This window comes from Roseateles paludis (genome assembly GCF_039872745.1).
GTDB lineage: Bacteria > Pseudomonadota > Gammaproteobacteria > Burkholderiales > Burkholderiaceae_C > Pelomonas > Pelomonas paludis.
The window spans coordinates 57672-511853 of sequence record NZ_JBDPZD010000003.1; the positions used below are offsets into that span (position 1 = coordinate 57672).

General features: G+C 67.4%; 393 protein-coding genes, 4 tRNA genes, 2 other RNA genes and 2 pseudogenes (2 of these 401 running past the window's edge). 190 read left to right on the forward strand and 211 right to left on the reverse strand.

Translation table 11 applies throughout. From position 1 onward, the window contains the following. Window positions 1-18, reverse strand: partial view of a transglycosylase SLT domain-containing protein gene (locus tag ABDJ85_RS11575; RefSeq protein ID WP_347704935.1) — the 5' end (the start) only. Its footprint begins 1500 nt before the window's first position; 18 of the gene's 1518 nt are visible here — the first part of the coding sequence; it begins with the start codon at window positions 16-18; its stop codon lies off the left edge, out of view. Continuing rightward, a complete protein-coding gene (gene gloB / locus ABDJ85_RS11580; RefSeq protein ID WP_347704936.1) occupies window positions 15-836 on the reverse strand; it encodes a hydroxyacylglutathione hydrolase in 822 nt (273 codons plus the stop codon). The genes ABDJ85_RS11575 and gloB overlap by 4 nt, the downstream gene beginning before the upstream one ends. Window positions 837-915: 79 nt before the next feature. On the opposite strand from gloB, the gene ABDJ85_RS11585 reads away from it, so the two are divergent. From ABDJ85_RS11585 to ABDJ85_RS11610, 6 genes are all read left to right on the forward strand, one after another. Next, window positions 916-1638 (forward strand): class I SAM-dependent methyltransferase, encoded by a 723-nt coding sequence (locus ABDJ85_RS11585; RefSeq protein ID WP_347705375.1) that lies wholly within the window; start codon window positions 916-918, stop codon window positions 1636-1638. Then, window positions 1631-2119, forward strand: coding sequence for a ribonuclease HI (gene rnhA / locus ABDJ85_RS11590; protein WP_347704937.1), 489 nt, complete (start codon window positions 1631-1633; stop codon window positions 2117-2119). Before ABDJ85_RS11585 ends, rnhA begins: the two co-directional genes overlap by 8 nt. Beyond that, window positions 2116-4152: an amidohydrolase family protein gene (locus ABDJ85_RS11595; protein WP_347704938.1), complete on the forward strand. Its 2037-nt coding sequence runs from the start codon at window positions 2116-2118 to the stop codon at window positions 4150-4152. The genes rnhA and ABDJ85_RS11595 overlap by 4 nt, the downstream gene beginning before the upstream one ends. Then, complete coding sequence (locus tag ABDJ85_RS11600) at window positions 4149-5747, forward strand: ABC transporter substrate-binding protein (protein WP_347704939.1); 1599 nt, start codon at window positions 4149-4151, stop codon at window positions 5745-5747. Before ABDJ85_RS11595 ends, ABDJ85_RS11600 begins: the two co-directional genes overlap by 4 nt. Before the next feature lie 44 nt (window positions 5748-5791). Next, window positions 5792-6295 carry a hemerythrin domain-containing protein gene (locus ABDJ85_RS11605; protein ID WP_347704940.1) on the forward strand — a complete coding sequence of 168 codons (504 nt, stop codon included), beginning with the start codon at window positions 5792-5794 and terminating at the stop codon, window positions 6293-6295. Window positions 6296-6433: 138 nt separating this feature from the next. Beyond that, the gene (locus ABDJ85_RS11610) at window positions 6434-8428 is read left to right on the forward strand and encodes a M3 family metallopeptidase (RefSeq protein WP_347704941.1); all 1995 of its coding nucleotides are present in this window, start codon (window positions 6434-6436) and stop codon (window positions 8426-8428) included. Here the strand turns inward: ABDJ85_RS11610 and ABDJ85_RS11615 are convergent. The 4 genes from ABDJ85_RS11615 to ABDJ85_RS11630 all read right to left on the reverse strand — a co-directional run bounded on the left by ABDJ85_RS11615 (window position 8418) and on the right by ABDJ85_RS11630 (window position 13518). Continuing rightward, window positions 8418-9752: a GGDEF domain-containing protein gene (locus tag ABDJ85_RS11615; RefSeq protein ID WP_347704942.1), complete on the reverse strand. Its 1335-nt coding sequence runs from the start codon at window positions 9750-9752 to the stop codon at window positions 8418-8420. The two genes, ABDJ85_RS11610 and ABDJ85_RS11615, sit on opposite strands and share 11 nt — an antisense overlap. Before the next feature lie 162 nt (window positions 9753-9914). Beyond that, window positions 9915-12131, reverse strand: a complete 2217-nt coding sequence (locus ABDJ85_RS11620) for a TonB-dependent receptor plug domain-containing protein (RefSeq protein ID WP_347704943.1) — start codon at window positions 12129-12131, stop codon at window positions 9915-9917. 73 nt (window positions 12132-12204) lie between these two features. Next, window positions 12205-12624, reverse strand: coding sequence for a group I truncated hemoglobin (locus tag ABDJ85_RS11625; RefSeq protein WP_347704944.1), 420 nt, complete (start codon window positions 12622-12624; stop codon window positions 12205-12207). A gap of 3 nt (window positions 12625-12627) precedes the next feature. Beyond that, complete coding sequence (locus ABDJ85_RS11630; protein ID WP_347704945.1) at window positions 12628-13518, reverse strand: DUF3034 family protein; 891 nt, start codon at window positions 13516-13518, stop codon at window positions 12628-12630. Window positions 13519-13594: 76 nt separating this feature from the next. Between ABDJ85_RS11630 and apbC the strand changes: the two genes are divergently transcribed. From apbC to ABDJ85_RS11645, 3 genes are all read left to right on the forward strand, one after another. Then, window positions 13595-14677 (forward strand): iron-sulfur cluster carrier protein ApbC, encoded by a 1083-nt coding sequence (gene apbC, locus ABDJ85_RS11635; protein ID WP_347704946.1) that lies wholly within the window; start codon window positions 13595-13597, stop codon window positions 14675-14677. A 107-nt stretch (window positions 14678-14784) separates the two neighbouring features. Continuing rightward, window positions 14785-15735, forward strand: coding sequence for an ankyrin repeat domain-containing protein (locus ABDJ85_RS11640; RefSeq protein ID WP_347704947.1), 951 nt, complete (start codon window positions 14785-14787; stop codon window positions 15733-15735). Window positions 15736-15933: 198 nt separating this feature from the next. Beyond that, entirely contained in the window at window positions 15934-16425 is a 492-nt protein-coding gene (locus tag ABDJ85_RS11645) for a hypothetical protein (RefSeq protein ID WP_347704948.1), read from the forward strand. A gap of 62 nt (window positions 16426-16487) precedes the next feature. Here ABDJ85_RS11645 and ABDJ85_RS11650 read toward each other — a convergent pair whose 3' ends face one another. The 3 genes from ABDJ85_RS11650 to fdhD form a co-directional block, all read right to left on the reverse strand. Then, window positions 16488-16778, reverse strand: coding sequence for a late competence development ComFB family protein (locus ABDJ85_RS11650; RefSeq protein WP_347704949.1), 291 nt, complete (start codon window positions 16776-16778; stop codon window positions 16488-16490). Between the two features lie 75 nt (window positions 16779-16853). After that, window positions 16854-17954 carry a quinolinate synthase NadA gene (nadA, locus tag ABDJ85_RS11655; protein ID WP_347704950.1) on the reverse strand — a complete coding sequence of 367 codons (1101 nt, stop codon included), beginning with the start codon at window positions 17952-17954 and terminating at the stop codon, window positions 16854-16856. 30 nt (window positions 17955-17984) lie between these two features. Next, on the reverse strand, window positions 17985-18794 hold the full coding sequence (gene fdhD / locus ABDJ85_RS11660) for a formate dehydrogenase accessory sulfurtransferase FdhD (RefSeq protein WP_347704951.1): 810 nt from the start codon (window positions 18792-18794) through the stop codon (window positions 17985-17987). On the opposite strand from fdhD, the gene ABDJ85_RS11665 reads away from it, so the two are divergent. Beyond that, window positions 18793-19413, forward strand: coding sequence for an FMN-binding negative transcriptional regulator (locus ABDJ85_RS11665; protein WP_347704952.1), 621 nt, complete (start codon window positions 18793-18795; stop codon window positions 19411-19413). The two genes, fdhD and ABDJ85_RS11665, sit on opposite strands and share 2 nt — an antisense overlap. A gap of 67 nt (window positions 19414-19480) precedes the next feature. On the opposite strand, the gene ABDJ85_RS11670 is transcribed toward ABDJ85_RS11665, so the two are convergent. Then, window positions 19481-21154 (reverse strand): electron transfer flavoprotein-ubiquinone oxidoreductase, encoded by a 1674-nt coding sequence (locus ABDJ85_RS11670; protein ID WP_347704953.1) that lies wholly within the window; start codon window positions 21152-21154, stop codon window positions 19481-19483. Window positions 21155-21356: 202 nt separating this feature from the next. On the opposite strand from ABDJ85_RS11670, the gene ABDJ85_RS11675 reads away from it, so the two are divergent. Together ABDJ85_RS11675 and ABDJ85_RS11680 are read left to right on the forward strand one after the other, a co-directional pair. Continuing rightward, entirely contained in the window at window positions 21357-22139 is a 783-nt protein-coding gene (locus tag ABDJ85_RS11675; RefSeq protein WP_347704954.1) for an SDR family oxidoreductase, read from the forward strand. A gap of 5 nt (window positions 22140-22144) precedes the next feature. Further along, window positions 22145-22759 (forward strand): YceH family protein, encoded by a 615-nt coding sequence (locus ABDJ85_RS11680; RefSeq protein WP_347704955.1) that lies wholly within the window; start codon window positions 22145-22147, stop codon window positions 22757-22759. Here the strand turns inward: ABDJ85_RS11680 and ABDJ85_RS11685 are convergent. After that, a complete protein-coding gene (locus ABDJ85_RS11685) occupies window positions 22749-23594 on the reverse strand; it encodes an AraC family transcriptional regulator (protein WP_347704956.1) in 846 nt (281 codons plus the stop codon). The genes ABDJ85_RS11680 and ABDJ85_RS11685 overlap by 11 nt on opposite strands. Before the next feature lie 639 nt (window positions 23595-24233). On the opposite strand from ABDJ85_RS11685, the gene ABDJ85_RS11690 reads away from it, so the two are divergent. Then, window positions 24234-24764, forward strand: a complete 531-nt coding sequence (locus tag ABDJ85_RS11690) for a PEP-CTERM sorting domain-containing protein (RefSeq protein WP_347704957.1) — start codon at window positions 24234-24236, stop codon at window positions 24762-24764. A 264-nt stretch (window positions 24765-25028) separates the two neighbouring features. Here ABDJ85_RS11690 and acnB read toward each other — a convergent pair whose 3' ends face one another. The 5 genes from acnB to ABDJ85_RS11715 all read right to left on the reverse strand — a co-directional run bounded on the left by acnB (window position 25029) and on the right by ABDJ85_RS11715 (window position 30136). Then, window positions 25029-27620, reverse strand: a complete 2592-nt coding sequence (acnB, locus tag ABDJ85_RS11695; RefSeq protein ID WP_347704958.1) for a bifunctional aconitate hydratase 2/2-methylisocitrate dehydratase — start codon at window positions 27618-27620, stop codon at window positions 25029-25031. 39 nt (window positions 27621-27659) lie between these two features. Then, window positions 27660-28064: a type II toxin-antitoxin system VapC family toxin gene (locus tag ABDJ85_RS11700; RefSeq protein WP_347704959.1), complete on the reverse strand. Its 405-nt coding sequence runs from the start codon at window positions 28062-28064 to the stop codon at window positions 27660-27662. Further along, on the reverse strand, window positions 28061-28324 hold the full coding sequence (locus ABDJ85_RS11705) for an AbrB/MazE/SpoVT family DNA-binding domain-containing protein (RefSeq protein WP_347704960.1): 264 nt from the start codon (window positions 28322-28324) through the stop codon (window positions 28061-28063). The genes ABDJ85_RS11700 and ABDJ85_RS11705 overlap by 4 nt, the downstream gene beginning before the upstream one ends. A 131-nt stretch (window positions 28325-28455) precedes the next feature. Beyond that, window positions 28456-28986: a hypothetical protein gene (locus ABDJ85_RS11710; protein ID WP_347704961.1), complete on the reverse strand. Its 531-nt coding sequence runs from the start codon at window positions 28984-28986 to the stop codon at window positions 28456-28458. Window positions 28987-29128: 142 nt separating this feature from the next. Then, window positions 29129-30136 carry an HpcH/HpaI aldolase/citrate lyase family protein gene (locus tag ABDJ85_RS11715; protein ID WP_347704962.1) on the reverse strand — a complete coding sequence of 336 codons (1008 nt, stop codon included), beginning with the start codon at window positions 30134-30136 and terminating at the stop codon, window positions 29129-29131. Window positions 30137-30270: 134 nt separating this feature from the next. Between ABDJ85_RS11715 and ABDJ85_RS11720 the strand changes: the two genes are divergently transcribed. Next, complete coding sequence (locus tag ABDJ85_RS11720) at window positions 30271-31227, forward strand: hypothetical protein (RefSeq protein WP_347704963.1); 957 nt, start codon at window positions 30271-30273, stop codon at window positions 31225-31227. Between the two features lie 57 nt (window positions 31228-31284). On the opposite strand, the gene ABDJ85_RS11725 is transcribed toward ABDJ85_RS11720, so the two are convergent. Continuing rightward, window positions 31285-32271, reverse strand: a complete 987-nt coding sequence (locus ABDJ85_RS11725; RefSeq protein ID WP_347704964.1) for a malate dehydrogenase — start codon at window positions 32269-32271, stop codon at window positions 31285-31287. A 211-nt stretch (window positions 32272-32482) separates the two neighbouring features. On the opposite strand from ABDJ85_RS11725, the gene sdhC reads away from it, so the two are divergent. The 9 genes from sdhC to purL all read left to right on the forward strand — a co-directional run bounded on the left by sdhC (window position 32483) and on the right by purL (window position 43711). Continuing rightward, window positions 32483-32911, forward strand: coding sequence for a succinate dehydrogenase, cytochrome b556 subunit (gene sdhC, locus ABDJ85_RS11730; protein ID WP_347704965.1), 429 nt, complete (start codon window positions 32483-32485; stop codon window positions 32909-32911). A 20-nt stretch (window positions 32912-32931) separates the two neighbouring features. Further along, window positions 32932-33291, forward strand: a complete 360-nt coding sequence (gene sdhD, locus ABDJ85_RS11735; protein WP_347704966.1) for a succinate dehydrogenase, hydrophobic membrane anchor protein — start codon at window positions 32932-32934, stop codon at window positions 33289-33291. Beyond that, window positions 33279-35063 (forward strand): succinate dehydrogenase flavoprotein subunit, encoded by a 1785-nt coding sequence (sdhA, locus tag ABDJ85_RS11740; RefSeq protein WP_347704967.1) that lies wholly within the window; start codon window positions 33279-33281, stop codon window positions 35061-35063. The genes sdhD and sdhA overlap by 13 nt, the downstream gene beginning before the upstream one ends. Before the next feature lie 17 nt (window positions 35064-35080). Next, a complete protein-coding gene (locus ABDJ85_RS11745) occupies window positions 35081-35782 on the forward strand; it encodes a succinate dehydrogenase iron-sulfur subunit (RefSeq protein WP_347704968.1) in 702 nt (233 codons plus the stop codon). 7 nt (window positions 35783-35789) lie between these two features. After that, window positions 35790-36068 (forward strand): FAD assembly factor SdhE, encoded by a 279-nt coding sequence (locus ABDJ85_RS11750; protein ID WP_347704969.1) that lies wholly within the window; start codon window positions 35790-35792, stop codon window positions 36066-36068. 10 nt (window positions 36069-36078) lie between these two features. Next, the gene (locus ABDJ85_RS11755) at window positions 36079-37389 is read left to right on the forward strand and encodes a citrate synthase (RefSeq protein WP_347704970.1); all 1311 of its coding nucleotides are present in this window, start codon (window positions 36079-36081) and stop codon (window positions 37387-37389) included. A gap of 74 nt (window positions 37390-37463) precedes the next feature. Next, entirely contained in the window at window positions 37464-38372 is a 909-nt protein-coding gene (locus ABDJ85_RS11760) for a ribokinase (RefSeq protein WP_347704971.1), read from the forward strand. After that, window positions 38369-39691, forward strand: a complete 1323-nt coding sequence (locus ABDJ85_RS11765; protein ID WP_347704972.1) for a TRZ/ATZ family hydrolase — start codon at window positions 38369-38371, stop codon at window positions 39689-39691. Before ABDJ85_RS11760 ends, ABDJ85_RS11765 begins: the two co-directional genes overlap by 4 nt. A 51-nt stretch (window positions 39692-39742) precedes the next feature. Then, window positions 39743-43711 carry a phosphoribosylformylglycinamidine synthase gene (purL, locus tag ABDJ85_RS11770; RefSeq protein ID WP_347704973.1) on the forward strand — a complete coding sequence of 1323 codons (3969 nt, stop codon included), beginning with the start codon at window positions 39743-39745 and terminating at the stop codon, window positions 43709-43711. 19 nt (window positions 43712-43730) lie between these two features. Here the strand turns inward: purL and ABDJ85_RS11775 are convergent, their stop codons facing one another. Then, on the reverse strand, window positions 43731-45452 hold the full coding sequence (locus ABDJ85_RS11775) for a methyl-accepting chemotaxis protein (RefSeq protein ID WP_347704974.1): 1722 nt from the start codon (window positions 45450-45452) through the stop codon (window positions 43731-43733). 233 nt (window positions 45453-45685) lie between these two features. Next, entirely contained in the window at window positions 45686-46714 is a 1029-nt protein-coding gene (locus tag ABDJ85_RS11780; protein WP_430765547.1) for a S1C family serine protease, read from the reverse strand. A 226-nt stretch (window positions 46715-46940) separates the two neighbouring features. Between ABDJ85_RS11780 and ABDJ85_RS11785 the strand changes: the two genes are divergently transcribed. The 5 genes from ABDJ85_RS11785 to upp are packed head-to-tail and all read left to right on the forward strand — an operon-like array spanning window position 46941 to window position 50467. Continuing rightward, window positions 46941-47525: a hypothetical protein gene (locus ABDJ85_RS11785; protein WP_347704976.1), complete on the forward strand. Its 585-nt coding sequence runs from the start codon at window positions 46941-46943 to the stop codon at window positions 47523-47525. A 9-nt stretch (window positions 47526-47534) separates the two neighbouring features. Next, window positions 47535-48242 carry an acetyltransferase domain-containing protein gene (locus ABDJ85_RS11790; RefSeq protein WP_347704977.1) on the forward strand — a complete coding sequence of 236 codons (708 nt, stop codon included), beginning with the start codon at window positions 47535-47537 and terminating at the stop codon, window positions 48240-48242. Between the two features lie 19 nt (window positions 48243-48261). After that, window positions 48262-49065 carry a polysaccharide deacetylase family protein gene (locus ABDJ85_RS11795; RefSeq protein ID WP_347704978.1) on the forward strand — a complete coding sequence of 268 codons (804 nt, stop codon included), beginning with the start codon at window positions 48262-48264 and terminating at the stop codon, window positions 49063-49065. Window positions 49066-49083: 18 nt separating this feature from the next. Then, window positions 49084-49824: a 23S rRNA (guanosine(2251)-2'-O)-methyltransferase RlmB gene (gene rlmB / locus ABDJ85_RS11800; protein ID WP_347704979.1), complete on the forward strand. Its 741-nt coding sequence runs from the start codon at window positions 49084-49086 to the stop codon at window positions 49822-49824. A 13-nt stretch (window positions 49825-49837) separates the two neighbouring features. Continuing rightward, window positions 49838-50467: a uracil phosphoribosyltransferase gene (gene upp / locus ABDJ85_RS11805; RefSeq protein ID WP_347704980.1), complete on the forward strand. Its 630-nt coding sequence runs from the start codon at window positions 49838-49840 to the stop codon at window positions 50465-50467. Window positions 50468-50606: 139 nt separating this feature from the next. Here upp and ABDJ85_RS11810 read toward each other — a convergent pair whose 3' ends face one another. Then, window positions 50607-51788 carry an aminotransferase class III-fold pyridoxal phosphate-dependent enzyme gene (locus tag ABDJ85_RS11810; RefSeq protein ID WP_347704981.1) on the reverse strand — a complete coding sequence of 394 codons (1182 nt, stop codon included), beginning with the start codon at window positions 51786-51788 and terminating at the stop codon, window positions 50607-50609. Between the two features lie 95 nt (window positions 51789-51883). Between ABDJ85_RS11810 and ABDJ85_RS11815 the strand changes: the two genes are divergently transcribed. After that, complete coding sequence (locus ABDJ85_RS11815) at window positions 51884-52906, forward strand: GlxA family transcriptional regulator (protein WP_347704982.1); 1023 nt, start codon at window positions 51884-51886, stop codon at window positions 52904-52906. Here ABDJ85_RS11815 and ABDJ85_RS11820 read toward each other — a convergent pair. The 3 genes from ABDJ85_RS11820 to ABDJ85_RS11830 are packed head-to-tail and all read right to left on the reverse strand — an operon-like array spanning window position 52848 to window position 54942. After that, window positions 52848-53408, reverse strand: a complete 561-nt coding sequence (locus tag ABDJ85_RS11820) for a chromate transporter (RefSeq protein WP_347704983.1) — start codon at window positions 53406-53408, stop codon at window positions 52848-52850. The two genes, ABDJ85_RS11815 and ABDJ85_RS11820, sit on opposite strands and share 59 nt — an antisense overlap. Further along, entirely contained in the window at window positions 53387-53938 is a 552-nt protein-coding gene (locus tag ABDJ85_RS11825; protein ID WP_347704984.1) for a chromate transporter, read from the reverse strand. The genes ABDJ85_RS11820 and ABDJ85_RS11825 overlap by 22 nt, the downstream gene beginning before the upstream one ends. Beyond that, entirely contained in the window at window positions 53935-54942 is a 1008-nt protein-coding gene (locus ABDJ85_RS11830) for a D-2-hydroxyacid dehydrogenase family protein (RefSeq protein ID WP_347704985.1), read from the reverse strand. Before ABDJ85_RS11830 ends, ABDJ85_RS11825 begins: the two co-directional genes overlap by 4 nt. Before the next feature lie 96 nt (window positions 54943-55038). On the opposite strand from ABDJ85_RS11830, the gene ABDJ85_RS11835 reads away from it, so the two are divergent. The 12 genes and pseudogenes from ABDJ85_RS11835 (at window position 55039) to ABDJ85_RS11890 (ending at window position 72067) form a co-directional block, all read left to right on the forward strand. Beyond that, entirely contained in the window at window positions 55039-55551 is a 513-nt protein-coding gene (locus tag ABDJ85_RS11835) for a DUF1993 domain-containing protein (RefSeq protein WP_347704986.1), read from the forward strand. A 369-nt stretch (window positions 55552-55920) separates the two neighbouring features. Then, window positions 55921-57777 carry an O-linked N-acetylglucosamine transferase, SPINDLY family protein gene (locus tag ABDJ85_RS11840; RefSeq protein WP_347704987.1) on the forward strand — a complete coding sequence of 619 codons (1857 nt, stop codon included), beginning with the start codon at window positions 55921-55923 and terminating at the stop codon, window positions 57775-57777. 148 nt (window positions 57778-57925) lie between these two features. Further along, window positions 57926-60277 (forward strand): type I secretion system permease/ATPase, encoded by a 2352-nt coding sequence (locus ABDJ85_RS11845; RefSeq protein ID WP_347704988.1) that lies wholly within the window; start codon window positions 57926-57928, stop codon window positions 60275-60277. Window positions 60278-60292: 15 nt separating this feature from the next. Then, a complete protein-coding gene (locus ABDJ85_RS11850; RefSeq protein WP_347704989.1) occupies window positions 60293-61495 on the forward strand; it encodes an HlyD family type I secretion periplasmic adaptor subunit in 1203 nt (400 codons plus the stop codon). A gap of 507 nt (window positions 61496-62002) precedes the next feature. After that, window positions 62003-63313 (forward strand): response regulator c-di-GMP phosphodiesterase, NosR family, encoded by a 1311-nt coding sequence (gene nosR / locus ABDJ85_RS11855; RefSeq protein WP_347704990.1) that lies wholly within the window; start codon window positions 62003-62005, stop codon window positions 63311-63313. 1 nt (window position 63314) lies between these two features. Further along, complete coding sequence (locus tag ABDJ85_RS11860) at window positions 63315-63878, forward strand: response regulator (protein ID WP_347704991.1); 564 nt, start codon at window positions 63315-63317, stop codon at window positions 63876-63878. A gap of 29 nt (window positions 63879-63907) precedes the next feature. Continuing rightward, entirely contained in the window at window positions 63908-65986 is a 2079-nt protein-coding gene (locus ABDJ85_RS11865; RefSeq protein WP_347704992.1) for an ATP-binding protein, read from the forward strand. A gap of 41 nt (window positions 65987-66027) precedes the next feature. Beyond that, the gene (locus ABDJ85_RS11870) at window positions 66028-68358 is read left to right on the forward strand and encodes a substrate-binding domain-containing protein (protein WP_347704993.1); all 2331 of its coding nucleotides are present in this window, start codon (window positions 66028-66030) and stop codon (window positions 68356-68358) included. 253 nt (window positions 68359-68611) lie between these two features. After that, a complete protein-coding gene (locus tag ABDJ85_RS11875; RefSeq protein ID WP_347704994.1) occupies window positions 68612-69253 on the forward strand; it encodes a TetR/AcrR family transcriptional regulator in 642 nt (213 codons plus the stop codon). Continuing rightward, window positions 69250-70197 carry an HlyD family secretion protein gene (locus ABDJ85_RS11880; RefSeq protein ID WP_347704995.1) on the forward strand — a complete coding sequence of 316 codons (948 nt, stop codon included), beginning with the start codon at window positions 69250-69252 and terminating at the stop codon, window positions 70195-70197. Before ABDJ85_RS11875 ends, ABDJ85_RS11880 begins: the two co-directional genes overlap by 4 nt. Then, window positions 70194-70871: pseudogene (ccmA, locus tag ABDJ85_RS11885) on the forward strand (heme ABC exporter ATP-binding protein CcmA); the annotation flags it as partial. The gene ABDJ85_RS11880 and the pseudogene ccmA, both read left to right, overlap by 4 nt. A 65-nt stretch (window positions 70872-70936) precedes the next feature. Next, window positions 70937-72067, forward strand: a complete 1131-nt coding sequence (locus tag ABDJ85_RS11890; RefSeq protein WP_347704997.1) for an ABC transporter permease — start codon at window positions 70937-70939, stop codon at window positions 72065-72067. Here the strand turns inward: ABDJ85_RS11890 and ABDJ85_RS11895 are convergent. From ABDJ85_RS11895 to ABDJ85_RS11915, 5 genes are all read right to left on the reverse strand, one after another. After that, window positions 72064-73191: a YbdK family carboxylate-amine ligase gene (locus tag ABDJ85_RS11895; protein WP_347704998.1), complete on the reverse strand. Its 1128-nt coding sequence runs from the start codon at window positions 73189-73191 to the stop codon at window positions 72064-72066. The genes ABDJ85_RS11890 and ABDJ85_RS11895 overlap by 4 nt on opposite strands. Beyond that, window positions 73188-74426, reverse strand: a complete 1239-nt coding sequence (locus tag ABDJ85_RS11900; RefSeq protein WP_347704999.1) for a cation:proton antiporter — start codon at window positions 74424-74426, stop codon at window positions 73188-73190. Before ABDJ85_RS11900 ends, ABDJ85_RS11895 begins: the two co-directional genes overlap by 4 nt. Window positions 74427-74460: 34 nt before the next feature. Then, window positions 74461-75009: a peroxiredoxin gene (locus ABDJ85_RS11905; protein ID WP_347705000.1), complete on the reverse strand. Its 549-nt coding sequence runs from the start codon at window positions 75007-75009 to the stop codon at window positions 74461-74463. Window positions 75010-75105: 96 nt separating this feature from the next. Next, window positions 75106-76260 (reverse strand): cache domain-containing protein, encoded by a 1155-nt coding sequence (locus ABDJ85_RS11910; protein WP_347705001.1) that lies wholly within the window; start codon window positions 76258-76260, stop codon window positions 75106-75108. Between the two features lie 149 nt (window positions 76261-76409). Beyond that, window positions 76410-78527, reverse strand: coding sequence for a hypothetical protein (locus tag ABDJ85_RS11915; RefSeq protein WP_347705002.1), 2118 nt, complete (start codon window positions 78525-78527; stop codon window positions 76410-76412). Window positions 78528-78742: 215 nt separating this feature from the next. Between ABDJ85_RS11915 and ABDJ85_RS11920 the strand changes: the two genes are divergently transcribed. The 3 genes from ABDJ85_RS11920 to ABDJ85_RS11930 are packed head-to-tail and all read left to right on the forward strand — an operon-like array spanning window position 78743 to window position 84932. Further along, on the forward strand, window positions 78743-81814 hold the full coding sequence (locus tag ABDJ85_RS11920; RefSeq protein WP_347705003.1) for a TonB-dependent receptor domain-containing protein: 3072 nt from the start codon (window positions 78743-78745) through the stop codon (window positions 81812-81814). Further along, window positions 81811-83307 (forward strand): glycoside hydrolase family 28 protein, encoded by a 1497-nt coding sequence (locus ABDJ85_RS11925; RefSeq protein ID WP_347705004.1) that lies wholly within the window; start codon window positions 81811-81813, stop codon window positions 83305-83307. The genes ABDJ85_RS11920 and ABDJ85_RS11925 overlap by 4 nt, the downstream gene beginning before the upstream one ends. Then, entirely contained in the window at window positions 83307-84932 is a 1626-nt protein-coding gene (locus ABDJ85_RS11930; RefSeq protein ID WP_347705005.1) for a glycoside hydrolase family 43 protein, read from the forward strand. Before ABDJ85_RS11925 ends, ABDJ85_RS11930 begins: the two co-directional genes overlap by 1 nt. Here the strand turns inward: ABDJ85_RS11930 and ABDJ85_RS11935 are convergent. From ABDJ85_RS11935 to ABDJ85_RS11960, 6 genes are read right to left on the reverse strand one after another with little or no spacing between them, the layout of a single operon-like run. Then, a complete protein-coding gene (locus ABDJ85_RS11935; RefSeq protein ID WP_347705006.1) occupies window positions 84923-86296 on the reverse strand; it encodes an FGGY-family carbohydrate kinase in 1374 nt (457 codons plus the stop codon). The genes ABDJ85_RS11930 and ABDJ85_RS11935 overlap by 10 nt on opposite strands. Next, window positions 86289-87317 carry an ABC transporter permease gene (locus tag ABDJ85_RS11940; protein WP_347705007.1) on the reverse strand — a complete coding sequence of 343 codons (1029 nt, stop codon included), beginning with the start codon at window positions 87315-87317 and terminating at the stop codon, window positions 86289-86291. Before ABDJ85_RS11940 ends, ABDJ85_RS11935 begins: the two co-directional genes overlap by 8 nt. Beyond that, complete coding sequence (locus ABDJ85_RS11945) at window positions 87314-88306, reverse strand: ABC transporter permease (RefSeq protein WP_347705008.1); 993 nt, start codon at window positions 88304-88306, stop codon at window positions 87314-87316. Before ABDJ85_RS11945 ends, ABDJ85_RS11940 begins: the two co-directional genes overlap by 4 nt. Beyond that, complete coding sequence (locus ABDJ85_RS11950) at window positions 88303-89874, reverse strand: sugar ABC transporter ATP-binding protein (RefSeq protein WP_347705009.1); 1572 nt, start codon at window positions 89872-89874, stop codon at window positions 88303-88305. Before ABDJ85_RS11950 ends, ABDJ85_RS11945 begins: the two co-directional genes overlap by 4 nt. Further along, window positions 89846-90862: a rhamnose ABC transporter substrate-binding protein gene (rhaS, locus tag ABDJ85_RS11955; protein ID WP_430765539.1), complete on the reverse strand. Its 1017-nt coding sequence runs from the start codon at window positions 90860-90862 to the stop codon at window positions 89846-89848. The genes ABDJ85_RS11950 and rhaS overlap by 29 nt, the downstream gene beginning before the upstream one ends. Continuing rightward, window positions 90859-91725 carry a DeoR/GlpR family DNA-binding transcription regulator gene (locus ABDJ85_RS11960; RefSeq protein ID WP_347705010.1) on the reverse strand — a complete coding sequence of 289 codons (867 nt, stop codon included), beginning with the start codon at window positions 91723-91725 and terminating at the stop codon, window positions 90859-90861. The genes rhaS and ABDJ85_RS11960 overlap by 4 nt, the downstream gene beginning before the upstream one ends. 293 nt (window positions 91726-92018) lie before the next feature. On the opposite strand from ABDJ85_RS11960, the gene ABDJ85_RS11965 reads away from it, so the two are divergent. The 4 genes from ABDJ85_RS11965 (at window position 92019) to ABDJ85_RS11980 (ending at window position 96903) form a co-directional block, all read left to right on the forward strand. Continuing rightward, complete coding sequence (locus ABDJ85_RS11965; protein WP_347705011.1) at window positions 92019-94118, forward strand: bifunctional rhamnulose-1-phosphate aldolase/short-chain dehydrogenase; 2100 nt, start codon at window positions 92019-92021, stop codon at window positions 94116-94118. A gap of 20 nt (window positions 94119-94138) precedes the next feature. Next, window positions 94139-95431, forward strand: a complete 1293-nt coding sequence (gene rhaI / locus ABDJ85_RS11970) for an L-rhamnose catabolism isomerase (protein WP_347705012.1) — start codon at window positions 94139-94141, stop codon at window positions 95429-95431. 135 nt (window positions 95432-95566) lie between these two features. Continuing rightward, window positions 95567-96202, forward strand: a complete 636-nt coding sequence (locus tag ABDJ85_RS11975) for an MBL fold metallo-hydrolase (RefSeq protein ID WP_347705013.1) — start codon at window positions 95567-95569, stop codon at window positions 96200-96202. A gap of 38 nt (window positions 96203-96240) precedes the next feature. After that, complete coding sequence (locus ABDJ85_RS11980) at window positions 96241-96903, forward strand: Crp/Fnr family transcriptional regulator (protein ID WP_347705014.1); 663 nt, start codon at window positions 96241-96243, stop codon at window positions 96901-96903. A 131-nt stretch (window positions 96904-97034) separates the two neighbouring features. Here ABDJ85_RS11980 and ABDJ85_RS11985 read toward each other — a convergent pair whose 3' ends face one another. Next, complete coding sequence (locus tag ABDJ85_RS11985; RefSeq protein ID WP_347705015.1) at window positions 97035-97985, reverse strand: M48 family metallopeptidase; 951 nt, start codon at window positions 97983-97985, stop codon at window positions 97035-97037. Between the two features lie 219 nt (window positions 97986-98204). On the opposite strand from ABDJ85_RS11985, the gene ABDJ85_RS11990 reads away from it, so the two are divergent. From ABDJ85_RS11990 to ABDJ85_RS12000, 3 genes are all read left to right on the forward strand, one after another. Next, window positions 98205-98714: a flavin reductase family protein gene (locus ABDJ85_RS11990; protein ID WP_347705016.1), complete on the forward strand. Its 510-nt coding sequence runs from the start codon at window positions 98205-98207 to the stop codon at window positions 98712-98714. A 47-nt stretch (window positions 98715-98761) separates the two neighbouring features. Continuing rightward, complete coding sequence (locus ABDJ85_RS11995; protein ID WP_347705017.1) at window positions 98762-99598, forward strand: N-acetylmuramidase domain-containing protein; 837 nt, start codon at window positions 98762-98764, stop codon at window positions 99596-99598. A gap of 95 nt (window positions 99599-99693) precedes the next feature. Continuing rightward, window positions 99694-100866, forward strand: a complete 1173-nt coding sequence (locus ABDJ85_RS12000) for a hypothetical protein (RefSeq protein WP_347705018.1) — start codon at window positions 99694-99696, stop codon at window positions 100864-100866. Between the two features lie 12 nt (window positions 100867-100878). Here ABDJ85_RS12000 and ABDJ85_RS12005 read toward each other — a convergent pair whose 3' ends face one another. Both ABDJ85_RS12005 and ABDJ85_RS12010 read right to left on the reverse strand, forming a co-directional pair. Next, a complete protein-coding gene (locus ABDJ85_RS12005; RefSeq protein WP_347705019.1) occupies window positions 100879-102783 on the reverse strand; it encodes a potassium transporter Kup in 1905 nt (634 codons plus the stop codon). Between the two features lie 111 nt (window positions 102784-102894). Further along, window positions 102895-103629 (reverse strand): C40 family peptidase, encoded by a 735-nt coding sequence (locus ABDJ85_RS12010; protein WP_347705020.1) that lies wholly within the window; start codon window positions 103627-103629, stop codon window positions 102895-102897. Between the two features lie 248 nt (window positions 103630-103877). Here ABDJ85_RS12010 and ABDJ85_RS12015 point away from each other — a divergent pair, with 248 nt between their 5' ends. Beyond that, window positions 103878-105794: a propionate--CoA ligase gene (locus ABDJ85_RS12015; RefSeq protein ID WP_347705021.1), complete on the forward strand. Its 1917-nt coding sequence runs from the start codon at window positions 103878-103880 to the stop codon at window positions 105792-105794. Window positions 105795-105806: 12 nt separating this feature from the next. Here the strand turns inward: ABDJ85_RS12015 and ABDJ85_RS12020 are convergent, their stop codons facing one another. Further along, window positions 105807-108146: a diguanylate cyclase domain-containing protein gene (locus ABDJ85_RS12020; RefSeq protein ID WP_347705377.1), complete on the reverse strand. Its 2340-nt coding sequence runs from the start codon at window positions 108144-108146 to the stop codon at window positions 105807-105809. 147 nt (window positions 108147-108293) lie between these two features. On the opposite strand from ABDJ85_RS12020, the gene dinB reads away from it, so the two are divergent. The 6 genes from dinB to ABDJ85_RS12050 are packed head-to-tail and all read left to right on the forward strand — an operon-like array spanning window position 108294 to window position 113523. Beyond that, window positions 108294-109538: a DNA polymerase IV gene (dinB, locus tag ABDJ85_RS12025; protein ID WP_347705022.1), complete on the forward strand. Its 1245-nt coding sequence runs from the start codon at window positions 108294-108296 to the stop codon at window positions 109536-109538. An 8-nt stretch (window positions 109539-109546) separates the two neighbouring features. Continuing rightward, window positions 109547-110098, forward strand: a complete 552-nt coding sequence (locus tag ABDJ85_RS12030; RefSeq protein ID WP_347705023.1) for a DUF7482 domain-containing protein — start codon at window positions 109547-109549, stop codon at window positions 110096-110098. 17 nt (window positions 110099-110115) lie between these two features. Further along, entirely contained in the window at window positions 110116-110553 is a 438-nt protein-coding gene (locus tag ABDJ85_RS12035) for a hypothetical protein (RefSeq protein ID WP_347705024.1), read from the forward strand. 13 nt (window positions 110554-110566) lie between these two features. After that, window positions 110567-111466, forward strand: coding sequence for a LysR substrate-binding domain-containing protein (locus tag ABDJ85_RS12040; protein ID WP_347705025.1), 900 nt, complete (start codon window positions 110567-110569; stop codon window positions 111464-111466). Between the two features lie 48 nt (window positions 111467-111514). Next, the gene (locus ABDJ85_RS12045; protein ID WP_347705026.1) at window positions 111515-112666 is read left to right on the forward strand and encodes an alpha-hydroxy acid oxidase; all 1152 of its coding nucleotides are present in this window, start codon (window positions 111515-111517) and stop codon (window positions 112664-112666) included. Next, window positions 112663-113523, forward strand: coding sequence for a DUF2785 domain-containing protein (locus ABDJ85_RS12050; RefSeq protein ID WP_347705027.1), 861 nt, complete (start codon window positions 112663-112665; stop codon window positions 113521-113523). The genes ABDJ85_RS12045 and ABDJ85_RS12050 overlap by 4 nt, the downstream gene beginning before the upstream one ends. Before the next feature lie 177 nt (window positions 113524-113700). On the opposite strand, the gene ABDJ85_RS12055 is transcribed toward ABDJ85_RS12050, so the two are convergent. The 4 genes from ABDJ85_RS12055 to ABDJ85_RS12070 form a co-directional block, all read right to left on the reverse strand. Continuing rightward, entirely contained in the window at window positions 113701-115491 is a 1791-nt protein-coding gene (locus ABDJ85_RS12055; protein ID WP_347705028.1) for an SIR2 family protein, read from the reverse strand. 295 nt (window positions 115492-115786) lie between these two features. After that, complete coding sequence (gene rsgA, locus ABDJ85_RS12060) at window positions 115787-116689, reverse strand: ribosome small subunit-dependent GTPase A (RefSeq protein ID WP_347705029.1); 903 nt, start codon at window positions 116687-116689, stop codon at window positions 115787-115789. Next, window positions 116686-117027, reverse strand: a complete 342-nt coding sequence (locus ABDJ85_RS12065; RefSeq protein ID WP_347705030.1) for a 4a-hydroxytetrahydrobiopterin dehydratase — start codon at window positions 117025-117027, stop codon at window positions 116686-116688. Before ABDJ85_RS12065 ends, rsgA begins: the two co-directional genes overlap by 4 nt. Then, window positions 117024-118340, reverse strand: coding sequence for a M48 family metallopeptidase (locus ABDJ85_RS12070; protein WP_347705031.1), 1317 nt, complete (start codon window positions 118338-118340; stop codon window positions 117024-117026). The genes ABDJ85_RS12065 and ABDJ85_RS12070 overlap by 4 nt, the downstream gene beginning before the upstream one ends. 53 nt (window positions 118341-118393) lie before the next feature. Between ABDJ85_RS12070 and orn the strand changes: the two genes are divergently transcribed. The 3 genes from orn (at window position 118394) to ABDJ85_RS12085 (ending at window position 122684) form a co-directional block, all read left to right on the forward strand. Then, the gene (gene orn, locus ABDJ85_RS12075) at window positions 118394-118954 is read left to right on the forward strand and encodes an oligoribonuclease (protein WP_347705032.1); all 561 of its coding nucleotides are present in this window, start codon (window positions 118394-118396) and stop codon (window positions 118952-118954) included. Then, window positions 118951-120717: a chorismate-binding protein gene (locus ABDJ85_RS12080; RefSeq protein WP_347705033.1), complete on the forward strand. Its 1767-nt coding sequence runs from the start codon at window positions 118951-118953 to the stop codon at window positions 120715-120717. Before orn ends, ABDJ85_RS12080 begins: the two co-directional genes overlap by 4 nt. 272 nt (window positions 120718-120989) lie before the next feature. After that, complete coding sequence (locus tag ABDJ85_RS12085) at window positions 120990-122684, forward strand: DEAD/DEAH box helicase (RefSeq protein ID WP_347705034.1); 1695 nt, start codon at window positions 120990-120992, stop codon at window positions 122682-122684. Between the two features lie 75 nt (window positions 122685-122759). Here the strand turns inward: ABDJ85_RS12085 and ABDJ85_RS12090 are convergent, their stop codons facing one another. Continuing rightward, window positions 122760-123677: a hypothetical protein gene (locus ABDJ85_RS12090; protein WP_347705035.1), complete on the reverse strand. Its 918-nt coding sequence runs from the start codon at window positions 123675-123677 to the stop codon at window positions 122760-122762. A 66-nt stretch (window positions 123678-123743) separates the two neighbouring features. Further along, window positions 123744-124385, reverse strand: a complete 642-nt coding sequence (locus tag ABDJ85_RS12095) for an NAD(P)-dependent oxidoreductase (protein WP_347705036.1) — start codon at window positions 124383-124385, stop codon at window positions 123744-123746. A gap of 99 nt (window positions 124386-124484) precedes the next feature. On the opposite strand from ABDJ85_RS12095, the gene ABDJ85_RS12100 reads away from it, so the two are divergent. After that, complete coding sequence (locus ABDJ85_RS12100) at window positions 124485-125381, forward strand: LysR family transcriptional regulator (protein WP_347705037.1); 897 nt, start codon at window positions 124485-124487, stop codon at window positions 125379-125381. Beyond that, window positions 125378-125995: a DUF1294 domain-containing protein gene (locus ABDJ85_RS12105; protein WP_347705038.1), complete on the forward strand. Its 618-nt coding sequence runs from the start codon at window positions 125378-125380 to the stop codon at window positions 125993-125995. Before ABDJ85_RS12100 ends, ABDJ85_RS12105 begins: the two co-directional genes overlap by 4 nt. On the opposite strand, the gene ABDJ85_RS12110 is transcribed toward ABDJ85_RS12105, so the two are convergent. Then, window positions 125973-126692, reverse strand: a complete 720-nt coding sequence (locus ABDJ85_RS12110) for a fumarylacetoacetate hydrolase family protein (RefSeq protein ID WP_347705039.1) — start codon at window positions 126690-126692, stop codon at window positions 125973-125975. The genes ABDJ85_RS12105 and ABDJ85_RS12110 overlap by 23 nt on opposite strands. Continuing rightward, a complete protein-coding gene (locus ABDJ85_RS12115) occupies window positions 126685-127488 on the reverse strand; it encodes a DODA-type extradiol aromatic ring-opening family dioxygenase (RefSeq protein ID WP_347705040.1) in 804 nt (267 codons plus the stop codon). The genes ABDJ85_RS12110 and ABDJ85_RS12115 overlap by 8 nt, the downstream gene beginning before the upstream one ends. Before the next feature lie 170 nt (window positions 127489-127658). Between ABDJ85_RS12115 and ABDJ85_RS12120 the strand changes: the two genes are divergently transcribed. From ABDJ85_RS12120 to ABDJ85_RS12140, 5 genes are all read left to right on the forward strand, one after another. Then, complete coding sequence (locus tag ABDJ85_RS12120) at window positions 127659-128960, forward strand: hypothetical protein (protein WP_347705041.1); 1302 nt, start codon at window positions 127659-127661, stop codon at window positions 128958-128960. After that, a complete protein-coding gene (locus ABDJ85_RS12125; protein WP_347705042.1) occupies window positions 128957-129655 on the forward strand; it encodes a hypothetical protein in 699 nt (232 codons plus the stop codon). The genes ABDJ85_RS12120 and ABDJ85_RS12125 overlap by 4 nt, the downstream gene beginning before the upstream one ends. Continuing rightward, window positions 129655-132471 carry an ATP-binding protein gene (locus tag ABDJ85_RS12130; protein WP_347705043.1) on the forward strand — a complete coding sequence of 939 codons (2817 nt, stop codon included), beginning with the start codon at window positions 129655-129657 and terminating at the stop codon, window positions 132469-132471. The genes ABDJ85_RS12125 and ABDJ85_RS12130 overlap by 1 nt, the downstream gene beginning before the upstream one ends. Window positions 132472-132608: 137 nt before the next feature. Continuing rightward, entirely contained in the window at window positions 132609-134981 is a 2373-nt protein-coding gene (locus ABDJ85_RS12135) for a putative bifunctional diguanylate cyclase/phosphodiesterase (protein ID WP_347705044.1), read from the forward strand. 984 nt (window positions 134982-135965) lie between these two features. Next, on the forward strand, window positions 135966-137483 hold the full coding sequence (locus tag ABDJ85_RS12140) for a putative bifunctional diguanylate cyclase/phosphodiesterase (RefSeq protein WP_430765548.1): 1518 nt from the start codon (window positions 135966-135968) through the stop codon (window positions 137481-137483). Window positions 137484-137498: 15 nt separating this feature from the next. On the opposite strand, the gene ABDJ85_RS12145 is transcribed toward ABDJ85_RS12140, so the two are convergent. From ABDJ85_RS12145 to ABDJ85_RS12155, 3 genes and pseudogenes are all read right to left on the reverse strand, one after another. Beyond that, a complete protein-coding gene (locus ABDJ85_RS12145) occupies window positions 137499-137927 on the reverse strand; it encodes a PilZ domain-containing protein (RefSeq protein ID WP_347705046.1) in 429 nt (142 codons plus the stop codon). A 52-nt stretch (window positions 137928-137979) separates the two neighbouring features. Beyond that, complete coding sequence (locus ABDJ85_RS12150) at window positions 137980-138339, reverse strand: FKBP-type peptidyl-prolyl cis-trans isomerase (RefSeq protein ID WP_347705378.1); 360 nt, start codon at window positions 138337-138339, stop codon at window positions 137980-137982. A gap of 18 nt (window positions 138340-138357) precedes the next feature. Next, window positions 138358-138702 (reverse strand): annotated as a pseudogene (locus ABDJ85_RS12155) (FKBP-type peptidyl-prolyl cis-trans isomerase); the annotation flags it as partial. A 106-nt stretch (window positions 138703-138808) separates the two neighbouring features. Between ABDJ85_RS12155 and ABDJ85_RS12160 the strand changes: the two are divergent. Next, window positions 138809-139294, forward strand: coding sequence for a P-loop nucleotide/nucleoside kinase family protein (locus ABDJ85_RS12160; protein ID WP_347705047.1), 486 nt, complete (start codon window positions 138809-138811; stop codon window positions 139292-139294). Here the strand turns inward: ABDJ85_RS12160 and gluQRS are convergent. From gluQRS to ABDJ85_RS12175, 3 genes are read right to left on the reverse strand one after another with little or no spacing between them, the layout of a single operon-like run. Beyond that, the gene (gene gluQRS / locus ABDJ85_RS12165; RefSeq protein WP_347705048.1) at window positions 139264-140136 is read right to left on the reverse strand and encodes a tRNA glutamyl-Q(34) synthetase GluQRS; all 873 of its coding nucleotides are present in this window, start codon (window positions 140134-140136) and stop codon (window positions 139264-139266) included. The genes ABDJ85_RS12160 and gluQRS overlap by 31 nt on opposite strands. Beyond that, window positions 140136-141101 (reverse strand): LysR family transcriptional regulator, encoded by a 966-nt coding sequence (locus tag ABDJ85_RS12170; RefSeq protein WP_347705049.1) that lies wholly within the window; start codon window positions 141099-141101, stop codon window positions 140136-140138. Before ABDJ85_RS12170 ends, gluQRS begins: the two co-directional genes overlap by 1 nt. Before the next feature lie 34 nt (window positions 141102-141135). Next, the gene (locus tag ABDJ85_RS12175) at window positions 141136-141630 is read right to left on the reverse strand and encodes a DUF3237 domain-containing protein (RefSeq protein ID WP_347705050.1); all 495 of its coding nucleotides are present in this window, start codon (window positions 141628-141630) and stop codon (window positions 141136-141138) included. Between the two features lie 68 nt (window positions 141631-141698). Between ABDJ85_RS12175 and ABDJ85_RS12180 the strand changes: the two genes are divergently transcribed. The 4 genes from ABDJ85_RS12180 to ABDJ85_RS12195 all read left to right on the forward strand — a co-directional run bounded on the left by ABDJ85_RS12180 (window position 141699) and on the right by ABDJ85_RS12195 (window position 145011). Then, the gene (locus ABDJ85_RS12180; protein WP_347705051.1) at window positions 141699-142469 is read left to right on the forward strand and encodes a helix-turn-helix transcriptional regulator; all 771 of its coding nucleotides are present in this window, start codon (window positions 141699-141701) and stop codon (window positions 142467-142469) included. A 165-nt stretch (window positions 142470-142634) separates the two neighbouring features. Then, on the forward strand, window positions 142635-143627 hold the full coding sequence (locus tag ABDJ85_RS12185) for a Bug family tripartite tricarboxylate transporter substrate binding protein (protein WP_347705052.1): 993 nt from the start codon (window positions 142635-142637) through the stop codon (window positions 143625-143627). Between the two features lie 85 nt (window positions 143628-143712). Then, window positions 143713-144426 (forward strand): pirin family protein, encoded by a 714-nt coding sequence (locus ABDJ85_RS12190; protein ID WP_347705379.1) that lies wholly within the window; start codon window positions 143713-143715, stop codon window positions 144424-144426. A gap of 30 nt (window positions 144427-144456) precedes the next feature. Beyond that, window positions 144457-145011, forward strand: a complete 555-nt coding sequence (locus ABDJ85_RS12195; RefSeq protein ID WP_347705053.1) for a flavodoxin family protein — start codon at window positions 144457-144459, stop codon at window positions 145009-145011. A 68-nt stretch (window positions 145012-145079) separates the two neighbouring features. Here ABDJ85_RS12195 and ABDJ85_RS12200 read toward each other — a convergent pair whose 3' ends face one another. The 21 genes from ABDJ85_RS12200 to ABDJ85_RS12300 form a co-directional block, all read right to left on the reverse strand. Beyond that, entirely contained in the window at window positions 145080-145886 is an 807-nt protein-coding gene (locus ABDJ85_RS12200; protein ID WP_347705054.1) for a PEP-CTERM sorting domain-containing protein, read from the reverse strand. A 281-nt stretch (window positions 145887-146167) separates the two neighbouring features. After that, window positions 146168-147226 (reverse strand): sulfate ABC transporter substrate-binding protein, encoded by a 1059-nt coding sequence (locus ABDJ85_RS12205; RefSeq protein WP_347705055.1) that lies wholly within the window; start codon window positions 147224-147226, stop codon window positions 146168-146170. 313 nt (window positions 147227-147539) lie between these two features. Then, window positions 147540-148379, reverse strand: coding sequence for an AbiJ-NTD4 domain-containing protein (locus ABDJ85_RS12210; RefSeq protein ID WP_347705056.1), 840 nt, complete (start codon window positions 148377-148379; stop codon window positions 147540-147542). A 149-nt stretch (window positions 148380-148528) separates the two neighbouring features. Next, window positions 148529-149449, reverse strand: a complete 921-nt coding sequence (locus ABDJ85_RS12215; RefSeq protein ID WP_347705057.1) for a CysB family HTH-type transcriptional regulator — start codon at window positions 149447-149449, stop codon at window positions 148529-148531. A 101-nt stretch (window positions 149450-149550) separates the two neighbouring features. Continuing rightward, window positions 149551-150138 carry an RBBP9/YdeN family alpha/beta hydrolase gene (locus tag ABDJ85_RS12220; protein ID WP_347705058.1) on the reverse strand — a complete coding sequence of 196 codons (588 nt, stop codon included), beginning with the start codon at window positions 150136-150138 and terminating at the stop codon, window positions 149551-149553. A gap of 20 nt (window positions 150139-150158) precedes the next feature. Then, window positions 150159-150377 carry a TOBE domain-containing protein gene (locus ABDJ85_RS12225; protein WP_347705059.1) on the reverse strand — a complete coding sequence of 73 codons (219 nt, stop codon included), beginning with the start codon at window positions 150375-150377 and terminating at the stop codon, window positions 150159-150161. A 112-nt stretch (window positions 150378-150489) separates the two neighbouring features. Then, a complete protein-coding gene (locus tag ABDJ85_RS12230; RefSeq protein ID WP_347705060.1) occupies window positions 150490-151872 on the reverse strand; it encodes a TolC family protein in 1383 nt (460 codons plus the stop codon). Between the two features lie 2 nt (window positions 151873-151874). Then, a complete protein-coding gene (locus ABDJ85_RS12235; RefSeq protein ID WP_347705061.1) occupies window positions 151875-153890 on the reverse strand; it encodes an ATP-binding cassette domain-containing protein in 2016 nt (671 codons plus the stop codon). Next, a complete protein-coding gene (locus tag ABDJ85_RS12240; protein WP_347705062.1) occupies window positions 153890-155074 on the reverse strand; it encodes an efflux RND transporter periplasmic adaptor subunit in 1185 nt (394 codons plus the stop codon). Before ABDJ85_RS12240 ends, ABDJ85_RS12235 begins: the two co-directional genes overlap by 1 nt. 287 nt (window positions 155075-155361) lie before the next feature. Beyond that, window positions 155362-156423 (reverse strand): sulfate/molybdate ABC transporter ATP-binding protein, encoded by a 1062-nt coding sequence (locus tag ABDJ85_RS12245; protein ID WP_347705063.1) that lies wholly within the window; start codon window positions 156421-156423, stop codon window positions 155362-155364. Then, on the reverse strand, window positions 156420-157265 hold the full coding sequence (gene cysW / locus ABDJ85_RS12250) for a sulfate ABC transporter permease subunit CysW (protein ID WP_347705064.1): 846 nt from the start codon (window positions 157263-157265) through the stop codon (window positions 156420-156422). The genes ABDJ85_RS12245 and cysW overlap by 4 nt, the downstream gene beginning before the upstream one ends. Continuing rightward, window positions 157262-158104: a sulfate ABC transporter permease subunit CysT gene (gene cysT, locus ABDJ85_RS12255; protein ID WP_347705065.1), complete on the reverse strand. Its 843-nt coding sequence runs from the start codon at window positions 158102-158104 to the stop codon at window positions 157262-157264. The genes cysW and cysT overlap by 4 nt, the downstream gene beginning before the upstream one ends. 175 nt (window positions 158105-158279) lie before the next feature. Then, complete coding sequence (locus ABDJ85_RS12260) at window positions 158280-159296, reverse strand: sulfate ABC transporter substrate-binding protein (protein ID WP_347705066.1); 1017 nt, start codon at window positions 159294-159296, stop codon at window positions 158280-158282. 107 nt (window positions 159297-159403) lie between these two features. Next, window positions 159404-161686 carry a DUF6445 family protein gene (locus ABDJ85_RS12265; RefSeq protein WP_347705067.1) on the reverse strand — a complete coding sequence of 761 codons (2283 nt, stop codon included), beginning with the start codon at window positions 161684-161686 and terminating at the stop codon, window positions 159404-159406. A gap of 19 nt (window positions 161687-161705) precedes the next feature. Continuing rightward, window positions 161706-162701, reverse strand: coding sequence for a cupin-like domain-containing protein (locus ABDJ85_RS12270; RefSeq protein ID WP_347705068.1), 996 nt, complete (start codon window positions 162699-162701; stop codon window positions 161706-161708). Then, window positions 162694-163401, reverse strand: coding sequence for a SapC family protein (locus tag ABDJ85_RS12275; protein ID WP_347705069.1), 708 nt, complete (start codon window positions 163399-163401; stop codon window positions 162694-162696). Before ABDJ85_RS12275 ends, ABDJ85_RS12270 begins: the two co-directional genes overlap by 8 nt. A 19-nt stretch (window positions 163402-163420) precedes the next feature. Then, entirely contained in the window at window positions 163421-164968 is a 1548-nt protein-coding gene (locus tag ABDJ85_RS12280; RefSeq protein ID WP_347705070.1) for a tryptophan halogenase family protein, read from the reverse strand. Window positions 164969-165152: 184 nt separating this feature from the next. Further along, complete coding sequence (locus ABDJ85_RS12285; protein WP_347705071.1) at window positions 165153-168179, reverse strand: TonB-dependent receptor; 3027 nt, start codon at window positions 168177-168179, stop codon at window positions 165153-165155. Window positions 168180-168747: 568 nt separating this feature from the next. After that, window positions 168748-171777, reverse strand: coding sequence for a TonB-dependent receptor (locus tag ABDJ85_RS12290; protein WP_347705072.1), 3030 nt, complete (start codon window positions 171775-171777; stop codon window positions 168748-168750). 561 nt (window positions 171778-172338) lie between these two features. Further along, complete coding sequence (locus tag ABDJ85_RS12295) at window positions 172339-175362, reverse strand: TonB-dependent receptor (RefSeq protein ID WP_347705073.1); 3024 nt, start codon at window positions 175360-175362, stop codon at window positions 172339-172341. Between the two features lie 455 nt (window positions 175363-175817). Beyond that, a tRNA-Ala gene (locus ABDJ85_RS12300) sits at window positions 175818-175893 on the reverse strand. A gap of 46 nt (window positions 175894-175939) precedes the next feature. On the opposite strand from ABDJ85_RS12300, the gene ABDJ85_RS12305 reads away from it, so the two are divergent. Continuing rightward, window positions 175940-176851 carry an alpha/beta hydrolase gene (locus ABDJ85_RS12305; protein WP_347705074.1) on the forward strand — a complete coding sequence of 304 codons (912 nt, stop codon included), beginning with the start codon at window positions 175940-175942 and terminating at the stop codon, window positions 176849-176851. A gap of 18 nt (window positions 176852-176869) precedes the next feature. On the opposite strand, the gene ABDJ85_RS12310 is transcribed toward ABDJ85_RS12305, so the two are convergent. The 5 genes from ABDJ85_RS12310 to ABDJ85_RS12330 are packed head-to-tail and all read right to left on the reverse strand — an operon-like array spanning window position 176870 to window position 182185. Beyond that, complete coding sequence (locus tag ABDJ85_RS12310; RefSeq protein ID WP_347705075.1) at window positions 176870-177085, reverse strand: DUF2788 domain-containing protein; 216 nt, start codon at window positions 177083-177085, stop codon at window positions 176870-176872. 2 nt (window positions 177086-177087) lie between these two features. Next, window positions 177088-177882, reverse strand: coding sequence for a DUF2189 domain-containing protein (locus ABDJ85_RS12315; protein WP_347705076.1), 795 nt, complete (start codon window positions 177880-177882; stop codon window positions 177088-177090). Between the two features lie 46 nt (window positions 177883-177928). Next, window positions 177929-180517 carry a [protein-PII] uridylyltransferase gene (locus ABDJ85_RS12320; RefSeq protein WP_347705077.1) on the reverse strand — a complete coding sequence of 863 codons (2589 nt, stop codon included), beginning with the start codon at window positions 180515-180517 and terminating at the stop codon, window positions 177929-177931. 2 nt (window positions 180518-180519) lie between these two features. Continuing rightward, window positions 180520-181344: a type I methionyl aminopeptidase gene (map, locus tag ABDJ85_RS12325; RefSeq protein ID WP_347705078.1), complete on the reverse strand. Its 825-nt coding sequence runs from the start codon at window positions 181342-181344 to the stop codon at window positions 180520-180522. A 19-nt stretch (window positions 181345-181363) separates the two neighbouring features. Then, a complete protein-coding gene (locus ABDJ85_RS12330) occupies window positions 181364-182185 on the reverse strand; it encodes an undecaprenyl-diphosphate phosphatase (RefSeq protein WP_347705079.1) in 822 nt (273 codons plus the stop codon). A 138-nt stretch (window positions 182186-182323) separates the two neighbouring features. Between ABDJ85_RS12330 and ABDJ85_RS12335 the strand changes: the two genes are divergently transcribed. From ABDJ85_RS12335 to ABDJ85_RS12355, 5 genes are all read left to right on the forward strand, one after another. Further along, window positions 182324-182983: a TetR/AcrR family transcriptional regulator gene (locus ABDJ85_RS12335; RefSeq protein ID WP_347705080.1), complete on the forward strand. Its 660-nt coding sequence runs from the start codon at window positions 182324-182326 to the stop codon at window positions 182981-182983. A gap of 49 nt (window positions 182984-183032) precedes the next feature. After that, window positions 183033-183689: a protein-L-isoaspartate O-methyltransferase family protein gene (locus tag ABDJ85_RS12340; RefSeq protein WP_347705081.1), complete on the forward strand. Its 657-nt coding sequence runs from the start codon at window positions 183033-183035 to the stop codon at window positions 183687-183689. 121 nt (window positions 183690-183810) lie between these two features. Then, window positions 183811-185139 (forward strand): TolC family outer membrane protein, encoded by a 1329-nt coding sequence (locus ABDJ85_RS12345; protein ID WP_347705082.1) that lies wholly within the window; start codon window positions 183811-183813, stop codon window positions 185137-185139. A 72-nt stretch (window positions 185140-185211) separates the two neighbouring features. Then, window positions 185212-185991, forward strand: a complete 780-nt coding sequence (yaaA, locus tag ABDJ85_RS12350; RefSeq protein WP_347705083.1) for a peroxide stress protein YaaA — start codon at window positions 185212-185214, stop codon at window positions 185989-185991. A gap of 5 nt (window positions 185992-185996) precedes the next feature. Then, on the forward strand, window positions 185997-186863 hold the full coding sequence (locus ABDJ85_RS12355) for a 2OG-Fe(II) oxygenase (protein WP_347705084.1): 867 nt from the start codon (window positions 185997-185999) through the stop codon (window positions 186861-186863). 17 nt (window positions 186864-186880) lie between these two features. Here ABDJ85_RS12355 and ABDJ85_RS12360 read toward each other — a convergent pair whose 3' ends face one another. Both ABDJ85_RS12360 and ABDJ85_RS12365 read right to left on the reverse strand, forming a co-directional pair. Beyond that, complete coding sequence (locus tag ABDJ85_RS12360) at window positions 186881-188053, reverse strand: AAA family ATPase (protein ID WP_347705085.1); 1173 nt, start codon at window positions 188051-188053, stop codon at window positions 186881-186883. Between the two features lie 28 nt (window positions 188054-188081). Continuing rightward, complete coding sequence (locus ABDJ85_RS12365) at window positions 188082-188636, reverse strand: LuxR C-terminal-related transcriptional regulator (protein WP_347705086.1); 555 nt, start codon at window positions 188634-188636, stop codon at window positions 188082-188084. Between the two features lie 70 nt (window positions 188637-188706). Between ABDJ85_RS12365 and ABDJ85_RS12370 the strand changes: the two genes are divergently transcribed. From ABDJ85_RS12370 to ABDJ85_RS12380, 3 genes are all read left to right on the forward strand, one after another. Continuing rightward, window positions 188707-189414, forward strand: a complete 708-nt coding sequence (locus ABDJ85_RS12370) for a CoA transferase subunit A (protein ID WP_347705087.1) — start codon at window positions 188707-188709, stop codon at window positions 189412-189414. 83 nt (window positions 189415-189497) lie between these two features. Beyond that, window positions 189498-190136: a CoA transferase subunit B gene (locus tag ABDJ85_RS12375; RefSeq protein ID WP_347705088.1), complete on the forward strand. Its 639-nt coding sequence runs from the start codon at window positions 189498-189500 to the stop codon at window positions 190134-190136. After that, window positions 190136-191878, forward strand: a complete 1743-nt coding sequence (locus ABDJ85_RS12380; RefSeq protein WP_347705089.1) for a gamma-glutamyltransferase family protein — start codon at window positions 190136-190138, stop codon at window positions 191876-191878. The genes ABDJ85_RS12375 and ABDJ85_RS12380 overlap by 1 nt, the downstream gene beginning before the upstream one ends. 14 nt (window positions 191879-191892) lie before the next feature. Here the strand turns inward: ABDJ85_RS12380 and ABDJ85_RS12385 are convergent, their stop codons facing one another. Genes ABDJ85_RS12385 through ABDJ85_RS12395 form a run of 3 tightly spaced genes read right to left on the reverse strand, consistent with a single transcriptional unit; the run spans window position 191893 to window position 193903 of the window. Next, the gene (locus tag ABDJ85_RS12385; RefSeq protein WP_347705090.1) at window positions 191893-192903 is read right to left on the reverse strand and encodes a glycoside hydrolase family 5 protein; all 1011 of its coding nucleotides are present in this window, start codon (window positions 192901-192903) and stop codon (window positions 191893-191895) included. A 41-nt stretch (window positions 192904-192944) separates the two neighbouring features. Continuing rightward, window positions 192945-193436, reverse strand: a complete 492-nt coding sequence (locus ABDJ85_RS12390) for a disulfide bond formation protein B (RefSeq protein ID WP_347705091.1) — start codon at window positions 193434-193436, stop codon at window positions 192945-192947. Further along, window positions 193436-193903, reverse strand: coding sequence for a RidA family protein (locus tag ABDJ85_RS12395; protein WP_347705092.1), 468 nt, complete (start codon window positions 193901-193903; stop codon window positions 193436-193438). The genes ABDJ85_RS12390 and ABDJ85_RS12395 overlap by 1 nt, the downstream gene beginning before the upstream one ends. A 35-nt stretch (window positions 193904-193938) precedes the next feature. Between ABDJ85_RS12395 and ABDJ85_RS12400 the strand changes: the two genes are divergently transcribed. After that, window positions 193939-196410: a DNA internalization-related competence protein ComEC/Rec2 gene (locus tag ABDJ85_RS12400; protein ID WP_347705093.1), complete on the forward strand. Its 2472-nt coding sequence runs from the start codon at window positions 193939-193941 to the stop codon at window positions 196408-196410. On the opposite strand, the gene mltB is transcribed toward ABDJ85_RS12400, so the two are convergent. Genes mltB through ABDJ85_RS12420 form a run of 4 tightly spaced genes read right to left on the reverse strand, consistent with a single transcriptional unit; the run spans window position 196322 to window position 201483 of the window. Then, window positions 196322-197455 (reverse strand): lytic murein transglycosylase B, encoded by a 1134-nt coding sequence (gene mltB, locus ABDJ85_RS12405; protein ID WP_347705094.1) that lies wholly within the window; start codon window positions 197453-197455, stop codon window positions 196322-196324. The genes ABDJ85_RS12400 and mltB overlap by 89 nt on opposite strands. Window positions 197456-197475: 20 nt before the next feature. Then, window positions 197476-199506: a transglutaminase TgpA family protein gene (locus tag ABDJ85_RS12410; protein WP_347705095.1), complete on the reverse strand. Its 2031-nt coding sequence runs from the start codon at window positions 199504-199506 to the stop codon at window positions 197476-197478. After that, entirely contained in the window at window positions 199503-200510 is a 1008-nt protein-coding gene (locus tag ABDJ85_RS12415; protein WP_347705096.1) for a DUF58 domain-containing protein, read from the reverse strand. Before ABDJ85_RS12415 ends, ABDJ85_RS12410 begins: the two co-directional genes overlap by 4 nt. 10 nt (window positions 200511-200520) lie before the next feature. Next, window positions 200521-201483 (reverse strand): alpha/beta hydrolase, encoded by a 963-nt coding sequence (locus tag ABDJ85_RS12420; RefSeq protein WP_347705097.1) that lies wholly within the window; start codon window positions 201481-201483, stop codon window positions 200521-200523. Window positions 201484-201648: 165 nt separating this feature from the next. Between ABDJ85_RS12420 and mnmH the strand changes: the two genes are divergently transcribed. Further along, window positions 201649-202692 carry a tRNA 2-selenouridine(34) synthase MnmH gene (gene mnmH / locus ABDJ85_RS12425; protein WP_347705098.1) on the forward strand — a complete coding sequence of 348 codons (1044 nt, stop codon included), beginning with the start codon at window positions 201649-201651 and terminating at the stop codon, window positions 202690-202692. Here mnmH and phnE read toward each other — a convergent pair whose 3' ends face one another. The 4 genes from phnE to ABDJ85_RS12445 are packed head-to-tail and all read right to left on the reverse strand — an operon-like array spanning window position 202693 to window position 206021. Beyond that, window positions 202693-203520, reverse strand: coding sequence for a phosphonate ABC transporter, permease protein PhnE (phnE, locus tag ABDJ85_RS12430; protein WP_347705099.1), 828 nt, complete (start codon window positions 203518-203520; stop codon window positions 202693-202695). Further along, the gene (locus tag ABDJ85_RS12435) at window positions 203517-204350 is read right to left on the reverse strand and encodes a PhnE/PtxC family ABC transporter permease (RefSeq protein ID WP_347705100.1); all 834 of its coding nucleotides are present in this window, start codon (window positions 204348-204350) and stop codon (window positions 203517-203519) included. The genes phnE and ABDJ85_RS12435 overlap by 4 nt, the downstream gene beginning before the upstream one ends. Further along, a complete protein-coding gene (locus ABDJ85_RS12440; protein WP_347705101.1) occupies window positions 204347-205168 on the reverse strand; it encodes a phosphonate ABC transporter ATP-binding protein in 822 nt (273 codons plus the stop codon). The genes ABDJ85_RS12435 and ABDJ85_RS12440 overlap by 4 nt, the downstream gene beginning before the upstream one ends. Before the next feature lie 4 nt (window positions 205169-205172). Further along, entirely contained in the window at window positions 205173-206021 is an 849-nt protein-coding gene (locus ABDJ85_RS12445) for a putative selenate ABC transporter substrate-binding protein (RefSeq protein ID WP_347705102.1), read from the reverse strand. A gap of 92 nt (window positions 206022-206113) precedes the next feature. Here ABDJ85_RS12445 and selD point away from each other — a divergent pair, with 92 nt between their 5' ends. The 3 genes from selD (at window position 206114) to ABDJ85_RS12460 (ending at window position 209563) form a co-directional block, all read left to right on the forward strand. Continuing rightward, window positions 206114-207163 carry a selenide, water dikinase SelD gene (gene selD, locus ABDJ85_RS12450; protein WP_347705103.1) on the forward strand — a complete coding sequence of 350 codons (1050 nt, stop codon included), beginning with the start codon at window positions 206114-206116 and terminating at the stop codon, window positions 207161-207163. A 120-nt stretch (window positions 207164-207283) separates the two neighbouring features. Continuing rightward, complete coding sequence (locus tag ABDJ85_RS12455; RefSeq protein ID WP_347705104.1) at window positions 207284-208948, forward strand: serine hydrolase domain-containing protein; 1665 nt, start codon at window positions 207284-207286, stop codon at window positions 208946-208948. Between the two features lie 120 nt (window positions 208949-209068). Then, complete coding sequence (locus ABDJ85_RS12460; RefSeq protein WP_347705105.1) at window positions 209069-209563, forward strand: MOSC domain-containing protein; 495 nt, start codon at window positions 209069-209071, stop codon at window positions 209561-209563. A gap of 13 nt (window positions 209564-209576) precedes the next feature. Here ABDJ85_RS12460 and ABDJ85_RS12465 read toward each other — a convergent pair whose 3' ends face one another. Then, complete coding sequence (locus ABDJ85_RS12465) at window positions 209577-210218, reverse strand: Crp/Fnr family transcriptional regulator (RefSeq protein ID WP_347705106.1); 642 nt, start codon at window positions 210216-210218, stop codon at window positions 209577-209579. A gap of 86 nt (window positions 210219-210304) precedes the next feature. Here ABDJ85_RS12465 and ABDJ85_RS12470 point away from each other — a divergent pair, with 86 nt between their 5' ends. Beyond that, on the forward strand, window positions 210305-211303 hold the full coding sequence (locus ABDJ85_RS12470; RefSeq protein ID WP_347705107.1) for an alpha/beta fold hydrolase: 999 nt from the start codon (window positions 210305-210307) through the stop codon (window positions 211301-211303). A 402-nt stretch (window positions 211304-211705) separates the two neighbouring features. Next, window positions 211706-212584 (forward strand): alpha/beta hydrolase, encoded by an 879-nt coding sequence (locus ABDJ85_RS12475; RefSeq protein ID WP_347705108.1) that lies wholly within the window; start codon window positions 211706-211708, stop codon window positions 212582-212584. Window positions 212585-212624: 40 nt separating this feature from the next. Here ABDJ85_RS12475 and ABDJ85_RS12480 read toward each other — a convergent pair whose 3' ends face one another. Genes ABDJ85_RS12480 through ABDJ85_RS12495 form a run of 4 tightly spaced genes read right to left on the reverse strand, consistent with a single transcriptional unit; the run spans window position 212625 to window position 216356 of the window. Further along, window positions 212625-213371 carry an L-fucose dehydrogenase gene (locus tag ABDJ85_RS12480; RefSeq protein ID WP_347705109.1) on the reverse strand — a complete coding sequence of 249 codons (747 nt, stop codon included), beginning with the start codon at window positions 213369-213371 and terminating at the stop codon, window positions 212625-212627. Between the two features lie 5 nt (window positions 213372-213376). Further along, window positions 213377-214654, reverse strand: a complete 1278-nt coding sequence (locus ABDJ85_RS12485; RefSeq protein ID WP_347705110.1) for an L-fuconate dehydratase — start codon at window positions 214652-214654, stop codon at window positions 213377-213379. Between the two features lie 36 nt (window positions 214655-214690). Then, window positions 214691-215545, reverse strand: coding sequence for an ureidoglycolate lyase (locus ABDJ85_RS12490; RefSeq protein ID WP_347705111.1), 855 nt, complete (start codon window positions 215543-215545; stop codon window positions 214691-214693). 22 nt (window positions 215546-215567) lie between these two features. Next, window positions 215568-216356 carry an SDR family oxidoreductase gene (locus ABDJ85_RS12495; protein ID WP_347705112.1) on the reverse strand — a complete coding sequence of 263 codons (789 nt, stop codon included), beginning with the start codon at window positions 216354-216356 and terminating at the stop codon, window positions 215568-215570. Between the two features lie 153 nt (window positions 216357-216509). Between ABDJ85_RS12495 and ABDJ85_RS12500 the strand changes: the two genes are divergently transcribed. Together ABDJ85_RS12500 and ABDJ85_RS12505 are read left to right on the forward strand one after the other, a co-directional pair. Continuing rightward, on the forward strand, window positions 216510-217256 hold the full coding sequence (locus ABDJ85_RS12500; RefSeq protein WP_347705113.1) for a FadR/GntR family transcriptional regulator: 747 nt from the start codon (window positions 216510-216512) through the stop codon (window positions 217254-217256). Window positions 217257-217278: 22 nt separating this feature from the next. After that, window positions 217279-217782, forward strand: a complete 504-nt coding sequence (locus tag ABDJ85_RS12505) for a hypothetical protein (RefSeq protein WP_347705114.1) — start codon at window positions 217279-217281, stop codon at window positions 217780-217782. 120 nt (window positions 217783-217902) lie between these two features. On the opposite strand, the gene ABDJ85_RS12510 is transcribed toward ABDJ85_RS12505, so the two are convergent. Next, on the reverse strand, window positions 217903-218244 hold the full coding sequence (locus ABDJ85_RS12510) for a hypothetical protein (protein ID WP_347705115.1): 342 nt from the start codon (window positions 218242-218244) through the stop codon (window positions 217903-217905). Between the two features lie 45 nt (window positions 218245-218289). Continuing rightward, on the reverse strand, window positions 218290-219234 hold the full coding sequence (locus ABDJ85_RS12515; protein ID WP_347705116.1) for an AAA family ATPase: 945 nt from the start codon (window positions 219232-219234) through the stop codon (window positions 218290-218292). 17 nt (window positions 219235-219251) lie between these two features. Here ABDJ85_RS12515 and ABDJ85_RS12520 point away from each other — a divergent pair, with 17 nt between their 5' ends. Further along, complete coding sequence (locus ABDJ85_RS12520) at window positions 219252-220187, forward strand: histone deacetylase family protein (RefSeq protein ID WP_347705117.1); 936 nt, start codon at window positions 219252-219254, stop codon at window positions 220185-220187. Window positions 220188-220205: 18 nt separating this feature from the next. Continuing rightward, window positions 220206-221534, forward strand: a complete 1329-nt coding sequence (locus ABDJ85_RS12525; protein ID WP_347705118.1) for a mechanosensitive ion channel family protein — start codon at window positions 220206-220208, stop codon at window positions 221532-221534. Here the strand turns inward: ABDJ85_RS12525 and ABDJ85_RS12530 are convergent. Further along, window positions 221473-222057, reverse strand: coding sequence for an ECF-type sigma factor (locus ABDJ85_RS12530; RefSeq protein WP_347705119.1), 585 nt, complete (start codon window positions 222055-222057; stop codon window positions 221473-221475). The two genes, ABDJ85_RS12525 and ABDJ85_RS12530, sit on opposite strands and share 62 nt — an antisense overlap. A 112-nt stretch (window positions 222058-222169) precedes the next feature. Between ABDJ85_RS12530 and ABDJ85_RS12535 the strand changes: the two genes are divergently transcribed. Both ABDJ85_RS12535 and ABDJ85_RS12540 read left to right on the forward strand, forming a co-directional pair. Next, window positions 222170-225022: a serine/threonine-protein kinase gene (locus ABDJ85_RS12535; protein WP_347705120.1), complete on the forward strand. Its 2853-nt coding sequence runs from the start codon at window positions 222170-222172 to the stop codon at window positions 225020-225022. A 611-nt stretch (window positions 225023-225633) separates the two neighbouring features. Further along, a complete protein-coding gene (locus ABDJ85_RS12540) occupies window positions 225634-226323 on the forward strand; it encodes a hypothetical protein (protein WP_347705121.1) in 690 nt (229 codons plus the stop codon). A 69-nt stretch (window positions 226324-226392) separates the two neighbouring features. Here the strand turns inward: ABDJ85_RS12540 and ABDJ85_RS12545 are convergent, their stop codons facing one another. Continuing rightward, entirely contained in the window at window positions 226393-227919 is a 1527-nt protein-coding gene (locus ABDJ85_RS12545; RefSeq protein WP_347705122.1) for a fumarate hydratase, read from the reverse strand. 5 nt (window positions 227920-227924) lie between these two features. Then, window positions 227925-228500 carry a TIGR00645 family protein gene (locus tag ABDJ85_RS12550; RefSeq protein WP_347705123.1) on the reverse strand — a complete coding sequence of 192 codons (576 nt, stop codon included), beginning with the start codon at window positions 228498-228500 and terminating at the stop codon, window positions 227925-227927. A 133-nt stretch (window positions 228501-228633) separates the two neighbouring features. Between ABDJ85_RS12550 and acs the strand changes: the two genes are divergently transcribed. Beyond that, window positions 228634-230595, forward strand: a complete 1962-nt coding sequence (gene acs, locus ABDJ85_RS12555; protein WP_347705124.1) for an acetate--CoA ligase — start codon at window positions 228634-228636, stop codon at window positions 230593-230595. Window positions 230596-230690: 95 nt separating this feature from the next. Here acs and ABDJ85_RS12560 read toward each other — a convergent pair whose 3' ends face one another. Continuing rightward, on the reverse strand, window positions 230691-230990 hold the full coding sequence (locus ABDJ85_RS12560; RefSeq protein WP_347705125.1) for a c-type cytochrome: 300 nt from the start codon (window positions 230988-230990) through the stop codon (window positions 230691-230693). A 70-nt stretch (window positions 230991-231060) separates the two neighbouring features. Here ABDJ85_RS12560 and ABDJ85_RS12565 point away from each other — a divergent pair, with 70 nt between their 5' ends. The 5 genes from ABDJ85_RS12565 to ABDJ85_RS12585 all read left to right on the forward strand — a co-directional run bounded on the left by ABDJ85_RS12565 (window position 231061) and on the right by ABDJ85_RS12585 (window position 233103). Next, on the forward strand, window positions 231061-231312 hold the full coding sequence (locus ABDJ85_RS12565; protein WP_347705126.1) for a TIGR04438 family Trp-rich protein: 252 nt from the start codon (window positions 231061-231063) through the stop codon (window positions 231310-231312). A 53-nt stretch (window positions 231313-231365) separates the two neighbouring features. Next, window positions 231366-232172, forward strand: a complete 807-nt coding sequence (gene lgt, locus ABDJ85_RS12570; RefSeq protein ID WP_347705127.1) for a prolipoprotein diacylglyceryl transferase — start codon at window positions 231366-231368, stop codon at window positions 232170-232172. After that, window positions 232169-232897, forward strand: coding sequence for a DNA polymerase III subunit epsilon (gene dnaQ / locus ABDJ85_RS12575; protein WP_347705128.1), 729 nt, complete (start codon window positions 232169-232171; stop codon window positions 232895-232897). The genes lgt and dnaQ overlap by 4 nt, the downstream gene beginning before the upstream one ends. Before the next feature lie 31 nt (window positions 232898-232928). Continuing rightward, window positions 232929-233003, forward strand: a tRNA-Val gene (locus tag ABDJ85_RS12580). 25 nt (window positions 233004-233028) lie between these two features. Continuing rightward, window positions 233029-233103 (forward strand) — tRNA-Val (locus ABDJ85_RS12585). 60 nt (window positions 233104-233163) lie between these two features. Here the strand turns inward: ABDJ85_RS12585 and ABDJ85_RS12590 are convergent. Genes ABDJ85_RS12590 through yjgA form a run of 5 tightly spaced genes read right to left on the reverse strand, consistent with a single transcriptional unit; the run spans window position 233164 to window position 236198 of the window. Further along, window positions 233164-233742: a DUF4337 domain-containing protein gene (locus ABDJ85_RS12590; RefSeq protein ID WP_347705129.1), complete on the reverse strand. Its 579-nt coding sequence runs from the start codon at window positions 233740-233742 to the stop codon at window positions 233164-233166. Window positions 233743-233745: 3 nt separating this feature from the next. Next, a complete protein-coding gene (locus tag ABDJ85_RS12595; protein ID WP_347705130.1) occupies window positions 233746-234240 on the reverse strand; it encodes a dihydrofolate reductase in 495 nt (164 codons plus the stop codon). Continuing rightward, window positions 234237-235049 carry a thymidylate synthase gene (locus ABDJ85_RS12600; protein WP_347705131.1) on the reverse strand — a complete coding sequence of 271 codons (813 nt, stop codon included), beginning with the start codon at window positions 235047-235049 and terminating at the stop codon, window positions 234237-234239. Before ABDJ85_RS12600 ends, ABDJ85_RS12595 begins: the two co-directional genes overlap by 4 nt. Further along, window positions 235046-235621, reverse strand: a complete 576-nt coding sequence (gene mog / locus ABDJ85_RS12605) for a molybdopterin adenylyltransferase (RefSeq protein WP_347705132.1) — start codon at window positions 235619-235621, stop codon at window positions 235046-235048. The genes ABDJ85_RS12600 and mog overlap by 4 nt, the downstream gene beginning before the upstream one ends. Further along, window positions 235608-236198: a ribosome biogenesis factor YjgA gene (gene yjgA, locus ABDJ85_RS12610; RefSeq protein WP_347705133.1), complete on the reverse strand. Its 591-nt coding sequence runs from the start codon at window positions 236196-236198 to the stop codon at window positions 235608-235610. Before yjgA ends, mog begins: the two co-directional genes overlap by 14 nt. 40 nt (window positions 236199-236238) lie before the next feature. Between yjgA and pmbA the strand changes: the two genes are divergently transcribed. Both pmbA and ABDJ85_RS12620 read left to right on the forward strand, forming a co-directional pair. Next, window positions 236239-237606 (forward strand): metalloprotease PmbA, encoded by a 1368-nt coding sequence (gene pmbA / locus ABDJ85_RS12615; RefSeq protein ID WP_347705134.1) that lies wholly within the window; start codon window positions 236239-236241, stop codon window positions 237604-237606. Between the two features lie 210 nt (window positions 237607-237816). Further along, complete coding sequence (locus ABDJ85_RS12620) at window positions 237817-238899, forward strand: TRAP transporter substrate-binding protein (protein ID WP_347705135.1); 1083 nt, start codon at window positions 237817-237819, stop codon at window positions 238897-238899. A gap of 117 nt (window positions 238900-239016) precedes the next feature. Here ABDJ85_RS12620 and ABDJ85_RS12625 read toward each other — a convergent pair whose 3' ends face one another. The 6 genes from ABDJ85_RS12625 to rpsU form a co-directional block, all read right to left on the reverse strand. Further along, window positions 239017-240276 (reverse strand): putative Na+/H+ antiporter, encoded by a 1260-nt coding sequence (locus tag ABDJ85_RS12625; protein ID WP_347705136.1) that lies wholly within the window; start codon window positions 240274-240276, stop codon window positions 239017-239019. Window positions 240277-240358: 82 nt separating this feature from the next. Beyond that, a complete protein-coding gene (locus tag ABDJ85_RS12630) occupies window positions 240359-242044 on the reverse strand; it encodes a TRAP transporter large permease (protein ID WP_430765540.1) in 1686 nt (561 codons plus the stop codon). Then, window positions 242041-242643 carry a TRAP transporter small permease subunit gene (locus ABDJ85_RS12635; RefSeq protein ID WP_347705137.1) on the reverse strand — a complete coding sequence of 201 codons (603 nt, stop codon included), beginning with the start codon at window positions 242641-242643 and terminating at the stop codon, window positions 242041-242043. Before ABDJ85_RS12635 ends, ABDJ85_RS12630 begins: the two co-directional genes overlap by 4 nt. A gap of 186 nt (window positions 242644-242829) precedes the next feature. After that, on the reverse strand, window positions 242830-243171 hold the full coding sequence (locus tag ABDJ85_RS12640; protein WP_347705138.1) for a protein tyrosine phosphatase family protein: 342 nt from the start codon (window positions 243169-243171) through the stop codon (window positions 242830-242832). A 3-nt stretch (window positions 243172-243174) separates the two neighbouring features. Continuing rightward, window positions 243175-243627 carry a GatB/YqeY domain-containing protein gene (locus ABDJ85_RS12645; RefSeq protein ID WP_347705139.1) on the reverse strand — a complete coding sequence of 151 codons (453 nt, stop codon included), beginning with the start codon at window positions 243625-243627 and terminating at the stop codon, window positions 243175-243177. Between the two features lie 104 nt (window positions 243628-243731). Beyond that, entirely contained in the window at window positions 243732-243944 is a 213-nt protein-coding gene (rpsU, locus tag ABDJ85_RS12650) for a 30S ribosomal protein S21 (RefSeq protein WP_007833691.1), read from the reverse strand. Between the two features lie 337 nt (window positions 243945-244281). Here rpsU and ABDJ85_RS12655 point away from each other — a divergent pair, with 337 nt between their 5' ends. Next, window positions 244282-245283, forward strand: a complete 1002-nt coding sequence (locus ABDJ85_RS12655) for a GGDEF domain-containing protein (RefSeq protein WP_347705140.1) — start codon at window positions 244282-244284, stop codon at window positions 245281-245283. A 2-nt stretch (window positions 245284-245285) separates the two neighbouring features. On the opposite strand, the gene ABDJ85_RS12660 is transcribed toward ABDJ85_RS12655, so the two are convergent. From ABDJ85_RS12660 to ABDJ85_RS12710, 12 genes are all read right to left on the reverse strand, one after another. Beyond that, window positions 245286-246101, reverse strand: a complete 816-nt coding sequence (locus ABDJ85_RS12660; RefSeq protein ID WP_347705141.1) for a sulfite exporter TauE/SafE family protein — start codon at window positions 246099-246101, stop codon at window positions 245286-245288. Further along, window positions 246098-246553, reverse strand: coding sequence for an EVE domain-containing protein (locus ABDJ85_RS12665; RefSeq protein WP_347705142.1), 456 nt, complete (start codon window positions 246551-246553; stop codon window positions 246098-246100). The genes ABDJ85_RS12660 and ABDJ85_RS12665 overlap by 4 nt, the downstream gene beginning before the upstream one ends. Window positions 246554-246558: 5 nt before the next feature. Then, window positions 246559-246739: non-coding RNA, 6S RNA (gene ssrS, locus ABDJ85_RS20340), on the reverse strand. 27 nt (window positions 246740-246766) lie between these two features. After that, window positions 246767-247054 carry a cell division protein ZapA gene (locus ABDJ85_RS12670; RefSeq protein WP_347705143.1) on the reverse strand — a complete coding sequence of 96 codons (288 nt, stop codon included), beginning with the start codon at window positions 247052-247054 and terminating at the stop codon, window positions 246767-246769. Further along, window positions 247051-247269: a DUF904 domain-containing protein gene (locus tag ABDJ85_RS12675; protein ID WP_347705144.1), complete on the reverse strand. Its 219-nt coding sequence runs from the start codon at window positions 247267-247269 to the stop codon at window positions 247051-247053. The genes ABDJ85_RS12670 and ABDJ85_RS12675 overlap by 4 nt, the downstream gene beginning before the upstream one ends. A 15-nt stretch (window positions 247270-247284) precedes the next feature. Next, the gene (gene nth / locus ABDJ85_RS12680) at window positions 247285-247926 is read right to left on the reverse strand and encodes an endonuclease III (protein ID WP_347705145.1); all 642 of its coding nucleotides are present in this window, start codon (window positions 247924-247926) and stop codon (window positions 247285-247287) included. 21 nt (window positions 247927-247947) lie between these two features. Beyond that, window positions 247948-248598 (reverse strand): electron transport complex subunit RsxB, encoded by a 651-nt coding sequence (gene rsxB / locus ABDJ85_RS12685; protein ID WP_347705146.1) that lies wholly within the window; start codon window positions 248596-248598, stop codon window positions 247948-247950. Continuing rightward, window positions 248595-249950, reverse strand: coding sequence for a polyhydroxyalkanoate depolymerase (locus ABDJ85_RS12690; protein ID WP_347705147.1), 1356 nt, complete (start codon window positions 249948-249950; stop codon window positions 248595-248597). The genes rsxB and ABDJ85_RS12690 overlap by 4 nt, the downstream gene beginning before the upstream one ends. A gap of 158 nt (window positions 249951-250108) precedes the next feature. Next, on the reverse strand, window positions 250109-250666 hold the full coding sequence (locus ABDJ85_RS12695) for a PEP-CTERM sorting domain-containing protein (protein WP_347705148.1): 558 nt from the start codon (window positions 250664-250666) through the stop codon (window positions 250109-250111). A 22-nt stretch (window positions 250667-250688) separates the two neighbouring features. Beyond that, window positions 250689-251396 carry a hypothetical protein gene (locus ABDJ85_RS12700; protein WP_347705149.1) on the reverse strand — a complete coding sequence of 236 codons (708 nt, stop codon included), beginning with the start codon at window positions 251394-251396 and terminating at the stop codon, window positions 250689-250691. Continuing rightward, complete coding sequence (locus ABDJ85_RS12705) at window positions 251393-252076, reverse strand: hemerythrin domain-containing protein (RefSeq protein ID WP_347705150.1); 684 nt, start codon at window positions 252074-252076, stop codon at window positions 251393-251395. Before ABDJ85_RS12705 ends, ABDJ85_RS12700 begins: the two co-directional genes overlap by 4 nt. A 206-nt stretch (window positions 252077-252282) precedes the next feature. Continuing rightward, a complete protein-coding gene (locus ABDJ85_RS12710; RefSeq protein ID WP_347705151.1) occupies window positions 252283-253485 on the reverse strand; it encodes an amino acid aminotransferase in 1203 nt (400 codons plus the stop codon). Window positions 253486-253611: 126 nt separating this feature from the next. Here ABDJ85_RS12710 and uvrB point away from each other — a divergent pair, with 126 nt between their 5' ends. The 9 genes from uvrB to tsaD all read left to right on the forward strand — a co-directional run bounded on the left by uvrB (window position 253612) and on the right by tsaD (window position 262254). Then, a complete protein-coding gene (gene uvrB / locus ABDJ85_RS12715; RefSeq protein WP_347705152.1) occupies window positions 253612-255726 on the forward strand; it encodes an excinuclease ABC subunit UvrB in 2115 nt (704 codons plus the stop codon). 156 nt (window positions 255727-255882) lie between these two features. Then, window positions 255883-256416 carry a Fe-S cluster assembly transcription factor gene (locus ABDJ85_RS12720; RefSeq protein WP_347705153.1) on the forward strand — a complete coding sequence of 178 codons (534 nt, stop codon included), beginning with the start codon at window positions 255883-255885 and terminating at the stop codon, window positions 256414-256416. Between the two features lie 48 nt (window positions 256417-256464). Further along, window positions 256465-257685: an IscS subfamily cysteine desulfurase gene (locus ABDJ85_RS12725; RefSeq protein WP_347705154.1), complete on the forward strand. Its 1221-nt coding sequence runs from the start codon at window positions 256465-256467 to the stop codon at window positions 257683-257685. A 17-nt stretch (window positions 257686-257702) separates the two neighbouring features. After that, complete coding sequence (gene iscU / locus ABDJ85_RS12730; protein WP_347705155.1) at window positions 257703-258092, forward strand: Fe-S cluster assembly scaffold IscU; 390 nt, start codon at window positions 257703-257705, stop codon at window positions 258090-258092. 4 nt (window positions 258093-258096) lie between these two features. Then, window positions 258097-258420 carry an iron-sulfur cluster assembly protein IscA gene (gene iscA, locus ABDJ85_RS12735; protein ID WP_347705156.1) on the forward strand — a complete coding sequence of 108 codons (324 nt, stop codon included), beginning with the start codon at window positions 258097-258099 and terminating at the stop codon, window positions 258418-258420. A 62-nt stretch (window positions 258421-258482) separates the two neighbouring features. After that, a complete protein-coding gene (hscB, locus tag ABDJ85_RS12740; protein ID WP_347705157.1) occupies window positions 258483-259004 on the forward strand; it encodes a Fe-S protein assembly co-chaperone HscB in 522 nt (173 codons plus the stop codon). Between the two features lie 5 nt (window positions 259005-259009). After that, entirely contained in the window at window positions 259010-260860 is a 1851-nt protein-coding gene (gene hscA, locus ABDJ85_RS12745) for a Fe-S protein assembly chaperone HscA (protein ID WP_347705158.1), read from the forward strand. A gap of 3 nt (window positions 260861-260863) precedes the next feature. Further along, on the forward strand, window positions 260864-261202 hold the full coding sequence (gene fdx, locus ABDJ85_RS12750; RefSeq protein WP_347705159.1) for an ISC system 2Fe-2S type ferredoxin: 339 nt from the start codon (window positions 260864-260866) through the stop codon (window positions 261200-261202). Between the two features lie 11 nt (window positions 261203-261213). Then, entirely contained in the window at window positions 261214-262254 is a 1041-nt protein-coding gene (gene tsaD / locus ABDJ85_RS12755; RefSeq protein WP_347705381.1) for a tRNA (adenosine(37)-N6)-threonylcarbamoyltransferase complex transferase subunit TsaD, read from the forward strand. On the opposite strand, the gene ABDJ85_RS12760 is transcribed toward tsaD, so the two are convergent. Further along, on the reverse strand, window positions 262241-262681 hold the full coding sequence (locus ABDJ85_RS12760) for an Hsp20/alpha crystallin family protein (protein WP_347705160.1): 441 nt from the start codon (window positions 262679-262681) through the stop codon (window positions 262241-262243). The genes tsaD and ABDJ85_RS12760 overlap by 14 nt on opposite strands. A gap of 375 nt (window positions 262682-263056) precedes the next feature. Between ABDJ85_RS12760 and rpsO the strand changes: the two genes are divergently transcribed. From rpsO to ABDJ85_RS12880, 24 genes are all read left to right on the forward strand, one after another. Beyond that, entirely contained in the window at window positions 263057-263326 is a 270-nt protein-coding gene (gene rpsO / locus ABDJ85_RS12765) for a 30S ribosomal protein S15 (protein ID WP_347705161.1), read from the forward strand. Window positions 263327-263534: 208 nt separating this feature from the next. Then, window positions 263535-265685, forward strand: coding sequence for a polyribonucleotide nucleotidyltransferase (gene pnp / locus ABDJ85_RS12770; protein WP_347705162.1), 2151 nt, complete (start codon window positions 263535-263537; stop codon window positions 265683-265685). A gap of 22 nt (window positions 265686-265707) precedes the next feature. Then, complete coding sequence (locus tag ABDJ85_RS12775) at window positions 265708-266694, forward strand: NAD(P)H-quinone oxidoreductase (RefSeq protein WP_347705163.1); 987 nt, start codon at window positions 265708-265710, stop codon at window positions 266692-266694. 10 nt (window positions 266695-266704) lie between these two features. Next, window positions 266705-267448 carry a triose-phosphate isomerase gene (gene tpiA, locus ABDJ85_RS12780; protein WP_347705164.1) on the forward strand — a complete coding sequence of 248 codons (744 nt, stop codon included), beginning with the start codon at window positions 266705-266707 and terminating at the stop codon, window positions 267446-267448. A 25-nt stretch (window positions 267449-267473) separates the two neighbouring features. Beyond that, entirely contained in the window at window positions 267474-267854 is a 381-nt protein-coding gene (gene secG / locus ABDJ85_RS12785) for a preprotein translocase subunit SecG (protein WP_347705165.1), read from the forward strand. Window positions 267855-268004: 150 nt separating this feature from the next. Further along, window positions 268005-268089, forward strand: a tRNA-Leu gene (locus ABDJ85_RS12790). A gap of 210 nt (window positions 268090-268299) precedes the next feature. Continuing rightward, window positions 268300-268659 (forward strand): NADH-quinone oxidoreductase subunit A, encoded by a 360-nt coding sequence (locus tag ABDJ85_RS12795; protein ID WP_347705166.1) that lies wholly within the window; start codon window positions 268300-268302, stop codon window positions 268657-268659. A 107-nt stretch (window positions 268660-268766) separates the two neighbouring features. Next, window positions 268767-269243 carry a NuoB/complex I 20 kDa subunit family protein gene (locus ABDJ85_RS12800; RefSeq protein WP_046113908.1) on the forward strand — a complete coding sequence of 159 codons (477 nt, stop codon included), beginning with the start codon at window positions 268767-268769 and terminating at the stop codon, window positions 269241-269243. Window positions 269244-269260: 17 nt separating this feature from the next. Further along, window positions 269261-269854: an NADH-quinone oxidoreductase subunit C gene (locus ABDJ85_RS12805; protein WP_347705167.1), complete on the forward strand. Its 594-nt coding sequence runs from the start codon at window positions 269261-269263 to the stop codon at window positions 269852-269854. Between the two features lie 10 nt (window positions 269855-269864). Then, entirely contained in the window at window positions 269865-271118 is a 1254-nt protein-coding gene (locus tag ABDJ85_RS12810) for an NADH-quinone oxidoreductase subunit D (protein WP_347705168.1), read from the forward strand. Between the two features lie 7 nt (window positions 271119-271125). Continuing rightward, window positions 271126-271647: an NADH-quinone oxidoreductase subunit NuoE family protein gene (locus ABDJ85_RS12815; protein ID WP_347705169.1), complete on the forward strand. Its 522-nt coding sequence runs from the start codon at window positions 271126-271128 to the stop codon at window positions 271645-271647. 5 nt (window positions 271648-271652) lie between these two features. After that, complete coding sequence (gene nuoF, locus ABDJ85_RS12820) at window positions 271653-272996, forward strand: NADH-quinone oxidoreductase subunit NuoF (protein ID WP_347705170.1); 1344 nt, start codon at window positions 271653-271655, stop codon at window positions 272994-272996. Between the two features lie 21 nt (window positions 272997-273017). Next, a complete protein-coding gene (gene nuoG, locus ABDJ85_RS12825; RefSeq protein ID WP_347705171.1) occupies window positions 273018-275342 on the forward strand; it encodes an NADH-quinone oxidoreductase subunit NuoG in 2325 nt (774 codons plus the stop codon). Between the two features lie 5 nt (window positions 275343-275347). After that, window positions 275348-276445, forward strand: a complete 1098-nt coding sequence (nuoH, locus tag ABDJ85_RS12830) for an NADH-quinone oxidoreductase subunit NuoH (RefSeq protein ID WP_347705172.1) — start codon at window positions 275348-275350, stop codon at window positions 276443-276445. Window positions 276446-276531: 86 nt separating this feature from the next. After that, complete coding sequence (nuoI, locus tag ABDJ85_RS12835; protein ID WP_347705173.1) at window positions 276532-277020, forward strand: NADH-quinone oxidoreductase subunit NuoI; 489 nt, start codon at window positions 276532-276534, stop codon at window positions 277018-277020. 35 nt (window positions 277021-277055) lie between these two features. Further along, on the forward strand, window positions 277056-277694 hold the full coding sequence (locus ABDJ85_RS12840; RefSeq protein WP_347705174.1) for an NADH-quinone oxidoreductase subunit J: 639 nt from the start codon (window positions 277056-277058) through the stop codon (window positions 277692-277694). Continuing rightward, a complete protein-coding gene (gene nuoK, locus ABDJ85_RS12845) occupies window positions 277691-277999 on the forward strand; it encodes an NADH-quinone oxidoreductase subunit NuoK (RefSeq protein WP_347705175.1) in 309 nt (102 codons plus the stop codon). Before ABDJ85_RS12840 ends, nuoK begins: the two co-directional genes overlap by 4 nt. A gap of 23 nt (window positions 278000-278022) precedes the next feature. Then, window positions 278023-280089, forward strand: a complete 2067-nt coding sequence (nuoL, locus tag ABDJ85_RS12850) for an NADH-quinone oxidoreductase subunit L (RefSeq protein ID WP_347705176.1) — start codon at window positions 278023-278025, stop codon at window positions 280087-280089. A 20-nt stretch (window positions 280090-280109) separates the two neighbouring features. Continuing rightward, complete coding sequence (locus ABDJ85_RS12855; protein WP_347705177.1) at window positions 280110-281585, forward strand: NADH-quinone oxidoreductase subunit M; 1476 nt, start codon at window positions 280110-280112, stop codon at window positions 281583-281585. Between the two features lie 12 nt (window positions 281586-281597). Next, a complete protein-coding gene (gene nuoN, locus ABDJ85_RS12860) occupies window positions 281598-283079 on the forward strand; it encodes an NADH-quinone oxidoreductase subunit NuoN (protein WP_347705178.1) in 1482 nt (493 codons plus the stop codon). 7 nt (window positions 283080-283086) lie between these two features. Continuing rightward, window positions 283087-283398 (forward strand): DUF2818 family protein, encoded by a 312-nt coding sequence (locus ABDJ85_RS12865; RefSeq protein WP_347705179.1) that lies wholly within the window; start codon window positions 283087-283089, stop codon window positions 283396-283398. Then, a complete protein-coding gene (locus tag ABDJ85_RS12870; protein ID WP_347705180.1) occupies window positions 283385-283963 on the forward strand; it encodes an NUDIX domain-containing protein in 579 nt (192 codons plus the stop codon). Before ABDJ85_RS12865 ends, ABDJ85_RS12870 begins: the two co-directional genes overlap by 14 nt. A 211-nt stretch (window positions 283964-284174) precedes the next feature. Beyond that, entirely contained in the window at window positions 284175-285377 is a 1203-nt protein-coding gene (locus ABDJ85_RS12875; protein ID WP_347705181.1) for an efflux RND transporter periplasmic adaptor subunit, read from the forward strand. Between the two features lie 18 nt (window positions 285378-285395). Beyond that, a complete protein-coding gene (locus ABDJ85_RS12880; protein WP_347705182.1) occupies window positions 285396-288608 on the forward strand; it encodes an efflux RND transporter permease subunit in 3213 nt (1070 codons plus the stop codon). Here the strand turns inward: ABDJ85_RS12880 and ABDJ85_RS12885 are convergent. After that, a complete protein-coding gene (locus ABDJ85_RS12885; RefSeq protein WP_347705183.1) occupies window positions 288586-289992 on the reverse strand; it encodes an FAD-binding oxidoreductase in 1407 nt (468 codons plus the stop codon). The two genes, ABDJ85_RS12880 and ABDJ85_RS12885, sit on opposite strands and share 23 nt — an antisense overlap. 3 nt (window positions 289993-289995) lie before the next feature. After that, a complete protein-coding gene (locus ABDJ85_RS12890; RefSeq protein ID WP_347705184.1) occupies window positions 289996-290379 on the reverse strand; it encodes a DUF2069 domain-containing protein in 384 nt (127 codons plus the stop codon). Between the two features lie 19 nt (window positions 290380-290398). On the opposite strand from ABDJ85_RS12890, the gene ABDJ85_RS12895 reads away from it, so the two are divergent. Beyond that, window positions 290399-291688: a YihY family inner membrane protein gene (locus tag ABDJ85_RS12895; protein ID WP_347705185.1), complete on the forward strand. Its 1290-nt coding sequence runs from the start codon at window positions 290399-290401 to the stop codon at window positions 291686-291688. Here ABDJ85_RS12895 and ABDJ85_RS12900 read toward each other — a convergent pair. After that, window positions 291638-292606, reverse strand: a complete 969-nt coding sequence (locus ABDJ85_RS12900) for a tripartite tricarboxylate transporter substrate-binding protein (protein WP_347705186.1) — start codon at window positions 292604-292606, stop codon at window positions 291638-291640. The two genes, ABDJ85_RS12895 and ABDJ85_RS12900, sit on opposite strands and share 51 nt — an antisense overlap. A 47-nt stretch (window positions 292607-292653) precedes the next feature. Between ABDJ85_RS12900 and ABDJ85_RS12905 the strand changes: the two genes are divergently transcribed. Further along, window positions 292654-293466: a MipA/OmpV family protein gene (locus tag ABDJ85_RS12905; protein WP_347705187.1), complete on the forward strand. Its 813-nt coding sequence runs from the start codon at window positions 292654-292656 to the stop codon at window positions 293464-293466. Between the two features lies 1 nt (window position 293467). Here the strand turns inward: ABDJ85_RS12905 and ABDJ85_RS12910 are convergent, their stop codons facing one another. The 12 genes from ABDJ85_RS12910 to ABDJ85_RS12965 all read right to left on the reverse strand — a co-directional run bounded on the left by ABDJ85_RS12910 (window position 293468) and on the right by ABDJ85_RS12965 (window position 307595). Then, the gene (locus tag ABDJ85_RS12910) at window positions 293468-294316 is read right to left on the reverse strand and encodes a DUF2189 domain-containing protein (RefSeq protein ID WP_347705188.1); all 849 of its coding nucleotides are present in this window, start codon (window positions 294314-294316) and stop codon (window positions 293468-293470) included. Then, on the reverse strand, window positions 294300-294794 hold the full coding sequence (lspA, locus tag ABDJ85_RS12915; protein ID WP_347705189.1) for a signal peptidase II: 495 nt from the start codon (window positions 294792-294794) through the stop codon (window positions 294300-294302). Before lspA ends, ABDJ85_RS12910 begins: the two co-directional genes overlap by 17 nt. Further along, complete coding sequence (ileS, locus tag ABDJ85_RS12920) at window positions 294794-297634, reverse strand: isoleucine--tRNA ligase (RefSeq protein ID WP_347705190.1); 2841 nt, start codon at window positions 297632-297634, stop codon at window positions 294794-294796. The genes lspA and ileS overlap by 1 nt, the downstream gene beginning before the upstream one ends. A 73-nt stretch (window positions 297635-297707) precedes the next feature. Then, window positions 297708-298724 (reverse strand): bifunctional riboflavin kinase/FAD synthetase, encoded by a 1017-nt coding sequence (locus tag ABDJ85_RS12925; RefSeq protein WP_347705191.1) that lies wholly within the window; start codon window positions 298722-298724, stop codon window positions 297708-297710. A 24-nt stretch (window positions 298725-298748) separates the two neighbouring features. Continuing rightward, window positions 298749-299456 (reverse strand): pseudouridine synthase, encoded by a 708-nt coding sequence (locus ABDJ85_RS12930; protein ID WP_347705192.1) that lies wholly within the window; start codon window positions 299454-299456, stop codon window positions 298749-298751. Between the two features lie 2 nt (window positions 299457-299458). Beyond that, on the reverse strand, window positions 299459-300019 hold the full coding sequence (locus tag ABDJ85_RS12935; protein WP_347705193.1) for a DUF3617 domain-containing protein: 561 nt from the start codon (window positions 300017-300019) through the stop codon (window positions 299459-299461). A 26-nt stretch (window positions 300020-300045) separates the two neighbouring features. Beyond that, window positions 300046-301164 carry an acyl-CoA dehydrogenase family protein gene (locus ABDJ85_RS12940; RefSeq protein WP_347705194.1) on the reverse strand — a complete coding sequence of 373 codons (1119 nt, stop codon included), beginning with the start codon at window positions 301162-301164 and terminating at the stop codon, window positions 300046-300048. A gap of 8 nt (window positions 301165-301172) precedes the next feature. After that, window positions 301173-302372, reverse strand: a complete 1200-nt coding sequence (locus tag ABDJ85_RS12945) for an acyl-CoA dehydrogenase family protein (RefSeq protein WP_347705195.1) — start codon at window positions 302370-302372, stop codon at window positions 301173-301175. 168 nt (window positions 302373-302540) lie between these two features. Next, the gene (gene xdp1, locus ABDJ85_RS12950) at window positions 302541-303392 is read right to left on the reverse strand and encodes an exosortase-dependent surface protein XDP1 (RefSeq protein WP_347705196.1); all 852 of its coding nucleotides are present in this window, start codon (window positions 303390-303392) and stop codon (window positions 302541-302543) included. A 177-nt stretch (window positions 303393-303569) separates the two neighbouring features. Then, window positions 303570-306392: an XrtA/PEP-CTERM system TPR-repeat protein PrsT gene (gene prsT, locus ABDJ85_RS12955; RefSeq protein ID WP_347705197.1), complete on the reverse strand. Its 2823-nt coding sequence runs from the start codon at window positions 306390-306392 to the stop codon at window positions 303570-303572. A 56-nt stretch (window positions 306393-306448) separates the two neighbouring features. After that, window positions 306449-307096, reverse strand: coding sequence for a retropepsin-like aspartic protease family protein (locus tag ABDJ85_RS12960; RefSeq protein WP_347705198.1), 648 nt, complete (start codon window positions 307094-307096; stop codon window positions 306449-306451). 4 nt (window positions 307097-307100) lie between these two features. After that, a complete protein-coding gene (locus ABDJ85_RS12965) occupies window positions 307101-307595 on the reverse strand; it encodes a YajQ family cyclic di-GMP-binding protein (protein ID WP_347705199.1) in 495 nt (164 codons plus the stop codon). Window positions 307596-307639: 44 nt separating this feature from the next. Between ABDJ85_RS12965 and murB the strand changes: the two genes are divergently transcribed. Both murB and ABDJ85_RS12975 read left to right on the forward strand, forming a co-directional pair. After that, on the forward strand, window positions 307640-308710 hold the full coding sequence (murB, locus tag ABDJ85_RS12970; protein ID WP_347705200.1) for a UDP-N-acetylmuramate dehydrogenase: 1071 nt from the start codon (window positions 307640-307642) through the stop codon (window positions 308708-308710). Further along, a complete protein-coding gene (locus ABDJ85_RS12975) occupies window positions 308710-309546 on the forward strand; it encodes a DNA ligase (protein ID WP_347705201.1) in 837 nt (278 codons plus the stop codon). The genes murB and ABDJ85_RS12975 overlap by 1 nt, the downstream gene beginning before the upstream one ends. Window positions 309547-309725: 179 nt before the next feature. Here ABDJ85_RS12975 and argG read toward each other — a convergent pair whose 3' ends face one another. Genes argG through ABDJ85_RS12990 form a run of 3 tightly spaced genes read right to left on the reverse strand, consistent with a single transcriptional unit; the run spans window position 309726 to window position 311900 of the window. Then, entirely contained in the window at window positions 309726-311042 is a 1317-nt protein-coding gene (gene argG / locus ABDJ85_RS12980; protein ID WP_347705202.1) for an argininosuccinate synthase, read from the reverse strand. 19 nt (window positions 311043-311061) lie between these two features. Then, window positions 311062-311343 carry a GNAT family N-acetyltransferase gene (locus tag ABDJ85_RS12985; protein ID WP_347705203.1) on the reverse strand — a complete coding sequence of 94 codons (282 nt, stop codon included), beginning with the start codon at window positions 311341-311343 and terminating at the stop codon, window positions 311062-311064. Next, window positions 311340-311900, reverse strand: a complete 561-nt coding sequence (locus ABDJ85_RS12990; protein WP_347705204.1) for a YaeQ family protein — start codon at window positions 311898-311900, stop codon at window positions 311340-311342. The genes ABDJ85_RS12985 and ABDJ85_RS12990 overlap by 4 nt, the downstream gene beginning before the upstream one ends. A gap of 95 nt (window positions 311901-311995) precedes the next feature. Between ABDJ85_RS12990 and ABDJ85_RS12995 the strand changes: the two genes are divergently transcribed. The 4 genes from ABDJ85_RS12995 (at window position 311996) to ABDJ85_RS13010 (ending at window position 316490) form a co-directional block, all read left to right on the forward strand. Then, window positions 311996-312715, forward strand: a complete 720-nt coding sequence (locus tag ABDJ85_RS12995; RefSeq protein ID WP_347705205.1) for a hypothetical protein — start codon at window positions 311996-311998, stop codon at window positions 312713-312715. 99 nt (window positions 312716-312814) lie between these two features. Then, window positions 312815-314116, forward strand: a complete 1302-nt coding sequence (locus tag ABDJ85_RS13000; protein WP_347705206.1) for a serine hydrolase domain-containing protein — start codon at window positions 312815-312817, stop codon at window positions 314114-314116. An 11-nt stretch (window positions 314117-314127) separates the two neighbouring features. Beyond that, entirely contained in the window at window positions 314128-315402 is a 1275-nt protein-coding gene (locus tag ABDJ85_RS13005) for a serine hydrolase domain-containing protein (RefSeq protein WP_347705207.1), read from the forward strand. Between the two features lie 107 nt (window positions 315403-315509). Next, window positions 315510-316490 carry an aldo/keto reductase gene (locus ABDJ85_RS13010; RefSeq protein ID WP_347705208.1) on the forward strand — a complete coding sequence of 327 codons (981 nt, stop codon included), beginning with the start codon at window positions 315510-315512 and terminating at the stop codon, window positions 316488-316490. A gap of 26 nt (window positions 316491-316516) precedes the next feature. Here the strand turns inward: ABDJ85_RS13010 and ABDJ85_RS13015 are convergent, their stop codons facing one another. The 7 genes from ABDJ85_RS13015 to ABDJ85_RS13045 form a co-directional block, all read right to left on the reverse strand. Continuing rightward, window positions 316517-317035, reverse strand: coding sequence for a hypothetical protein (locus ABDJ85_RS13015; protein ID WP_347705209.1), 519 nt, complete (start codon window positions 317033-317035; stop codon window positions 316517-316519). 97 nt (window positions 317036-317132) lie between these two features. Then, window positions 317133-320753: a hydantoinase B/oxoprolinase family protein gene (locus ABDJ85_RS13020; RefSeq protein WP_347705210.1), complete on the reverse strand. Its 3621-nt coding sequence runs from the start codon at window positions 320751-320753 to the stop codon at window positions 317133-317135. Window positions 320754-320755: 2 nt separating this feature from the next. Continuing rightward, window positions 320756-321556, reverse strand: a complete 801-nt coding sequence (locus tag ABDJ85_RS13025) for an FRG domain-containing protein (RefSeq protein WP_347705211.1) — start codon at window positions 321554-321556, stop codon at window positions 320756-320758. An 83-nt stretch (window positions 321557-321639) separates the two neighbouring features. Next, the gene (locus tag ABDJ85_RS13030) at window positions 321640-322764 is read right to left on the reverse strand and encodes a succinylglutamate desuccinylase/aspartoacylase family protein (protein WP_347705212.1); all 1125 of its coding nucleotides are present in this window, start codon (window positions 322762-322764) and stop codon (window positions 321640-321642) included. Next, window positions 322765-324246 carry an amino acid permease gene (locus tag ABDJ85_RS13035; RefSeq protein WP_347705213.1) on the reverse strand — a complete coding sequence of 494 codons (1482 nt, stop codon included), beginning with the start codon at window positions 324244-324246 and terminating at the stop codon, window positions 322765-322767. Next, entirely contained in the window at window positions 324243-325130 is an 888-nt protein-coding gene (locus ABDJ85_RS13040; protein ID WP_347705214.1) for an alpha/beta fold hydrolase, read from the reverse strand. Before ABDJ85_RS13040 ends, ABDJ85_RS13035 begins: the two co-directional genes overlap by 4 nt. Window positions 325131-325422: 292 nt before the next feature. Continuing rightward, the gene (locus ABDJ85_RS13045) at window positions 325423-326163 is read right to left on the reverse strand and encodes a sulfurtransferase (protein WP_347705215.1); all 741 of its coding nucleotides are present in this window, start codon (window positions 326161-326163) and stop codon (window positions 325423-325425) included. 112 nt (window positions 326164-326275) lie between these two features. Between ABDJ85_RS13045 and dnaE the strand changes: the two genes are divergently transcribed. Both dnaE and ABDJ85_RS13055 read left to right on the forward strand, forming a co-directional pair. Beyond that, window positions 326276-329833 carry a DNA polymerase III subunit alpha gene (dnaE, locus tag ABDJ85_RS13050; protein ID WP_347705216.1) on the forward strand — a complete coding sequence of 1186 codons (3558 nt, stop codon included), beginning with the start codon at window positions 326276-326278 and terminating at the stop codon, window positions 329831-329833. A 10-nt stretch (window positions 329834-329843) separates the two neighbouring features. Further along, window positions 329844-331118, forward strand: a complete 1275-nt coding sequence (locus tag ABDJ85_RS13055) for a patatin-like phospholipase family protein (protein ID WP_347705217.1) — start codon at window positions 329844-329846, stop codon at window positions 331116-331118. Here ABDJ85_RS13055 and ABDJ85_RS13060 read toward each other — a convergent pair. Together ABDJ85_RS13060 and ABDJ85_RS13065 are read right to left on the reverse strand one after the other, a co-directional pair. Next, window positions 331092-331388 (reverse strand): ComEA family DNA-binding protein, encoded by a 297-nt coding sequence (locus ABDJ85_RS13060; protein ID WP_347705218.1) that lies wholly within the window; start codon window positions 331386-331388, stop codon window positions 331092-331094. The two genes, ABDJ85_RS13055 and ABDJ85_RS13060, sit on opposite strands and share 27 nt — an antisense overlap. Beyond that, the gene (locus ABDJ85_RS13065; protein WP_347705219.1) at window positions 331385-333121 is read right to left on the reverse strand and encodes an ABC transporter ATP-binding protein; all 1737 of its coding nucleotides are present in this window, start codon (window positions 333119-333121) and stop codon (window positions 331385-331387) included. Before ABDJ85_RS13065 ends, ABDJ85_RS13060 begins: the two co-directional genes overlap by 4 nt. A gap of 225 nt (window positions 333122-333346) precedes the next feature. Between ABDJ85_RS13065 and ABDJ85_RS13070 the strand changes: the two genes are divergently transcribed. Beyond that, complete coding sequence (locus ABDJ85_RS13070) at window positions 333347-334459, forward strand: glycosyltransferase (protein WP_347705220.1); 1113 nt, start codon at window positions 333347-333349, stop codon at window positions 334457-334459. On the opposite strand, the gene ABDJ85_RS13075 is transcribed toward ABDJ85_RS13070, so the two are convergent. The 13 genes from ABDJ85_RS13075 to gyrA form a co-directional block, all read right to left on the reverse strand. After that, window positions 334417-335424 carry a glycosyltransferase family 2 protein gene (locus ABDJ85_RS13075; protein WP_347705221.1) on the reverse strand — a complete coding sequence of 336 codons (1008 nt, stop codon included), beginning with the start codon at window positions 335422-335424 and terminating at the stop codon, window positions 334417-334419. The genes ABDJ85_RS13070 and ABDJ85_RS13075 overlap by 43 nt on opposite strands. A gap of 6 nt (window positions 335425-335430) precedes the next feature. After that, window positions 335431-336294, reverse strand: a complete 864-nt coding sequence (gene kdoO / locus ABDJ85_RS13080) for a Kdo hydroxylase KdoO (RefSeq protein ID WP_347705222.1) — start codon at window positions 336292-336294, stop codon at window positions 335431-335433. Next, window positions 336294-337052 (reverse strand): glycosyltransferase, encoded by a 759-nt coding sequence (locus ABDJ85_RS13085; protein ID WP_347705223.1) that lies wholly within the window; start codon window positions 337050-337052, stop codon window positions 336294-336296. The genes kdoO and ABDJ85_RS13085 overlap by 1 nt, the downstream gene beginning before the upstream one ends. Beyond that, entirely contained in the window at window positions 337052-338209 is a 1158-nt protein-coding gene (gene lapB, locus ABDJ85_RS13090) for a lipopolysaccharide assembly protein LapB (RefSeq protein WP_347705224.1), read from the reverse strand. The genes ABDJ85_RS13085 and lapB overlap by 1 nt, the downstream gene beginning before the upstream one ends. Continuing rightward, window positions 338199-338489, reverse strand: a complete 291-nt coding sequence (locus tag ABDJ85_RS13095; protein ID WP_347705225.1) for a lipopolysaccharide assembly protein LapA domain-containing protein — start codon at window positions 338487-338489, stop codon at window positions 338199-338201. Before ABDJ85_RS13095 ends, lapB begins: the two co-directional genes overlap by 11 nt. Before the next feature lie 15 nt (window positions 338490-338504). Beyond that, the gene (locus ABDJ85_RS13100) at window positions 338505-338801 is read right to left on the reverse strand and encodes an integration host factor subunit beta (RefSeq protein ID WP_347705226.1); all 297 of its coding nucleotides are present in this window, start codon (window positions 338799-338801) and stop codon (window positions 338505-338507) included. A 105-nt stretch (window positions 338802-338906) separates the two neighbouring features. After that, window positions 338907-340616: a 30S ribosomal protein S1 gene (rpsA, locus tag ABDJ85_RS13105; protein ID WP_347705227.1), complete on the reverse strand. Its 1710-nt coding sequence runs from the start codon at window positions 340614-340616 to the stop codon at window positions 338907-338909. Between the two features lie 192 nt (window positions 340617-340808). Further along, the gene (locus tag ABDJ85_RS13110; RefSeq protein ID WP_347705228.1) at window positions 340809-342824 is read right to left on the reverse strand and encodes a bifunctional 3-phosphoshikimate 1-carboxyvinyltransferase/cytidylate kinase; all 2016 of its coding nucleotides are present in this window, start codon (window positions 342822-342824) and stop codon (window positions 340809-340811) included. Beyond that, window positions 342824-343735 (reverse strand): prephenate dehydrogenase, encoded by a 912-nt coding sequence (locus ABDJ85_RS13115; protein WP_347705229.1) that lies wholly within the window; start codon window positions 343733-343735, stop codon window positions 342824-342826. The genes ABDJ85_RS13110 and ABDJ85_RS13115 overlap by 1 nt, the downstream gene beginning before the upstream one ends. Before the next feature lie 8 nt (window positions 343736-343743). Continuing rightward, the gene (gene pheA / locus ABDJ85_RS13120; protein ID WP_347705230.1) at window positions 343744-344850 is read right to left on the reverse strand and encodes a prephenate dehydratase; all 1107 of its coding nucleotides are present in this window, start codon (window positions 344848-344850) and stop codon (window positions 343744-343746) included. Further along, window positions 344843-345931: a 3-phosphoserine/phosphohydroxythreonine transaminase gene (serC, locus tag ABDJ85_RS13125; protein ID WP_347705231.1), complete on the reverse strand. Its 1089-nt coding sequence runs from the start codon at window positions 345929-345931 to the stop codon at window positions 344843-344845. Before serC ends, pheA begins: the two co-directional genes overlap by 8 nt. Before the next feature lie 4 nt (window positions 345932-345935). Beyond that, window positions 345936-346577 carry a hypothetical protein gene (locus ABDJ85_RS13130; RefSeq protein ID WP_347705232.1) on the reverse strand — a complete coding sequence of 214 codons (642 nt, stop codon included), beginning with the start codon at window positions 346575-346577 and terminating at the stop codon, window positions 345936-345938. A gap of 1 nt (window position 346578) precedes the next feature. Next, window positions 346579-349203, reverse strand: coding sequence for a DNA gyrase subunit A (gene gyrA, locus ABDJ85_RS13135; protein ID WP_347705233.1), 2625 nt, complete (start codon window positions 349201-349203; stop codon window positions 346579-346581). Window positions 349204-349471: 268 nt separating this feature from the next. Between gyrA and ompA the strand changes: the two genes are divergently transcribed. The 13 genes from ompA to ABDJ85_RS13200 all read left to right on the forward strand — a co-directional run bounded on the left by ompA (window position 349472) and on the right by ABDJ85_RS13200 (window position 361215). Continuing rightward, window positions 349472-350131 carry an outer membrane protein OmpA gene (ompA, locus tag ABDJ85_RS13140; protein ID WP_347705234.1) on the forward strand — a complete coding sequence of 220 codons (660 nt, stop codon included), beginning with the start codon at window positions 349472-349474 and terminating at the stop codon, window positions 350129-350131. Window positions 350132-350215: 84 nt separating this feature from the next. Then, window positions 350216-350923 carry a bifunctional 2-polyprenyl-6-hydroxyphenol methylase/3-demethylubiquinol 3-O-methyltransferase UbiG gene (ubiG, locus tag ABDJ85_RS13145; protein WP_347705235.1) on the forward strand — a complete coding sequence of 236 codons (708 nt, stop codon included), beginning with the start codon at window positions 350216-350218 and terminating at the stop codon, window positions 350921-350923. A 2-nt stretch (window positions 350924-350925) separates the two neighbouring features. Next, window positions 350926-351579, forward strand: coding sequence for an HAD-IA family hydrolase (locus tag ABDJ85_RS13150; RefSeq protein WP_347705236.1), 654 nt, complete (start codon window positions 350926-350928; stop codon window positions 351577-351579). Between the two features lie 12 nt (window positions 351580-351591). Beyond that, window positions 351592-351967, forward strand: a transfer-messenger RNA (tmRNA) gene (ssrA, locus tag ABDJ85_RS13155). A 200-nt stretch (window positions 351968-352167) separates the two neighbouring features. Continuing rightward, on the forward strand, window positions 352168-353472 hold the full coding sequence (locus ABDJ85_RS13160) for a tyrosine-type recombinase/integrase (protein WP_347705237.1): 1305 nt from the start codon (window positions 352168-352170) through the stop codon (window positions 353470-353472). A gap of 831 nt (window positions 353473-354303) precedes the next feature. After that, entirely contained in the window at window positions 354304-354813 is a 510-nt protein-coding gene (locus ABDJ85_RS13165) for a hypothetical protein (RefSeq protein ID WP_347705238.1), read from the forward strand. Window positions 354814-354934: 121 nt separating this feature from the next. Next, the gene (locus ABDJ85_RS13170) at window positions 354935-355171 is read left to right on the forward strand and encodes a helix-turn-helix transcriptional regulator (RefSeq protein WP_347705239.1); all 237 of its coding nucleotides are present in this window, start codon (window positions 354935-354937) and stop codon (window positions 355169-355171) included. Beyond that, the gene (locus ABDJ85_RS13175) at window positions 355168-355770 is read left to right on the forward strand and encodes a hypothetical protein (RefSeq protein WP_347705240.1); all 603 of its coding nucleotides are present in this window, start codon (window positions 355168-355170) and stop codon (window positions 355768-355770) included. Before ABDJ85_RS13170 ends, ABDJ85_RS13175 begins: the two co-directional genes overlap by 4 nt. A gap of 330 nt (window positions 355771-356100) precedes the next feature. After that, entirely contained in the window at window positions 356101-356286 is a 186-nt protein-coding gene (locus ABDJ85_RS13180; RefSeq protein ID WP_347705241.1) for a hypothetical protein, read from the forward strand. Next, window positions 356283-356984 (forward strand): JAB domain-containing protein, encoded by a 702-nt coding sequence (locus ABDJ85_RS13185; RefSeq protein ID WP_347705242.1) that lies wholly within the window; start codon window positions 356283-356285, stop codon window positions 356982-356984. Before ABDJ85_RS13180 ends, ABDJ85_RS13185 begins: the two co-directional genes overlap by 4 nt. Then, complete coding sequence (locus ABDJ85_RS13190) at window positions 356981-360001, forward strand: DUF927 domain-containing protein (RefSeq protein ID WP_347705243.1); 3021 nt, start codon at window positions 356981-356983, stop codon at window positions 359999-360001. Before ABDJ85_RS13185 ends, ABDJ85_RS13190 begins: the two co-directional genes overlap by 4 nt. 29 nt (window positions 360002-360030) lie before the next feature. After that, window positions 360031-360342 (forward strand): hypothetical protein, encoded by a 312-nt coding sequence (locus ABDJ85_RS13195; RefSeq protein ID WP_347705244.1) that lies wholly within the window; start codon window positions 360031-360033, stop codon window positions 360340-360342. A gap of 561 nt (window positions 360343-360903) precedes the next feature. Further along, window positions 360904-361215, forward strand: a complete 312-nt coding sequence (locus ABDJ85_RS13200) for a hypothetical protein (protein WP_347705245.1) — start codon at window positions 360904-360906, stop codon at window positions 361213-361215. A gap of 205 nt (window positions 361216-361420) precedes the next feature. Here the strand turns inward: ABDJ85_RS13200 and ABDJ85_RS13205 are convergent, their stop codons facing one another. The 8 genes from ABDJ85_RS13205 to queF form a co-directional block, all read right to left on the reverse strand. Beyond that, window positions 361421-363388 (reverse strand): ABC-F family ATP-binding cassette domain-containing protein, encoded by a 1968-nt coding sequence (locus ABDJ85_RS13205; RefSeq protein ID WP_347705246.1) that lies wholly within the window; start codon window positions 363386-363388, stop codon window positions 361421-361423. Beyond that, on the reverse strand, window positions 363385-364245 hold the full coding sequence (gene prmB, locus ABDJ85_RS13210; protein WP_347705247.1) for a 50S ribosomal protein L3 N(5)-glutamine methyltransferase: 861 nt from the start codon (window positions 364243-364245) through the stop codon (window positions 363385-363387). The genes ABDJ85_RS13205 and prmB overlap by 4 nt, the downstream gene beginning before the upstream one ends. Further along, a complete protein-coding gene (locus ABDJ85_RS13215) occupies window positions 364242-365387 on the reverse strand; it encodes a PilT/PilU family type 4a pilus ATPase (protein WP_430765541.1) in 1146 nt (381 codons plus the stop codon). Before ABDJ85_RS13215 ends, prmB begins: the two co-directional genes overlap by 4 nt. Window positions 365388-365407: 20 nt before the next feature. Continuing rightward, window positions 365408-366229, reverse strand: coding sequence for a 2,3,4,5-tetrahydropyridine-2,6-dicarboxylate N-succinyltransferase (gene dapD / locus ABDJ85_RS13220; protein WP_347705249.1), 822 nt, complete (start codon window positions 366227-366229; stop codon window positions 365408-365410). After that, window positions 366226-367428: a succinyldiaminopimelate transaminase gene (gene dapC, locus ABDJ85_RS13225; protein ID WP_347705250.1), complete on the reverse strand. Its 1203-nt coding sequence runs from the start codon at window positions 367426-367428 to the stop codon at window positions 366226-366228. The genes dapD and dapC overlap by 4 nt, the downstream gene beginning before the upstream one ends. Beyond that, on the reverse strand, window positions 367425-368480 hold the full coding sequence (locus ABDJ85_RS13230) for a prephenate dehydrogenase (RefSeq protein WP_347705251.1): 1056 nt from the start codon (window positions 368478-368480) through the stop codon (window positions 367425-367427). The genes dapC and ABDJ85_RS13230 overlap by 4 nt, the downstream gene beginning before the upstream one ends. Next, window positions 368477-369208, reverse strand: a complete 732-nt coding sequence (locus ABDJ85_RS13235) for a hypothetical protein (RefSeq protein ID WP_347705252.1) — start codon at window positions 369206-369208, stop codon at window positions 368477-368479. The genes ABDJ85_RS13230 and ABDJ85_RS13235 overlap by 4 nt, the downstream gene beginning before the upstream one ends. A 62-nt stretch (window positions 369209-369270) precedes the next feature. After that, window positions 369271-369759 carry a preQ(1) synthase gene (gene queF, locus ABDJ85_RS13240; RefSeq protein ID WP_430765542.1) on the reverse strand — a complete coding sequence of 163 codons (489 nt, stop codon included), beginning with the start codon at window positions 369757-369759 and terminating at the stop codon, window positions 369271-369273. Between the two features lie 108 nt (window positions 369760-369867). On the opposite strand from queF, the gene smc reads away from it, so the two are divergent. Genes smc through paeA form a run of 3 tightly spaced genes read left to right on the forward strand, consistent with a single transcriptional unit; the run spans window position 369868 to window position 375770 of the window. Then, window positions 369868-373383, forward strand: coding sequence for a chromosome segregation protein SMC (gene smc, locus ABDJ85_RS13245; RefSeq protein ID WP_347705253.1), 3516 nt, complete (start codon window positions 369868-369870; stop codon window positions 373381-373383). Further along, window positions 373383-374459 carry a cell division protein FtsZ gene (locus ABDJ85_RS13250; RefSeq protein WP_347705254.1) on the forward strand — a complete coding sequence of 359 codons (1077 nt, stop codon included), beginning with the start codon at window positions 373383-373385 and terminating at the stop codon, window positions 374457-374459. The genes smc and ABDJ85_RS13250 overlap by 1 nt, the downstream gene beginning before the upstream one ends. 27 nt (window positions 374460-374486) lie before the next feature. Then, entirely contained in the window at window positions 374487-375770 is a 1284-nt protein-coding gene (gene paeA / locus ABDJ85_RS13255; protein WP_347705255.1) for a polyamine export protein PaeA, read from the forward strand. A 10-nt stretch (window positions 375771-375780) separates the two neighbouring features. On the opposite strand, the gene ABDJ85_RS13260 is transcribed toward paeA, so the two are convergent. Continuing rightward, the gene (locus ABDJ85_RS13260; protein ID WP_347705256.1) at window positions 375781-376326 is read right to left on the reverse strand and encodes a hemerythrin domain-containing protein; all 546 of its coding nucleotides are present in this window, start codon (window positions 376324-376326) and stop codon (window positions 375781-375783) included. Between the two features lie 25 nt (window positions 376327-376351). On the opposite strand from ABDJ85_RS13260, the gene ligA reads away from it, so the two are divergent. Next, complete coding sequence (ligA, locus tag ABDJ85_RS13265; protein ID WP_347705257.1) at window positions 376352-378877, forward strand: NAD-dependent DNA ligase LigA; 2526 nt, start codon at window positions 376352-376354, stop codon at window positions 378875-378877. 36 nt (window positions 378878-378913) lie between these two features. Here ligA and ABDJ85_RS13270 read toward each other — a convergent pair whose 3' ends face one another. Further along, window positions 378914-379840 (reverse strand): LysR family transcriptional regulator, encoded by a 927-nt coding sequence (locus ABDJ85_RS13270; protein ID WP_347705258.1) that lies wholly within the window; start codon window positions 379838-379840, stop codon window positions 378914-378916. Between the two features lie 96 nt (window positions 379841-379936). On the opposite strand from ABDJ85_RS13270, the gene ABDJ85_RS13275 reads away from it, so the two are divergent. From ABDJ85_RS13275 to ABDJ85_RS13285, 3 genes are read left to right on the forward strand one after another with little or no spacing between them, the layout of a single operon-like run. Then, on the forward strand, window positions 379937-381028 hold the full coding sequence (locus ABDJ85_RS13275; protein ID WP_347705259.1) for an HlyD family secretion protein: 1092 nt from the start codon (window positions 379937-379939) through the stop codon (window positions 381026-381028). Window positions 381029-381053: 25 nt separating this feature from the next. Further along, on the forward strand, window positions 381054-382634 hold the full coding sequence (locus tag ABDJ85_RS13280; RefSeq protein ID WP_347705260.1) for a DHA2 family efflux MFS transporter permease subunit: 1581 nt from the start codon (window positions 381054-381056) through the stop codon (window positions 382632-382634). 11 nt (window positions 382635-382645) lie between these two features. Further along, on the forward strand, window positions 382646-384055 hold the full coding sequence (locus ABDJ85_RS13285; RefSeq protein WP_347705261.1) for an efflux transporter outer membrane subunit: 1410 nt from the start codon (window positions 382646-382648) through the stop codon (window positions 384053-384055). A gap of 147 nt (window positions 384056-384202) precedes the next feature. Here ABDJ85_RS13285 and ABDJ85_RS13290 read toward each other — a convergent pair whose 3' ends face one another. The 9 genes from ABDJ85_RS13290 to ABDJ85_RS13330 form a co-directional block, all read right to left on the reverse strand. After that, window positions 384203-387556 carry a GH36-type glycosyl hydrolase domain-containing protein gene (locus ABDJ85_RS13290; protein ID WP_347705262.1) on the reverse strand — a complete coding sequence of 1118 codons (3354 nt, stop codon included), beginning with the start codon at window positions 387554-387556 and terminating at the stop codon, window positions 384203-384205. Then, window positions 387553-390516 (reverse strand): discoidin domain-containing protein, encoded by a 2964-nt coding sequence (locus ABDJ85_RS13295; protein WP_347705263.1) that lies wholly within the window; start codon window positions 390514-390516, stop codon window positions 387553-387555. The genes ABDJ85_RS13290 and ABDJ85_RS13295 overlap by 4 nt, the downstream gene beginning before the upstream one ends. Then, entirely contained in the window at window positions 390513-391319 is an 807-nt protein-coding gene (locus tag ABDJ85_RS13300) for a carbohydrate ABC transporter permease (RefSeq protein WP_347705264.1), read from the reverse strand. The genes ABDJ85_RS13295 and ABDJ85_RS13300 overlap by 4 nt, the downstream gene beginning before the upstream one ends. Beyond that, window positions 391316-392215 carry a carbohydrate ABC transporter permease gene (locus ABDJ85_RS13305; protein ID WP_347705265.1) on the reverse strand — a complete coding sequence of 300 codons (900 nt, stop codon included), beginning with the start codon at window positions 392213-392215 and terminating at the stop codon, window positions 391316-391318. Before ABDJ85_RS13305 ends, ABDJ85_RS13300 begins: the two co-directional genes overlap by 4 nt. Next, window positions 392212-393477 carry an extracellular solute-binding protein gene (locus ABDJ85_RS13310; protein ID WP_347705266.1) on the reverse strand — a complete coding sequence of 422 codons (1266 nt, stop codon included), beginning with the start codon at window positions 393475-393477 and terminating at the stop codon, window positions 392212-392214. Before ABDJ85_RS13310 ends, ABDJ85_RS13305 begins: the two co-directional genes overlap by 4 nt. Continuing rightward, window positions 393474-394892, reverse strand: coding sequence for a glucoamylase family protein (locus ABDJ85_RS13315; protein ID WP_347705267.1), 1419 nt, complete (start codon window positions 394890-394892; stop codon window positions 393474-393476). The genes ABDJ85_RS13310 and ABDJ85_RS13315 overlap by 4 nt, the downstream gene beginning before the upstream one ends. Before the next feature lie 48 nt (window positions 394893-394940). Next, complete coding sequence (locus ABDJ85_RS13320; protein ID WP_347705268.1) at window positions 394941-397874, reverse strand: TonB-dependent receptor; 2934 nt, start codon at window positions 397872-397874, stop codon at window positions 394941-394943. A gap of 48 nt (window positions 397875-397922) precedes the next feature. Beyond that, window positions 397923-398921, reverse strand: a complete 999-nt coding sequence (locus ABDJ85_RS13325; protein WP_347705269.1) for a LacI family DNA-binding transcriptional regulator — start codon at window positions 398919-398921, stop codon at window positions 397923-397925. Window positions 398922-399101: 180 nt separating this feature from the next. Continuing rightward, entirely contained in the window at window positions 399102-399893 is a 792-nt protein-coding gene (locus tag ABDJ85_RS13330) for a ferritin-like domain-containing protein (RefSeq protein ID WP_347705270.1), read from the reverse strand. A 305-nt stretch (window positions 399894-400198) separates the two neighbouring features. Between ABDJ85_RS13330 and ABDJ85_RS13335 the strand changes: the two genes are divergently transcribed. The 3 genes from ABDJ85_RS13335 (at window position 400199) to ABDJ85_RS13345 (ending at window position 403478) form a co-directional block, all read left to right on the forward strand. Further along, window positions 400199-401515 (forward strand): methyl-accepting chemotaxis protein, encoded by a 1317-nt coding sequence (locus ABDJ85_RS13335; RefSeq protein ID WP_347705271.1) that lies wholly within the window; start codon window positions 400199-400201, stop codon window positions 401513-401515. 2 nt (window positions 401516-401517) lie between these two features. Then, window positions 401518-402891: a chemotaxis protein CheW gene (locus tag ABDJ85_RS13340; protein WP_347705272.1), complete on the forward strand. Its 1374-nt coding sequence runs from the start codon at window positions 401518-401520 to the stop codon at window positions 402889-402891. Between the two features lie 62 nt (window positions 402892-402953). Beyond that, window positions 402954-403478, forward strand: coding sequence for a gamma carbonic anhydrase family protein (locus ABDJ85_RS13345; RefSeq protein ID WP_347705273.1), 525 nt, complete (start codon window positions 402954-402956; stop codon window positions 403476-403478). Between the two features lie 51 nt (window positions 403479-403529). Here ABDJ85_RS13345 and ABDJ85_RS13350 read toward each other — a convergent pair whose 3' ends face one another. Next, on the reverse strand, window positions 403530-404408 hold the full coding sequence (locus ABDJ85_RS13350; RefSeq protein ID WP_347705274.1) for a hypothetical protein: 879 nt from the start codon (window positions 404406-404408) through the stop codon (window positions 403530-403532). 272 nt (window positions 404409-404680) lie between these two features. Between ABDJ85_RS13350 and hslO the strand changes: the two genes are divergently transcribed. After that, on the forward strand, window positions 404681-405637 hold the full coding sequence (hslO, locus tag ABDJ85_RS13355) for an Hsp33 family molecular chaperone HslO (RefSeq protein WP_347705275.1): 957 nt from the start codon (window positions 404681-404683) through the stop codon (window positions 405635-405637). 28 nt (window positions 405638-405665) lie between these two features. Here hslO and ABDJ85_RS13360 read toward each other — a convergent pair whose 3' ends face one another. Next, entirely contained in the window at window positions 405666-406814 is a 1149-nt protein-coding gene (locus tag ABDJ85_RS13360; protein WP_347705276.1) for a Fic family protein, read from the reverse strand. 377 nt (window positions 406815-407191) lie between these two features. Between ABDJ85_RS13360 and ABDJ85_RS13365 the strand changes: the two genes are divergently transcribed. The 3 genes from ABDJ85_RS13365 to ABDJ85_RS13370 all read left to right on the forward strand — a co-directional run bounded on the left by ABDJ85_RS13365 (window position 407192) and on the right by ABDJ85_RS13370 (window position 409280). Then, entirely contained in the window at window positions 407192-407485 is a 294-nt protein-coding gene (locus ABDJ85_RS13365) for an Hsp33 family molecular chaperone HslO (RefSeq protein ID WP_430765543.1), read from the forward strand. A gap of 561 nt (window positions 407486-408046) precedes the next feature. Next, entirely contained in the window at window positions 408047-408349 is a 303-nt protein-coding gene (locus tag ABDJ85_RS20345; protein ID WP_430765549.1) for a TauD/TfdA family dioxygenase, read from the forward strand. After that, window positions 408342-409280 (forward strand): hypothetical protein, encoded by a 939-nt coding sequence (locus ABDJ85_RS13370; RefSeq protein ID WP_347705277.1) that lies wholly within the window; start codon window positions 408342-408344, stop codon window positions 409278-409280. Before ABDJ85_RS20345 ends, ABDJ85_RS13370 begins: the two co-directional genes overlap by 8 nt. A 163-nt stretch (window positions 409281-409443) precedes the next feature. Here the strand turns inward: ABDJ85_RS13370 and ABDJ85_RS13375 are convergent, their stop codons facing one another. The 10 genes from ABDJ85_RS13375 to mutS form a co-directional block, all read right to left on the reverse strand. Then, window positions 409444-409743 (reverse strand): hypothetical protein, encoded by a 300-nt coding sequence (locus ABDJ85_RS13375; RefSeq protein ID WP_347705278.1) that lies wholly within the window; start codon window positions 409741-409743, stop codon window positions 409444-409446. Window positions 409744-409758: 15 nt separating this feature from the next. Continuing rightward, on the reverse strand, window positions 409759-411846 hold the full coding sequence (locus ABDJ85_RS13380; RefSeq protein ID WP_347705279.1) for a diguanylate cyclase domain-containing protein: 2088 nt from the start codon (window positions 411844-411846) through the stop codon (window positions 409759-409761). 61 nt (window positions 411847-411907) lie between these two features. Then, the gene (locus ABDJ85_RS13385; RefSeq protein WP_347705280.1) at window positions 411908-412435 is read right to left on the reverse strand and encodes an AAA family ATPase; all 528 of its coding nucleotides are present in this window, start codon (window positions 412433-412435) and stop codon (window positions 411908-411910) included. A 7-nt stretch (window positions 412436-412442) separates the two neighbouring features. After that, window positions 412443-413075: a nicotinamide riboside transporter PnuC gene (pnuC, locus tag ABDJ85_RS13390; protein WP_347705281.1), complete on the reverse strand. Its 633-nt coding sequence runs from the start codon at window positions 413073-413075 to the stop codon at window positions 412443-412445. Between the two features lie 3 nt (window positions 413076-413078). Next, a complete protein-coding gene (locus tag ABDJ85_RS13395; protein ID WP_347705282.1) occupies window positions 413079-413351 on the reverse strand; it encodes a septum formation initiator family protein in 273 nt (90 codons plus the stop codon). Between the two features lie 108 nt (window positions 413352-413459). Beyond that, complete coding sequence (gene eno / locus ABDJ85_RS13400; protein ID WP_347705283.1) at window positions 413460-414746, reverse strand: phosphopyruvate hydratase; 1287 nt, start codon at window positions 414744-414746, stop codon at window positions 413460-413462. 106 nt (window positions 414747-414852) lie between these two features. After that, complete coding sequence (gene kdsA / locus ABDJ85_RS13405; protein WP_347705284.1) at window positions 414853-415710, reverse strand: 3-deoxy-8-phosphooctulonate synthase; 858 nt, start codon at window positions 415708-415710, stop codon at window positions 414853-414855. Next, entirely contained in the window at window positions 415710-417344 is a 1635-nt protein-coding gene (gene pyrG / locus ABDJ85_RS13410) for a CTP synthase (protein WP_347705285.1), read from the reverse strand. Before pyrG ends, kdsA begins: the two co-directional genes overlap by 1 nt. Window positions 417345-417395: 51 nt before the next feature. Continuing rightward, the gene (locus ABDJ85_RS13415) at window positions 417396-418208 is read right to left on the reverse strand and encodes an alpha/beta hydrolase (protein ID WP_347705286.1); all 813 of its coding nucleotides are present in this window, start codon (window positions 418206-418208) and stop codon (window positions 417396-417398) included. Continuing rightward, window positions 418205-420763, reverse strand: coding sequence for a DNA mismatch repair protein MutS (gene mutS, locus ABDJ85_RS13420; RefSeq protein ID WP_347705287.1), 2559 nt, complete (start codon window positions 420761-420763; stop codon window positions 418205-418207). Before mutS ends, ABDJ85_RS13415 begins: the two co-directional genes overlap by 4 nt. A gap of 236 nt (window positions 420764-420999) precedes the next feature. Here mutS and ABDJ85_RS13425 point away from each other — a divergent pair, with 236 nt between their 5' ends. Continuing rightward, window positions 421000-423111 (forward strand): NHL domain-containing protein, encoded by a 2112-nt coding sequence (locus ABDJ85_RS13425; protein WP_347705288.1) that lies wholly within the window; start codon window positions 421000-421002, stop codon window positions 423109-423111. A gap of 262 nt (window positions 423112-423373) precedes the next feature. Here ABDJ85_RS13425 and ABDJ85_RS13430 read toward each other — a convergent pair whose 3' ends face one another. Together ABDJ85_RS13430 and ABDJ85_RS13435 are read right to left on the reverse strand one after the other, a co-directional pair. Then, window positions 423374-423793 (reverse strand): energy transducer TonB, encoded by a 420-nt coding sequence (locus ABDJ85_RS13430; RefSeq protein WP_347705289.1) that lies wholly within the window; start codon window positions 423791-423793, stop codon window positions 423374-423376. Window positions 423794-423947: 154 nt separating this feature from the next. Further along, window positions 423948-424868 (reverse strand): inositol monophosphatase family protein, encoded by a 921-nt coding sequence (locus tag ABDJ85_RS13435; protein WP_347705290.1) that lies wholly within the window; start codon window positions 424866-424868, stop codon window positions 423948-423950. 120 nt (window positions 424869-424988) lie between these two features. On the opposite strand from ABDJ85_RS13435, the gene ABDJ85_RS13440 reads away from it, so the two are divergent. Both ABDJ85_RS13440 and cysE read left to right on the forward strand, forming a co-directional pair. Continuing rightward, window positions 424989-425726: an RNA methyltransferase gene (locus ABDJ85_RS13440; protein WP_347705291.1), complete on the forward strand. Its 738-nt coding sequence runs from the start codon at window positions 424989-424991 to the stop codon at window positions 425724-425726. Between the two features lie 41 nt (window positions 425727-425767). After that, on the forward strand, window positions 425768-426544 hold the full coding sequence (cysE, locus tag ABDJ85_RS13445) for a serine O-acetyltransferase (protein ID WP_347705292.1): 777 nt from the start codon (window positions 425768-425770) through the stop codon (window positions 426542-426544). Window positions 426545-426553: 9 nt separating this feature from the next. Here the strand turns inward: cysE and ABDJ85_RS13450 are convergent, their stop codons facing one another. After that, window positions 426554-427720, reverse strand: a complete 1167-nt coding sequence (locus tag ABDJ85_RS13450) for an endo-1,4-beta-xylanase (RefSeq protein WP_347705293.1) — start codon at window positions 427718-427720, stop codon at window positions 426554-426556. A 197-nt stretch (window positions 427721-427917) separates the two neighbouring features. On the opposite strand from ABDJ85_RS13450, the gene ABDJ85_RS13455 reads away from it, so the two are divergent. Then, on the forward strand, window positions 427918-429315 hold the full coding sequence (locus ABDJ85_RS13455; protein WP_347705294.1) for a GH1 family beta-glucosidase: 1398 nt from the start codon (window positions 427918-427920) through the stop codon (window positions 429313-429315). Here ABDJ85_RS13455 and ABDJ85_RS13460 read toward each other — a convergent pair. The 6 genes from ABDJ85_RS13460 to mutL form a co-directional block, all read right to left on the reverse strand. After that, window positions 429290-431206 (reverse strand): putative bifunctional diguanylate cyclase/phosphodiesterase, encoded by a 1917-nt coding sequence (locus ABDJ85_RS13460; protein ID WP_347705295.1) that lies wholly within the window; start codon window positions 431204-431206, stop codon window positions 429290-429292. The two genes, ABDJ85_RS13455 and ABDJ85_RS13460, sit on opposite strands and share 26 nt — an antisense overlap. Before the next feature lie 6 nt (window positions 431207-431212). Beyond that, the gene (locus ABDJ85_RS13465) at window positions 431213-432358 is read right to left on the reverse strand and encodes an FIST signal transduction protein (RefSeq protein ID WP_347705296.1); all 1146 of its coding nucleotides are present in this window, start codon (window positions 432356-432358) and stop codon (window positions 431213-431215) included. A gap of 80 nt (window positions 432359-432438) precedes the next feature. Then, complete coding sequence (locus ABDJ85_RS13470) at window positions 432439-434232, reverse strand: ABC transporter transmembrane domain-containing protein (RefSeq protein ID WP_347705297.1); 1794 nt, start codon at window positions 434230-434232, stop codon at window positions 432439-432441. A 21-nt stretch (window positions 434233-434253) separates the two neighbouring features. After that, window positions 434254-435198 (reverse strand): tRNA (adenosine(37)-N6)-dimethylallyltransferase MiaA, encoded by a 945-nt coding sequence (miaA, locus tag ABDJ85_RS13475; protein ID WP_347705298.1) that lies wholly within the window; start codon window positions 435196-435198, stop codon window positions 434254-434256. A gap of 18 nt (window positions 435199-435216) precedes the next feature. Beyond that, window positions 435217-436050, reverse strand: coding sequence for a pseudouridine synthase (locus ABDJ85_RS13480; RefSeq protein ID WP_347705299.1), 834 nt, complete (start codon window positions 436048-436050; stop codon window positions 435217-435219). A gap of 383 nt (window positions 436051-436433) precedes the next feature. Next, entirely contained in the window at window positions 436434-438323 is a 1890-nt protein-coding gene (gene mutL, locus ABDJ85_RS13485; protein WP_347705300.1) for a DNA mismatch repair endonuclease MutL, read from the reverse strand. Window positions 438324-438357: 34 nt separating this feature from the next. Between mutL and ABDJ85_RS13490 the strand changes: the two genes are divergently transcribed. Next, complete coding sequence (locus ABDJ85_RS13490) at window positions 438358-439008, forward strand: VTT domain-containing protein (protein WP_347705301.1); 651 nt, start codon at window positions 438358-438360, stop codon at window positions 439006-439008. An 11-nt stretch (window positions 439009-439019) separates the two neighbouring features. Here the strand turns inward: ABDJ85_RS13490 and ABDJ85_RS13495 are convergent, their stop codons facing one another. Then, on the reverse strand, window positions 439020-440423 hold the full coding sequence (locus ABDJ85_RS13495) for an N-acetylmuramoyl-L-alanine amidase (protein ID WP_430765544.1): 1404 nt from the start codon (window positions 440421-440423) through the stop codon (window positions 439020-439022). After that, window positions 440420-440869 carry a tRNA (adenosine(37)-N6)-threonylcarbamoyltransferase complex ATPase subunit type 1 TsaE gene (gene tsaE, locus ABDJ85_RS13500; RefSeq protein WP_347705302.1) on the reverse strand — a complete coding sequence of 150 codons (450 nt, stop codon included), beginning with the start codon at window positions 440867-440869 and terminating at the stop codon, window positions 440420-440422. The genes ABDJ85_RS13495 and tsaE overlap by 4 nt, the downstream gene beginning before the upstream one ends. Window positions 440870-440911: 42 nt before the next feature. Between tsaE and queG the strand changes: the two genes are divergently transcribed. The 5 genes from queG (at window position 440912) to ABDJ85_RS13525 (ending at window position 447097) form a co-directional block, all read left to right on the forward strand. After that, window positions 440912-442081, forward strand: a complete 1170-nt coding sequence (gene queG / locus ABDJ85_RS13505; RefSeq protein WP_347705303.1) for a tRNA epoxyqueuosine(34) reductase QueG — start codon at window positions 440912-440914, stop codon at window positions 442079-442081. Then, window positions 442078-442662 carry a chalcone isomerase family protein gene (locus tag ABDJ85_RS13510; protein ID WP_347705304.1) on the forward strand — a complete coding sequence of 195 codons (585 nt, stop codon included), beginning with the start codon at window positions 442078-442080 and terminating at the stop codon, window positions 442660-442662. The genes queG and ABDJ85_RS13510 overlap by 4 nt, the downstream gene beginning before the upstream one ends. A gap of 77 nt (window positions 442663-442739) precedes the next feature. Next, complete coding sequence (locus ABDJ85_RS13515; protein ID WP_347705305.1) at window positions 442740-443714, forward strand: tripartite tricarboxylate transporter substrate binding protein BugE; 975 nt, start codon at window positions 442740-442742, stop codon at window positions 443712-443714. Beyond that, window positions 443668-444594 (forward strand): site-specific tyrosine recombinase XerD, encoded by a 927-nt coding sequence (gene xerD / locus ABDJ85_RS13520; protein WP_347705306.1) that lies wholly within the window; start codon window positions 443668-443670, stop codon window positions 444592-444594. Before ABDJ85_RS13515 ends, xerD begins: the two co-directional genes overlap by 47 nt. Window positions 444595-444730: 136 nt before the next feature. Next, window positions 444731-447097 carry a TonB-dependent receptor plug domain-containing protein gene (locus ABDJ85_RS13525; protein WP_347705307.1) on the forward strand — a complete coding sequence of 789 codons (2367 nt, stop codon included), beginning with the start codon at window positions 444731-444733 and terminating at the stop codon, window positions 447095-447097. 11 nt (window positions 447098-447108) lie between these two features. On the opposite strand, the gene ABDJ85_RS13530 is transcribed toward ABDJ85_RS13525, so the two are convergent. After that, window positions 447109-447261 (reverse strand): hypothetical protein, encoded by a 153-nt coding sequence (locus ABDJ85_RS13530; protein ID WP_347705308.1) that lies wholly within the window; start codon window positions 447259-447261, stop codon window positions 447109-447111. A gap of 54 nt (window positions 447262-447315) precedes the next feature. On the opposite strand from ABDJ85_RS13530, the gene ABDJ85_RS13535 reads away from it, so the two are divergent. From ABDJ85_RS13535 to ABDJ85_RS13555, 5 genes are all read left to right on the forward strand, one after another. After that, a complete protein-coding gene (locus ABDJ85_RS13535) occupies window positions 447316-447918 on the forward strand; it encodes a MarC family protein (RefSeq protein ID WP_347705309.1) in 603 nt (200 codons plus the stop codon). Window positions 447919-448212: 294 nt separating this feature from the next. After that, entirely contained in the window at window positions 448213-449520 is a 1308-nt protein-coding gene (gene aceA, locus ABDJ85_RS13540) for an isocitrate lyase (RefSeq protein WP_347705310.1), read from the forward strand. Between the two features lie 196 nt (window positions 449521-449716). Continuing rightward, window positions 449717-450604 carry a hypothetical protein gene (locus ABDJ85_RS13545; protein WP_347705311.1) on the forward strand — a complete coding sequence of 296 codons (888 nt, stop codon included), beginning with the start codon at window positions 449717-449719 and terminating at the stop codon, window positions 450602-450604. A gap of 527 nt (window positions 450605-451131) precedes the next feature. Beyond that, complete coding sequence (locus ABDJ85_RS13550; RefSeq protein ID WP_347705312.1) at window positions 451132-452682, forward strand: restriction endonuclease; 1551 nt, start codon at window positions 451132-451134, stop codon at window positions 452680-452682. Between the two features lie 99 nt (window positions 452683-452781). Next, window positions 452782-452928, forward strand: a complete 147-nt coding sequence (locus ABDJ85_RS13555; RefSeq protein WP_347705313.1) for a hypothetical protein — start codon at window positions 452782-452784, stop codon at window positions 452926-452928. 3 nt (window positions 452929-452931) lie between these two features. Here ABDJ85_RS13555 and ABDJ85_RS13560 read toward each other — a convergent pair whose 3' ends face one another. Then, on the reverse strand, window positions 452932-453696 hold the full coding sequence (locus ABDJ85_RS13560) for a LytR/AlgR family response regulator transcription factor (protein ID WP_347705314.1): 765 nt from the start codon (window positions 453694-453696) through the stop codon (window positions 452932-452934). Next, on the reverse strand, window positions 453693-454182 hold the 3' end of the coding sequence (locus ABDJ85_RS13565) for a sensor histidine kinase (protein WP_347705315.1). Its footprint extends 650 nt past the window's final position; only the last 490 of its 1140 coding nucleotides appear in the window; its start codon lies beyond the right edge, outside the window — the gene reads right to left on this strand; its stop codon occupies window positions 453693-453695. Before ABDJ85_RS13565 ends, ABDJ85_RS13560 begins: the two co-directional genes overlap by 4 nt.

A 454182-nucleotide genomic window follows, 5' to 3' on the forward strand; every position in this document is an offset into this window, starting at 1 on the left:
GGTGAAGCTGGGTGTCATCGGAAGTTGTTCTTCCATTCGCGCAGGCCGGCAAACACCTGCACCTCGTCGGCCGTGCCCGCCAGCGCCGCGTGCCCAAGCACCGAGGTGCGCACCTCGGCCGCTCGGCTGCGCAGGAAGGGGTTGATCTGGGCCTCACGCGCGATGCTGGAGGGCAGGGTGGGGCGGCCGGCGGCGCGCTCGTCCTGGCACCAGGCGTTGTAGGCGGCCAGGGCCTGGTTGCCGGGCTCGACGGCCAGCGCAAAGCGCAGGTTGGACAGCGTGTACTCGTGGGCGCAGCAGACGCGCGTGGCGCCGGGCAAGGCGGCCAGGCGGTCGAGCGAGGCCAGCATCTGGGCCGGTGTGCCCTCAAACAGCCGGCCGCAGCCGCCGCTGAACAGCGTGTCGCCGCAAAAGAGCAGCGGGGCTTCGTCGCCCGCGCCAGCCCAGACGTAGGCGATATGGCCGGCGGTGTGGCCGGGCACGTCGATCACCTCGAAGCGGCGGCCCAGCAGTTCGACCCCATCGCCGCCACGCACGGGCTCGACAAGGCCGGGGATGGTCTCGGTGGCAGGGGCGTAGATGGGGCAGCCCGCGTGGGCCTGCAGCTCGACGAGGCCGCCGACGTGATCGCCATGGTGGTGGGTTACTAGAATGCCCGCGAGTTCCAGCCCTCGCTGTGCAAGGACCGCAAGGACCGGGGCGGCATCGCCGGGATCGACGACCAGGGCCTGCCGGCCGTTGTCGAGCATCCAGAGGTAGTTGTCGTCGAAAGCCGGGATCGGCGTCAGGCGCCAGGCGCTGTGAGGCGCCGAGTCGTGCGAGATTGCCTGGTTCATGCGGCCAGATCCATGTGGCGACACCGTGACGAAAGAAAGGCCGAGTATAGAAACCCCCCGCGACGCCTCGGCCCCGGGCGTGGCCTGCAGCGATGCGGGCCAACAAGCCTTTGAGGCTTGGCTCAACACCCCGCCCGGCCGCTATCTGCTGGACTGGGAGCAGAGCCAGCTGGACGCCGCAGTGGCCGACCGCTTTGGCTTCCACGCCTTGCAGCTGGGCCTGCCGGTGATTGACGGCCTGCGCGCCAACCGCATGCCCCAGCGCTGGGTGGCGGGGCGGGACCTGCTCTGCCACTTCGATGCGCTGCCCTTCCCGAGCGACAGCCTGGACCTCGTCGTGCTGCCCCACGCGCTGGAGATGGCGCCGGACCCGCACCAACTGCTGCGCGAGGTGGACCGCGTGCTGCGGCCCGAGGGGCGCTTGATCATCGTCGGCCTCAACCCCACCAGCCTCTGGGGCATCCGCCAGCGGCTGGGACAACCCTATCTGCCGCGCGCCGGCGAGTTCCTCGGCTACTGGCGGCTGCGCGACTGGCTGCGCCTGCTGTCCTACGAGATCGAGGTCGGCCGCTTTGGGCTCTACCGCCCGCCGCTGCGCAGCGAGGTCTGGCTGGAGCGCTGGCGCTGGACCGAGCGCATCGGTGCCCGCTGGTGGCCGGTGCTCGGCGCTGCCTACTACCTGCAGGCCGTCAAGCGCGTGCAGGGCACGCGGCTGGTGGGGCTCAAGCGGGCGCGGCGCCTGCAACCCAAACACGCCACCGCCGTGGCGATGAACCCGCATTCCAAGGACGTGCATGACTGAATCCGCCGCACCGGCCACTCCCGCCACTGCCCCTGCTGCGATCAAACGCCCTAGCGTCATCGTCTACACCGACGGCGCCTGCAAGGGCAACCCCGGCCCTGGCGGCTGGGGCGCCTGGCTGCAAAGCAATGGCCACGAGAAAGAACTCTTTGGCGGCGAGCCCGGCACCACCAACAACCGCATGGAGCTGACCGCCGTGATCGAGGCCCTGGCCTCGCTCAAGCGCACATGCGACGTGGTGGTCTACACCGACAGCGAGTACGTCCGCAAAGGCATGACCGAGTGGATCGCCAACTGGATGCGCCGGGGCTGGAAGACGGCCGATGGCAAGCCCGTGAAGAACGCCGACCTCTGGCAGCGCCTGGATGCGCTGCGCAAGCTGCACCACGTGGACTGGCGCTGGGTCAAGGGCCACGCGGGCGATCCCGGCAATGAGCGCGCCGACGCGCTGGCCAACAAGGGCGTGGCCTCGATCTCATGAAGATCTTGCGCCACTGGTGGCTGGCGGGGTGGCTGCTGAGCGCCCTGGCTGCGCAGGCGCAGCCCACACAGCCCCCACAGCGCTACGAGGTCGTCTGCGTGCACGCGGCCTGTGGCGAGCTGGTCGCTACCCAGCAAGGCAGCCAGTGGCAGGTCAGCTACCAGTTCAAGGACAACGGCCGCGGCCCCGAGCTGAAGGAGTGGATCCAGATCGACGCCGCCGGCACCTGGCCGCGCTACCGCGCCGAGGGCGTGTCCACCTACGGCGCGTTGATCCGCGACGAGTTCGAGCGCCAGCCGGGCGGCAGCGCCCAGTGGCGCTCGCGCGTGGACGCGGGCGAGCAAGCGAGCACGCCGGCGCCATCGGTCTACCTGGCCGTGGACGGTTCGCCCTGGTGGCTGGGGCAGCTGACGCGCGCGCTGCGCGATGGCCAGCCGCGCCCTGCCTTGCCGGCCGGCGAGGTGCGGGCCGAGCGGGTCTTGCAGCACCAACTGCGCGACCAGTCGCTGGTGCTCTACGCCGTCCATGGTCTCGACCTCGCGCCCGTCCACATCTGGCTGCGGGCTGACGACGGCGCCTTCTTCGCGCAGCTCTCGCCCGGTTGGGGCGGCACCATCTGGCAGGGCTTTGCGGCCGACATCCCGGCGCTGGAGGCCCTGCAGCAGCAAGCCCGCAGCGACGAGCTCGCCGCGTTGGCACGCCGCCTCGCGCACCCGCTGCCGGGCCTGACCGTGATCCGCCAGGTGCGCTGGTTTGACGCACCCGCCGCCCAGCTGCGCGGGCCGGCTGATGTTTTTGTCTACGACGGCCGCATCGCCGCCATCCAGCCGGCCGGGTCGCTCGATGCCTTGCGCAAGCTGGGCGTCTCCCAGGTCATCGACGGCCAAGGCCGCACCCTGCTGCCCGGCCTCGTGGACATGCACAGCCATGTGGACCCCAGCCAGTTGCTGCTCAACCTCGCTGCCGGCGTGACGGCTGTGCGCGACCTGGGCAACAGCAATGCCGACCTGGCTGCGCTCAAGGCGCGCATCGACAGCGGCGAGGTGCTGGGGCCACGCATCGCGGCCAATGGCTTCATCGAGGGCAAGAGCCCGTTCTCCTCGCAGGCCGACTTCGTGCCCGACACGCTGGCCGAGGCCCTGGCCGCCATCGACTGGTATGCCGCCCATGGCTACCGCCAGCTCAAGCTCTACAACTCCATCCGCCCCGAGTGGGTGAAGCCCATGGCCGCCCACGCGCGGCAGCTGGGCCTGCGCGTGGGCGGCCATGTGCCAGCCTTCATGACGGCGGCGCAGGCTGTGCAGGCCGGCTACCGCGAGCTGCACCACATCAACCAGGTCACGCTCAACTTCCTCGTCGGCCCGCAGGACGACACGCGCACGCTCTTGCGCTTCACCCTGCCGGGCGACCGTGCCCACACCCTCAAGCTCGACGACGCACGCACCCGCGACTTCATCGCCCTGCTGCGCCGCACCGGCACCGTGGTCGACCCCACGGCCGTGGCCTTTGAGGCCATGTATTTGCAGCGCCAGGGCAGCATCAACCCCAGCTACGCGGCGATTGCGAGCCACCTGCCGGCCAGCCTGCAGCGCGGCCTGCGCGCCGCCGAGATGGAGGTCAACGATGGCAATGCCCGCCGCTACTCGGCCTCCTGGGCGGTGATGATGGACCTGGTGCGCCGCATGCACGCCGCCGGCGTGCCCCTGGTGGCCGGCACCGACGCCACGCCCGGCTTTGCCATGCAGCGCGAGCTGGAGCTGTATGCCGAGGCCGGCATCCCCATCCCCGAGGTGCTGCGCATCGCCACCTGGAACGGCGCCAAACACAGTGACCGGGCGCATGAGATTGGCGCCATCGAGCGCGGCAAGCTCGCCGACCTCATCCTCATCGACGGCAACCCCGTCGAGCGCTTGGCCGACATCCGCCGCGTGGCCCTGGTCATCCAGGGCGGCGTGGCCCTGGCGCCCGACGAGCTGTACGCTGCTCTGTCCATCCGGCCCTTTGTGCCCTCAGCCAAGATCGAACGTCCATGAAGCCCAAGTTTGTTGTCGCACGCCTGCTGGTGGCCGCTGCCTTCGTTGCTCTGCCCGCCGCGTCTTGGGCGCAAGGCCCGAGCCTGCTGCGCTTTTGCTCCACCGGCAGCCCCAAGACCTTCGACCCCGCCAACTCCGACAGCGGTGTGGACCACCGCGCCACCGACCAGATCTTCAGCCAGCTCGTCGAATACAAGCGCGGCACCGACGAGCTGACGCCCGCGCTGGCCGAGCGCTGGACCGTCAGTCCCGACGGGCTGCAATACACGTTCGATCTGCGCAGAAGCGTTGCCTTCCAGACCACCGAAGACTTCAAGCCCACGCGTGAGCTGAACGCCGACGACGTGCTCTTCACCTTCGGGCGTCTGCTCAACCGCGACAGCGCCTTTGGCAAGGCCCTGCCCATCGTCTCGCCCTATGTCGTGTCCTACGGCTGGGAGAAGCTGATCGCCAAGGTCGAGAAGCTCTCGCCCACCCAGGTGCGCTTCACGCTCGCGCAGCGCGATGCCGCCTTCTTGTCGGCACTGACGGGCTCGTTCGCGTCTATCCAGTCGGCCGAGTACGGCGCGCAGCTGCTCAAGAGCGGCAAGCCCGAGCGCATTGCCATGGCGCCCGTGGGCACAGGGCCCTTCCAGCTCAAGAGCTTCCGGGTTGACAGCCAGCTGCGCCTCGTCAAGCACCCCGGCTGGTTCCGCGCCGCCGAGCGGCCTCGGGTGGACACGCTCGTCTTTGCCGTCACGCCCGACGGCAATGTGCGCGCCCAGCGCCTCAAGCGCGACGAATGCGACATCGCCGACCCCGTGGCCCCGGCTGACCTGGCCGAGCTGCGCAAGGACCCTGCCATCAAGGTCAGCACCTCGCCCGGCATGAACATCGGCTACCTGGCCTTCAACACCAAGCACCCGGTGCTCGGCAAGGTCGAGGTGCGGCAGGCGCTGGACATGGCCATCGACAAGGCCACGCTCGTCAAGACCGTGTTCGGCGACGCCGGCGTGCTGGCCCAGACCCTGATGCCCGCCGCCAACTGGGCCAATGACCCCAGCATCAAGGGCAATGCCTACAACCCCGAGAAGGCGCGCGAGCTGCTCAAGAAGGCCGGCGCTACCGGAAAGGGGGGCCTGAGCATCAGCCTCTGGTCCATGCCCGTCATCCGCAACTACAACCCCAACAGCAAGCTCATCGCCCAGCTGATCCAGAGCGACTGGGCCAAGGTCGGCGTCACGGCCAACATCGTCACCTACGAGTGGGGCGAATACCTGCGCCGCGTGGACAAGGGCGAGCACGACACCGTGCTGCTGGGCTGGAACGGCGACACCGAGCCCGCCAACACGGCCGGCCAGCTCGGCTGCGGCTCCGCCAGCGGCACCTTCTGGTGCAACGCCGACTACGAAAAACTCCTCGCCGAAGCCCGCGCCGGCCTCACCCGCGAGGCACGCAAAGCCGCCTACGCCAAGGCCCTGCGCCTGGCCACCCAGCAACTCCCCTGGAGCCCCCTGGCCCACGGCGCCATCTCCGTGCCCCATCGCGCCAGCGTCAAGGGCTTTGTGCTGTCGCTGGACAGCTCGCTCTACTTCGACGGCGTCCTGCCACGTTGATCTTGTTCAAGGCCGGCGTCAGCCGCCCGCTCTAAGCTCCCACCATGACTACCGCAGTTGCCTCCGCCGCCGTCTCCTGGACGCCCGAACTTGAGCTCCACGAGCCGCACATCGACGCCACCCACCGCGAGTTCGTGGACTTGCTCAATGGGCTGCACGACCTCGTCAACGCCGAGGCCGCCACGCAAGGGCAGTTGCTGGAGGCGCTGGATGGGCTGATTACCCACACCGAGGCGCATTTCGGGATGGAAGAGCGCTGGATGGCGGCCGTGGGCTTTGCGCCCGAGAACTGCCACAGCCGCCAGCACGCGCTGGTGCTGGACGTGCTGCGCGAGGTGCGCAACCACGTCGAGGCGGGCAAGGACCTGGACCCGGTGCGGCGCCTGCCCACCGAGCTGGGCCAGTGGTTTGGCTTCCACGCCGAGGCGATGGACGCTGCCCTGGTCTACACCATGCAGCAGACCGGCTTTGACCCGGCGACCGGCCAATTCGCCCGCCCGCCCCAGGGCGAGGCCCAGAGCGGTTGCGGCAGCAGCGGCTGCAGCTGAAGCCAGGCTCAGGCTCCTAGGGGTGAGCCCGAGGGGCTGACCTTCGTCAGCCGGCGCCAACGCTGGTCAGAATGGGCGTCTTGCCGCCCGCGCCCCATGACGGCGCGGGCCTTGTCGATCCTGACCTTGGAGCGTCTGATGTCCCTGCCTTTGATCCCCCCGCTGTCTCGCAGACTCCTGGCCCTGGCTTGCCTGTTGGCTGCGGGCAGTTGCCACGCCGGCGCCACGCTGCCGGGCCCGGCTTACCCTGAGCTTCGCAGCGTCGAGCAGATTGAAACCTCCTGCGAGCAGGGCCTGGCCGGCGCGCGTGAGCGTGTCAAGGCGCTGGAGGACAGCCGGGTCGATGCCAGCTGGCTGGCGCGTCTCGACGACCTGAGCGCCTACATCGAAGACGCCCAGAACCCCGTGGACTTTGCACAGTACGTGCACCCGGACAAGGCCTTGCGCGATGCGGCCCAGGCTTGCTCTCTGAAGTGGTCCGAGTTCACCGCAGGCATTGCCCAGAGCGAGAAGCTCTACCGCTCGCTGCGCAAGGCGCAGCCCAAGGACGCCATCGACAAGGAGCTGGTGCGGCTGTCGCTCGCGCAGTTTGAGGACGCGGGCGTGACCCTGCCGGCCCCCAAGCGTGATCGGGCGCGCCAGATCCGCGAGCGGCTGGTGGCGCTGGAGCAGGCCTTCCAGAAGAACATCCGCGATGCAGGCACCCGGCTGCCCTTCACCGAGGCCGAGCTGCGCGGTGTGCCGCCCGGCGTCTGGGCCAAAGCCGCGCGGGACGACCAGGGCCGCGTGCTGCTGGGCCTGGACATGCCCACCTACATGCCCCTCGTGCAGCTGGCCGAGGACGCCAGCGTGCGCGAGCGCATGTGGCGTGCCCGCTGGGACCAGGGCGGTGATGCCAACCTCAAGCTGCTGGGCGAGGTGGCTGCGCTGCGGGCCGAGTACGCGGGCCTGTTCGGCTTCAAGACCTATGTGGACTTCAACCTGCGCCGCCGCATGGCGCATGACGGCAAGACGGCCAGCGCCTTCCTGGCCAGCGTGGGCGCGGCGGTGCAGGCGCGCGAGCGGGCCGAGATCGACGAGCTGCGCGCCGCCAAGGCCCAGCATCTGGGTACACCGCTGGAGGCCACAAAGCTGAACCGCTGGGATGCGGAGTTCTACAGCGAGCGGCTGCGCCAGTCCAAGTACAAGGTCGAGCAGGAGGCCTTCCGCCCCTACTTCCCGTCCGAACACGCGCTGCCCTTTGTGATGCGCATCGTCGAGAAGATGATGGCCGTGAGCTTCACCAAGGTGGACGTGCCGCTGTGGCACCTTGACGCGCAGGCCTTCGTGGTCTCGGACAAGGCAACCGGCCAGCCACTGGCCCAGCTGTATGTGGATCTGTTCCCGCGCGATGGCAAGTACAACCATGCCGCCGTCTGGCCGCTGCGTGGCAGCTCCACGCGCCTGCAGCGCACGCCCACGGCCGCCCTGGTGGCCAACCTTGACCGCAAGGGCATGACCCTGCAGGAGATGGAGACCCTGCTGCACGAGTTTGGCCACGCGGTGCACGTGACGCTGTCGCGCACCCGCCATGTGGGCCAGGCAGGCACCAGCGTGATGCTGGACTTTGTCGAGGCGCCCTCGCAGATGCTGGAGGACTGGGTGTTCGACGCCCAGGTGCTCAAGCTCATGCAGGAGGTCTGCACCAGCTGCGCGCCGGTGCCGGCCGATCTGCTGGCCAAGGCCCAGGCCGCGCGCCGCTTTGGCAAGGGCTTGTTCTTCGGGCGCCAGCAGCTGTACGCCAGCTTCGACCTGGCCCTGCACTCCGACCCCAAGCCCGACCCCATGGCCCTGTGGGCCAAGATGGAAGGGGCCACGCCGCTGGGGCATGTGGCCGGGGTGCGCTTCCCGGCCGGCTTTGCCCACGTGGCCAGCAGCTATGGCGCGGGCTATTACGCCTACCTGTGGAGCCTGGTCCAGGCCATGGACATGCGCACCGCCTTCGCGGCCGACAAGCTCAGCCCTGAGGTGGGCGCGCGCTACCGCGAACGGGTGCTGGCGCAGGGCTCGCAAAAGCCAGCCCCGCAGCTGCTGCAGGACTTCCTCGGCCGGCCCTCAAACAGCCAGGCCTTCTTCGAAGACCTCAAACGGTAGCCGGTACGGTGTTGGCGCCGGCACCGGCGCCCGCAAACACCACCCGGTTGCGGCCCTCGCCCTTGGCGCGGTAGAGGGCCGCGTCGGCGGCGGCGAACAGCGTGGACAGGGTCTGGCCGGGCTGGATCTCGGCCACCCCGAAGCTGGCCGTGGCGCGCAACTCGCCTTCGAAGACGGACTCTTCGATCAGCTTGCGGATCTTCTCGGCCAGGGCCACGGCCTGCGGCGCCTTGCAGCCGTGGCAGACCACCACGAACTCCTCGCCCCCCCAGCGGGCCAGGAAGTCCTGCGGCTCGCGGATGTGCTGGCGCACGACGTCCGAGAGGCCGCGCAGCACGGCATCGCCGGCCAAGTGGCCGTGGGTGTCGTTCAGGCGCTTGAAGTGGTCGATGTCGATGATCACCAGGCTGACGGGCTCCTGGTGCTGCTCCCATTCCTCGAAGGCCCTTTGCAGTGAGGCCTCCAGGCCATGGCGGTTGGCCAGGCCGGTGAGGGGGTCGGTCTTGCGTTGCTGGTCCAGCGCCTGGGAGTGGCGGTCCAGGATCGCGTTCATGGCTTCGAGTTCCTGCTCGCGCTGCTTGCGGCGGCTCACCTCCTGGCGCATCTGCCAGAACCAGCGCGCCATCAGCAAGCCGCCCACCACCAGCCACAGGCCCAGGATGGCCTGGTAGTAGGTCTCCTTGGAGATGCGCTGGCCAATGATCTCGATCTTGTCGATGTAAAAGTCGTGCGTGCCCAGCGGGTCCACCGTGCCGCTGTTGATGCCGATCTGCACCACGTTGTCGAACTCTGTCTGGCTGTTGGCCGGCGGCACGTGGCGCCGCTTGATCCACCACGGCGGCACCGACAGCGCGTTGAGCGGGATGTCCACCATGTGGTTGCGCAGCTGATCCACCCCGAACTCGATCTCGTTGAACTTCAGGCTCTCGCGCTCGCCCAGCTTGGAGTAGCCGGCGATGGCATTGAGCACCAGCACGCGGATGGTCTTGGACGGGCCGGTGTAGCGCAGCCCCAAGCGCAGGGTGTGGTAGCTGCGCAGGTCCAGGCCCTTCAGGGGCTCGGGGGTCAGCTTGACCTCGAAGCCGCAGAACGGGTAGGCAAAGGTGGGTCGAAGCAGGCACTGCGCGTGGCGCTGCTCGGCGCTGATCAAGCGGGCCTCGGAAGTGCCGCCCTCGGTTTCATCCCCAAATAGGACGAGTTGCTCCTGTGGCACCGGAGGCACCACCAGCACGTGGTCCAGGATCTGATCGCTCAGTGCCATCGCTAGGGCGCTGAGGACGAACAGCGCAGCCAGTAGCGCGGCAAGGAGTCCGCGAGTGGGCATGGGAGACGAAGTGGCTTGGGGCTCCCACTATGCCGCCAACTACAGGCCACGCCAACCAAAAGGGCGGGTGCAAAGTGGGCGCGACCGTGAGGGAATTCCAGCCGCCGGACGCTGTGCCCGCACCAGCGGACGCCCTGGCGCCTGCACGGCGCGCTAACTCGGTCAGAGCTTGTACTCGACCCGCAGCTGCCAGGCCGTGTAGCTGGGGCCACCGCTGCGCGAGCTGATGAGCTGGTCGCCCGTCGTGATGACGCTGCCCGACAGGTAGTCCAGCGGCGCCAGGTTATTGGCCGACAGGCGCACCGACAGGGCGGTGTCCACGTTCCACAGCGCAAAGGCGTCGAACACGCGCTTGCGGTCGGTTTCCACCTCGGTCAGCAGGCTTTGCTGGATGACGGACGAGGGCGTGAAGTTGACGCTGGCGCCCAGGGTGAGGGGGATGGAGCGCAGCCGGTAGTCGGCCCCGAGGTTGAGCGTGCCCTTGGGCTGGGCGTCGATCTGGTTGTGCGGGCCCGGAATGCCGTCCACCTTGGAGGTGAACAGGCTCAGGTTGCTGCGCAGGCTGACCGGCAGCGCGCCCTCCCACCATTCGTCGGCGCGGAACTTGGCCTCCAGCTCGATACCACTGGTGGTGGCCTTGCCGATGTTGCGCGGCCGGGCCACCCAGCGCGGCGTGGGCGACCAGCTGACCGTCTCCAGCAGGGTTTGGGTGCGCATCAGGTCAGAGATGCGGCGGGTGAAGAGGTTGACGCTGAGCAGGCCGCCCTTGGCGAGGTATTTCTCGTAGCCGATCTCCAGGCCGGTGGCCAGCTCGGGCTTGAGGTCGGGGTTGCCGGCGCGGTCAGGTGTGTTGGCCTGGTGCGGCACCTGGGTGTTGATGCTGGGGCGGCCGATCAGGTCCTGCAACTGCGGGCTGCGGTAGCTGCGGGTGATGCTGGCGCGGATCATCTCGCGGCCGCGCTCGTCCAGCTTGTAGCGGCCGTGCACCAGGGGCGTGAAGACGCCTGAGCGGTTGCTGGCCTGGTAGCTGGCGCCCGTGCTGCGGGTGCGGATGCCCTCCCAGCGGGCACCGAAGTAGAAGTCCCACTGCTTGTCCAGCGTCCACTCGTCCTGCGCATAGACGGCGACGCGCGAGGTGGCGGCGTCAAGGCTGTCGCCAAACTCGGTCAGGTCGGTGCGGGGCAGGCCGTTGACGAGGCTGACCCGGTCCTGGCTGCGGGTCTGGCCCTCGGCCTCCAGGCCAGCCACGCCGCTGTGGCCTTCGCCCACGGTGCGCGAGTACTTGGCCATGGCGTTCCAGGAGCGGTCGCGGTTGTCGTTGCGGTCCTGCTGCAGGCGCGTGGCCATGCCGGCCAGCCGCTCCTGCCGCTCGCTGCTGCCGTGGGAGTTGCCGCTGCCCAGGCTGGCGCGCGCCTCCACGCGCGATTCGGCGTCCAGCCGCAGCTGCAGCTGCGACATCAGGCGCAGCATCTGCATCCGGTTGCTGGAATGCGTGTCCACCTGGTCGTAGAAATTGGCCGGCGCGGGGTTGGGCGCTGGCGTCGTGGTCTGGCGGATGCTGCTGTCATTGCTGCCGCGATTGACGACGACAAAGGGCTGCAGCGCCAGGCTGGAGCCCGGGCCCAGCGGGATCTGCACGCGGGCGTTCATGAACAGGCCCTCGCGGTCGTCGTCGCTGCGCCCGCGGGTGGTCTGGTCCACGCTGGTGCCGCTGCTCAGGCTGCGGGTGTTGACGTCGGAGATCACGTCGTCACGCCGCTTGCCCTTCATGGTGTTCAAGGTGATGTTGTAGGCGCCGCCCTCGCCAAAGCTGTCGTTGCGGCTCCAGCCCAGGCCGGGGCTGATGAGGCCGCGCTCCAACTGCCCGCCCACGCGCAGCTCGTTGACGCGGCGGCGGTAGGCCTCGCGCAGCACCACATTGATGGTGCCGGCCACAGCGCGCGTGCCGTACTCGGCCGTGGGCGCGCGCAGCACCTCGATGCGCTCCACCTGCTCGGGTGGCAGCTCGTCGAGCGAGAAGCCCGGGCCCATGCGCTCGCCATTGACCAGGATCTGGGTGTAGCCGCCGCCCATGCCGCGCATGCGCACATCGCCCCCTCGGCCGGGGCGGCCGCCGGTGGTCACGCCGGGCAGGCGCTTGAGCATCTCGCCCACGGTCGAGTCGCCAAACTTCTCGATCTCCTCGCGGCTGATGACGATCTTGGACGCCGTGGACATGCGCCGCGCGGTGTCGTCCGTGGCGCGGCCTTGGACCTCGACACGCTGGAGCTTGTCGGCCCCACCAGCGGCTGCGGAGGCTGCGCCTTGCGGCGGCGCGGGGGCGTTTTGGGCGAGGGCGCTTGCGCTGGCAAGCAAGAGCAGGGACGAGGCAAGGCGCATGACGCAAGCATCACCCCTGGACGTTGCCGGGTTGTTGCGCGCCGTCTACTTTTCGTGATGGGCTGATGCCGAATCAACGGGTGTTGATGATGTCCCGATGCATGGGCGCAAAGCGCGCCAGCAGTCGGTTCTGCACCGCAAAGGGGATGCCGCGCGCGTCCATCGCGGCCTGCAGCACCTCGACCAGGGCGTTGAAGTCACTGGCGCGGATCTCAAAGTCCTGGTGCAGCAGCTTCATCGGCGCGCCCTTGTACTGGCAGGGGCCGCCCAGCTCCTGGCAGGCCTGCTCGGCCAGCGCCTCCGCAAAGGGCGGGCCTTTGACGTCCTTGAAGAAGTGCCCGATGCGGGCATCGGCCCTCAAGCGGGCGTGGAAGTCCAACATCAAGGCGTTAAGTCCCGGCAGGCCCCCGAAGGCCTGGAGCGGGTCGGTGTTCTGGGCCTGGACGGCTGGGGTGCCAAGCGCGAGCAGCACAGCAAGGAGGAGAGCACGCATGGGTCAATACGCCAGTTGAAGAGAAAGGTAGGCGCCGTGCTGACGGCGCGGCTGCACGGCGGGGGCGATGCGGCCGAGGTCCACCCAGGCAACCGTGAGCGACACGGTCTTGGACGGCGCCCAGGCCACGAAGACGTCCCACCAGTCGTCTTCCTTGAGGGCGCCGGTGCCCAGCACCGAGCGGTTCAGGTGGTCGGGTTTGGCGCGGTACTCGGCGCCGATGGCGACCTGCCGGCTGGCGAGCCAGGCCACCGAGACCTCGGGCATCAGCCGGTAGCCAGAGCCTTGCGCGCCGCCAAAGCCGAGCAGGCCGTTCTGGTTCGCCTTGGTCAGCCGCAGCGTGCCGTTCACCAGCACGCCCGGCGCCAGGAAGAGCTTGGTGGCGCTGGCATACAGGTCCAAGCCGTCGCGCTTGGCGCCCAGGGCGCCGGTCAAGGTGGGGTTCAGGGCTCCGGTGTCTACGCGCTTGGCTTGCACACCCAGTGCGACTTGCGGCATCAGCGTGTCAGCGTCCAGCACCGCTTCACCGGCGATGCGCAGCTTGGCGCCGACGATGGTTTGCTTCAGGTGCAGGCCGCGCAGGCCCAGCGGCGCCAGGTTGTCGGCCGCATTGAAGTCTTGCCGGGCGATTGAGACCTCCAGCCGGTCACTCCAGACCAGGGCCGCGCCGGTGACGGTGAGGCCATAGTCTGACGTGCGGGCGCGGCTGACAAAGGCCGTGGCGCCCCATTCGCCCTCGGCCGCATAGCCGCCCGTCAAGGCCCAGGGCGTGAGGCCACCACCGGCGGCGCCGTCAATGCTGCTGACGCCGCCGGTCAGCAGCAGCTTGCCGCCGCCGGCCTGGGCCATCAGCGGCCAAATCAAAGCGAGAAGGAGCAGGGTGCGAGCGTTCATACCAGCACCTTACGGCGCGTGAGGGATCTTGGACGCAGGGCCTAGACTCGTATTCCTCTCCAGACCTACTTTTTCCATGGAATCCGCTGTCCGCGCCGCCCTCCAAGCCGTCATTGACCCCAACACGGGTCAGGACTTCATCACCGGCAAGCAGCTCAAGCGCCTGGCCGTGAACGGCAGCGAGGTGCAAATCGACATCGAGCTGGGCTACCCCGCCGCCAGCCAGTTGCCGGGGCTGCGCGCCGTCGTGGTGGCGGCCGTCTCGGCCGTGCCGGGCGTGAGCAGCGTAAGTGTGGAACTTGCCAGCCGCGTCATCGCCCACGCCGTGCCGCGCGGCGTGCAGCTGCTGCCGGGCGTCAAGAACATCATCGCCGTGGCCTCGGGCAAGGGCGGCGTGGGCAAGAGCACCACCGCCGCCAATCTGGCCCTGGCCCTGTCGGCCGAGGGCGCCCGCGTGGGCGTGCTCGATGCCGACATCTACGGCCCCAGCCAGCCCCTGATGCTGGGCGCCAGCGGCGGCCCCGAGTCGCTCGACGGCAAGACCATGGAGCCCAAGATCGCGCACGGCCTGCAGCTCAACTCCATCGGCTTCATGGTCGACGACGACCAGGCCCTGATCTGGCGCGGCCCCATGGCCACCCAGGCGCTGGAGCAACTGCTGCGCCAGACCCGCTGGCAGGACCTCGACTACCTCATCATCGACATGCCCCCCGGCACCGGCGACATCGCGCTCACGCTCTCGCAGCGCGTGCCCGTTACGGGGGCCGTCATCGTCACCACCCCGCAGGACATCGCCCTCATCGACGCCAAGAAGGGCCTCAAGATGTTCGAGAAGGTCGGCATCCCCATACTCGGCGTGGTCGAGAACATGGCCGTGCACATCTGCACCAACTGCGGCCACGCCGAGCACATCTTTGGCAGCGAAGGCGCCGCCCGCATGGCGGCGCAGTACGGGCTGGAGTTGCTGGCTTCACTCCCCCTGGCCATGAACATCCGCGCCCAGGCCGACTCCGGCACGCCGACCGTGGTGGCCGAGCCCGACGGGCCCACGGCAGCGCTCTACAAAGACCTGGCCCGCAAGGTGGCCGTGAAGATTGCTGCGCAGAGCAAGGACTACTCGGCCAAGTTCCCGTCGATCACGGTGTCGAAGAGCACCTGACTCGATCCCTTGCGGCGTTGACAGGCAGGGCGGACCTGACGCAAAGGTGTGGGAGCCTGACGCCCAAGACCTGCACCGTATCCCCCGAAACAATGACGGGACCTTTCATGCCAAATCGATCAACGTGGGGTATTGCCACTCTGGTAGGGCTGCTGGCCGCTGGCGGCGCCTGGACGGTGGCGTCATCAGACTCCAGCACCGCAGCGTCAGTGCCGCAGCAACTGTTTCAAAAGAGCGATGTCGCCGCACTGGCTGACGCTGCGGCCAAAGGCAGGGTCGCCGACATCCGGAGAATCCTGGACGCGGGGGTGAATGTGAATTCCAAAGGCATGCGTGGCCTGACGCCGCTGGGCTACGCCCTGATCCGCCACAACTTGGACGGCGCGCAGGCACTGCTGAAGCATGGGGCCGACCCCAACTTCACGTACGAGGATGACGTCTACAAAGAACCGCTCCCATTCATTTTGATCGTCGCCGCCAAAGGTTCGGCCGAGGAACTGGCGCTGCTGCTGCAATATGGGGGCAACGCCAACGCGCGTGCGCCCATCAGGCGTGACGCTGCACCCGACCGGCAGTACGAGGGCGACAGTGTGCTGATCGAGTCTGCGTCGGATCTCGCCAAGGTCAAAGCCTTGGTTCAGCATGGCGCCGATGTCAACTACGTGCCGCATCCAGACTCTGCCTCCACCAGCCGTTCTGCGGCGATCGTCAAGGCGGCAGGGTTGGCACAGCTAGAAGTCGTTGACTTCCTGTTGGACCACGGTGCTATTGATCTTGATGAGACCGTAGATGCTTTGCAAGGTCGACCTTGGGCTGTAGAGCAACGTGCGCAGCTCATGGAAGTGATGCGCAAGCTGAGAGAAAAAGGCGGGCGCATCTACGCAAGCTATCGCCCGCTGCGCTCGGAGAAGCTTGAGGCCTATCCCCCCCAAGACACGCCGACGGAGTGGATCAGCCCAGGATTCTTAGACATGCGAGAGGTCTGGAAAAACCGCCTGCAGCGATGGGAGAAGCAAGGGAAACCAGCAGGATCGGGCGGGTCATCGACCCGAGCATGAATTCGATGGGCTTGTCCATCCACAAAACGGCGGGTTACGCCGCAGGCGCAACCCGCCCGCATCTAGGGGAGTCCGTTGCCGTTCAGCTCTAGCCTGATGAGAAGGTTTTGCGCGCGGTGGCGGCTGCGGGATGAGTCGGCCGTGGATGAGCTTTCGCGCTTGCTCGGGACTATCGGGTGTCGACCCGCGCCTTCGGGCGTGTGCGACGAGCACGCCTTGTTTTTTTACCGCGAGCTTTCTCCATCATTCAGATGCGTCTATGGGCTATCTCGGATGTGGCCGGGTGTAGACGGTTTAATGTGCGGCGATTTGAGCGTTGCGCTGCTCTCGAAGAGCGTCCATGACTTCACCCAACTTGACGACGCCTGGTTTACTGCGACGCGCGTCGATGCATTCAGGTTGGGCTTTGAAACCTGCCTTGCCGCGAGGCTGTCGCATCTGAAGTGGGCAGAGTCTGAGGAACCAAATGCGCAGGCATGGCCCATGTCTGTGGATGGCGTCCGAGCGCTTTTTGCCGACTATTTGCGCTTGATTGACTGCCATCTCGTGGCGCTCAAAGACGATGCCTCGCTGCTCCGATTGCTTGAGTGCTGCTTGGCCTATTCGAAGCCGCCCTGGGTGCTATCTGATCCTCCGGGCTGGCCGTTCTTGGCTGAACAGGCCCGGCGCCTCAGATTGAAACTTGAGTGAGTCATGAAGTGCGGCTGAGGGAGCCGACAACGGTATTGACGGTCCAAAGCGCGCAACCCGCCCTACTTCCGTGCCCTCAGCGCCGTCCGCGCCTGCACAAAGTTGAACGCGTAGCTGACAGCCTCGTTGATGGCGTTGTCGATCTCGTGGCGCTCGTGTTCGGTCAGGTAGAAGCTGAAGTCCACCTCGTGGCGGATGTAGCGGGGGCCGAGGCGGTTGAGGGCCACGCAGGCGACGTCGCACAGCAGGTCGTTGCTGATGGCGAGGTTGGGGTAGTCCTTGGCCGAGTCGACCACGGCGGCAAACACTTCGCGTTCGTGGTGGTTGTAGATGGAGCTGAAGTCGGCATTCATGGTGAGCGTCCCTGGCGGTGTGCGGGTCAACGAGTTTTATAGCCTGCCGCGTCGGGTCTGACCACCCAGAAAGGCTCAGGCAGCGCCAATTCCTGCCTTCATTCCCGCGGCTTTGGCTTTGTGAGCGGCCACGAAGTCGAGCATGCGGGTGATGCAGCCTTGGGCCTTGGCGCGGATGCCTTCCTCGACCTGGATCTGGGGCTGGCCTTGCTCAAGGCACTCGACGAGGTTGGCCAGGCCGTTCATGGCCATCCAGGGGCAGTGCGCGCAGCTCTTGCAGGTGGCGCTGTTGCCGGCGGTAGGCGCCTCGATGAGCAGCTTGCCGGGGGCCAGCTGGCGCATGCGGTGCAGGATGCCGTTGTCGGTGGCGACGATGTAGGCGGGGGCCTGGCCCTCGACCACGGCCTTGATGAGGGCCGAGGTGGAGCCGACGACGTCGGCCTGCTCGACCACGCTGCGCGGCGACTCGGGGTGCACCAGCACCAGGGCGCCGGGGTGCTGCTCGCGCAGCAGCTCCAGCTCCAGGCCCTTGAACTCGTCGTGGACGATGCAGGCGCCGTTCCAGCACAGCATGTCGGCGCCGGTTTGCTCCTGAATGTAGCGGCCGAGGTGGCGGTCGGGGGCCCAGAGGATCTTTTTGCCTTGGGCGTGCAGGTAGGCCACGATCTCCAGCGCGCAGGAACTGGTGACCATCCAGTCGGCGCGGGCCTTCACCGCCGCGCTGGTGTTGGCGTAGACGACAACCTGGCGGTCCGGGTGGGCGTCGCAAAAGGCGGCGAAGTCGTCGGCCTCGCAGCCGAGGTCGAGCGAGCAGGTGGCGTCGAGGTCGGGCATCAGCACGCGCTTTTCGGGGCTGAGGATCTTGGCCGTCTCGCCCATGAAGCGCACGCCGGCCACCACCAGAGTTTGGGCCGCGTGGTCGCGCCCAAAGCGGGCCATCTCGAGCGAATCGGACACGCAGCCGCCGGTGGCCAGGGCCAGGTCCTGCAGCACACCGTCCACGTAGTAGTGGGCCACGAGCACGGCGTTCTGGGCTTTGAGCAGGGCGGTGGCGCGCTCGATCAATGCATCCCGCTCGGGCCGGCTCAGCGGCGCAGGCACCTTGGCCCAGGCATGCTTGGTGGAGCAGACACCGGCGGCGTCCTGGCGGGTGTAGTCGAAGACGGCTTGTTCCATGGCTGCGATTTTCCTGCTTTGGCAAGGCGCTTAGGCGTAGCGCGTGGCGCGACCCTCGCGGACGAAGGCCCATAGCGGCAGGCCGGCGCGGCGGGCGGTTGCTATGGCGAGGCTGCTGGGCGCCGACACGCAGGCCAGCAGGCCGCCCCCGGCGCGGGCCACCTTTTGCACCAGCTCGACGCTGGCGCGGCTGGACACGACGAAAGCGAGGCCCGCACCGTGGCGGCCCTGGCGGGCGAGGGCGCCGATGACCTTGTCCAGCGCGTTGTGGCGGCCCACGTCCTCACGGGCGATCAGCAACTGGCCGGTGGCCTCGATGCATGCGGCGGCGTGCAAGCCACCGCAGCGGGCGTTGAGCACCTGGGCCTGCTGCAGCGCCTGCATGCCGAGGCTCAGCGTGGCGGCATCCAACTGCAGCGGCTGCACGCTGGGCATTTCAAGGTCAGCCAGGGCCGCGAGGCTCTCGACGCCGCAAATCCCGCAGCCCGTGCGGCCGGCCAGCGTGCGGCGGCGCTGGCGCACGCGCTGCTCGGCCTGGGCGGTGACGCGCATCTGAACGACAAGGCCCTGCTCGGCGGGTTCGATCTCCAGATCCAGCAGCTCGTCCACGCCCTGCAGCCAGCCCTCGGCGAGCGCGAGTCCAACGGCAAAGTCCTCCACGTCAGTTGGCGTGGCCAGCATCACGGCCTGCGAGACCTCGTTGATGGCCAGCGCCACCGGCAGCTCGACGGCCACTTCTTCGGTCGGCGAGTCAAAGGGCTGGACGGTCAGCAGGGCGGGGCGGTCGGGGTGCACGGGTGCCGTGAAGGGATGGGCGCCGGGATGATAGGGTCGCGCCATGTACCTGCCCCGCCACTTCGAACAAGCCGACCTCAGCCACGTCCTTGACTTGATTGCATCCCACCCGCTGGCGCTCCTGATTGGCGTGGACGCGGAAGGATCGCCGCTGGCCAACCCCATGCCCATGGTGGCGCAGCGTGACGGTGATGCGCTGGTGCTGGAGGGCCACTGGGCGCGCGCCAACCCTCAGGCCCAGGCGCTGCTGCAGCGCGACGGGGGCGAGCTGCTGGCCGCCTTCAGCGGGCCGGACTGCTATGTGAGCCCGCGCCACTACGACCACGAGCGCAACGTCCCGACCTGGAACTACCTGGCCGTGCATTGCTGGGGCCGCGTCGAGGTGCTGGACGAGCCCGCCAGCAAGGACGCGCTGCTCAAGCGCCTGATCGGGAAGATGGAGCCGAGCTACGCGCCGCAGTGGCGCGGCCTGCCGGAGGACTACCAGCAGAAGCTGCTGGGCGCCATCGTCGGTTTGCGCCTGCACGTGACGCGCTGGCAGGCCAAATTCAAGCTCAGCCAGAACCGCGCAGCCAGTGAGCGCTCTCGCATGGTCGAGGCCCTGGGCGAAGGCGATGCCGGCGCCCGCGGCGTGGCCGAGTGGATGCGCAAGCTGGGGCTCTGAGAGCCTGCGAAAAAATCCCTCACGCCCGCTCGGGCGCACCGGATTCATTCACAGGCGCTGGGCCGGCTTACATCCCGGCGTAGTTGGGCCCGCCGCCGCCTTCGGGCGTGACCCAGACGATGTTCTGCGTCGGGTCCTTGATGTCGCAGGTCTTGCAGTGCACGCAGTTCTGCGCGTTGATCTGCAGGCGGTCGGCACCGGCGTCGGTCTTCACAAACTCGTAGACGCCCGCGGGGCAGTAGCGCTGCTCAGGCCCGGCAAAGCGCGCGAGGTTGGTAGCCACGGGCACGGCGGCATCCTTGAGCGTCAGGTGCGCGGGCTGGTTCTCTTCGTGGTTGGTGTTGGAGATGAACACCGAGGAGAGCCGGTCAAAGCTCAGCTTGCCATCGGGCTTGGGGTAGTCGATGGGGGCGCATTCCGCCGCCGGGCGCAGGGCCTCGTGGTCGGCCTTCTTGTTGTGCAGCGTCCAAGGCGGGCTCTGCACACCGAGCTTGGGCAGCAGCCATTGCTCGATGCCGGTCATGACGGTGCCCACGGCCTGGCCCTTCTTGAACCAGCCCTTGAAGTTGCGGCTCTGTTGCAGCTCTTGGTTCAGCCAGCTGGCCTCGAAGGCGCTGGGGTAGCTTTCCAGCTCGTCCTGGCTGCGGCCGGCGGCCAGGGCCTGGGCCAGGCTTTCTGCGCAGAGCATGCCGCTCTTGATGGCGGCATGGCTACCCTTGATGCGCGCGGCGTTCAGGAAGCCGGCATCGCAGCCCACCAGCGCGCCGCCGGGGAAGACCAGCTTGGGCAGGGCCTGGGGCGTGCCGTTGTTGATGGCGCGGGCGCCGTAGCCGATGCGCTTGCCACCCTCGATGTGGGCGCGGACAGCCGGGTGGGCCTTCCAGCGCTGCATCTCTTCAAAGGGGCTCAGGAAGGGGTTCTGGTAGTCCAGCCCGATCACGAAGCCCAGCGTGACCTTGTTGCCCTCCAGGTGGTAGAGGAAGCCGCCGCCAAAGGTGTTGTCCGTCATCGGCCAGCCAGCGGTGTGGACGACGCGCCCGGGCTGTGCCTTGTCAGCCGGGATCTCCCACAGCTCCTTGATGCCGATGGCATAGGTCTGCACATCGCGGCCCTCGGTCAGCTTGAACTTGGCCAGCAGCTGCTTGCCCAGGTGGCCGCGCGCCCCCTCGGCAAAGACCGTGTACTTGCCCAGCAGCTCCATGCCGATCTGGAAACCATCGTGCGGCTCGCCGTCCTTGCCGACACCCATATTGCCGGTGGCCACGCCCTTGACGCGGCCCTCGTCGTCGTACAGCACCTCGGCCGCCGCAAAGCCTGGGAAGATCTCGACGCCGAGGCCTTCAGCCTGCTGGGCCAGCCACTTGGTCACGTCCGAGAGGCTGATGACGTAGCAGCCGTGGTTGTGGAAGTTGCGCGGCACGAAGGCATCGGGCGTGCGCGTGGCATCAAGCTCGGACAGGAAGAGCACGTCGTCGCCGGTCACCGGCTGCTTGAGCGGGGCTCCTTGGGCCTGCCAGTCGGGCAGCAACTCGTTGAGCGCGCGCGGGTCCATCACTGCGCCCGAGAGGATGTGGGCGCCGGGCTCTGAGCCCTTTTCCAGCACCACGATGCTCGCGTCGGGCTGCAACTGCTTGAGCCGGATGGCCGTGGCCAGACCGGCGGGGCCGGCACCGACGATGACCACGTCGTACTCCATCGCTTCGCGCGGGCCGTACTGGGCCAGGATGTCTTCGGGGGTCATGGATGGCGGCTCCGGGTGTCGATGCACTGGGCCTGGATTCTACGAATCGAACGACCGTGCTTTTTTAGGGCGGGGCTTCCAAAGCCGTGCAGCTGTGCTTTTTGATTCCGGCTGGCTGCCAGGCCTTGCGTGCTATCGTGATTCGGCCCTCGAAAGTAGTTCGGTGCATCGGCGCCCGGCCGAGGGCCAGAAGGCAAAGACCATGAGCGTTTCCATCGATCTTTCCGGCCGCGTGGCCCTCGTGACGGGCGCGTCCAGCGGTCTGGGCGCGCAGTTCGCTCGCACGCTCTCCAAGGCCGGCGCCTGTGTGGTGCTGGCGGGCCGGCGCGTTGAGCGGCTCAAGACGCTGCGCGCCGAGATCGAGGGCAATGGCGGCGATGCCCATGTGGTGGCGCTCGACGTGACCGACGTCGACAGCATCCGCGCCGCGGTGGCGCACGCCGAGACCGAGGTCGGCACGCTCGACATCCTCATCAACAACTCCGGCGTCAGCACCACGCAGAAGCTGACCGACGTGACCGAAGCCGACTACGACTTCGTGATGGACACCAACACCCGCGGTGCCTTCTTCGTGGCGCAGGAAGTGGGCAAGCGCATGCTGGCCCGCTCGCGCGGCGCGGCACCCGGCACCTTCATCGGCGGGCGCATCGTCAACATCGCCTCCATGGCCGGCCTGCGCGTGCTGAGCCAGATCGGCGTCTACGCGATGAGCAAGGCCGCCGTCGTCCACATGACCCGCGCCATGGCGCTGGAGTGGGGCCGCTACGGCATCAATGTCAACGCCATCTGCCCCGGCTACATCGACACCGAGATCAATCACCACTACTGGGATACCGAGGGCGGCAAGAAGCTCATCGACATGCTGCCCAGGAAGCGCGTGGGTGCGCCGCAAGACCTGGACACCGCGCTGCTGATGCTCTGCGCCAACGAGAGCCGCTTCATCAATGGCGCGGTTATCCAAGCTGATGACGGCTTCGGGGTCTGACTGCGATGCGTGACTTGACTCCGCTGGAAGCCCGCGTGCTCGCGGTGCTGGTCGAGAAGGAAGCGACCGTGCCCGACAGCTACCCGCTGTCCGTCAACGCCCTTGCCTCGGGCTGCAACCAGAAGACCGCGCGCGACCCGGTGATGAATGTCAGCGAGGCCGAGATCCTGGCCGCGCTGGACGAACTGCGCAGCCTGCACCTGGTCAACACTGTCAGCGGCAGCCGTGTGGTGCGCTACGAGCACAACGGCGCCCGCGCGCTGGGCGTGCCCGGTGCGGGCCTGGCCATCCTGACCCAGCTGATGCTCCGCGGCCCGCAAACCGCCGCCGAGCTGCGCGCCAACACCGAGCGCCTGCATCGCTTTGCCGACGTGTCATCGGTCGAAGGCTTCCTCGACGAACTCGCCGGCTGCGAGCGGCCGATGGTCGTCCGCCTGCCCAAGGCCCCCGGCGCCCGTGAAGCCCGCTGGGCGCACCTGCTCTGCGGCCCCGTGGCCAGCGTGGCCGAGGCACAAGCCCTGCCGGCGCGCGATGAGGAAGTCGCGCTGTTGCGCGCCGAGGTGGCTGAGCTGCGCGGATTGGTGATGCGTCTCGCGGGCGAGCTGGGCGTCAACCTGTGATGGGTAGATAAACGTCGGTCAGCATTTCGTGCTCGGCCACGTCGGGCCCGACGTTGACGTAGTGGAAGAAGGGCGGAAAGTCGCGCAACTGCTCGCCACTGGCCGGCAGCCACTCCGTGTACAGCCATTGCACCGCCGGGATGAACTCACGGGATCCCGTGTGGCGCACCTTGGCGCAGCGCCCACCCGGGATGCGCTTGGCCACCACGCCCTGCGCATTGGGCGCCACGGCCCGCTCAGACGCCACCGCAAGATCCACCCGGTAGCCGCTCTCGGCCTGAGTGCGCAGGTCGTGGTGGATGCCATAGGTCGCCGCGCTGCCCGGCGGCACCCGGTTGGCCCGCCGCCACTCGATCAGCCGGCGCGTGCTCTCGTACACCGTGGCCGTTGAGCCCAGGTGCTCAACCGCCGCCACGGCGGTCTCCGGGAAGTGAACGATCTCGACATGCATCTCAGGCAACTCCGGGCTGAAAGGAAAAGCAAATAACGCCCGCCAACGCGGCCAGTCCGGCTGCTGCCGGAACTCGCTGGGCGACTGCCCCACCACGCGGCGAAAGGCCCGCGAGAACGACTCCGCGTTCTCATACCCCGCCTCGAACGCGATCTCGGTCACCGAGCGCGGCGGCTCGAAGTGCAGGCGCATCGACGCCCGTTTGAGCCTCAGCAGCCGAAGCCGCTCGGCGGGGGAGTGGCCACAGGCGTGTTTGAAGGCCCGCTGCAGGTGGAAGGCAGACACCCCGGCCACAGCCGCCAGTGCGGTCAGCGACACGGCTTCATAGAGATGGCGATGTAGGTGTGAAAGCGCGCGTCCAACGAATTCAGGCGGGGTGGGCATGGCGCGCATTCTGCGAGGCGGGGGGGGCCAGTGCGCTTGACCGAGATTGCGGTTGGACAGGTGAATGCCGGGGCCCAATTCGGCTTCGCTGAGCTTTTTGGCCAAGAGTGCAACCCGCAAACTTGTGGTTGACCAGCGCCATCAATTTCATGGCCGGGTCATTGCCCAGAATCGGCTTGGCGGGGCCAGCCTACGGGTGCCCCGTGTTCTATTCCCTTTGTTGACTGACGGATGCCCCGATCCGGGGCATGACAGCGTGAAGTTCAAGTTAGGGGTTTGGATTGGAACCTGCTCTCAATCCGTGCGTGCCGCCAGAAGGAATCAGCTTGAACTGTCGATCGGGGTCGACCGTCAGGGTATTCGGGCTGGCGAACTGGTCGCGCTTGATGGCATCATCACACCCTGACAAAGCCGCTGATTGAAAAGAATGTACTCGATGTCAGCGTAGCGTGTGGTTCGCGCAGAATTTTGCTTCCGATCAGTGATATTTCTATATTTTGCTATGTCACGCAATTTTCAGGGCGCGGCGGTGCCACGGCGCCATGGCCACGCGAGGGAAAGCGGCTTTGTTGCGTTGAAAACTTCTTGCGGTATCAAGACGCGCCGCTTTTCTAAATATTGATTCGTCCAGGGAAAACTATGATTTCGATCCGTCATCTCGTCGCAGTCTCTTTGACTGCTTTGTTCTGTTCAGTGAGTTCGGCGTCTGTCAACTACTCGTTCAGTGGTTTTTTTGGGGCGAACTTGCCGGAAGGCTGGCAAGATGCAACGGCCACTTTCTCAATCACTCTGCCGGATGTGATCTCGTCTGACCTAACGGTCCCGGTTGAAAGCATGATTTCCTGCTCAGTGCCGTTTGGTTCATGTCGGCAGGTCAAATTTGTCGTGAGCTCGTTTAACGCGGGCTGGACTACCCCGCTGGACACCCCAGCACTCCTGCTGTCGAGCGAATCGGCGGGTGTCTTCTATTACTTTTCATCCAATGCCTTTGCAACGTTCGGCGAGAATGCCAATCTTGCCAATGTCGGCTCTCCAGCAAAGCTCACGATATCCAGCGTAGTTCCGGAGCCTGGTACTTTGGCAACTATGTTGCTTGGATTGTGTGGCCTGGTCCTCCGGGCGCCCTTGCGTGGCAAGGCCAAACGGGCAATTTCAGCGTCCCGTGCTTAATCTGTGGTGTAACTATCGTTTGTAGGTCGGGGTGAGCCCGCGAACCCCAACATTTTTTAGGCATTTTGAGATCATTGGATTCGGTGCTCATGCCACAACCGATGAGTGGTATGCCGCCCGATAATTCAAGTCTCTAGCCTTGAGTGACGCCCGCTTCAGGTGGCGTTCAGGGCGCAGCGTTGAATCCATCGCCTGCTCGTCAGCTATGTGCTGAGGGCACAAAAAAGCCCGCCGAAGCGGGCTTTGCCTTTTGGTGCAAGCCGATCAGGCCGTGACCGCCTTGGCGGTCTCGGCGTACTCCTCGATCTGGTCGAAGTTCATGTACTTGTAGATCGAGGCGCCGTCCTTGTTCACGACGCCCATGGCCTCGTGGTACTCCTGCACCGTGGGGATCTTGCCCAGCTTGGAGGCGATGGCCGACAGCTCGGCCGAAGCGAGGAACACGTTGGTGTTCTTGCCCAGGCGGTTGGGGAAGTTGCGGGTCGAGGTGGAGATGACCGTCGCGCCTTCACGCACCTGCGCCTGGTTGCCCATGCAGAGGCTGCAGCCGGGCATCTCGGTGCGGGCGCCTGCCGTGCCGAAGGCGGCGTAGTGGCCTTCCTTGATCAGCTCGCTCTGGTCCATCTTGGTGGGCGGGGCGACCCACAGCTTGACGGGGATGTCGCGCTGGCCGCCGAGCAGCTTGGCGGCGGCACGGAAGTGGCCGATGTTGGTCATGCAGGAGCCGATGAAGGCTTCATCGATCTTGGTGCCGGCCACGTCGGACAAGGTCTTGGCGTCGTCCGGGTCGTTGGGGCAGCAGAGGATGGGCTCCTTGATGTCGGCGAGGTCGATCTCGATGACGGCGGCGTACTCGGCGTCCTTGTCGGCTTCGAGCAGCTCAGGCTTGGCGAGCCAGGCTTCGACCTTCTCGATGCGGCGCTGCAGGGTCTTCGCGTCCTGGTAGCCGTCGGCGATCATGTTCTTCATCAGCACGATGTTGCTGGTGAGGTACTCCTTGATCGGCTCGGGGTTGAGCTTGATGGTGCAGCCGGCGGCGGAGCGCTCGGCCGAGGCGTCGCTCAGCTCGAAGGCCTGTTCGACCTTGAGGTCCGGCAGGCCTTCGATCTCGAGGATGCGGCCCGAGAAGACGTTCTTCTTGCCGGCCTTGGCCACGGTCAGCAGACCGGCCTTGATGGCGTAGAGCGGGATGGCATGCACGAGGTCGCGCAGGGTGACGCCGGGTTGCATCTCGCCCTTGTAGCGGACCAGCACCGATTCAGGCATGTCCAGCGGCATCACGCCGGTGGCGGCGCCGAAGGCCACTAGCCCTGAACCGGCGGGGAAGCTGATGCCGATGGGGAAGCGGGTGTGCGAGTCGCCACCGGTGCCGACGGTGTCGGGCAGCAGCAGGCGGTTGAGCCAGCTGTGGATGACGCCGTCACCCGGGCGCAGGGCCACGCCGCCACGGTTGCTGATGAAGGCGGGCAGCTCGCGGTGCGTCTTCACGTCCACGGGCTTGGGGTAGGCGGCGGTGTGGCAGAAGGACTGCATGACCAGGTCGGCGCTGAAGCCCAGGCAGGCCAGGTCCTTCAGCTCGTCGCGGGTCATGGGGCCAGTGGTGTCTTGCGAGCCGACCGTCGTCATCTTGGGCTCGCAGTAGGTGCCAGGGCGGACGCCTTGGCCCTCGGGCAGACCGACAGCGCGGCCGACCATCTTCTGGGCCAGGGTGAAGCCAGCCTTGGTCTCGGCCGGTGCCGACGGCAGGCGGAACAGCGTGGACGCGCTCAAGCCCAGGAACTCACGCGCCTTGGCGGTGAGCGAGCGGCCGATGATGAGGTTGATACGGCCGCCGGCGCGCACTTCGTCGAACAGCACGTCGCTCTTGAGCTTGAACTCGGCGACGGTCTCGCCGTTCTTCACCAGCTTGCCGTCATAGGGCAGCACGTCGATGACGTCGCCCATCTCCAGCTTGCTCACATCCACCTCGATGGGCAGGGAGCCGGAGTCTTCCTGGGTGTTGAAGAAGATGGGGGCTATCTTGCCGCCGAGTGTGACGCCGCCGAAGCGCTTGTTGGGGACGAAGGGGATGTCCTGGCCGGTGGCCCAGATCACGCTGTTGGTGGCGGACTTGCGGCTGGAGCCGGTGCCGACCACATCGCCCACATAGGCCACCAGGTGGCCCTTCTTCTTCAGGTCCTCGATGAACTGCATCGGGCCGCGCTTGCCGTCTTCCTCGGGCTTGAAGGCCGCATCGCTGCGGGTGTTCTTCAGCATCGCCAGGTAGTGCAGCGGGATGTCCGGGCGGCTCCAGGCGTCGGGGGCGGGGGAGAGGTCGTCGGTGTTGGTCTCGCCGGGCACCTTGAAGACGGTGACGGTGATCTTCTTCTCGACCTCGGGGCGGGTGGTGAACCACTCGCCGTCGGCCCAGGACTGCATCACTTCCTTGGCCTTGGCATTGCCGGCCTTGGCCTTGGCGGCCACGTCGTTGAAGTAGTCGAACATCAGCAGGGTCTTCTTCAACCCTTCAGCGGCCACGCCGGCCACTTCAGCGTCGTCCAGCAACTCGATCAGCGGGTGGACGTTGTAGCCGCCCACCATGGTGCCGAGCAGCTCGGTGGCCTTGGGCCGGGAGATGAGGCCCACGGCCAGATCGCCATGCGCCACGGCGGCCAGGAAACTGGCCTTGACCTTGGCGGCATCGTCCACGCCCGGGGGCACGCGGTAGGTGAGCAGTTCGACGAGGAAAGCCTCTTCGCCAGCTGGTGGGGCCTTGATCAGCTCGATCAGGGCTGCGACCTGCTTGGCATCGAGCGGCAGGGGCGGGATGCCGAGCGCGGCGCGTTCGGCGACATGTTGGCGGTAGGCAGCAAGCATGGTGGGCTCCGGTGGGTGTGTGTTGGGGTGGCCAGGCGGTCAGTTCGTCGGGACGATGACCTTCAAGCCCTTGAAATAGTCACGATAGAAACCGGCATCACGGGTGATCAGTGCGTCGCACTGCATCATGGCGTGGGCGCCGATGAGAAAGTCCGCGACGGTGCGGCTGCGGTGGCCGCCGCGCTGACGATAGCGGCGTTGCATTTCGCCGGCACGAAGCGCGGCCTTGGGTTCCATGGCGCTGAAGGCGATGCCGACGTCCTCCAGGTGCTGGAGCACTTCGGAGCCGCCTTTGAGCGAGGTGCACAGTTCGGCCAGCGCCACTTCGCACAGCACCACGGGCCCGGCGTGCAGGGCGTGGCGCACGGCGTCGGCAGCCGCCAGGGCTTCGTCGCCCGAGCCGCCGATGAGGTCGATCAGGACGGAGGAGTCGGCCGCAATCACGTGCCGTCACCCTCCGGGGGCAGATAGGGGTCGCCCGGCGCGTGGCCACGGATGGCACGCATGGCCTCGTCGGTGCTGGCGAAGCCGTCGAGCTTGAAGCGCCCGCGCAGCTTGGCGATGGCGTCGTCCACGTTCTTGCGCAGCACGACGCGCCCGCCCTCGATCTCGACCTTGAGCACGGTGCCCTTGGTCAGCCCGAGGGCATCACGGACGGCTTTGGGCAGGGTGATCTGGCCACGTTCAGCGACGGTGGCTTCCATGGAAACACCTCCTGGCGAGGCTTGAGTATGGAAGCTCAAGTATGCATCAGCTGTGCATACTTTGTCGTCGCGGCAGGCTGGCGGCAGGGCCTTTCAGGCCCAAAACTACCGCCGCCGAACTGACTTGCCGATTACTTTCCGATACCGAGGCCGCTGCTTGCAGCCTCCGGGTTGGCTTCACGGGCGGCGCGGATGGCGGCCATGATGCGGGCCTGTTCGGGGTGGATGCAGTCGTCCACCAGGCGCTGGCCGGCCTTCACGTCCAGCAGCATGGACTTGTTGGCGATCTGGATCATCAGCGTGCGGCCGGTCACGTCCTCCAGGCGCAGGGCGCCGGTGTGGGAGAGCACGGGCTTCATCACATAGCGCAGCTTGTTCCAGACCACGGTCACATAGCCGCGCTTGCCCTCGTAGGGGGTGAGCTGGACGGTCTGCTTGAACTCGCAGTTGTAGTCGCCCAGGTGGGCGGCCTGGAAGGCTTCGAGCTGCTCGTCACCGGCTTCGCTCAGCTCGGGCGGTTGCGCGGCGGCGGCAGCGGCCGCGACGGGCTTCTTGGCAGCCGCGCGGGCGGCGGGCTTGGCGGGCGTTTCGGCCTGGGCGGAGACGACGGCGCAGAGCAGGGCGGCGGCGAGCGAAAGGCGGGCGGTGTGGAGCGGCGTCATGGGTTCATCCTTGCGCAAGGCGAAGAGAGCGGAGAGTGCGAGGGGGCGATGGCCATGTTCGTTCAGCGTGCCCGCCAACCCCGTAAGCAAACTTATCCGTTTGTGATTGTCCTGCGGGCTTGGGGCCGGCGTCGAGGGGGCTTCACCCGAGGCTGGCGTCGGCAAACCAGCGCTCGCGCACGGCCACGGGCAGCGGCTGGCCGGTGCGGTGCGCGCGCTCGATGACCTGCCAGTAGTAGCGGTAGCTGGCGCGGTCGTGCAGGCGCTGGCGGTGCTGGATCGGGGCCCATTCGGCCGACTGGGCGGCGTGGATGATCTCGATGGCTTCGTCCACCTCGGCGGCAGCGGGCGAGAAGGCGTCGAGGATGGGCTGGATCTGGTCCGGGTGGATGCTCCACATCCGCGTGTAGCCGAATTGCTGAGCCGCCCGCCCGGCCGCAGCCTGCAGGGCGGCGCGGTCCTTGAACTCGGTCACCACGCAGTGCGAGGGCACCTTGCAGTAGGCGTGTGCGGCGGCGGCGATCTCCAGCTTGGCACGCACCACGAGCGGATGCTCGAACTGGCCGTGGACGCTCATGGCCGAGCCCGGGATGGCGCCTCGGTGGGCTGAAACGAAGTCCATCAGGCCGAAGGACAGTGACTCGACGCGGGGGTGGGCAGCGATCCGCTGCACCTCGCGCAGGGCGCCATGGGTTTCGATCAGCACCTGCAGCGGCAGGGCGCGCTGCTGCCCGTGGCGGGCCTGGCAGGCGGCGACGGCCTCGGCCGCGCGCTCCAGGTCTGCAGCGTCGCGCACCTTGGGGATCATCAGATAGGCCAGGCGCTCGCCGGCTTGGCCGACCAGGGTGTCCACGTCGGCCTCGAAGCAAGGGTGGTCGAAAGGGTGCGCGCGGGCGCCCACGCGGCCAAAGCGGTTGTCGGCGCTGTTGACGAGGCTGACCACCAGGGCCGCGTGCTCGGCTTCGCCGCCAACGGGGGCGCCGTCTTCGCAGTCGAGCGTGACGTCGAACACGGGGCCGCGCTCGGCCTGCAGGGCCAGGCTCTTGCGCATGCGGGCCTCGACCCCACAGTAGTGGTCGACGACCGGGAGCTGCGGCCCGCGATCCCCCGCGTCGAACAGGGCTTCCCGGGGGTGAGGCGTGGCGTGCATGGCGCAGAACTGTAGGGTATGGTCTGCGCTGCCGGCCGGGCGCCAATGATCTCGGGCCAGGCGGATCGCCGACGCCGGGTATCGAGTGGGTCGGCCTCGAGGGTGGTGGCATGCATAGGTCGGACGCAAGTCCCATGAGCAATCAGAGCGCCAGACGCGGCGCCAGGCGGGTTCAGCAGGCAGGCTGGTGCGGCAGGGCATGGCTGTGCCTGGTGGGGGCGGTGCTCGCGGGCCTGCCGGGCTGGGTGCGGGCCGAGGGCCCGGACGTGCTTGAAGTGCGCTGGGTCATCCATTCGCTGCCTTTCGTGCACGCGGAGCAAGGCCGGTCAGGGTCGCCCAAGGGGTTTTTGGATCGCATGCTGCACGAGCTGCTGATCCCCAACCTGCCGGGCCTGTTGCACAGCGTGGACCAGGTGCCGATTCCGCGCCGCAACCAGGCGCTTCAATCAGATGCTCGCGCCTGTTCGCCGGGCATGATCGTGTCGGACGAGCGCCGAGCTTTCACGACCTTTTCCGTGCCGGTGATCCGCATGCTGCCGTCAGGTGCTTTCGGGACACGGCGCGTGTTTGGGGGACTGGGCAAGTTCATCAGTCCTGAAGGCAACCTCGACCTGGAGCGCGTGATCACGACCGGGGCTGCCCATGTGGCCGTGGCCGATGGTCGGAGTTATGGCCAGGTGGTGGACGCGCTGCTGGTGCGCCTGCGCGGCAGGGGCAATCTGACCTTCATCAGCGGCGAGGGCACGACCGAGAAGCTGGCTCGCATGATCCGCGCGGGTCACGCGGACTTGGTGTTGGGCCTGGTTTACGAAGCTGACCTCGTCAGCCGCGAGGCGGGGCTGGAGGGTGTCGACCTGGAGTTCTGGCCGATCACCGAGCAGGAGCGTTTGCATCAGCTGGCCATAGGCTGCCACCAGGGCACCCAGGGCGCCGCCGTGATTGCACGCATCAATGCGCTGTTTGCGCACGCTGAGATGCGGCGCCAGGCCCAGGCCTTCTATGACGCGCTGTTGCGGCCGCAGGACCTCAAGCGTCTGCGCGCCCTGATGCCGCCGGAGCCAGCGTCCGGGCCTGGCCGACAGCGGCCATGAAAAAGGGCGCCCGCAGGCGCCCTTGAGTGGGGTTGGCAGGTTGACCCAGCCAGCCGATCAGAGGAGGTGCTTCACGCCGGCCTGCTCTTCCAGCAGTTCGTTCAGCGTCTTGTTGATGCACTCTTGCGAGAAGGCGTCGATGTCGAGGCCCTGGACGATCTTGTATTCACCGCCTTCGCAGGTGACCGGGTAGCCGAACATCACTTCCTTGGGGATGCCGTACTCACCGCCCGAGGGAATGCCCATGGTGACCCACTTGCCATTGGTGCCCAGGGCCCAGTCGTGCATGTGGTCGATGGCGGCGTTGGCGGCCGAGGCGGCCGACGACAGACCGCGCGCAGCAATGATGGCCGCGCCGCGCTTGCCGACGGTGGGCAGGAAGGTGTTGCGGTTCCACTCTTCGTCATTGATCATGGCCTTGACCGACTGGCCGCCGATGGTGGCGAAGCGGTAGTCCGCGTACATGGTGGGCGAGTGGTTGCCCCAGACGGCCAGCTTCTCGATGTCAGCCACGGCCTTGCCAGTCTTGGCCGCGATCTGCGAGGCAGCGCGGTTGTGGTCAAGACGCAGCATGGCGGTGAAGTTCTTGGCCGGCAGGTCGGGGGCCGACTTCATGGCGATGTAGGCGTTGGTGTTGGCAGGGTTGCCGACCACCAGGACCTTGACGTTGCGCGAGGCCACGGCGTTCAAGGCCTTGCCTTGGGCCGTGAAGATGGCGCCGTTGATCGACAGCAGCTCCGAACGCTCCATGCCCGGGCCGCGCGGGCGCGAACCCACCAGCAGCGCGTAGTCGGTGCCCTTGAAGGCGGTCATCGGGTCGCCGTGCGCCTCGATGCCGGCCAGCAGCGGGAACGCGCAGTCTTCGAGTTCCATGATGACGCCCTTGAGCGCGTTCTGAGCCTTCTCGTCGGGGATTTCCAACAACTGAAGGATCACAGGCTGGTCCTTGCCCAGCATTTCGCCAGAGGCGATGCGGAACAGCAGGGCGTAACCGATCTGACCGGCGGCGCCGGTGACGGCGACGCGAACGGGTTTCTTGCTCATGGGGGAACTCCGAAACGTGATGGGGATGAAAAGGCAAACCCGCCGAGTTTATTCGGCATGTTGCAGTGCGGAAAAGCCTGCGCGAGCCTGCACCGGGCAGATGTCTCGGAACTTACGGCGGCGCCCTATTGCGGTGCAACATTTTGGACAGGGCATCTAGGGGCTGGCCCTAGAATCATTCGGTTTCACTCAGATTCGCACAGGCTTGGACATGACGGACACCACCAAAGCGAGACCGGTCTACCGCAATATTCACGTCACCCAGATCCTGTCCTACCGCCTGCCACCGGCAGGGGTGGTGTCCATCCTCCACCGAATCAGCGGCATGTTGCTCTTTGTGCTGCTGCCCTTCGTGGTCTGGATGTTCGACGCGAGCCTGAGCTCCGAGATCTCCTACGACGGCTTCACCAACATCTTCGTCGCCGGCGTGGCCGGGACGCCCGCGTGGTTCGTGAAACTCGTTGTACTTGGCCTCACCTGGGGCTACCTGCATCACTTCTGCGCCGGTGTGCGCCACCTCTGGATGGACGCCACCCACAGCGTCAGCAAGCAGCAGGGGCACAGCTCGGCGGTGGTGACGCTGGCCATCAGCCTGGCGCTGACCGCCTTGCTGGGCGCCAAGCTCTTCGGCCTGTACTGATTCTTTCGGAGACCCAACGCATGAGCACTTTTGGCTCCAAGCGCCTCGTTGTCGGCGCGCACTACGGGCTGCGCGACTGGCTGGCACAGCGCATCACGGCCGTCCTGATGGCCCTCTTCACCGTCGCGTTGCTGGCGCAACTGCTGGGCCCGGCACCGCTGGGCTATGACCGCTGGGCGGGCATCTTTTCGCAGCAGTGGATGAAGTTTCTGACCTTCGTGACCATCCTCTCGCTGGCGTACCACGCCTGGGTCGGTGTGCGCGATATCTGGATGGATTACGTCAAGCCGGTGGGTGTCCGCCTGGCCCTGCAGGTGTTCACGATTGTTTGGTTGCTCGGCTGTGCCGGTTGGGCGATCCAGGTGCTTTGGAGGCTCTGAAGACGATGGCAAAGCTCGCAACCCGCAAGTTCGACGTGGTCATCGTCGGGGCCGGTGGCTCTGGCATGCGTGCCTCGCTGCAACTGGCCCAAGCCGGCCTCAATGTGGCCGTGCTGTCCAAGGTCTTCCCGACCCGTTCGCACACCGTCGCCGCTCAGGGCGGCATCGGCGCCTCGCTCGGCAACATGAGCGAGGACAACTGGCACTACCACTTCTTCGACACCGTCAAGGGCTCGGACTGGCTGGGCGACCAGGACGCCATCGAGTTCATGTGCCGTGAGGCGCCCAAGGTCGTCTACGAGCTTGAGCACCTCGGCATGCCCTTCGACCGCAATGCCGACGGCACCATCTACCAGCGCCCCTTCGGCGGCCACACCGCCAACTACGGCGAGAAGCCCGTGCAGCGCGCCTGCGCGGCGGCCGACCGTACCGGCCACGCGCTGCTGCACACGCTCTACCAGCAGAACGTCAAGGCCCGCACCCAGTTCTTCGTCGAATGGATGGCACTGGACCTGATCCGCGATGCCGAAGGCGACGTGGTCGGCGTGACCGCGCTGGAGATGGAGACGGGCGAGCTCTACATCCTGCAGGCCAAGACCGTGCTGATGGCCACCGGCGGTGCCGGTCGCATCTTCGCGGCCTCCACCAATGCCTTCATCAACACCGGCGACGGCCTCGGGATGGCGGCGCGCGCCGGCATCCCGCTGGAAGACATGGAGTTCTGGCAGTTCCACCCCACCGGCGTGGCCGGCGCGGGCGTGCTGCTGACCGAAGGCTGCCGCGGCGAAGGCGCGATCCTGCGCAACTGCAATGGTGAGGCCTTCATGGCCCGCTATGCCCCGACGCTCAAGGACCTGGCGCCGCGTGACTTCGTCTCGCGCTCCATGGACCAGGAGATCAAGGAAGGTCGTGGCTGCGGTCCCAACAAGGACTACGTGCTGCTCGACATGACCCACCTGGGCACCGAGACCATCCTCAAGCGCCTGCCCAGCGTCTTCGAGATCGGCCACAACTTCGCCAACGTCGACATCACCAAGGAACCGATCCCGGTGGTGCCCACCATCCACTACCAGATGGGTGGCATCCCGACCAACATCAACGGTCAGGTCGTGGTGCCCAAGGACGGCAACCCCAACACCATCATCAACGGCCTCTACGCCGTGGGTGAGTGCTCCTGCGTGTCGGTACACGGCGCCAACCGCCTGGGCACCAACTCGCTGCTCGACCTGGTGGTGTTCGGCCGTGCGGCTGGCAACCACATCATCGACACCGCGCTCAAGCAGAAGAACTTCAAGGACCTGCCCGCCGACTCGGCCGACCGCACGCTGGCCCGCTTGGCCCGCCTCGACAGTGCCCGGGACGGCGAGTACTCGCAAGGCGTGGCCAACGACATCCGCGCCTGCATGCAAAAGCACGCCGGTGTGTTCCGCACGCAAGCCTCGATGGACGAGGGCGTCGCCAAGATCAAGGCGATTGCCGAGCGTGTCGGTCGCATCGGCCTCAAGGACAACTCCAAGGTCTTCAACACGGCTCGCATCGAGGCGCTGGAAGTCGAGAACCTCATCGAGGCCGCACAGGCCACCATGATCTCGGCCGCCGCCCGCCCCGAAAGCCGTGGTGCCCACGCGCACAACGACTACCCGAGCCGTGACGACGCCAACTGGATGAAGCACACCCTCTGGTACTCCGAGGACAACCGGCTCGACTACAAGCCCGTCAAGCTCCAGCCGCTGACCGTCGAGTCCGTGCCGCCCAAAGTTCGTACCTTCTAAGTCGGGAAAGCACCCTCATGAAGCGCACCTTCCAGATCTACCGCTACGACCCCGACAAGGACGCCAAGCCCTACATGCAGACCCTCGAGGTCGAGCTGGACGGCAACGAGCGCATGCTGCTCGACGCCCTGATCAAGCTCAAGGCGGTCGACCCCACGCTGTCCTTCCGCCGCTCCTGCCGCGAAGGCGTCTGCGGTTCGGACGCCATGAATATCAACGGCAAGAACGGCCTCGCGTGCCTGACGAATATGCGCACGCTGCCGGGCACCGTGGTGCTCAAGCCGCTGCCGGGCCTGCCCGTCGTTCGCGACCTGATCGTGGACATGACGCAGTTCTTCAAGCAGTACCACTCGATCAAGCCCTACCTGGTCAACGACAACATCCCGCCCGAGAAGGAGCGCCTGCAGTCGCCCGTCGAGCGTGAAGAGCTTGATGGCCTCTACGAGTGCATCCTGTGCGCGAGCTGCTCCACGAGCTGCCCGAGCTTCTGGTGGAACCCGGACAAGTTCGTCGGCCCGGCCGGCCTGCTGCAGGCCTACCGCTTCATCGCCGACAGCCGCGACGAAGCCACCAACGAGCGCCTGGACAACCTCGAAGACCCCTACCGCCTGTTCCGCTGCCACACCATCATGAACTGCGTGGATGTCTGCCCCAAGGGCCTGAACCCCACCAAGGCCATCGGCAAGATCAAGGAACTGATGGTCCGCCGCGCGGTCTGATCGACCCATGGAAGCACGACTCGGCGAACGTGAACTCTCCAAGCTGCGCTGGCGCTGCCGGCGTGGCCTGCTTGAGAACGATTTGCTGATTGCGCGCTTTTTTGAGCATCACCCCGACGGCATCAGCCTCACGCAAGCTGAAGGCCTCACGATCCTGATGGATCTGGCCGACAACGACCTGCTGGACCTGCTGCTGCGGCGCAAGGAACCCAGCGGCGATCTCGACTGCCCTGCAGTGCAGCAGGTGCTGGGCGAGCTGCGTACCCCCGAATCACTGACTCTCTAAGGACTGCATCATGACCCCGTCCGACGTCAAAGCCACCCTGTCGTTCTCTGACGGCAGCCCCTCGATGGACCTGCCGCTCTACAAGGGCAGCATCGGTCCGGACGTGATCGACATCCGCAAGCTGTACGCGCAGACGGGCAAGTTCACCTACGACCCGGGCTTCCTGTCCACCGCGTCGTGCAACTCCACCATCACCTACATCGATGGCGACAAGGGTGAGCTGCTGTACCGCGGCTACCCCATCGAGCAGCTCGCGGTGAACTGCGACTACCTCGAAACCTGCTACCTGCTGCTCTACGGAGAGCTGCCGAACGAGGCCGAGAAGGCCAAGTTCAACGAGACCGTGATGCACCACACCATGGTCAATGAGCAGATGCAGTTCTTCCTGCGCGGCTTCCGCCGTGATGCCCACCCGATGGCGGTGATGACGGGCCTGGTGAGCGCGCTCTCGGCCTTCTATCACGACAGCACCGACGTCCATAACCCCGAGCACCGCGAGATCTCGGCCATCCGCCTGATCGCCAAGATGCCCACGCTCGTGGCCATGGCCTACAAGTACACGATCGGCCAGCCCTTCATCTACCCGCAGAACGATCTGAGCTACGCCGGCAACTTCATGCGCATGATGTTTGCCACGCCTTGCGAGCCCTACAAGCCCAACGAGGTGTTGGTCCGCGCGATGGACCGCATCTTCACCCTGCACGCCGACCACGAGCAAAACGCTTCCACGTCGACGGTGCGGCTCTGCGGTTCTTCTGGCACCAACCCGTTTGCGGCCATCGCAGCCGGCGTAGCCTGCCTGTGGGGCCCGGCTCACGGTGGCGCCAACGAGGCCTGCCTCAACATGCTCAACGACATCCAGGCCAATGGCGGCGTGGGCAAGATCGGCGAGTTCATCAAGCAGGTGAAGGACAAGAACAGCGGCGTCAAGCTGATGGGCTTTGGCCACCGCGTCTACAAGAACTACGACCCGCGCGCCAAGCTGATGCGCGAGACCTGCTACGAGGTTCTGAACGAACTCGGCCTGCAGAACGACCCGCTCTTCGAGCTGGCCATGAAGCTGGAAAAGATCGCGCTGGAAGACGAGTACTTCGTCGCCCGCAAGCTCTACCCGAACGTGGACTTCTACTCGGGCATCGTGCAGCGCGCCATCGGCATCCCGGTGCCGCTGTTCACGGCCATCTTCGCGTTGGCCCGCACCGTGGGCTGGATCGCCCAGCTCAACGAGATGATCGGCGACCCCGAGTACAAGATCGGCCGCCCGCGCCAGCTCTTCGTCGGCGCGCCGGCGCGCAACGTCAAGCCCATCGGCGAGCGTTGAGACACAACCCCCCCGACAAGAACCCCTCGTGACCCCGAGGGGTTCTTTCATTTCCAGCGCAGCACTGTTCGCCCATGCATGACTTGCTCATCCTCGGCAGCGTCAACCGCGATCTGATCGTGCATGCCCCCCGGCTGCCTGAGCCGGGCGAGACCCTGCGCGGCAAGTCCTTCGCCTCCTGCATCGGCGGCAAGGGCGCCAACCAGGCCGTGGCCGCTGCGCGGCTCGGTGCCAAGGTCGCCCTGGGTGCGCGCGTGGGCCTGCGTGAAGGCGGCGCCGCACTCGTGGCCCAGCTCGCCAGCGAGGGCGTGGCCACGCACCTGATTGCCCAGCCTGAGGACGAGACACCCGGCGTGGCCCTGATCGTGGTGGGCGCCGAGGACGGCGAGAACCAGATCGTCACCGTCGCCGGCTCCAACGGCACGCTGCCGGTGGACCAGGTCGAGGCCCTGCCGCTGGCGGGCGTGAAGTACCTGGTGGCCCAGCAGGAACTGCCCCCAGCCAGCATCGCGCGCGCCTTCGAGCGGGCGCGGGCCGCCGGTGCGCGCACGGTGCTCAATGCCGCGCCCTTCCGGCCCGAGGCCGTGAGCCTGCTGCCGCTGGTGGACCTGCTGGTGGTGAACGCGCTGGAAGCCGCTGCCCTGTTGCCCGGCGAACCAGCCACCTCCGAGGCCCTGGCCCTGGCGCTGCGCCAGCGCGGCCCCTCGTCGGTGCTGCTGTCCCTGGGCGCCGAGGGCCTGGTGTGGGCCGACGCCGCCGGCTGCCGGCGCCACGCCGCGCGCAAGGTGCGGGCCGTGGATACCGTGGGCGCAGGCGACACCCTGGTGGGCGCCCTCGTCACCGCCCTGGCCGAGGGCCAGGCCATCGAGGCCGCGCTGCGCTTTGCGCAGGCCGCCGCCGCCATCGCCGTGTCGCGCCCGGGCGTGCAAGACGCCATGCCCACCCGCGCTGAAGTCATTCAATTCCTGGAGGCTGCCCCATGACCGCCACGCTCTTGTTGCCCCGTTGGATCCTGACCATGAAGCCCGGCGAGCCGGTGCTGGAGGGCCACGCGCTGGTCATTGAAGGCGAGCGCATCGCCGCCATCGGCCCGCGCGAGGCGCTGCTGGCGCAGTACGCCAATGCCGTTCGCGTCGAGCTGCCCGAGCAGATCCTGATCCCCGGCCTCATCAACGCCCACACGCACTCGGCCATGACCCTGCTGCGCGGCGTGGCCGATGACCTGCAACTGATGGACTGGCTGCAGAACCACATCTGGCCGCTGGAGAAGGTCTGGGTCAGTGACGAGTGGGTGTTCGAGGGCTCGATGCTGGCGGCGGCCGAGAGCCTGCGCGCCGGCGTCACCTACCTCAACGACATGTACTTCTTCCCCGGTGCCATGGCCCGCGCCGCCATCGATGCCGGCATCCGCGCGGCGGTGTCGATCAATGTCATCGACTTCCCCACCAGCTACGGCTCGGGCCCCGACGACTACATTGCCAAGGGCTTGGCCGCCTACCAGCAGTTCAAGGGCGAGAAGCTGCTCGACTGGACCAGCGCCCCGCATGCGCCTTACACGGTGTCGGACGAAACCTTCGTCAAGCTGCGCAAGCTGGCTGAAGAGCACGACCTGCAGATCCACTGCCACATCCACGAGACCGCCGGCGAAGTGGCCGACAGCGTCAAGCAATACGGCCTGCGCCCGCTGGCGCGCCTGGAGAAGCTGGGCCTGATGAGCGAGCGCCTGATCGCCGTGCACATGGTCCACCTCGATGAGGCCGAGATCACGATGCTGGCCGCCAAGGGCGTGCACCTGGTGCACAACCCCAACTCCAATCTCAAGCTCGCCTCGGGCATTGCGCCGGTCAAGGCGCTGGAGGCGGCCGGCGTCAACACGGTGCTCGGCACCGATGGCGCCGCGTCCAACAACCGGCTCGACATGTTTGGCGAGGTCCGCTCCGCCGCGCTGCTGGCCAAAGGCGCCACCGGCGACCCCGAGGTCGTCACCGCCCGCACGGCGCTGGAGATGGCCACCATCCGCGCCGCCAAGGCCATGGGCCGCGAGGCCGACCTCGGCTCGCTCGAAGTGGGCAAGTTGGCCGACGTGGTCGCCGTCTCGCTGGGCAGCCTGGAGTGCCGACCGGTCTACAACCCGCTCGCCCAGCTCGTCTACGTGGCCGGCCGCGAGCACGTGCAGAACGTCTGGGTCGGTGGCCGCCGCGTGCTGAACGAGCGCCAGATCACCAGCTTCGATGTCGGTGGCCTGCTGGGCCGCTGCGAGGACATCGTCGGCCGCATGAAGGCCGGCATGTCGGCTTCCTAAAATTCACCCTTTCTCCCCCTCCGCTGCTTTTCGCGGTTGCCGCACGCTCCCATGACTTCTCCCAAGCACCTGACCGCCTTTGAAGGCGGCAATGCCCTGTCTCCCTTCCGTGCCGCCGCGCTGCTGGCGCAACTGCAGGGCGTGAACGAGCGCATCAGCGCCATCACCGCGCGTGCCGTGCACTGGGTCTGGACCGATGCGGCCCTTGACGCCGCCGGGGCAGAGCGCTTTGCCGCGCTGCTCAACTATGGCGAGCCGGCCGTGGCTGGCGAGGGCCAGCTCGTGGTGGTGACGCCCCGCATGGGCACCGTCAGCCCCTGGGCGTCCAAGGCGACGGACATTGCGCACAACTGCGGCCTGGCGCTGCGGCGCGTGGAGCGGGTGGTCGAGTACCGCATTGCCACCAAGACGGGGCTGTTGGGCGGCGCCAAGCCGCTCTCTGACGCCGAACTGCAAGCCTGCGCCGTGCTGCTGCACGACCGCATGACCGAGTCGGCCTGCTTCACCCGCGACGACGCCCGTCACTTGTTCGACGAGCGCGTGGCCGAGCCGCTGGCGCACGTGGACGTGCTGGGGCAGGGGAGAAGCGCACTGGAGAAGGCCAACGTCGAGTTCGGCCTGGCGCTCTCCGCTGACGAGATCGACTACCTCGACACCAACTTCAAAAAGCTCGGTCGCAACCCCAGCGACGTCGAGCTGATGATGTTCGCCCAGGCCAACAGCGAGCACTGCCGGCACAAGATCTTCAATGCGCAGTTCACCGTCGATGGCGAGGCGCAGGCGCTCAGCCTCTTCGGCATGATCCGCAACACCGAGAAGCTGAACCCCCAGCACAGCATCGTGGCCTACTCGGACAACGCTGCGGTGATGGAAGGCCACCGCATCGAGCGTTGGCAGCCCGCGCCGGCCGGCGGCAGCGTCTACGCCTCGCGCGAGGAGCTGGCCCATGTGCTGATGAAGGTGGAGACGCACAACCACCCCACGGCCATCTCGCCCTTCCCCGGCGCCTCGACCGGCGCAGGCGGCGAGATCCGCGACGAAGGCGCCACCGGCCGGGGCGCTAGACCTAAGGCCGGCCTCACCGGCTTCTCGGTGTCCAACCTCAACCTGCCCGGCACCAACGAGCCCTGGGAGCAAGAGAAGTTCGGCAAGCCCAGCCACATCGCCTCGGCGCTGCAGATCATGATCGACGGCCCGCTGGGCGGCGCGGCCTTCAACAACGAGTTCGGGCGGCCCGCCCTGGGTGGCTACTTCCGCGTCTATGAGCAGACGGTGGACGGCATCCGCCGCGGCTATCACAAGCCCATCATGATCGCGGGCGGCATTGGTGCCATCCGCAGTGAGCTGACGCACAAGATCGAGTTCCCGGCCGGCACCTTGCTCGTGCAACTGGGCGGCCCCGGCATGCGCATCGGCATGGGCGGCGGTGCTGCTAGTTCGATGGCCGCCGGCACCAACACGGCCGACCTCGACTTCGACTCCGTGCAGCGCGGCAACCCCGAGATCGAGCGCCGCGTGCAAGAGGTGGTCAACCACTGCTGGGGCCTCGGCACGGCCAACCCCATCCTGGCCATCCACGACGTGGGCGCGGGCGGCATCTCGAATGCCTTCCCCGAGCTGGTCAACGACGCCGGCCGTGGCGCCATCTTCGATCTGCGCAAGGTGCCGCTTGAAGAGTCGGGCCTCGCGCCCAAGGAGATCTGGTGCAACGAGAGCCAGGAGCGCTACGTGCTGGCCATCGCGCCCGAGAGCCTCGACGCCTTTGCGGCCCTGTGCGAGCGTGAGCGCTGCCCCTTCGCCGTCGTCGGCGTGACGACCGAGCAGCGCGAGCTGGTGCTGGAAGACGGCCCCGGCGGCGAGCGCGCCATCGACATGCCCATGGACGTGCTGCTGGGCAAGCCGCCCAAGATGCATCGTGACGTGAAGCGCGTGGCCCGCAACGCCGGCACGCTCGACCTCTCGGGCACTAGCCTCGAAGCAGCCGCCTTCAATGTGCTGCGCCACCCGACCGTGGCCAGCAAGCGCTTCCTCGTCACCATCGGCGACCGCACCGTGGGCGGCCTCAACCACCGCGACCAGATGGTCGGCCCCTGGCAGCTGCCGGTGGCGGACTGCGCCGTCACCCTGGCCGACTTCAAGGGCTTTGCCGGCGAGGCCATGAGCATGGGCGAGCGCACGCCGCTGGCCAGCGTCGATGCCCCCGCCTCAGGCCGCATGGCCGTGGCCGAAAGCATCACCAACTTGCTGGCCGCGCCGATTGAACTCTCTCGCGTCAAGCTCAGCGCCAACTGGATGGCCGCCTGCGGCGAGGCCGGCGAAGACGCCGCGCTTTACGACACGGTCAAGGCCGTGGGCATGGAGCTGTGCCCGGCGCTGGGGGTGTCGATTCCGGTGGGCAAGGACTCCTTGTCGATGCGCACCAAGTGGGAAGACAAACAAGTCACCGCGCCGGTGTCGCTCATCGTCACCGCCTTTGCCTCGATTGCCGACGTGCGCGGCACGCTGACGCCCGAACTCAAGCGCGAAGACTCCTGCCTGATCCTCGTCGACCTTGGCCAAGGCCAGCACCGCATGGGCGGCTCCATCCTGGCGCAGACGCTGAACCAGTTCGGCGGCGCCGTGCCGGACCTGGACGACCCGCAGCTGCTCAAGAGCCTGGTCGCCGCCATCAATGAACTTCGCGGCCAGGGCAAGCTGCTGGCCTATCACGACCGTAGCGACGGCGGCCTCTGGGCGGCGGCCTGCGAGATGGCCTTTGCCGGCCAGCAAGGCCTGAGCCTGAACGTGGACCTGCTGGTGACCGAGGGCGACGGCGTCAACGACAGCCGTGCCGACACCGGCGACGCCAAGAACTGGGCCACCCAAGTCGGCCCGCGCCGTGACGAGCTGACCCTGCGCGCCCTCTTCAGCGAAGAACTCGGCGCCCTGATCCAGGTCCGCGCCGCCGACCGCGATGCTGCGCTGCAAGTGCTGCGCGCGCATGGTCTGTCCAAGCACTCGCACGTGGTCGCCAAGCCCAACACCACGCGCCAGGTCGAGGTCTGGCGCGATGCCAAAAAGGTCTTGGGTGCTGACCTCACCGCGCTGCAGCAGGCCTGGGACGAGGTCTCCTATCGCATCAACTTGCTGCGCGACAACCCGGCCTGTGCCGAGTCCGAGCACGCGGCTGCCGGCCGCGCGGATGACCCCGGCATGCACGTGTCCCTGAGCTTTGACCCGGCCCAGAACGTGGCCGCGCCCTTCATCGCCACCGGCAAGCGGCCCAAGATGGCCATCCTGCGCGAGCAGGGCGTCAACTCTCACGTCGAGATGGCCTACGCAATGGCCCAGGCCGGCTTCGACGCGCACGACGTGCACATGAGCGACCTGCAGTCGGGCGCCGTGCAACTCGACGGCTTTGCCGGCTTCGTGGCTTGCGGCGGCTTCAGCTACGGCGACACCCTGGGTGCCGGCGAGGGCTGGGCCCGCTCCATCATGTTCAACGCCCGCCTGGCCGAGCAGTTCAAGGCCTTCTTTGCGCGGCCTGACACCCTGGCCCTGGGCGTGTGCAACGGCTGCCAGATGCTGGCGGCGCTCGCGGCCATCATCCCCGGCGCCGACGCCTGGCCGCGCTTCACGCGCAACCAGAGCGAACAGTTCGAGGCCCGCCTCTCCATGGTCGAGGTGCTGGAGTCACCCAGCCTCTTCTTCACCGGCATGGCCGGCAGCCGCATGCCGATCGCCGTCGCCCACGGTGAAGGCTTTGCCAACTTCGCGCGCCAAGGTGATGCGAGCCGCGTCGTCAAAGCCATGCGCTTTGTGGACAACGCCGGCCAGCCGACCGAGGTCTATCCGTTCAACCCGAACGGCAGCCCCGGTGGCCTCACGTCGGTGACGACGCCCGATGGCCGCTTCACGGCGCTGATGCCCCACCCCGAGCGGGTGTTCCGCAACGTGCAGATGAGCTGGACGAGTGGGGATGTGGGGAGCAGCAGCCCCTGGCTGCGCATGTTCCAGAACGCCCGCAAGGCTTTAGGCTGACGTCTGGGAAGCGCGCGGCTCAGAGCCGCGCGTTGTCGTCGGCGCTGAGCTGGAAGCGGCGAGCCTCTTCGCGCAGCTGGTCAGACAGCTGCTTCATGGTGTCGGCGCTGGACAAGCTCTGGCCCACCATCAGCGTCGTCTGCTCGCTCACGGTCTTGAGGTCGAACATGGTGTTGGTGATGGCCTGCATATGGCCCACCTGCGCCTGGGTGCTGTGCGTGATGTCCGCCAGCGTCGAGCGCAGCTGGCTGGCTGAGGCCACCAGGGCCTGGATCGCCTCGCCGCTGGTGCGCACCTGCTCTGAGCCGCGCTGGCTGGACTCCACGCTGTCGTTGATCAGCTTGCGGATGTCCTTGGCCGCATTGGCCGTGCGCCCTGCCAGCACGCGGACCTCGCCCGCCACCACGGCAAAGCCCCGGCCGCTCTCGCCCGCGCGCGCGGCCTCCACGGCAGCGTTCAAGGCCAGCAGATTGGTCTGGAAGGCAATCTGGTCGATCAGGCCAATGATCTCGGCGATGCGCCGGGCCGCCACTTCCACTTCCTGCATGGTGGCCACGGCAGCACTCAGTTGCTCGCCGCCTTGCACGGCCACGGCTTCGTTGCGCACGGATTCGTCCGCCGCGCCCTTGACGCTTTCGTCCACCGCGCGCACCACCTCGCGCATGTCCTCCAGCGACTTGCCGGCGATGGACAGGGTCTCGGCGCTGCTGGACGCACCCACCTCCAGCAGGTCATTCGAGGACTGCAGCTCTTCACTGACCTCGGCCACCTTGTCGGCTGCTGCGGTGATGTGCTCCATCGAGTCCTTGAGCACCTTCTGCATCTCACCCACGCGGCGCGCCACGTAGGCGAACTCGTCATTGCCCCAGGCATGGCTGGAGCCCACCAGATTGCCCTCCGCCACCACGCGGATGCGCTGCGCAATCATCGAGATGCCGCCCCCGGTGACGAGCGCGAAGCTGTAGAACAAGTAGGTGCCGGCCAGCAGGGAGAGCACGATCAACAGCGCCATGCGCCAGGACTCGCTGCTGATGCGCGCGGTGCGCTCGTGGAGCAAACGCTCAAGAAGACCGGTCATTTGGGCCTGTGCCTGCCACAGGGCCTCGGCCTTGTCGGCTCTATCGGCATTGCTGCCGGCCAGGCTGGCCTGCATGCTGCGCACCAGGGCCAGGGTATCGGCGTCTGTCTTGACGGCGGCTTCCAGCCGCGCCAGGCCAGCGCTCAGGCGTTTGCGGGCATCGCTGATGCGCGCCACCGTGGCCTCGCCCGACTTGCCCGCCGCCAGCTCGGTGGTCAGGTCGGTCAGCTGCGGCAGCACCAGCAGGGCAGCGTCCATCGCGTAGTAGCTGGGCGCCTCGGGGTCGAGGATGAGGCCGCTGCGGTCGGCAATCTTTTCGTAGTTCGCCAGCAGTTCCTGCCGCCGTGCGGCGTCGCCGGCCTTGGCCTGCAACTCGCTGAGCTCCTTGCTCAGCTGGCGTACATCGGCCACGCCTTGCAGCTCCGCCAGCGCCACCTCGCGCGCATCGCGCTGTGAGCTGAAATACCCCTGCGCCAGGATGATGACCGGCAACAGGAAGCTCAGGCTGATGATCCAGGCCTTGGTGCGGAAGCGCTGTGCCCGAAGTAGCACCACTCCGGGCCTGAAGAGGCCACGGCCGCTCCAGAAGTAGCGCAAGCCAGAAAGTGGCGCTGAGCCGGCCTGACCGGCACTGGCCGGGCGCTGGGCGCTCGGAAACTGCATACGGACCCTTTCTCCCCGAGGATCCGGCCACCCGCTGGCGGATCACGGCGCATAGCCTGGCCACACCAGTGCACCGACGCGCAGGCTTCGGTGTGACAACGCTTCGAGAATAGTGGTAGAGCTGCCCGTGGAGGTGTGCAGTAATGGTCGATTTCCTCAGGGCTTGCAGCGCGTCGGTTGATTCGCTACGCAAGCTGACCGTGGGCTGACGCTCGAGCGCCCCCGGCGTGGGCTCAATCCGAGCTGCCCAGCGTGGCGTTGACGCGCCTGGTCTGCCCCGCGCGCCAGACGCTCAGCACCACCTTCTCGCCGATCTGGCGCTGCTCCAGCAGGCCGAGCATGTCATCCAGGTCGGCCACCGGCTGCTCGTTCACGGCTGTGATCACGTCGCCAGCCACGATGCGCCCGTCCCGCCCGCGCGTGTAGGGCTGCAGCCCCGCCTGCGCGGCCGGGCCACCGGCCACCACGCCCACCAGCAGCACGCCCTTGGGGGCGCCCAGGCTCTGCGTCAGCTGCGCGGCGCCCGCCGTCACCCCCAGGGCGGGGCGGATGAAGCGCCCGTCGCGGATCAGGCGCGGCACGATGCGGTTGACCTCGTCCACGGGAATAGCAAAGCCAATGCCGGCGCTGGCACCGCTGGGGCTGTAGATCGAGGTGTTCACGCCAATCAGCCGGCCGGCTGAGTCGAGCAGCGGGCCGCCCGAGTTGCCGGGGTTGATGGCCGCGTCGGTCTGGATCGCGCCCTTGATGGTGCGGCGGGTCACGGACTCGATTTCGCGGTTGAGCGCCGAGACGATGCCGGTAGTCAGGGTTTGGTCCAGGCCAAAGGGGTTGCCGATGGCATAGACCTTCTGGCCCACCTGCAGCTCGCGGCTGGTGCCGATGGCGATGGGGGCGAGCTTGTCCTTGGGCACGTCGATGCGCAGCACCGCGATGTCACGGTCCGGGAAGGCGCCCACCAGCTTGGCGGGGAGCACGCTCTGGTCCGACAGCGTCACGGTGGCCGCATTGGCACCCTGGATCACGTGGAAGTTGGTGACGATGTGGCCGTTCTCGTCCCAGATGAAGCCGGTGCCCGTGCCCTGGGGCTGCTCGGTCACGCGCAGCGAGAACAAGTCGCGCTGCAGCGCCAGGTTGGTGATGTGGACGACCGAGGGCGAGGTCTTCTTGAAGACGTTGATGTTGTTGTTCTCGTCGGCGTCCAGCGCGCCGCGCGGCGTGACGGCGCGGGGCTGGGCGGGCGTCTTGCTCTGGGCATCCATGTGCCAGCACCCAGCGGCAGCCAGGGCGACGAGGCCAGCGGTCAGCAGAACGGCGGGGCGGCGGAGCAGGGCGGCAGCGGGCATGGTTCAAATCCGGGCGAAGATGCGGCTTCCATTTTGGTCGGCTGTCAGCGCGGGGCGCGGGTGCCGCGTTGCGCGGGCTGGCCATTTGGAGGACAAGATCGTGACGCCAGCCGTTTTTTCCAGCCCCTTCCTTGCACTTGCTTTGACCTTCGCGCTCCCGGCCACGGCGCTGGCCCAGGGCGTCTGGAAGTGCGAGATTGACGGGCAGACCCGCTACACCGACCGGCCCTGCCCGGACCGTGGCGCCAGCCTCAGCCCCCAGCGCCTGCAGGCCAATGTGGCCGATGCGCCCAGGCCGCCCGCCAGCGGCGCGGCGCCCGTGGTCACCGCTGCCAAACCCACCGCTACCGAGCCGCCCGCCAATGTCTGCCCCAGCAGCACCGAGCTGCGCGACATGGAAACCCGCGCCAGCTCCACCAGCCTCAGCACCGAGGCCCGGCAGTTCATGGTGGACGAGATCCGCCGCGCGCGGCAGTGCGCCAAGGGCCAGGGCCGCTACACCGAGGCCGACTGGCGCATCAGCCGCGAGGCGCAGGCCGCGCAGTCCAGCAACTCGGGCGCCTACGAGGCCCGGCTGAGAGCCGAGGGCATGCACAGCGCCGCCGACCCCGAGGAGGGCACTCGCATCGCCCGCCAGCGTGAGCAAGAGACCGCTGCCCAGACCCAGGCCGCGCGGCGCGCCTGGCGCGAGCAGCAGCGCCAGCGCAACGCTCCCGGAAGCCCTTGACGCTGGCTCATGCAGGTACCCGCCCCTTCGCCCTCCCGGGCCGACCGGCTCGATGCCTTGCGCGGCGCGGCCATCGTGTGGATGGTGGGCTTCCACTTCTGCTTTGACCTCAACCACTTCGGCTGGCTGCAGCAGGACTTCTACCGCGACCCGTTCTGGACCACGCAGCGCACGGCCATCGTCAGCCTCTTCCTGTTCTGCGCCGGCAGTGGCCAGGCGCTGGCGGTGGCTGCCGGGCAGGGCGCCGGGCGCTTTTGGCGGCGCTGGGGACGGATAGCCGGCTGCGCGCTGCTCGTGTCGGCCGGCTCGTGGTGGATGTTCCCGCGTGGCTGGATCAGCTTTGGCATCCTGCACGGCATGGCCGTGATGCTGCTGCTGCTCCGCTTGGGGCTGGCGCGCTGGCCCACTTGGGCGCTGCTGGCACTGGCGGCCTTGGCCTTGGTAGCGCCACAGCTGGGCGGGCACCCCTTCTTTGACAGCCGCTGGACCAACTGGGTCGGCCTCGTCACCCACAAGCCCGTCACCGAGGACTACGCCCCCGTGCTGCCTTGGCTCGGGGTCATGTTGCTCGGCTTCGTGTTCACCCGCAGCCAGCCCGAGCGCTGGTCAGGCAGACTCCCGCCCGGCGCCTCCGGCTTGGCGCTGCTGGGCCGCTGGCCGCTGAGCATCTACATGCTGCATCAGCCGGTCTTGCTGGGCTTGCTGGCCGTGCTTTGAGATTCCAAAAGGGGTGGTGATGCGCAAGAAGTTCTCGTTGGTGGTGGCCGCGCTGGCCGTGTCGCTGCTGGCACCGGCCTGGGCTGGCGACTGGGCCTGGCCCAAGGGCGCGCAGGCGGCCGTCAGCCTGGGCTATGACGACGGCCTGGCCTCGCAGCTCGACACCGTGATCCCCGCGCTCAACCAGCGCCATCTCAAGGCCAGCTTCTACCTGCCCATCAACGCGCCCACCGTGCCGGCCCGCTTGCCCGAATGGCGCCGCGCTGCCAAGGCCGGGCATGAGCTGGGCAACCACAGCCTCTTTCACGCCTGCTCGGCCAGCCAGCCCGCGCGCGACTGGGTGCCTGCCCATCACGATCTGGACAAGATCCTGCCCGCCCAGGTGCAAGAGCAGGTGATCGCTGCAAACGTCTGGCTGCATTCGCTGGATGGCAAGACGCAGCGCACCTTCACGCCCCCCTGCCTGGAACTGAGCGCCAGCGGGCAGGACTTTGGCGCGGCGCTGCGCAAGCAGTTCGTGGCCTATCGCGGCGCGAGCGAGGACCTGATCGACGACCCTGCCAAGGTGGACCCCTATGCCGTGCCCACCATCGCGGTGGAGGGCTACAGCGCCGAGCGCCTGATCGCCCTGGTTGACGAAGCGGCGGCCAAGCACAGCATGGTGGTGCTGCTCTTCCACGGCGTGGGCGGCGAATACCTGAACGTCACCCGCGAGGCCCATGCGGCGCTGCTGGACCATCTGGCCAAGCACCGCCAGCGCTTCTGGACCGACAGCTTCGTCAACATCATGAGCTATGTGAAGGCGCGTCAAGGCAAGAACTGAGCGTCTACCATGGCGGCCATGTCCAAGCCCGCCAACGCCGTCCTCTACGGCTTCCACGCCGTCACCGTCCGGCTCAAGACCCACCCCGAGTCGGTCTCCGAAGTCCATATCGACCCCAGCCGCCGCGACGCGCGCATGCGCAGCTTCGTGGAGCGGGTGCGTGAGGCCGGTGTCCGCCTCATCGAGACGCCCGACGAGCGCCTGACCCAACTGGCCGGCGGCCCGCGACACCAGGGCGTGGTGGCCCGTGTGCAGGCGCTGGCGCCCAAGCATTCGCTCGACGATGTGCTCGACGAGGTCGAAGGCCCGCCCCTGGTCCTGGTGCTTGATGGCGTGACCGACCCCCACAACCTCGGCGCCTGCCTGCGCGTGGCCGATGGGGCCGGCGCGCACGCCGTGGTCGCCCCGCGTGACCGGGCCGTGGGCCTCAATGCCACCGTGGCCAAGGTGGCCAGCGGCGCCGCTGAGACCGTGCCCTATCTGATGGTGACCAACCTGGCCCGCACCCTGGGCGAGCTGAAAGAGCGCGACATCTGGGTCGTGGGCACCAGCGACAGTGCCGAGCGCTCGATCTACGACATCGACCTCAACCGCCCCGTGGCCTTGGTGCTGGGCGCCGAAGGCGAAGGCATGCGCCAGCTCACGGCCAAGACCTGCGACGAGCTGGTGCGCATCCCCATGGCCGGCGCGGTCGAGAGCCTGAACGTGTCGGTCGCCGCAGGCGTGTGCCTCTACGAGGCCCTGCGCCAGCGTCGTTGAAGAGGGCACGGCCATGCCGGTGATCGAAGTCAAACACCCGCTTGTCAAACACAAGATCGGCCTGCTGCGCGAGGCCGAGATCTCGACCAAGAAGTTCCGCGAGCTGACGGGCGAAGTCGCCCAGCTGCTCACCTACGAGGCGACGGCCGATTTCCCGGTCGAGGCCACCAGCATCGACGGTTGGTGCGGTCCCACGCCCATCGAGCAGATCGCCGGCAAGAAGGTCACCGTCGTGCCCATCCTGCGCGCGGGACTCGGGATGCTGGACGGGGTGTTGGAGATCCTGCCCAATGTCAAGGTCTCGGTGGTGGGCCTGGCGCGTGACCACGAAACACTCAAGCCCGTGCATTACTTCGAGCGCTTTGTGGGCCAGTTGGAGCAGCGCACCGCGCTGATCGTGGACCCGATGCTCGCCACCGCCGGCTCGATGATCGCCACCATCGACCTGCTCAAGGCGCGCGGCTGCAAGGACATCCGCGCCCTGGTGCTGGTGGCCGCGCCCGAGGGCGTCAAGGCCCTGCACGACGCCCACCCCGAGGTGCGCTGCTGGACAGCGGCCATCGACAGCCATCTCAACGAACTCGGCTACATCATCCCGGGCCTGGGCGACGCCGGCGACAAGATCTTCGGCACAAAAGAGTAGGCCCCTCGCCCGGTCGAGCCGCGCTGTACGCGGGCTCGCCCAGTCGGTCCCCCGAGGGGACGCCAATGCGAGTGGCATTGAGCCACTCGCATTGCCACAACGGGCCGGCTTGGGGCGGCCCGGCGCTCGGCCCGGGAATTCAAACGCGCGCGTCTGAAAGTGCCCGGCGCAACAGCATGAGCCCCTCGTCGATTTCGCCGGCGCTCACGTTCAGCGCCGGCATGAAGCGCAGCAGATGCGGCCGGGGCGCATTGAGCAGCAGACCCGTCGGCGCCAGTGCCTGGGCGGCCGCGACAACGGCGGGAGCGGTGGGCGAGGGCAGTTCCAGCGCGCGCAACAGCCCAAGGCCGCGCTCGCCGACGAGGCCGTAGTCCTGCACAACCGCCTGAAGGCCCACCGAGAGTTGTGCGGCGCGCGCGTTCACCTGGGCGAGAAAGTCCTCGCGGCAGACCTCGTTCACCACGGCCAGACCCACGGCGGCCATCAGCGCATTGCCGCAGAAGGTGCCGCCCTGGTCGCCAGGCTCGAAGCAGTTGAAGCGTTCCTGGCAGAGCAGGGCGGCCAGTGGTACCCCGCCGCCCAGGCCCTTGGCCAGGGTGACGATGTCGGGCCGGATGCCGTAGTGCTCAAACGCGAAGGCGTGGCCGCAGCGGCCGACGCCGGTCTGCACCTCGTCCACGATCAGCAGCAGCCCCAGCTCCTCGGTCAGCGCCCGCAGCGCGCGCACGAAATCGGGCTCGGCCACCACCACGCCCGCTTCGCCCTGCACCAGCTCCAGCATCACGGCCACGGTCTGCGGGCCGATGGCGCGCCGGACTGAATCCAAGTCGTTCAGCCTCGCCTTGGCAAAGCCGCCGGGCATGGGTGGGTAGAGCCGGTCCCAGCCAGGCTTGCCCGAGGCGCTCATCATCGCCAGCGTGCGGCCGTGGAAGGCGTCGGCAAAGCTGATCACCTCGTGTGCGCCGCCCCGGTGGCGGCTGCCCCAGCGCCGCGCCAGTTTGACGGCGCCCTCGTTGGCCTCGGCGCCCGAGCTGGCGAGGAAGACGCGCTCCAGCCCGCACAAGCTGGCCAGTTGCTGCGCCAGTTGCAGCATGGGCCGGTTGAAGTAGGCGGGGCTGGGCGTCAGCAGCTGCTGTGATTGCCGCAGCAGGGCGTCGGTGATGACGGCCGGGCTGTGCCCCAGCGCGTTGACGGCCCAGCCTTGCATCAGGTCCAGATAGCGCTTGCCGCCCTCGTCGGTCAGCCAACTGCCGTGGCCCGAGGCAAAGACGATGTCGGGCCGCTGAGTGATGGTGATGAGGTGCTGGTCGATGGCAGGCATGACGCGCAGTGTGGGGCGCGGAAGAAGTGGCCGCCATGACGCAGTTCCCACCTTTTCTGCCACGCAGATTGGGTGGCTCTGCGATAGTTCGGGGCATGGCCTGCCACATCGCCTTTGTGCTTTTTCCCGGGTTCCAGCAGCTGGATTTGGCCGGGCCTATGGCCGTGTTCGAGCTGGCCCAGCGAGCCAGCCCAGGCAGCTACGACTGGCGCCTGGTGGCCAGCGCGCCGCCGGCGGTGCGCAGCTCAGCCGGCGTGCCCTGGCCGGTGGCGGGCTTGCCGCGCCGCCTCGATGCCATCGACCTGGTGATGGTGATCGGCGGCGATGGCGTGGACGCCGCCTGCCGCGACGCGCGCCTGGTGGCATGGCTGCAGCGTGCGGCCCAGGCTGGCGTGCGCGTGGCCAGCATTTGCAGCGGCAGCTTGCTGCTGGCGGCAGCCGGCTTGCTGGACGAGCGCACTGCCACCACGCATTGGTCTCGCAGCCGCCAATTCGCCAACGAGCACCCAGCCGTGCGCTTGCAGCCTGATCGCATCTATGTGCGCGAGCCGGCCGTGCGACGGCGTGGCCTGCCCGAGGTCTGGACCAGCGCCGGCATGACGGCCGGCATCGACCTCTGCCTGGCGCTGCTGGCGCACGACCATGGCGAGGACATGGCCCTGAAGGCGGCGCGTGAGCTGGTGGTGGAGCGGCGGCGGCCCGGAGGGCAATCGCAGTTCTCGCCCTTGCTGGAGATGCAGCGCCCCGACGGCCGCTTCAGCGCACTGCTCGACACCCTGCGCCGTGACCTGCGCCAGGACTGCCGCGTCGAGGCCCTGGCTGCCCTGGCCTGCATGAGCCCGCGCCACTTTGCGCGCTGCTTCCTGGAGGAAACCGGGGCCACCCCCGCCCAGGCCGTGGAGCGCCTGCGCGTGCAGGCCGCACAGGCCTTGCTGGAAGGCGGCAACCCCTCGGTGCTGCGCGTGGCGTTGGACTGCGGCTTTGGCAACACCGAGCGCATGCGGCGCTCCTTCATGCGCCTGCTGGGGCGGCCGCCTGCGGCTTTCAGGTCCCGCAGTCCTACACCACCCTCAGGGCCCCCAGCACGCCGCCCCCGAGCACCAGCCAAACCAGGTTGATGCGCGTGCGCAGCGTCAGCACGATGGTCAGCACCATCAGCGCCCCGCTGCTCCAGCGGTGCTCGGGCGCCCGCAGGAAAGGCGCGGCCAGCAGCCAGCCAGACGACAGGATCAGCCCCAGGGTCAGCGGCGTCATGCCCGCATTGAAAGCACGCACGCCGCGCCACTCACGGTTGGCGCGGGCCCAGCGGGTGGCAGCGAGGGTCAGCGTGGCGGAGGGCAGCAGCATGCCTGCCAAGGACGCCGCCGCGCCGGCCAACCCCGCCACCTGGTAGCCCAGCACCACCACGAAGAGCAGGTTGGGCCCTGGGGCCGCCTGGGCCAGCGCGATGGCGCTGGTGAAGTCCGCCTCAGCGAGCCAACCGCGCTGTGTGACCAGGTAGCGGTGCATCTCGGGCACCGTCGTGATGGCGCCGCCAATGGCCAGCAGCGACAGCGCCATGAAGTGCAGTAGCAGGTCAAGCCAGACGCTGTCCATGTTCAGGGCGGCAGCCGCTGCCACGCCAGAGCAATGCCGATGGGCCCGAGTACGCCAATCACTGCCACCAGCGGCAAGTGCAGCAGCACCACGGCGCCGAAGCCCAGCACTGCCAGCGCCAGCGCGAGCGGCCGGCCCAGTGGATGGGTGCGGAGCGTGGGCAGCAGCTTGAGCCCGGTGGCCAGGATGAGGCCGGCCGACACCATGCCCATGCCGCGCAGCGCATCCTGCACCCAGGTCTCGGCCGTCAAATGGGCCAGCAGGGCGGCAGCCATCAGCACCAGGGCCGACGGCAGCACCAGCATGCCAGCCAGCGCCGCCAGCGCGCCGCGCAGCCCAAAGTAGCGGTCGCCGATCATCATCGACAGGTTGACGACATTGGGCCCAGGCAGGGCTTGGGCCGTGGCCAGCAACTCGACGAACTCGTCCTTGCTCAGCCAGCCAAGGCGTTCCACCAGCTCCCGCTGGGCCACCGCGAGCACCCCGCCAAAACCCTGCAGTGCCAGGCGCGAGAACGCCACGAACAGCGCCGACACCGAGGTCGGCTGGTTCACCGGATCACCTTGAGCGCTTCCGGATTGACGATGTTGGTCGGGTGGTTGCGGATGAAGTTGAGGACGTTCTCGAACGCCGCGTCAAAAATCATCTCGTAGTTGTCTTGCTCGACGTAGCCGATGTGCGGCGTGCACACGGCGTTTTCCAGGCGCAGCAGCGGGTGGCCTTGCAGGATGGGCTCGCTGTCAAACACGTCCACCGCCGCCATGCCGGGGCGGCCACGGTTCAGGGCCTGCACCAGCGCGCCCTCGACGACCAGCTCGGCCCGCGAGGTGTTGACGAAGAGGGCTGTCGGCTTCATGCGTGCCAGGTCGTCGGGCGTGACGATGCAGCGCGTGGCATCCGCCAGGCGCAGGTGCAGGGTCAGTACGTCGCTGGTCTCGAAGAAAGCCTCGCGGCTCTCGGCAGCTTGGTAGCCGTCGGCCGCCGCCTTGAGGCGCGAGGCCTCGCTGCCCCAGACCTGCACCTTCATGCCAAAGGCGCGGCCAAAGCCCGCCACCTTCTGGCCGATGCGCCCGTAGCCCCAGATACCCAGGGTCTTGCCGCGCAGCAGCATGCCGAGCCCGAAATTCACCGGCATGGAGGCTGACTTCAGGCCCGCCTGCTGCCAGGCGCCGTGCTTGAGGTTGCCGATGTACTGCGGCAGCCGGCGCATCGAGGCCATGATCAGCGCCCAGGTCAGCTCCGCCGGGGCATTGGGGTCGCCCACACCTTCGGCCACGGCAATGCCCAGGCGTGTGCAGGCGTCGATGTCGATGTGGGGGCCGACCCGGCCGGTCTGTGAGATCAGCTTGAGTTTGGGCAGCTTCTCCAGCAGCGAGCGCGGGAAGGCGGTGCGTTCGCGGATCAGCACCAGCACCTCGGCGTCCCGCAGCCGCACGGACAGCTGGCCGATGCCCTTGACCGTGTTGGTGAACACCTTGGCATTGAGCGGCTCCAGCTTGGCCGCGCACTGCAGCTTGCGTACGGCGTCCTGGTAGTCGTCAAGGATGATGATGTTCATAGCAGACCCCATTTTGCCGTGGGGGTGGTGCGGGCTTTGCCATGCTGCCTACCATCGCTTTCCCGCAAACACCCCCAACCACCCCACAGGACCCCCATGACCCAGATCTCGATGCACGCCGCAAGCGCCCCCGTTTTTGCCCGCATGCTGAACAACATGCTCACCTGGCTGGAGCAGGCGCGCACCCATGCCGAGACCAAGAAGTTCGACCCGGCCGTCTACCTGACCCTGCGCCTGGCGCCCGACATGCTGCCCTTCCCGCGCCAGATCCAGATCGCCAGCGATGCCGCCAAGGCCTGCATGGCCCGTCTGGCCGGCCAGGAGGCGCCCCGCTTTGAGGACAACGAGGCCAGCCTGGACGAGCTGATCGAGCGCATCAAGAAGACCCGCGACTACGTGCTTTCCATCCCGGCCGAAGCCCTGGCCGGCAGCGAAGACCGGGTCATCACCGTGCCGCGCCGCTCGGGCGAGCCGCTCAAGTTCGACGGCCTGACCTACCTGCGCCACTACGCCACGCCCAACTTCTACTTCCACGCCACCACCACCTACGCGCTGCTGCGCCACGCGGGCGTGCCGCTGGGCAAGACGGACTACCTCGGCGCCGCCTGAGCTGGTACGTAACGGGAGGTATTTCGGGCCGAGCGCCGGGCCGCCCCAAGCCGGCCCGTCAGCGGCTGCTTGCGGCTCCACGCCGCGAGCAGCCGCATCCCCTCGGGGGCTGAGGCCGGACACGGGGCGTCCGATGGACGCCATGTGCCTGCCGAAGGGCTGCGGCGCAAGCCGCAGCGCGGTCTGCAAGACCGGCCAGACTCGCCCGCGTTCAGCGTGGCGGGGTTGGACGAGGGGCAGGTGCATGCTGTGCGAAATACTGGGCAATCCGTGGCCTGATCGGGGCCTCTTTAGCGGGAGGGGCGACCTAACATCAGCCAAAGCCCCAATTCCAGGCGCGGCTTCGGCCGCGCTTGTCCGCCCATGGATATGTCCACTCCCGCCCCCGCGTCCCCTGATGGCCTGGCCATTGTTGAGCAGTGGCTGAACGAAGCGCGCACAGGCGCCATGGGCCTGCCCCAGCTGATGGAGACCGCCGGCAAGCTGCAGGCGGCCAGCCAGATCGACGCGGCCATCCTGCTCTACCAGACCTGGGTGGCGGCCTCGGATTCACCGCTGCGCCAGGTGGCCTGCTTCAACTGGGGCACCTTGCTGGGCGAGAAGCACCGCCACGCCGAGGCGGTGGAGGTCTATGAGACCGCGCTCAAACTGGCTCCCAATTTCGCCCAGGCGCGGCTCAACCTCGGGCATCAGTTGGAGCACCTGGGTCGCCACGAAGAAGCCCTGGACGCCTGGCGCCAGGTCTATGAGATCGAAGAGCCCCAGGGCCTGGGCACTGACCCGCTTGATTTGCGCCTGCACGGCATCAACAACGCCGCACGCCTGCTCGAAGACCAAAAGCGCTACGACGAATCCGAGGCGCTGATGGTGCGCTCGCTGGAGATGAAGGCCGACCAGCCCGACGTCATCCAGCATTACGTCCACATCCGCCAGAAGCAGTGTGAGTGGCCGGTGTTCAAGACCGTGGGCGAGGTGACCCACAACCAGTTGCTCACCAACACCTCGCTGCTGGGCATGCTGGACGAGAGCGACGACCCGGTGATGCAGTTGCTGATTGCCCGCCGCTTCGTGGCCGACCGCGTCGTCAAGTACCACGGCAAGCCGCTGCACCGCCTGGCAGCCAAGCGCCGCGAAGGCAAGATCAAGCTTGGCTACCTGTCGGGCGATTTGCACATGCACGCCGTCGGCCTGCTGACGGCCGAGCTCTATGGCCTGCACGACCGCAGCCGCTTCGAGGTGCACGCTTTTTCCTGGAGCCGTGAGGACGGCACCGAGCTGCGCGCCCGCATCAAGGCCGGTTTCGACACCTACCACCCGGTGCACGCATTGAGCGACATGGCCGTGGCCCAGCTGATTGCCGACGAAGGCATCGACGTGCTCGTCGACCTGCAAGGCCTCACCAATGGTGCCCGCCCCAACATCCTGGCCTACCGGGGTGCCCCCATCCAGGCCGGCTACCTGGGCCTGCCCGCCACCTCGGCCCTGCCGGGCGTGGACTGGATCATTGCCGACCGCTTCGTGATGCCGCCCGAGGTGCTGCCGAACTACAGCGAGAAGCCCATCTACCTGCCGCACTGCTACCAGGTCAGCGACCGGCAGCGCACAGCCTCGCCCGCGCCCACGCGCGCTCAAGCCGGGTTGCCGGAGTCGGGCTTTGTCTTCTGCGCCTTCAACAACAACCACAAGATGAGCGAAGAGGTCTTCCGCTCATGGATGCGCATCCTGCGCGCGGTGGACGGCAGCGTGCTCTGGCTGCTGGCCGACAACGTCTTTGCCCAGCAAAACCTCATCCAGACCGCCGCCGAAGAAGGCGTGGCTACCGAGCGCCTGATCTTCGCGCCGCGCGCCCAGCCGCAGGACTACCTGGCCCGCTTCCAGCTGGCCGACCTCTTCCTCGACACCTTCCCCTACAACGCCGGCACCACCGCGAGCGACTGCCTCTGGATGGGCACCCCCATCCTGACCCGCTCGGGCCGCACCTACATCTCCCGCATGGCCGGCAGCCTGCTCAGCGCCGTGGGCCTGCCCGACCTGATCACCACCACGCTGGCCGAGTACGAGGCCCGCGCCATCCAGATCGGCAACCAGCCCGCGCGCGCCGCGTCCTACAAGCGCTACCTGGCCGAGCATGGCCGCAGCAGCGCGCTCTTCGACATCCCCGGCATCGTGCGTGACATGGAAGCCGAGTTCGAGCGCCTGGCCCTCCTTGAAAGGGCCAAGCAGTGAAGAGGCCTGAGGTTGTTCGCCGGGTTTGGGCCGAGCGCTGGGCCGCTCCCGAGCCGGCCCATCGTGGGCATGGCACGGCGGCTTGGCCGGCGTCCATGGCCGTCCCCTCGGGGGACCGATGGCGGTACTCCGCCAGCGAGGGGCGCCCGTGACTGCGTCCAAACACGACCCCTTCTTTGACCAGGCCGGTGACGCGCCCGGCTTGCGCCTGGCCGCCAACAACGCCCAGCCGCCCGAGCGCGACCTGGGCGCCGAGGCCCTGAGCGAGCTGGCCAGCCTGCCGGTGGGTGACCCGCTGCTGCAGGCCCTGTCCTGGATCACCCGCCACCACGGCCGCGCGCGCTCGGTCGAGTCCCTGCGCGCCGGGGCGCCCGTCGAGGGCCAGCTCACGCCCGACGGCGCCATCCGCATGATGCGCGAGGCGGGCTACAACGCTGGCCTGCTGCGCAAAGAGATTCGAGAGATCCACCCGCTGCTGCTGCCCGCCGTGTTGCTGCTCAAGGGCGGCGACGCCTGCGTGCTGGTGCGCGCGCTGGACGAAGGGCGCTTCGAGGTGGTCTTCCCCGGCCCCGAGGCTGCCGCCGTGCCGGCCAGCGCCGACGAGCTGGCCAGCGAATACACCGGTTTCATCCTGGCCGCCTCGCCCGTCGAGATCTCGGCCGGCTCGCGGCCTGAGGCCCGGCTGATTGACCTGCGCGGCTCGGGCCTCGACGGCCACTGGCTCTGGGGCACGCTCAAGCGCTTCCTGCCCTACTACCGCGCGTCCATGCTGGCGGCCCTGCTGTCCAACGTGCTGATGCTGGTCTCCGGCCTGGTCATGTCGGTCGTGTACGACAAGGTCATCCCGCACCAGGCCTTTGTCACGCTCTGGACCCTTGCCGTCGGCGCGGGCATCGCGCTGATGTTCGACCTCTTCTCGCGCCAGTTGCGCAGCCATTTGATCGACCTGGCCGGCCGCAAGACCGACCTCATCGTCGGCGCCAAGCTCTACCGCCAGACCCTCGGCGTGCGCATGGAGCACAAGCCGGCCTCGGCGGGCTCCTACGCGCATGCGATGGCGCAGGTCGAGATGGTGCGGGAGTTCTTCACCTCGGCCACGCTGTCCGCGCTGTCCGACATCCCCTTCCTCTTCCTCTTCATCGGGATGACCTTCGTCATCGGCGGGCCGCTGGGCTGGGTGCTGGTGATCGCGGTGCCCGTCATCCTCGGGCTGTCCTGGGTCATCCAGGGTGCGCTGCGCAAGGCGATGAGCACCAACCTCGCCGAGACTGCCGACCTGCACGGCACGCTCGTCGAGTCCCTCGAAGGTCTGGAGGACGTCAAGGCCTGCGGCGCCGAGGGGCGCTTCCTGCGCCGCTACGAGCAGTCCACCGCCGTGGTGGCCGACACCGCGCTCACCTCGCGCTCGCTCTCCAGCTGGAGCATGAACATCTCGGCCACCGCCCAGCAGGCCATCAACCTGATCATGATGGTCTGGGGCGTCTACCTGATCCACGACGGCCTCATCACCGCCGGTGCGTTGATGGGCTCCATCATGTTTGCCAGCCGCACCATCGCGCCGCTCGGCAGCCTGACCAGCCTGGCCACCCGCTACCAGGGCGCACGCGCCGCCATGGTCTCGCTCGACCGCATGATGAATGCCCCCGTCGAGCGCGAGAGCCAGCGCAACTACGTGCCCCTCACCACCATCACCGGCAAGGTGGGCCTGCACGACGTCGGCTTCAGCTACCCGCCCCAAGCGCCTGCCCCCGGCAAGGCGCCCGAGGGTGCAGCGCCCAAGGTGCTGCGCAACGTGACCCTGCGCCTGGAAGCCGGCGAGCGCGTGGCCATCCTCGGCCGCATCGGCAGCGGCAAGTCCACCATCCTGCGGCTGCTGGGTGGCCTCTACCAGCCCACCGAGGGCATGGTCGAGGTCGATGGCATCGACCTGCGCCAGGTGGACCCGGCCGAGTACCGTGCCCGCGTCGGCTTCGTGTCGCAAGAGCCCCGGCTCTTCCTCGGCACCCTGCGCGACAACGTGCTGATGAACCGCGCCCACCTTGACGCCGGCCGCCTGGTCGAAGTCGCCAAGCTCACCGGCCTCGACAAGGTTGTGGCCGCCCACCCCATGGGCTGGGACCTGCCCGTGGGCGAAATGGGCCAGTTGCTCTCCGGTGGCCAGCGCCAGCTCGTCGCCCTGGCACGCGCCTTGGTCACCAAGCCTCAGATCCTGCTGATGGACGAACCCACCAGCTCGATGGACGCGCAGTCCGAACTCGCCTTCCTGCGCCAGCTGCGTGATGCCGCCGGCAACTGCACGCTGGTCGTCGTCACCCACCGCCCGGCAGCGCTGGAGCTGGTGCAGCGCATCGTCGTGGTCGATGCCGGCCGCGTCGTGATGGACGGCCCGCGCGACCAAGTACTGGCCGCGCTCTCCGGCGTGCGCCCCGCTGCGCCCAGCGACCCGGCCGTCCACATGCACCCCGCCGCCCAGCCCGTGCAGCGCTCCGCCTCTGTCTGATCCCGCCGGTCACCCATGACCTCTCTCACCAAGCACGACGTCCCCTTCGTCAGCGCCATCCATGCCGCGCACATGGACGAGCCGCTGCCGCGCGCCACCTGGGCGCTCTACCTGCTGTGTGTGATCGTCATCGTCGCCATCACCTGGTCCAGCTTCGCCCATGTGGACGAGGTCACCCGCAGTGAAGGCCGCGTCGTCCCCGACGGCCGCGAGCAAATCATCGCCAGCCTCGACTCCGGCATCCTGCGCGAACTGCTCGTGCGTGAAGGCCAGGAAGTGCAGGCCGGCCAGGACGTCGCCCTGCTCGACCCCACCCGTGTCGAAGCCCAGCAGAACGAAGGCCAGGTGCGCCGCCTCGCCCTGCTGGCGGCCGTGGCCCGCCTCACCGCCGAGGCCAATGGCCGCACCACGCTCAACTTCCCGCCCGAGGTCGAGCCCAAGTCCCGCTACGCGCTGGCCGAGATCGAGTCCTTTGAAGCGCGCCGCCGCCTGCTCGACGAATCCGTCGCCTCGCTCAACCGCAGCGTTGCCATGCTCGGCAAGGAGCTGCAGCTGTCACAGAACATGGCCGCCAAGGGCCTGATGAGCGACGTTGAGGTCATGCGCCTCTCGCGCCAGGTCAATGAGATGCAGCAGCAAAAGACCGAGCGCATCAGCCGCTTCCGCCAGGAAGCCGCCACCGACCTCGTCCGTGTCCAGTCCGACCTCGCCCAACTCGACGAGCAGCAGGTCGTCCGCCAGGACGCGCTGGTACGCACCACGCTCAAGTCGCCCGTGCGCGGCGTCGTCAAGTCCATCAAGGTCGGCACCGTGGGCGGCGTCGTCGCCAGCGGCGCCCCCATCCTAGAAATCGCCCCCCTGGGCCCCCGCGTCCTCGTCGAGGCGCGCGTCCGCCCCAAGGACATCGGTTTTGTGCGCGTCGGCCAAACGGCTGAGGTCAAGCTCACTGGCTACGACTTCAGCGTCTACGGCGGCCTCGAAGGCAAGGTCACGTATCTGAGCCCCGACGCCATCAACGAAGGCGACAAAGCCCCCGACGGCGGCTACTACCGCGCCATCGTCACGGCCGAGCGCAACAACCTCAAATACAAGGGCGAGGCCCTCCCCGTCATCCCCGGCATGACCGCCTCCGTCGAGATCAAGACGGGCGAGCGCTCGGTGCTGAGCTACTTGCTGCGACCGATGCTGAAGTCGCAGGAGGCGTTGAGGGAGAGGTGAGGGGAGAGCGGACCGGCTACTTGACCCGCCGCAGCGCGCTGCCTGGCTTCATCCGCAGGCCCTGCGAGACCGTCTTGAGCACAACGACGGATCCGGCCAAACGACGCTCCACGATCTGGCCACGGCTTGTCTTCACCACAGCGGCCCCCGTGAGTTCAAGGCTCGCCCGATAGGCCTTGTGCCTCGCCTGCGCCGCTAGTTCAGGAATCTGGCATTCAGCCTGCCGCACGCTGGGTAACCCGCGCAGCCTAGCCTGTCCGGGCTGTGGACCTACACCACGCGTTGGGACACCACCCATTTCTGCCACAGCCTTCTTCATAGATCTTCCTTCAGACGCGCGTGTCGCGCCAGGGAAAGAGAGCTACGCACAGGACCGACTGACGACCGATTGAACTCGGTCGCACGTTGTGAGGAGAACTGGGCAGGTTTGCTGCGCGCGCACTGCCAAACACACTTCATTGTCCATGCGGGCCACGGTATGGTGATACCAAGAACGGGAGCGGTGCGATGACGCTTGACACAGTCCAACCCCCGGTCGTCCTCTTTGTCGACGACGAGCCCTCGATCCTGAGTTCGCTGCGTCGCCTGTTCAGACCGCAGGGCTATCGGGTCCTGCTGGCCGACAGCGGCAAGGCGGCGCTGGCAACTCTTGAGACCGAGCCGGTGGACTTGGTGGTTTCGGATATGCGGATGCCGGAGATGGACGGCGCTATGCTGCTGGAGCAAGTGCGAGAGCGCTGGCCGACTGTCGGGCGCTTCCTCCTCACGGGCTATGCCGACATCGGTTCGACTGTGGCCGCCATCAACCGCGGCCAGATCCACCGCTACATCGCCAAGCCCTGGGACGACCGCGATCTCCTGATCTGCGTGCAGGACGGGCTCGAGCGCCGCCGCCTCGAGCAGGAGAACCGCGCGCTGCTGCAGCTCACGCGTCGCCAGAACGACGAGTTGCTGGAACTCAACGCAAAGCTGGAGGCGCGCGTCAAAGCTCGTACTGCCGAGCTGGAGCAGGTCAACGCGATGCTGGAGAACTCGTTCGCCCAGTTGCAGGAAAACTTCCTCCTGTCGATCAACGTGTTCGCAGGCCTGATCGAACTGCGTGCCGGCGGTCTGGCGGGCTACTCGCGCCAAGTGGCCGACTTGGCGCGCCGCACCGCGCGGCGTCTGAAACTGGGTCCTGCGGCGGAAGAGGATGTCTACATCGCGGGCCTGCTACACGAGATCGGCAAGATCGGCTTCCCAGACAGCATGTTGGGCAAGCCGCTGCCAGCTATGTCCGGCGACGAGCTCGCGCTGTACCGCCGCTACCCGCTCAACGGCGAGGCGGCATTGCTGCCGCTGAGGCGGCTGCAGCGCGTGGCGCGCCTGATTCGCCAGCACCATGAACGCATTGACGGCAAGGGCTACCCCGATGGGCTGAGCGGCGGGGAGGTGCCGATCGACGCGCAGGTGATCAGCGTCGTCTGCGACTACTACGCCGCGCAGTCGGGGCGGTTGTCGCTGAAGCGCCATTCGGCCGCTGAGGCGCATTCACTCGTTCTGGGAGGCGTCGGGACGCGCTACCAAAAGGCTGTCGTAGAAGCTTTCGAGCTGGCGCTGACGGACGAACCCACCGAGAAGCCCCAAGACCGCCAACTGCAGCCTCATGAGGTGATGCCTGGCATGGTGCTGGCGCGCGACCTGCTGTCGCCCCAAGGCACCTTACTGCTCGCGGCAGGGTTCGTCTTTGACGTTCGAGTCGTCAGGCAGCTTCGGGAGTTCTCCAGCCGTGAGGGTGTGAAGCTGAATGTGTTCGTGAAACTGGCCGAAGGGGAGTGACATGAGTGAACGCATCCTCCTCGTGGACGATGAGCCGCACATCATCAGTTCGCTGCAGCGCCTGTTGCGCAATGGGCTGAAGGACGCCGCGGGCGAGCGCTACACCGTGGAATGCTTCACGGATGCGACTGAGGCCTTGGAGCGTGCCGGTCAGTACGTGTTTGCGCTGGCCATTTCCGACCATCGCATGCCCGGCATGACGGGTGTGGAGTTCTTGAGCAAATTGCGGCATGTGCAGCCCGATTGCGGTCGCATCATCCTGTCGGGCTATGCCGACCTGAATGGATTGATCGCGGCCATCAACGAGGCGGAGATTGCACGATTTATCTCCAAGCCTTGGGCGGACTTTGACTTGCTCAGTGCTGTGCGGCAAGTGCTGCGCGTCCGCGAGCTGACGCTGGAGAACCAGCGTCTTGCCGACCAGGTGCGCCAGCAGCGCGGCGTGCTCAGCGCGCAGGAAGCGGAGCTGCGGCGGCTGGAGCGCTTGGAGCCGGGCATCACCCACGTCAAATGGGGCAGCGACGGCTCTTTCATCTTGGAAGACCCAGGCGAGGTGGCGATGTGAGTCCGCTGAATGGGTCCTGCCGACTAGCGTTGGAGGCCGTCAGCGCGGCCGTGCTGGTGCACGGCGCTGAGCGCATCGTGTTCGCGAATGAGGCAATGCGTCGTCTGCTTGGCTATGACCTCGATTCGTTGTGTGCGATGCCCCTTAACGGTTGGGCAGCCGAAGAGTTCTCGGAGCAACTTCTAAGCTATTGCCAACGCTGCCTTGCCGAGGATGGGGAGCTACCTGCCATCGAGATTGAGGCTATCACCGGTAGCGGCTCGCGCCGTGCACTGGAGATCAAGACGCATCGGGTCGTGCTCGATGACGAGACCTACGCCGTGCTGACCGGCCAGGACCTCAGCGACATCCGTCACGTGCAAACCAGTCTGCTTGACATTGGGCGCGTCCTGTACCAGATCGTCGAGAACAATCCTGTCGCTTCGTTCGTCATTGACAAATCGCATCGCATCACGCACTGGAATGCGGCCTGCGTGCAGCTGACAGGTCGTGAAGCATCCGAGATGATGGGGCGCGACGATGGGTGGAAAGCCTTCTACGCCGAAGCTCGCCCTTTGCTCTGTGACCTGATTCTGGACGGCACCATCGAGCAAGAACGAGAGCGGTTGTATGGCAAGCGCTGCAACCCGTCGCCGCAAGTCGCCAACGCCTACGAGTGCGAAGCTTTCTTCCCTAACTTCGGTGAAGAAGGGCGCTGGCTTTTTTTTACAGCGGCGGCGCTGGTCGATGCTCAAGGTCAGGTCATCGGCGCCATCGAGACACTGCAGGACGTGACGAGGCGGCACTTGGCCGAGGACGAACTGCGCCGACACCGCAGTGAACTGGAGGATATGGTGGCCGAACGGACGGCCGAACTCCTCACCACTCATCACGAGCTCGAAGCCTTCCTTGAGAACGCTTCGGTAGGAATCATCGCAACAGCCAATCAGCGCATCGTGCGCGGCAACAAGAAGTTTGCCGAGATGTTTGAGCTCGGCGAGTTGTCGCCGCACGGGCTGTCGATTGGGGACTTCTTCAACAGCGTTGCGGACCAGGACGCATTGGGCCAAATTGCCTTCCCAGTGCTGGCCCAAGGGGGCTCTCTGCTGCACGAGATGGAGATGCGCACGCTGGCCGGCAACAAGCTTTGGATACAGTTGATTGCCTATGTTGCCAACTCGGCCGAGCCGACGGCCGGCACGTGGTGGATGTTTCAGGACCGCACTGAAGTGCGCCGTGTGCAACGCGCACTTGAGCGGAACTACGAGCGGATCAAACAGACCAACTCAAGATTGGAAGAGGCACAGAATCAACTGCTGCAGGCCGAGAAGATGGCCTCCATTGGCCAACTGGCAGCGGGCGTCGCCCACGAAATCAACAACCCAATCGGCTTCGTCAGCTCAAACCTGAGCTCGTTGCGTGGCTACATCGAACCGATTTTTGGCCTGCTCGCGACGCTGCGAAAGACGGCGGCCGACACACTGCCTGTAGACATCGTGACTGAGCTGGCCCGCGTCGAGGCGGATGTGGACCTCGACTTCGTTCAGGAAGACCTGCCGGCGCTGCTCGATGAGAGCGAAGACGGCCTGATACGCGTGAAGAAGATTGTGCAAGACCTCAAGGACTTCTCGCGCGTGGATCATGCCGACTGGCAGGATGCCGATCTCAACGCCGGCCTGGATTCCACACTCAACGTCGTCATGAACGAGGTCAAGTACAAGGCCGATGTCTGCAAGAACTACGGCGTGCTGCCGCCGGTGCGCTGCATCGCCGCCCAGCTCAACCAGGTGTTCATGAACCTCATCGTCAATGCCGCTCATGCCATCCCCGAGCGCGGCACGATCAGTCTGTCCAGCCATGCCGAGGAAGACTGGGTTTGCATCGAGGTCCGTGACAACGGGACAGGCATGAGCGACGAGGTCAAGCGGCGCATCTTCGAGCCGTTCTTCACGACCAAGCCGGTTGGCAAAGGTACCGGGCTTGGGCTTTCCCTGTCCTTCTCCATCGTGCAGAAGCACGGCGGTCGCATTGAGGTGGATTCTGAAGTTGGTGCCGGCACCGCATTCAAGGTCTGGGTCCCGGTTCAACCGCCGCTTCCGTCGGCGGAAACTGGGCTCATGCCGCTCTGAAGGAGACACCTTGTACGACGAAGCACCCATCCGGAGGCACGATGCCACACAAGTCTGACACGGGCGGGCTGACCATCGGCGTGTTGTCCCCGTATCTCAGCGGGTACTACTTCGGCGCGCTCTTGACTGAGCTTCACCGGAATGCCTTTGCCTCCAACGTGCAGTTGCTTTCCGTACGTGCCGGCCGCCGCCAGCCGATATCTCTGCCACTGTCCATCGACCTTGTGGACGGCTGGATCGTGGTCCTCGAGTGCGTCAGCGCTGAGCTACTCGACAGCCTGGTGGCCAGCGGAAAACCGGTGGTCAGCATTGGTCACAACTTCCAGCGCCCGGACGTGATGTCTGTCGAAAGCGACAACCGGCAGGCGATCGGCGCTGCCGTCGATTACCTGGTCGCGGATGGGCACCGTTCGATCGCTTGTGTCGGTAAGTTCGACGAGCACGATATCCAGCAGCGTCTGATCGGATTTCGGAGTGCACTCGCGCGTCACGGCTTGCCCTCCTACCCGGCGCTCGAACTCCACACAGATGGATACGGCTACGCTGCCGGCAGACATGGTGTCGGCAAGCTGCTGGCAGGAACCGAGCGCTTTACCGCAGTCCTGGCCTGCACCGACCTGATTGCCGCAGGCGTCGTTGACGCTTTGCAGGCATCCGGATTGCGAGTTCCGGAAGATGTCGCGGTGATTGGCTACGACAACATGCCCTTGACCCGAACCCTTCATCCTGCGCTGGCGAGCATCGACCAGAACATGCCGAGGCTGACGCAGACCGCGTTGGAGTCGGTGTGCGAGCAGGCACGCTTCGGCAAACGCCAAGGCGGCCTCGTGCTGGTCGAGAACGCCTTCATTCCGCGCGCCTCGTGCAGCCCCTCGCTCAGCGAGGCCTCTTCCTGTCTGGAACCACCTCAACAGCAGATATCAGCGGACGAACATGCCAATGATCTCACCATCGGCTATGAGGTGACCAAGGACCTGATCAGCGCAGACTTCGCCAAGGTGCTGGAGCGCATGTGGGTCCTGGCGCCCTATCTCGAATGGGCATGCATCGGTGCCTGGGATGACTTCGGCGAATCTGTCGATCACTTGCGGATTGACGATGTCATCGATCTGCAAACACCCGATTCACGGCAACTGCTCGACAAGAGCGTTCCGATTGCCGCATTTCCTCCGCTGGACCATTTGCCGCAGGTTCCTTGCAAGGAGCGTTTCGCCACCGTCGTGCCGATCCTGTTCAATTCCAGATGGACCGTACTGGCGGTGACGGCATGCCATCGCACCGAGGCGGAAATTGCGCGCTACGCAACTCTGATGCATTACATCGACCTGCTCAGCGTGGCACTTGAACGTTCACTGCTGGACGAGGACAACCGTCGCAGGGAAAACAACATCCGCGAGTTGGCCGACGAACTGGACCGCACCAACCGCTCACTGGAAGAACGCGTCAGATCGCGTACGCGTTCGCTGGAAGAAAAGAACGAAGAGCTGTCCGCCCTGAACGCCCGGCTCTCGCAGACTCAGGAACAGTTGGTGCAATCGGAAAAGCTTGCGTCCATCGGGCAGTTGGCCGCTGGTGTCGCACATGAGATCAACAACCCCATCGGCTTCATCCACTCAAACTTCGGCAGCCTGAAGCGCTACCTCGATCAGGTGTTCGCCGTGGTTGCGGCGTTTGAAGCTGCAGAGACTACGCTGACCGACGAACATGTCCGCGAGAAGCTGCGCGCCACTCGGGAAGAGATGGAGCTTGATTTTCTCAAGACCGATATCCCTGAGCTGATGGACGAATGCCAGGATGGCCTGGCGCGTGTTCGCAAGATCGTCCAGGACCTGAAAGACTTCTCGCATGTGGATCAATCGTCGGAATGGCAATGGGCAGATATCCATCGTGGCATAGATTCGACGCTCAACATCATCAACAGCGAGATCAAGTACAGGGCGGACATCGTCAAGGAGTACGGGGACATTCCTGAAATTGAATGCCTGCCGTCTGAACTGAACCAGGTCATCATGAATCTGGTGATTAACGCGTCGCACGCCATGGAAGCGCGGCGGGGCACCATCACACTCCGCACGGGGCGGGAAGGCGACCATGTGTGGATCGAAGTTGAAGATCAGGGTTGCGGCATTTCCAAAGAGAACCTGCAGCGAATCTTCGACCCCTTCTTCACCACCAAGCCCGTCGGCAAGGGCACTGGACTGGGGCTGTCGCTTTCCTACGGCATCGTGCAGCGGCATGGGGGCAATATCAGCGTGCGCAGCGAGATGGGCCAGGGCAGCACTTTCCGGATCGTGCTGCCGATAGTGCGCACGGAGCACACTTCATCTCTGACATCGACTACCGGCCATCGTCAACCGGTGCCGAACACGTGATCGCAGTTCTCGGTTGGATGCGGCACGTGTTGAAGCGGCCTTGTATTCCACCCGTGTTGCCGCTTGAAATCTAGGTCAGACCCTAGTTCGGGTACAGGCCAATGCCGGCCGTGGACAGAGGTGGCGACGAGTCATCGGTGGTTCGGCTTTTGGAAGTGAAGGCCTCGGTGCACGCCGCGCGCGCTAGCTGCGGCGGAACTCATTAGCCCACCGCACTTGGAGATTATTAGTCAATCGACCAATAATCCACCCCATGCCCCGCCCCAGCCAAGCCCAAGACCAAGCCCTGCTCGACGCCGGCGCGGTGCTGTACCCGAAGCTGGGCTGTGCGGCGCTCTCGGTGCGCAAGGTGGCTGAGGCGGCGGGGGTGAACCCGGCGATGGTGCATTACCACTTCGGGAGCAAAGACGCCTTCCTGACGGCCGTGCTGCAGCAGGTGTACGAGGGCATGTTCAGCCGCTTGCAGGCGGCGAGTGAGCCTGGGCCAGGCGCGGAGGGCGACGTGATGACGCGGCTGGCGCGCACGCTGTTTGCGCTGGGCAGCTTTGTGCGTGAGCACCGGCCGCTGATTGGGCGGCTGTGGGGCGACGCGATGGCGGGGCAGGGCGTGGTGGTGGACTTTGTGAAGGCCAATGTGCCGCGCCACCTGGGCCTTTTGATGACGCTGCTGGCCGAGGCCGAGCAGGCCGGGCGGCTGCGGCCCGAGCCGATGCTGACGCGCCTGTCCTTCATCGCCGGGGCGGTGCTCGCGCCGATGCTGATGCTGGGCGGCGCGCGCGAGATGGGTGTGCTGCCGGCCATGCTGGCGCCGCTGCTGGACGCGCAGGTGATGTCGGACGAGGCGCTGCAGCGCCGCATTGATTGGGCGCTGGATGCCCTGAAGGACTCTCGATGAAGCGGACTCCATTCGTGCTGCCCGTGCTCCTCTTGCTGGCCGCCTGCCAACCCGCGCCTCCCGCGCGCTGGACCGGCTATGCCGAAGGCGAGCTGCTCTACCTCTCGGCCCCCGTGGCCGGCCGCGTGCAGCGCCTGCACGTGGCGGCAGGCGACGCGGTGACGGCGGGGCAGTTGCTGTTTGAGTTTGACCCCACGCTGGAGCAAGCCGCCAGCGCCGAGGCCGAGGCCCGCAGCCGCAGCGCCGCCGCCCAGGCCGCCAACACCGACAAAGGCCGCCGCGAGGCCGAGATTGCAGTGACGCGCGCGCAGCTGGCCCAGGCCCGAAGTAGCGCGCAACTCGCTGCCAGCGACCTGGCCCGCCAGGAGCAACTGCTGGCCCAAGGCTTTGTGGCCCGCGCCCGGGTGGACGACGCGGCCACCCTGGTGCGCCAGACCCAGGCCCGCATCGCCGAGCTGGAGGCCGCCTTGGCCGTGGCCCAACTGCCCGCGCGCCCCGACGAGCGCAGCAGCGCCCGCGCTCTGGCCGACGCGGCCGAGAAGGGCCTGAGCCAGGCCCAATGGCGCGTGCAGGAGAAGCGCCAGACGGCGCCGGCCGCCGGCCGGGTGACCGACGTCTTCCTGCGCCCCGGCGAGTGGGCCAACGCCGCCCAGCCCGTGCTGGCGCTGCTGCCGCCCACGCAGCGCAAGGCGCGCTTCTATGTGCCGGAGAGCGAGCTTGGCGGCCTGCACATGGGTGACACCGTGCGCCTCGCGTGCGATGGCTGCGGCACGCCCATCGAGGCCAAGGTCAGCTTCATCGCGCCGGGGCCTGAGTACACGCCGCCGGTCATCTACTCCAACGCGCAGCGGCAGAAGCTGGTCTTCCTCGTCGAGGCCCGGCCTGTGAAGGCGGAGGACGCTGAGCGCTTGCACCCGGGGCAGCCGTTGGACGTGACGCGATGACGGGCGGAGGCTTGGTCATCGACGTGCGCGGCCTGTCCAAGCGCTATGGCGACCGTACCGTGGTCGACCAAGTGGACATGCAGGTCGGCGCCGGCCGCATCGTCGGCTTCCTCGGCCCCAACGGCAGCGGCAAGACGACCTCGCTGCGCATGCTCTGCGGCCTGCTCACGCCGGACGCAGGCGAGGGGCAGGTGCTGGGGCTGGACTTCAGGCGCCAAGCCGCCGAGGTCAAGCGCCAGGTGGGCTACATGACGCAGAAGTTCGGGCTCTACGAGGACCTCTCGATCCGCGAGAACCTGGACTTTGTCGCGCGGCTGTTCTCGATGCCGAACCGCCGTGTGGCGGTGGATGCCGCGCTGCAGCAGCTCGGCCTCGCCTCACGCGCCACCCAACTTGCCGGCGCGCTCTCGGGCGGCTGGAAGCAGCGCCTGGCGCTGGCCGCCTGCCTCTTGCATCAACCGCGCCTCTTGCTGCTGGACGAACCCACCGCCGGCGTGGACCCCAAGGCCCGCCGCGAGTTCTGGGACGAGCTGCACCGGCTGGCGCGTGACGAGGGCATCACCGTGCTCGTCTCCACCCACTACATGGACGAGGCCGAGCGCTGCGACGAGCTGGTCTACATCGCCTACGGCAAGGTGCTGGCGCGTGGGCAGGCGCAGGACATCGTGGCCGCTGCGGGCGCGAGCGATCTGGAGGACGCGTTTGTGCGTCTCGTTGGGCAAGCGCAGGACAACTTCGCATGATTCAAGCCCTCGCCAGAACTTGGGCGATTGCCCTCAAGGAAGTGCAGCAGATGCTGCGCGACCGGCTGACCTTTGCCATGGCGGTGGGCGTGCCGGTCATGCAGCTCATCCTCTTTGGCTATGCCATCAACACGGACCCCAAGGGCCTGCCCACGGCCGTGGTGGCGGCCGACAGCGGGCCGCTGACGCGCAGCCTCGTGAGCACGCTGCAAACGAGTGGCTACTTCCGCATCGTGGCCTCGGGGCTCGACGAGCGTGCGGGCGACGAGATGCTGCAGCGGGGCGAGGCGCAGTTCCTGATCGTGGTGCCGCCGGACTTTGAAACCCGCCTGGTGCGCGGCGAGCGGCCGGCTCTGTTGGTGGCGGTAGATGCGACCGACCCTTCAGCGTCGAGCAACGCGATGGCGGCGCTGGGGCAGTTGGGGCAGACGGCGCTGGCACGCGAGTTGACCGGGCCGCTGGCCAGCCTGCGTGCAAAGCCAGCGCCGTTCGAGATCCGCATCCAGCGCCGCTACAACCCCGAGGGTCTGTCCCGCTACAACATCGTGCCCGGCCTCGTCGGCACCATCTTGACCATGACCATGGTGATGCTCACGGCGCTGGCCATGACCCGCGAGCGCGAGCGCGGCACCATGGAAAACCTGCTGGCCACGCCGGTGCGGCCCTTCGAGGTGATGGTGGGCAAGATCCTGCCCTACGTGGTGCTGGGGTATGTGCAGCTGGGCGTCATCCTCGGCGCGGCGTATGTGCTCTTCAGCGTGCCCATGGTGGGCAGTGTGGCGCTGCTGCTGGCCTGCATCGGGCTCTTCATGGTGGCGAACCTGGGCGTGGGCTTCACCTTCTCCACCCTGGCGCGCAACCAGCTGCAGGCGCTGCAGCTGACCTTCTTTTTCTTCCTGCCCTCGATGCTGCTGTCGGGCTTCATGTTCCCGTTCAGGGGCATGCCGGTGTGGGCGCAGCACATTGGCGAGGTGCTGCCGCTGACGCACTTCCTGCGCATCGTGCGCGGCATCATGCTCAAGGGCGCCGAGGCGCCCGAGCTGTGGGGCGAGGTCTGGCCGCTGGCGGCCTTCCTGGCCGTGGCGGGCGGCGTGGCGCTGCTGCGCTACCGCCGCACTTTGGACTAGCGCTTGCCCTGCGCGAAGGCGTGGGTCTGCTGGCGCACCAGCTCGGGCAGCAACGGGTCGCGTGCGAACTGCTGGCGCAGCCAGGCTGCGTCGTTGTTGCCAGCCAGGGCGTCGGCGCGCAGGCTCTCAAGGGCGGGCAGGGCTTGCAGTGCCTGCGCGTGCGGTTCGAGCTTGTCCATCAGGCTCAGCAGGTGCTGGCGCAGCGGGATGTGCTTGCCACTGGCGGGGTCCACGTACAGCGCGTCCAGCCCAAAGCGGCAGGCCTGGAAGCGGTTGAAGGTGTAGACGAGGTAGTCGTCCTCGTGCAGGGTCAGCGGCTGCTCGGTGCGCAGCCAGCGCGCCAGGCACTGGATGAAGCCGGCCAGCGCAGCCGCTTTCTGCACGGTGAGCGGGGTGTCCAGCACGCGCACTTCGATGGTCCCGTACTCGGGCTTGGGCCGGATGTCCCAGTAGAAGTCCTTCATGCTCTTGACCACGCCGGTGCGGGTCATCTTCTCGAAGTAGCCGAGGAAGTCGGCCCAGGTCAGCACAAAGGGCGCGCGCCCCGACAGCGGGAAGGCGAACACCGAGTTGAGCCGCGCCGACGAGAAGCCCGTGTCTTGCCCCTGCACGAAGGGCGATGAGGCCGACAGCGCGATCAGGTGCGGGATGAAGCGCGACAGCCCGTGCAGCAGTACCAGGGCCTCGTTCGCGCTGGGGCATCCGATGTGCACGTGCTGGCCAAAGATGGTGAACTGCTTGGACAGGTAGCCATACAGGTCTGACAGATAGGCGTAGCGCGGTGCCTCGAAGATGCGCTGCTCATGCCAGTGCTGGAAGGCGTGCGTGCCGCCACCGCACAGCGCCACCTCCAGCTTGCGCGCGGCGGCCAGCAGGGCGTCGCGCGTGGTCTCCAGCTGGGCCAGGGCCTCGGCGTAGCTGGCGCACACGCCGGTCGAGATCTCGATCATGCTCTGCGTCATCTCGGGGACGACCGAGCCCGGCAGCGCGGTGCGCTTGAGCAGCTTGAGCAGGTCGGGTGCCTGGGGCGAGAGGTTGTAGTCGTGTGTGTTGACGACCTGCAGCTCCAGCTCCACGCCGAGGCTGAGCGCGGCAGAAGGGGCGAAGTCGGGCAGGGCGCTCATGAAGCGCTCCGCGCCGGGCGCGAGTGGCGGCCTTCGCCCGCCCGCGTCAGCGCCCACTGCACCAGCACCGGCCCGGCAATCTCGAGCATGGCCACCGCGCACAGCACCACCGGCATGACGCCCGTGGCCAGCTTGGGAAAGCTGGCACTGAAGTCAGACAGCAGCAGCAAGGCACTGGCCGAAAGCGGCGTCAGCGTCAGCGCCAGCGCCAGGCTGCGCCGCAGGCCCAGGCCCGACCACGGCCCCAACAAGCCGGTGCAGGCCAGCTTGGTCAGCAGGCGCACGGCCACCAGCACCAGGGCCGTCAGCCCGGCGGCCTGGAAGCTGGTGAGGCTCCAGGCCGAGCCACACAGCACGAAGAGCACCAGCACCAGGGCCGAGCCGGCGGTGCCAAAGTGCTGCGGCCAGGACCAGGCGCGCTGGCTGGTGTTGCGCAGCAGCACCCCCGCCAGCAGCGGCACCAGCAGTGACGAGGCGCCCACCTGCCGCGCCAGCGTGGCGCTGCACAGCACCAGGCCCAGCACGGCGAGCACGGCGCTTTCGTTGCGCGGGTCCAGGCGCCGGATCACGACGCCCACGGCCGCCGCCAGCCCGGCCGCCAGCGCCAGCGACCAAGCCACCTGCGCCGCCAGCGACTGCAGGGCCTGGCCCATGCTGGGCGTGTGTTCCGGGTCCAGCAGGCCCTTGAGCAGCACCATCGCGCAAACAGCGGTCATGGTGCTCAGGGCGGTCAGCGCGGTCATGCGCTGGGTGACTTGGCCGTCGGCCCCCACCTCCATGGCCACGCGTCCGGCCACGGCGGCCGAGGCGGGCAGGCAGATCACGGCGACGGCGGCGGCCTCGGCGGCGGTGTAGCCGGCCCAGTGCGTCAACACCGCATAGACGGCCAGCGCCGACAGCAGGCTCTCCAGCATTCCGGTGAGCAGCAAGGGCGGGTTGGCGGCAAACCAGCGCAGCCGCAGCTTGGCGCCGATCTCGAACAGCAGCAGCGACAGCGCCCACTCCAGCACGCCACCCAGCCAGCCCGACACGGGCACCGAGGCCCCATGCCCCAGCAAGGCCGCCAGGCCGCCGGCCACGGTGTAGCCGGTGACGCGCGGCAGCCGGGTGTGCCGGGCCACCACCTCGCCCATCAGGGCGCCCGCCACCAGCAACAGGGCAAAGCCCAGTGGCGCATTCAGGTCCAGCAACTGCAGGAGGTAGAGCTGGCTCAGGCGTTCTAGCGGAGAGGTCATCGGCTGCCCTCGCGGCTGACGGTGGCCTGGAGTCCTACTTGCGCGTGCCGCCCAGCTTCTCGGCCGCCTTGAGCATGGTGCTGATATGGCCGTCGGGGTCCATGGCGGCGTGCACAGCGGCGATCTTGCCGTCAGTGCCGATCAGGTAGGACACGCGGTCGGCCAGCGAGGGGGCCATCTTGAGGGCGCTGTCGTAATCCTTGATGACCTTGCCACCCGCGTCGGCCAGCACGGCGAATTTGTCGCGGCAGGCTTCGGTGGAGAACTTCTTGAGCGTGTCGATGCTGTCGTTGGACATGCCCACCACGGTGGTGCCCAGTGCCGCGAACTTGTCGGTCGCCTCGGCAAACTGATGGGCCTCGACGGTGCAGCCCTGGGTGAAGGCCTTGGGGTAGAAGTACAGCACCACGGGGCCCTTCTTGAGGGCGGCGGCCAGGTCGAACTTGAAGGGCTTGCCGCCCACCGCGCCGTCGGCGGTGAAGACCGGCGCCGGGGCGCCCACGGGCAGCGTCGCTTGGGCCAGGTGGGGCAGGGTGGTGCCGGCCAGGGTCAACAGCAGGGCGGCGATGGAGCGTGGGGACATGGGGGCATCCTTGAAGACGGGAGTGGCGCAGTATGGGCGGTCGCTCGCGCCAGGCTGGTGAAACAGTTGCAAGACCCTGAGGGGCGCTCGGCCTTGTCAGTCGCCGTGCAGGGTGGGGCGGGTGGAGCCGTACTCGCTGGCCTGCTGGGTATGGGCGCGGTGGGCGGCGGCCATCTCGCTCTCCAGCAGGTGGCGGTGGGCCTCGTCGAGCCGGCGCAGGGCGAGGGCGGCGCCGGCAGCCCCAAAGAGCAAGGCCACGGTGGTGGCCAGGCCAAGCGCCACGGCGGTGTTGCGGCTGCTCTGCCAGGACTCCAGCGCCGTGCTCGTGGCCGTGGCCACCAGCACGGCCAGGCGCGTGCCCGCCACCTCGCGGAAGGCGACCTGGCGCTCGGTCTGGTCCAGGCTGCTGGTGGAGATGAAGCTGCCCTCGACACCGAGTTCCATGCGCTCAAACGGCACGCCGGGCGACATGGTGGCGCCCACGTCCACCGGCCGGCCATCACGCACGCGGGCCCGCACCACGCGGTCGCGGCCGATCAGGGTCAGCGTGCCGTTGCGGCCCAGGTCCACGGTGCGGAACAGGGCCTCGAAGTACCCCGGGTCCACCGAGGCCACGATCACGCCGCGAAAGCGCCCCTCGGCGTCGGTGATGCGGCGCGAGAGCTGGATGGTCCAGCGCTTGGACACCTTGCCCAGCACCGGGCGGCTGACGAAGAGCGCGTCGGGGTTGATCAGGGCCTCGCGGGCGCCTTCGTCGCGCTTGGCATGGACGAGGAAGTGCTCGCGGTCACTGATGGAGATGCCGCGCAGGTGCGAGCCGCTGGGGTCGAGGTTGCTGGCCAGCATCTGGCCGTCGGCGTCGGCCAGCGCCAGCTGCACCAGGATGCGGGGCGACAGGCCGGTCTCGTTGGCATAGCGCACCAGCTGGGGGGGCAGGCCCGGAGTGGCCAGTACCTCGTCGCGCGCGCGCAGCGTGGCCTGGTTGACGGTCTGCACCAGCTGGGTCGTCTGCTCGGCCAGCAGCCGCGCGATGTTGAGGTTCTGCCGCGCCTCGGCGTCCAGCTCCTTGTCGCGCCGCTCGCACAGCGAGCCATACACGGTGCCCCACAGCACGCACAGCAGCAGCAGGGTCGCCGCCATGATGGCCGGCAGGTAGCCGCGCATCAGGCTGGGCGCCGGGCCCGTCTCAGGCACCAGGCCGGCGTGGGCTCGGGGGGCGCTCGGGCTCTCCTCGGTCTGCGGTTCGGGCATCGTTCCACCGTAACAGGTCAGTCTGGGGGCAGCAACCTGGCCCGGGCACGCGGATGGAGGGGCGGCCTGGGCAGTGGAGCATCATCGCCGATGCCCGCCGGGCGCCGACGGCAGCGGGCCCGGCGACGGAAACCCGTGCGCCGCCGGTATCAGGGCAAAGGGTGGAATCCTTCGGCCCGCACCTGCCAGCGGCCATCACGCGGGAACCCCGGCGCGGCACCGGGCGGTGCGCCATCCCAGCCACCGGCCATCATCGCCACGGCGGCCAACAAGGAGCTGTTGCCTGGCAGATAGACCGGCAGGTCGGTGTTGGGGTTGTGGCCGCTGGCGGTGTAGCCATTGCTCGGGCCATCGCTCTTGAGCAGCACGTCCACCGCTTGCTGCGGCTGGCCCAGGCGCGCGGCGGTCATGGCGATCATGGGGTAGTCCCAGCCCCAGATCTTGGTCTGCCAGTCCCACTGGGCCAGCACGGCATCCAGGGTGCGTTGCATGACGGCGCGGTCCACGCCGTCGCCGGGCAGCAGGCCATAGGCCATCAGGAAGGACGGGTGGTCATGGCGGCTTTCGATCCTGTCCCAGGTGTCGGGGGCCGACTCCAGCGCCACGTACTTGCCGTCCTTTTGCGGCAGTGCCGCCAGTCGGGTGCGCTTGTCTTCCCAGTCGGGGCGGCGTGGCAGGCCGAGCCGCTCGCGCCACTGCTGCGCGACCTCCAGCCCGCGTGCCCAGGCACTCAGCTCATAGGCCGGGTTCATGCTGGTGGCCGGGTCGTAGAGCTCCTGCGCGATCCAGAGCGGCGGGCCCAGCACATAGCGCTCGCCATCCCGGTGCAGCATCGAGGCCATCGCTTCGGCCGTGGCCGATACCAGCTCTTCGTAGCGCTTCAGCGTGGCCTGCGAGGGGGCATTGCGGTACAGCAGCTCGGCCAGCAGGATCACGTGCGGCTGGTTCCAGACGATCAGCGGATTGCCGCCCGGACTCTCGCGCCCCTGGGGGCCGATCATCTTGGGCCAGCGCGCGCCCTGCAGGCCGCGCGACTGCGCGATCTGACGGGCCACAGGCAGAGAGCGCTGGTACCAGCGCAAGGCGTTTTCGAGGTACTGCGGGCGACCCCACAGCGCAAAGTGCGCGGTGTGCCACCACAGCATCTCGGTGTGGTTCTTGCCGTACCAGCTGGTGGTGGTCAGCCCGCTTTCCTGCGGCGGGAAGTCGCCACCGAACTGGATCGCGGTCAGGTACTGCGACAGCACCACGCGCCGCTCCAGCTCGGCCGCGCGCGGGTCGGTGCTGCCGCTGAAGTCAACCGCTGCGCCGCTGCGCCAGAAGCCCGTCCAGTGCGCGGCACTCTGGGCCATGACGGTGGCGGTGTCTTCGCTGTCGCCAAGGGTGCCCGGCGCGTAGGACAAGGTGAAGTCCAGCACCTCGCCGCGCGCTGGCGCGACCCTGAAGGTGTGCGGCGCGGGGCGGGACAGCTTCATCGCCGTGCCGGTCTGCAAGGCCACGCGGTATTCGGCCTGGTCGCGCACATGGCGCAGCACCAGCCGGCGAGGGGCCCGGGAGACGACAGTGGTGGTGTGGGACTGAGGCTCGCTCCAGTCCAGCGGCGGGTTGTACTTGACGGCCATGTCGTAGCCGCGCGGCAGCGCCAACTGCACGGCCAGCTTGCCCTGGGCCAGCAAGGGCGAACGGATCTGCACCGCCAGCGTGTCGCGCGTCGGGCTCACGGCAGTGACCACGCTGACAAGCTGCCCATCCACCGTGAACCGGCTGGTCAGCATGCCGCGCCACAGGTCCAGCGACTGGTCGATGGCCTGGATGTTTTCGAGGCGCAGGGCGCTGCCGTCACCGCGCCGCAGACCGAGCTGGCTCAGCGGCCACGCATGGGGATTGCGGCGCAGCCAGGTGGCTGCCGGCCCCTCCATCACGGTCGGGTAGGCCACCGTCTTGCCATGCGACAGGTAGTCCCGGTTGGCGTCGGCCAACTGATGGCGGTGGGGGTTGGGGTCTTCATGCCATGACCAGCGGGCTTGCGTCTCGAGCGCGATGCCGTGCTGGCGGTAGTGCTGGGGGAAGGTCTGCAGGCCAGTGACGTCGGCAGTGAAGCAGAACTGACCATTGCCCACGCTGAGCGGTGCCAGCGGATCGACGCTGTGAAGACGTGGGCTGTTGCGCGCGACCAGCGCTTGCCGGTCGATGAGGTCAGCGCCCAGCGCGGCAGCGCATGCCGCCATCAAGGCCACTGCCAAGGTCACTGCCGGGGCCAGCCTCATCGTCGTAGTCATAGCTTTCATCAGACGCCAAATTCAGCAGCGCAGACCGCAGTGTGGTCGGTCCTTTGGCGCTCGCCAAACGGAACGGTTTCTGAGCTTCAAACAATCAACTTTTTGAGCATAAGTGTTTGCTACTCCAACGGCGATTGACGCGCTGGAATCGGCCTCCATACGATCGTTCGAGCCGACACGGCAACACACGAGGAGACCTAGAAATGAGAGCCAACATCACCGTTTGCCGCAAGGCTGTTTTGCTGCTGGTTGCCGGGATGGCGACTGCAGTCAGTGCGCAGCAAACGGCCGCGCCGGCCAATGCCAACACCGAACTGGACCGCGTCGTCGTTACTGGATCGCGGCTGGTGGATCGCGGCTTTCTCGCTCCGACGCCCGTGACGACGGTGAGCGCTGCCGAGCTGAAGCTGTCTGGCACCCAGAACCTTGAAAACCTGCTGGCCGACCTGTCGCAGTTCAGTGGCAATCAGCTCAGCAGCCCGACCGCCAACACGGTGCAAGCGGGTCAGCCTTCAGGCACCTCGACGCTCAACCTGCGCAACCTGGGTGCGACCCGCAACCTGGTGCTGGTCAATGGCCGCCGTTTCGCCATCACGGGGCCTGACTTCACGACCGACATCAACACCATCCCGACGGCGCTCGTGAAGCGCGTCGAGACGGTGACGGGCGGCTCGTCGGCCGTTTACGGTTCGGATGCCATTTCCGGGGTGGTCAACTTCATCCTGAAGGACCGCTTCGAGGGCGTCGAGATCAATGCCCAGAGCAACTGGGACCAGCCAAGCCACACGCCGACGCACAGCGTCGACCTGACCGTGGGCGGCAACTTCGACAACCGCAAGGGCAATGCCGTGCTGTCGATCGGCTATCAAGACCGCCAGGGCATGACGCGTGGCGACGTGGGTGGCTATGCCGTGCCGTCGCTGGGCGATGGCTGCGTGACCGATGCGAGCTGGTCGGCCACGCGCCCCGGCACGCCGCAGGCCGTGCCCTCGGGCCAGACCTGCCTGGCGGCGGGCGGTCGCCCGGGCCTGGTGTACAGCGGCTCCTCCACCATCCCCACGGGCCGCATCGGCAACTTGCCGCTGTACGGCTCGTCCGGGTCGAATGCCGCCCTCGACGCGGCACTGGCAGCCGCAGGCTTGCAGAGCATGACCTCGCTGGGCGCGATGTTCGACACCTCCGGCAAGACGGTCAGCCCCTACACCACGGCGAGCGCCTATGACCTGGGGCCAGGCTCCTACGTGGTCACGCCGCAGAAGCGCTGGATGGTCAACGCCTTCGCCCACTACAACTTCAGCGAGCAGACCGTCGGCTACACCGAGGCCCATTTCAGCAGCAACACCGCCTCTGTGCAGATTGCGCCGACCAGTGCCTCTGGCAACTTCCTGTTCAACGTCAACAACCCCTACCTCAGCTCGCAGATGCAGGAGGTCCTGCGCCAGCTCGACCTGAAGGAAACCGGCACAACGCGCGTCACCACCGGCACCCAGACCCTGAGCACGACCGCAGGCGATGGCCTGGCCGTGCTCAACCTGAACCGCCGCTTCAACGACCTCGGTGGCCGCCGGGCCGAGACCGATCACCAGACCTACCGCGTTGCCATGGGCGTCAAGGGTGGGCTGGGCGATGTGTCCGAGAAATACCTGACGGACCTGCGCTACGACGTCTACTACACCAACAGCCGCACCAAGGAATCGCAGCTGCAGACCGGTTCGATCTCGCTCAGCCGGTTCCAGAACTCGGTCCTGTCGCAGGGCGGCGCGGCGCCGGTGCTCAACCCCTTCGGCCAGAACCTGACGGCGGCCGGCAACAGCGCCATCGCCATCTCGTCCAATTCGACGCTGACGGCCGAACAGCAAGGCCTGGCGGCCAACCTGAACGGCACGCTGATGGAGCTGCCGGCCGGCCCGGTGGACTTTGCCGCCGGCCTGGAGCGCCGCCACAGCTATGCCCGCTACTCGCCGGATGCCTTCCTGTCGTCGGGTGATGTGTCGGGCTGGAATGCAGCGCGTGCCACCGCTGGCGAACAAACGGTCAAGGAAGTCTTTGGTGAAGTGCGGGTGCCCTTGTTGTCCAACCTGCCGCTGGTCAAGAGCCTCAACTTGAATGGCGCCTTCCGCCGTTCTGACTACGACGTGCAATCGGTCGGTTCGGTGTGGACCAATTCCTTGGGCACCGAATGGAAGCCCATGGACAGCCTGACCTTCCGCGCTCAACGTCAGAAGTCCATCCGTGCGCCCAACGTGGGCGAGCTCTACGGCGGCCAAGGCACCAATGGCCCCACCGCCACCGACCCCTGCTCGAGCCGCCAACCCGCGGGCCAGCAAACCGCCGCCGTGCGCGCGCTGTGCGTGGCAACGGGTGTGCCGGCCAACCTGGTGTTCGACCCGGCCGTGCAGCCCACCAACTTCCTCACCCAGATCGTGGGTGGCAATCCGAACCTGAAGGCCGAGAGCTCGCACACCTTCACCTTCGGTGCCGTGTATGCGCCCAAGGAGATCTCTGGGCTGCAGGTGAGCCTGGACTACTACCGCATCACCCTCGACGACGCCATCTCGACGCTGGGTGGCGGTGGCATCCAGTCGGTGCTGAACCTTTGCTACAACACCATCCAGAACGCCAACAGCGTGTACTGCAAGGCGATCAACCGCGACCCGCTCACCGGGCAGATTGCCGCGCCCACCTACGTCATGACCACCGCTGCCAACATCGGCGGCATCAAGACCTCGGGCTTTGACCTGGCCGCCCACTATGGCTTCCGGTCCGCCTGGGGCCTGATGGGCTCGGAAAGCCGCTGGAACCTGGACACCAACTGGACCTATGTGAAGGAGCTGACCTCCACGCCGATCCAGGACCTGCCCAACACCCAGAACAAGTGCGTTGGCAGCTTCGGGCAGACCTGCGGCCAGCCAGTACCGCACTGGAAGGGCACGGCGCGCCTGACCTGGAACTCGGACAAGCTGATGCTGTCGGCCCGCACGCGTTACATCGGCGGCGTGACGGTGGACAGCTATGTGCTGCCCTCGACCTCGGGCGGCACGCCCCCGGCGCTGAACACGCTGACCAATCCGAGCATCAAGGCCTACGCCTACCTCGATCTGACGGCAGGCTATGAGTTCACCAAGAGCATGAGCCTGACGGCCGGTATCCGCAATGTGCTGGACAAGACGCCGCCGGTGCTGGGCTCGTCCCAGCTGCCGGCGAACAACAGCATTCCCGCCACCTACGACCCGCTGGGCCGGAATCTGTTCCTCAGCCTGAACGTCAAGCTGTGATCCGGCACGATGCGCGCCGTCGGCGCTTTGTAGGCGCCGTTGGCGCGGGCTTGGTTGGTGGCTTGGTAGCGCCGCTGTCTGCACAGGCGGCCTGCTCCTCGGCCAACGCTTGGGCGGGCCGCCTGCGGCGCGATCTCGACGCCATGGCCGCGCGCCTGACGCGCACGCTGAAGCCCTGGAAGGTGCCAGCGCGCGTGTTCCAGCCCGAAGCCTTCGGGCTGGACCGCAGCCTGGCCACGGCGGCGATCCAGGGCGCCGTGGACGCCTGCGCCCAAGCGGGCGGCGGCACGGTGCGGCTGGCGCAGGGCGACTACGTCAGCGGCACCATCGTCCTGCGCTCGGGCGTGATGCTGGAGGTCTCGGCAGGCGCGCGCCTGATCGCGAGCACCAATCTCCAGCACTACCCCGAGCACGTCGCGCGTCGGCCCACGGTCCAGGACAGCAATATGGGCATGAACCAGTCGCTGATCTTTGCCGAAGGCTGCGAGCGCATCGGCATCAGCGGCAAGGGCCTGATCGATGGCCGTGGCACGCACGCCAACTTCCCGGGCGAGCAAACCATCGGCGCCACGCCCGGGCGGCCCTTCCTGATCCGCATCCTCGACAGCCAGCACGTGGTGGTGCGCGACATCCACATGCAGGACTCGCCCTGCTGGATGCAGAACTACCTGAACTGCGAGGATCTGCTGATCGACGGCATCCATGTCGAGAACCAGTCCAACCACAACAACGACGGCGTGGACATCGACGGCTGCCGGCGCGTCATCGTCCGCAATTGCTGGATCAATGCCGAAGACGATGCCCTGTGCTTCAAGGGCGCCAGCCAGCGCCCGACCGAGGACGTGCTGATCGAGAACTCGCAGTTCTACAGCAGCTGCAACGCCATCAAGTTCGGCACCGACTCGCAGGGCGACCTGCGCAATGTGCTCGTGCGCCACGTGAAGATCGGCGGCCCGTCTGCAGAGATGCGCTCGATCAAGCGGCGCAAGGCCGACGGCGGTGTGTCCTGGGAGACGGTGGACGGCGGCACCGTGGAGCGGATCGTCGTGCACGATGCGCACATCACGCGCGCCGAGAGCCCGCTGTTCCTGCGCCTCGGTGATCGCGGCCGCGTGCGGCCCGAGCAGGCCCGTCCCGCCCCAGGCCGCTTGCGCCACATCGTCTTTGATCGCATCCGTGGCGACGACAACGGCATGCGCGGCTCCTTCTTCACCGGGATCCCCGAGCATTGCATCGAGCATGTGCTGCTGCGCGACATCGACCTGACGATGGCGCCCGCCACCGGCCCGGCGATCGATCAGGCGCAGATCCCCGAAGCCCCTGCCAGCTACCCTGACCCCCACATGTTCTCAACGGTGATGCCGGCCTATGGCCTGTGGGTGCGCCACATCCGGCATCTGGATCTGCAGCGGGTGCGTTTTGCCAGCTCTGGCCCGGACAGCCGGCCGATGCTGCTGGCCGGCATCGATACCGAAGCCCTCTGCGGCATGTGATGCGCGCGCTGCTGCTGGCGGTGTGTTTGGTGTGGGCTGCGTTTGCGGCCAGCGCCGGCCCGCGCTACACCAACCCCATCCTCCATGCCGACTACTCCGACCCGGATGTGATCCGGGTCGGCGACAGCTACTACCTGGTGGCGTCGAGCTTTCATTTCTCGCCCGGCATTCCGGTGCTCAAGTCCACTGACCTGGTGCACTGGAAGCTGATCGGCCACGTGCTGCCCAAACTCGATTTCGCGCCGGCCTACGACATGCTGGCGCCGTATCCGCTCACCGACGGCGTGTCCAAGCCGGTGGGCGGCACGCTGCGCTACATGGGCGGCGTGTGGGCGCCGTCCATCCGCCATCACCAGGGCCGCTTCTACGTCTACTGGGCCACGCCCGACGAGGGCATCTTCATGAGCACAGCCACCGATCCGGCGGGGCCCTGGAGCCCGCCCACGACGGTGTTGGCAGGCCCCGGCTACGAGGACCCGTGCCCGTTCTGGGACGACGACGGCAAGGCCTACCTGGTGCACTCCAAGGTCGGCGCCGGCCCGGTCATCCTGCATGCGATGAGCGCCGACGGCACCCGCTTGCTGGACGACGGCCTCACCATCATCGAGGACAAGGTCAAGCTGCCGGTGCTGGAGGGCCCGAAGCTCTACAAGCGCAACGGCTACTACTACGTGCTCGCCCCGATCGGCGGCGTCGGCACCGGGCCGCAGGTGGCGTTGCGGTCCCGGCGGATCACCGGCCCCTACGAGCACCAGGTGGTGCTCAAGCCGGGCAACGGCCTGCTCGGGCCGCACCAGGGGGGGTATGTGGAGACGCCGTCCGGGCAGGGCTGGTTCATCCACTTCAACAGCACGGGGGCCTTTGGTCGCATCGCCCATCTGCAGCCGGTGGTGTGGCGGGATGACTGGCCCTGGATGGGCACGCCGGAGGGCCTGCCCGTGCTGGACCATGCCTATCCCGACACGGATGCCGTCAGCACTGACCGGCTGCAGGACTCGGACGAGTTCTCCAGCGAGCGGCTGGGCTTGCAATGGTCGTGGAATCACAACCCGGACGACAAGCGGTGGAGCCTGAGCGCGCGGCCGGGCTTCATGCGCCTGGAGGCTGGCCGGGCGCGTCAGCTGGTCGGTGCGCGCAACACGCTGACGCAGGTGCTGCAAGGGCCGCAGGCGGACATCCGCGCCCGCATCGAGTTTGGGGCCATGGGCGAACAGCAGCGAGCCGGCCTGAGCCTGTTCGGCGTGCGGGTGCCCTGGATCGGCGTGCTGCGCGAAGCCGGCGTGACCTACCTGGCCTACGCCAACGCGGGCGTGGAAGTGCGTGGCCCGCGCCTTGACGGGCAGGCCGTCATCCTGCGCGCCGAGGTCAAGCAAGACCAGACGGTGCAGTTCTCGTATTCGCTGAGCGAAACCGCGCCGTTCCAGCCGTTCCAGCCACTTGGGCCGGTCACGCCACTGGCGACCTTCTCATGGTGGAAGGGCAGCCGGCCGGCCGTGTTCACTTACATCAAGTCGGACATCGACGAGCCTCGCGCACCTCCGGGCACGATCAAGCACGTGATCACGCACAACTACGTGGACGTGGACTGGTTCCGCGTCTCGCCAGGCAACTCGACTCAGCCCTGAGGCAGTGCTGCCAGCCAGCGCTGCTGGTAGGCCGCCAGCCCCGGCGGCGTCAAGGCGGGCGCCGGCCTGGTGGTGCTGGGCAGGGTCCGGTCACGGTGGCGCAGCAGCCAGGCGCCCCAGGTGGTGCCGCTGGCGTCGTCCGAGTCGCTGACCTGCTGCTCCGGCCGCAAGGCCGCCAGCAGCGGGCCAAAAAATGGATTGGCCGTGAAGCTGCCTTCCACAGTGATCGGCCCGCCGGCGCCCAGCGCCTCCAGGCAATAGGCCGTCATCAGCGCGCAGTACAGCGTGGCCAGGGCATAGCGCTCCTGCGGAGTCCGTGGCGGCGGGCCGTCGATGCGGCCGGCGTGGCCGGCAAACGGCCCGCCGGCTTCTGCGAAGCAGGGCAGCGCCAAGGTGGCCTGCTCGACCAGACGGGCGACGTCAGCGGCGCTGCAGGGCACCGCGTCGGCGCCGGCCAGTGAGGCGAACTCACGGCCGCCCATGAAGCGCATGGAGGCCACCGGCTGGCCCAGCGCGCTGGTGTTGGCGAGCATGTCAGCTTGCTCACGCAGGCGGTGCAAGGGCGCACCGATGGCGGCGGCGATGACCCAGGTCCCCGTGGACAGCACGGTGCGCGCCGCATCGCCATCGCTGGGTTGCGAGCGCTGAGGTAGATGGCGCAGCAGCGAGGCATTGCTGTCGTGGATGCCGGACAGCACGGCGCAGTCCACCGGCAGGCCCGTGGCCTGCGCCAGGTGGGGCTTCAGCGTGCCCAGCACCGTCCAGGGCGGCGCCAGGTCGGGCAACAGGGGCTGCCAGCCCATGCGGGTCACCAGGCTGGAATAGCGTTGCTGCAGCGGTTGCCACAAGTCGGTGTGGCAGCCGAGCGAGGTGGCCTCACCGGCAGCCCGGCCGCACAGGCGCCAGGCCCAGTACTGCGGGTACATCAGGATGTTCCGGGCGCGCGCGAACTCGGCCGGGAAGGACTGCGCCAACCACACCAACTGGCGGCCGAGATTGAGGCCCGCCGGCAGGGCGGGGGACAGCGTCTCCGCGTAGGGCGGGCGCGCCGCGTAGTCGACGTTGGGGAGCGGGGCTTCGTAGTCCAGCACCGGCAGCACCAGGCCGGCTTCGTCGACCAGCGCCGCAGTGGCGCCATGCGTCACGGGGACGATGGCGCCGATGTGGGCCTGCGCCGCGAAGGCTCGGCAGCTCGCCAGGATCCAGTCCCACAAGCCTTCGGTGTCGTGGTGCGGATAGGGCGCTGCGTTGATGACGGCGTTGGCACGCCGCTGCTCGGCCAGCATCTGGCCGTCGGCGTCGACCAGGGTCAGCTTGGCATTGGTTTTGCCAATGTCGAGGACCAGCAGTGCGTCATCACGCATGGCGCGATGGACGCCGCGACGGGTTCCCAATCATGCGCGGCAGCGCAATGGTCACCAACAGCAGCACGCCCACGACGATGGTCGTGTAGATGCCCGGGACGTTGGCCATGGCCATGCCGTAGGTCAAGGTGCCCATGGTCAGCACCGCCAGCAGGACGCCCCCGATGGTGCCGGTGCCGCCAGCAATGCCGACGCCGCCCAGGATGACCATGGTGATGACCTCCAGCTCCCAGCCGGTGGCGATATTGGGGCGGGTGCTGCCCAGGCGCCCGGTCAGCAGGAAGCTGGACAGGCCGGCCATGGCGCCGGTCAGCATGAACAGGCCGAGGCGGTAGCGGTCCACCGCGACGCCCGAGAAGCGCGCGGCCTCTGGGTTGTTTCCGATGGCGTAGACGCGGCGGCCAAAAGCGGTGGTGTGCAGCAGCAGTGCAAACACTGCGGCGCAGGCCAGCAGGATCACGAACGCACGCGGCAGGATGCCGAAGAAATAGCCCTGACCCCAGTCGGCCAGCAGTTGCGGGTAGCCGGTGTAGGCCCGCTCACCGAGCACCACGCTGGCCAGGCCGCGGTACAGCGACACGGTGCCGATGGTGACCACGATGGACGGCAGCGCGAACCGCGTGACCAGCCAGCCGTTCAGCCCGCCGCAGGCCGTCCCGGTGCCCAGGGCCACCAGCGGCAGCGCCCAGTCCGGCGCGCCCAGTTGCCAGGCCAGCCCCATCGCCACCGACGACAGCGCCAGGTTGCCAGCCACAGAGATATCGATCTCGCGGCACAGGATGAGCAACGCCATCGGCAAGGCGATCAAGGCCTTCTCGCTGAAGGCGCTGGTGCCGTCGAGCAGGTTGCCGAGGTCGAGAAAGTTCGGCTGCAGCAGGGCATTGCCGGTGAAGACCGCCACCAGCAGCAGCGCCAGCAAGCTTTCCCACTGGCCCAGCACGGCCTTCAGGCTGGTGTGCTGCCGGTCTGCGATCACGTGGCGGGACGTGGGAGGTGTCTGCATGGCCGACTCTGGGTTCATGCGGCGCTCCGATGCGGTGGCGGGGCGGGCAGGTCGAGGATCTGTCGGCTGTTGCGGGCCCCACCGCGTGCGTTCAGCAGGACGGCGGCCAGGATCACCAGGCCCGTCAGCGCGCTCTGCCAGAAGGGCGAGACCTGCAGCACCGGCAGCGCATTGCCGATCACGGTCAGGAAGAGGGCGCCGAGCAGCGCACCCAGTGCCGACCCTGTGCCGCCAGCGATGCTGATGCCGCCGATGACGCAGGCAGCGATCACGGTGAACTCGAAGCCGTAGGCGATTTCGGTGTAGGCCACGGCATAGCGCGCCACCCACAGATAGCCGCACAGGCCAGCCATCAGACCGGACAGCCCATAGGCCCAGAGCAGGCGCCGAGCGGTGGGGATGCCAATGTAGGCCGCACTTTGCGGCGCATTGCCGATGGCGTACAGGTCACGGCCGAAGCGGCTGTGGCGCGCCAGGCCAGCCACGACCAGCCAGCTTGCAGCCGCCACCCAGACGAGCTGGGGCAAGCCCAGCAGGGGTGTCAGCGGGAAGGCGATGAAGTCGGCCGGCATCTGATGCGCCGAGACCCAGGCGCCACCAGACAACACGAAGACCAGGCCGCGATACACACTCATGGTGCCAAGGGTGATGACGATGGGCGGCAGCGCTAGATGCCCGATCAGCCAGCCGTTGAGCAGGCCCAGCAGCAGGCCGGTCAGCATGGCCGACAGCACCACCAGCGGCAGCGGCAGGCCGGGGACATGCGCAGCCAGCATGGCGGCCACCATGCCCGACAGCGCGAGGTTGGACGCTGCCGAGAGATCGATGCCGCGCGTGACGATCACCAGCATCTGGGTCAGGGCCAGCATGGTCAGCAAGGCGCTGTCAGTGACCAGGCCCGCCAGCGAACCGCCCGACAGAAAGACCGGCGCACGCAGGCCCACCGCCAGGATCAGGGCCACGATGGTCAGGGCCAGCAGCGGTTCGCGCCCGGTGAGCCGCTTCATGGCATGGCCTCGGCAGCTTCCAGCCCCGACGCCGCGGCCACCACGGTTTCCGGCGACGCCTGTGCGCGATCGAACACGCGGCGGATGCGGCCGTGGCGCATGACGACGATGCGGTCGGCCAGGCCCAGCACCTCGGGCAACTCGGAGGACACCAGGATCACCGACAAGCCCTGCGTCACCAGCTCGCTGACGAATCGGTGCACGGCGGCCTTGGCGCCGATGTCGATGCCCTTGGTGGGTTCGTCCAGGATGATGACCTTGGGATGCGTGGCCAGCCACTTGCCCAGCACGACCTTCTGCTGGTTGCCGCCCGACAGCTCGGACACAGCCTGGTCCAGGTGAGCCGCCTTCAACTCCAGCTGCTGGGCGTAGTGGCGCGCCAGGGCCGTCTCGGCGGCGGCGCCGCGGCCGCGCAGGAAGAAGCCGATCCGGGACAGGATGGGCAGGCTGATGTTGTGCCGGATGGGCAGCGTCAGATGGGCCCCATGCTGCTGCCGGTCCTCGGGCACATAGGCCAGGCCGGCGGCGATGGCGGCTGCAGGGCTGCCAAAGCTCAGTGCCTGGCCATCCAACTGTGCGCGGCCGCTGACTCCTTCGGTCATGCCGAACAGGGCCTGCATCACCTCGGTGCGGCCGGCGCCGACCAGGCCGTAAAAGCCAAGGATCTCGCCCCGCCGCAGCGTGAAGCTGATGTCGGCGAATTCGGTCGGGTGCGACAGGCCTTGCACCTCCAGCACCGGGGCGCCGAGGCTCACCTGCGCCTTGGGGTAGGCATCGTGCACGGCGCGCCCCACCATCAGCGCCACCAGGGCGGCCTCGTCGATGGTGTTCAAGGCGCCTTCTGCCACATGCACGCCATCGCGCAGCACGAGGTAGCGGTCGGCCACCGCATAGATTTCATCGAACTTGTGGGAGATGAAGATGACCGCCGTGCCGGCTGCCCGCAGCTGGCCGACGATGCGGTAGAGCTCGCGGATCTCATGCTGCGACAGCGCCGCAGTCGGCTCATCCATGATGAGCACGCGCGCCTGCTGCGACAGCGCGCGCGCCAGTTCCACGAACCGGCGCTGCGCCACCGACAGATGCTTGACCGGCGTCTGCACCGGCAGCGACACCTCCAGCCGCGCGAACAGCGCGGCTGCCTCAGCTTCGACGCGCGCCCAGTCGATACGGCGGGCCGGGCCGGTGGTCGGGTGGCGGCCGACGTAGATGTTCTCGGCCACCGAGAGCTCGTCGAACATCACCGTTTCCTGGTGCACGGCAGCAATGCCCGCCGCCATGGCCTGCTGCGCATTGCTGAAGCTGACCGGCCGACCGTCGAGCAACAGGGCACCGCCGTCGGGCTGGTGGATGCCCGTCAGCAGCTTGACCAGCGTGGACTTGCCGGCGCCGTTCTCGCCAATCAGCGCCAGCACTTCACCGGCATGCAGCGTCAGGCTGACGTCGTTCAGCGCATGGATGCCATTGAACCGCTTGCTGACGCCAGCGAGTTGCAGCAAGGGCGTGGGGCTGGATTCGGCAGTGACGGGCGCTGATGCCTCAGAACATCTTGGCGAACTGGTCGACATTGGCAGCGTTGTAGGTGAAGGGCGGCCCCAAGGCAGCTTCGCCCTGGGCGTCCAGCGTCACCTTGCCGAGGCGGCCGACGCTGACTTGCGAGCCTGGCTGGCCGCTGGCCTTGCCCTTGATGAAATCGTCCGCCGCGCAAATGGCCGCGTAGCCGAGGTCGATCGGGTTCCAGATGGCGAACTCGCGAACGGCGCCGCTCTTCACATGCCCGGCCATTTCCGACGGCAGGCCCAGGCCGGTGACGAACACCTTGCCGGTCAGGTGCTCGTCCACCACGGCCTTGCTGGCGGCCACGATGCCGACCGTCGTCGGGGCGATGATGGCTTTGAGCTGCGGATGGCTGCGCAGCAGGCCGATGGCTTCGCGGTAGCTCTTGTCGGACTGGTCGTCGCCGTAGACGGTGGCCACGAGCTTGAGCGGGGCGAATTCGGGCCGCTTCAGCACGTCCTGCATCACGGCGATCCAGCGGTTCTGGTTGGTGGCCTGGGCCGACGCGGACAGGATGGCGATCTCGCCGCTGCCGCCGCCACTGCCACCGATAGCCGCCGCCGCCATCTGGATCTGCTTCTCGCCGATCAGCTCGGCATTGGAGGGGTTCAGCTGCATCAGCCGGCCTTCAGGCGCCAGGCCGCTGTCGAAGGACAGGACCTTGATGCCGCGCGCCATGGCCTTCTTGGCAATCGGCACCAGCGCGTTGGGGTCATTGGCTGACACGACGATGGCATCCACCTTCTGGCTGATCAGCGAGGTGATGATGTCGATCTGGCCTTCGGCGCTGGGCGTGGTGGGGCCCGTGTAGATGATCTCGATATTGCCCAGCTCTTGCGCAGCCTGCTGGGCGCCCATGTTGGCGGCGTCGAAGAAGCCGTTGCCGAGGTTCTTCACGACCATCGCAATGCGAAGCTTTTCTGGCTTCTTGGTGCAGCCGCCCGTGGCAGCCAGCGCCCCGGCCGCCAGCAGGGCCAGCAGCAGTCTTCTGGTCTTCAATGCGCAATCTCCGTCGGCGGCATGATGGCCGGCTGCAGGTCATAGGCCGCCGTATGAAAAGGCGCTTGCACCTCGGGTGCGAACTCCTCGGGGGGCAAGGTCACCACCTTGATGCCGTAGTGCTCCAGTGTCTGCACCGCGCCGTCACTGACGCCGGTGTCGGTGATCACCTGGGAAACGCGGTCCAGCCCGCACAGGATCAGACCGGCCTTCTTGCTGAACTTGGAGCTGTCAGCGAGCACGATCAATTCTTCGGCCTGGCTGATGAGGCGCTTCTCGGCCTGGATCAGCAGCGGGTCGGCTTCCATCAGGCCCAGCAGCGACAGCCCGTACACGCTCATGAACATCTTGCTGGCGTAGTGGTGCTGGGTGATGTCATTGTCGAAGGGCGACAGGATGACGTTCTGCTCGCGGTAGACCTTGCCGCCTGGGACGATGATTTCGTTCTCGCTGAGCACCAGCAGCCGCTCCGCCATCAGGAAGGAGTTGGTGAGGATCTTGAGGTGCTTGTCGGCCAGGAACTCCGCCATCATGAAGGTGGTGGTGCCGCCATTGATGATGATGGTCTCGCCGTCTGCGCACAGCCCGGCCGCGTAGCGGGCAATGGCGCGCTTGCGCGCGGCGTGGCACTGGATGTTGTTCTCGAAGGTCTCGCTGCTGAGCGCAAAGTGGCGCCGCTTGGGCGGCAGGTTCTCGGCGCCGCCACGGGTGCGGGTCAGCAGGTTGCGGCTGGCAAGCCAGCTGATGTCGCGGCGGACCGTCGCCGGCGATGCGTTGAGCCACTCGACGAGCTGTTGCACGGTCGCCGTCTGGTGTTCGGCGAGCAGCTTCAGCAAACGCTTGCGGCGCTTGTGATTCACCATGGTTGTCTCCTAGCTGGCCAGCTTGTTCTTGTCGGCCCTTGTGGCTGCCGCAGGCCTGGGGAGGCTGGCGGAGCCGGCGAAGGGTAATCAGCGCACGCCTCGATGGTCAATCACGCATCGATCAACCGCATGATTATTTGGAGCTGGCGGTGCAGCACTTTCGATCACTTCGCTCAACCCGCTGACTATTCGGGACTCGCTCATCAAGTCGATCGTTTCGGCATTGACACTGTCCGACCCACTGAATTCAGATGCTGCGATGCCATGGGAATTGTTCAAGACACGGAGGTTGCATGAGTGACACACGGCAGAAGGAGGCCATCAAGTCCCGCTGGGATCAAGGGGTGGCTGCCGGCCTGAGCGAACCGGAGCTTTTGCTGTACCGGTCCAACCTGCTCGGCTCGGATCTGCGTATCACCAATTTCGGCGGTGGCAACACGTCCGCCAAGGTCATGATGGCCGATCCGCTCGGCGGCGAGCCGGTGGAGGTGCTGTGGGTCAAGGGCTCGGGCGGCGACCTCGGCAGCATTGCGCTGGACGGCTTTTCCACCCTGTACATGGACAAGCTGCACGCGCTCAAGCGCCTTTACCGTGGCCTGGCGCATGAAGACGAAATGGTGGGCTACCTGCCGCATTGCACCTTCAACCTGAATGCACGCGCGGCCAGCATCGACACGCCCTTGCATGCCTACATTGCCCATCGGCACGTCGATCACATGCATCCGGATTCGGTGATTGCCATCGCCGCCTGCCAGAACAGCCGCGCGCTGACCCAGCAGGTTTTCGAGGGTCAGCTGGGCTGGCTGCCGTGGCAGCGCCCGGGCTATGACCTGGGCCTGAAGCTGGAGGCGCTGTCCCGGGCCGAGCCGCAGCTCAAGGGCATCATCCTGGAGGGGCACGGCCTGTTCACCTGGGGTGACACCGCGCAGTCTTGCTACGAAACCACGCTGGCCATGATCCAGCGCGCAGAGGATTGGCTGGCGACGAGCATTCGCAAGCCGGTCTTCGGCGGCCAGAAGCACCAGCCGCTGCCGGCCGACCAACGCCGGGCTTTGGCGACGAAACTGATGCCCCTGCTGCGCGGCAAGGTCAGCCGGGATGAATACAAGCTGGGGCACTTCGATGACGGTGCCGAGGTGCTGGAATTTGTCTGCAGCGCCGATCTAGCGCCGCTGGCGGCGCTGGGCACCTCCTGCCCGGACCACTTCCTGCGCACCAAGATCCGGCCCCTGGTCCTCGATTTCGACCCGGCCGCGCCCGATGTGGACCGGCTGGCCGAGGGCCTTGACCGGGCGCTGGAGGCGTATCGCGCCGATTACGCGGCTTACTACCAGCGCTGCAAACGCGACAACAGCCCGCCCATGCGCGACCCCAATCCCGTCATCTATCTGATTCCGGGCGTTGGCATGCTGTCCTTCGCCAAGGACAAGGCCACGGCCCGCATCGCCGGCGAGTTCTACGTCAACGCCATCAACGTGATGCGCGGCGCCCATGGCGTTGACCGCTACGTCGGCCTGCCAGAGCAGGAGGCCTTCGACATCGAATACTGGTTGCTCGAAGAGGCCAAGCTGCAGCGCATGCCAAAGCCCAAGAGCCTGGCGGGGCGCATCGCCCTGGTGACCGGCGGCGCGGGCGGCATTGGCCAGGCCGTGGCGCGCCAGTTGCTGCGCGAGGGCGCCTGCGTGATGCTGACCGATATCGACAGCACGGCGCTGGATGAGGCCCGGCAAAACCTGATCAAGGTCGCCGGCAAGGACAGCCTGGGCACGGTGCAGGCCGACATCACCCAGGAAGGGCAGGTGGCGGCCGTACTGGACGCGGCAGCGCTGCGTTTTGGCGGCGTCGACCTGCTCGTCTCCAATGCCGGCATCGCTTCGGCGGCACCGCTGGACGAGACCACGCTCGACATCTGGCAGCGGAATCAGGACATCCTGGTGACGGGCTACTTCCTGGTCAGCCGAGGCGCCTTCCAGATGATGAAGCGCCAGCAGTTGGGCGGCAGCATGGTGTTCGTCGCCAGCAAGAACGGCCTGGTGGCGTCTGCCGGCGCATCGGCCTACTGCACCGCCAAGGCCGCTGAAATCCACCTGGCGCGCTGCATTGCGCTCGAGGGCGCCGAGCACGGCATCCGTGTCAACGTCGTCAATCCAGACGCCGTGATCCGCGGCTCGCGCATCTGGGACGGCAAGTGGAAGGAAGAGCGTGCGGCGTCCAACAAGATCGATGCCGATGATGTCGAAGAGTTCTATCGCAAGCGCAGCCTGCTCAAGCGCAGCGTGCTGCCCGAGGACATCGCCGAAGCGGTCTACTTCTTGGTCAGCGACAAGGCGGGCAAGAGCACGGGCAACGTGTTGAACGTCGATGCCGGCAACGCCGCGGCGTTCACGCGCTGAAGCGGCAACAGGAGACAGGCATGACAAGCGTGATGGATGCCAGCCAGGTGGCGGCCCACAACTCAAAGCTGTTGGCGCAGCTTGAAGCCGACTACGCGGCCCTGGCAGGGGTACTGGCCAGGCGCGGCCAGGACATTGAGGCCCTGACAGCCCAGGCGCGGCACTTTGCCGTTGCCGTACCGAGCTGGGGTGTTGGGACCGGGGGCACGCGGTTTGCGCGCTTTCCGGGTCGAGGCGAGCCGCGCAATGTGTTCGAGAAGCTGGACGACTGCGCGGTGATCCACCAGCTGACACGCGCCACGCCAACGGTGTCGCTGCACTTTCCCTGGGACCGTCCCGAGGATGCGGCCGAACTTCGAGAGACCGCCGCAGCGCGAGGGCTGGGCTTTGATGCCGTCAACTCCAACACCTTCCAGGATCAAGCCGGCCAGCAGCACAGCTACAAATTCGGCAGCCTGACGGCGGGCCGCCTTGAGGTGCGCGAACAAGCGGTGCAGCACAACCTGGACTGCATCGCACTGGGGCAGGCGCTGGGCTCGAAGGCGCTGACCGTCTGGGTGGGCGACGGCGCCAACTTCCCCGGCCAACACAATTTGCGCGGCGCGCTGGAACGCTACCTGGACAGCATGCGCCAGATCTACGCCGGCCTGCCGGACGACTGGAGCCTGTTCATCGAACACAAGCTGTTCGAGCCCGCGTTTTACGCCACCACCATTGCTGACTGGGGCACCAGCTTTGCCTGCGCCACGGCCCTGGGCTCCAAGGCCCGATGCCTGGTCGATCTGGGCCACCATGCGCCCAACACCAACATCGAGATGATCGTGGCCCGCCTGGCCCAGTTCGGCAAGCTTGGCGGTTTCCATTTCAACGACAGCAAATATGGCGACGATGACCTGGACTCGGGTTCGATCAACCCGTTCCAGCTCTTCCTCGTGTTCAACGAGCTGGCCGACGCCGCGCTGCGCGAGCCGGGCTTGCGTCCCGCCTACATGCTCGACCAGTCGCACAACGTCACAGATCCCATCGAAAGCCTGATGTCGAGCGCCGCCGAGGTGCAGCGTGCCTATGTGCAGGCCGCACTGGTGGATCGCACGGCCCTCGCGGCTCATCAGCAGGACAACGATGCTCACCAGGCGGCGCAAACGCTCAAGCAGGCGTTTCGCACCGATGTCAGCCCCATCTTGGCCATGGCACGCTTGCGCAGCGGCGGCGCCATCGACCCGGTGGCTTGCTACCGTGCCAGCGGCTACCGCGACCGCGTCGCCGCCCAGCGTCCGGCGCGGACGGGTGCCAGCAGCAGCGGCATCGTCTGAACGACGCGGCTCGCCGCGCGGCATCTCAGCGGCGTTGGTCCGCGACGGCTTGCGGTGACGAGGCCAACGTGTCGTGGCGACGGGATGATCTGGCCAACGACAGGTCGGCACTTTGCCTTTAGAGTCCTGCGCGCCATGTCTCTCGCCTACGAAACCCTCCCCGTCACCCCGTTCCAACAGAACTGCTCGCTGGTCTGGTGCTCCGAGACCCGCGAGGCCGCTTTGATCGACCCCGGCGGTGAGCTGCCACGATTGCTGGCTGCCGTGAAGGCGCGCGGCCTGACGCTCAAGGCCATCTGGCTCACGCACGCGCACATCGACCATGCGGGCGGCGCGGGGCAACTGTCGCGCGAGGCGGCCTTGCCCATCATTGGCCCGCACCCGGGCGACCAGTTCTGGATCGACGGGCTGGCGCAGCAGAGCCAGATGTTTGGCTTCCCGGCGGCCGAGCCCTTTGTGCCGCAGCGGTGGCTGGCCGATGGCGACGAGGTCCAGATTGGGCACGAGACGCTGACAGTGCGCCACTGCCCGGGGCACACGCCAGGGCATGTGGTGTTCTATTCAGCGTCGGCAGGCCGCGTGTTCGTGGGCGACGTGCTGTTTGCCGGCAGCATCGGCCGCACCGACTTCCCCCGCGGCAACCACGGGCAGCTGATCGAGGCGATCCAGCACAAGCTGCTGACCCTGCCGGATGAGACCGTCGTCATCCCCGGCCATGGGCCTGAAACCCGCATTGGTGACGAACGTCGCAGCAACCCCTTCCTGCAGTGAGCGCAGCGGGCGAGTCTCGTAATATCGCGCCCCATGCCGTGTGGCCCCTCGCCCTCGGCATGCACCTGATGGCCGACGCCGCTCTCGATCAAGACCTGCAGTCCCTCCCGTCCTCATTGCGCGGCCTGGCCCAGCGCGGCACGGCGCGCAGCTATCGCAAGGGCGTGTTGCTGATCGAGGAGGGTTCGCTGGGTGACAACCTGTTCGTCATCGTCGCGGGGCAACTGCGTGCCTACAGCAGCGATGCGCGTGGCCGCGAGATCACCTACGGCGTCTATGGCCCTGGCGAGTACGTGGGCGAGATGAGCCTCGATGGCGGGCCGCGCTCGGCCAGCGTGATGGCCGAGGCGCCCACGCGCTGCATCATCGTCACGCGCGTCAACCTGCTGACTCACATCAGCGAGCACCCTGAGTTCGCGTTCGAGCTGCTGACCAAGGTGATTCGCCGCGCGCGCGCCGCGACGCTGTCCACCAAGCAGTTGGCGCTGAACGACGTCTATGGCCGCCTGCGCCTGTTGATCGAGCAAAGCACGCTTGACGGCGCGCAGATGGAATTCACCCACCAAGCCATCGCCCAGCGCCTGGGCTGCTCACGCGAGATGGTGTCCAAGCTGGGCAAGGACCTGGAGCAGGGCGGCTACCTGAGCCGCGTGGCCAATGGCTGCTACCAGCGCCTGAAGCCGCTCCCCGCCAGGTGGTGAAGCCCCCGCCTCAGCGGGTACGCTGAGCGCACCCCCCGAGGGGGTGCAATCTGTTGGGGGCAGGGCCCCCGCCAGATTGCATGACGGGCCGGCTTGGGGCGGCCCGGCGCTCGGCCCGAATACTTGGTGGTTCAGCCGCGCTTGAGCGGCGGGGCGACGGGGAAGCGGCGCGTGGGCTTGTCGGCGCGGGCGTAGAGGCCGGCGACCTTGGGGATGTTGGCTTCCAGGTCGCGGATGCGGGTGTCGTTGGACGGGTGGGTGGACAACCACTGCGGCGGCGCGCCCTTGCTGGCCTCGCTCATCTTGTGCCACAGGCGCACGGCGGCGGCGGGGTCGTAGCCGGCGCGGGCGGCCAGTTCGATGCCGATCAGGTCGGCCTCGCTCTCGTCGCCACGGCTGAACTTGAGCGACAGCAGCTGCGCGCCCATGCCTGCCGCCGCGCGGCCGAGGTTGCCCAGGCCGAGCAGCGCGGAGCCCAGTTCCACCACGGCCGAGGTGGCGGTGGACTTGCCCATGCGCTCACGGGCGTGCTCACGCAGCGCATGCGCCACCTCGTGGCCCATGATGGCGGCGACCTCGTCGTCCTCCAGCTTCAGCTGCTCCAGGATGCCGTAATAGAAGGCGATCTTGCCGCCCGGCATGCAGAAGGCATTGAGCGTGGGGTCGCCCAGCAAGGTCACCTCCCAGCGCCAGCGGCGGGCGCGCTCATTCCACTCGTAGGAGAACGGGATGATGCGTGAGGCGATCTCGCGCAGCCGGATGAGCTGGGGCTGGCCTTCCGGGGCCAGGCTGCGCTTCTGGGCCGCCTCCTGCTTGAGCGCCAGGTACTGCTGGGCCCCGGCCTTCTCGATCTGGTCGGCCGACACCAGGCCGACGAACTTGCTCTTCTCGCCCACTTCCACACCCTCGCGGGCCCAGGCGGGCACGGTGGGCAGAACGAGGCCCGCACCCAGCAGGCCCGTGAAGAGGCGCCGGCCGCGCTGCGGTGCGCAGGTACCGGCCGCGCAGTCGGCGCATTGCCCAAACTGGCGCGGGGCGGGGGTGGTGAGCGTGGCGTAGTGGAAGCTGTCGTCTTGCTGCATGCGGACATTTTCCAGGAGGCTGTCGGGCTTGGGGCGTCGAAGCGAAATTTGGGCGCAGCGAGGACAGTTTTTGCGGGATTCGCAGCGCCATAGCCGTAGCTATGGGGCAAGAAGTCCGTGAAAAATGGACCGCTGCGGCCGAATTGCAGCCGACGCTCCCAAGTCCGGCAGCCTCCACGCTTGGCAGCTACGCCACACGTCGCGTGGAGAATGCGCGCCATGTCAGACGCAGCTCCCGCCATGCCCGCCCTGGACCGCCAGCACTTCCGCTCGGCGCTGGGCATGTTTGCCACCGGCGTCACCATCATCACCGCGCGTGATCCGAGTGGCCGCTTGGTGGGGCTGACGGCGAATTCCTTCAACTCGGTGTCGCTGACGCCACCGCTGGTGCTGTGGAGCCTGTCGCGCCAGGCGGGTTCGCTGCCGGTGTTTGCGGCCGGCTCGCATTACGCGATCAACATCCTGGCCGCCGAGCAGATGCCGCTGGCCCAGCGCTTTGCCACGCGCGACATCGACCGCTTTGCCGGCGTGGCCTGGCGCGAGGGTGCGGGCGGCGCGCCGGTGCTGGAGGGCGCGGCGGCGGTGTTCGAGTGCGCCAACCGCAGCCAGTACGAGGAGGGCGACCACGTCATCTTCGTCGGCGAGGTGGAGCTGTGCAGCGCGCGCGCCGGCGCCACGCCGCTGATCTTCCACGGCGGACGCTACTTCACCGAACTGCCGATCGGTTGAGTTCTTGGGGGTGACGCTGGCACAGCGTCCGGCTACAAACCGACCCCATGCAAGACATCAAACGGGGTAGCGCACCCAAGCGCGACGCGGTCATCCTGCAGGTCTTCCTGCAGGCCTGTGGCTACACGGTGGACGTGGACGGCAACTTTGGCCCGGGCACTGAAAAAGCCCTGCGCCAGTTCCAGACCGACCAGGGCCTGATCAACGACGGCGTGGCCGGCCAGAAGACCTGGACGCGCCTCTTTGTGCTGCAGCCGGCGCTGCTGGCCGACATGAGCAGCCGCTGGCTGTCGCAGGCGCAGATCGCGGACTTTGCAGCGCGGCACAGCGTGGAGGTGCCGGCGGTGCGGGCGGTCTATGTCGTCGAGGCCGACGGCGTGGGCTTCCTCGGCCGCCAGGCCAAGATCCTGTTCGAGGGCCACGTCTTCTGGCGCGAGCTGGTGGCGGCCGGCAAGGACCCGCGCGCCTACACCGCCGGCAACGGCGACATCCTCTTCCCCAGCTACACGCCCGGCAGCTACAAGGGCGGCCTGGCTGAGTACGACCGCCTGGAGCGTGCCAAGGCCATCGACGAGCGCGCGGCGCTGCGCTCGGCGTCCTGGGGGCTCTTTCAGGTGCTGGGCTACCACGCCGAGACCCTGGGCTATGCCGACGTGTTCGACTTCGTCACCCGCATACAGCAAGACGAAGGCCAGCACCTGGAGGCCTTTGGCCGCTTCATCGAGGCCAACACCTACCAGGGCAAGACCCTGCTGGAGTGGCTGCGCCGCCGCGACTGGGCCCGCTTTGCCCGCGCCTACAACGGCCCGGCCTACGCCACCAACCAGTACGACACCAAGCTCGCTGAGGCCTACGCCAAGGCGCAGGCGCAAGTGGAGGGCTGAACGGAACGTCTCTGGGCGGGTGGGGCGTGTGAGCCGGATGAGCCTTTTGGGCGCGGTTTCCCGCGAATCCCAGCATCCCCTCACCTGGAGACATCATGTTCAAGCTTTCGGGGCGGGCCTCTGCGTCCGCTTTGGCCACGGTTTCACTGGCGCTCTCACTGGCCGGCCTGGCCCTGCCCATCCATGCCGCCGACGGCGCTGCCCAGGTCAAGGGCGAGCCGCGCATCGAGTTCACCGACTCCACGCCCGCCAAGCTGGGCAGCCTCAAGCGCGTGGCCATCACCAACGTGGTGCTGGAGTTCCAGACCAAGGTCTTCGCCGAGGAGATCACCGGCCGCCTGTCCAAGATGTACCTGTCGCGCGGCAACAGCTACTCGGACAACGTGCTGGCGGGCTTTGACGCCAAGCGGCTGGAAGAAGCCGCCAACCGCGTCTACGAGAAGCTCAAAGCCGACCTGACGGCCGCCGGTTTCGAGGTGGTGCCCGAAGCGGAGCTGAAAGCCCAGCCGCTCTACGAGAAGCTGCGCACCGAGATGGCCTACCCGCAGGGCTATCACTTCGGCAACACCGACGGGCACAGCCTGGTCGTCGGGCCCACGAGCCTGCCCATCTACCTGCCGCCGGTGGGCGAGCAGGGCACCTTCAGCGTCCACAAAAAGCTCAAGGGCAGCGCCCAGGCGCCGGAGCGCAGCTGGGGCGACAACGCCCGCATGTCCAGCACGTCCAGCTATGTGGCTGGCTGGGAGGTGGACCTGGCCAAGTCGCTGAATGCGCATTTGGTGCGGGCCTGGTACCTGGTCGGCTTTGGCGGCGCCACGGCAGCTACGGACTGGGATGCCATCAACACCGCGCACTTCAGCACCACGGCCACCTCGCGCACCGGCGCCTCGGCGGCGATGTACATCCGCGAGGGCCAGACGCGCATCGCCTTCCGCACGCCCGACGGCGACCGCGCCTATGCCCGCGAGTCCAGCCGCATCAGCGCGCTGCGCGGCGGCTACCGGGCCTATGACGGCGACGTGGTCGTGCGCCTCGACGAGACCCTGCCGGGGCAGATGGACTTCCTGGCCGAAGGCGGCGTGCAAAAGACCGAAGAAGACAAGCCCAGCGGTTTCCTGGGCATGCTGTCCGGCGCGGCCAAGAGCCTCAGCGGCACCACGGCCGACAACAGCTACAAGACCCAGGTCGACCCGCAGCGCTTTGCCGATGCAGCGGTTGAGCTGGTGGGCGCCGTGCAGCCGCTGCTGCTGGCCAAGGTCAAGCGTTGAATCATGCGCTGATCACAGCTGCACCCGCGTGCCCAGCTCCACCACCGCGTTGTCGGGCAGCCGGAAGTAGTCGGCTGCGCTGCCTGCGTTGCGGCTGAGTGCGGCAAACAGCGCCTCGCGCCAGTGCGCCATGCCGCTCTTGGGCACCACGGTTTCGCGGCTCAGGAAGAAGCTGGTCTCGGCCGGCTCGATGGCGAGGCCCTGTGCGGCGCAGGCGGCCAGGTCGCGCGGCACATCGGGTTGCTCCATGAAGCCATAGCTCAGCGTCGCGCGCCAGAAGCCGGGTGCCAGCGCTTGCAGTTGCAGGCGCTCGGCAGGCTCTACCCAGGGGCCGTGGTCAAAGCGCACCGTCAGCAGCAGATTGCGCTCGTGCAGCGTCTGGTAATGCTTGATGTTGTGCAGCAGGGCCTGCGGCACCAGCTCGGGGTTGGCCACGGGGTAGACGGCGGTGCGCGGCACACGAGCCTGGCCCGCGTCGGCACACAGGCTCTCCAGGAAGGGCTCCAGCGCCAGCCCCTCGCTTTGCAGCGCCTGGCGCAGCTCGGTGCGGCCCCGGGCCCAGGTGCTCATCAACAAGAAGATGCTCAGGCCCAGCGCCAGTGGGAACCAGCCGCCGTCAAAGAACTTGACCGCGCAGCCCGCCACCAGCAGCCCGTCCAGCAGCAGGAAGAAGCCCGTGGCGCCCCAGGCCAGCCAGGCCGGCAGGCCCCAGCGGTGGCGCACCACGAAGTAGGTCAGTACCGTGGTGATGGCCATGGTGAGCGTGACGGCAATGCCATAGGCGCCCGCCAGGCTCGACGAGCTGCGGAACAGCAGCACTGCGCCGATCACGCCGGCCAGCAGCGCCCAGTTGACGGCGCCGATGTAGATCTGCCCCGCCTCGGCGGCCGAGGTGTTGCGGATGGGCAGGCGCGGCAGGAAGCCGAGCTGGATGGCCTGCTTGGTCATCGAGTAGGCGCCCGAGATCACGGCCTGTGAGGCGATGACGGCCGCTGCCGTGGCCAGCAGGATGGCGGGCAGCACCAGGCCTTGCGGGAAGAGGCGGTAGAAGGGGTTGTCGATGGCACTCGGGTCTTGCATCAGCAGCGCGCCTTGGCCCAGGTAGTTGAGCGCCAGGGCCGGCAGCACCAGGCCACACCAGGCCAGGCGGATGGGCCGGGCGCCGAAGTGGCCCATGTCGGCATACAGCGCCTCGGCGCCCGTGAGGGCCAGCACCAGGGCGCCCAGCACCGGCAGCAGGTGGCTGCCGCGCGTGCTCAGGAACTCATAGGCATGCAGCGGGTTCAGCGCGGCCAGCACGCCAGGCGTCTGGGCAATGGCGAGGGCGCCCGTCACAGCCAGCACCGCAAACCACAGCACGATGATCGGCCCGAACACCCGGCCCACCGCATGTGTGCCATGGCGCTGCACGACGAAGAGGCCCACCAGCACCACCAGCGAGAGCGGCACCACATAGGCCTCCAACTGGGGGCTCAGCACCTTGAGCCCTTCCATCGCCCCGATCACCGACACGGCCGGGGTGATGACGCTGTCGCCATAGAACAGCGTGGCGCCGAACACCCCAAGCAGCAGCAGCCCCTGCCTGAGCTGCGGACGGCCCTGCACGGCTTCGGTGGCCAGGGCGGTGAGCGCCAGGCCACCGCCTTCACCCCGGTTGTCAGCACGCAGGATGAGCAACACGTACTTGAGCGTGACCACCAGCATCAGCGCCCAGAAGAGGGCCGACACAGCCCCGACGATGCTCGCCGCATCGGGCCGCAGGCCGGTGGCCGGACCAAAGACCTCGGCCAGGGTGTAGAGCGGGCTGGTGCCGATGTCGCCATAGACGACGCCGATGGCGCCCAGCGTGAGTGCGGCCAGGCCCTGGCGCGCGGCGTCGGGCATGGCGCCCGGCTTGGGTGTGGGCAATGCAGACATCTGCGACCCCTGGAGCTGAGATGCCCGCAGGGTGCGCGTCAGCGCGTCAGGAACGCATATGGAGGTGCGACAGCTGGCGGACAGCCCAGGGGCGCTACAGCCGCCAGGGCTTCAACGCTGCAGCGTGGCGGTGTCTGCGGCGGCGGCCGCTTTGAGGTCGGCCCGGCGAGCGCCGGTGAAGCGCTTGGCCCAGTAGGCGTCGCGCATGTCCTCCACCCGCACGGCACTGCCGGTGCGCGGTGCATGGATGAAACGGCCCTCGCCCACGTAGATGCCCACATGGCTGAAGGTGCGCTTCATGGTGTTGAAGAAGACCAGGTCGCCGGGCTTGAGCTCGTCCTTCTCGACCGACTTGAGGTTCTCGGAGCGGGCTTGCTCGTCGGCGCGGCGGGGCAGCACGAGGCCGACGCTCATCTCGAAGATGTGGCGCGTGAAGCCGCTGCAGTCAAAGCCGTTTTCGATAGAGGTGCCGCCCCGGGTGTAGCGCACCCCCAGGAAGTTCATGGCCGACAGCACCAGCTCCGAGGCCGTGTCGCGCACGCTGCCCAGCAGCCGGGCGGGGGCGCTGTCCGGCGCCGGCACCAGGCCGCGCTCGGTCAGGAAGCGGGTCACCGCGTCATTGGCGGCCGAGCGGTTGGGCGTGGCCCCGTTGGCGGCGGCGGCCAGCGCCTGCTGCTGCAGGCTGGCGCCGTAGGAGCCCATCATCGTGCCGGGTGGCGGTGCCGGCTGGGTTACAGCCGCTTGCGCCACGCCTTGCGCCTGCACGGCCGGCGCAAGGCCAAGGCCGAGGGCCAGGCACAGGGTCAGCAGCGAAAGGGGGTGGGCGAGAGCGCGGGAAACAGGCATCAATCAGGGCGGACTCGGAGGTGACGGCGTTGTCACACATCGGCCGCGCAGGGTAGGGAGGGCGCCGCAGAGCGTCAAGCCAAGCGGGCGCTGCCGGGGGGTGAATTTGGGGGAAACCCCAGGTTCTTCCGGCAAAGCAGGCGTGGCCATTGGAGCACGGGTTTGCGCTAGGTCAGGCTGTGGTCAGCAGTCAAAGCCCACACTCCGCGCCAAGCTTTTCATGAAACCCACCGAAACCGGCCGTCCCCATGCAAACCTACGCCGACTTCCACCGCCGCTCCCTGGTCGAGCGTGACGCCTTCTGGGCCGAGCAGGCCCAGCGCATCGACTGGCAGACCCCGCCTCAGCAGATCTGCGACACCAGCCGCCCGCCGTTTGCGCGCTGGTTTGTGGGCGGCACCACCAACCTCTGCCACAACGCCGTGGACCGGCACGCCGCCCAGCGGCCCACCGACCGAGCGCTGATCTGGGTCTCGACTGAAACCAACCAAGAGCGCATCTACAGCTTTGCCGAGCTGCAGGCCGAGGTCGAGTGCATGGCCGCCATCCTGCGCGAGCAGGGCGTGGGCAAGGGCGACCGGGTGCTGGTCTACATGCCCATGATCCCCGAGGCCGCGTTTGCCATGCTGGCCTGTGCGCGCATCGGGGCCATCCACTCGGTGGTGTTCGGCGGCTTTGCCTCGGGCAGCCTGGCCACGCGCATCGAAGACGCCACGCCGGCCCTGATCGTCAGCGCCGACGCCGGCAGCCGGGGCGGCAAGGTCGTGCCCTACAAGCCGCTGCTGGACGAAGCCATCCAGCTCTCGTCCCACAAGCCGGCCAAGGTGCTGATGGTGAACCGGGGCCTCGCCGCCTTCGAGCCCGTGGCGGGCCGTGATCTCGACTACGCCGCAGCTCGCGCTGTCTTGCAGGGCACCCGCGTGCCCTGCGAATGGCTGGAGTCCAACAGCCCCAGCTACACGCTCTACACCAGCGGCACCACCGGCAAGCCCAAAGGCGTGCAGCGCGACACCGGCGGCTACGCCGTGGCCCTGGCCGCCAGCATGGACTACGTCTACGGCGGCAAGGCGGGCGAAACCTATTTCTCCACCAGCGACATCGGCTGGGTGGTGGGCCACAGCTACATCATCTATGGCCCGCTGATCGCCGGTATGGCGACTGTCATGTACGAGGGCCTGCCCATCCAGCCCGACGCGGGTGTGTGGTGGAGCCTGGTGGAGCGCTTCAAGGTGACGGTGATGTTCAGCGCGCCCACGGCGGTGCGCGTGCTCAAGAAGCACGACCCGGCCTACCTGAAGAAGTACGACCTCTCCAGCTTGCGCGCGCTCTTCCTGGCCGGCGAGCCACTGGATGAGCCCACGGCGCGCTGGATCTCCGAGTCACTCGGCGTGCCCATCGTCGACAACTACTGGCAGACCGAGACCGGCTGGCCGCTGCTCTCGGTGGCCAACCACATCCCCGGCGTGGCGCCCATGCCCACGCGTTTCGGCTCGCCCGGCGTGCCGATGTTTGGCTACGACGTGCGCCTGCTCGACGAGAACACCGGGCTGGAGCTGACCGGCGCTGACCAGAAAGGCGTGCTCACCATCCGCTACCCGCTGCCGCCCGGCTGCCTGCAGACGGTCTGGGGCGACGACGAGCGCTTCGTGCGCACCTACTGGACGGGCATCTCGGGCCAGCAGGTCTATTCGACCTTCGACTGGGGCGTGCGTGACGCCGATGGCTACACCTTCATCTTGGGCCGCACCGACGACGTGATCAACGTGGCCGGCCACCGCCTGGGCACGCGCGAGATCGAGGAGAGCATCTCCAGCCACCCGGCCGTGGCCGAGGTGGCCGTGGTGGGCGTGGCCGACCAGCTCAAGGGCCAGGTGGCGCTGGCCTTTGCCGTGCTGCGCGACGCCAGCCGCGCCGCCACACCCGAGTTGGCCAAGGCCCTGGAGGCCGAGGTGATGAAAGTGGTGGACGGGCAACTGGGCGCCGTCGCGCGGCCCGCGCGCGTGCTGTTTGTGAGCGTGCTGCCCAAGACGCGCTCGGGCAAGCTGCTGCGCCGCGCCTTGCAAGCCGTGGCCGAGGGCCGCGACCCGGGCGACCTGACCACCATCGACGACCCCAGCGCCCTGGCGCAGGCGAAGGCGCTGCTGGCGCCCGCCGTGCCAGCCTGAACCCGCAGCGCCTCAGCGCAAGCGGCCCGAGCCCGAGGGGCTGAAGTCCGCAATGATGGTGCTGCTGCCGCCGGTGGCGCCTTCGCCCTGCCGCTGGCTGCGGCGGCGGCGCTTCTCGGCGTACATCATGCGGTCGGCGTGGGCCAGCACTTCGTCGAGCGACTCGGTCGAGTCCGCATTGACCAGGTAGCCGCCAAAGCTGCAGGCCACCGGGTAGGGCTTGGTGCTGGCGGCGTTGTACTCGGTGAAGCGCCTGGCCAGGCGCTGCTCGATCATGGCGATGGTGTCGGCTGCGCCGCTGCGCGTCAGGGCCACGAACTCGTCCCCGCCGATGCGGGCCACGATGTCTTCCTGCCGGAAGCATTGCTGGATCAGCCGGGCGGCCTCGCAGATGGCGGTGTCGCCCTCCTCGTGGCCATAGACGTCGTTGATGTGCTTGAGGCCGTCCATGTCGGCAAAGATCAGGCTCATGGGCTGGTGGGTGAGGCGCGCGGTGCGCATCACCGTTTCGGCCAGCTCCAGGAAGCCTCGGCGGTTGAACACGCCGGTCATGGCATCACGCATGGCGATGTGGGAGAGGTCTTCGTTGGCCGCGCGGGCGCGCTCCAGGTCCAGGCGCAGCAGCTCGCGCGCGGCGTCCAGCTCGCGCACCAGCAGGCTGTGGTGCAGGCTGCCCGCAATCTCGTGGCGCAGCTCCTCGTAGGAGAAGCGGTCCTGCGTGCGGCGCTCCAGCACGATGAAGCCGAAGTGCTCGTTGTGGTGGAACATCGGGAAGGGCATCAAGGCCCGGGCCTGCGTCTGGCCGGCAAGCTCGGCGGCGGCGGGCAGCAGCGTGGCGGTCGAGTACTCGTACTCGCACCACTCCGGGTGCAGCTCACCGCCATCGAGCGCAAACACCAGGCGCGAGGTAGACGGCAGGCCCACGCTGTTGATGCTCTCGAAGGACACCGGATGCTGGTAGAGCGCCACATAGCAGGTGCGCACCTCCAGGGCCCGCAGGCCTTCAGCCAGGCCCGAGAGCAGGGACTCCAGGATGTCGGCCGTCACCCGGGTCTTGAACTTCAGGTGCAGGTTGGAGGTGTCGTCAACGGTCTTGTGCTCCAGGTCACCCACCAGGTCGGCGGTGTTGGCGATCAAGACCTGGCCGCGGTGCAGCCGGCCCACGGCCAGGCTGGCGGCGCCGGGTGCAAGCTGCTCCAGCAGACGTTCCTGGATGCCGAGCAGGAAGTTCTGCAGCAGCGAGGCCTCCAGCCCTTCACCGCGCCAGAGCTTGAAGAGCTGGTTGAGCACCGCTTGGTAGTTCTGGTCGTCGTCGGGCTTTGCCAGCGCCTCGCGCAGGCGCAGCATCTTGTCGGCCAGGCGCTCGTGCAGCCGGGGCGGCACGCTCATCGAGTCCATCAGCACCTGCACGTGGCCGCGCAGGTCGGTGACGGGCTCTTCGCGGTTGGCCGCCGCCAGGCCCAGGCAGCCGCAGGAGCGCCGCCTGACGAGGCGGGAGGACAGGCGGATGTCGCGCGGCGGTGTCTGCCCGCAGACCTGGGCATGCAGCATGCGCATCGCCTCGGCGCCTTGCTCGGCAATGTTCTGGTTGACCGAGGTCAGCGAGGGCCGGGCGTTGGAGTAGCTGCGGATGTCGTCAAAGCCGCCCACCGCCAGGTCGTCCGGCAGGTTCAGGCCGCGCTCCAGCGCCACGCCCATGCAGCCCCAGGCCATGTGGTCGTTGGCGCAGACTACCGCGTCCATCGGCACGCCCAGGTCGAGCAGGCGGCGCAGCTCGTCGCGCCCGGAGGCAATGTCGAAGTGCCCACGGCCGCGCAGCAACGGGTTGGGCGTGATGCCGGCTTCGGCGTGGGCGTCCAGGTAGGCCTGCAGGCGCTCGCAGGCGTCGCTGCTCTCGGGCGGCCCCTCGATCATGGCCACATGGCGGTAGCCATGGTCCACCAGGAAGTGCTTCACCAAGGCCTTGAAGCCGCTGTAGCCGTCCACCGTCACCGACGGCCAGCCCTCCACCTCGCAGCCCACCACCACCGTGGGGATGTGCGCAAAGCGCCGGCGCACCTCGTCAAACGGCAGGGTCACCGAGGTGTAGGACGCCAGGTTGGCGCCCAGCACGATCAAGCCGTCGATGACGGCGTCGTCCACGAAGCCGTAGTTGACGTTGAACTGCCGGGCAAAGGCCGGTGGCGTGCCCGTGCGCAGGACGGAATAGATCAGCAAGTCGACATCCAGCTCGGCAGCGGTGTGCCACAGCCCCTCCAGCATGGAGAGCAGGTAGTCGCCTTCAAACTCGGTGCCAACAACGCCGAAGCGCGGGCGAACCCGCGAGGTCGGGCTCAGGTCGAACTGGGTCATGGTCACGCCAACGCCTTTTGCGAACCGATGTCGGGTGATGTTGTCACGGCCGGTCAAAAAGGGTGACGGGTTTGCCAGGGGGTGGGGTGGGTTTCTGAGCCGTTTGCCGCATTTCCTAGGGCTTGTGCGGCTGCGGACAATGCAGGCATGACGTCCGATGACCCGGCCGAGTTCGTTCCCACCGTTGCGCCCCGGCGCTGGATCGCCCACCTTGACATGGACGCCTTCTATGCGTCCGTTGAGTTGCTGCGTTACCCGCAGCTCAAGGGTCAGCCCGTGGTGATCGGTGGCCGGCGCGCCGATGCACCGCACCAGGACGAAGCCGGCCAGTGGCACTACGCCCGGCTGCGCGACTACACGGGGCGTGGCGTCGTCACCACCAGCACCTATGAAGCGCGCGCGCTCGGTGTGTTCTCGGCCATGGGCACCATGAAGGCGGCGCTGCTGGCGCCCGATGCCGTGCTGCTACCGGCCGACTTTGAGGCCTACCGGCGCTACTCACGGCTCTTCAAGGCCGCCGTTGCCGAGGTGGCGCCGGTGATTGAAGACCGGGGCATTGACGAGATCTACATCGACCTCACCGACGTGCCCGGCGTGCACGACGCCGTGGGCCACGACCCGCTGGGCGGCGTGCGTGCCGTGGCGCGCGAGATCAAGAACTCGGTGACGCGGGCCACCGGGCTGTCCTGCTCTATCGGTGTCACGCCCAACAAGCTGCTGAGCAAGATCGCCAGCGAGCTGGACAAGCCTGACGGTTTGACCGTGCTGACCGAGGCCGACATCGCCACCCGCATCTGGCCGCTGGGCGTGCGCAAGGTCAACGGCATCGGCCCCAAGGCCGCCGCCAAACTGGGCGAGATGGGCATCGAGACCGTGGGCGAGCTGGCTGCCACGGACCCCGCCTTGCTCATCGAGCACTTTGGCAAGAGCTATGGCGCCTGGCTGCACGCGGCCGCCCATGGGCGCGACAGCCGCCCGGTCGTCACCCACAGCGAGCCCGTTTCCATCAGCCGCGAGACCACCTTCGAGCGCGACCTGCACGCCGTGCGCGACCGCGCCTTGCTCGGCAGCATCCTCGACGACCTCTGCGAGCGCCTCGCGGTCGACCTGGCCCGCAAGGGATACGCCGGCAAGACGGTGGGCATCAAGCTGCGCTTCGAGGGCTTCCACACCGTCACGCGGGACCAGACCTTCCCGGCCGCCGTGCAGACGGCCGCCGAGATCCGCCGCGCCGCGGGCCTGTGCCTCAAGCGGGTGGACTTCGACAAGCGCCTGCGCCTGCTGGGTGTGCGGGTGGGGCACCTCGTGGCGGCGACAGCGTCACGCCAGCCTGTTGCCTCGCCCGCTGCCGACGCTGCGGCCGAGCCGCAGGAGAATCTGCCGCTCTTCTAGGAGGTCTCATGAAAGCATCGCTTTGCGTTTGGGCTTGCGCGCTTGGGCTGGCCGCGGCCTTGCCGGTGTACGCACAGGTACAGGCACAAGTTCAGGCACAGGCGAGCCCGGAGCCCAGCAAGACCGAGACCGTGCTGCGCCTGCAGCGCGCCTGGGTGGACGGCCGGCAGGTGGAGTACATCAGCACCGACGTGTCCGACCCCAACATGGCCAAGGCCAACGGTGTGAACTACGTGCCGCGCCTGGCTGATGCTTTGGGCGAGGGCCGCAAATCCATCACCGAGCGGGTCTACAAGTTCCCCAAGGGCGAGCAGATCAGCGTCTTCCCCTCGGCCCCGCTGCCGGCCGGGCCGGGCAATGCCAACACCAGCTACAGCCCGCTGTGGCGCGTGGTGATGGTGAGCTGGCTCAAGCCCGAGCGCGTGCGCGAGCTCAAGTCCGAGGAAGAAATCCTGGCCTTTGAGGAGAAGGGCGACCTGGCGCTGAAGGTGACCAACGTGGTCGCCAACTGCCCCATCGTGGGCGCGGCCGATGGCACGCGACTGGTGGGCTCGCGGTGAGGGTCTGGCTTGCTGGCTTGATCGCACTGGCCGCATGCCGGCCCGCCCTGGCCTTGGACGCGGCACCAGCCTCTTTACCAGCGCCGGCCGCATCGGCAGTCTGGCCGGCCTTCACGCTCGAATGGGCGCGGGCCGCGCGCTGTGTCCTCTTCCAGGACGCCCGACTCGCCAAGCTGGCGGGCGAGCTTGGCATGCGCTGGGACAGCGGCCGCTGGGTGGCCGGACCGCATGCCTTGCTGGGTTCAACGCAGGCGATCGAATTTGGGCCCGAGGAGCGCGTCTTTGAGGTGCCGAGCCCAGACGGCTCGGGGGTTGGCAAGATCCTCGTCTTCAAGGTGACGGCGCAGGGCCAGTTCGAGCTGGAGCGCTACAGCCGGCTGCGCACACCGGACCGGATGATGTGCGCCCGCGCGTCGGTGTACCTGTCGCGGCGCGTGGCCGCGTCGGCGCCTTGATCGGGAGCGTGTTTTGAGCGCCCGCCTGCCTTCCATTGACGCCTTGCTCGCCTTCGAGGCCAGCGCGCGCAGCGGCAGCTTCGAGGCAGCGGCCGAGGCCCTGCACATCACGGCCAGCGCCGTGGCCAAGCGGATCGCGGGGCTCGAAGACCTGCTGGGCCTGGCGCTCTTCACCCGCGCCGGCAAGGGCTTGCAGCTCACCGCCGCCGGGCACGACTACCTGCCCCAGGTGCGCGAGGCGCTGGCGCGGCTGCGCGCCATCCCGCTGCACCAACGGGCCAGCCAGGGGCGCGAGCGGCTGCACGTCAGCTCCACCCCCACCTTTGCGCGCCAGGTGCTGGTGCCCGCGCTGCCCGCCTTCACCGCCGCGCACCCCGAGGTCGAGCTGGAGCTGACGCTCTCCGTCCCGCTGCTGGCCGAGGGCGATGCGGCGGCGGACGTGGACATCCGCCACGGCCCGGTGCCCGAGCTGCTCTCGCCCGCGCAAGTGCTGCTGCGCGACCGCCTCACGCCGCTGGCCGCCCCCGTGCTGCTGGCCGGCCGGGCGCTGGCCACGCCCGCTGACCTGCTGAACCTGCCCCTGCTGCGCACGCCGCTGCAGCCCTGGTCGCCCTGGACCCAAGCCGCTGGGCTCAACGCCGCCGAGCCTGACCAAGGCCCGCGCCTGGTGGACCTGGGCCTGGTGCTCGCCGCCGCGCTGGCCGGGCAGGGCGTGGCCCTGATGCGCCTGAGCCTGGCGCAGCACGAGCTGCAGGAGGGCCGCCTCGTGCAGCCCTTTGGCCTGACGGTGGAGGCCGAGCGGCATTACGGCCTGGTGGTGCACCGCCCCGGCGCGGCGGCCGAGGCCTTTCGCACCTGGCTGCACGCGCACTGCGCCACCTTGGCGGCGGAACTTTCTTCGCCCCGCCCCTGAGGGAAATTCCGGGACACAGCCGGGCAGGGCGCCGCAGAATCCCGCCCCATGCCTGTCATCACCTGCATCGAAGATCTCCGCCAACTCGCCGAGCAGCGCGTCCCGCGCATGTTCTACGACTACGCGGATTCCGGCTCCTGGACCGAGTCCACCTACCGCGCCAACGAGAGCGACTTCCAGCGCATCAAGCTGCGCCAGCGCGTGGCCGTCAACATGGAGAACCGCAGCACCGCCGTGACCATGGTCGGCCAGGCGGCCAAGATGCCCGTGGCGATGGCGCCCGTCGGCCTCCTGGGCATGCAGCACGCGGATGGCGAGATCCACGCCGCGCGCGCGGCCGAGAAGTTCGGCGTCCCCTTCACGCTCTCGACCATGAGCATCTGCTCCATCGAGGACATCGCCGAGCACACCTCGGCGCCGTTCTGGTTCCAGCTCTACATGATGCGCGACCGTGAGGCAATGGCCCGCATGATCGACCGCGCCAAGGCCGCCAAGTGCTCGGCCCTCGTCCTCACGCTGGACCTGCAGGTCATCGGCCAGCGCCACAAGGATTTGAAGAACGGCCTCTCCGCCCCGCCGCGCCCCACGCTGGGCAACCTCATCAACCTCGCCACCAAGCCGCGCTGGTGCCTCGGCATGCTGGGCACGCGGCGCCACACCTTCCGCAACCTCGTCGGCCACGTCAAGGAAGTGAGCGACATGAAGTCCCTCGCGTCCTGGACCAATGAGCAGTTCGACCCGCGCCTCTCCTGGGCCGACGTCGTCTGGGTCAAGGAGCGCTGGGGCGGCAAGCTCATCCTCAAGGGCATCATGGATGCCGAAGACGCCCGCCTCGCCGTGCAGGCCGGCGCCGACGCCATCGTCGTCAGCAACCATGGTGGCCGTCAGCTCGACGGCGCGCCCAGCAGCATCCACGCGCTACCCGCCATCGTCAGCGAAGTGGGCAGCCAAACCGAGGTCTGGATGGACGGCGGCATCCGCTCCGGCCAAGACGTGCTCAAGGCCTGGGCCCTGGGCGCACGCGGCACCCTGATCGGCCGCGCCATGGCCTACGGCCTCGGCGCAATGGGCGAAACCGGCGTCACCAAGGCCCTGCAGATCCTGCACAAGGAGCTGGACGTGACCATGGCCTTCTGCGGCCACACCCAGCTGCGCAACGTGACGCGGGACATCCTGGTCCCGGGCACCTTCCCGCAATGAAGTCGCGCGGGCTGCTCTTGCTCGCGGCATGGCTGCTGGCCCAAGCCGCCAGCGCCTGCCAACTGCAGCAAGCCCCCGCCACTGACGACACCGCCGCCTGGCAAAGCCGCGCGCTGGCCTTGCTGCCCTGCCTGGGCCACCCCGACCCCAAGTTGCGCGACGAAGGCGCCTTCGAGACCTTCGCCGCCTGGATGCGCGACAAGCGCCTGCAGCCCGCCACCCTGCAATCCATGCGCGCCCAGCTCGTGGCCGTGCTGCGCGCGCCACCAGACGCGGCGGGTGTGCACCAGCCCTTTGCCATCCTGCTGCTGGCCGAGCTGGCGCGGGCAGACCGCCTGCAGCCCTATCTGTCCCTTGAGGAGCGCGCCGAACTCGTGAGCCTCGGCGCCACCTGGTTAGAGCAAGTGCGCGACTACCGAGGCCTGAGCGACACCGAAGGCTGGCGCCACGGCGTCGCCCACGCGGCAGACCTCGCCCTCCAACTCGGCCTCAACCCCGCCCTGGACCGCGCCCAACGCCAACGCCTGCTCCAAGCCGTCAGCAGCCAGGTCCTCGCCGACGGCACCCGCGGCGGCCACCACGCCTACCGCTTCGGCGAAGGCCAACGCCTCGCCCGCGCCGCGCTCAACCTGCACCTGCAGCTTGGTACCTCGGCGGCAGAGTGGGCGGCGTGGCTCCAGGCCATTGCGGCGCCGATAGAGCCCGGTGGGGTTTGGGACGAACTGCGGCTGGCGCGCATGCACAACCTGCGGGAGTTTTTGTGGCCGTTGATGGCGGGGGTGCTGCAGGTGCCGGATGCGGTGCTGCGGGAGGCTTGGCTGAAGTCGATTCAAGAGGTGTTGCAGAAGCTGGGGTGAAGAGCGCTGCACGCATTCCTTCGCCTGAAGGCGAGCGCTAGGTCGCACAAAGGAATGCCATTCGCAGGAGCAATGACGGCTGTGCAGCGTGGCGGTCGTTGACGAACGATGTCGTCAGCCTGTATTCGCTCGACCGGCGATTGTCCGACGCGGCTGCAACTGCAACCCCTAAAACGGCTACCAACTCATGCGACCGGCGAAGCGCTTGAAGTTCTCAGCAAACAGCTGAAGGAATCGGTGACTGCCCTTGGCGAATCCCGCCTTCAACAACTCAGCGATTCGTGCTTCATCTTCAAGTTCTTGAAGCAACAGGCGAGTTCCTGCGGTACGCCATCCGGCACGGCCAACTGGCATCCAACTCAGAACTTCACGTTGAGCTGGTGATGCGAGGGCCGCTTCAAGCCGAGCTTCATCGTTGTCTTGGAATTCAGCAAGCGACGCTAAGACCTCGAAGCGCTCGAACAGCAACTCAAAAGCCGCATCCACGCCAGCAAAGCTCTTGCCCCAGTCGGTCATCACTTCAAGCAAGTGGTCACTCAAAGGGGTCTTCCGGCGCTCCATTCCTTCAAGGTTCTGCCAAAGCTGCTGGTCGGCGCCAGGCCATGAACCAAGAAACAGCGTTGAGACCACTCGTTGCGCTTCACGATGTTCTAAGGCCAGAGTGGCGGTCAGCAACTTGAGAAGCGTGCTCCAGCGCGCAGCCTTGGTGAGCCCAATGCCGTATGCGGTCAGTAGCAGGACTGCCGGATACGCGCGGAGGTTGAGCCAGACGTTCAATCCACTTCCAATTCTCCCGGCATGGTGGTGAACGTTTCGCAGCGCATCCAGAAACACCTCAAGTTCCTTGCCGTCACCCCAGCGCCCGAGCACGCCGGACATGCGCGCGAGGGGTTCGGTCAGCGACTCATACAACTGGACCCTTGCGCGAAAACCTTCTGGACTCCATTGCGCGTTGGGTGAAAAGGTGGCGGCGTCTAGCTGTTCGAGCAATCGTCCAGTCTCCTGCGCGAAGATCTCGTCAAGCTGGATGCGGTGCTCTGGCTTGCTCAAGTAGCGCTTTGTACTGCTGACGAGCAGTTCGATGCTGAGTGGGTTTTGCCGTTGACTCTGCTCGAGGATCTCAACGCGCCTGCTCAGCGCATCGAAGAACTCATCGGCACCGGTGATCGGCACAACCCTGGCGGCTCTGTGTGCCACCAAGTCCTGCGCGCCGCCTTTTATCTCGCCACGCGTCGTCCAGTACACCGGATAGCGCCGATTTGGTGCCCGTAAGAAGGCTGCTCGCAGCGCGTGATCCCATTCGCCGGACCACCCACTGATGATCAAACCGTGCTCGTCAAAGATGCGGTCTAGCAGTCGGTCGTAACTTTCGGGGTAAGCGCTTAGCTCCTGATCCGTGTTCAGGATTCGCGCATCCTTGTAGTCGCCGTGTAGTTTGAGCAAGTAGCAGCGACTGTGCGTAAGCGGCTCTGCGCCCGAAAGCGCATCGGCACTAGCAATCACGGTTGGCTCGATTCCCTGTTCGCGAAGGGCGCTCTCCATGAGCCTGTCGAAGTTGGTCGTAACGATGACCCGGACGTGACCATCACGAACCAATCGTGCGATTGCATCGTGTGCCTTGGTAGGGGTCTTTCGACCTTCCTCTCGATCCTTCTTATCCGCTTCGATGTAGCGATGCAGGATCGCCCTTCGCTCGTCAGGAGCGGTTGCGATTTCCTCCAATAACTTCGAGTAGCTGGGCTCTTGACCGAACTTCTCGCGGTACCAATGCGCCCAATCTGGCTGATCTTCAACGCCTTGGGCGATTGCTATCCGGCGGATCAGATCCAGCGTGATCTCCCAACCCGTGGGTATCTCCGCAGCGCGAGAGATCCCTGATCCGAGGAGCACGGCAAACACTCCCTTGTTCTCGAACACTGAGAATGCAAGTTGAGTGACAGGGTCGCCTTGAAGGATGGTCTTCGTCATGAGCGGCAGTGTGCATCGGCCGCCAAACTGGCCCGCGCCGCAGGAGCAGTTGGCACCTAGCCCTTCTGGATTGCGCAAAGCCCAATGGTGCCCTACTGCCTAACAAGCTTGGACACGATGCACGCGGTCACCAAAGAAGGTCGCCCGTGGTGCTTTCTTGCCAGGGCATTTACTTCAATGTGACGCGACCGTACGTATTCAGCCGGCAGCTGACACTAGCCGAGGGAGATGGCTTGACGGCACTGGACCGTCGTGGCCGCACGCGCGAATTTGCGAACCTTTGCGCCAATCGGCCCTACCAGCGCTTCGCCCCCAGCTCCGCCAGGATCTCGCCGTAGAGCCGATAGCGCGACGGCGCAATCTGCCCGGCCTCGACCGCCGCGATCACGCCGCAGCCGGGTTCGTGCTGGTGGCTGCAGTTGTGGAACTTGCAGTGGCCCATGTGCTCGCGCAGGTCGGGCATCCAGCGGGCGAGGTCGGGCGGGGCGATTTGCTGGAGGCCGAATTCCTGAAAGCCGGGGGAGTCGATGAGGCCCGTTTGCCGCTCGGAATCCAGCCAGTACCACTGGGTGTGGGTGGTGGTGTGGCGGCCGGAATTCAATGCCTCGGAGATCTCGCCGACCTGGGCTTGGGCGTCGGGCACGAGCAGGTTGATGAGGGTGCTTTTGCCGGTGCCGCTGGGGCCAAGCACAAAGCTGCGTTGGCCGTTGAGCCAGGGCAGCAAGGTGGCTCGCGAGCCAGCGGGGTCGGCCTTGAGGGCGACGTCGAAGACCGTGAGGCCCATGGCGCGGTAGGGCGCGAGGCGCTCGCGGGCGGCGGCGGTGCCGGGCAGGTCGGTCTTGTTGAGGGCGATGGCGGTGCGGATGCCGGCGCTCTCGGCGGCAATCAGCGCGCGTGCGAGCTGGCTCTCGCTGAACACTGGCTCCACGGCCACCAGCACCAGCATCTGGTCGAGGTTGGCGGCAAAGCTCTTGGTCTTCCAGACGTCCTGCCGGTAGAGCAGGTTGCGGCGCGGCTCCACGGCTTCGATTACGCCTTCGTCGCCCGAGACGGCAAAGCGCACCTGGTCGCCCACCACCAGCGCGCTCTTCTTGCCGCGTGGGTGGCAGAGCAGGCGGGTGCCGTCGTCAGCCTCGACGAGGTAGTGGCGGCCGTGGCCGCGAACGACGAGACCTGAGCGTGAGCCGGTCTGGCTCACGCTTGCGCCTCAGGTAGGGCCGAGACCTGGGCGGCGCAGATGAAGTCGTTGAGGCTGAGGCCGCTGCAGGAGTGGGTGCTGAAGCTGACCGTGCAGGCGGCGTAGCTGACGAGCAGGTCGGGGTGGTGGTCCTGCGCGTGCGCGATCTCGGCCACGGCGTTGACGAAGGCCATGACCTGGTAGAAGTTGTCGAAGCCGAAGCGCCGGGCGATGAGGCGCCGCTCGGGGTCAGGGGCCCAGGCGGGTTGGCGGGCCAGCTCGGCATCCAGCGCGCTGCCTTCAAGGCGCGGGGCGCCCGGGGTGCAGCGGGCCAGCAGCAGGTCGTGGGGCGCGGTCATGCGGGGGCTCCGGCGTTTGCTCCAGGCAGGGCGCCCAGGCGTTCACTGGCCGGGGGGTGCGAGTAGTAGAAGCGGGCGTAGACGGGGTCGGGCGTCAGGGTGCCGGCGTTGTCCTCGTGCAGCTTGAGCAGGGCGCTGCGCAGGTCTTGGCTGCGGGCGTGGGCGCAGGCAAAGGCATCGGCCTGGAACTCGTCGCGCCGCGAGAGCTGGGCAAACACGGGCGTGACGAAGAAGCCGAACACCGGCACCACCATCAAGAAGAGCAGCAGGGCCAGCGCGTCATTGGGTGCGCCGAGGTTGGGCTGCACACCCAGGCCCAGGTAGAAGCCGGGCCAGCTGGCTAACCACCCCAGCAGCGCAAAGCCGCCCAGGCTGGCCGCGAACATGAAGGCCATGCGCTTGGTGATGTGCTTGTGCTTGAAGTGGCCCAGCTCGTGCGCCAGCACGGCCTCCACCTCGCCGGGCTGGAGCTTGTTCAGGAGCGTGTCAAAGAACACCACGCGCCTGGCCGGCCCAAAGCCGCTAAAAAATGCATTGCCGTGCGCCGAGCGCTTGCTGCCGTCCATCACGAAGAGGCCCTTGGACGCAAAGCCGCAGCGCTGCATCAGGCTTTCCACGCGGGTCTTGAGCGTCTCGTCAGCCAGCGGCGTGAACTTGTTGAAGAGCGGGGCGATGACGGTGGGGTAGAGCAGCATCAGCAGCAGCTGAAAGCCCGTCCACACCCCCCAGGCCCACAGCCACCAGCGCGGCCCGGCCATGCCCATCAGCCACAAGATCAGCGCTGCAATCGGCAGGCCGAGCAGCAGGCCCAGCAGCAAGCCCTTGAAGAGGTCGGCCACATAGGTGGCGGGCGTGGTGCGGTTGAAGCCAAAGGCCTGCTCCAGCCGGAAGGTGGAGTACCACTCCCAGGGCAGGTCCAGCAAGCCGCCGATCAGGGTGAAGGCGGTCAGCAGGCCGAGCTGGTAGCCCATGGGGCGCCAGGATTCGGGCAAGTGCTGGGCGGCTTTCAGCACCCAGCCGTTGAGCTGGTCCAGCCCGCCCATCAGCGTCCAGCCCATCAGCAGCGCGGCGCTGAAGGCAAGGTTCAAGAGGCCGAAGCGCGCTTTGGCGATGGTGTAGTTGGCTGCCTTTTGGTGGGCGTCCAGCGGCACGGCGGCGGCAAAGGCCGCTGGCACGGCGCCCCGGTGCTCGGCCACGTAGCGGATCTGCCGCGACGCCAGCCAGAACTTGATGAGGAGCGAGGCGACCAGGGCGAAAGCCAGGGCCAGGGTCAGCGCACCGGGCGTGACACCAAACGAAGAGGGGGAGGGCATGGGCGCGAGTGTAAATTCGGCCCTCTTTGCAGCTTTGCCCCACAGGCCCCGCCATGTCAGACACGCTCACCCCCAGCGACAGCAACCTCATCTGGATCGACCTGGAGATGACGGGCCTCTACCCCAACACCGACCGCATCATCGAGATCGCGGTAGTGGTGACCGACGCGCAATTGGAGAAGCGCGTCGAGGGCCCGGTCTTTGCCGTCCACCAAACCGACGCCACGCTCGACGCCATGGACGCCTGGAACAAGGGCACGCACGGCAAGAGCGGCCTCATCGACCGCGTGAAGGCCTCGGCCATCACCGAGGCCGATGCCGCCGCGCAGACCATCGCCTTCCTCAAGCAATACGTGCCCAAGGGCAAGAGCCCCATGTGCGGCAACAGCATCTGCCAGGACCGCCGCTTCCTGGCCAACTACATGCCCACGCTGGAAGACTTCTTCCACTACCGCAACCTCGACGTCTCCACCCTCAAGGAGCTCGCCAAGCGCTGGAAGCCCTCGGCCCTGGACGGCTTCAAGAAGGCGCAGGCGCATACGGCGCTGGCGGACATTCATGAGTCCATCGACGAGTTGATCCACTACCGGACGAACTTCTTGAACTTGGCGTGAGCCTGATTCAAGTTGCGTTTGACTTCCCGCGCCATCCACTGGCGCGCGAGGACGGCGAGCGTGTTCAGGGACAGTGGACGACCCCGCCCACACGCTGGCTGAGGGCCGCGACCGTGGCCGAGGTGCCCGCCGTGATCGCGGCGGCCGAGGCAGCGGCGCGTGCTGGGGCTTGGGTGCTGGGTGGGCTGCGGTACGAGGCGGCAGCCGCTTTTGACCGCGCGCTGGCCACCCACGCTGCAGCGGGGCCCTTGGCTGAGTTCGCCGTGTACGAGTCGGCGCCCGAGCCCTTCACGCCCGCAGCCGCATTCACAGGCCCATGCGGCTGGCATGACCCTGCGCCGCCCGCCAGCACCGCCATCGAACGCATCCGCGACTACATCCGCGACGGGGACTGCTACCAGGTCAACCTCACCACGCGCCTGCAAGGCAGGTCTGCGGGGCTGGATGCGGCGGAGCTTTTTCAAGCGCTGCTGGCCAGCCAGCCCGGTGGCTTTGGCCTCTTCTTGCGCGATGCGGGCGTGGCCAGCGTGTCGCCCGAGCTGTTCTTTGACTGGCGGCCCATCCCGGGGGCGGACCGCTCCTGGCTGCTGGCCGCCCAGCCCATGAAGGGCACGGCCCCGCGCGGTGCGGACCGGGTCGAGGACGAGGCCGCCCAGGCCCGGCTGCGCACCAGCGAGAAGGAGCGCGCCGAGAACCTGATGATCGTGGACCTGCTGCGCAACGACCTCAGCCGCGTCGCGCAACTGGGCAGCGTGCGGGTGCCGCGCCTCTTCGAGCTGCACGCCTTGCCCACGGTCTGGCAGATGACGTCCACGGTCACGGCAGTCAGCCGTGCGGGGCTGAGCTTGGCCGAGGTGTTTGGCGCGCTCTTCCCCTGCGGCTCGGTCACCGGCGCGCCCAAGGTGCGGGCCATGCAGATCATCCGAGAGCTGGAGGCGCAGCCGCGCGGTTGGTACTGCGGGGCGCTGGGGCTGATCCAGCCCGGCGGCGTCGCCACCTTCAATGTGCCCATTCGCACCGTCGAGTTCGCGGGCTCAGCCCTGCAATGCGGCGTGGGCAGCGCCATCACGCTGGACAGCCAGCCCGAGGCCGAGCTGGCCGAGTGGCAGGCCAAGGCGCGCTTCCTGGCCCGGGCCGAGGCGCCCGTGGAGGCGCTGGAGACGCTGCGGCTGGAGGCCGGCGCCTTTCCGCGCGGCGAGGCGCACCTGGCGCGCATGCAGCGCACGGCCCGGCACTTCGGGCTGCGTTTCCCGATGGCAGATGCCCGTGCCTTGCTCGCGCGCCTGGCGGCTGATCACCCCGGCGGCCCCTGGCGCGTGCGCCTGACGCTCGACGCCGCTGGGCACTGGGGCCACCAGGTGCTGCCCCTGGCGCCCACGGCTGAGCCCGTTCGCCTGGCGGTGGCTGCAAGCCCCATCGCCACGTTGGGCCCGGCGCGCGAGTTCCTGCAGCACAAGACCACACGCCGCGCGCTTTACGCCCCGTTTGCGGCCGCCAAGCCGCCCGAGGCCTTTGACGTGATCCTCTGGAACGAGGACGGCGAGCTGACCGAGTGCAGCTTTGGCAACCTGGCGCTGGAGATCGACGGCCGCTGGCTCACGCCCCGGCTGGACGCCGGCCTGCTGCCCGGCGTGCTGCGGGCCGAGCTGCTGGCCCAGGGCCGTGTCCACGAAGCCGTGCTGACCCGTGCCGACCTGGCGCGCGCCACGGGTCTGGCCTTCTTCAACAGCCTGCGCGGCTGGCTGCCGGCTCGCCTCATTTGAGGGGAGGGGCTTCCGTAAAAACCCGAATCGGGTTACAGTCGCGGGCTTGCTCGGGGCCAGACCCCAGCACACGTCTCCTCTGACCTCGCCCGGCGCTTCTCGTGACCGTGCACCCCTCGCGGATCAGGTCGGCGGCGATGCAGCCGTCGCTTTGAATGATCCCCCGCGCCACGTTCTGTGGCTCGTGTTTGCTCCCAGCGACTTTTTGAACCACCGGACCCCTTTGTCGGGCCCGGCGCGTGCCTTGTTGCGCGCAATTTGAAAGACTGACGATGAGTTTCGAGACCCTGGGCCTGCACGAGTCCCTGCTGAAGGCTGTCCGCGAAGCGGGCTATGAGAACGCCACTGAAGTTCAGGCGCAAGCCATTCCCGCCGCCCTGGCCGGCGCTGATCTGATGGTCTCGTCGCAGACCGGTTCGGGCAAGACGGCCGCCTTCATCCTGCCCGCGCTGACCAAGATCCTGGCCTCGCGCGCCGACAACGACAAGCGCCGCCGAGCCGGGGAGGGACCCGGCGGTGACCGGGTCCGGGGCAAGGTCTACGGGCCGCGCATCCTCGTGCTCGCCCCCACCCGCGAGCTGGCCATGCAAGTGGCCAAGGCTGCCCAGACCTACGGCCGCCACATCCCCGGCCTCAAGGTCGCCACCGTGCTGGGCGGCGTGCCCTATGGCCTGCAGATCCGTCAGCTGACGGGCCCGCTGGACATCCTGATCGCCACCCCCGGCCGCCTGATCGACCACATCGAGAGCGGCAAGTGCGTGCTCGAGAACGTTGAGATGCTGGTGCTGGACGAAGCCGACCGCATGCTCGACATGGGCTTCATCGACGACATCCACTTCGTGGCCGGCCGCACCCCGCCGACGCGCCAGACCGTGATGTTCAGCGCCACCTTTGCCGGCTCCACCGGCCGCCTGGCGCAGGAGCTGCTGAAGGAGCCGCAGCGCATCGAAGTGGCCTCGCACCGCGAAGCCCACACCAGCATCACCCAGCGCCTGCACTGGGCCGACAACCCCCACCACAAGGACCGTCTGCTCGAAGCCATCCTGGCCGAGCCGACGCTTGACCAGGCCGTGGTCTTCACCTCCACCCAGCGCGATGCCGACTGGCTGGCCGAGCGCCTGGCCGAGATCGGCCATGCCGTGGCCCCGCTGCACGGTGCCATGCCCCAAGGCAAGCGCAACCGCGTGCTGCGCGCCCTGCGCGAGCGTGAACTGCGCGTGCTGGTCGCTACCGACGTGGCCGCACGTGGCATCGACGTGCCCACCATCACCCACGTCATCAACTACGGCCTGCCCATGAAGGCCGAGGACTACGTGCACCGCATCGGCCGCACCGGCCGTGCCGGGCGTGAGGGCCTCGCCATCACCCTGGGCCTGCGCGACGACATCAGCATGATCCGCCGCATCCAGCAGTTCACGACGCAGGAGATCCCGGTCCAGCACATCGCCGGCCTGGAGCCCAAGACGCAAGAGCCGCGCATCTTCATGGGCCCGCGCCCTGGCGCCGCTGATGGCCGCCCGTCTTTCGGCCGCAAGAATTTCAACCGTACCGACAGCCGCCCGGGCCAGCGCCCGGCGGGCAAGCCTTTCGGTGGTCAAGCGTTCGGCCGGGACAACGGCCCGAGCCACTTCAACCGCGAAGGTGGCCCGTCGCACTTCAACCGTGAAGGCGGCCCCGCGCACTTCAACCGCGACGCTGGCCACGGCGGCAATGGTGGCCCGCGCCGTGATGATCGTCGCCCGTTCGATCGTCAATTCGACCGTCAATTCGATCGCGCTGACCGCCCGGCTCACGCCGGCCGCGAGGACCGTGGCTTCCAGCCGCGTTTTGAAGAGCGCAGCTTTGCCCCGCGCGGTGACCGCCCCTTCACGCCCGGCGGCAAGCCCGCAGGTGCCCGCCCCGCTTTTGGTGGCGAGCGCCGTGGCCCTGGCGGCCCCGGCCCGCGCAAGGGCGGCTACGGCCGCTGAGCAACAAAACCTTCAGGCGGCTCTGACCGCCTGATTCACGGCGCTATCGGTGGCTACGGCTACTGACTAGCGCCGTTATTGTTTGCGCCGCTTTTGTTGCAGCACTTCGCAGGTCTTGGTCTGGCGGGGTGCCGGGTCGAAGCCGAACTGGTCGTTGCGGCACGCCAGCCCGTTGACGGCCTCGCGGTAGGTGTAGCGACCCTCAGCGCCGTAGCGCACCACGCCGGCGCCCTTGAAGCTGCACTGTGCCCCCTCGCTGGCACAGGCACGCCAGCCGAGTTGGTCAGCGCCTTCGCCCTGCCAGCCATTGCCTGCGCGTCCGCCTGCGTCGGTGCGCACCTCGCACTGCTTGGCCACGCCGGGGTAGGGGTCGCCAAAGCTGCCGTTGTTGCAGGCGATGCCGCCCTTGACCTGGCGCTCCAGCGAGCGGCCATTGGCCGTGTAGCGCACCGTGCCGGTGGCTGAGCAGTACTGGCCCTCGTTGGCGCAGTGCGTCCACTCGCCAGAGTCGGCCAACTCGCAGACCTTGCTGCGCTTGTAGGCCGGGTCCCCAAACTCGGCCACCTCGCAGCGCACGCGGCCGTTCACCCGTTTGGTGGCGAACTGGCCGTCGACGCCAAAGCGCACCTCGGCGCCTGCGGGTGCGTCGCACCAGTCGCCTTCCTTGGCGCATGGGCGCCAGTTGCGGCCCGTGGCGCCGGGTTGGCGCCAGCCCTGATAGGCCGGGTCCTGGCGCCAGTTCATCGAGCGCTCGCAAGACTTGGTCTGGCCAACGGCCGGGTCGGTGCCGAAGTCGCTCACCGTGCAGTTGATCTTGTCGTGCACCTGCCGGAAGACGTAGCGCCCCGGCACGCCAAAGCGCACCAGGGTGTCTTCATCGACATCGCAGACGCGATCCTCGCGTGCGCAGTGGGTCCATTCCTGGGCCAGCGCGAGGCCGGGCAGGGCGATCAGGGCAGTGGCGCAAAGCCAGCGGGCAAGCAGGGTGTTCATGTTGGGCATCTTGCCCAAACGTGGCCCCGCTGTCGCGGTTGACGGCAATGCGTCAGTAAGCGGCTGTCAGTAAGCGGCTGTGAATCGCTGGCGCTGGTGGGCAGGGCGCTCGATCTCGTCCACGATGGCCACAGCCAGGTCGGCCACGCTCAGGCGGCAATGCCCTTCGGCATCGAACACCGGTGCGTCCGTGCCCAGCCGGTAGCGGCCGGTCCGCTCGCCGCGCTCCAGATGCATCGGGGGCGACACGAAGCTCCAGTCCAGGCCCGAGGCGTCGGCCTGCAGGCGGCGCAGCAGCTCGCGGGCGGCCAGCGCGCCGGCTTTCCATTCGGCCGGGAACTGGGGCGAATCCACCAGCTGCTGCCCAGGCGCCACATAGAGGCTGCCCGCCCCGCCCACCACCAGCAGGCGCACGGCGGCCGCACGGGCGGCAGCCGTGATGGCCTCGCTGCCCTGGAGGAAGTCGTCGTAGAGCTTGGGGTTGCCCCAGCCGGCGTTGTAGGCGCTGACCACGGCGTCCACGCCCTCGAGGGCCGCCCGGAGGCCCTGGGGCGCCAACGCGTCGGCGGCCTGCACCGTCAGGCCCGGGCGGGTGGCCAAGCTGGCCGGGTTGCGCTGCAGGGCGCGCACCTGGTGGCCTCGGGTGAGCAGTTCTTCCAGGACGGCGCTGCCGACAAAACCGGTGGCGCCGATGAGTGCGATGTGCATGGTGATCTCCAGGGTGGGTGTTGCGATGGAGGGATTGTTTGGCCTTCACGATCTGCTGATAAGTCGGTCAAAATGACGATCACTGTTTAGACAAACTTCATGCTGGACCAACTCAAACGCATGGCCGTGTTCGCCGCCGTGGTGCGCCAGGGCAGCTTTGCCGGCGCCGCCCGCGAGCTGCGCACCAGCACCTCGGCCGTCAGCCAGCAGGTGCGCGCGCTCGAGCAGGACATGGGCGTGACCCTGCTGCACCGCACCACCCGCAAGCTCAGCCTGACGCCGGCGGGCGAACGCTTCCACGCCGGCTGCGCGGCCATGTGGGCGGCGGCCGAGCAGGCCCAGTTGCAGCTGGCCCAGTTGCGCGACGCTCCCGAGGGCGAGCTGCGCGTGGCCATGACCGTTGGCTTTGCCCGCGTGCTGGGGCCGGCGCTGTCGGGCCTGCTGGCGAGGCACACGGGCTTGCGCCTGCACCTGCAGGTTGAGGACGGCTTCACCGACCTCGTGGCCCACCGCATCGACCTGGCCATCCGCTTCGGGCGGCTGCCCGACAGCGCCTGGGTGGCGCAGCGCATCGGGCAGATCCGCGTGGGCGTCTACGCCGCACCGGCCTATCTGGCGCGCCACGGCGTGCCCACGCAGCCCGAGGCCCTGGAGGCTGCCGACTGGCTGCTGCTGCAAGACGGCACCGACCTGCCGCGCCGCGTCCAGACCCAGGGCCCGGGCGGCGCACGCGAGCTGCGCCTGCAGGCGCGCTACAGCAGCAACAACCAGCTCAGCCTGCAGCAGCTGTGCGAGGCGGGGCTGGGGCTGGCCATGCTGGGCGACGAAGATGTGGCCGAAGCCGTGGCCGCCGGCCGCCTGCTGGCGCTGCAAACTGACTTTGCCCTGCCCGACCTGCCCGTCTGGGCCATGACGCCGCAACGCGATGGCCAGCCCGCCAAGGTGCGGCATGCCATCGAGGCCTTGAAGAATCACCTCAGCGGAGTGGGCGCATGAGCCAACGTCAGCAAGGCATCGTCAGCCAGTGGGATGCCGACAAGGGCTATGGCTTCATCACCGTGGCCGGCAGCGGCGAGCGGCTGTTTGCGCACGCGCGTGCCTTTGGCCTGCGGCCGCACCGGCCCTATGTGGGCGAGGCCGTTAGCTTTGAAGTGGGCCTGGACGCCCAGGGCAAGCGCCGGGCGCAGAAGCTGCGTGGCACCGCGCCGCCACCAGCGCCACAAGCGTCACCCGCTGCAACAGCCGTGCGGCCGAAGCGCAACTCCAGCCGCATCCTGCTCTTGATCCCGCTGTTTGCCGCCTGGGTGCTGGCCTGCGAGCTGGTCTGGGGCCTGCCGCGCTGGCTGTGGGGCGCCTACTCGGCCATGAGCCTGGCCACCTTCATCGTCTACTGGGGCGACAAGCGCGCGGCCCAGCGCGGCAGCTGGCGCGTGGCCGAGGGCACGCTGCATGCGCTGGCCCTGTTTGGCGGCTGGCCCGGGGCCTTGCTGGGGCAGGAGCTGCTGCGGCACAAGAGCGCCAAGCGCAGCTTCCGGCGCGCCTTCTGGGCCACGGTGCTTTTGAACGTGCTGGCCTTTGCAGCCCTGTTCACGCCCTGGCTGAAAAGCTGAGCGTTCCCAGCTCCTGCATCCAAAGCTCGCCCGCGCTGGCACTGCCTAGCGGGTGCAAGCCCGCCCAGGCGCCCGTGGTGACCACGCTGCCCGCCGGCAACGTGCGACCCGTGCGCGTGGCGTGGCGCAGCCAATGCGGTACGACCCAGGCTGGGTCGGCCAATGCATGGCCGCCTTGGCGGGCGATCTCGGGCTGGCCCTCCAGGCGCAGCCGCCAGGGCAGGGCCGCCCAGTCGAGCGGCCGGTAGGGCTGCCAGTCGCCCAGCAGCAGGCCGGCGTTGGACTGGTGGTCGGCAAAGCGCAGCAACTCGGGGGCGGCCAAGCCTTCCTCCCAGCGCGAGGCGATCAGCTCGATGGAGACGCACATGGCGTCGATTGCGTCGGTCAGCGGCTCCTGCGCCGGCGCCGGGCTCACGTCGCGCCCAAGGCGCAGCGCCACTTCGACCTCGATGCCCAGCAGATGCTGGCTCGCCACCGGGTTGACCGGCGAATGCGAGAACGGCCCCTCGCGCCGGGCGCCGCCCGACTTCCAGCGCGTCAGCGGCCAGCCCAGCGCGGCGGCCACGCCCTCCTGCACGGCGTAGGCGTCGGCCTCGCTGCGCACGGCGTGCTGCCAGTCGGTGGCGCGCAGGCGGGTGCCTTCGCGATGGCAGCGCGTGAGCGCCGTGACAAGGGCGCTGATGAGCTGCTCAACCAAAGCGGAAGCTCGACGTCGTGATGGCCCCGAAGAACTCGGTCTCCAGGTAGTTGCAGTGCCCGGCCTCGCCCTCGGCCGCGCCGGCCGCCACCATCAGGGGCAGCAAATGCTCTTCGCGCGGGTGGGCGATGCGGGCGGCCGGTGCCTGGGCCCAGGCCATCAGTCGCTCGGCGCGGCCGGCCGGGTCGGGCAGGGCTTGCTGCAGCCAGGCATCAAAGGCGGCAGACGGGGCGCGGCCCGCTTCGTTCAAGAGGCGCAGGTTGTGGAAGCTGAAGCCGCTGCCAATGATCAACACGCCTTCGTCCCGCAGCGGCGCCAGCAGCCGGCCCAGGGCGAGGTGCTCGGCCGGGTCCAGGCCCCGGCGCAGCGACAGCTGCACCATGGGCACATCGGCCTGCGGGTACATCGGGTAGGCGGTGCAAAAGGCGCCGTGGTCGTAGCCGCGCTGGCCGTCCAGCGCCGCCGGCAGCCCGCCCGCCTTGATCAAGCCCGCCACGCGCGCCGCCAGCTCGGGCGCACCCGGCGCCGGGTAGACGATGCGGTAGGTGTGTGGCGGGAAGCCACCGTAGTCGTACACCATGCCAGGCGCCGCGCTGCTTTGCAGCGTGAAGGCGGCTTCCTCCCAGTGGGCCGAGATCATCAGCACGGCCTTGGGTCTGGCCGGCAGCGAGGCCGGCAGGCCGGTCAGCGAGGCCTCCAGCAGCCGGTAGCCCTGGCGCATGGGCCCATCCATCCACGGCCAGGGGCCGCCGCCGTGGGAGAGGAAGAAGGTGGGGAGGCGTTGTGGCGCGTTCATGCCGCTAGCTTAGGCGCCCGCCCGCAGACTGCGCTTGCAGGCACTTGAGCGCAGCGTTCGACGGTTTGGAACGAAGGCTGTACGCCGTCCTGGGGACAGGGTTTTCGGCAGGCCACACCGGGGCCGGCAGGGCCGGGCGGCTGGGGTGCAGCCGGGATAATCGCCGCCCGATGTCCGAGACGCCCCAGATCCCCGAGCCCGACGAAGCTGGCCGGGTTGAAGATTTCTTTCGCGACCAGAGCGTCCCGCAGGAGGCCCTGCTGTGGTGGCAGCTGGATCGCCACGAGGCCTTGCTCGCCGCCCAGCGCGCGCTCTTCCACGGGCCGGCGGCCCTGGTGCGCCTGCGGCTCTGGGTGTTCCTGGAGATCCTGGGGCTGACCGAATCGCGCCTCACGCGTGAGACGCTCAACCGGCACTTCCATGTGCTCAAGGACGAGGCCCTGGAGCTGGTGCTCAAGCGCCTGCGTGAGGCCGAGCTGCTGGCCTGGGAGCCCTCGGGCCAGACCTACACCGTCACGCCGCTGGCGCAGCAGCTGGTGGGCATGCTTGCGCCCTTCACGCAAGGCCCGGCGGCGGATGGCGACCTGGCCTCGCTGCTGGCCGGCGTGGCTGGCGCGCATCAACTCGGCACCTTGCAGCCGGCGCAGTTGCAGCACCTGCTGGCCCAACTGGCGCGCCTCTATGACGAGTTTGCCGACGCCATTGCCAGCGGCAGCGAGTTTGCGCTGCGCCGGGCGCGCGAGCGCTTTGAGAAGGCGCTGACCCTGGTGGACCGGGCCAGCGAGGCGCTGGGCGCCATCATGGTTCAGGCCGAGGAGGCCGGCGAGGCGCGGCTGGAGCGCCTAGCGCGCGAGCTGGGCCTGGCGCAGGCCCGGCTGCTGGCCATGGCCAGCCAGTTCAACCGCGCGCTGCAGCAGGCCGACCGCCAGCGAGTCACGCTCGGCTCCACCGGCATCACCACCACCGATGTGCGCCGCTGGCTGCAGCATCAGCCTGACCTGGCCGGCTTGCTCGACGGCCTGTGGGAGCGCCCGGTGCACCCGGTGCTGGTCTCGCAGCACGAGCTCTTCGACATGGCCGAGGGTGAGTTCGAGCGCGTGCGGCCCGTGGCCGCCGAGCCTGGTGCGCTGCCCGCCGGCATGGCCGCACCACCGGGCGAGCTGGGCGTGATGGAGCTGCCGCCCGAGATGGCGCAGATGCGCGCCTTGCTCGACACCTGGCGCGCGGCCGGCGAGAAGCAGCGCGAGCTCGGCCCCGCCGTGCTGGGCGGCAGCTATGCCCGCTCGGCCTACCGCGCGCAGTTGCTGCCGCTGCTGGGCGACACCCAGGCCCGCCACCTCAAGGGCGCCACCGGCGACATGGCGCGCCAGCCCTGGCGGGTGCGCTGGTCGGCCGAGCAGAGCGAAGTGAATGACCCGCACGTGGCCTGGATGAGCCATGGTCTCTTGATCCAAAGCGACAACAACGAATGAGTGCTCCCATGGACGAGGCGGCCCTGCTGGCCGCCCAACTGCTGGCCCGCCGCTGGCTGCCGCGCAACCACCCGCTGGTGCGCAAGGCCCTGATCGACCGCGAGCTGTGGGAGGCCCTGGGCCAGCGCCTGGCTGCCGTCGGCATGAAGGTGGTGGACAACGTCCACGCCGACCACATCGCCACAGCGCTGCTGCGCCCCGCCGAGCGCGCGGTGTTTGGCGAGCAAGGCCTGGCCGCCAACAACAACCTCGACCTGCCGCGCGACGGCGTGGCCTTGCTGGTGGTGCTGTGGAGCCTGATCGTGCTGCCCAAGCGGCAACGCCAGGTGGCGCGCAGTGATGCGCTGCATGCCGGCCAAGGTGAGATGTTTGCCAGCGACAAGCCGCTGCCGCCGGCGGCCAGCGTGTCGCCCCTGGTCAGCTACCGCAGCCTGCTGGCCGACTTTGGCGACCAGCTCGGCAAGAAGCTGCGCATGGACACCAATCTGCGCCTGCTGGAGCGCCACGGCTTCATCACTCGCAAGGGCGAGGACATCACCGAAGGCCCGCTGCTGGACCTGCTGATCGACTACGACCAACTGGCGGCGCGTGTGCTCGATGGCTCCCTGGCCGACGTGCTGGCCCGTGCCGGCCACCCGGTGGCCCGACCTGCCGAACCGGCTGAACCAGAAGAACAACAAGCGCTGGACGACTGATGTTCCACCTGCAAACCCTTGAACTGCTGCACTGGGACTACTGCCAGCGCGTGACCCTGCCGCTGGACGGCGCCATCATCACCATCGCCGGCCCCAATGGCTCGGGCAAGACGACCCTGCTCGACGCCCTGCGCACCCTGCTGGGCCTGGAGTGCTCGGGCGGCCGCACCTACAAGACCTACGCCCGCCACGCCAATGCCGAGACTGCCTGGCTGCGCGCCCTGGTGGACAACCGCCCGCGCACGCGCCAGAACAGCAGCCGGCCGTTCTCGTCGTCCCTGCTGTATGCCGACCAGGTCACCCTGGTCTGCCGCATCGAGCGCCATGGCGGCGACTGGGTGCGCCGCTACCTGATCCTCGACGGTGCGCATGAGATCGAGCAGATCGCGGAGCGCGGCGAGAAGGACTGGCTGGGCGTCGAGGCCTGGAAGCGCCGGCTCGAAGCCGCTGGCCTGACCCGCGCCATCGGCCGCGTGCTGGCGCTGGAGCAGGGCCAGACCGACCGCCTCTGCGAGCTGAGCCCGCGCGAGCTGCTGCGCCTGGTCTTTGAAGTGTTTGGCGACCAGGAGGTGCTGGACCGCTACGAGCAGGCCCGCAGCCACCAGGAGCAGCTCTCGCGCGAGGTGGAGCAGGCGGCGGGCGAGCTGGCCCACGCCCAAGCCCAGCTGTCCGACCTGGCCAACCGCGTCACCAACTACCGGCAGTACCAACTCAAGATCCAGGAGCGCGAGCGCCTCGCCACCGAGGTGCTGCCCGTGCTGCAGTGGGCCGAGACCCGCGAGCGCCTGGCGCGCGAGGCGCGTGAGCTGCACCGCCAGCGTCTCTTCAGCGCGGCCGATGCCGCTGCGATGTCCGAGCGCCGCGCGGCGCTGCATGGCCTCTTCACCGCACAGGAGGCCGCCCGCACGCGCCTGACGCAGCTCGATGCCGAGCGACGCGAGGCACGCAGCGCTTTTGATGCCGCGCGCGACGCCGAGCGCCCCGCCGAGCTGCTGGCCAAGCAGGAGGACGAGCTGCGCCAGTTGGCCAATGTCGAATCCGACGGCGCCGCGCTGACCGAGCGCCTGCAAGCCTTGGCCGCCGAGCGTGACCAGCTGCGTGGCGACTACACGCGGGCCAGCGACAAGGCCGCCCACGTGCAGCGCCTGCTGGGCGAGCTCTCGGGCAACAAGCTGCCCCCGCCGCCGCCCGAAGTGCCGCAGCTGCGCCGCGCGCTCGAAGAAGCCGGCATCGCCCACCACCTGGTGGCCGACGCCATCGACATCGCCGACGAAGCCTGGCGCGCCGCCGCCGAGGGCCTGCTGCGCCCCTCGCGCTGGGTCGTCGTGCTGCAGAACCGGGCCGACGAAGCCCGCGCCTTCGACATCGCCGCCAAGCTGCGCTACCGCCACTACGTGGTGGCCGACAGCGCGCGTGTCACCTCAGCCCCGGCGGGCTCGGTGCTGGCCGCGCTCAAGGTCAGCGCGCCGCTGCCCAGTTGGCTCGCGCGCCAACTCGCCAGCATCCAGTGCGTGGCGTCGACGGAAGAGGGCGCTCGCTCTGGAGGCGAGTGGATCACTGCAGACGCCTACTACCGCGACGGCCGCGGTGGCCGCAGCGTCTTCGTGGAGCCACGCGATCACCAGTTCGGCACGGCCGCGCTCGAATCCCGCCGCGTCTCGCTCGACGCCGAGGCTGCGCGTGTGGACCACGAGCTGACCCGCATCGCCAAGGCGCAAGCCGAGGTCGAGCGCCAGCTCAAGGACGTGCAGCGCGCCGCCCAGGGCCACAAGGCCGCGCAAGAGCTGGCCGAGCGCGCCGACAGCTTTGCCGAGAACCGCAGCCGCTGGCCGGCCCTCAAGCAGGCCCGCATCGAAGCCGCCACCCGCATGGCTGCGCTCGATGCCGAGCACGACCGCGCCGTGCGCGAGGTGAGCCGCAGCGAGCAGGCCTACGAGGCCGCGCAGCTGGGCCTCAAGGACGGCGAGGGTGCCGCAGCCGGCCGCCTGCGCGAGCACGAAGCGCGGCGCCAGGCCCTGCGCGACGCCTCCCGCGCCTCGCGCGAGGCCAAGGCGCGCTTCCCGGGCAATTGGGTCAGCGCCCGCGCGTTGGCCGCGCTGCGTGAGGAGTTCGAGAACGCCCGCCAGGCCGAGATCCGCGCCCACCATGTGGACCAGGAGCTGGAAGCCGGCCCCTGGGAGCAGGACGCCCAGGTCATCGACCGCCACGCCCGCATGGCCGCCCAGGTCAACGACCAGAGCGCCCAGCTCAGCGACCGCCGCGCCAGCAACGAGCTGGCCCGCGTGGCCGCCTTCAATGCCCGCGAGCGCTACATCGACGTGCTGCGCGCCACCACGCGCCGCTACAAGAAAAACGTGGCCGAGCTGGGTGAACTGGCCGGCACCACCGCCGAGGCTGTGCTGCCTCACCTGGAGAACGACGACATCGTGCTCTCGCAGGCCGGGCTGGTCGTCAAGTTCAACTTCGACGGCAAGGGCGAGGTCGGCCTCAACGACGGCGAGGCCTCGGGCGGCCAGCAGGTGCTCAAGAGCCTGATCCTGCTCGTCGGCCTGATGAAGGACGACGAGACGCCCGGCGGCTTCGTCTTCATCGACGAACCCTTTGCTCACCTGGACGTGCGCAACATCCAGCTGGTCGGCCACTTCCTGCGCAGTACCCGCGCGCAGTATTTGCTGACCACGCCGATCACGCACAACGTCGAGGTCTTCGAGCCGAGCGAGATCACGCTCGTGACCAGCAAGAAGCCGCGCGGCGAGCGCTGGGCACCGCCGATTGGCGTGCTGGTGCGCCGGCCCGAGGTCAGCGAGTACGCCTGAGCACTCCGGCCGCGCGCCGGCCGTGAACGAATGCGCGCCGGGGCTGGGCGCGCGCCAGGGCCCGCCGCGTGAAGGGGCCGGATGCCCTCCTAGGATGAAGGTTTTCCTGGTGGCTTCATCCTGGAAGGCGGCATTTGATGGCGCGGTCAGCTTGCGACGGTGATTGGCGGACAGGCTTTTGCCTGTATGCCGGCACGCCGGCCAACGAAGAGATGGATTGCGGGCGCTTGCGTGCGGCGCACCTCGATCAGGTGGTTCGCCTGAGCCCGGCGCTGATGGCGCTGAACGTGCTCTCGGCCGGCCTTGTCTGCCTGGTCCACGGCCTGCCCTGGACGCCGGTGATGACCGGCTGGTTGCTGGCCTTGGGCGGCGTGGTCTTTCTGGGCATGCGGGCCTGGTGGCTGTGGCGCCGGCGTGAGGTGGAGCGGGTGTCGGTGCGCACCTTCCACCATGGCACCAAGCATTCGGCCCTGCTGGGCGCGGTCTGGGGCGCAGCTGCTGCCATCTGGGTGCCTGAGGGCGGTGGCTTGCAGATGCTGCTGGCGGCCTTCATCACCGGCATGGTGGGGGCGGGCGGCATTGCGCTGGCGCCCATGCCGTGGTCCAGCGTGAGCTATGTCGGCACCATCACGCTCGGGGTGGTGGTGGCGATGTTCAGGATCGGCGGCTGGGTCAATGGCCTGATCGCCTTGCTCTTCATCGGCTATGCGCTGGTGGTGCTGGGCGCGGCCTTCACCAACTGCCGGCAAATGCTGGCGCTGCGCGGCTCGCGCGACGAGGTGGACCGGCAGCGCGAGGTGGTGTCCTTGCTGCTGCGCGACTTTGAAGACAACGCCAGCGATGCGTTGTGGGAGACCAACCGCGAGGGCGTGCTGATCCGCCGCTCGCCGCGGCTCGAAGCCCTGTTCCAGGCCGTGGGCCAGCCGCTGGACCAGGTGCGCTTCCCGCACTGGCTCAAAGAGCATTCGCCCGAGGCCGCAGCGCTGCTGGCGGCCTGGGCGCTGCGCCGCCCGTTTCGGGACCTGAAGCTGCAGATCGGGCGTGGCGAGGGTGCGCGCTGGTGGCAGATCAGTGCGCGGCCCGTCAGCGAGGCCGAGCCGCAGCGCTGGCGCGGCGTGATCTCCGACATCAGCGATGCCCACCGCTTTGAAGACCAACTGCGCCAGCAGGCCGAGCAGGACGCGCTGACCGGCCTGCCCAACCGCCGCAGCCTGCTGCGCGCTGCACAAACGGCCCTGCTGCAGAACCAGCACGGCTGGATGCTGTCCATCGACCTCGATCACTTCAAGCTCATCAACGACACCTCGGGGCACTCGGTGGGTGACGAGGTGCTGCGCGAGGTGGCACGCCGCCTGCGCAAGCATGTGCAGGGGCATGACCTGCCAGCCCGCCTGGGCGGTGACGAGTTTGCGCTGCTGTGCCTGAGCGCACCGGGCGATGCGCCGCCGCTGGACCGCGCGCGGGCCTTGATCGGCGACCTCAGCAGCGCCATCCACGTGGGCGCCAAGCGCCTGCATGTGGGCGCGAGCGTGGGCCTGTCGCGGCTGGACACCAGCATCCGCAGCCTGGAAGAGCTCTTGATCAATGCCGACCTCGCGCTCTACGACGCCAAGCGCGTGGGCCGGGGCCGCGCCGTGGTCTATGGCCCGGCGCTGGGCGATGCAAGCCGCCGCTTGAGCCAGATCGAGCTGGCGCTGCGTGGGGCGTTCAAGGCGGGTCAGTTCCACCTGCACTTCCAGCCCAAGGTGGATGCCAAGACCATGCGCCCCGTGGCCGTGGAGGCGCTGATGCGCTGGAACCACCCCAAGCTGGGCACGGTGGCGCCGGGTGAGTTCATCTCGGCGGCCGAGCGCTGCGGGATGATCCACGAGCTGGGCCAGCTGGCCCTGCGCGAGGCGGCGCTGGCGGCCAAGCAGTTGGATGGCCTCGTCGTGGCGGTCAATGTGTCGCCGCTGCAGCTGATGGAGTCCGACTTCACCAGCATCGTCGCCGGCATCCTCAAGGAAGTGGGTGTGGAGCCAGCCCGCATCGAGCTGGAGGTGACCGAGTCGGTGATGCTCGACGACGCCCGCGAGGCCCTGCGCCGCCTGCATGCGCTGCGCGAGCTGGGCGTGCGTGTGGCGCTCGATGACTTCGGCACCGGCTACTCGTCGCTGGCCTACCTGCGCTCCTTCCCCTTCGACACACTCAAGATCGACCGCTCCTTCGTGCAGTCGCTGGGCGAGCAGGCCAACTCGCACGCCATCATCGACACCATCGTGCAGATGGCCCGCGCCCTGGGTATGCGTACCGTGGCCGAAGGCGTCGAGGGCGACATCGAACTGGCGGCGGTGCGCGCCATGCACTGCGATGAAGTCCAGGGCTATCTGGTGTCGCGGCCGCTGTCGCTGGGCTCACTCAAGAGCTGGCTCGACGGCCAGCACGAAGGCCTGATCACCGACAGCATCGACTCCCGGCTCCACCCCTGGTGGCAGGGCACCGTGCACAGCAGCCTGCCTGGGCCGGTGTGAACTAATGCTGCCCGCTGCCCGGCTCAGGCCCGGGGGGCGCCTGTCTTTTGCTGTAACCACTTCGTAATATGGGTCTTCCAAGCGAGGGGGACTCATGCGTGGGGCCGGCCGATGACGGGCGCACCTGATAGCGGGTGGCGTTCCGTCTTCCATTTGTACTCGGATGCGGGTGCCGACATGGCACGGCTGCGCGCTGCGCATCTGACGCAGGTGCTGCGCCTGAGCCCGGCGCTGATGCTGGCCAATGTGCTGGCGGTGTCGCTGACGTTCTGGGTGCTGTGGCAGGGCGGCAACTGGCCCTTGCTGGGCTGGGCCACCTGCCTGGTGCTGGGCAGCTTGCTGGGACTGCGGGGCTGGTGGCTGGCGCGCAAGCGGCAGCGCCAGCAGGCCTCGATCCGCACCATGCACCGCGCCACCTGGCATGGGGTCTTGATGGGCCTGGGCTGGGGCGCCGCGCCCTTGCTCTTCTTCCCCGGCGCGCCGGGGCCCGTGCAAGTGATGATCGCGGGCCTGGTGACGGGCATCCTGGCCGCTGGCGGCCTGGCGCTGGCCACCTTGCCCTGGGCCAGCGTGGCCTTTGTGGCGCTGGTGTGCCTGGGCGCCCTAGGCGCCATGCTGCGCACTGGCAACGCGATGTTCTGGCCGGTCTGCGGCCTGATGGTGGCCTACTCTTTCGTGGTGGTGGCTGCCGCGCTCGCCATCTGCCGCCAGAGCCTGGAGCTGCGCCGCGCGCGCAGCGAGCAGGAGCGGCAGCGCCAGGTGGTGTCGCTGCTGCTGCGCGACTTTGAGGACAACGCCAGCGACGCGCTCTGGGAGTGCGACGCCAAGGGGCATCTGGTGCGGCGCTCGGCGCGCCTGGAGTCCTTCTTTGTGGACGTCGGGCACCGCGTCGACGACGTGCGCTTCCCGCACTGGTTCAGGCTGTACGCCAAGGACGCGAGCGCCCTGGTGGCCACCTGGGCCATGGGCCATTGGTTCCGCGACATGAAGGTGCAGATCGGCGAAGGCGAAGCCGCCCGCTGGTGGACGCTGAGCGCGCGGCCCATCCATGGCGACGGGCAGCGCACCGTGGGCTGGCGCGGCGTGATCTCAGACGTGACCGAGTCCCACCGCTTCGAGCAGCAGTTGCGCGTGCAGGCCGAGCAAGATGGACTCACCGGCCTGGCCAACCGCCGCAGCCTGCTGCAGGCGGCCCAGGCCGCGCTGGCGGCGGGCCGCAAGGGCTGGTTGATGTCCATCGACCTGGATCACTTCAAGCTGATCAACGACACCTTTGGCCACACCTTTGGCGACGAGGTGCTGCGCGAGGTGGGGCTGCGCCTGAGCGCCCAGACCGTGCCGGGCGACCTGGCCGCGCGGCTCGGGGGCGACGAGTTTGCGATGCTCTGCATCTGCCATGGCGACCAGGGCCCGCCCATGGACCGCGCGCAGGAGCTGATCGACCAGCTCAGCACCCCCGTGCATGTGCGCGGCAAGCGCCTGCACGTGGGCGCCAGCGTGGGCCTGGCGCCGCTGGACGTGACCGTGCACGACCTGGAGAGCCTGCTCGTCAACGCTGACCTGGCGCTCTACGACGCCAAGCGTGCCGGCCGAGGCCGCGCCGTGGTCTATGGCCCGGCGCTGGGCGAGGCCAGCCGGCGCATGAGTCAGATCGAGGTGGCGCTGCGCGATGGGCTGCGCAATGGCCAGTTCCATCTGCACTTCCAGCCCAAGGCCGAGGCCTTGACGCTGCGCACCATCGGCGTCGAAGCCCTGATGCGCTGGAACCACCCGAGCCTCGGGACGGTGTCACCGGGCGAGTTCATCTCGGCCGCCGAGCGCTGCGGCTTCATCAACGAGCTGGGCGAGCTGGCGCTGCGCGAGGCCGCCCGCGCGGCCCGCGAGCTGCCCAACCTGACCGTGGCCGTCAATGTCTCGCCCTTGCAGCTGATGGAGGCCGACTTCCCGGAGCGGGTGCGCCGCGTGCTGGCCGAGGCCGGCGTGCCGCCCGAGCGCCTGGAGCTGGAGGTCACCGAGTCCGTGATGCTGGACGACGCCCGCGGCGCCATCCGGCGCCTGCACGCGCTGCGCGAGGTGGGTGTGCGCGTGGCGCTCGATGACTTCGGCACCGGGTATTCGTCCCTCGCGTATCTGCGCGCCTTCCCCTTCCACACGCTCAAGATCGACCGCTCCTTCATCCACTCGCTGGGCGAGCAGTCCAATGCCCACGCCATCGTGGACACCATCGTCCACATGGCCCGCGCCCTCGGGATGCGCACCGTGGCCGAAGGGGTCGAGGACGACATCCAACTGGCGGCGGTGCGCAAGATGCGCTGCGACGAGGTGCAGGGCTACTTGATCTCGCGGCCCATGCCGCTGGACCGACTCAAGGCCTGGCTCTCAGGCCGGCCGGTGCAAGCCACGGGCGACAACGTCGATTCCCGCCTGATGCCGTGGTGGAGCCAGTCGGCGCTGGCCAGCTTCCTGGATGAGCCGATCGTGGGGTCTGAAAGCCGGCGCTGACCGCTGCGCCCGTCCTCAGTGGATGGGCACCAGCACGCAGCGCACCCACTGGCGCTCTTGCACATTGGTGGTCTGGCGCAGCAGGAATTCCTCGGCCAGCGAATTGGGCTCCACAAACTCGAAGCCACCCAGCTGCGCGGTGTCAGACAGGCCCCGTTGCCAGACCTGGCGCACCGCGCCCTTGAAGAGCGGCTCGCCCTCGTCCTCACCGATCAGCAGGCGCAGCTCGTACTGGCCAGCCGACAGCGGGGGCGCCGCACCTGTCATCACCTGCAGGCCGCCTTCGCTGATGTTCACCACCACGCCGCCCCGCTCATTGGCCAGCTCGCGCGGCTTGAACACCCAGACCGGCAAATAGTCGCCCTCTTCGGGCACGAGGAAGAATTCAACGCGTTGGAAACGGCGTTGGTCTTCGAGCAGCTGTTGGTGAGCGGCGGTGTCCATGGGCGAGTTCCAGTGCGAAGGACGATGGGAGCAGGCCGGCGTGACAGGCGGTTTACACGCCCAGCAGTTCGACCTCGAACAGCAGCGTGGCATTGGGCGGAATCACGCCGCCCGCGCCGTAGGCACCATAGCCGAGTTCGGGCGTCAGGACCAGCATGCGCCGGCCCCCCACTTTCATGCCCTGCACGCCTTCGTCCCAGCCCTGGATGACCTCGCCGCCGCCCAGGCGGAAGCGGAAGGGCTGGCCGCGGTCCTTGCTGGAGTCAAACTTCTTGCCGCGCAGGCCATCCTTGAAGAGCCAGCCCGTGTAGTGCACCTGCACGCGCTGGCCGGCCTGGGCCTCGGCGCCGTCGCCGACGACCTGGTCGTCAAACTGCAGGCCGCTGGCCGTTTGCGTGAGATTGAGGCTCACGGGCTCGGGGCCGCCGGACACGCCCAGCAGCTCGACCTCGAAGCACAGCGTGGCATTGGGCGGGATCACGCCGCCCGCGCCGCGCGCGCCATAGCCCAGGCCCGGCGGGATCACGAGCGTGCGCTTGCCGCCGATCTTCATGCCCTGGACGCCTTCGTCCCAGCCCTTGATGACCATGCCAGCCCCCAGCTCGAACTCGAAGGGCTCGCGGCGGTCAAGGCTGGAGTCGAACTTGGTGGTGCGCTTGCCATCGACAAACAGCCAGCCGGTGTAGTGGACCGAGACGTCCTGGCCGGCTTGGGCCAGCTTGCCGTCGCCGACGGTGGTGTCTTCAAACTGCAGTCCGCTGGGCGTGGTGTTCATGCGAGATCCTCGGTGTCTTGAAAGGGCCGATTGTCGCCTTCCGCTTGAGGCCCGCCGAACCGGCTGCGATGTAATGGGCGACCACCAATGCTGACCCTTCGCCCCAATGAACCCTTCTCGCCTGTATCTCCTGTGCGGCCTTCCGGGCGCGGGCAAGACGACGCGCTCCCAGGCGATTGCCGAGACCGACAGCCGAGCCATCCGCCTGTGCACCGACGAGTGGTTGGAAGCCCTCGGGATCAGCCTGGTGGACTACCCGCCGCGCTTCCGCTTCGAACCCCATCTGATCCGGCATGCGGAGCAATTGCTGAAGGCCGGCGTGTCTGTGATCGCGGAGTTCGCCACCTGGTCGCGGCCGGAGCGGGACGCCATTCGGGATGCCGCCCGGGCTGCGGGTGCGGCGGTGGAGCTGCATTTCGTCGATGCCCCGCTCGACGAGCTGGTCCGCCGGGTCCAAGCGCGTGGCGGGCCGCATGCGGAGGTCCTGGCCAGCGAGATCCTGGTGAAGCTGGGGCACCGCTTCGAGCGCCCCGCGCCCGATGAGGTGGCGACTTACGACCGCTACGTCGGCCCCGACGGCAGCTTGAACTGAGCACGCCACTGCGCCAGGGCCTGCGCCAGCAGGTCAGCTGCTAAGACTGCCTCGACGCGCAAGCCCAGCGCTGCCGCCGCCTCGCGCAGGCGCGCGGCCGGGTCGGCCAGGTCCAGCGCGGCGGCACCGTTCTGCTTGGAGAGCTTTTGCCCGTCTGCGGCCAGCACCAGCGGCGTGTGCAGATAGCGCGGCAGCGGCAGCCCCATGGCGCGCTGCAGCGCGATCTGGCGTGGCGTGTTGTCGGCCAGGTCCTCGCCGCGCACGATGTCGGTGACGCCTTGCTCGGCGTCGTCCACCACCACGGCCAGTTGGTAGGCCCAAAGGCCGTCGGCGCGCTTGAGGACGAAGTCGCCGACCTCAGAGCTGAGGTCCTGCGTCTGGGGGCCGAGGCGGCGGTCCTGCCAGTCGATGCGGCCGTCCACCCTGAAGCGCCAGGCGCGCACGGGGCGGCCGTTCGTGCCGTTCCGGCAAGTGCCGGGGTAGACCAGCTCGCCGTGCCGCTGGCGTGGGCCAGCAGCGCTGGCGATCTCGCCACGCGTGCAGGCACAGCCGTAGGCCTGGCCGGCGTCGATCAGGCGCCGCAGGGCGGCTTCGTAGTGGCTGCCGCGGTGCGACTGCCAGACAGGCGGTGCGTCGGGCCGCAGGCTCAGGGCCTCGAGCTGTTGCAGGATCAAAGCGTCCACGCCCGGCGGGCAGCGCGGCCCGTCCACGTCCTCGATGCGCACCAGCCACTGGCCGCCATGGGCGCGCGCATCGAGCCAGCTGGCCAGCGCCGCCACCAGCGAGCCGGCATGCAGCGGGCCGGTGGGCGAGGGGGCAAACCGGCCGATGTAGCTGGACATCAGAGGAGAAGGCCCTCGTGCTGCTCGATCAACGCGCGGCGCGTGACCGGGCTGGCCAGTTGCGCCAGCCACCAGGCCAGGGCCTTGCCGCTGGTCTGCGGGCTCTCGCGCCAGGCGTAGTAGACGGGGTTGGGGCGGTGGCTCAGGTCGGTCTCCTGCGTCACCAGGCGGCCGGCCTCGATGTGGCGGCGCACCATGGCAGCGGGCAGGCGGCCGCAGCCCAGGCCGCGCATGATGGCTTCCAGCTTGGCGGCCAGCGAGGGCACGGTCAGCACGTCCTGGCCCGGCACGATGCCCACGGTCAGTGCCTCGATCTGGCGGGCCGTGTCGGCCACGGCCACGATGCGGTGCGGGGCAATCTCGGCCGCCGACAGCGGCCCCGGCAGCGCGGCCAGCGGGTGGTGCGGCGCCACGCAAAAGACAAAGTCCACCTGGCCCATCGGCTCGCAGCGCACATGGGCATCGCTGAGCTGGCTGGTGACGCCGAGCGCCAGGTCGGCCTGGCCGTGCAGCAGGGCTTCCCAGGTGCCCGCCAGCACCTCGGTGCGGAAGCGGATGCGCGTGGGCGGCGCCTCGCCGTCGATGCGCTGGGCGTAGAAGGCGTCGATCAGGTCGAACATCGCGCGGCGGGCCAGCGAGTCGTCCATGGCGATGGTGAACTCGCTCTCCCAGCCGGTGGCCACACGGCGCACGCGGTTGGCCACGGCGTCCAGCTCCTGCAGCAGGCGGCGGCCTTCGAGCAGCAACTCCTGCCCGGCACGGGTCAGCACCGCCTGGCGGGAGCTGCGGTCAAACAGCAGCACGTCGAGCGCGTCTTCGAGCTGGCGGACCGAGTAGGTCAGCGCCGAGGGCACGCGCCCCATGTCGCGCGCAGCGGCCGCAAAGCTGCCGGTGCGGGCGATGGTGTCGATCATGGACAGCGCGTCAGGGGTCAGCGCGCGGCGTTTGTCTGTGGGGGCGGCCATGCGCCCAAGTCTATGGGCTGGCCACTGCCGTGTGTCAGCTCAGGCTGTAGAGCGACAGCAGCACGCTGCTGGCCTGCCGGCAGCCCACCGAGATGAGCAACTGCCGGTTCAGGTGCGCCCAGGCCGGCGCGCCGGTGGTGAGCCGCACCACGGTGCGGAAGTAGTAGTCGCTGGCAGGCACGTCCTCGCCGCGCGCCAGGCGGGCCATCACCTCGGGCGGGCCGTGGCGCAGGCCCTGGCTGCGCACCTCGATGCGGGCGCCGTCATTGGCCTCGATCACGTAATGGGCGTCGATCTCCAGCACCCCGTCGGCGCGGGCAATCTGCCAGTCCACGCCGCCTTCAACGATGCGGCCACTCAAGCCCGGGCCGCGCACCTCGCCCCCAGCCAGGGGCACGTAGCGGCGTTCGCCCAGCGGCGCGCTGCCTAGGCTGACCAGCGGGCTCACCGCGCAGCGGATGCGCGCAAAGGGCTCCAGCACCGGGGCGGGCGGGAAGGGGGCGTCAAAGAAGCTGTCCGGGCTGGTCATGGGTTGGTCCTAGTGGGCAGGCGCCATGCAAAAGGCAAGATGTGGCGACTTTTCAGGAGTTGAACGGAATGCATGCCGCCACCGCCGCCAGCCTTTGTGGCGTGATCGATGCGTTGGGCCGCACTGACTTTGCCGGCCGCGCGCTGGCTGCGCTGCAGCCGGCGATTCGTGCCGCCTCGTGGTCGGTCTATGAGCTGCAGCCGGGCTGCGCGCCGGTGATGCACCTGTCCAGCACGCATGCCGATGCCGGCCCCGACCGCACGGCCGCTTGCTTCGAGGCCTATGCCGGGGGCCTGTACCTGCGCGATAGCAGCTTCGACCGCGTGCGCCGCCAGCGCGCCGGTGGCCCCATGGTCACGACCATGCATGCCGACGCCGCGCCCAACCGTGAGCACCGCGAGGCCATCTACCGGGCGCACCAGGTGCTGGAGCGGCTGTCCGTGGCCGCGCAGGACGAATGCGGGGCTCTGCTCGCCGTCAACCTCTACCACCACGAGCCGCAAGGCCCGTTCACGGCGGCCGAGCGTGAACGCTTCCAGGCCATGGCGCCGTTGCTGTTCCAGTCGGTGCGGCGGCACCTGAGCTTGCGGCACGAACGCAGCCAGGCCCCGTCGCCACGCGCGGCCATGCTGGCGGCCGCCCCCGCGCTGACGGCGCGCGAGCTGGATGTTTGCGAGCGGCTGCTGCGGGGCTGGACCTATGACGGTGTTGCCGCCGACCTGGGGCTCACCGTGCCTACCGTCAAGACCTACCGCGCCCGCGCTTTTGCGCGCCTCGGGCTGCACTTCCGCAGCGAGCTGTTTGCGCGCTTTGGGCAGGCCCAGGCGCTTAGGCACTGAGGTCCGCACTGAGATCCGGCGAGGGCAGTTGTGCGTCATGGCGCGGCGCACTGTAGCCAGCGCCGGGGCCGCCAGGCGGGCCTGTCGTCCTCACGGATGACAGCGCCGCCGGCCCGTGCTGGCGACACTGCGCCGCCTCAACAAGCTGCCCCGAAAGGCCTGCCCATGACCACTCGCCTGCCTCGCCGCCGTGACCTGCTCTCGCTGTTGCCCGCCCTGGGCCTGGCCCCGCTGGCGGCCCAGGCGCAGACTTGGCCGGAACGTCCGGTGAAGCTGCTCGTCGGCTTCCCGCCCGGCACCGGCCCCGACGTGGTGACGCGCCTCGTCGGCGCCAAGCTGGGCGAGTTGCTCAAGCAGCAGGTCGTGATCGACAACCGTGCCGGTGCCGGCGGCCAGATCGCCGCGCAGGCCGTGGCCAAGAGCCCCGCCGATGGCTACAACCTGCTGATTGGCGAGGTGGGCTCCATCAGCATCGCCCCGCCGGCCTTCACCAAGCTGCCCTATGACCCGGCCAAGGAGCTGGTCGGCGTCAGCGAGCTGGTGCGCTCGGACTTCGTGCTCGTCGTGCCCGTCAATGCGCCCTACGCCAGCTTTGCCGACTTCTTGAAGTTCGCCAAGGCCAATGGCACGGGCGGCAAGCGCGTCAACCTGGCCACCTTTGGCGCCGGCACGCCGGGCCACTTTGGCGCCGAGATGCTGGCCGAGGCCGGTGGCTTTGCCGTCGAGCCCGTGCACTACCGGGCCACCGGCGACGCGGTGACCGCCATCGTCGCCGGCGAGGTGGCCGCGTCCTTCGTCTCCACGGCCCTCGGCGCCGCGCAGATCAAGGGCGGCAAGATGCGCGCGCTGGCCACCACGAGTGCCACGCGTTCGCCTGTGCTGCCCGACGTCCCCACCTTTGCCGAGTTGGGCCTGCCCAAGATCGACTTCTCGGCCTGGTTCGCGCTGTTTGCGCCGCATGGCACGCCGGCCGCCGTGCTGGACCAGCTGAACCGCCAAGCCGTGGCCGCCCTGCAGGACCCAGCCACCAAGACCAAGCTGCAGGAGGCGGGCTTCCGCGTGCTGGGCACCTCGCGCGCTGAAACCGAGCAGATGCTGCGCAGCGAGGCCCCGCGCTGGGCGGCCCTGGTCAAGGCCAGCGGCTTCAAGGGCGATTGAAGGCTGAGCCCATTCGAATGAATTGAACGGCGCCGTCAACGGCGCCAGCATGGTCGGGATCGGGCCCAGCCCCAAGATCTCGGCCATGCAAACCTTCATCTCCTCCTCCCAGCGCGGCCACGCCGATCACGGTTGGCTGAAGTCCTTCCACAGCTTCTCGTTCGCGGACTATCACGACCCGCAGCGCATGGGCTTCGGGCCGCTGCGCGTCATCAACGACGACCTGATCGCGCCCGGCACCGGCTTTGGCATGCACGGGCACCGCGACATGGAGATCCTGACCTACCCGCTCGCCGGCACGCTGGCGCATCGGGATCGGATGGGCAGCTCCGGCGAGCACCAGGGCCTGGTCCAGGCGGGCGACGTGCAGCGCATGAGCGCCGGCACCGGCGTGATGCACAGCGAGGTCAACCCCTCGCTGCAGGACACCTGCCACCTGCTGCAGATCTGGATCCAGCCCCACACCGCCGGCGTGGCGCCGCGCTACGAGCAGCAGCACTTCGGACCCGAGCGCAAGCGCGGCCGCCTGTGCCTGGTGGCCTCGCCCGATGGGGCCGAGGGCTCGCTGTCCATCCACGCCCACGCCCGCATGTACGCCGGGCTGTTTAATGGTGACGAGCAGGCCGAGCTGGCCTTGAGCGCCGGCCACCTGGCCTATGTGCACCTCGCGCGCGGCAGCCTCACCGTCAACGGCCAGCGTCTGGCCGCCGGTGATGCGCTGCAGCTCAGCGAGACCTCTCTCATCAGCGTCTCCGGCGGCCAGGACGCCGAAGTGCTCGTTTTCGACCTCGGTGCCTGACACCGCCCCTCATTCAACAGGAGTTCCCTCATGAGCAAGATCGTCGTTCTCTTCCACTCCGGCTACGGCCATACCGCCAAGGTCGCCGAGGCCGTGGCCACTGCGGCCGGCGCGCAGCTGCTGCCCATCAATGCCGAAGGCACCCTGAGCGATGCCGACTGGGCCACCCTCGCGGCAGCCGACGCCATCGTCTTCGGCACGCCCACCTACATGGGCGGCCCGAGCTGGCAGTTCAAGCGCTTCGCCGATGCCTCCAGCAAGCCTTGGTACGCCCAGGCCTGGAAGGACAAGATCGCCGCAGGCTTCACCAACTCCGCCACCCTCAATGGCGACAAGCAGGGCACCATGCAGTACCTGCACACCCTGAGCCAGCAGCACGGAATGATCTGGGTGGGCATGGGCATGAAGGCCCCCAACCACAAGGCTGCCACGCGCGACGACATCAACAACCTCGGCGGCTACGCCGGCCTCATCACCCAGACGCCGAGCGACGCCTCGGCCGACGAAATGGTGCCCGGCGACCTGGCCACCGCCCGCGCCTTTGGCGAGCGCGTCAAGGCTGTGACGGAGCGCTGGACGCGCTGATCTGGATAGCAAAAGCCCCGCCGCGCAGCGAGCGCGACGGGGCTTTGAAGATGCGTTGACCTGCGGGCTCAGCTCTGGCGGCGTCGGCGTGCGCCAGCCATACCCAGCAGCGCCAACCCAACGAGAGCGAGAGAAGCGGGTTCCGGCACGGGGTTGGGTTCTTTCGTTTCGAAAGGCTGGGTCGCCATGTCGAAGGCCTCATAACGCAGCGAATGCACCAAGCTCGCGGCACCGGTCGACTTGTCCACTGTGTAGATGCCGCTGCCACCGAGGGCATCGGGGCCTGTCGCGAACAGCGTGCCGTCCAGCGCGAAGCCGAGGCCGAAGATCGAGCCACTCACGCCAAAGTTGCCGATCAGCGTTTGCGCACCAGTCGCCTTGTTGATCTTGACCAAGGCCACGCCACCGCCAGTGGCGACCGCACCGTACATGTCCAACAGGGCAGTTGGATCGACCGCAATATCGCCCGCATAGCTCCAGGCGCCACCGCCAATGAGCGTTGAAGCGCCGTCTAGCGGATTGACGCTGTACAGCGACGTGCCACTGCCGGCATAGAGCAGGCCATCCCGGCCTTCGCCCAGTGCGTTGCCTGGCACGCTGCCACCAACGGCGGTTTGCGTATTCGTCACGAGGTTATAGGTTGACAGGCTAGCGCCCACACCTTGGATGTACAAGGTATTGGCCGCTGGGCCAGAGGAAATGCTGTACGCGCCAGCTCCCGTTGCGATCAGGGTTTCGGCGTAGGCGTTGGCCGAGTCGTATGAGTACAGATCGCCACTGCTGCTGTTGATGTAGATGAGCGTGGTCGGCCCCGCCGATGCAGCACCTGAGGCGACGGCCAGGCCTAGGGACAAGGCTTTGAGAAAGTTGCGCATGTTCAGTTAACTCCCGGTTGGATGGCTATCCGGCATATCTGCCGGTGCGGTGTGATAACTGATGCCTAATTAGCAATTTATGAGCCATACGGAGTCGCAGGCGCACCGACCCTTGTCAATCAACAGGTTGCGGGCAGTCGATGCCGGGGCCCGTCAGCTTCCCCAAGCCAGATGTAAACCAATTCGACACTTTGGCAGGGCGCGTTGCGCCCCGACCAACGCCAGCCCACGTGACGATGGCGGCGGCCTGAGAGCTCGGCCTGCGCGGGTATGGGCGCCGCTCAGCGCCCGATGCTGGTGCTGATCTGGTCGAAGACGCCGCCGTCGTCGAAGTGCGTCTTCTGCGCCTGGCGCCAGCCGCCGAACAGCTCGTCGATGGTGAAGAGCTTGACCGGCGCAAACTGCTTGGCATAGCGCGCCGCCACCTGCGCATCACGCGGGCGGAAGTAGTGCCGCGCCGCGATCTCCTGGCCGGCCGGGCTGTACAGGTACTGCAGATACGCCTGGGCCTGCGCGGTGCTGCCGTGCTTGGCGGCCACCTTGTCCACCACGGCCACCGGTGGCTCGGCCAGGATGGAGAGCTTGGGCGTGACGATGTCGAACTTGGTGGGCCCCAGCTCCTTGATGGCCAGCTGGGCCTCGTTCTCCCAGGCGATCAACACATCGCCAATGCCGCGTTCGACAAAGGTGGTGGTGGCGCCGCGCGCGCCCGAGTCCAGCACCTTGACGTTGGCATAGACCCGCTTCACAAAGGCCTTGGCCGACTCGGCATTGCCGCCCGGCTGCTTGAGCGCAAAGCCCCAGGCCGCCAGGTAATTCCAGCGCGCGCCGCCGCTGGTCTTGGGGTTGGGGGTGATGACGTCGATGCCGGTGCGCGCCAGGTCGGCCCAGTCGTCGATGTGCTTGGGGTTGCCCTTGCGCACGAGGAAGACGATGGTGGACGTGTAGGGGCTGGCGTTGTTGGGCAGGCGCTTTTGCCAGTCCGCCGCCAGCAAGCCCTTGTCGGCCAGCACGTCAATGTCATAGGCCAGGGCCAGCGTCACCACATCGGCCTCCAACCCGTCGATCACTGCTCGCGCCTGTTTGCCCGACCCGCCGTGCGACTGGCGCACCGTGACGGGCGTCTTGGACTGGGCGATGAAGGCCTTGTTGAAGTCCTGGTACAGCTCACGCGTTGGGTCGTAGGAGACGTTGAGCAGCGCCTGGGCCGAGGCGGCACTCGGCAGGGCCAGTGCGGCCACTGCGGCGAATGTGGCGACGACCGTTGCCGCGAACCGGGTGATGCCTGCCAAGCGTTGTGAAGCGAGGGTGAGCTGCAGGGGACGGAGGGTGCGGGACATGGCGGAATCTTTGATGCGTTGCCGATGTCTGCACTCTAGAAATTCGTCTCATGAGTGAGAACGAATGGAATCCGGCTTTGAAATGCGGGGACCGCATATGGCGCGGGCTGCGGCAGGCGCTTGGCGACCAACAGGCCTGATCAGTCAGAGAGTAGCTAGACCTCTCGGGATCAGATTCCGTGAGGATGGCGACTGTGGGTGAATGCCCGGCGTCTGGAGCAGTTTTTCGGCCGGCAATTTCCGGCAGGACCCTTCTGAGCCGTTGCGATGGTCCGGAGCAGCCACATTGCCTCCAGCGAAGCGTGAAGCGCCACTAGGCGAGGTTCGCCTTCAGGTAGTTGACGAACGATGTACAGGAAAGCAGGAAGTACCTGGCATCGGACTGATCGATATTCGGCTCCTCAAGCATGGCATGCCGAATCCCGTCATCATCGTTCGTGTAACCGTACAGCTTGGAGAAGCCGTCTTTCAGCGCAGGATGAAGATGGCCCTTCTTCTCCAAGACCTTCAGCGCTTCGCCTAGGGTGGCTTTGGGATTCTCGGAAACGATTCGAGCCATCGCCTCGACGGCGGAGATCGACTCCTTGATGGAGTTTCGGTAGTCGGGCTGCTTGCGATCGGCGAGCAAACCCAAAGCTCTTTCGAGGTGAGTGGCAACCGGCTTGAACCTCGTGTCGGTCAGTGCTTCGGCGAGCATTTGACTTTCTTGCGGATCAGTGATGTCTACAAGCGTTCCATCAATGAACTTGTAGCCAGCTAGCTCCCCCTCGAGCACCCGATTCAGAAAGTCGGCGAGACGAGGTTTCTCTTTGCTGTAGACACGTACCAAGAACTCGAGGAAGTCGTAGACCTCGTTCCACTTACAGCCAAAGTAGTACTTTCGGATCTCATCCAGGATGAGACGACCGCGATTGGTGTAGCCATAACCAGGCCTCGAATCGACTGGCTGCTTGAAATATTGCGCCCAAAGCAGGCGGCTGAAGTTCTCAATCTCCCCGTGGCCACCATGATGCCCGTAGAGGAATCCGTCGGTCGACCAGAACGCGAAGTCGAGCGCGTTCCAGAGCGCGTTGCGGAGTACGTCGTTCATCGAGCCAACTTGCGCCACTTCGGCGATTGGCTTGAGTCCTTTCCGCTGACTGAACGACTTCATGGTTCTGCGACGCCAAACTTGATTTCGGTGGACCGTGAATGATCACCATATCACCGGGCGGCGTAACCAGCGCGGATGTCATCGCTGCAAGTTCCCCCTTTGATGCCGTAGCACCAAGGCCACGTACCCGCAGGCCGAAAGGTCGATCGTCAGCCAGCCACTCGCGCTGTCTCAACGGCTTGGCGAACCAGCGGTGGCGCAAAAGTCTGGATGAAGGCGTAGACATAGTCCCGCAAATAGGCGCTGCGGCGCACGGCGATGCGGGTCATGTTGTCGGCGAACAGGTGGCGGGCGTCGAGGGCTTGCAGGCCGCGGTCGCGCTCGGGGTCGAAGGCGATGGAGGCGACGATGCCGACGCCGAGGCCCAGCTCCACATAGGTCTTGATCACGTCGGCGTCCATGGCCGAGAGGGCGATCTGGGGCTGCAGGCCGGCGGCGGCAAAGGCCTCGTCGATGTGGGAGCGGCCGGTGTAGCCGGGCTCGTAGGTGATGATGGGCTCGCGGGCCAGGGCTTCGAGCGTCAGCGGCTGCTCGGCCAGCGCGTGGCCCTTGGGCACGATGACCACGTGGGTCCAGCGGTAGCAGGGCAGGGCGATGAGGTCAGGGTACTGGGCCAGGGCCTCGGTGGCGATGCCGACGTCGGCCTCACCGCGCAGCAGCCACTGGGCGATCTGCTGCGGGGAGCCTTGGTGCAATTGCAGGCTCACGTCGGGGTGCTGGAGGCGAAAGTCGCGCACGGCCGGGGGCAGCGCGTAGCGGGCCTGGCTGTGGGTGGCGGCCACGCGCAGCAGGCCGCTGCCGGTGGTGGCGAAGTCGTCAGCGGCGTGCTTGAGGTTGTCGGCCTCCAGCAGCAGGCGCTCGATGATGGGCAGCACATGGGCGCCGGGCTCGGTCAGGCCGGTGAGGCGCTTGCCGGCACGCACGAAGAGGTCAATGCCCAGTTCCTCCTCCAACTCGCGGATCTGGCGGCTGACGCCGGGCTGCGAGGTGAAGAGCGCCTGGGCGACCTCAGTGAGGTTGAAGTTGCGGCGCTGGGCCTCGCGGACGGAGCGGAGTTGTTGGAAGTTCATGGGCGCCGGATTGTGGGCAGGCACCCTGGGCTTGTCGTCGATTCAATGGCGATATCGATATGCGCAATTTGCGGGGTAGACGCCCCGCAAATGCGTTGCAGTCAGTAGCCGAACGACCATTCCTGGAAGCTGGCGTTCTCATGCCGCTGCTCGGCCGCCGCCCGCGCGCGGTGCCACTCCACCCAGCGCTGGGCCAGTGGGAAGGGGCCGAAGCCGGACTCGGCATTGATGTGCCCGACCTTGCCCAGGTTGCGGTGGTGCGCGCCCCAGCGCCGCGCCCAGCGCAGTGCGGTGGCGGGGTCCATCCAGGGGTCGTTGGTGCTGGCGATGAGCTGGGTGGTGATGGGCAGGCGGCCTTGCGGCAGCAGCTCGGCCAGGCCAAAGCGGTCGGGGTCAGCCGGGGCCACCAGCAGGGCTTGCTGGATGGTCTCGCCGCCGTGGTCTGCCAGATAGCGGGCCAGGGCCAGAGCGCCAAAGCTGTGGGCCACGGCCAGCCACGGGCCTTCGCCAGCGGACTGGACGGTGCTGTGGATGCGCTCGGCCCAGCGCGCCAGGTCGGGCTGGCTGAAGTCGCGCTGCACCACGCGGCGGGCGTCGCGGTGCTGGCGCTGCAGCCAGCTTTGCCAGTGCGCGGGCCCACTGTCGTTGAGGCCCGGGATGATGAGCAAACGGGGCAGGTGGTAGGCCATGCGCAGCTCCAGTCAGGCGCTCAGAGGGTGGCGATGGAGACTTCAGTCGATTTGACCAGAGCCACCACCTCGCGGCCAGGCGCCAGGGCCAGGTCCTTGACCGAGCGGGTCGTGATGACCGAGGTGATCAGCTGGCCCGAGGGCAGGCGAACATCGACCTCGGAGACGACCGGCCCCTCGATGACTTCGACGACGGTGCCGCGGAATTGGTTGCGAACGTTGACGGCGGTGATGCTCATGGGGGGCTCCTTCCAAAGGCTGTCCACGAGGGGACGATGGAGGGAGTGTGGGCGTCGTCGCCCCGCGCGCCAACGAAGGCTTTGGCAGATGCTTATGCGCTTGCCCAGGGGCTCAAAGGGCGAGCGCGCGGGCCAGTTGCTCGCGCTGCACGCGCTCGCGCAGCAGCAGCTGCTGGGCGCTGATCTCGGCGTCGAGCCGGGCGACTTCGAGCTGCAGCCAGTCGGCACGGCTGAGGGTGCCGGTCTCGTAGCGCAGCGCGGCCTGTCGGGCGGCTTGGGTGGCCTCGCGCAGCCGTGCCACGTTGGCGGCTTGCTGGTCGCGCAGGCGCTGGCCTTCGACGAGCAGGGCCTCGACCTCGACCACGCTGCGCGCCACGGTGTCGCGCAACTGCAGGGCCGCGAGTTCAAGCTCGGTGCGAGCGCTGTCGCGCTGGGCGTCGAGCCGCTGCCAATCGATCAAGGGCACGACCAGGTTGCCGGCCAGCGAGACCAGGGGCTGGGACAGCCAGTCGCTGGCGCGGCTGCCATTGGTGCTGAGGTTGGCGCTGAAGGAGAGCTGCGGGTAGCGCTGGGCCTCGCTGACGCGCAGCCGGGCCAGGGCAGCGTCCACCAGGGCGCGGGCGCGTTGCAGGTCGGGGCGGCGGGCCAGTACGTCGGCGGGTGCGGGCAGGGCCAGGCTGGGCGCGGGTTCAAGCAGCGCGGTGCTCGTGACCTCGGGGCCGGGCAGGGGCTCGTCAAGCAGCAGCGCGAGTTGCTGGCGTTGCAGGCGCGTGTCGGCGTCCAGGTCGGCGAGGCGGACCTCGGCCTGCTGCAGGCTGGCGGCGGCGCGGTCCACCTCGATGGGCAGTAGCTTGCCCTCCTGCACGCGCAGGCGCACGCGCTGCAGCACGTCCTGCGCCAGCTCGCGCTGCCGGGTGGCGAGCGGGCGCTGGGCGGCCAGGGCACGCAGCGTCCAGTAGCGCTCGGCCACTTGCTGGCGCAGCTGGGCGTGGGCGGCGCGCAGGTCGGCCTGTGCGGCCTCGGTCTGCGCGGCGGCGGCATTGCGGCCTTGGGCGAGGCGGTCCCACACGTCCCACTCCCAGCCCACGCCGACCGAGGCGCTGTAGCTGCGGCTCCAGCCTTGCTGGCTGGTCACGGGCACGCCGACGCCGCCGACATCGACCACGCGCGTGCTCGACTGCGGCTCGACGGGCCGCGATGCACTGTGGCTGAGCCCGGCTTGCGGGCTGAAGCGCAGGCCGGCCACGCGCTCCTGGGTCTGCGCCTGGCGCAGCCGCAGCGCGGCGGAGGCGAGGTCGCGGTTGGCGGCGTCAGCGCGGGCCAGCAGCGCGCGCAGCTCGGGGGTCTCCAGGGCATCGAGGGCGGCGGTTGAAGTGACGGGTGCTTGCTGCCAGGCGGCAGGCGCGGTGGGTGATGGGGGCGCTTGCAGCGGCGCTTGTGCGCAGGCTGCGAGCGCCAGCGATACGGCGAGGGCGATGAGGGTTCTTCTTGTCATGGTCACTCCCGGGCCAGCGCGTCAACGGGGCTCAGCGCGGCCGCACGGCGTGCGGGGACGGTGCCGAACACCAGGCCAACGAGGCTGGACACTGCAAACGCGAGCGCCAGCGCGGCGCCGCTCACTTCGACGTGCAACTTGTCTTGGGCCGCATTGAGCGCCACCGCCCCGAGGCCGCTGAGCGCCACACCCACCAGGCCGCCCAGGCAGCACAGCAGCACGGCCTCGACGAGGAACTGCAGCCGCACATCGGCCTGCCGCGCGCCCACCGCCATGCGGATGCCGATCTCGCGGGTGCGTTCGCTGACCGAGACCAGCATGATGTTCATCACCCCCACGCCGCCGACCAGCAGCGAGATGGCCCCCACGCCGGCAAAGAGCAGCGAGAGCGCGCCGGTGACCTGCTGGAAGCTCTGGAACTCCTCCTCGCCGCTCCAGGAGCCGAAGTCCTCGATGCCGTGCAGCGCCCGCAGGCGGTAGACGACCTGCTTGCGCACCTCGGCCGGCGGCAGGCTGAAGTCCATCAGCACGTTGAAGACATCGGCGTCGGGCCGCAGGTCGAGCTTCTTGCTGTAGGCCGTGTGCGGCATGAAGACCTGGCCCAGGCCGTTGCCGAACTGGACCATGCTGCCGGTGTCCTGGGCCACGAGGCCGATCACGGTCACGGGCAGCGCCACGCCCACCGGGGGCGGTGGGCTGCCGGGGATCTGGGCAGCCGCTTGCTGCGGGTCGAGCCCGGGCGCGAGCAACACGGTGCGGCCCACGACCTTCTCGCCCTTCTTGAAGAGGTTGTCGCGGGCTTTCTCGTCGAGCACCACCACGTGGGCGGAGGTGGCGAAGTCGACCGGCGCAAAGGCCCGGCCCTCGACGACCTTGAGCTTGCGCATCTGCAGGCTGTGAGGCTCGGCGCCGAGCACGGCGACCATGCTGTCGCGGCCGGCGTGGCGGGCCGTCATCTGGGTCTCGCGCTCGGAGGTGACGGCGCGCACGCCGGGCAGGGCGCGCAGGGCCTCCAGCTCGGTGGGCCGGAAGGGCTGGGGCGGGACGCCCGGCGGCAGGTTGGGGTTGCCGCGCCAGAAGACGATGCGGCCCGACAGGAAGCCGCCGACGTCCTTTTCGATGCTGGAGCGCGCGGCGGTGGTGAGCGCCATGATGCTGACCACGGCGGCGATGCCGATGCTGATGCCGAGCATGGAGAGCGCCGTGCGCAGGCGGTTGCCCTTGAGGCTTTGCCAGGCAGACATCAAGGCCTCGCGCCACTGGGCGCGCTTGCGAGACCACCAGCCGCCCTGCCCACGCGGGGCGGACTCGTTGCTGGCGGCCTGGTGTGCGTCGGGCGTGCCGCCGTCGCGGACGATGTGGCCATCACGCAGCTCGATCACGCGGCGCGCATGGGCGGCGACGTGGGCGTCGTGCGTGACGAGGATGATGGTGTGGCCAGCCGCGTTCAGCTCCTTGAGCAGGGCCAGCAGCTCCGCGCCAGAGGCCGAGTCGAGCGCGCCAGTGGGCTCGTCGGCCAGGATGATCTGGCCGCCGTTCATCAGCGCGCGGGCGATGGAGACGCGCTGCTGCTGGCCGCCCGAGAGCTCATTCGGCCGGTGGTGCATGCGCTCTTGCAGCCCGAGGCGCGTGAGCAGGCTTTCGGCGCGCTGCTGGCGCTCGGCGTCGGCCAGGCCGGCGTAGACCGAGGGCAGGGCGGCGTTGCCGCGCGCATCCAGGTGCGGCAGCAGGTGGTAGCGCTGGAAGATGAAGCCAAAGCGTTCGCGCCGCAGCTGGGCCAGCTCGTCGGGCCCAAAGGCGCTGACGTCCTGGCCGTCGATCAGGAACTGCCCGCTGCTCGGGTTGTCGAGGCAACCGAGCACGTTCATCAAGGTGCTCTTGCCCGAGCCCGACTGCCCCATGATGGCGACGAACTCGCCCGCCTCGATGGTGAGGCTGACCCCATCAAGCGCACGCACCTCCTGGCCACCGAGCTGGTAGCGGCGTACCAGCTCGCGGACTTCGATGAGCGCAGGCATTACTTGCTCGCTGCTGAGGCGGAAGACGCTGCAGCGGAGGCCGCATCGGCCGCTGACGGCGGCGCGAGCAGCACTTTCTCGCCGGCCTTCAGGCCATCGAGCACCTGCACGCGGGCGCCGTCTTGCAGGCCGGTCTTGATCTGGCGGCGCTTCTGCTCGTTCTTGGCATCGAGCACGGTGATGTCAAAGCGGCCGTCCTCGCCACGCTCGCCCAGGGCCACCATCGGGATGGTGAGGGCCTTGCTGGCCTTGCCGGTCTCGATGCTGACTTGCACGGTCATGTCGGACAGCAGCTTGCGGGCCTTGTTGTCCACCTCGAAGAGCACGTTGTAGAAGACCGCGTTGCCGGCCCGCTCGGGCACGGGCTGGATGACGCGCACCTTGCCCTCGTAGCGCTGGGCCTCGCCTGACAGCGTGATGAAGCGGGCCACCTGGCCGACCTGGATGGATGCGATGTCAGCCTCAGGGACGCGGGCGCGGACGGTGATCTCGTCCATATTGGCCAGGGTCACCATCACCGGCGTGATCTGCACGGCGATCACGGTCTGGCCTTCCTGCACAGGCAGGTTGACGACGGTGCCGTCCATGGGCGCGGTGATGGAGGTGTAAGACAGGCGCAGCTTGCCCTTGGCCAGCTCGGCCTCCAGGCGCTGGGCGGTGGCGGCGGCACCGCGCAACTCGGCCTCCAGCTTGGCGACCTCGGCCTCGGCGCGCTCCAGGTCCACGCCGGTGGTGGCATCGCCGGCCATCAGGCGGCGCTGGCGCGCGAGTTCCTTGCGCAACGTGGCGAGGTCCACATTGCGGCTGTCGATCAGGGCGCGCTGCTGGGCCAGCGTGGCCTCGGCCTGCGCCACGTCGCTACGGGCCAGCTCGGGGTCGAGGCTGACGAGCAGGTCGCCCTGCTTGACCTGCTGGCCCAGCTGGACATGGATCTTCTTGACCTGGCCGCTGACCTGGGCGCCGACGTCCACTTTGAGGCGGGGCTGCAGCACGCCGGCGGCCTGGACGACCTGGGTGATGTCGGCCACCGTGGCCTCGCCGCTGGGTGGCGGTGGTGGCGGCGGTGGCGGGTTGAACTGGCGGTAGCCCGTCCAGCCCGCACCCGCGAGCGCGGCCACCAGGATCAGTTTGGCCCACCAGGGCTTGAGGGCGCGGCGCACCCGTTGCTTGGTCGTCGTTGTCATGCGGCTTCCTGTGTTGCCCGGCAGTATGTCTGCCTGGGGCGGTGCACAGGAGCCTGGAGAGACAGGCGACCGATTGGCGGGGATGAAGCGGGCAGGGCGCCGATGAGCGGCGCGGCGGAGCGGTCAGGCGACGTTGAATGAGTCCCCGCGGTGCGCCGCGCCCGGGTTTGGGATGAGCTGCAAGGCGCAAAGCGGAGCTGTAGCGTGGGCTACAGCGAGCATTTGCAACGCCGCAGATCGCCCAAAGCAGGGATGCGGCGCGCGCGAGGGACTTGTTCAGCGTTGCCTTAGATCCCCGAGCCTGATTCGAACAGACTGACCCGCGCGGCCGAGAGGCGAACGGCCTGGCCGGTTTGCAGGCGAAGCTCGGCCGCCTTCTCGCGGCTGATCTCGGCCTCCAGCGGCTGGCCGTTGGCGCCCAGCAGCTCGACCCGGGCATTGGCGCCAAAGCTCAACACCCGCTCCACCGTGGCGGGCAGGCCGGGGGCGTTGGGGTTGAGGTTGATCTGCAGCTCGTGCGGGCGGATGTAGGCCTCGACCTCGGTGCCTGGGGCGGCGCTGTGGTCGTGCGGCAGGCGGTGCTCACCCAGCAGCACATGGCCGGCGCCGGCCTGGCCGACGAAGCGGTTGACCGCGCCGAGGAAGCCGTAGACGAAGGGCGTGGCGGGCTGCTCGTAGACCTCGTGCGGGGCGCCGACCTGCTCGACCTTGCCGTGGTTCATCACGACCACGCGGTCGGCCACTTCGAGCGCTTCTTCCTGGTCGTGGGTGACGAAGAGGCTGGTGATGTGCAGCTCGTCGTGCAGGCGGCGCAGCCAGCGGCGCAGCTCCTTGCGCACCTTGGCGTCGAGCGCGCCAAAGGGCTCGTCCAGCAGCAGCACGCGGGGCTCCACGGCCAGGGCGCGCGCCAGGGCGATGCGCTGGCGCTGCCCGCCCGAGAGCTGGGGCGGGAAGCGGTCTGCCAACCAGTCGAGCTGCACGAGGCCGAGCAGCTCCATCACGCGCTTCTTGATCTCGGCCTCGCTGGGGCGCTGCTTGCGCGGCTTGACGCGCAGCCCGAAGGCCACGTTGTCGAACACCGTCATGTGGCGGAACAGCGCGTAGTGCTGGAACACGAAGCCCACCTGGCGCTCGCGCACATGGGTCTGCGAGGCGTCCTCGCCATCGAGCAGCACGCGGCCACTGTCGGCCGTTTCCAAGCCGGCAATGATCCGCAGCAGCGTGGTCTTGCCGCAGCCCGAGGGGCCGAGCAGGGCGACGAGTTGCCCCGAGGGGAAGTCGAGGCTGACGTCGCCGAGCGCGGTGAAGCTGCCGAAGGTCTTGCGGATGTTCTGGACTTGGATGCTCATGATGCGTGGGCCCGGTGGGCTTGCCACTCGACGTATTGCTTGATGGCCAAGGTGACCAGCGCCAGCAGGGCCAGCAGCGAGGCCACGGCGAAGGCGGCGGAGAACTGGTACTCGTTGTAGAGGATCTCGACGTGCAGGGGCAGGGTGTTGGTCTGGCCCCGGATGTGGCCCGAGACGACCGACACCGCGCCGAACTCGCCAAAGGCCCGCGCGTTGCAAAGGATGACGCCGTAGAGCAGGCCCCATTTGATGTTGGGCAGGGTGACGTGCCAGAAGGTCTGCCAGCCGCCCGCGCCGAGCACGGTGGCGGCTTCTTCTTCGTCACGGCCCTGGGCTTGCATCAGCGGGATCAGCTCGCGAGCCACAAAGGGCAGGGTGATGAAGGTGGTGGCCAGCACGATGCCGGGCACGGCGAACATGATCTTGATGTCATGCTCGGCCAGCCACGGCCCCAGCCAGCCCTGCGCACCCAGCACCAGCATGAAGGACAGGCCCACCACCACGGGCGAGACCGAGAAGGGCAGGTCGATGAGCGTGAGCAGCAAGCCCTTGCCGCGGAAGTCATGCTTGGTCACGGCCCAGGCGGTGCACACGCCGAAGACCAGGTTCACCGGCACCGAGATGGCCGCTGCGATCAGCGTGAGCTTGAGGGCCGAGAGGGTCTCGGCATCCGCCAGGGCCTCGAAGTAAGTGGCCCAGCCTTTGCGCAGCGCCTCGACAAAGACGGCGGCCAGCGGCAGCAGCAGGAAGAGCGCGAAGAAGCTGAGGCCGATGAGCAGCAGCGTGCGCCGCACCCAGGGGGACTCGCGCGTGGCGGGGTTGCGTTCGAATTTGGAGGTCATTTCCGAGCTTTCCCGTCCATACCACTGCGCCGCGCGTGCCAGGCTTGAAGCGCGTTGATGACGAGCAGGGCCACAAAGCTGAACAGCAGCATCACCACGGCAATGGCGGTGGCGCCAACGTAGTCGTACTGCTCCAGCTTGGCGATGATGAGCAGGGGCGTGATCTCGCTGACCATGGGAATGTTGCCGGCGATGAAGATGACCGAGCCGTACTCGCCCACGGCGCGCGCAAAGGCCAGCGCAAAGCCGGTGAGCAGGGCGGGCATCAGGGTGGGCAGCACCACGTGGCGCACGGCCTGGAAGCGGCTGGCCCCAAGGGCGGAGGCGGCTTCTTCGAGCTCAGTGTCCAGGTCCTCCAGCACGGGCTGAACGGTGCGCACGATGAAGGGCAGGCCGATGAAGATCAGCGCGATCAGCACGCCCAGCGGCGAGAAGGCAAGCTTGATGCCGAAGCGTTCAGCGATGGACCCCACCCAGCCATTCGGGGCGCACAGGGCCGTCAGCGCGATACCCGCCACGGCAGTGGGCAGGGCAAAGGGCAGGTCGATCAGCGCGTCAACGATCTTGCGGCCCGGGAACTCGTAGCGCACCAGGCACCAGGCGATGACGAGACCGAAGACCAGATTGATCAGCGCGGCGATCAGCGAGGCGCCAAATGACAGCTTGTAGGAGGCCAGCAGGCGCGGCGAGGTGGCTGCGCTCCAGAAGGCCTCAAAGCCATGGCTGGCGGACTTGGTGAAGACCGCGATCAGCGGGATCAGCACCAGCACCGACAGATAAAAGAGGGCGAAGCCCAGCGTCGGGCCAAGACCCGGAAGCACCCGTTTCGAGGACGCCATCTGAATGTTCCGATACCTACTCGTGGAGTTCTGTGGGCCGAGCGCCGGGCCGCCCCAAGCCGGCCCGTGTGTGGCTGCCAGCGGCTCAATGCCGCAGGCAGTCGCATCCCCTTGGGGGATCTCGGTCAGCCTCGCCCGCGTTCAGCGTGGCGAGGCTGGACGAGGGGCGCTACGTTCAGCGCTTGATGCCGGCCATGATCTGGTCGTAGAGCGCGCCGTCGGCAAAGTGCGTCTTGCTCACCTTGGGCCAGCCACCCAGGGTCTGGTCCACGCTGAAGAGCTTGATTGGCGCAAAGCGATGGGCGTGTTTCTTGAGCGCGGCAGCGTCACGCGGGCGGAAGTTGTTGCGCGCGATGATTTCCTGCGCCTCGGGGCTCCAGAGGAAGTCGAGGTAGGCCTTGGCCAGTTGCTGCGAGCCCTTCTTGGCGACGACCTTGTCCACCAGTGCAACGGGCGCGTCGGCCTCGACCGAGGTGGTGGGGTTGATGACCTCGTACTGCCCCTTGCCGAACTCGTTCTCGATCAGCTCGCACTCGGCCTCAAAGGTGACGAGCACGTCACCGATGCCGCGCTGGGTGAAGGTGGTGGTGGCGCCGCGGCCACCGCCGTCGAGCACGGGCACATTGGCCAGCACCTTGGTGACCAGCTCCTTGGCCTGGGCTTCGGTGCCACCCTGGGCGAGCACGCTGCCGTAGATGGCGAGGTAGCCGTAGCGGCCGTTCCCGGTGACCTTGGGGTTGGGCATGATGACCTGCACGCCGGCGCGGCCGAGGTCGCTCCAATCCTTGATGCCCTTGGGGTTGCCCTTGCGCACCAGCATCAGCATGGTGGAGCTGTAGGGCGCGGCGCCGTTGGGGAAGCGGCTGCGCCAGTCTGCGGGCGTGTAGCCGGCCGAAGCGAGCTGGTCGACGTCGGTGGCCTGGTTCATGGTGACCACGTCGGCTTCGAGGCCGCCGATCACGGCGCCGATCTGCTTGGTCGAGCCGCCGTGCGACTGGTTGATCGTGACGGCCTGGCCGGTCTTGGCCTTCCAGGCGGCGGCGAAGGCCGGGTTCAGCTGCTTGTAGAGCTCGCGGGCGATGTCGTAGGAGACATTCAGCAGTGCAGGCGGCTCGCTGGCCCAGGCCGGCACAGCGGAGGCGGCGGCAACCAGGAGGGCCAGGCGGCGGGTGATGCGGAGGGAGGAGCGCATGTCGGGCAGGGCAGCAAGTTTCGCGAGGTGCGAAGCTTGCCTGAGCCTGGCCCAGGACGGAAGGACGAAAACCTTATTTGCTTATGCCTGCGCCAATGCTGGCGCCATCAGGCCATCACGTTGCGATGCTTGAAGAAGGCGTTCACCGTCAGCCGGCCATTGCCGCTGTAGTAGCGCTCGGGGTCCCACTGGATGTTGCCGGAGTGCAGGATGCCGCCGTCGTAGAAGACTGCGCGGTTCCACTTGGCGGGCACGTAGCCGATGCGCTCGAAGTAGCGGTTGGTGTCGGTCATGTAGCCGGCTTCGATGCCGTACTTGGCCGCAAAGGTGGCGCCGTCGAGCGCTGAGGTGTCGAGGCGGAACTGGTGCAACTGCGTGGGCGACATCAGCGACTTGAAGAACACGGTGCCGCCGAGCGCTTCGTCCTGGAACAGGTAGTGCACCAGCGCAGCCATCGAGTGACCGTGCTCGATGCCGGTGTCGTCGCGATGGCAAACGCGTTGGCGCGGCTCGAGCTGCGAGGGGTCGGTGACGACGCGAGAGAAGCGGGCGTACATGCCGACCGGGTGCTTGACGCCGAGCCGCTCGCGGCAGTGTTCCTGGAAGAAGCCGTCGATCTGGGCGGTCAGGTCCTCGGGCAGCAGCAGCTGCGGGCCAGGGTAGGGGTGGCCGGCCTGGAAGTGGAACTGCGGGCTGACCGCTTCGGCCAGGGCCACCAACTCTTCGGGGTTCTCCAGGAAGTTGTCGATCACGAAGACTTTGGCGCCTCCATCGAGGGTCATGGTCTTGATCTTGGCCTTGGCGTTGAATCGCAGGCTCATGCCAGTCACGTTGGCGGCGGCCGCGACATTGGGCTTGGGCATCGAGACCTCCATCGGAGGCTCGGCCTTGCAGTAGGTGTTGATGAAGGCCTGATGCTTGGGCATCTTGACCATCTTGCGGGCCACGTCCTTGCGGACTTCGCTCAGGAAGTCGGCCAGCGCCTCATTGCTCATGTTGCGCGTGATCGGGTGGTGGGCCTTGGGGGTGATGCCCTGGCCCATCATGACCTGCACCCACGAGTTTTCGCCGAAGAGCTCGCCCGGGCGGTTGACCAGGCGGCCGGTCTGGCGGAACTGTTCGATGCGGTGCTGGAGGCTCTTGGGGATCTCCATCTCGCGGCAGTAGTCCCAGAAAGGGCTGTCCGTGCGGTTGGTGACCTTGTAGTGCAGGATGATGAAGTCGCGGATGTCCTCGATGATGTTGCGGGCCTGGAGGTTGTATTCGTCGATGTCGCTCTGGCAGATGCCATTGGCGGGGAAGAGTTCGACGAGGCGCAGCGCACCCTTCTGGATCAGATGGATGCTGGTGGATTCAAGGGGCTCCAGGAAGCCGCTGGACAGGCCGATGGCCACGCAGTTGGCACGCCAGACTTCCTTGCGCTGACCCGGGGTGAATTTGATGAAGCGAGGCTCACGCAGCACTTCGCCTTGGACGTTGGCGAGCAGTGCGGCCTTGGCTTCCTCGGGCGAGATGTGCTTGCTGCTGAAGACGATGCCGTTGCCGACGCGGTGTTGGAGCGGGATGCGCCATTGCCAGCCCCAGGGGTGGGCGATGGAGCGCGTGTAGGGCACGGGCTCGCCGACGGAGGCGGTCTGCACCGCGACGGCGGTGTCGCAGGGCAGCCAGTGACTCCAGTCCTCGTATTCAACGCCCAGGGTGTCGCTAAGCAGCAGGCTGCGGATGCCAGTGCAGTCGACGAAGAGGTCGCCTTCGATCAGCTGGCCTTTCTCCATGGCCAGGCCGGTGATGAAGCCGGTGGTGGGGTCGGTGTGGACCTTGGCGATCTTGCCTTCGATGCGCTGGACGCCGAGGGCCTCGGAGTATTTGCGCAGGTAACGGGCGTAGAGCGTGGCGTCGAAGTGGTAGGCGTAGTTGCAGACGCTGCGCTCTTCGTTGGTCGCAAAGCGGTTGTCCAAGCCTGCGCGCAACTCCAGGCAGTAGTCGCCGTAGTCATGGCCCAAGCCACGCTCCTTGGCCTCCAGCCAGAAGTGCTGGAAGCCGGCCGACCAGTGCGAAGTGCCGGTCTTGCCGAAGGAGTGGAAGTAGTTCTCCTTGACGTCGCGCCAGTTCTCGAAACTGATGCCCAGCTTGAAGGTCGCCTGAGTGGCACGGACGAACTCGGGCTCTTCGATCTCCAGCACGTCGTGCAGGGTCATCAGCAGCGGAATCGTGGCTTCGCCGACCCCGACCGTGCCGATCTCTTCAGATTCAATGAGCTGAATGTCCAGGTGCTGGCCCAGGCACTTTGACAAGACCGCTGCCGTGATCCAACCAGCTGTGCCTCCGCCTGCGATGACCACGCGTTTGACGGGAGTACCGGGTAGCTTGGAGGGCTGAACTGGATGCATGGCGATGAAGTGAAAGGGGCTAACGCTTGAGGCGGTTGAGTAGAACGGATCGCAGGAAACGCGCCTTGTCCTCGGTCAAGGCGCCCAGCACGCCCCGCGCGTGCTCGGGGATGTGCGCTGCGGTTTCGTCATTGGCCTCAAACACGTAGTGGTTGATCAACACACGCCAGGCTTCGCGCTGCGCGGGCGGCAGGTCGCGAATCGTCAGCAGGCACATCATGAGTGCGCTGACCGGTGAGTCCATATAGGCCGGCGTTTGTCTCCACCAAAAGTTGACCAGGGTGTTGATGCGGCCGAGGCTCTCCACACCGTGCCACCACTGGCTGGGGATGAAGATGGCATCGCCGGGCTCCATCTCCGCAATCTGGGCGTGCTTGAGGGCCTCCCGGTAGCGGGGAAAGCGCTCAAAGTCAGGGTTCGCGGCGTCGACGAGGCTGATGGGCTGGCCTGCAGGGGTGTTGTCGATCGGGCCGATGTAGAGGTTGCCGACTTGATCTGGCGGCAAGAGCGTGAAGCGGCGCTGCCCCGAGACGACACAAGCGACGTTGTCAGGCAGGTCGTAGTGAATGGCAACACGGGCCCGAGTGCTGAGCCACAGGCTGGCGATCGGATCGTGCGGCTGCAGACAGTGCAGATCGTTCTGGGCGCGCAGAGCCGGGAAGCAGCGCTGCAGGTCCGTCGAGCCCAGGTAGAGGCAAGGCGGCTGGGGGTTGTCCAGGTGGGACAGCAGTTCGTCCAGCAGGGCGCCGAAGCTGCAGTCCAGCTGATGGAAGTTGAAGCCCGAGAAGTCGGGGTTGTAGAAGAAGCGTCCGCCCGCCTCGGGGGGCGCGCGCCACAAGCTGAGCTTGGTTTCGGCGCCGAACTGGCGCAGGTAATCGCAGTACGCCTGTTCGGAGACGAGCGCAGCCTGGACCATGGGCCAGTCTTTGACCAGCCCACGCATCAGAATGGGCTGTGTGGACTGCAGGACATCGACCGGCAGCGCGTCTGCGCTGAGGCCTTTGCGTTCAAGCATGGTTGGGGTACTCGCGAGCCAGCTTCCAGCGGATCAGCTTGCTGAGGTTGGACAGTGAGGCGATGGACATATAGATGTTCTGCAGGTGTCCCGCCTCGTGCAGCAGGCCGACCGTCTCGCCACTGAGCGCTGCAAGCTTCTCTTCATTGATCATGTAGTAGCCCAGCAGCTGGCTGTGTGCGCCGTCGGGCCGCTCGACATCCAGCACAAAGGACTCCAGCAGGTCATTGGCCTGCAGGGTCTGGATGAAGTCGGGAACCTGCTGCAAGCCTTCATGCAACGCCGACAAGATCGAGTTGATCTCTTCGATGTAGTCGGTGGTGCCGCCGTGCGGGAGGAAGACGGCCTCGCCGTCCGGCCCCTGGCTGATGCGCTTGCTTTCCATCTCGACCATGATGCGCATCTCGTCGCCCTGGACACCGATGGAGAAGGGCTGCCGCTGCATCGCCAGCGGGATGTATTCGGCATCCCATCCCGAGTCGTTCAGGAAGAGGTTCTCGCCGGATTCGAGGCCGAACAGGACGACAGGGATGAAGGCACCCTTTTCATCCTGCTGGAAGATGATGGGGTAGTCGGCCTGCAGGCGCCGGAACTCTTGGAGCGTGACGGGCGCGGACATCCTGTCGTCGCCCCATTGCGCGCCCCGACGGGTGATGATGCGCAGGTCCTTGTGGGTGATGTTGTTGAGTAGTTCGATCATGGCGATTGGGGGTCGATGCTCACGCCTTGGACATGCCGTTTGCGCGAATGTGGTTGATGAGGTCGCGGTGCCGAGGCATGCCGCCCAGCATGCGTCGGGTGACGGTGGCCGCTTGCTGGAGATAGCCCTGCGCGGCTGCGAGCCGATCGGGGCGCGCGAGCAGCGGCTCGGGGTGGAAGCCCATGCCGTACAGCACGTATTGGTAGCTGGCGGCGGGGAAGACTTCTTCAATGCGGTCGAAGTCGAGTCGACTGGGCGCGCGGTGGCGCCACAGCTGCAGCAACTCCCGCAGGCGCTCGGGCTGGGTGCGCTCCAGCCGGTGATCGCGCCAGTAGTCGGAGTCGTTCCGCTGGCTGAGCACATAGTGCAGCTTCAGGAACTCGATGATGCGGGCCCAGCGGTAGCTGAAGGTGGCGTTGAAGCGCCGGGCCACGATGTCCATATCGGCCCGCGTGGCTGGCAATTCGTCGCGGATGGCGGCGGCTGACAGTTCAACCATGGCCAGTGCCGAGGCCTCAAGAGGCTCGATGAACCCGGAGGCCAGGCCCACGGCCACGCAGTTGCGGTGCCAGAACTGCTCCCGGTAGCCGGGCTCGAAGCGGATCAGGCGCGGTGTCGGGATCTCGCCGCTGACGCCGGTGGCAGCCAGGTGCGCGCGCAGACGAGCTTCAGCGGTCTCGGCGCTGGTGTGGCCGCTGGAGAAGACCATGCCGACGCCGCGTCGCGTGGGCAGGCCGATGTCCCAGGTCCAGCCTTCAGAGTGTGCCGTCGAGATGGTGGCAGAGGCCAGCGGGGCCTCCTGTGTGCCGTAGGGCACCTGCACGGCCAAGGCAGAGTCGTTGAAGAGCACGTCACGCTGGCTCAGGAAACCAACACCAAAGTGCTTGCCGATCAGGCGTGAGTGCAGTCCGGAACAGTCGATGAACAGGTCACCCGCAATGGCGCCGTGCATCTTGGTCAGCAGCGCTGCGATGTCACCGTTCTCCGCCGACTGGACCTCGATCACATCGTCGGCCACATGGCGAACACCGAGCTTGTCGATGGCATGCTGGCGCAGCAGCAGGCCGAGCTTGACGGCATCGAAGTGGTAGCCGTAGTTGGTGGCACCCGCAAACTCGGGTGACGACACCTGCTTGGGCGCCAGTGCTGCATCGCACAGATGCGGCTGTGGTCCCACGCATTCGGCGAAGGGTTGCTGGCGCTGTGTCGCCTGCCAGGCGCCTACAAGGTCAGCCTCGCCATAGCCCAGGGGGACGGTGAAGGGGTGGTAGTAGCGGTCTGCCTGACTGCCGTTGGTCCAGCCGTCGAAGCGCGAACCCTGCTTGAAGGCTGCATCGCATTGCTGCACCAGGTCGGTCTCGGTCAAGCCCAGCTTGGCCAAGGTCGCACGCATGGTGGGCCAAGTGCCTTCACCAACGCCAATGGCCGGCAGGTCGGGCGACTCGATGAGGGTGATGCGCCTGGCATCTGGGCCTGAGCCGGCCCATTCAGCGGCGAGGGTCGCAGCGGTGATCCAGCCTGCGGACCCGCCTCCCAACACCACGATGTGCTGCACCGATGAACTCACTTGCGATCAATCCGAGGTTCGGTGCGAGCGCTCATCGTGGCTGCATCGCACCTTGAAAACTTTTGGCCGCTCCAAAAGCAAAACCGGCCACGAGGGCCGATTTTGCTGGAGAGACGCGATGTAACTCGGTACCTGACGCCCCACACCTTCGCGGGCGTGGGGCCAGGTACACAGGGGCTAACGCTTAGAAGCGGTAGCGAGCGCCAACCATGAAGCGGCGTCCGGTCTGGTAGACACCCTCCACCTGTTCTTCCGTACGGGCGAACTGGCGGATATAGCCATCGTTCAAGTTGATCAGGTCGGCCTGCAAAGTCAGGTTCTTGCCGATCTTGTAGCCGATGCCCACATCCAGTTGACCGTAGGCTGCAGTGAACACCGGGTTGTTACCTGCACCGTCCGTCGAACGGGCCAGGAACTTGCCCCGCCAGTTGTAGGCGGCGCGGACTGACCAGGCACTGTCTTCATAGAAGCCCACCAGGTTGGCCGAATTGCCTACGCCGACCAGCGGCGCTTGCTCGCCCGTTTCATCAAGCTTGAATTTCAGGCCGGTCTTCACGATGGTCAAGTTACCCGACACACCAAAGCCGCTGTTGCCGAACAGATGCTGAGCGTTCAACTCCAGACCCCGGATGTTGTCACCCTTGATGTTGGTGGGGGTCGAGATGTTGAAGTTCAGGAGTGGATCGCCCGGCTGGGCTTCGATGCGGCCGGAGATCTCGCCTGACGCATTCGTGGTGCCAACGATCACGCCCGGCTGGCCCTTCAGGTTGGTGAAGATCCAGTTGCGGATGCACAGCGGCTGGGCATTCGCACCGCACGCGGCCTCGCCTTGCTTCGCGTAAGCACCGGCTCTCGGGTTGTTGATGCCCGGGAAAGTGCGCACGACGACAGTGTTGCCGATGAAGTTGGTGACCTTCTTGTAGAAGAGGCCAGCAGCCACATAGCTCGACTTGGCGTAATAGTATTCCAGCGAGGCATCAAGGTTCTTCGACAGCAGCGGCTTCAGATTCGGGTTGCCCGTGTTGCCGTTACCGCCGCCAGCGTTAGCGTTGTCGCCGACGGTGACGCCGCCAACCAGCACGCCGAAGTTCGGGCGACCAATGTTGTGGCCGTAGCTGGCGCGCAGCTTCAGGTTGGATGCCAGATCCACATCGTAGTCAATGTTGGGCAGCCAGAACTTGTACGAACCCTGAGCGGAGCCAAAGGCTGGTTCACCGGCCGTCAAGTTCACTTCGTTCTGGGCAATCCAGGCAGCTGCGACACGCGGCACCACCTGCGAGGCCGAATCGATCTTGGTCGATTCGTAACGCAGGCCGACCGAGATGTTGGAAGGCAGTTCCGTGTCGAAGGCGTGATCCCACTGACCATAGGCAGAGGTCGACTTCTCCGTGGTACGGAAGTCTTGGCCTCGCGTGTAGTCAGGGCTAGCGGCAAAGTATGCCTCGGCCTGTGCGCGGGTGTAGGGTGCACTGCCGCCAACACCGCTGGTCATCAGGACCTTGATCGCCTGCTCTCGTGCCTCGTTGAAGTCAACGTACCAGAAGGTCGGGTGGAGACGGCTGTCGTTGTGGCCATCGACTTGCGAGAACATGCCACCCAGACTGGTGCTGTTGACTTTCACGGTCGACGCAGCGTCGCCCTGTACGCCAAGCCCACCCCAGTCGGCGTTCGTGTGGTTATAGCCGCCACGACGGTCCTTCATCTTGGTGAAGCCGAGGCCGGCAATCAGCTTGTCTTCAGCGCTCAGCTTGTAGGTCGCCTTGGTCTGCCATTGGTCGACCGATTGGTCAGCCAGTTGGTTATCAAACTGCGATCCGGTGAACTGCATGCGCTCCTTCTGGAACTTGGTCGTGCCCAAGTTAAGGATCGGCAGCTTCTTATCGTAATAGGCGGTGGTGGTGCCCATTGTGAACATCGCCAGGTCGATCTGCGCCCAGGAGCCATAAGGGCTGTCCGGGTCGGTCTTGGAGGTCGAGTGGTGTACGTCGAGATCCACCTTCAGATCATTGTTGACCTTCCATTCGGTGTTGAAGCCTGTCGAACTGTTGGCCGACTTCTGTGCGTACACGCCAGAGTTGAACGCGAGGTCGTGGTCGTTATTCGGGAAGAGCGCTGTCTGGATCAGCGGCGATTGGACTGGGCCACCGTTCTGAGTGAAGGTCATCGGACCGAATGAGTAATTCATCCAGGCCGAGATTTCCGCTTCTTTGGCCCTGAAGGTGCTGTTCGCAACCGTGTGGTCGAGCGTGAACTTCAGGTCCTTGGTCGGAGCGAACTGCAACACCGCCTGACCGTTGATGCGTTCACGCGAGTAGCCCGTCGTGTCATAGCGCATCTCGACGGACGTCGAATAAAGGCCGCTGGTAGGGCGATTGGTGATCGGATCGGCACCAGTAGCAGGCTTGGGAGGGATTGCGCCCCAGTCGCTGTTGTTGTTGGCGGCAAACGTGCGCCACCCATTGGCCGTCAGGGCACGATTTGAGCCCGAATTGCGCTTGGAGTAGCTGGCGCTCAAGGCGATGCCGATGGTGCGGTCGGCAAACGTATCGCTGTAGATGCCTGAAATTTCAGGAGTTACCTTGCTATGACGCAAGCCTTCTACAACGCGGCTGTTGGAAACGTCGTAGTTGGCCTTCACGCCGATGCTGGCCACACGCTCCTTGGAGTCCAGCGGGCGAGCAGTCTTGACGTTGATGGTGGCGCCGATACCGCCGGCAGGTGTCGAAGCGCGAGCAGTCTTGTAGACCTCGAGGGCCGAGACCGCGTCTGAAGACAGGGTCGCGAAGTCAAACGCGCGGGAGCCGCTAGCACCGCCGAACGATGTCGGCATCTGCCGGCCATTGAGCAGCACCATGTTGAAGTCAGGGCCGACACCGCGGACAGTGACGCGCTGGCCTTCGCCGTTGTTGGTGCGGTCGATAGCCACACCGGCGATGCGCTGCATCGATTCGGCGAGGTTGGTGTCAGGGAACTTGCCGATGTCTTCAGAGACGATACCGTCCACCAGACCGGTGGCGGTGCGCTTCAGGTTCAGTGTGGTGTCCAAAGACTTCCGGATACCCGTGACGACCACGGTGTCCAGAGCCTGGTTGGCTTCTTGAGCTTGGGCTGACGTGACAGCGCACAGGGCAACCGTCAGGTGGCAGGCGACGGCGACAGGCTTGAAGCGGCGTTGGCTCGCGTTCAGCCGTTGAAACTTCTCAGAACTCATATGTCTCCTCTAGGTGGTAACCAGGCCAGGGGCCTGGGATGGGATCGCTGACGGGGGGCAGCCAGCGACTTGGCTGCGTGTGGCGCGCTATCGCTGAGGATCGCGCCAACCAGCGGGCACGATGGCTTGTCATGACCCAGTGGCTCGCAGCGGCGGCAAATCTAGAGGATCGATTTCGGTCGCAGCTTGGGATTTGTCCCCGCAAACGGCTTAAATGTAGTAGCGCTGTCTTAGTGAAAATACCTATTAATCATATTTTCAAAAGGGGACTGACTCGAAAATTTGTTCTTAGTTATCGCTATCCCAAGGATAGCGCTGTCAGTCTATGGTTCTCTGCGTACGGACATTTGAAAAGGCAGATGATTTTTCGGAGCCAACTGCTCCCCAAGCATCCTCGAAGGGCATTGGGACTGTCGGGTGGCTGTCGCCACAAGGGGTCGATCTTGGTGTGGAGTTCGAGCGAGGCAAAAAAAATCGACCCCGGAGGGTCGATGCTTTGAGGTTGGCTCACCCGGTGGGCAGCCCGGCGAGATGCTGGGCTGCCGCCCCGGTAGGGGCTCAACGAGGATCAGAAGCGATAGCGCGCGCCGATCAGGTAACGGCGGCCAGTCTGGATGACCGACTGCAGCTGTTCGACGGTACGGCCGTGTTGGCGGATGTAGCCGTCGTTCAGGTTGATCAAATCAGCCTGCAGCGTCAGGTTCTTGCCGATCTTGTAGCCGACAGACACGTCGACCTGACCATAGGCTTCCGTGTAGACGGGGTTGCTGCCGCCGCCATCCACAGAATTCGCCAGGAATTCGCCACGCCAGTTGTAAGCAGCGCGAACCGACCAGGTGCTGTCTTCATAGAAGCCCACCAGGTTGGCCGAGTTGCTCACGCCAGGCAGCGGTGCTTGGCTGGTCACGCTGTCGTTGCGGAACTTCAGGCCAGTGCGGACAAAGGTGTAGTTACCTTGGACGCCGAAGCCGCTGTTGCCGAACATGTGCTGCGCATTCAGCTCCAGGCCCTTGATATTGTCGCCACCTTCGTTCGAGGGTGTCGTGACCTGGAAGGTCAGCGCCGGGTCGCCGGGCAGGCCAGCGATCGTGCCCAGGATTTCGCCTGTGCCGTTCACGCCGGTCTGGTTGACGCCAGCTTGGCCCTTGAAGTTGTTGAAGATGTAGTTACGGATGCAAAGCGGCTGGGTGTTGCCGCCGCAGGCTGCCAGGCCGGCCTTGTAGTAGGCGCCGCCGATCGGGGTGGTGAGCCCGGCGAACGGCGTCATGGTGACTGAGCGCGTACCGAAGAAGTCGGTCACCTTCTTGTAGAAGGCGCCAGCTGCGACGTAGCTCGACTTGGCGTAGTAGTACTCAAGCGAAGCGTCCAGGTTCTTGGAGAGCAGTGGCTTGAGGGCCGGATTGCCCGTGGAACCAGAGCCGCCGCCTGCGTTGGCGTTGCCACCCGTGTCCACGCCGCCAACCAGCAGGTTGAAGCCAGGACGGCCGATGTTGTGGCCATAGCTGGCACGCAACTTCAGGTTCGGGGCCAGATCGGTATCCCAGTCGATGCTAGGCAGCACGTAGGAGTACTTACCGTCTGAGCTACCGAACGTCGGGCTGCCTGCTGCGAGCGCAATTTCGTTCTGCGAGCCCCAGGAACTGGAGACGCGCGGCACGACCTGCGACGAAGCCGACACCTTGGTGGACTCATAGCGAAGGCCCAGCGACACGTTCATTGGCAGCTCGGTGTCGAAGGCGTGATCCCACTGGACGTAAGCTGCCTGTGACTTTTCGTTGGTCCGCCAGTCGTTGCCGCGCGTGAAGTCTGGGTCCGTCAGGAAGTAGGCTTCGGCTTCAGCTTGGCTGTAGACCTTGCCGTTGTGGCCGGTGGTCGTCAGGACCTTGATGGACTGGTTGCGGAAGCTGTCGAAATCAGCGAACCAGAAAGTCGGGTGCAGACGCGAGTCCGAGGAGCCGGGGATCTGGCTGAAGAGGCCGCCGAGGCTCGTCGAGTTGACGGTCACGTTGGCGTACTGGCCTTGCGAGCCCACACCACCCCAGTCGTCGTGCTGGTTGTTGCGGCTGGCGCGACGGTCCTTCGTCTTGGTGAAGCCCAGGCCGGCGAGCAGCTTATTCTCAGCGTCGAACTTGTAGGTGGCTTTAGCCTGCCATTGATCAACAGTTTGCTCAGACAGGTTGTTCACGAACTGCGAACCGGTCAGTTGCAGGCGAGAAGCTTCGAACTTGGTGGTGCCCAGGTTGAAGATCGGCAGTTTCTGGTCGTAGTAAGCGACAGCCGTGCCTTGCGAGAACATGCCCAAGTCCATCAGGCCATAGGAGCCATAGGGGCTGTCAGGCGAGGTCTTGGCGGTGGAGTGGTGGACGTCCAGATCAACCTTGAGGTCGTTGCTGACCTTCCACTCGGTGTTGAAGCCGGTCGAGCCGTTCTTCGACTTTTGAGCGTAGATGATGGAGTTCAGCGACAGGTCGTGGTCGTTGTTCGGGAACAGCGCGGTCTGGACCAGAGGCGAGGCGACCGGGCCGCCGGTGGTGAAGGTCGTCGGGCCGAACGAGAAGTTGAACCAACTCGACATCTCGGCTTCTTTGGCCTTGAACGTGTTGTTCGACATCGTGTAATCGACGGTGAACTTCAGGTCCTTGCTCGGCGCGAATTGCAGAACAGCTTGGCCGTTCAGGCGCTCACGCTGCAGGCCAGTCGTCACATAGCGCATATCGACCGAGGTCGAGTACAGGCCGGTGGGACGATTCGTGATCGGGTCCGTGCCCGTAGCAGGCTTGGCCGGCACGGCACCCCAATCGGTGGAGTTGGCCGCGAAGGTGCGCCAGCCGTTCTGGGTGTAGGCCTTGTTGGAGCCGGAGTCGCGCTTCGAATAGCTTGCGCTCAGGGAGATGCCGATGGTGCGATCGGCGAAGCTGTCGCTGTAAATGCCAGAGACTTCCGGCGTCGCGCTGCTGCCCTTGAACTGGTCCGGCACGCGGCTGTTGGAGCCGTCGTAGTTCGCCTTCAAACCGATGCTGGCCACGCGCTCCTTCGAGTCGAGCGGACGAGCAGTCTTGATGTTGATGGTTGCGCCGATGCCCCCAGTGGGCGACGAAGAGCGAGCCGTCTTGTAGACCTCGAGAGCCGACACGGCATCCGAAGCCAAATTGGCAAAGTCAAAGGCACGAGTACCGTTGGCGCCACCGTTGCCTTGGCTGATCATTGCGGAGGGCATCTGGCGGCCGTTCAGCAGCACCAGGTTGAAGGCGGGGCCAACACCGCGAACGGTGACCTGCTGACCTTCGCCCGAAGCGTTGCGGTCGATCGACACGCCAGCGATGCGCTGCATCGATTCGGCGAGGTTGGTGTCAGGGAACTTGCCGATGTCTTCAGAGACGATGCCGTCGACCAAGCCAGTCGCAGTGCGCTTCAGGTTCAGCGTGGTGTCCAGAGACTTCCGGATACCCGTGACGACCACGGTGTCGAGCGACTGCGTGTTGTCCTGAGCTTGTGCCGAAGAGACGGCACACAGAGCGGCCGTCAGGTGGCAGGCAACAGCGACAGGCTTGAAGCGGCGCTGACTCGCGTTCAAACGTTGAAACTTCTCAGAACTCATATGTCTCCTCGGGGTGGAATGCAGGCCTGATGGCCTGAGTGAAAAGCGCTGCCGGGGGGCGGTCAGCGACAGATACGCAAAGGGTGCCCCAACCCGAATATCGGCATGGCAAAACCGATATGCGAGCGAGGGCCTTTGGCATACATGGAACGTGAATCTAGTGAAAGGCGTGATCTGAGACTTTCGGGTTTGTACCAATCAAAACCAGAAATTGGCAGCGCTGTCTAGCGGGAATCGATAAATTGTTAGCACTTTGAGAGTGACAAATAGATGCTCTTCCCTGGTGGATAGCGCTATCCATATGGGCAGCGTTGTCATATTGGTTTGAGTATCAAATCAATTGAGATGTGGCCCAGATCCGTTGGTTAAGCGCCACGGCATGCCAAGCCCCACTGGCTTGGTAGCCCAAGAGGCGCTACGCGATCTGGCGGGCCAAAGGACACCGGACCCAGTCAGGCGTAAAAAGCAAAATCGGCCCCGAAGGGCCGATGGCAGAGGGATCGCTAACCTCCCGCTGGCGTTCAGGGTGAGCGCCAGCTTGGAGGGCGATAGGCGGGATCGTCAGAAGCGGTAGCGCGCCCCGATCAGGAAGCGGCGACCGGTCTGGATGACCGACTGCAGCTGCTCGGGTGTGCGGCCGTGTTGACGGATGTAGCCATCGTTCAGGTTGATGAGGTCAGCCTGGATGGTCAGATCCTTGCCGATCTTGTAGCCCACCGACACGTCCACCTGGCCATAGGGCTCGGTGTAGACCGGGTTGCTACCGCCGCCGTCACCCGAGGCGGCCAGGAACTGACCGCGCCAGTTGTAGGCGGCGCGAACGGACCAGGTGCTGTCCTCGTAGAAGCCGACCAAGTTGGCCGAGTTGCTCACGCCGAGCAACGGCGCTTGAGGGCCGGTACTGGTGTTGTCGAACTTGAGGCCTGTCTTCACGTAGGTGTAGTTGCCCGACACCCCAAAGCCGCTGTTGCCGAACATGTGCTGCGCATTCAGCTCCAGGCCCTTGATGTTGTCACCGGCTTGGTTGGTGGGTGTGGTCACCTGAAACACCAAGGCCGGGTCACCGGCGAGGCCGGAGATCGTGCCCTGCTTTTCACCCGTCGCGTTCGTGCCGGTGTAGTTCACGCCCGGCTGGTTCGCAAAGTTGGTGAAGATGTAGTTCCGGATGCACAGCGGTTGGGTATTGCCATTGCAAGCTGCCAAAGCCGTCTTGTAGTAGCCGCCACCGATCGGCGTCGTCAGGCCTGGGAAGGTCATGTTGACGATCTGCGTCCCGATGAAGTTGCTGACCTTCTTGTAGAAGAGGCCGGCAGCCACATAGCTCGACTTGGTGTAGTAGTACTCCAGCGAGAAATCGAGGTTCTTGGACAGCAGTGGCTTCAGGGCGGGGTTGCCGGTGGAGCCGGAGCCGCCGCCGGCATTGGCGTTGCCATTGAGGCTCACGCCACCGAGCAAGGTGTCGAAGCCTGGGCGCCCCAAGTTCTCACCAAAGCTGGCCCGCAACTTCAGGTTCGGCGCGATGTCGGCATCAAAGTCGATGTTGGGCAGCACATAGGAGTACTTGCCCTGACCGGAGCCGAAGGTCGCCGTGCCGGCAGCCAGCGCGATTTCGTTGGACGAGCCCCAGGAGCTCGACACGCGCGGCACCACTTGTGATTGCGCATTCACCTTGGTCGACTCGTAGCGCAGCCCGACCGACACGTTCATCGGGATTTCGGTGTCAAAGGCGTGATCCCACTGCGCATAGGCGGCGGTGGACTTCTCGACCGTGCGCCAATCGTTGCCCGCCGAGAAATCGGTCGTCTGGAAGTACGCCTCGGCTTGCGCCTGGCTCATCGGCGTGAAGCCGTTGGTCGGCGTGCCCTTGGCCATTGCGACCTTGATCGCCTGCGCGCGCAGGTTGTCGAAGTCGGCGTAGTAGAAGCTGGAGTAGAGCCGCGAATCCGCATGGCCAGGGATCTGGCTGTAGAGGCCGCCAAGGCTGGTGGATTTCACCGAGACATTGGTGTAGTCGCCTTGCAAGCCGACGCCGCTCCAGTCATCGTGCTGGTGGTTGCGGTTGGCTCGGCGGTCATTCACCTTGGTGAAGCCCAGGCCGGCCAGCAGCTTGTTCTCCGAGTCAAGCTTGTAGGTGGCCTTGGCTTGCCATTGGTCCACGGCCTGGTTCGAGTAGTTGTTGGTGAACTGCGAACCCGTCAACTGCAGGCGAGACGACATGAATTGCGTGGTCGGCAGCGCCAGGATAGGCAGCTTCTGGTCGTAGTAAGCAATCGCCTGCCCCTGAGAGAACATGCCCAAGTCCATCACGGAGTAGGTGCCGTAGGGGCTGTCCGGCGCCGTGCGAGCGGTGGAGTGGTGGCCATCCAGTTCGAACTTCAGCGCATCGCTGTACTTCCATTCCAGGTTGATGCCGGTGGAGCCGTTCTTGGCCTTCTGCGCGTACTTGCCGGTGTTGACGGCCAGGTCGTGGTCGTTGTTCGGGTACTCGGCGGTCTGGACCAGCGGCGAGGCGACCGGCCCCCCTGTGGTGAAGGTCGTGGGGCCGAACGAGAAGTTGAACCAGCTCGACATCTCGGCCTCTTTGGCCTTGACCGTGTTGGTGGACGCGGTGTGGTCGAGCGTGAACTTCACGTCCTTGGACGGCGCGAACTGCAGAACGGCCTGCGAGTTCAGGCGCTCACGCTGCAGACCCGTGGTGACGTAGCGCAGGTCCACCGACGTCGAGTACAGACCCTTGGGACGATTGGTGATCAGGTTGGCCGGGCTGTTCGGCACGGCACCCCAGTCGCCGTTCTCGGCCGACTGGGTGGCGGCGTTGAAAGTCCGCCAGCCGTTCTGCGTGTAGGCCTTGTTCGACCCCGAATCGCGCTTGGAGTAGCTGGCGCTGAGGGCGATGCCGATGGTGCGGTCTGCAAACGTGTCGCTGTAGATGCCCGATATCTCGGGAGTGGCGCTGCTGCCCTTGAACTCGGCCGGCAGCCGGTTGTTGGAGGCGTCGTAGTTGGCCTTCACACCGATGCTGGCCACACGCTCTTTGCTGTCAAGCGGACGCGCCGTCTTGACGTTGATCGTCGCGCCGATACCGCCCGTGGGCGACGAAGCGCGCGAAGTCTTGAACACCTCCAGGGCCGAGACGGCGTCAGCGGCCAGGTTGGCGAAGTCGAAGGCACGCGAGCCGCTGGCACCGGCGTTCAACTGGTTGATCGGGGCGACCGGCATCTGCCGGCCATTGAGCAGTACCAGGTTGAAGTCAGGGCCGACGCCCCGCACCGTGACGCGATTGCCTTCGCCGGAGGCATTGCGGTCGATCGACACGCCGGCAATGCGCTGCATCGACTCGGCGAGGTTGGTGTCAGGGAACTTGCCGATGTCCTCGGCCACGATGCCATCGACCAGACCAGTAGCAGTCCGCTTCAGGTTCAACGTGGTGTCCAGGGACTTGCGGATGCCGGTCACGACGACGGTGTCGAGCGACTGTGTCGCGTCCTGCGCCTGGGCGGCCAGGGCGCTGCACAGCGCGACTGACGCCAAGGCGACAGGCTTGATGCGGCCGACGGCGTGCCGCGGGGTTCTTTCCAGTTTCATGCGTCTCCTCTCAAAGGGTGTTACGGGTGGAAACCCGAGTTGGTCTTGCCGCCATCGGCGGCAAGGCGAGATGCATGCGAGCAGCGCCTGAAATGCACGCTGCCCCTTTGGTTCTGGCATAGCTCCAGAGCCAAAATGCATACATCCGGAGCCAATCTAGAGGAAGGTCTTAGGGCCTTGATCGGTGTTTCCACCGGCAAAACAACGAATTGAGGGTAGCGCTATCCAAGTGGAAACCCTTGGTAATCGCTGTCGTCTCCGTGAGACATATCTCAAACGATCTTGCTGGCGCAAAAGTGATCTGGATAGCGTTATCCGTAGAAATTTGCGCAACCGTACTAAACAGCGCGTCCCGCAGCTGTTTTGATCCGCCTGGCTCGACGTCGCAGCAATTGCGGCATACCTCGGCCCAAAACAAAAGCGGGCTTGACGTCGTCAAGCCCGCTTTGGGTGTTTGGTGGAGACGAGGAGGATCGAACTCCCGACCTTCGCATTGCGAACGCGACGCTCTCCCAGCTGAGCTACGTCCCCATGGGGCGGGGAGTATAGCCACGGCCTGCGCTGCTATCGTCGCGGCATGGCAGTGAAAGCAAGCGTGGCGTGGCTCGAAGCCCAGTACAACAACCGTGTTCGGGTCACTGACAGCGCGCAGATCCTGCAGCGCTGGGCCGCTGCCTCGGCATTGGTGCGGGAGCGGTCCTCGTGCGTGCTGGATGTGGCCTACGGCCCGGGGCCGCGACAGCGCTTGGACGTGTTCATGCCCACTGCTGGTGGTGGCGATGGCCGGGAGGGCCCGGCGGCCGCCAAGGCACCGGTCCTGGTGGTCATCCCCGGTGGCTACTGGCGGGCGCTGAGCAAGGCCGACTACTCGTTCATGGCGGCGAGCTTTGTCGATGCCGGCGCCTTGGTGGTCATACCCAGCTATGACCTGTGTCCCGCCGTCAGCATCGAGCGCATTGCGCTGCAGATGACCGAGGCCTTGGCCTGGCTGTGGCGCCACGTGGCGGACTACGGGGGCGATCCGCACCGCATCACGCTGCTCGGTCATTCGGCCGGTGGCCATTTGGCCGCCATGCTGAGTTGCTGCGACTGGAAGTTGGTGGGGCGCGACCTGCCTCGGCAGTTGGTGCGGGCGGCGGTGTCGGTGTCTGGGCTGCACGAGCTGGAGCCGCTGCGAAAGCTGCCCTTCCTCCAGAACGACCTGCGGCTGTCGGCCGCGTCAGCCAGGCGTTTGAGCCCCGCCTGCTTCGATGCGCCACCCTCACCCCAGGTGCTGTGGGCCGTGTGTGGCGCGGACGAGAGCGAAGAGTACCGCCGCCAGAACCGGCTGATCCAGCGCGCCTGGGGCCGCCGTGCCGTGCCGGTGTGCGAAGAGCTGCCGGGCTGCAACCACTTCACGGTGATGCATGAGCTGGCCAACCCGCAGGTGGCGTTGCATCAGCGTTTGCTGCGGCTGATGGGCCTGCGCTGGGTGGATGCGCTGCCCTGAGCGGCGCGCACTGCCGCCCTAGACGTGTCCCGCCAGGAAGTACTTGATCACGCCTTTGGCCGCAAAGCCCACGAGGCCGAAGCCCAGCCCCAGCAGCAGGATGAAGGTGCCAAAGCGCCCGGCTTTGGACTCACGCGCCAGCTGCAAGATGATGAAGACCATGTACAGCATGAAGGCGCCGACCCCGAAGGTCAGGCCAAACTGCGCGATCTCGGCTTCGGTATAGCCCCACATGGTCAGTCGCTGCGGTGGCGAACGAGGTCGCGGTAGGCGTGCCAGCTGGCGTGTCCGAGCCAGGGGACGATCACGATCAGGCCGAGCAGCGCCGTCGCCAGCCCCAGCGTGGTCAGGCCCATCAGCAAGGCGGCCCACAAGGCCATGGGGGCTGGGTGCTCCAGCACCACGCGCCAACTGGTCAGCACCGCGCCGTAGACGCCGAGCCGGTCGGCCGGCTGGTCGAGCAAGGCTGGAATGGCCACCACGCTGGACGCGAACACCGGCGCCGCCAGCAGCGCGCCGAGGCCGAGCCAGATCTCGAAGAGCTGGGACTGATCGTTCAGCACCACAAGCCGCAGGAAGTCGCGCGGCGTCACGATGGGCTCGGGCGCAAAGCCTGTGACGAGGGCGGCCGAGCACAGCACCCAGCCGGTGCCGGCAATGGCCAGCAGAAAGCCAAAGACGATCAGCCGCCGGTCACGGGGGTGCCAGGCCAGCCAGACGGTGGAGAGGCCGACCGGCAGGTTGCGGTCGATGTCGCGGCTCAGCGCATACAGGCCGGTGGCCATCACCGGCGCCAGCAGCAAAAAGCCCGAGAAGGCGCCCGACAGCAGCCAGAAGCGGTCATGCGCCAGCACCAGCAGCAGCGCACCAAACACCGCCATGACCAAGCCCTGTGCCAGCGAGGCGACCGGGGCTTGCCAGAGGTCGTGCCAGCCACGCGCCAGCCAGCCCAAGGGGCGCCAGACGGGAACCTGGCGCACGCCAAAGGCCTGGGACTCGCGCAGCGCGCGTTCACTGAAGCGGTTGGGCATGGCTTGGAGTGTGAGGCAGGAGGGGCAGGGGCCGGCTTGAGCCAGCTCAAGCCGGCAGCGACACCGCGTCCAGCAGCTCGCTCTCGATCTGCAGTTGGGTCTTGTTTTGCTGCAGCGCCGGGCCGTCGATCAGGAAGGTGTCTTCCACCCGCTCGCCCAGGGTCGTGATCTTGGCGAGCTGCAGGTTGATGCGGTGGCGCGCCAGCACGCGGGCGATGGCGTAGAGCAGCCCGGCGCGGTCGCTGGTGCTGATGGACAGCAGCCAGGCCGTGGCTTTCTCGTCGGGCCGCAGGCCGATGCGTGTCGTGTAGGGGAAGGACTTGACGCGCCGCGACAGCCGGCCTCGCCGGGGCTCGGGCAGCGGGCCCTCGGCAGCCAGGGCGAGCGCGAGCTGGGTTTCAACCAGGGTCACCAGGTCGCGGTGCAGGCCTTCGGCATCAGGCTGGATGACCTGGAAGGTGTCGAGCGCGAAGCCCTGGCGCGTGGTGTGGACCTTGGCGTCCAGGATGTTGAAGCCGGCGGTGTCGAAGTAACCGCAGATGCGGGCGAAGAGGTCGGGCCTGTCGGGCGAATAGACCAGCACCTGCAGGCCTTCACCCACGGGCGAGGGGCGTGCGCGCACCACGGGCACGGTGGTTTGGACATGGCGCCACAGCGCCCGTGCATGCCAGGCCAGCTCGGCTGCGTCGTGCCGCGCAAAGTAGCTGACGGTCAGCGTCTGCCACAGCGGCGCTTCGGTGCCTGGCAGCATCGCGTGCAGGGCCAGGGCCTGCCGCGCCTCCTGCTTGCGGTTTTCGATCTCGGCGTCCAGGTTCAGCGGGGCGCCGCCCAGCGCGCGGGCGGTGAGGCGGAACAGGTCCTCCAGCAGCTTGCCCTTCCAGGCGTTCCAGACCTTGGGGCTGGTGCCGCGGATGTCGGCCACCGTCAGCAGGTAAAGCGCCGTCAGGTAGCGCACATTGCCCACCACGCCGGCCACGCGGGTGATCACCTCGGGGTCGGAGAGGTCTTCCTTCTGCGCCACGCGCGACAGCGTCAGGTGGTGCTGGACGAGGAAGACGCAGAGCTGGGTGTCTTCGGCGTCCAGGCCATGCTGGCGGCAGAAGCGGCGCACGTCCACGGCTCCCAGGTCGGAGTGGTCGCCCCCGCGGCCCTTGGCCACGTCATGGAAGAGAGCGGCGATGTAGAGCAGATGGGGGGCATCCCACTGCGAGGCGAGCTGAGAGCAGAACGGGTACTCGTGCGCGTGCTCGGGGATGAAGAAGCGCCGCACATTGCGCAGCACCATCAGGATGTGCTGGTCCACGGTGTAGACGTGGAAGAGGTCGTGCTGCATCTGCCCGACGATGGCGCGGAACACCCACAGGTAGCGGCCCAGCACCGAGGTCTGGTTCATCAGCCGCAGCGCATGCGTGTGCCCGCGCTGGGCCTGCAGGATGGCCATGAAGGTGGCGCGGTTGACCGGGTCGTTGCGCCAACGTGCCGTCATCAGCTTGCGGGCGTTGTACAGCGCCCGCAGCGTGCGGGCCGACAGGCCCTTGATGCCCGGTGCCTGCTGGAAGACCAGGAAGGTGCGCAGGATGGCGCTCGGGTCACGCTGGTAGAGGTCGTCGCTCGCCACTTCCAGCATGCCAGCGCGGTCCTCGAACTGCTCGTCGATGCGGTGGATCTGGGCCTGCTGGGCGCCGTTGATGCGCTCCTCCAGGTTCAGCAGCAGGATCTGATGCAACTGGGTCACCGCCTTGGCGGCCCAGTAGTAGCGGCGCATCAGCACCTCGGAGGCGCGCTGTCCGCCGGTGGGCTTGAAGCCAAAGCTGCGCGCCACGGCGTCCTGCAGGTCGAAGACCAGCCGGTCCTCGCGCCGGCCCGCCACCGCGTGCAGCCGCGCGCGGATGAGGGCCAACTGCCCCTCGTTGCGCTTGAGCTGCTGGCTCTCGAAGGGGGTGATCAGCCCGCGCTGGCTGAGTTCCTTCCAGGTCTTGCCCAGGCCCGCCGCGCGCGCCAGCCAGATCAGCAGCTGCAGGTCGCGCAGGCCGCCGGGGCTCTCCTTGCAGTTGGGCTCCAGCGCATAGGGCGTGTCGTCGAACTTGGTGTGGCGCTGCACGGCCTCCAGCGTCTTGGCGCGTAGAAAGGCCTTGGGGTCCATGGCCTCCGCCAGGTGCTTGACGAGGCGGCGGAACAGGCGGGCATCACCCGTCAGGCTGCGGGCTTCGAGCAGGGCGGTCTGGATGGTGACGTCGCCGGCTGCCTCACTCACGCACTCGGGCACGGTGCGCACCGAGGAGCCGATCTCCAGGCCCACATCCCAGCAGGTGGTGATGAAGCGCTCCACCGCGTCACGCACGGGGCCTGGCTGCATTGAATCGATGCCGTCGGGCAGCAGCACCAGCACGTCCACATCGGAGTGCGGGAACAGCTCGCCGCGTCCATAGCCACCGACGGCCGCCAAGCAGGCTCCGGCGGGCAAGCCCGACTCGGCCCAGACCAGGCGCAGCGTGTCGTCGACATGGCGCGCCAGGGTGCGCAGCAGGCGGCTGCTGGTTGTGGTGGTCGGGCGTGCCTCTAGGAAGGCGTCGATCAGGGCCTGCTTGCCCTGCTTGAACTGGCGCCGCAGCTCGACGATGGGCGTGGTCGCCACGTTCAGGCGCCGGTGGCGGCGCTGGTGCTGGTGATGAAGGCCGGCGGCGGCGGGCTGCCGGCCGAGACGGTCAGCACCTCGTAGCCGGTGTCGGTCACGAGGATGGTGTGCTCCCACTGGGCGGAGAGTGAGCGGTCCTTGGTGACGATGGTCCAGCCGTCGCCCAGCTCCTTGATCTCGCGCCGGCCGGCGTTGATCATGGGCTCGATGGTGAAGGTCATGCCCGGCACCAGCTCATCCAGTGTGCCCGGGCGGCCGTAGTGCAGCACCTGGGGTTCTTCGTGGAAGACCTGGCCGATGCCGTGGCCGCAGTACTCGCGCACGATGGAGAAGCCGGCGTTCTCGGCAAAGGTCTGGATGGCGTGGCCGATGTCGCCGAGGCGTGCACCGGGCTTGACCTTGGCGATGCCCTTCCACATGGCCTCGTAGGTGAGGTTGCACAGGCGCTTGGCAGCGATGGACGCGTCCCCCACGATGAACATGCGGCTGGTGTCGCCGTGCCAACCGTCTTTGATCACGGTGACGTCGATGTTGACGATGTCGCCGTTCTTGAGCGCCTTGTCGTTTGGGATGCCGTGGCAGACCTGGTTGTTCACCGAGGTGCAGACCGACTTGGGGTAGGGCGTGTAGCCGGGCGGGCAGTAGTTCAGCGGCGCCGGGATGGCTTTCTGCACGTTCACGATGTGGTCGTGCGCGATGCGGTCCAGCTCATTGGTGGTGATGCCCGGCTTGACGTGGGCGGTCAGCAGGTCGAGCACTTCGGACGCCAGGCGCCCGGCGATGCGCATGCCTTCAACGTCGGCAGCAGTCTTGATGGTGATGGCCATCGGGGGATTATCGGTGTCCCTAGTCCGCCCAGTGCACTACGCCCGTCCATGCCGTGACGAGCACCACCACGCCAAAGGCAATGCGGTACCAGGCAAAGGGCGTGAAGGTGTGCGTGGCCACGTAGCGCAGCAGCCAGCGCACGCAGATCCAGGCCGACAGGAAGCTGAACAGCAAGCCCACGGCAAAGACCGGCGTGTCGGCCGCCGCCAGCAGGGCGCGCTCCTTGTAGAGGCTGTAGACGCCCGCGCCGATCAGCGTCGGGATGGCCAGGAAGAAGGAAAAGTCCGTCGCCGCCTTGCGCGACAGGCCGAGGAACATGCCGCCGATGATGGTCGCCCCCGAGCGGCTGGTGCCGGGAATCATGGCCAGGCACTGGATCAGGCCGACCTTGAGCGCGTCCATTGGCGTCATGTCGTCCACGCTCTCGATGCGGGCCACGCTCTGGCGCCGCTCGGCCCACAGGATGATGAAGCCCCCCACGATGAAGGCGCTGGCCACCACCACCGGCGTGAACAGATGCGCCTTGATCGCCTTGCCGAACAGCAGGCCCAGCACCACCGCTGGCAGGAAGCCCACCGCCACATTGATGACAAAGCGCCGCGCCTGCGGCTCGCTGGGCAGGCCCTGGGCCACGGCCTTGAGGCGCTGGGCATAGACCAGGATGACGGCCAGGATGGCGCCGGTCTGGATGGCGATGTCGAACACCTTGCCCTTGGCGTCGTCCATGCCCAGCAGGCTGCCGGCCAGGATCAGGTGGCCGGTGGAGGAGATGGGCAGGAACTCGGTCAGGCCTTCAACGATCCCCATGATCGCGGCCTTGAGCAGCAGAATGACGTCCACAGCAGGCACCGGGCCCTGGCCCGGGAAAGGTGTGCAAAAGGGCGCGCAGTGTAGAGCGCGACCCCTGCTCAGCATGTCGCCTGCCTTGCTGCCCGCCGGGGTGGCGGCATACATTAGTGACCAGTCGGTCACTAAGCCATGTCTCGCCCCCCAGTCTCCCCATCACCGACGCGCCAGCGCCGCAAGGAAGAACGCCCCCAGGAGCTGCTCCAGGCCGCGCTGGAGCTGTTCGTGGACCGGGGCTTTTCAGCCACCCGCAGCGAGGAGGTCGCGCAGCGCGCCGGCGTGGCCAAGGGCACGCTCTACCGCTACTTCCCCAGCAAGGAAGAGCTCTTCAAGGCCGTGGTGCGCGAGCACCTGGTGGCCCGGCTGGCCGACTTTGCCGCTGCCGCCGCCCAGTACCAGGGCCGTGTGCAGGACCTGCTGCGCCACATGATGCAGACCTGGTGGGCCAGCGTGGGGCAGGGCACTGCCGGCGGCATCACCAAGGTGATGCTGGTGGAGGCGCGCAATTTCCCGGAGCTGGCGCAGTTTTATGTGGACGAAGTCATCCAGCCCACGCACGAGCTGATCGGCCGCCTGGTTCAGCAGGGCATAGCCCGGGGCGAGTTCCGGCCCGTGCCGATTGCTGCCACCGTGCACGTGCTCATTTCGCCGCTGCTGCAGATGATGCTGCAGGAGCATTCCTTCGGCGCCTGCGGCCAGCGGCCCTCGGGCGTGGGCGCCCCCGAGATGCTCGACGCCCAGATGTCCTTGCTGCTGTGCGGCCTGCTGGCCGAGCCGGCCTCTAAAATTTGACGATTTCCCGCATTGATGCCTGCCGTAGAGCAGCCCCTAGGAGCACCCCATGACCGTCGAAAAAGCCCGCTTCAACATGATCGAGCAGCAGATCCGCCCCTGGAACGTGCTGAACCTGGGCGTGCTCGAACTGCTCACCATCGTCCACCGTGAGGATTTCGTCCCCGCAGCGCTGCGCGCCCAGGCCTTTGTGGACACCGAGCTGCCGCTGGGCAATGGCCGCCGCATGCTGGCGCCGCGCGTTGAGGCCCGCATGCTGCAGGAGCTCAAGCTGACGCGCCAGGACCGCGTGCTCGAGATCGGCGCCGCCACCGGCCACCTCGCCGCGCTGATGGCGCATCAGGCCGAGCAAGTGTTCGCCGTCGAGCCCGACGCCGGTCTGGCCGACGCCGCCAAGGCCAATTTGCGCAAGGCCGGGGTGCAGAACGTCCGCGTGCTGCAGCAGGGCGGCGCCAGCGGCCTGGCAGCCGAAGCTCCGTTCGACGCCATCGTGCTGTCGGGGTCCGTGGCCGAGGTGCCGGCTGGCTTGCTCGCCCAGTTGCGCGTCGGCACTGGCCGTTTGATCGCCATCGTCGGCGACGACCCGGTCATGCAGGCGCAGCTCATCACCCGCGTCGGCCCTGACGACTACCGCAGCCTCACCCTGTTTGAAACCTCGGCCGCACGGCTGCCTGGCTTTGCCGAGTTGCCGTCCTTCGCTTTCTGAGAACACCCCAGGCCTGCCGCTGGTCGCCGCATACCGCAGCTCGTCGCATGCCTTCTTTCATCCACGCGCGGCGGCACTCACAATCCGGCGCAGTTCACCCAACCCCGAGGATTTCATGCCCATGTCGCTCCGTCTGACCCCCTTGGCCCTGGTCATCGGTCTTGCCACCTGGGGGTCTGCCCAGGCCCAGAGCCTGCAAGAGCTGTACGACGCGGCCCGGGCCTATGACGCGACCTACCTCAGCGCGCGTGCCAGCGCTGAAGCAGCCGGGGCCCGCATCGGCCAGGCGGAAGCCGCGCTGCGCCCCTCGCTGGGCCTCAACGCCTCGGCCACCCAGGCCCGCACCGAGACGCCGTCCAACACCAATATCAACGCCCGCACCTTGGCCACCGGCCTGCAGGGCAAGTATTCGGTCTACAACGCTGCCAACCCGCTCAATCTCGACCGCGCCCGCCGCGCCAACGTGGCCGCCCAGTCCGACCTGGAGTCGGCCGAGCAGGACCTGATGGTTCGGCTCTCGTCCGCCTACTTCGACGTGCTGGCCGCGCAGGACGCGCTGGCCACCGCCCAAGCCAGCAAGAAGTTCATCTCCGAGCAACTGGCCTCGGCCAAGCGCAATTTCGAGGTGGGCACCGCCACCATCACCGACACCCGCGAAGCCCAGGCCCGCTACGACATCGCCAGCGCCCAGGAGATCGCCGCCGACAACGACCTGCGCGTCAAGCGCACGGCGCTGGACCTGCTGGTCGGCCGCGTCGGCGTCGAGCCCAAGCCGCTGGCCACGCCGGTGGCGCTGCCCGCGCTGGCCTCCGACCGCATCGACACCTGGCTGGCCACCGCCGAGGAGCAGCACCCTGCCATCCGCAAGGCACGCGTGGGCCTTGAGGTCGCACAGCTCGATACCCAGATCGCCAAGGCTGGCGAGAAGCCGACGCTCGATGCCACCGCCGGCCTCGGCGCGCAGAACCTGCACAACAACCTCTCCGGTCTGGCCGCCGCGTCCTCGGGCGTGGGCACGACCAAGAACGCCAGCATCGGCCTCAGCTTCACCTACCCGATCTTCACCGGCGGCTACACCCAGAGCCGCATCAAGGAGACCCTGATCCTGGAAGAGCGTGCCCGCAACGACCTGGAGTTCGCGCGCCGCAGCGTGGCCCAGGCAACGCGCCAGACCTTCTCCTTCAGCCAGTCGCTGCGCGCCCAGGCCCAGGCCCTGGAGGCCGCCGAGTCGTCCAGCAAGTTGGCCCTCGAAGCCACGCAGCTGGGCTACAAGGTCGGCGTGCGCGTCAACCTCGACGTGCTCAACGCCCAGGCCCAGCTCTTCAGCACCCAGCGCGACCTGGCCAAGGCGCGCTACGACAGCATCGTCATGGGCCTCAAGCTGCGCCAGGCCTCGGGCCAACTGCGCGCCGAAGACATCTATGCCGTGAGCGGGCTGCTGGCCAAGTAAAGCGCCTCACTGTTGGACAAGCCCCGCTATCGCGGGGCTTTTTCATGTCCGCCCGACGCGAGAATCGCGCCCATGTTGCTGCTGCTGTCGCCCGCCAAATCGCTCGACTTCGAGCGCCCCGTGCCGCCCGAGCTGGCCGATGAACTCACCCGCCCGCAGTTCGTCAGCCGATCCAACGAGCTGATCGAGCTGCTGCGCGAGAAGACGGTGCCCGAGATCCAGGCGCTGATGGACCTCTCCGAGCCCCTGGCCCAGCTCAATGCCGAGCGCTATGCCGCCTGGCGGCCGCGCTTCACACCCCACAACGCGCGGCCGGCCGTGTTGGCCTTTGATGGCGATGTGTACGGCGGCCTCGATGCCGCTAGCCTTGCGCCTGACGACCTGCGCTGGGCACAAAGCCATGTGCTGATGCTCTCCGGCCTCTACGGCGTGCTGCGGCCGCTGGACCGCATGCAGGCCTACCGCCTGGAGATGGGCACGCGCTTGCCCAATGCGCGGGGCGAGAGCCTCTATGCCTACTGGGGCGACGACCTGGCCCGACACGTCACGCGCCGTGCCCGCGAGACCGAGACGCCCGTCGTCGTCAACCTCGCCTCGCAGGAGTACTTCCACGCCGTTGATCGCCCGGCGCTCAAGCTGCCCGTCATCGAATGCCAGTTCGAGGACTGGAAGGACGGGCGCTACAAGATCATCAGCTTCTTCGCCAAGCGTGCGCGTGGCCTGATGGCGCGGTTTGCGATTGAACAGCGCGTGACCGAGCCCGAGGCGCTCAAGGCCTTCGCGGCCGAAGGCTATGCTTTCGAGCCGTCGGTTTCTTCGGCAACGCAGTGGGTTTTTCGACGTCGCACTTGAGCCTCATGAGTCAACAGATCATCACCCCCGAACTCTGCGACTGGATCACCGAGCAGTCGCGCGCCGGCCACCCCTCCGAGGCCATTCTTGGGGCCATGGTGGGCAGTGGCTGGGATGCCACGGTGGCGCGCGAGGCCCTGGCGCGCATGCTGGGCGGCGCGCCGGCTGCGGTCGTGCCCGTGCCGCCGACCTCGTCGGCGTCCAACGGCTACACCCCCGGCCTGCCCGAGCCCGACCTGGTCGGCCGCCCCAGTGAGATCGACGCGGGCGACCGCAAGGTCAAGATCGCGCTCAGCCTGCGCGAGCCGCGCGTGGTGGTGTTCCAAGGGCTGATGTCCGACGCCGAATGCGACGGCATCATCGAGGCCGCCACCAAGCGCCTGGCCCGCTCCGAGACCGTTGCCACCAGCGCCGAGGGCAGCGAGGTCAACGCCGCGCGCACCAGCGACGGCATGTTCTTCGAGCGCTGCGAGAGCGAGCTGATCCGCCGCGTCGAGGCCCGCATCGCCGCACTGCTGCGCTGGCCGCTGGACCACGGCGAGGGCTTGCAGGTGCTGCGCTACCGCCCGGGCGCCGAGTACCAGCCGCACTACGACTACTTCGACCCCAACCACGCCGCCACCGCCAGCATCCTCAAGCGCGGCGGCCAGCGCGTGGGCACCTTGGTCATGTACCTCAACCATGTTGAAGCGGGTGGCGCCACCATCTTCCCGGACATCGGCCTCGACGTGATGCCCGTGAAGGGCAATGCCGTCTTCTTCAGCTACGACCGACCCCACCCCAGCACCCAGACCCTGCATGGCGGCGCGCCCGTGATCGCAGGTGAGAAGTGGATTGCCACCAAGTGGCTGCGGCAGGGCGTTTTTAACTGATCAGGGTGGCTGAACACTTAGCGCGCGGGCCACTGCCAAGGTGGTGTGTCGGCCCAGTCCAGCTCGGGCAGCTGAGTTTCACCGCAAGACTTTTCTAGTCGCCAGGTGCGGCAGTCTTCATGCGATTCGAGCGCGGCCACCAGGCGCATGGCATGGGAGACCACGATGACCTGAGTCTGGGCGCTGGCACGCAGAATCAGCCGGCCTAGCGCTGGCAGCAGGTCGGGGTGGAGGCTGTTCTCAGGCTCGTTCAAGGCCATCAGTTCAGGCGGTCGCGGGCTGAGCAACGCGGTCAGCAGCATGAGGTAGCGAAGCGTGCCGTCACTCAGTTCGGCGGCATCCAGCGCGCGCAGCAGACCGTGCTGACGCATCGCGAGCCGAAAGCCGCTGGCGTCTCTCGTCACCAACACCTGTGCGCCCGGGAATGCATCCTCCAGCGCTTCATGCAGCGCCTCGGCGTCGCCGATTTCGACGATGGTCTGCCAGGCGGCAGCCAGATCAGCGCCATCGCCCGCCAGGACAGGCGTGAAGCTGCCTGGCCGGGCCCTTCGGGCCGGGGCATCGGAGTCGGTGCGCAGGCTATCGTAGAAGCGCCAGCCCCGCAGCCGCTCGCGCAAGCGTAAGGTCTCGGGCGCCAATGCTGGGTCGGCAAACTGCGAGAGCATGCTGTCGAAGGGCGTCAAAGGCGCATCCACCACACGCCAACTGCGCCCCTCGCGCACCTTGAGCAGCGCGCCTTGACGCTCGACCAGCGCAGCGGCTGGCCGATACACCGGCCCGGCCCAGACGGCCTCTCGCTTGATGTGCGGGTCTTGGCCGAAGAGCGTGGGCGGAGGCGGACGGCCCTGGGCTGGCAGCCCCAGCTCGACTGCATAGCTGAGATCGTCCGAAGCGATGCCGAGCTTGAGCGCGATCGGCTCCTTGCGGGTCACACCTTCTATGGGTACTTCGCCGGCACGCATGGCGCGCGAAATGGTTTCGGGGCCCGCCCAGAGTGCAGAGCTGAATCCACCCTCCATTGCCAGTGACGGCAGCATGCGGTTAAGCGCAGCGTCCGACAGCAGGCGTAGAGCGCGATAAAGGCTCGACTTGCCGCTCCCATTCGTGCCGGTGATGACCGTCAGAGGCCCGAGCGACAGGCGCAGCTCGCGCAGCGAGCGGTAGTTGGCGACGCATAGCGTGGTGAGCATGGTGGCAGAGTGTCGAGGGTGGGCGGCGTCAAGCCCTGAGCAGGCGGTGCACTAGATCGGGCGTGCCCTTGGCGCTGTACTTCTTCATCAAGCGGCCGCGATAGACGTCGATCGTCCGGGGGCTCACAGCCAGGCGCTTGCCGATCTGCTTGCTGGTCAGGCCTTCGACCAGCAGGGCCGCAATCTCGCGCTCGCGCGGTGTCAGCTCCACGGTCAGCTGGCGGTGGCTGGAGAGGTCTTCAAAGCTCCAGATGCCGCGCGCGTGAGGGTCTCGCGTGTCCAGCGCCTGGCCACTGACGTGGCACCAGAACAGCTCTTGGCTGCCCAGCCGTTTCATCACCCGGTCATCGGCGTAGTGACCATCACTGCCAAGGCGTGCCGCGATCCGCTCGCCCGTGCGTTCAAACTCCGCAGGGCTGGGGTAGAGCACCGCAAAACTCTGCTTGACCAGTTGCTCGCGCTGCGCGCCGAAGATCTCCAGCACCCGGGCATTGCAGTCCACGATCTGGCGGCGCTCCGAGAGGATCAGCCCGATGGGGGCCAGCTCGAAGGCGGTGCGGTAGTCGAGGCTGTGAGCTGGCATTAGGCGATCTTACGTAATCGACTACGTAGTCCCATCCCGCTACGCTGCGGGTCTTCGCACAGGAGAGCGCATGAACAAGGTCTACCCCAGTGCCGCCGACGCCCTGAAAGGGCTGGTCGCCGACGGCCAACTGCTGGCCGTGGGGGGCTTCGGCCTCTGCGGCATCCCCGAGGCGCTGATCGCCGCGTTGCGCGATTCAGGCGTCCAAGGGCTCACGGTCATCTCCAACAACGCGGGGGTCGATGGCTTCGGCCTCGGTCAGCTGCTGGAGACGCGCCAGATCAAGAAGATGATCTCCAGCTACGTGGGCGAGAACAAGGAGTTCGAGCGCCAGTTCCTGGCCGGCGAGCTGGAGCTGGAGTTCACGCCCCAGGGCACGTTGGCCGAGAAGCTGCGTGCCGGCGGCGCGGGCATCCCGGCCTTCTTCGTGCGTACCGGCGTGGGCACCGTGATTGCCGAGGGCAAGGAGACGCGCGAGTTTGACGGCCAGACCTATGTGATGGAGCGCGCCCTGGTGCCCGACGTGTCCTTGGTCAAGGCCTGGAAGGCCGACAAGAGCGGCAACCTCGTCTTCCGCCGCACGGCGCGCAACTTCAACCCCGCTGCGGCCATGGCCGGCAAGGTCACGGTGGTGGAGGTGGAGCAGCTCGTTGAGGTCGGCGAGATCGACCCGGACGCCGTCCACCTGCCGGGCATCTATGTGCACCGCATCGTCGTGAACGCCACCCCCGAGAAGCGCATCGAGAAGCGCACGCTCTCGCCCAAGAAGGAGAGCTGACATGGTGCCCCCACGTTCATTTCATTCACTGCCCCCCAAGGGGGCGCAAGCCTCCTTTGAGGCGGCTCGGCAGGAGGCTTGATATGCCCTGGACCCAAGACCAAATGGCCGCCCGTGCGGCGCAGGAGCTGGAAGACGGCTTCTACGTGAACCTCGGCATCGGCATCCCCACCCTGGTGGCCAACCATGTGCCAGCCCACAAGGAAGTCTGGCTGCAGAGCGAGAACGGCATGCTGGGCATCGGTCCCTTCCCGACCGAGGACGAGGTCGATGCCGACCTCATCAACGCGGGCAAGCAGACGGTCACGACCCTGCCGGGCTCCAGCATCTTCGGCAGCCACGACAGCTTCGCCATGATCCGCGCCGGCAAGATCAACTTGTCCATCCTCGGTGCCATGCAGGTCAGCGAGCACGGCGACCTGGCCAACTGGATGATCCCCGGCAAGATGGTCAAGGGCATGGGCGGCGCCATGGACCTGGTGGCCGGCGTCAAGCGCGTGATCGTGCTGATGGAGCACGTGGCCAAGAAGAAGGACGGCACCGAGGACTTGAAGATCATCCCCAAGTGCACCTTGCCGCTGACCGGCGTGGGCGTGGTGGACCGCATCATCACGGACCTGGCGGTGATGGACGTGACGCCCGAGGGGCTCAAGCTCGTTGAGCTGGCCGAGGGTGTGACGCGGGAGCAAGTGCAAGCCAAGACAGGTGTGACACTCCTCTGATGCGAGGAAAGCTGCTGGCACTGGGTTTTGGGTTCATCACGGTCTGGGCTGCGGCTCAGCCGCAGAACCCCGAGCCCGCCAGCGGCTACGCCGCCAAGGCGGCCACCACGTTCAAGCGCCAGGCCGTGTCGGCCGCGCACCCGCTGGCGGCACAAGCCGGGCTTGGCATCCTGCGCGCCGGGGGCTCGGCGGTCGATGCAGCCGTGGCGGTGCAGATGGTGCTCGGCCTTGTGGAACCGCAGTCCAGCGGCATTGGCGGCGGGGCCTTTTTGCTGCACTTCGATGGCCGTGCCTTGCAGGCCTATGACGCCCGTGAGACGGCGCCGGCCGCCGCCACGCCGGAACTCTTCCTGCGCGACGGCCGCGCTATGCCCATGCGCGAAGCCGTGCAAAGCGGGCTCTCGGCCGGCGTGCCCGGCGCCGTGGCCATGCTGGCGCTGGCGCACGAGCGGCATGGCCGCCTGGCCTGGGCCCGGCTCTTCGAGCCCGCCATCGACCTGGCCGAACGCGGCTTTGCCATCACGCCGCGCCTGCACACGCTGCTGGCTGGCGACGCGGCCCTGAAGCGCGATGCCCAGGCCCGCGCGCTCTACTACGACGCGGCGGGCCAAGCCCACCCCGTGGGCCATGTGCTGCGCAACCCGGCCTATGCGGCCGTGCTGCGCGGCATTGCCAAGCAGGGGCCGGCGGCTTTCTATCGCGGCGAGGTGGCGGCCGACATCGTGCGCCGCCTGCGTGCGCACGAGCGCCCCGGCGTGATGACCGAGGCCGACCTGGCCGCCTACCGTCCGCTCGCGCGCGCCCCGCTGTGCACCGCTTGGCGCGCAGTCCGGCTGTGCGGCATGGGCCCGCCCAGCTCGGGCCACATCACGCTGCTGCAAACGCTCAGCCTGCTGGAGACCGAGCCGCCGGCGGATCAAGCCAACGAAGCCTGGCTGCACCGCTTGATCGAAGCCTCCAAGCTCGCCTTTGCCGACCGGGCGCAATACCTGGCCGACCCGGCCTTTGCCGCCGCGCCGGGCGACGACTGGCAGAGCCTGCTCGCCCCCGACTACCTGCGCGAACGGGCTGCTTTGATCGGTCCGCGCGCCATGCCGCCGGCCACCGCCGGCCAGCCCGCGCCGCAGCGCTCGGCGTTTGCGCCGCAGGCGCAGCAGTTGGAGTCAGGCACCAGCCACATCAGCATCGTCGACGCCGATGGCCACGCGGTGGCCATGACCACCAGCGTCGAGAGCGCCTTCGGCAACCGCGTGATGAGCGACGGCGGCACGGGCTTAGGCGGCGGCTTCCTGCTCAACAACCAGCTCACCGACTTCTCGCTGGCCCCGACCGGCGCCGATGGTCGCCCTGTGGCCAACCGCGTCGAGCCCGGCAAGCGCCCGCGCTCCAGCATGACGCCGACGCTCGTCTTCCAGGGCGATCGCCTGGTGCTCGTGGCCGGCTCACCGGGTGGGCCGGCAATCATCCCGTTCATGGCGCGTTTTCTCACGGCCCACCTGGCCTGGGGCATCCCGGCACAGGCGGCGGCCGAGCAGCCGCACCTCGTCAACTTCAATGGGCCGGATGTCTACCTGGAGGCTGGCCGCTTCACGCCGGCTGAGAAGGACGCGCTGCGTGCGCGTGGCCACAAGCTGGCCGAGTTTGCGCTGCCAAGCGGCATCCAGGCGCTGTCGCGCGTGCAGGGCAGCGATTGGGCCGGTGCTGCCGACCCGCGCCGTGAGGGCGTCAGCGTCGGCGATTGACGCTTGATTGACGCTTACTTCGCGCCGCTGAACTTCACCGGGCTCCAGCCCCGCACGATCTGCTGGAAGTAGAGCCCGCCTTCGGTCAGATCGGCATCGGTCCAATCACCGCCAGGCGCGGTGCCCGGCTTGAGCTGCGAGGCACTCTCGCGCTTGGAGCCCAGGGTCCACTGCAGGTGGCTGATGTGATGCTCGCGCATGAAGGCCAGCCAGCGCTCGGTCTCTTCGCGGTCGATGGCGCCATCGCCATTGGCATTGACGGCGCCCCACTCGGTCACCATCAGCGCCAGGCCTTGGTCGAGGGCGAGCTTGGCCTTGTCGCGCAGCCATTGCTTGTGTGAGCCTGCGTAGAAGTGCAGCGCGTAGACGATGTTGCTGAAGCCCTTGAGCGGGTCGCGCGCGGCCTTGTCCACGTCTTGCGACCAGGTCTGCGTGCCCACCACGATCAGGTTGTGCGGGTCGATCGCGCGGATGCGCGGGATGAGCTGCTGGGCATAGGGCTTGATCACCGTGGACCAGTCGCTGTGGTTCAGCGGTTCGTTGTAGATCTCGTAGATCAGGTTCGGGTGCTTGCCGTATTTGCGCGCCACGGTCTCGAAGAACTTGATAGCCTGCTCAGGATGCTTCTCGGCGTCGTGGGAGTGGTAGTCCACCAGCACGTAGAGGCCTTGGGCAATGGCGGCGTCCACCACCGTCTCCAGCCGCGCCATATTGGCGGCCCAGTCCGCTTGCAGGCCGCCGTTCTTGTCGGGCCCGATGGCGGCGCGAATGATTCCGGCGTTCCAGGCGCGCTGCGCAAAGGCCACCGCGCCCGGGGTGTAGTACTCGCTGCCGATCCAGCCGGTGTTGCTCCAGAACAGGCTGGGGCCGGCCAGCGAAACCGGCTGCCCGCGGCTGCCCACGATGCGGTTGCCCTGGACGGACAGTGCGCCATGGGTCTCGACGGCGGTGGCCGCCTGCGCGTGGGCGCCGAGCAAGAGACTGGTGGCCAGCAACAGGCGAGTCAGGGCACGAGACAGTGTCATGGGCAGGTGCCGCCGTGCGGCTGAAGCAAGTGGGGCAGGGCTCAGCGCTTGCCGAGCGCGACGACGCACAAGGCCCCGAAGCTGGCAAACAGCAGACCGCTCCAGACCTCGTAGGGCATCCCCAGCAGGTGGTAGGCGGCCGCATCGGCACAGTTGCCGGTGACCATGAAGACCTGGGGCCACAGCTCCTCCAGGTTCAGCACCTCCAGCAGCTTGTCGGCCAGGCCCAGCTTGCAGCTGGCCGTCTGCGAGGCCACCTCGTGCTGGAAGACCGCTGCCGTCAGGCCGGCCAGGCAGATCAGCGCGCAACCCACCAGCACCGCCTGCCGCGCCGTGCGCTTGCGCGCCATCAGCCAGCCAAGCCCGGACACAGCAGCCAGCACCAGGAAGATGCCACGCTGCAGCACGCACCAGGGGCAGGGCCGCACATCAAAGCTGTGCTGAGCGATGACGGCGATCACCACCGCCGCGATGCTCAGCACCGCCATGCCGCCCAAGGCCCGGGCGGGGAGCTTGGAGGCTTCGAGGAACATCAAGCTGCCACCTCGGCTACCAGTTCAATCTCGACGCAGGCGCCCAGCGGAATCTGCGCCACGCCAAAGGCGCTGCGCGCATGCGTGCCGGCATCCCCCAGCACCTGGGCCAGCAGCTCTGAGCAGCCATTGGTCACCAGGTGGTGTTCGGTGAAGTCGGCCGTGCTGTTGACGAGGCTGACCACCTTGACGATGCGGCTGATCTTGGAGAGGTCACCCAGCGCCGCGTGCAGCGTGCCCAGCAGGTCGATGGCAATGGCGCGCGCCGCAGCCTGGCCCTCGGCGGTGTCCATGGTCTTGCCCAGTTGGCCCACCCAGGGCTTGCCGTCGCGCTTGGCGATGTGGCCGGAGACGAAGACCAGGTTCCCGGTGCGCACGAAGGGCACATAGGACGCGGCCGGCACAGCCAGCGGCGGGAGGGTCACGCCGAGGTCGGCGAGGCGGGCGTAGATGGGGGAGGTGCTCATGTTGGCGCGCGTGAAAGCCGGGCATGCTACACCCCATGTCCCTGCCGCCTTTGCCGCGAAAACACGCTGTGCTGGGCCCAGGCGCCTTGCTGGCCACCGCGCTGGCCTGGCTGGCTGGCGTGGCGGCCGTGCATGCGCTGCCGGCCCTGCCTAAATTGGCAGGGGTGCTGGCGGCGGGATCGGTGCTGGTGCTTGGCGGCCTCGCGCTGGCTTGGGTCTCGGCCCGGTGGCGCTGGCTGGGCCTCGCGGTGGCCGTGCTGGCTTTGGCCGTTTGCAGCACGGTGTGGCGGGCGCAAGCGCGGCTGTCTCAAGACCTGGCCCCCGCCTGGGAGGGGCGTGACCTGGTGGTCACCGGCCGCATCGACTCCTTGCCCGTGGCTGTGCTGGGGCAGGGCGGCGCGCCGGGTTGGCGCTTCATGCTGGAGCGGCAGGCGGGCAGCCAGCCCGATCTGCCTGAACTTCCTCAACGTCTGATGCTGCTGAGCTATGCCGCCCCGGGCACGGAGGCTTTGAAGCTGACGGCTGGCGAGACCTGGCGCTTCACCGTGCGCCTGAAGCGGCCGCACGGCCTGGCCAACCCGGGCGGCTTTGATGCCGAGCTGTGGTTGTTTGAGCAGGGCGTGCGCGCCACGGGCACCGTGCGCTCGGGCACGCGGCTGGCACCAGCGCCCTGGTGGACGCTGGATGCCGCCCGTCAGGCCCTGCGCGAGCGCCTGCGCCGCGAGGTGCCCGAGCCGGCGCTGGCCGGGGTGCTGGCGGCCCTGAGCGTGGGCGACCAGAGCGCCATCTCGCGCGCCGACTGGGCGCTGCTGCGCGACACGGGTGTCGCGCATTTGTTCAGCGTCTCGGGCCTGCACGTCACGCTGTTTGCCTGGCTCGCCGCCGGCCTGGCCGCTCACCTGTGGCGGCGCAGCCAGCGCCTGCCGCTGCGCGTGGCCACACCCACCGCGGCTCGCTGGATCGGCGTTGCGGCGGCGCTGGGCTATGCGCTCTTCTCGGGCTGGGGCGTGCCGGCACAGCGCACGGTGTTGATGCTGGGCACGGTGGCATTGCTGCAAACCTTGAGCCTGCGCTGGCCCTGGCCGGGCGTGCTCTTGGTGGCGGCCGTGGTGGTGACGGCGGTGGACCCCTGGGCGCTGCTGCAGCCGGGCTTCTGGCTCAGCTTCATGGCCGTGGGGCTGTTGATGGCGTCGTCAGGTGAGCGGCCCGAGGGTTGGCAGGCTCACGCCTGGCAAGGGCTGCGTAGCCAGCTGATTGCCACGGTCGGCCTGGCCCCGCTCAGCCTGGTCTGCTTTGCCCAGCTCTCGCTCAGCGGCCTGCTGGCCAATCTGGTGGCCATCCCGCTGGTCAGCTTCGTGATCACGCCGCTGGCCTTGCTGGGCGCGGCGGTGCCGGTGCTGTGGGCGCTGGGCGCTTGGCTCACCCAAGCGCTGGTGGGCTGGCTGCAGTGGCTGGCGGCGTGGCCAGGGTCGGTGTGGTGGGTGCCGGCGGCGCCGCTGTGGTCACAGGGCCTGGCCTTGCTGGGGGCGGTGCTGCTGGTGCTGCCCCTGCCTTGGCGCTTGCGCGCTTGCGGCGCAGCCATGGTGCTGCCCCTGCTTTGGCCGGCTGTCAGCCTGCCGCCGCCGGGCCGCTTCGAGCTGACGGCGCCCGACGTGGGCCAGGGCAATGCCATCGTCGTGCGCACGGCCACGCACACCTTGGTCTACGACAGCGGCCCGGCCTATGCGCCAGGCAGCGATGCCGGCGAGCGCGTCTTGCTGCCGCTGCTGCGCAACCAGGGCGTGCGCCGCATTGATGCGCTCATGCTCAGCCACCGCGACACCGACCACGTGGGCGGCGCCGCGACGCTGATGCGCGGCCTGCCGGTGGCGCTGCTGCGCAGCTCGCTGGAGCCCGAGCACCCGCTGCTGCAGGCCGGTGTGCCGCACACCCCGTGCGAGGCCGGGCAGCGCTGGGTGTGGGATGGCGTTGAGTTCGAACTGCTGCACCCGCTGGCCGGCGATCCGAGCGCCAAGCCCAATGCCCGCTCCTGCGTGCTGCGCGTGCGCGATGCCAGCGGGCGCAGCGCCTTGCTGCTGGGCGACCTGCCCGCTGACGAGGAGCAGCGCCTGGTGGCGCGCGAAACGGCGCTGCGCACCGATGTGCTGCTGGTGCCCCACCACGGCAGCAAGACCTCGTCCAGCGAGGCCTTGCTAGCGGCCACACGGCCCGCTCTGGCCCTGGTGCAAGCCGGCTACCGCAGCCGCTTTGGCCACCCGGTGCCCAGTGTCTTGGCGCGCTACCAGGCAGCCGGGATTGCGGTGGTGGACTCGCCCGCCTGCGGCGCCTGGACCTGGCTCAGCAACGAGCCGCCCTCACAAGGCATTTGCACCCGCGCCGAACGCCCGCGCTACTGGCTTGATCGCCCAACGCCTGCCCTTATGGCGAAGACGCCGCTGCAGGGGCCGGAGCAGCCGATGCCGCAGGATCCACCGCCGGACTCAGTGCAGGACGAGCCGGCGTGGTGAGCCACGCGCGCCGCACGGCCCGCCCCAGGTCGATCACCGCAAACGCGTAGTAGGCCGAGTTGTTGTAGCGGGTGATGGCGAAAAAGTTTTCGCTCCCCAGGCGCACCGTGGGCGGTTTGTGCCGCCCGTTCTGCAGCGCCACCACGGCCAGCAGGCCGGCGTGGTCCAGCGCAGCTTCTGAGGGCTTGGCACCCAGGGCCACCAGCTCCGCGGCGCGCCAGGTGGGTTCGATGTCGGGCTTGAGCAGGCGCTCTCGCGTGGCGCGGTCGCGCGGCAGGCTGATGCTGTAGTCGGTCAACACGCCGCGCTGCCAGCCATGCGCCACCAGGAAGTTGGCGATGCTGCCAATCGCATCGACCGGGCTGCCTGTCAGGTCGCGCCGGCCGTCGCCGTCAAAGTCCACCGCATGCCGCCGCCACGAGCCGGGCATGAACTGCGGCCAGCCCAGCGCCCCCGCATAGCTGCCCTGCACCGCGCTTGCATCCAGCCCGCTCTCGCGCGCCAGGCGCAGCAGGTCGGCCAGCTCGGCGCGGAAGAAGGCCTGGCGCGCCACCGCACGCGGGTGCTCGGCCGGGAAGTCAAAGCCCAGCGTCACCAGTGCATCCAGCGCCTTGAAGCCCCCCGTGAGCCGACCGTAGTAGGTCTCGACCCCCAGGATGCCCACGATCACATCGGCGGGCACGCCGTACTGCGTCTCAGCGCGCGCCAGCGCCGCTTCGTTCTCTTGCCAGAACGCCACACCCGCCGCGATGCGTTTGGGCTCGATGAAGCGCGCCGAATACGCCGCCCAGTCCTTGGCCGCGCCCGGTGCCGCCGGCAGGATCAGCTGCCGCACACGCGGCAGGCGCTGGGCCTGGCTCAGCTGGTCGCGCAAAGCAGCGGCATCCCAGCCCTCTAGCTGGGCCAGCTCGTCGGCGAACTGGAGCAGGGCGGGCTCGGGGCCGAAGGGGGCGGGGGGAGGGAGACGAGGAGGGCGGTGGGGCGCTGCGTGCGCGGACAACACCAGTGCCAGCAAGCCCGCAAGGGCAGAGAAGGGTCGGACCATGCCCTTGAGCATAGGGTGGTCTAGTGCTTCGCAAGAGCCCGAAGCGCGGTACGCAGGCCAGGCCAGTCGGGCGTGATAGCTTGGCCCGAATAGCGCTGCTGCTCCAGCGTGATGAGCATGGCAGTGGCTTGTGCCGCCGCGTCTGGTCGCAATGCTTGCAGCCGCTCCGCCCACGCCGCCAGGCTCTCATGCATCGGCGCTTCCACCCCCAAACGCACCAGCTCGCGCTGCACCTTGTGTCTGAGCCGCGCCCAGACGCCATGGGGCCGCTGCTGCCAGCGCATCCAGGCCACGGTGGCGAGGGTGAGCGCCAGGATCACGCCGGCGATGGCCTGGCCGAGGGCGGTCCAGTCGGGTTGCTGGAAGCCGAGGTTCTTGAGCAGGTCGAACTGGTTCTGGCGCGAGTAGTTGAGCACCCACTGGGCCCAGCGGTTGTTGACGGTCTCCCAGCTGCTTCGCAGCGCGCGCCAGGCGGTGGGGTTGAGCTGACCCAAGACGCCGGGCTGGGGGCGCAGCGCCTCGCCCGCCGAGACGCGGCCGGGGGCGACGGCTGCCGTGGGGTCGGTGCGCAGCCAGCCCTGGCCGGGCACCCAGACCTCGGCCCAGGCGTGGGCGTTGGCATTGCGCACGACGAGGTAGCCGTCTTGCGGCTCGGGGTCCCAGCCCTGGAAGCCGGTGATGACGCGGGCGGGCACGCCCATGGCCCGCATGACCACGACAAAGCCGGACGCAAAGTGCTCGCAAAAGCCCAGGCGCCGGTCCAGCCAAAACTCGTCGATGAGGTGGGGGCTGTCCTCGCCATAGCGGCCGGGGGCGAGGGTGTAGGTGAAGTCGGCGCTTCGGATGTGCTGCAGCACGGCTTCGACGAGGGCGCGGGTGTGCTCAGCGGGAGTCAGCTCGGCAAAGCGCGACTCGGCGGCCAGGGCGCGGGCCCAGGCCACGGTGCGGGGGTTGAGGCCGCGGGGCAGTTGCAGCTCGGGGCCGTTGCGCAGCAGGTGCCGGTCGGCGCCGGCTGTCCAGGCCGGGTAGGCCTCGGCGGTGAGGCGCAGGCGCTCGGTCAGCGGCCGGGTTGCCAGCCATTGCAACTCGGGGCCGCGCTTGAAGCCGATGTCGGCCTCGCTGCGCTCGCGCCCATCGCTCATCTCCAGCAGCGGCAGCACGGGGATGCGCAGGGGCTCCAGCGTCAGCTCGTAGCGCAGCGGGCGGCCTTCGGTGTGCAGGCTGTCGGGCTGGCGGCGCCAGGCATCAAGCGCGCTGCTGGGGGCGCGCCAGGTCTTGCCGTCGAAGACGCTGAGCACGGGGCCGCGAAAGTAGCGTGCATCGGGCGGCGGCAGGCTGCCGTCCAGCACCTTGAGGCGCAGCGCGATGCTGTCGTCATTGGCCACCTCGTTCATGGCGCCGAATTCGAGCTGGTTGGACAGGCCGGTGCGGCCGATCTGCTCGGTCGGTACGCCCCACAGCGGCGCGATGCGCGGGAAGAACATGAAGAGCAGCACCATGATCGGCAAGCCCAGCAGCGTGGTGGACGCCGCACGCCGCGCGGCCACAGTCAGGTTGGCGGTCTCGGCCCCTGTGTCCGGCATCTGCGCCAACACCACGGCGGCCAGCAGGCCCCACACGGTGAGCAGCATCCACAGCGCCGTCAGCAGCGACTGCGAGTAGAAAAAATGCGCCAGCAGCAGAAAGAACCCGAGGAAGAACACCACGAAGGCGTCACGCCGCGCGCGCAGCTCCAGGGTCTTGAGCGCGAGCAGCACGGCCAGCATCGTCACGCCGGGCTCACGGCCAAAGAGGGCACCGAGGTTGAGCTTGGTCAGCAGCGCCGCGATGACGAACACCGCCAGCAAGGCCCAGCGCCCCGGCAGCGGCTGCTGCCGCCAGGCCAGCACGCCCCGCCACAGCAGCACCAGGCCTGCGAGCGTGGTGCTCCACCACGGCAAGTGGTCCACATGGGGCAGCAGCACGGCGGTGATGACGCCGAGCAGGAAGAGGGTGTCGCGCGTGTCACGCGGCAGGCGCTGGAGCCGAGCGCGCAGGGCAAGGCTGGTCATGCTTGCCACCCCGCCAGCCGTTCGAGGCAAGCGCGCTGGTGCGTGGCCCCGAGGCTGGGTTCGATGTGGCTCGCGCCCAGCCCGAGCCCATACGGCTGCTGCGCCCGCTCCGCCGCCAGCACCCAGGCTGTCAGGCGTGAGAGCTTGGCCTCCAAGTCGGCGCCGGGTGTCTGTGCCAGCTCAAAGTGCAGCTCTTGCGCCAGCGGTGCCTCGGTCTCGCGCACCCAGGGCGCCTGGCCCTGGTCCATCAGCGCGACGGACTTGCGCCACAGCACTTGGCGGGGGCTGTCGCCCGGGCGGTAGCTGCGCACGCCGGCAAAGTCGGTGCCACGCCGGCGCGGGCTGCTGGCCTCTGCCTGGCCTTCGCCCGCCTCGGGCTGGGGCGGGAAGGGCGGCGTGGGCACTTCAGCCCTTGGGTAGACCCAGACCTTGGCGGCCAGTCGCCAGTAGCTCCAGGCGCGAAAGACCCCCAGCGGAAAGCGTGTGGTGATCACCAGCCGCGGCAACGCCTGCAGCCCGCGTGTGCGCATGGGCAGGCGAAGCGTCAGCTCGGCATGGCCCTTGTCGGGCACATTGACCCAGGTGGGCGGGGCCGCGGTGTCGGCCTGGAAGCCAATGCCATAGCGCGCCGCGCCGCTGTTGTGCAGGTGGATGTGCAGGGCCACCTCGTCGCCCGCGTGCACGGCTTCGGGCGGGCGCAGGTCCATGCGCAGCCCGCGCAGGTTGGCATGCGTGGTGTGCATGGAGGCCAGCACCGCGCCCGCCAGCAAGAAGGTCAGCGCATAGCCCAGGCTGATCTGCTCATTGATGGTGGCCACTAGCAGCACCAGCAGCGTCAGGCCAAAGGCCAGCCCCGCACGGCTCGGGACGATGTAGACGTTGCGCTGCGTCAGCTCGTGCGTGTCAGCAGCCGGCTGGCGCGCCATCCACCAGGCTTGCCAGCGGGCGCGGATCAGGCCGGGGCGCGGTGCAGGGCGCGAGGGACTCGAAGTGGGGGCGGGCACGCCCCCATTCTCAGTCGATCTTCTTCTTCCGCAGCTCCCAAGCCGCGTCGGTGCACAGGCCACAGTTGGCGCCCACAAAGGCCTTGGCGGCTTGCTTGTCGCCCTTCAACTGCCAGTTCAGCCAGGCCACCACGGCGGCGGCCGCCTTGCCGCCATTGGGCTGCATATAGGTGCCGCCATGGCCCACGCCCTTGAGGTTGGCCACGGCCACCGGCACGTGGTTGATGCGCTCGAAGTCGTCCATGCCGTTGTTGTAGGCAATGTCGGTGGGGCCGCCCAGCACGTAGAGCGCAGGGACCTTGATCTGGTCGAGCAGGCTCTTGGGCTGCGACATCTCGGCGTGCTGCGGGCCGGTGCCGGGCACGAAGATGCCGCTGTTCATCACGATCAAGGTCTTCACGCGCGGGTCCGGCGCCACGCGCAGGGCCTGCAGGCCGCCGCAGCTGAAGCCCGAGACCGCAATGGCGCTGGGGTCCAGCTTGCCGAAGTAGGGGCTCTTGGGGTCGGCGTTCTGGGCCAGCGCCCAGTCAATGGCCCACATCAGGCCCTTGTGATTGGTGGGCGACGGCGGGAAGACCGGGCGGCCCTGCGCATCGCTCGGGCGCGGCGCCGGCGGCTCCAGCGGCAGCGTCACGCCGGGGCCCGTGCGGATGCGCCCCAGCGCAATCGCCACATAGCCGTGCGAGGCGATCTCCAGCAGGTGCATGCGCGAGCTGGCGCCGTCGTCCGAGCAGGCGCCATTGCCAAACACATACAGGCCCAACTGCTTGGGCTTGATCGCGTCCAGCTTGGCCGGCCGGTAGACGACGTGGTCCGGCAGCGACGCGACCTCCTCCTTAAGCGCCGGGTAGGCGCCCGAGCCCGGGGTATCCGGCACCACAGCCTCCGGCGCCGAGGCGGGTTGGGCTTGGGCCAGCCCAAAAAGGCCAGTGAGACACAGGGCGATGGAAGCAAGGCGCAGGGACGTCGGCATGGCGAATCGATAGCGAGCTAATGAAGGGGTGATTCTGGCGCTGCTTAGGCTGCGGGAAGGCCTTGCGGCCTCGATTTACACCCCGGGCAGGCATTGGGGTTTATGGGTGGCCGTGGCCGCTTGGCGCGGCATGGCAACATCCCCGCCCGGTCACCTGCCATCCCCATGAGCCACCAGCCCACCACCGTTGCCGACATTGGCGACTTCAGCGTCGTCATCGACGCGCGCTCGCCCGCCGAGTTCGCGCTTGACCACTTGCCCGGCGCCGTCAACTGCCCGGTGCTGAACGATGAAGAGCGGCGCATCGTGGGGACGACTTACGTGCAGACCTCGGCCTTCGAGGCGCGCAAGATTGGCGGCGCCATGGTCGCGCGCAATATCGCGCGGCACCTGGAGGCGCTGTTCCACGACAAGCCCAAGGATTGGCGGCCGCTGATCTATTGCTGGCGCGGCGGCATGCGCAGCGGCAGCTTTGTGAACTGGCTGCGCCTGGTGGGCTGGGATGCCCAGCAGCTCAAGGGCGGCTACAAGGCCTGGCGCGCGCACGTCATCGAGCAGATCGCGCTGAAGGGCCCGCAGCTGCAGCTGCGCGTGGTGTGCGGCCCCACGGGCAGCGCCAAGACGCGAGTGCTGCAGGCCCTGGCGGCGCAGGGCGAGCAGGTGCTGGACCTGGAGGACCTGGCTGCGCACCGGGGCTCGGTGCTGGGCGGCATGCCGGGGCGGCCGCAGCCGACGCAAAAGGGCTTCGAGACCCAGCTGATGCTGGCGATCTCGCGCTTTGACCTGACGCGCCGCGTGTGGGTGGAGGCCGAGAGCCGGCGCATTGGCAAGCTGACGGTGCCTGAGCCCGTGCTGGCGCGGCTGCGGGCCAGCCCGGTGGTGGAGATTGCCGCGAGCTTTGAGGCGCGACTGGCCTATCTGCTGCGCGACTACGCCTGGCTGGGCGATGACGCGCAAGGCCTGGCCGACAAGCTGGGCACGCTGCGCGAGCTGCTGCCGAAGGAGACCCTGGCGCAATGGCAGGCCTGGGCGCTGGCGGGCGAACTGCCGCCCTTGTTTGAAGGCCTGATGCGCGAGCACTACGACCCGCTTTACGCCCGCTCGCAAGGCCGGCACCTGGCCGAGTTGGGCGGCGCGCTGCGTGTGGCGTGCGACGACCTCAGCGACGCAGGCATTGCCGCGCTGGCCGCCCAGATCGCGGGGCTCTGATCAGCGGGCCATCAGGCGCCGCGCCAATGCGCTGAGCCCATCCACCAGCGCCACCAGCACCAGCATCGCGGCCAGCACGGTGGCGGTCTTGCCCATCTGGAAGAGGCCCAGGTGGAAGGCCAGCATCTGCCCCAGGCCGCCGGCGCCCACCACCCCGAGGATGGCGGCGGCGCGGATGTTGTTCTCCCAGCGGTAGAGCGTGTAGGAGACCAGCTGCGGCAGGACCTGGGGCAAGGTGGCGTAAAGGAAGACGCGGCCCGCCGGCACGCCCTGGCTGCGCAGCGCGGCGGCCGGGCCGGGTGGGGCGTTCTCGATGCTTTCAGCAAACAGGCGGCCCAGCACGCCCGTGGTGTGCAGGCCCAGGGCCAAGGTGCCGGCCAGCGGGCCCAGGCCTGCCGAGATCAAGAGCAGCGCGGCCCACACCAGCTCGGGCACCGAGCGCAGCGCGTTGAGCAGCAGCCGCGTGGGGGCGCGTGCCAGCGCAGGGTCGGCGGCGTGGGTGCGGCTAGCGGGCAAGGCCAACAGCAGCCCACCGATGGCGGCCAGCAGCGTGCCCAGCGCCGACATGGCCAGGGTCTCCAGGCTCGCCAGCGCCACCTTGTTGACGAAGCGGGGCGTGAGGTCCGGCGGGAAGAACTCGCCCACAAAGCGCGCCATGCTCTGCGCGGCTTCGAGCGACAAAAAGGCGGACCACTGCAGGTCCAGGCTCCAGAAGCTGGCGCTGACCAGGGCCAGCAGCGACAGGCTGATCCAAAGCGCCCGGCTGCGTGCATGGAAGAGCGGCGGTGGCAGCCGGTAGGGCAGGTTGGCGGCTTGCTTGGGTCTCATGCCAACACCTTGCGGAGCCAGGCGCTGACTTTGTCGGCCAGCGTCACGAGCAACACGAAGACCATCAGCATGGTCGCCACCTCGCCGCCGGCAAACATCTTGGTCGAGCTGTCGAGCTGTTGGCCCAGGCCCCCGGCACCCACAAAGCCCAGCACGACGGACGAGCGGATCGCGCATTCCCAGCGGTACACGGTGTAGGACGTCAGCTCGCCCGCGTTCTGCGGCAGCAGGCCGTAGGCAAAGGCCTGCAGGCGCCCGCTGCCGTTCAGCAACAGGGCGCGGGTGGCGGGGGTCTCGCCGCTTTCCAGGATGTCGGCATACACCTTGCCGAGCATGCCGCCGTAGGTGAGTGCGATGGCCAGCACGCCGGCCGTGGGCCCCAGGCCCACGACGCGCACAAACACCAGGGCCCAGACCAGCTCAGGGATGGAACGCAGCATCACCAGCAGCAGGCGCAGGCTTTGACGCAGCACAGCGGGCACCAGGGCCATGCGGCCCGAGAGCGCCGAGACCGAGAGCACGCGGGTGGACATCAAGGTGGCCGGCACGGCGATGAGCAGGCCGAGGCTGATGCCCGCCGTGGCGATGGCCACGGTGCGCCAGGTCTCGCGCGCCACCATCAACAAAAACTCCGCGCCCAGGGCGGGAGGAACAAAGGCCGCGAGGAAGCGCCCGGTGGCCTCGCGGCTCTCGGGCGTCCACATCACCCAGGGGCGGAACTCGGTCGCCACCAGCAGCGGCCACAGCAGGGCGAGGCCGGCGCAGAACCAGAACACGCGGCCGAGCCAGGCGGGGTCCCGGTGGACGTTGCGTTCAGCCACAGCGCTCATCGGCAATGCATCACCACAGGCGCCGCCGCCGGCGCGTCAGGCGAGGCTAGCGGTTGGTGCAGCTCGTCTTCATGCTGGGCATAGAGTTGCAGCAGATGCTCGCGGCTCACGTCGGCAGCGGGCAGGTCAAACGCCACGGCGCCATCGCGCAGGCCCAGGATGCGGCTGAAGTGCGCCAGCGCGGTGTCCACCTGGTGCATGCTGACCAGCATCGTGACGCCACGCTCGCGCGCCTCGGCCGTGAGCGTGCGGATCACGGTCTCAGCCCGCGTTGGGTCCAGCGCCGAAAGCGGCTCGTCCACCAGCCACAGCTTGGCCGGCGACACCAGCGCCCGCGCCAGGGCCACGCGCTGGCGCTCGCCGCCCGAGAGCCGGTCCACCCGGGCAAAGAGCTTGTCGGCCAGGCCGAAGCGGTCCAGCGCGGCGTGGGCGCCGCCAATGTCGGCCGGGTAGAACAGCGAGCGCAGGCTCTTGAGCAAACCCCAGGCTGGCAACCGCCCGGCCAGCACGGCCGTGACCACCCGCTGGCGCGGCGGTAGCGGCGGTACTTGCGGCGCCAAGAAGAGCTGGCTACGTAGCCTCTGCAGCGCTGCAGTGCGCAATTGCCACGGGTCGGTACCGTCGAGTTGCAGCGTGCCCAGCGCGGGCTTGAGCGCCGCCGCCGCCACATGCAGCAGCGTCGTCTTGCCCGCGCCCGAGGGGCCGATCACCGCCACCTGCTCGCCCGGCTGCAGCGCCAAGTTGATGCCGCGCAACGCGTCGCGGCCCTTGGGGGCGGCCGGGTGGCGGGCGTGCAGCGAGTCGAGGGTCAGGCGCATGGGCTCACAACAGACCAGCGCTGCGGGCGGCGGCCTCAATGGCCTTGTAGTTCTCGGCCTTGGTGGGCACAAAGCGCGTGGCGCGTTGCAGGTCCAGGATCTGCTTGCCCTCGGGCGTGTTCTTGTCCAGCGCCAGGAAGGCCTGGGCCAGCTTGTTGCGCAGGGCCTCGGGCATGCTGCTGCTCACGGTCCAGTTGTAGTCAAAGTAGGGCGGGGTGGTGAAGAACACGCGTACCTTGTCGGTGTCCACCTTTTTGTCGGCCACAAACTTTTCCCACACCGAGACGTTCAGCGCCCCGGCCTGCACCTTGCCTGCCGCCACGGCGGCGATGGTGGCGTCATGCGCGCCACTGAAGGCCACACGCTTGAAGTCGCGCTCAGGCTCCAGCCCAGCGGCCAGCAGGAAGCTGCGCGGCATCAGGTGCCCGCTGGTCGAGCTTTGCGACCCAAAGCTCACGTCCTTGCCCTTCAGGTCGGCCAGGGTCTTGATGGCGGGGTCTGCGGTGATGAAGACCGACTTGAAGCGCTCGTCCTCCTCGCGCTGCACCAGCGGGATCACCTTGCCGCCAGAGCGCACCGAGGCCTGCACGAAGGTGAAGCCCCCGAACCAGGCCAGTTGCACCTTCTGGTTGATCAAGGTCTCCACGGCGGCGGCGTAGTCCGTCACCGGCGTGAACTCCACCTTCATCCCCAGCTTGGCCTCCAGATACTTCACCAGCGGCTCGGCCTTGCGGGCCAGCTCGGTGGGCGACTCGTCGGGGATGACGGTGACGCGGAAGACCTGTTGGGCCTGGGCCAGGCCGGCAACGGCGAGCAGGGCGGTGGCGAGGAGGGCGCGGCGGATCGTTTGCATGGCGGCGTTGGGTGGGTGGAGCAAGGCAGGAATTAGACCTTCGAATCCGGCCCGGCCTCGATACTTCGCGTCTGCCATTCACGGAGCCTGCGTTGACCTCGATTCCCCGCCTCACCTCCCTCTCCCACGGCGGCGGCTGTGGCTGCAAGATCGCGCCGGGCGTGCTGAGCGAGATCCTCAAGAACACCGCCAAGTTCCCGGTGCCGCCGCAGCTGCTGGTGGGCATCGAGACGGCGGACGACGCGGCCGTCTATCAGCTCACCGACGACATCGCCGTCATCGCGACGACCGACTTCTTCATGCCCATCGTCGACGACCCCTTCGACTTTGGCCGCATCGCCGCCACCAATGCCATCAGCGACGTCTACGCCATGGGCGGCAAGCCCATCATGGCGCTGGCCCTGGTGGGCATGCCGGTCAATGTGTTGCCCCTCGACGTCATCGGCAAGATCCTCGAAGGCGGCGAGTCGGTCTGCCGCGCCGCGGGCATCCCCATCGCGGGCGGGCACACCATCGATTCGGTCGAGCCCATCTACGGCCTCGTCGCGCTGGGCGTGGTGCACCCCAAGCGGGTCAAGCGCAATGCTGATGCCCGCGTGGGCGACCGGCTGGTGCTGGGCAAGCCGCTCGGCGTGGGCGTGCTCTCGGCCGCGCTCAAGAAGGAACGGCTCTCGCCCGAAGGCTATGCCTGCATGATCGACACCACCACCCGGCTCAACACCCCCGGCCCCGAGCTGGCCGCACTGCCTGGCGTGCACGCGCTGACCGATGTGACGGGCTTTGGCCTGGCCGGCCACACACTGGAACTGGCCCGGGGCGCGCAGGCCACCATCGCCCTCGACTGGCCCCGCGTGCCTCTGCTGCCCGGCGTGCGCGACCTGGCCAGCCTCGGCTGCATCACCGGCGCCTCTGGCCGCAATTGGGCCAGCTACGGCGGCGAGGTGCAGTTGCCTGAAGGCTTCTCAGACATCGACCGTGCCCTGATAACCGACCCGCAGACCAGTGGCGGCTTGCTCGTGTCCTGCGACGCAGCGGCGGTGGCAGATGTGATGGCGGTGTTCCAGCGCCACGGGTTTGAGGCGGCGGCCGAGGTGGGTGAGGTGCTGGCGCCTGGTGCGCAGCGCTTGGTGCTCAGGGGCTGAGCTTCCTCCATCCGCCCGCCCGTGCACCTGATCGGGCGGATCTGCGCCCTGTCGCACCGCGCTCGCGCGGCCCCGGCGCGGTGGGCAGCATCCAGGCTCCTTCCCTGATGGAGCCCTTCCATGACACACCCCATTCGCTGGCAGCCACTGCTGGCGGTGAGCCTCGCCCTTCCCACACTCTCAGCGCTGGCTGCGCCGCTGCCCGACGCGGCTGCCGTTGGCAGGTTTGCCACCGAGCTGCTGGTGCGCCAGCACATCGACCCCAAGGGACCCGGCGTGGCGGTGCTGGTGGCGCGTGGTGACGAGCTGCTGCTGCAGACGGCGCGCGGCCAGGCCAGCATCGAGCTGGGTGTGCCGCTGGCGCCTGAGCATCGCTTCCGGATCGGCTCGGTCACCAAGCAGTTCAGCGCGGCCACGCTGCTGAAGCTGGTGGACGAAGGCCGGGCCAGCCTGAGCGACCCGCTGTCCAAATACCTGCCCGACTATCCCAACGGCAGCGCCATCACCCTGGCCATGCTGCTCAACCACACCAGCGGGGTCAAAAGCTACACCGGCATCCCCGGCTACATGGGCAACCTTGTGCGCCATGACCTCGACACCGCCGCGCTGGTCAAGGTGTTCAAGGACCAGCCGGCCGACTTTGCGCCGGGCAGCGCCTGGGCCTACAACAACTCGGGCTATGTGCTGGTGGGCGCCGTGATCGAGGCCATCACCGGCAAGCCCTGGTGGCAAACCGCCACCACGCTGAAGTCGCCCCTGTTCTACCCCGCGCCAGACCGTATCGTGGATGGCCACGCCAGCGGCTACACACGCGGCAACGGCACGGCGCTCGCGCCGGCCGCGCTGATCAGCATGACCCAGCCGCATGCCGCCGGCGCCTTGGTGGGCGACTTGCAGTCCCTGTGGCGGTGGAACCAGCTGCTGCACGAAGGCGCCTTCCTCAAGCCCGACACCTACCAGCGCATGACCACGCCCGAGGGCACCGCGCAAGGCCCGCACTACGGCTACGGCGTGTTCGTCGGCACGCTGCGGGGTGAGCGCTTGATCTCGCACGGCGGTGGCATTCCCGGCTTCAACTCCTTGCTGCAATACCTGCCGGCACAGCGCGTCACCGTGGCGCTGCTGCGCAATGCCGATGGCGGCCTGGATCTCGAACTCATGGGCCGCCAACTGGCCGCGTTTGCCGCCGGCAAGCCCTTCCCGCAGCCCACGGCGGTGAGCCTGCCGGCCGAGCAGCTCAAGGCCTTTGAGGGCGTCTACGCGCAGGGCCAGGAGTCCTGCTCGCTGCGCATGGCCGATGGCGCACTGACCCACCAACGCGCCGGTGGCGGCGCCGCCGCGCTCACGCCCGTGGGCCCGGCCAGGTTTGCCGTGACTGGCTCGGTCGAGCAGATCAGCATCGAGCGCAGCGCCAACGGCACCATCACCGGCCTGCGCGTCTATGCCGAAGGCGATGGTGAAGGCGACGTCTGGACCCGCACCGGCGACCTGCCGCAGCGTGCCGACCTGAGTCTGAGCGACGCCCAAAAGGCCGAGTTGGTGGGCGACTACGCCGGCCCGCAGTTCCAGATCAAGATCCTGCTCGGCCCCCAGGGCGAGTTGCTGGCCCAGCCCCCGGGACAGCCCGCCGTTCCCCTCAAGGCCAGCCACCCGCGCGAGCTGTACGCGACCGTGGTGGACGTCAGCCTGCGCTTCGAGCCTGCAGTTGGCCCGGCGCAGACTGCAACCCTGGTCCAGGGCCCTGCCCGCATCACCATGACGCGGGTGCCAGCGGCTGCCAAGTAAGGTGGCCGGCCCGGCCAGCCCGGGCACCCAAGCCCCAACGGGCGTGATCCACGCATGCAGCTGCGGTCACGCCCGTGCTGCTGAGACGTTTGGCGATCCATCCCCCGCCAAAATCTCAGCATGAAGACCATCCGCGACCTGCTCAAGCCGCCCCATATCACCGGCCGTGTCGAGGCCATCGTCGTGCGTGGCGATCCGCGCCAGCCGGCGCGCTGCATCACGTCCACGCTGGCCCTGGCCGGCATCGGCCTGGCTGACGACCGGCTTGGCAAGCGCGGCGAGGCCGAGCTCTCCACCCGCCAGGTCACTCTGATCCAGCACGAGCACCTGCCCGTCATCGCGCTACTTGCCGGCGTGCCCACCGTGGACGTGGCCGCCCTGCGCCGCAACCTCGTTGTCTCCGGCATCAACCTCATCGCCCTCAAGAACGCCCGCGTCCGCGTGGGCGGTGCGCTGCTCGAAATCGTCGGCCCCTGCCAGCCTTGCTCACGCATGGAAGAGGCCGTGGGCGTGGGCGGCTACGCGGCCATGCGCGGGCATGGGGGCATGACGGCGCGGGTGCTGGAGGCGGGAGCGATTGGCGTGGGGGATGAGGTGAGAGCGGAGCAGGGCTGAGCCCCGCCTCGCACTACACAGCCGCTGCGCGCTCCTGCGCGCGCAAGCGACTCAAGCTCACGGGCGTGATGCCCAGATAGCTGGCAATGTGATGCTGCGCAATGCGCGCTTCCAGCCCGGGAAACTGCGCGCGGAAGTGCTGCAGCCGCTCCATCGCCGGCAAGGCCGCCAGTGCCCATTCGCGGTCCACCCGGCGCATCAACTCGGCGCGCATGACGGCATCGCCCCAGCGTTGCACGGACGGGACGCGCAGCATGCAGTCCAGCAGCAGGCTCGCCTCGAACCCGGCCACAACAGCCGCCGTCAGCGCGTGGCAGTGCACGCGAGAACGCTCGTTCACCACGCGGGCGATGGCAGGCGTCAGCACGCCTGGCCCTACGTGAAAGGCCAATGTCACCTCGCGCCCCTGCGCGTCTCCCACCCAGGACTTCAGCACGCCGTCCAGCACGAAGAACTCGCGCGCGCCTGGCTCGCCCGCGCGCAGCAGCGCCTCGCCCGGCGCCAAGCGTTGCACGGTGATGGTCTGGAGCAGCGGCTCGATGGCGGCCTCGTCCAGCGGCGCCAGCGCGTTGGCGATCGCCAGCAGGGCCTGGCGATCAGCGTTGCTCAGCGGCTCTGAAGCCTGGGGCGGCTGCGGTTGCGTGGATCGGGTCATCGGTGGGCAACTTATCCAATGTTGTGGCGCGTCATTGCCGGCTCATTCGACCATGAGGGCCTGTCCACCAAGACCGCCTTGTCACCATGTTCAAAAATCATCGCCTACGCGTCGCAGCCGTGCTGCTAACCAGCCTGCTGTTTGTTGCCAGCCTCTTGCCGGCCCACGCCCTGCTGCGCGTGCCGCCCACGGTCGAGCATGATGCCGCCCTGCCACGCGTGGACCTCAACGGCCATGCCTTCCATGCCGAGCACTTTGGTGAGGCGGGCAAGCCCGTGCTGATCGTGCTGCACGGCGGGCCGGGGGCCGACTACCGCTACCTGCTGGGCCTGAAGGCACTGGCCAACGACTACCACGTCGTCTTCTACGACCAGCGCGGCACCGGCCTGTCGCAGCGCGTGCCGGCCGACAGCATCAGCGTGCAGACCTTCATCAGCGACCTGGATGCCTTCGTCACCGCGTTCGGCCAGGGCCGGCCTGTGCATCTGCTCGGCCACTCCTGGGGCGCCATGCTCGCCTCGGCCTACACCGGCACGCACCCTGAGAAGGTCGGCAGCCTGATCCTGGCCGAGCCCGCGTTCCTGGACGCCTCCACCGTCGAGGTGTTCACCTCGGGCGGCATGCCGCCTTTGCCGGTGATGTGGGGCTTTACCAAGGCCTGGATGAGCAAGTGGTTCGTACGCGCCGAGGGCGACCCGTATGCCCGCGACGACTGGTTTCTGCTGCAGGTGCTGCCGCTGACGCAGGGCGCCGACGAGATGTGCGATGGCCGCTTGCCCGCACTGCAGGCGTGGCGCTTCGGCAGCTCAAACTTCCAGGCGACCATGGGCCGCATGATGGACGACCCGGCCTTTGGCAGGCAGCTGGACTTTCGCAAGGGTGTCGACGCCTTCCAAGGCCCCACGTTGTTCCTCGCCGGCGGCTGCAACCGCGTGGTTGGCGAAGCGCATCAACGCAAGCTGATGGGCCACTTCGCCCATGCCAGCTTGGAGGTCATCCCGCAGGCGGGTCACTTCATGTTCAACGACCAGCTCGAGCGGAGCCTGGCGGTGGTGCGCAGCTTCTTGGCAGGTTCATCGCCCTGAGCAAGCCTGGCCGGCGCCCCCCCCCGCGGACGTGGCTGTGCTGCGCCGCAACCTCGTCATCTCGGGCATCAACCTCATCGCCTCCAAGGATTGCTTGTATTGAGGGCGCTAGAGATCAGTTGCCCGCACTAGCAATTCCATTTTCGACATGAAACTCGACTGGATTCTGTTGCCGAAGTTGTCCGCTGAAGATGAAGTCTGAATATGGTGTGCCCCTGGTAAGCCTCGCGGGATTGCCAGCATTGGCCCGGTGCCAGCGTCCTGACTCCCTGGACAACCTCTGGGCCAGTTCCTCAAACACACAAATACAGGAGAAGCAGGTTGAAAGAGACATCACATCGCTGGACGGGACTCGCCGTCGCACGGGCGGTCACATCGCGTTTGGCGTTCGCAGGTCTTGCTTTGGCGGGGGCGCTCGCTGTTCCCGCGCATGCGGCGGACGACAAGGCGACACCCATCGCCACGCCGGCGCAGCCGAATGCGATCGAGTTGGGCACCGGCCCGCTGCCGGGCGCCAAGAACCCTGAGGTGTGGCATACGCAGTACGGCAGCCGTTTCGCGCGCAACGTGACGGTGGCGACGCTCACGCCCTTCCTGCCCGACCCGGCCAAGGCCAGCGGTGCGGCGGTTGTGGTGGCGCCTGGCGGCGGCTTCATGAGCTTGTCGATGGACAACGAGGGTTGGGACGTCGCCCGCGCCTTGGCTGCCAAGGGCGTTGCGGCTTTCGTCATCAAGTACCGCTTGAACCAGACGCTGCCTGATCTGGAAGAAAACGAGAAGGCCATGCGGGAGCGGTTCTCGGGCAAGCAGCCGCCACCGCGTCCTGATCCCGCACAGTTCCTGGCGGGCTTGGCGCCGCAGATTGCCGACGCGCGCGCGGCGTTTGCCTTGATCCGCAAGCGCGCTGCCGAGTGGCATGTCGATCCGCAGCGGATCGGCATGGTGGGCTTCTCGGCGGGCGCCATGTTGACGATGGCGACCACGACGAATGGCGAGGACGCCAAGCCTGCGTTCATCGGCAACATCTACGGCCCGCTGGCGCCGATGGCTGTCCCAGCGGATGCGCCGCCGCTGTTCATTGCGTTGGCCGCTGACGACCCGTTCTTCGCAAACGCCGGCTACGGGCTCATCGACAGCTGGAAGGCCGCCAAGCGCCCGGTCGAGTTCCACCTGTACGAGCAGGGCGGGCACGGCTTCGGCATGTACCCGAAGACGACGACGAGCACGGGCTGGTTCGAGGCCTTTGTGAGTTGGCTTCGCATGCATGGCATGACGAAGTAAGGCGCAGCAAAAAGGCCCGCAAGTTGCGGGCCTTGTTCTTTCAGTCCAAGGCCCGATCCAGATGCGTGTACCCGCCATCCACAAACACCCACTGCCCGGTGGTGTGGCTGCTGCGGCTGGATAGCAAAAAGACCACGCTGCTGGCGATCTCGTCGGGCGTGGTCATGCGCTGGCCCAGCGGGATGCGGTGCTCGATCTTGGCTTGCTGGGTAGCCGGGTCGGGGAAGGTGGTGAGCCAGCTGGCGTAGAGCGGCGTCATCACCTCGGCGGGGATGACGGCGTTGACGCGGACGCCGTCGTGGCGCAGGGCGGCGGCCCACTCACGGGTGAGGGCAAGCAGGGCACCCTTGGCGGCGGTGTAGCCGCTGGTGCCGCCCTGGCCGGTGATGGAGGTCTTGGAGCCGATGTTGACGATGGCGCCGCGTGTGGCCTTGAGCTGGGGCTCGCAGAGGTGGGCCAGCAAATAGGCGTGGATGAGGTTGGCCTCCAGCGAGGCGCGGAAAGGGGCGGTTCCGGCGCTCAGGGCTACGCAGTCGTTGACGCCCGCGTTGTTGACGAGGCCGTCGATGGCACCGTGCTCGGCCACGATGCGGGCCACGGCGGCGCGGCAGGCGGGCTCGTCTTGAAGCTCCAGCTCGATGTGGGCATGGGCCTCAGGGGCGTTGGCGCCCCGGCCGATGCTGATGGCGATGGCGCCCTCTTGCCGCAGCTGTTTGCAGATGGCGGCGCCGATGCCGGAGCCGCCGCCGGTGATGAGGATGACTTTGCCGGTGAGCCCGAGGTCCATGTGGGTCAGCCTTTGTAGGTGTAGTGCGTGAGTGACTCGGGCTTCATGGTGATGGAGAAGCCGGGCGCGGTGGGTGGCATGTAGGCGGCGCCTTGGACGACGCAGGGGTCGACGAAGTGCTCGTGCAGGTGGTCAACGTACTCGATCACGCGGCCCTCGCGGGTGCCGGCGATGCAGAGGTAGTCGATCATGGAGAGGTGCTGCACGTACTCGCACAAGCCCACGCCGCCGGCGTGCGGGCAGACGGGCAGGCCGTACTTGGCGGCCATCAGCATGACGGCCAGGATCTCGTTGACGCCGCCAAGGCGGCAGCTGTCGATCTGCACCACGTCGATGGCGCCGCGCATGATGAACTGCTTGAAGAGGATGCGGTTCTGGCACATCTCGCCGGTGGCGACCTTCATCGGCAGCACGGCCTCGCGGATGGCGCGGTGGCCTTCCACGTCGTCGGGGCTGGTGGGCTCCTCGATGAACCATGGTCTAGCAAAGGCCAGGTCCTGCAGCCAGTCGATGGCGACGGGCACGTCCCAGACCTGGTTGGCGTCGATCATCAAGAAGCGATCGGGGCCTAGCACCTCGCGGGCGATGCGCAGACGGCGGATGTCGTCGGCGCGGTCGCGGCCCACCTTGAGCTTGATGTGACTGAAGCCGGCATCCACAGCCTCTTGGCATAGGCGGCGCAGCTTGTCGTCGGGGTAACCGAGCCAGCCGGCCGAGGTGGTGTAGCAGGGGTAGCCCTCGCGCTCCAAGGTGGCGAGTCGCTCGGCCTTGCCCTCGGCGGCGCGGGTGAAGAGGGCGAGTGCTTCGTCGGGCGTGATGCAGTCGGTGAGGTAGCGGAAGTCGATGCAGCGCACAAGCTCCTCGGGGCTCATGTCGGCCACCAAGCGCCACAGCGGCTTGCCCACGGCCTTGGCCCAGAGGTCCCAGACGGCGTTGACGACGGCGCCGGTGGCGAGGTGGATGGCGCCTTTGTCGGGCCCGATCCAGCGCAGCTGGCTGTCGGACGTGACGTGGCGCCAGAAGCGGCCCATGTCGGCAGCGATCCAGTCCAGCTCCAGGCCCACGACGCGGCTGGCCAGGGCCTCGATGGCGGCGCAGCAGATGTCGTTGCCGCGCCCGATGGTGAAGGTGAGGCCATGCCCCTCCAATCCATCCGTATCGGTGCCCAGGATGACGTAGGCGGCCGAGTAGTCGGGGTCGGGGTTCATGGCGTCCGAGCCGTCGAGGTGCTGGGACGTGGGGAAGCGCACGTCCAGCGTGCGCAGCGAGGTGATGCGGGTCATGGGCGCCGGGCTGGAAGTCGGGCTGAAAGTCGGGTCTTAAGCCTGGACGGTCTTTTGCCTCTGGGTGCCCAGGCCTTCGATGCCGAGCCGCATGGTCTGGCCGGCCTTCAGGTAGACCGGAGGCTTTTGGCCCAGGCCCACGCCGGGCGGGGTGCCGGTGGAGATGACGTCGCCGGGCTGCAGGCTCATGAACTGGCTCAGGTAACTGACGATCTGCGCGACGGTGAACACCATGGTGCGCGTGTTGCCGTTTTGGTAGCGGTGGCCGTCCACTTCGAGCCAGAGGCTGAGGTTCTGCGGGTCGGGCACTTCGTCGGCCGTGACGAGCCAGGGGCCGATGGGGCCGAAGGTGTCGCAGCCCTTGCCCTTGTCCCACTGGGTGCCGCGCTCCAGCTGCCATTCGCGCTCGGAGATGTCGTTGACCACGCAGTAGCCCGCCACATGCTTGAGGGCGTCGGCCTCGCTGATGTAGCGGCCGCCTTCGCCGATCACCACGCCCAGCTCGACCTCCCAATCGGTCTTGACCGAACCACGCGGGATCTCGACCTCGTCATCGGGGCCGGTGATGGCGCTGGTCCATTTGGCGAAGACGACGGGCTCTTTGGGCACGGGCAGGTTGGACTCAGCCGCGTGGTCGGCGTAGTTGAGGCCAATGCAGATGAACTTGCCCACCTGGCCCACGCAGGGGCCGAGGCGCAGGTCGCTCTGCGGGGTGCCGGCCACCACGGGCAGGCTGTCCAGGTCGAGTGCGCGCAGGCGGGCCAGGCTGGCGGGGGTGAGGGCGCTGCCGGTCAGGTCGGTGATGTGTTCAGACAGGTCGCGCACGCGGCCTGCAGCGTCGAGCAGGCCGGGGCGTTCCTGGCCCTTGGGGCCGTGGCGGAGGAGTTTCATGTTGAGGGTCCTGAAGCGGGGTTTAGATCGTTACGCCGCCGTCCACCAGCAGGGCCTGGCCGGTGATGAGGCGAGCGTCGTCAGAGAGCAGGAAGACGACCATGGGCGCAATATCGTCCACGCTGGCCAGGCGGCCCATGGGCTGGCGGGCGATGAAGTCGCGCTCGGCCTGCGCGGGGTCGGGCGCGGCGTTGATGCGCTCGCGCAGCGAGGGCGTGTCCACGGTGCCGGGGCACAAGGCATTGCAGCGCAGGCCTTGCTTGACGAAGTCAGCCGCCACGGCCTTGGTCAGCCCGATCACGGCGGCTTTGGTGGTGCCGTAGGCAAAGCGATTGGGGAAGCCCTTGATCGACCCAGCCATGGAGGCCATGTTGACGACCGAGGCGGAGTTGCCCGTACGAGCGGCCTCGGCCAGCATGCCGGGCAGCACCGCGCGCAGCAGGCGCCACATGCTCTTGACGTTGAGGTCCATGCTGAAGTCCCAGGCCGCCTCGTCGCAGTCCAGCACCGTGCCGCTGTGCACGTAGCCGGCGCAGTTGAAGAGGCCGTGCAGCGGCGGCAGCGTGGCGGCCAGGGCCGCTACAGCCGCGGTGTCGCGCACGTCCAGCACGGCGGTGCGCAGGCGCTCGGGGTGGGGCGTCTCAGCGGCCAGGGTGGCGAGGGCCTCGGCCTGGATGTCGGTCGCAATCACGCTCGCGCCGGCGGACAGGCAGGCCAGCGCACTGGCGCGGCCCATGCCCTGGGCGGCGGCGGTGATGAGGACGGTTTTGCCCGCAAGTGAAGCGGGTGGGGGTGAGGCAGAAGAGGTCACGGTCGCTGGAGGGTGACAGGTGAGGGCGGTTTGGTCAGGCCAGTTTACGCAATTTTGTAGATTGGCCTGACCATTCTGAGCGCTCGGCAGGCTCTGCCTAGAATTGGTCAGGCCAAAAGCAGCCCGTTACCTACATTTAGCCAGGCGCCAACGATGAACGACCCCACCCGAGCCGCAGAGCGGGCCACTGACAAAGCCCCCGGCTCGCGCCGGCTGTACCAGCAGATCGCCGACCGGCTGCGCGAGCTGATCCGCCAGGGGCAGTTTGGTGTGGGCAGCCGCCTGCCGCCTGAGCGGGAGCTGGCGCAGCAGCTGGGCGTGTCGCGCCCCTCGGTGCGCGAGGCCTTGATTGCGCTGGAGATTGCTGGCTGCGTGGAGGTGCGCATGGGCGCCGGCATCTACGTGCGTGAAGCGGCAGTCGCTGCTGGGGACGCCGCCGTCACCGCAGGTTTGGGTGACAGCCTGGGCGATAGCCCCATGGAGCTGATGCAAGCCCGCGCCATGCTCGAGGGCGCCTTGATGGCCCCGGCCTGCGTGCGCGCCACGCCCGAAGGCCTGCGCCCCGTGCGCGAGGCGCTGGACGAGATGCGCCAGGCCATGCAGGCCGGCCGCAGTGCGCTGGACGCCGACCGCCGCTTCCACGTCGCCGTCGCGGCCCTCGCGGGCAATGCCGTGCTGGAGCGCTTGGTGGCCGAACTCTTTGACGGCCGCTACAGCCCGATCACCCTGCAGCTCAGCGCCAAGGCCGACACACGCCAGACCTGGCAGGACGCGCTGCGAGAGCACGAACGCATCCTGCACGCGCTTGAGGCCCGCGACCCCCTTGCGGCCCAGGTGGCCATGCAGCACCACCTGCTGTCGGCGCATGAGCGCTGGGCGGGGAACGGGATGGCGCCCTGACGCTTGCGCTAGGCTCGGCGGGATGAGTCGCCCCACACTTGTCCGTCTATTGACTGGCTTCAGCCTCATGGCATCGGCGGCTATCGCTTACGTGCTGACGCAGAGCCTGGCGCCGACGGCAGCCGCTGAGGCTGCACGTCCCCGCGTGTCAATTGCGGGCCTTTCGGCTGGCACGTATCGCTATCTCCGGTATCCCGGAGAGCATGCACAAAGGCGCGCCGAGGTCCTGTTCATTCGAACGGCGGAAGGGCGGCTGTTTGCGTGGTGGATACCCATTAGCGAGGGCCTGCATCTTTTGCCCGACCGTCAATGGTGGAAGGCGGGCCCGCCGTGCCGAGACCTCCGCCCTGACTTTGAGGCGCAACTCATTCGATGCCTGGACTCAGAGCTATTTGATTGGGCGAAAGAAAACTACCGCTGGCGGCTGGACGGCAAGAGTTTGTCTAAGCAGGTGCCAGACATGGAGGCCGTTGCGGGTGTGGAGGAGTCGGACGACTTTGTCTTTGACTTGCGCCCAAGCCGCTGAGGCAGGCACCAGCAAGGCATTTGGATGGCCTCCCCCATCGCGCACGACTGCACGATGCTGTCGGGAAGCTCAAGATGCCGTTGGCGGCACAGACGGTGATGCGGGTGCCTCAGTGGTTTGTCAGTCCGCTTTCCTGACAAGTCGCGCGTGGCAGGAATGCCATACGGAGCGCTTGATCACACGGCCATCCGCTTTCCTCAAATCGAGGCCGGCCGACGTGTTGATCAAAGTGTCGATCGGGCTTGTGATGTGAAGCCGGTAGGTGTCGGCGCTGTCGATCACCTCGGCACAGACATGGCAGTCCGCTCCATAGGTTTCGTTGGCGAACTGCTGCGCCTGCTTCAAGGCAAGTGAGAAGGCCTCGCTGGACACGCCAGCCGGTACAGCGCCTTTCACGCAGGTTTGCATGGGGCGGGTTTCGGCAACAGGATGCGTGGCACAGCCGCAGGCTGCTGCGGTCATCAGACAAAGAGCGACGAGTAGGTGCGTTCGCATGGTGTCCGTGGTTCACGGCAACGGAATAGCCTCGACCATCGCCCGCACTTGCTCCACCGCGCCACGCCCAGCCCCGGGCCGAGGGTGCAGACGGTGGGCAATGACCTGGGGCAGGATGGCCTGGATGTCGTCGGGGCTGACGTAGTCGCGCTCGGCCAGCAGGGCGTGGGCACGGGCGGCGCGCAGCACGGCGAGGCCGGCGCGGGGCGAGAGGCCCTGCACAAACCACTGGCCCGAGCGGGTCGCGTCGATGAGCAGTTGCAGGTAGTCGATCAAGGGCGGCGCCGCGTGGATGGTGCGCACGGCGGCTTGTGCGGCTTGCAGGTCGGTGGGCTGCATCACGGGCTGCAGGGTGGCCAGTTGCTCGCGGCTGTCCTGGCCCAGCAGCAGCTCGCGCTCGGCGCGGGCATCGGGGTAGCCGAGCGAGATGCGCATCAGGAAGCGGTCCAGCTGCGACTCGGGCAGCGGGAAGGTGCCGAGCTGCTCGCTAGGGTTCTGCGTGGCGATGACGAAGAAGGGCTCGGGCAGGCGGTGCGACACGCCATCGACGCTGACCTGGTGCTCCTCCATCGCCTCCAGCAGCGCGCTCTGCGTCTTGGGCCCGGCGCGGTTGATCTCGTCGGCCAACAGCACCTGGGCAAACACCGGGCCGGGGTGGAAGACGAAGCCTTGCTGCTCGCGCTCGTACACCGTCGTGCCGATCAGGTCGCTGGGCAACAGGTCGGCGGTGAACTGGCTGCGCTGGAAGCGCAGGCCGAGCGTGATGGCCAGGGCCTGGGCCAGCGTCGTCTTGCCCACGCCGGGCACGTCTTCGATGAGCAGATGGCCGCCGGCCAGCAGGCAGGTGAGGGCGTCTGCGATCTGCGCCGGTTTGCCCCGAATGACCGTGCTAATCTGGTCTCGAACAGCCCGCAACAGGGCTTTTGATTGGGCGGTCGGTGTGTGTGATGCCGTCATGCCAGCGACCATAGCAAATGTCCACCGCCTTCTTCAGCCCCCCCGAGTGCCGCCGCCACGACATGGGCGCCGGCCACTTCGAATGCCCGGCGCGGCTCGACGCCATCAACGACTGGCTGATCGCCTCCGGCCTCGATGCCGGCCTGCAGCCCATGGAGGCGCAGCCCGCCAAGCTGACTGACCTGACCCTCGCGCACACCCAGGCCTATGTGGCCGAGTTGAGCGACCAGTTGCAGCGCTGCGAGGCCAGCGGCGAGTCCGTGGCCCTGGACCCCGATACCGTTGCCAACCCGTACACCTGGCGTGCTGCCTTGATGGCCGCCGGCGCGGCCGTGCAGGCCACCGACCTGGTGTTGGATGGCAAGGCCCAGAACGCCTTTTGCGCGGTGCGCCCGCCCGGCCACCACGCGACGCGCGACCAGGCCATGGGCTTTTGCTTCTTCAACAACGTGGCGATTGCCGCGCGCCATGCGCTGGATGTGCGGGGCCTCAAGCGCATCGCCATTGCGGACTTTGACGTGCACCACGGCAATGGCACCGAGGACATCATTGCGGGCGACGATCGGGTGCTGATGGTGAGCATCTTCCAGGACGAGCTCTACCCGTTTTGCGGCGGCGTGCCCAAGGGCACCAACATGGTCAATGTGCCCATCCCGGCCTACACGCGCGGTGGCGAGGTGCGCGACATCGTCGAGGCCATGTGGCTGCCGGCACTGGAGGCGTTCAAGCCCGAGATGATCTTCATCTCGGCCGGCTTTGACGCACACCGGCTCGACGACCTGGGCCAATTGGGGCTGGTGGAGGCCGACTACGAATGGATCACGCTCAAGCTGCTGGACGTGGCGCGGCGCCATGCCAAGGGGCGCGTCGTTTCCTGCCTCGAAGGGGGCTACAACCTCAGCGCCCTGGCTCGCAGCGTGGGGGTTCATGTGCGAGCCCTGAGCGAAGCGTGAATCAAGCATGACTGAAGCATGAATGCCCTGCACGGACCGATGAACTTTGCCGAGCTGGAGGCCCTGCTGGGCCGCGTCTTCAGCCCGGCCGCTGTGGGCGAATGGGCGCTGCTGCTGGCCTGCTTGGGTCTGGCGGCGCTGGTGGCCTGGTGGGCGGCGCGGCGCGGCACGCGGGGCACGGTGTTGATTGGCGATGGCGCTCTTGGTGGTGCATTTGACGGGGCGCTCTTCCCGCTGCTGGCGCTGGCCCTGGTGTTTGGCGCGCGGCTGCTGCTGCCGCATTTCGGGCTGGCCCCGGCGCTGTTCAAGCTGGCGGTGCCGGTGCTGGTGTCGCTGGCCTTGATCCGTCTGGTGGTGCGGGTGCTGGCCGCCGCCTGGCCGCAGTCCGGCGCCATCAAGCTGGCCGAGCGCCTGGGCTCCTGGATCGCCTGGGGCGCCACGGTGCTGTGGATCACCGGCCTGCTGCCGGTGGTGCTGGACGAGCTGGACGACGTGGGCTGGAAGTTCGGCAGCGTCAAGCTCACGCTGCGCAACTTTGTCGAAGGCGGCTTCTCGGCGGTGCTGGTGATGCTGGTGGCGCTGTGGATCTCGGCGGGCATCGAGGCGCGGCTGATGCGCCAGACCACGCTCGACCTCTCCATGCGCAAGATGGCCGCCAACGTGGTGCGCGCGCTGCTGCTCTTCATCGGGCTCATCCTGGCCCTGTCGGCCGTGGGCATCGACCTCACGGCCCTGGGCGTGCTGGGCGGCGCTTTAGGCGTGGGCCTGGGCTTTGGCTTGCAAAAGCTCGCGGCCAATTACGTGAGCGGCTTCGTGATCCTGGCGGAGCGCTCGCTGCGCATCGGCGACATGGTCAAGGTCGATGGCTTTGAGGGCAAGGTCACCGACATCAAGACCCGCTACACCGTGATCCGCTCGCTGACCGGGCGCGAGGCCATCGTGCCCAATGAGCTGCTCATCACCCAGCGGGTCGAGAACTCGTCGCTGGCCGACCCGCGCGTGCAGGTGACCAGCCTCGTCCAGGTGGCCTATGGCTGCGACGTGGCGGCCGTGATGCAGGCCCTGGCCAATGCCGTGTCCGAAGTGCCGCGCGTGCTGGAGCAGCCCCGGCCCGTGGTGCACCTCAACCAGTTCGCGGCCGATGGGCTGGAGCTGCTGGTGGTGTTCTGGATTGCCGACCCCGAGAACGGCGCCGGCGGCGTGAAGTCGGAGGTCAACCTGGCGATCCTGCGGACGCTGGACGGGCTGGGGGTGGCGATCCCCTACCCGCAGCGCGAGGTGCGGCTCACGGCCGGCTCGCCAGCTCCCGCTCCAGCCACGCCCGGGCCAGGGTCCAGTCCCGCTTGACGGTGGCGAGGCTGATGCCCAGCACCTCGGCCACCTCTTCGTTCTCCAGCCCACCAAAGAAGCGCAGCTCCACCACCTTGGCGGCGCGCGGGTCGATGGCCTCGAAGGCCAGCAGTGCGTCGTGCACGGCCACGATGTCACTGCTCTGGCCGCCGCCAATCTTCTCCAGGTGCTCCAGCGTCAGCGGCACCAGGTCGGCCTCGCGCTTGGCGGCACGGTAGGCCACCTCGTGTGAGACCAGGATGCGCCGCATCATGATGCTGGACACGCTCAGGAAGTGGGCGCGGCTCTCCCAGGCGGTGCGGTTCTGCTCGGCCATGCGGAACCAGGCCTCGTGCACCAGCGCCGTGGTACTGAGCGTGTGGCCGGGCGCCTCGCGCCGCAGGTGCGCGCGCGCCACGCGCTTAAGGTCGGTGTAGAGCCGCTCGAAGAGCTGGCTCGACACCTCGGGCCGCGCTGCCCCGACCTGCTGCAGCCACTGGGTGACTTCGGCAGGGTCCAGGTCGAATTCGACGTCGCTCATGGATCCAAATTCTCCCCGATGCGTAGGCTTGACCCAGGAAGCTACCGGGGCGCGCAGTGCCTTGTGACACGTAAGCTCTGAATCTGGATAAGACCTGCCCCCGCTTCCCCTTGTGACCCACCCTCAGCCCTCTGCCGCCAGTGACTGGGCCCAGGTGCGCGCGCTTTTTGAGGCTGCTTTGCCGCTGGACGCTTCTGGGCGTGAGGCGCTGCTGGCCGACCCGGCGCTGACGCCGGCCCAGGTGGCCGAGGTGCGCTCCCTGCTGCACTTTGTTGACGAGACCCGTGCCGGGGTGCTGGGCCAGGGCGCGGCCGCATTGGCCACACCACTGCCGGATGAAGCGCCCACTGAGCGCGTGGGCCAGCGCCTGGGTGCCTGGCGGGTGGTCGAGCTGCTGGGGCGGGGTGGCATGGGCGAGGTGTGGCTCGCTGAGCGGGCCGATGGCGCCTACGCCGGCCAGGCCGCCATCAAGGTGGTGCGCGCCGGCCGCAGCTCGGCCTCCGTGCTGGCGCGTTTTGCGGTGGAGCAGCAGGCGCTGGCGCGGCTCTCGCACCCGCACATCACCCACCTGCTGGACGCCGGCCGCACGGCTGACGGCCAGCCCTATTTCGTGATGGAGCGCGTCAGCGGCCAGCCCATCGACAAAGCCTGCGAAGGGCGCCCCTTGCCCGAGCGCCTCGGCCTCTTCCTGCAACTGACCGACGCCGTCGCCCACGCCCACCGGCAATTGCTGGTGCACCGCGACCTCAAGCCCTCCAATGTGCTGGTGACCGAGTCGGGCGAGGTCAAGCTGCTGGACTTTGGCATTGCCAAGGCGCTGGACGCCACCGCGCCGGTGCCCGATGCCGGCTCGCTTGAGCTTGAGTCCACCGACGACGAGAGCGCCCTGACGCGCGCCGGCGAGCGCCCCTTCAGCCCCCGCTACGCCAGCCCCGAGCAGGTGCGCGGCGAGGCTGTGGGCACCGCCACCGACGTCTACAGCCTCGGGGTGCTGCTCTACGTGATGCTGACCGGCGTCAGCCCCTACGGCCGCAGCGCCAGCACCCCCGCCGACGCCGCGCGCAGCGTGCTCGACGAAACCCCCACCCGCCCCAGCCGCCTGCCGCCAGACCTCGTCGGCCCCGACTGGGAGGCCATGCGCCAACGCCTGCGCGGCGACCTCGACAGCATCCTGCTCAAGGCCCTGGCCAAGCAGCCCGAGGCCCGCTATGCCAGCGTCGATGCGCTGGCCGCCGACCTGCGCGCCTACCTCGACAAGCGCCCCGTCAGCGCTGGGCCAGGCACTTGGGCCTACGTGACCTCCCGCTTCGTGCAGCGCAATGCCTTCGTGGTGGGGCTGGCTTCATTGGCTTTTCTGGGGCTAGTGGGTGGCTTGGCCGGCACTGCTTGGCAGGCCCATGAAGCTCGCCTTGCGCGAGACGCGGCGCAGCGACACCTGGCCGATGTGCGCAAGCTAGCCAACTCGATGGTGCTGGAAGTGAATGAAAGTCTGCGCCAGGGCGTGACGGAGGCCCAGCGGATATTGGCCAAGACGGCGGCTGAATACTTTTTGCGCCAGCAGGGCATTGCCGACCAGACAGACGCCGAGCGCATTGACCTGGCCCGTGCCCTGAACAGCTTGGCCCGTCTGGAGGGTCACGCTTCCAACCACAACGTGGGCGATTTCGCTGCAGCGCAGGAGCACTACAAGCAGGCGCTGGCCTTGTTGGAGCCGCTGGAGTCTCGGCAGTCGCAGAACAGCGATTGGCAGGGCACGATGGTGGCGTCCCTGGAGGGGCTGTCCTCGGTGTTGCGCGAACAGCGTGAGCTGCCCGAGGCGATGGCACTGATGCAGCGCACCGCCACGCATGCTCGGCGCGCTGCGGCGCTCAAACCCGAGTCGCTGCGGCTGCGTAGTTTCGTCTGCGCCGCGTTGATTCAGTCCTCGTCGTTGGCCTATTCAGTCGACGATGACCTGAGCACCAACGAACTGGACAAGGCGCTGGAGGCAGCGCAACAGACATTGAGCTGCACGCAGCAATTGGTGCTTGACTTCCCGCAGCAGCCCCGGGCCTGGAAGGTGCGGGCCATCGGGCTGCACGTACAGGCTGGCTTGGATGCGATACGCGGCCGATTCCATGAGTCCCTCAGCGGTGAGCAGGCGGCGCAGGAGGCGGCGGAACGCAGCTTTGCCTTGCCCAATGGAGAGCAAGAGCGCTTCTGGATCGAGTCGGGCCGGCACTACTACTTGGGCGACGCCCACAGGCACCTGGGGAACATGGCAGAGGCGGAGGCGTTCTACCGGCGGGGCTTGGCGCGCACAGAGACCTTCTTGCAAGGCGACCCTCGCAACCAGATGCACAGGCTTGACTACACGTCGCTGCTGCATGCAGCGCTGAGCATGGCACTCCGCACTGGCCACACGGCCGATGCGCTCATGCTGTACGAACGACTGCTGGGCGTGCTCGCCAAGGCGGGTGTGGCCGTGGAGACAGACGAGGCACGCGTTGAGCGCATCCGCGTCGAAGCGGATGTGGTGATCGTCCAAGCGCTGCTGGGGCGGCGCCGGGAGGCGGTCCAAGGGGCCGCAGCGCTGGCGGCGTTGATCGAGCGGGGGAGCGTCAGTTTCGATCTGCGGCACCGCGCCGGCGACGCTGAGCAACTGGCTCTGGTGCAAGCGGCGCGGGCTGCCGCTGCCTTGCTGGAGGGAAACCGGCCGGCTGGCATTCGGTTTGCAGAGGATGCGGTCGAGAGCCTTGCGACCATGCGGCGCCTGCGCGCCCAGGGAGATGCGGTAGCAATCATGCAAAGCGCCGACATCTTGGCCTTGCTGGGCCGGTTGCCCTGGGGCGGCGATGCCGCCGCAAGCGCGCAGCGTCAGCGTCTGCAACAAGCGGCACGAGACCTGCTGGAGACGTTAGAGCGACCGGGTGAAGTGACCATGGAGGCCAGCCCGGAAGCACGCGGGCCAGCGCACCCGCAGTGAAACCGCCACCCGCTCAGGCAGGCACTTCAGTGACAAGCGAGGATCACCGCGAATCACCGCGAATGGCATGCCGACCGATTAGTGCATGGATTTGGGGTTGGATTCCCTCGGCAATTGAAGCTTGATGCCCCCCGGCATGGGCCGCAGCCCCTATTTGCGGGTGCGATGAGCCACTAGCGCTTTGGGATCTGCGTAGACGGAATGAAGTCCTCCCATTCCTCTACTCCGGAGATCCCGACATGACCCCGCGCGCACCGATTCGTCCTGCTCCTCGGCCCCTCGCCATCCTTGCCCTTGTAAGCGCCACCAGCCTGGTGGCCTGCGGCGGGGGCGGGGACGCTGCCCCCACGCCACCGCCTCCGGCGCCCGCTCCGGCTCCAGCTCCAGCCCCTGCGCCGACGCCGGCCCCGGAACCTGCTCCCGCTCCGGCGCCAGCGCCGACGCCGGCACCAACACCGGCTCCCGCACCTGCACCTGCTCCGGATCCAACCCCAGCGCCGACACCAGCACCCGCCCCGGCGCCGGCCCCCACGCCCGCACCGGCCCCAGCCCCCGCTGCTTCCGGCAACGAATGCGCGCCGCTGGTCGCCAAGGCGGGTGACTCGATCACCATGCGCTACACCTCCACCTCGGCTGGCTCCACGCCCTACAGCGTGCGTTGGGACTTTGCGAGCGGCAGCTACAAGGGCTCGGCAGCCACGGTGGGCACGGTGACGGTCACCGGTGGCTCGGTCACCTCGGTGGGTTACACAGCCATCTACCTCGACCCGGTGACGGGCGCCGCCCTGGGCCAAGACGACGCCGCTGCCGGCGCCAGCGACACAGTCACGACCTATGAGCCGGCCGACTGGCAGCAGCGCCTGACCAATGCCGGCATCCAGGGCGGCAGCAGCGGCAAGATCGCCGTGACCGCCACGGTCAAGGGCAAGAGCGTGTCCGATGGCTTTGCGCCGCTGGGCGGGGCCACGGCCATCGTGATCAAGTACGAGTTCGTGGTGAACCGCGATGCGAACGAGACGGTGACCACGGCGGCCAAGAGCTTCAGCAATGCCTGCAAGTTCCGCGTGAACTTCCAGGTGAAGGACTTCCAGGTCCAGGGCCCCGCCGGCTCCAGCCCGCTGCTGTCGGCCCTGCTGCCCACGCTGCAGGCCAGCTTCACCTACCCGACCGATGTGAGCCTCTGGACGACCAATGGCATGCCCTGGCAAGTGCCCAAGACCATCACGGTGATGACGCTGCCGTCCGTGGGAGCCATCACCAGCACCGGCGAGCTGACCGCGCTGACGATGGCACCGCGCTGAGCCGGGTTTGATCCATCAAGCAAAGGGCCGCCCATGGGCGGCCCCTTTTTCTTGGGGTCAACGCGAGCCTTAGGCCACGGTGACCGGGATCTTGCCGATCTTGGCTTGCCACTCTGCTGGGCCGGTGTTGTGGGCGCTGGTGCCGCCAGCATCCACGGCCACGGTGACGGGCATGTCCACCACGTCGAACTCGTAGATGGCTTCCATGCCCAGGTCGGCAAAGCCGACGACCTTGGCGGCCTTGATGGCCTTGGACACGAGGTAAGCGGCGCCGCCCACGGCCATCAGATAGGCCGACTTGTGGTTCTTGATGGACTCGATGGCGACGGGGCCGCGCTCGGCCTTGCCGACCATGGCGATGAGGCCGGTCTTGGACAGCATCATCTCGGTGAACTTGTCCATGCGCGTGGCGGTGGTGGGGCCGGCGGGGCCGACGACCTCGTCACGCACCGGGTCCACGGGGCCGACGTAGTAGATGACGCGGTTGGTGAAGTCCACGGGCAGGGGCTGCCCTGCAGCCAGCATGTCCGCGATGCGCTTGTGTGCGGCATCGCGGCCGGTGAGCATCTTGCCGTTGAGCAGCAGGGTGTCACCCGGCTTCCAACTGGCGACTTCGGCGGGGGTCAGGGCGTTGAGGTCAACGCGCTTGCTCTTGTTGTAGTCGGGCGCCCAGTGCACATCGGGCCAGAGGCTGAGGCTCGGGGGCTCCAGGTAGCTGGGGCCGGAGCCGTCGAGCACGAAGTGTGCGTGCCGGGTGGCGGCGCAGTTCGGGATCATGGCAATGGGCTTGCTGGCGGCGTGGGTGGGGTAGGTCTTGATCTTGACGTCGAGCACCGTGGTGAGGCCGCCCAGGCCCTGGGCGCCGATGCCCAGCGCGTTGACCTTCTCGTAGAGCTCGATGCGCAGCTCTTCGAGCTTGTTGCTCGGGCCGCGCTCCAGCAGCTCGTACATGTCGATGTCGTCCATCAGCGCTTCTTTGGCGAGCAGGGCCGCCTTCTCGGCCGTGCCGCCCACGCCGATGCCCAGCATGCCCGGCGGGCACCAGCCGGCGCCCATGGTGGGCACGGTCTTGAGCACCCAGTCTACGATGTTGTCGCTTGGGTTGAGCATGTAGACCTTGCTCTTGTTCTCGGAGCCACCGCCCTTGGCGGCCACGGTCACGTCCACCGTGTTGCCGGGCACGACTTCCATGAACACCACGGCGGGCGTGTTGTCCTTGGTGTTCTTGCGCTCGAAGATGGGGTCGTTGAGGACCGAGGCGCGCAGCTTGTTGTCCGGGTGGTTGTAGGCGCGGCGCACGCCTTCGTCCACGGCGTCCTGGATGGAGCCGGCAAAGCCCTCCCAGCGCACGTCCATGCCGATCTTGAGGAAGACGTTGACGATGCCGGTGTCCTGGCAGATGGGGCGCTTGCCTTCGGCGCACATGCGCGAGTTGGTCAGGATCTGCGCGATGGCGTCCTTGGCGGCGGCGCTTTGCTCGCGCTCGTAGGCGCGGGCCAGGTGGGCGATGTAGTCGGTCGGGTGGTAGTACGAGATGTACTGCAGCGCGGCGGCGACGGAGTCGACGAGGTCGGCGTAGCGGATGGTGGTGGTCATGGTGTTCAGTGCTTTTCGGGGTGAACGAGCAATCGATCCGTGTAGGCGATGGCCATGGCCGACAGCAGGAAGGCCACGTGAATCACCGTTTGCCAGAGCAGGGTCTGCTCCTTGTAGTTGTCGGCGTTGATGAAGGTCTTGAGCAGGTGGATGGAGCTGATGCCGATGATGGCGGTGGCCAGCTTGACCTTGAGCACCGACGCGTTCACATGGCTGAGCCACTCGGGCTGATCGGGGTGGCCCTCAAGCTCCATGCGCGAGACGAAGGTCTCGTAGCCGCCGACGATGACCATGATCAGCAGGTTGGAAATCATGACCACGTCGATCAGGCCCAGCACGACCAGCATCAGGATGGTCTCGTTGAGGCCGGTGGGCATGTCCGTGGCCTTGTAGCCGATGCTCTTGACCAGGATTTCCAGCGCATGCTGGTTGCCGAAGGCCGCCTCGATGAGGTGGACCAGCTCGGTCCAGAACTGCCAGACGTAGACGCCTTGCGCCAGGATCAAGCCCAGGTAGAGCGGCAACTGCAGCCAGCGGCTGGCAAAGATCAGGCGGGGCAGGGGGCGAAGGGGAACGGTCATGCGGCCAGCCGGGTCGTAGAGGGGAAGCGGGCATTCTAGGGATCACCCGTAGGGCGGCATGAGTAAGCACTTCGTCAGATCCTCCGCGCACAGTGCTTGCCGAAATCCCTTTTGCCGACACGGAGACTAGATCATGACGACTGCCGCCATTTACGCCCCCAGCGCCGACTGGGTGGCCCAGGCCCACGTGAAGGGCGAGGCGGGCTACCAGGCCCTCGTGGCCGAGGCTGAGCGCGACTACGAAGGCTTCTGGGCGCGCCTGGCCCGCGAGCTGATCAGCTGGCAGACGCCCTTCACCAAGGTGCTCGACCAAAGCAATGCGCCTTTCTTCAAGTGGTTCGAAGACGGCAAGCTCAATGTCTCCTACAACTGCCTGGACCGCCACGTCGAGGCCGGCCGCGGTGGCCGCAACGCGCTGATCTTTGAAGCCGACGACGGCGCCGTCACCACCGTCACCTATGCCGACCTGCTGGCCCGCGTGAGCCAACTGGCCAATGCGCTGAAGGCCCAGGGCATCAAGAAGGGCGACCGCGTCGTCATCTACATGCCCATGTCCATCGAAGGCGTGGTGGCCATGCAGGCCTGCGCGCGCATCGGGGCAACGCACTCGGTGGTGTTTGGCGGCTTCTCGGCCCAATCGCTGCGTGACCGCATCCAGGATGCCGGCGCCGTGCTGCTGCTGACGGCCGACGAGCAGATGCGCGGCGGCAAGGCGCTGCCGCTCAAGAGCATCGTGGACGAAGCCCTGGCCGACGGTGCCTGCCCGACGCTGCGCAGCGTCATCGTCTTCCGCCGCACGGGCGGCAAGATCGGCTGGACCGAAGGCCGCGACCTGTGGCTGCATGAAGCCATGGCCAGCCAGTCCGCCACCTGCCCGCCGGAGTGGGTCGAGGCCGAGCACCCGCTGTTCCTGCTCTACACCTCGGGCTCCACCGGCAAGCCCAAGGGCGTGCAGCACAGCACCGGCGGCTATCTGCTGCACGCGGCGCTCACCACCAAGTGGACCTTCGACCTCAAGGACAGCGACGTCTTCTGGTGCACGGCCGACATCGGCTGGGTCACCGGCCACACCTACATCACCTATGGCCCGCTGGCCCTGGGCGGCACCGAGATCGTGTTCGAGGGCGTGCCCACCTACCCGGACGCCGGCCGCTTCTGGCAGACCATTGCCAAGCACAAGGTCACGATCTTCTACACGGCGCCCACGGCCATCCGCTCGCTGATCAAGGCGGCTGAAACCAATGAGGCCGTGCACCCCAAGAACTACGACCTGTCCTCGCTGCGCCTGCTCGGTTCGGTGGGCGAACCCATCAACCCCGCCGCCTGGGAGTGGTACCACCAGCACGTGGGTGGCGGCCGTTGCCCCATCGTCGATACCTTCTGGCAGACCGAGACCGGCGGCCACATGATCACGCCGCTGCCGGGCGTGACCAACCTGGTCCCGGGCTCCTGCACGCTGCCCTTCCCGGGCATCACGGCCGCCATCGTCGATGAGACGGGCAATGACGTGCCCAATGGTCAAGGCGGCATCCTGGTCGTCAAGAAGCCCTGGCCGTCGATGATCCGCACCATCTACGGCGACCCGGACCGTTTCCAGAAGAGCTACTACCCGCCCGAGCTCAAGGGCTACTACCTGGCGGGCGACGGCGCCATCCGCGACGCCGAGACGGGCTACTTCACCATCACCGGCCGAATCGACGACGTGCTCAACGTCTCCGGCCACCGCATGGGCACGATGGAGATCGAGTCCGCCCTGGTGAGCTGCACCGAGCTGGTGGCCGAAGCGGCCGTGGTGGGCCGCCCCGACGACACCACCGGCGAGGCCATCTGCGCCTTCGTGGTCTTGAAGCGCCCCCGCCCCAGCGGCGACGAGGCCAAGGCCATTGCCAAGCAGTTGCGCGACCATGTGGCCAAGGAGATCGGCCCCATCGCCAAGCCCAAGGACATCCGCTTCGGCGACAACCTGCCCAAGACCCGTTCCGGCAAGATCATGCGCCGCCTGCTGCGCTCGGTGGCCAAGGGCGATGCGGTCACGCAGGACACCTCGACGCTGGAGAACCCGGCGATCCTGGAGCAACTGGGGCAGGCTTACTGAGGTGGCGCCGGGGGGCGCTTGCGGTGCTTGAATGCGCCGCCACAAATGCAAACAGGCCCCGCGGGGCCTGTTTGTCTTTGAGGGGCGACCGGCGCTTACTTGACGGTCAACACCCACTTGACCAGGGTCTCGGCCTCAGCGGGGGTCACGTTGTTGGGCGGCATGGCCATTTCGCCCCAGGTGCCCTTGCCACCCTTGATGACCTTGTCGGTCAGCTTCTTCACCGCATCCTTGTCCTTGGCGTACTTGGCCGCCACGTCCTTGAACGCCGGGCCGACGAGCTTGGTCTGGAGGGTGTGGCATCCCATGCACGCCTTTTTCTGGGCCAGCTCCTGGTTGGCAGCAGCGGGCAGGGCGGCGAGCGCGGCGATGGACAGGACGATCAAGGACTTCATGGGAAAACGCCTTTCATGGAGGGAGGTGAACTACAGTGCGCGCAACGATACCTGACGCAATGGTGTGCGCATGGCTTTTGTGTTGGTCGGTGTGGTCTTGTTGGCATTGCGCCTGGGCGGCTGGGCGAAGTTCAGCGACAGCGATTGGGTCGCCTGGCTGATCGTGCTCGCGCCCTTCGGGCTGGCCTGGCTGTGGTGGACCTTCTCCGACGCCAGCGGGCTCACGCAGAAGAAAGCCATGGATGCCCTCGATGCCAAGAAGGAAGCCCGCCGGCAGAAGGCGATGGAGGCCCTGGGCCGGGGCGAGAAGAAGCGGCCCTGACTGCGACTGCGGCTGGCTATCATGCCGGCCGCTTTGCTCTGAGGTAGTCCAGCGTGCTGACGCATCCCGAGTTTGATCCCATCGCCCTGCGTCTCGGCCCCTTGGCCATCCACTGGTACGGGCTGACCTATCTCGTCGCCTTCGGGCTCTTCATGTTCCTGGCCTCGCGGCGCGCGCGCATGCCCCAGCATGCGGCCGTCGGCTGGACCGCCCGCGACGTGGACGATGTGCTGTTCTTTGGCGTGCTCGGCGTCGTCCTCGGCGGGCGCCTGGGCTATTGCCTCTTCTACAAGCCCGGCTACTACGCCGAGCACCTGCTGGAGGTGCTGCAGGTCTGGAAGGGCGGCATGTCCTTCCATGGCGGGCTGCTGGGCGTCCTGCTGGCGCTGGCCTGGTTTGGCTGGCGGCGCGGGCGCGGCTTCTTTGAGGTGACCGACCTGGTCGGCCCTTGCGTGCCCACCGGCATCGCGGCGGTGCGTATCGGCAACTTCATCAATGGCGAGCTCTGGGGGCGGCCGGCGCCGGCTGATCTGCCTTGGGCGATGGTCTTTCCGCAGGCGCATGACGGCGTGGCCCGGCATCCGAGCCAGATCTACCAGGCCTTGGGCGAAGGCCTGCTGCTCTTCGTCGTGTTGTGGCTCTACGCGCGCAAGCCGCGGGCCACGGGGCAGATCTCGGGTGTCTTCATGATGGGCTACGGCGCACTGCGCTTTACGGCCGAGTACTTCCGCGAGCCCGACGATTTCCTGGGCTTGCGGGCCCTGAGTCTGAGCCAAGGCCAGTGGCTGAGCCTGCCGATGATTGCGGCCGGGCTGGCCATCTTCATCTGGGCGATGCAGCGCAACCGGAGGCCCGCATGAGGCAGATCTTCTTCGACACCGAAACCACGGGCCTTGACGCCGACAAGGGCGACCGCATCGTCGAGATTGGCTGCGTCGAGATGGTTGACCGCCAGCTCACCGGGCGGCATCTGCACCTGCACATCAACCCCGAGCGCGAGGTGCCCGAGGAGGCCATCCGCATCCACGGGCTGACCAACCAGTTCCTGGCCGACAAGCCCAAGTTCGCCGCCATCGCCGAGCAGTTTCTGGAGTTTGTGGCCGATGCGGAGCTGGTGATCCACAACGCTGCGTTCGACGTGGGCTTTGTCAACGCCGAGCTGCGCCGCCTCAAGCGCGGCGTGCTCACCGACCACGTGGCCGGCGTGCGCGACACGCTGCTGATGGCGCGCGAGCAGTTCCCCGGCAAGGCCAATTCACTCGACGCCCTGTGCCGCCGCCTAGAGGTGGACAACTCCAAGCGGCACTTCCACGGCGCCTTGCTGGATGCCGAGCTGTTGGCCGAGGTCTATATCCGCCTCACGCGCGGCCAGGACGCGCTGCTGGTAGACGAACAGGTGGAAGCCACGCCCGGCGAGGCACTCAGCGCCCTAGAAGCCGTTGACCTGAGCAGCTTCGTGCTGCCGGTGCTGGCGGCCAGCGAAGCCGAGCGCGCCGCACACACCAAGATGCTGGCCGACCTGGACAAGGCCGCCGGCGGCGCCAGCCAGTGGCGCAAGCTCGAACCCAGCCCGAGCGTGGCATAATCGCGGGCTCCCCGGAGACGGATTCGCGTTCGGGCAGTTAGCTCAGCGGTAGAGCACTGCCTTCACACGGCAGGGGTCGCAGGTTCGAACCCTGCACTGCCCACCACCCGACGCGTCAAAACCCGAATACCGGGCGGTTAGCTCAGCGGTAGAGCACTGCCTTCACACGGCAGGGGTCGCAGGTTCGAACCCTGCACCGCCCACCAGAAGTAAGAAAGCCCCGACGGTCGCAAGACCCTCGGGGCTTTTTGTTGGCGCGGCCAGGTTCAGTGATGCAGCCAGGCCGCAATGCCCAGCACGATGCCAACGCCGCCCACGCCGAGCGTGGCCCATTCCATCCAGCGGCGCTTGGTCAGCAGCGCGATGGCGGCCACGGCGATCGAGATTTGCAAAGCCGTGGTGGCCTGGGCCCAGCGATGGTGCAGGTGCATCTGCTCGGCGCTTTCGTCGTCGAGGTGCTTGGACTCGGCCTCCAAGGCTTCGGCCTCGGTCTTGATGTCGTTCTTTTCCTTCTCGTAGCGCGCAATCTTGTCGCGGTACCTGGCGCGCTGGTCTTCAGTGGCCACCAGCTCCAGCGCCAGTTCGGCCAGGTTCTGCTTGCTGCTCTTGGACTGGAAGTAGTTCCACTTGTTGGCCGCCTCGGTCTTCTTGATGGCGGCGTCGTTCTTCAGCAGCCCTGCCTGGGCCTGCGTGGCGCCGCCCATGTAGGAGAAGAAGGCGCCCACTGTGGCGAGGATGGCGGTGATGACGGCGAGCTGGCCGGCAAAGCCCTTGGGCTCGTGCTGGGCGGCGTGCTCCAGCTCATGGTCATGCGGGCCGTGGACGTGAAAGCCACCGGAGGACATGGATCAGGTCTCCTTGCGAAGGTAGTCGACAAAGTCAAAGCGGACGCCAGCTGCGCTCAGGTGCGACTCACGCGCGTGCTCAACGAAATCCAGGGGCTGCCAGGCCGGGAAATGGCGGTCGGCGTCGGGGAAATCAAGCGCCACTTCGGTCAGCGCGAGCCTGTGCGCGCGGGGCAGGGCGAGGGCGTAGATCTCGCCGCCCCCCACCACGCAGACCTCGGGCTCCGAGCAGGCAGCGAGTGCGGCCTCAAAACTGTCAAAGCATTCGGCACCGTCAAAGGTGGCGCTGCTGCGGGTGACGACCAGATTGCGCCGGCCGGGCAGTGGTCGAAAACGCGGCGGCAGCGAGTCCCAGGTCTTGCGGCCCATGATGACCGGCTTGCCCAGCGTGAGCGCCTTGAAGCGCGCCATGTCCAGCGGGTCGCGCCAGAGCAGGTCGTTCTGGCGGCCGATGGCACCGTCGCGGGCAACCGCTGCGACGAGGGTGATCCTCGTCATACCGCCACCGGCGCCTTGATGCCCGGGTGGGGGTCGTAGCCTTGCAGCTCGAAGTCTTCGAACTCGTAGTCGAAGATGCTGGCCGGCCGCCGCTTGATGAGCATGGTGGGCGCGGGGCGGGGCTCGCGGGCGAGCTGGGTGCGGACTTGCTCGACGTGGTTGTCGTAGATGTGGCAATCGCCGCCGGTCCAGACAAAGTCGCCGAGCTGCAGGTCGCACTGCTGGGCCAGCATCTGGGTGAGCAGGGCGTAGCTGGCAATGTTGAAGGGCACGCCGAGAAAGATGTCGGCGCTGCGCTGGTAGAGCTGGCAGGACAGCCGCCCCTCGGCCACGTAGAACTGGAAGAAGGCGTGGCAGGGCATCAGGGCCATCTTGGACAGCTCGGCCACGTTCCAGGCGCTCACGATGATGCGGCGCGAGTCGGGGTTGGTCTTGAGCTGCTTGACCACCTCGGCGATCTGGTCGATATGGCCGCCGTCGGGCGTGGGCCAGCTGCGCCACTGCACGCCGTAGACGGGGCCGAGGTCGCCGTCCGCACGGGCCCATTCGTCCCAGATCGAGCAGCCGCGCTCTTGCAGCCACTTGACGTTGCTGTCGCCGCGCAGGAACCAGAGCAGCTCCAGGATGATGGACTTGAGGTGGACCTTCTTGGTGGTCACCAGGGGGAAGCCTTGGTTCAAGTCGAAGCGCATCTGGTGCCCGAACACGCTGCGCGTGCCGGTGCCGGTGCGGTCGCTCTTTTGCACGCCATGCTCTGACACATGGCGCATGAAGTCTTCGTACTGGTGGAAGGTGGCCGTGGTGCTCATGGGGCGGGGCGTTGGGCTGACTTGGGTCGGAAGGCCTTGCAGACCTCGTCATTCGTTTCGAGGTAAGGGCCTTGGAGCAGGTCGATGCAATAGGGCACCGCCGCAAAGATGCCGCTGGCGGCCGGGTGGCCGGCCAGGGTCTCGGCGATGGCCTTGGGCTGGCCGGGCAGGTTGATGATCAAGGCCTGCTTGCGGATCACGGCCACCTGACGCGACAGGATGGCCGTGGGCACGAAGTGCAGCGAGATCTGGCGCATCTGCTCGCCAAAGCCTGGCATCTCGCGGTCGGCGACGTCGAGCGTGGCTTCGGGCGTCACGTCGCGCAGCGCAGGGCCGGTGCCGCCGGTGGTGAGCACGAGATGGCAGCCGGCGGTGTCGACGAGTTCGATCAAGGTCTCGCTGATGCGGCCGCGCTCATCGGGGATGAGGCGGGGCACGAACTCGATGGGGTTCTTGAGCGCAGTGCTCAGCCAGGCCTGCAAGGCGGGCAGGCCCTTGTCTTCGTAGACGCCGGTGGAGGCGCGGTCGCTGATGGAGACGATGCCGATGCGGACCGGCTCAGGCGTCGCCATCGCGCACCTCGCTGGCCTTGATGAACTGGAACAGCTCACGGTAGGCGCGGCCATTGCGCTTCTCAGGGGCGCCAGAGGCATCCTTGCGGGCGGCACGCACGAGGCTGCGCAGTTGCTGCACGTCGATCTCACCGTGTTGGGCAAGGAAGGCCTGCAGCGCGTTGTCATCGGCCAGCAGGCGGGCGCGCCAGTGCTCGGCCTGGTGCAGCTTAAGGGCGTCCTGCGCATGGCCGAGCTTGAAGGCCGCCACGGCTTCGCGGATGGGCTCGGGGTCGACCTTGCGCATCAGCTTGCCCACGTATTGCAGCTGTCGGCGCCGGCCTTCGAAGTTGGTGATCTTCTTGGCGGCCTTGAGTGCGTCGCTCAAGATTTCGGGCAGGGCCAGCGGCTCCCAGCGCGACTCGGGCAAGGTCAGCATTTCTTCGCCCAGCTTCTGCAACTCAGCCATGTCGCGTTTCAGCTGGGTCTTGCTGGGACGCTCAAAGTCGTCGTCGTCGGGGGGGAGGTCTGCTTGGGAATCGACTTGCATCGTCGCGGCCCTGAACAGCTTGGCGCTGCGGCGGGCGGGCTCAATCACGGGTCTTATCATTCTCGCCCACCCCAACGCATTCACCGACATGCCCCAGCCTCAAGACGGCTTCAGCTTCGCGCCCGAAAGCTTCCAGCAGTTGATCGAAGACACCTTGGCCGAAGCGCGGCGTCTGGGCGCCTCTGATGCCGGTGCCGAAGTGTCCGAGGGCTGCGGCCTGTCGGTCTCGGTCCGCCGGGGGGAATTGGAGAACGTCGAGCGCAACCGTGACAAGTCGCTGGGCGTCAGCGTCTACCTGGGCCAGCGGCGCGGCAATGCGAGCACGTCGGACTTCTCGCCCCAGGCTTTGCGCGACACGGTGCGCGCCGCCTACGACATTGCCCGCTTCACCGCCGAAGACGAATTTGCCGGCCTGCCGAACGCCGAGGACCTGGCGCTGGACGCAGCTACGCGACCAGCGCTGGACCTCTTCCATCCGTGGGCGATCGACGCGCAAGCGGCTGCCGAGATCGCGCTGCGCTGCGAGGCGGCCGCCTTTGCCACCGACAAGCGCATCACCAACAGCGAAGGCGCGTCGGTGTCGGCGCAGCAGTCGCACTTCTGGATGGGCAACTCGCGCGGGTTCCGGGGCGGCTACGCGAGCTCGCGGCATTCGCTGTCGGTCGCGCCGATTGCCGGCCGGGGCGCCGGCATGGAGCGTGACGCCTGGTACAGCTCGATGCGCGACGCGGCCGATCTGGCCTCGCCCGAGGCTGTGGGCCGCTACGCCGCCGAGCGCGCATTGGCGCGGCTGAAGGCACGCAAGGTCAAGACGGCCGAGGTGCCGGTGCTGTTCGAGAACACCCTGGCCGTGGGCCTGCTGGGCGCCCTGGTACAGGCCACCAGTGGCGGCGCGCTGTACCGCCGCACCACCTTTTTGCTCGACAGCCTGGGCCAGCCCGTGCTGGCGCCCCATGTGGACGTGCACGAGGACCCGCATGTGACCAAGGGCAAGGGCAGCTCGCCCTTCGACGACGAAGGCGTGGTCACCCGCGCGCGCAGCGTGGTGCAAGGCGGCGTGCTGCAGGGCTATTTCCTGTCCAGCTACTCGGCGCGCAAGCTGGGCATGCGCACGACGGGGCACGCCGGGGGCTCGCACAACCTGGTCATGCGCAGCAGCGCCACGGCGCCGGGCGACGACCTGACGACCATGCTGCGTCGTCTGGGTACCGGGCTCTTCGTCACTGAGCTGATGGGCCAGGGCGTCAACTACGTGACGGGCGACTACTCGCGGGGCGCCAGCGGCTTCTGGGTCGAGAACGGCGAACTGGCCTACCCGGTGCATGAGGTGACCATCGCTGGCAACCTCAAGGACATGCTGCGTGGCATCGTCGGCATCGGGGCGGACGCCTACACGGTGGGCGCCAAGACCGTAGGCTCGGTGCTGATCGACCGGATGAAGCTGGCCGGCCACTGAGCCGGTGAAGCCCGGTGAGGCGGGCACATGCCAAACGCACCACCTGCCGCTTGCGGGCGGTGTTTTAAGGCCGTTGTCAGGCTTGGTTTCACCCCACGAAAGTTCGATGAAACTGTGTGAAATCTCGCGGGTTAGCCCGATGCGGAGCGCCTGAATCGCGTTCCTAGAATCGATTCGGTTCCCTTGCAACAACCCTTCAGGAGACAGTTTATGGAGCGTCGTTCCTTTGTTCGCAAAGCCGGTCTGGCTGGCGTCCTTGCGGCGGGCAGTGCGCCGGCCATCGTGCATGCACAGGCGCAGATCCGCTGGCGCCTGGCGTCCAGCTTCCCCAAGTCGCTGGACACCATCTGGGGTGCGGCCGAAGTCATGGCCAAGAAGGTCAGCGAGATGACCGGCGGCAAGTTCCAGATCTCGACCCATGCGGGCGGTGAGCTGATGCCCCCCTTCGGCGTGGTGGATGGTGTGCAGCAAGGCACCGTCGAGATGGCGCACACCGCGCCCTACTACTTCTTCGGCAAGGACGAGACCTTCGCCATCGGTTGCGCCATCCCCTTCGGCCTCAACAGCCGCCAGATGACGGCCTGGATGGTGGAAGGCAATGGCATGAAGTTGATGCGCGAGTTCTATCGCAACTACAACATCATCAACTTCGCGGGCGGCAACACGGGCGCCCAGATGGGCGGCTGGTATCGCAAGGAGATCAAGAGCGTTGCCGACGTCAAGGGCCTGAAGATGCGCATCGGCGGCTTTGCTGGCCGCGTGCTGGAGCGCATGGGCGGCGTGCCGCAGAACATCCCTGGTGGCGAGATCTACTCGGCGCTGGAGAAGGGCACCATCGATGCCGCTGAATGGGTGGGCCCCTACGATGACCAGAAGCTCGGCTTCAACAAGGTCGCCCCGAACTACTACTACCCCGGCTGGTGGGAAGGCGGCCCGCAGCTCGACTTCTACGTCAACACCAAGGCCTATGACTCGCTGACCCCCGAGTACAAGGCCATCCTCGAAGCCGCCACCTACACGGCGCACGTGGACATGCAGGCCAAGTACGACGCCAAGAACCCCATTGCGCTGAAGCAGCTCGTGGGCTCGGGCACCAAGCTGTTCCGCTTCCCGAAGGACGTGATGGAGGCGGCCTTCAAGGAGTCCATGGCCGTCTACGCCGAGCTGTCGGGCAAGAACCCGAACTGGAAGAAGGTCTACGAGGACTACGCCAACTTCCGCCGCGACCAGAACCTGTGGTTCCGCTTCGCGGAAGCGGGCTTTGACGACTTCATGCAGTCGCAAAAGCTCTGAGTTTGATGATTGCTGGTGCCGCGCTCCCGCGCGGTGCCAGGCTCCTCTGGTGTTCACCCCTGCTGCGCAAGCATCAGGGGTTTTTTGTGCCCGGCGCTTGGCGCAGCCGGCGAAGCCTCAGAGCAACCTGAAGGCGCAGGCTGCTACCAGGGTGGGCGGCAGCGCCGCCAACAGCAGGCCCAGCGGGTGGATGGTCTGGTCTTCAAAGTGCGGGCGCAGGATGGCGAAGCCTGCAGGGTTGGGCGCATTGGCGATCACGGTCAGGCCACCGCCCGTGACGGCACCCGCCACCAGGGCGACCTTGAACTCGGCGCTCAGGCCCGGTACCAGCGAACCCAGGTAGGTCAGCGCCGCGTTGTCGGTGATAGCGGTGAGGGCCGTGGCGCCCCAATAGACGGCGTCGGCGTTCATGGCCAGTAGCGCGGGCTGCAGCCACCACTGCTGCTGGCCACCCAGCACCACAAGGCCGGCGAGGAAGAAGGCCACCAGCAGCCCCTCGCGCAGGATGAGGCGATCCTGATGGTCCTTGTAGGCCGTGGCGAAGCCCATGAAGAAGAGGAACAAGCCCAGGAAGACTGGTGGGTGGTGCGCGAACACGACCACGCCCACCAGGAAGAGCAACTGCACGGCGACGATGGACGCAGGCACCCGCGGCCCGATGCCTGTCGGGGTAGCTACTCCCAGGCGCCGCAACTCTTTGCTGAACAGCAGGGTCAGCACGGCCGCGTTGGTCGTGACGGCGAGTGCCGCTTTCCAGCCGAAGTGGCCGAACACATAGGCCATGTCCCAGCCCCAGGTGGCGGCGACCATCAACACAGGCGGGGCGGCAAACGGCGTCAGCGTGCCGCCGATCGACACATTGACGAACAGCACGCCCACCACGCCGTAGCGCAGCCGTTGGCTGACGTTCTGCTGGAAGAGGCCGTCACGCAGCATCAAGGCTGCGAGGGTCATGGCGGCCGGTTCGGTGATGACAGAGCCGAGCAGGGGCACGAGCGTGAGGGTCAGGAAGCTCAGCGCCATCGCACGAGGCAGCGGCAAGGCGCCAGCCGCAAAGCCGACGAGATCGCGCGCGAACTGCAGCACTGGCCGCGTGCCGGCCACCACCATGATGGCGAAGACGAACAGTGGCTCGGTGTAGTTGCGGCTGTCGAGGTACTGCGTGGCCTGATGCTTGCCCTGCAGGCCGAAGATGAACAGCACCAGCACCAGAGCCCAGAAGCCGAACACGATCTCGACCTCACCCAGCAGGTGCCACAAGCCTGCGTGCTTGGGCTGGCGATGGGCGAGGCGCTCGAAGAACTTGGTGGAGAAGGTATGGATCAGCGCCACTGCAAAGAGCAGGGCGCCGATGATTTCAAGCGTTGAGGGATTCATGCTCGGCAAACAGGGAGACTTGAGCCGAGTGACGGGTCGTCGTGAGCCAAAGCGCCGACTTCAGTCGGCGCTTTGCTTGGGCTCACTTGGACGCGGCGCTGGCGGCTTCGGGCAAGCCGAAGAGCTGGTTCATGTCCACATCCTTCTTCGGCTCATCAGGTGGTTGCACTTCAAGAATGACGTTGCTGGTGTCGACCTCGGCCTTGCGGTCCAGACCGCCCGAGACCATGCCCGGGAAGCCGATGACGAGCCCGATCATGATGATCTGGATGCACACGAAAGGCACGGCACCCCAATAGATCTGGCCGGTCGTGACCTGCGCGACCTGGCGGCCGGTGACACGGTCTTTGTAGTCCTGGGTGGGCGCGACGCTGCGCAGATAGAACAGCGCGAAGCCGAAGGGCGGGTGCATGAAGGAGGTCTGCATGTTCACCGCCAGCAGCACGCCGAACCAGACCAGGTCGATGCCGAGCTTGTCAGCCACTGGCGCCAGCAGCGGCACCACGATGAAGGAAAGTTCGAAGAAGTCCAGGAAGAAGGCCAGCAGGAAGATCAGGATGTTCACCACGATCAGGAAGCCGAGCTGGCCACCTGGCAGGCTGGACAGCAGATGCTCCACCCAACGCGGCCCGTCCACCCCCTGGAAGGTGAGGCTGAAAACCGTCGATCCGACCAGGATGAAGACCACGAAGCAGGAAAGCTTCATCGTCGTGTCCATGGCCTGACGGAGCAGGGGCAAGGCCAGACGCTTGCGCGCCACGGCCATCACCAAGGCGCCCACGGCGCCCATGGCGCCACCCTCGGTCGGGGTGGCGATGCCGAGGAAGATGGTGCCCAGCACCAGGAAGATCAGCGCCAGCGGCGGGATCAGCACGAAGGTGATGCGCTCGGCCATGCGCGACAGCAGGCCCAGGCGCAGCACCCGGTTGGCCACGGCGAGCGCAAAGGCCAGGCCCACGCCCACGGACATTGAGGTGACGATGTTTTCGTCGGTCGGGGTTCCCTCGGGGCGGGAGTGGCTGAACGCCACGGCCGCCGCCGTGCACACGACGAACAGCACGAGCAAGGAGCGCTGGCCGCTGCTGCCGTCGTCCTCACGAATGGTGCGGGCCTCGGGCGGCAGGGCGGGCGCCCAGTGCGGCTTGATCAGTGTGATGAGCAACACGTAGCCCACATAGAGCCCCGTCAGCACAAAGCCGGGAATGAAGGCGCCCTTGTAGAGGTCGCCCACACTGCGGCCGAGTTGATCGGCCATGATGATGAGCACCAGCGAGGGCGGGATGATCTGGGCCAGCGTGCCCGATGCCGCGATGGTGCCGGCAGCCAAGCGGCGGTCGTAGCCGTAGCGCAGCATGATGGGCAGGGAGATCAAGCCCATCGAGATGACTGAAGCCGCCACCACGCCCGTCGTGGCCGCGAGCATGGCGCCCACGAAGATCACCGCATAGGCCAGGCCGCCTCGGATGGGGCCGAACAACTGGCCGATGGTGTCGAGCAAGTCCTCCGCCATGCCCGAGCGCTCAAGGATCAGGCCCATGAAGGTGAAGAACGGAATCGCCAGCAGCGTCTCGTTCTGCATGATCCCGAAGATGCGCAAGGGCAGGGCTTGCAAAAGCGTTGCCGGCAACATGCCGAGCTCGATGCCGACGAACGCGAAGGCCAGTCCTGCAGCCGCCAGGGAGAAGGCGACCGAGAAGCCCATCAGCAGGAAGAGGATCAGGCCGCCGAACATGATCGGCGCCATATTGGCTTGGAAGAACTCCATCATGGCTTGGCCTCCGGAGCGGCGGCCGCTTGGGCACGGATTGCCTCAGCGAGTTCTTCTTCGGCGGATTTCTCGTTGGCTTTGCGTCCCGGGTCGTTAATCACCCCGTTGAGGAAGGCGACGCGCTTGATCACTTCCGACACGCCCTGCAGTCCGAGCAGCGTCAGGCCAGCCGGCAGCAGTGCAAACACGGGCCACCGGATCAAACCGCCCGCATTGCCCGACTGCTCACCAGTCACATAGGCCCGCACCACCAAAGGCCAGACCAAGGTGATGGTGATGCCCACAAAGGGCATGAGGAAGGCCGCGAGCCCGAAGATCTCGACCTTGATCTGGGTGCGCCGCGAAAAGCGACCCAGCACCACATCGATCTTGACGTGCTCTTGCCGCAGCAGCGTGTAGCCGGCCGCGAGTAGGAAGATCGCAGCGAACAGATACCACTGGATCTCAAGCAAGGCGTTGGAGCTGGTGTTGAACACCTTTCGAACCACCGCATTGCCCGCGCTGATCAGGACCGTGGCCAGTACCAGCCAGGCTACCCAGCGACCGACCCATTCGTTGAGGCGATCGATGCCTCGAGAGAGTGGAAGTAATGAGGACACGGAATCTCCATGAAGCGAGAAGTCGCAGATCGCGGCCGCCCGAGCCCGGCCAGCCATTGCGCGCCTGGCGCCCAAACAGCAAGGCGCAGCCCCGGCGCAAGGCGCATCGGGGTATGGCGAGGATTTTGCGATCTGGGGCTGAACAGCGCCTGAAATGCGCTGTGCTTCAGGGAAAGTCCCAGGCGATCAGCGCTGCAGTGCGGCAGCGATCAGCCGAGTGCTGCGGGCCCCTGAGCGGCAGAAGGCGAGGAGGGGGCGCGGCAGGGTTTCCAACAGGCCCGCCATGGTCTCGATTTCTTCGGGCGACTGGTAGCCCCCGTTGACCGGCAGGAAGCGGTAAACCAACCCGGCAGCCTCAGCAGCCGCCTGAATGGCGGCACTGGTGGGTTGGTCGGGGCCGCCCTCGAAGTCGGGGCGGTTGTTGACCACGCTCTTGAAGCCGGCGGCTGCTGCGGCGGCCATGGCTTCGGGCAGCAGTTGGGGGGCAACGGCAAGGTCGTCGGTCAGGGCTTGGCAGGGCAGTTGCATGGCTCAGCTCGCAGGGTTGAGCGCAGCCTTGACGGCTGCGGAAACTTGGCTCATCTCGGCGACACCGCTCAATGCGGCCTTCGCCGCTGTCATGACCTTGCCCATGTCGCCCGGGCCTTTGGCGCCGAGTTCTGCGACCAGGGCCTTCACGCGCGCGGCTACTTCGTCAGCGCTCAGGCGCTCGGGCAGGTAGGCCTCCAGCACCTTGAGCTCGGCGGATTCCTTGGCCACCAGGTCATCGCGCCCCGCGGCGCCGAACTGGGTGATCGAGTCGCGCCGCTGCTTGATCAGCTTGTCCACGATGGCGATCAGGGCCGTGTCGTCGACCGTGATGCGCTCATCCACTTCCTTTTGCTTGACCGCCGCCAGCAGCAGGCGAATGGCGCCCAGCCGCTCGCTGTCCTTGGCGCGCATGGCGGCTTTCATGTCTTCGGTGATGCGATCTTTGAGGCTCATGGTGTGCAGGGAATGCTGGGCAGAAATGAAATGACCCGCAACAGCGTCCTGTGGCGGGTCATCGGCAGGTGTCGGCCCCGAGCGCAAGGCTCAGGAGGCAGGCATCAGTACAGCTTCTTGGGCAGTTGCATGCTGCGCACGCGCTTGTAGTGGCGCTTCACGGCCGCAGCCTTCTTGCGCTTGCGCTCGGCGGTGGGCTTTTCGTAGAACTCGCGGGCGCGGAGGTCAGTCAGCAGGCCCAGCTTTTCGATGGTGCGCTTGAAGCGACGCAGGGCAACGTCGAACGGCTCGTTTTCCTTGACGCGGATGGTGGTCATTGATTTCCTTCGGATGCGCTCGGTATTCGGGGATCGCGTCGTGGGCCGGTGATCCAACCGTGAACCTCGAATCGACACGCAGGGTTTGCTAGCAAAGCCGAGGATTCTATCCGGAATTCCATGCGTAAGCAAAATACTGGCGCTTGGCGAGTTTCTCAGGCTCTGCGTGCCCCGCATTCTGGCCTGGTGCACTTCGAGCAGGCTTCCTCGTTCTTGGGAATACCAATGGCCTGAGGTGATGCCGAAACTCGTTAGCATGCGCAGACCAAGGGGAGTTTGTCGCGGTCTTGAAACCGCCTGAACCTCCCAAGCGCTGCTGCACATGGATGGACCTCTGATGGAAGCGGACTCGAGCACGTCGAGCAAGGCACCAACGCTGGAAGCATGGCTGGAGGAGCATGGCGAGCTGGAGCGCGCCTGCGCGACCGGCCTGCTCTCGCTCGTGGAGCCCTTTGGCGGCTTCGTCGGCATCAAGGCGGTTGGCACGGGCCGTTATGTGTTTGCCAGCGCGGGCCTGGCCGCCTTGTTCGAATGCGCCGAAATTGTCGGCCGCACCGATGCTGAACTGCTCAAGGCCGAGGAAACCAGCGGCTTGCGCCGGGCTGAGCAGACGGCCATGGCCCAGCGCACCGTGCTGATCAACGAGCACCGCCTGGACGTGCGCGGCCGCAAGCGCGAGTTCAGTGTCACGCGCTGCGCCTTGGGCGAGGGCTATTTGCTGGCGGTCTGGCAAGACCGCACCGAGGACAAGCTCCGCGAAGGGCAACTGCAGCGCGCACTCACGCAGATCGAAGAATTGCAGGCGCAACTCGAATCGCTGCGCCGCGAGATGGAGTCGGGCTCCGGGCGGGACGAGGTGTCTGGCCTCTACCTGCGCGCGCAGTTCGACGATTCGCTGCGCCGCGAAATCGACCTGTCGCAGCGCGAGCACCGCGAGTTTGCGCTCGTCATCATCGCGCTCGACCCGCCGCCACAAGGTGCCGTGGACGAGGCCGTGGAGCAGCGCATGCTGGAAGGTCTGGGTCGCATGCTGCGGGCCAACACCCGGGCGATGGATGCCGCCTGCCGTGTGGATGCGCGCCACTTTGCATTGCTGCTGTCGGGCGTCGGGCTCGCCACCGCGCATGCCCGGATGGAGCAATTGCGGCGCCAGTGCAACGCGCAGCTCGTGGTTTTCCACGGGGTGGACGTGGGCCTGTCGGTGTCGATGGGCGTTTCCAGCTTCCCGCACACGGCCTCTGGGCATGCAGAGTTGATGCAGGCCAGCGAGTCTGCGGTGGCTGAAGCGCAGCGGCGCGGCGGCAATCAGGTGGTCCTGGCGCCCATCCCGTTTGCCTGAACTCAGGCCAGCAGCGGCTGCAGGCCCTTGAAGAGCATGTAGGCCGCCAGCGCGAAGAGCAGGTAGGCAAACGCGCGTTTGAGCTGGGCCACATTCATCGCGTGAGCGGCCTTGGCGCCCAGCGGGGCCATCAGCACGCTGGCCGCCGCGATCACGGCCAGCGCTGGCAGGTACACGTAGCCGACGGTGCCAGGCAGGGCCTGGCCCTCTGGATGGCCAAACAGATAGCCCAGGGTGTTGGCGAAGGCGATCGGGAAGCCCAGCGCGGCGCTCGTTGCCACGGCGGTGTGAACCGGCACGTTGCACCACACCAGGTAGGGCACGCTGACGAAGCCGCCGCCCGCGCCCACCAGGCCGGAGAGCATGCCGATGCCGGTGCCAGCCCCCAGCTGACCCAGCGCGCCGGGCAATGCGCGGCTGGGTGCGGGGCGCCGATTGGCCAGCATCTGCCAGCCCGAGAAGCTAACGAAGCCCGCGAATGCCAGCGCCAGCCAGGCGCCCTTGATGAGCGCGAAGAGGCCAAACCCCACCAGCAACCCGCCGATCACCAGGCCCGGCGCCATGGCCACCACCACCGGCCAGCGCACCGCGCCGCGCTTGTGGTGCGCCCGCACGGAGGAGATGGAGGTGAACATGATGGTGGCCATCGAGGTGGCGATGGCCATCTTGACGGCCAGCTCGGGTGATGTGCCGAGGCTGCCGAGGATGAAGGTTAGGAAGGGCACCATCAGCATGCCGCCGCCGATACCCAGCAGGCCGGCCAGGAAGCCGGAACTCAGCCCCAGCGCTGCCAGCTCGACGATCAGCACCGGGCTCATGCGTCGAGCCGTTTCAGCACGGCGGCCCACTCACTGGGCGACACCGGCGTGATCGAAAGGCGGTTGCCGCGCTGCAGCACCCGTAGCGAGACCAGCTCCGGCGCTTCGCGCATCTCGGCCAAGGAGAGCAGGCGCGTGGTGCGGCGCCAGCGCACGTCCACATGCAGCCAGCGCGGGGCTTCGGGCGAACTCTTCGGGTCGAAGTACTTGCTGGCGGGGTCGAACTGCGTGGCGTCCGGGTAGGCCGTGCTGGCCACTTCCGCCAGGCCGGCGACGCCGGGCTCGGGGCAGGACGAGTGATAGAAGAGCACGCCGTCCCCGACGCGCATCGCGTCGCGCATGAAGTTGCGGGCCTGGTAGTTGCGCACGCCGGTCCAGGGCAACTGGCCCGCGCGCTCCAGGTCTGCGATGGAAGCCTCGTCGGGCTCCGACTTCATCAGCCAGTAGTTCATTGGGGGGTGTCCATCACAAGCCGTGGGCCGCATTCCTGAACCCAGGGGGATTCAGGTGGGCGAGGTCAGCCGGACTTCGGGTTCATCTGACGCGAGACGATCACGCCCATCCGGCATGTTCCAAGCCCGGGCTCCAAAGAGCATCGGTTCAAGGAAATATAGGACCCACGCGAATGCGATGGACGAGAGGGATTCTACGTTTGCCGCCGGGGCTCAGAGCAGCTGGCCATCGTGACCGAGTACCTCGTCCAGACGCTTGACAAGGCCGTCGATGTCCGACGCGTTGACGGCCGGCGTGCGCGGCACTTCGGCCAATTGATAGGCCAGGTTGAGCGCGGCCAGCACGGCAATGCGCTCGCGTGCCTTGACCTTGCCGGCATCGCGGATTGCGCACATCTCGCGGTCCACCTGCGCCACGGCTTGCTGCAAGGCGGCCTCGCCGCCTTCGGGGCAGCCCAGCAGGTAGCTCTGGCCGAGGATGGTGACTTCCATCTGCTTCACGCTGCGTTCTCCTTGTTGCCGCTGGCCTCAGCTGGCAGACGGTCCAGCAGCGCATCCACACGGGCGCGTGCGGCGTTGAGGCGGGACTTGAGGCTGTCGCGTTCCTGCGTCAGCGTGGTGACTTGCTCCTGCAGGAGTGCTTCCTTGCGCAGCAGTTCCTCGTGGCGCACCAGCAGGCGCTCCACGCGTTCGGTCAGGTCGGTGAGGCTCGGCATGCGCGGCTCCAGGGATCAAGCAGCTGATTTTAGAGAGGAGCCCATGTCGCACTCGGCGATCACGGTGCAATGGCTGCATTGCGGCTTGCGCGCCTGGCAGACATAGCGGCCATGCAGGATCAGCCAGTGATGGGCGTCGACGCGGTAGGCCTCGGGCACGCGGGCCAACAGGCCCTGCTCCACGGCCAGCGGCGTGGCGCCCGGCGCCAGACCGGTGCGGTTGCTGACGCGGAAGATGTGCGTGTCCACTGCCATGGTGGGCTCGCCAAAGGCGACGTTGAGCACGACGTTGGCCGTCTTGCGGCCCACGCCAGGCAGGGCCTCCAGCGCCTCGCGCGAGCGCGGCACCTGGCCGCCGTGCCGGTCGATCAGCAGGCGGCAGGTTTCCATCAGGTGGCGGGCCTTGCTGCGGTACAGGCCGATGGTCTTGATGTAGGACTCCAGGCCGTCCTGCCCCAGTGCGAGGATCTTCTGCGGGGTGTTGGCCACCGCGAAGAGCCGGCGCGTGGCCTTGTTGACGCCCACGTCCGTCGCCTGGGCCGACAGCAGCACGGCCGTCAGCAGCTCAAAGACGCTGGCGTACTCCAGCTCGGTTTGCGGCGCCGGGTTGGCGCGCTGCAGCGTGGCAAAGAAGCGTTCGATCTGAGCGGGCGTCATGCCCGCATTCTCGGCGCAGCCTCAGGCGCCACGTTTGGCGCGCGCGCGGGCCAGGGCGGCTTCGATCACCGCGCGTTTGCGCTCCAGCTCGGCCCCTTCGGCGCCCTTGGTGTGGGCGGGCAGGTCGGCCAGCTTGGCGCGTGCCTTGGCGGCCAGGCGGGCTTCGTTCTCTTCGGCCTCGCGGTGGCGCCGATGGGCGCGGAAGCGGTAGCGCTCCTGCGCCTGCCGGGCCTGCGCAGGGCTCCAGGCGGCCCAGCCGGTGGTGGTGGTCTCGGGGCGCATCTGGATGCAGTCCACCGGACAGGCGGGGACGCAAAGCTCGCAGCCTGTGCACTGCGCATTGACGACCCAGTGCATCAGCTTGGGCGCGCCCACGATGGCGTCCACGGGGCAGGCCTTGATGCACAGCGTGCAGCCGATGCACCAGGCCTCGTCGATCACGGCCAGGCCGCGCGGTGTTTCCTGCCCGTGCTCGGGCGACAGCGGGATCACCGCCTGGCCCGTCAGGGCCGCCAGGCGGGCAATGCCCTCGGCCCCGCCGGGCGGGCATTGGTTGATGCCCGCCTCGCCACCGACCATGGCCTCGGCGTAGTTGCGGCAGTCCACATACCCGCAGCGCGTGCACTGCGTCTGCGGAAGGGCGTCGTCGATCTGGTCGGCCTGGGCCTTCACGCCTTGGCGCGGCGCGCGGGGCGCGTGGTTTTGGCGGCGGCCTTTGCAGCCCCCTTTGTCGCAGCTTTCACCGGAGCCTTGCGCGCGGGCTTGGGCGGGGCTGCCAGCGGGGCGGCGTCGTACTTGGCGATGAATTCGCGCACCGCCGGGTAGACGTTCTCGCGCCAGCGGCGGCCCGAGAAGATGCCGTAGTGGCCCGCGCCCATGGCGTCGAAGTGCTTCTGGTGGGCCTTTGGCACGCCGGTGCAGAGCTCGTGGGCGGCACGGGTCTGGCCGGCCCCCGAGATGTCGTCCAGCTCGCCCTCAACGGTCAACAGGGCGCTCGCAGTGATGTCCTGCGGGCGCACCAATGAGCCGTTCACGTCCCATGTACCGTTGACGAGGGCAAAGTCCTGGAAGACGACCTTGATCGTCTCCAGGTAGTACTCGGCCGGCATGTCCAGCACGGCGTTGTATTCGTCGTAGAACTGGCGGTGCGAATCGGCGCTGTCGCCGTCGCCGCGCACCAGGTCGAGGAAGTAGTCGTAGTGCGAGCTGAGGTGGCGATCGGGGTTCATGGCCACGAAGCCGCTGTGCTGCAGGAAGCCGGGGTAGACGCGCCGGCCCGCCCCGGGGAAGTTGGGTGGCACGCGGTAGATCACGTTGTTCTCGAACCACTCGTAGGAGCGGTTCATGGCCAGGTTGTTGACGGCGGTGGGCGATTTGCGCGCGTCGATCGGGCCACCCATCATGGTCAGCGAGCGCGGCGTGAACTCACCGGCCGAGGCCAGCAGCGAGACCGCCGCCAGCACAGGCACCGTGGGCTGGCAGACCGAGATCACGTGCACCTCGGGGCCGATGTAGCGGATGAACTCCTGCACATAGGCCACGTAGTCGTTGAGGTGGAAGGGGCCCACTTCGGCCGGCACGATGCGGGCATCGGTCCAGTCGGTGATGAAGACCTTGTGGTCCTGCAGCAAGCAACGCACCGTGTCGCGCAGCAGCGTGGAGTGGTGGCCCGAGAGCGGCGCCACCACCAGCACGGTGGGCTGCTGGCGCATCACGTCCAGCACGGCCTGGTTGTCGGTGAAGCGCTTGAAGCGCAGCAGCCGGCAGAAGGGCTTGTTGATGGGCACCTGCTCCTGCACCGCGACCTCGACGCCGGCCACCTCGGTGGTGCGGATGCCGAACTCCGGCTTTTCATAGTCCTTGGCCAGGCGATGCGCCAGGTCCAGCCCGGCGGACACGCGCTGCGCCAGCGGCGTGTGCGTGAAGGGCGAGAGCGGGTGGTTGTAAAGCTTGGAAGCCGCGCTGGCGAACTCCGAGAACGGCGCCATCAGCGCTCGCTGGGTCTCATACCACTGGTAAAGCATGGGTCTGCCCTCCGGCCGAGTAGGGGGCACCGCGAAATGGTGCGGTGCAGCATGACCCAATGGTAGCGCCGTCCTCTGACCTTTGCGCGGCACTGGCGTGACAGGCGTCGGCGCGGGTGCGCCATCCGCCACGCCAGCGGCCGGATTGAGGCCGGCGATCAGCGCGCCGGCGCCGGGCGGTTGCGGCGACGCAGCAGGCGCCCCACGACGGCGAGGCCGGCCAGCATCATGGGCAGGACCTGGGGCTCAGGCACCGCAGCCGTGATCTGGACGGGCTCCCAGCTGAGCGACAGCAATTGATCGCGTTCGTCGCTGATGCGGCCGGGGATGTCGTAACCAGGCCAGCCATAGCTGTCATAGGCAAACAGGCGCTCGCCATCGGGCCCGAAGCTGGTGGTGGCCAGGTGTTCCAGGCGCAGATCGGGCAGGTGCAGATAGAGGCTGGCACGGTCGTCCATGCCGTGGTCAAACGCTGCCACGGCGCGGTTGCCGCTCCAGTGCAGCTCGAAGGCGGACAGCTCGATATTGACCAGGTAGCCGTCGCCGTCGGCGTCCTCGCCCACCAGGCGGCCGGACAGCACGGCGCCGTCGGCAAATCCGGTTTGCAGGAAGCTGAAGCTCAAGGGCTGTGCGGCTTGCGCGCTGGACAGGCTGAGCGCCAGCCAGGCGAACAGGGCGGACAGCGTCCAGCCCGAGGAACGAAACGAAGATTTCATGATGAGGTTTCCAAAGTGGTGTTCAGGCGGTGACAGGGTGAGGCGCTGACGGCGTGCCCGCAGCGGCCGACACAGACGCCAGCCAGCGGCGCCGCGCGGTGTGCAGCGCTCGGGGAATCTCGGTGGGCTCCAGCGGGCTCAGCAGCGGCACGCTGCGCAGGCGCAGCAGGGTCTGCCAGGCGGGCAGCGGCTGCACCACCAGCAGCCGGCGCAGGGCGTGGGCGGCTTCGTCCTCGACGACCTCGGGGGCTGCTGCTGTGTCCACCGTCAGGCCGGCGCCTTCAAGAAACGGTGCCAAGGGCAGCCGCTCGCCAGGGCCGAGGTAGGCGCGGCGTCCGCTGGGCGTGGCCAAACGGGCGACCTGGGCATCCAGCGCCTGCGCCTGAGCGGCAGCAGCACGGGGCCTGGGCAGTGCGGCTTGCTCGGCCCATTCCAGCCAGCGTGCCAGCGGCTCGCCACCGGCCTGCGCGTGCAGCGCCGGCGGGTGGCCGGGCTGCACTTGCAGGGGCGTGGCCACCATGCCCTGGGCGTGGCCCATCCAGGCCGCCAGGTGGGCGGGGCGGCGGATGGCGTCGATCGCGCCAAACCACAGCCGCCAGCCCAGCGTCGGCGCTGGCGTTGTGGCCAGCAGGGCTTGGGCCTGGGGGCTGCCCGCCAGGCTCAGGCTGGCTGCTGCTCCCAGCAGACGGCGGCGCGACAGCCCGGTGGCATGGGGCTGGGCGGTGTTCATGCGGCCGCCAGGCCGGGCATTGGCGCCACCTGCAGGGCGCGGCAGAGCTTGGCCCAGTCGCGTTGGTTCAGGCGCGCCTGGGCGACGTCCAGGGCCATGTCGCGCACGGGCGGCGGCATGCTGGCCATCATGTCGGCGCGCTCTTGTGGGCTGAGCGCCGGCACCAGCCAGCGCCAGACCAGTTGCACCTCCTCCATCGGCAGGCTCTGCAAGATGCGCTGGTGCAGTTCATCAAGCTCTGCATCGGTGTAGAGCTCCCACAGGGCGGCGTTGTGGCGCGTCTCTTCCACCAGCATGTGCTCGAAGTTCTCGGCCACGAAGCGGCTCAGACGGCGGTAGACGCGCAGCGCGCCCGCTGGCTGAGGGTTGGCGGCCAGTGCCTTCCGCTCGGTTTGCAGCTCGGCGATGGCCTGCACATGCTCTTCGTGCTCGGCGCCGATGCGCGCGCTCACGCCGGGGCGGCCGGCTTCCAGGGCGGGGTGGATGAAGCTGTTCTCGTTGTGCAGGTGCTGGCCGCACAGGATGAGCAGCTCGTCGAGCTGACCGAGGGTCTGCTGCAGGTCTTCGGGGTCAGCCACATCAACGCGGCTCAGGCGCATCAGGGTGTCGACCATGAAGTGCCGCAAGGCCTTGTGGATGGCGGCGTAGAGGTCGTGACGGGCAGGGGTGGTGGGGGGCATGACGGCTCCTTGGTGGGGCTTGTTGAGGAGTCGTCAGTGTTCCGATCGCGGGCGGATCGGGCATCGGCCAGATGGCCTATCGGGGAGCCATGCCGTCATGGCTCTTGGGTGCTGCCGCCGCAGGCGCGCGTCAGCCGCGGCCTGGTGGCAGGCGAGGGCGCTCTCCCGAGCGGCCTCGCTTTACGCTTGACAGAAGCGGGGCTTGATCAGCCCTTGATGACCTCGGCCATGGCGGCCGCCACGGCGGGCAGGTTCTTCTCGTTCAGGGCGGCCACGCAGATGCGGCCCGAGTCCACGCCATAGACGCCGAAGTCATTGCGCAGGCGCTGCATCTGGGCGGCGGTGAGGCCCGAGTAGCTGAACATGCCCTTCTGGGCGGTGACGAAGCTCAGGTCGCGCGTGACGCCGGCAGCCTTGAGAGCCGCAACCAGCGCGCCGCGCATGGCCTTGATGCGCTCGCGCATGCCGGCCAGCTCGCCTTCCCACATCGCGCGCAGCTCAGGCGTTGTCAGCACTTGGGCGACGACCTGGGCGCCGTGCGTCGGCGGGTTGGAGTAGTTGGTGCGGACCATGATCTTGAGCTGCGAGAGCACGCGGGTGCATTCCTCGGCGCTTGTGCAGACCACGCTCAGCGCGCCGACGCGTTCGCCATAGAGCGAGAAGCTCTTGGAGAAGCTGGTGGACACGAAGAAGGACAGGCCGGCGGCCAGGAACTGGCGCACGGCTTCGCCGTCTTCCTGGATGCCGAAGCCGAAGCCCTGGTAGGCCATGTCGAGGAAGGGCACCAGGCCCTTGGCCTTGCAGACGGCGACGACCTCGCCCCACTGGGCGTCGGTCAGGTCATAGCCGGTCGGGTTGTGGCAGCAGGCGTGCAGCACGACCACGGTGCCGGCGGGTGCCGCATTCAATGCCGCCAGCATGCCGGCCACGTTGATGCCGCCCACGGCAGCGTCGTAGTAGGGGTAGGTTTCGACGGTGAAGCCGGCCTGCGTGAACAGGGCGCGGTGGTTCTCCCAGCTCGGGTCGGAGATCAGCACCTTGGCATTGGGGCCGAGGTGCTTGAGGAAGTCGGCGCCGATCTTGAGCGCGCCGGTGCCGCCGATGGCTTGCACGGTGGCAACGCGCTTCGCGGCCACAGCCTCGTGGTTGCCGAACACCAGGCCTTGCACGGCGGCGTCATAGGCGGCGATGCCGTCGATCGGCAGGTAGCCGCGCGGCTTGGGGGCGGCGGCCATGGCGGCCTCGGCGGCTTGCACGCACTTCAGCAGGGGCAGCTTGCCGTTCTCGTCGTAATAGACGCCGACGCCGAGGTTGACCTTGGTGGGGCGGGTGTCGGCATTGAACTGCTCGTTCAGACCCAGGATGGGGTCACGCGGAGCCAGGGTGACGGCGGAGAACAGGGCGGACATGAAAAGCTTCCTGAAAAGACGTTGTCAGCAGGGAAGGGCGTGTGAGCGCCGGGGAGAAGAGGGTCTGCGCTAACCTGTACGGTTGCGCAGCGCAGCAATTTTGCCTGTGAACCTCGGGATTCCCCCATGCAAGATGTCTCGAACGCTCAACCCGCCCCTGGAGCCGACCCGGTTGCCAGTCAGGGTGAGTTCGTCACCTTCGAAGGCTCGCCCTTCCAGCTTTGGCAGCCTTTCCCTCCGGCCGGCGACCAGCCGACGGCCATCGGCCAGCTCGTTGAGGGCCTGAACGACGGCCTGAGCTTCCAGACTCTGCTGGGCGTCACGGGCTCGGGCAAGACCTTCACCATGGCCAACGTGATCGCCCGCATGGGGCGGCCGGCCATCGTCTTTGCCCACAACAAGACCCTGGCCGCGCAGCTCTACAGCGAGATGCGCGAGTTCTTCCCCAAGAACGCGGTCGAGTACTTCGTCAGCTACTACGACTACTACCAGCCCGAGGCCTATGTGCCGCAGCGCGACTTGTTCATCGAGAAGGACAGCGCGATCAACGAGCACATCGAGCAGCTGCGGCTCTCCTGCACCAAGAGCCTGCTGGAGCGACGCGATGTGGTGATCGTGGCCTCGGTGTCAGCCATCTACGGCATCGGCAACCCCAGCGACTACCACCAGATGGTGATGACGCTGCGCGTGGGCGACAAGATGGGCCAGCGTGATGCCATCGCCCAACTGGTGCGCATGCAGTACACGCGCAACGAGATCGAGTTCTCGCGCGGGCACTTCCGCGTGCGTGGCGACACCATCGACGTCTTCCCGTCCGAGCACTCGGAGCTGGCACTGCGCATCGAGCTCTTCGACGACGAGGTCGAGACCCTGTCGCTATTTGATCCGCTCACCGGCCAGATCCGCCAGAAGATCCCGCGCTTCACCGTCTACCCCAGCAGCCACTACGTGACCCCGCGCGAGCGCGTGGTGGCGGCCATCGAGACCATCAAGGCCGAACTGCGCGAGCGCGTGGGCTTCTTCGTCAAGGAGGGCAAGCTGGTCGAGGCGCAGCGCATCGAGCAGCGTACTCGCTTCGACCTGGAGATGCTCCAGGAGGTGGGCCACTGCAAGGGCATCGAGAACTACACACGGCATCTGTCCCAGGCCCAGCCGGGCGACCCGCCGCCGACCCTGGTGGACTACCTGCCGCCCGACGCGCTGATGTTCGTGGACGAGAGCCACGTCACGCTCGGCCAGTTTGGCGCCATGTACAACGGCGACAAGTCGCGCAAGACCACGCTGGTGGAGTACGGCTTCCGGCTGCCATCGGCGCTGGACAACCGGCCGCTGAAGTTCGAGGAGTTCGAGCGCAAGATGCGCCAGGCCATCTTTGTCTCGGCCACGCCATCGGACTACGAAAAGCGCAACGCCGGCCAGGTTGTCGAGCAGGTGGTGCGGCCCACGGGCCTGGTGGACCCCATCGTCGAGGTGCGCCCCGCCACGCATCAGGTGGACGATGTGCTGCAGGAGATCCGTCTGCGCGTGGAGGCCGCCGAGCGCGTGCTCATCACCACGCTGACCAAGCGCATGGCCGAGCAGCTGACCGACTACCTGTCCGACAACGGCGTCAAGGTGCGCTACCTGCACTCCGACGTGGACACGGTGGAGCGTGTCGAGATCCTGCGCGACCTGCGGCTGGGGGCCTTTGACGTGCTGGTGGGCATCAACCTGCTGCGCGAGGGCTTGGACATCCCCGAGGTCTCGCTGGTCGCCATCCTCGATGCCGACAAGGAAGGCTTCCTGCGCAGCGAGCGCAGCCTGATCCAGACCATCGGCCGCGCCGCGCGCAACCTCAATGGCCGCGCCATCCTCTACGCCGATGTGGTGACCGACTCGATGCGCCGCGCCATCGGCGAGACCGAGCGCCGCCGTGCCAAGCAGATGGCTTTCAACGAAGCTCACGGCATCACGCCGCGCGGCGTGCAAAAGCGCATCAAGGATCTGATCGAAGGCGTCTACGCCGAGAAGGCCGACGACCAGAAACTGCTGGCCGCCGCCCAGGTCGAGGAGCTGTCCGAGAAGGACTTGGCCAAGCGCATGTCCCAGCTCGAAAAGCAGATGCTGGAGCACGCCCGCAACCTGGAGTTCGAGCAAGCAGCCCGCCTGCGCGACCAGCTTGCGCAGTTGCGCGAACAGGCCTTTGGTGCCCGCGTGCCCGACCAGGTCGTACCCATCTCTGCCGCCCGCAAGGGGCGCTGAGCCGCAAAACCCCTTGAAGGCCTGTGGGTTTGCGTATGAGGGTGAATCCGGATCAGTAGCCGACTAAAATGATCGGAAATGATTTGGTCGGAATTGGCTCAGGGTTTGCCCCGGGCTGGCAACGACCTCGGTACGCCTCAGAACGAAGGAGTTCGCATGCGTCTCACCACCAAAGGCCGTTTCGCCGTCACCGCCATGTTGGACCTCGCCCTGCGCGAGCACAACGGCCCGGTGGCCCTGGCCGCCATCAGCCAGCGCCAGCAGATCTCGCTGTCCTACCTGGAGCAGCTCTTCGGCAAGTTGCGCCGCAACGAGCTGGTCGAGAGCACGCGCGGGCCGGGCGGTGGCTACTCGCTCGGTCGCAAGGCCGAGGACATCACGGTGGCCGACATCATTGCCGCCGTTGACGAAGCCGTGGACGCCACCGGCTGCGGTGGCAAGGACAACTGCATGGGCGACGACACCGGCCGCTGCATCACGCACGAGCTGTGGACCAACCTGAACACCAAGATGTTCGAGTACCTGCAGTCCGTCAACTTGCGCAGCCTGGTGGACGACCAGCGCGCCAAGGGCATCGAGATCGAAGCCGCGCCCATCAAGCGCGCCATCTCCAGCCAGCCGGTGCTCAAGCCCATCCGCGTGACGGCCCCGAACAGCGTCTTCGCCCTGGGCGCAGCCACCACCAAGTGACTCGATAATCCGAGGTTGCCCTGAGAACAGGGGCGCCCCGTCTTCGCCATGGACATGACCCCGCATTTCCCGATCTACCTGGACTACGGCGCCACCACGCCGTGCGACCCGCGCGTGGTCGACGCCATCATCCCCTGGCTGCGCGAGCACTTCGGCAACCCGGCGTCTCGCAGCCACGCCTGGGGCTGGGAGGCCGAAGAGGCCGTCGAGAAGGCGCGCGTGCAGGTGGCCGAGTTGATCGGTGCCGACCCGCGCGAGATCGTCTGGACCTCGGGTGCCACCGAGTCCAACAACCTCGCGCTCAAGGGCGCCGCCCACTTCTACCAGTCGCGCGGCAAGCACCTGATCACCGTCAAGACCGAGCACAAGGCCGTGCTCGACACCATGCGCGAGCTGGAGCGCCAGGGCTTCGAGGTGACCTACCTTGACGTGCTGGAGAACGGCCTGCTGGACTTCGAGGTCTTCAAGGCGGCACTGCGGCCCGACACCATCCTGGCCTCGGTCATGTACGTGAACAACGAGATCGGCGTGATCCAGGACGTCGAGGCGCTGGGCAAGCTCTGCCGCGAGCGCGGCGTGATCTTCCACGTCGATGCGGCGCAGGCCACCGGCAAGGTCGCCATCAACCTGGCCGAGCTGCCCATCGACCTGATGAGCCTGGCCTCGCACAAGACCTATGGCCCCAAGGGCATCGGCGCGCTCTACGTGCGCCGCAAGCCCCGCGTGCGCCTCGAAGCCCAGATGCACGGCGGCGGCCATGAGCGCGGCATGCGCTCGGGCACTTTGCCCGTGCACCAGATCGTCGGCATGGGCGAAGCCTTCCGCATCGCCCGCGAGGAGATGGCTACCGAGGGCGAGCGCATTCGCATGCTGCACCAGCGCCTCTTGAATGGCCTTTCCGGCATCGAGCAGACCTTCATCAATGGCGACCTGGAACGCCGCGTCCCGCACAACCTGAACATCTCGTTCAACTATGTCGAGGGCGAGTCGCTGATCATGGGCGTCAAGGGTCTGGCGGTGTCGTCGGGTTCGGCCTGCACCTCGGCCAGCCTGGAGCCCAGCTATGTGCTGCGCGCCCTGGGCCGCAGCGACGAGTTGGCGCACTCCAGCCTGCGCATGACCATCGGGCGCTTCACGACCGAGGAAGAGATCGACTACGCCGTCAGCGTGCTCAAGGACCGCGTCGCCAAGCTGCGCGAGCTGTCGCCGCTGTGGGATATGTACAAGGATGGCATCGATCTATCGACCATCAAGTGGGCGGCACACTGAATTCGAGGAGTTGAGTCATGGCATACAGCGAAAAGGTCGTTGACCACTACGAGAACCCCCGCAACGTCGGCAACTTCGACAAGGCGGACGAAGACGTCGGCACCGGCATGGTCGGCGCGCCGGCCTGCGGCGATGTGATGAAGCTGCAGATCAAGGTCAACCCGCTCACCGGCAAGATCGAGGACGCCAAGTTCAAGACCTATGGCTGCGGTTCGGCCATCGCCTCCAGCTCGCTCGTGACCGAGTGGGTCAAGGGCAAGAGCCTGGATGAGGCGCTGACGATCAAGAACACCCAGATCGCCGAAGAACTGGCGCTGCCCCCGGTCAAGATCCACTGCTCCATCCTGGCGGAAGACGCGATCAAGGCAGCCGTGGACGACTACCGCGCCAAGCACAAGGCAGATTGACGGCATGCCTGTCACCATCACCGAAGCGGCTGCTCGCCACGTCAAGCGCTACATCGCCAAGCGCGGCAAGGGCGTGGGCGTGCGGCTAGGCGTCAAGACCACGGGCTGCTCGGGTCTTGCCTACAAGCTGGAGTACGCCGACGACGTGGCGCCCGAGGACGTCGTCTTCGAGGGCTACGAGGTCAAGGTGCTGATCGATCCCAAGAGCCTGCCCTACCTGGATGGCACCGAGCTGGACTTCGTCCGCGAGGGCTTGAACGAAGGCTTCAAATTCCGCAATCCGCGTGAGAAGGACCGCTGCGGCTGCGGTGAGTCTTTCCGTGTTTGACCGCCTGAACCCCTCTCGTTGAGCGCGGCACTTGCCGCGCTTTTTGCTTCCCACCCTGCGCCATGCGTCTGGACGACAACGACTTCCACCTGTTTGGCCTGCCCGAGCGCTTCGAGCAGTCCCGCGCCGACATCGACGCGCGCTGGAAGGCCTTGCAGTCCGAGGTGCACCCTGACCGCTTTGCCGCCCACGGCGCCGCCGCTCAGCGCCTGGCCATGCAATGGGCGGTGCGCGTGAACGAGGCACGCCAGCGCCTGCTGGACCCGCTGGCCCGCGCCGCCTACCTGTGCGAGCTGCGCGGCGCTGCCATCGGCGCCGAGAGCAACACGCGCATGCCGGCCAGCTTCCTGATGGAGCAGATGGAATGGCGCGAAGCCTTGGACGAGGCGAGTGATACCGCCGCCCTGGAGGCCGTGCTGGACCGCACGCTGGACCGCGAGGCCGCGATGGTGGCCGAGCTGCAGCGCCTGCTCGATGTAGCGAATGACGCCCCGGCGGCGGCCGAGCAGGTGAGGGCGCTGATGTTCATCCGCCGCTTCCGGGCCGATGCCGAGGCGCGTCTCGTGGCTCTTGAGAACGACTGATCCCCATGGCCCTGCTGCAGATTTCCGAACCCGGCGCCTCGCCCGATCCGCACCAGCGGCGCATCGCAGTCGGCATCGACCTCGGGACCACCAACTCCCTGGTCGCCGCCGTGCGCCACGGCGTGGCCGAATGCCTGCCCGATGCGGCTGGCCAGGTCATCCTGCCCTCTGCCGTGCGCTACCTGGGCGACGGCCGGCGGCAGATCGGCGCCGAGGCCTTGGCAGCGCAGGCCGACGATCCCGAGCACACGTTGGTCTCGGTCAAGCGCTTCATGGGGCGCACGCTGGCCGACGTGGCCGATGCGGGCAAGCTGCCCTACCAATTCATCGACCGCCCCGGCATGCTGGCCATCGAAACCCGCGAGGGCGTGAAGAGCCCCGTCGAGGTCTCGGCCGAGATCCTGGCGACCTTGCGCTTCCGCGCCGAGGACAGTTTTGACGACGAGCTGTTCGGCGCCGTCATCACCGTGCCGGCCTACTTCGACGACGCCCAGCGCCAGGCGACCAAGGACGCCGCCGAGCTGGCCGGGCTCAAGGTGCTGCGCCTCATCAACGAGCCCACGGCGGCCGCCATCGCTTACGGCCTGGACAACGCCGCCGAGGGCCTCTATGCCGTCTATGACCTCGGCGGCGGCACCTTCGACATCTCCCTGCTGCGCCTGGCGCGCGGCGTGTTCGAAGTGGTGGCGACCGGGGGCGACGCAGCGCTTGGCGGAGACGACTTCGACCGGCTGCTGGCCGATTGGGCCTTGGCTCAGTCGGGCCTGGTGGCTTCGACCGCGCAGGACAAACGCCGCCTCCTGGTGGCGGCCCGCCGCGCCAAGGAGGCGCTGACCGATGCCGACGAGACCTGGCTGACGGCGGCACTCGAAGCCGGCGAGCTGCGCGTGCGGGTGGACCGTGCGGGCTTCGACGCCCTGGTGGCGCCGCTGGTGGCGCGCACGCTCTCCAGCGTCAAGCGCGTGCTGCGCGATGCCAAGCTGCGGCCGGCCGATGTGCAAGGCTGCGTGATGGTGGGCGGCTCGACGCGCATGCCCTGTGTGCGCGCCGCCGTCAGCCAGCTCTTCGGCCGAGAGGTGCTCACCAATCTCAATCCCGACGAGGTCGTGGCGCTGGGCGCCGCCATCCAGGCCAACCAACTGGCCGGCAACGCCGCCAATGGCGAGATCCTGCTGCTCGACGTCATCCCGCTCTCGCTGGGGCTGGAGACCATGGGCGGCCTGGTGGAGCGCATCATCGAGCGCAATGCCACCATCCCCGTGGCCAAGGCGCAGGACTTCACCACCTTCAAGGACGGCCAGACCGCGCTGGCGCTGCACGTCGTCCAGGGCGAGCGCGAGCTGGTGTCGGAGTGCCGGTCCCTCGCGCGCTTCGAGCTGCGTGGCATCCCGCCCATGGCGGCCGGCGCGGCGCGCATCCGCGTCACCTTCCAGGTCGATGCCGACGGCCTGCTCAGCGTGTCGGCCCAGGAGATGATTTCCGGCGTGCAGGCGGCTATCGCCGTCAAGCCCAGCTATGGGCTGGCCGATGATCAGATCGCCGCCATGCTGCAAGACGGCTTTGCCAGTGCCGAGCGCGACATGGACGCCCGCAAGCTGCGCGAGGCGCGGGTCGAGGCCGAGCGCATGGTGCTGGCCACGCGCAGCGCGCTGGCCGCCGATGGCGACCTGCTGCCCGAGCCTGAGCGCGCGCAACTGGAGCAGCAGCTCTCCGCCCTGGCCGCCATGACCGATGATGCTGATCGCATCGAGGCCGCCACCAAGGCGCTCGCCGAAGCCACCGAAGGCTTTGCCGCCGAGCGCATGAACCGCAGCATTGCCCGCGCACTGGCGGGCCGCGATTTGAATTCCCTCTGAACCATGCCCGTCATCACCATCCTGCCGCACGCCGAGTACTGCCCCGAGGGCCGGCAGGTGTCGGCGCCGCCCGGCACCTCGATCTGCGAGGCGCTGCTGGAGCACGACGTGCCCATCGAGCACGCCTGCGACCAGGTCTGCGCCTGCACCACCTGCCACGTCATCGTGCGCCAGGGCGCGCGCTCGCTGTCCGAGATGGAAGAGGGCGAGGAAGACATGCTGGACCGTGCCTGGGGCCTGGAGCCTGATTCGCGCCTGTCCTGCCAGGCCATCCTGGGCGGCCAGGACGTGACCATCGAGATCCCCAAGTACTCGATCAACCACGCCAAGGAACGCAACTGACCGTGAGCGCGGTGCGCATCCTCGGCTTCGAGTCGTCTTGCGACGAAACCGGCGTTGCGCTCATCGAGGTGCAGGGCGATGCGCCGCCGCGCTTGTTGGCCCATGCGCTGCACAGCCAGATCGCCATGCACCAGGCCTATGGCGGTGTGGTGCCCGAACTGGCCTCGCGCGACCACGTGCGGCGTGTGATCCCGCTGGCGCGGGAGGTGCTGCGGGACGCCGGGCTCGGCCTGGCCGACGTCGACATGGTGGCCTACACCCAAGGGCCTGGGCTCGCCGGGGCCCTGCTGGTGGGGGCGGGTGTGGCGGTGTCGCTGGCTTCAGCGCTGGGCCGGCCCGCCTTGCCTATCCATCACCTTGAAGGCCATCTGCTGTCGCCCTTCCTGAGCGCCGACCCGCCGGAGTTCCCGTTCGTGGCCTTGCTGGTGTCGGGCGGCCACACCCAGCTGATGCGTGTGGACGCCGTGGGCGACTACGAGCTGCTGGGTGAAACCATCGACGATGCCGCCGGCGAGGCCTTCGACAAATCCGCCAAGCTGCTGGGCCTGCCTTACCCCGGCGGGCCGCATCTGGCGCGCTTGGCCGAGTTTGGCAACCCCGAGGCCTTCGACCTGCCGCGCCCGCTGTTGCACAGCGGCAAGCCGGACTTCAGCTTTGCGGGCCTCAAGACGGCGGTGCTCACGCAGGTGAAGAAGCTGGGGCCCAATGTCTGCGAGCAATCGCGCGCCGACCTGGCTGCCAGCACCCAGGCGGCCATCGTCGAATGCCTGCTCAAGAAGGCCCTGCTGGCGCTGAAGACGACCGGCTTGAAGCGCCTGGTGGTGGCCGGCGGCGTGGGGGCCAACCGGCATTTGCGCGAGACCCTGGACGCCGCCTGTGCCAAGCGCGGCATCCGCGTGCACTACCCGGAGCTGCAGCTGTGCACCGACAACGGCGCCATGATCGCCATGGCGGCCGCGCTGCGGGTGCAACGCGGCCTGGCGCCCGCAGACGCGGCCGGCAGCTTCGAGGTGCGGCCGCGCTGGGACCTGGCCGAGCTCAGTTCACCTTGAGCGTGGTGCCGCCGTTGGCGGTGCGCTTGACCAAGGTCAGGGTGAGCACACCGTGCTCCAGCGCTGCGTTGGACTCGGTCTGATTGATCTCCTGCGGCAGCGTGAAGCTGCGCGAGAAGCGGCTGACGCTGCGCTCCCGGTAGAGCACCCGCTCGCCGTCCTTCTTCTCGGTGTCGCGGCTCTGCTCGGCGTCGATGGTGACGCGACGGCCCTCGATGTTGATCTTGACGGCGTCCTTGGGCACGCCCGGCACGTCCAGCTTGACGGTGTAGGCCGCCTCGGTCTCGGTCACGTCCAGCAAGGGGCTGCGCAGCGCAGCGGCGTCGGCGTCGCGGGTGTCGTTGAAAAGGCCCAGGCCGTCGTCGAAGAAGCGATCCAGCGAGCGAGAGAGTTGGGACAGATTGCGATTCACAGGCACGAGGAACATGGTCAGTCTCCAGGGTGTTTCGCTGCTTCTAACGAGGTCGGGAGCAGCAACCGATGAGCCCGAATTGCGTGCGCTCGACGGGCTTTCAAGGCCTGAAAGCGGCGCTGATTGCGTTCTCTCAAATATCGTTGCCAGGCCGCTTGAATTCGCGGGGTGAGCGCCTATCTGCTCCCGCTTGCTCGGCTGAACGGGGCTTTGCGGTGCCTGATTCGGTATACTCAGCCAGTTTTGCATCACAGGCTTCTGTGCTGTAGAGCCAATCGCACGGCGTGGGTCGGTTTCACCCGCGTCCGCAAGTCAACCCCGGAAACCGTCTGCGACCTTTGCTTGTTTCGCAGCGGCCTTCCGACCGTCTGGAACACCAAAGGAATCCACATGTCCATCGCAGACATCAACAAGGCAGACATCGTCAAGGCCCACGCCCGTGCCGCCGCCGACACCGGCAGCCCCGAGGTCCAGGTCGCTCTGCTGACCGCTCGCATCAACGAGCTGACCCCCCACTTCAAGACCCACGCCAAGGACCACCACGGTCGCCGCGGCCTGCTCAAGATGGTCAACCAGCGCAAGAGCCTGCTGGCCTACCTGAAGAACAAGGACGCTGCCCGCTACACGGCCCTGATCCAGAAGCTGGGTCTGCGCAAGTAATCGCACGCATCTGATGAAGAGCCTGTCTGGTCGTTTTGCCCTGACAGGCTCTTTGTCTTTCGTCCGGAAGCTGAACTGACGTGGCGGGGATGTGTCATTCCAAGGGGGTTCGCCTGAATCCCGCTGGAATGGCATCACGCCAAACCCAGTCCCGCTCCCGGTAGATCCCGGCGCGATATCGCGCCTTCATCAAAACCAGGAGAGATCCATGTCCATGTTCAACAAGGTCAGCAAGACCTTCCAGTGGGGCAACCACAGCGTCACCTTGGAAACCGGCGAAGTGGCTCGCCAGTCCACCGGTGCGGTCGTCGTCAGCATTGAAGGCACTGTCGTGCTGGCCACCGTCGTCGCCAAGACCGAGGCCAAGGCTGGCCAAGACTTCTTCCCGCTGACCGTTGACTACCTCGAAAAGACCTACGCCGCCGGCAAGATCCCCGGCAGCTTCTTCAAGCGCGAGGGCCGCCCCTCCGAGCACGAGACCCTGACCAGCCGCCTGATCGACCGCCCGATCCGCCCGCTGTTCCCCGAAGGCTTCTTCAATGAAGTCCAGGTCGTCATCCACGTGCTGTCGCTGAACCCGGAAGTCCAGGCCGACATCGCCGCCATGATCGGCACCTCGGCTGCGCTGGCCATCTCCGGCATCCCGTTCAATGGCCCCATCGGCGCCGCCCGCGTGGGTTACGTCAATGGCGAGTACGTGCTCAACCCGAGCAAGTCCGAGCTGGTCAACAGCCAGATGGACCTGGTGGTGGCCGGTACGCAATCTGCCGTGCTGATGGTCGAGTCCGAAGCCGTCGGTCTGTCCGAAGAAGTCATGCTGGGCGCCGTGGTCTATGGCCACGAGCAGGGCAATGTCGCCATCGCTGCGATCAATGAGCTGGTCAAGGAAGCTGGCAAGCCGACCTGGAGCTGGACGGCCCCCGCCAAGGATGAGGCCTTCATCGCCAAGGTCACCGCGCTGGCCGAAGGCCCGCTGCGCGAGGCTTATCAGATCCGCTCCAAGCAGGCCCGCACCCAGGCTTGCCGTGCAGCTACCGCCAACGTCTTTGCGGCGCTGAGCGCTGAAGGCGTCGCCTTCGACAAGGTCGAAGTCGAAGGCCTGCTGTTCGAGATCGAGGCCCGCATCGTGCGCAGCCAGATCCTGGCTGGCGAGCCCCGCATCGACGGCCGCGACACCCGCACCGTCCGCCCCATCGAGATCCGCAACAGCGTGCTGCCGCGCACCCACGGTTCGGCGCTGTTCACGCGTGGTGAAACCCAGGCCCTGGTCATCGCCACGCTGGGTACCGACCGTGACGCCCAGCGCATCGACGCGCTGGACGGCGAGTTCGAAGACCGCTTCATGATGCACTACAACATGCCCCCCTTCGCCACCGGCGAGACGGGTCGCGTGGGCAGCCCGAAGCGCCGCGAGATCGGCCACGGCCGCCTGGCCAAGCGCTCGCTGATTGCTGTGCTGCCGAGCAAGGAAGACTTCCCCTACTCGCTGCGCGTGGTCTCCGAGATCACCGAGTCGAACGGCTCCTCGTCCATGGCTTCCGTCTGCGGCGGCTGCCTGGCGCTGATGGACGCTGGCGTGCCGCTGAAGGCACACGTGGCCGGTATCGCCATGGGCCTGATCAAGGACGGCAACCGCTTCGCGGTGCTGACCGACATCCTGGGTGACGAAGATCACCTGGGCGATATGGACTTCAAGGTGGCTGGCACGGCCACCGGCGTGACCGCCCTGCAGATGGACATCAAGATTCAGGGCATCACCAAGGAGATCATGCAGGTCGCATTGGCGCAGGCCAAGGAAGCGCGTCTGCACATCCTCGGCAAGATGGTCGAGGCCATGGGCACTGCCAATACCGAGGTGTCGCAGTTCGCGCCGCGTCTCTACACCATGAAGATCAATCCCGAGAAGATCCGTGACGTGATCGGCAAGGGCGGCGCCACCATCCGCGCGCTGACCGAAGAGACCGGCACCACCATCGACATCGGCGAAGACGGCACCATCACCATCGCCTCGACCGACGCCGAGAAGGCCGAGCACGCCAAGAAGCGCATCGCCGAGATCACCGCCGAAGTCGAAGTCGGCAAGATCTACGAAGGCCCGATCGTCAAGATCCTGGACTTCGGTGCCCTGGTCAACCTGCTGCCTGGCAAGGACGGCCTGCTGCACATCAGCCAGATCGCGCACCAGCGTGTCGAGAAGGTCACCGACTTCCTGCAGGAAGGTCAAGTCGTCAAGGTCAAGGTGCTCGAGACCGACGAAAAGGGCCGCGTCAAGCTGTCCATGAAGGCCCTGCTGGACCGCGAGCCGCGTGAAGCTGCTCCCGCGCCGGCTGAAGCTGTGGCGGCACCGGCCGCCGAGTGATCCAAGGCCTCGCCTGCCCGGCATGAAAGCCATCGCCATCACGCGCCCAGGCGCGCCCGAGGTCCTGCAGACGGTGGAGCGCGAGCGCCCCGTCGCGGGTGCGGGCGAGTGCTTGATTCGCGTGCGGGCGGCGGGTATCAATCGTCCGGACGTGCTGCAGCGCAAGGGCGTCTATCCGCCGCCGCCGGGCGCCAGTGAGTTGCCTGGTCTTGAGGTGGCGGGCGAGATCGTCGACGGCGATGCGGCGGCTTTGTCGGCTGCTGGGTTCAAGCTGGGCGATGCAGTCTGCGCGCTGGTGGCGGGCGGTGGTTACGCCGAGTACTGCGTGGCAAACCTCGGGCATTGCCTGCCGGTGCCGGCCGGGTGGTCTTTGCCCGAAGCAGCCAGCCTGCCAGAGACCTGCTTCACCGTGTGGGCGAATGTCTTTGAACGGGCCCGCCTGCAACCTGGTGAGACGCTGCTGGTGCATGGCGGTGCCAGCGGCATCGGCGTGACGGCCATCCAGCTCGCCAAGGCCCATGGCGCGAGCGTGCTGGTGACCGTGGGCAGCGATGCCAAGGCGGCCGCCTGCCGCGAGCTGGGCGCAGACCATGTCATCAACCACCGCGAGCAGGACTTTGTGGTGCAAGCCAAAGCTGCCACTGATGGCCGCGGGGTGGACGTGATCCTCGACATGGTCGCTGGCGAGTACATCGCGCGCGACATCCAAGCGTTGGCCGACGACGGCCGCATCGCCATCATCGCCGTGCAAGGCGGGACCGATGCGCGCTTCGACGCCGGCCAGTTATTGCGACGTCGACTCAGCATCACTGGGTCGACCCTCAGGCCTCGCTCGGCAGCGTTCAAGGCGGGCATCGCCCGGGCCTTGCGCCAGCAAGCGTGGCCCTGGCTGGAGAAGGGGCTGGTTCGCCCCGTCCTCCATGCCGTTTTCAAGGCTGAAGACGCTGCGCAGGCTCATGCAGTGATGGAGTCCAACCAGCACATCGGCAAGATCGTGCTTACCTGGTAACGGAGACAAGATGAGAAAGAAACTGGTCGTCGGCAATTGGAAGATGCATGGCAATCGCGCCTCGAACGCTCAACTTTTGGGTGGGCTCAAGGATGCGGGGCCCTGGACGGCCGACGTGGCTGTTTGCGCGCCTTTCCTCTACATCGCCGACACGGCGCTTGCGCTGGCTGGCACCGCCATCGGCTACGGCGCCCAGGACTGCTCGGCTCACGAGCAGGGCGCCTACACCGGCGAGGTGTCGCCCCTGATGCTGGCTGACGTCGGCTGCCGCTACGTGATCGTGGGTCACTCGGAGCGCCGCGCCTACCACGCCGAGTCGGACCAACTGGTGGCCGACAAGGCCAAGGTGGCCCTGGCCCATGGCGTGACGCCGATCGTCTGCGTGGGTGAAACCCGTGCCGAACGCGAAGCCGGCCAGACCGAAGCGGTCGTCAAGCGCCAGCTCGCCGCCGTCATCCATACCCTCGGCCATTGCTGCGGTGAGATGGTCGTTGCCTATGAACCCGTCTGGGCCATCGGCACGGGCCTGACCGCCACGCCGGCCGAGGCTCAAGCCGTCCACGCGGTGCTGCGCGCGCAACTGCGCGCCGCCACCGAGCGCGCTGACGGCATGCGCATCCTCTACGGCGGCAGCGTCAAGCCTGACAACGCCACCGAACTTTTTGGCCAGGCCGACATCGACGGCGGACTGATCGGTGGGGCGGCGCTCAAGGCGGTCGACTTCGCCGCCATCTGCCGCGCGGCCAGCGCCTGATTTCCTTTCGTTTGGAGCAACTGGAATGCAGTTCTTTTCTAACCTGGTCCTGATCGTTCAGCTGCTGTCGGCGCTGGCGATCATTGGCCTCGTGCTCGTGCAGCATGGCAAGGGCGCCGACATGGGCGCATCCTTCGGCAGTGGTGCGTCGGGCAGCCTGTTCGGTGCTACCGGCAGTGCGAACTTCCTGTCGCGCAGCACGGCGGTGGCGGCGACGCTGTTCTTCGGGTGCACGCTGGCGCTGGCCTTCCTTGCCAATGGGCGGGGCGGTGCTGCCAGCTCCGTGGATCGCTCGCTCGATCGCGCTCCTGCGGCCGTCACGGCGCCAGCCCCTGCCGCCTCCGGTGCTGCCGCCATTCCGGGTGCCTTGCAGGCCCCGGCGCAAGGCGCCTCGGCTGCCCAGTGAGCACTGCACAAAAGTGGCGGGAGGCCTCAGGTATCCCCCACTTTTCGGTATAGAATTTGAGGCTGTTCTGACTGGCATTACCAATGCTGGTGAGGGCAGTGGAAATGCTTGTTGCCGCAGTCGATTTGTGGCGCCAGGCAGCTCCGCCAAGCCGTCGTGGTGAAATTGGTAGACACGCTATCTTGAGGGGGTAGTGGCGAAAGCTGTGCGAGTTCGAGTCTCGCCGACGGCACCAGACATCGGCTAGGATGCTTGAGCACTTGCTTCGGCATCCTGTCCAAGCCCTCCGTAGTCAACGCTCCATGAGTCTTGACTGCTGGAGAGCGAAGCGGGCGCACTGCTTGCGAAGGTAGTTTTCGCTGGTGGCGCGCCTTTTTCGTGGGTGAGAGCGTGTACGGTGGCTTTCCTCGAGTCGCGCCTCTCTCAGAGCATTGAATAGCGCACGATGAATCTCGAACAATACCTGCCCGTCATCCTTTTCATCTTGGTGGGCGCGGTTGTCGGGATTGCTCCCCAGATCCTGGGCGCGCTGCTTGGGCCGAATAGGCCGGATCAAGCCAAGAACTCCCCCTACGAATGCGGCTTTGAAGCCTTCGAGGACGCGCGCATGAAGTTCGACGTGCGCTACTACCTCGTCGCCATCCTTTTCATTCTTTTCGATCTGGAAATCGCGTTCCTGTTTCCCTGGGCGGTGGCGCTCAAGGAAATCGGGGCGTCAGGTTTCTGGGCCATGATGATCTTCCTCGGCATTCTGGTCGTGGGCTTTGCCTACGAGTGGAAAAAGGGCGCCCTGGATTGGGAATGACAGTGCGTCCGCTGCAAGAGTACAGCCGCTTCAGTTGCTGTGCTTGCGGCGGCCAGGTGAGGTGAATCGCCGCTTCCCGCTGCGGTTCCCGTTAAAGGTGCATTCATATGGGAATTGAAGGCGTCCTCAAAGAGGGCTTCGTCACCACCTCGGTGGACAAGCTGATCAACTGGTCCAAGACCGGTTCGCTCTGGCCGATGACCTTTGGATTGGCCTGCTGTGCGGTGGAGATGATGCATGCCGGTGCGGCGCGCTATGACATCGACCGCTTTGGCATGCTGTTCCGGCCGAGTCCGCGGCAGTCCGATCTGATGATCGTGGCCGGCACGCTGTGCAACAAGATGGCGCCGGCTCTGCGTAAGGTCTATGACCAAATGGCTGAGCCGCGTTGGGTGCTGTCCATGGGCTCTTGCGCCAACGGCGGTGGCTACTACCACTACAGCTATTCCGTGGTGCGCGGCTGCGATCGCATCGTGCCCGTGGATGTCTACGTGCCTGGCTGCCCGCCCACGGCGGAGGCGCTGCTCTACGGCATCCTGCAATTGCAGGCCAAGATTCGTCGCGAGAACACCATCGCGCGCTGAGCAAGGTTCCAGACAGCATGAGTGCACACCTCGATACCCTGGCCCAGCTGTTGGCTGCGCGATTCGGCGACCGCGTGAGCGTGCGCTCGGCGCTCGGCGAATTGACCCTCACGGTGCCTGCGGCCGACTACCTTTCCGTTGCGACGACGCTGCGTGACGACGCCGACCTGGCGTTCGAGCAGTTGATCGACCTCTGCGGCGTGGACTATGAGGGCTACAAGGATGGTGCCTATGACGGCCCTCGCTTTGCGGCCGTCAGCCACTTGATGTCCGTCAGCAAGAACTGGCGCCTGCGACTCAAGACCTTTGCCACCGACGACGACTTCCCCTGTGTCGCTTCGGTCAATGGCGTCTGGAGTTCGGCGAACTGGTTCGAGCGCGAAGCCTTCGACATGTACGGCATCATTTTTGAAGGCCATGAGGACCTGCGCCGCATCCTGACCGACTACGGCTTCATTGGTCACCCGATGCGCAAGGACTTCCCGGTCTCGGGCCACGTCGAGATGCGCTATGACCCCGAGCAGCGCCGCGTGGTCTATCAGCCGGTCACCATCGAACCCCGCGAGATCACGCCGCGCGTGATCCGCGAAGACAACTACGGCGGGCTCTGACTCAAACGCTATGGCAGAGATCAAGAACTACACGCTGAATTTCGGCCCCCAGCACCCGGCCGCGCACGGCGTGCTGCGACTGGTGCTGGAGTTGGATGGCGAAGTCATCCAGCGCGCCGACCCCCACATCGGCCTGCTGCACCGCGGCACCGAGAAACTGGCCGAGCAAAAGACCTTCATCCAGTCGCTGCCCTACATGGACCGTCTCGACTACGTGTCGATGATGGCCAACGAGCACGCCTACTGCCTGGCCATCGAGAAGATGCTGGGCATCGAGGTGCCGCTGCGGGCGCAGTACATCAGAGTGATGTTTGCGGAGCTGACGCGCATTCTCAATCACCTGCTCTGGCTGGGCTGCCACGGTCTGGACTGCGGTGCGATGAACATCCTCATCTACTGCTTCCGCGAGCGTGAGGACATCTTCGACATGTACGAGGCGGTGTCGGGTGCGCGTATGCACGCGGCCTACTTCCGTCCGGGTGGGGTCTACCGTGACCTGCCGGACAGCATGCCCCAGTACAAAGTCAGCAAGATCAAGAACGCGAAGACCATCGCGCAGCTGAACGAGAACCGTCAGGGCTCGCTGCTGGACTTCATTGACGACTTCAGCGCCCGCTTCCCCAAGAACGTCGACGACTACGAGACCCTGCTGACCGACAACCGGATCTGGAAGCAGCGCACCGTGGGCATCGGTGTCGTGTCGCCCGAGCGGGCCATGAACCTCGGCTTCACCGGCGCGATGTTGCGCGGCTCGGGCATTGCCTGGGACCTGCGCAAGACCCAGCCCTACGACGTCTATGACCGCATGGACTTTGACATCCCGGTCGGCACCAACGGCGACACCTATGACCGCTATGTGGTCCGGGTCGAGGAAATGCGCCAGGCCAACCGCATCGTCAAGCAATGCGTGGACTGGCTGCGCGCCAACCCTGGCCCCGTCATCACTGACAACCACAAGGTAGCGCCGCCCTCGCGCGTGGACATGAAGTCCAGCATGGAAGAGCTGATCCACCACTTCAAGCTCTTCACGGAAGGCTTCCGCGTGCCCGAGGGCGAGGCCTATGCCGCCGTGGAGCACCCCAAGGGCGAGTTCGGCATCTACATCGTCAGCGACGGTGCCAACAAGCCTTATCGCCTCAAGATCCGTGCGCCTGGTTTCGCCCACCTGGCCGCGCTCGACGAAATGGGCCGCGGTCACATGATCGCGGACGCTGTCGCCATCATCGGCACGATGGACATCGTGTTCGGCGAAATCGATCGTTGACCTCACGATGACCACGACCCCCACCCCCTACGTGCTGAGCGACGCCACGCGTGCGCGCTTCGACCGCGAGGTCGCCAAGTACCCGTCCGAGCAACGCCAGTCGGCCGTCATGGCCTGCCTGGCCATCGTGCAGCAGGAGCTGGGCCATGTGCCCCGCGAGAGCGAAGACGCGATTGCGGCCTACCTCGGCATGCCCGCCATTGCGGTGTATGAGGTCACGACCTTCTACAACATGTACAACCAGCGCCCCGTTGGGCGCTACAAGCTGAACGTCTGCGCCAACCTGCCTTGCCAACTGCGCGATGGACAGAAGGCGCTGGACCACCTGTGCAGCAAGCTCGGCATCGAGCAGGGCGGCACGACGGCGGACGGGCTCTTCACCGTGCAGAAGAGCGAGTGCCTGGGCGCCTGTGCCGACTCGCCGGTGATGCTGGTCAATGACCGCCAGATGTGCAGCTTCATGAGCAACGATCGTCTCGATGCGCTGCTCGACACCCTGCGCGCCGACGCGGCGAGCCAGAAGGCCTGAACACCATGACGCTGGACCTCACCAAGTTTCAGGCGACAGGGGCGGAGACCTGCTTCCATGGACGCCACCTCTCGCCCCAGATCTACGCTGACCTGAACGGCAGCAACTGGTCGATCAAGGATTACGAAGCGCGTGGCGGCTATGCGGCCCTGCGCAAGATCCTCGGCAAGGATGGCGGCGAGGGTATGACGGCCGACCAGGTCATCGCCGAAGTCAAGACCTCGGCCCTGCGTGGCCGTGGCGGCGCCGGCTTCCCGACCGGCCTGAAGTGGAGCTTCATGCCCCGCCAGTTCCCGGGCCAGAAGTACCTGGTCTGCAACTCGGACGAGGGCGAGCCCGGCACCTGCAAGGACCGCGAGATCCTGATGCACAACCCGCACATCGTCATCGAAGGCATGGCCATTGCCGCCTTCGCGATGGGCATCAAGGTCGGCTACAACTACATCCACGGCGAGATCTTCGAGGTCTATGAGCGCTTCGAAGCCGCGCTTGAAGAAGCGCGTGCCGCTGGCTACCTTGGCGACAACATCATGGGCTCGGACTACAGCTTCCAGCTGCACGCCCACCACGGTTTCGGGGCCTACATCTGCGGTGAAGAAACCGCGCTGCTCGAGTCGCTGGAAGGCAAGAAGGGCCAGCCGCGCTTCAAGCCGCCGTTCCCGGCCAGCTTCGGTCTCTATGGCCGGCCGACCACCATCAACAACACGGAGACCTTCGCGGCGGTGCCCTGGATCATCCGCAATGGCGGCCAGGCCTACCTGGAGATCGGCAAGCCCAACAACGGCGGCACCAAGCTGTTCTCGGTGTCGGGTGATGTGGAGAACCCGGGCAACTTCGAGATCCCGCTCGGCACGCCGTTCTCGACCTTGCTGGAACTGGCGGGCGGCGTCCGCAAGGGCCGCAAGCTCAAGGCCGTGATCCCCGGTGGCTCGTCAGCCCCCGTGCTGCCGGCCGACGTGATGATGCAGTGCACGATGGACTATGACTCCATCGCCAAGGCCGGCTCCATGCTGGGCTCGGGCGCTGTCATCGTGATGGACGACTCGCGCTGCATGGCGCAGAGCCTGCTCCGACTGTCCTACTTCTACGCGCACGAATCCTGCGGCCAATGCACGCCCTGCCGCGAAGGCGTGGGCTGGATGCATCGTGTGCTGGAGCGCATCTACGCCGGGCAGGGCCGCCTAGAGGACATCGACCTCTTGAACTCCGTTGCCGACAACATCCAGGGCCGCACCATCTGTGCGCTGGGTGACGCGGCTGCGATGCCGGTGCGCGCGATGTTGAAGCACTTCAAGCACGAGTTCGTGCATCTGATCGAACACAAGAAGCCCCTGGTGGCTCCAACTTGAGAGCCACCGAGGAACGCCACCATGGTTGAAATCGAACTCGACGGCAAGAAGGTCTCGGTCCGCGAAGGCAGCATGGTCATGCATGCGGCTGAGCAGGCCGGTGCCTACATCCCTCACTTCTGCTATCACAAGAAGCTCTCCATCGCCGCCAACTGCCGGATGTGCCTGGTGGAAGTGGAGAAGGCCCCCAAGCCGCTGCCGGCCTGTGCCACGCCGGTGACGCAGGGCATGATCGTCCGCACCAAGAGCGACAAGGCCGTCAAGGCCCAGCAAGGGGTGATGGAGTTTCTGCTCATCAATCACCCGCTGGACTGCCCGATCTGTGACCAGGGCGGCGAGTGCCAGCTGCAGGATCTGGCCGTGGGCTATGGCGGCTCCAAGAGCCGCTACTCCGAAGAAAAGCGCGTCGTCTTCCACAAGAACGTCGGCCCGCTGATCTCGATGGAGGAGATGAGCCGCTGCATCCACTGCACGCGTTGCGTCCGCTTTGGGCAAGAGATTGCCGGCGTGATGGAGCTGGGCATGGCCCACCGCGGCGAGCACAGTGAGATCCAGACCTTCGTCGGACGCACGGTGGACAGTGAGCTGTCCGGCAACATGATCGACGTCTGCCCGGTGGGCGCGCTGACCAGCAAGCCCTTCCGCTACAGCGCCCGCACCTGGGAGCTCTCGCGCCGCAAGAGCGTGAGCCCGCACGATTCGACCGGTGCCAACCTGGTCGTCCAGGTCAAGAACAACCAGGTGTTGCGCGTCGTTCCGCTCGAGAATGAGGACGTCAACGAGTGCTGGATCGCCGACCGCGACCGTTTCAGCTATGAAGCCCTGAACAGCGATGCGCGCCTGAGCGCACCGATGATCAAGCAGGGTGGGGCGTGGAAGCAGGTCGACTGGAGCGTGGCGCTCGAGTACGTGGCCAATGGGCTCAAGTCTGTCAAGGCTGAGCACGGCGCAGCAGCCATCGGCGCCTTGGGTTCCGCCCACGCCACCGTTGAGGAACTGCACCTGCTCGGCGAGTTGATGCGCGGCCTCGGCAGCGACAACGTCGATCACCGTCTGCGCCAGCAGGACTTCAGCCTCGCCGCTCCTGCGGGCCAGGCTCAGTGGCTGGGTTGCAGCATCGCTGAACTCTCCTTGCTCGACCGTGCCCTGGTGGTGGGTTCGGTGCTGCGCAAGGACCATCCGCTCTTCGCCGCGCGCTTGCGCCAAGCGGCTCGGCATGGCGCCCAGATTACTCGCGTCGGCGTGGGCCACGATGACTGGCTGATGCCCGTCGCCGCCCAAGTCCAGGCGGCTCCCTCGGCCTGGGTGAACGCGCTGGCTGCGGTGGCCAGTGCCATCGCGCAGAGCCAGGGCAGCACGGCCCCGCTGGATGCTCCCGTCACGGCGGAGGCCCGCGCCATCGCTGACAGCCTGCTCTCCGGCAGCCAGAAGGCCGTGTTGCTGGGCAATGGCGCCGCGCACCACCCGGCCGCATCAAGCCTGCTGGCGCTTGCGCAGTGGATCGCCCAGCAGGTGGGTGCCAAGGTGGGCTATCTGACAGCCGCCGCCAACACGGTGGGTGCGCAGCTCGTCAAGGCCCAGCCTCAGGCCGGTGGCCTGAATGCCGCCCAGATGCTCTCGGGCACATCACTCAAGGCAGCGGTGCTGCTGCAGACCAACCCCGAGTTGGACGCCGCCGACCCGGTGGCCGCCCGTGCAGCGCTCGACGCTGCCGAGCTGGTGGTGGTGCTGAGCCCCTTCAAGGTGGGCCTCGACTACGCCGACGTGCTCCTGCCCACGGCCCCGTTCACCGAAACCTCCGGCAGCTTTGTCAACGCCGAGGGTCGCTTGCAAAGCTTTGTGGGCGTGGTGAAGGCGCTGGGTGACACGCGTCCGGGCTGGAAGATCCTGCGTGTGCTGGGCAATCTGCTCGGCCTCGCCGGCTTTGATTACCAGAGCAGCGAGGCCGTGCGTGACGCTGCGCTGGGCGCCTCGCCCGACTTGGCGGCGCGTCTCAGCAATGCGACCGCAGCCACGCCGGTGGCAACGCCTGCGGCCGCTGGCCTCGAGCGCTACGCCCCGGTGCCGATCTACGCGGCCGATGAGCTGGTGCGCCATTCGCCCTCGTTGCAGGCCACGTCTGACGCGCGCGATGCCGCGATGGCCGGGCTGCCTCAAACCCTGTGGTCTGAGCTGGGCCTGTCGGCCGGTGATCGTGTGCGCGTCGTCCAGGATGGCCGTGCCGTTCAGCTGGCGGCCAAGCTCGAAGCCGCATTGCCAGCCAACGTCGTCCGCGTCTCTGCTGGCCTTGCTGAAACCGCAGCCTTGGGCGCGGCGCAGGGCACCCTCACGCTGAGCAAGGTCTGAGCCCCATGATCGAGACCCTTTTCCAAACCGGTGCCTCCCTGCTGGGGGGGCTGTGGCCCGTGGTCTGGAGCCTGATCAAGATCATCGCGGTCGTTGCGCCGCTGATGATCTGCGTGGCCTACCTCACCTTGTGGGAGCGCAAGGCCATTGGCTGGTCGCAGATCCGCCCCGGGCCGAACCGTGTCGGCCCTTATGGCCTGCTCACGCCGATTGCCGATGCCGTGAAGCTGATCTTCAAGGAGATCATCACGCCGTCGGCAGCCAGCAAGGGCCTGTTCTTCCTGGGCCCCGTGATGACCATCATGCCGGCGCTGGCGGCCTGGGCTGTGGTGCCCTTTGGTCCCGACGCTGCGGTTGCGAATGTCAATGCCGGCCTGCTGTTCCTGATGGCGATCACCTCGCTTGAGGTCTACGGCGTGATCATTGCCGGCTGGGCGTCCAACTCGAAGTACGCCTTCCTGGGCGCGCTGCGCGCCTCGGCCCAGATGGTGAGCTACGAGATCGCGATGGGCTTTGCGCTTGTCGTGGTGCTGATGGTGACTGGCTCGCTGAACATGACCGCCGTGGTGCAGTCGCAGGAGCAGGGCCTGTTCGCGGCCAAGGGCCTGAACTTCCTGTCCTGGAACTGGTTGCCCCTGCTGCCCATCTTCGTCGTCTATTTCATCTCCGGCTTGGCTGAAACCAACCGCCACCCGTTTGACGTTGTCGAAGGCGAATCCGAGATCGTCGCTGGCCACATGATCGAGTACTCGGGCATGAGCTTCGCCATGTTCTTCCTGGCCGAGTACGCCAACATGATCCTGGTGTCCGCACTGGCCGTCATCATGTTCCTTGGTGGCTGGAGCGCCCCGGTGTCCTGGAGCCTCTTCGGCATGCAGACGCCCGAGTTCATCCAGAACACGATGGCGCTATGGAATTGGGCCTGGCTGTTCGGCAAGACCTTTGTCGTCGTGACCATGTTCCTCTGGGTCCGTGCCACCTTCCCGCGCTTCCGCTACGACCAGATCATGCGCCTGGGCTGGAAGATCTTCATCCCCGTCACCCTGGTCTGGCTGATCGTGGTCGGCATCTGGATGCAGACCCCGTTCAACATCTGGAAGTGACATGACCGCACCGACGTTCACTTCGTTCTCTGCCCCCCAAAGGGGCGACTGCCTCCTCGAGGCGGCTCTGCGGAGTCAGTAAGCCGATGTCTACCTTTTTGAGCTTCGCCAAGAGCTTCATGCTCACCGAGCTGTTGAAAGGCATGGCCTTGACCGGCCGGCACTTCCTGTCTCGCAACATCACCATCCAGTTCCCAGAGGAAAAGACGCCGCTGTCGCCGCGCTTCCGTGGCCTGCATGCGCTGCGCCGCTACGAGAACGGTGAAGAGCGCTGCATCGCCTGCAAGTTGTGCGAGGCCGTCTGCCCGGCGATGGCGATCACGATCGAGAGCGATGTGCGTGCCGACGGTAGCCGCCGCACCACGCGCTACGACATCGACCTGACCAAGTGCATCTTCTGCGGCTTCTGCGAAGAGAGCTGCCCGGTCGACTCCATCGTCGAGACCGATATCTTCGAATACCACGGCGAAAAGCGTGGCGACCTCTACTTCACCAAGGACATGCTCCTGGCCGTTGGGGACCGCTACGAAGCCGACATCGCCGCGCAAAAGGAGGCCGACGCCAAGTACCGCTGAGTGGCCAAGACGCCCTCAGCCCTGGCTGGATTTCCATGGACACCACCACCCTGATTTTTTACGCCCTGTCCGTCGTGCTGCTCGGTGCGGCCTTCCGGGTCATCACCGCGCGCAACACGGTGCATGCGGCCTTGTTCCTGATCCTGAGCTTCTTTACCGCGTCCTGCGTCTGGATGCTGCTGAAGGCCGAGTTCCTGGCCATCGCGCTGGTGCTCGTCTACATCGGCGCTGTGATGGTGCTGTTCCTGTTCGTCGTGATGATGCTGGACCTCAACAAGGACGGCGTGCGCGAGAACCTCTGGTCGCACCTGCCGCTCGCCGCAGCCGTGGGCGCCTTGATTGCTCTGGAGATGGGCGTTGTGCTGATGCAAGGCTTCCAGCTCAAGCAGGCGCCTGAGCTCTCCGCGGCGGCCGTCGAGATGGGCAACTCCAAGTTGCTGGGCATCGAGATCTACACCGCCTACCTCTACCCCTTGCAGATCGCGGCCGTGCTGCTGCTGGTCGCCATCGTGGCCGCCATTGCGCTCACGTTGCGGGCGCGCAAGGACTCGCGTCACATGGACCCGAGCGAGCAGGTCAAGGTCACCAAGGCCGAACGCCTGCGCGTCATCAAGGTGGCCCCGACGGTGCATGCGGCCGCACCTGCTGCTGGTAATGAAGGAGGCCAAGCATGAGCTTGACGCTTGGGCACTTCCTGACCCTGGGTGCGCTGCTGTTCGCGCTGTCGGTGATCGGCATCTTCCTGAACCGCAAGAACCTGATCGTGCTGCTGATGGCCATCGAGCTGATGCTGCTGGCGGTCAACCTGAACTTCATCGCCTTCTCGCACTACCTGGGCGACATGGCGGGGCAGGTTTTCGTGTTCTTCATCCTCACGGTGGCGGCGGCTGAGTCTGCGATCGGCCTGGCCATCCTGGTCGTGCTGTTCCGCAATCGCGCCAGCATCGACGTGGAACAACTCGACGCCCTCAAGGGCTGACCCCCAGACCGGCGATACGAACGATGTCACAAGAACTTTCGCAATCCCTGCTGGTGGCCGTCCCCGCCGCGCCCTTGGTCGGGGCGGTGCTGGCGGGCTTCTTTGGCAAGCTGATCGGCCGGCGCGGCGCGCACACCGTCACCATCCTCGGTGTGCTGGTGGCCTTCATCCTGTCAGCCATGACGCTGAAGGACGTGGCCTCGGATGGCGCGCGCTTCAGCGGCACGGTCTATGAGTGGATGACGCTCGGCGGCCTGAAGATGGAGGTCGGTTTCCTCATCGACGGCCTGACCGCCATGATGATGTGCGTGGTGACCTTCGTGTCCCTGATGGTGCACATCTACACCATCGGCTACATGGAAGAGGACCCGGGCTACCAGCGCTTCTTCTCCTACATCTCGCTGTTCACCTTCTCGATGCTCATGCTGGTCATGAGCAACAACCTGCTGCAGCTGTTCTTCGGCTGGGAAGCGGTGGGCCTGGTGTCCTACCTGCTGATCGGCTTCTGGTTCAAGAAGCCGACGGCCGTGTTCGCCAACATGAAGGCCTTCCTGGTCAACCGGGTGGGTGACTTCGGCTTCATCCTCGGCATCGGCCTGCTGGTGGCCTACACCGGCTCGCTCAACTACGCCGAGATCTTCGCCAAGTCCAACGACCTGGCCCAGGTCAAGTTCAATGCGCCCATCCTGACCGGCATCTTCGGCAGCGACTGGATGATGCTGACCGTGGCCTGCATCTGCCTGTTCATCGGCGCGATGGGGAAGTCGGCCCAGTTCCCGCTACACGTCTGGCTGCCCGATTCGATGGAAGGCCCGACCCCGATCTCGGCCCTGATTCACGCCGCCACCATGGTGACGGCCGGCATCTTCATGGTGACGCGCATGTCGCCGCTGTTCGAGCTGTCGGACACGGCGCTCAACTTCGTGCTCGTCATCGGCTCGATCACGGCGCTCTTCATGGGCTTCCTGGGCATCATCCAGAACGACATCAAGCGCGTGGTGGCCTATTCGACGCTCTCGCAGCTGGGCTATATGACGGTGGCGCTCGGCGCCTCGGCCTACTCGGTGGCCGTCTTCCACCTGATGACGCACGCCTTCTTCAAGGCCCTGCTGTTCCTCGGCGCTGGCTCCGTGATCATCGGCATGCACCACGATCAGGACATCCGCAACATGGGTGGCCTCTGGAAGTACATGAAGATCACCTGGATCACCTCGCTGCTGGGCTCGCTGGCGCTGATCGGGACGCCGTTCTTCTCGGGCTTCTACTCCAAGGACTCGATCATCGAGGCCGTGCATGCCAGCCACCTCCCGGGCGCCGGTTTCGCGCAGTTCGCCGTGACCTTGGGCGTCTTCGTCACCGCCTTCTATTCCTTCCGGATGTACTTCCTGGTCTTCCACGGCAAGGAGCACTTCCATCACAAGCCCTTCCCGGGCGAGCACGATCACCACGACGACGATCACGGCCATGGCCATGCGCATACCCCGCACGAGTCGCCCGCCGTGGTTTGGGCACCGCTGCTGCTGCTGGCCATCCCCTCGGTGGTGATTGGGTTCCTGACGATCCAGCCCATGCTGTATGGCGACTTCTTCAAGGACGCCATCTTCGTGAACTCGCACGCCCACCATGCGATGCATGAGTTGACTGAGGAGTTCCACGGCGCCACGGCGATGGCCCTGCATGCCTTCACGACGCTGCCCTTCTGGCTGGCGCTGGGCGGTGTTGTCACGGCCTACGTGTTCTACATGCTGGTGCCGTCTGTTCCTGCCACCATCGCCAAGGTCCTGCGCCCTGTCGTTGTCGTGCTGGAAAACAAGTACTACATGGACTGGATCAACGAGAACATCCTGGCCCGCGCTGCGCGCTGGATTGGCATCGGGCTCTGGAAGGGCGGTGATGCTGGCCTGATCGACGGCGTGGTCATCAATGGCTCGGCCCATGCCATCGGTGGCATCGCCGGCTTGGTGCGGCGCCTGCAGACCGGCCTGTTGCCCTTGTACGCCCTGGTCATGATCGTGGGCGTGGTGGGTCTGATGACCTGGAAGCTCTGGCCGTATATCGAGCCTCAGTTCAAAGCCCTGCTGGGCCAATGAGCTGAAGGCGGAGAACAAGAATGTTGCTGAGTCTTGCAATCTTTCTGCCCATCGTCTGCGGCGCATTGCTGCTGGCGCTTGGGCGTGACGAGAACGCCCCGGCCGTGCGCTGGTTGGCCTTGGTGGCGGCTCTGGCCAGCTTCCTGGTCACGCTGCCGCTGATCACCGGGTTCGATACCTCGACGGCTGCCATGCAGTTCGTCGAGAACCAGGCCTGGATCGAGCGTTTCAACATCCGCTACCACCTGGGTTTGGATGGCATCTCGATGTGGTTCGTGCCGCTGACGGCCTTCATCACCGTCATCGTGGTGATCTCCGCTTGGGAGGTGATCGACACCCGTGTCAACCAGTACATGGGCGCCTTCCTGATCCTGTCGGGTCTGATGGTCGGCGTGTTCTCGGCCCTCGACGGCATGCTGTTCTACGTGTTCTTCGAGGCGACCCTGATCCCGATGTACATCATCATCGGCGTCTGGGGCGGCCCGCGGCGCGTCTACGCGGCCTTCAAGTTCTTCCTGTACACGCTGGCGGGCTCGCTGCTGATGCTGGTCGCGCTGCTCTACCTGTACTACCAGTCGGCCGGCAGCTTCGACATCCAGACCTGGCACAAGCTGCCCCTGAACGGGCACACCCAGACCCTGCTGTTCTTCGCCTTCCTGGCGGCGTTCTCGGTCAAGGTGCCGATGTGGCCGGTGCACACCTGGCTGCCCGATGCCCACGTCGAGGCGCCTACCGGCGGCTCGGTGGTGCTGGCGGCCATCATGCTGAAGTTGGGTTGCTATGGCTTCCTGCGCTTCTCGCTGCCCATCGCCCCGGATGCCGCCCACGAGTGGGCGTGGCTGATCATCGCGATGTCGATCATCGGTGTCATCTACATCGGCCTCGTGGCCCTGGTGCAGAAGGACATGAAGAAGCTGGTGGCCTATTCGTCCATCGCCCACATGGGTTTCGTGACCCTGGGCTTCTTCATCTTCAACGAGCTGGGCGTGTCCGGCGCCATCGTGCAGATGATCTCGCACGGCTTTGTCTCGGGCGCGATGTTCCTGAGCATCGGCGTGCTCTACGACCGCGTGCACTCGCGGGAGATCTCGGCCTACGGCGGTGTGGTCAACACCATGCCTACCTTCGCTGCATTCGCCGTGTTCTTCGGCATGGCCAATTGCGGTCTGCCCGCCACGGCCGGCTTCGTCGGCGAGTGGATGGTCATCCTGGGTGCCGTGCAGGCCAACTTCTGGCTGGGTGCGCTGGCAGCCACGGCCCTGGTGTTTGGTGCGGCCTACACGCTGTGGATGATCAAGCGCGTCTACTTTGGTGATGTGGCCAACGACAAGGTCCGCGCCCTGACCGACATCAATGCGCGCGAGTTCCTGATGCTGGCCGTGCTGGCCATCGCCGTGCTCTGGATGGGCGTGTATCCCAAGCCCTTCACCGATGTGATGCACGTCTCGGTCACCGAACTGCTCAAGCACGTCGCTCAGAGCAAGATTGTTCCCTGAGGGCGACCCAAGATGAACGACATGAACTGGCTCGCGGTCTACCCCGAGATCTTTCTGCTGGCCATGGGCTGCCTGGTCGCCCTGGTCGACCTCTGGGTGACCGACCCGGAGCGCCGCCCCACCTACTGGCTCACCCAGCTCAGCCTCGCCCTGACGGCGCTGATGCACTTCAACCACTTCGACGCCGGGCTGACCGTCTACGCGATGCAGCAGATGGTGGTGGCCGACCCGATGGGGCATTTGCTCGCGGGCTTTGCCTGCGTGGCCACGATGATCACCCTGGTCTATGCGCGCCCCTACGCGGCCAGCCGCGAGATGCTCAAGGGCGAGCTCTTCATCCTCAGCGTGTTCTCGCTGCTGGGCATCAACGTCATGCTCGCGGCCAACAACTTCCTGGTCATCTATCTCGGCCTGGAGCTGATGAGCCTGTCGCTCTACGCGCTCGTGGCCCTGCGGCGCGATCACGCCGTCTCCACCGAGGCGGCGATGAAGTACTTCGTGCTCGGTGCCTTGGCCAGCGGCTTCCTGCTCTATGGCCTGTCGATGATGTACGGCGCCACCGGCTCGCTGGAGATCCCCAAGGTCTTTGAAGTGATTGCTGGCGGTGTGCCCAACAAGGGCGTGCTGGTGTTTGGCGTCGTGTTCGTGGTGGCTGGCCTGGCCTTCAAGCTCGGTGCCGCTCCCTTCCACATGTGGGTGCCTGATGTGTACCAAGGCGCGCCTACGGCCGTGACCCTGCTCATCGGCGGTGGCCCCAAGCTCGCTGCGTTTGCCATCACGGTGCGCCTGCTGGTCGAGGGCATGATCGGGCTGGCTGTCGATTGGCAGCAGATGCTGATCGTGCTGTCGGTGCTGTCGCTGCTGATCGGCAATCTCGCCGCCATTGCGCAAACCAACATCAAGCGGATGCTGGCCTACTCGACCATCGCCAACATGGGCTTCATGTTGCTGGGCATGTGCTGCGGCGTGGTCAATGACAACACCCTGTCGGCCACCAATGCCTACAGCTCGGCGATGTTCTATGTCGTCACCTATGTGATGACGACGCTGGGCACCTTCGGCATGGTCATCCTGCTGTCGCGCCAGGGCTTTGAGGCTGAAGAGCTGAAGGACTTCGCTGGCCTCGCCAAGCGCAGCCCCTGGTTCGCCTTCGTGATGACGATGTTCATGTTCTCGCTGGCAGGTGTGCCGCCGATGGTCGGCTTCTACGCCAAGCTCGCCGTGCTGCAAGCCCTGGTCGCCACCGGCGTGGCCGGCTATGTCCAGCTGGCCGTCTTCGCCGTGGTCATCTCGCTGATTGGCGCCTTCTACTACCTGCGCGTCGTGAAGGTCATGTACTTTGACGAGCCGACCGACACCGCCGCCATCACGGCGCCCGCTGACGTTCGTTTCGTCATGTCGCTCAATGGCGCCGCCGTGCTGGTGTTCGGCCTGCTGCCCGGCGGCCTGATGGCGCTGTGCGCCCAGGCCATCGTGCGCGCGCTCGCGTCTTGATCCACGGGTGGACCAAGGCACGGCCATCGTTGCAGTGCTGATCGTGGCCGTGCTGGCCGCGAACCTGCCCTATCTGACCGAGCGCCTCCTCATCGTCGGCCCTTGCCGCGCACCCAAGGCCGCCGGCTGGCGTGTGTTGGAGCTGGTGCTGATGGCCGTGCTCACCTACGGTGTCGGGGCCTTTGCCGAGGCCCGCATCGGGCAGCGGGTGCCCCAAGGCTGGGAGTTCTATGCCGCAGGGGCCTGCTTGTTCGTGACCCTGGGCTTCCCTGGCTTTGTGTGGCGCTATCTGCGCCGGCACCCCCATGCCGAGTCCTGACGACCACCTCATCGAGCGCTGCCAGCGCAGCGAGACCGTGTTCGAAGGCAACTTCCTGCACGTCCAGCGTGACCAGGTGGCACTGCCGGATGGCAAGGTCGCGACACGCGAGTTCATCCGCCACCCGGGTGCGGTCATGATCGTGCCGCTTCTCGACGATGGCCGCCTGCTGATGGAGCGCCAGTACCGCTACCCCATGGGCCGCGTGATGCTGGAGTTCCCGGCCGGCAAGCTGGATGCCGGCGAGCCGCCCTTTGACTGTGCCGTGCGCGAACTCGAAGAAGAGACCGGCTATCGCGCACGCGAATGGGCGCATGCCGGCGTGCTCCACAACGCCATCGCCTACTCAGACGAAGGCATCGAGATCTACTTCGCGCGCGGGCTCACCGCCGGACGCCAGCATCTGGACGATGGCGAGTTCCTCGAACTCGCGCAGCTCTCGGTGGCGGAGCTCGACGCGATGTGCGCGGACGGCCGCGTCACGGACGCCAAGACCCTGATCGGTCTGCTCTGGCTCTCACGCTGGCAGCGCGGCGAGTGGGCGCTGAACTGGTTCAAGACCTGATCGGTCGGCGCGCCGGCCGGCGCCGTTCAGTCCGCCTGGGCTGCAACTCATCCCGCATTGCGCCCCGCTGGTCGCATCGCGCCGAAAGCGCTGGTCAAACCTGGAAAATGCCGCCCGTGACCTCTGTCGCTGACACGACTGAGCGCTAATCTCCCAACATCCTGCCTCGGCCGCATTCCCTGCCTCGGCCGCCAATTCCGGAGTCAAGCCCATGACGCTTACCGCCCTGGTGAGAAGCCAGCCCCAACCCTTTGCCGGACGCGGTCGTCCGTGGGCCATCGCCGTGACCGTGGCGCTCGCGCTTGCTGCCTGTGGTGGCGGCAAGAAGGACGCCGCCGCCGACAAGGACGTCAAGGCCAAGCCTGCGTTGCTGATTGCGCCTGAAGACGTTCGGGCCGTGACCCAGAGTGGCCTGATCGGCGCTCCAGTCATCACCGGTGCCATCCAGCCGGCACGCCGGGCCGACCTGCGCGCCGAAGTGGCCGCCATCGTGCTGCAGGTCGCCAAGGACAACGGCGAGCGCGTGCGCCAGGGCGACCTCATCATCCGCCTCGACGCCACCGCCATCCGCGACAGCCTCACCTCGGCCGAAGAAGCCCTGCGCGCTGCCCAGCAAAGCTTCGAGCAGACCGAGCGCGTGCTGACCCGTCAGCGCACCCTCAACCAGCAGGGCATGACCTCGATGCAAGCCCTGGAAGACGCCGAAGTGCGCCGCAACTCGGCCCAGAGCGAGCTGGCCGCTGCCAAGGCACGTGTCGTCACCGCCCGCCAGCAGGTCTCGCGCACCGAGGTGCGGGCGCCGTTCGACGGCGTGGTCAGCGAGCGCAAGGTCTCGGTCGGCGACACCGTCCAGGTCGGCCGCGAACTGGTCAAGGTCATCGACCCCGCTTCCATGCGCTTCGAGGGTCAGGTCTCGGCCGACCGGCTGGGCGAACTCAAGATCGGCCAGGCGGTCTCGTTCCGCGTCAATGGCTTTGGCGATGTCGAGTACCGCGGCAAGCTGGCGCGCATCGACGCCGCTGCCAATGCCACCACCCGCCAGGTCGAGCTGATCGCCAGCTTCGACCAACCGGCCAAGGCGCCGCAGGTGGCCGGCCTGTACGCCGAAGGCCGTGTCGAGAGCGCCGACCGTCGCGCGCTGGTGCTGGCTGAAGGGTCGGTCCAGCGCCAGGGCGACAGCGCCTTTGTCTGGAAGATCGCGGGCAGCCAGCTCAAGAAGGTCAACGTCACCCTGGGTGAACGCGACGAGCGCCGGGGTGAGGTGGTCATCAGCTCGGGCCTGGCCCTGGGCGATGAAGTGCTGCGCGCACCCACCGGCAGCCTCAGCGACAACGCCGCCGTGGTCCGCGTCAAGCCAGGCTCCGGCGCCGCCTCGGGCGTGGCCGCCGCGCCGGTCGTTGCCGCCAGCAAGTAAGCCCGCAAGGAGACACGCATGTTCCTCTCCAACTTCAGCATCAGCCGGCCCGTGGCGACCGTCGTCGTCATCATCGGGCTGATGCTGGTGGGCCTCTTGGCGCTGTCCAAGCTCAAGGTCAACCAGTTCCCCGAGGTCGAGCCGCCGGTGCTCGTGATCAACATCCCTTACCCCGGCGCGTCTCCCGAGACCGTCGAGCGTGAGGTCGTCAACCGCATCGAGAAGGCGCTGCAAAGCATCTCGGGCGTGGACCGCTCGCAGTCCACCTCGCGCGAGGGCAGTGCCACCATCGTCCTGTTCTTCGACTTCTCGAAGAACATGATCGAAGCCGCCGACGAGGTGCGCAACGCCATCGCCTCGGTGCGCTACAAGCTGCCCACCGAGATTCGCGAGCCCATCATCAACCGGGCCGACCCGGGTGCCCAGCCCATCCTGCAGCTCTCGCTGTCCAGCAGCAAGCAAAGCCACGCGCAACTCAGCCGCATGGCCGAGGACCAACTGGCCGAGCGCTTCCGTGGCATCCCCGGCGTGTCAGTCGTCAACGTGAACGGCGCGCTGCGTCGTGAGCTGTCCATCCTGCTGCGCGCCGAGAAGCTGCGCGAGTTCGGTGTCTCGGTCACCGAGGTGACCAATGCCGTGCGCGCCCAGAACACCACCGCGCCGGTGGGCAAGGTGCGTGGCGAGCTGGAGGACCAAAGCATCCGCCTGCTGGGCCGGCTGGAAAGCCCGTCCGAGTTCGAGCAGATGGTCATCAAGCGCCGTGGCACCGATGTCGTGCGCCTGGGTCAGGTGGCCGAGGTCAAGGACGGCTTTGCCGAGATGACCGGCTACAGCCTGCGCAATGGCCGGCCCAATGTGGGCTTGAACATCACCCGCTCGCGCGATGCGTCCACCGTCGCCGTGGCCAACGAAGCCCGCAAGCTCGTCGATGAGATCAAGAAGGAGTTGCCCGAAGGCACCATCCTCGACATCACCCAGGACGGCGGCAAGGACGCCGAGAACAGCCTGCATAACGTCACGCACGCACTGTTCTTCGGCGCCGGGCTGACGATCTTCGTGGTCTATGCCTTCCTCAACAGCTGGCGCTCCACCTTGATCACCGCGCTCAGCCTGCCCACCTCGGTGCTGGCGGCCTTCATCGCGGTGTGGCTGATGGGCTTCTCGCTCAACTTCATGAGCCTGCTCGGCCTGTCGCTCGCCATCGGCGTGCTGATCGACGACGCCATCGTGGTGCGAGAGAACATCGTGCGGCATATGGAGCGCGGCAGCGACCGCGTCACCGCCGCCCGTGAAGGCACGGCCGAGATCGGACTGGCCGTGGCTGCCACCACCTTTGCCATCGTGGCCGTGTTCGTGCCTGTGGCCTTCATGGGCAATGGCCCCGGCCAGTGGTTCAAACCCTTCGCCTTGACCGTGGTGGCCTCGGTCATCGTGTCGCTGCTGATCAGCTTCACGCTCGACCCCATGCTCTCCGCCTACTGGGGCGACCCACCGGGCTATCACCATGCCGAGAAGCGCGGGATCAGCAAGGTCCTGCACCGCTTCAACGAGTGGTTCGACGGCGTGGCCAACAGCTACGGCCATGTCATCGCCTGGGCACTGCACCACCGGCGCTGGATGACGGCCTTTGCCGTGGCCAGCTTCTTTGCGGCCATCGGCCTGCAGATCGTGGCCGGGGGCTCCAGCTTCCTGCCACAGGCGGACGCCGGCTTCCTGGCCGTCGAGGTGCGCGCTCCTGCGTCCAGCAGCCTTGACTACGCCAAGCTCAAGCTCGACGCTGCCGCTGCGCTGGCCTCCACCATGCCCGAGACCAAGGCCACCTCGGCCTACCCCAATGCCAGCGGGGGCCGCGTCTATGTGGACATCGGCGACAGCACGGCCCGCAAGCGCTCGGCCGCTGAGGTTGCCAAGGACCTGCGCGAGCGTCTGGGCCGCTTGGTCGGCGCTGAGTACGTGGTGCTCGACGACCTCAACAACGGCGCCCAGAAACCCATCCAGATCCGCTTCTACGGCACCGACACCCGCAAGCTCCAGGAGCTGACCCAGGCCTTCGTCAAGACCATGCAGGGCATCAAGGGCGCGGTGGATGTGGGCTACTCCGAGCAGGACCCGCAGAACGAGCTGCAGATCGAAATGGACCGCGGCCTGGCCAACCAGCTCGGCATCTCGGTCAACGACGCCGCTCAGGCGCTGCGCGTGGCCTTTGCCGGCGTGGAAGTGGGCGACTGGGTGGACCCCACCGGCGAGGCCCGCGACGTGGCCGTGCGCCTGCACCCGGCTGACCGTGTCGACGCCGCCAACATCGAGCGCCTGCCCATCGCCGTCTCTGGCACCAACCGCATGGTCCCGTTGGATCAGATCGCCACGGTCACCATGGGCAAGGGCCCGGGCCAGATCCAGCACGCGGACAGCAAGCGCACCATCACCGTCAGCGCCAATGCCCAGGGCCGCTCGCCTGGCGAGATCACGGCCGAGGCCCAGAAGCTGGCCAAGTCCATCGACTTCCCGCCCGGCTTTGGCATCGAGCTGGCCGGCTCCGCGCGGGATCAGCAGATCGTCTTCACGGCCATGATCACCGCGCTGCTCAGCGGCATCGCCCTGATGTACTTCGTGCTCGTCATCCAGTTCAACAGCTTCAGCGCACCGCTGGCCGTGATGCTCTCGCTGCCCCTCAGCCTCTTCGGCGTGGTGGTGGCCCTGATCCTCACGCGCGGCACGCTCAACCTGATGAGCCTGATCGGCGTGATCATGCTGATGGGTCTGGTGGCCAAGAACGCCATCCTGCTGCTCGACGCCACGCGCCAGGAGGAGGCCGCCGGCATCGACCGCGAAGAGGCCCTGATGCACGCCGGCCGCAAGCGCTTCCGCCCCATCCTGATGACCACCTTCGCGCTGATTGCCGGCATGCTGCCGGTGGCCATCGGCATTGGTGAGGGCGGCGAGTTCTACCGGCCCATGGCGGTTGCCATCATCGGCGGCACCATCACCTCGACGCTGCTCACGCTGCTGGTCGTCCCGACCTTCTACGACAGCATTGAGATCAAGCGTGACCGGGCGATTGCCAAGTTCCACCGCCGTGCGCCGCGCTTCACGGCCTTCGGGGCTTTCGTGATGACCTTGGTCGAAGCGGTGTTGACCCTGGTGCTGCTGCGCGCTGTGTGGCGTGGCCTCGTGTGGGCCGTGCGTTTGGCCTCTGGCCGCCGCCCGCCTACAGCACCCGCCCTGGGTTGAAGAGATCAAGCGGGTCCAGCGCCCGCTTGATCGCGTGCATCAGGCCTAAGGCCGTCGGGTCCTTGCGCCGCGCCAGTTCCTCGCGCTTGAGCCGGCCGATGCCGTGTTCGGCCGAGATCGAGCCGCCGGCCAGCTGCACGGCGTCGTAGACGATCTCGTTGATCGCCGCCTCGTAGGTAGCCAGAAAGGCCGCCGCGTCGGACCCGACCGGCGCCTGCACGTTGTAGTGCAGGTTGCCGTCGCCCAGGTGACCGAAGTCGATCAGCCGCGCACCGGGCGCATGGCGCAGTACCAGCGCATCGACGCGCGTGACGAAATCCGGGATGGCCGAGACGGGCAGCGCAATGTCGTGCTTGATATTGAGCCCGGCTTGCGCCTGGGCCAGCGGGATGGACTCGCGCAGCTGCCACATGCCGCGCGCCTGCTGCACGTTCTGCGCCACGGCTGCGTCGTCGGCCAGGTCCTGCATCAGCGCTTCTTCGAGCATGGCTTCCAGGCTGGTCTGCGCGGCGGTTGTGCCGACGCTGCTGGACAGCTCGATCAGCACCGTCCACGGCGGCGTGCCCAGCGGGCGAGGGACCTGCGGCAGCTGCTCGCCCACCAGGGCCATGGATTCGGCGTTCATCACCTCGAAGCCCGTCAGCCCGTCGTGCAGGCGCTGGCGCGCCAGGCGCAGCAGTGCCACACAGGCGGTCAGTGACGGGCATGCCACCAGGGCCGTGCTGCGCGCTGCCGGAGCCGGGTAGAGCTTGATCGTCGCGGCCGTGATGATGCCCAGCGTGCCCTCGCTGCCGATGAAGAGGTCGCGCAGGTCGTAGCCGGTGTTGTCCTTGCGCAGGCCCGAGAGGCCGTGCCAGATCTCGCCCTGCGGCGTCACCACCTCCAGACCCAGGCACAGCTCGCGCGCATTGCCATAACGCAGCACCTGGGTGCCGCCGGCATTGGTGGCCAGGTTGCCGCCCAGGGTGCAGCTGCCTTCGGCTGCCAGGCTCAAGGGCAGCAGCAGATTCGCATGGGCGGCGGCGGCCTGCAGGTCGGCCAGCACGCAGCCGGCTTCGGCGGTCAGGCTGAGGTTGTCGGCGTCAATGGCGCGCAGCTCGCGCAGACGCTGCAGGCTCAACACCAGCTGGGTGCCGGTGTCATCGGGCGTCGAGGCGCCCACGAGGCCGGTGTTGCCGCCCTGCGGCACGATGGGCACGCGCCACTCGGCACACAGCTGCACCGTGCGGGCCACTTCTTCAGTTGTCGCCGGGCGGGCCACGGCGATGGCGCGGCCCGGGTAACGCTTGCGCCAGTCGGTCTCGTAGCTGGAGAGCCCATCCGCCGGCAGGGCGCCCTTGGGGCCCAGGAGCGCGCGCAGTGCTTGATGGAAGGGCGTCGGCATGGCTCAGGCTGCCTTGGCTGCTCCCAGGCGCTGGCGCACCTGCATCGAGCAGCCAACAAAGATCAGCACACTGAGGATCACCTCGCCCACCGCCAGCCAGCGGCCGATGCCGGGCTCGGCGCCCATGCGCATCAGGCCCTCAGTGGCGTAGAGCCACACAAAGAGACTGACCCAGCGGTAGGTGTAGAGCCGGTAGCGCCACAGCCCGGCCAGCGGCAGCAGCAGGGGTAGAGCCTTGACGGCCAGCGTGCCGCGCCCGGTGGGCGCCAGCCAGGCCTCCCAGGCCAGGCACAAGGCAAACAGCGCCAAGACGCCGCCCAGCGTCAGGCTGCGCGAGAGGCGCTCCGCCGCGCTGGCCTGGGTGCGGGGGCTGGGGTCGGGCAACATGGCTGGCATCATAGAAGCCATGCCTGAAGCTCTTTCCGATGCCGCCGAGCGGCCGCTGTCGCGCAATCCGGTCGTCTTTGCACGCAATTTCCTGGCCGACCTGCTGGCCTGGCCGTGGATGCAGACCCTGGCCACCTTCCGCCAGCGCTTCCGCGAGGAGCGCCTCGGCCTCACGGCCGGCAGCCTGACCTTCACGACCCTCATCTCCCTGGTGCCCTTGCTGACGGTGGCGCTGGCGCTCTTCACCGCCTTCCCGATGTTCAGCAAGTTCCAGGGCGCGCTGCAGGAGTACTTCCTCAAGAGCCTGATCCCCGACAACATCGCCAAGCCGGTGCTGGCGTCGCTCACGCTGTTTGCCACCAAGGCCAATCGGCTGGGCGCGGTGGGCCTGATCCTGCTTGTCGTCTCGGCCTTGGCCTTGATGCTCACCATCGACCGCACGCTCAACAGCATCTGGCGCGTCACGCGGCCCCGGCCGATTGCCCAGCGCGTGCTCGTCTACTGGGCGGCCCTCACCCTCGGGCCCTTAGTGCTGGGCGCGAGCCTGACGGGCACCAGTTATGCCATCAGCGCCAGCCAAGGCTATCTGGATCGTCTGCCCAGCGGGCTGTCCACGGTGCTCGACGGCGCCGAGGTGCTGCTGCTGGCGGCCGCCATCGCCGGGCTCTTCCATTACGTGCCCAACACCCATGTGCGCTGGCGCCATGCCTTCATCGGCGGCGCCTTTGTGGGCCTTGGGTTCGCCATCGCCAAGGCTTTGCTGGCTTGGTATGTGAAGAAGGTGCCCACGCTCTCCACGGTCTACGGCGCCTTTGCCACCGTGCCCATCTTCCTGATCTGGATCTACCTGGGCTGGGTGATCGTGCTGCTCGGCGCCATCCTGGCGGCCAATGCGCCGGCCCTGATGGGGCGGCTGCACCTGCGGCCCGCCACGCCGGGCCAGCCCTTCGCCGTGGCGCTGGAGGCCCTGCGCGCGTTGTGGGCGGCCCGCCAGCGCGGCGGCCAGGGCCTGAGCCAACTGCGCCTGGCCTATGCGTTGCGGGTGGACCCGTTGCAACTCAGCCCGGTGCTGGAGACCCTGGTCGGCCTCGACCTGATCGGCCGGCTCGAAGAAGAAGGCGCCCAGCGCCTGGTGCTGCTGGGCGACCCCACCGAGACACCGGTGGCACCGCTGATCGGCGCCCTGCTGCTGGAGCGGCAGGGCGTGCGCGAGGAGCTCTGGCGCCGCAGCGACTGGGAGCGCCTCAAGCTGTCTGACTTACTGGGGCTTGAAGCCAGCCGCCTTCATGATGCCGGCCCAGGTGGCTGAGTAGGCGCGCTCGCGGCGGGCCAGTTCCTCGCCCGGCACATGCGCGACCGACAGGCCCAGGGCCGTCAGGCGGGCGTAGACCGAGCGATCGGCCAGCACCTTGGCCAGCGCGGCCGAGATGCGTTGCTGCACGGCAGCCGGCGTGCCGGCCGGCGCAAAGAGGCCGTAGTAGGGCAGCTCTTCAAAACCCTTGAGGCCCAGTTCGCCAAAGGTCGGCACCTCGGGCACAACGCCCTGGCGCTCGCGGCCCATCACGCCCACGATGCGGATCTTGCCGTCGCGGTGCGCGGTGATGAAGTCGGGCACCGAGCCCACGCCCGCGCCGATCTGGTTGCCCATCATCTCCTGCAGCATCGGTGCGCTGCCGCGGTAGGGCGCGGCCACCAGCTCCAGGCCGAATTTCTCGCCAAAGGTCTTGACCAGGAACTCTGGCACCGACGCGGCCGCCGGGATGCCCACATTGCCCCGGCCGCCCTGGCGCTTGAGCAGGGCGACATAGTCCTTGAAGTTGCTCGCCTGCGTGCCGCCAGACAGCGCCACGGCATTGGCAAAGGTGGCAAAGCCAGCCACATAGGCAAAGTCCTGCTGCGGGTTGAAGCCCGGGTTCTTGAGCGTCAGCGGCAGGATGGAGATGCTGTGGTCGTGGCTCAGGAAGAGGGTGTTGCCATCAGGCGCGGCCGCCTTCAGGGCCTGGGCGGCGAGCTGGCCACCCGCGCCGGGCTTGTTCTCGACGATGACTGTCTGGCCGAGCAGTGGCTGCAGCGCCTCGGCGAGCACGCGCGCGATGGCGTCCGTGCCGCCGCCGGGCGGGAAGCCCACCAGCAGGCGCAGCGGAGCGCCGTTGTTGGCACGGGCGGGCAGGGGGCCAAGGGCGGCCAAAGAGGCAAGGGCGAGAAGGCTGGTGCGGCGGTCAAGCATGTGGGGGCTCCTTTTGCCATGAGTCTACGGGCTGCTACGCTTGCCGCATGAAGCTCGTCCTCAGTGCCTTGGTCCTGATGTCTGGCGTGGCTGCGGCCCAGCCGGCTGCCAACCCGCCAGAGCCCTCGGACCCACCGCTGCGCTACCTGCTGGGTGTCGGCGCCGTGGAGCGGCCCGAGTACGACGGCGCTGCCCGCTACACGCTCAAGTTCAAGCCCTTGTGGGCCCTGCAGTGGGGCCGCTGGCGGCTGAGCACCTCGGGCAGCAGTTCACTGCTGGGCTTCGGGCGCGGCGGTGCCGGCCCGGGCGCCAGCACCGAGCTGCTCAACAAGGGCCCCTGGCGCGTCAACCTCGCGATGCGCTTTGACAGCGGCCGTGACAGCGGCGAGGCCCGCACCACCCAGGGCCTGCCCGATGTGCGCCGCACGCTGCGCGCCCGGCTCGCCGTTACCTATGCGCTGGCCCCAGACTGGGCGCTGACTACCGGCGCCTCGCAGGACCTGCTGGGCCGCAATGGCGGCCTGACCGGCGGGGTGGACCTGAGCTGGCGCTTCTATCGCTCACACGACACCGAGTGGACGGCCAGCGGCGGCATATCGGCGGCCAATGCGCAGAACATGCGCAGCTACTTCGGCATCGATGCGGCGGGCAGCCTTGCTTCAGGTCGGCCGGCGTATGAGCCCGGTGCGGGTCTGCGGTCCACCTATGCGGGCGTGGGGTTCACGCACCGCCTGGCGCCGCATTGGCTGGCCTTTGGGTCCACGGGCGTGAGCCGCCTGCTCGGGCCCGCAGCGGCCAGCCCGCTGACCGAACGCCGCAATGCGGCTTCGCTGACGATGGGAATCGCCTGGCGGAACTGAGTCAGAGCGCGCCTGGCGCCGTGACGGACTCTGGCGCGGCATCGGTCGCCAGCGCCGCACGGTAGGCATGCCAGGTGGCGTGCCCCACCCAGGGCCCCACGATCAGCAGGCCCGCAAAGTAGGGCAGCATCGCCAGCACGATGAGGCTGGTGATCAGCACGCCCCAGACGAACATCACCACCGGCTGGGTCAGGCAGAGCTTGAAGCTGGCCAGGCCGGCCGTCACGGCATCGGTGTCGCGGTCCAGCAGCATGGGCATGGCGATCACGCTGAAGGCGAAGATCAGCCCGGCAAAGATGCTGCCCACCGTCAGGTAGGCGACGATGAAGTTGAGGTTCTGCGGGTCCAGCAGCTTCTGGATGGAGCCGGCAAAGTCCGGCATGCCCTGGAAGCTGACCGCGAACACCACCAGCGATGCCCGGCCCCACAGCATCTCCAGCACCAGCAGCACGGCACCAAAGATGGCGATCTGGCCGATGCGGGGCATCCAGGCGCCCATGGCGTCGTCCAGCGTGGGCACGCCGCCGCGCTCCAGCCGCCGGCTCACCTGATAGACCCCCAGGCACAGGAAGGGCCCCAGCAGCAGGAAGCCGGCGCACAAGGCCAGGGTGTAGAGCGGCGCGTGCTTGAAGACCAGCAGCACCGCCAGCCCCATCACGAAGAAGCAGACCCCGAAGAAGAGGCTGACGCTGGGCGCGCGCCACAGGTCTTGCCAGCCCTGCCGCAGCCAGCCAAAGGGTGCTGCGAGGGAGAGCCGGTTCAGCAGTGGGCCCGCGCTGACATTGGGCTCGGGCACATAGGGTTGGTAGACGGCCGGGACTTCAGGCGTGGGGTCAGGAGCGTCGGACACGGCGCAGCTCATCCAGGATCAGGAGGATGGCGCCGATGGTGATGGCACTGTCTGCCACGTTGAAAGCGGGGAAATACCAGCCCGCGTAATGGACTTGGACGAAGTCGACCACATAGCCGTGCCAGATGCGGTCCAGCACATTGCCCAGCGCGCCGCCCAGCACCAGGCTCAGCGCCCAGCAAAAGAGCCGTTGCCCGGCGTGCTTGCGAAGCAGCCACACGATGAAGCCTGCCGCCACCACGCCCAGTCCCAGGAAGAACCAGCGCTGGGCGCCGTCTGCATGGTTAAGGAAGCTGAAGGCGGCGCCGTAGTTGTGGGCGCGCACGATGTCGAAGAAGGCCGTGACAGGCCGCACCTCGCCCAGCGTCAGGCTGCCCACGATCAGCACCTTGGTGAACTGGTCGGCCAGGATGACGATGGCCGCGATCATCAGCCACGGCCCGAGGCTGAAGCCCCCCGCCTTGCCCTTGGTCGCCATCAGGCCACCCGCCGGGTTTCGCCCGCGCCGTGCAGGTTGCTGTCGCAGCGGCCGCACAGGCCCGGGTGGGCCGGGTTGCTGCCCACGTCCTCGCGGTAGTGCCAGCAGCGCTCGCACTTGGCGTGGGGGCTGGGGGTGACGGCGACGGCCAACTCGCTGCCCGCAACCAGGCGCGCGGCCGAGGTGATGAAGACAAAGCGCAGGTCGTCGCGCAGGCTTTCAAGGGCAGTGCGCAGATCCGCATGGCTTTCTGGGATCGCGATCTCGATTTCAGCTTGGAGCGATGCGCCGACGGCGCCCGTCGTTCGAACTGCTTCGATTTGCTTGTTTGCCAAGTCGCGAACCTCGCGGATGCGAGACCACTTGTCCAGCAACGAGGCATCGACTTGTCCAAAGTCCCAATACGTCTCGGTAAAGATGCTCTCGCTCTTGCCGACTAGCGTCCAGGCCTCCTCGGCCGTGAAGCTGAGGAAAGGCGCCATCCAACGCAGCATGGCTTGCGTGATCTGCCAGAGCGCGGTTTGGGCCGAGCGGCGGGCGAGCGACTGCGGGGCGGTGGTGTAGAGCCGGTCCTTCAGCACGTCGAGGTAGAAAGCGCCGAGGTCTTCAGAGCAAAAGACCTGGAGCTTGGCCACGACGGGGTGGAACTCGTAGCGCTCGTAGTGGGCCAGGATGTCGGCCTGCAATTGCGACGCGCGGGCGAGCGCGTAGCGGTCCACCTCCAGCAGTTCGCTCGCGGCCACGGACTGCGAGGGGTCGAAGTCGCTGGTGTTGGCGAGCAGGAAGCGCAGCGTGTTGCGGATGCGGCGGTAGCCGTCCACCACGCGCGCGAGGATTTTGTCGTCGAGGCCGAGGTCGCCGGAGTAGTCGGTGGCAGCGGTCCAGAGGCGCAGGATCTCGGCGCCGTACTTCTCGGACACGGTCTGGGGCGCGACGACGTTGCCCATCGACTTGCTCATCTTGCGGCCCTGGCCGTCCACGACGAAGCCGTGGGTCAAGAGGCCCTTATAGGGCGCGCGGCCATACAGGGCGCAGCCGATCAGCAGCGAGGAGTGGAACCAGCCGCGATGCTGGTCATGGCCTTCGAGGTAGAGGTCGGCCTCGGGGCCCTCGGCGTGCGCGCTGCCTGCATGGCTGCCCTTGAGCACGTGCTGAAAGGTGGAGCCGGAGTCGAACCAGACGTCGAGGATGTCCTGGCCCTTGCTGTATTCGTCGGCTTCGGCACCCAGCCACTCGCGCGCATCGAGCTGCGACCAGGCCTCGATGCCGCCTTGCTCGACGAGCTGGGCGGCACGCTCCATGAATTCCATGGTCTTGGGGTGCGGCTCGCCGGTGATCTTGTGCAGGAAGACAGGCAGGGGCACGCCCCAGGCACGCTGGCGCGAGATGCACCAGTCGGGCCGGCCGGCGATCATGTCGTAGAGCCGGGCCTTGCCGTTCTCTGGGTAGAAGCTGGTGGCCTCGATGGCGGCGAGCGCGGTCTTGCGCAGGCTCTGCGGGGCCTTGTCTTGCGTGAAGAGACCTTCGCCCTCGTCCATGCGCACGAACCACTGCGCGGCGGCGCGGTAGATGACCGGCGTCTTGTGGCGCCAGCAGTGCGGGTAGCTGTGGGTGAGCTTGCTTTGCGCCATCAGGCGGCCGGCATCCTGCAGGGCCTGGGCCACGACGGGGTTGGCCTTCCAGATGTGCTGGCCGCCGAACAGGGGCAGGTCGGCCGCGTAGGCGCCATTGCCCTGCACGGGGTTCTTGATGTCGTCGAACTTCAGGCCGTGCGAGATGCAGGACTGGAAGTCGTCCAGGCCATAGGCCGGCGCCGAGTGGACGACGCCGGTGCCATCCTCGGCGGTGGCGTAGTCGGCCAGGTAGACGGGGCTCTCGCGATCGAAGCCGGGGTCCACATGCGCCAGCGGGTGCTTGAACTTGAGCATCGCCAGCTGCTTGCCGGCGGTGGTGGCAACCACGCGGCCTTCGAGCTGCCAGCGGGCCAGGCACTTCTCGACCAGGGCCTCGGCCACCAGGAACAGGCCCTTGGCCGTGTCCACCAGCGCATAGGGCAGCTCGGGGTTGAGGTTGAGCGCCTGGTTGGCCGGGATGGTCCAGGGCGTGGTGGTCCAGATGACGGTGAAGGCGTCCTTCTCCAGCTTCGGCAGGCCGAAGGCGGCGGCCAGCTTGTCGGGCTCGGCGCAGAGGAAGGCGACGTCCACGGCCGGGCTCTGCTTGTCGGCGTACTCGATCTCGAACTCAGCCAGCGAGGAGCCGCAGTCGAAGCACCAGTAGACGGGCTTCAAGCCCCGGTAGACAAAGCCGCGCTCGAAGAGTCGCTTGAGCACCCGGATCTCGCCCGCCTCATTGGCGAAGTCCATGGTCTTGTACGGGTGGTCCCAGTCACCCAGCACGCCGAGGCGTTTGAAGTCGGTGCGCTGGGCGTCGATCTGCTCGGTCGCGTAGGCGCGGCTCTTGGCCTGCACCTCGTCGCGCGGCAGGCCACGGCCGTGGGTCTTCTCGATCTGGTTCTCGATGGGCAACCCGTGGCAGTCCCAGCCGGGAATGTAGGCAGCGTCCAGGCCCTTGAGCTGGCGCGCCTTGACGATCATGTCTTTGAGGATCTTGTTGGCGGCGTGGCCGATGTGGATCTGGCCGTTGGCGTAGGGCGGGCCGTCGTGCAGGATGAACTTGGGGGCGCCGCAGCGGGCATCACGCAGGCGCTTGTAGACGCCGCCATCCTCCCAGGCCTTGACCCAAGCGGGCTCGCGCTTGGGCAGGTCGCCCCGCATGGGGAAGGGCGTGTCGGGCAGGTTGAGGGTGGCGCGGTAGTCGGGGGTGCTGGCAGGAGTGCTCATGGCGGACGGTCAGGCGCGAGAAGCCTGACGAGGCAAGCGGTTCAGGAGGCGGGAGGACGGCGACGAGAGGCCGTCAAATTCGGTCGCGCGTGGTCTGGCGACGCTCGGCCGCGTGGGCAGCCAGGAAAGCACGGGCCGCAGCGGTGTCGGCCGCAATGGCTGCCGTCAACGCATCGAGCCCGTCGTAGCGGGCTTCATCGCGGAGTTTGTGCAGCAGTTCCACGCGGGCCAGTTTACCGTAGCCCCCCTCCGGCCCCAGGGGCCACGCGAGGCAGTGCACCTCCAGCAGCACGCGGCCCGCGTCCTCGACGGTGGGCCGGCGGCCGAGGCTGGCGACGCCGGGAATCGGCTCGGGGCTGAGGCCGTGCACCAGCACCGCGAAGATGCCCTGGGCGGCCGGTTTGTCGTGCGTGAAGCGCAGGTTCAGCGTCCGGAAGCCGTCGGCCGCACCGGGGCTTGATTCACCGAGTTGGCGCCCGAGCTTGCGGCCATGCACAACGTGACCGCTGATCGCATAGGGCCGGCCGAGCAGGGCGGCGGCGGCGGTCATGTCGCCGCGCGCCAAGGCATCGCGCACGGCCGAGCTGCTGACGCGCAGGCCATGCACCTCGTAGCTGAGCATGCGGGCGACATCAAAGCCCTGGGCGCGGCCGGCGGCGTCCAGCGTGGCGTAGTCGCCCAGGCGCTTGGCGCCAAAGCGGAAGTCGTCGCCCACCAGCACATAGCCCACGCCCAGTCCTTGGATCAGCACCTGGCGGATGAAGTCTTGGGCCGGGAGCGAGGCGAGGGCGTCGTTGAAGGGCAGGACCACCACCTGGTCGATGCCGCAGCGTTCCAGCTCGGCCAGCTTGTCGCGCAGGGTGGCAATGCGGGCGGGGGCCATCTCGGGCTTGCCAAGCTTGGCCGCAAAGTAGTCGCGCGGATGGGGCTCAAAGGTGAGCACGCAGGTCGGCAGGTCGCGGTGCCGGGCCTCGGACTGCAGCAGCGCCAGCATGGCCTGGTGGCCCCGGTGCACGCCGTCGAAGTTGCCGATGGTCAGCGCACAGGCGCTCGCCAGCTCGGGGTGGTGGACGCCTCGGAAAACTCGCATCGCGGGATTGTGTCAGTCACCCAGTCAGTCACCCCAAACGGCACGTGGCGACGGCACCCATTGCCACTGCCCGGGCGCCAGATCGGCGGGCAGCGCCAGCGCGCCAAAGCGGCTGCGGTGCAGGCCCTCGACCCGGTTGCCAATGGCCGCCACCATGCGCTTGACCTGGTGGTACTTGCCTTCGACGAGCGTGAGGCGCAGCAGGTGTTCGTCGGCCATCTCGGCGCCTTCCGCCACCACATGCTCGCTGCGGCCACCGGGTTCGTGCAGGTCAACGCCGTGGCGCAACTGCGCCACGGCCTCTTCCGTCAGCGCATGCTTGCAACGCGCCTCATAGACCTTGGGCACATGGTGCTTGGGCGAGGTGAGCTTGTGGATCAGGCTGCCGTCATCGGTCAAGAGCAGCAGGCCGGTGGTGTCTTCGTCCAGCCGCCCGATGGGCTGCACGCCACGTTCGCGCAGCGGTGCCGGCAGCAGGGACAGCACACTGGGGTGGTGCTTGGGTTTTTGCGAGCACTCAAAGCCCGCCGGCTTGTGCAGCAGGATCAGCGCCTTCTCGGCATAGGGCCAGGACTGGCCGCCGACCTCGAAGACCAGGCCCTCGGGGTCGAAGTCAGCCTCGGGGTCGTCCACGACCTGGCCGCCGATGCGCACCTCGCCGTGCTGCACCAGGCCAGCGCAAAGCCGGCGGGTGCCGAAGCCCTGGGTGAAGAGGATCTGGGAGAGCCGCAAGATCAGCGCTTGACGCCAGCACCGGCAGGCTTGACGTCGCCGCAGTCGGCGCCCAGCCAGCGGCCTTCGCCTTGCAGGTTCATGGTCTCGGGCTTGCCGGCGGCGGACACGCGGCGCACCTGGACCTGGGTGGTGAAGGCCTCGTCACTGCTGAAGCTGATGGTGGCATCGCCTTCCGATGCCGGGTCGGTGCAGACGAAGTGCGTGCGCACGACGGCGCCATCGCGCTTGGTGTCCTGGGTGCAGCGGCCTTCATGCCCGACCGGCGCTTGATGCCGGGCGGCCTGTTCGGGCGTGATGCAGCTCTTGACGCTGATGCTGCCGCCACCCGCGCCAAGGTTCATGCTGACGCCACGCTGGGCCATCATCTGCTCCATCATTTGGCGCTGTGCGGCGGGCATATTGGCCATGGCCTTCTGGGCCTTTTCCATTTGCGCCTGGCGCTCGGGCGAGAGCTGGGCGGCCTGCTTCATTTCCCAGAGCCCGGGCTTCATGCCGTCGGCCCAAGCCAGGGGCGTCAGCAGCAGCAAGACGAGTGGCAGGTGGGGGCGGCGAAGGAACATGGCGGGCTCCGGCAAAAGAGACAGTGTCAGGCGAAAACGCCCGCAGTGTCGAGCATGCGCTGGTTCACTTCACCGAGGTGGTGGAGGGTGTCGCCCCACTGCAGCTCCATCACCGTGAGGCGCTTGAAGAAGTGGCTGCCCAGGTACTCGTCGGTCACGCCGATGCCGCCATGCAACTGCGTGCATTGCTGGCCGACGAATCGCATCGACTGACCAAGCTGCACCTTGGCCTGCGAGAGCGCGCGGCGACGCACAGCGGGTTCGTCGGTCAGCCGCAGCGTGGCGTAGTAACTCATGGACCGAGCGAGCTCCAGCTGCATCTTGCAGTCCGCCACCCGGTGGCGCAGGGCCTGGAAGCTGGCGATGGGCACGCCGAACTGGCGCCGGGTGTTCATGTAGTCGATGGTGAGTTCGAGCAGGCGCTCCATCACCCCCACGGCCTCGGCGGCTTGGGCGGCGATGCCAATGTCGGCCGCCAGCTCCAGCAGGGCCTGGCCAGCCACCGGGCCCGCGATGCGGGTGCCGGGCGTGTCGGCCAGATGCAGTTCGGCGGCACTGCTGCCGTCATGCAAGGCATAGGGCCGCAAGCTGAGTCCCGGCGACTCGCGATGCACCAGATAAAGCGAGGTGCTCGCTGGCGATTCGAGATCCAGCGCGGGAATCAGGAAGGCCTGCGCATGGGCGGCGGCGGGTACCAGGCTCTTGTGGCCGGTCAGGCGTTGCTCGCGCGCTTGGGTCTGCCCAGCGGTGAGGCGGTGGCGTGCGCGTGGCTCCTGGTGCGCCAGCACCACGAGGGCGTCGCCAGCGGCGATGCGTGGCAACCATTGCGCGGCCACTTCAGGCGCACCCGCAGCCAGCAGGGCCGGCGCGATCAAGGCGCCTTGTGCGAGCGGTTCGAGCACCAGGCCTCGGCCCAGCTCTTCCATCGCAATCATGGCCTCGACAGGCCCCCAGCCCAGGCCGCCGTGGGCCTCCGGTACCGCAAGTGCGGTCAGCCCCAGGCCGGCCAGGGCCTGCCACATTTCGGCGCTGAATCCGCCGGTCGCAACGGTCTTGCGGCGGCGCTCGAACGGGTAGTCCTTGTCGACAAATCGCCTCACGGCGGCGCGCAGGGCCTCTTGGTCGTCGCTGAAGTCAAAGTCCATGGGGCACCTCAGCCGAGCAGGGTTTGCGCAAGGATGTTGCGCTGCACTTCGTTCGAGCCGCCATAAATGGTGGTTTTGCGGGTGTTCAGGTAGCTGCCCAGGGCCGGGGCGGCGTAGGCGGCGCCTCCGATCCAGGCGCCACCCAGCCATTGGTCGCCCTGCCATCCGGCCTCCATGGCCTCATGGATGGCGGGCAGAGCCAGGGGGCCGGCGGCCAGCATGATGAGCTCGGTGTAGCGCTGTTGCAGCTCACTGCCCCGGATCTTGAGCAGCCCGGCCACATCGAGCGACTGCTTGCCGCTGCGCTCGGCACACAGCACGCGCAGCACCATCATCTCCAGCGCCACCACGTCCACCTCGCACGCCGCGATCTGGTCGCGGAAGCGGGTGTCGTCCCACAGGCCCTCGGCCTTGGCGATCTGCTTGAGGCGCTCCAGTTCGCGCTTGGCGCGGTTCACGTCGGCGATATTGGTGCGCTCATGGGCGAGCAGGTGCTTGGCATAGGTCCAGCCCTTGTTCTCCTCGCCAATCAGGTTTTCGACGGGCACCTCGACGTTGTCGAAGAAGACTTCGTTCACCTCGTGCTCACCGTCCAGCATGATGATGGGCCGGACGCTGACACCTAGCGATTTCATGTCGACCAGCAGGAAGGAAATGCCCGCCTGCGGCTTGCCCTCGGTCGAAGTGCGCACGAGACAGAAGATCCAATCACCGTACTGACCGAGGGTGGTCCAGGTCTTCTGGCCGTTGACGATGTAACGGTTCCCCTGGCGCACGGCACGGGTCTTGACCGATGCGAGGTCAGATCCTGAGCCGGGCTCGCTATAGCCCTGGCTCCACCACACCTCACCGCTCTGGATGCCGGGCAGGAAGCGCTGCTGCTGCTCGGCCGTCCCGAAGGCCATGATGACCGGCGCCACCATGACTGGCCCGAAGGGGACGATGCGTGGCGCCCCGGCGAGCGCACATTCTTCTTCAAAGAGGTGCTTCTGAACGGCATTCCAGCCCGGCCCGCCAAAGGCGGGTGGCCAACCGTAACCATGCCAACCTTTGGCGCCCAGGGTACGCGCCCAGCCCTGGTGGTCGGCCTTTGTAAGCCGCTGGCCTTGTCGGACCTTGCTACTTAGAGCAGGAGGCAAATGGGCGCGAAGCCAGGACCGGATCTCGTCGCGAAAGGTGAGTTCGGCATCGGTGAGCTTCAAGTCCATCGCGCGATCCCTGCTCTCATGGGTTTGCCTAGTTGAATGCAGGTTCTAGCACGCAGGGGCGTCCATCTGCTGTCCGTCACGAGACACTCGGCGCTCTTGCAGCCATGGGAGCGCGCAAACAAAAAGGCACCCCGGAGGGTGCCTTTGTGCCGAGCGAGCAGTGACCGATCAGGCTTGCTTGCGCAGTTGGCGGCGGCGAGCACCGAATGCACCCAGCAAGGCCAGAGAGGTCAAGGCCAGGCTGGCAGGCTCAGGCACCTTGACGCCGGGAGGGGGCGGCACGATGTCCTTGCTTGCGACCGACAGCAGCTTCACGTAGTCAGCCAAAGAGTCAAGCGTGCCACCGCCGAAACCAGAGTTGTAGGCACTGATGAGCCACCAGCTGGAAACGACATTGGAGGAGTTGACGTACTTGACGTCCGTGCCGCTGGCCGCATCGCCCGTCGCACCGGACGGATCGGCGTCGCCGTAGTTGGACACCATGGCCCAACCAGCACCTGCGCCGCCAGTCGTCAGATTGCTTGCCGTCTTGCCACCGATCAAGTTGGTGGCTTTCGCTTGGTCTGTCGACCCGGTCAAAGCGCCCGTGTAAGCCATCACCGTGATGTCGGCGTCGCTGGAGGTCCAACCCAGCTTGACATAGTCCAGCGCCACGGCAGTGGTGAACTTCAGAACAATCAGATCCGGCGAGCCGGAGGGGTTGTTGTCCATCGCGTGTTCGGGGGACGCCGTACCCAAACCATCGACAACGCTTTCGACGCCAAGCCCGCTGCCAGAACCCCAGTCAGCCATGCGAGCTGCAGCATAGGAGGTTCCGTTGGAGCCGAAGGCGAAAGCAGAGACGGTATTTCCGCCAGCGGAGCAGCTGTAGCTGTTCCCGAAATTGTTGGCGTTGGTCGCACCCTGGGTGCAGCCGCTGAGGGACCAGGTGGAAGCCGCCATACTCGAAGAGGACACCAGCAGAAGCGCGCCGGTAAACACGCTACGCAGGCCCAGTTTGAGAGAGAAGTTCTTTTGCATGGCGAATCGTCCCGTAAATGTTTGGTCGACCGGTGAGTCGGCAATGCTGAGGCTACTGCAGCATCTGTGCCAACTTTCAACCTGCTTTGTGGATCAAAGACTTAGTTGCTGGTTGGCGCACTACGATGGAACGAAGTGTAAGAGGGCTCGACAAGCTTGCGGGGTGGCGAGGCCCCCTCACTTGAGTGTTTCAAGCAGGGCTTTTGCCTCGGCTTCGCCTGGGAAATGGGGGTGGTCTCGGAAGGCGTTGACAAGTTCCTCGCGGGCTTCGGCCCGTTTACCGGACTGGGCCAGTGCTGAGGCCAAGTGAAAGCGGATCTCTGGGTTGGCTGGCGCGCGCAGGCGTGCGTCACGCAGCTTGAGCAGGGCAGCGTCGAATCTGCCGTCCTTGAAGAGGGCCCAACCCAGCGTGTCAATGACGACCGGATTGCTCGGGGCGGCCGCCAGTGCCTGCTCGGCGGCACTGACGGCGGCTTTCGCGTCCTTGAGCTGCAGGTGCACATTGGCCAGGTTGTTCAGCAGTTCGGCATCGGCCGTGCCCTGCTTGATCGCGGTTTCGTACTCGGTCCGGGCGCGGCGGTAGTCGCCCGTCCGTGCCAGATGGTCGGCCAGGGCCCGGCGCACGGCGAGGTCGCGCGGGTTGGACTTCAGCCATCCATCGGCGACGGCTTTGGCCTCGTTGCCGGCGCCTTGGGCGCTGAGCAGCTTGATCAGGGAGAGTGCGGTGGCGCTGCTTGGGCGGTTGCGATGGGCCTGTCGGTAGGCGTCGGCAGCGGCACTGTTCTGGCCGCGTGCGCTCGCGATATCACCGAGCAACTGGTAGCCGACCGGGAGCTTGGCGTGGCTGGCGACGATGCGTTTTGCACGTGCCTCGGCTTTGGCCAGTTCGTTGTGTCGGATCTCGACACTGGTCATCAAGACGTTGGCAGCCAGGTGGTCGGGGCTGTTGCTGAGAGCCTTGTCCAGGCTGTAAGCGGCGTTGTCGAGGTCTCCCAGATCGAGCTGCAGCGCGGCGACCTCGGCCTGCTGCGCGGCGTCGAAGCCGGCGCGCCGGGACGCGTTCAGCAGCGACTGTTTGGCGCCAGCCGCGTCACCGGAAGCAATTTGGGCCCGGGCGTAGGTGGAGAGCGCCCTGACGTCTTCCGGTAGTTTGGCCAGCAGGGCCTTTGCCGCCTCCAGTGCCTGGCTGGCACGCCCCTGGCGCAAGTGCAGTTCGACAAGCGCGTAGTTCGGCGCGGGGTCATTCTTGGCAGACACCTCGGCCGCCCGTTCCAGCCAGCGCTGGGCTTCGTCCGGTTTGCCCAAGCGCTCCTGGAGGACGGCCATGTCGTAGAGCGCCTCCGTGTTGCGCTCATCGGCCTTCAGCAATTCCTTGAGCCTGAACATGGCGCTATCGAAGGCCTTGGTGGCGATGTCGATGCGCGCCAGGCCCAGCTTGGCGGAGAGCAGGTTCCGGTCAGCAACCAGGGCGGACTCGAAGGCTCGCCGCGCGCCGGCAAAGTCACCGCTTTGTGCTTTGGCGACACCCGCCAGGTTGAGCACGACGGGGTTGGTCGGTTGTTGTCGCACCAGTTGGTCGGCGATGACGACCGCGTCTTGTGGGCGCCCTTCTCGCAGGTGAAGCCCAATGAGGCTCATGCCGGCCTGCATCTGGCGGGGGTCCTTCTTGAATGCGGCCTGCAACTCTTTGGTAGCAGCGCCGACGTCACCGCTTTGAATCAGCGAAAGGCCGAGGGCTGTGCGGTATTCGGGCGCGTCCTTCGCCTTGAGGGCGTCCTGCATCAGCTGTGCGGCCTTGGCCGGGCGGCCCTTGGCGAGGTGCGCGACGGCCAGTTGCGTGAGCGCTTGTCCGTCGCCTGGATAGCCGCGCAAGTAAGCCTCAAGGACCTCGATGGTTTTCTCGGGCGTCTTCTCCTGCATATAAATCTGGCCGAGCAGCTTGGCCACCGGCGTCGCAGGCTGGGAGCGGTAGAAGCTCTCCAGGAAGGGCTTGGCCTTGCCGGTCTCCTCCAAGGCGTAATGCGCCAGACCGTTGAGCAGCATCAGCTGGGGCCGGTACCGGATGAATTCGATCGGCACCGGGTCCAGCAGCGCGACCACGTCCTGAAGCGCGGCTTTGGCCGTTGCACGGTCGCCCTGCTTCTCCGACAGCACGGCACGGAGGTAGGCAGCGCGGGGTTCACGGGGCGAGCGCTTGCGGGCTTCGTCGATGTCGGCTTGCGCGTCGGCATCGCGCTTCAAATCGAGGTTGAGGCCGGCGCGTGCAATCCGGGCTTCCGAGTGATTGGGGTCGAGCGACAGCGCCTTGGTGTAGCCCGCCAGCGCTGTGGCGGCGTCAGCGCGGCTGTGCGCGATGGTGGCCTTCTGATAGTGCGCCTCGGCCGCGTCGGGTGCCAGCTTGAGCGCCATGTCGGCCGCGGCCAGGGCCTCTTTGTACTGGCGATTGCGCAGGCGCAGCGGGATCTCGGCCGTCCAGACTTCGGCCGCGTTTTTGTCGATGTTGCGCGCCTCTTCCAGCGTGCGGAGCGCGTTGGCCGTGTCGCCTTGGTCGGCGTAGGCGGTCACGCGCTGCAGCAGCACCTGCTGGCGTACGCCATTGGGCAGGCCCGCAGGGGCCATGCGGGGTTGTTCGAGCAATTGCTGGTGTTTGCCTTGGGCCAGCAGGGACTGACCGAGCGTCACCACCACTTCGGCGCGGTCGACGCCCAGGCGCAGCGCCTCGGTGATGGCAACTTCGGCCGCCACCGCCTGCCCATCCATCATCAAGGCCCGTCCCAGCAGCAGTTGCACGGGCAGCAGGGTCTTGTCGGCCTGCAGCGCGTTCTTGAGCTGGATGATGGTGCCGGGGATGTCCTTCTTCTCGAAGCGCGTCAGCGCGTCTTCATAGAAGCGGGCGGCCTTTTCCTTGCTGGTCTGCGCAGAAGCTGATGCGCCGGTAAAGGCGAGCGCGGCGGCGACGAGGACGACGGAGAGGCGGGGGAAGGATCGAGGCTGGCTCATGGGCGCCGCACGGGAAAACCGGGGAGCCGAATGATAGGGGTCAGCCCCAGTGATGCTCAGTAGCGCAGCTCCAGCGTCATGACATCGTTCTCGCGCTTCATCTGGAAGCGGTTGAGGAAGCTGTTGCCCAGCAGGACATGGCTCATGGCGGCGGGCACGATGATGGCCTCGACGTCCCGCACCTCGACGTCGCCGACGCGCAGGCTGCTGAGCAGCATCAGGTGGGCGGGCACGAGGCCGTTGGCCGTCTGGGTGACGATGCGCCGGCCATAGGCGTAGCGCAGGCCCAGGCGGTCGGCCTCGACCTGGCTGAGCGAGACATTGGTGGCGCCGGTATCGACCAGGAACTGCGTGGTCTGGCCGTTGATGCTGCCCAGCGTGGTGAAGTGTCCGCCTGAGCCGCCCGGCAGCACGATGGTGCGGGCCTGCGAGGGTGCCGGGCCGCCCGAAACATGACCGGGCGCACTGCCAAGGGTGAGTGCCTCGCGGCGACCGTTGAATTCGACAACCGCCTGTTGTCCGTCCACCGACAAGAGCTTGACGCCCTGCACCGTGTTGCCCACATGCACGGTGCGCGCACTGCCGTCGATGACCAGCACGGCAGCTCGGCTGCCCAGCGTTCCATTCAGCTGCACGCGGCTCGGGCCGTCAGCGGCCAGTGCAGCACAGCAGACCAGCGCAGCGAGCAGAACCAGGGGCTTCACGGTCTCAATCCCGGAAGTTGTTGTAGTTCAGCGGGGTGTCGCTGAAGGACTTTTTGAGGTGCGCAATGGCCGTCTGCAGGTCATCCCGGTTCTTGCCGGTCACGCGCACGGTGTCGCCCTGGATGCTGGCCTGCACCTTGAGCTTGCTGTCCTTGATGGAGCCGACGATCTTCTTGGCTAGGTCTGCAGCGATGCCGTCGCGGATCTTGTAGACCTGGCGGACCTTGTCGCCACCCAGCTTGTCGATCTTTTCGGCCTTGTCGAGGAAGTTGATCGTGACGTCCTGCTTGGTCAGCTTGCCGTAGAGCACGGCTTCGATCTGTTCGAGCTGGAACTCGCCGTCGCCGGTGGCGTGGATTTCCTTCTCCTTCTCCTTCAGCTCGACCTTGGCGCCCGTGCCCTTGAAATCGAAGCGCGTGCCAATCTCCTTGGCGCTGTTGTCCACGCCATGCTTGATCTTGACCATGTCGGGTTCGAGGACGGTGTCAAAGCTGGGCATAAGGCGCGAGAAGAACTTGGAGTGGAATCGCGGAAAATTGTCACATGCCCGGACCCAATCTTGCCCCCCCAAACGGGGCGTCAGCCCTCCAGATCGAGGTCGACGTCAACCTCAAGGCCTACAACACCTTCGGGCTCCCGGCCGTGGCGCGGCGCCTGGTGCGCGTCCGGGAGGCCGCCGATGTCCGGCGCGTGGTGGACCACCCTGAGCTGGGGCGAGCGCCGAAGTTCGTACTGGGCGGTGGCAGCAATCTGGTGCTGACCAAGGACCTGGACCCGCTGGTACTGAAGGTGGAGATCACGGGCATTCGCTTGCTCGAAACGCGCGAGGACGCCTGGATCGTCGAGGTCGGTGCCGGCGAGCGCTGGCATGACGTGGTGGCCTGGACGCTGGACAACGGCTACCCGGGCCTGGAGAACCTGGCCCTGATCCCCGGCACCGCCGGTGCGGCGCCGGTGCAGAACATCGGTGCCTACGGACTGGAGATCAAGGACCGTATCGAGTCCGTCGCGGTCATGGACCTCGTCACCGGCCGCCCAGCGCTGCTGCCGGCCGAGGTCTGCCGCTTTGGCTACCGGGACAGCGTCTTCAAGCACAGCGACTTTGGCGGCCTTGCGGACAAGAGCGTGATCACCCACGTGCGCCTGCGCCTGCCGCGCCCCTGGGTGCCGGTGCTGGGCTACCTGGAGCTGGAGCGCCGCATGCTTGAGACGGGCAACACCCACCCGGATGCCCGCACCATCTTTGACTGGATCTGCGCCATCCGCCGCGCCAAACTGCCTGACCCGGCGGTGATCGGCAATGCCGGCAGCTTCTTCAAGAACCCGGTGGTGACAGCCGAGCAATGCCGCGACATCATCAGCCGCGACCCAGGCATCGTGCACTACCCGATGCCCGATGGCAGCGTGAAGCTGGCGGCGGGCTGGATGATCGACGCCTGCGGCTGGAAGGGCAAAACCGTGGGCGGCGCGGCGGTGTACGAGAAGCAGGCACTGGTGTTGGTGAACAAGGGCGACGCGCGGGGCGCCGAGGTGGTGACTCTGGCGCGGGCCATCCAGGAGAGCGTCTATGGGAGATTTGGGATTCGGCTGGAACCGGAACCGGTGGTGCTGTGATGCGCCGGCGTGAGCTCGGTCTCTGGCTCGCGGGCCTGGGTGTTCCGCTCGGGGCGCTTGCGGGCCTGCCGGAGCCCTTGCTGGCCAAGAACGCCCCGGCGTCGATCGACCCCAAGGGCTATCTCGTCAGCGAGAAGCTCGATGGCGTGCGGGCGCTGTGGGACGGCCAGGCCCTGAGGTTCCGCAGTGGCCGCACCATCGCCGCGCCAGGATGGTTCATTGCCATGCTGCCGCCGCTGGCCTTGGACGGTGAGTTGTGGATGGGGCGGCGCAGTTTTGAGCGGCTCTCAGCAGCGGTCCGACGCACGGAGCCCCTGGACGCCGAATGGCGCGACATCAGCTATCAAGTGTTTGAACTGCCGCAGGGGCGCGGGCCCTTTGCGCAGCGTGCGGCGCAGATCAAAGCCTTGGTGGCCGGCTTGCAGGGCAGTGCGGTGAGCGCTGTCGAGCAGCGCGAGCTGACTGATGCCGCTGCTCTGCGCGCACGGCTCAAGGCGGTGGTGGCCGAGGGTGGCGAGGGCCTGATGCTGCACCGGGCCGATGCGCCGGTGGTGCAGGGGCGCAGTGACGTGCTGCTCAAGCTCAAGCCAACCATGGATGCCGAGGCCGTGGTGCTTGCCCATGTGCCGGGCCAAGGCCGGTTTGCGGGGCAGTTGGGGGCACTGGAGGTGCAGACCCCCGAGGGCGTCCGCTTCAAGCTCGGCACGGGCTTCAGCGAGGCCCAGCGCCGCCAGCCGCCGCCGGTGGGCAGCAAGGTCAGCTACCGGTACCGGGACCTGACCGAGGCCGGCGTGCCGCGCTTTGCCAGTTTCTTGCGGGTGGCAGACGAGTTCTGAGCTGAATGGCTCAGAGCCAGCGCAGCAGCACCTCCAGCCAACGGGGCAGGGGGCGGCCGGGGATGTAGTTCTGGCGGTAGTGGCTGTGCATGGTGGGCTCCTGGCGAATACTGTGACTTTATACAGTATTCGCCAGTGCCGCAAGCCATCCGGCCGCAGGGGCCTTGCGTCGTGGGGCTTTAGCTGCCGAGCTTGGGCAGGCCACCGCCGGCGAGCAGGCCGGTCTGGGTGTAGACGCCCAGCTTGTCGCGCGTGTCGGTGATGTCGAGGTTGCGCATGGTCAGCTGGCCGATACGGTCGGCGGGGCTGAAGGCGCCGGCCACCTTTTCCATCGATAGCCGCTCGGGCTGGTAGGTCAGGTTGGGGCTTCGGGTGTCGAGCAGCGAGTAGTCGTTGCCACGGCGCAGTTCCAGCGCCACTTCACCCGTCACCGCGCGGGCCACCCAGCGCTGGGCGGTTTCGCGCAGCATCAGGGCCTGCGGGTCGAACCAGCGGCCCTGGTAGAGCAGGCGGCCGAGCTTGCGGCCGTTGTCGCGGTACTGCTCGATGGTGTCTTCGTTGTGGATGCCAGTGACCAGGCGCTCGTACGCGATGTGCAGCAGCGCCAGGCCAGGGGCCTCGTAGATGCCGCGGCTCTTGGCCTCGATGATGCGGTTCTCGATCTGGTCGCTCATGCCGAGGCCATGGCGGCCACCAATGCGGTTGGCCTCCAGCATCAGCTCGACGAGGTCGGGGTACTCGACGCCGTTCAGCGCCACCGGGCGGCCCTCTTCAAAGCGCACCGACACCGTCTCGGGTTTGACGACCACGTCCTCGCGCCAGAAGGCCACGCCCATGATGGGGTTGACGATCTTGATGCCGCTGCTCAGGTGCTCCAGGTCCTTGGCCTCGTGGGTGGCGCCGAGCATGTTGGAGTCGGTTGAGTAGGCCTTCTCGGCGCTCATCTTGTAGGCGAAGCCATTGGCCGTCATGAAGGCCGACATCTCGGCGCGCCCGCCCAGCTCGTCGATGAAGGTTTGGTCCAGCCAGGGCTTGTAGATCTTGAGCGAGGGGTTGGTCAGCAGGCCGTAGCGGTAGAAGCGCTCGATGTCATTGCCCTTGTAGGTGCTGCCGTCACCCCAGATGTTGACGTCGTCCTGCTGCATGGCGGCGACGAGCATGGTGCCCGTCACGGCGCGGCCGATGGGCGTGGTGTTGAAGTAGGTGAGGCCGCCGGTCGAGATGTGGAAGGCGCCGGCCTGCAGGGCCGCAATGCCCTCGGCCACCAGCTGCGCGCGGCAGTCCACCAGCACGGCCTTCTCGGCGCCGTAGAGCATGGCCTTGCGCGGGATCTCGTCATAGTCCGGCTCGTCGGGCTGGCCGAGGTTGGCGGTGTAGGCATAGGGCAGGGCGCCCTTTTTCTTCATCCAATGCAGGGCGGCCGAGGTGTCCAGGCCGCCGGAGAACGCGATGCCGACCTTCTGGCCGAGGGGGAGGGATTGCAGGATGGTGCTCATGGCTTGAAAGGTCTGGGTCTCAGGAAAGCAGGTCTTGCCACTCGCGGTGGCGCTGGATGTAGGTGTGGACGTAGCTGCACGCCGGCACGACGCGCAACTGCTGCGCGCGCGCCCAGGCCAGGCCGGCCTCGACGAGCTGTGCTGCCACGCCCTGGCCGCGGAACTCGGGCGGCACGATGGTGTGGGTGAAGGTGCAGACGGCCCCGGCGACTTCGTAGTCAAGCTGGGCAAACGGCCCCTGGGCAGACAAAGCCACCACGAAGCGTGACTCCTGCGGGCGATGCTCGACGACGAGGCTCATGCGCGCGCTTCCTTCAACAACTGGGGATGAATTTCAGCGCTCTGGGTGGCGGTGGACACATAGACCGAGCCATCCTGGATGCTGATCTGCAACTGCATGCTGCGCTCCGCCAAGGCGGCAAGGGCGGCGGACTGCTCGGCCGGGATTTGCCAGACCTGGACGCGCTCGGCCCGCGTGAGCTTGCTGTCGATGCCGCTCCACCACACGGGGGTGGACGACGCGTAGCTGTAGACCGACACCCGCTCGCTGCGGCCGTGCGCCTTCATCAGCCGGCGGTCGTCGGGCTGGCCGAGGTCGATCCAGTGGACCACCTCGCCGGTCAGATCGCGCTGCCAGAGGTCCGGCTCATCGACATCGGACAAACCCTTGGTGAACTCCAACTTGCCGCGCAAATCGTCGGCCGGCACATTGAGCGCATAGGCCAGCACGCGGTTCATCAGGCGCTCGTCGGTCTCGCTGGGGTGCTTGGCCAGCGTCAGGTTGTGGTCGCCATAGACGTGGCGGTCCATGTCGGCAATCTGCAGCTGTGCTTTGTAGATGGTGGCCTTGAGCGCCATGCGGTCAACCAAAGGAGGGGGTCAAGCGATTATCCCGTGGCATCATCTTGATCCCGCTTCGGCTTCACGAAAGCGCCACTTCCTCCATCTCCGCCATGAAACGCACCCTGCTCTCGATCTCGCTGCTCTTGTCCTTTGCTGTCTCGGCCCAGGCCCAGACCACGGCCAAGCCCAAAGCTGAGGCCAAGCCCGCTGCCGCCAAGGCAGCGCCTGCACCCGCAGCCGCAGCAACCCCGGCTGCACCTGCCAAGCCCAAGGCCAAGCTGCTGACGCGCGACGAGCTGCGCAGCTGCCTGGCCATGCAGGACGCCAACCAAGCCGAAGCCGCCGCCATCAAGGCCGAGCAAGCTGGCTTCAAGAAGACGGAAACCGAGCTCAAGGCCGAGCGCGCCGAGGTCGAAGCCGGTGAGGCCGAGCTGATCAAGCAGGCCGATGGCGTGAAGCTGGACCGCGATGCCATCATCAAGGACCGCGATGACATCCAGGCCAATGGCTCCAAGATGGACAAGGCCACCCAGAAGGCCCGCATGGAAGCCTTCGAGAAGAAGCGTCTGGACTTCGACGCTGCGGTCACCAAGCTCAAGGAAGTTGACGAAAAGCAGCGCGCCAAGCGCAAGGCTTTCGGCGACAAGGTGGACGCCCTGGAAGCCCAATTCGCCGCTATCGACAAGCGCACCGAAGCCCACTACGACGCCAACGACAAGTGGAAGACCCAGTGCATGGGCAAGGACTACGACGAGCGCGACATGAAGGCCCTCGAGAAGGAAAAGGCCGCAGCCGCTGCTGCAGCGCCGGCCGCCTCTGCCGCCAAGTGATCCGGCACTGACTTTTGCCTGAACGACAGGCCGCCGTGTACAAGCACGGCGGCCTTTTTTCTTTGCACCCCTCCCATCCCTCCCCACTCCACATCACCCATGAAACGCCTTCGCACCGTCGCGCTTGCTCTGCTGTTTCCCTTGTCGTCCTGGTCGGCCCCGCTGGTGGCGCCCGCCCGGCTGGACGCCGCGCTCTCTGGTCTCGTGCAGCGGGGCGAGTTGGCGGGCGTTTCGGCCCTGGTGTTTGAGAACGGCAAGGAGGCCTATTTCGGCGCCTTTGGCCAGGCCGATCGCGATGCCGAGCGCGCCATGTCGCGCGATGTGCTGGCCGTCATCTACTCGATGACCAAGCCCGTCATCGGCGTGGCCCTGATGCAGCTCTACGAGCAGGGCAAGTTCCAGCTCGACGACCCGGTGGCCAAGTACCTGCCCGAGTACGCCAACGCCCGCGTCTACGTGGGCGACGGCCCCGACGGCAAGCCGCTGACCGAGCCGCTCAAGCGCCCCATCACCATCCGCGACCTCGGCCGCCACACGGCCGGCTTCCCGGAAGGCCGCAACCACCCGCCGGGGCTGCTGCGCGCCTACCAGGCGGTGCACGTCAACGGCTGGCTGGCGGACCTGGCCGAGACCTCGCGCCGCATCGCTTCGGTGCCGCTCGCCTTCCAGCCCGGCACGCAGTGGATGTACGGCCCCTCGATGGACGTGCAAGGCCGCCTCGTCGAAGTGCTGTCCGGCCAGAAGCTCGACGTCTACCTGGCCGAGCACATCTTCAAGCCGCTGGGGATGAAGAGCACGCGCTACGTCGTCAAGCCCACGGACGCTGACGTCCTCAAGCTGGCGCCTACTTATCAGCGTCAGCTGAACCCGCCCAATCAGGGCCATCTGCACCGCATCCCCGACACCGGGGCCCACGCCTACAACCTCGGCGACTGGCCGCTCAAGGGCGGCAGCTCGGGCCTGGTCTCGACCATCGACGACTACGCCCAGTTCGCACGCGCGCTGCTGGATGGCGGTGTGGCTCCCAACGGCGGGCGCTTGCTCAAGGCCGAGACCATCAAGCTGATGGCCACCAATGCGCTGGCGCCTGAGGTGACCCAGCGCTCCTGGCTGCCCACCAAGGGCAATGTCGGCTTCGGCATCAACTTCGCCGTGCGCACCGCGCCGCCCAGCAACCGTGAGGACGCCTCGGGTCCGGTCGGCGAGTTCTTCTGGGACGGCGCCGCCAACACCCTGTTCTGGGTCGACCCCAAGCACCAGATCGTGGGCCTGCTGTTCACCCAGTTGCTGCCGCCGGGCGACCCCAAGCTGGTCAAGGCCATCCGCGATGCCGTCTACGCCGACGATGCCGAGGCCTCTTCGGCCAACAAGCCGCCGCGCCCCGCCGCCGCCAAGCCCTGAAGGCCTCGCCCATGAAAACCCTGCGCACCCTTCTCCTTGCGGCCTTGGTGCCGCTGACCAGCCTGGCAGCGCCTCTGGTCGTGCCAACGCGCCTTGAGGCGACGCTCTCTGGCATGGTCCAGCGAGGCGAGGTCGTCGGCGTTTCGGCCTTGGTGTTCGAGCAGGGCAAGGAGGCCTACTTCGGCGCCTTCGGCATGGCGGACCGCGAAGCTGGCCGGGCCATGTCCCGTGACACCCTGGCCGTCATTTACTCGATGACCAAGCCCGTCACCGCCGTGGCCCTGCTGCAGTTGCAGGAGCAGGGCAAGCTGCAGATGGACGACCCCATCGAGAAGCACCTGCCCGAGTTTGGCAATCTGCGCGTGTGGGCCGGCGGCACGGCTGCCGACCCGCAGACCGTGGCGCTCGACCGCCCGCTCACCATTCGTGACCTCGGGCGCAACACCGCCGGCTTTGCGGCAGGCGCTGGCCTGCCGGACGGCCTCAAGCAGTTGGCAGACGAAGCCTGGGCGGGCGCCTCCTGGAACACCAACCTGCGAGGCCTAGCGCGCATCGCCGCCAGGTTGCCGCTGGTTCACCAGCCCGGAGCCCGGTGGCGCTACGACATCCCGACCAATATCCAGGCTCGCCTCGTCGAGAAAGTCTCTGGCCAGCCCTACGACGTCTACCTGGCCGAGCACATCTTCAAGCCCTTGGGCATGACGTACACCCGCTACGTCGTGGCCGACCAGGATGCCGACCTGGGCCAGCTCGCGGCCACCTACGTCCGCCAGCCAGACGGCAGCTTCCAGCGCCAGCCCGACGCGCAGGCCCATGCCTTCAACCGCAAGAACTGGGCGCAAAAGCCTGGCGCCAGCGGCCTCGTCTCCACGCTCGACGACTACGCCCAGTTCGCGCGCATGTTGCTCGCTGAAGGCGTCGGCCCCAATGGCGCTCGCATCCTCAAGCCCGAGACCGTGCGCCTGATGGCCACCAATGTGCTGGCCGACAGCGTCACGGACCGGCAGTGGCTGCCCGACAAGGGCAACACCGGCTTTGGCGTCAACGTCGGTGTGCGCGTCGGGCCACCCCGGCACCGGGACGATGTCTCGGGCGCGCCCGGTGAATTCTTCTGGGACGGCGCGGCCAACACCCTGTTTTGGGTCGACCCCAAGCACCAGATCGTCACCGTGCTGTTCTCGCAGTTCTTCCCGGCCGGCGACGCACGGCTGAACAAGGCCATCCGCGCGGCGGTGTACGCCGACGAGCCAGAGGCCTTTGCCGGCAACAGGCCGCCCAAGCCCTGAGAGCTGTCACAAGTGGCCCTGCGGCGCGCCTTGCAAGCGGTTTCTTGAGACACTCCGGGGCTGCCGCCCTCTGACGGCGTTCTCCCAACCTCTTAGCTTCCAAAGACATGCAATACCGCGAACTCGGCCGCACCGGCTGGAAGGTCTCCACCGTCTCCTTCGGTGCCTGGGCCATTGGTGGCACCTGGGGCCCCACCGACGACGCTGCCTCCATGGCCGCGCTGCACAAGGCGCTGGACCTGGGCGTGAACTTCTTCGACACCGCCGACGTCTATGGCGACGGCCACAGCGAGCGCCTGCTGGCCCGCCTCAAGAAGGAGCGGCCCGGCGACAACTTCTACATCGCCACCAAGGCCGGCCGCCGCCTCAATCCGCACACCGCCGAGGGCTACCTCGACCTGCGCAGCTTTGTCGAGCGCAGCCTGCAGAACCTGCAGACCGACACCATCGACCTGCTGCAGCTGCATTGCCCGCCCACCACGGCCTTCTACATGCCCGAGGTGTTTGACGGCCTCGACCGCCTGGTCAAGGAAGGCAAGCTGCGCCACTACGGCGTCAGCGTCGAGAAGGTCGAAGAGGCCATCAAGGCGCTGGACTTCCCCGGCGTGCAGTCGGTGCAGATCATCTTCAACCTCTTCCGCCAGCGCGCGGCCGAGGTCTTCCTGCCGCTGGCACAGGCCCGCAAGGTCGGCATCCTGGCCCGGCTGCCGCTGTCGTCCGGCATGCTCAGCGGCAAGCTCACGGCCACCAGCACCTTTGCCGAGGACGACCACCGCCACTTCAACCGTGACGGCGCCGGCTTTGACAAGGGCGAGACCTTCTCGGGCCTGCCTTACGACGCCGGCCTGGCCGCCGTTGAGCGCATCCGCCCGCTGGTGCCGGCCGGCATGAGCATGGCCCAGCTCGCACTGCGCTGGATCCTGATGAACCCCGCCGTCACCTGCACCATCCCCGGCGGCAAGCGGCCGGACCAGGTGGCCGACAACGTCGCTGCGGCCGACCTGCCCGAGCTTTCACCCGCGCTGATGGCTCAACTGGCCGAGATCTATGCCAGCGGGGTCAAGCCCTACGTGCACACGCGTTGGTAAGCGGCGTCACCGGATCGAGCCGCAGCTCAGCGGCCGATCTGGATGCGCACCATCTCAAAGCGCGTCTCCTTGTCGCCCTGCGGCTCGATGTGCACCACGCGGAACTTCTTGGCCTCGCCCACGCGGAACTCGAAGTGGCCGGCGGGCGGCACCTTGTCGTCGCAGCGCAGCCGCTCGGGTTCGCCTTCGGGCTGCTTGGCGCGCGTGGCCGGGTGCCGGCAGTCCAGCACCGGGCCTTCGCGGCTCATCTGGTCGGCATAAAAGGCCGCCACCTGGTCGGGCGTGTCGGCGCTTTCAAACTGAACGGCGTGCACCTGCAGGCCAAAGTCGCCCACCCAGGCACCCACGCTGCCGCCATTGCCTGACTCGCCCTCTTTGGGCTTGCGCTGCGTGGCCCCGGGGTAGACCGGCAGGCCCACGTCGGCAGCGGTGGTGCGGTCATGCAGCTGAAGGCCAGCGTCCTTGGGGCCGCTGCCGTCTTCGCTACAGGCAGTGAGGGCCAGCAGGCCTGTGACGAGGCTGAGGGTGAGCAGATGGCGGCGCATGGGGACTCCTTGAAACGCGATAGGCGCCACCTTAGCGCGCCGCTCGCGGCCGGGCACACAGCCTGCGATGCACCGCAGAACCGAGGGGCTCAATCGCTCAGGCTGTGGATGATCCGCCGCCCGAGCCATCACCCCAGCCGCCACCGCCGGGCGTCTCAATCACGATCACATCGCCCGGCGCCACCGCCACTTCGGCACATGCGCCCAGGGGCTCCGTGCTGCCATCGGCGCGCTCCAAGAGGTTGACGCCCGGCAAGCCCGCTGCGCCGCCGGCCAGACCAAACGCCCCTTCAGCCCGGCCATTGCTGAGCACCGACACCATCATCGCCTCCAGGAAGCGAATGCGCCGCACGGCCCCATTGCCACCGCGCCAGCGGCCGGCGCCGCCGGAGCCCTGGCGGATATGGTGGCCCTCCAGCCGCACCGGGAAGCGCCACTCCAGCACTTCGGGGTCCGTCAGGCGGGAATTGGTCATGTGGGTCTGGACGACGTCGGTGCCGTCAAAACCCGGCCCTGCGCCCGAGCCGCCCGAGAGCGTCTCGTAGTACTGGTGGCGCGCATTGCCAAAGCTCAGGTTGTTCATCGTGCACTGGCTGGCGGCCATCACGCCCAGCGCACCCAGCAGCGCATTGGTGATGCAACTGGAGGTCTCGACATTGCCGGCCACCACGGCGGCCGGTGGCTGGGGGCTGAGCAGGCTGTGCTCGGGAACCACGATGTGCAGGGGCTTGAGGCAGCCGGCATTGAGCGGGATGTCATCGTCCACCAGGGCGCGAAAGACGTAGAGCACGGCGGCCGTGGTGATGGCGCGCGGGGCGTTGAAGTTGTTGGGTTGCTGGCGGCTGGTGCCGCTGAAGTCGATGGTGGCGCTGCGGGCAGCCGTGTCCACACGCACGCTGACGGCGATCTCAGCGCCGTTGTCGAGCCGCAGGCGGAAGCTGCCGTCCTGCAGGCGCGAGATCGCGCGGCGCACCGCTTCCTCGGCGTTGTCCTGCACGTGCTGCATATAGGCCTGCACGGTGGCCAGGCCCCAGTGGGCGACCAGGGCTTGCAGCTCCTGCACGCCCTTTTCGTTGGCGGCAATCTGGGCGCGCAGGTCGGCCAGGTTCTGGTCGGGGTTGCGCGCGGGGTGAGGGCCTTGCTCCAGCAGCGCGCGGATCTCGGCCTCGCGCAGTTGGCCGCCTGAAGCCAGCAGCACGTTGTCCAGCAGCACGCCTTCGTCGGCAATGGTGTGGGAGAACGGCGGCATGGAGCCCGGCGTGATGCCGCCCACATCGGCGTGGTGGCCACGTGAGGCGACGTAGAAAGCCGGGCGTTCAGCATCGATCCAGACGGGCGTCACGACCGTGATGTCGGGCAGGTGGGTGCCGCCGTGATACGGGTCGTTCAGCACGAACACATCGCCCGGCCGCATGCCCGGGTTGCGCTCGATCACGCTGCGGATGGACTCACTCATCGAACCCAGGTGCACGGGCATGTGGGGCGCGTTGGCGATCAGCTGGCCGGCGCCGTCGAACAGCGCGCAGGAGAAGTCGAGCCGCTCCTTGATGTTGACCGAGCTGGCGGTGTTCTGCAGGCGCAGGCCCATCTGCTCGGCGATGTTCATGAACAGGTGGTTGAAGACCTCCAGGCGCACGGGGTCGGTGGCCGTTGAGGTGGTTTCTTCCGCTGCGCTGTGGGTGGCCAGCCGTGTCAGCACCAAGCCCTGCACGCTCACGCGCGCCTGCCAGCCGGGTTCGACCACGGTGGTGGCATTGCGCTCGGCAATCACCGCCGGGCCATCGATCACGGCGCCAGGCGTCAGCGCCTCGCGCTGGAACAGCGGCACCGCGCGCCAGCCGTGATGGAAGCAGGGCACGTGCTCCAGCGGGGCCGGGTGGTGCTCAGGGATGGCAGCGTCGATCGCTGCAGAGAGGGCCACTCGCGGGCTGCGCGCCTCAACGGTGACCGACTCGATCACCAAGCCGCGACCCGGCAGCAGGAAGGCATAGCGCTGGCGGTAGGCGGCCTCGAAGGCGGTGCGAAGCTCGGCCTCGGTGCCCGGAGGGCAGGGCAGGGCGGTGTCGGTGCCCGCGTAGCGCAGCAGCCACTGCGGGCGCAGCTCGGGCGCGGGTACGCCTTGCGCCTCTAGCTCGGCCTGGGCCGCGTGGCCTAGGCTTGCAGTCAGTGCGTGCGCGGCCTGCAGGCCCTCAGCGTCCAGCGGGCGCTCCAGCTGCTGCTGGCGCGAGGCCGTCTGGTCGGCCAGGCCCATGCCGTAGGCCGAAAGCACGCCGGCCATGGTGTGCAGATAGACCTGCTGCATGCCCAGTTGCTCGGCCACCGCGCAGGCGTGCTGGCCGCCGGCGCCGCCAAAGGTCTGCAGCACATAGCGCGTCACGTCGTAGCCGCGTGCGACGGAGATGCGCTTGATCGCATTGGCCATGCTCGCCACCGCAATCTGCAGCGCGCCCTCGGCCACGCTCTCGGCGCTGTGCGGCTGGCCGGTGGCAGCCTGCATCTCGGCGGCCAGGGCCTCGAAGCGCTGGTGCACCACGGCGGCGTCCAGCAACTCATTGCCCGCCGGCCCAAACACGGCCGGGAAGTGCGCCGGCTGGATGCGGCCGAGCAGCACGTTGGCGTCCGTCACCGTCAGTGGCCCGCCACGCCGGTAGCTGGCCGGCCCCGGGTGGGCGCCGGCTGACTCAGGGCCCACGCGCAGCCGCGTGCCGTCAAAGCGGACGATGGAGCCACCGCCTGCCGCCACGGTGTGGATGCTCATCATCGGCGCCCGGATGCGCACGCCGGCCACCTGGGTGTCGAACGCGCGCTCGAAGTCGCCGGCGCCATCCAGCGTCCAGTGGCTGACGTCGGTGCTGGTGCCGCCCATGTCAAAGCCGATGACGTGGCCAAAGCCTGCAGCTTGTGCGGTACGCACCATGCCCACGATGCCGCCTGCGGGGCCCGAGAGGATGGCGTCCTTGCCCTGGAAGCGCGCAGCCTGCGTGAGCCCGCCCGAGCTTTGCATGAAGTGCAACGGCACGCCCGGTATCTCGGTCGCCACGCGGTCCACATAGCGGCGCAGGATGGGCGTCAGGTACGCGTCCACCACGGTCGTGTCGCCGCGCGGCACCAGCTTCATCAGCGGGCTTACCTCGTGCGAGACCGACACCTGCGTGAAGCCCAACTCCCGCGCCAGCCGCGCTGCCGCCGCCTCGTGCGCCGCGTAGCGCCAGCCGTGCAGGAAGACGATGGCGCAGGCCCGCAAGCCCGCATCCCAGGCCGCCTGCAGCCCGGTGCGCAACTGGCCTTGGTCCAGCGGCGCGATCACCTCGCCCAGGCTGCTGACGCGCTCCTGCGCCTCCAGCACCTGGCTGTAGAGCAGCTCGGGCAGCACGATGTGCCGGTCAAAGAGCCGGGGCCGCGCTTGTGTGGCGATCCGCAGCGCATCGCGAAAGCCCCGCGTCGTCACCAGCAGCGTGGGCTCGCCCTTGCGCTCCAGCAGCGCATTCGTCGCCACCGTGGTGCCCATCTTCACGCAGGCCACCTGGGCGGGCGTGATGGGCTGGCCGGGCTTCAAGTCCAGCAAGCGGCGGATGCCCTCCACCGCCGCGTCACGGTACTGCTCAGGGTTCTCGGATAGGAGCTTGAGCGTGTGCAATCGCCCATCAGGCGCGCAGCCCACCACATCGGTGAAGGTGCCCCCGCGGTCGATCCAGAACTGCCAGCGGTGCGTTTGCACCCTTAGGTTCCCTTTTCTATTGGGGCAAGACCAATCAGGTCTTCGAGTGCCTTCTTGCAGACAGACTCAACTGAGGGCATCAGATTTACTGCGGTAATCCCCATCAGCTTGAGTTCTGCCATTACTCGGGGGCGCTCCGACGTCGGTAGGTTGTACTTGGTGAGAAATCTTTGCTCACGAGCCTCATTGAGACGGATGTGCGTTTCGACGTCGGGCAGATTGCTCCAAGTAAAGCAGCCTTGCTGAAGCGCAAGCTTGTGGTTGCCCACCATGCGCGGGGTCAAGATGGAGACGTGTGGAGTCGGGTCACCGACGTCGGTTGCTTGCCTGAAACAACCTTGCCACGCCGTGGCGTGAAAGCTGTAGATCGAGACTCGGTCCGATTGCGGAGCAAAGTGATTGATTCCTTCGTACGCAAAGTACGCAGCGACGTAGGGGGAGAGCGACCAGTCGAGCAACGGAGTTGGAAAACCGTTGTGCTGGAGAAAGGCAAGCAACTCCGCGAGGCCGAGTGGGTGCGAATAGTTCCAGGCCTTGCCAGTCCAAGCCTCTAGGGCATCGTGGACCTTCGGAACTACGACCTCAAAGTACCGCTTGAGCTCGGGGATGTTCCTTACGATCGTTGTACGGTGCAGTGACGTTTGTAGGCGCCATTTACTGTCGCGTTGGCCCCTAAAGAACCAAGCGCCGTTGCTTTCGAGTGTCGGCGCGATGGCGCGTTTGAACTGCTCCCACGTCACATTCCGTGTGCGCACTTTTGGTGGTGTGCGCAAGCGAATGTCGGCTGTTGGACGTCGCTGCATGATCTCTTTTCCTTGGACAGTGCTCGCCAGGGACTTCGGCTCTGCGTATCGTTTCGGACCCTCGCGGGGCAAGGTGCGGATACCTAGCGCGCGCCCAACAACTTCCCCGTCCTGATCGCTTCCTTCCCTGCCACCTTTGCCACCCGCATCCCGCGCGTGGCAAAGCGCAGGAAGTCGCGGGCGAAGAAGAGGCCGTCGACGGGGCTGAGCAGTTCGGTGACTTCGTCGGTGATGGGGTCGATGACGTGGGCCAGCACGTCGCCGGCTTTGACGTCGGTGCCGATGGGCTTCAAGAAGGTGAGCACGCCGGTGGCGGGGCTCTTGATGGGCATGCTGCCGGCCAGGGGGCGGGCGTCGCCGACCGGGGCGGGCAGGGCAGGTTTAGCTCCGCTGATGAGGCCGCGCCAGTGCAGGAAGTCGATGATTTTCTGGGCATCCTGGCTGGCCAGCTCGTGGGTCACGTCGGTGGCGCCGCGCAGCTCGACGGTGACGGACAAACAAGCTTGCGGGATGGGGAAACGGTCGCCAAAGCGTGCTTTCCACTTCCACCAGACCTGGGAGCAGGCTTCGTCAAAAGGGTTGTCACCCGAGTCCATGGCGAGCAGGGTGAGGCGCGAGCGCAGGAAGCGGGCGAGTGGGTCGCAGGCCTCGGCGCAGGGGCTCTCGGTGTAGAGGTGGACCACGGCCTCGGCGTCGCAGTGCAGGTCGAGCACGATGTCAGCGTCGCAGGAAAGTTGCAGCAGGGTGCGACGCAGCGATTGCAACTCGGTCTCGACGGGGGACGTCTCGATAGCCTGGCGCAGTGCGGTGCGCAGGATGCGGACGTTGGCGCCCGGGTCGGGCCCGAGCTGGCTTTCGACGCTGGTGGCCACGGCCTCGATCTGGTCGGGGTAGTGGCGGTTGAAGTTCTCGCCCGTGGTCAGCTCGAAGCGGCCGAGGTGGCTGTGCAGCACATGCTGCGAGAGGCCGATGGGATTGGCCATGGGCACGAGGATGATCTCGCCCACGATGCGGCCTGCCGCCTCCAGCGCGGCGAGCTGGCGGCGCAGGTGGTGGGCGGTGAGCATGCCGGGCAGCTCGTCGGCGTGCAGCGAGGCCTGGATGTAGGCCTTGCCAGCCGCTGAGCCCGGCGTGCCGTAGTGCAGCGAGACCAGCTCGCGCTGGGTGCCGGGGGCGGGGGAGAGGAGCGGGTGTTTGACGAGCTGCATTCAGGTCTCCTCAGGCTCGGGGTCCAGCCGTGCGTCCTGCGGGCGCACCAGGCGCGTGCCGCGCACGAGCTTGTGGCCGAAGTAGAGCAAGAGCACGCCGGGGATGGGCGCGTAGTTGGTGATGAAGTCGAACCACGAGAACTGCTCGGCCTGGAAGACCCAGACATTGGCGCCGAACACCACCACGACGAAGAGCGCCAGCGCCAGCCAGGGGCCGACGGGGAAGAAGCGCGCCCGGAACTTGAGCTGGTCGAGCGAGCGACCCTGCGCTACCCATGCGCGCCGGAAGCGCAGATGGCAGATGGCGATGCCGAGCCAGATGATGAAGCCCGTCAGGCCCGAGGCGTTGTAGAGCATCTGGTAGATCTTCTGCTCACCTACCGTGCTGGCCAGGAAGGCCAGCGCACCCATCAGGCCCGTGGCCCAGACGGCCGCCACAGGCACGCCGCGCCGGTTCAGGTTGCCGAAGAAGGTGGGTGCCGCGCCACGGTCCGCCATGGCCTGCAGCATGCGGGAGGAGACGTAAAGCGAGGCATTGCCCGCCGACAGTACGGCGGTGAGGATGACGAAGTTCATCAAGTGCGCCGCATAGGGCCCCACCACGGGGATGCGCTGGAAGACGAGGGTGAAGGGCGAGTAGGCCACGCCCCCCGCCTCACCCTTGAGCAGGTTGGGGTCGTTGAAGGCGATGACGGTGCCGACGATGAACATGGCGCCGACGTAGAAGATCAGGATGCGCCAGAACACCGAGCGGATGGCCTGGGGCACGCTGCGCTGCGGGTCGGCCGCTTCAGCCGCCGCGAGGCCCACGCCCTCGGTGCCCTGGAAGGAAAAGCCCGCCACCAGGAAGACCATCAGGATGGCTGTGATCCCGCCAGGAAAGGGCGCCTGCGTGTGGCTCACCGGGTCAGCCAGCGTCCAGTGCTTGAGGCCCACGGCGTCACCGCCCAGCAGGCCCAGGATCAAGGCCACGCCGATGACCAGGAAGACCAGCACCACCGTCACCTTGATGCTGGCGAACCAGTACTCGGCCTCGGCAAAGGCGCGCACCGAGAGCAGGTTGAGCGCCATCAGCGCCACGAAAAAACCCATGGCCCAGAGCGTGGCATTGCTGTCGGGGAACCAGAACTTGACGATGAGCGCCCCGGCCACGAACTCCGCCGCCAGCGTGATGGACCAGGAGAACCAGTAGTTCCAGCCCAACGCAAAGCCGAGGGACTTATCGACAAAGCGCTCGGCATAAGCCTCGAAGGAGCCGGCCACGGGCAGCTGCGTGGCCATCTCGCCCAGCGACTGCATCATGCAGTAGACCGCCATGCCCATCACCAGATAGGCCAGCATCGCACCGCCGGGCCCGGCCTGCGAGATGGCACTGCCACTGGCAAAGAACAGCCCCGTGCCGATGGCGCCGCCAATGGCCAGCATGCCCAGCTGGCGGGCATTGATCTCGCGGTGCAGGTGATGGTGTTCGGGTTGGGTCATGGGAGGGCTTTCAGCCAGGGCTCCAAAGCGGCTAGTGTGGCAGCGGGGTCTTCTTCCTGCGGCACGTGGCCGAGCGCGGGAAAGCGCACCAGCCGGCTGCCTGGCAGGGCTTGCGCAAAGGCATCGCCCCAGCGCGGCGGGATCAATCGGTCGTGCCCGCCCCACAGGAGCAAGGTGGGCTGGTGCACGCGGGCCAGCTCGGGCAGGTAGGCGCCGAGGTTCAGCTGCTCGAAGCGGCGGATCAGGGCCTCGCGATTGCCCTCGCGCAGCGTCAACTCAAAGTAGCGGTCCACCAGGGTGGCGCTGACCTTGCTCGGGTCGCCGTAGACGCTTTGCAGGCTCTGCGTGACGGCGGCGCGGGGCAGGAAGTAGCGCGTCAAGTGCCGCACGCCGGGCATGCGTGCGAGGCGGAAGCCCAGCGGCAGCTCTTCCGGCTCGAAGTCAAAGCCGCCAGCGTCGATCAGCACCAGGGCCTTGACCCGCTCGGGGTGGCGCGCGGCCAGCAGCCAGGCGATCTCGCCACCCAGGGAGTTGCCCGCCACGACGGCGGGCGGCAGGTCCAGCTGGCGCATCAGGCGCTGGATGAAGTCCACGTAGGCTGGGGTGCTGTAGTCGTCGGAGGCATTGGGGCCGGTGAGGCCAAAACCTGGCAGATCCAGACTGATGACGCGGCGGCTGTGTGAGAGCTGGCGGGCCCAACCCTCCCAGGTGTGGAGGCTGGCGCTGGTGCCGTGGATCAGCAGCAGCGGCGCTGGGTCGCTGCGCGGGCCTTCGTCACGCAGGTGGATGAGCTGGCCGTCCAGCTCCATGAACTGCGAGGGTGTCGGGGCCCAGCGGGCGACGAGGGATTCCAGCGGCCGGTCCGGCGCGCGGGTGGCCGCCATGCCCAGACATCCGAGCAGCAGCAGGCCGCCGAGCAGGCGCCGGAGGAATTCCGGGAACCTAGAACCGGCAGTTGACCGCTCGCCATTCATCGGAAGGTCTTTCCCATTCACACCTTAGGTGCCCAGGCGTGTTCACCGCTTCTGTGAAGAACGCTGCATGCCCGCTGGTCTGCCGCTTCGGGCCGCTGGCCGCGTTGCTTCTTCTCGTGGGCATCAGCCCACTTCGTCGGCGCGCCTCGCCAGCGTCCCGCCTCGACAGCCCCTCGGGCCTGCCCAACTGCCGTTTCTAGGTTCATTCCACAGGCGAGAGATCAGCCGCCACGCCGCGCCGCTCGTCAAAGACAAAACAGGCGCCGTGGTAGTGGGCGCCGTCGGTCTCCTCAAAGTACTTGAGGATGCCGCCCTCCAGCTGATAGGCGTGCAGGCCTTCCTCGTTGAGGACGATGGCCGCCTTCTCGCAGCGGATGCCGCCCGTGCAGTAGCTGACCACGGTCTTGCCTTCCAGCTCAGCCCTGTGGGCGGCCACGGCGGCCGGGAACTCGCTGAACTTGGTGATGCGCCAGTCGATGCAGTCGTCAAACGCCCCCTCGTCCACTTCGAAGCCGTTGCGGGTGTCCAGCATCACCACCGGGCGGCCCTCGTCGTCGTGGCCCTGGTCCAGCCAGCGGCGCAGCGTGGCGGCGGGCAGGGCGGGGGCGCGGGGCAGCCAGTCGGGGCGGATGGCCGGGCGGTCCATGCGGATGATCTCGCGCTTGACCTTGACCAGCAGCTTCTTGAAGGGCACCGCCTCGCTCCAGCTCTCCTTGGGGGCTAGCGGGGCAAAACGGGCGTCTTGCTTGAGCGTCGCCACCCAGGCGTTCACCGCCTCGGCAGGCCCGGCCAGGAAGAGGTTGATGCCTTCTTCCGCCAGCAGCACCGTGCCCTTGAGGCCCAGCTCGGCGGCGCGCTGGTAGAGCGGGTCTCGCAGGGCCGCGCAGTCGGGCAGGGAGACGAATTGGTAGCAGGAGATGTTGAGGATGGGGCCGGACTTCATGGTGGGCGAAATTGTCTCCGCTCCGGGCTCCATGTTCGTGGGTTGCCAGAGGGCGGGATAGTGCCGGGGAGTTTGGTCCTTCGCCTGCGCGTGCGCTCCCTAGAATTCCCCAATGACCAGCCCCGAGATTGCCGCGCCTTTTGTCCACCTGCGGACGCATACCGAGTTCTCTGTCGTGGACGGCACCTTGCGGGTGGACGACGCGGCCAAGGCGGCGGCCAAGGATGGCCAGGTGGCGCTGGCCATCACTGACCTCGCCAACCTTTTTGGCGGCGTCAAGTTCTATGGCGAGTGCCGCAAGAAGGGCGTGCAGCCCATCCTGGGGGCCGACTGCTGGGTCGAGCCCGACGCGTCGGACCGCCCGCCTTCGCGCCTGCTGCTGTTGGTGCAGGACCGCACCGGCTACCTCAATCTGTCCGAACTCATCTCGCGCGCCTGGCTGCAGAACGTGCTGCGCAACCAGGCCTGCCTCAAGCTGGAGTGGCTGGCCGAGCTGAATGCCGGCCTCATTTGCCTGTCCGGCGCCCAGCACGGCACCGTGGGCCAGGCCCTGCAGCAGGGTGACACGGTGCGGGCCCGCGAGTCGGCACGCCAACTGGCGGCCCTGTTCCCGGGGCGCTTCTACCTGGAGCTGCAGCGCGCCGGCCTGCCGGGGCAGGAGTCCCTGGTGCAGGCCACGGTGCCGCTGGCGGCCGAGCTGCAGCTGCCGGTGGTGGCCACGCATCCCATCCAGTTCCTGGCCGAAGAGGACTTTGACGCCCACGAGGCGCGGGTCTGCGTGGCCGAGGGCGAGACCCTGGCCAACCCCAAGCGCATCAAGCGCTTCCTGCCCAGCCAGCACTTCAAGACCCAGGCCGAGATGCGCAAGCTCTTCGCCGACATCCCGACCGCCATTGCCAACACGGTGGAGATCGCGCGGCGCTGCTCGCTGACCCTGGTGCTGGGCAAGCCGCAGTTGCCCAACTTCCCGACGCCGCTGCTGGAAGACGGCACGCCCATGCCGATGGAGCAGTACTTCCGCGAGCTGAGCTTTGCGGGGCTGGAGGAGCGGCTGACGCTGCTCTTCCCCGACCCGGCCAAACGCGATGCCGAGCGGCCGCGCTACGTGGAGCGGCTGGAGTTCGAGCTCGGGACCATCATCAAGATGGGCTTCCCCGGCTACTTCCTGATCGTGTCGGACTTCATCCGCTGGGCCAAGCAGAACGGCTGCCCGGTGGGCCCGGGCCGGGGCTCGGGCGCGGGCTCGCTGGTGGCCTATGCGCTGTCCATCACCGACCTGGACCCGCTGGCCTACAACCTGCTGTTCGAGCGCTTCCTGAACCCCGAGCGGGTGTCGATGCCTGACTTCGACATCGACTTCTGCCAGGGCAACCGCGACCGCGTGATCGAGTACGTCAAGGACAAATACGGTCGCCCGGCGGTGAGCCAGATCGCCACCTTCGGCACCATGGCTGCCAAGGCCGCGCTGCGCGACATCGGCCGCGTGCTGGGCATGGGCTATGGGCATGTGGACAGCATCGCCAAGCTCATCCCCGCGCCGCCGGGCAAGACGGTGACCCTGGCCACGCTGCCGCCCGACTTCGACCCCGAGAAGGCCAAGCTCATCTACGCCCGCCACGAGGCGCCCGAGCTGAACGAGCGCGAGGCGGCCGACGAAGAGGTGGCCGAGCTGCTCAAGCTGGCCGCGCGCGTCGAGGGCATGGTGCGCAACATCGGCATGCACGCCGGGGGCGTGCTGATCGCGCCGGGCAAGATCACCGACTTCTGCCCCATGTACCAGCAGCCGGGCTCGACCTCGGCCGTCAGCCAGTACGACAAGGACGACGTCGAGGCCATTGGCCTCGTCAAGTTCGACTTCCTTGGTCTGGCCACGCTGACCATCCTGGAGCTGGCCAAGGAGTTCATCGTCAAACGCCATGCGGGGCAGGCGCACTTCGCCTTCGAGACCATCCCGCTCGATGACCGGGCCGTGTACCAGCTCTTCTCGGCCGGCCGCACTGAGGCCGTGTTCCAGTTTGAATCGCGCGGCATGCAGGGCATGCTGCGGGACGCCAAGCCCTCGCGGCTGGAGGACCTGATCGCCCTCAACGCGCTCTACCGCCCGGGCCCGATGGACCTGATCCCGACCTTCGTGGCGCGCAAGCACGGCAAGGAGGTGGTCGAGTACCCGCACCCGCTGACCGAGCCCGTGCTGTCTGAGACCTACGGGATCATGGTCTACCAGGAGCAGGTGATGCAGACCGCCCAGGTGCTGGGCGGCTACAGCCTTGGCGGCGCCGACATGCTGCGCCGCGCCATGGGCAAGAAGAAGGCCGAAGAGATGGCCATGCACCGCGAGATCTTCCGCAAGGGGGCGGCGGAGAAGGGCATCTCGCAGGACAAGGCCGACGAGGTCTTCGACCTGATGGAGAAGTTTGCGGGCTACGGCTTCAACAAGTCGCACGCGGCCGCGTACTCGCTGCTGGCCTATCACACGGCCTGGATCAAGGTGCATTTCACGGCCGAGTTCTTCGCCGCGAACATGACCATCGAAATGGACGACACCGACAAGCTCAAGGTGTTGATGGAAGACGCCAAGACCTTTGGCATCGAGTTCCAGGCGCCTTGCGTGAACAAGGGCGTCTACCGGTTCGAGCCCCTCACCGATCGCTCGATCAACTACGGCCTCGGTGCCATCAAGGGCACGGGGCGCGGCGCCATCGAGGCCATCGTCGCGGCGCGCGAAAGCGGTGGGCCTTTCCTGTCCTTCTACGACTTCTGCCTGCGCGTGGACCGCAAGTCGGTCAACAAGCGCGTGGTGGAGGCGCTGATCAAGGCCGGTGCCTTTGACAGCCTCTATGCAGAGCGCTCCCGCCTGCTGGCCAGCGTGGCGCGCGGCTACACCCACGCCGAGACCCAGGAGGCCAATGCTGACCAGGGTGGCCTCTTCGACTTTGGCGACTCGCATGCCAGCTCCACCGCCGAGCCCGACCTCGTCGAGGCCGCGCCCTGGAGCATCAAGGAGCGCCTGGGCCATGAGAAGACGGCCATCGGCTACTACCTGTCGGGCCACCTCTTCGACCAATCCAGCGATGAGGTGCGCCGCATGGTCAAGCGTGCGATTGCCGACCTCGTCGACAGCCGCGAGCCCGTCACCATCGCCGGCATCGTGTCTGACCTGCGCATCATCAACGGCCAGCGCGGCCGCGTGGGCATCTTCAAGCTGGACGACAAGACCGATGTGATCGAGTCCGTTGCCAACGAGGAGCTGCTCAACGCCAACAAGGAGCTGCTGGCCGAGGACGAGCTGATCATTGCGCAGGGCCGGGTGCAGAACGACCGCTTCTCAGGCGGGCTGCGCTTCAATGTGCAGGCCGTGTGGAGCCTCGCCGCCGCGCGGGCGCGCTTTGGCCGGCATGTGCTGGTGCGCAGCCTGGGCGGTGTGGACAAGCTGGCGGCGCTGGTGCGCGAGTTCCCGCCGCGCGAGGTGGCCACCGACGAAGGCACCACGCGCCAGGGCTTGATGCTGCGGGTGCCGCTGCGGGCCGAGGCTGGCAGCGGGCCCGCAGTGGGTGCTGAGGTTGGCGCTCAATGGCTGGTCGACCTGGGCGAGCAAAGCCGCCTGTGGCCGGCCGACGAGGCCCTGGCCCGCCTGGGTGGCGAGGCCGAAGTGGTGTTTGACGCTGGATGACGCCACGCCCATGAACAGCCCGGATCGCCGCCCTCCACGCGAAGCCCGCACTGGTCTGATCCTGACCGGCGGCGGCGCGCGGGCGGCCTACCAGGTGGGCGTGCTCGCGGCCATCGCGCAGCTGCGGCGCGATGCGGGCGCCGTGCAAGGCGCGCCTTTCCCGGTGATCAGCGGCACCTCGGCCGGCGCCATCAATGCCTCGACCCTGGCCTGCCATGCGGACGACTTTGACGGCGCCGTGGATGGCCTGGTGCACCTCTGGCAGGGCCTGCATGTCGAGTCCATCTACCGTGCCGATGCGTTTGAGGCCGTGCGCAGCGGCGCGCGCTGGCTGAGCATGTTGAGCCTCGGGTGGGCGCTGGCGCGCTGGACGCGCAGCCGGCCGCGCAGCCTGCTGGACAACACGCCGCTGCGCAGCCTGCTCTCAAAGTATCTGGACATGAGTCGCATCGAGGCCATGCTGGCCGGCGGGCATCTGCACGCGATGGCGCTCTCGGGCTCCAGCTACACCTCGGGCCAGCACGTCACCTTCTATCAAACGCACCAGGCCATCGAGCCCTGGCTGCGTGAGCAGCGCATGGCCGTGCGCACGCAGCTGACCCTGGGCCACTTGATGGCCTCGTCGGCGATCCCCTTCATCTTCCCGGCCGAGGCGCTGGAGCTGGAGGGCATGGACGAGTGGTTTGGTGACGGCTCCATGCGCCAGAGCGCGCCCATCTCGCCGGCCGTGCACCTGGGGGCTGACCGCGTGCTGGTGATTGGTGCCGGACGCATGAAGGAGCCGGGCGGCCCGCGCCACCGCGTGTCGGACGAAGCGCCAGGCATGGCCTTGGTGGCCGGCCACGCGCTGTCCAGCATCTTCCTGGACGCGCTGTCGGTGGACGTGGAGCGCCTGCGGCGCATCAACCGCACGTTGTCCCTGTTACCCAAGGACAGCCTCGATGCGTCCGACCTGCGGCCCATCGAGCTGCTGGTGATTGCGCCCAGCCGCCGGCTGGACGAGCTGGCCGGCGAGCACCAGGCCAGTTTGCCGGCCTCGATGCGCGCGCTGATGAAGGCCCTGGGCGCCAGCGGCCAGGGCAAGAAGTCCAGCGGCGCGGCGCTGCTGAGCTATCTGCTCTTTGAGCCCAGCTTTGTGAACGAGCTGATCAACCTCGGCATGAGTGACACCCTGGCCATGCGCTCGCAGGTGCAGCGCTTTTTTGGCTGGCCCGAGCAGGCGCCCGATGTGGACCCGGTTCGGCTGCGGCGCAGCCGCTCAGCGGGCTTCGCTGGCGGCGTCTAGCGCGGCGCCGGCAACGCGCAGGCCCTGTGCCGAGAGCTTGAGCGCGCTGGCCCGGCCCAGGCCTTTGACGCGGTGCAGCAGGTCCGCCCAGCCGGTGAAGGGCCGCGCAGCCAGCAGCCGCTCGGCAAGCTGGGGGCCGATGCCGGGCACCGACTCCAGCGCCGCGCGGCTGGCGCTGTTGACCTCGACCAGCGCCACCGTCTGAGCGAACCCAGCCACCGGGCTGGCAAGCAGGGCGCCGGCCAGCAGCAGCGCGCGCCGGCGCTTCATCCTTCGGCGCTCTGGGCCCGCACCATGGCGGCATAGGCACCGTCGCGGGCCAGCAGCTCGGCATGGCTGCCGGACTCGACCAGGCGGCCATTGCCCAGCACGTGGATGCAGTCGGCCGCGCGGATGGTGGAGAGGCGGTGCGCGATCACGATCAAGGTCTTGCGGCCCTGCCAGGCCTCCAGCGCCTGCTGCACCGCGCGCTCGCTCTCGGTGTCGAGCGCGGAGGTGGCCTCGTCGAAGATCCAGATCGGCGCGTCCTTGTAGAGCGCGCGGGCGATGGCGACGCGCTGGCGCTGGCCACCCGAGAGCTTGCTGCCGTTGGCGCCAATGGGGGTCTCCAGCCCCTCGGGCAGGGTCTGCACAAAGTCCCACAGGTGGGCGGCCTTGAGGGCAGCCTCCAGCCGCGCTTCGTCACGCACCTGCGCGTAGGCGATGTTGTCGGCCACCGAGGTGTCGAAGAGCACGATGTCCTGCGACACCACGGCGAACTGGCGGCGCAAGCTGGCGCGGGTCAGTTGCTCGATGTCCTGGCCGTCGAGGCGGATGGCGCCGGCGTCGGGGTGGTCGAAGCCCAGCAGCAGGTGGATGACCGAGCTCTTGCCCGCGCCTGAGGCGCCTACCAGCGCGGTGGTCTGCCCGGCCGCGAAGCGCAGCGAGAGCCCATCCAGTGCCGGCGTGGTGGCGCCGGGGTAGGTGAGCTGCACGGCGTCGAGCTCGATGTCGCCCTTGGCCGGGCCGGGCAGTTCCAGCGTGCCCTGGTCCTGCTCCTTGGGCGCGTCCATCAGCTCCATGCAGCCCCGGGCGATGACCATGGCCTGTGTGGCCGGCTGGCTGAGATCCGACAGATGGCGCAGCTTGGAGATGAGCAGCAGCAGGGCGGTGACGTACTCGGCAAAGGCCTTGGCGCCTTCGCCCGTGGTGCGGATCTGCCAGACCGCGATGACGAGGATCAGCGAGATGCCGATGCTGGCCACGAACTGCGAGGCCGGCTGCGCCAGGGCCGAGGCGGCCGAGGTCTTGAGCGAATTGCGGCGCACCGACTGCGCCACCTCGGCAAAGCGCTGGCGCTCCACCGGCACGGCCCCGAACTGCCGGATCACGCGCCAGGCGCGGGCCAGGTCTTCGACGCGATTGGCCAGGTCGAGCTGGGCGTCATAGGCCTGCGAGGCGACACGCCGCACGCGGTGGTTGACCTTGCGCATCAGCCAGCCCATCAGCGGCGTGACGATGAGGGCGATCAGCGTGAGCCGCCAGTTGAGCTGGAACAGGAAGACCAGCATCACGATGGCGGGCAGCCCGTCGCGCAGCGCCGCCATGCCGACATTGCCCAGCAGCCACAGGATCTGCTGCGGGTCATTGACCACCTTGGTGACCGCCGCGCCCGACTGCATGCGCGTGTAGACCTGGGCATCGAGCCGCAACAGCGACTCGACCAGGGCGGTGCGGAAGTCCATCACGCTGCGCGTTAGCGTCCACTGGAACAGGTACTGGCCCGCAAAGCTGCACAGCCCGCGCACGGTGAAGAGCCCCACCAGCACGACGGGGATCCAGGCCAGGTGGAAGGCATCGCGCTCGAAGCCACCGCCAAACACATAGCCGGTGAGCTTGGGAATGAACCACTCGGTGCCTGCGGCACCCAGGTAGGCCAGGAAGGTGAGCGCCAGGCCCGCGCGGTGCGGCTTGACGAAGGTCCACAGGCGGGAGGCCAGGGGCTTGGTGGCTTCAGCGGACATAGGGGCGCGATTGTCGTTCCTATACTCGCCCGCCATGCCTGAGAGCTTGAGAGTCTTTCGTCCATGCCCGCCTTGCACGCCAAAACACCCCCGCTCGTCGTTGCAAATGCGCGCCATAGCCCGAGCTATGGCTGTGCTTTGCACCTAGATCGGGGGCGTTTTGACCCGCCTTTCGGGCTCGGCCGAAAAACTCTCAAGCTCTGAGCCTCACCCAGCCGACGCCCCATGCAAGGTCAGCAACGTCCCCGCGTCGTGCACTTCGTGACCGGGGGCTTTTCGGGCGCAACCCAGGTGGCCGTTGACCTGTGCCGCGCCGCCCGGCGCTCGGGCCCTTTCGAGCCCGTGCTGGTGTTGCGCCGCAAGCGGCACACGCCGATGCAGCGCGTCGAGGCGCTGCGGGCCGAGGGGCTGGAGGTGCATCTGGTGTCGGGCTGGGCGCATGCGGTCACGGTGGCACAGCTGGCGGCGCTGCTGCGCGCGCTGCAGCCCCAGGCCGTGCTGGCGCATGGCTTCCCCGAGCACCTGCTGGGCCGCCGCGCGGGGCTCAAGGCGGGCGTGCCGGTGCTGGTGCAGGTGGAGCACAACACGCTTGAGCGCTACACGCCGTGGTCGCGTTGGTGGACGCGGCGCCTGGCGCAGCACAGCGCGGCGTTGGTGGGCGTGTCCGAGGGCGCGCGGCAGACGCTGCTGCGCCTGGGCCTGCCGCCAGATAAGACGCTGGCAATCCCGAACGGCATCGACCTCACGCGCTTCGCGGCAGCCGACGCGCAGCCCTTTGATCGGCGCCTGCCGCAGATCCTGATGTCGGCCCGCTTCGCACGCCAGAAGGACCAGCCGACCCTGATCCGCGCGCTGGCGCGGCTGCGCGAGCAAGGCCCGCAGCCCCGCCTGGTGCTGGCAGGCACGGGCTCGGGCCGTGCCGAGCAGGCCTGCCGTGCGCTGGCGCAGCAACTGGGGGTGCTTGACCAGATCGACTGGGTTGGGCACGTGGCCGACTTGCCGGCGCGCCTGATGCAGACGCGCATCTTCGTGCTGTCCACGCACTGGGAAGGCATGCCCCTGGCCCTGGTCGAGGCGATGGCCGCAGGCTGCGCCTGTGTGGCCAGCAATGTGCCCGGTGTGGAAGGCGTGCTGGAAGACGGTGTGACGGGCTTGCTGGTGCCCGAGGCCGACCCCGAGGCGTTGGCGGCGGCCCTGGCCCGCTTGCTGGGCGACGAGGCCTTGGCGGCGCGGCTGGGGGCGGCTGCGCGCGAGCAGGCGCTGCATGCCCACAGCCAGGCGTTGATGCTGGCGCGCTACGAGGCCTTGCTGGCGGCCGTGGCGCGGCCGAGCCAATAGCCCACGCGCAGCGCCCGCCACCACCAGCCGCGTGCGCGGCAGCCGGCCACGACGGCGGCAGGCGCCAGCGGGCTCATGGCCTCGAAGGACTGCAGGTGCTGGGCCAGGCGCGCCGGGTCGCCCCGGCGACCCTCGAAGCGGCAGGCCGTGACGAAGGTCTTGGCGGCGTAGTAGCCGGCGGCAAAGTCGGTCTCGGCCCCGAGCGAAGGGAGCTGGGCGGCCAGCAGCGCGGGCACCGGCGCCAGCGCGGCCATCATGTCGTCCACCTTGCGGACGGTGTTGCTGGCGAGGATGCTGCCAGCGCGCTGGCGGTAGCCCACCCAGACGCTGTCCATGTAGACGTAGCTGCGCGCGCGCAGCAGCAGCGCGGGCGTGGTGGCCATGTCCTCGAAGTAGCGGCCGACCGGGAAGCGCAGCCCCTCCCAGAGTTCGCGGCGGGCGATCTTGCTCCAGCTGTGCAGGTGGCCTCGGTCAAACGCGCCGCGCAGCAGGGCCGCGCGGTCGCTCAGCCGGGTGCGGGGTGGGCCGGCAAAGGTGTGGAAGTGCAGCTCGCCGCGCAGGCGGTGCTTGAGCTGGAAGCGCTCGCGCACGGTGCGGAAGTCGCAAAGCACCAGATCCGGTGCTTGAAAGCGTTCGAGGCAGGCCTGCAGGTCTCGCACGCTGCCGGGCAGCAGCAGGTCGTCCGAGTCGAGGAACCAGACGTAGTCGCCCTGGGCGGCATCCAGCAAGGTGTTGCGGGCCGCGCTGAGGCCGCCGTTCTGGGCGTGACGCAGCAGCTGGACCTGAGGCGCGTGCCGCGCAGCCAGCTCGGCGGCGAGGCGGTCGCTGCCGTCGGTCGAGCAATCCTCCAGCATCAGCACCTCAACGCCTTCGATGCCGTCCTGCAGCACCGAGGCCAGGCACTCGGCCAGGAAGGGCCGGACGTTGTAGACCGGGATGAGGACGCTGAGCCAGGACTTGTTCACAGGCTCTCAGGTCAGGCGCCGCCCCAGCTGTCGCTCCAGGATGGCCAGCGGGCTGGCTTGCGGGTTGCATTGGTGCTGGGCGGCCAGGTGCAGGGTCTGCTCCATCATGTACTGACCCGACATCGCTGCGTGGGAGGTCTGGTCCGAGAAGCAGACCCAGGTGGACCCCGGCGGAAAGGCGTGCGTGAGCTGCGGGCAGTCGCGCTGGTAGGCCATGTCGGCCTTCATGCCGTCGTGCAGCTGCAGCATCAGGTGGTCGTACTCGCTGCGCAGCGACTTGGTGACGCGCAGGGTCTTGAGTGCGTGCGCCTGCCAGGGGGTGTATCGCTTGGCGCGTGGCACGAAGTGCCGGGCGATGGCGTCAAAGGGCTCGCCGACGCGCCAGACGCGCGCTTCGTCGTGCGGATTGACATTGGTGAAGACGCGCAGGATGCGTTCGCCGCGGTTGGGGCGGGACGGGAAGGCATCGACATGCAGCCGGCGGTCGTCGGCCCGCCAGGACTGCTGGCGGGACTCGACCTGGCTGGGGCGCAGGCTCGCTGGTGCCGCGCGCAGGTGCGTGCGGTAGCTAGGCGCGATGGCATCGATCAACGCCCGCGCCTGGCTGGCGAAGCGGCCGATCATGGCGCCGAGCCGCCCGTGCTCGGTGCCCGTGACGGCGGCGCCTGCAAGGTTGCCATCCGGCCGCAGGCTGATGTTGCGGGACTTGGGGTCGCGCACATCGGGGCGCAGCAGCGCGGTCTCGTCCCGGTCCAGCTCAAAGCGCAGGGCCGGGAAGAACAACACCTTGCCCGCTTCCAGCTCAGACACCAGGCCGCCCAGCGCGGCCGACCAGTCGGTGGCTGCCACGGTGACGATGGCGTCCAGCATCACTCCCTCCAGTGGTCGGAGATCCAGCGGGCCGGCCGGGCGTGGCGCCAATTGCCATTGCTGCGGCCGACCAAGGCATCGGGCGGGTTCATCACGCCGTGGAAGACCAGCACGCGTGCGCCCGCAGGGATGAAGGGGTCGCGCCAGTAGCTGGTGGGCCACAGCGGCAGGCAGTGGTACTTGAAGCTGGCGCACCAGTGCTTGGGCCAGTAGCCGAGCTTGCCCTGGGCGGCCAGGTGGTGGCTGAGGAATTCCTGCTCGTTGCGGTACTTGGCGCGGACCTCGTCCTGGTGATCGATGAAGTGCTGCAGCACGTCGGCATGGGCGCCGAGCCGGAAGCGGTAGACCGAGGAGTTGCCGGTGACGCGCCAGGGGCGCTTCCAGTCCTTGATGATCAGGAACTCGCCGGGCACTTCGAAGAACTCGGTCAGGTCGCCGACGATGACGACGTCGAGGTCGAGGAAGAGGGCGGTGCCTTGCAGGCCGAAGAGGTCAGCCTGGTAGGTGCCGAGCTTCTTCCAGCCACCATCGCGCTTGCCGGCCTTGGCGTGGGTCTCGGGCAGCGGCAGGCACTCGACCTCGGGGCGCACGCCGGCCGAGTCATCGGTGAAGCAGACAAAGCGGAACGCACCCTTGAGGTGGCGCGCGGCCATGCCGTAGAGGCGGTTGACGTACTCGGGGCCGTACTTGGTGCCCCACTTCATGCAGATGATGAATCTCTGCTGATCGGGAGCGGTGGGCGGGTTGACGGCGCTCATCAAGCGAGTTCCTCAACGGAGGTTGGGGGGTAGCTGTCCCAGCTGAGGCAGCCAGGGCATTGCCAGAAGTAGTGGGCCGCTTCAAAACCGCAGGCGGCGCAGCGGTAACGGCGCAAGGGGCGGCAGGCGTGCTCCAGGGTCTGCAGCAGCGGGGCTTGCTCGTCGGCGGGCAGGGCCGGCGCCTCCAGCTTGAACAGCTCGGTGGCGGCGGAGAGCGAGGGCGAGAGGGCGGGGGCGGCCTTGAGGTGGCGCACCAGGCGGCTGCGGTGCCCGGCGGGGTCCAGCAGCTCCAGCGCACGCAGCAAGGGCATGCTCGGCGCCTGCTCATAGCGGGCGCTCAGGGTCTGCAACGCAGCCGCCTGGCGCTGGAGGCCCTGGGCCAGCTGGGCGTAGTCCATGGCCACGAGGTTGAAGGCCGGCGGGTTGGTGCTGAGCAGGCGGTTGAACTGCTCGAAGGCGGCGGGCGCATCACCACCTTGGGCCAGCAGTTGGCCCAGCAGCACGTAGGCGCGCGCGGCCTCGGGGGCGCGCTTCTGGGCTTGGTGCAGCAGGCTCTGGGCCAGGTCGGGGTGGCCTTGGCTCTGGGCGACCAGGGCCTGCTCGCACAGGTAATGGGCAATGCGCTGCGCGAAGGAGCCGGTGCCGGCGGCTTCCAACTCGGCGGCGACCTCGGCCGCGCGGGCCCAGTCGCGTGAACGCTCAAAGAGCGACAGCAGGGCCAACCGGGCCTCCCGCTCGAAGGCGGTGCCGCGCAGCTCGCTGTAGGCGGCCTCGGCGCGGTCGAAGAGGCCGGCCTTGAAGAAGTCCTGCGCCAGCTCGTGCTGGGCGCGCTCGCGGTCGGGTTTGCTGAGGTCGGCGCGGCGCAGCAGGTGCTCGTGCACGCGCACGGCGCGCTCGGTCTCGCCCCGGCGGCGGAACAGGCTGCCAAGGGCGAAGTGGAGCTCGGTGGTGTCGGGGTCGTTCTGGACGGCTTCGATGAAGGCGTCGATGGCCTTGTCCTGTTGCTCGTTCAGCAGCAGGTTCAGACCCTTGAAGTAGGGCTTGGGCGATTCGCGCTGCTCGCGCTTCCATTGCCGGGCGTCGAGCTTGGAGGCCAGCCAGCCGAGCGCAAACGCGACCGGCAGCACGAACAGCAGCCAGCGGGGATCAAACTCCATCTTGATGCGGCGGCGCGGCGGCAGGCGCCGGCGGTGGTGTGGGGTCGGCCAGGGCCTCGCTGCGGCGGGCGGCGCGGCGGTGGTGCCACCAGGCCGGCACCATGGCCAGGACACCAAACGCACAGCCGCAACCAAAGGCGATCAGCACGATGATGATCTGCGGCATGCGCCATTCATGCCCGAAGAACCAGCGCAGGCTGGCTTCGTGGTTGTTGTTCAGCGCAAAGGCGAACAGCGCAAAGAACAGGAAGCCGCGCAGCAACCAGACCAGGGTGCGCATGGGCGAATGCCTCTCTCAGTCCTTCACGGGCAGGTTGGCGTCCACGCTCTCGCGCAGGGCCTTGCCGGGCTTGAAGTGGGGCGCCAGCTTCTCGGGGATCTGGACTTGTTCGCCGCTGCGCGGGTTGCGGCCCATGCGAGGCGGGCGGCGGCTGATGGAGAAGCTGCCAAAGCCCCGGATCTCGATGCGATGGCCGCGCGCCAGGGCGTCGCTCATGGCGTCGAGGATGGTCTTGACCGCGAATTCGGTGTCACGCTGGGTCAGCTGCGGAAAGCGGTCGGCGAGCAGGGTGACGAGGTCGGAGCGGGTCATGGCTGAAACGCTGGAAGTGAAACAGGCTCGCGGTGGCAACACTGCGAGCCTGTGGGAGAGCATACCCGCCGGCCCCGTTGCGGGACCGGCGTGTCAACCCGGAGCTTAGTTGCCCTGGTTGTCCAGCTTGGCGCGCAGCAGAGCGCCGAGGCTGGTGGTGCCAGCGTTCTCGCGCTCGCTGGTCTGGGCCAGGCGCTGCATGGCTTCTTGCTGGTCGGCGCTGTCCTTGGCCTTGATCGACAACTGGATGTTGCGGGTCTTGCGATCCACGTTGACGATGACGGCGGTGACTTCGTCGCCTTCCTTCAGCACGTTGCGGGCGTCTTCGACGCGGTCGCGGCTGATTTCCGAAGCGCGCAGGTAGCCGGTGACGTCGTCAGCCAGCTCGATCTCGGCGCCACGGGCATCCACGGTCTTGACCTTGCCGGTGACGGACTGGCCACGGTCGTTGATCGAGGTGTAGGAGGTGAACGGGTCGCTGTCGAGTTGCTTGATGCCCAGCGAGATGCGCTCGCGCTCGACATCCACGCCGAGGACGACGGCTTCGACTTCCTGGCCCTTCTTGAAGTTGCGCACGGCAGCTTCGCCGGGCTCGTTCCAGGACAGGTCGGACAGGTGCACCAGGCCGTCGATGCCTTGGGCCAGGCCGATGAACACGCCGAAGTCGGTGATCGACTTGACGGGGCCCTTGACCTTGTCGCCGCGCTTGACGTTCTCGGCGAACTCTTCCCAGGGGTTGGCCTTGCACTGCTTCATGCCCAGCGAGATGCGACGCTTGTCTTCGTCGATCTCGAGAACCATGATCTCGACCTCGTCGCCCAGCGAAACCAGCTTGGCGGGTGCGACGTTCTTGTTGGTCCAGTCCATTTCGGAGACGTGCACCAGGCCTTCGATGCCGGGTTCGATCTCGACGAAGGCGCCGTAGTCAGCAATGTTGGTGACCTTGCCGAACAGGCGGGTGCCGGTCGGGTAGCGGCGGGCCACGCCGAACCAGGGGTCGTCGCCCAGTTGCTTGATGCCCAGCGAAACGCGGTTCTTCTCGGCGTCGAATTTGAGGACCTTGGCGGTCAGCTCTTGACCCACCGTCACCACTTCGCTCGGGTGACGGACACGGCGCCAAGCCATGTCGGTGATGTGCAGCAGGCCGTCAATGCCGCCGAGGTCCACGAACGCACCGTACTCGGTGATGTTCTTGACCACGCCGTTGACGATGGCGCCTTCTTGCAGGGTCTCGAGCAGCTTGGCGCGCTCTTCGCCCATGGAGGCCTCAACGACAGCGCGACGCGACAACACGACGTTGTTGCGCTTGCGGTCGAGCTTGATGACCTTGAATTCCATGGTCTTGCCCTCGAAGGGGCTCATGTCCTTCACCGGGCGGGTGTCCAGCAGCGATCCGGGCAGGAAGGCGCGGATGCCGTTCACGAGGACGGTCAGGCCGCCCTTGACCTTGCCGGAGACAGTGCCGGTCACGAAGTCGCCAGACTCCAGGGCCGTCTCAAGGCTCAGCCACGAGGCCAGGCGCTTGGCCTTGTCGCGCGAGAGGATGGTGTCGCCGTAGCCGTTCTCGATGGCGTCGATGGCCACCGAGACGAAATCGCCGACTTGCACTTCGAGTTCGCCTTGGTCGTTCTTGAACTCTTCGATGGGCACATAGGCCTCGGACTTCAGGCCGGCGTTGACGACCACGAAGCTGTGCTCGACACGGACGACTTCGGCCGAGATCACTTCGCCGGCGCGCATATCGGCCTGCTTGAGCGATTCCTCGAACATGGCGGCGAAGGATTCGGCGCCGAAGGCTGCTTGGGTTTGGGACATGGTTGAGATTCCTGTGATGCCTCGTTGCGAGGACATCGGCGTGCAGCAATTGCTGCGGGTTAGGTTGTTGACATCGCCGCCCTCGGCTGGACTGACGTCCAGGAGCTGTCCGTGAAGGAGCAGGCTCGGGAGGGAAGGGCGGCGGGCCCTGACGCGTGGCGGCAGGCCCGAAGGCCACCACCCGCTGCTGCCTCAAGCCATGGGCTTGAAGGGCGAGCGTTCTGCCCACCAGCTCAGCACCAGATCCCTCGATTGCTCGATGGTCTGCTCCGAGTTGTCGAGCAGTCGCGCGTCCTGCGCGGGAGTCAGGGGCGATGTCGGCCGGGTTTTGTCCCGGGCATCACGCGCCTCCAAATCGTCACGCAAGCTCTCGATATTAGCCGAAATTCCTTTGGCCATCAATTGCTTATGACGCCGGTCGGCGCGCGTGAGGCTGCTGGCGGTGAGGAAGACCTTGAGCGGCGCGCCCGGGAAGATGGCGGTGCCCATGTCACGGCCATCGGCCACCAGGCCAGGCGGGCGCCGGAAGTCGAGCTGCAGCTGGCGCAGGGCCTCGCGGACCTCGGGGACTGTGGCCACGCGGGAGGCCAACTGACCGGTGGATTCCCAGCGCAGCGCGTCGGTGACGTCCTCATCGCCCAGCCAGACGCGGTAATCGGTAAAGCGCAGCTTGAGTCCGGCGGCGACGCGGCCGAGGGCGGCGCCGTCGTCGAAGCTGACGCCGGCGCGCTCAGCCGCCAGACCGGTGGCGCGGTACAGCGCCCCGGAGTCGAGCACGTGGTAGCCGAGCGACTCGGCGAGTTCATGGGCCAGGGTGCCCTTGCCGGAGGCGGTCGGGCCGTCCACGGTCAGCACGGGTACTTCTTCGCTGCGCGCGGTGACGACGCCGAACAGGGTCTCGAAGTAGTCCGGAAAGGTCTTGGCGACGCAATACGGCTCCAGGATGCGGACCGGCACGGCCGCCTCGGTGACCAGGCCGTTGAAGGCGGCCAGCGAGAAGCACATGGCGACACGGTGGTCGTCATAAGTGTGGATGCTGGCGGCCCGCCAGGCCTTGAGCGGCTCGACGCGCAGCCAGTCGGGGCCTTCCTCGACGGTGGCGCCGAGCTTGCGCAGCTCGGTGGCCATGGCGACGATGCGGTCGGTCTCCTTGACGCGCCAACTGGCGATATTGGTCAGCGTCGAGGGTGAGTCCGCGTACAGCGCCATCACCGCCAGGGTCATGGCGGCATCGGGGATGTGGTTGCAGTCGAGGGTGATGCCACGCAGCGGCCACTGGCCGCGCTTCACTTCGAGCCAGTTGGGGCCCGTGGTGACGGCGGCGCCCATGGCGATGGCGGCTTCGGCAAAGCGGACGTCGCCCTGCAGGGACTCGCTGCCCACGCCTTCGATGCGGATGGGCGTGCCCGTGGCAGCGATGGCGCCGAGCGCCACGAAGTAGGACGCCGACGACGCGTCGCCCTCGACGAACACCTCGCCCGGCGAGCGGTAGCGGCTGCCGGCCGGAATCACGAAGGCTTGCCAGCCCTCGCGGCGGACCTGGATGCCAAAGCGCGCCAGCAGGGCCAGGGTGATCTCGACATAGGGCTTGGAGATCAGCTCGCCGATCACCTCGATCCGCACGTCCTGCTCAGCCACCAGGGGCAGCGCCAGCAGCAAGGCGGTCAGGAACTGGCTGGACACGTCGCCGCGCACGCGCACGGCTTCGCTCAAGCGAAGCTTGGACGGCCCATGCAGGCGCAGCGGCGGGTAGCCCGGCTTGCCCAGGTCGTCGATCGCGCAGCCCAGACCGCGCAGCGCATCGACCAGGTCGCCAATCGGGCGCTCGTGCATGCGCGGCACGCCCGAAACCTCGAAGCTGCCACCCTGGGTGGCAGCCAGAACGGCCAGCGCGGCGGTGAGCGGGCGCATGGCGGTGCCTGCGTTGCCCAGGAAGAGCTTGGCCGCGGCCACCTTGACGGTCGCGCCGATGCCGTCGATGACAACGGGGCCGCCGGCTTGCACATCGACGCCGCAGCCCAAGGCGCGTAGGGCGTCGAGCATCACGGCGGTGTCGTCGGAGGCCAGCAGGTCGTGCACGACGGTGCGGCCTTCAGACAGGCCAGCCAGCAGCAGCACGCGGTTGGAAATGCTCTTGGAGCCGGGCAGGCGCACGGTGCCTGCGGCGCTGCGCAGGGGCGGGAGGTCGAGGAAGGGGATCTTGAACATCACTTGCCGCCCGGGCGGGCTGCAGGGTTGGAGCCTGTGGGGCTGGGTCGGTCTGAAAGTTGCCAGGAGGCGCGGGCGTCGGAGACCTTGCGGATGGCAGCCTCCAGAGCGACGGGGTCGCCGCTCTCGATCAGGCGCTCGAAGCCATCCAGCGCCTCGCGGAACTTGTGGGCCTGCGCCAGCAGGTCGGCGCGGTTGGCCAGCAGGATGTCGCGCCAGACGGCGGGTTCGCTCGCTGCGATGCGCGTGAAGTCCCGGAAGCCCGGGCCGGCCAGCGACAGGAAGTCCGGCCCGCGCGCCTGGGTGGCCACGGCGTTGAAGTAGGCGAAAGCCAGCAGGTGCGGCAGGTGGCTCACGGCGGCGAAGGCCGTGTCGTGGTGCTGGGGCCGCATCCGCACGACCTGGGCGCCGATGCCTGACCACACATCGGTGGCGCGCTGCACCTGGGCCGGGTCGGTCACAGGGGAGGGCGTGATGATGACCTTGCAGCCCTGGTAAAGCGCCGCATCGGCGTTGGCGACGCCGCCGGCTTCCTTGCCAGCGATAGGGTGGCAGGGCACGAAGCCCGCGACCCGGTCGCCCAGTGCGCGCTTGGCGGCGTCGACGACATCGCACTTGGTCGAGCCCACGTCCATGAAGAGCACGCCCGGGTTGACCAAGTGCCGGATGGCCTTGAGGGTGGCCTCGGTGGCGGCCACGGGCACGGCGATCAACACGATGTCGGAGCCCGAGACGGCGAGCAGGGCGGACTCGGCGGCGACGTCGATCACGCCCAGCTTGCGGGCGGCTTCGGTGGTGGACGGCGACTTGCTGTAGCCCACCACGCGCTTGACCAGCCCCGCCTTCTTGAGCGCCAGCGCAAAGCTGCCGCCCATCAGCCCGCAACCGATCACGCCTAGCTGCTGGTACATGGTGGACTTCAACTCTTCAGGGGGTAGGCGCCGAGCAGCTTGAAGAACGCGCAGATCTCGCGCAGTTCTGCCAGTGCTGCTGCAACGTGGGGTTGGCTGGGGTGACCGTCGAGGTCGATGTAGAAGTAGTAGTCCCACTGGCCGGTGCGGGCCGGGCGGGACTCCAGGCGCGTCATGGACACGCCGTGCGTCTTCAGCGGCACCAGCAGGTCATGCATGGCGCCGGGGCGGTTGGCCACCGAGACGATGAGGCTGGTGCAGTCGCGGCTGCTGGGCGGCGGCATCTCCATGGTCTGCGGCAGGCAGATGATGGCGAAACGCGTGCGGTTGTAGGCCTCGTCCTGCACGGCCGGCGCCACGATGTGCAGGCCGAAGAGCGTTGAGGCCCGTTCGCTGCCCAGCGCGGCCCAGGCAGGATTGGTGGCCGCCAGGCGTGAGCCTTCGGCATTGCTCGACACAGCCCGGCGCTCGGCGTTGGGCAGGTGCTTGTTGAGCCAGGACTGGCATTGCGCGAGGGCTTGCGGGTGGGCCAGCACGGCCTCGACGCCTTCGAGTGATTTTTCCAGCCGCATCAGGTTGTGCCGGATCAGCAGCGACACCTCGCCCACGACGTGGCAGGGCGTGTGAAGGAACAGGTCGAGTGACCGGGTAACCACGCCCTCGGTCATGTTCTCGACGCCGACGACGCCGAACTGGGCGCCACCGCTAGCGGTGGAATGGAAGACCTCGTCGAAGTTGGCGCAATAGACGAGGTCGGCGCCACCGCCGAAGAACTCCAGCGCCGCCTGCTCGCAGAAGGTGCCGACCGGGCCGAGCACCGCGACGCGCTGCGGCGACTCAAGTGCCAGGCAGGCCGACATGATCTCGCGCCAGATGGCCTCGACGTGCTCGCCGCGCAGCGGACCGGGGTTGGCCTCGCGGATCTTGCGGATCACCTGCGCCACGCGGTCGGGGCGGAAGAAAGGGCTGCCCTCCAGGCGCTTGATCTCGCCGACCTGCTCGGCCACGCGGGCACGCTGGTTCAGCAGGTCGAGCAGTTGGCGGTCGAGCGCGTCGATCTGGTCGCGCAGGGCGGCCAGGGCCGGCGTGGCCACGGGCTTTTGCGGGTCAGCCATGGCGGGCCTCGAAGTCTTTCAGGAAGGCCACCAGCGCCTGCACGCCCTCCATCGACATGGCGTTGTAGATCGAGGCACGCATGCCACCGACCGACTTGTGTCCCTTGAGTTGCAGCAGCCCAGCGGCCTTGGCTTCGGCAAGGAAGCCGTCGTTCAAGCGCTCGTCCTTCAGGAAGAAGGGCACATTCATGCGCGAACGGCAACTGGGGTGCACGCGGTTCACATAGAGCGACGAAGCGTCGATGGCGCCATAGAGCAGTTTGGCCTTGTCGATGTTGCGTTGCTCGATCGCGGCCAGACCTTTCAGGCCCTGGTACTCGAAGCGCTTGAGCCACTGGAACACCAGCCCGGCCACATAGATGGCGAAGGTGGGCGGGGTGTTGAACATCGAGTCGGCCTTGGCCACCGTCTCGTAGTTGAAGGCGGCAGGGCAGATGTCCAGCGCGTGGCCCAGCAGATCGTCACGCACGAAGACGAGGGTCAGGCCGGCCGGGCCGAGGTTCTTCTGGGCGCCGGCAAATGCCAGGCCGACGCGAGACCAGTCGATGGGCCGGGACAGCACGTGCGACGAGCAGTCGATCACGAGCGGCACGTCGTTTGGCACCACGGGCAGCTCGTGGAACTCGAGGCCGTCGATGGTTTCGTTGGTGCAGACGTGCACATAGGCTGCATCGGGGCGCAGGTCCCAGTGCTCGGGGATGCGGCCGGAGTCCGCCGCGTCGGCCGCGACGTGCACGTCGGCATAGCGGCGGGCCTCGCCAGCGCTCTTGCGCGACCACGAGCCCGTCAGCACCACGTCCACCTTGCCGCCGCGCGACAGGTTGAGCGGCACGAAGGCGTTCTCGCCGAGGCCACCACCCTGCATGAAGAGGGTACGGAAGTTGTCGGGCACGCGCAGCAGCTCGCGCAGGTCGCGCTGGGCCGTGTCGGCGATGGAGATGAACTCCTTGCCGCGATGGCTCATCTCCATCACGCTCATGCCGGAGCCGTGCCAGTCGAGCATCTCGGCCGCGACCTGGCGCAGCACGTCCTCAGGCAGCACCGCCGGGCCGGCGGCGAAGTTGTAGGGGCGTTGGCTCATGGCCTCACTTCTTGGGCTGTGCGGCCGATGCAGGCGCTGGCGGTGCATTGGCAGGACGCGCGGCACCCGGAGGCGGCAGGCCCAGCAGCTTGGCAACGGAGGTCTGCAGCGCACGGAAGCGGGCTTCCAGCGTCGGGCCGGCTTCGGGCACGACCTTCTCGGCGAGGCGCTTTTGCGTCTCGCCAAGGGCGGTGCCGAACTTGCGGTTCACCGGCGCTTCCATCCAGGTCAGGATCTCGCGCAACTCGTCTTCGTTGAAGCGCTCTTCCAGGATGGCGCTGGAGGTACCAGGCAGGGCCTGCAAGGCCTTTTCGCGCAGGTAGCCCACGTTCTCTTCGACGAATTTGCGCAGCTCAGCGTCCAGCGCCTTGGCCGTGGCTTCGCGCTTGTCGGCCGGCACCTGCTGCATGGCGGCACGGGTGGCGGTGACGAGCGGCGCCATCGGGCCCTGCACGACGGAGTTGGCCAATGAATCGGCGAGGCTGCGCTGGTGCTCAGTGATGCGAGTGATCAACTCGGCCTTGCTGAGCCCGGCGATGGGCTTGGCCGGCGCGTCGGCGGCCCAGGCCAGGGAGCTGCCGAGAAGCCCGGCCAGCAAAAGGGCGCCGAGTGGGGTGTTGCCAAGCGATGTGCGCAGGGGGTTCATATCAATCCTGAGGAGAGTCGGGGGCGGCGTCTGGTGCGGCTTCTTGGTCATCGTCGCTCGCATCGTTCTCCACGATACGTTGCAGGCCGGACAGCTTGCTGCCGTCATCCAGCGCAATCAGGGTCACGCCCTGGGTGGCGCGGCCAAGCTCGCGGATCTCGCTGACGCGGGTGCGCACGAGCACGCCCTTGTCGGTGATCAGCATGATCTCGTCTTCAGCACGCACCAGGGTCGCCGCCACCACGCGGCCATTGCGCTCGCTTTGCTGGATGGCGATCATGCCCTTGGTGCCGCGGCCGTGGCGGGTGTACTCGACGATGGAGGTGCGCTTGCCATAGCCGTTTTCGGTGGCCGTCAGCACGCTCTGCGTTTCATCCTCCGCCACCAGCATGGCGATCAGGCGCTGGTCGGGCTCCAGCATCATGCCGCGCACGCCGCGCGCCTGTCGGCCCATGGGGCGGACATCGTCCTCATCGAAGCGCACGGCCTTGCCGCCATCGCTGAACAGCATCACGTCGTGATGCCCATCGGTCAGCGCCGCGCCGATCAGGAAGTCACCCTCGTCAAGGTCCACGGCAATGATGCCGGCCTTGCGCGGGTTGCTGAAGTCGGGGAGGGCGGTCTTCTTGACGGTGCCCAGCGCCGTGGCCATGAAGACGAAGTGATCTTCTGGGAAGCTGCGGAACTCGCCGGTGAGCGGCAGCACGACGGTGATCTTCTCTTCCGGCTGCAGCGGGAACATGTTGACGATGGGCTTGCCGCGCGAATTGCGCGAGCCCTGAGGCACTTCCCAGACCTTGATCCAGTAGACGCGACCACGGTTCGAGAAGCACAGGATCCAGTCGTGCGTGTTGGCGATGAAGAGCTGGTCGATCCAGTCGTCGTCCTTGGTCGCCGTGGCCTGCTTGCCGCGTCCGCCACGGCGCTGCGCGCGGTACTCGCTCAGTGCCTGGCTCTTGATGTAGCCGGTGTGCGAGAGCGTCACGACCATGTCGGTCGGGGTGATCAGGTCTTCGGTGCCCAGTTCCTGCGCGTTGTGCTCGATCACGCTGCGGCGGGCGCCCAGCTTGGTCTGGCCGAACTCGGTCTTGATCTGGTTCAGCTCGTCGCCAATGATGGTGGTCACACGCGAAGGCGTGGCCAGGATGTCGAGCAGATCGGCGATCTGCGCCATCACGTCCTTGTACTCGCCGACGATCTTGTCCTGCTCCAGGCCCGTCAGGCGCTGCAGACGCATCTGGAGGATTTCGCTGGCCTGGGTGTCCGAGAGGCGGTAGAGGCCATCCGCCTGCATGCCGTACTGGGCTTCCAGGCCGTCGGGCCGATAGGAAGCACTGCCACCTTCGGCCCGCGCGAGCATTTCGCGCACCAGCGACGAATCCCAGCTCTTGCTCATCAAGGCTGCCTTGGCTACCGGCGGCGTTGGCGAGTTCTTGATGGTCTCGATGAACTCGTCAATGTTGGCCAGCGCCACGGCCAGGCCTTCCAGCACATGGCCGCGCTCGCGCGCCTTTCTCAGCTCAAAGATCGTGCGCCGGGTCACCACCTCGCGTCGGTGCTCCAGGAACACGACGATCATGTCCTTGAGGTTGCACAACTTGGGCTGGCCGTCCACCAGGGCGACCATGTTCATGCCGAAGGTGTCTTGCAGCTGGGTCTGCTTGTAGAGGTTGTTCAGCACCACCTCCGGGACCTCGCCGCGCTTGAGCTCGATCACCACCCGCATGCCCGACTTGTCGGACTCGTCCTGGATGTGGCTGATGCCCTCGATCTTCTTCTCGTGCACCAACTCAGCAATGCGCTCAAGCAGCGTCTTCTTGTTGACCTGGTAGGGGATCTCGTCAACGATGATGGCTTGGCGGGCGCCCCTGTCGATGTCCTCGAAGTGCACCTTGGCGCGCATCACCACGCGGCCACGCCCGGTGCGGTAGCCGTCGCGCACGCCTGAGAGGCCGTAGATGATGCCGGCCGTCGGGAAGTCCGGCGCCGGGATGATTTCCATCAGCTCATCAACGGTGGCGTCGGGCTTTTGCAGCGCAAAGAGGCAGGCGTCGACGACTTCGTTCAGGTTATGCGGCGGGATATTGGTTGCCATCCCCACCGCAATACCCGCTGAGCCATTCACCAGCAGGTTTGGCAAACGGGTCGGCAGAACCAGGGGTTCCTTTTCGCTGCCGTCATAGTTGGGCCCGAAATCGACGGTTTCCCTGTCGATATCGGCCAGCATTTCGTGGGCGATTTTGGCGAGCCGGATTTCGGTGTATCGCATCGCAGCGGCGTTATCGCCGTCGACCGAACCGAAATTGCCCTGGCCATCCACCAACATATGGCGTAGCGAGAAATCCTGCGCCAGACGGACGATGGTGTCGTACACCGCCGTGTCGCCGTGCGGGTGGTACTTACCGATCACGTCGCCGACGATACGGGCCGACTTCTTGTACGGCCGGTTCCAGTCGTTGTTCAACTCGTGCATCGCAAACAGCACGCGGCGATGCACCGGCTTCAGGCCATCACGGGCGTCAGGCAGCGCACGCCCCACGATCACGCTCATCGCGTAATCGAGGTACGAACGACGCATCTCCTCTTCGAGACTGATGGGCAGGGTTTCCTTGGCAAACTGGGTCATGCGTCGTCGATCTCCGGGCTACTCGAAGGGGCCCTGCACAGGCTGAGCGAAAGCCTGGGATTCTAAGCGGCGCGAGGGTCATGTCGTTGCAGCGCAACAGGCGTCACGCGGTGCCAGCAAGGCGCCTCCACAATGCATCTCGGTTGGGGCCCTATGGCACAATGAACCGGTTCCTAGGAAATACCCGCACATGCGGTTTTCCCTGGGTTGATGGGTTCGAACCTTGATCTCGCGCAGGGCGTCTGCGGCAATCCTTGAGAGGAGAATCATGAAGAAACTGAATCGGGTGGCGTCGCTCGTGACGGTCGCCGCGGTTGCAGCGGTGGCGTCGTCAAGCGCCTTCGCCCAGGCGATCGATAACTGGCGTTCCACCGACGGCACCGTCTGGAAGAACGGCACCAACGAATATTGCTGGCGCGACAACTTCTGGACGCCGGCCACCGCCGCCAAGGGTTGTGATGGCGAAATCAAGGAGGCACCGAAGGTCGTTGCCCCGCCGCCTCCTCCCCCGCCTCCGCCGCCCCCCCCGCCGCCTCCCCCGCCGCCGCCTCCTCCGCCTCCCCCGGTGTTGAGCGAGAAGGTCACCTTCGCGGCTGATGCGTTCTTCGACTTCGACAAGGCGACTCTCAAGGCTGAGGGCATGGCCAAGCTGGACGACCTCGTCAGCAAGACCAAGTCCATCGCGCTGGAAGTCATCATCGCCGTGGGTCACACCGACTCGGTCGGCAGCGATGCTTACAACCAGACGCTGTCCATCAAGCGCGCCGAAGCCGTCAAGGCCTACTTGGTGAGCAAGGGTGTTGAAGCCAACCGCGTCTACACCGAAGGCAAGGGCAAGAAGGCGCCCGTGGCGGACAACAAGACCGCTGATGGCCGCGCCAAGAACCGTCGCACCGAGATTGAGGTCGTCGGTACCCGCCGCAAGTGATCGAAAGGCGCGCTGAGCGCGCCGTTTCGCCAACAGCCCCGTCCAGTTCCCGCTGACGGGGCTTTTTCTTTGTAGTCGCCACTCATGATCAACGCCGATCCCCAGGAACTTGCGAAATTCGGTGAGCTGGCCCACCGCTGGTGGGACCCGGAGAGCGAGTTCAAGCCGCTTCACCAGATCAATCCGCTTCGGCTCAACTGGATCGACCAGTTGGCGGTGCTCTCTGGCAAGCAGGTCCTCGACGTGGGCTGCGGTGGCGGCATCCTGGCCGACTCGATGGCGCGGCGTGGTGCCGTGGTGTTGGGCATCGACCTCTCCACCAAACCCTTGCGGGTGGCGGAGCTGCATGCGCTTGAGGCGCAGACGCAAGGTGTTCGCTACCGGGAGGTGGCCGTCGAAGCGCTGGCGGCCGAGCAGCCGGCGTCCTTTGACGTGGTGACCTGCATGGAGATGCTCGAGCACGTGCCCGACCCAGGGTCGGTCGTGCGGGCCTGTGCAACGCTGGTGCGGCCTGGCGGCTGGGTGTTCTTCTCGACCCTCAACCGCAATCTCAAATCCTTCATGCTGGCGATCGTCGGTGCCGAGTACCTGCTGCGCATGCTCCCCAAGGGCACGCACGAGTATCAGAAATTCCTCCGGCCCTCAGAGCTTGCCGAGGCGTGCCGGGGTGCTGGCCTGGAGATCGTGGCCATGCGCGGCTTGGGCTACAACCCGTTGACGCAGACCTATTCGCTCGGGGCCGATACCGACGTCAATTACCTGATGGCGTGCCAGCGCCCGACGGACGTTTGAGCGTGCGGCCCCAGGCCGTGCTCTTCGACCTCGACGGCACGCTGGTCGACAGCGCGCCGGATCTTGCGGCAGCTGCCAATGCGATGCGCGTTGCCCGTGGCATGGCGCCTTTGGATCCCGGGGCCTACCGGGCGCACTGCGGCTCAGGCGCGCGGGGCATGTTGCGTGTCGCCTTCGACATGCAGGCCGGTGACCCTGGCTACGACGCGTGCCGGGAGGAGTACCTGTCCCGCTACGCGGAGGTGCTGCTACAGGACTCCGCGCTCTTCGAGCGCATCCCTCAGCTGCTGAGGGCACTCGAAGCCGCCCGCCTGCCCTGGGGCATCGTCACCAACAAGAGCCACGCGCTGGCGGCGCCGCTATGCCAAGGCCTGGGCTTGCAGCCCGCCGTGCTCGTGGGTGGGGACACCACTGCCCACCGCAAACCGCACCCCGCGCCCTTGATGCATGCCTGCCTCGCGCTGGCGGTCAGCCCCCGCGATTGCCTCTACGTGGGCGATGACCCGCGCGACATCGAAGCGGGACGCGCGGCTGGCATGCGGACCGTTGGCGTGCGCTGGGGATATCTGGGCCTTGAGCGTGCCATCGAGCACTGGGGTGCAGACGCGCTCATCGATGAGCCGCTCCAGCTCTTGAATTGCCTCAAGCTGGCCTAAGATGTGGTCCACGGGGCCGACCCGGTTTCGACGTAGGTGCGGATCCGAGGTGGGGCATGCCGAGCACCAGTTCGCTCGTAAATCCACTGGAAAAAAAGTAACTGCAAACGACTCTACGTTCGCACTCGCCGCTTAATTGCGGTTGAGCTTCTCAACGGTTGGCCGATGGGCCGGGTACCAAGACCGCAAGGTCTGAAGTGCTGAGAAGTCATTCACATCGGCTGGCAGTTCACCGGGTCACTCGGTGGGCTGCAAGATCAAGTGACTGGCGGGAAAGCTAGCGTGCCACTGCGCGAGTTGACCGCGAGATTCAAATCAGCCGGCTAAGCATGTAGATCTGCCCGGTGATGGCTTGCGGACGGGGGTTCAATTCCCCCCGGCTCCACCATCCTAGAGTTCAGCAAGGTGCGCTGAAGTCCAAAAGGCCTAAGTCAATCAACGACTTAGGCCTTTTTCTTTGTCCGCCAGAGTCCGGGTAAGTGCGCCACCTTCCGGCATCTGGCCGGGTAACTTTCAGGGTAACTCGGGTCAACCGGGTAACATGCCCCGCAGAGTTACCCGGTCTGGTTCCCGGGTCATGGGGGCGACATGGCAGGAAGCGAGCTTCTCTCAGACAAGGCCATCCGGGCGGCCATCAAGGACGCGGAAACCTCGGGCAAGGCCCGCAAGGTCAGCGACGGTGCCGGCCTGGTGCTCGACGTGAGGCCCACGGGCGTGGGCTGGTGGCGCCTGCGGTACTGGCTGGCCGGCAAGGAGCGCATGCTCTCCCTCGGCACCTACCCTGACACCTCGCTCTCTCAGGCCCGCGCCAGGCGCGACGAGGCCCGGCGCCAGGTCGCTGCGGGGACAGACCCGAGCGAGCTGCGCAAGGCGGACAAGGCAGCACAAGCCCAGGTGGCCAAGGTCGAGGCGCTAGAAGAGGCCGGCTTACCGCCTGAAGGCTCATTTGAGGCCGTGGCCCGCGACTGGCTGTCCACCGTGCACGCGGGCAAGGTGAGCGAGGGGCACCACACCCGCACCCGCTTGCGCCTGGAGCAGGACGTATTCCCCTGGATCGGCCGGCGCCCGCTGGCCGAGGTGGACGCGCCCGAGCTGCTGGCCGTGCTGCGGCGCGTTGAGGCGCGAGGCGCCATCGAGACAGCCCACCGCGTGAAGGACGCTTGCGGCCAGGTCTTCCGCTACGGCATTGCGACGGGGGCCTGTGCCCGCGACCCGGCCGCAGACCTTCGGGACGCACTGCGCCCCGTCCAGGCCCGCCACCATGCCGCACTGACTGAGCCGGCCGAGGTGGCCAAGCTCATGCGCGCGGCGGCAGACTACGCCGGCCAGGCCGTGACACGCGCGGCCCTGCTGCTCTCGCCCCTGCTTCTGCTGCGCCCGGGTGAGCTGAGACACCTTGAGTGGGCCTGGATCGACCTAGAGGCCGGCATGCTCACAGTGCCCGGCGCGCTGATGAAGCGCACCAAGGCCGACAAGGTAGACGGCCCGCCCCACCTGGTGCCCCTCGCTCGCCAAGCCGTGGCCCTGCTGGCTGAGCTGCAGGCGATCACAGGGGAAGGGCGCTTCGTCTTCCCTGCGCTCACGTCGCGCCTGCGCTGCATGAGCGAAAACACAGTGCGCAGCGCACTGCGCCGCCTTGGCTACGGCAACGACGAGATGACGGCGCACGGCTTCCGGGCCATGGCCCGCACCATGCTGGCCGAACGCCTGGACGTGGCCCCCGAGGTTGTGGAGGCCCAGCTCGCACACGCGGTGCCGGACGCCCTGGGCCGGGCCTACAACCGCACCCAGTACGTAGAGCAGCGCAAGGCCATGATGCAGACATGGGCCGACTACCTCGACCGCCTGCGCCTGGGTGCTGACGTTGTGCCCATCAACGGCCGCGCCGCCTGATCCGTAGCCGGCGCCGGCACTCACCACGTCAACACCTCAAGGGGCCAGCCGGCCCCTTTTTGCTGCGCGCGCTGAGGGGCGCGGGCGGGCTTCTCTTCGCGCTGGGCGGGTGCGAAAGGGGGCGCCAGGCCGATGACGGCTGGCGTTTGGCTCAGTCGGCCGGCCTGGCGCGTGCAGAACAGGCGGGGACACGGGGACAGGGCAGGGCAAGCGGTGGGGCCTTCAGGGCGCAAGCCCAGTATCCATGCGGGTTTGCGGCCAGTCGGCGTGCTTGGACGGTAGGCGGGGACAGAGGCGGGGACAAAACGGGGACACGGGGACAGTAGAGAGAACCTATCACCTCACTCTGTCTATCGATCTGCCCTCGCCTCGATGCTTCGGCCTAGAAGTCGTGGGTCCTTCCGCCTCACTTCCTGGTGCGGGTGATTCAAGCCGAGGGAGTGCCCTAGCCTGCTGGCCCTGTGCATAGGCAACGCTCAGCCGAGCTGGAGTGGTTCCGCCTGCGCCCGCCAAGGTGTTGCGGGTGGGCCTGCTGGACGCTGGCGGAAAGGTGGTTTCGGGGGTGTGTTGCGTCCGCCAAGGGTGACGACTGCGGCCAGTCTGCGCCCTCTCTGCTGGCGCTCCATGGACGCCCCTGGAAGCGTGGCGCGGATGGCATTGCCCGGCGCCCCCGCCGCCCGGCGCGCCACGGCTCAAGGTCAGCATGCTCAGCCGGATAGCTTGCAGCGCGAGAATTCGGGGCGCACCGCGCCACTGGCTACTGATCCCAGCCGGTCCGCCTGAATCCCGCCAGGCGGCGCGGTGCTTCTTCGATGCGGGGCGGGGACTGCAATGACGGTAGTGACAGCGGACGAGGCCTATCTCATCATCAAGAGCGAAGAGGACCGCCAGCTTCGCGAACAATGGCGCCGCCTTGTGAATCCAACTGTGGCAGAGGCGCTGCGGGACTTCGATGAGCGGCAATTGCGCGATTTCGTGCGACACCGGGGAGGCTCGTCGCAGAGTGCCGCCATGGTGGCCGAGCGCTTGCCTGCGCTGGCGACGCTGAAGCCGTCGAGCGCACCCTTGATTCATGAGCCTGGCGAGCCTTGGTCAGACGCTGATCGAGATTCGCTTTTCATCGCGCGGCACCGCGACGGCCTCAAAGGCCGTCAGCTGGCGCAGCTGGCCCGCTGCTCTCGCCAGCGGGTGGTAGAGCTGATTGGCCCACTACGTCCGTCTGGTGCGCTGCAGGGCGTGCAAGCAAAAGACGGATGGAGGCCTTCGCTGGAAGCGTTGCAGGCGTGCGGTGCGCCCTTGCAGCCCTTGCAATCCGCTGCCGCAGCGCTGCGGCGGAAATAGACGCCTACAGAGTGCGGCACACCTTGTCGCACCACTTGCGCGGCATTTGCAAGGCGCGGCAAGGGTGCGCAGCCGGGAACGATGCGGTTCATCGCAACTGCACTTCCTTGGAGTCGTCGCCATGCATCTCGTCTCTGAAACTCGCCCGCAGGTGAAGCGGGATCGCCTTCTGCGTCTGCCAGAAGTTGAAGCCCTTACTGGCCTGAAGAAATCCACGCTGTACCTTCTCATGAAGCGCGTGCCGGCCGAGTTCCCCCGCTGCGTTCAGGTGACGCCCCGCTGTGTGGCCTGGCCAGAGTCGGCGGTCTTGCAGTGGGTGCAGGATCGCATCACGCAAGCAGGCAAGGTGCACCAATGAGCGCCGGCGGGATCTGGGCGCATGGCGCCACTCTTGACGCGCCGAGCGTGATCGCTCGCGCTCGCGACGCCGCCGGCTATGGCAGTCTCGTAGCGCGCTCGCTCATTCGCCTTCTGGAGTCAGCCTATTGGCCCCAGGATTTGCTTCGGGCTGCCTGCGACGAGCTCACCCGCAACCCGGATGCAGGACGCCTGCGAGTCCTCGAACATGCTCCGGCGCAAACGCCGCTTCCGCTGTCGGAGTCCGAGGTCTGGTCGCGACTACTGCGCTTGATAGGCGCGGCGCTTGAGCGTGATCCTGGTCAAGCTGCGGGCTGGGCATGTTTCCGGGCGCTCTCGCACGGCCGCGACTGGCTGCTCAGCGCTGAGATGGTTGCTCGACGTGATGGCCGAGCAATGCGGCAATCTGGAGGGCTTCGCTTGAATCCCTCAGCCTTCAATGGCGAGCAACTTCGGGCCGAGATTGTGGCCGGCAGGCATATGCCCGGCGCACCCCTGGGCGACGTGCTGCGGCTTACCTGGGAAGACTCTGCACACCTCGTGGTGCAAAGCATGCCAGGCCGCTTCGACGTGGTTGATCCAGAGGCCGAGCCCGAGTAGCTGGGCGCCGACGCGCCACGCGCGATGGCCCATCTTGGGCCTGGTTCATTCGACACCCTGAAGGCCACCGCATGTCCACCTTTGCCCGATCCAGGCCCGCGCCGCTACACTGGCCGCAGGTGCTTGAAAACACCTCAAATTCAGCGGTTGGCCGCCCCGACAGTGCGGCTTTGTCACGCCCCGATTTTTTCGAGTCATGGGGCGGGATGGGCCTACCCGCAAGGCTGGCCGCACGACTGAATTCGTGTTTTCAACATCCCGCCCACCCGCTGCCGCTTGAAAACGGCGACGGCTGGTGTCCTCAGTCGCTCATTCAGGAGCCTGTAGACCATGACCGCAACCCAAGCCGGCCGCCTGGCCGCACCCGCGCCGACGCCGGCACGCCCTGCGCCCGCCGCGCCCCCTCACTACCTGCGCCGCATGGCGCGCTTCATCGTGCTGCGCGCCGCGCTGCGCGGCCGGCTGAGCTGGCCCGCTGCGCTGCTCACACTGCAGTGGCTGGAGGGTGGCCAATGAGTACCGACACTGAACGCAGCATCCCCGCTCGCGTGCTGAAGGCGCACAGCCTGGAAGCCATGGCCTCAGTGCCCGCCAACGTGCGCCGGCTGCCCAGTGCAGCCGTCGCACCCGTAGCCCAGCCGTGCCGAAAGGGACGACACGGGCCGGGTGTTGTGTCGCTCGCATCCAGGCCCGCGCCGAAGCCTGCGAGCACTAAGCCCGCAAGCTGGCTAGACCTCGTGCCGCCCGCGTTAGGGCAATCGCTGGAGGCGCAGGAGTCCGCGCTGATAGACGCCGCTATCGCCGCACTTACGCGCCGTCTGAGCGCACAACGACCGCAGCACGACCTGACGACACCCGAGCGAGTCAAGCGGTTGGCCTTCCTGCATCTTGCGCACCTTGACCACGAGCACTTCGCGGTGGCGTTCATGGATGCAAAGCTGTGCCTGATCGCGTTTGAAGAGATGTTCACAGGGACGCTCTCCGAAGTGGCGGCCTATCCACGGGAGATTGCGCGCCGCGCCTTAGCCCACAACGCGAGCGCCGTCTTCCTGGCGCACAACCACCCATCAGGAGACTCGACACCCAGCCGCGCCGATGAGCTGCTGACGCATGCGGTCATCAGGGCGATGACGAGCATCGGCGTGAACATGATCGATCACATCGTGGTTAGCCGGCAGGAAGCGACAAGCCTCGCTGAGAGGGGCCTGATTTGAACGCCCGCAAGCATCGGGGGCCAAGGACTCCGCGCGCGATCACGCCCGAGCTGATCCGGCAGGCGCTTGGCTGCATCCCTGCCAGCCTTGACCGCGAAACCTGGGTGCGCATCGGCATGGCGGTCAAGGCCGAGTTGGGGGCCGAGGGCTTCGACCTCTGGAACGACTGGAGCAGCCAGGCCGAGGGCTACAGCCTCACCGATGCCCGCGACACCTGGCGCAGCATCAAGGCGGGCGGCCGGGTGACGGTGGGCACGCTCTTTGGCATTGCCAAGGAGCACGGCTTCCGCTTCCCTGATGACGCCAGCCCGGCCCTCAGCCCCGAGGCCCTGGCCGAGCAGGAGCGGCAGCACGCCGAACAGCTCGCCCGGCGCCAGGCTGCGCAAGCGGCTGAGGCCGAGAAGTACCGGCGCCGTGCAGAGCAGGCCGCGCGGGATGCGGCCGAGCTGTGGGCCAAGGCTTCGGGGACGGGTGAGAGCCCTTACCTGCAGCGCAAGGGCGTCCAGGCCCATGGGGTGCGCTTCCTGCCGGATGGGACGCTACTGGTGCCCATGCGTGATGCTGCCGGCGAGCTGCACAACCTGCAGCGCATCGCGCCGCGCCCGCCCACCGACGAAGAGCAGGCCCGAGGCCTCACGGAAAAGCGCTTCCTCTCGGGTGGCCGCAAACGCGGGCTGTTCCATGTGATCGGCAGCGCGCCGGCTGCGGACGCTGTGCCCGGCCTGGTGCTGATGGCCGAGGGTTACGCCACGGCCGCCAGCCTGCACGAGGCGAGCCGCCTGCCCGCTGTGGTGGCCTTCGATGCCGGCAACCTGGCAGCCGTGGCCGAGGCCATGCCGGTGCGCTTCCCTGGCGCTCGCTTCCTGGTGTGCGGCGACAACGACACGGCCACCGAGGCGCGCAGCGGCAAGAACCCCGGCCGTGAGGGCGCCGAGAAGGCGGCGCGCAAGCTCCAGGCCCTGGGCTGCGCTGCGGCGGCGCTGCTGCCGCAAGGGCTGACCGAGGAAGGCAGCGACTTCAACGACCTAGCCGACGAATTGGGCCTGGACGAGGTGGCCGCACAAGTGGCCGCAGCGGCTGACGCGTCGACACTGGGCAAGACCCGCAAGCCGCGCCAGACGACCGAGCCACGCCAGACCCACGCAACGGCCGCAGAAGCGCCGAACGGAGGGCCGGACGCGCCAGCGCCTGCCGACGAAGAAGAAAGCACCCCAGAGGCTGATTCTGTGGCCGGCGTGCCTGGTGCGCGTGATCCCTTCAGGCTCGATGACGCGGGCGTTTGGTTCATCACGCGCGGCAGCGACGGCGAAGAGCGCGCGCAGTGGGTGTGCGCCCCGCTGCGAGTGACGGCGCGCACCCGTGCCGACGATGCCAACGGCTGGGGCTACCTGATCGAGTTCAGCGACCCGGACGGCAACCCCAAGACCTGGGCCATGCCTGACGCGATGCTGAGCGGGGAGGGTGCCGAGTGGGCAAGCCGGCTGCGAGACATGGGCTTGCCCATGGCCTACGGCACCACGGCGCGCAACCGCGTGGGCCAGTACATCAACACCCGCAACCCGGCCGAGCGCGTCACCTGCACGGATCGCGTTGGCTGGCATGGCGGGGCCTACGTGCTGCCGAGTCGCTGCATCGGCGGCACTGAGGGCCGGCGCTACGTCTTCCAAAGCGAAGCGGGCATGGAAGACACCTTCCGCCAGCGCGGCGAGCTGGCCACCTGGCAGCGTGAGGTTTCGGCCCTGTGCGTGGGCAATAGCCGCTTTGTCTTCGCGCTGAGCTGCGCATTCGCTGGGGCCTTGCTGCTGCCTGCTGGCGTTGAGAGCGGGGGCTTTCACTTCCGCTCAGGGTCAAGCCAGGGCAAGACCTCGGCGCTGCGCATCGCGGCCAGCGTGTGGGGCCGGCCCGACTATGTGAAGCGCTGGCGCACGACCGACAACGCCCTAGAGGCCACGGCCGTGCAGCACAGCGACGGGCTGCTGATCCTGGACGAGATTGCCCAGCTCGACGCCAACAAGGCCGGCGAGTGCGCCTACATGCTGGCCAACGAACAGGAGAAGGGCCGCAACACACGGGGCGGGCTGAACCGCAAGCAACGCACCTGGCGCCTGCTCTTCCTGTCGTCGGGTGAGGTGAGCCTCTCCACCCACATGGCAGAGGCCGGCAAGCGCGTGATGGCCGGTCAAGAGGTGCGCATGGTGGACATTCCGCTAGACGCTGGCCAGGGCATGGGTGGGGTTGAAGCCCTGCACGGGCATGCGTCGGCCGGCGCCCTGGTGGAGGCCATCACGGGGGCCGCTGCGCGCTGCTATGGCGTTGCCGGCCGCGCCTGGCTGGAGTGGGCGTGTGCGCATCAAGCCGGCCTGCCCGAGCGAGTGCGCGAGGCCTTGGCCGCAGTGATGGCCGACCTGTTGCCAGGCGGTGCGGGTGAACAGGTGCGCCGCGTGGCCAGGCGGTTTGCGCTGGTGGCGGTGGCGGGCGATTTGGCCAGCGAAGCCGGAATCACGGGCTGGGCTTCCAACGTGGCCACCACGGCCGCGCGCCGCTGCTTCGATGACTGGCTGACCGCACGTGGGCACTCCGGCAACGGCGAAGAGGCCGCGATGCTTGGCCAGGTGAAGGCCTGGATTGAGAAGAACGGCGATGCCTTGATGACCTGGCTGCACCGGGCGCACGACGACCACAGGCCCAACACGCCACTGCGGGCGGGCTTCCGGCGCCAGATTGACGAAGACGGCAAGCCGGTGAAGTTCGACGAGGCACAGGCCTACATCGACAAGCGCAGCAACCCAGAGTCAACGGACAGCTTCCACTCGTCAACGGAATACCTGTTTCTGCCTGAGGCGTGGAAGCGTGAGGTGTGCAAGGGCCTGGACGCTGGCGCCGTGGCTGAGCTGCTGCGCCAACGTGGCCACCTGGAGCACGAGGCCGGGCGCTTGACCCGTAGCCACCGGGTGCCAGGCCTGGGAAAGGTGAAGCTCTTCCATGTGAAGGCGTCTGTACTGGCCGATGAGCTGTGACCGGAGCGGGCGGGAGGCCGCGCGGGGAAATGCGCATCGCGCTCCTGGGGATTTTCACAGGAGCCCCGGCGCCGCTGCATCGGTACGCGGTTGCTGCTCGCCTGGTGGAGAGCGGGGAACTGCCGAGCGTCAGCGCGGCCGAGCAGACGCTGATCAATCGCACGCTGGTGAACATGGCCACGGCTGGCGAGCTGGAGCGCTGCGGAACTGCGCGCGCACCCGGCGCCAATCGGCCGCTGACGCTGTACAGGCTGAAGGACCACGCGCAAGCGTCGGTGGCAGTCTGCGCGCCGTGGGCGCTGCTGGCCGGGGCGCTTCGACCCGACGACTCTACATTGTGAGGATGGATGCCGCGCGCTCCAGGTGGCTGGCTGTGATCCTTCGGGGCCTGGACACGTTGACGCGCACTGGCAGGCAGCGCCTGAAAAACGAACGCTTGTAGATGAATGACTAAGTTCATCCTCTACCTTGTCCCCGCCTGCAAACCTAGGCGGGGACAAAATCTGGGCCTGTGGGGACAGACGTTACCTTGTAAATCAATGGCTTGCATGCGCTGTCCCCGTGTCCCCGCTGTCCCCGCTGCAAAACAGCATGGCCGGGATTGGGCTGGCTGCACTCACCGTAACGCACCGAGTGCGCCTGTGGATAACTTGAATCGACAATCTACATTTTGCGGAATTGCGCAGGGGTTAGAGTTGCTGCATTTTTGGGCATCGGCCGCAAGCCCAGTATCCATGCGGGTTTGCGGCCGGTAGGGGTGTGGACAACAGGCCCGCGCGTTTGTTCCTAACCGGCGTTATGTTAAATGAAAGTAGATAAAATGCATTGTTGATCTACTCAATGTAATGCGCTACGCTGCGTGCAGCGTAGCGGTTGAGGCCCCATGAGGCAGGAAGGAAAAGATGACTCCCGAGCAGTTCGATACAGCCCTTGAAGAGCTAGGCATCAAGGCGGCGGACTTCTGCCGTCGCACGGGCCTGGTGCCGAACACCGTTTGGCGCTGGCGCAAGGCCATCACGCCGATTCCCGATTGGGTGCCCGAGTACCTCGGCGCGCTGCTGGAGGTGAAGCTCCTGCGGGCTGCGCTCGACCTGGAGCGGCTGGCCGGCGTGCTGGCGGACGTTCGGCAGCCTGGCGCGGGCGTGGCCGGGGAGGGCGCCGAAAGCCAAGCCGAGGGCCTCGAAACTACTTCAAGCGGCGCACTGACCGGGTAACTTTCCGGGTAACTCGTCGGGGGCCGCTTCAGTAAGTTGTTTCCTGACAATGGCTTAGGTCAACAGTTCAAGTGACCCCGGCCCACCATCCAAACTTTCAGCGATTGCGCTGAAGCCCAAAGGCCCAGGTCCTTCAAGGACTTGGGCTTTTTCTTTGTCTGCGTGGAACTCGCTAACGCCTGCGTGAGAGGCTGTGCCCGGGCGCCTAAGAGGCGGTGGCGCCCAGGGCTTCGATCTGCTCGCTCAGTTCCAGCCAGCGCAGTTCATCGGCCTCGATCTGGTCGCCGATGGCTTTGAGGCGGCGGCCCATTTCGGCGATGGCAGCGGCGGCGGCACCCTCGGCGAGTTGGGTCTCGATGTCGGTGCGCTCGGCGGCCAGTTGGTGCAGGCGTTTGTCGATGGCATCCATTTCGCGGCGCAGGGGCCGCGTTTGCTCGGCGAGCTTGGCGCGAGCCTGGCCGGAGGCCTTGCGGTCCTCGCGGGAGGCGGGCGGTGGCGCAGGCGCTGCAACAGCAACCGCGACAGGAGCGGGAGCGGGGGCAGCGGAGGCTTGCTTCTTTGCGGCGCGGGAGGCTTCCTTGCTCTGGTCGAGCAGCCAGCGCTGGTAGTCGTCCAGGTCACCATCAAAGGGTTTGACAACGCCATCGGCGACGAGCCAGAACTCGTCGCAGACCTCGCGCAGCAGCGCGCGGTCGTGGCTGACGAGCATGACGGTGCCTTCGAACTCATTGAGCGCCATGGACAGGGCCTCGCGCGTGTTGAGGTCGAGGTGGTTGGTGGGTTCGTCGAGCAGCAGCAGGTTGGGGCGCTGCCAGACAAGCATGGCCAGGACGAGGCGCGCCTTCTCGCCGCCGGACAAGCTGCCGACCTGCTGGTTGACCATGTCGCCGGTGAAGCGGAACTGGCCAAGGAAGTCGCGCAGCTCTTGCTCGCGCCCTTGGGGGCCGACGTCGCGCGCCAGGCGCACCATGTGGGCGAGCGGGCCTTCGTCCAGGCGCAGCACGTCCAGCTCCTGCTGGGCGAAGTAGCCGATGGACAGGCCCTTGCCCTGGGTCATGGTGCCGGCCAGCGGGGGCTGCGAACCGGCGATGGTCTTGACCAAGGTGGATTTGCCCTGACCATTGGCACCGAGGATGCCGATGCGTTGGCCGGCCAGCACTGAGCGGTCGACACCGCGCACGATGATCTTGTCGCCCGCCTCGGTGCGATAGCCGGCCGACAGTTCGTCGAACATCAGCATCGGGTTGGGCAGGTTGAGCGGCTCGCGGAACTCGAAGTTGAAGTCGGCCGAGGCCAGCACGGGCGCCAACCTCTCCATGCGCTCCAGGGCCTTGACGCGGCTCTGGGCCTGCTTGGCCTTGCTGGCCTTGGCCTTGAAGCGGTCGATGAACTTCTGCAGGTGGGCGACCTTTTCCTGCTGCTTCGCAAACGCCGCCTGCTGCAGCACCATGCGCTCGGCGCGCTGGGTCTCGAAGCTGGTGTAGTTGCCGCCGTAGCGGGTGAGCTTGCCTTCGTCGAGGTGCAGGGTGACCTTGGTGATGGCGTCGAGGAATTCGCGGTCGTGGCTGATGACGATCAGCATGCCGTCGTAGCGCTGCAGCCAGGCTTCGAGCCAGACCAGGGCATCCAGGTCCAGGTGGTTGGTGGGCTCGTCGAGCAGCATCAGTTCGGCCGGGCACATCAGCGCGCGGGCCAGTTGCAGGCGCATGCGCCAGCCGCCCGAGAAGCTGTTGACCGGGGCATCGAGTTGCTCGGTCTTGAAGCCGAGGCCCATCAGCAGCGCCTGGGCGCGGGAGCGGGCATCGAAAGCGCCGGCATCGGCCAAGGCAGCGTGCGCGTCGGCCATGGCGTGGCCGTCATTGGCGGCTTCGGCGGCTGCCAGTGCGGCGCGCGCGGCCATCAAGGGCTGGTCGCCCTCCAGCACGAAGTCGGTCGCGCCGTCGTCCGTCTCGGGCATGTTCTGCGCCACCTCAGACCGGCGCCAATGCCGGGGCACCTCGACCTCGCCGCGGTCGTTGCTGAGGCGGTGGGTCAGCAGCGCGAAGAGGCTGGACTTGCCGGCGCCATTGCGGCCGACGAGGCCGATCTTTTCGCCTGGCTGCAGCGTGGCGGAAGCGCCGTCCAAAACGACCTTGAGGCCTCGGCGCAGGGTGATGTCGCGTAGGGTGATCACAGCAAGGCCTCGCGCGTGACGAGCAGCACCTGGTCCTCGCCGGCTGAGGTTTCCAGCCAGACGACTTCGAGCTGGGGGAAGGCGGCTTCAAAGTGCGCACGCTCGTTGCCGATTTCGAGCACGAGCACACCGTGCTCGCCCAGGGCGGCAGGTGCGTCGTGCAGCAACTGGCGGATGAAGTCCATGCCGTCGGCGCCGCCGGCCAGGGCGAGCGCGGGCTCGGCGCGGTATTCAGGCGGCAAGGCGTCCATGCTGGCCGCGTTGACGTAGGGCGGATTGCACAGGATGAGGTCGTAGGGCGGGTTGCAACCCGCCAACCCGTCGCCTTGAAGCAGCCGGATGCGCTCAGACAGCCCATGCCGCTCGACGTTGCACTTGGCCACCGCGAGGGCGTCAGTGCTGAGGTCGAGTGCGTCCACCGCCACCTCGGGCCAGGCCATGGCGGCCAGCACGGCCAGGCTGCCGTTGCCGGTGCACAGGTCCAGCACGCGATGCGTGGACTCCGAGAGCCATGGGTCGATGCTGCCGTCGGCCAGCAGCTCGGCGATGAAGCTGCGCGGCACGATGGCGCGCTCGTCGATGTGGAAGGGCACACCTTGCAGCCAGGCCTCGCCCGTCAGGTAGGCCATGGGCTTGCGGGTGCTGATGCGCTGCGCGACCAGGGCGTCGATGGCTTGCAGCTCTGCGGCGTCGAGGCTGCGGTCGGCGTGCGCGTCCAGGGCGTCCAGTGGCAGCCCCAGGCGCCACAGCACCAGCCAGGCGGCTTCGTCAAACGCGTTCGCGGTGCCGTGGCCGAAAAAAACGCCCGCCTGGTCTAGGCGGGCGGCGATGGATTCAATACAGGCCAGAAGTTTCAAGGGGAGGTGCGAACGTCGAGCGTGATTTCGGTGAAGGAGGCATCGTCGCTGGCGCGTTCTTCCTTGCGGCCAGCGGAGGGGCGGTCACCTGCGGCGCTGTTCTGCAGGCGCCACAGCAGGTTGGTGGGCGAGTCGGCGAAGGCCAGGCCTTCCTCGCGGGTGATCACGCCCTCGTTGATCAACTGGGCGAAGTTCTCTTCGAAGGTCTGCGAGCCTTCGGCGATGGACTTCTCCATGGCGTCCTTGACGCCGGGGAAGTCGCCTTGCTCGATCAATTCGGAGGTGAGCTTGGTGTTGTGCAGGATCTCCACCACGGGCACCCGGCCTCCCGCCACCGCGCGCACCAGTCGCTGCGAGACGATGGCCTTGAGGCCGGCCGAGAGATCGCTCAGCAGGGCGGGGCGCGACTCGGGTGTGTAGAAGGACAGGATGCGGTTGAGCGCGTGGTAGGTGTTGTTGCCGTGCAAGGTGGCCACCACCAGGTGGCCGGACAGCGCGTAGGACAAGGCGGCCGTCATGGTCTCGCGGTCGCGGATTTCGCCGATCAGGATGCAGTCTGGGGCCTGGCGCAGCGCGTTCTTGAGCGCGACCTGCAGCGAGGCGGTGTCGCGCCCGATCTCGCGCTGGTTGACGACCGAGCGCTTGTTGCTGAACAGGTACTCGATCGGGTCCTCGATGGTGAGGATGTGCCCGGTCATCGTCTGGTTGCGCAGCTCCAGCATGGACGCGAGCGTGGTGCTCTTGCCGGTGCCGGTGGCGCCCACCATCAGGATCAGGCCACGCTTCTCGCGGATCATGGTGCCCAGCAGCGGCGGCAGCCGGAGGCTTTCCAGCGAAGGGATGCTGTGCGGGATGTGGCGGAAGACGCCGGCAATCGAGCCACGCTGGCGGAAGCCCGACAGCCGGAAGCTGCCCACGCCGCTGACCGACACGGCCAGGTTGAGCTCGCCTGAGTTGTCGAGCTCGGCGAGGCTTGCCGGGTCGATGATCTCGGAGATCAACTGGCGGGGCTGAGGCGGCGTCAGGATCTGGTCGGACAGCTGGACCGTCTGGCCATTGATGCGGATCAGCACCGGCATATTGGCCGAGAGGTAGCAGTCAGACGCCCCCTTCTCGGCCATCAGCCGGAGGATGCGCTCCATGTTTCCGCCAGTTGCCATATTCAGCTGCGCAGCAGTTCGTTGATGCTGGTCTTGGAGCGCGTTTGCGCATCCACCCGCTTGACGATGATGGCCGCGTACAGCGAGTACCGGCCGTTGTCCTTGGGCAGCGAGCCCGAGATCACCACCGAGCCTGCGGGCACGCGGCCGTAGGAGACCGAGTCGGTCGCGCGGTCGTAGATCGGGGTGCTCTGGCCGATGTAGACGCCCATCGAGATCACCGAGTTCTCCTCGACGATCACGCCCTCGACCACCTCGGAGCGCGCACCGATGAAGCAGTTGTCTTCAATGATGGTCGGGTTGGCTTGCAGGGGCTCCAGCACGCCGCCGATGCCGACGCCGCCGCTCAGATGCACGTTCTTGCCGATCTGGGCGCAGGAGCCGACGGTGGCCCAGGTGTCCACCATCGCGCCCTCGTCCACATAGGCGCCGATGTTCACGTAGGAGGGCATCAGCACCACGTTCTTGGCCTGGAAGCTGCCGCGCCGCGCCACGGCCGGCGGCACCACGCGCACGCCGGTGGCGCGCAGCTGGGCTTCGCTCATGCCGGAGAACTTGGTGGGCACCTTGTCAAAAAAGGTCAGGTCCTTGTCGCCCATGAGCCGGTTGTCGTTCAGGCGGAAGGACAGCAGCACCGCCTTCTTCACCCATTGGTTCACCTGCCATTGGCCCACGCCCTGGCGCTCGGCCACGCGCAGGCGGCCCGCGTCCAGCTCGGCAATCACATGCTCGACGGCGTCACGCAACTCCGGCGCATTGGTGGGGTCCAGGGAGGTGCGGTTGTCCCAGGCGAGGTCGATCAGGCTTTGCAGTTCGGCAGTCATTGAGCGGCGGAGGAGAAGGAGCGGGTGAAGGAGACGATGCGCTGTGCGGCTTCAAGGCATTCGGCCTCGTCGGCCACCAGGGCCAGCCGTACGCGCCCGGCGCCGGGGTTCAGGCCCCCGGACTCCCGGGCCAGCAGGCTGCCGGGAAGGACCTGAACATTGTATTGAGCGAGCAGTTGCTGGGCGTATCCCACGTCGTCACCCCCCGGCACGCCAGCCCAAAGGTAGAAAGCGGCGTCCGGCAGGGCCACGTCCAGCACCTCGGCCAGCATGGGCGTCACGGCGGCGAACTTGGTGCGGTAGCGCTGGCGGTTCTCGATGACGTGGGCTTCGTCGTTCCATGCGGCGGCGCTGGCCGCTTGGACCATGGGGTTCATCGCGCTGCCGTGGTAAGTACGGTAGAGCAGGAATTTCTTGATCAGCGCAGCGTCGCCCGCCACAAAGCCTGAGCGCATGCCGGGCACGTTGGAGCGCTTGGACAGGCTGGTCAGGGCGATCAGGTTGCGGAAGTCAGTCCGGCCCAGCTTGGCGGCCGCTTCCAGGCCCGACAGCGGCGCCTCCTCGCGGAAGTAGATCTCCGAGTAGCACTCGTCAGAGGCGATCACAAAGCCGTAGCGGTCGCTCAGCTCGAACAGGGTCTGCCATTCCGACAGGGGCATCACGGCGCCCGTCGGGTTGCCGGGCGAGCAGGCATAGACCAGTTGTGTGCGTTGCCAGGTGCCGGCGTCGATCTCGTCCCAGTTGACGCAGAAATTGCGTGCCGGGTCGCTGTTGGCGAAGGCGGTCTGCGCCCCGGCCAGAAGGGCGGCACCCTCATAGATTTGGTAGAAGGGATTGGGGCAGACGACGGTGGCGCCGGGCTGGCTGCCGTCGACCACGGTCTGGGCCAGCGAGAACAGCGCCTCACGCGAGCCGTTGACCGGCAGCACCTGCGCACTCGCGATGGAGAGCCCGTAGCGCTTGTGCAGCCAGGCCACGATGGCTTCACGCAGCTCGGGTGTTCCGGCTGTGGCGGGGTAGTGCGACAAGCCGCTCATGGACCGGGCCAAGACCTCTTTGATGAGCGTGGGGGCCTCGTGGCGTGGTTCGCCCAGCCCGAGGCTGATGTGCCCAAAAGCCGGGTTGGGCGTGATGGCGGCGTTCAACGCCCGCAGCCGCTCAAAGGGGTAGGGCTGCAACTTGTCCAGGTACGGGTTCATCTCGCGGTCGGGGCTTCTTCAGGTAACTGGTGGGGGCGTTCAAGGCGGGCTTGCCAACGGGGCATCGCGGCATCGCTGCAAGGGGTCAGCGAAGCGATCTTTGCGCCATGGCTGCAGGCGTCGAGCAAACGGTCAAACATGGCGAGGTCGTCCTCACGGAGGGCTTCCTCGGCAATGTGCTCGAACGCCTGCTTGAGCTGGGCTTTCAGGTCCCGCGCGAGCTGGAAGTCGGCCAGCAGGGGCTCGGCGCCGCCCTGGCGCAGGTGGCGCCGGGCGGTGGTGAGGAGTTGCAGGCACTCGTCCATCGCGGCTGCCAGCTCGGCGGCGTTCTCGTGGCACATGGCGGCAGTCAGCGCGGGTTCGCTGTCAGCCACGCGTGTGCCGTCGCGGAAGGAGCCGGCAGCAAAGTTGTAGCGCAGCGTGGCCAGCGGGTCCGCATAGGCGGTCCGGGCCAGCGCCATGGCCAGCATATGGGGCAGGTGGCTGGTGCGGGCAACCGCCTCGTCGTGGCGCTCGGCCTCCAGCAAGATGGCGCGGGCGCCGAGTGACAGCACCCATTGGATGACTCGCAGGGCGTCGGCGGGGCGTGGTTGGGGGCCATCCTTCAGCACCGCCCAGTTGCGGCCGTCGAACAGATCAGCCTGTGCAGCGGCATAGCCGCGGCGTTCGGTGCCGGCCATGGGATGCGAGCCGATGATGCTCAGGTGCTGGCGGGCTTCCGGGTGGGCAAACGCCTCACGAAGCGGCCGGCTGCCCGAGCCAACGTCGATGAGCACCTTGCCCCGCGTGCCCTGTGCGCCGGCACAGATTGGGGTCACAAGCGCCTGGTACTTGTCGAGTGGCACAGCCAGCACGACCAGCTCGCTCTGCCGCACCAGCGCCGCGACATCGGTGTGGATGGTGACGCCATCGGCCGCAGCCAAGGCGCAGGACCCGGGATCGACGTCGAAGCCAGATAACTGCGCAGACCCACGAGCCCGGAGGGCCTTGCACACCGACCCGCCAATCTGGCCCAGGCCGATGACACCCACGGACGCAAAGACGTCGCTCACGCAGCTGCCTTTGATTCGGCGCGGTGGCGAGCTTCGTAGACCTTGCGGCGCTCGAAGAACAGGAAGGTGCCGCTGGCTGCGGAGTTGTCCTTCTTGTTGATGTCGCCTGTCTTGGGGGCCGACTTGGCGTCGAGGGAAGAGGTCATGGAGCCGATCCGGGCCCAGCGCGCATGCAGCTGGTCTGGGTCCTCGTCACGATCCAGGGTCAGGATGCCCTGACGCTCCGGGTAATAGGACTCACCCGTGCGACGCTCAGGGACGTGGTACCAGATCATGGTGGTGTCCTTGTCGTGCAGGGTGAAGCGGTCGTTGCCATGGCCGATGCAGCCCCGCAGTTGCCGAGTCTGGATGGAATGAAGCAGATCGGACTCATCCTTGAAGAGATTGACGTCATAGCTGAGGCGGGCCTCAGACTTGTCAATCTTCATCCTGACGTGACCCCAGTTGCCCGCCGACGACTTGTAGACCCATTCGCCCAGCAGGGGCCGGGCTGACCACCACAAGAGGACGATTTCGGCCAGAAGAATCAGCGTCACCAACCCGACGCCCTCCAGCATGGACTGGACGACTTTCGACTGCAGGAAGCCCAGCGAAACTGGCAGTGTCGGCAGCAGGGTGGCGAGCCAATCGTCGGCCAGCGGCTTGGGTAGGCTGGTGCGGATCAGCGAATAGATCAGCGCTCCTGCCGCCAGGGCTCCATTGCGTTGGCTGACGCGCCAGTGCTTCATCAAGGGTCCTTATCAAGACAGAGTGGCAGGCCGCATCAGGCGATGCTGGCAGATTCAGGGCTTCAACCGAGCAGGCCGGTCTCCATGCTGAAGTTCGGCAGGTCAATCTTGGGCAGCGGCGCCCAGCCCTTCTTGCGGTGCTCCACCACCACATTCGTGTAGATGCCGCCACGCACATACCACTTGGCGGTGATGCGCACGAAGCGCGGGTCGGTGGCTTTGACGATGTCGTCGAGGATGGTGTTGGTGACCTTCTCGTGGAAGGCGCCCTCGTTGCGGTAGCTCCAGAAGTACATCTTCAGGCTCTTGAGCTCCACGCACAGCTCGTCGGCAATCATGTCGATGGTGAAGTGCGCGAAGTCGGGCTGGCCGGTCAGCGGGCAGTGGCAGGTGAACTCGGGCACCTGGAACTGGATCACGTAGTCGCGCTGCGGGGCCGGGTTGGGGAAGACCAGCAAGTCCTTGCTGGGCTTGGAGGGCGGGTTCTTGGGGACCTCGCGCATCTTGGGTTTGCTTGATTTCGCGGGCGCGGCGGACTTCTTCGTGGCCATGGCTGAGGGCAGATTCAGGAGGGGGCGAATGCTATCATCCGCCGCCCTGAAAGCTGCCAATTTCGGCGCTTTTTAATAAACGAATCAACCACTTAGACGCGAAGCCCGATGCGCCTGAACTCGATCAAGCTGGCCGGCTTCAAGTCCTTTGCCGAACCCACCACCTTCCAGCTGCCGGGGCAGCTCGTCGGCGTGGTGGGCCCCAACGGCTGCGGCAAGTCCAACATCATGGACGCCGTGCGCTGGGTGCTGGGCGAGAGCAAGGCCAGCGAGCTGCGTGGCGAGTCCATGCAGGACGTGATCTTCAACGGCAGCGGCAACCGCAAGCCGGCCAGCCGCTCCAGCGTGGAACTGGTGTTCGACAACACCCTGGCGCGTGCCGGCGGGCAGTGGAACCAGTTCACCGAGATCGCGGTCAAGCGCGTGCTCACGCGCGATGGCACCAGCAGCTACTTCATCAACAACCAGCCCGTGCGTCGGCGCGACGTGCAGGACGTCTTCCTGGGCACGGGCCTGGGGCCGCGCGCCTACGCCATCATTGGGCAGGGCACCATCTCGCGCATCATCGAGAGCAAGCCCGAGGAGCTGCGCCTCTTCCTCGAAGAAGCCGCCGGCGTCTCCAAGTACAAAGAGCGCCGCCGCGAGACGGAAAACCGCCTCAAGGACACGCGCGAGAACCTGACCCGCGTCGAAGACATCCTGCGCGAGCTAGGAGCCAACCTCGACAAGCTGGAGAAGCAGGCCGAGGTGGCGTCCACCTACCGCAGCCTGCAGGACGCGGGCACGCTCAAGCTGCATCAGTTGTGGTTCCTGAAAGCACGTGACGCCGAGAGCGAGGGCCTGCGGGTCAAGGCCGCCCACCTGGAGGCCGTCAACGTGCTGGAGGCCCAGACCGCAGAGCTGCGCGCCGTGGAGGCCCAGCTTGAAGAAGTCCGCCAGCAGCACTACGCCTCGGGCGATGAGCTGCATGCGTCCCAGGGCCGCTTTGCCGAGGCCCAGCTGGAGGTGAGCCGGCTGGAGGAGCGCATCCGCTTCGTCGTCGAGAGCCGCAACCGCGCCGAGGCCCGGCTGGCCGAGTTGCAGGCGCAAGAGCAGCAATGGCATGAGCGCATCACCGCAGCCAAGGACGAGCTGGAGCGCGTGGCCGAGCAGATCCTGGCCGCCGATGAGCAGTCCGAAATCCTGGCCGCCCAGGCCGAGGAGCAGGCCGCCCAGGCGCCGCAAGGCGAAGACCAATTGCGTGCCGCGCAAGCCCGTGCCAACGAGCAGCGCGCCCTGGTCACCCAGGTGCAGCAGCAGATCCAGGTGCTGGCGGCCGAGAGCCGCAGCGTGGACGAGCAGATGCGCAGCCTGCGCCAGCGGCAAGACCGCCTGACGCAAGACCTGCGCGCGCTTGCCGCCCCCGAGCAAGGCGTGCTGGACGAGCTCAAGGCCCGCACCAGCACCGCTGCCGAGGCGCAAGAGCTGGCCGAAGCCCGCCTGCACGAGCTGGCCGAGCAACTGCCCCAGCTCGAAGAGCAGCGCCGCCAGCAGCAGCAGGAAGCCAATGCCCAGCTCGCCCGCCAGAGCGAGATTGCCGCGCGGCTGGACGCCCTGCGCGCGCTGCAGGAGAAGGTGCAAACCGAAGGCAAGCTCAAGCCCTGGCTGGCCAAGCATGGGCTCGATGGGCTGCAGGGCCTGTGGACGCGCCTGCACATCACCGCCGGCTGGGAGAACGCGCTGGAGGCTGCGCTGCGCGAGCGGCTCCAGGCCTTGTCCGTGAGCCGGCTCGACACCGTGCGCGCCTTCGCTACTGATGCGCCACCCGCGCGGCTGGCCTTCTACGCCGCCCCGGCCGGTTCTATCGCCAACACGCACGAGACGCTGCCCAAGCTTTCCAGCCTGCTCAAGCTGAACGACGACGGCCTGACTGCGCTGCTGAACGACTGGCTCGAAGGCGTCTACACGGCCGCCACGCTTGACGACGCGCTGTCTGCGCGCAGCAAGCTCACTCACGGCGAACTGGTGATGACGCCCGAGGGCCACGCCGTGGGCCAGTACTCCGTGGCCTTCTATGCGCCCGACTCCGAGCAGGCCGGCATGCTGGCCCGCGCGCAGGAGATCGAGCAGCTCGAACTCGCGCAGAAGGCGCAGAACCTCATCGCCGACGAGGCCCGCCTCGCGCTGGTTCGCGTCGAGAGCCAGTTCAATGACGCGAGCAGCCGCCTCGGCGTGCTGCGCCGCGAGGCCAGCGAGGCCCAAACCCGTGCGCACCAGCTGCAGGTCGAGCTGCTGCGCCTGCAATCCCAGCTCGAAGCCAGCCAGCAGCGCAAGACGGCGCTGGATGGCGAACTGGCCGAGATCGACGCCCAGATGGAAGCGCTGCAGGAGCGCCGCGCCGTCGGCGAGGCGCGCTTCGAGGAGCTGGACCTGCAACTGGCCGACGCCCAGGAGAAGCATGCCGAGTTGGACGACGGTGTGATCCAGGCCGAGCGCAAGCTGGCCGAGGCGCGCGAGCAACTGCGCGCGCTGGAGCGCCGTGCCCAGGAGGCCCAGTTCAGCGCCCGCGCGCTGGCCGCGCGCCGTGCGGAGCTGCAGCGCAGCATCGAAACCGCCCAGGCGCAGGTGCAGACCGCGCTGGCCTCCCGCGCCAGTGTGCAGACCGAGCTGGACGGCTTCAACGACGCCGCCGCCCAGGCTGGGCTGCAAGATGCACTGGCCCTCAAGCAGGAGCGCGAGCAGCAATTGGCCGCCGTGCGCACCGCCTACGACGACCTCACCCTGCGCCTGCGCAAGCTCGATGAACAGCGCCTGCAGATCGAGCGCAGCCTCGACCCGCTGCGCGAACGCATCACCTGCCTGCAGCTGGAGGCCCAGGCCGCCCAGCTCGGCGGCGCGCAGTACCTGGAGCAACTCCAGGCCGCCGAGGTGGACCTGGCGCAGCTGGCGGCTCGTATCGAGCAAGACGGCGTCAAGCTGCATGGCCTGCAGACCGAGATCGACCGCATCAACCGCGAGATTGCGGCCTTGGGGGCCGTCAACCTCGCGGCCCTGGACGAGCTGACCGCCTCGCGCGAACGCAAGACTTTTCTTGACGCGCAGTACGCCGACCTGCAATCCGCCATCACCACGCTGGAAGACGCGATCCGCAAGATCGACCTCGAAACCCGCGACCTGCTGGGCAACACCTTCAACCAGGTCAACGAGCACTTTGGCCGCATGTTCCCCAGCCTCTTCGGCGGCGGGCAGGCCCGGCTCGTGATGACGGGCGACGAGATCCTCGATGCCGGTGTGCAAGTGATGGCCCAGCCGCCGGGCAAGAAAAACAGCACCATCCACCTGCTCTCGGGTGGCGAGAAGGCGCTCACCGCCATTGCGCTGGTGTTCGCCATCTTCCAGCTCAACCCGGCGCCGTTCTGCCTGCTCGACGAGGTCGATGCACCGCTGGACGACGCCAACACCGAACGCTATGCCAAGCTGGTTTCGCAGATGTCAGCGGGCACGCAATTCCTCTTCATCTCGCACAACAAGATCGCGATGGAAATGGCTGAACAATTGATCGGCGTCACCATGCAGGAGCAGGGCGTCTCGCGCATCGTCGCGGTGGACATGGACAAGGCCCTGGCGATGGCGGAGATCGCCTGATGCAGCAGCTCACTTCGCTCTCCCTCACGACCCTGCTGCTGCTGGCTGGCGGTGTGGTGTTGCTTGGCGTGCTGGTGCACGGCCTCTGGAGCGCCCGCCGCGCCGGCCCGCGCCGTGCCACCGAAGACGGCATCGAATCGCGCCTGGAGCCCCAGCTCGACCCGGTTGAAGTGGCTGCGCTGGAGCCCGATGAGCTGGCCAGTGACGCGCCGGGTACCCCACTCACCCCAGTGGCCAGGCCCCCGCGCCGTCCGTCGGTGCGCATTGACGCGCTGATCGACGCCATCGCCGTCTTCGCGCTGGAGGCGCCCGTCAGCGGCGAGTTCGCGCTGCAGCACCAGCCACCCAGCCACCGCGCCGGCAACAAGCCCTTCCAGATCGAGGGCCTCAACGCCGAGACCGGCGACTGGGAGCTGCCCCAGCCCGGCCAGCGCTACAGCGAGTTCCAGGCCGGCCTCAAGATGGCCAACCGGGCCGGGCCGGTGAACGAGATCGAGTACTCGGAGTTTGTGCAAAAGCTGCAGGCCTTTGCCGATGCCATCCAGGCCGACGCGCAGTTCCCCGACATGCTGGAGGTGGTGGCCCACGCCCGCGAGCTGGATCAGTTTGCCGCCGCTCACGACGCCCAACTCGCCCTGCTGCTGCGCGCCAAGTCCACCGCCTGGACGCCGGGCTTCATCCACCAGATGGCGCTGCGCCACGGTTTCGTGCCTGGTCAGTTGCCGGGCCGCCTGGTGCTGCCCTCACCGGACGAGGGCGCGCCGCCCATCCTCACGCTCAACTTCGACCCCCAGGCCGCGCTGGCCGAGAACCCTGAGGCCCAGTCCCTGCGCGAGCTGACCCTGGCGCTCGACGTGCCGCAGACCCCCGCTGAGCAAGAGCCCTTTGCCGCCTGGCAGGACTCCGCGCGCCTGCTGGCCCGCGACCTGGAGGCCGAGATGTGCGACGACCGGGGCCACCCGCTGGGCCTGCATGCCTTTGCCGCCATCGACACCGAGCTGAAGAAGCTCTACGAGACTCTCGCCGCACGCGACCTGCCCGCTGGCTCGGCGGCGGCGCGGCGGCTCTTCAGCTGAGTTGCGCCAGGCCCTAGACTGCCCCGCATGACGACCAGCCTGCTGCTCATCGGGCTGCTGATCCTGGGCAGCGCGTTTTTCTCCATGGCCGAGCTGTCGGTGGCTGCCTCACGGCGCTTGCACCTGCAGCAGCGAGCCGACGCAGGCGACGGGCGTGCCGCGCAGGTGCTGGCCGTGCAGGTGCAGCCGGGTGACTACTTCACCGTGGTGCAGATCGGCGTCAACACCATCGCCATCCTGGGCGGCATCGTGGGCGAGGGGGCGCTGACGCCGCACTTCGCCGCCGTGTTTGCCTGGGTGCTGGCGCCCGAGATGGCGGCACGGGTCGCTTTTGCGGCCTCGTTCGCCACCGTGACAGCCTTGTTCGTGGTGCTGGCTGACCTGGTGCCCAAACGCCTGTCCATGAACGAGCCCGAGCGCGTGGCGGTGGCCTTGATCGGGCCCATGCTGGCGCTGTGCCGCGTGCTGCGGCCGCTGGCCTGGCTGTTCAGCACGCTGACCGACGCCCTCATTCGCCTGCTGGGCCTGCCCGCGCGGCGCGACGACAGCATCAGCCACCGCGACATCCTGGCCCTGACCGAGGCCGGGCATCAGGCCGGCGTGGTCGCGGATGGCGAGCACGAGGTCATCGCCAATGTGTTCGAGCTCGACACCCGCACCGTCGAAACCGTGATGACCACCCGCGAGCGCATCGTCTTCTTCGTGCTTGACGAGGACGAGGCGCAGATCCGCTCGCGCATTGCCGTGGCGCCGCACTCGACCTATCTGGTCTGCGAGGGCGAGGTTGACCGCGTGGCCGGCTATGTGGATGCGACCGACCTGTTCCAGCGCGTGCTGCGCGGCGAGGCCCTGGGGCTGGGCCGCGACTCAGGCCTGGTCAAGAAGGTACTGATGGTGCCGGACCGCCTGACGCTGTCCGAGATGCTGACCCAGTTCCGCGAGGCGCATGAGGACTTTGCCGTGGTCGTCAACGAGTACAGCCTGGTGGTGGGCGTGGTGACGCTGAACGACGTGATGAGCACGGTGATGGGCGGCTTGGTGGCGCCACATGCCGAGGAGCAGATCGTCCGCCGCGAGGACGGCTCCTACCTGGCGGACGGCATCACGCCCATCCCCGACGTCGCCCGAGCTTTGGACATCGACGGCTGGCCAGACGCCGGCACCTACGACACGCTGGCCGGCTTCCTGATGGTGATGCTGCGGCGCATCCCGCGGCGCACCGATGCGGTGAGCTGGCAGGGCTGGCGCTTTGAGGTGCTGGACGTGGACAGCCACCGGGTCGATCAGGTGCTGATCACGCGGCTTGTCTGAGCATCGGCGATCAGCGAGGCCCGAGCTGAGCCGGTGCCCGGCTGGCGCCACGCCGTGTCGACATCTCCTCGCCCATGCTGAGGATCTCGGTCGGCGTCAGCCCGAGGCTGGCCAGCGGGAAGATCACTTCGTCCTCCAGCGCCGCATGGGCCTCGTAGAGCCGTGCAAAGCTCAGGCAGGCGTCCCGGTCCAGCTTGAAGGCCTGGCCCGAGGCCAGCGCCAGCAGTTGAACCCGCAGCACCCGCCATGCCGCGCCCAGCGTGGCGTGATCCGACAGCAGCCGGTCCGCCAGATCGCCTCGGCCAGCGGCCCGCAGGCGAGGCACGATGTGCAGCTCTTCGTCTTCGTGATGCGCGGGGGCGGCGACATCGAAGTAGCGCGCCACGTCGGTCGCCGCCTGGCGAGCCTGTTCATCCGCGCCATGGGCTCTGGCGTGGGCCTGGAGGCGCAACAGCGTGCCCAGCGTGCGGCGCACTCGCCCATGGCAAGCGGCCAGCATCTCGAAGGGCGCTTCGAACCCTACCCCTGGACCCGCGTACAACTGCTTCGTGGTCATGGCCCTATTGTTGAAAATGCTCGGTATGAATGCCCCTGACCCAGATCAAGAATTGCAACTGGTTCGAGCCGCCGAGCTGCGCCGGCTGCTGAATTTTCACGCGCACGCCTATTACGTGCTCGACGCGCCCGAAATCCCGGACGCCGAGTACGACCGGCTTTTCCAGGAGTTGCAGGCGCTGGAGGCTGCCCACCCCGAACTGCTGACGCCCGACTCCCCCACCCAGCGCGTGATCGGTGCCGTGCTCGACGGCCTGGCACCAGTCACTCACGCCGTGCCCATGCTCTCGATCACCACCGAGACCGATACCACGGCCGGCGGCGCCATCAACTTTGATGCCCGCGTGCGCCGCGAGCTGGGCTTGCAGGAGGCCGACCCGCCGGTCGAGTACAGCGCCGAGCTGAAGTTCGATGGCCTGGCCATCAACCTGCGCTACGAGGGCGGCGTGCTCGTCCAGGCCGCCACGCGCGGCGACGGCGAGACCGGCGAGGACGTGACGCAGAACATCCGCACCATTGGGCAGATTCCGCTCAAGTTGATGGGTAACGCACCTCCCGTGCTTGAGGTGCGGGGCGAGGTCTATATGCGGCGTGATGCCTTCGAGGCCCTCAACGAGCGCCAGCGCGCCAAGGGAGAGAAGACCTTCGTCAACCCGCGCAACACCGCCGCCGGCGCCGTGCGCCAGCTCGACCCGGCCGGCGTGCGCGAGAAGCCGCTGTGCTTCTACGCCTACGGCCTGGGCGAAGTGCAGGGCTGGGAGGTGCCCGAGACGCATGCCGGCCTGCTCGACGCGCTGGCGGCCTTTGGCCTGCCCGTCAACGAGCTGCGCGCCGTCTGCCTGGGGCCGCAGCAACTGGTGGACTTCCATGCCCGCGTGGCGGCGCAGCGTGATGCCTTGCCGTTTGACATTGATGGCGTGGTCTACAAGGTCAACTCCCGTGCGCTGCAACAGCAGCTTGGCTTCAAGACCCGGGAGCCACGCTGGGCCGTGGCGCACAAATACCCAGCGCAGGAGCAGGTGACGACCCTGCTCGCCATCGATGTGCAGGTGGGCCGCACCGGCAAGCTCACGCCTGTGGCGCGGCTGGACCCGGTGTTCGTGGGCGGCACGACGGTCAGCAATGCGACGCTGCACAACGAATCGGAAGTCAGGCGGAAAGACATTCGTGTTGGCGACACGGTCGTGGTGCGGAGAGCCGGAGATGTGATCCCGCAGATCGTTGGCGTCGTACTCGAGCGTCGGCCTCCGGGTGCCGACGAAGAGTTCGATATGTACCGAACTCTTCGCGGGGTCTGCCCCGAATGTGGCAGCCATATTGCTAAAGATCCGGAGGGCGTTGATTGGCGTTGTACAGGTGGGCTGTTTTGTATGGCCCAGCGAAAGGAAAGCATCCGTCACTTCTCCCAGCGTTCGGCGCTCGACATCGAGGGACTGGGCACAGAGATCATTGATGCACTAGTCGATGGTGACGTGATCCATTCCGCCGCTGACCTTTTCTCGCTGGATGAGACCCGCCTGATCGGACTGCGCACTCGCAGTGGCAGCACCCTCCAAAAGCAGTCTGCAGACAACCTGCTGCGATCGATTCGCGGGGCCAGTTCACCTGCGCTGCATCGCCTGATATTTGGTTTAGGCATACCGCATGTGGGTGAAGCTACGGCCAAGGAGTTGGCGTCCTTCTATCGAACCATTGACGCTCTGTTGGCGACCGCTACGTTGACGCCAATGCTCCTAAAGGACGTTGGTCATGAAATTGCCGCGTCCATTCAGCAGTTTGTGACTGAGTCACACAACCGAGATGTCATTGATCGGCTCCTGCGGCTTGGGATGCGTCCCCAATCTCCGCCTGATGTTCGGCGATGCATCGACTGCGCTGAGCTCTTCCGTTTGATTAAACGGGTCGATAGCTATTTGGCTCAGAACCAAAAGAGGGCGCCCCGGTTGGCGGGAATAGGCGTCGGTCGGCTCGAACGGTTGGCATCCGCATTTGGTACTCCGGCTGCCTTGTTGGCTCGTGCTGACGAAGAAAGTCCAGAACTGGATGACGCAGCGAAATTGCTCGTGACCGAGCTGCGCTCGCTCGATTGGCAGGATGTGTTGAACGAGTGCCAAAGACTTCAAATCGAGTTTGTCTCGGCTGCGGAGTCGGCTGATGCGGGCCCTGGTTCGGATCGATTGAGCGAGAAGCTCCGAGCCATTCTTCGTTCCAAGCATGGACTTGAGGAACCGGAGATCCAAAAGTTGTCTAACGCTGAAGGCTGGGCGATCGTGTATTCAGCCAGAGCATCAAGCAAGAAGGCACCTGCGCTGCCAGAGGTGTGTTTTACGGGCTTCTCGGCCACGGAGAAGAGTGAGCTTGAGACGGTGGCGACCGATGCTGGCCTGAAAGTTGTCACGAGCGTCACCAAGGGACTGATGTTTCTTGTGGCGGGCACAAACGCTGGACCAAGCAAACTTGAGAAGGCGCGCAAACAAGGAGCACAGGTTTTGGATCTGATCGGATTTCAAGAGTTGCTTCAAGCCGACGAGTCACCGAAGTCTCCCGCCTGACCGGGGATGCGAAATGGCGAAGCGTCCCTGCGCGCGTCAATCGCCGACTAGCCGCGACGGCGTCTTCAGCGCCTCGACCATCCCGGCCGGCACCTCTTCGAACAAGTGGTCGATGAACGCGCGGATCTTGGACGGCATCAGGCGCCGGCTGGCGGTGACGATGGACACCTCGGTCGGGGCAAACTGCCATTCAGGCAGCAGCGGCACGAGGGCCCCTGAAGCGACGTCCTGCCGGGCCATGGCCGAGGGCAGGGTGCCGATGCCGCTGCCCGCGCGCGTCAGCGCCACGGCCAGGCCCATGGAGTTGCAGTGCAGTGGCCCCTGCATGGTGAAGCTGGCGGTCTGTGTGCCGTGGTGCAGCCGGTGTTGGCCCTTGCGCGCCATGGGGGTGTAGACCACGAAGCGGTGCGCCGCCAGGTCGTCGGGGGTGCTGGGGGCGCCGTGGCGGGCCAGGTAGTCGGGGCTGGCGAACAGGCCCTTGTGCATGGTGATGAAGGGCCGGGCCACCAGCTCGGGCTCGGTCACGGCGCCAAAGCGCAGGGTCAGGTCATAGGGCTCGTTGAGCAGGTCCACCCAGCGCGGCGTGCAGTCGATGTCGAGCTCCACCTCGGGGTAGCGCTGGACGAAGGAGGCCAGCGCGTCGGACAGCACCAGCATCGCGAACTCCGAGCCCATGGCCACGCGCAGCCGGCCGCGCGGCGTGGCGTCGCGCGAGGCCAGCCATTGCCGGGTCTCGGAGATGTCATCGTGGTGGCGCAGCGCGCGCTCGGCCAGTTCGTGGCCGAGTTCGGTCAGGGTCAATCGCTTGGCGCCGGGCACAAAGAGCCGGGCCCCCACGCTGGTTTCCAGCGCTGTGAGGCGGCGGCTGAGGGTGGCCTTGGGCAGGTCCAGCACGCGGGCCCCGGCGGAGAGTGAGCCTTGGCGGTGCACTTCCGCCAGCAGGAGCAGGTCGTCGACTTTCATTGTTCCGATTTTGGAACGATACGTTGACTTTTGCGAGTCTATTCAAGCGAATCGAGACGGCCTAGAGTGCGGGCCAACGCAAGGAACACCCCCGCCATGAACAGCCCTGCTCCGACCCCCACGCCCCCCTCGACCCCCGCCAAAAGCCGCCCGCCGCTGCCCCTGATCGTGGTGGGCCTGGCCCTGCTGATCGGTGGCGGCTTCCTGGGTGGGCGCCTGTGGTGGCGCAGCCAGCATCTGGTGGAGACGGACAACGCCTTCCTGGCCGGGCATGTGCACCCCGTGTCCACCCGCGTGGCCGGCGTGGTGACCGAGATGCACCTGCAGGACAACGCCAGCGTCAAGGCGGGCGATGTGTTGCTCAAGTTGGACGCTGCCGATGCCGACGTGCAGGTCGAGCGCCTCAAGGCCCAGTTGGCCCAGGCCCAGGCCCAGGTGGCCGGCAGTGGCGCCCAGCTCGCCCAGCTCAAGGCCCAGGTGGCGGCCGCGCAGGCGGTGGTCACGCAGTCTGAAAGCCAACTGGCCCGCGCCGAGGCTGACGCCACGCGCCAGCAGACCTTGTTCCAGGCCGAGCTCCGCGGCACCTCGCGCCAGGAGCTGGACGCTGCCGTGGCTGCGCGTGACAGCGCCCGTGCTGACCTGACCGCCCGCCGCGCCGCCGTGCAAGCCGCGCAACAGGCCGTGCAGGCTGCTGAGGCCAGCCGCCAGGCCGCCCAGGCCCAGGTGGCCGCCTTGCAGGCTCAGCAGCGCGATGCGCAAAACCAGGTGGGTTACGTGACCGTGCGCGCCGCAGCAGCCGGCCGCGTCGGCAAGCGCACCGTCGAGGTGGGCCAGCGCGTGCAGCCGGGCCAGCAGCTCGCGGCCATCGTGGAGCCTGAGGTCTGGATCGTCGCCAACTTCAAGGAGACCCAGATCGCCCGCATGAAGCCGGGGCAGCTGGCGCGCGTGAAGGTCGATGCCTTCTCGGGCCACGAGCTGCTGGCGCGGGTCGAGAGCTTCTCGCCCGCGTCCGGCGCCAGCTTTGCGCTGCTGCCACCCGACAACGCCACCGGCAACTTCACCAAGATCGTCCAGCGCCTGCCGGTCAAGCTGGTCTTTGAGGCCGACAGCCTCAGGGCCCTGGGTGAGGCCGCCACGCGCCTGGTGCCAGGCTTGTCGGTACAGGTCGAGGTTGAGCTGGGCGAGTGAGTTCAAGGCAACGCGATCCACGCCCATGAACGCCGCGCTCACGCCCCAAGCCCCGCCGCAGCACGCTGACCTGCGCACCTGGGTGGCCGTGCTGGCCAGCCTGCTGGGTGCCTTCATGGCGGTGCTCGACATCGCCATCACCAACTCGTCGTTGAAGGAAATCCTCGGCGCCCTCTCGGCCACGCAGGAAGAGGGCTCCTGGATCTCCAGCAGCTACCTGGTGGCCGAGATCGTGGTGATCCCGCTCGCGGGCTTTTTGTCGGCGGTGTTCTCCACGCGGCGCTACCTGATCGTCAATGTGCTGCTGTTCCTCATCTCCAGCACCCTGTGCGGCATGGCCTGGAGCCTGGAGAGCATGATCGCCTTCCGCGCGCTGCAGGGCTTCACCGGTGGGGTCATGATCCCCATGGCCATGACCCTGGTGACCCGCAAGCTGCCGGTGGCCAAGCGGCCGCTGGGGCTGGCGCTCTTCGGCATGACGGCCACGCTGGCGCCCACGCTCGGCCCCACCTTTGGCGGCTGGCTGACCGACCTCTACGGCTGGCCCAGCATCTTCTATATCAACTGGGTGCCCGGCCTGCTCTTGATCACCGGCGTGAGCTGGGGGCTGGACCGCGAGCCCATGAACCTCGACCTGCTGCGCCGGGTGGACTGGTTCGGCGTGGCGGCCATGGCCATCGGCCTCGGGTCGCTCACCGCCATGCTCGAAGAGGGCAATGCCAAGGACTGGTTCCAGAGCCCCTTCATCGTCACCGCCGCCGTGCTGGCCGTGGCCGGCATCTATGCCTGGGCCTGGCGGGGCCTGACGCGCAGCAACACCTTCATCGACCTGCACATCCTCGGGCGCCCCAGCTTCTTGATCGCCGTGACCGTGGCCTTCACCACCGGCATGGGGCTCTATGGCTCGGCCTTCCTGATCCCGCTCTACCTGGGGCAGATCGCGGCTTACACCCCCATGCAGATCGGCCTCGTCATCATGTGGATGGGCCTGCCGCAGCTCTTCATCATGCCCTTCGCGGCCAAGCTGTCCACCAAGCTCGACAACCGCATCATGATGACCGTGGGTCTGGCGCTCTTTGCGCTGTCCTGCTTCATGAACACGCACATGAGCGCCGAGACCGCCGGCCCCGAGCTGATCGCCGCCCAGGTGGTGCGTGCGCTGGGCCAGCCGCTGATCATGATCACGCTGACCAACTTCGCCATCAGCGGCGTGCCCATGCAGCTGATGGGCTCGGCCTCGGGCCTGTTCAACATGATGCGCAACCTCGGCGGCTCGGTCGGCATCGCCGTGCTGGCCACGTTGCTGACCAACCGCGAGAAGTTCCACAGCGCCCGGGTGGGCGAGTCGGTGTCGCTGCTGAACCCCGCCACGCAGGAGCGGCTCGACGCGCTGACGCAGAACTACCTGGCCCGTGGCCTCGACCTGAGCGCCGCCCAGGACAGTGCCATCAAGCTGCTCGACAACATCGTCCGCCGCGAGAGCTATGTGATGGCCTACAACGACGCCTTCCTCGTGCTCGGCGTGGCCCTGCTGTGCTGCATCGCCGCCGTCTGGATGGGCAAGAAGGTGCTGGGTGGCACCGCTGGTGCTGGCAATGCGCACTGATTGAGACCGCTATGAACACCAAGACCCTGATCGCCTTTGCCGTGAGCCTACTGGCCGGCTGCACCACCGTCGGCCCCAACTTCCAGCCGCCAGCCGCGCAAGCGCCGGCCAGTTATCGCTCAGTCAGCGCAACCAGCGCGGCGCAAGGCGTGACCCTGCAGCGCGACTGGTGGCAGATGTTTGGCGACGCCCAGCTCAACCAGCTGGAAGCCCAGGCACTGCAGGCCAGCCCCACGCTGGGCGCTGCTGCGGCGCGCATCGACCGCGCACGCGCTGCCTTAGGCTTGGCACGCGCCGACGACGGGCCACGGGTGGACGTGGGCGGCGCCGTGACCGACCTGCGCACCTCGGCCAAGTCCGTCACCACGCCGGTGCTGGGCGGCAAGGCCATCGCCTTCGACGGCACACAGACCACCCTGCAGGTCTCGGCCGGCTGGGAGCTCGACCTCTGGGGCCGCGTCAAGCGCGAGACCGAAGCCGCCCAGGCCCAGCTCGACGCCGCCAGCCTTGATGCCGCTGCTGCTCGCGTAGCGCTCACCGCCGACGTGGCCGCCGCCTACTGGCAGTGGCGCACGCTGGCCGACGAGGCCCAGGTGCTGCAGCGCCTGCTGGCCAGCCGCCGCTCCGCCTTGCAGGTGGTGCAGACCCGCTTTGACGCCGGCGCCGCCACCACGCAAGACCTGCAACGCGCCCGCGCTGACGTGGCCGCCGTCGAGGCCGACCAGACCGATTTGCCGCGCCGCCAGGCCCTGGCGCTCAATCTGATCGCCGCCCTCACGGGCCAGGCGGCGGCCGAGCTGCAGTTGCAGGCCACACCGCTGGCTGCGCCGCCCGCCGTGGCAGCCGGCCTGCCGGCCGAACTGCTGCAACGCCGGCCCGACCTTGCCCAGAGCCTCGCGCTGCTGCACGCCGCCACGGCCCAGGTCGGCATTGCCGAAGGGGCCTTCTACCCGTCGCTGCGGCTCACCGGCAGCTTCGGCTTCCAGAGCAAGGAGCTGGGCGATCTGATCGCCGCGCCTTCGCGCCTCTACAACTTCGGCCCCAGCCTCACGCTGCCTCTGCTCGACGCCGGCCGCAACAAGGCCAACCTCGCCACCGCCCAGGCCCAGGTGCAAGAGAGCCTCGCCGCCTTCCGTGGCCGCATGCTGCAGGCCCTGCGCGAGGTGGACGACGCCTTGGCCGAACTGCAAGGCCGCGCCACGACCCAGCAAGCCCAGCAAGTTGCGTTGGCCGCCAGCCAACAAGCGCTGGCCGTGTCCCGCCAACGCTATGACGCGGGCGCCGTCAGCTACCTCGACGTGGCCGAAGCCGAGCGCACGCCGCTGGCCACCGAGCGTGCGTTGGCGCAGCTGCGTGGCGCCCAGTGGGCGGCGACGGCGCAGCTCGTGAAGGCGCTGGGTGGGGGCTGGGGGCAGCTCTGATTCTTCGTGGTTTTGGATGTGGCTGGTTTGTGGCGAGGCTGATGCCGGGCCCCGCCCCCGGCGGGACTCCCGGCATGGGCTTTGCCACAAAACACCCACACGAGCAGCAGCCCGATCACTCAGCGCCGGCAAGGGCAACTGCCAGGCTCAGCCCAGCTCCACCGTCCACTTCACCACACTGCCAGCCTCTGGCCGCGCAACCGCCATCGCCCCGGTTCGATACGCATGCGCACGCCGCGTGGCGGGCACGGGCTGGCCGTCGTCGGCCAGGACCTGGCGCACGCCATGCCCTTGGGGCCCGACGCGGTAGTGCAGCTCGAAGGCGATGCCACCGAGTTGCACGCTGACCCGCAGCCCGTCGAGCTGCGGGGGGAGCACGGGATCGAGCAGCAGGGCGTCGTGCTCCAGCTGCAGGCCCAGCAGGTGGCGCAGCACCAGGCCGAGCGCAATGCCGGGCCCGCTGGAGTAGACGCGCCAGCCGCCATCGAGCGGCACCTCGCCGGCCAGCGCGGCGTCATAGCTGAGGCTGGCGGCATAGCGGTCGGGGAAGGCGGCGTCGGAGCTGGAGTAGTAGCAATTGCTCTGGCGCCGGCTGCTGGCGGGCACGCGCTCGGGCAGGCCGATGGGGATGGCCTGCTGCAGCGCGTCCCAGAAGTCTTGCGCGCGCCCGAGGTGGGCCAGGGTCTGGCACCAGCGCAGGTGGGCGTGCATGTACATGATGCCGATCTCGCGGCCAAAGAAGCTGGCCGTCTCGGCACGCTGGAAGCGGGTGGAGACACCGCCAGCGTAGGGGATGGGCGCGTCAAACAGCCGCGCGCCGTCAGGGCCTTGCAGGTGCTGTTGGATGAGGGCGGCTTGCTGCTCGGCCTGCGCGGGGCTGAGCATGTCGGCGAGCACGGCGTGCATCATGGGCAGCAGGCTGTAGCGCAGGCCGGTGCGGGTGTCGGTGGGGTGGATCCAGAGTTCGGGCGTGCCGTCGGCGGGGAAGTAGCCGCAGCCGGCCACCACGCCGTCCTGCACCAGCAGTTGCTGGAACTCGGCCTGCACGGCCTCGGCCTCGCGGGCACAGCGTTCGGCCAGCGGCGTGTCGCCCACCTGGTGCAGCGCGCGGGCGATGAGGGCGAGCGTCTGCACCTGCAGGGTCACGGTCCAGCTGCTGGCCAGGCGTTCGCGCAACTGCGGGTCAGCGGGCTGGAGGGAGTCGTTCCAGTCGCCATGCCAGTAGGCGGTGAGGCGCGTGCCGGGCACCAGGCGGCGCTGGATGAGCGCCAGCGCGCGGGCCAGGTGCTCGCGAAGCGGGGCGGGGGCGTCGTCGTGGAAGGGCAGCACCTCGTCCAGCACGCTGGCATCGCCGCTGGCGATCAGGTAGTGGGCCAGTGCGAACACGGGCCAGAAGACGATGTCGCCGTGAGAGTCCCCGGCGCGCACGGCCGCGTCGCGCTCGAAGAACATGAACCACTGCGGCCAGTCGCCATCCAAGTTCTGGGCGCTGAAGGTGCGCAGCAGCAGGTCGTGCACGGGCGCGGTCTCGCCCAGGGCGAGCAGCATCTCGACCGGGCCTTGGCAGACGTCACGCGTGCCCCAGCCGCCGCCCGAGTACTGCTCCAGCCCACGCGGCGACAAGTAGTGCACCAGGGCGTTGTGCTGGAACCAGGGCAGCATGTCGGCCACCACGGCCATCTGCGGCGCGGCGGGGCCGGTGAAGCGGGGCAGGGCCAGCGGCCGGTCCGCCTGGAGATCTGGCAATTGGGGCGCCTCGGGCGTGAGCGCAACATGCAACTCAATGTCATGCGCCGGGGCGGCGGCCAGGTCCAGGCAGAGCTGGGGCTGGTGGCGGCTGGTGGCGTCGGGGTAGAGCAGGGCGTCGTCGCCAAGGCGCTGGATCTCGCTGCCCTCGCCCACGCTCAGCCAGAAGGCGCCGCGCGGGAAGCGCTCGGCCAGCGCGCTGCCGGGCGGCAGGCCCACGCGTAGCGCCTGGCCGTGGCGTGTGAGCTGGGCCAGCAGCGGGCTGCTGGCGGGCGTGGCGCCGTCGTCGCCGGTCAGCGCCAGTTGCAGGCTGAGGCGGACACGCGCCGGCGCCCCGGCCAGGGTGCGCAGCTGCAGCTGCATGCGGTCGGGCGTGGCGCTGGCGCTGCTGCGCACCTCGATCACACGGGCGTCACTGCCCTCGCCGCAGGCATAGATCCAGCGGCAGTGCTGCGGCCCCATCTCGAAGGCCGAGGGCAGGCCCAGCAGCTGCCAGCCATCACGGCCTTCACGTCCATGTGGGCTGTCGACGAACACGCGCAGGCCATTGCTGCGCATCAGGCCGAGGTAGCTGCGCTGGGTGGACAGCACGCGGTTGAAGCTGACGTGGCCCTGGGTCAGCATCGAGTGGAAGATGCCGCCCATCCAGCAGGTGGAGGTGAGCGCGTTTTCGTCGGGCGTGAGGTGCTGGCCGCTGCGCAGCAGGTGGCCGTGCGGCCGGTCCACGGCCAGCTCCTTGGCGCGCAGCGCGATGTGGCGGGCCTCGCCTTCAGGGCTCTGCTGGAAGAAGGAGAGCAACCGCCCGTCCTGCCACTCTTCGTGCCGGCGCTCGCCGCCAAAGTAAGTGGCCAACTCGGTGGCACTCAGGTCACGCGCGGGCCACTGCGCGGCGCTGTGGAACAGGCTGGCCTGCACGGCGCGGCCGCCGCCGCTGGAGGGCACGGCCAGGGTCGGCAGCTGGCGGCGCGGGGCGTCGAGCCGGTGCAGGTCGGCCGCACTGCTGGGGGCGGGGTGGTGCAGGCACAGCTCGAACACAAAGCCGGTGTGCCCACCGCCGCCAGGGGCGAGGCTCAGGGGCTCGTCCTGCAGCGCCAGCATGGCGTGCTCGTGCTGCAGGCGTCGGCCTGGCAGGGGCAACTGGGGGGCGGGCGGGTGCTCGGCCTCGCGGGCTTGGCGGCCAAACACCTGGAGCGCATCGGTGGCATAGGCCACGGTGCGGCGCAGCGAGCTGGCCAGCAGCTGCGGGTGGCGGCTGCCCTGGGGCTGGTTCTGGCGCACGGCCAGCACGGTGCCGTGCTTGGGGTCGGTGAGCGGCTGGTGGTCCAGGTACTGGCTGACGTAGAACTCGTTGAGCCGGATGGCGCCGTAGTCGGCCAGGCCAACGTCTTGTGTCATCACCAGGGTGGTGTCGATGGGCTCGGTGCCGAGGTTGCGCTGCTCCAGCCGCCAGGCCCAGGCCAGGCTTTCGGGGTGCAGGCTGAGGCTCAGGCGCAGTTGCAGCCGGCCCCAATGCCCGAGGCCGAGCAGGCCATGGGGCTCGCACTGGAAGCTCAGCGGCGAGCCGGGCCCGAGCAATGGGGTGCTGCGGCCATTGCCATACAGCCAGAGGTTGGTGAGGCCGCCCTCCAGCTCGGTGCCGGGAAAGAGGTTGAGCATCAGGCCGTCGGCCAGGATGCGGCGCGGGCTGCCGTGCGAGAGGAGCTCGAACTGCAGGCCGGCGGCGTTGCGCAGGAGGAAGAAGGGCGGGGCGCTCATGGGGTCACGAGGTCGATGGTGGCATGGGTGGCGGGCAGCGGCAGTTCGCGCCCGTCCCAGGGAAGGGGCTGGCCGTCGGCGGTGGCGCGCGGCAGTGGGCCCGTGCCGGGCCAGGCCAGACGCAACTGGCCGGGGAGGCGTTCGGGGCGGTGGTCGATGTGCAGGCGCCAGCCGGCGGCTTGGGGCAGCAGGCGGTAGTCGAGCCGGCCGTAGGCCGTTGACAGGCCGGCCACCTGGATGGGGCCGCTCGCGCGCCAGGCTGTCGTGAGGCCGGCGCCGAGGATGAGGTCGCCGCTCGACTCCCTCTCGTAGGCCAGCAGGTCGAGCGCGGCGCGCAGGAAGTCGGCCGAGATCCAGGCATGCGGCATGTCGCCCAGGAAGCGCGGCTCGCGCGCATCGGGCAAGACCACCTCAGCCCATTGGTGCCACCCATCGGGCCTGGCGTCACGGTAGAAAAACGCCAGCAGCTCGTGCGCTGCGTCGGCCCAGCCCAGGCGCACGAGGGCGCTCACATTGCGCAGCTCGTAGGGCGTGTAGTCCTTGTAGGGCCGTGTGCCGGCCGTGCGCTCGCGGGCCTCGCGCAGGTAGCGTTCGAAGGTGTTGGTGAGTAATGCCGGCGCCACCAACGCCTCGCCCCCGGCGGGGTTGAGCAGCACGGTGGTGGAGGTGGGGTCGAAGTCGCCCCGGTCGGCTGCACCGGCAATGACGCTCTGGCCATAGTGCTGCGCCGTGGCGCGGACGGAGGCGGCCAGATCGTGCTCGAACTCGGCGAGCTGGGCGGCATAGCTGGAGGCGAGCGGGGATTGAAGTGCGCGCGCCATCTGCGCGGCGTCCTTGAGGCCGCGCAGGGTCCAGAAGTTGTCCCAGTAGGCGTAGGCCGGCTTGTCGGAATAGCCCTCGTGGCTGATGGAGGGCGGCATCAGGCCGTAGAAGCGGGCGCGCTCAGGTGCCTGGTTGGCGGCCGTGCGTTCGCTTTGGCGCAGGCGGTCGACATAGGCCACGGTGCGCTGCACGGCGGGCCAGTGGCGGGCCAGGAAGCGCTCGTCCTGCGTGTGGCGCCAGACCTCGGCGACCGCGTACAGGTACTGTCCGTGGCTGTCGTTCTCGACCACCGGGTCGGCGCCGCGTGCGTCGTGGCAGCAGGGCACCTTGCCGTTCTCGAACAGGATGCCGCCAAAGGCATCGACAAACTCGCGTGCAGCTTTCACGTCGCCCATGCGTAAGAGCGCCGCCACCATCATGGCGCCATCGCGGATCCAGCTGCGCGCATAGGAGCGCGTGCCCGGCCGCAGCCAGGGCCCGTCGCGCGAGACCAGGATCTGCGCCAGCGCGGCGCGCATGCGGTCGGCCAGCGGGCCGGCGGCGGGCGGCAGGCTGAGCTGCAACTTGCCCAGGCGCTGCTGCCATGCCTCGGCCACGCGCTCGAAGCGCAGGTTCAGCGGCCGGCTGTCCAGCGCGGTCACGAATCCCACGGTTTGCTCACCGCCGGGTGGCAGCTCCAGGTCATAGCGCAGCAGGCCGCTGGCCAGGCCTTGGGGGTCGTCCAGCTGCGCCAGCGCGGGGGCAGCCAGCAGCTGGCGCAGCCCCATACCCGCCGCAAAGGGCTGGGCCTGCACGGCAGTGGGCCGCAGCGTGGAAACCAAGCGGTGCCCGGCCAGGTGCAGCTGCAGGCCGTCCCAGCGCAGTTGCTCGATGGGGCTGACACCGCCGCGCAGGTTGAGGAACTGCTGGGGCGGGTTGACCTGCCAGGGCCGTGCCACCAGCAGCAGCGAGACGCGCAGCGAGTGGCGGCCTGGGTTGCGCACGATGTAGCGCGCCATCAGGCCGGGCTCGGCGGGCGTGCCGTCTGCGCCGGCCTCGATGTCGAGCTCGACCTCGGGGTGGCGCCAGTGCACCCGGGGCATGGGCAGGTGGCCGCCTTGCAGGCTGTGCTGCTGGCTGACCTGGGCCCAGGTCAGCAGCCGGCCATCGGCCAGCCGCAGCGCGGGCTCCAGGCTGGGCCCGCCGGGGTGCAGCTCGATGGCGCCGTCTTCGCTCAGCAGGCCGCTGGTGGCGCCGCCGCCATCCACGCCCACCAGGGTCCAGTAGTTCTGCTGGCCTCGGTAGGCGCGGGGCAGGTCGCCCTCGGGCAGCTGTTTGGCAAGTTCTTGGAGCATGGCGTCACGGCTCGGCCAGTCGGTGAGGCTGCGCAGCTGCACGCGGGGCGCTGCCAGCTGGCTCGGGTAGCGCAGCCGCAGCCAGCGGGTCTCCAGCTCACTCAGGAACTGAAGCTCGGTGCCCGCAGCGCTGCGAGCCCGCTCGGCCTGTGTGTGCCAGTGGCGCCCGTCGTCCGAGGCCTCGATGCGGTAGCGCCCGGGCGCCTGCGGCCAATCGATGCGCAGGCCGCTCAGTTCACGCGGGGCTTGCAGGTCGATCTGGACGAGGCCGGGCTGCCGGGTGGTGCGCGGCGGGGCGGCGGTGGCGGGCACGGCAGCGCGCGGCTCGATGCTGAGCGGCGCTACGCAGAGGCTCCCCCGCTGCGCGCCCTTGGCTGCTGCCACCACCACCCACTCCAAAAACTCGGTGCGGCGCAATTGCTTGTCTGCTGCCGGCCCCCAGGCGAACTGGATCTGCCGCTGCTTGAAGACCGTGGCTTGCGCTTGGGCGGTTGGTGCAAAGCTGGGGCGCGTGACCCACCAGACGTTGTCGCCCGAGGCATCGACCAGCTTCATCTGCAACTCATTGCCGGCTCCTTCGCCCGAGAGCTGGGTGTGCAGCGCAAAGTTGGCCGGCCAGTCCTGCGGCCAGCTGCGGCGCAGCACCGCGTAGCCGGAGACGCCGTTGAAGTCGTAGTCCAGGCACTGCTGGGTGCCTTGCTGGCGCACGCTGGCCTTGACTTGGTCAGAGGCGGAGGCTTGCCAATCCGTTGCCTGTGCAGTGGCGGCGAGCAAGGCCGCCAGCAAGACAGCGAGGCGCTTCACTTCACGCCTCCCAGCATCAAACCCTGGAGATAGAAGCGCTGCAACGCAATGAACAGCAGCAACACCGGCAACACCGTGATCACCGCGCCGGCCATCATGAACTCGCTGTCCTGCACATGCTCGCGCGAGAGCGCGGCGAGGGCGACGGGCAGGGTGTGGAGGTCGCCGTCGGTCAGCATGATCAGCGGCCACATGAAGTCGTTCCAGCTGCCCAGAAAGGCAAACAGCGCCAGCGTGACCAGCACGGGCGTGAGCAGGGGCAGCACGACGCTGACGAACGTGCGCCACTCGCCGGCGCCGTCGATGCGGGCGGCTTCGAGCAGGTCTTGCGGCACATTGAGCGCGTACTGCCGCACCAGGAAGATGCCGAAGATGCCCGCCATGCCGGGCACCAGCACGCCCATCCAGGTGTTCACCAGGCCCAGGCCCTTGAGCATCAGGAAGAGCGGCAGCATGGCCACCTGGCCGGGGATGACGAGGGCCGCCAGCAGCAGCGCAAACACGCGGTCGCGGTGGCGAAAGCGCAGGCGCGCAAAGGCATAGCCGGCCAGGGTGTTGAGCGTGGTCGAGACCACGGTGGTGCCAATCGCCAGCAGCAGGCTGTTGAAGAAGGCGCGCCCAATGCCGCCACTGCCGAGCAGCTTCTCGTAGTGCTGCAGCGTGGGGTGCTGGGGCAGCAGGGGCGGCGGCAGGCTGGCGGCCTCGCCCGGCTGCATGAAGGACACACACAGCATCCAAACCAGCGGGAAGACAGTCACCAGCGCCAACAAGGCGAGCAGGCCGTTGACCCACAGCTTTTTCATGCTGACACCTCACCGAACGCCCGGCGGTGCAAGGCCAGCAGGCCGCGCGTCACGATCAGGATGATCACGAAGAGCACAAAGGCCACGCTTGACGCCGCGCCCAGGTTCCACCACTTGAAGCCCTCTTCGTACATCAGGTAGAGCACGCTGACCGTGCTTTGCAGCGGGCCGCCCTGGGTCATCACATAGGGCTCGGCAAAGAGCTGGAAGTAGCCGGCCGTGGTGAGGATGCTGACCATCAGCACCGTGGGCGCAAGGCTGGGCAGGGTGATGTGCCAGAACTGCGCCCAGCTGCGGGCGCCGTCCAGCCGGGCGGCGTCGTACAGGTCTTGCGGCACAGCCTGCAGCGCGGCGATGAAGATGATCATGTTGCCGCCGAAGTTCTTCCAGGCGGCGAAGAGGATGATGGTCGGCATCGACCAGTTCGGGTCGCCCAGCCAGTCGATGGGGTCGAGTCCGATGGCCTGCAGCCCGTGGTTGACCCAGCCGTACTTGACGTGGAACAGGTAGCGCCAGATCACGGCCACAGCGACCAGGGTGGTGACCACCGGCGCAAAGAGGGCCGTGCGGAACAAGGGCTTGAAGCGCGCCAGCGGCGACTGCAGCAGCACCGCCGCGCCCAGCGACAGCGCGAGTGACAACGGCACGCCAAAGGCCACGAAGTAGGCGGTGTTGGCCAGCGAGGTCCAGAAGAGCGGCATCTCCAGCACGCGCAGGTAGTTGGCCAGGCCTTGCCAGCGCAGGTTGCGCAGGTCAGCCAGCGCGTAGATGTCGAAGTCGGTCAGGCTCAGCAGCAAGCCGGCCACGACGGGCAGCACGAAGAAGAGCGCAATCACGCTGAGCGCCGGGGCCACAAAGCCCCAGGCGGCCAGGCCTTCGCGTTGGCTGGCTTTCATGTGCTGTGGCGCGCCAGCATCCAGCGGCGCTTTTCAAGCAGGGCGTCTACGCGCGCATCCAGCGCGGCGGCAGCCTCGGGGACGGGGGTGTGCCGGTGCACGGCGCGTGCGGCCTCCAACTGCATCTCCTGCACGATGCGCTCCCACTCGGGCACGGCGGGCGTGGCGCGGGCGCGTTGCAGTTGGCGATAAAAAGCGGCGGCGTGGCGGTCCTGCTCCAGCGTGCCGGTGGCGTCGATGGGCTGCTGCCAGGTGGACAGGCGCGGCGGCAGGTCGCCCGTGAGGCGGTAGAACTGCAGCTGCACGGCGGGCCGGCTCAGGTACTCGGCCAAAGCCCAGGCCAGGGCCTTGTGGCGCGAGCGCTTGAAAATGCCAAGGCTGGCGCCGCCGGCGGCCGAGGCGCCGAGGGCCGTGGGGCCGGGCAGCTCGGCCGTGCTCCAGCTGTCGGCCAGCTCGGGCGGCATGCGGCGCTTGAACTCGCCAATGTTCCAGGGCCCCGACAGGTAGAAGGCAAAGCTGCCGCGCCCGAACTCCTGCCAGAGGTTGGAGATCTGGTTGTTGGTGATGCCGGGGGCGTCGCCAGCGGCAAAGCGCTCCAGGTAGAAGCTCAGCGCCTTTTGAAAACCCGGCGAGCGGAAGTTGCCATAGCGCCCGCCTTCGCGCAGCAGCTCGTCACCCTGCTGCAGGGCCAGGGCCAGCAGGGGCTCGAACTCATTGGTGGGCAGCAGCAGCGGCGCGGCCATGCCCTTGCGGCGCAGCGCGGCCAGACACTGGCGCCAGTCGTCCCAGGTCTGCGGTGTGTGGGGCCAGCCCGCGCGGGCCAGCAGGTCGTGCCGCACAAAGAGCAGGCGGGTGTCCACATACCAGGGCAGGCCAATGCGCTGGCCGCCGGCCAGGTTGGTGGCCCAGATGCCGGGGAAGTAATCGTCAGCCGGCAGGCCGCTTTGCGCAATCCAGGGCTCCAGCGGCTCCAGCGCGCCGAGCTGCTGGAACTCAGGCAGCCAGGTGTTGCCAAGCTGGGCGACGTCGGGCGTGGCGTCACCGGCAAAAGCGGTCAGCAGCTTCTCGTGCGCCGACAGCCAGGGCAGGCTCTCGACCTTGACCGTCACCCCCGGGTGTTCGGCCTCGAAGCCGCGCAACAGTTCGTTGGCCACCAGGCCCTCGCGGCCCATGGCCCAGAAGCGCAGCACGGGGCGGTCGTCCCGGGCGCAGGCCGTCAGAACGGCCGGGGCCGCGAGCAGGGCGCTTCGGCGAGAGATCACTCAAGCCACCCGCCGTGAAAGCCGGCGCGGTGCAACCCGGCACGCAGCATCGGGTGCTCGCGCATCAGCTTCCACACCAGCTCACCCTGGTGGTTGGCCAGAGCCATCAAGAGCGGGCCTTGGTCGATGCCCAGGTAGTCGGTATCGACCCAGCCCTTGCCGGGCTCGATGCGGCCGTGCTGGAGCTTGACGTCGGTGAACGTGAAGCTGGGGTTGAAGGCGTCGAAGAAGCCGTAGCGGCCCCAGGTGTGCGGGTGGCGCTCGCGGATGGCGACGAGGGCGGGGATGACGATCTCGGGCGCAAAGGGCAGGGAGCTGCCGGCGCCATAGGGGGCAAGCGTGCCGTCGTCATGCTCGGCCAGGCCGCGCCCGGCATAGCTGATGAAGCGGCGCGGCCGGCCGCCAAACTCACGGGTCACGTCGGCCGGGCCGTCGCTGGCGGTCACGCCAAACACGGTGCCGTCATAGCCGGCCCAGCCCTCGGGGTTGGCGCGGGCATAGGCTTGCTGGGCATAGGTGGCGCGGCGCGAGTTCTCGAAGTAGTCGAGCTTGCCCGTGGGATCGAGCCGCAGCAGCTCGGCGTCCTTGAGTCCCCGGTAGTCGATCCAACTGTGGTTGAACTGGTGGCCAAAGAGCGGCGCAAAGTGCAAATGCTGCTGGCCGTAGACGGTCTTCCAGCTGCGGTCGTAGGTGCTGGTCCAGGCGGCCCAGGCGCCGGGGCCCACGGGGTGTGTGGGCGAGCCCAGGGCCAGCAGGTAGACCATCATGGCCTCGTTGTAGCCGCGCCAGTCATAGGCCAGGTGGCCGGACTCGGGCAGCCAGCCGTGGCTGATGGCGTCACCGCGCACCTGGGCCCAGGTCCAGTCCACCCGCTCGACGAGGAACTGCACCTGCCGGCGGATCTGCATCTCGGGCGGGCTGGTGCCGTCGAAGTAGGCCTGGCTGTGCAGCGCGCCCATCAGCAGCAGGGCGGTGTCGACAGTGGAGAGCTCGCACTGCGCAAAGCGGTGCCCGGTCTCCATGTCGAGGAAGTGATAGAAGAAGCCCTTGTGTCCGGCCACGCCACGGCGTTGTGCGCCCTGGGGCAGACCGGCCAGGAAGTTCAACACCTTGCGGGTGCGGTCCCGGGCTTGCGTTCGAGTGATGTAGCCGCGCTGGCTGCCAATGACGTAGGAGGAGAGCGCAAAACCCACGGCGGCAACGCTGCAGAACGACGGCGAGGGCCATCGGTCAGGGGTCAGACCCGTGACCGGATGGGCTATGTCCCAGAACCAATCGAAAGTGCGGCGTTCAAGCTCGGACAGGAATGCCTTGTGAGCATCCTCGGCCCGAGCCGGCAACTGGGCGAGCGCCTGGGGGGCACACGCAAGCCCAGCCGCCTGAGCCAGCCAGGCGCGGCGGGTGAAAGCGGTCATGAGTTCAAGTGGGGGCCAGCATATCCGGCGCCCACACTCCTGGCGGGGTCAGAACTTGTAGTGAACCGCGATGCGAACCACACGCGGGTCACCCGTGGTGCTGTTGGGCTTGCCGAGGTTGAGGTTGTCGCCGCCCACGGCATTCTTCGGGTCGTTGGCGCCCACCGGGCCACCACCCCAGTCGTCGAAGCCGCCGTAGTTCGTGTTCTTGAAGAGGTTGAGCACGTCGGCCCGCAGGGTGAACTTGTGCTGGGCACCAAGACTGAGTTCCTTCGCCAGGCCAATGTCGACCTGACGATAGCTCGGGGAGTCGCCCTTCACATAGACGCACTTGTCCCAACCCGCCGCGCAGCTGGTGATGCGGCGCGGCAGGCCGCTGGCCCAGGTGGCCTTGGTGGAGAACTGCATGCCCCAGGGCAGCTTGTCGATCATGAAGGCACCGACGACGCGGTGGCGGTCCACCAGCTTGCTGGGGTTCCAGCCGTGGGTGCTGCGGCCGTAGGTCCAGTCGAAGATATTGCTGTCCCACTCCTTGTGGGTGGTCTGGGCGTCGGCATAGGTGTAGGCGACGCTGGCCGTCCAGCCCGAGGCGGTGGTGTAGGGCTTTTCACCCTTGAGGAAGAGCGAGTCGGTGCGGGTGGCGCCGACGAAGTCGCCGAGGATCAGGGTGCCAAAGCCATTGGGGCCGCCCCACAGTGGGTCGATGGGGCTTTGCGTGGCCCAACCGCCCTTGGGGTCGCGGTTGCCACCGAACCAGATGAACTGGTTGCGCGCGGTCACGCGGCTGTAGGCGGCTTCCACGTTCCAGTCGCCAACGGCCTGGCGCACGCCGAGGCTGAGCTGGTCGGCATAGGGCAGCTTGAAGTCATTGCGGATCAGCCAGATCTCGCCGCCGCCCTGCTTGTTCTTTTGCAGCTCGTCCAGCGCATGGTTGGCCATGGTGCGGTCGTAGCTGCGGCCCCAGCCGCCGAAGACGACGGTGTTGCGGTCGCCGGTCACGTCGTAGGAGAAGCCCAGGCGCGGGGCGATGGCGCCCTTGAAGGCCTTGCGGGAGTTGCCGGTGCTGATGTAGTCGTCGATGTTGACGCCGCCCAGGGCCAGCGATTGGGCGTAGGTCTGGCCGCTTGGGGGCTTGATGCCCCAGCGCTCGCCGTCGGCGGCGCGCAGCGCGGCCACGCGTTCAGCCGGCGTGACGTAGCCGTTGTTGAGCATGTTGCTCTCATAGTCCCAGCGCACGCCGAGATTGAGCTCCAGCTGCTTGTCGATGGCCCAGTCGTCCTGGATGAAGAGGCCGAGCTGGCGGTTGCTGAAGTTGGCGTCGGCGCTGGGCAGGGCACGGTCGATCTTGCACTGGTCGCTGTTGGCGCCGCCATTGCTGATGTTGGTGCCGGTGCAGCTGCCGCCGCTGAAGTAGGGGTTGCCGGTGACGCGGTCGATCAGGGTCTCGACGATGTCGACCGAGCGCGAGGTGCCGCCCAGCTCGTACTTCATGGACTTGAGCTTAGCCCCGCCCTTGATGACGTGGCCGCGCAGGCCGGTGTAGCTCAGCTCCTCGGAGATGAAGACGCCCTTTTGGCGGCGGTCTTGTGCATCAGGCGAGCCGCCGACGAAGAGCACGTCCTGCGACGCATCCAGGCGCGGCGGTGTGGCCGTCGAGACCTTGTACTTGACGAAGGGCGTGGTGGCGGCGCTGCGCGGGTTCCAGTGGTAGTCCTCGTAGCCGGCGCGGGCCTCGCTCAGCCAGTCGCCACGGATCCACTCGTGCTTGAGGTCGAGCCGGGTCTCGTCGTTCTTGCGGTCCTTGTCATTGCCGGGGGCCGAGAGGTCGGCCGACTCGGCGAGGTGGTCGCTCTCGCGGCGGATGCGGCCCGAGAAGCTCAGGCGCTGCTCGTCGTTGAGGTTGGCGTCGATCTTGCCGAACAGCAGGTGCTCGGTGAAGCTGTCGATGTGGCTGCCCTTGGCGGCCAGCAGGGACGGCACGATGCCGGCGCCGGAGGGCAGCTTGTCGGTTTCGCGCGGCACGACCTGGCGCGAGTCGTCGATCTTCTTGCCGTCATAGGCGAAGAAGAAATGCACCTGGTCCTTCTTGATCGGGCCGCCGACGCTGAAGCCGAACTCCTTCTTGCTCGACGGCGGCAGGGGCACGCCATCTGCCTCGCGCTGCTGCTCGAACACGGTCAGCGAGCGCCAGTTGGTGCCGGTGCGGTCGGCGTAGGCGTTGAACTCCAGCTTGTTGCTGCCGGACTTGGTCACGGCCGTGATCGCGGCGCTGGAGACCTGGTCGAACTCGGCCTTGTAGTTCTGCGTCAGCACGCGGTACTCGGCAATGGCCGACTGCGGGAAGGGGTTGCCGCGCGAGGTGTCCTGCCCAGCGAGGCCGCCACGCAGGATGTTGTTCTTCTGGCCCACGCCGTCGATGAAGACGTTGACGTGGTCAAAGTTCTGCGCGCCAGACTGCAGGCTGGTGTTGCCATTGCCGTCGCGCTGGAAGACGACGCCGGGGGCCAGGTCAGCCCCGGAGAGGAAGTTGTGCGTGGCCTGGGGCAGGGCCTCCAGCATCTTTTGCGAGACCAGGGTGCCCATCTGCGAGTCACGCACACCCTGGCGGGCCGAGCTGCCGGTGACGGTGACCGTGTTGAGCGTGGCGGTGCCACCGGCGGCCAGGTCCAGTGCGGCGGTTTCGGCCACGTGCAGGGTCACGGCCTGGGCGCTGCCGGCCTCATTGCCGGTCATCACGCGCACCAGATAGCTGCCGGGCGGCAGGCCCAGCAAGGTGTAGCTGCCGTCGGCCTGGGCGCGGGTCTTGTAGCTCACGCCGGTGGCTTGGTTCACGGCGACGACGCTCAGGTCGGCGCCCACCTTGGCACTGACCTGGCCCTTGAGCGTGGCGGTGCTGACCTGGGCGTGTGCCGCCCCCGCCAGTGCAAAGCAAACCGCGGTGGCCAGGGCGTGGCGTTGGAATACTGCTGAGGGAAGTCGCATCGAGGTCTCCTGGTTCTCTTAGGTCTTGGGATGGGTCAACGGAAGTGGTCAGGCTGAGCCGCACGAATGGCGGACCACCAGCTCCACCGGCATCAGCACCTCGGCCTGCGGGGCGGCGTCGGGGCCGGCTTCGATCTGGCGGGTGAGGGCGTCCAGCGCCTGGCTGCCCAACTGGGCAATGGGCACGCGCATGGTGGTGAGGGCGGGGTTGACGTAGCGGGCCAGCGGGATGTCGTCAAAGCCGGTGACGGCGATGTCCTGCGGCACGCGCAGGCCTGCTGCGGTGAAGCCTGCGAGCAGGGCCACGGCCATGGCGTCGTTGGCGGCAAAGACGGCGTCGGGCCTTAGGGTGGCCGGCAGAGCGGCCAGGCGCGCGGCGGTGGCGGCGGCGCAGGCCTCGGTGAAGTCACCGGGCAGCAGTTGTGCGTGGTGCGCGTTGCCGAGGCCATCCAGGTAGCCGCGCTGGCGCTCACGGGCTTCGAAGTTGCCATCCGGGCCACCGAGGAAGGCGATGCGGCGGCGCCCAGCGGCCAGCAGGTGGCGCGTCATCGCAAGCGCGCCGCCGTAGTTGTCGATGGCAAAGACCGGGTGGCGCGAGGCCGTGACGCCAGCGTTCATCAGCACCGCCGGCAGGCTGGGCGGCACATTGCGCTCCAGGAAGGCGGCGTCCACATGGGGCGACATGACCAGCAGCCCGTCCACGCGCCCGTTCATGGCGCGGATGGCGGCGGCCGTTTCGTCGGCATTGCCGTGTGAGCTGGACAGCAGCAGATGCAGGCCGCGGCTGCGGGCCGCAGCGTCGATGCCGCGGATCAGCTCCGAGAAGAACTCGCCGTGCAGGTCGGGCAGCAGGGCGCCAATGGTGTCGGTGCGCCGCAGCACCATGCTGCGCGCCGCTCCCGAGGGCGTGTAGTGCAGCTTGCGCGCCGCTTCGAGCACGCGCTCGCGGGTTTCGGGGAGCACGTTCTCAAAACCATTGAGCGCGCGGGAGACCGTGGCAACCGACATGCCCACGGCGCGGGCGACGTCTTTGATGGTGGCTGGCATGGCGGCGAGAGGGAGAGTGATGACAGCGAGAGTGTGCGTGTAAACGTTTCATGTAAACGTTTACACGTGATTTTGTCGAGATTTGGTGCGTGGGTAAACCTGCGGAATACCCGTGACGCCACAAAAGGGGGCGTGCCCTGGGCGACGTGACCTTGGCGGTGTGCCCTGGGCGGTGTGCTGTCAGCGGCTGGTTTGCTGCAGCGCGTCCAGCTCGGCCTGGCTGAAGCCGGCGAGCCGCCGCGCTTCCAGGTTGAAGGGCGCGCGCAGCCGGGGCGCCTGGTAGCGCTCGGCCAGCTCGGCATAGGTGGCCACCGGGTCCAGGCCACGTTCGGCACAGAGGTGCCCGAACCAATGGTTGCCCGCCGCCACATGCCCGATCTCGTCGCGCAGGATCACGTCGAGGATCTCGCCACCCCGCTTGTCGCCCGCGCTGAGCAGCTTGCGCTTCACGGCCGGCGAGGCGTCCAGGCCCCGTGCTTCCAGCGTGCGCGGCACCAGGGCGATGCGGGCCAGGATGTCATGCCGCGTGCGCTCGGCCATGTCCCACAGCGCGTTGTGGGCGTCGAAGTCGCCGTAGTCAAACCCCATGGACCGCAGGTGCTCGCGCAGCAGGCTGAAGTGCTGCGACTCCTCCTGCGCAATGCGCAGCCAGTCGCGGTAGAAGCGCTCGGGCATGCCGGCAAAGCGCCAGCACACGTCCAAGGCCAGATTGATGGCGTTGAACTCGATGTGCGCAATCGAGTGCAGCAAGGCGGCCAGGCCGGCGGGCGTCGAGAGCGCGCCGGGCTTGAGCGCCGTGTGCGGCACCAGCTGCGGCCGCGTGGGGCGGCCGGGTAGGGGGGTAGCTGGGGGCTCCAGCTGTGCGCTGGCGTCCAGGGGCCCCGTCAGGTCCAGCGCCAGGGTCAGGGCCACCTTGGCCTCGGGCTCAGGGCAGGCCAGGGCTTGCAGGGCGGCGAGGCGGAGGTCGGACATGGGCAGGGCGATGAACGGGCGAGAAGGAGGCGGGCGCTTGGAGGCGGGCGCGTTGGCCGACGGATTTTCGTCCGTACCGCTCAGGGCTTGCGGGGCCCCTGCCCGTGACAAATGCGACGCTAACGTCTTATCAAATGCGTTGCTAATATCAAATATATCGATTCAAGCGGGACAATACCTCTGCACCAGAGGCCGGCATGGCCAAAGGGCGTGATCGGACGTGCGAGGTTGTGATGTCGAGTTTGCAGGGTGGACAGAGAGTCGGCGCGCCAGCGCCATGGCCGACCGAGGCACTGAGCGAGGCCTTGCGCCAACAGTTCGCCCAGTTGGAAATGGACCCGCAGGGCCGCATCACCGCATTGAACGGCGCAGCGCTGTCCCTGCTGGGCCAGGAGGGTGTGCCCGCCGCCGCAGAAGCCTGGCTGGGCCGCCGCCTGGCCGTACCTTGTGCGCCGGGCACCACCGAGGCCGACACCTGGACCCGCCTGGAGCACGGTGACGCGGTGGAAGGCGAAAGCTGCGTGACGCTGCCCGGTGGCCAACTGCGCTGGCTGGGCCTGTGCCTGCTGCCCGTGCGGGCCTCTGAGGGTGTGCCGCAGGGTGCGCAGCTTGGCGCGCTGTTGGGTGTGGTGGCCGTGGTGCGCGACGTGACCGCCGCCGTGGAGCAGCGCGCCGCCACGCGCGCCCTGCTGCGGGCGCTGGATCGCTCGCAAGCCATGATCGAGTTCGACCTGCAAGGCCGCGTGCTCAGCGCCAACAGCAACTTCCTGCGCACCATGGGCTACACCGAGCCCGAGATCGTCGGCCAGCCGCACAGCCTCTTCTGCGACCCCGACTACGTGCGCTCGGCCGCCTACCGCAACTTCTGGGCAGACCTGAACGAGGGCAAGTTTGCCGCCGGGCGCTTCCAGCGCGTGGGCAAGCACGGCGCCCGCATCTGGATCGAGGCCACCTACAACCCCATCCTCGACGCCGAAGGCCGGCCGCTCAAGGTTGTCAAGTTCGCCACCGACGTGACGGCCGAGGTCGAGCGCCAGGGCCACGTGGCCGAGCAGGTGTCGGCCATGAGCCTGGAGCTGGACCGCCTCACCGCGTCCATCACCGCCATTGCCGGGGGCTCGGCCGTGGCCCGCGATGGCTCGATGTCCAGCCTCAGCCAGGCCCAGGAGGGCGTGGGCTTGCTCGACAACAGCAATGACGCCATCCAGGACGTGCAAAAGCGCTCGGCCGACATCAACGAGATCGTCGAGACCATCGGCCAGATCGCGAACCAGACCCATCTGCTCGCCTTCAACGCCGCCATCGAAGCGGCCCGTGCCGGCGAGCACGGCCTGGGCTTCTCGGTCGTGGCCGACGAGGTGCGCAAGTTGGCCGAGAAGTCCGGCACCGCCGCGCGCCAGATCGCCCAGCTGATTGGCGCCACCGTGCAGCGCATCGACGAAGGCAGCCGGCTGACGGCCGAGGCAGCCAACGCCTTCCAGCGCATCCTCATCGGGTTGGAGGGCATGGCCGATTCGATCCGCGGCATCCATGACGCCACCCAGCACCAGGCCAGCGCCACTACCAATGCGGCGCAGCTGCTCAAGTCCATCGAGAAGCTCACCCAGCACAGCGCCGCCTGACGATGGCCTCGCCCGACCCCACCACCACCTATGTGCTGGCGCGCGTTGGCGGCGTGCCCATCGCCGTCGCTGCGCAGGCCGTGCGCGCCGTGCTGCCCATGCCACCGCAGTGGCACCGCCTGCCCCGGCGCCAAGGCGCCATCGTTGGCGTGCTGCCCACCGCCCAGGGGCCGCAGGCGCTGGTGGAGCTGTCCGCCTGGGTTGAGCTGCAAGCACCGCCCGGCGACACCGGCGTGGCCCTGGTGCTGCAGGACGCCCAGGGCCGCAGCGTGGCCCTGCGCCTGGATGCCTTGGAAGGCCTGCACCGCGCCGGCCGTGGCGGCGTGCGTGCCCTCTACCGTGACGACAACGACGACGAACTCTTTGCCGCCGTGCTGGCCAGCCCAGGCCAAACCGATGCCCAGGTGGACGGCGTCTGTGTGCTGGAGGCCGAACGGCTGATGCGCCTGGCCCAGTGCTGGGCTGAAGGCCTGGACCTGGCCCAGGACGCTACCCGCGCGCCGGCCGATGCCGCGCGCACCCCGGGCGCCGCGCTGCACGCCGTGGTGCGGCTGGCTGGGCCCGCAGGGGCGGCACCCACCTTGCTGGCCGTGCCTGCGTGCGATGTGGCCGAGGTGCTGCACTGCCCCGCCTACACCCACCGCTGGGCACCCGGCGGCACGACGGTGGGCTTGACCGCCGGCCTTGCCGAGTGGCGCAGCCGCGCCGTGGCCGTGCTCAGCCCCGCCGGCCTTGGCCTGACCGCCAGCGACACCCCACCCCTGGCCCTGATGCTGGAAGACGCCCAGGGCCGCGGCCTGCTGATGCCCGTGTCCGAGATGCTGGGCCTGCACCTTCTGCCGGCCGATTCAACCCGAGGTGGTGACACCTGGGTGACCCCCGCGCAGGACAGCCCGCTCGGCCCAATCCAGACCCTGCGCACCGTGGCCCTGCTGCAAGCCCTGCCCGAGGCCAGCCTCAGCCACCGCGAGTCCAGCGGCCCCGGCACTGGGGCCCCAGCCGTGCAGCGCAACCTGGAGCCCTACCTGGTGTTCGACGCCGGCCGCCGTTTTGCCATGCCCATCTCGCAGGTGCATGCCGTGCTGGCCCGCCCGCCAGGGGTGGACGTCATCGACTGGCGCGACGAGCGCCTCACCCTGGCCGCTGTACCCGGCTTGCCACCGCTGCCGCCAGATAGCGAGGGCAGCGTCATCGTTGTGGGCAGCCCGGGTGCGCGCGCGGCCTGGGCGGTGGCGCGGCCGCATGCCTTCATCCCCAGCCGTGCGGCCGAGCTGCGTGGCTGGCGCAGCCACAGCACCCCCGGCGCGCAACTGCTCTGCGTGGATGAGCCCGCCGCCACCTACCCCGTGTTGCAGGCGCCAGAACTCCAGCCCTGACGCAAGCGCCGGGGCGATACAGTCCTCCAGCCCCTTGGAGTCGGGGCGTTTGAGGAGCAGCGATGGCCATCTATCAGTTGGACGAGCACAGGCCCCAGGTGCCTGAATCCGCTTGGGTGGCCGACAGCGCCGAGGTCATCGGCTGCGTCACCCTGGGGGCCGATGTCAGCGTCTGGTTCCAGGCCGTGCTGCGGGGCGACTCCGACACCCTCACCATCGGCGCCGGCTCCAACATCCAGGACGGCTCCGTGCTGCACGCTGACCATGGCTTCCCCCTCGTCATCGGCGAGCGCGTCACCGTCGGCCACCAGGTCATGCTGCACGGCTGCACCATCGGCGACGAAAGCCTCATCGGCATCGGCGCTGTCGTGCTCAACGGCGCGCGCATCGGCCGGCACTGCATCGTCGGCGCCGGCGCCTTGGTGACCGAGGGCAAGGACTTCCCCGACGGCAGCCTCATCGTCGGCTCGCCCGCCAAGGTCGTGCGCGAGCTGACGCCCGAGCAGATCGCCGGCCTCAAGGCGAGCAGCCGGCACTACGTTGCCAACGGCCAGCGCTATGCCCGTGGCCTGACGCGCCTTGACTGACTGATCGATTGGTTGAGTGAGGCGCCCCGCTGCCGACTGAGGCGCACCAGTTCACTTCAGAACCTCGCGGGTGAGGTCCAGGTTGTAGCGCCGGTAGTCGAAGTCGATCCCTTTCGGGGGCGGCGTGTGGAGCCGGAACACGCGGCGCTTGGGCATGTCTGCATAGCGCAGGGAATCGCTCAGGTGGGTGCGGGCCAGCGCCTGCAGCGAGCCGTCCGCGTAGGCCATCTCCAGCCCCAGCGTCACGCGGTCGGCGAGCTCGCGGTTGCTGCGGTGGGTGTAGAAGAACTGCGGCAGGTCGTAGACCAGGGCGAAAGTCTTGTCCAGGATCAGCTCCGGCAGGTCGGCGTGGGATTCGGCCTCCCCGCGCACCTCCACCACGCTGCGACAGAACAGATCGAAGCGGCTCTGCGCCACCATCCTGAACATCGACTCGTAGCTCGTGACCTCCTCGACCTCGAAGCCGTTGGCACGCAGGATGGGCACGTCCAGCCAGCCCACGCCTTGCGCGATCGTGAAGCGCCGCAATTCGTCCAGCGTGCGCACCTTGGCCACAGCCGTCTTCGCCAGCGGCGACACAAAGCACACCCGGTAGCCGCCCATGCCCAGATACAGCGGGAACCGCACCGGGATGAGGTCGACGGAACTACCGTCCTCGTTGGGCACAACCACGGTCAGGAACCCCGGGTACAGCGCCCGCTCGACGCTGATCCGCGCACGCTGGTCGTTCATGCGCTCTGAGTACTGGATGGTGTAGGGGCCATGCGTGGCCACCGTCTTCTCCAGCGCCAGGCGTATGAAGGCACGCGGATAGGTGTCGCGCGGATCGTTGGCGCTGGCGGGCTGGCGCAGTGTCACCACCAGCGGCGCCGCATCAGCGCACAGGCCAGCCACGAACAGCAGGGCGGCAACCAGGAGGCAACGGATCATCACGAGGCGGACTCGATGTATGCGCTGATTGGAGCACCGTTGCCGCGAGCTGTGTGGCCGTGTCGTCGCGTCGCCCGCTGTCTGTTCGGCAGATCGCGCCGGCCGCCCAGCGTTGCCGGGGGGGCGGCCTCATAAAATCTCCGGCTTTGGCCGCTGGGCCAACAAACGCCGTGCTGCGGGGCGACGCCGACACCCTCATCGTCCGCTCGCCCGCCAAGGTCATCCGTGAGCTGACCCGCACCGACTGATGGATTGAGTGAAGCTCCCCGCTGATGACTGAATTGCACAAGTTCCTGTTCGAAGGCCTGCCCGTGCGCGGCATGCTCGTGCGCCTCACCGACGCCTGGCAGGAGCTGCTGGCCCGCCGCGAGCCTGGCGCCGAACACCCGCCCGCCCTGCGTGACCTGCTCGGCGAGATGACCGCCGCCGCCGTCCTCATGCAGGCCAACATCAAGTTCAACGGCGCCGTGGTGTTGCAGGTGTTTGGCGACGGGCCCGTCAAGCTCACCGTGGCCGAGGTCCAGCCTGACCTCAGCTTCCGCGCCACCGCCAAACGCGTCGGCGAGGTGCCCGACGGTGCCGGCCTCGAAGCCCTGCTCAACGTCCACGGCCAAGGCCGCTGCGCCATCACCCTCGACCCCAAGGACAAGTTCCCCGGCCAGCAGCCCTACCAAGGCGTCGTGCCCCTGCACGGCGACCAGCGCGAGCCCCTGCAGAAGATCTCCGAGGTGCTCGAGCACTACATGCTGCAGTCCGAGCAGCTCGACACCAAGTTCGTCCTCGCCGCCAACGGCGAGATCGCCGCCGGCCTGCTCATCCAGCGCCTGCCCGTCGAGGGCGAAGGCAATCTGGAGGGCCGCCGTAACGAAGACGACATCGGCCTCTCAGACGCCTACAACCGCATCAGCATCCTGGCCAGCACGCTCACCAGTGAAGAGCTGTTGACCCTGGACGCCAACACCATCCTGCGCCGCCTCTTCTGGGAAGAAGACGTCCGCCGCTTCGAGCCCCAACACCCCCGCTTCGCCTGCACCTGCTCCCGCGACCGCGTCTCCAACATGCTCCGCGGCCTCGGCCGCGAAGAGGCCGACGAAATCCTCGCCGAAGCCGGACAGGTCGAAGTCGGCTGCGAGTTCTGCGGCAAGCACTACCGCTTCGACCCCGTCGACGTGGGCCAGATGTTCACGCCGGGGAATGAGCGGCAGGAGGGGTCGGGCACCCTTCAGTGACCGGCCCTAGCTGCTTGTGGAACTGCCCTTAGCGCGCCAGCAGATCCACATAGGCCTGGTAGCTGTAGTTGCGGTTCTTCTTCTGCCCGGTCTGCTCGGTCACGATGCCCAGATCCTCCAGCAGCTTGACGGCGGCGTTGGCCGTCGGGAAGCTGGTGCTCAGCTTCTGGCGCACCTGTTCCACCGTAAAGCGCGGCATCATGGGCAACATCTCGAACAGGCGGTAGCTGGTCGAGCTGCCTTTGGGCGCATTCAGCAAGCGGCGGCGGTCTGCGGCCACCAAGCTGGCGATCGCCACGACGCCCCGTTCAGCCTCCTGCGCCGCTTCGGCCACGCCTTCCAAAAAGAAGGCCACCCAACCCTCCCAATCGCCGTCGGTGCGAATGGCTGAGAGCCGGCGGTAGTACTCGGCCTGGTGCTGCTTCAAGTAGCCGCTGAGGTACATCAGCGGCTCGGGCAGCAGGCCCCAATCCTCCATCAGCGCCGCCATCAGCAGGCGCCCGATGCGGCCGTTGCCATCTAGAAAAGGGTGGATGGTTTCAAACTGCGCGTGCACCAGCGCTACCCGCACCAGGGCCGGCAACGGCGGCTCGGGGGGCTGGTGAATGAAGCGTTCCAACTCGGCCAGCAGCGCGGGCACCTGCTCAGGCGGTGGCGGCACAAAAACCGCGTTGCCCGGCCGCGTGCCGCCGATCCAGTTCTGTGAGCGGCGCAGCTCGCCCGGCTGCTTGCCCGCGCCGCGCGCCCCGTCTAGCAGCAGCCGATGGGCCTCGCGCAACAGGCGTACGCTGATCGGCAGGCCCTTCGGCGCGTGCAACTGATCGCGCACCAGGCGAAAGGCGCGCAGGTAGTTGCTCACCTCTTCCACATCGGCGCCATTGCTCACGGCCAGGCCCGCCTCGTCATCAAACAGATCCGCCAGCGAGGCCTGCGTGCCCTCGATCTGCGAGGTCAACAGCGCCTCCTTGCGAAGCGCGCTGTACAGCAGCCACTCCACCGAAGGCACCAGCCCCCCCACGCCCGAAAGCCGCGCCAGCGCCAGCTCGGCCACCCTGCAGCGGTCCACATAGCAATCACTCGCCAGCGCTGGCCGCATGGGCGGCAACGGCCGGGGCACAAAGGCCCTGACCGTTTCACTCAGCGTGGTGGTGGTGACGTAGCTGCCGGTGTTGCGCATGCCAGGGCCCGCAAATTGAATGAATGCATTCTTTACTGCAAGGGCTGCATATTAAAGCAACGCTTAATTTGAGGCGACCTTATGCAAGAAGGCTTGCACAGGGAGTGCGCGGCTGCAGCCCAGCGCCGCAAGCCACAACAGGGTGTCGGTTTTGAGTGAGCCGTCCGTCGCGCCAACACCTCCCACACATCGGCCTTGTCGGGCCAGTTCTGGCGCAACCGCCGCTGCTCCCGCCGCCAGCGCCCAGCGCATCTCCAGCACCGTCTGCTTGAAGGGCTCGTCGCTGTAGGCCATGCGCAGCGAAAGCCCGGCGTGCTACCAGGCGCTGCGGATCATCGCCACGCCCGAGCCAGCCCGCGCGCCCAGATTGATATCACGTGCTGTTGACCCCGGACGCCAACACCATCATGCGCCGCCTCTTCTGGGAAGAAGACGTCCGCCGCTTCGAGCCCCAGCACCCCCGCTTCGCCTGCACCTGCTCCCGCGACCGCGTCACCAACATGCTCCGCGGTCTCGGCCGCGAAGAGGCCGACGACATGCTCGCCGAAGCCGGCCAGATCGAAGTCGGCTGCGAGTTCTGCGGCAAGCGCTACCGCCTCGACCCCGTCGACGTTGGCCAGATGTTCACGCTGGGGAATGAGAGGGCGGAGGGCTCGGGGACGTTGCAGTAGGGGGGTGCCCGACAGGCCGGTTTGCAGCGGCTGCGGTCCTTAGGCGTGCTGAAGTCGATGCCCTAAAGCAGCCGCTCAAGATTCAACTCTTGGGTGGTAGCAAGAAGTTCGCGTAGAGGGACCGCCCGCCGCGCCGTGGGTGGTGCTAACACCCAGTGTGCGAGCGCCTGCGGCAACGCAACAATCCACCTGATGCCTAGCTCTGCACGTTTCAAACAACAGCCGCTTTGTGAGCAGCTGGAGGAGCTTGGATGGGCTCGATGCGTTGTGAGTCCGGATGCGCTCATTGGCGAGCTCGGGCGGCTAGGCGATCGCCTCGGAGCCAGGATGACTGGTCGCGCAGGCGCGCTGGAGGAGGTGGTTGCGCCGCTCTCAACCGCCGATGCTCACCCACGGTCGCTGAGCGCGAAGTTCGGCCTCGGTACTTTGCCGTTCCATGTCGAGCTAAGTCACCGGCCGCAGCCCTGTCGTTATCTTCTTCTTGGTTGCCTGGAGCCAGGTAGCACCCACTCCGAGACAAGACTACTCGATTGGCGTTCGCTGGGGTTTTCGGAGAGTGAGATGCGCTTATTGCAGGATGCGCCCGTACTTCTGCGGTCGGGCCGGCGTTCGTTCTACTCCACTTTGCTGGACGCAGACCGCGCCTTCCTGCGCTTTGATCCGGGGTGTGTAGAAGCTGTCGATCAACGAGGGCGATGGGCTTTCGAATTGGTGCGCCGCCGCATATCTGAAGCAAGGCCTCTTGTCCACAACTGGCTGAAGGGAGGCATTTTGATCATCGACAACTGGCGGATGCTCCACGGGCGCGGTCCGTCTGAACGCGGCTCCGGCCGCCGCCTAGCAAGGATTCTCATCGATGCCTAACGACGTCTTCATCTCGATCAATGCGAGCGCACTTCATGCGAAATCGAAGGTCTACATCGGGCGCGCTCTCGTGAGGAAAGCGGCAGATGACCTAGATGAATATCAACTATGGGCTTCGCTTGCGCTTGAACTGCTCGGAAAGGCGGCATTGGCAAGCACCCACCCAAGTCTCGTTGTTGATCCAACCCATTGGCAGTCGTTGTTTGTGGCAGCTGGGATCAATGCAACGACAGACGTCAAGACGATTACCGCCAAGACCTTGTTCGAGCGCCTCGCCCATCTTGTTCCGAGATTCGACAAGACCATTCAGAAGTTCTGCCAAGAGATAGCTGAGCGCCGCAATGCTGAGCTCCACTCGGCCGATCTCCCTTTCAAGGCGATGCGTCTTGAGGCCTGGGAAGCTCGCTACTGGCATGCATGCGACACGGTCCTACACCACATGGACTCATCACTGGAGAGCTGGCTTGGCGCTGTGGACGCGGAGGCCCCGCGACAACTGTTAGAAGAGGCCGAAAAGGCCATGAAGGCGGCTGTAGAGCTTCGTGTTGGTGCCGCAAAGGAGCGTTTTGGCGAGTTGAAGAAAGCCGAACGGGACCGCGCTGCGGAGGAGGCTGAGCAACGCCTTCTGCAACACCAGTCGGAACTGTTCGTAGGTCGCTACGATGAAATTTGGTCTACGGCTTGCCCTGCGTGTGGCTGCCGCGCCTTCATGACAGGCCAACTGACTGGCGAAGATTTCAGCGAAGAGCAGGACGAGCACGCCATTTGGGAAGTGGTCGATCGCGAGTATTCCGGCGAAGAGTTTCACTGCCCCAGTTGCGATCTCAGTCTGTTGGGCAGCGGGGAAATCATTGCATCCGGTCTGAACTGCATTCACGAGGAGCAGCACAGTCGGGAGATGGAATACGAGCCTGACTACGGCAACGATTGAGTTGCCAGATGGCCGCCCTTAGTGCGCTTCCGTTGTCGCCCTGAAGTGTCTTTGGCATGGGTGCGTGGGGAGTGGCCTCGGCTTGGACAGGCTCAGCCAAACGGGCCATCTCGTTGGACAGCGGCCGCCTGCCAGGCGGCCTCGCTCTATAGCGCCGTAGCGCTTACTCGTCGGAACCCTCCAACACCCTCTGAAACGCCCCCGCAAACTCCTGCGACGCACTGAAAGTCAGCGTCACCGTGACCCACCCGCCTTCTTCATGCTGCACCAGCAGTTCATGGTCCCAGGCGGCGCCGTCTTCGACCACGCCTTGGCGGTTGCCGAACTCGGCTTGCGCCCAGGCGAGCACCTGGGCGACTTCGGCCATGACGGCGGGGTGTTGGGCCTCGCGGGTGGAGGCCATGGCTTCGAGGGTGAGGATGCCGTCGGAGCTGTCGGTGAGGTCGAAGAGCAGGTACTGCATGGGGCCGGTAGTGCCTTAGCCTGCGTTGTAGCGCACGCAGCCCTTGCCCTGGCGCTTGGCCTCGTACATCGCGGCATCGGCCTCGGCCAGCAGGACGGTGGGGGTGTCGCCATCCTGTGGGCACAGGGCCACCCCGATGCTGCCCGACACGGTGGCACTGATGCCCCCCGGGAGCTGCACCGGCTTGCCAATGTTCGTCAGCAAGCGCTGGAGGATGAGGTCGCACTGCGCCTGGTCGCGCAGGGGCCCGAGCACGAGCACGAACTCGTCACCGCCCAGGCGGGCGACGGTGTCGCCGGCACGCACGGTGGCAGAGGCGCGCTTGGCGATCTCCTTGAGCAGGTGGTCGCCGGCCTCGTGGCCGTGGAGGTCATTCACGGCCTTGAACCCGTCGAGGTCCATGAAGGCGATCGCGGACATCTGGCCGGAGCGCTGCGTGGCCGCAATGGCTTGCCCGACGCGGTCGGCCAAGAGCAGCCGGTTGGGCAGCCCGGTGAGAGCGTCGTGGAAGGCGATGTGCTCGACCTGCTCCTGGTAGCGGTGCTGGGCCGTCACGTCGGTCATCAGCCACAGTGACTCGCCCGGCCGCTCTTTGAGCAGCGTGCCCTGCAGGTGGATCCAGATCGTGCTGCCATCGTGGTGCCGCATCTGCACGCGGGTGACGTAGTCGTGGCCTTCGGCGAAGGCGGCGCGGGCCTCGGCGCCCACTTTCTCGTAGGTCGCTTCGTCCGGGTACAGCATGCGCGCCGACTGGCCACGCAGCTCGTCCATGGAGTAGCCAAAGATGGCGGACAGCGCCCGGTTGTTCCAGATCGCCACGCGGGTGCTCATGTTGAGCCGCACGATGCCGACGAGGTCGTTGTCCAGCATGGCGTGCTGTTCTTCACCGAGGACGTGCAGCTCGTGGATGGCCTCGTTCAGCTGGGCCGTGCGCTCTTCAACCAGATGCTCCAGTCGCACGGTCATGGCTTGCAGGGCGCTGGAAAGGTGGGACAGATCTTCGCTGTCGTCGGCATGGGGAATCACGGCGCCGGGGACGCCGAGTTCAACATCGCGCGCGGCGCTGGCGATGCGCTTGAGCGGGCGCGTGAGGTGCCGGCCCAGCATGAGCCCGAGACCCACGGCCAAGAGCGCACTGACCAAGCCGACGAGCAGGGCTTTCTTCGTGGCCTGCATGGCCGGTGCATAGGCGACCTCGACAGGTTGCCGGACCAGCACCTTCCAGCCCAGCGCGAACTCGGGCGCGTAGTCATCGAGCGACCAACTCGTGGTCAGGTAGCGCTGGCCATCGGCCCAGGCGATGTCGACCGCCGGCCTGGCTTGCTCCTCGGGCGCGATAGGCCCTTGGGCGGCCAGGGCCTCGGCCAGCGCGGGCAGGTCGATCCCCGCCTTCGGGTCGGTGCCAAAGATCACGCCGCCCGAGCGCGTCAGGATGTAGACCTCGACTCGCCGGGCGGCGGCGTTCTTGGGCAGGAAGGCTTCGGCAATGGCCCGGATGCCATGCACGTCCGCATGGAGCCCGACGACACCGACCACGCGGCCGGCTACTTCCAGCGGGGCGGCAAAGTCCACAAACCGGAGCGGTTCTCCATTGGCATGGGGCGGGAGCAGGCTCGCGAGGAGCTTGGCCTCATGCACGTCACCCACGTAATGCCCGCGCAGCCCTGCCGGGAACCAGGGGCGCTCCTTGACGTTGCGGCCGACCAGAAGATCGTCCGTCGCCGCGACGACCACGCCGCTGGCATCGGCGACACCCAGCCAGGAGGGGAAGGGCCGCGTGAGTTTCATGCGCGACAGGGCGCGGGTGACCGTGGGGCTGGCCAGGCCGTCGGCCCAGATTTCGCCCGACTGGGCCAGCAGATTGACCTGCTGCATCCGGTCACGCATGTTCTTGCCGAGCGCGGTGGAGATGCTTCTGCCCAGGTTGGCGAGGGCGGCGCCTTTGTCGCGTTCGATCTGGGACCGCATCATCGACGTGATCACGGTGGTCAGCGACAAGACCAGCACCGTCACCACCAGCGCCAGCACGAGGGCCAATTGGGTGCCAAGGCTGCGCCGCTGTAACCAGGGCAGGGGCGTCTCGGGAGGCGGGGTGGTGCTCAAGTTGACGTGCGAAGTCCTTGCGGTGCAAGGGTAGCTTCAGTGGCCGCTTGCGTCAGCTTGGCTAAGGTTCCGGCACACCCAGTAGGGGCAATGCCATCAATGCCGTCAATGCCATTTGCAAGCGGCGTTCGCCCTGGATGTCGTGCCATGCCAGCCCATGGCGGCTGAGCGCCTGACGCAGCCTGGCGTCAAACCTTGCCCTGACCTCTGGGCCATCGCGCTGGACGCCGTCGGCCTCCCAGGGCAGGTCGGGGGCGCAGAGCAGGATGAGGTCGCAGCGGCGCTGGAAGGCGAGCGCCTGGGGCAGCAGGCTGTCGTCGTTGAAGTAGTGCTGGCTGCACAGCGCGGTGATCAGGGGCGTGGTGTCGGCCAGCACCCAGGGGCCGGCGGCGGCGTCGATGCGGCGGGCTTGCTCGGCGGCGATGGCGGCTTGCTCGTGCTGCTGGGGCGTGCGGCCGTGTGTGTCGCACCACTCGCGCAGGTACTCGGGCACATAGGTGCCGCCAAGCTGCGCGGCCAGTGCCTGGCCGAGGCTGGACTTGCCGGTGCACTCGGCCCCAAGCAGGGCGACCACGGTGCGTGTGCGCATCACGGTGTCATGCCATGGCCAGCGCGAGGCGCTGGCGGCGCCAGGCCTGCCAGCCCAGCACGCTCATGGGGATGAAGACGGCGTAAAGCACGACGGTGAGCCAGTAGCCCTTGAGGCCAAAGAGCACGACGCTGACGGCGTTGACCACGATCCAGGTCGGCCAGTTCTCTTCGTACTTGCGGGCCAGCAGCCACTGGCCCAGCAGGCTGGCGACGGTGGGGAAGGCGTCCCAGTAGGGCAGGGGCGAATCGGTGAAGGAGGCGAGGAAGAGACCCAGCAGCGGCCAGCCGAGCAGGGTGAGGGCGACGGGCAGCGCCAGGCCCGCCTTGCCCAGCTGGCGCACGGACAGCGCCTCGCCTTGGGCGGTGCGGCCAAAGCGCCATTGCCACCAGCCCCAGCCGGCCAGGCCGGCAAACAGCAGTTGCAGCGCGGCCTCGCCATACAGCCGGCCATCGAGGAAGAGGGCGAAGTACAGCAGCGAGCTGATGAGGGCCAGCGGCCAGGCCAGCAGGCGCACGCGCATATTGCAGACGACCATCCAGACCGCGAGCACAAAGGCCACCAGTTCCAGCCAGGAGATCGGCGCACCCAGCGCCGTGAAGGCGGGCGCCAGCGCGGCCGCCCAGACGTCAGCCCACATCAATCAGCGGCGCTGGTATTGGACGAAGACTTCGTCGGGCTTGATGAAGCCGAGCTCGGTGCGGGCTTTTTCTTCGACCATCTCCAGGCCTTCGCGCAGGTCGCGCAGCTCGGCCAGGATCTGGGCGTTGTGGGCGCGGGCCTTGTCGTTCTCGGCCTGGGCCTGGGCGAGCTCCTGGCGCAGTTGCGTCACGCGCGGCAGGCTGCCTTTGCCAAACCAGAGCTGAGCCTGGATGGCAGCAAGAAAAAGCGCGAGCAGGACGGCCAGGATCTTCATCGCGGAGGAGGGTGAGTCGCGCCGGGATTGTGGCGCAGGTTTGATGCGGCACCCATCAGCAAAAACGCCCCGGGGCGTGAGCCACGGGGCGTTTCTTTGGGGGGCTGCTTACTTGAGGTTATAGAAGGCAGCGCGGCCGGGGTAGACAGCGACGTCGCCGAGGTCTTCTTCGATGCGGAGCAGTTGGTTGTACTTGGCGATGCGGTCCGAGCGGGACAGCGAGCCGGTCTTGATCTGGCCGGCGTTGAGGCCGACGGCGATGTCGGCGATGGTGCTGTCTTCGGTCTCGCCGGAGCGGTGGCTGACGACGGCGGTGTAGCCGGCAGTCTTGGCCATCTCGATGGCGGCGAAGGTCTCGGTCAGGGTGCCGATCTGGTTGATCTTGATGAGGATCGAGTTGGCGATGCCCTTGTCGATGCCTTCCTTCAGGATCTTGGTGTTGGTGACGAAGAGGTCGTCACCGACGATCTGCACCTTGGCGCCGAGGCGGTCGGTCAGCAGCTTCCAGCCATCCCAGTCGCCTTCGGCCATGCCGTCTTCGATGGAGATGATGGGGTACTTGTCGACCCAGGTGGCGAGCATGTCGGTCCACTGCTGAGCGGTCAGCTGGAGGCCGCCTTCGCCTTCGAGCACGTACTTGCCGTCCTTGTAGAACTCGCTGGCGGCGCAATCGAGGCCGATGGCGATCTGCTCGCCAGCGGTGTAGCCAGCCTTCTCGACGGCTTGCAGGATCAGCTGCAGCGCGGCTTCGTGGCTCTCGACGCTGGGGGCAAAGCCGCCTTCGTCACCCACGGCGGTGGGCATGCCCTTGTCGTGCAGGATCTTCTTGAGGGCGTGGAACACCTCGGCGCCCCAACGCAGGGCCTCGCGGAAGCTCGGGGCACCCACGGGGATGATCATCAGCTCTTGCAGGTCGAGCGAGTTGTTGGCGTGGGCGCCGCCGTTGATGACGTTCATCATCGGGACGGGCAGGGTCACGCCGCGCATGCCGCCGAAGTAGCGGTACAGCGGCAGGCCAGACTCTTCAGCCGCAGCGCGGGCCACGGCCATCGAGACGGCGAGCATGGCGTTGGCGCCCAGGCGGCTCTTGTTCTCGGTGCCGTCGAGGTCGATCAGGGTCTTGTCCAGGAAGGCTTGCTCGGAGGCGTCGAGGCCCAGCACGGCTTCGGAGATCTCGGTGTTGATGTGCTCAACAGCCTTGAGCACGCCCTTGCCGAGGTAACGGCTCTTGTCGCCGTCACGCAGTTCGATGGCTTCGCGGCTGCCGGTGGAGGCGCCCGACGGCACGGCGGCACGGCCCATCACGCCGGACTCCAGCAACACGTCGCACTCGACGGTGGGGTTGCCGCGGCTGTCGAGAATCTCGCGGCCGACGATGTCAACGATGGCACTCATTCAATGGTCTCCAGTTGGGTCAGGGTGATCTAGTTCGGGCACAAAACAAGCGGGGCGCAGTGTGCCAAAACGGCGTTACATGGGTGGAACAAGCTGAGGGCTGGGCTCAGCAGGAAAAGTCGTTCTCTAACAAGGGCTGCGCCTTGACGACGCGGTCCAGGGCCACCAGTTGCTCCAGCAAAGTCTTCATGTGCTTGAGCGGCACGGCGTTGGGCCCGTCGCTGAAGGCCTCGGCCGGGTTGGGATGGGTCTCCATGAAGAGGCCTGCCACGCCCACGCCCACGCCGGCACGGGCCAGCACGGGCACCATCTCACGCACGCCGCCGCTGGAGCCGCCGAGGCCGCCGGGTTTTTGCACGGAGTGGGTGACGTCAAACACCACCGGGGCGCCGCTGTTGCGCATCTCGGCCAGACTGGTCATGTCGGCCACGAGGTTGTTGTAGCCAAAGCTCACGCCACGCTCGCAGGCCAGGAAGCGGTCTTCCGACAGGCCCACCTCGCGCGCAGCGGCACGGGCCTTGTCGACGACGTTCTTCATGTCCCAGGGCGCGAGGAACTGGCCCTTCTTGATGTTGACGGGCTTGCCGCTCTGGGCGACGGCGCGGATGAAGTCCGTTTGCCGGCACAGGAAGGCGGGGGTCTGCAGCACGTCCACCGCGGCCGCCACATCGGCCACCTGGGTGGCGTCGTGCACGTCGGTCAGCACGGGCAGGCCGGTCTGGCGGCGCACTTCGTCGAGGATCTTGAGGCCGGCGTCCATGCCGACGCCGCGCTTGGTGGTGCCGGAAGAGCGGTTGGCCTTGTCGAACGAGCCCTTGTAGATGAGCGGGATGCCCAAGCTGTCGCAGGCTTCCTTGAGCATGCCGGCCACGTCGAGCGTGATCTGCAGGCCCTCGATCGAGCAGGTGCCCGCGATCAGGAAGAAGGGGCGGTCGAGCCCGACCTGGTAGCCGCAGAGTTCCATCAGGCTGCCTTTTGCTTGTGGCTCAGCGCCGCCTTGACGAAGGCGGTGAAGAGCGGGTGGCCGCCCCAGGGCGTGGACTTGAACTCGGGGTGGAACTGCACGCCGACGAACCAGGGGTGGACGTCGCGCGGCAGCTCGACGATCTCGGTCAGCTTCTCGCGCTGGGTGATGGCGGAGATGACGAGGCCGGCTTGCTGGAGGCGGTCAAGGTAGTGCTCGTTGGCCTCGTAGCGGTGGCGGTGGCGCTCGGTCACGACCTTGCCGTAGATGTCGAAAGCCAGGGTGCCGGGCTTGACGTCCGAGCTCTGGGCGCCGAGGCGCATGGTGCCGCCGAGGTCGGAGTTGGCGTCGCGCTTCTGGATGGAACCGTCGGCGTCCTGCCACTCGTCGATCAGGGCGATGACGGGGTGGGGCGTTGCGGGGTCGAACTCGGTGGAGTTGGCGCCTTCCAGGCCGGCCTTGTGGCGCGCGTACTCGATGGTGGCGACCTGCATGCCGAGGCAGATGCCCAGGTAGGGGAGCTTGTGCTCGCGCGCAAACTGGGCCGCGAGGATCTTGCCCTCGACACCGCGCTTGCCAAAGCCGCCGGGCACCAGGATGGCGTCGAACTGGGCCAGCTGGGCGATGTTGGCGGGCGTGAGCGTCTCGGTGTCGAGGTACTCGATCTTGACGCCGGAGTGGTTGTGGATGCCTGCGTGGCGCAGCGCCTCGTTGAGCGACTTGTACGAGTCCGACAGCTCGGTGTACTTGCCGCACATGGCGATGGTGACCTGCTCCTTGGGGTTCTCGACCTCGTAGACCAGGGTGTCCCAGCGCTTCAGGTCAGCCGGCTTGGTGGAGAGCTGGAGCTTGGTGCAGATGAGCTGGTCCAGCCCCTGCTCGTGCAGAACGCGCGGCACCTTGTAGATGGTGTTCACGTCCCACATCGAGATGACGCCGTACTCGGCGACATTGGTGAAGAGCGAAATCTTCTCGCGCTCGTCGTCGGGGATGGCGCGGTCGGCGCGGCAGATCAGGGCGTCGGGCTGGATGCCGATCTCGCGCAGCTTCTGCACCGTGTGCTGGGTCGGCTTGGTCTTGAGCTCGCCCGCTGCCGCAATCCACGGCACATAGGTGAGGTGGACGAAGGCGACGTTGTTGGGGCCCGTCTTGAGGCTGAGCTGGCGGGCGGCTTCGAGGAAGGGCAGGGACTCGATGTCGCCCACGGTGCCGCCGATCTCGACGATGGCGACGTCAACGCCCTCGGCGCCGCGCTTGATGAATTCCTGGATCTCGTTGGTGACGTGCGGGATGACCTGCACCGTCTTGCCGAGGTAGTCGCCGCGGCGCTCCTTCTCCAGCACGGACTTGTAGATCTGCCCGGTGGTGAAGTTGTTGGACCGCTTCATCCGCGTGGTGATGAAGCGCTCGTAGTGGCCGAGGTCGAGGTCGGTCTCGGCGCCGTCGTCGGTCACGAAGACCTCGCCGTGCTGGAACGGCGACATCGTTCCAGGGTCGACGTTGAGGTAGGGATCGAGCTTGAGGAGGGTGACCTGCAGGCCACGCGATTCGAGGATGGCCGCCAGTGAGGCCGATGCCACGCCCTTGCCGAGCGAAGACACCACACCGCCAGTGACGAAGACGTATTTGGTCATGTCATGCAGCGCCCAGAGGCACGGGCGCTGAGGTGGAAATTTGGATTGTAGTCAAGCGCCGGTGGCGGCCAGCGCGGCCAGCACCCGCGATGCCGTCTCGTCGGGCTTCTCGAAGGGGAAAAGGTGGCCCCCTTCAACCCAATGGAAACGCTCGCCCACCAGGGCGCGGCTGGCGTCTGAGCCGGCCTGGCGCAGCTCGGCCGAGTCGGTGCCGCCGAAGAAATCGATGGCGCAGCGCGGCGGGTAGCGCTTGAGCAGGCGCGGGATGTAGGCCGGCAGCGTGGCGTAGATGCGGCTCTCGACCTCGCGGTCGAAGCGCAGCCGCGTCTGGCCGCCATGCTCCTCAAAGCCGCAGGCGATGTAGTCGTCGAGCACGCGGGGGTCCCAGCGCGCGAACATGGGTTTGGAGGCGAAGTGCGCGCGGACGGCCGCGCGGTCGGGCCAGCTCTGGCGGCGCTTGGCCGCAATGGCGGCGGGCGGCACGCGGTGCACAAGGCCGGTGAGCTGGCTCCAGGCCAGCAGGGCAGCGCGCCAGCCGGCCACCACGGGCGAGTCGAGCAGGACCAGGTGCTTCACCAGCTCGGGCCGCCGGCAGGCGACGAGCAGGCTCAGCAGGCCGCCCAGCGAGTGGCCGACCAGCACCACGGGCCCCTCCGGGCGGACATCCCGCTCGATGAAGTCGATGAGCTGACCGCGCATGCCGCGCCAGTCCTGCTTGACCGGGTAGCGCGGGTCATGGCCAAAGCGGTCCAGCGCCTCGACGCGCCAGCCGGCCGCACGCCAGGTCTCGAACAGCACGCGGTAGCAGCCAGCGGGGTAGCTGTTGGCGTGGCTGAAGACGAGGGTGCCGGGTGTGGCTGTCATCGCGCCAGGGCTTTCAGGCGGTAGATCGCGTCCAGTGCCTCACGCGGGGTGAGGGTGTCGGGGTCGAGCGCGGTGAGCGCGGCCTGGATGGGGTCGGGTTCGGAAGCCGGCGGCGGCGCTGGCGGCGCGGCGAAGAGGTCGAACTGCTCGTCGCCCGCCGTGGAGCGGGCTTCCAGCGCCTCCAGCGTGGCGCGGGCCTGGCGGATGAGGGATGCGGGCATGCCAGCCAGGCGGGCCACCTGCACGCCGTAGCTGCGGCTGGCGGGGCCGGCCTGCAGCTCGTGCAGGAAGACGATGTCCTCGCCGCTTTCGACGGCCGAGACGTGCCAGTTCTGCGCCTCGCGGTGCTTGGCGGGGAACTCGGTCAGCTCGAAGTAGTGGGTGGCGAACAGCGTGAAGGCGCGGGTCTTGTCGTGCAGGTGGGTGGCGATGCTGCTGGCCAGCGCCAGGCCGTCAAAGGTGGAGGTGCCGCGCCCGATCTCGTCCATCAGCACCAGCGAGTGCTCAGTGGCCGCGTGCAGGATGGCTGCAGCCTCGGTCATCTCCAGCATGAAGGTGGACTGCGCGTTGGCCAGGTCGTCGGCCGCGCCGATGCGGGTGTGGATGGCGTCCATGGGCCCCAGGCGGCAGCGCGTGGCGGGCACATAGCTGCCCATCGCCGCCAGCAAGGCGATCAAGGCCACCTGGCGCATGAAGGTGCTCTTGCCGCCCATATTGGGGCCGGTGATGACGAGCATGCGGGTGCGGGCGTCGAGCCGGCAGTCGTTGGGCATGAACTCGGCGCCGCTCGTCTCGGCCAAACGCGCTTGCACGACAGGGTGGCGGCCGGCCTCGATCTCGATGCAAGGCTGGGCCACGAACTCGGGGCGGCACCAGCCCAAGGTGGCCGCGCGCTCGGCGAGGGTGGCGAGCAGGTCGAGCTGCGCGAGGCTGCGGGCCAGCTGGCTCAAGGGGCCGATCTGGGCGTGCAGGGCGTCGATGACCTGCTCGTACAGCAGCTTCTCGCGGGCCAGCGCGCGCTCCTGAGCCGAGAGGGCTTTGTCCTCGAAGGCCTTGAGCTCGGGCGTGATGAAGCGCTCGGCGTTCTTCAGCGTCTGGCGGCGCTGGTAGTCCATCGGCACCTTGTCGAGCCCGCTGCTGGTGACCTCGATGTAGAAGCCATGCACGCGGTTGAACTGCACGCGCAGGTTCTGGATGCCGGTGCGCGCACGCTCGCGGGTTTCGAGGTCGAGCAGGAAGCCGTCGCAGTTGCTCTGGATTCCGCGCAGCTCGTCCAGATCAGCGTCGTAGCCATCGGCAATCACGCCGCCGTCGCGCGGCAGCAGCGCGGGCTCCAGGGCGATGGCGCGCTCCAGCAGCGCAAGGATGTCGGCCGGTGGCTGCAGGCCCGGCGATTGCAGTGCTGCCGGGGTGGCGGCGCGGATGGCGGGCAGGTGCTGCAGCGTGGCGCGTAGGCCCGTCAGCTCACGCGGGCGCACCTGGCGCAGCGCGATGCGGGCGGCAATGCGCTCGACGTCGGACACGTGCTTGAGCGACTCACGCAGGGCTTCGTAGCCCTGGGTCAGGAGCTCGGCAATCGCGGTGTGGCGGGTTTGCGCCTCAGTGCGGTCGCGCAGCGGATGGAGCAGCGCATGGCGCAGCGCGCGGCTGCCCATGCCGGTGCGGCAGGTGTCGAGCAGCGAGAACAGCGTGGGCGAGGTCTCGCCGCGCAGGGTCAGCGTCAGCTCCAGGTTGCGCTGGGTGGCGGGCGGCAGGTCGAGCAGCTCGCTGGCGCGCTGCACGCGCAGCGACTGCACGTGGGCCAGCGACCGACCCTGGGTGTGCTCGGCAAAGGCCAGCAGGGCGCTGGCGGCGGTCTGGGCCAGGTGCAAGTCTTGGGCGTTGAAGCCTTGCAGGCTCTGCGCCCGCAACTGCTCGCAGAGCTTGCGCGTGCCGAGTTGCGCGTCGAACTGCCAGCCCGGCCGCTTGGTCACGGGCCAGCGGCCGGCCAGCACCTGGGCCGGCACCTGCTCGCGGTCCACCAGGATCTCAGCCGGGCTGAGCCGCGCCAGCCAGCCGCCCAGCTCGGCCTCGCTGCACTCCGACAGCCCGATCTCGCCCTGTGTGATCGACAACCAGGCCAGGCCAAAGCGTCGCCCGCTACCGGAGACGGCCAGCAGCACGGCGTCCTGCTTGTCGGCCAGCAACTCGGTGTCGGTGATGGTGCCGGGCGTGACGACGCGCACCACCTTGCGTTCCACCGGCCCCTTGCTCGCGCCCACCTCGCCCACCTGCTCGGCAATCGCCACGGGCTCGCCGAGCTTGATGAGCTTGGACAGGTAGCTCTCGAGCGCATGTACCGGCACGCCGGCCATCACGACAGGCTCGCCGGCACTCTGGCCGCGCTGGGTCAGCGTCAGGTCCAGCAGCGCGGCGGCCTTGCGGGCGTCGTCGTAGAAGACTTCGTAGAAGTCGCCCATGCGGTACAGGACCAGAACGTCCGGATGCTCAGCTTTGATGCGCAAGTACTGCTGCATCATGGGCGTGTGATCGGCGAAGTCCTGGGCTGGGCTCATGGGTCCGTTGAATGCTGGAAAAGCCAAAGCCCTCAGGAGAGGGCTTTTGTGCGCCTTGGGCGCCGAATCTATAGGGGGCTGCTCGCCAGTGTAGGCCCGGCTCCCCTAGCTCGATGACCGGGCCGTCGAGGATTTGAGGCGAAGATCGTTGCCGACGATGCGTGCCACGGCCGTAGGTTGCTGCAGTCAAGCATTCGTTTCATAAAAGAAATGCGCCCCGGAGGAGGGGGCGATGGATGTCCAAAGCGTTTGTTCGGTGGTGTGGTGCCATGCTGGTGGCGGCTGCGGTGGCCGGCCTTGAGGCCTGTGGCGGCGGAGGTGGTCAAGCTGGTGGCCAGAGCAACACGGGCAGTCCAACGGTGCCGGTGAGCCGGCCCGCGTCGTTGGCTTTGCTGGCGGGCAATATGGGCGGTCCTGGCCAGTTGGATGGAGCCGCTGGAGCGGCCTACTTCAACTTCATTTCCGCGCCGGCGATGGATCGGGCAGGCAATGTCTACGTAGTCGGGTACTGGGGGCAGAAGGCTCGCTTGCGCAAGGTGTCACCTGCAGGAGATGTCACAACGGTGGACCTGTCAGCGACGGGCTATTGCTCCAAGGGCATCGTCGGCGTGGTGTCGCCGTCCGCGATGGCGGCTGATAGCAGCGGGAACTTGTTCGTTGTTCCCCATGGCTGCGATGCGGTGATGAAGATCACACCCTCAGGGGTGGTCAGCGTGTTCGCGGGTTCCGTCGATGAAGCCGGCCAGGCGGATGGACTGCCGGCGACAGCCCGATTCCAGTATCCGGACTTGATTGCGGCAGATGCTCAGGACAACTTGTTCGTCAACGATTGGCGGGGCATCCGGAAGATCACCCCCGCCGGCGTTGTGAGCACGTATTTCGTGTCTCGGACGGGGGCCCCCAGCGGAATCGATGGCCCGCAGGGCGTGGCGACCCTGTATGGGATCCGAGGACTGGCGGCAGACGCTGCGGGCAACCTCTTCGTGACGACGTCAGCAAGCACGATTCGGAGAATTGCCCCGGATCAAACGGTGAATACGCTGGCCGGAGCCAGCGAGCAGACGGGCACCGCTGACGGCGTGGGGGCGGCGGCGCGCTTCACCAATCCGAAGGGTATTGCCGTAGGCAAATCAGGCACTTTGTATGTGGCCGACGAGGGGAATCACACCCTTCGGGTCATTTCGCCTTCGGGTCAGGTGACGACCTTGGCCGGGCGAGCGGGAGTGTCAGGAGCAGCCGATGGTCGTGGCGCAGACGCTGGCTTCCGGGAGCCCCAGGCGGTGATGGTGTCGGCGGAAGGGCGCATCGTGGTGACGGAGTCGCTTGGCACACGCCTTCGCGCCGTCTTGGCGACCGGGGATGTGACCACGCTGGCCGGATCGCACGAGCAGCGCGGGAAGGTCGATGCGGGCGGTACTCAGGCGCGGTTTGAACGCGCGGACTCGATCACGGTCGATCGCGAAGGCAATGCCTTTGTGGTGGACTACCCTGGTTATGGCGTTGGCGCTTCCAACGTATCGACGCTTCGCAAGCTGACGCCTGCCGGCGTCGTTTCGACACTGTCCACCATGCCTCCGGTGCGCTTCCCGGGCGAGATATACGCGATCCCTCGTGGTGATGTGGCAGTGGACGCCAGTGGCCAGCTGTTTGTGAGCGACGTTCTGAACCGGACCATCCTCAAGCGGATGTCGTCAGGGGAACTTGGCGTGATGGCCGGCAAGGAGGGGGAGGCGGCACTTGTTGATGGGAATGCGTTGGCCGCACGTTTCGTCGCACCGGCTGCGATGGCGATGGATTCGGCAGGGAACCTGTACGTGGCTGATGCCACCACGATTCGCCGTGTCAGCGCGTCTGGAGCGGTCAGCACCCTGGCAGGTTCTCTCACGCGCACAAGCACCATCGACGGCCGAGGCGCAGAGGCAGCGTTTTCGAACATTTCCGGTGTGGCCGTAGACAGCAAGGGGGCCTATCTCTATGTCGCCGAGGCTTCGTCACACGTGATTCGGCGTCTTGAACTTTCGAGCGGCCTGGTCTCCACCCTGGCTGGAACGGCAGGCCTGGCAGGTAGCGCCAATGGCACCGGCTTTGACGCCAGATTCAATTGGCCGAGCGGACTTTGTGTGGACGACTCAGGCAATGTCTACGTTGCTGACACGAACAACGACCTGATCCGAAAGATCACGCCCACAGGCAGCGTGACGACGGTCGCCGGCGCTCCCGGCAAGGGGGGCTTTCAGTCAGGCTCGCTTCCTGGCGTACTGCGCGCGCCGACCGGGTTGGCCATCCAGGGGCGCAAGCTCTTCATCGCCATGGGGACGGGCGTTGCCGTCATTGACGAGGTGCCCTGAAGGCGGGCCGCACCGGCATCCCTGCCGCTGAATGAAACAAGGCCCGCGAGCCGGATGGGCAGCGCGGGCCTTGAGGGGTGCCGGGAGGGGCGGGAGACAGGTCGCAGCTCATGCCATGCGGCTTGCAAGCCGCATGTCCTTCAATCGGCGTCGCACAGTGCGTAGGCACTGTGCTCGGTCCATATTCATGCCTGCCGGCTTGCAGGCCGGCAGTCCTTCGGTACGCGTCGCTGAGTCCGCAGGGACTCAGCTCGGTCGCACCTCAGTCCTCAGACTTGAAGATGAGTTTGACTTCGTGGGATTGCTGGGCGCCGGTGCCTTCGAAGCGCCACTGGTTCAGGGCGTCGATGGCGGCTTGGTCGAACACGCGCTTGGGTTCGGCTTCCACGACCTGGACGTTGGACACCTTGCCGTCGCCAGCAATGGCAAGCTTGGCGCGGACGCTGCCGGAGGAGATGCTGCGGCGGGCCGCTTCATCGGGGAATTCGGGGGCGACCTTTTTCAGGACTTTGGCCTCGGCGTGGGCCAGCGAGGCGGAAACAGCAAGAGCCAGGACAAGGGCGGTGCGGAGGAACATGATGACGTCGGTGTCGGGTAGTTGCGGGCTTCGCTCGGACGCTGTCGTCTGAGCACGGAGCGAATTGTCAGAAGCCTGCCCCGGTATGCCGCGTGCAGATGTCACGGCGGCGAAGCTTGCTCTTCGCTGTCAAAAGCCCGCTGTGATGCGCGTCACGGTTGCGCTACCAAACACAGCGCCGCAGGGGCTGATCGGGGGATGAACGGGCCGTTGTCCCGGCCTATTTCCCCGATAAAACCTGCGGGTTTGAATGCCCGACTCAGCCGGCTGCGTTGTCGTCGACCTTCTTGATGCGGACCGCTGCCCGCTTCTTGGGTGCCGCCGTGTCGAGGGCAGCCGCGACGGGCGCCGCTGGGGCGTCGTCTTCCTTGATGACCCGGGTATAGGGCGCCAGGGTCTGCACCAGCTGGGCGTAGATCTTGGGGTTGCCCGCCACCACCTCGCGTTGGTGCAGGTAGTCAGCCTCGCCGGTGAAGTTGCCGATCAGGCCGCCGGCTTCGGTGACGATGAGGGAGCCGGCCGCCACGTCCCAGGGTGCGAGGCCGGTCTCGAAGAAGGCGTCGTAGTAGCCAGCAGCGACGTAGCAGAGGTCGAGCGCGGCGGCGCCCGGGCGGCGCAGGCCGGCGCACTGCACCATCACCTCTTCGAACATCTTGACGTAGCGCTTGGCGTTGTCGCCCCGCCGGAAGGGGAAGCCAGTGCCAATCAGGGCGTCGCTCATGCGGGTGCGCTTGGAGACGCGCAGGCGGCGGTCGTTCAGGAAAGCGCCGCGGCCCTTGGTGGCGTAGAAGAGGTCGTTGCGGCTGGGGTCATAGACCACCGCTTGCTGCACCACACCCCGGTAAGACAGCGCGATGGACACGCAGTAGATGGGCAGGCCGTGGATGAAGTTGGTCGTGCCGTCGAGCGGGTCGATGATCCAGACGTACTCCGAGTCCTTGGCACCATGGTTGCGGCCCGACTCTTCGGCCAGGATGCCGTGGTTGGGGTAGGCCTTGAGCAGGGTCTCGATGATGGCCCCTTCCGCTGCCGTGTCGACCTCGGTGACGAAGTCGTTGGTGCCTTTGCTGCTCACGCGCAAGGCTTCCACATCGAGTGAGGCGCGGTTGATGATGCTGCCGGCGGCGCGGGCCGCACTGACGGCCACATTGAGCATGGGATGGAGAGAGGTCTGCTGCATGCAAGCACTCGAAGTAGGAAGGGGCTGACGGAAGGAAAGAGCGGCGGGCGGCGCAACGCCTGAAGGAGAGGCCGGCCCGGATAATTCGCGATTCTAGCCGCCGGCGCTCCGTGAAAACCCGTGGATTCCACCCGCTTCATCCTGATCAACACCAGCCACGCCGGCAATGTGGGCGCTACGGCGCGCGCCATGAAGGTGATGGGCTTCCGGGAACTGGTGCTGGTGGCGCCGCGTTTTCCTGACGTGCTGTGCCACGAAGAGGCCATCGCCATGGCCAGCGGCGCGGCCGACATCCTGGCCCGGGCCCGCGTGGTGCCGACCTTGGCCGAGGCGCTGGAGGGCGTGGACTTTGCCTGCGCCACCGCGATGACGCCGCGCGACTTTGGCCCGCCCGTCTACCGACCGCGCGAGCTGTTTGCCGACCTGGCTGCCCGTGCGCCAGCGCCCCGGCTTGGGCTGGTGTTCGGCTCCGAGCGCTATGGCATGGCCAACGAGGACGTCTACCGCTGCCACGCGGTGCTCTCGATCCCGACGCACCCGGACTACGGCTCGCTCAACCTGGCCCAGGCCGTGCAGCTGCTGTCCTACGACCTGCGCCAGGCCCTCGGCGGCTTTGCGGTGCAGCCGCGCACGCCCGACCCCGAGCGCGCCGATGCGCGGGCGGTGCAGGGCCTGCTGGACCACCTACAAACCGCGCTCGTCGACATCGGCTACCTCGACCCTGCTGCACCCAAGAAGCTGATGCCGCGCCTGAACCAGCTCTTCAACCGCGCCGGGCTGACGAACGAGGAAGTGCATATCCTGCGCGGCATGGCCCGACAGATGAGCAAGACCATACGGCCCCAGGGTTCTGAATAGGGCGACCTACACTGGCGCGCCGAACTGTCGTCGGCCCCACCATGTTCCAGCGCCTGCGCGAAGACATCGCCCTCATCCTCGAACGCGACCCTGCCGCACGCTCGGCCTGGGAGGTGTTGACGTGTTACCCGGGCCTGCACGCGCTGTGGTGGCACCGCCGGGCCAACTGGTTTTGGACGCACGGCTTTCACTGGTTGGGGCGCTTCACCTCGCACTTCAGCCGCTGGCTGACGGGCATCGAGATCCACCCGGGCGCCAAGATCGGCCGCAAGGTCTTCATCGACCACGGCATGGGCATCGTCATTGGCGAGATGGCCGAGATCGGCGAGGGCTGCACCATCTACCAGGGCGTGACCCTGGGCGGCACTTCGCTGGTCAAGGGCGCCAAGCGGCACCCGACCCTGGGGCCGGGTGTGATCGTCGGGGCCAATGCCTGCGTGCTGGGCGGCTTCACGGTCGGCGCTGGCGCGCGCATCGGTTCTGGCGCAGTGGTGACCAAGCCTGTGCCAGCGGGTGCGACTGCAGTGGGCAACCCGGCGCGCATCATCGAGGCGCAAAGCGAGCAAGCCCGAGAGGAAGCGGCTGCGCGCATGGGTTTCTCGGCCTATGGCATCACCCAGGGCGATGACCCCGTGGCCATGGCCATGCGCGGCCTGATCGACAGCGCCGCCTCGCAAGACCACCAGATCGCCATGCTGTGGCAGGCGCTATGCAAGCTGTCCACCCAGCTCGGCAAGCCCGTGGGCGACTGCGTGCCCGTTGACGCCCAGCGCGACGAAACCTTCGACGCGGCGAGCATCAGCAAGCTCGTCAAGTAGGCGAGCAGGTCAGGTCGGCTGGTAGGCGTCGTCCGTGATGGCACGGGCGGCCGATTTGGCGGCGCCGGTCTTGTCGAACAGCAGGGGCAGGTTGCCTCGGTTGGTCGGGAAGCCGGTCAGCCAGGTGCTGTTGTCGGCAATGCCCCAGGTGGTCACCGACTGCAGGCTGGGGTGCTGCTTGAAGACATTGAACAGCGCCCGGTACTGCAGCGCCTGCTGCTTGAGCGCGGTGGCCAGCGCGGCGGTGTCGCCCGTTACATCGGCCAGGCAGCTGGACCTGTTGCTGTAGCAGGCGCCGGGGTCGTTGTAGAGCGAGACGTCCAGCTCGGTCACGTGGTTGATCAAACCCTTGTTGGCGACGCTGCGCAGCGCGCTGTCCACATTGGCGACCGGCGGCCAGCTGACGTTGACGTGCAGCTGGTGGCCAATGCCGTCCAGCGGCGCGCCCCGGGCTTGCATGTCGGCCACGATGGTCATCAAGCGGGCCAGTTTGGCGGGGTCTTCGGTGCCGTAGTCGTTGATGAAGAGCTTGGCATCGGGGTCGGCCGCGCGCGCGGCGCGCAGCGCAATCTCGATGTAGTCCGCGCCGAGGATCTGGTACCACTTGGAGTTGCGGTAGGCGCTGCTGGCGTCATCGCTGGTGCACTCGTTGACCACGTCCCAGCAATAGACCTTGCCCTTGAAGTGGGTGACGACGTCGCGCACATAGGTTTCGAGCTTGGCGCGCACCTCGGCGGCCGTGCCGGTGGTGAGCCAGTCGGGCGTCTGCGAGTGCCAGCACAAGGTGTGGCCGCGCACGGCAATGCCGTTGGCACTGGCCCAGGTGATCAGCTCATCGGCCGTGGCCCAGTTGTAGCTGCCGGCCGTGCGGCCGATGGCGTCGGGCTTGAACGCGTTCTCGGCGGTGATGGAGTTGGCGTGCTTGAGGATGACTGGGTTGGCGATGGCGTTCTTGTAGCCATTGGGGTCGGCCGCCATGCCGATCTTGAAGTTGCTGGCGAAATAGGTCTTCAGGGCCGGGATGTCGGCGGGGGCGGGTGTTGGGGCCGGAGCGGGAGCGGGTGCAGGGGAGGGTGCCGGCGTTGGCGCAGCGCTGCCACCCCCGCCGCCGCCACAGGCGGTGAACACGGGAAGGGACAGGCTGCCCAGCAGCAGGTGGCGGCGATCAATCGTCATGTCGAGGTCGAACGGTGTAGGAGATGGGGCCGAGCCCGCAAGGGCCGCGAGCTTGGCACAGGACAACGTTGCCTGTGTGCGCGCTCCCATTGGGGTTTTGCCCAGGAAATCTGCGTTCAATTTGTACTGGAACGAGCGTCCGTTTGGGACAGCGCTAGCTAGAGTTGGCCGGATCGACAACCACCCCACCTTGCCGCATGCCCAGCCCCTTTGAAACCGACCCCAGCCTGCTCGCCCTGGCAGCCCGTTTCCCTGCCGGCTTCCATCTCGGGGCCTCGACCTCGGCCTTCCAGATCGAAGGCGCCACGCGCGCCGATGGCCGTGGCCGCAGTTGGTGGGACGACTTCTGTGACCAGCCCGGTCGCATTGCGGATGGAACCAATGGCGACGTCGCCTGCGACCACTACCGCCGCTGGCGCGAGGACCTCGACCTCATCGCCAGCCTCGGGCACAACGCCTACCGCTTCTCGGTGGCTTGGCCGCGCGTGCTGCCCCAGGGGCGGGGCGCCGTGAACTCAGCCGGGCTGGACCACTACGAGCGCCTGGTCGATGGCCTGCTGGAGCGTGGCATCGCGCCCTACTTGACGCTCTACCACTGGGACCTGCCCAGCACCCTGGCCAACGCTGGCGGCTGGCAGGTGCGCGACACGGCCTCGGCCTTTGCAGAGTTTGCCGACGTGGTGGCCCGCCGCCTGGGCGACCGCGTGTACAGCTATGCCACGCTGAATGAGCCACGCTGCGCCGCCTTTGTGGGCCACCTGGAGGGTCGCCAGGCACCTGGCTGGAAAGACGGTGCTGCCGCCGTGCGCGCGGCCCACCACCTGTTGCTGGCCCATGGCCTGGCCATGCCCGCTTTGCGTGCGAACACACGGCAGGCCCGCTGCGGCATCGTGCTCGACGTCAAACCCTATGACCCGGCTGACCCCAGCTCCGCCGCCGACGTGGCCGCCGCGCACGCCGGAGACGGCGTCTTCAACCGCTGGTACCTAGACCCGATCTTCCGCGGGCATTACCCGCAAGACGTGTGGGACGGCTTTGGCCCCTGGGCACCCGAGGTGCACGCCGGCGACATGGCGGCCATCGCCGCGCCCATCGACACGCTCGGCATCAACTACTACACCCGCGCCGTGGTGAGCGCGGTGCCGGGCGAGGTCTACCCGGGCCTCGTCGAGGTGCGTGTGCCGGGCCAGCACTACTCGCACATGGGCTGGGAGGACCACCCCGATGGCCTGCGCCGCATGCTGCGCCGCCTGCACGAGGAGTACCGCGTGCCTGACCTCTTCATCGCCGAGAACGGCGCCGCTGAGCCTGATGTACTGAGCCCCGATGGCAGTGTGGACGACCCGGCGCGGCTGCACTACCTGCAGGGCCATCTGGCCGTGGTGGCCGAGGCCATTGAGGCCGGCGTGCCGCTGAGCGGCCACCTGGTCTGGAGCCTGATGGACAACATGGAGTGGGGGCGCGGCTATGTGCCGCGCTTCGGCCTGCTGTATGTGGACCACGCCAACGGTCAGCGCCGCATCCTCAAGCGCAGCGGCGCCTGGCATAGCGCACTGGTCAAGGCGGCGGCTACTGGGGGCGCAGGACGTTCTTAGCCAGGGTGGCGGCGTCCACGGGGCGGCCGGTCAGGTAACCCTGGATCTGGTCGCACTTGAGGGCGCGCAGTGCTTCGAGCTGCTTTTCGGTCTCGACGCCCTCGGCCACCACCAGGAGGCGCAGCGAGTGCGCCATGGCCACCACGGCGCCGGCAATGGCGCTGTCATCGGAGTCGTCGGGCAGGCCGCGCACAAAGGTGCGGTCCAGCTTGACCGTGCCGGCCGGGAAGCGCTTCAGGTAGGCCAGTGATGAGTAGCCGGTGCCGAAGTCGTCAATGGTCACGTGCAGGCCCAGCTGGCGCAGGTGGTGCAGCACGCCGCGTGCGCGCTCGGGCTCGGTCATCAGCACGCTCTCGGTCAGCTCCACCTCCAGGTCAGCCGGCGCCAGCTGGTTGAGGGCCAGCGCGTTCTCGATCTCGGTGACGAGGTTGTTGTCGGCAAACTGATGGGCCGAGAGATTGACGGCCACCGGTGGCACGGCCAGGCCCGAGTCACGCCAGGCGCGCATCTGCCAGCAGGCCTGGCGCAGCACCCAGGCGCCAATCTCGACGATCTGGCCGCTCTCCTCCGCCACGGGGATGAACTCGGCCGGGCTCACAGGCCCATAGGCGCCGGAGTTCCAGCGCAGCAGGGCCTCCAGCCCCAGCAACTGGCCGTCGGTGGCGGCCACCTTGGGCTGGTAGTGCAGGCTCAGCTCCTGCCGCGCAATCGCCTGGCGCAGCGCCGTCTCCAGCTCGAAGCGGCGGGCCGACTGGGTGGCCAGGCTGTCGGTGTAGAACTGGACGTTGTTCTTGCCGCGCTCCTTGGCCAGGTACATGGCAGCGTCGGCGTGGCGCAGCAGGGTGCTGGTGTCGTTGCCGTCATCGGGGAAGCGGGCCAGTCCCACGCTGCCGGTCAGCAAATAGGTGCGGTCCAGCAGCTCGACGGGCTCGGCAATGGCCGCCAGCAGGCGGTTGAAGACGGTGCTGAGTTCCCCTTCACTGCCGCAGGACTCCAGCAGCAGCACGAACTCATCGCCCCCCAGCCGCGCGACCGAATCGACCTCGCGGATATTGGCGCGCAGCCGCGCGGCCATGGTGCGCAGCAGCTCGTCGCCCATGGCGTGGCCGACGGTGTCGTTGACGGTCTTGAAGCGGTCCAGGTCCACCAGGGCCACGGCCAGCGGTTGGCCGCTGCGGCGGGCGCGCGCCACGGCGTGGTCCACCATCTCGACGAAATGCGTGCGGTTGGGCAGGCCGGTCAGGCTGTCAAAGCGGGCCATGCAGTCCAGGCGCTGGGCGGCCAGGGTCTCGCTGGTGATGTCGCGCGCCACGCCTCGGTAGCCGTGCACCTGGCCGGCGGCATTGACGGCAGGCTCCATGCTGATGCGCAGGTGGCGCACCGAGCCGTCGGGCCGGTCGAACTGGCAAGCCACCTCGCGCAGTGAGGCGCGCGACTCCAGGCGCGGCAGCAACTGCTGCATCTGGCCGTCGTTGATGCGAAAGCCCGGCAGGTCAAAGAGGCGCTGGCCCAGCAGGCGCTCGGTGGGCAGGGCCGTCAGCAGGCACATGCCGTCGGACACCAGGCGCAGGCGGTGGTCTTCGTCCTGCTCCCAGACGGCGTCCACCGACAGTGAGAGCAGGCTGCGCAAGCGCGCTTCGCTCAGCTGCAGGTCAGTCGTGCGGGCCTCGACCTTTTGCTCCAGTGCGGCGCGCTCGGCGCGCAGGTTCTCGCACAGCGCTTCGTTCTCGCGCGAGGCCAGCTCTTGGGCGCGGTCCAGCAACTGGCGCTCCTCGTCGGCTTCGCTGTAGGCGCGGCTGATGCGGTCCAGCAGGCCGTACAGGCGCTCGGGCACGTCGGAGTCCGGGGCCAGGCCTTCGCGCTTGAGTTGACGCAGGAGCAGAGGGTGCATGGGCGCTCAGCGTTCCCCGTAGGCGGTGACCGTCATGGTCTGGTTGTGCAGGGCGCAACTGCCGGGCGCACGGCCCGGGGCAATTTCGCCATAAGAGTAGAAGCCCACATGGACCGCATCGGCCGGCAGGCGGCTGGCCACGGCCTCGACCTCGTCGTCGGTGTGCTGGCCCAGCACGATGCGGCGCGCCACGCAGCTGACCGACACCGCCAGCGACGGCCCCTGCATGCCCTGCAGCGCCACGTCGGCCGCGCGGCCGGCGCTGTCCACCAGGCGTTCGGTGCTGCTGCGGGTCAGGCGGGCAAAGCCGCCCTCGGGCAGGTCGCCCGCAAAGGTGACCGACTGCGCGCCTTCGTCCACGCCCACCAGGGTGCGCACCACGCGCTGCTCGGGCGTGTCGGCGGCGCAAACGTCCAGCGGGAAGAGCATGCCCGTGCCCGGCAGGCCGGCGGCACGGTCGGCCAGGTAGGCCTTGTAGAGCTCCAGCGCGGGCTTGCCGTCCAGCTCGTAGAGCACATTGCCGGAGGAGCGGGTGATCTGCCGGCGGGGGCCAAAGTCCACCCAGCCGCCCTCGCTGGCCTGGCCAGTGACGAGGCGGTCGCCGTAGAGGCCGAGGGCCATGATGTGGCGCACGTGCACGCCGGCGCCGTCCAGCACCCAGGTGCGCTTGAAGCGTTCGGCATCGCCCGCCAAGCCGCCGGTGACGAGCACGCCCGCCGGCAGGGCCGCGTGCAGCGCGCGCACCAGGGTCGAGCCATTGACGCAGACGCCGTCCGACAGCACGAAGACCGCACGCAAGGCCTGGCCCCCTTCGGGCCGTATCAGTGCCGCAGCCAGACGCTCGCCGGCCGCCGCGGTGTCGGCCGGGGCCGAGAGCAAGGTGCGCGCCACGCGCAGCCGCGTGTGCTCGAACTGCGCCACGGCGACGCAGATGCTGTCGTCATGCACGGCATCGCCAGCAATCTCGCCGGCTGTGGAGCAGCCCATCACCACCGATTGCGGGAAGGCCGCGCTCAGTTGCTTGAGGGCGGGCGCGTCGGGCGGTGTGTCGGGGGATGCAAAGGCCAGCACCCAGGTGGCAGCCCCATCCAGCTCGGATGGCAGCGGTGTCGACCAAGACCCCGCCTGATGCTGCACGGCTTGAACTCGCATGAGGAAATTCTCAAGGAGGCCGGCGGTCACCGTTGGTCACGATTTCACAGTGGCCCCGGAGCGGCGGGCCACTGGCGGTACTAGTCCACGGAAACCCCAAACTGCATCGCGGCCAGCCGGGCGTAGAGCCCACCACGCGCCACCAGTTCCTCATGGCGCCCCACGTCCACCACGCGGCCATGGTCCAGCACCACGATGCGGTCGGCCCGCTGGATGGTGGCCAGCCGGTGGGCGATGACGAGGGTGGTGCGGTCCTTCATCGCGGCCTCCAGGGCGGCCTGGACGACGCGCTCGCTTTCGGCATCGAGTGCGCTGGTGGCTTCGTCCAGCAAGAGCAGCGGCGGGTTCTTGAGCATGGCCCGCGCGATGCTGATGCGCTGGCGCTGACCGCCCGAGAGGCGCAGGCCGCGCTCACCCAGAAAGCTGTCATAGCCCTCGGGCAGCGCACGGATGAAATCATCGGCAAAGGCCGCGCGGGCGGCGGCCTTCACCTCGTCATCGGTGGCGTCGGGGCGGCCATAGCGGATGTTGTCCATGGCGCTGGCCGAGAAGATCACGCTGTCCTGCGGCACCAGGCCGACGGCGCCGCGCAGGTCTGCGAGGGCCAGGTCTTGCACGGGCACGCCGTTGAGCCGGATGCAGCCCTGCTGCGCGTCATAAAAGCGCAGCAGCAACTGGAAGACCGTGGTCTTGCCGGCGCCGCTGGGGCCCACCAGGGCCACGGTCTCGCCCGGGTGCACTTGCAGGTCAAAGCCATCCAGGGCCGGGCGCTGCGGGCGCGAGGGGTAGTTGAAGCGGATGCTCTCGAAGCTGACCTCGCTGCCGCCGCTGCGTTGCGGCAGGGCTTGGGGCGCTGCGGGCTCCGCCACGGGCGACTCGGCCTCCATCAGCTCGATCAGTCGCTCGGTGGCGCCGGCGGCGCGCAGCACGTCACCCCAGACCTCGGCCAACACGGCCACGCTGCCCACCAGCAGGGTCACGTAGACGACGGTCTGCCCCAGGTGGCCGGCTGAGACCTTGCCGGCGATGACGGCCTGAGTGCCCTGGTAAAGGCCCCAGAGCAGGGCGCCGAAAGTGGCCGTGATGATGAAGGCCACCAGGAAGGAGCGCACCCCGGTGCGCTTGCGGGCGGTGTCGAAGGCGGCCTCGCTGGCGGCGGCAAAGCGCCGGCTCTCGGTGCCTTCCTGGGTGTAGCTCTGCACCACGCTGACGGCGTTCAGCACCTCGGCAGCGATGGCCGAGGTGTCGGCCACGCGGTCCTGGCTGGCGCGCGAGAGCTTGCGCACGCGGCGCCCAAAGTACAGGGCCGGCATCACCACCAGCAGCAATATGCCCAGCACCTGGCCCATCACATAGGGGTTGGTCACGACCAGCATCACCAGCGCGCCCACGCCCATCACGGTGTTGCGCAGGCCGAGCGACAGGCTGGAGCCCACCACTGCCTGGACCAGGGTCGTGTCCGTCGTGATGCGCGACAGCACCTCGCCGGTCTGAGTGGTCTCGAAGAACTCGGGGCTCTGGCGCAGCACGTGGGCGTAGACGGCGTTGCGCAGGTCGGCGGTCACGCGCTCGCCCAGCCAGGTCACCACATAAAAGCGCAGCGCCGAAAACACGCCCAGCGCGGCACCCACGCCGAACATGGCCAGGAAGTGCTCGCGCAAGCTCACCAGGCGCTCGCCGGTGCCACCGGGGCCCATGCCGGCGTCGATCAAGCCGCGCAGCGCCATCGGGAAGGCCAGGGTCGCCAGCGCGGCCAGGGTCAGGAACAGCCCGGCCAGCGCGATGCGGCCACGGTAGGGCTTTAGAAAGGGCGCCAGGCCCGACAGGGAGCGCGCACGCTTGCCGGGCTGGCGTGCAATGGTTTCTTTGGGCATCGAGCCAGTGTAGGTGGCGACCTACACAAGCAGTCGATGCAGGCCTGCCAGCAGCTCGGCCACCGGCTGCTTGCCGTCGCAGGGCACGATGCGCCGTTCGGGCATGCTGCGCAGCCAGGTGATCTGGCGCTTGGCCAGTTGGCGGGTGGCGGCCAGGCCGCGTTCGTAGACCTCGACGGCGATGCGGTCGTCGTCCTTGACGCCGAGGTGCTTGTCCTCCAGCGCTTCCCAGATCTGGCGGTAGCCGACGCAGCGCATCGAGGGCAGCTGCAGGCTCAGGTCGCCACGCTCGCGCAGGCGGCGCACCTCGGTCACAAAGCCCTGGTCCAGCATCTGCTTGAATCGCAGCGCCAGGCGGTGGTGCAGCCAGTCGCGGTCTTGCGGCTCCAGGCTGAAGAGCGGCCAGTCCACGCCCTCGCTGCGCTCGGCGTGCAGGGCGCTCATCGGCTGGCCGGTGAGGCGGATGACCTCCAGCGCGCGCTGGATGCGTTGGCTGTCAGCAGGCGCCAGGCGCGCGGCGGTGACGGGGTCGAGCTTGGCGAGGTCGGCGTGCAGCGCGGGCCAACCGCGCACCGCCGCGTCGGCGTCGATCTCGGCGCGCAGCTCGGGGTCGGCCTGGGGCATGGCCGAGAGGCCAACGAACAAGGCCTTGAAGTACAGCATGGTGCCACCCACCAGCAAGGGCAGGCGCCCGCGTGCCTGGATCTCCTTGACCAGGGTCTGGGTCTGGCGGACGAACTCGGCGGCCGAGTAGCTCTCGCTTGGGTCCAGGATGTCGATCAGGTGGTGCGGCACCTTGGCCAGCTCTTCGCGGCTGGGCTTGGCGGTGCCGATGTCCATGCCCCGGTAGACGAGGGCGGAGTCGACGCTGATGATCTCCAGCGGCACGAATTCGGCAATGGCCAGGGCGGCGGCGGTCTTGCCAGAGCCCGTGGGGCCAGCGAGGCAGATCGGAGTGAGGTTCATGGACGGGGTACTGCTACTTCAGAAAGATTCCCAGGGCGACAGGTAACGCCACTGGCCCAGGGGGAGTTGACCCAGCGGGATGCGGCCAATGCGCACGCGCTTGAGGCCCACCACCTTCAGGCCGACCTGTTCACACATGCGGCGGATCTGCCGCTTGCGCCCCTCCCGGAGGACAACGCGCAACTGCTGCTCGTTCTGCCAGCTGACCCGTGCGGGCCGCAGCGGCTGGTCATCCAGCCACAGGCCATGGTTGAGCAAGGCCAGGTCCTCGGGCGCCAGCAGTTGGCTGGGCAACAGGCCCTCAGGGGCGGGCGGCTGGCCAGGGCGGCCGATGTACTCGACCCGCACCAGGTACTCCTTCTCGACGTCCGAGTCGTCGCCGATCAGGGCCTTGGCGATGCGGCCGTCCTGGGTCAGCACCAAAAGGCCGGTGGAGTCGATGTCGAGCCGCCCGGCAGGCGCCAGGCCACGGCGCTGGCCCGGGTGGGGCTGCAGCTTGGACGGATCGCCCGTCCAGTGGTTCTCGGGCGTCACCAGCACCACGGCGGGTTCGTAGCCGTCCTCGGCCTGGCCGGACACATAGCCGATGGGCTTGTTCAGCAGGATGGTCACGCGCTCGGCCTGCTGCTGGCGTGCGGCGGGGTCGATCTCGATGCAGGCGTCGGGCCCGACGCGCTGACCCAGCACGGCCATCTTTCCGTCCACCTTGACCCAGCCCGCCTCGATCCATTCATCGGCCTCACGGCGTGAGGCGAGCTTGAGTTCACTCAGGCGCTTGGACAGGCGCTCGCCTTGCTCGGAGGGCTGGGCGGAAGGCCCTGGGCGGCCGCGCGGCGGGGCCGGCGTGCGCATGGGGGCGCGAGGCGCAGCGCCCATGGGCTCTTGGGGCCCACGGCGGCTATCTGGGCGGTTGTTAGGGCGCGCATCGGGGCGGAACTGCCCTGGGGCAGGTGGACGCGTCGGAGGTCGGCCGGGTGCCGCCCCACGGGGTGGTGCTGGCGGCGGCTCAGCCGGGCCCCAACGTTCGGCTGCGCGGGCCGCACGTTCAGCGGCGCGCTGCTCACGTTCGGCCTGGGCTTGCGCGAGGGTCGGCCGAGGCTTGCTGACGCCTTTGCCGCGCACCGGTGTGCGGTCACCTCGGGTGGGCGTAGGGGCGCCGGGCGCCTTGGGTTTGAGCTTGATCTGGGCCATGGGACTTCAGCCTCTTGTTAGACGATGTGGGGGCAGGGCGAGCGTCATCGTCCACGTAAAAAGAGGGCATCCAGCTCGCGCATGCTGAGCTGGCGCCAGGTGGGGCGGCCGTGGTTGCATTGGTCGGCGCGTTCGGTTTGTTCCATGTCGCGCAGCAGGGCGTTCATCTCGTCCAGCGTCAGCTGGCGGTTGGCGCGCACCGCGCCATGGCAGGCCATGGTGGCCAGGATCTCGTGCTGCGCCCGCTCGATGGCCTGGCTGGCGTCGAACTGGCTCAGCTCGGCCAGCAGCTCGCGGGTCAGGGCGACGAGGTCGTCGGCCGCCAGCAAGGCCGGGCGTGAGCGCACGGCCAAGGTCCGGCTGGACAGCGGCGCCACGTCCAGCCCCAGGCGCAGCAGGGAGGCGGCATGGCTTTCGGCGGCCGCCACTTCCTCGGCCGTGGCTGCAAAGCTGACCGGGATCAGCAGCGGCTGGCATTCAATCGCGCTGCCGGCGAGACGCGCCTTCAGCCGCTCGTAGACCACGCGTTCATGCGCCGCATGCATGTCCACAACGACCAGGCCCTGGGCGTTCTCGGCCAGGATGTAGACGCCCTGGATCTGCGCGATGGCGCGGCCCAGCGGCCAATCGCCGGCGGGCAGCGGCGTGGCCGTAGCCTGAGGCACGAAGGCGGCGATGCTCGGGGCGGACTCGGGCGCCGCCACGGGCGCGGCGGGGCTGTAAAGGGCGCGGACCTGCTCCAACGCCAGGCCCACCTGCTGGGGCGACGCCGGCGCGGGGGCTGCCCAGGCGCTGTAGCTCGGGCGCGGCTCCTGGGCCTGCATGGTGGGCGGCGCCGTCACCGCGGGCTCGGCAGCGCTGCTGCGGGAGCTGGCCAGCGCATCCACAAAGGCATGGCGCACGCGCTGGTGCACCTCGCGGCCATCGCGGAAACGAACCTCGATCTTGGTCGGGTGGACGTTCACGTCCACCCGCTCGGGGTCGATCTCGATGAAGAGCACATAGCAGGGCTGGCGCTGGCCGTGCAGCACGTCCTCGTAGGCCGAGCGCACGGCGTGGGCGATCAGCTTGTCGCGCACATAGCGGCCGTTGACGTAGACGTACTGCATGTCAGCCCGGCTGCGTGCCGCCTCGGGCAGGCCGGCGCGGCCCGACACGGCCAAGGGGCCCGCACTGTGCTCGAAGGCGCGGCTCTCGGTGATGAAGTCAGCCCCCAGCACATCGGACAGCCGCTGCTCGCTGGAGGCGGCGCGCCATTGGTCCACGAGCTTGCCCTCGTGCCAGATGGCAAAGCCCACATCGGGGCGCGCCAACGCATGGCGGCGCACGGCCTCGACGCAATGGGCCAGCTCGGTGGCATCGGTCTTCAAGAACTTGCGGCGGGCGGGCGTCGAGAAGAACAGCTCGCGCACCTCAACGCTGGTGCCGCGCGCACGGGCCGCCGCTTGCAGCTCGCCACTGCGGGCGTCGATACGGTGGGCGTGGGCCGCACCTTCCGCGCGGCTGGCCAGCAGCATCTCGGACACCGAGGCGATGGCCGCCAGCGCCTCACCCCGGAAGCCCATGGTGGCCACCGACTCCAGATCGGTCAGGCTGGCGATCTTGCTGGTGGCGTGGCGCTTGAGGGCCAGGGGCAGTTGCTCGGCCGGGATGCCGCAGCCGTCGTCTTCGACCACGATGCTGCGCACGCCGCCGGCCATCAGCTTGACCTGGATCTGCCGGGCGCCGGCATCGAGGGCGTTGTCTACTAGCTCGCGCACCACCGAGGCGGGGCGCTCGACCACCTCACCGGCGGCGATCTGGCTGATGAGTTCGTCCGGCAGCTCGCGGATCGCCCGGCGCGCGCGCGCTTCAACGCCGAGCACTGCGGCCGCTGCCGGCTCAAGCTCGGACGGCTCCGCAGATGCTGCGGCCAGGGGCTGGGGGGAATCCATGGCCGTCATTATCCCTGCCCATAATCGCGCCCTCATGGAAGCGTTTACCTCGTTCATCCCCTGGCTGCTGGACTTTGTCCTGCACGTCGACAAGCACCTGTTCGCCTTCGTGCAGGCCTATGGCACCTGGGTCTACGCCCTGTTGTTCCTGATCATCTTTGTCGAGACCGGCGTGGTGGTGATGCCCTTCCTGCCGGGTGACTCACTGCTCTTCGTCGTCGGCGCGATGTGCGGCGTGGGCTTGATGGACTACACGCTGTCCATCAGCCTGCTCACGGCGGCGGCCATCGCGGGGAACCAGAGCAATTACGCGCTGGGGCGGCACTTCGGCCCCCGGGTGTTCAAGTGGGAGCAATCGCGTTTCTTCAACAAGGCGGCCTTCCTGAAGGCGCATGACTTTTACGAGCGCTACGGCGGCATCACGCTCGTGGCCGCGCGCTTCATGCCGTTCCTGCGCACCTTCGCGCCCTTTGTGGCTGGCGTTGCGCAAATGACGCGCCGCAAGTTCACCTTCTTCGACGTGGTGGGCGGCGTGCTCTGGGTGGTGGGCATCGTCACCATCGGCTATCTGTTCGGCAACGTGCCCTGGGTCAAGACCCATCTCGACAAGATCATCTGGGCCATGATCTTGATCCCCGGCCTGGTGATCATTGCCGGGGCGCTGAAAGCCAAGTTCAAGCGCTGATCAGGCGCCGATCAAGCAGTTGGCGTGCGACGTCTGGGCAGTGGCGGGTTCTTGGCGAAGTAGCGCGCAATGCCCGTGGCCAACGCGTTGACCAGGCGGTCCTGGTAGGCCGGGTCGCGCAGGCGGTCTTCCTCGTCGGGGTTGGAGATGAAGGCCGTCTCCACCAGGATGCTCGGGATGTCCGGCGCCTTGAGCACGGCAAAGCCGGCTTGCTCTACACGCGACTTGTGCAGCCGGCCCACGCGGCCGATCTGGCCCAGCACCTCGCTGCCGAGCTTGAGGCTGTCCTTGATCTGGGCGGTGGTGCTCATGTCGAGCAGGGCGCGCAGCACGGCGGCGTCCTTGTCCTTGATGCCCACGTTCACGCCGCCCACCAGGTCGGCGGCGTTCTCCTTGTCCGCCAGCCAGCGGGCGGCCGCGCTGGTGGCTGCGCCGTCGGACAGCACAAAGACCGAGGCCCCGCGTGCCTGCGGCGTCACAAAGGCGTCTGCGTGGATGGAGACGAACAGGTCGGCCTGCACGCGCCGCGCCTTGCGCACGCGCTCGTGAAGGGGTACGAAGAAGTCGTCGTCGCGCGTCATCAGCACGCGGATGTTGGCGTTGGTGGAGAGCTTGTCGCGCAGCTTGCGGGCCACGGCCAGCACCACGTCCTTCTCGCGCAGGCCGCTGGGGCCGATGGCGCCAGGGTCCTCGCCGCCATGGCCGGGGTCGAGGGCGATGACGATCAGGCTGTTGAGGGATTCGAGCGAGGGCGTCGTGTCGGCCGACGCCGCAGGTGCCGGCGGGGAAGGGCGCGCAGCAGACGGAGACGGCGAGGGCACCGGGCCTTGCTGGCGTTCGATCTTGCCGATCAGCTCTCCCAGCGCATCGTTCATGGCTTGGGCGGCCTGGTCGGCGGGCGTGCTGGGCTGGCTGGCTGCCGATGCCGCAGCGGGTGCTGCCGCAGGCAGCGACTTCTCACGGGCGCGCACCAGGGCGGCAACCGGGTCGTTCTCGACCTTGGGGTAGAGGTCGAACACCAGGCGGTGCTGGTAGGGCGAGACCGGCGCGAGCGAGAAGATCTGCGGCGCCACGGGCTGCTTCAGGTCGAGCACGATGCGCACGACGGTGGGCGTGTTCTGGCCCACACGCACGCCGGCGATGAAGGGGTCGTCAGCGCGGACCTTGCCCAGCAGCTCGCGCAGGTTGGGGTTGAGCTCCAGGCCTTCGACGTCGATCACCAGGCGGTCGGGCGTTTCGACCAGGAAGTGCTTGGCCGCCAGGCGTTTGTCCGATTCGAGCGTGACGCGCGTGTAATCAAAGGCCGGCCAGACGCGCACCGCCACGATGTTGATGAGGCTGCCCGCCGCCAGCGTGTGCGGCGCTTGCAGCAGCAGGGCCAGCAGACCGAGGCCGTCCCGGCGCTTGATCGTCATGCCAGGGCCCTCACGAGCGCAGCCTTGCCGCGCGCCCGCACGCTGCGGCTGTCGTCATCGGCGATGTCCAGAAAGAGCTGCAGGTCGGCACGCGGCAGCACACCGGCGGCCTTCTCGGGCCACTCGCAGACCTTGAGGCCAGGCGCCGCGAACACGTCGCGAAAGCCGGCGTCTTCCCACTCGCGTGGGTCGTTGAAACGGTAGAAGTCGAAGTGGCTGGCGGTGCCACCCGAGGGGAGGGCGTAGGGCTCCATCACCGCATAGCTGGGGCTCTTGATGCGGCCGGCCACGCCCAAAGCCCGCAGCAGGTGGCGCACGAAGGTCGTCTTGCCGGCGCCCAGCGGGCCGTGCATCTCGATCACGGCATCGGGGTGCTCGCCCAGGGCCTGGGCGAGTTGCCGGGCACACTGCGCTGCTGCGGCCTCGTCGGCCCAGCGCAGCTGCATTTCTACAATTTCTTCAGGCAAACACGGTCCTTAAGTTCCCGAATGTCCGACGCTGACCAGCGATCTTCCAAGCACCCCCACGCCCCGCCCGACTTCAGCGCTTTGCTGGGTGAGCTGCGGGCCTGGGCCAGTGAGCTTGGATTTTCACAGATCGCCGTGGCTGACATCGACCTCCGCACCGCAGAGCCGGGCTTGCTCGCCTGGCTGGACGCGGGCTTTCACGGCAGCATGGACTACATGGCCGCCCACGGCCTCAAGCGCGCTCGGCCGGCCGAGCTGGTGCCGGGCACGCTGCGCGTCATCACCGCCCGCATGGACTACCTGCCCTCCGTCACGTTCGGCACGCCCGAGGGCTGGCAAGCCATCGAATGGCAGCGCCTCGCGCAGCCCACGCAAGGCCAGATCTCGGTCTACGCCCGGGGACGGGACTATCACAAGGTGCTGCGCGCGCGCCTGCAGCAGCTCGCGGACCGGTTGGCCCAGCGCATCGGCCCCTTTGGCTACCGCGCCTTCACCGATTCGGCCCCGGTGCTGGAGGTGGAGCTGGCCAGCCGCGCCGGCCTCGCCTGGCGCGGCAAGCACAGCCTGGCGCTGTCGCGCGATGCGGGCTCGATGTTCTTTCTGGGCGAGCTTTTCGTGGACCTGCCGCTGCCCGTCACGCCCGCCATTGAGCCGCACTGCGGCAGTTGCAGCGCCTGCCTGGACGTCTGCCCCACCCAGGCCATCGTGGCGCCCTACCGGGTGGATGCGCGGCGCTGCATCTCCTACCTAACCATCGAGCACGACGGCCCCATACCGCTGGAGCTGCGCCCCTTGCTGGGCAACCGCATCTACGGCTGCGACGACTGCCAACTGGCCTGCCCCTGGAACAAGTTTGCGCAAGCGGCCGTGCTGGCCGACTTTGATGCGCGCCCGGGTCTGGCGGGCGCCTCACTGCAAAGCTTGCTGGACTGGACCGAACCCGAATTCCTGCGCCGCACCGAGGGTTCGGCCATCCGGCGCATTGGCTTTCAGCGCTGGCAGCGCAACCTGGCCGTGGCGGCCGGCAATGCCCTGCACGCCGGCCACGCGCCCGAGCTGCGGCCGGTGCTGGAGGCCTTACTTCCGGCTGCCACGCCCCTGGTGGCCGAGCATTTGCGCTGGGCCCTGTCCACGCCCGGCGCCCTTGGCGCGTTGCAGGGCCGTCCTGCTGTTGATCCATCCTGCCCGTGAACCTCTCCCGCCGCCATCTGATCCTTGCTGTGAGCGCTGCTGCATTCGGCACTGCCCAGGCCGCCCGCTACGAAGGCCAGACCTTTGCCGACTCCCTGGCCCTGGGCGGCAGCCCCCTGGTGCTCAATGGCACGGGCAAGCGCCAGGTGGCCTGGCTCAAGGGCTATCTGGCCGCGCTCTACCTGACCCGCCGTGCCAACACGCCCGACGAGGCCTACCGCACGCCCGGCCCCAAGCGCATCGAGATGCGCATCCTCATCGAGGCCTCGACCATGGAGCTGGTCAAGGCCGTTGACAAAGGCATGGGCCGCAACTGCACCGAGCCCGAAAAGTTGGCCGTGGCCGAACGCCAGAAGCAGTTCACCACCGTGATCGCCTCGGTGGGCAAGGTGCGCAAGGGCGACCTGATCACCATCGACTACCTCCCTGAGCGTGGCACCGTGCTCACCATCAATGGCAAGGTCTGGGGCAGCACCATCCCGGGGGCGGACTTCTACACCGCCTTCATGAAGGTCTTCCTCGGCGAGAAGCCCAGCGATACCAAGCTGCGCGCCGGGCTCCTGGGGCAGGCGGTGGACTGATACGGGGAACTGCGCACGACGCTCGGCATGACGCGGCCCTAGGATGCTTGCTCAAACCTTGCACCTGGAGACCTGAAATGCTCGCTCGCCGTTCCTTCAGTCTTGTCTTCGCGCTGGCGGGCCTGTTGGCCTTGCCGCTGGCTCAGGCCCAGCCTTACCCCAACAAGCCAGTCAAGCTGGTGGTGCCTTTTGCCCCCGGCGGCACGACGGACATCATTGCCCGCGTGCTGGCCGAGCGCGTCCAGGCGGCGCTGGGCCAGACCCTGGTGGTTGAGAACCGCGCGGGCGGCGGCGGCGTGGTGGGTGCCACCGAGACCGTGCGCGCCACGCCCGACGGCTACAGCCTTGGTGTGGCCACGGTGTCCACCACGGCGGCCAACCCGGCCATCAACCCCAAGATCCCCTACAACCCGCTGACCGACTTCACGCCCATCATCAACATGGCGGCCACGCCGAACGTGATTGCCGTGCATCCCAGCTTCCCGGCGCGCGACTACGCGGGCTTCGTGGCCGAGCTCAAGAAGAACCCCGGCAAATACAGCTACTCCAGCTCGGGCACCGGCGGCATCGGCCACCTGCAGATGGAGCTGTACAAGAGCCTCTCTGGCGTCTTCGTGCTGCACATCCCCTACCGCGGCGCAGGCCCGGCGCTGACGGACACCGTGGCCGGCCAGGTCAACATGATTTTCGACAACCTGCCTTCGGCGCTGCCTTTCATCAAGGACGGGCGCCTGGTGCCCATCGTCGTGGCCGCGCCCACGCGTCTGGCGGTGCTGCCCAATGTGCCCACCTTCAAGGAGGTGGGGCTGGAGCCCGTGAACCGCATGGCCTTCTATGGCGTGCTGGGCCCCAAGGGCTTGCCCAAGGAGGTGGTGGACAAGGTCCACAGCGCCGTGCGCCAGACCCTGGCCCTGCCCGAGGTGAAGAAGCGCATCGAGGAAACTGGGTCCATCATCGTGGCCAACACGCCCGAACAGTTCACGGCCCAGATCGCGGCGGAGTTCGATGTCTACAAGAAAGTCGTCGCCACCCAAAAGCTCAAGCTCGACTAAGCCGAGCAGCGATCCCGGGCTGGAGGCCTTCATCGAGTCGCTCTGGCTGGAAGACGGCCTGAGCACCAACAGCCAGGCCGCCTACCGGCGCGACCTGGCCGGCCTGCTGGCCTCCATCCAGCCGCGCCCGCTTGACGCCTGCACCGAGACCGACCTGCTGGCCTACGCCGTGACGCACGCGGCCGGCAAGGCCACCAGCGCCAACCGGCGGCTGTCGGCCTTCAAGCGCTACTTCCGCTGGGCGCTGCGCGAGGGCCGCATCCAGGCCGACCCCACGCTCAAGCTCACGCCCGCGCGCCAGCCGCTGCGCGTCCCCAAGCTCATCACCGAGGCTCAGGTGGAGGCGCTGCTGCGCGCGCCGGACGTGGACACCCCCCTCGGCCTCCGGGACCGCGCGATGCTGGAGCTGCTCTATGCCTCGGGCCTGCGCGTGTCGGAGCTGGTGGGCTTGCGCAGCGTGCACGTGAGCCTGAAGGAGGGCGTGCTGCGCGTCACCGGCAAGGGCGCCAAGGAGCGCCTGGTGCCCTTTGGCGAGCATGCGAGCGAGTGGTTAGAGCGCTACCTGGCCGATGCGCGCCCGGCCATCCTGCAAGGGCAGGGCAGCGCGGACTTCTTCGTCACCGCGCGCGGCGCGGCCATGACGCGCCAGATGTTCTGGATCCTGATCAAGCGCTACGCGCTGCAGGCCGGCATCACCGCGCCGCTGTCGCCGCACACTTTGCGGCACGCCTTTGCCACGCACTTGCTCAACCACGGTGCCGACCTGCGCGTGGTGCAACTGCTGCTGGGCCATGCCGACCTGTCAACCACGCAGATCTACACCCACATCGCCCGCGAGCGCCTCAAGGCCGTGCACAAGATGCACCATCCCAGGGGCTGAAACCCCCTGCGCGGCGGGCCGCGCGTATCGATTGTTTCAATGGTTGGGATGAGGTCTCACGCAACAGCGGCGCGGACCTTGCTCTCTCACACTGACGTCATTCCGCTTCGTCAGTTCCCTTCAAGGAGAGAGTTCCATGTCCCCCAAGTTCCATGCCCTGATGTCCGCCGTGGCCCTGCTGGGCGCTGCCCAGGCTGCGCAAGCGGCCGACCCCGTGCAAAGCGTGGAGCGCGTGACCATCGTGGGCACCCGCAAGACCCTCACCGCCGCGTCCAGCACTGACACCGTCGTGCCCGTGGACCTCTATGACATGAGCCGCAGCACCGAGTCCGGCGGCCAGTTCGACCTGGCTCAGACGCTGCAATACCTGTCGCCCTCCTTCAACTCCACCCGCCAGACTGGCGCCGATGGTGCCGACCTGATCGACTCGGCGGCCTTGCGCGGCCTGGGCTCGGACCAGACCCTGGTGCTCGTCAACGGCAAACGCCGCCACACCGTGGCCTTGGTCAACCTGTTTGGCGCGCGCAACCGCGGCGCCACCGGCACCGACATGAACTCCCTGCCGCTGCTGGCCATCGACACCGTGCAGGTCCTGCGTGACGGCGCGGCCGCCCAGTACGGCTCTGACGCCATTGCCGGCGTCATCAACATCCAGCTCAAGAAGCGCGCCGGCTGCGAGGCCGTGACCGGCTTCGGGCAGTACTCGGCCGGCGACGGCAAGAACTACCTGGCCAGTGCCTACTGCGGCGTTTCGCTGGCGGGCGGCATGCTTGGCATCACCGGCGAGTGGCAGGACCGTGGCCGCTCCAACCGGGGCGGCGCCGACTTTGCGCCTCGCGTCATCGGCGACACGGCCGTCAAGAACAAGACGCTCTATCTGAACGGCGAGTTCCCGCTCTCCAGCGACGCCAAGGCGTACTTCGTCGCGGGTGCGCAGGACCGCGATGCCTCGTCCGTGGCCTGGGCGCGTGACGGTTCGTCCGACATCCCCACCCGCAACTCCGCCGCGATGTACCCCGACGGCTTTGCGCCCTTCATCAATGGCGACGTGGCTGACCGCTACCTCATCGTCGGCGCGCGCAGCGTGCTGGCCGGCTGGGATGTGGACGCTTCGCAGACCTATGGCAGCAACCGCATGCGCTACACCATCGCGCACACACTGAACGCGTCCATCGCCTACAAGGACCTGCTGGCCGGTGGCAAGGGCGTGAGCGCCAGCAGCTTCGATGCTGGGGGCTTTGCCTTCAAGCAGGCCACCACCAATCTGGACGTCAGCCGCTTCTTCCCCGAGCTGCTGGGCGGCAGCAACATCGCCTTCGGCGCCGAGGCGCGCCAGGAGCGCTACAGCATCACGGCCGGCGAGCCGGGCTCCTACATCGACGCCGATGGCGTGGGCTTTGGCGGTAACGCGGGCAGCCAGGGCTTCCCGGGCTTCCAGCCCAGCGACGAAACCCGCCGCAGCCGCCGCAGCCAGGCGCTCTATGCCGACTGGGAAGTGACGCCCACCTCGGCCCTGACGCTGGATGCCGCGCTGCGCGCCGAGCACTACAGCGACTTCGGCCGCACCACCACCGGCAAGCTGGCCGCCAGCTTCAAGGCCGCGCCGGGGCTGCTGCTGCGCGGGGCGGCCAGCACGGGCTTCCGCGCGCCCAGCCTGCAGCAGCTCTACTTCTCGTCCACCTTCACCGACTTCATCAACCAGCAGCCGCTGGACGTGGTGCTGGCCCCCAATGGCAGCAAGATCACCCAGGCCGCCGGCGTGCCCGCGTTGAAGCAGGAGAAGTCGCGCAACTTCACGCTCGGCTTCACCTGGAAGCCCAGCCGCAGCTTCGAGACCACGCTGGACCTGTATCAGATCCGGATCAAGGACCGCATCGTCCTGTCCGGCCGCTTTGACGACAGCAACTACCCGGCGCTCGGCGCCATCCTGCAGAGCCTGGGCGTGGGCCAGGCGCAGTTCTTCGTCAACTCGGTGGACACGCGCACCCAGGGGCTGGACCTGACGGCCGCGCACCGCAGCAGCATGGGCGCAGGCAAGCTGAACACCTTCCTGGCTCTCAACCTCAGCCGCACCACGGTCACCGGCGTGAACGCCCCCGCGATGCTGAAGGGCTATGAGGACGTGCTGCTGTCCGAGCGCGAGCGCCTGTTCATCGAACAAGGCGGCCCGCGCGCCAAGGCCACGCTCGGCTTCGAGTACAGCCAGGGCGTGTGGTCAGGCGATGTGAAGCTGATTCACTTCGGCAGCCAGACCCTGGGTACCTTCACCGGCACCGCCGGCGGCGAGCCCAATGCCTACTACAAGCCCAAGACCTCGGCCGACATGAGCGTCTCGTGGCAGGCCACGCCGGCCCTGCGCCTGACGGTGGGCGGCAACAACGTCTTCAACGTCAAGCCCACGCGCCAGAACGACCTGGAGACCGACAACGGCTTCCTCTACGACAGCGTGCAGTTCGGGCTCAACGGCGCGTCCTACTTCGCGCGGGCGCACTACCGCTTCTGACGCTGCCGGGCTTACTTCAGCTTCTTGGCTTCCTTGCCCTTGGGCATGACGGCGGTCATGGGCGCCACCGGCCGGTCGGAGCCGGCGGCCTTGCTGCTGCCGGTGTCGGCATCTTTCTTGGGCTTCTTGGTCATCTTGTTGCTGCGCTGTTCGCCCTTGGCCATGTCAGTCTCCACAGGTGATGAAAAGCACAACTATGCCAGTGACAATGGCCCGCCATGGACCATAGCTTCCTCTCGGCGCTCATCCTGTTGCTGTTGGTGCTGGACCCGTTCGGCAGCCTGCCCATCTTCATCCCGCTGATGCGGGCCGTGCCGCCCGAACGGCGCACGCGGGTGGCGCTGCGTGAGGTGGGCATCGCCTTTGGGGTGCTGCTGGCCTTCATGTTCTTGGGCGAAGGCTTCCTGCGGGTGATGCACCTGTCCGAGCGCTCGCTCGAAGTGGCGGGCGGCGTGATCTTGATGATCATTGCCATGCGCATGATCTTTGGCGGCGGCGGTGACTCGGCCTATGGCCTGGAAGAGGGCCGCGAGCCGGTCATCTTCCCGCTGGCCGTGCCGCTGCTGGCCGGCCCCTCGGCCATGGCCACCGTGCTGCTGCTGGCCTCGCGCCAGCCCGACCGCATTGGCGAGTGGATTGGGGCGCTGTCGGTGGCCATGCTGGTCTCGGGCACGGTGCTGCTGCTGGCCGACCGGATCCGCAAGTTGCTCGGAGACTCGGTCGTCACCGCGCTGGAGAAGCTGATGGGCCTGGTGCTCACGGCCATCGCGGTCGAGATGGTGCTGGCGGGGCTCAAGCGCTACTTCGTCGGCGGCGTTTGAGCCGGGCAGGGCGCCTGAGCTGAGCGGCAAACTCGCTTGCGCCGCCGGCCGTTTCCCACAATCTGGAATCGAGGTTTCGAATTACGAAACGGTTACATGCTGCGCTGCCGCAATATTTCTCATCATGGCAACTGCCTTGCCACGATCCGAAATGTGATAGCTAAGCCATTGATTGGCATGCAGAAAATATTCTGACGCCGCGCAACAGCCCGCCGCGCAGACGCTCAGGGCGAGTCCTAGTCTTGAGGCCAACGGTTTCGAGTTTTCGCAACTATCAGCCTCAAGGAGTAGGACATGACCGCGACCCCCCGCCTCACCCGTGAACAGCAGATCGCCGCCCTGGAGCGCGACTGGGCCACCAACCCCCGTTGGAAGGGCATCCAGCGCGGATACAGCGCCGCCGACGTGGTGCGCCTGCGTGGCTCGCTGCCCATCGAGCACACCTTGGCCAAGCGCGGCGCCGAGAAGCTCTGGCAGCTCGTCACCAACGAACCCTTCGTCAACGCGCTCGGCGCCCTGACCGGCAACCAGGCCATGCAGCAGGTCAAGGCCGGCCTGAAGGCTATTTATCTGTCTGGCTGGCAAGTGGCTGGAGACGCCAACAGCAATGGCGAGATGTACCCCGACCAGTCGCTCTACAGCGTGGACTCGGTGCCCAAAGTGGTTCGCAAGATCAACGCCACCTTCAAGCGCGCCGACGAGATCCAGTGGAGCGAAGGCAAGGACGACATTGATTTCTTCGCCCCCATCGTGGCCGATGCCGAGGCCGGCTTCGGCGGCGTGCTCAACGCCTTCGAGCTGATGAAGGCCATGATCGAAGCCGGCGCCGCAGGCGTCCACTTCGAAGACCAACTGGCCAGCGCCAAGAAGTGCGGTCACATGGGCGGCAAGGTGCTCGTCCCCACCCGCGAGGCCGTGGCCAAGCTCGTGGCCGCACGCCTGGCGGCCGACACCCTGGGCGTGCCCACCGTGCTGGTGGCTCGCACGGATGCCGAGGCGGGTGATCTCGTCACCGCCGATATCGACGACAACGACAAGCCCTTCTGCACCGGCGAGCGCACCGTCGAGGGCTTCTACCGCACCCGCAATGGCCTTGACCAAGCCGTCAGCCGCGGCCTGGCCTATGCGCCGTATGCCGACATGGTGTGGTGCGAAACCGGCAAGCCCGACCTGGCCTACGCCCGCGCCTTTGCCGAGGCCATCCACGCCAAGTTCCCCGGCAAGATGCTGGCCTACAACTGCTCGCCCAGCTTCAACTGGAAGAAGAACCTCGACGACGCCACCATCGCCAAGTTCCAGCGCGAGCTCGGCGCCATGGGCTACAAGTTCCAGTTCATCACGTTGGCCGGCTTCCACAGCCTCAACTACTCGATGTTCAACCTGGCCCACGGCTATGCGCGCAACAACATGAGCGCCTTCGTCGAGCTGCAGGAGGCCGAGTTCGCCGCCGCCGAGAAGGGCTTCACAGCCGTCAAGCACCAGCGCGAGGTCGGCACCGGCTACTTCGACGCCGTCACCACCACCATCGAAGCCCAGGCCTCCACCGCCGCGCTCAAAGGTTCCACGGAGGACGAACAGTTCTTCGAGAAAAAGGCGGCCTGACCCGGTCGCCGCTCCGGCCGCCTCCGCATCAGGAGGCATCGCCGCCCAGGGCCCGCAACAGCGGGCCCTTTTTGTTTGCTCGCCTGCAACCGCAGGCCCTTTTTGTTTTCTGGCCTGCAGCCGCCGGCCCAGTTTGATTGCCGTTCAGCTTTCCTTCAGCCGCTCCCCGCTACAACGGCAGCCACGGAGGTGCGTGATGCTGAACCTGGCTGACTGGAATCTTCAAGGCTTCAAACGCTGGCGCCTGGAGCGCGAGGCTGCGGCGCTCCGCGCCGAGGTGCGCGCCCTGTGCCCACCCGCCGCCGTCGCCGCCGAGGCCCTGCCCGAGAGCCTTCGGGCCAGTTGGGTGCAACACGCCCAGCAGGAATGCCCCGGCATCCGCACCGACCCCGCCGCCTGGGTGCTCACCAGCACCGCGCTCGCCCAGTTCTTTGAGTGCTGCCGCCTGCAGACCGACGGCCAAGCCTGCGGCCTGCCCAGCAAGGCCGCTGACATGCTGTGGCACGTGGCGCTTGCGTTCGAACCTGCAGCGCTGGACACCTGGCAACGCCAGTGCTTTGGCCAGGTCGTCGCACACCGCCCCAATGCCGAGCTGGGCTGCCCACCCGACGAGGCCATCGCCCGCACCTGGGTCTGGGCTTGCCGCAGCGAAGGCCGGCCCGCCACTGCCAGCGGCTTGCCCCTCTTGTTCGCCATCGACCAGCGCCTGCACACCCCCACCGGCTGGGCCTACGCCTACGACCCCAAGCGCTGCACCGTCGGCCACCGTGACCTGGACGCCCACGGGCGAGCCCAAGGCGCCGCCCACTACCAACCCGCCCTCGCACTCAGCGCGCTAGCCGCCGCCGGCCTCTTCACCGCCGCCGAGCAAGCCACCGCCACCAACGTGCTCGAAGCCCAAACCCAAAACGCCCTGCGCCGCGCCAAGGCGGATGCCAATGGCGCGGCCAGCGGTGGCGCCTGTGGAGGGTCTGGCACCAGCAGCTGCGGCGATGGCGGGGCCGCCTGTGGGGATGGCGGCGGCAGTGCCTCATGCGGTGGCGGTGCTAGTTGTGGGGGTGGTGGCTGCGGCGGTGGCTCCTAAAAGACCGGCCACCTTCTTGGCGGGGGTCATTGACCCGGGCATCAATTCGCTAGGCCTAGCGATCCTCGGAAAGGCGTGTTGCACCAAAGGCAGAGCGCCCAATCTAGCGTTGCTGGCCGGCGAATGAGTGACCCGAGTTCGGCGAGTTCCGTGACCCCTATTTGGTTAGCATGCGTGATGGTTGAAGCCACTCCTCAGCAATGGGTTATCTGATCGCAATCGTCGCCGGCCTAGCGTTGATTGGGGCCGTGATCGGTGGAGTTCTTGCCGTTTTGGCTTCGATCGCAAAGGGGGCCGCCGCGACCAAAAGTGAATTCGTTCTTTGGCTTGGGCGAAAGGGCCTTGGGGTCAGGGCGTTCATCCCCGAAGAGTTGGCAGAGAAACCCCAGGAGAAGGAACAGCCTCGCCGCGGATACAGAACTTGGACGCCCGAGCCCGCCGCTGAGTATCCGGAGCCACTGCCACCCAGGGATGTGGACGCTGCCGCGTTGAGGGCCTACGCCCCATAGGCGGCGATCCCGGAACCCATGCGTACGGTGGCGTTCAACGGTACCGTCGAGGGGGTGTTTCAGGGCGGGTTGCCTGAACCATCCCGGTCGATCGACATCGCCCGGGTGGGCGACCTTCTTGCGATTGATTCGAGCCCACCCTACCTGCCGCTGTTTGCATCGTTGGGGTCCCGGCCTGACTATCCCGTCGATACCCCGGAGCCGCCGCCGGACATCGCTCCTCTTCCCCATTGGACGCCGTGGCGACCGGCGTTCGGCGAGCCCGCCTTTGCGCCGCCGCATTACGGTCCGAAGTTGGCCTTCCTCAACCGGTTCGTCGATGCCGCCCACCGCGACGAGGTGGCGAAGGTGGCGGCCGCATTGGCCCGGCGAGAGTATTTGCTGGCCCTCTGCCTTAAACGGAATGCCGAGGTCGCGGCGCTGGCCGAGAAAGCCAAGGGGCTCTACGAGTCCGAAGCTGCAAAGCAAAGGGCGTCGCACGCGTTGCTGGCGCTCGATCACTCCAAGGCTAAGGCGGCCTTTGAAATGGCGTTCGTGGCCGAGCAGGAGCGACTTTCCAAGAGGAAGGCCTGGCTCGAGGCCCCCGGCGCGGAAGGCCTGCTGGCTCGGATCGAAGCGACCGTAAGGATGGTGCGAGTTCCTCACTTTGTCTCCCGTGAGGCCCAATCTAGGCTCGACGCGGACTCGGGAATCCTGATCCACGAGCACCGCTTCCCCGACCTTTCGGCCGTCGAGTGGACAAAGCAGGTGGAGCTCAGAGCAGGTGCCGCGACCAAGCCTGCCAACCAGAAGGAGAAGCGGGAGGCCGCGATGAAGGTCTACCCGGCCCTCTGCCTTCGGCTCGCTTGCGAACTGGCCCGCCTCGATATGGAGGGCCTCGTGAAGGCCATCGCGATCAACGGTTGGGCCGACTACACAGAGAAATCCACCGGTCATGCGAAGCGGGCGTATTGCGCGAGCCTGTTCGCCACGAAGGAGCAACTGACCGACCTGAACCTGCGTGCCCTCGATCCTTTCGCGGCGTTCAACTCCTTGAAGGGGATATGCGCCCGGTCCTTGGAGCTGACACCCATCGCCCCGATGATCCGTCTGGACACAAATGACAAGCGGTTCGTCGATGGCAAGGAGGTGCTCGGCAACATGGCCGACGGGGAGAACCTGGCCTCGATGGACTGGGAGGACTTCGAGCACCTCTGCCGTCAGTTGTTCGAGAAGGCGTTTGCGGCATCAGGGGCTGAAGTGAAGGTCACCCAAGCCAGCCGCGACCAAGGCGTCGACGCGATCATCTTCGACCCTGATCCGCTGCGTGGCGGCAAGATCGTCATTCAAGCGAAGCGCTACACCAACATCGTCGACGTCTCGGCAGTACGTGACCTCTACGGCACTGTGCATAACGAAGGAGCTATCAAAGGCATCCTCGTCACGACCAGTCACTATGGGCCGGATTCGTATGCGTTCGCCAAGGACAAGCCTTTAACTTTGCTGGACGGGCCTCAGTTGCTTGGACTGCTTGAACAGAATGGCTACAAGTTCCGGATCGACCTCGCCGAAGCTAAGCGGCGTCTGTGACTCCTGCCATGCAGCGCAGGTCGTAGGCCAGCGCGTGAATTGATTGGGCTGCCGTCGCCCGCCCTACGAATGCCCGCCACCCACCTCCTCACCCCCCGCATGGCCGGCATCCTCGACCGCATGCGGCGGGCCAATCGGCCCAGTTATCACTCGCTCAGCCCGCAGCAAGCGCGGCTGGCGTATCGGATGGGGGCGGAGATCCTGGACCTGCCGCGTGCGCCGTTGGCGCGGGGCACCCGCCGCTGAGGGTCAACTGACCCCGAGGCAAGCCCGCACCTGCGCAATGCGCCGCTCGCTCACCGGGACGCTGTCGCCGCAGCGCAGGGCCAGCTGGGGTTGGCGGTCGGCGGCTGTGAGCAGGCGCTGGGCTTGGTCGATGCGCACGATGGCGCAGCGGTGCACGCGCAAGAACTGCGCTGGGTCCAGGTGCTGCTCCAGCCGCTGCATCGGCACGCGGTGCAGCACGCTGCGCCCGGCCAGGTGCAACTGCACATAGTTGCCGGCGCCCTCGATCCAGTTCACCTCGGCCAGTGCGACGGTCTCGATCATGCCCACGGAGCGCACGGCCACTTGGGTCCAGTACGCCGGCTCGGGCGCGGCATAGCGGCGCAGCGACTCGGCATAGGTGGCGCGCTGGCGCAGGGTCAGCATTTGCGCCGCCCGCGCCAGCGCGGAGGCCAGTCGGGCGTCGTCAAAGGGCTTGAGCACGTAGTCGAGGGCATGCAGCTCGAAGGCCTCGATGGCATGTGCCTCGTAGGCCGTCACGAAGATGACCAGCGGCGGCTGTGGCTGGCCGGCCAACCCGCGCGCCAGGGCCAGCCCCGAGGCGCGTGGCATCTGGATGTCGAGAAACACCACGTCCACGGCGTGCTGGGCCAGGGCGCGCTCGGCGCTGGCCACGTCGGCGCACTCGGCCGCCACCTGCCAGTCGGGGTGGGCGCGCAAGGCCAGCCGCAGCGCGGTGCGCGCCGGGGCTTCGTCGTCGACGATGAGGGCCGTGATTGGGGTCGTCACGCCAGGGCCAGGCTTTCCGGGGCGCGTGCCGGCAACTGCAGACGCACCACGAAGTGCGTGCCGCCGGCTTCCACCTGCAGCGACGCGGCATCGCCGTACAGCAGCCGCAGTCGGCCCTCAGTGTTGCGCAGGCCGAGGCCGGTGCCTGGGTTGGGCGCAGCATCGTGGCCTGCGGGGTTGCTGATCTCCAGTGTCAGTTGGTCGCCGTCGCGCGTGCAGCGCAGCGTGATCTCGCTGGGGCCGTCATGCCGGTCCAGGTCGTGGCGCAGGGCGTTCTCCACCAGTGGCTGCAGCAGCAGCACCGGCAGCTCGCACATGCGCGTGGCGTCGTCGGCGCCCTCCACGCGCAGGCTCAGCCGGTCGCCGTAGCGCAGGCGCTGCAGCGCCAGGTAGCGCTCCACGAACTGCAGCTCCTCGTGCAGGCTCACCCAGTCGCGAGAGCCTGCCGCCAGCGCGTAGCGCAGCAGTTCGCTGAGCTTCTGGATG

Bases quoted from the DNA above. Each gene is read 5' to 3' on its own strand.
- ABDJ85_RS11625 (WP_347704944.1), bottom strand. From the start codon at position 12,624: ATGCGTGCTCTCCTCCTTGCTGTGCTGCTCGCGCTTGGCACCCCAGCC.
- ABDJ85_RS12515 (WP_347705116.1), bottom strand. From the start codon at position 219,234: ATGACGGCATCACACACACCGACCGCCCAATCAAAAGCCCTGTTGCGG.
- mutL (WP_347705300.1), bottom strand. From the start codon at position 438,323: ATGGATTCCCCCCAGCCCCTGGCCGCAGCATCTGCGGAGCCGTCCGAG.
- ABDJ85_RS12625 (WP_347705136.1), bottom strand. From the start codon at position 240,276: ATGAATCCCTCAACGCTTGAAATCATCGGCGCCCTGCTCTTTGCAGTG.
- ABDJ85_RS12335 (WP_347705080.1), top strand. From the start codon at position 182,324: ATGTCTCGCCCCCCAGTCTCCCCATCACCGACGCGCCAGCGCCGCAAG.
- ABDJ85_RS12170 (WP_347705049.1), bottom strand. From the start codon at position 141,101: ATGGCCGCCCCCACAGACAAACGCCGCGCGCTGACCCCTGACGCGCTG.
- ABDJ85_RS12675 (WP_347705144.1), bottom strand. From the start codon at position 247,269: ATGCCGAGCCTCACCGACCTGACCGAACGCGTGGAGCGCCTGCTGGTG.
- ABDJ85_RS13000 (WP_347705206.1), top strand. From the start codon at position 312,815: ATGAAACGCCTTCGCACCGTCGCGCTTGCTCTGCTGTTTCCCTTGTCG.
- ABDJ85_RS12135 (WP_347705044.1), top strand. From the start codon at position 132,609: ATGGCGCGGTCAGCTTGCGACGGTGATTGGCGGACAGGCTTTTGCCTG.
- ABDJ85_RS13535 (WP_347705309.1), top strand. From the start codon at position 447,316: ATGGACCATAGCTTCCTCTCGGCGCTCATCCTGTTGCTGTTGGTGCTG.
- hslO (WP_347705275.1), top strand. From the start codon at position 404,681: ATGACTGAATTGCACAAGTTCCTGTTCGAAGGCCTGCCCGTGCGCGGC.
- ABDJ85_RS12130 (WP_347705043.1), top strand. From the start codon at position 129,655: ATGTTCCACCTGCAAACCCTTGAACTGCTGCACTGGGACTACTGCCAG.
- ABDJ85_RS11765 (WP_347704972.1), top strand. From the start codon at position 38,369: ATGACCGCCACGCTCTTGTTGCCCCGTTGGATCCTGACCATGAAGCCC.
- pnuC (WP_347705281.1), bottom strand. From the start codon at position 413,075: ATGTGGGCTGACGTCTGGGCGGCCGCGCTGGCGCCCGCCTTCACGGCG.
- ABDJ85_RS11685 (WP_347704956.1), bottom strand. From the start codon at position 23,594: ATGCCCACCCCGCCTGAATTCGTTGGACGCGCGCTTTCACACCTACAT.
- ABDJ85_RS13300 (WP_347705264.1), bottom strand. From the start codon at position 391,319: ATGAAAAAGCTGTGGGTCAACGGCCTGCTCGCCTTGTTGGCGCTGGTG.
- mnmH (WP_347705098.1), top strand. From the start codon at position 201,649: ATGAGCCACCAGCCCACCACCGTTGCCGACATTGGCGACTTCAGCGTC.
- purL (WP_347704973.1), top strand. From the start codon at position 39,743: ATGACTTCTCCCAAGCACCTGACCGCCTTTGAAGGCGGCAATGCCCTG.
- ABDJ85_RS13035 (WP_347705213.1), bottom strand. From the start codon at position 324,246: ATGACCCAACCCGAACACCATCACCTGCACCGCGAGATCAATGCCCGC.
- ABDJ85_RS11915 (WP_347705002.1), bottom strand. From the start codon at position 78,527: ATGAGGCTGGCCCCGGCAGTGACCTTGGCAGTGGCCTTGATGGCGGCA.
- ABDJ85_RS12065 (WP_347705030.1), bottom strand. From the start codon at position 117,027: ATGACCGCGCCCCACGACCTGCTGCTGGCCCGCTGCACCCCGGGCGCC.
- ABDJ85_RS11835 (WP_347704986.1), top strand. From the start codon at position 55,039: ATGACCCAGATCTCGATGCACGCCGCAAGCGCCCCCGTTTTTGCCCGC.
- miaA (WP_347705298.1), bottom strand. From the start codon at position 435,198: ATGAACCTCACTCCGATCTGCCTCGCTGGCCCCACGGGCTCTGGCAAG.
- ABDJ85_RS12905 (WP_347705187.1), top strand. From the start codon at position 292,654: ATGAAGCTCGTCCTCAGTGCCTTGGTCCTGATGTCTGGCGTGGCTGCG.
- ABDJ85_RS12880 (WP_347705182.1), top strand. From the start codon at position 285,396: ATGTTCCTCTCCAACTTCAGCATCAGCCGGCCCGTGGCGACCGTCGTC.
- ABDJ85_RS12655 (WP_347705140.1), top strand. From the start codon at position 244,282: ATGGAAGCGGACTCGAGCACGTCGAGCAAGGCACCAACGCTGGAAGCA.
- ABDJ85_RS13315 (WP_347705267.1), bottom strand. From the start codon at position 394,892: ATGACCGCTTTCACCCGCCGCGCCTGGCTGGCTCAGGCGGCTGGGCTT.
- nuoN (WP_347705178.1), top strand. From the start codon at position 281,598: ATGAACGACATGAACTGGCTCGCGGTCTACCCCGAGATCTTTCTGCTG.
- ABDJ85_RS12595 (WP_347705130.1), bottom strand. From the start codon at position 234,240: ATGACGAGGATCACCCTCGTCGCAGCGGTTGCCCGCGACGGTGCCATC.
- ABDJ85_RS12385 (WP_347705090.1), bottom strand. From the start codon at position 192,903: ATGACACTGTCTCGTGCCCTGACTCGCCTGTTGCTGGCCACCAGTCTC.
- ABDJ85_RS12115 (WP_347705040.1), bottom strand. From the start codon at position 127,488: ATGAACGCGCCACAACGCCTCCCCACCTTCTTCCTCTCCCACGGCGGC.
- ABDJ85_RS13530 (WP_347705308.1), bottom strand. From the start codon at position 447,261: ATGGCCAAGGGCGAACAGCGCAGCAACAAGATGACCAAGAAGCCCAAG.
- ABDJ85_RS12760 (WP_347705160.1), bottom strand. From the start codon at position 262,681: ATGTTCCTCGTGCCTGTGAATCGCAATCTGTCCCAACTCTCTCGCTCG.
- ABDJ85_RS11875 (WP_347704994.1), top strand. From the start codon at position 68,612: ATGCCCCGCCCCAGCCAAGCCCAAGACCAAGCCCTGCTCGACGCCGGC.
- ABDJ85_RS12070 (WP_347705031.1), bottom strand. From the start codon at position 118,340: ATGCCCTCCCCCTCTTCGTTTGGTGTCACGCCCGGTGCGCTGACCCTG.
- dapC (WP_347705250.1), bottom strand. From the start codon at position 367,428: ATGAACCCGTACCTGGACAAGTTGCAGCCCTACCCCTTTGAGCGGCTG.
- ABDJ85_RS11860 (WP_347704991.1), top strand. From the start codon at position 63,315: ATGAGTGAACGCATCCTCCTCGTGGACGATGAGCCGCACATCATCAGT.
- ABDJ85_RS12090 (WP_347705035.1), bottom strand. From the start codon at position 123,677: ATGAACACCCTGCTTGCCCGCTGGCTTTGCGCCACTGCCCTGATCGCC.
- ABDJ85_RS12285 (WP_347705071.1), bottom strand. From the start codon at position 168,179: ATGAGTTCTGAGAAGTTTCAACGGCTGAACGCGAGCCAACGCCGCTTC.
- ABDJ85_RS11675 (WP_347704954.1), top strand. From the start codon at position 21,357: ATGAGCGTTTCCATCGATCTTTCCGGCCGCGTGGCCCTCGTGACGGGC.
- ABDJ85_RS12295 (WP_347705073.1), bottom strand. From the start codon at position 175,362: ATGAAACTGGAAAGAACCCCGCGGCACGCCGTCGGCCGCATCAAGCCT.
- ABDJ85_RS12600 (WP_347705131.1), bottom strand. From the start codon at position 235,049: ATGAGCACCACGGCCACCTTCCACCAGTACGAAGACTTCATGCGCCAT.
- ABDJ85_RS12240 (WP_347705062.1), bottom strand. From the start codon at position 155,074: ATGACAACGACGACCAAGCAACGGGTGCGCCGCGCCCTCAAGCCCTGG.
- ABDJ85_RS13040 (WP_347705214.1), bottom strand. From the start codon at position 325,130: ATGGCGGCCACCCGCGCGCCGGACCGGCCGCTGGAATCCCTCGTCGCC.
- ABDJ85_RS12545 (WP_347705122.1), bottom strand. From the start codon at position 227,919: ATGACCACCACCATCCGCTACGCCGACCTCGTCGACTCCGTCGCCGCC.
- ABDJ85_RS12885 (WP_347705183.1), bottom strand. From the start codon at position 289,992: ATGCCGACGCCCTTCCATCAAGCACTGCGCGCGCTCCTGGGCCCCAAG.
- ABDJ85_RS13345 (WP_347705273.1), top strand. From the start codon at position 402,954: ATGGCCATCTATCAGTTGGACGAGCACAGGCCCCAGGTGCCTGAATCC.
- nuoF (WP_347705170.1), top strand. From the start codon at position 271,653: ATGACGCTGGACCTCACCAAGTTTCAGGCGACAGGGGCGGAGACCTGC.
- ABDJ85_RS13260 (WP_347705256.1), bottom strand. From the start codon at position 376,326: ATGACCACGAAGCAGTTGTACGCGGGTCCAGGGGTAGGGTTCGAAGCG.
- ABDJ85_RS13480 (WP_347705299.1), bottom strand. From the start codon at position 436,050: ATGCGCACGCCGGCCCCGCCGCGCGGCCGCCCAGGGCCTTCCGCCCAG.
- ABDJ85_RS12505 (WP_347705114.1), top strand. From the start codon at position 217,279: ATGAGTCGCCCCACACTTGTCCGTCTATTGACTGGCTTCAGCCTCATG.
- ABDJ85_RS13285 (WP_347705261.1), top strand. From the start codon at position 382,646: ATGAACACCAAGACCCTGATCGCCTTTGCCGTGAGCCTACTGGCCGGC.
- ABDJ85_RS12975 (WP_347705201.1), top strand. From the start codon at position 308,710: ATGCGCCGGCGTGAGCTCGGTCTCTGGCTCGCGGGCCTGGGTGTTCCG.
- cysE (WP_347705292.1), top strand. From the start codon at position 425,768: ATGTTCCAGCGCCTGCGCGAAGACATCGCCCTCATCCTCGAACGCGAC.
- ABDJ85_RS11680 (WP_347704955.1), top strand. From the start codon at position 22,145: ATGCGTGACTTGACTCCGCTGGAAGCCCGCGTGCTCGCGGTGCTGGTC.
- ABDJ85_RS13055 (WP_347705217.1), top strand. From the start codon at position 329,844: ATGAACAGCCCGGATCGCCGCCCTCCACGCGAAGCCCGCACTGGTCTG.
- ABDJ85_RS12000 (WP_347705018.1), top strand. From the start codon at position 99,694: ATGTTCAAGCTTTCGGGGCGGGCCTCTGCGTCCGCTTTGGCCACGGTT.
- ABDJ85_RS12775 (WP_347705163.1), top strand. From the start codon at position 265,708: ATGAAAGCCATCGCCATCACGCGCCCAGGCGCGCCCGAGGTCCTGCAG.
- ABDJ85_RS11930 (WP_347705005.1), top strand. From the start codon at position 83,307: ATGCGCGCGCTGCTGCTGGCGGTGTGTTTGGTGTGGGCTGCGTTTGCG.
- ABDJ85_RS11600 (WP_347704939.1), top strand. From the start codon at position 4,149: ATGAAGCCCAAGTTTGTTGTCGCACGCCTGCTGGTGGCCGCTGCCTTC.
- ABDJ85_RS12640 (WP_347705138.1), bottom strand. From the start codon at position 243,171: ATGCAACTGCCCTGCCAAGCCCTGACCGACGACCTTGCCGTTGCCCCC.
- ABDJ85_RS11620 (WP_347704943.1), bottom strand. From the start codon at position 12,131: ATGCGCCTTGCCTCGTCCCTGCTCTTGCTTGCCAGCGCAAGCGCCCTC.
- tpiA (WP_347705164.1), top strand. From the start codon at position 266,705: ATGAGAAAGAAACTGGTCGTCGGCAATTGGAAGATGCATGGCAATCGC.
- ABDJ85_RS12005 (WP_347705019.1), bottom strand. From the start codon at position 102,783: ATGTCTGCATTGCCCACACCCAAGCCGGGCGCCATGCCCGACGCCGCG.
- ABDJ85_RS13460 (WP_347705295.1), bottom strand. From the start codon at position 431,206: ATGCACCCTCTGCTCCTGCGTCAACTCAAGCGCGAAGGCCTGGCCCCG.
- ABDJ85_RS12125 (WP_347705042.1), top strand. From the start codon at position 128,957: ATGAGTGCTCCCATGGACGAGGCGGCCCTGCTGGCCGCCCAACTGCTG.
- lspA (WP_347705189.1), bottom strand. From the start codon at position 294,794: ATGGCGACCAAGGGCAAGGCGGGGGGCTTCAGCCTCGGGCCGTGGCTG.
- ABDJ85_RS12455 (WP_347705104.1), top strand. From the start codon at position 207,284: ATGACACACCCCATTCGCTGGCAGCCACTGCTGGCGGTGAGCCTCGCC.
- apbC (WP_347704946.1), top strand. From the start codon at position 13,595: ATGGAATCCGCTGTCCGCGCCGCCCTCCAAGCCGTCATTGACCCCAAC.
- ABDJ85_RS11665 (WP_347704952.1), top strand. From the start codon at position 18,793: ATGTACCTGCCCCGCCACTTCGAACAAGCCGACCTCAGCCACGTCCTT.
- ABDJ85_RS12205 (WP_347705055.1), bottom strand. From the start codon at position 147,226: ATGTCCCGCACCCTCCGTCCCCTGCAGCTCACCCTCGCTTCACAACGC.
- map (WP_347705078.1), bottom strand. From the start codon at position 181,344: ATGGCCATCACCATCAAGACTGCTGCCGACGTTGAAGGCATGCGCATC.
- ABDJ85_RS13250 (WP_347705254.1), top strand. From the start codon at position 373,383: ATGCAGCAGCTCACTTCGCTCTCCCTCACGACCCTGCTGCTGCTGGCT.
- ABDJ85_RS11975 (WP_347705013.1), top strand. From the start codon at position 95,567: ATGTCTCTCGCCTACGAAACCCTCCCCGTCACCCCGTTCCAACAGAAC.
- ABDJ85_RS13320 (WP_347705268.1), bottom strand. From the start codon at position 397,874: ATGCGACTTCCCTCAGCAGTATTCCAACGCCACGCCCTGGCCACCGCG.
- ABDJ85_RS13070 (WP_347705220.1), top strand. From the start codon at position 333,347: ATGCAAGGTCAGCAACGTCCCCGCGTCGTGCACTTCGTGACCGGGGGC.
- ABDJ85_RS12465 (WP_347705106.1), bottom strand. From the start codon at position 210,218: ATGACCCGATCCACGCAACCGCAGCCGCCCCAGGCTTCAGAGCCGCTG.
- ABDJ85_RS12270 (WP_347705068.1), bottom strand. From the start codon at position 162,701: ATGCTTGAACGCAAAGGCCTCAGCGCAGACGCGCTGCCGGTCGATGTC.
- ABDJ85_RS11940 (WP_347705007.1), bottom strand. From the start codon at position 87,317: ATGAACCCAGAGTCGGCCATGCAGACACCTCCCACGTCCCGCCACGTG.
- ABDJ85_RS11670 (WP_347704953.1), bottom strand. From the start codon at position 21,154: ATGACCCCCGAAGACATCCTGGCCCAGTACGGCCCGCGCGAAGCGATG.
- ABDJ85_RS12315 (WP_347705076.1), bottom strand. From the start codon at position 177,882: ATGCCCAACCGCTTCAGTGAACGCGCGCTGCGCGAGTCCCAGGCCTTT.
- ABDJ85_RS13360 (WP_347705276.1), bottom strand. From the start codon at position 406,814: ATGCGCAACACCGGCAGCTACGTCACCACCACCACGCTGAGTGAAACG.
- ABDJ85_RS13185 (WP_347705242.1), top strand. From the start codon at position 356,283: ATGAGTACCGACACTGAACGCAGCATCCCCGCTCGCGTGCTGAAGGCG.
- gluQRS (WP_347705048.1), bottom strand. From the start codon at position 140,136: ATGTCCAGCTACATCGGCCGGTTTGCCCCCTCGCCCACCGGCCCGCTG.
- kdsA (WP_347705284.1), bottom strand. From the start codon at position 415,710: ATGGAACTCTGCGGCTACCAGGTCGGGCTCGACCGCCCCTTCTTCCTG.
- ABDJ85_RS12190 (WP_347705379.1), top strand. From the start codon at position 143,713: ATGCAAACCTTCATCTCCTCCTCCCAGCGCGGCCACGCCGATCACGGT.
- ABDJ85_RS12900 (WP_347705186.1), bottom strand. From the start codon at position 292,606: ATGCTTGACCGCCGCACCAGCCTTCTCGCCCTTGCCTCTTTGGCCGCC.
- ABDJ85_RS13170 (WP_347705239.1), top strand. From the start codon at position 354,935: ATGCATCTCGTCTCTGAAACTCGCCCGCAGGTGAAGCGGGATCGCCTT.
- ABDJ85_RS13165 (WP_347705238.1), top strand. From the start codon at position 354,304: ATGACGGTAGTGACAGCGGACGAGGCCTATCTCATCATCAAGAGCGAA.
- nuoG (WP_347705171.1), top strand. From the start codon at position 273,018: ATGGTTGAAATCGAACTCGACGGCAAGAAGGTCTCGGTCCGCGAAGGC.
- ABDJ85_RS12440 (WP_347705101.1), bottom strand. From the start codon at position 205,168: ATGCGCCTGACCCTCGACTCGCTGCACGCCCGCCACCCGGCCGCCCCC.
- ABDJ85_RS12480 (WP_347705109.1), bottom strand. From the start codon at position 213,371: ATGGACCTCGGGCTCACCGGCAAAGTCATCCTCATCACCGGCGGCGGC.
- ABDJ85_RS13425 (WP_347705288.1), top strand. From the start codon at position 421,000: ATGTCCAAAGCGTTTGTTCGGTGGTGTGGTGCCATGCTGGTGGCGGCT.
- sdhD (WP_347704966.1), top strand. From the start codon at position 32,932: ATGAGCACTTTTGGCTCCAAGCGCCTCGTTGTCGGCGCGCACTACGGG.
- ABDJ85_RS12690 (WP_347705147.1), bottom strand. From the start codon at position 249,950: ATGCTTTACCAGTGGTATGAGACCCAGCGAGCGCTGATGGCGCCGTTC.
- ABDJ85_RS12215 (WP_347705057.1), bottom strand. From the start codon at position 149,449: ATGAACTTCCAACAACTCCGCTCCGTCCGCGAGGCCCAGCGCCGCAAC.
- pheA (WP_347705230.1), bottom strand. From the start codon at position 344,850: ATGGCTGACCCGCAAAAGCCCGTGGCCACGCCGGCCCTGGCCGCCCTG.
- ABDJ85_RS12010 (WP_347705020.1), bottom strand. From the start codon at position 103,629: ATGCCTGTTTCCCGCGCTCTCGCCCACCCCCTTTCGCTGCTGACCCTG.
- ABDJ85_RS12230 (WP_347705060.1), bottom strand. From the start codon at position 151,872: ATGACAAGAAGAACCCTCATCGCCCTCGCCGTATCGCTGGCGCTCGCA.
- pnp (WP_347705162.1), top strand. From the start codon at position 263,535: ATGTCCATGTTCAACAAGGTCAGCAAGACCTTCCAGTGGGGCAACCAC.
- ABDJ85_RS12620 (WP_347705135.1), top strand. From the start codon at position 237,817: ATGGAGCGTCGTTCCTTTGTTCGCAAAGCCGGTCTGGCTGGCGTCCTT.
- ABDJ85_RS11935 (WP_347705006.1), bottom strand. From the start codon at position 86,296: ATGCGTGATGACGCACTGCTGGTCCTCGACATTGGCAAAACCAATGCC.
- ABDJ85_RS11790 (WP_347704977.1), top strand. From the start codon at position 47,535: ATGCAGGTACCCGCCCCTTCGCCCTCCCGGGCCGACCGGCTCGATGCC.
- ABDJ85_RS11720 (WP_347704963.1), top strand. From the start codon at position 30,271: ATGAGCAATCAGAGCGCCAGACGCGGCGCCAGGCGGGTTCAGCAGGCA.
- ABDJ85_RS12705 (WP_347705150.1), bottom strand. From the start codon at position 252,076: ATGCCCCCCACCACCCCTGCCCGTCACGACCTCTACGCCGCCATCCAC.
- ABDJ85_RS13110 (WP_347705228.1), bottom strand. From the start codon at position 342,824: ATGTTCAAGATCCCCTTCCTCGACCTCCCGCCCCTGCGCAGCGCCGCA.
- ABDJ85_RS13010 (WP_347705208.1), top strand. From the start codon at position 315,510: ATGCAATACCGCGAACTCGGCCGCACCGGCTGGAAGGTCTCCACCGTC.
- ABDJ85_RS11880 (WP_347704995.1), top strand. From the start codon at position 69,250: ATGAAGCGGACTCCATTCGTGCTGCCCGTGCTCCTCTTGCTGGCCGCC.
- gloB (WP_347704936.1), bottom strand. From the start codon at position 836: ATGAACCAGGCAATCTCGCACGACTCGGCGCCTCACAGCGCCTGGCGC.
- prsT (WP_347705197.1), bottom strand. From the start codon at position 306,392: ATGAGCCAGCCTCGATCCTTCCCCCGCCTCTCCGTCGTCCTCGTCGCC.
- ABDJ85_RS13330 (WP_347705270.1), bottom strand. From the start codon at position 399,893: ATGTCCGACCTCCGCCTCGCCGCCCTGCAAGCCCTGGCCTGCCCTGAG.
- ABDJ85_RS12460 (WP_347705105.1), top strand. From the start codon at position 209,069: ATGAAGACCATCCGCGACCTGCTCAAGCCGCCCCATATCACCGGCCGT.
- ABDJ85_RS12220 (WP_347705058.1), bottom strand. From the start codon at position 150,138: ATGGCCTACCACCTGCCCCGTTTGCTCATCATCCCGGGCCTCAACGAC.
- ABDJ85_RS12985 (WP_347705203.1), bottom strand. From the start codon at position 311,343: ATGAGCCTCGTCGTCGAGCATCGCCCGCAGGAGTCACGCTTCGTGGTG.
- aceA (WP_347705310.1), top strand. From the start codon at position 448,213: ATGACCGCGACCCCCCGCCTCACCCGTGAACAGCAGATCGCCGCCCTG.
- ABDJ85_RS11840 (WP_347704987.1), top strand. From the start codon at position 55,921: ATGTCCACTCCCGCCCCCGCGTCCCCTGATGGCCTGGCCATTGTTGAG.
- xerD (WP_347705306.1), top strand. From the start codon at position 443,668: ATGTCTACAAGAAAGTCGTCGCCACCCAAAAGCTCAAGCTCGACTAAG.
- ABDJ85_RS12470 (WP_347705107.1), top strand. From the start codon at position 210,305: ATGTTCAAAAATCATCGCCTACGCGTCGCAGCCGTGCTGCTAACCAGC.
- ABDJ85_RS11605 (WP_347704940.1), top strand. From the start codon at position 5,792: ATGACTACCGCAGTTGCCTCCGCCGCCGTCTCCTGGACGCCCGAACTT.
- ABDJ85_RS12265 (WP_347705067.1), bottom strand. From the start codon at position 161,686: ATGCATCCAGTTCAGCCCTCCAAGCTACCCGGTACTCCCGTCAAACGC.
- lapB (WP_347705224.1), bottom strand. From the start codon at position 338,209: ATGGAGTTTGATCCCCGCTGGCTGCTGTTCGTGCTGCCGGTCGCGTTT.
- eno (WP_347705283.1), bottom strand. From the start codon at position 414,746: ATGAGTGCCATCGTTGACATCGTCGGCCGCGAGATTCTCGACAGCCGC.
- ABDJ85_RS12355 (WP_347705084.1), top strand. From the start codon at position 185,997: ATGAGTCAACAGATCATCACCCCCGAACTCTGCGACTGGATCACCGAG.
- ABDJ85_RS12225 (WP_347705059.1), bottom strand. From the start codon at position 150,377: ATGAGCATCACCGCCGTCAACGTTCGCAACCAATTCCGCGGCACCGTC.
- ABDJ85_RS11850 (WP_347704989.1), top strand. From the start codon at position 60,293: ATGACCTCTCTCACCAAGCACGACGTCCCCTTCGTCAGCGCCATCCAT.
- ABDJ85_RS13015 (WP_347705209.1), bottom strand. From the start codon at position 317,035: ATGCGCCGCCATCTGCTCACCCTCAGCCTCGTCACAGGCCTGCTGGCC.
- nosR (WP_347704990.1), top strand. From the start codon at position 62,003: ATGACGCTTGACACAGTCCAACCCCCGGTCGTCCTCTTTGTCGACGAC.
- ABDJ85_RS13115 (WP_347705229.1), bottom strand. From the start codon at position 343,735: ATGTACCAGCAGCTAGGCGTGATCGGTTGCGGGCTGATGGGCGGCAGC.
- ABDJ85_RS13085 (WP_347705223.1), bottom strand. From the start codon at position 337,052: ATGAGCGCCGTCAACCCGCCCACCGCTCCCGATCAGCAGAGATTCATC.
- ileS (WP_347705190.1), bottom strand. From the start codon at position 297,634: ATGAGCACTCCTGCCAGCACCCCCGACTACCGCGCCACCCTCAACCTG.
- ABDJ85_RS12695 (WP_347705148.1), bottom strand. From the start codon at position 250,666: ATGAAATCTTCGTTTCGTTCCTCGGGCTGGACGCTGTCCGCCCTGTTC.
- ABDJ85_RS11705 (WP_347704960.1), bottom strand. From the start codon at position 28,324: ATGGAAGCCACCGTCGCTGAACGTGGCCAGATCACCCTGCCCAAAGCC.
- gyrA (WP_347705233.1), bottom strand. From the start codon at position 349,203: ATGACCCAGTTTGCCAAGGAAACCCTGCCCATCAGTCTCGAAGAGGAG.
- ABDJ85_RS13370 (WP_347705277.1), top strand. From the start codon at position 408,342: ATGCCTAACGACGTCTTCATCTCGATCAATGCGAGCGCACTTCATGCG.
- ABDJ85_RS12995 (WP_347705205.1), top strand. From the start codon at position 311,996: ATGAAACGCACCCTGCTCTCGATCTCGCTGCTCTTGTCCTTTGCTGTC.
- ABDJ85_RS12805 (WP_347705167.1), top strand. From the start codon at position 269,261: ATGAGTGCACACCTCGATACCCTGGCCCAGCTGTTGGCTGCGCGATTC.
- ABDJ85_RS12940 (WP_347705194.1), bottom strand. From the start codon at position 301,164: ATGGACTTTGACTTCAGCGACGACCAAGAGGCCCTGCGCGCCGCCGTG.
- ABDJ85_RS13515 (WP_347705305.1), top strand. From the start codon at position 442,740: ATGCTCGCTCGCCGTTCCTTCAGTCTTGTCTTCGCGCTGGCGGGCCTG.
- ABDJ85_RS11745 (WP_347704968.1), top strand. From the start codon at position 35,081: ATGAAGCGCACCTTCCAGATCTACCGCTACGACCCCGACAAGGACGCC.
- ABDJ85_RS12660 (WP_347705141.1), bottom strand. From the start codon at position 246,101: ATGAGCCCGGTGCTGATCGTCGAGCTGGCAGCGCTGGGGCTGAGTTCC.
- ABDJ85_RS13025 (WP_347705211.1), bottom strand. From the start codon at position 321,556: ATGCAGCGACGTCCAACAGCCGACATTCGCTTGCGCACACCACCAAAA.
- ABDJ85_RS12520 (WP_347705117.1), top strand. From the start codon at position 219,252: ATGTCCACCGCCTTCTTCAGCCCCCCCGAGTGCCGCCGCCACGACATG.
- ABDJ85_RS11710 (WP_347704961.1), bottom strand. From the start codon at position 28,986: ATGACGCCGCTCCACACCGCCCGCCTTTCGCTCGCCGCCGCCCTGCTC.
- ABDJ85_RS12305 (WP_347705074.1), top strand. From the start codon at position 175,940: ATGGCAGTGAAAGCAAGCGTGGCGTGGCTCGAAGCCCAGTACAACAAC.
- ABDJ85_RS12645 (WP_347705139.1), bottom strand. From the start codon at position 243,627: ATGAGCCTCAAAGATCGCATCACCGAAGACATGAAAGCCGCCATGCGC.
- ABDJ85_RS12380 (WP_347705089.1), top strand. From the start codon at position 190,136: ATGCGAGGAAAGCTGCTGGCACTGGGTTTTGGGTTCATCACGGTCTGG.
- ABDJ85_RS13065 (WP_347705219.1), bottom strand. From the start codon at position 333,121: ATGTCCGCTGAAGCCACCAAGCCCCTGGCCTCCCGCCTGTGGACCTTC.
- uvrB (WP_347705152.1), top strand. From the start codon at position 253,612: ATGCAAGATGTCTCGAACGCTCAACCCGCCCCTGGAGCCGACCCGGTT.
- ABDJ85_RS12410 (WP_347705095.1), bottom strand. From the start codon at position 199,506: ATGACCAGCCTTGCCCTGCGCGCTCGGCTCCAGCGCCTGCCGCGTGAC.
- ompA (WP_347705234.1), top strand. From the start codon at position 349,472: ATGAAGAAACTGAATCGGGTGGCGTCGCTCGTGACGGTCGCCGCGGTT.
- ABDJ85_RS12390 (WP_347705091.1), bottom strand. From the start codon at position 193,436: ATGTTCCTCGAAGCCTCCAAGCTCCCCGCCCGGGCCTTGGGCGGCATG.
- ABDJ85_RS11950 (WP_347705009.1), bottom strand. From the start codon at position 89,874: ATGTCGACCAGTTCGCCAAGATGTTCTGAGGCATCAGCGCCCGTCACT.
- ABDJ85_RS11870 (WP_347704993.1), top strand. From the start codon at position 66,028: ATGCCACACAAGTCTGACACGGGCGGGCTGACCATCGGCGTGTTGTCC.
- ABDJ85_RS12030 (WP_347705023.1), top strand. From the start codon at position 109,547: ATGAAAGCATCGCTTTGCGTTTGGGCTTGCGCGCTTGGGCTGGCCGCG.
- ABDJ85_RS11910 (WP_347705001.1), bottom strand. From the start codon at position 76,260: ATGCCCGAACCGCAGACCGAGGAGAGCCCGAGCGCCCCCCGAGCCCAC.
- ABDJ85_RS13130 (WP_347705232.1), bottom strand. From the start codon at position 346,577: ATGAACCCCCTGCGCACATCGCTTGGCAACACCCCACTCGGCGCCCTT.
- ABDJ85_RS12185 (WP_347705052.1), top strand. From the start codon at position 142,635: ATGACCACTCGCCTGCCTCGCCGCCGTGACCTGCTCTCGCTGTTGCCC.
- hscA (WP_347705158.1), top strand. From the start codon at position 259,010: ATGGCCCTGCTGCAGATTTCCGAACCCGGCGCCTCGCCCGATCCGCAC.
- ABDJ85_RS11725 (WP_347704964.1), bottom strand. From the start codon at position 32,271: ATGAGCAAGAAACCCGTTCGCGTCGCCGTCACCGGCGCCGCCGGTCAG.
- ABDJ85_RS12565 (WP_347705126.1), top strand. From the start codon at position 231,061: ATGGCTTTTGTGTTGGTCGGTGTGGTCTTGTTGGCATTGCGCCTGGGC.
- ABDJ85_RS12260 (WP_347705066.1), bottom strand. From the start codon at position 159,296: ATGCGCTCCTCCCTCCGCATCACCCGCCGCCTGGCCCTCCTGGTTGCC.
- nuoI (WP_347705173.1), top strand. From the start codon at position 276,532: ATGTCTACCTTTTTGAGCTTCGCCAAGAGCTTCATGCTCACCGAGCTG.
- ABDJ85_RS13060 (WP_347705218.1), bottom strand. From the start codon at position 331,388: ATGAAGCGCCGGCGCGCGCTGCTGCTGGCCGGCGCCCTGCTTGCCAGC.
- ABDJ85_RS13005 (WP_347705207.1), top strand. From the start codon at position 314,128: ATGAAAACCCTGCGCACCCTTCTCCTTGCGGCCTTGGTGCCGCTGACC.
- ABDJ85_RS13160 (WP_347705237.1), top strand. From the start codon at position 352,168: ATGGCAGGAAGCGAGCTTCTCTCAGACAAGGCCATCCGGGCGGCCATC.
- hscB (WP_347705157.1), top strand. From the start codon at position 258,483: ATGCGTCTGGACGACAACGACTTCCACCTGTTTGGCCTGCCCGAGCGC.
- ABDJ85_RS13555 (WP_347705313.1), top strand. From the start codon at position 452,782: ATGGCCGGCATCCTCGACCGCATGCGGCGGGCCAATCGGCCCAGTTAT.
- ABDJ85_RS13435 (WP_347705290.1), bottom strand. From the start codon at position 424,868: ATGCAGCAGACCTCTCTCCATCCCATGCTCAATGTGGCCGTCAGTGCG.
- ABDJ85_RS12050 (WP_347705027.1), top strand. From the start codon at position 112,663: ATGAAGTCGCGCGGGCTGCTCTTGCTCGCGGCATGGCTGCTGGCCCAA.
- ABDJ85_RS13375 (WP_347705278.1), bottom strand. From the start codon at position 409,743: ATGCAGTACCTGCTCTTCGACCTCACCGACAGCTCCGACGGCATCCTC.
- ABDJ85_RS13465 (WP_347705296.1), bottom strand. From the start codon at position 432,358: ATGCGAGTTCAAGCCGTGCAGCATCAGGCGGGGTCTTGGTCGACACCG.
- ABDJ85_RS13195 (WP_347705244.1), top strand. From the start codon at position 360,031: ATGCGCATCGCGCTCCTGGGGATTTTCACAGGAGCCCCGGCGCCGCTG.
- ABDJ85_RS11890 (WP_347704997.1), top strand. From the start codon at position 70,937: ATGATTCAAGCCCTCGCCAGAACTTGGGCGATTGCCCTCAAGGAAGTG.
- ABDJ85_RS12275 (WP_347705069.1), bottom strand. From the start codon at position 163,401: ATGATCGAACTACTCAACAACATCACCCACAAGGACCTGCGCATCATC.
- ABDJ85_RS12375 (WP_347705088.1), top strand. From the start codon at position 189,498: ATGCCCTGGACCCAAGACCAAATGGCCGCCCGTGCGGCGCAGGAGCTG.
- ABDJ85_RS12700 (WP_347705149.1), bottom strand. From the start codon at position 251,396: ATGAACACCGCCCAGCCCCATGCCACCGGGCTGTCGCGCCGCCGTCTG.
- ABDJ85_RS13415 (WP_347705286.1), bottom strand. From the start codon at position 418,208: ATGACAGCCACACCCGGCACCCTCGTCTTCAGCCACGCCAACAGCTAC.
- ABDJ85_RS11760 (WP_347704971.1), top strand. From the start codon at position 37,464: ATGCATGACTTGCTCATCCTCGGCAGCGTCAACCGCGATCTGATCGTG.
- dinB (WP_347705022.1), top strand. From the start codon at position 108,294: ATGACGTCCGATGACCCGGCCGAGTTCGTTCCCACCGTTGCGCCCCGG.
- ABDJ85_RS12145 (WP_347705046.1), bottom strand. From the start codon at position 137,927: ATGGACACCGCCGCTCACCAACAGCTGCTCGAAGACCAACGCCGTTTC.
- ABDJ85_RS12945 (WP_347705195.1), bottom strand. From the start codon at position 302,372: ATGGACTTGAAGCTCACCGATGCCGAACTCACCTTTCGCGACGAGATC.
- ABDJ85_RS12870 (WP_347705180.1), top strand. From the start codon at position 283,385: ATGCCGAGTCCTGACGACCACCTCATCGAGCGCTGCCAGCGCAGCGAG.
- tsaE (WP_347705302.1), bottom strand. From the start codon at position 440,869: ATGCAGCTGCGCTGGGCCGACGAGGCCGCAGCAGCGCAGTGTGCCCGG.
- queF (WP_430765542.1), bottom strand. From the start codon at position 369,759: ATGGCCACGAAGAAGTCCGCCGCGCCCGCGAAATCAAGCAAACCCAAG.
- ABDJ85_RS12550 (WP_347705123.1), bottom strand. From the start codon at position 228,500: ATGACCGTTCCCCTTCGCCCCCTGCCCCGCCTGATCTTTGCCAGCCGC.
- ABDJ85_RS11640 (WP_347704947.1), top strand. From the start codon at position 14,785: ATGCCAAATCGATCAACGTGGGGTATTGCCACTCTGGTAGGGCTGCTG.
- ABDJ85_RS13305 (WP_347705265.1), bottom strand. From the start codon at position 392,215: ATGAAAGCCAGCCAACGCGAAGGCCTGGCCGCCTGGGGCTTTGTGGCC.
- phnE (WP_347705099.1), bottom strand. From the start codon at position 203,520: ATGAGACCCAAGCAAGCCGCCAACCTGCCCTACCGGCTGCCACCGCCG.
- ABDJ85_RS11995 (WP_347705017.1), top strand. From the start codon at position 98,762: ATGCAAGACATCAAACGGGGTAGCGCACCCAAGCGCGACGCGGTCATC.
- sdhC (WP_347704965.1), top strand. From the start codon at position 32,483: ATGACGGACACCACCAAAGCGAGACCGGTCTACCGCAATATTCACGTC.
- ABDJ85_RS11595 (WP_347704938.1), top strand. From the start codon at position 2,116: ATGAAGATCTTGCGCCACTGGTGGCTGGCGGGGTGGCTGCTGAGCGCC.
- nuoL (WP_347705176.1), top strand. From the start codon at position 278,023: ATGTCACAAGAACTTTCGCAATCCCTGCTGGTGGCCGTCCCCGCCGCG.
- pyrG (WP_347705285.1), bottom strand. From the start codon at position 417,344: ATGACCAAATACGTCTTCGTCACTGGCGGTGTGGTGTCTTCGCTCGGC.
- orn (WP_347705032.1), top strand. From the start codon at position 118,394: ATGTCAGACACGCTCACCCCCAGCGACAGCAACCTCATCTGGATCGAC.
- serC (WP_347705231.1), bottom strand. From the start codon at position 345,931: ATGAGCCAACGCCCCTACAACTTCGCCGCCGGCCCGGCGGTGCTGCCT.
- ABDJ85_RS12360 (WP_347705085.1), bottom strand. From the start codon at position 188,053: ATGCTCACCACGCTATGCGTCGCCAACTACCGCTCGCTGCGCGAGCTG.
- ABDJ85_RS13030 (WP_347705212.1), bottom strand. From the start codon at position 322,764: ATGCAGCTCGTCAAACACCCGCTCCTCTCCCCCGCCCCCGGCACCCAG.
- mltB (WP_347705094.1), bottom strand. From the start codon at position 197,455: ATGGTCCGACCCTTCTCTGCCCTTGCGGGCTTGCTGGCACTGGTGTTG.
- iscA (WP_347705156.1), top strand. From the start codon at position 258,097: ATGCCTGTCACCATCACCGAAGCGGCTGCTCGCCACGTCAAGCGCTAC.
- ABDJ85_RS12370 (WP_347705087.1), top strand. From the start codon at position 188,707: ATGAACAAGGTCTACCCCAGTGCCGCCGACGCCCTGAAAGGGCTGGTC.
- ABDJ85_RS11795 (WP_347704978.1), top strand. From the start codon at position 48,262: ATGCGCAAGAAGTTCTCGTTGGTGGTGGCCGCGCTGGCCGTGTCGCTG.
- nth (WP_347705145.1), bottom strand. From the start codon at position 247,926: ATGACGCCCGCTCAGATCGAACGCTTCTTTGCCACGCTGCAGCGCGCC.
- ABDJ85_RS12665 (WP_347705142.1), bottom strand. From the start codon at position 246,553: ATGAACTACTGGCTGATGAAGTCGGAGCCCGACGAGGCTTCCATCGCA.
- ABDJ85_RS11775 (WP_347704974.1), bottom strand. From the start codon at position 45,452: ATGCAGTTTCCGAGCGCCCAGCGCCCGGCCAGTGCCGGTCAGGCCGGC.
- ABDJ85_RS11900 (WP_347704999.1), bottom strand. From the start codon at position 74,426: ATGACCTCTCCGCTAGAACGCCTGAGCCAGCTCTACCTCCTGCAGTTG.
- ABDJ85_RS11615 (WP_347704942.1), bottom strand. From the start codon at position 9,752: ATGCCCACTCGCGGACTCCTTGCCGCGCTACTGGCTGCGCTGTTCGTC.
- ABDJ85_RS12540 (WP_347705121.1), top strand. From the start codon at position 225,634: ATGCGCTACACCTCCACCTCGGCTGGCTCCACGCCCTACAGCGTGCGT.
- ABDJ85_RS11965 (WP_347705011.1), top strand. From the start codon at position 92,019: ATGAGTGACACACGGCAGAAGGAGGCCATCAAGTCCCGCTGGGATCAA.
- rpsO (WP_347705161.1), top strand. From the start codon at position 263,057: ATGTCCATCGCAGACATCAACAAGGCAGACATCGTCAAGGCCCACGCC.
- rhaI (WP_347705012.1), top strand. From the start codon at position 94,139: ATGACAAGCGTGATGGATGCCAGCCAGGTGGCGGCCCACAACTCAAAG.
- paeA (WP_347705255.1), top strand. From the start codon at position 374,487: ATGACGACCAGCCTGCTGCTCATCGGGCTGCTGATCCTGGGCAGCGCG.
- ABDJ85_RS12365 (WP_347705086.1), bottom strand. From the start codon at position 188,636: ATGCCAGCTCACAGCCTCGACTACCGCACCGCCTTCGAGCTGGCCCCC.
- fdhD (WP_347704951.1), bottom strand. From the start codon at position 18,794: ATGGCGCGACCCTATCATCCCGGCGCCCATCCCTTCACGGCACCCGTG.
- ABDJ85_RS12445 (WP_347705102.1), bottom strand. From the start codon at position 206,021: ATGCAAACGATCCGCCGCGCCCTCCTCGCCACCGCCCTGCTCGCCGTT.
- ABDJ85_RS13045 (WP_347705215.1), bottom strand. From the start codon at position 326,163: ATGAAGTCCGGCCCCATCCTCAACATCTCCTGCTACCAATTCGTCTCC.
- nuoK (WP_347705175.1), top strand. From the start codon at position 277,691: ATGAGCTTGACGCTTGGGCACTTCCTGACCCTGGGTGCGCTGCTGTTC.
- ABDJ85_RS13350 (WP_347705274.1), bottom strand. From the start codon at position 404,408: ATGATCCGTTGCCTCCTGGTTGCCGCCCTGCTGTTCGTGGCTGGCCTG.
- ABDJ85_RS12245 (WP_347705063.1), bottom strand. From the start codon at position 156,423: ATGAGCATCCAAGTCCAGAACATCCGCAAGACCTTCGGCAGCTTCACC.
- ABDJ85_RS11630 (WP_347704945.1), bottom strand. From the start codon at position 13,518: ATGAACGCTCGCACCCTGCTCCTTCTCGCTTTGATTTGGCCGCTGATG.
- ABDJ85_RS11830 (WP_347704985.1), bottom strand. From the start codon at position 54,942: ATGAACATCATCATCCTTGACGACTACCAGGACGCCGTACGCAAGCTG.
- ABDJ85_RS12020 (WP_347705377.1), bottom strand. From the start codon at position 108,146: ATGACCCAGTTCGACCTGAGCCCGACCTCGCGGGTTCGCCCGCGCTTC.
- ABDJ85_RS13095 (WP_347705225.1), bottom strand. From the start codon at position 338,489: ATGCGCACCCTGGTCTGGTTGCTGCGCGGCTTCCTGTTCTTTGCGCTG.
- xdp1 (WP_347705196.1), bottom strand. From the start codon at position 303,392: ATGCAAAAGAACTTCTCTCTCAAACTGGGCCTGCGTAGCGTGTTTACC.
- ABDJ85_RS12485 (WP_347705110.1), bottom strand. From the start codon at position 214,654: ATGACCCGCATCACCTCGCTGCGCACGCTGGACGTGCGCTTCCCCACG.
- ABDJ85_RS11755 (WP_347704970.1), top strand. From the start codon at position 36,079: ATGACCCCGTCCGACGTCAAAGCCACCCTGTCGTTCTCTGACGGCAGC.
- ABDJ85_RS12435 (WP_347705100.1), bottom strand. From the start codon at position 204,350: ATGAGCGCTGTGGCTGAACGCAACGTCCACCGGGACCCCGCCTGGCTC.
- ABDJ85_RS13175 (WP_347705240.1), top strand. From the start codon at position 355,168: ATGAGCGCCGGCGGGATCTGGGCGCATGGCGCCACTCTTGACGCGCCG.
- ABDJ85_RS13455 (WP_347705294.1), top strand. From the start codon at position 427,918: ATGCCCAGCCCCTTTGAAACCGACCCCAGCCTGCTCGCCCTGGCAGCC.
- ABDJ85_RS11810 (WP_347704981.1), bottom strand. From the start codon at position 51,788: ATGCCTGCCATCGACCAGCACCTCATCACCATCACTCAGCGGCCCGAC.
- ABDJ85_RS13495 (WP_430765544.1), bottom strand. From the start codon at position 440,423: ATGACGATCAAGCGCCGGGACGGCCTCGGTCTGCTGGCCCTGCTGCTG.
- ABDJ85_RS13325 (WP_347705269.1), bottom strand. From the start codon at position 398,921: ATGCCAGCCACCATCAAAGACGTCGCCCGCGCCGTGGGCATGTCGGTT.
- ligA (WP_347705257.1), top strand. From the start codon at position 376,352: ATGAATGCCCCTGACCCAGATCAAGAATTGCAACTGGTTCGAGCCGCC.
- ABDJ85_RS12200 (WP_347705054.1), bottom strand. From the start codon at position 145,886: ATGCGCAACTTTCTCAAAGCCTTGTCCCTAGGCCTGGCCGTCGCCTCA.
- mog (WP_347705132.1), bottom strand. From the start codon at position 235,621: ATGGCGACGCCTGAGCCGGTCCGCATCGGCATCGTCTCCATCAGCGAC.
- ABDJ85_RS12925 (WP_347705191.1), bottom strand. From the start codon at position 298,724: ATGCGAGTTTTCCGAGGCGTCCACCACCCCGAGCTGGCGAGCGCCTGT.
- ABDJ85_RS13340 (WP_347705272.1), top strand. From the start codon at position 401,518: ATGGCCTCGCCCGACCCCACCACCACCTATGTGCTGGCGCGCGTTGGC.
- smc (WP_347705253.1), top strand. From the start codon at position 369,868: ATGCGCCTGAACTCGATCAAGCTGGCCGGCTTCAAGTCCTTTGCCGAA.
- ABDJ85_RS11945 (WP_347705008.1), bottom strand. From the start codon at position 88,306: ATGAAGCGGCTCACCGGGCGCGAACCGCTGCTGGCCCTGACCATCGTG.
- ABDJ85_RS13235 (WP_347705252.1), bottom strand. From the start codon at position 369,208: ATGAAGCACTGGCGCGTCAGCCAACGCAATGGAGCCCTGGCGGCAGGA.
- ABDJ85_RS11985 (WP_347705015.1), bottom strand. From the start codon at position 97,985: ATGCAGCAAGACGACAGCTTCCACTACGCCACGCTCACCACCCCCGCC.
- ABDJ85_RS13275 (WP_347705259.1), top strand. From the start codon at position 379,937: ATGAACAGCCCTGCTCCGACCCCCACGCCCCCCTCGACCCCCGCCAAA.
- ABDJ85_RS12720 (WP_347705153.1), top strand. From the start codon at position 255,883: ATGCGTCTCACCACCAAAGGCCGTTTCGCCGTCACCGCCATGTTGGAC.
- ABDJ85_RS11750 (WP_347704969.1), top strand. From the start codon at position 35,790: ATGGAAGCACGACTCGGCGAACGTGAACTCTCCAAGCTGCGCTGGCGC.
- ABDJ85_RS11690 (WP_347704957.1), top strand. From the start codon at position 24,234: ATGATTTCGATCCGTCATCTCGTCGCAGTCTCTTTGACTGCTTTGTTC.
- ABDJ85_RS11905 (WP_347705000.1), bottom strand. From the start codon at position 75,009: ATGTCCCCACGCTCCATCGCCGCCCTGCTGTTGACCCTGGCCGGCACC.
- ABDJ85_RS13180 (WP_347705241.1), top strand. From the start codon at position 356,101: ATGACCGCAACCCAAGCCGGCCGCCTGGCCGCACCCGCGCCGACGCCG.
- ABDJ85_RS12105 (WP_347705038.1), top strand. From the start codon at position 125,378: ATGAGCCAACGTCAGCAAGGCATCGTCAGCCAGTGGGATGCCGACAAG.
- kdoO (WP_347705222.1), bottom strand. From the start codon at position 336,294: ATGCTGGACGCCATCGTCACCGTGGCAGCCACCGACTGGTCGGCCGCG.
- ABDJ85_RS13545 (WP_347705311.1), top strand. From the start codon at position 449,717: ATGCTGAACCTGGCTGACTGGAATCTTCAAGGCTTCAAACGCTGGCGC.
- dapD (WP_347705249.1), bottom strand. From the start codon at position 366,229: ATGACTGCCGAACTGCAAAGCCTGATCGACCTCGCCTGGGACAACCGC.
- ABDJ85_RS12500 (WP_347705113.1), top strand. From the start codon at position 216,510: ATGAACGACCCCACCCGAGCCGCAGAGCGGGCCACTGACAAAGCCCCC.
- ABDJ85_RS11815 (WP_347704982.1), top strand. From the start codon at position 51,884: ATGGCCTGCCACATCGCCTTTGTGCTTTTTCCCGGGTTCCAGCAGCTG.
- ABDJ85_RS12630 (WP_430765540.1), bottom strand. From the start codon at position 242,044: ATGATGGAGTTCTTCCAAGCCAATATGGCGCCGATCATGTTCGGCGGC.
- mutS (WP_347705287.1), bottom strand. From the start codon at position 420,763: ATGAGCCCAGCCCAGGACTTCGCCGATCACACGCCCATGATGCAGCAG.
- rpsA (WP_347705227.1), bottom strand. From the start codon at position 340,616: ATGTCCCAAACCCAAGCAGCCTTCGGCGCCGAATCCTTCGCCGCCATG.
- ABDJ85_RS11960 (WP_347705010.1), bottom strand. From the start codon at position 91,725: ATGGTGAATCACAAGCGCCGCAAGCGTTTGCTGAAGCTGCTCGCCGAA.
- ABDJ85_RS12935 (WP_347705193.1), bottom strand. From the start codon at position 300,019: ATGTTCCTTCGCCGCCCCCACCTGCCACTCGTCTTGCTGCTGCTGACG.
- iscU (WP_347705155.1), top strand. From the start codon at position 257,703: ATGGCATACAGCGAAAAGGTCGTTGACCACTACGAGAACCCCCGCAAC.
- ABDJ85_RS12890 (WP_347705184.1), bottom strand. From the start codon at position 290,379: ATGTTGCCCGACCCCAGCCCCCGCACCCAGGCCAGCGCGGCGGAGCGC.
- ABDJ85_RS11920 (WP_347705003.1), top strand. From the start codon at position 78,743: ATGAGAGCCAACATCACCGTTTGCCGCAAGGCTGTTTTGCTGCTGGTT.
- ABDJ85_RS13100 (WP_347705226.1), bottom strand. From the start codon at position 338,801: ATGACCCGCTCCGACCTCGTCACCCTGCTCGCCGACCGCTTTCCGCAG.
- ABDJ85_RS12195 (WP_347705053.1), top strand. From the start codon at position 144,457: ATGAGCAAGATCGTCGTTCTCTTCCACTCCGGCTACGGCCATACCGCC.
- ABDJ85_RS11650 (WP_347704949.1), bottom strand. From the start codon at position 16,778: ATGAATGCCGACTTCAGCTCCATCTACAACCACCACGAACGCGAAGTG.
- ABDJ85_RS12840 (WP_347705174.1), top strand. From the start codon at position 277,056: ATGGACACCACCACCCTGATTTTTTACGCCCTGTCCGTCGTGCTGCTC.
- ABDJ85_RS13290 (WP_347705262.1), bottom strand. From the start codon at position 387,556: ATGAGCGCCCCGCCCTTCTTCCTCCTGCGCAACGCCGCCGGCCTGCAG.
- ABDJ85_RS11715 (WP_347704962.1), bottom strand. From the start codon at position 30,136: ATGCACGCCACGCCTCACCCCCGGGAAGCCCTGTTCGACGCGGGGGAT.
- ABDJ85_RS20345 (WP_430765549.1), top strand. From the start codon at position 408,047: ATGCGCTTATTGCAGGATGCGCCCGTACTTCTGCGGTCGGGCCGGCGT.
- dnaQ (WP_347705128.1), top strand. From the start codon at position 232,169: ATGAGGCAGATCTTCTTCGACACCGAAACCACGGGCCTTGACGCCGAC.
- ABDJ85_RS12990 (WP_347705204.1), bottom strand. From the start codon at position 311,900: ATGGCGCTCAAGGCCACCATCTACAAAGCACAGCTGCAGATTGCCGAC.
- ABDJ85_RS12160 (WP_347705047.1), top strand. From the start codon at position 138,809: ATGAACCCTTCTCGCCTGTATCTCCTGTGCGGCCTTCCGGGCGCGGGC.
- ABDJ85_RS12810 (WP_347705168.1), top strand. From the start codon at position 269,865: ATGGCAGAGATCAAGAACTACACGCTGAATTTCGGCCCCCAGCACCCG.
- ABDJ85_RS12175 (WP_347705050.1), bottom strand. From the start codon at position 141,630: ATGACCAGCCCGGACAGCTTCTTTGACGCCCCCTTCCCGCCCGCCCCG.
- ubiG (WP_347705235.1), top strand. From the start codon at position 350,216: ATGATCAACGCCGATCCCCAGGAACTTGCGAAATTCGGTGAGCTGGCC.
- ABDJ85_RS12530 (WP_347705119.1), bottom strand. From the start codon at position 222,057: ATGAGCGACGTCGAATTCGACCTGGACCCTGCCGAAGTCACCCAGTGG.
- acnB (WP_347704958.1), bottom strand. From the start codon at position 27,620: ATGCTTGCTGCCTACCGCCAACATGTCGCCGAACGCGCCGCGCTCGGC.
- acs (WP_347705124.1), top strand. From the start codon at position 228,634: ATGACGACTGCCGCCATTTACGCCCCCAGCGCCGACTGGGTGGCCCAG.
- rnhA (WP_347704937.1), top strand. From the start codon at position 1,631: ATGACTGAATCCGCCGCACCGGCCACTCCCGCCACTGCCCCTGCTGCG.
- ABDJ85_RS12875 (WP_347705181.1), top strand. From the start codon at position 284,175: ATGACGCTTACCGCCCTGGTGAGAAGCCAGCCCCAACCCTTTGCCGGA.
- nuoH (WP_347705172.1), top strand. From the start codon at position 275,348: ATGATCGAGACCCTTTTCCAAACCGGTGCCTCCCTGCTGGGGGGGCTG.
- ABDJ85_RS12095 (WP_347705036.1), bottom strand. From the start codon at position 124,385: ATGCACATCGCACTCATCGGCGCCACCGGTTTTGTCGGCAGCGCCGTC.
- ABDJ85_RS12815 (WP_347705169.1), top strand. From the start codon at position 271,126: ATGACCACGACCCCCACCCCCTACGTGCTGAGCGACGCCACGCGTGCG.
- ABDJ85_RS11780 (WP_430765547.1), bottom strand. From the start codon at position 46,714: ATGGATGCCCAGAGCAAGACGCCCGCCCAGCCCCGCGCCGTCACGCCG.
- ABDJ85_RS12590 (WP_347705129.1), bottom strand. From the start codon at position 233,742: ATGTCCTCCGGTGGCTTTCACGTCCACGGCCCGCATGACCATGAGCTG.
- ABDJ85_RS12180 (WP_347705051.1), top strand. From the start codon at position 141,699: ATGCATGCCGCCACCGCCGCCAGCCTTTGTGGCGTGATCGATGCGTTG.
- ABDJ85_RS12525 (WP_347705118.1), top strand. From the start codon at position 220,206: ATGAATGCCCTGCACGGACCGATGAACTTTGCCGAGCTGGAGGCCCTG.
- rlmB (WP_347704979.1), top strand. From the start codon at position 49,084: ATGTCCAAGCCCGCCAACGCCGTCCTCTACGGCTTCCACGCCGTCACC.
- ABDJ85_RS12290 (WP_347705072.1), bottom strand. From the start codon at position 171,777: ATGAGTTCTGAGAAGTTTCAACGTTTGAACGCGAGTCAGCGCCGCTTC.
- ABDJ85_RS12800 (WP_046113908.1), top strand. From the start codon at position 268,767: ATGGGAATTGAAGGCGTCCTCAAAGAGGGCTTCGTCACCACCTCGGTG.
- ABDJ85_RS13450 (WP_347705293.1), bottom strand. From the start codon at position 427,720: ATGACGATTGATCGCCGCCACCTGCTGCTGGGCAGCCTGTCCCTTCCC.
- ABDJ85_RS12400 (WP_347705093.1), top strand. From the start codon at position 193,939: ATGTCCCTGCCGCCTTTGCCGCGAAAACACGCTGTGCTGGGCCCAGGC.
- argG (WP_347705202.1), bottom strand. From the start codon at position 311,042: ATGAGCACCATCCTGCAATCCCTCCCCCTCGGCCAGAAGGTCGGCATC.
- cysW (WP_347705064.1), bottom strand. From the start codon at position 157,265: ATGACCTCCAAATTCGAACGCAACCCCGCCACGCGCGAGTCCCCCTGG.
- ABDJ85_RS12895 (WP_347705185.1), top strand. From the start codon at position 290,399: ATGCCTGAAGCTCTTTCCGATGCCGCCGAGCGGCCGCTGTCGCGCAAT.
- ABDJ85_RS12100 (WP_347705037.1), top strand. From the start codon at position 124,485: ATGCTGGACCAACTCAAACGCATGGCCGTGTTCGCCGCCGTGGTGCGC.
- ABDJ85_RS11895 (WP_347704998.1), bottom strand. From the start codon at position 73,191: ATGAGCGCCCTGCCCGACTTCGCCCCTTCTGCCGCGCTCAGCCTCGGC.
- ABDJ85_RS12560 (WP_347705125.1), bottom strand. From the start codon at position 230,990: ATGAAGTCCTTGATCGTCCTGTCCATCGCCGCGCTCGCCGCCCTGCCC.
- ABDJ85_RS12345 (WP_347705082.1), top strand. From the start codon at position 183,811: ATGTCGCTCCGTCTGACCCCCTTGGCCCTGGTCATCGGTCTTGCCACC.
- ABDJ85_RS13200 (WP_347705245.1), top strand. From the start codon at position 360,904: ATGACTCCCGAGCAGTTCGATACAGCCCTTGAAGAGCTAGGCATCAAG.
- ABDJ85_RS11990 (WP_347705016.1), top strand. From the start codon at position 98,205: ATGTCAGACGCAGCTCCCGCCATGCCCGCCCTGGACCGCCAGCACTTC.
- ABDJ85_RS12420 (WP_347705097.1), bottom strand. From the start codon at position 201,483: ATGCCGACGTCCCTGCGCCTTGCTTCCATCGCCCTGTGTCTCACTGGC.
- ABDJ85_RS13550 (WP_347705312.1), top strand. From the start codon at position 451,132: ATGCGTACGGTGGCGTTCAACGGTACCGTCGAGGGGGTGTTTCAGGGC.
- murB (WP_347705200.1), top strand. From the start codon at position 307,640: ATGCCCGGACCCAATCTTGCCCCCCCAAACGGGGCGTCAGCCCTCCAG.
- ABDJ85_RS12120 (WP_347705041.1), top strand. From the start codon at position 127,659: ATGTCCGAGACGCCCCAGATCCCCGAGCCCGACGAAGCTGGCCGGGTT.
- ABDJ85_RS12795 (WP_347705166.1), top strand. From the start codon at position 268,300: ATGAATCTCGAACAATACCTGCCCGTCATCCTTTTCATCTTGGTGGGC.
- ABDJ85_RS12965 (WP_347705199.1), bottom strand. From the start codon at position 307,595: ATGCCCAGCTTTGACACCGTCCTCGAACCCGACATGGTCAAGATCAAG.
- rpsU (WP_007833691.1), bottom strand. From the start codon at position 243,944: ATGACCACCATCCGCGTCAAGGAAAACGAGCCGTTCGACGTTGCCCTG.
- ABDJ85_RS13470 (WP_347705297.1), bottom strand. From the start codon at position 434,232: ATGCCCAAAGAAACCATTGCACGCCAGCCCGGCAAGCGTGCGCGCTCC.
- ABDJ85_RS13490 (WP_347705301.1), top strand. From the start codon at position 438,358: ATGGAAGCGTTTACCTCGTTCATCCCCTGGCTGCTGGACTTTGTCCTG.
- ABDJ85_RS12855 (WP_347705177.1), top strand. From the start codon at position 280,110: ATGTTGCTGAGTCTTGCAATCTTTCTGCCCATCGTCTGCGGCGCATTG.
- ABDJ85_RS12725 (WP_347705154.1), top strand. From the start codon at position 256,465: ATGGACATGACCCCGCATTTCCCGATCTACCTGGACTACGGCGCCACC.
- upp (WP_347704980.1), top strand. From the start codon at position 49,838: ATGCCGGTGATCGAAGTCAAACACCCGCTTGTCAAACACAAGATCGGC.
- pmbA (WP_347705134.1), top strand. From the start codon at position 236,239: ATGCCCCAGCCTCAAGACGGCTTCAGCTTCGCGCCCGAAAGCTTCCAG.
- yaaA (WP_347705083.1), top strand. From the start codon at position 185,212: ATGTTGCTGCTGCTGTCGCCCGCCAAATCGCTCGACTTCGAGCGCCCC.
- ABDJ85_RS13385 (WP_347705280.1), bottom strand. From the start codon at position 412,435: ATGCGCACACGCACCGTGGTCGCCCTGCTTGGGGCCGAGTGCACCGGC.
- ABDJ85_RS12140 (WP_430765548.1), top strand. From the start codon at position 135,966: ATGAAGGTGCAGATCGGCGAAGGCGAAGCCGCCCGCTGGTGGACGCTG.
- ABDJ85_RS12490 (WP_347705111.1), bottom strand. From the start codon at position 215,545: ATGAAACTCCTCCGCCACGGCCCCAAGGGCCAGGAACGCCCCGGCCTG.
- ABDJ85_RS12210 (WP_347705056.1), bottom strand. From the start codon at position 148,379: ATGAAGTCGTTCAGTCAGCGGAAAGGACTCAAGCCAATCGCCGAAGTG.
- ABDJ85_RS13280 (WP_347705260.1), top strand. From the start codon at position 381,054: ATGAACGCCGCGCTCACGCCCCAAGCCCCGCCGCAGCACGCTGACCTG.
- ABDJ85_RS12340 (WP_347705081.1), top strand. From the start codon at position 183,033: ATGACCGTCGAAAAAGCCCGCTTCAACATGATCGAGCAGCAGATCCGC.
- ABDJ85_RS12085 (WP_347705034.1), top strand. From the start codon at position 120,990: ATGAGTTTCGAGACCCTGGGCCTGCACGAGTCCCTGCTGAAGGCTGTC.
- ABDJ85_RS13270 (WP_347705258.1), bottom strand. From the start codon at position 379,840: ATGAAAGTCGACGACCTGCTCCTGCTGGCGGAAGTGCACCGCCAAGGC.
- ABDJ85_RS12235 (WP_347705061.1), bottom strand. From the start codon at position 153,890: ATGCCTGCGCTCATCGAAGTCCGCGAGCTGGTACGCCGCTACCAGCTC.
- ABDJ85_RS12055 (WP_347705028.1), bottom strand. From the start codon at position 115,491: ATGACGAAGACCATCCTTCAAGGCGACCCTGTCACTCAACTTGCATTC.
- ABDJ85_RS12310 (WP_347705075.1), bottom strand. From the start codon at position 177,085: ATGTGGGGCTATACCGAAGCCGAGATCGCGCAGTTTGGCCTGACCTTC.
- fdx (WP_347705159.1), top strand. From the start codon at position 260,864: ATGCCCGTCATCACCATCCTGCCGCACGCCGAGTACTGCCCCGAGGGC.
- secG (WP_347705165.1), top strand. From the start codon at position 267,474: ATGCAGTTCTTTTCTAACCTGGTCCTGATCGTTCAGCTGCTGTCGGCG.
- dnaE (WP_347705216.1), top strand. From the start codon at position 326,276: ATGACCAGCCCCGAGATTGCCGCGCCTTTTGTCCACCTGCGGACGCAT.
- ABDJ85_RS13215 (WP_430765541.1), bottom strand. From the start codon at position 365,387: ATGGAGCGCATCCTCCGGCTGATGGCCGAGAAGGGGGCGTCTGACTGC.
- ABDJ85_RS12045 (WP_347705026.1), top strand. From the start codon at position 111,515: ATGCCTGTCATCACCTGCATCGAAGATCTCCGCCAACTCGCCGAGCAG.
- ABDJ85_RS12510 (WP_347705115.1), bottom strand. From the start codon at position 218,244: ATGACCGCAGCAGCCTGCGGCTGTGCCACGCATCCTGTTGCCGAAACC.
- queG (WP_347705303.1), top strand. From the start codon at position 440,912: ATGTCCGACGCTGACCAGCGATCTTCCAAGCACCCCCACGCCCCGCCC.
- ABDJ85_RS12710 (WP_347705151.1), bottom strand. From the start codon at position 253,485: ATGTCCGCCCTGTTCTCCGCCGTCACCCTGGCTCCGCGTGACCCCATC.
- ABDJ85_RS12395 (WP_347705092.1), bottom strand. From the start codon at position 193,903: ATGAGCACCTCCCCCATCTACGCCCGCCTCGCCGACCTCGGCGTGACC.
- ABDJ85_RS13395 (WP_347705282.1), bottom strand. From the start codon at position 413,351: ATGAAGATCCTGGCCGTCCTGCTCGCGCTTTTTCTTGCTGCCATCCAG.
- ABDJ85_RS13525 (WP_347705307.1), top strand. From the start codon at position 444,731: ATGTCCCCCAAGTTCCATGCCCTGATGTCCGCCGTGGCCCTGCTGGGC.
- ABDJ85_RS11610 (WP_347704941.1), top strand. From the start codon at position 6,434: ATGTCCCTGCCTTTGATCCCCCCGCTGTCTCGCAGACTCCTGGCCCTG.
- ABDJ85_RS12015 (WP_347705021.1), top strand. From the start codon at position 103,878: ATGCAAACCTACGCCGACTTCCACCGCCGCTCCCTGGTCGAGCGTGAC.
- cysT (WP_347705065.1), bottom strand. From the start codon at position 158,104: ATGGCGTCCTCGAAACGGGTGCTTCCGGGTCTTGGCCCGACGCTGGGC.
- nadA (WP_347704950.1), bottom strand. From the start codon at position 17,954: ATGGAACAAGCCGTCTTCGACTACACCCGCCAGGACGCCGCCGGTGTC.